Below are 461,373 nucleotides of genomic sequence, written 5' to 3' on the forward strand. Positions count from 1 at the left end.
CAGAACAGGGCGAGGAAAGCGCGTTATGTGTTTTGCGGGTTTGCATCCATTCGTCATCCTGCCACCGGTAACCGGTTTGCCAGGTGATGGAGGCGGTATAGGGCCGTTTCTCCCAGAAATGCGCATAGGGATCCCCTTTATCCAGCTTGATACCTTTGAACCCGTGAATATGGTATTTGTATGCTTCTCCCTCGGCGATTCCCGGTATAAAACCTTCCCAGATACCCGAACGGTCCTGCCGTACAAACAAAGGATGCGATTCCTTGTTCCAGTCGTTGAAATAACCCGTTACCGAAACAAAACTGGCATTGGGCGCCCATACCGCAAAATAAGTGCCCGGGGTATCCGATACCGCAAGCTGCTTATTGCCCAGTAATTCATACATCCGGTAATTCGTTCCCTGCTGAAAATTGCGGATGTCTTCGTCTGTAAACAGGGAATAATTCCATACCGGTTGCCGCTTATCTACAAAATACCTGTCTTCGTATTTTTCCGGTAGTTCGGTTCCAACCTTTGGCTTAGTCTTGTCTCCTGTATTTGTTTTTGACGATCGCATAACCGGTTATTTATCAAATAATAAAAATTTCTTAACAGTAATTTATAACTAAATGTTTAGTTTTATAAACAATTGTTATGGATTTTGCCCCCGGATAGCATCAGTAGAACCAACAACTGCCCAACAAATGAGAAAACCCGTTACTGCGCTCTTCGTCTGCGCCTGTCTGCTTTCGTTTTCAAGTGTATTCTCCCAAAGTTCCCTTAAAGGTACTATCAGGGACACCCTCAACAAACAAAATCTTACTAAAGCAACCATTACCGTATTACGCGCCAAAGACTCCATCCTGGTTACGTTCACCCGCACGGATGCGCAGGGTGCTTTTGGCATGAAGAACCTGGCGGCCGGCAACTACATCATGCTGGTTTCCTATCCCAGCTATGCGGATTACGTGGAGAATTTTACGCTGGAGTCCGGCAAGGACAGGGATTTCGGCACCCTGCCGGTGATCACCAGGGCCAACCTGTTGCAGGAAGTGATCGTACGACAGCGGATATCGGCGATACGGGTAAAAGGCGATACCACCGAATACCGGGCAGACAGCTTTCATGTTGGACCCAATGCCGACGCGCAGGAGCTGCTGCGGAAACTTCCGGGCATACAGGTAAACAGCAAGGGCGAAATAACGGCACAGGGAGAAAAAGTGCAGAAAGTGCTGGTGGATGGCGAGGAATTCTTCAGCGACGACCCGGCCGTGGTTACCAAGAACCTGCGGGCCGATGCGATCGACAAGGTGCAGACCTTCGATAAAAAAAGCGACCAGGCTGCTTTTACGGGTATCGACGACGGACAAAAGATCAAGACCATCAATTTTCAGCTGAAAGAAGATAAAAAGAAAGGCTATTTCGGCAAAGTGGAAGCCGGTACCGATTTCGATAAATACCGTTATGGCAAACTGCTGCTGAATGCTTTTAAAGGAAAAAGAAAAATATCGGGTTACCTTACTACGGACAACACCAAATTCGAATCGCTGAACTGGGATGAGAGCCGTAACTACGGCGGTGACGCCAATACCACCACGCAGATCAACGACGACGGCGGTATCATGATCTTTTCGCAGGGAGACGATTTCAGCTGGGGACGCGGTTTCCCCACATCGTATACCGGCGGCCTGCATTTCAGCAACAAATGGAACCAGGACAAACACAACAGCAACAATACCTACCAGTACAATAACCTGAACGTAAAAGGCATTACCACCACCGATATGCGCAACCTGCTGCCGGGCAGCAACAGTTTCAACAGCAAAACCGTGCAGGACCAGGTGAGCGATAAGAAACGGCACAAACTTACCAGCATTTACGAATGGCAGATCGATTCTTCCAGTTCGCTGAAGCTGACGGTGCGTGCATCGGATGTAAAGGGCTATTCGGTAACAAAATACCAGGGACAGTCCATCGACCAGAACGGCAATATCGTGAACCAGAGCGACAGAACGACGAATGGCGATGATGACAACACCACGTTCAACAACAACATCTACTGGCGCAAGAAATTCAAAAAATCGGGGCGTACGATCTCATTGAACAGCGACCTCAATTTCAACAACCGTACGCAGAACTCTTTTTTGCTGGCCAGGAACAGTTTCTTTGATAAAACAGGGGCTTTGATCAGCAGCCAGGCGGTTGACCAGCTGAAAGTGAACAAGCAGGATGCCAGCACCGTCAATTCGCTGGTAACCTATACCGAGCCTTTGTGGAAGAACACTTTCCTGGTATTGAATTACCGGCTTAACCTGAACAGGAACGATGCGGAAAGAAACACGTTCAACAAAGACGGCACGGGCAAATACACAACGCTGGTGGATTCGCTCAGCAACCATTTTATCTTCAATACAACCAGTCATCTGGGAAGCGTTAACTTCCGGTACAATGTAAAGAAAGTGAACTTCTCGGTGGGCTCGGGCATAGGCTCCTCCACCTACCATATGAAAGATGTGCGCAAGAACGCAGACCGCGAAGTGGTGTTCAACAATTTCATACCTGCCCTGTCTTTTAACTACACCCCCAAAATGCAGCGCAGGGTTACTTTCAACTACTCGGGCACCACGCAGAACCCTACGCTTGCGCAGATACAGCCATTGATCGATAACACAGACCCGCTGAACATTACCATCGGCAATGCAGGTCTGAAACAGGCTTTCCAGCACAATTTCAGTTTCAGGGCATCGGATTTTAAAGTACTGAAAAGCCGGAGCATGTCGATCAACATGAACTATTCCAAAACAGACAATGCCATTTCCAATGCCAGTACGGTTGACAGCCTTAACAGGCGGGTGAACCAGTCTGTTAACATTGACGGCAACTATAGCTGGAATGTATCTGCAGGGTATGGCTTTGAAATAATACCATCGCTTAACCTGAACTTTAATGTGGGACCGAGCAAGAACAGGTATGTGAGCTATGTGAACAACATAAAAAATACCACTACAAACAACAATATCAACCTTGGCCTGTTCGCTGGCTACTGGGCCGATAAATTTGTCAATTTCTGGATGAACTTCAATGCCAACTACGTGAACTCGATTTCTTCCATACAGTCGAATATTGCCACGCGTTACTGGTCGTACAGCACCTACGCAAACGTTCAGCTGCGTTTCAAAAAAGCAAAGTTTTTTGTTGACCTCAATGCGGAAGGCAATTTCTACCAGAAAACGCAGGCTTTTGCCGGTCAGCCCAATGTGCTGGCGATCAATCCAACGCTTCGCAAGGTGTTCACCAAAAGCGATGCATGGGAGGTAAAACTGTATATCAACGACCTGCTTAACCAGAACCAGGGTGTAAGCCGCAGTGTGAACAGCAATTTCCAGACGGCAACCACCTACCAGACCATTCAACGCTATTTCATGCTCTCGCTGGCATATAATTTCAACAAGAACGGTAAACCCCAAAACGCAGGCTTCTAATGAAAAAGATATTTTTAACAGCCCTGGTGGCCACGGCCCTTACGGCTTCGGCACAAACACAATTTGTTACATCGGGTCGGGTGGAGTACGAGAAAAAGATCAACCAGCATAAGATGGTGGAAGACGCTGCCGAAAACAATGTGTGGATGCAGACGATGCTGAAAGCCTACCCCAAAACGCTGACCGATGTGTACGAGCTCCGTTTCAACCAGGATAAATCGGCCTATAAGCTCGCAAAGGAAAATTCCGATAACAAATACATCATGTGGGGCACCAAGCCTACCGAAACGGATGTAACGCTGCAGGATATGCAGACCGGTAACACCTCTACCCAAAGAGAGGTTTTCGAAAACACCTATGTGATCAAAGACAGCCTTCGCAACCTGGAATGGCGTATCACCGACGAAACCCGCACCATTGCCGGCTTTGAATGCAGGAAAGCGGTGACCAGGATCTGCGATTCCGTATACGTGGTGGCTTTTTATACCGACCAGATACCGGTAAGCAGCGGCCCCGAAACCTTTGGCGGGTTGCCCGGACTGATCCTGGGACTGGCGGTGCCGCGGTTGTACACCACCTGGTTCGCCACCAAACTCGAACTATCCGAACCTACCGCCACGCAGCTGAACCCGGTGCAGAAAGGTAAAAAACTGAACTGGGCACAGCTCTATGCAGAACTGAGAAAGGGAATGAAAGACTGGGGAAAGGAAGCGGAGAAAAGATTGTGGATCATCTCGCTGTGAGCATACGGGAGCAATGAATAAGGGAACAGAAGAACAAGGAGCAAGGAACAGGGGAAGAAGGGAACAGATGATCGGATAAGATTTTAAATGTACTATGTAATAGTCAGGACTTGATCTGACAGGTAAGGTTTTTTCAAGCTGCTGTTTTTTCTCCGATCGCCGTTCTTCTATTCCCTGCTCCTTGTTCTTCTGTTCCACATGCCTGCTCCGTAAATCATACTTCCGGCGCTTTGTGCTCCTTTACAAACACCAGGCAGGCCACTGCCGCCAGGCAAAGTAAACCGCCGCCCACCGCCACTGCCAGCAGCCTGTCGTTATGCAGTACCTGCTTCATGATGCTGCCAAAGAACAGGGAAGCGATGATCTCGGGTAATACGATAAAGAAATTAAAGATGCCCATGTAAATGCCGATCTTGTTTTCGGGCAAACTGCCGGCGAGCATGGAATAGGGCATGGAAAGGATCGATGCCCAGGCAATGCCCACCATACCCATGGCCACATACAGGTAAGCCGGATCCTGGATATGATCTACCGCCAGCAAACCCACACCGCCGATCAGCAGGCAGAGCGTATGCGTTATTTTTTTTCCGAACATACCCACCAGGGAAGGCAGGGCAAAAGAAAAGATGAAAGTTACCAGGTTCAGTATCGCCGATGTGGTGTTGGCATATTCCAGACCTTTTGTATACACTTCGGCGCTGGTTTGCGGATCGCCATGGAATAGCTCGGCGGCCACACCGGTGCTGTAGTAGAACCACATCAGGAACAGACCCGGCCAGGTCAGGAAATTCACCAGGGCAAGCCGTTTCATCTGCGAAGGCATATGGGCAATAGACGAAAAAATCTCTTTCACGCCCCCGGAAAAACCTTTGTTGGATGCCGCAAGCTTTTGTTTCCAGTCGGGATCTGCCGGCGGGTACTCCTTGCTTCTGAACACCGTGTACAATACCGCCAGCAGGAATACGGCGCCGCCGATATAGAACGACAGCATGATGTTCTGCGGAATAGCGGAACCCGATTTGTCTCTCGACACCCCAAACCATTCCACCAGTTTCTGCGGAAGGTAGCCGGCCACAAAAGAAGCCAGGCCGATGAACATGCTCTGCATCGCAAAACCGAAAGGCCGCTGTTTTTCGTCGAGGTTATCCGCCACAAATGCGCGGAACGGCTCCATGCTGATATTGATACAGGAATCGAGTATCCATAACGTGCCCGCCGCCATCCATACAGCCGAAGCATTGGGCATAACGAACAATGCCAGCGAACTCAATACCGCACCGATCAGGAAAAAAGGACGGCGGCGGCCCAGCCTGGGGTGCCAGGTACGATCGCTCAGATAGCCGATGATGGGCTGAACGATCAATCCTGTCATGGGAGCGGCAAGCCATAACCCCGGTATCTGTTCAGGCGATGCGCCGAGGTATTCATAGATGGCGCTCATATTGCCCATCTGCAGGCTCCAGCCGAACTGGATACCAAAAAAACCAAAACACATGTTCCATATCTGCCAGAAACCAAGCCTGGGTTTGATGCCGGTGTATGCGGTTGACATAACGCGTTTTTAGCAATCGGGGGATCCGGGCCCGGGCTGCAGCTGTACGTTTTGGCTACAGTTGCAAACAACAGCCGGACCGGTTAATTAAATCACAAATCCATCGGGCAGTACAGCAGTCTTTTTTACCACTACAATACCATCCTTTACCGTATACAATGCATGATCGGTATTGGCCAGGTGCTTTCCGCCGTTGATGCGCACATCGTTGCCGATACGGCAGTTCTTATCGATGATCGCATCTTTGATATAACAACGCTCTCCTATGCCTATCCTGGGCAATCCTTTCACCGAATCATAGTCCATCTCCTCTATGGTTTCGTAATAATCGTTACCCATGATATAGGCATTTACAATGGTGGTACCATGACCGATCCTTGCCCGGATGCCCACCACGCTTTGTTCGATACGGCTTGCATGGATGATGGAGCCTTCTGCAATGATGGTTTTCTCGAGCGTGGTGCCGCTGATCTTTGCCGGCGGCAGCATTCTGGCACGGCTGTATACGGTTTTGTTGTTGTCGAAAAGATTGAACGGCGGTATCTCCTGTGTAAGCGCCAGGTTGGCTTCGTAAAAAGAATAGATATTACCGATATCGGTCCAGTAACCCTCGTACTGGTAACTGGCCACTTTATAACCGGAGATGGAATTGGGTATGATCTCCTTGCCAAAATCGGTTGCCTGCGGGTGGTGCGAGGTAAGCAGGTCGTACAGTACCTGTTTGGTAAATATATAGATACCCATCGATGCCAGGTAATGCCTGCCCAGTCTTTGCATATCCGCACCGGTATCGCTCACCCATTCGGGCAACAGATCCGCTTTGGGTTTTTCGATAAAGGAAGTGATCATGCTTTCGGAATTCGTTTTCAGGATGCCGAACTCCGGCGCGTCTCTTGCATCAACCGGTATGGTTGCAATGGTGATATCCGCATTTCCCGCTTTATGCGCATTCAGCATTTCGGAAAAATCCATCTGGTAAAGCTGGTCGCCGCTCAGGATCAGTATGTATTCGAATTCCAGGTTGGAGATATGCCGCAAAGACTGCCGCACCGCATCTGCCGTGCCCTGGAACCAGCCGGGGTTATCAGGTGTCTGTTCCGCGGCGAGTATATCCACGAAGCCCGTACTGAAAGCGCTGAAATGATAGGTGTTCTTGATATGCTTGTTGAGCGATGCCGAATTGAACTGCGTCAGCACGAACATGCGGTTGATATTGCTGTTGATGCAGTTGCTGATGGGTATATCCACCAGCCTGTATTTGCCCGCGATAGGCACCGCCGGTTTGGAGCGGCTCGCGGTAAGCGGATACAAACGGCTGCCGGCTCCCCCACCGAGGATCACCGCTACTACTGATGTTGATATACCTGTCATGATATTTGGTTAAATATGAGTTGTATGCTTACAAGTTACATGTAATAAATGATCGCAATACGCAACGGGTGTTAAGTTATGGAATGTTCCCTGCATCCTGGCACACCGACTAAAACTCTCAGTCCAGCACCCGCTATTCCAGGCAGGCGCTGTATACCGCCTGGTAGGCCTCCATCGCACTTTCCCAGCTGTGATCGATCTGCATCATGCGTGTGCGCATGGCTTTCATCTGCTGCGCGTCGCTGTAAACCGCTGTGCCGCGATGGATGGAATAACCGATATCTTCCACGCTGGCATTGTTGAAACGGATACCAAACCCATCCGCATCACCCATATCCGTTACCGTATCCTGCAGGCCGCCCGTGCTTCTTACCACGGGCACGGTGCCGTAACGCATGGCATACATCTGGTTCAGTCCGCAGGGCTCTACCCTGCTGGGCATGAGCAGGAAATCGGCTCCTGCATACATCAGGTGACTCAGGGTTTCATCGTATCCTATCACCGCGTTGAAAATGCCTTCGTATTCGTGCTTCATCTGCTGGAAAGCCCATTCCACATTGGTTTCTCCGCTGCCCAGCACCAGGAAGCTGGCCGATCCCTGCGAGTAAAAGATCGATGTGCGTATGGCATCGGGCAATACGTCTGCGGCTTTTTCTCCCACAAGCCTTCCGATAAACACGAACAGCGGCTTTTTACTGTCGAAGCCAAACCTGCGGCAGAGTTCTTCTTTGTTTTTTTGCTTCCCCGCCGTTACATCTTTTACCGAAAAATGGTGCACCAGGTATTTATCGGTAGCGGGATCCCACACTTCGTTGTCGATACCGTTCAGTATGCCTACGCATTTTCCCTGTTCGTATTCAAACAGTTTTTCCAGCCCGTTGGCGTTTGAACGCAGTTCGGCCAGGTAGCTCCAGCTTACGGTGGTTACTTTGGAAGCACATTTTACGGCCGATGCCAGCGGGTTGATCATATCGGCCCAGTCGAGCATGCCTCTTTTCCAGAGATCCCAGCGGGGTATATAACGGCTTTTGTCCCAGCCCATCCATCCCTGGTACTGTCCGTTGTGAATGGTAACCACGGTGGGTACGTTGCGCAGCCTGCCAAAATCGTAACAGTACTGCATCATAAAAGGCAGCAGCCCGGTATGGTGGTCGTGGCAGTGAACGATATCCGGCTGGTGTTCCCAGTGATTCATCCAGTTCAGCACGGCTATCTGGAAGGCCGTGAACCGCTCGGCATCGTCATCGTACCCGTATATCTTCTGCCTGTCGAGCAAGCCGTTGATATCCACCAGAAACAGATCAAAACCAAGTTTGTTATTGCTTTCCTTGATGATCGTAAAATCGAAGAACCAGTTGCCCAGGTTGGCCTGTCCCTTAAAATCCACGGTCCATTCGCTCTCGTAGAGGAATTTGGTCCGGTACATAGGCATCACCACTTTGGCGATATGTCCGGCCTGGCACTGGTACTTGGGTAAAGCGCCTACCACATCGCCCAATCCGCCCGCTTTGGCCACAGGGTAACATTCCGCGCTTACATGAATGATCTCCATGCTGAAAATTGACTTGATTGACTTGAAGTTAGGAATAAAAACGTTCCCTCAAATTCCGGTCTGAAAATTTTTCCTTCCTTAAATTCTCGTTATTTTACACCCCATACCTAAAACCTAAAAGCTTGCTATGAGCCAAACCAAACAACCTACCAATACCGGTGCGCTTGCCACGCTGGTTATGGTGTTCTTTTTCTGGGGATTTATCGCTGCCTCCAACAGCATTTTTATCCCCTTCTGTAAAACGCATTTCAACCTCAACCAGTTCCAGTCGCAGCTGATCGGCTCTGCATTTTATGGCGCGTATTTTATCGGTTCGCTGGTTCTGTTCATCTTTTCTAACCTGCTGGGGTATGATATACTGAACAAAATCGGGTACAAACGGGGCATCATCTACGGTTTGCTGATCTCGGTGGTTGGCGCATTGCTGATCATTCCTTCGGCCAATGCCAACTCGTTCCCTGCGATCCTTGCCTCTTTCTTTGTGGTGGCGTTGGGTTTTTCGCTGCAGCAGACCGCTGCCCAGCCTTTTGCCATCCTGCTGGGCGATCCGGCCACCGGTTCACACAGACTCAACCTTGGCGGAAGTGTTAACTCGCTGGGTACCACGCTGGGACCGTTGATCGTAAGTTATTTTCTTTTCGGAAGCGCAGATGCGAAAGATGTGGTGGTTACCGTTACCAATATCAATTCGCTGTACCTGATCGTGGCCGGTGTTTTTCTTGCGGTGGCCATCTTTTTTGCCCTGTCGAAGAAACTGCCCAGCGGCAAAAACTCCGAAGCCTTCGAAAAAGCCAATAAAGCGGCTTCTTCCCTGCTGATGATGACACTGCTGATCGGCGCCATCATTGTGGTGGGTCAGTTAACCAATGTAGATAAGCTGTACCTGCTGGGACTGAGTGTGATCTCCGTTATTGCCATCCTCTTCATTTCCAATAAAAAAGCAACCAGCAACCCCAGCGGATGGGGCGCCATGCAATACCAGCAGCTGGTATACGGCATGCTGGGCATTTTTCTGTATGTGGGTGTGGAAGTGACCATCGACAACAATTTCGGCGCATTGCTGAAGACGCCGGGATACCTTACAGAAACCGGGCTTGATGAAAGCAAGATATCCCAATACATTTCGCTGTACTGGGGAAGCCTGATGATCGGCCGCTGGACGGGCGCCATCAGCGTATTCAATTTACAGGGCGCGATGAAGAAGATCATGATGATCGTTGTTCCTTTTATCGCTTTTGCGGTGATACTGGGTGTTAACCGCCTGAAAGGAAACGATGTTTCCGACCTGTATACCTATGCGGTTGCCATTCTTGTAGCGGTGGCTGCTATGTTCTATGGACAGGAAAAACCGGTAAAGACCCTGGTAACGGTATCCGTACTGGCCTCGATCGCCATGCTGATCGGCGTATCCACCAGCGGCATTGTTTCGGTGTACGCGTTTATGTCTGGCGGACTGTTTTGCTCGGTGATGTGGCCCTGTATCTTTGCGCTGGGTGTGGGCGGACTGGGTAAATACACCAGTCAGGGCTCTGCATTCCTGATCATGATGATCCTTGGCGGTGCGGTGATACCCCCTATGCAGGGCGCTATCGGCGATTATCCCGCAATCGGTATGCACCGCTCTTACCTGGTGGCTGCGCTTTGTTTTGCCTGCCTGGCCCTGCTGGCTGTAAAACTGAAAAGCGTACTGAAATCACAGGGACTGGATTATGATGCGCAGGTAGGCGGGGGACATTAAAGAGCATAGGGATAAATGGCTGCCTGGCGATATGCTGTATGGCTCGCTTAACAGTGTTGCCAGGCAGCCATTTGATCCTTTGACGATATAACCATTGACCATTTAATTTTTTTAAAAATGCCCGAAGCAAAAACAAGCCTGGAACAACTGGCCGTAGGTATTGATATTGGCGGTACCGGCACCAAATTCGGTATCGTGGACCGGCTGGGTAACCTGCTTTTTTCGCGTGAGATGTCTACACGCGGTCACGATGAGATCGAAGGGTTTATCGATGAACTGTATAATAACCTGGCGCCGCTGATAGAGCAGGCGGGCGGTACGGGCAGAATAAAAGGCATTGGCGTGGGTGCGCCCAACGGTAATTACTATACCGGTACGGTGGAATACGCGCCTAACCTTCCCTGGAAAGGCATTCTGCCGCTGGCCAAAATGATGGAAGCCAAATTCAAATTACCCGTGGTGCTTACCAACGATGCCAATGCCGCCGCTATCGGCGAAATGATGTACGGCGCGGCACAGGGTATGAAAGACTTTATCATGATAACCCTCGGAACCGGTGTGGGCAGCGGTATCGTTGCCAATGGCAAGCTGATTTACGGACATGATGGTTTTGCCGGAGAACTGGGACATACCATCATTATCCCCGACGGCCGTTTGCACGAGGGCACGGGTAAAAAAGGTTCGCTGGAAAGCTATGCCTCCGCCACCGGTGTACGGCTTACGGCGCTTGAATTGATGGAAGCCAGCAAAGCACCGAGCGCCTTGCGCGATGTGCCAAAAGACAAACTCGATTCAAAAAAAGTATACGAAGCCGCCAGGGAAGGCGATGAACTTGCCAAAGAGATCTTCGAATACACCGGGAAGATACTGGGTCTGGCTTTGGCCAATTTCGTGATGTTCTCCAGTCCCGAAGCCATTGTATTGTTTGGCGGACTCACCAAAGCCGGCGAACTGATCCTTCGCCCCACCCGCGAGCATATGGAAGCCAACCTGATACAGGTGTTCCAGAACAAGGTAAAGATCCTGGTCAGCCATCTCAAAGAATCCGATGCCGCCATATTAGGAGCGAGTGCATTGGTATGGGAACTGAAGTAGGATTTTGGAATTGGGGAATTGGGAAATTTTGAAACTGCGTTCTTACCCTTCAATTTCAAAATTTCCCAATTCCCCAATTCCAAAATTATCTCACGATCAACACCGCAGGCACCGCTCGCTGTCCTTCCCTGTCACTTGGCGTAATGGTTTGTTTGCCGTTGATGAGCAGGCAACTGCTGCCGCCGCCATCCAGGTTCATCGCTTCATGACAGCCGAGCTGCTGTAACATGTTGGCGTCCTGTGTAAGTGTGGCCCCTTCGGCCCTGTTGGGAAATCGGCCTTCGATCACAAGAAAGATCAACTGGTTGTTTTTCGTGTAGCCGATCGCTGTACGGGGGTGTTTGTCGTCGATCGCTTTGCCGGTGAATTTGAGTTCTTCGTTATTGGTGATGTGTACCTGCCCATCCTGCAGCAATACGGGTCCGCCACCGGTAGCTGTTCGCATTTTCCATTTTCTGAAATCAGCTTTCGCAAGCATTGCTTTCTTCGTATGCTGCCGGACCGAGTCCCTGAAACTGGCCACCGGCGACTGGCTTGCATAGGGATATTTCGAGGAAGAATCGGTGTACAGCCAGGCAATATCCGCACGGCCTTTTTTATCGATCCCGATAGCGCTGCCAAAAACATGGCGATATGTTAAGGTATCTTTCCCCCTGCCGGCAATACTGTGTACCTGGTAGGCAGCCATCCTTCCGTCTTTTACCACCGTATTCAGGTTGCTGTTGTGTACAAACTCAAAAAAGGTGCAGTTCATCACCAGCAATGGCTTTCCTTCCTGTTCAAAATACTGTGTGGGTGTATACCGTTTCCCGTTGCCTGCCTGCGTGGTGACGGTTCTCTGTTTATCGGTAAGATCGATGCTTACGTAATAGGCGATATTGGGTTTTCCGTCTGTAAGGTCATCCGTCCGGAATACATGCACGGAAGCCGGCAGGGGTTGAAAAGCAGTGTCTACATTTTTCCAGTTCCACTGGCCCGATGCCGACAGCGAAAAAAAGCAGGTAAGCAGTAACAGGTATTTCATAACAGTGATTAAAAATAAAACCGCAGGTTCCGGATATGGAACCTGCGGCGAAAATAATGACTCAATATGATCAAACTGTTGCGAGTTGTTTTTCGGTTTCCCATTTGTTTCGGCCGTACCCGGGTATCACATGTTTTTCGCTGTGATAGGATGACCGTACAAGCGGGCCGCTTTCCACATAATCAAATCCCAGGCGGTACCCGATCTCGCGCAGCTCGGCAAATTCATCGGGATGAACAAAACGCTGTACAGGCAGGTGTTTCTTTGTGGGCTGCAGGTACTGGCCAAGCGTGATCACATCGGTGCCCACGCCTACCAGGTCTTCCATGGTCTGGATGATCTCTTCCTTTGTTTCGCCGATGCCGAGCATGATCCCGGTTTTGGTACGCATGCCGCCTTCTTTCAGCATCCGCAGTACATCGAGGCTGCGGCGGTATTTGGCCTGCACGCGCACTTCTTTTGTCATGCGCTCGCAGGTTTCCATGTTATGGCTCACCACCTCGGGCGCAGCTTCAATGATACGCTGTACCTGTTCGGCAATGCCCCTGAAATCGGGGATCAGCGTTTCGAGCGTTGTGCCGGGATTCAGGTTTTTTACCGCTTTGATGGTATTATACCAGATAATGGATCCCCCGTCTTTCAGTTCATCGCGGTCAACACTGGTAAGTACGGCGTGCTTCACCTTCATCAGGTGGATCGCTTCGGCCACGCGCTGCGGCTCGTCCCAGTCAACCGCTTCCGGACGCCCGGTGGCCACTGCGCAAAACCGGCAGCTGCGGGTGCAGATATTGCCCAGGATCATAAAAGTGGCCGTTCCCTCGCCCCAGCATTCGCCCATATTGGGACAATTGCCGCTTTCGCAAATGGTATGGAGTTTATGGGTGTCTACCAGCCCGCGCACATGTTTGTAGCTTTCGCCAATGGGAAGTTTTACACGAAGCCAGTCGGGCTTTTTGACCTTACTCTCGGGGGATGCTTTCGCAACGACAGGTAATTCTTGCATCTGTTACAGTTAATACGGGAACGGCTGGTCCGTTCCGATGGGCAAAATTAACTGATTTCGGGCAGGAAACCCGTTTCGCGGACAGGCAGCGGGGCCAACGGGCCGCGCAATTATTTCCGTCTTCCGAAAGTGAGGGCCACGTAGGCGTTGAAGAAGAATTTTTTCTCCTTGTTCAGCAGGAGGATGGGCATGCTCTGGGTATAATACTCGGCATTCAGACCCACTTCGAGCGCGGATATCAGTTCATTGAACCGGCCATAGTCAAACCTGAGCGCCGTACGGGCATGGATACCGGGTACGATTTTCATTTCGCCCAGTCCCTTGGTCAGACCGCCGCGGCCCAGAATAATGCTTGGGTCAAGAAACAGGCTGTCGTTGTTATTGTATTTGATCTGTTCCCTTTTGCCCGTGGTGGGATTATCGATCTCGATATAATACGGTTTCAGCAAACCGAGCGAAAGACCGCCGCCATAGATCGCGGAGACAGCCACACCGTTCTTGTTTCCTTTTCCGCCGATCAGGGTCTGCCTGCCGATACCGCCTTTGAGGTAATAGAAATTATTTCTTTTGCCGTAGATATAACTGGAAATGATCAGGAAGCCCGATGAAGCGCTGAGGGTAGGCACTTTTTCTTCTTTGGGATGTTTTCTTTCGCCGAACTCGAGCCACCAGAGATTGGTATTGGTGATGGTTTTGTATTTGCCGTGCTCGTAAAACATGCCCCAGCCATCCGTATTGAATTTAAAACCAAATGCACCCTGTTTCTGGTAAATCAAAGCTCCCTCTTCCTCCTGTTTGATCAACTGGTTGATCCGCTCTCTCCGCTCCGCTCTTTTAAGCTGTTTTGGATCCGGCGTTGCCGATTTAACGGGTTGCTGCGCAAAAACACCAGCTGCAGGACAAGCCATCAAAACGATAATAAATAGCTTCTTCACTTCCATTTGATTTGATACATGTAAATTTATGGCAAATTGAACCAATGACTTCACAAATTATTTATAAAGGCGAACTGCGTACAGTTGCCACCCATATACAGAGCGGCACTGCCATTGAAACCGATGCCCCCACTGACAACCAGGGCAAGGGCGAGCGTTTTTCTCCCACTGATCTTGTTGCCGCAGCGCTGGGCACCTGTATGATCACCACCATGGGCATTAAAGCCAGGACAATGAATATCGATCTTACCGGTACCACCCTCGATGTTACCAAGGTGATGGTAAGCGATCCCCGCCGCATCGGAAAGATCATCGTGCATATGTTCTTCCCCAAAGGGCTGGCCATCGACGAAAAACAAAAAGAGATCCTTGAAAAAACCGCCCGCACCTGCCCGGTTGAACGCACCCTCCATCCCGATGTGGAACTGGATATGCAGTTTAACTGGTAAGGACCGCAATGGTAAAGTGAACAGCTGATCATTCACGATCCACCGCCCCGCCTATTACCAGACATCATTTTTCAATATTCTGTTGCCTACGGCGCAGTCGAGACAACGCCTGTTGCTGCAATAATGGTTGGTTAATTCAATAAAGGCCTGCGAGTCAAGTGCGGAACTATGATCTATGCCGGCCTGTTGCCAGCCTTTTGTCAGCGGGTTCTTTTCGGGCGAAAGCCGGTAGAGAAAATGAACGGCCCGCTCCGTAAAACCGTGGTCCTGTTGATAGGATCCATAGGCAAACAGCAGGGGCGCCACCGTATTGATGATGATGTTCTCTGCCATTTGTCTGCCCAGCTGTTTGGGATGAAAAGCGGTTTCTTCGTCAAAACGGTAATGGTAATGCCAGTAATCGTTGGCGGTTACCATAAACAGGTTTCTCAGTGCATCGATATCTCCCGTATTTTTTATTTCCTGGAACAGGCCTTTTGTTTTAGTGAGCAGCATGGCCAGCTGGGCCAGGCGTATGGTTGGGAAAGCCGCGGGCCGCATACGCAGAAACGCAGGCTGTTTGCTTACAGGATGCAGGCTGTATTTTTTCTGCAGGAACCGGTATTCTTTCTGCAGCATGCATGCATAGGCATCTGTGTATTTACCCGACAACAGGTTGGCCTGCCCCAGCAACAGGGCCTCCAGCTGGAGCAGCTGTGTTCTGTGTTTGGCACAGACGGTAACAGGAATGCTCTGTGCCACCAGTTCGAACAGGGTGCTGTTTATTTTCAGACCGAAATTTGCGGCGAGCATACGCCAGCAGACTTCTTCCCAATGGTACTGGGTTTGCCTGAGAACCGTATGCATCTGTGCCGCTTTCCGCGACAGCCGTTCCGCCACCAGGCGTTCTTTCCATGCACGCCAGGCGAGGGCAGATAACACAGGCAGAAAAGAATGGCAGGGCACACGGGCCAGCGTCTGCATCATCTGCCGGTAACGTTCAAGCAACAGTTTGGGTACGCGTGGTTCCAGTACAACGGTGGCAACCGGGTTACCGCGTTCATCGCAAAGCGGTCTGTCGTCTTCCCATACCACGTGCAGAATGATATTGCTGTAACGGGTATCGCCGGTATGCTGGTGCCTATGCCAGTCGGACGAGCGTATGTGCAATTCAATATTGCCTGCCCACCGGGTATTGCCGATACGGATGGATGCGGCGAGAAAATCCGGTCCCTGGTGACCGTTCCACTGACCGGGATGTTCAATATGCAGGCATTCAGCCTCCGTTGTCTGCAGGTCTTCCCTGTTATAATACTGGAATTGCCAGATGAACTGCAGCAGTTTTTCATTCATACCGGAGCTATTGGTCTGAAAAATTACTGCGCAGACAAAGCAAAAGTCCCGGCTGCAGGTAAGACCGCGGCAGCCGGCCTGTTTTTAGCAATAAAAAAGCGTAATTACTGGGTAATAGTACGCAATGCCTGCACTACCCTGCTTACGGGTAATCCCATTACATTGTAAAAATCGCCCTGTACGGATTTGATGCCAACCACGCCGATCCATTCCTGTATGGCATAGGCGCCGGCTTTGTCGTAGGGCTCGTATTTGTCAACATAAAACACGATCTGTTCCTCGCTGAGCGGATGAAACGCCACTTCGGTGGTGTCTGAAAAACTAAGTTCGCCTCCCATATGCAGGATGCTGACACCTGTGATCACTTTATGGTTACGAGCCGATAATGCGGTAAGCGTGCTGATGGCTTCGGCGCGGTTGGCAGGTTTGCCTATAACGCGGTTGTCAAGTACCACAATGGTATCAGCCGCAAGTATGGTGCGTTTTGCCAACTGGCCGTGATAGGCTTCCTGCACGTGCCCGAATACCGCTTTTGCCTTGTTATAAGCAATATGCCTGGCTATGTCGGGAAAATCGAGACCGGGAGGATAGGACTCGTCGGTATTTTTTACGATTACGTCGAAAGGTATTTCCGCCCATTCGAGCAGCATTTTTCTGCGGGGCGACTGGGAGGCCAGAATAATATCCTGCATATGATGATCCGGTTCGTTTAGGTCAGGAATAATACATGCCGAAGAACACCATCGAAAGTATGCCGGTAAGCATTACCATCTTCACGGCGCTGCTTAACCGGTGAAACGCCTCGGGTGTTTGTGCCTTGAACAGCCTGGCCAGTATCCACACCAGCGGCGCTACGATGAACAGCATGCAATACAGGGCACTGTGCCACCAGCCAAAAGGCAATACATACAATTGCAGAATGGTCAATGCCGCCACCAGCACAATGATCCATACCGCCACAAATACCTTGCTGGCATTCAGTCCCCATACAATGGGCATGGTGCGGCAGTTGTATTTCCTGTCGCCTTCCATATCTTCCATATCCTTGATCACTTCGCGGATCAGTGATATTACAAACGCAAAACAGGTATAAACCACGGTGAGCCGGAAGAAACGTATTTCGTCCTGATCGGCGCGCAGAAACTCGCGCACATCAAACGGGTATTTTGCCAGGAAAAGGATACCGATCACCCAGGCGGTCATCAGCGAGATAATGATATTGCCGATCAGCAGCTGTTTTTTGAAATTGGTCGAATAAAACCAAAGCAGCACGATGCTGGCAATATTGGCCAGCACCAGGTGCCAGTACTGCGCTATCGGCAACGCCAGTACGGTGAAAAAAAGTCCCATCAGGCTCAGGAACATATGCCAGAAGATAACCCACCGGCGGTTGATCAGCACATTCACCACCACTTTATCGGGTTTATTGACCTGGTCGATGTTCAGGTCAAAATAATCGTTGATGATATACCCTGCCGCCGCAATCAGCAGCGAGGCAAGACAAAGAAAAACAAACTGCCTGTTTTCTCCTGCCGCGATCATACCGTGGGAGTAGGCTTTCCTAAAAATGCAGCATTCGAACAGCAGCTGCGTAAGCGCGATGAACACCAGGTTAGGCCACCTGACCAGTCTCAAAAATGCTGCGATCGTTTTCATGCTGAAGGCTGCAAGATAACCCAGGCAGGCGATTTATGAAAATAATGGATTAGGGATTAGCGGATGATGGACGGTATCATCTCTGCGTATCTCTGCACCTCCTGCGTCTCTGCGGTGAATGAGTGCCTTGTCATCACCGCAGGAGAAGCGAGTTTCGCAGAGGGTAAGCCTTTATTTCGAAGTTATCACCTGATTTTCGAAGTACCCGATAATCCAATCCGCCAATCCATCATCCGCCAATCCGTAATCCGCTAATCCCCATCCCCCGAACTTTGTTATTTTTAACCCATGATCAGCTATAACCCGAAAGTATGGCTCAATATTTTCCGCTTTCATAAGGCGGACACTTTTCGCCAGCTGCTGCCGCTGATGCTGGCTATCGGTTTGTTCTCCTGGGGTATTGTATACCTGGAGCAGGAATACCTGCAGTTATCAGCCAACAGCTATGCCAAAAATCTCACCACCATGCACAGCCTGCTGGGATTTGCCATTTCCATGCTGCTGGTATTCCGCACCAATACCGCTTACGACCGCTGGTGGGAAGGCAGGAAGTCATGGGGAGCGCTGGTTAACAACAGCCGCAATCTTTCGATCAAACTCAACAGCATACTGCATGCCGACGACGAAAAGAACAGGAGCTTTTTCCGTAAATGCATTTCGCTGTTCGGCTTCGAGCTGAAGGATCACCTGCAGAACGAACGCACAAGACTGGCGCTCGACTCAACGCCGCACCCGGAGATACCTGATTTTGACACCAAAAAACATATCCCCAACCAGGTGGCGGGACTGCTGATGAATAAGATAAACCTGCTTTACCGCGACCAGGCAATCACCGGTTACCAGCTGCTGATGCTGAATGCGGAACTGCAGTCCTTTCTCGATATCTGCGGCGCCTGTGAGCGGATCAAGAATACGCCGATCCCTTTTTCGTACAGCGCCTTTATCAAAAAATTCATTTTCTTTTACGTGATCACCCTGCCGATCGGTTTTGCACTTACGCTGGGGTATTTTACGATACCGGTGGTGATCTTTGTATTTTACGTGCTGGCAAGCCTGGAACTGATCGCGGAAGAAATTGAAGACCCGTTCGGAAAAGACGATAACGATCTTCCCATGCAGCGTATGTGCGAAAACATAAGAAAGAATGTGTACGAGATACTGTGAAGAAATGCTTCGGTAGCTTATGCTGCAGGCAGCCTACTGCGCTTTCACGGAAGTGTCTTCCGACCAGTCGCCCCGCAGTTTCATCACTTTTTCAATCACATCGCGGGCGCAGCCTTTGCCACCGGCGAGATGGGATATGTAAATGGAAAGCTGTTTTATTTCCTGTACCGCATCCTGCGGGCAGCAGGGTAAGCCGGCAAGCTGCATAACACCATGGTCGGGAATATCATCTCCCATATACAACACCTGCTCCTTACCGATCGCGTGCTGTTGCAGGTAGCGGGAGAGTATACCGGCTTTGTCGCTGGTCTGCATCCACACTTCCCGCACGCCCAGTTTTTCCAGCCTGTCTTTTACTTCGGGCGAATGGCCGCCCGAGATCACCAGCACCCTGTATCCTTTTTTCACGGCCAGCTGCAGGGCATAGCCATCCCTGATGTTCATACTGCGCGCCATTACGCCACCGGGCAATACCAGCAACGTGCCATCTGTCAGCACGCCGTCCACATCAAAGACAAACGTGGTAATATGTTTGAAACGGTCGAGCATACAATGGCCGATTGGTTGATTGTTGAAAGCGAATGACTGACGGTTTTCCGTTGATTGATCCGTTCACAAACCCAGAACCCGCCGGTTATTCAACTCGCTGCTATTTCTGGTTATCCCTCCACTCGTACACCCAGGCGCTCTGGATCATTTCGAGGTGCCCTTCGTTGCTTTGTTCACGGGTGCCGGCAAAATGAGGTATCTGAAGCACCCATTCGAGCAGGTCGGTAAAACGGATCCGGTAGATTTTTCCTTCGTTGAATTCATCGCCAAAACGCTCATAGAGTTTCATCGCAATATCTTCATGGTCGTTCCAGTGAATGGGCGGCTCATAGTGGCTCATAATAGTCGGGTTGAAGTTGGAAGTTGTTGCTTATTCACCAAGAAATTGCGTCTGGTCGGGTAAGGTAATGGCGACTTCGCCGCTTCCCGGCTGCAGTACGCACTGGCAGCCCAGTCTTGAATTGATACGCGGATTTACGGCACGGTCAATAAAATCCTCCTCTTTATCGCTCAGTTCCTCCAGGTGATCCATGCCTTTATCGATGTATATATGACAGGTACTGCAGGCGCAAACGGCTCCGCAATTATGGTGAAGTTCAATATCGTTATCCAGGCAAACCTCGAGCAGACTCTGGTCGGGCTGTATATTGGTCAGTGTCACTTCCTCCAGTCCCTTCTGTTCAAACTTGATCTTGATCGAATACATAACGCGTCTTTGGCCCGCAAAAATAATTTAGGAATACCGATTTCCTGTTCGAGTTGAGAAAAAACTTACCGTTTCGGGTAAAATAGATGGTTCCCGGGGCCAAATCAGCGCTCATAACCGTTTTTCAGCAAAAGACTACGGGTGATTTCCCGGTATAATCGATCCAGCTGCGGGTAATCCCGCAGCAAAGCCTCATGCTTGCCGATCGTCTTCCTGTCGCCCCGGAAAGCCGGTCCCGCCTGCAACCGGGCCGGTGGCAGCTGCCGCAGGGCTTTGGCGGTTTCTTCGATGATCGGGTAAAAAACGCTGAAATCGATGCCTTCCCCCGCACAATACTCCGCCGCCAGCTGGTACAGGTGATTGGGGAAATTGGCCGTAACCGATGCCAGCATATGCATTTTTTCACGCCTGCCATCGTCGGCAACAGCGATACTGTCGGAGAAATTACCGGCAAAATCCCTGATCCTGTCTATTACCGCGGCGGTATTGCCATCGATGATAACCGAAACAGGACCGAGTTCCTGCATCGATCTCCTGATCATCTTCATCGGCCAGATGACGCCGTAATGCGAACTGGCACCCGCAAGCACCTCCCTGCTCACAGAACCCGCGGTATGTACCAGCAACCTGTCTCCCAGTGAAAGCTGCGCCGCCACCCCGGGCAGTGCATCGTCGGTAACGCACAATATATATATGTCTGCTTCCCGTTCTATATCGCCGATAGCCGATACGGCCTGCGCCTGCAGTTCGCCGGCAAGGCTGTGTGCATGCGTGGCGGTGCGGCTGTATACCTGGCGAATGGTGTGGCCCCCGGCGGCAAGCATCCGTCCAAAAACTGTAGCCACATTACCCGAACCTATGATCGTAACCTGCATATCTTTGGTTGATGAAGTTGAAACTAGCGCAGCGGTTGCTGGTCAGCTATTATATCACGCAATTTAAAGCACTGGCGCTGGTTTCTCCGCGCCGGGCAGCCGAAAAAGCATTCGATCTTTTCTGCACACCGCTGCCCGTCAAAAAACACAAAAAGCCACCCGCCGCCTTTGAAACAGCCACACGAACGCTGTTCCGGTTTGAAGGAATGGCCATCCGCGGCTACCAGTGGGTGCCGGCCCATGCCAATGGAAAAAAAGTGATGGTGCTGCACGGGTTCAGCAGCCAGGTGTTCAAGTTCGACAAATATGTGCAGCCGCTGCTGAAAGCAGGATTTGAAGTATATATGTTCGATGCGCCGGCACACGGCTTCAGCGAGGGTAAACGCATTACGGCCGTACTGTACAAGAAAATATTGCTCGAGGCCGACAGACAGTTCGGTCCGTTCTACGCCATGATCGGTCATTCACTGGGCGCATTGGCTGCCTCGCTTGCATTTGAGGAAATAGCGGAACCGGAACAGCGAAAACTGGTGCTGATTGCACCCGCAACGGAAACGGAAACCGCCATCGCCAATTTCTTTCGGGTGATTAAAGTAGACCCGGCCGTAAAAGAGCATTTCCGGGCGCTGATACGCGAGGTAGGCGGAAAGGATATCGATTATTTCTCTGTAAACAGGGCGGTGCGACATATCCCCTCCGCCATATTATGGGTGCACGACCGGCACGATTCCATCTGCCCCATTAAAGACATTCAACCCACCCTGCAGGCCAGTCCGGCGCATATTCGGTTTCAGCTCACAGAACACCTGGGACACAACCGAATCTACAAAGACGCGGGTGTGATCCGGGATGTGGTGTCTTTCCTGGAGAAGGGAAGCTGAATGGTAAAAAGCTGACTGGCCGGTCAACAGAGATGCTTGTTTCGGCAAACCAGCTTTTCACCCATTCGCCTCTGCTAAAATCTTGCACTGATGTTCACCGACACACCGGGCCGGGTTACGATCACCGGGCGGTAGCGTTCTTCGTATACGGGCACAGCCCTGTAATAGCGGCGGTAGTGTGCGCGGTTATCGCGCCAGATATCGTCGTCGTCTTCGCGGTAAACGATGTAGCTGGGCTGGTTATATACCACTACCGATGGCGGCAATATGGATGCATTGATCCAGACGCCATTGCGCGGGTACCAGTACCTGTGCGATACCGGGCTGAAATACACATTGGCGGAAGGATAGTAATAATAGCCCCCGCGCTTCCATCCCTTATCGTCCCGGTCATCGTCCCTGTCTTCTCTCCATTCCTTGGCACGTTTGCCCCAGGCTTTTGCATGCGGCGGTTGCGCTTTTACCTCATTCGTTACCACGCCGGCTGCAAAAAGCAGCATCCCTATCACGGTTATCTTTTTCATAACGATTGTTTTTGATTCCTGCTTCACCAAAGGCGAACATCATGCCAGAAATGATTGAAAATGGGGCAATTTTTTTTAACATTTTTTGCGAATTGCGGGTTTCAGTTAATATTGCAGCGGGACCGGCGCCCGGTTTTCCGTTTTTTCGAGGCGCTTGGCAGCGGCGAAAAACATAGTTGAACCTCAGCAAAACCTGCACTGGCAGCGGATTTCAGGCGATATGGCAAAGAATTTACTGATAGTAGAGTCACCGGCAAAAGCCAAGACCATTGAAAAGATCCTTGGAAAAGATTTCGAGGTAAGGAGCAGTTACGGCCATATCCGCGACCTGGAAAAGGACGATATGGGCATTGACCTGAACAACCAGTACCAGCCGCGGTACAAGGTGCCCGAGGACAAGGAACGCGTGGTTCGCGAACTGAAACAGATGGCTAAAAAAGCCCAAGAAGTGTGGCTGGCATCGGATGAGGACCGCGAAGGGGAAAGCATCAGCTGGCATTTAGCCGAAGTGCTGGGTCTTGATCCCCAAAAAACCAAACGCATTGTTTTTCACGAGATCACCGCTCCCGCCATCAGGAAAGCCGTGGAAACGCCGCGCCGCATCAATATGGACCTGGTAAATGCGCAGCAGGCAAGACGGGTGCTCGACAGGCTTGTGGGTTTTGAACTGAGCCCGGTGTTATGGCGCAAGATCGGCATGCAGCGCAGCCTCAGCGCCGGCAGGGTGCAGAGCGTGGCGGTAAGACTGATTGTTGAAAGAGAAAGGGAGATCAATAATTTTATTGCCGAAAGCTCCTATAAAATAGACGCTTTTTTTACCGCACCCGACAGCAACGGGAAACAGGTTGGTTTCAAAGCCGAAGGTCCGGCGCGAATGTCTGCCCTCACCGACGCACAGGCATTTCTCGAAAGCTGCAGGAACGCCGTATACACCATTTCGGATGTGCAGGTAAAACCCACCAAACGCACGCCGGCGGCGCCTTTCACCACGTCTACCCTGCAGCAGGAAGCTTCGCGTAAAATGGGGTACAGTGTAAGCCGCACCATGTTACTGGCGCAGAAACTGTATGAAAGCGGTAAGATCACCTATATGCGTACCGACAGCGTGAACCTGAGCGATACCGCCATGGGGGATATACAGAAACAGGTGAACAAGGCCTACGGCGAAGAATATTACCAGCCGCGTAAATACAAGAACAAGAACGAAAATGCACAGGAGGCCCACGAAGCCATCCGCCCTACCTATATGAGCAATACCACGGTAGAGGACCCCGATGCGAAAAAATTATACGAACTGATCTGGAAGCGCACCATCGCTTCGCAGATGAGCGATGCGGAATTTGAAAAAACAACCGCAAAGATCGATATCAGCACCAACCGCGAGCATGTGACCGCCACAGGCGAAGTGATGAAGTTCGAAGGTTTCCTGAAAGCGTACAGGGAGGGCAGGGACGATGAAGACGAAGACAACAACGAAGACATACTGCCACCGCTTGCCGTAGGACAGGAACTCGGGTTCAAAGAAATGACGGCTACCGAAAAATTCAGTCGCCCGGCGCCAAGGTATACCGAGGCATCCCTGGTAAAAAAACTGGAGGAACTGGGTATCGGCCGCCCTTCGACCTATGCGCCTACCATTTCAACGATCATCAAAAGGAATTATGTTGAGAAGCGCGATAAGGACGGCGTAAAAAGGGAAGTGAACCTGCTGCGTCTGTCGAAAGACCAGAAACTGCACAAAGAAATTTTCCAGGAAAATACCGGCGCCGAAAAAAGCAAACTGTTCCCGACCGATCTCGGCCTGGTGGTAACCGATTTTCTGAAGCAGTATTTTGAGCGGGTGATGGATTTCAGTTTCACCGCGCGTATCGAAGAGGAATTTGACGAGATCGCGGAAGGAAAACTGAAATGGAATACGATGATCGACGGTTTCTACAAACCGTTCCACGAAACCATTGAACACACGCTCGAAAATGCAGAACGCGCCAAGGGAGAGCGCGAGCTGGGCATGGACCCCGAATCGGGCAAACGCGTTATTGCCCGCATGGGCCGTTATGGCCCGATGGTACAGATAGGCGATACCGCCAACGAGGAGGAAAAACCGCGTTTTGCCAAACTCAATCCTTCCCAGAGCATCGAAACCATTTCTCTCGAAGAAGCAATGCAGCTGTTTGCCCTGCCGCGTACGCTCGGCGAATACGAGGGGCAGGAAGTGGCCGTAAACGTGGGAAGATTCGGTCCTTATGTAAAATTCGGGGAACAGTTTATTTCCATACCGCGTGGCGAAGACCTGCATGAGATGGAACTGGACCGCGCCGTTGAACTGATCACCGAAAAGCAACAGGCCGATGCGCCCATCGCCATGTACCAGAACCTGCCCGTAACCAAGGGCAAGGGAAGGTTCGGGCCGTTCATTAAATGGAACGATATGTTCATCAACATACCGCGTGCCTACAATTTTGATGCGCTGAGCGAGAGTGATATCAACGAACTGATCGAAAAGAAGATCAGTAAGGAAGCCAACCGCTTTATCCGCCAGTGGCCCGAAGAAAAGATATCTGTCGAAAACGGCAGGTGGGGCGCCTTTATCCGTTTCAATAAGAAAATGCTCAAACTCGGCCGTAAGGCGGACAATGCAAAATACACCGCCGAGGAACTGGCCGAAATAGACCTGGAAGAGATCAAAAAGATGATCGAAGAACAGGTGCCCAATGCATTCGCCAGGAAACTGAAAACAGCGGCCAAGAAAAGCGCTGCGCCTAAAAAGACCGCTGCGAAGAAAACTGCAGCGGCAAAATCAAAACCCAAAAGTCAAAAGTCAAAAAAAGCGTAGGCCCATACCTCTCGCTTTTTTGCCTGTCTTTTTTAATCGTTCCTTCCCATTTGTTTCAGGAACCGCAGATGTGCACCCACTGCCTGGCGCATGGTGGGGTACTCCACGTACTGTAACTGGTGCTCCAGGCACACCGCTTTTACGATGGCGCTGATGGCGGGATAGTGTACATGCGATATTTTGGGGAACAGGTGGTGTTCTATCTGGAAATTCAACCCGCCTACCAGCCAGCTTACCAGCTTGTTGCGGGTGGCAAAATTGGCCGTGGTCTTGATCTGGTGCGCCGCAAATTCATCCGGCAGCTTATTGGTGTCGATATCGGCAACGGGGAACTCGGTATGCTCTACCGTATGGGCCAGCTGAAAAACGATACTCAGCACAAACCCGGCCACCACGCCCATCGTAAGAAAACCGATCATCCAGTCTAACCAGCCAACCGCGGCTATGGGGATCACGATAAAAACAAGCGCATGGTACACTTTCACGCTCCAGAATTCAAAATGGTCTTTGAACGCCATTTTCTTTAAAGGAACGCTTCCGATGCGGCGGGAGAAATATTTGTTATAATCTGCAAAGAATATCCAGAATACATACAGCAGCATGTACAGCACCCAGAAATAAACATGCTGAAAACGGTGCACTTTGTAATGTTTCTGTGTGGGCGCCATACGCATAAGGAAACCCACTTCAATATCGTCGTCTACCCCGTCTACATTGGTGAAGCTGTGATGGATCATGTTGTGTTTCATGTTCCACATGAAATGATTGGCGCCCAGCAGGCTGATGGAAGAGGCCGCCAGCCTGTTCACCCATTTGTACTTGCTGAAACTGCCATGGCTGCCATCGTGCATCACATTAAAGCCGATGCCGGCCACCAGTCCGCCCAAAACCATACACTCCAGGAGCGCAAAATACCATACCGGTGTCCAGAATATCAGGTGTACATACACAAACACCAGGGCTATCACCATAATGATCGCCTTTGTGAACAGTTTGGGTGTACCGGTGGTTTTGATGCCCTTCTGTTCAAAATATTCATGCACCCTTTTCTTGAGATCGGTATGCAATGAGCGATTTACGGAAGGAAACTTGGGTATTGAGAGTTGTGACATGCCTGTTAGAGTTGGCCGCAAAAATAACCGTTTCGCGCTTACGCTCCTTGTTAAAGATGGGCAGAACGTACGATCCGGGGAATTTATTATTTGCCCCATATACCACATTTCCACACAGGTGGAATAACTTACCTGTTATCAATACATAAATTTTATTTTAGTTTGATATGTAATTCGCAGTCCCCATGCAGGAAACCAAAGAGATCAATGCCCTGTTTACACTGATAGACGACCCCGACGAAGAGGTATATTCATCGGTTTCTGAGAAGATACTGGGGTATGGAACGAATATCATCCCCAATCTCGAGCATCTCTGGGAAACCACCCCTAACGAGGATGTGCAGGAGCGGATCGAGATGATTATCCATAATCTGCATTTTACCGATCTCACCGCCGATATCATCGAATGGCGGAACGGAGCCTACCATGACCTGCTGTTTGGCGCGCTGCTGGTGGGCAAATTCCAGTACCCCGATCTGCACACCACGCCTGTTTTGCAGGAAATAGAAAAGATACGCCGCAATATCTGGCTCGAGCTGAACAGCTTTCTCACACCGCTGGAGCAGGCCAATGTATTGTCCAATATCATTTACCAGTATTACAAACTGAAAGGCGCCGAACTCAATTACGGCCAGCCGGATGAGTTCTTTCTGCACAAAGTGCTGGAAAGCAAAAAAGGAAATGCCATCACCAACGGTATCATTTACCAGGTAATGTGCGACCAGCTGGAGATCAATGCCCGCATCATCAATGTGCCCAGGCAATGCATCATCGCCTTCTATCATTCGGATTATGATCCGGCCACTTACCAGGGGCATCCGCAGGAAAAGATCCATTTTTATGTGGATGCTTCCACGGGACAGGCATTCTCACATAAAGACCTGGAGAATTATTTTAAAAGGATCTGTGTACCGCCCGTACCCTCGTTCTACAAACCCCTGGCCCATACCAGGGTTATCCAGTTCCTGATAGAAGAAACGGCCAAATGCTTTACCACACCGGAGAACAGCTACAAACAAAATGAGCTGATGGAACTGGCGGGGCTGCTGGATTAGGGGATTAAAAAGTAAAAAGTCAAAAGTCAAAAAGACAGCGCTTCTGTTTCTTTTGAATTTTGACTTTTTACTTTTTAATTACTAAGCCAGGCTGGCTTCCATTGTAATCTCCATGTTATACGCCTTGCTCACCGGGCAGTTGGCCTTGGCGTCGGCGGCGCATTCCTGGAATTTTTCGGGTGTGATGCCCTGCACCTGTGCTTTAACCGTCAGGTGAGAGCTGGTGATGGTTCCGTCTTCGAGGGAGATCACACAGGAGGTTTCGATCTGGTCGGGCGTAAAACCCGCGGCGCCGAGTACAAAACTCAGTTTCATGGTAAAACAGCCTGCATGGGCCGCTGCCATCAGTTCTTCGGGGTTGGTGCCCACACCTTCCGCAAAACGTGAATTGAAAGAATATTGTGTCTTATTGAGAACGGTGCTCTGGGTAGTGAGATGTCCATTACCTTCTTTTCCTGAACCATTCCAAACGGCTGTTGCTGTACGTTTCATAAGTATAAGTTTTTAGATTTGACAAAAATAAAGGAAGATGATCAATTGGGGTGATTTCGAAAAGATCGATATCCGCAGCGGAACGATAACGGAAGTTACCGATTTTCCGCAGGCGAGAAAACCCGCTTACCAGTTAACCATCGATTTTGGGCCGTTGGGCATCAAAAGGTCGTCGGCGCAGATCACGGGACATTACACAAAAGAAGCATTACTGGGCAAACAGGTGGTGGCGGTGGTCAACTTTCCTCCCAAACAGATCGCAAATTTTTTCAGCGAATGCCTGGTCCTGGGTGTGTACGATGGCGATAATCAGGTAATTTTATTAACGCCGGACAAGGCGGTGGAGAACGGGGGCAAGGTGGGATAAACGGATATATTGTTTAATTGTTATATTGTCAGATGACCGCTGTGTTCCATGCAAACAAGCCGGCCATATCACGTTTGACAACGCAACCAAAATGAGCGAGCTGCACTACACCTACTACGAAAGCCCTATCGGTCTGCTGAAGATCGGGGGTACGGACCACTATATCGGCGAGCTGAGTTTTGTGGACAATCCCGACCAGATTGCACATGGCGAGCCGGGTATCAGCGAGGTGATGCACCAGTGCACGGAACAGCTTATCGAATATTTTCACGGCTCCCGCCGCCGGTTTGAGCTGCCCATACACCAGCCGGGAACGGAGTTTCAGCTAAGGGTATGGGGCGAACTGCTGGGTATCGCCTACGGCAAAACGATCAGTTATATGGATCTTGCCAAAAAACTGGGCGACCCGAAAGTGATCCGCGCCGCAGCAAGTACCAACGGTAAAAACAATATTGCGATCATCGTTCCCTGTCACAGGGTCATAGGCAGCGACAGCTCGCTGGTGGGATATGCGGGCGGCAAATGGCGCAAGAAATGGCTGCTGCAGCACGAATTCAAGATTGCACACGGCGTGCAGACATTGTTTTAGCCCTCCCGATGCAACGTTTGTATCCCCAACCCTCTCTTTATAAAAAAAACGAGCCTGCCACAGGCCAATCTGATATTTTTGAGGGATGTTACGTACCGGAATCATCATATTAGTTTTGTTATCGGGCTGTCTGTCGGGGTTCTCACAGTGCACCACATTGGGACAAACACCGTATACTGCTTTTCCTGTTTGCGGAACAAAGGTTTTCAACCAGACATCGGTGCCGCTCTGTACCAATAACAGCGTGCCTACGCAATGCAACGATGGCGTACCCTATACCGATAAAAATCCTTACTGGTATAAGTTCACCTGTTACCAGTCGGGCACGCTGGGATTTGTGATAACGCCGCTTGCCGCAAACGAAGATTACGACTGGCAGCTGTTCGATATCACAGGCAGGAGCCCGGGCGATGTGTACACAGACAAATCACTGTACCTGTCGAGCAACTGGGCCGGCACCTATGGCGCTACAGGAACCGCACCCAGTGCAACGGTCGATTTTCAATGTTCGTCTGACCCCAGCGCCGGCAAACCCACTTTCAGTAAAATGCCCGCGTTGATCAAAGGCCATGAATACCTTTTGATGGTCAGTCATTTTACCAATACCCAAAGCGGCTACAACCTTGAGTTCCCCGCCGGTCCGCAGGGTGGAACGGCAAGTATCGTGAACCCCCTGACTCCGCAGTTAACCGCTTCGTACGGGGTCTGCGACGGCACCGAGGTAAAAGTGCTGATCAACAAAAAGATCAACTGCAACAGCATTGCCGCCGATGGAACCGATTTTACGATCAGCGGCCCCATACCCGTCAGCGTTGTTTCTGCCGCCGGTAACGGATGCGGCAACGGTTTTGATTCGGACACCATCGTACTGAAACTGTCAGCCAAACTGGTACTGGGCACCTATACGGTTGTTGCCAGAACGGGTTCCGATGGCAACACGCTTACGGATAACTGCGCGGCCAGCCTTGTTCCCGGCGATAAAGCCAGTTTTAATTTTGTGCCGGGTGTGCCCACGCCGATGGACAGCATCGGCCCGGTGGTATGCATCACGGATTCGCTGCGACTGGTTTTCCGTAAACCCATGCAGTGCAACAGTATTGCGCCCGATGGCAGCGATTTCAGCATCAGCGGTCCGGCACCGGTCGTTGTTAAGTCAGCAAACGGTATTTGCACCAACGGACTAACGAGTTCCATCATCATCCGGCTTATGCAGCCTATCCGCGTCAACGGCAATTTCACAATCACCCTGAAAACGGGTTCTGATGGCAATACGCTTCTGGATGACTGCGCCGAACAGACACCGGCAGGCGCAACGATCGTGTTTACCGCCAGGAACATCACCACGGCCGGCTTCAGCGGCACCGTTTCGACAGGTTGCAGATACGATACCCTTTCTCTTTCGCACGATGGAAACAACAACGCCAATAACTGGCAATGGATGATCGACGGCAATGCCTACAGCACCACGCAAAACACCACTTTCATTTCAAGGGTATTCGGCGATCATACGGTTTTCCTGAAGGTATCGAACGGATTTTGTGCAGACACCATGAGCCAGGTGTTCAACCTGCCGGATCAGACAGTTAAAGCGGCTTTTACCGCAACCGACACCCTTTGCCCAACAGACCCCATCCAGTTTACCGATCAAAGCAGCAGCAATGCCACCAGCTGGCGATGGAACTTCGGCAACGGCACCACCAGCACGGCACGTACGGTAACGCCGCAGTATTATCCGCAGAACGGCAGGCTTTCGCAGTACACGGCAAGTCTTGAAGTAAGCAATGCCTACCAGTGCACCGATATGGCTTTTAAGATCATCACCGTGCTGGGCAGTTGCTATATCGCAGTTCCCTCTGCATTTACACCTAACGGCGACGGGCTGAACGATTATCTCTATCCGTTGAATGCATTCAAGGCCGATAACATAGAATTCAGGGTATACAACCGGGCAGGGCAGGTTCTTTTTGAAAGCCGGCACTGGAGCGGCAAATGGGATGGACGTTTTAAAGGCAACCCCCAGCCCAGCGGCACCTATGTATGGACATTCAGTTATACCCTTCCTTCCACCAACGAAAGGGTGAATCTGAAAGGCACCAGTGTGCTGATCAGGTAATACGGGATTTGGCGTTGGAGTAACCATCTGATCTTCCGGAATGGTTTACCCGATCCCAATCGCCAATCGGCAATCTCAAAATCCAAAATTCAAAAATTCCCTCCCCTACCCCTTCTCCATATCCTCGCTCGAAAACCCGAACGGCAGTAAGAGCGTGGAGCCTGGTATGACGAATACCTTGCCCTTGATGCCTCCGAGTACCAGCCGGATGGGCTGACCAAGGTGTTTTTCGTATTCCACAAGGGTTTGCCGGCAGATGCCGCAGGGCGAGATGGGGCGGTCACTGTTTCCCTGCCCGCTGTCGTAACTGATGGCGATGGTTTCGATCGGTACATTGGGGTATACGGAAGAAGCGGCTGATAGCAGTACCCTTTCAGCACACAGTCCCACCGGGTAACTGGCATTCTCCTGGTTACTGCCGCAAAGCACTTTTCCATTGACTAATTTGGCCGCGGCGCCTACCTGAAACTGCGAATAAGGTGCATAGGCCGTATGCGTTGCCTGCTGGGCTTCCCGTAACAGTGCCGCATCTTCCTGAGACAGTTCGTCGATAGAATCGTATACGGAATATTCAAACTGGTATCGCTGCTGTTCCATACAAAACTGTTTAGACAAAAAGTCCCCAGCATTGCTGAGGACCCATTGAATGTCTAAGGTATTACTTTTTGGACTTTCTTTACACTAATCGGTTTAAGGAGTGGGCCGGTTTTACAAAACAGCCGGTAACTTACCTGATCCCGTTGAACAGGCGTTTCCATCTCGGTCCCTTGTTCCAGCTGAACCAGATCAGCGAAGCCTTGCCCACGATATGTGTTTCGGGAACAAAACCCCAGTAGCGGCTGTCCTGGCTGCGGTGACGGTTGTCGCCCATCATCCAGTAATAGCCGTATTTGGTGGTGTAGCTTGTTGCTTCCTTACCGTTAATGATGTATTTACCATTTGCTTCTTCCAGCGTATTGTGTTCGTAGGTGGTGATCAGCCGGCGATATATGGCGATGGTCTTTGCAGTAAGGGGCAGCACATCTCCTTTCTTGGGGATATACAGCGGACCGAAATCGTCGATGGTCCATGGGTAGTTTTCATCGTCCGCCGGAAATGTTGCGCCTTTCTGGTTCTCGGAATACGGCGTGATCGATTTCACATTCGGCAACGCTTTTACCTTGGCCGCTTCAGACGGTGTAAGGTTAAGTACATAGATACCGGGGCGACTGTTATCGGTGCGTACCTGGTCGCTGGGGTTTTCCAGGTCAACACCAAGCTCGTCCGTAAGGAAGTTTTCGTCAAAAGGCGTACCGTTGGTCTCTACCAGGAAATCGGTCTGCGAACCCGGCGGCAACATAGCCGGCTGGTTGTTCACGAACAAAGTACCGCCTTTTACCTGTATCATATCACCGCCAACGCCCACGCAGCGTTTGATGTAATTATCCGTTTTATCCATCGGGTGCACCAGGATGGGGTACTCGGCCGACTGTGCAAACAGCGCCTGCCTGTCGCCGTTAAAACGGTAGCGCAGCACCTCGTAATAGGTAACCGCACTGCCGTACTCGGGCAGGTTGATGATGGTGTCTCCCGCAGGGAAATTGAATACCACCACATCATTTCTTTTCACATCCGAAAAAGCGGGCAGTCGTTTATAGGGTAACTGCACCTGCCTGATATAGGAAGGAACTGTCTTCGAAAACGGCAGGGTATTGTGCACGAAGGGAAATGACAGCGGTGTTTGCGGTATACGCGCACCGTAGCTCATTTTGTTCACAAACAGGAAATCGTTCACCAGCAGCGTTTTTTCCATACTGCCGGTGGGTATCACGTACGCTTCAAAAATGAATGTGCGGATAATGGTGGCCGCCACGATCGCAAATACACCGGCATCGATCCATTCGCGGGATACAGGTTTGTGGTAGTGCTTCAGCACTTCATGCCCATACCATTTCTCTTTTTTCGAAAAACCCAGATACGGAAAATAAATAAACGGAAGGAATACCACCGCTGCATGATCGGGCACAGACACTTTTTTGAAATGCATCACAAAAATGATGGTGATCCAGATGGTGATAAACTGTCCTGCAACCGGTATAAACTGCAGCCAGAACCATACTTTTTTTATCTGGCATTTCTCAACGATCAGCCAGGTATTGTAGAAGGGAATAAAAGCTTTCCAGGGTTCGATGCCAGCCTTCTTAAACATGCCATACATACCCACATGCCAGCCGATCGTTCCAATGATAAATAAAATCAGACCCATAGGTTTTGGTATAAGTGTGGACAAAAATATCCTTTTCAACCACACCGGGCTGTTTTGTCGGCAAAAGTTTTCTTAAAAGGGGTGGGCGGTAACGCAACCGTCCGTTCGCCGTCATTTTTTACCGCACATGCCGTTCAACATCGGCTGTCGTAATTTCTTTGCCGGAAAGGATCACCAGCCGCTCCACCACATTGCGTAGCTCCCGGATATTACCCGTCCAGTTATGCTCTTTCAGCGCCTCCAGGGCTTTTTTATCGATGGCTTTTTTGGCCTGGCCATAGTCTTCGGCGATATCACCCAGAAATTTGTCTACCAGCAGCGGAATATCGGTCCTCCGGTTGTTAAGCGAAGGCACATGGATCGGTATTACGTTTAGGCGGTGGTAGAGGTCGAGACGGAAACGTTTCTCGTTCACTTCCTCCAGCAGGTCTTTATTGGTTGCCGCCACCACCCTGACATCGACGGCGATATCTTTTTCACCTCCCACACGGGTGATCCGGCCTTCCTGTAATGCACGCAGCACTTTGGCCTGCGCACTGAGGCTCATATCCCCGATCTCGTCAAGAAAAAGCGTACCGCCGTTGGCCTGCTCAAACTTGCCGATGCGTTGTTTGATGGCAGACGTAAAAGAGCCTTTCTCATGACCGAACAGTTCGCTTTCGATCAGTTCGCCCGGTATGGCGGCGCAGTTCACTTCTACCAGCAGACCCGCGGCGCGGTTGCTTTTTTCGTGCAGCCATCTTGCCACCAGTTCTTTACCCGAGCCGTTCTCACCGGTGATGAGCACCCGCGCATCGGTGGGCGCCACTTTTTCGATCGTTTCCCTGATCTGCAGGATGGCTTCGCTTTCGCCGATCATTTCCTGCACACGCGATACCTTGCGTTTCAGCACCCGGGTTTCCTTCACCAGCGTTGTTTTGTCCATCGCGTTGCGGATGGTGATCAGCAGGCGGTTGAGATCGGGTGGTTTGGAGATAAAATCAAAAGCGCCTTTTTTAACGGCTTCCACGGCTGTTTCAATGTTACCATGACCGCTGATCATGATCACCGGTGTTTCGGTGCCGGCTTCGATTACTTTCTGCAGAAATTCTATGCCATCCAGCTTGGGCATTTTGATATCGCACAATACCACATCAAAACTGCCTGCGGTGAATTTTTTCAATCCTTCTTCGCCATCGGGTGCTTCTTCCACGGCAAATCCTTCGTTGGCGAGTATTTCCTTTAACACATTACGTATCGCTTTCTCATCATCTATGATCAGAATATTGGGCATGGCATTGTCAATTTTCAAGGGGGTGAAAATAGGATATTTTTACATGGCTGTCCGTTAAAGCCCGGCTCAATTCCCGAACTGCAAAAGGATTCCGGCAAAGAGATTCCTTCGGGGCGCGGGATTATAGAAACGTCTTCCTGCCGCGTTGATATCGTTTCCAAGACTGTACACTTCATTCAGGATATTATCCATCCCCGCAAAGAAATGCCAGTGCCGCGGTGTACGGTAACCCAGTTTGCCCTGCAGCAGATGGGAGGCCTCCGCATACACATCGCCGGCATCTGTCAGCGGCAGTTTGGAGGTGAGGTTAAAGGAAAGCTGAAGATACCAACCCTTTGCAAAACGGATATCGGCCCCTGTTACCCAGTTATGCCGCGGCACCCCTGTTACCGCATTGCCGGAGAAGACGGCCGATCCCTGCCGGTAATCGTCGAACCGGTAATCCTGCCAGGCATAGCTGCTCCAGATATCCAGGTCGCGCACAAACCCCGCTCCGTTCTGAAACACATCATATTTCAGCATGGCTTCGAGGCCTTTTTGCACCGTGCCGCCTGCATTCACAAAAAACTCCGCCCCGGTTGAGTCGTTTCTTCTTACGATGGCATTGCGCAGCCGGAAATAGTAAATGGCCAGGTCAAACTGCAGTCGCTGGCGGATCCGGTAGCCCTTGATGCCCGCTTCGTAATTCCAGCCGTATTCCGCATTCAGATCGCCATGAAACCTGCCGTCCGAGGGACGGAATTCTGCCAGTGTGGGGGGAGAAAACCCTTTGGCCGCCATGGCATACAGCGTAACATCGCTGTTCAGCCGGTAGGATACCGCAACCCTTGGCGTGACAACGGCGCTGATCCGTTTTGTCTGGTAAAAAGCCATCGGATCCGTAAGCCGGCTGTAACGATAGGATTGGTTATTGAGACTTGCTCCCGCCGTAATATTCCATCTTCCCGGTGTAAACTGCCACTGGGAATATACGAACCACTGGCTGGCAAAGACCTTGTCCTGGTACTGAACCATATCGGCTACGCCCGACCGGTTGCCATAGTTGTCAATGGCCGACCGGTTGTACAGCCACTCGGCGCCGTTCTGCCATTGTATATTCTTTGCCGTATAGCTGATACCCAACCCCATCCCGATATTATTCTCTTTTCTTTTTTCATAGTTGGTGATAAAGGGGTTGGCAAACCTTGTCTGGCTGGCCATCAAAAACGAACGAAGCATCCAATGATCGCCGATGGCCGACTGGTGGCTGAGTCCGGCGAAAAGCGTCTTGTTATATATCGCCGCTTTCTGCTGCACCGCGCCCGGTAATACACCTACAGGTTGCCTGGCTGTTTTGGGATTGGCCTGCATCTGCGCCAGCGTGATGCCGCCGGGTGTCTGGTAATACAGATCGGAATAAAAAACCAGGTAGTTCAGCCGCGATTTCCGCCACTGCCATCCGCCCTGCCATCTCAGCGCATCCTTTCGTGTGGCCGACTGGTCACGATAGCCATCCGATTGCTGGTGCAGCTGGGTAAGGGATGAGGTAAACGATCCTGATACATGGTCCCATCCCGCCTGCTGGCTGAACAGACCGTAAGCCCCTCCCGTTATTCCAATGCGGAACCGGTTGGTGGTTTGGCCTGTATAGGGCAGTTCGGATTTCAGCAGCAAAGCGCCGCCGGTGCCGGCGCCGTAAACACTGGCAGCCGGCCCTTTGAGCAGTTCCATCGCGCCAACCTGGCTGATATCTATAAGGTTCAGGTAGGTATTGCCGCCCCCGTCGGTCAGCGGCAGGTTGTTCCAGTACACTTTGATATTACGCACGCCAAACGGTGAACGAAGCAGGCTTCCGCGGAACGACAGCCGGTAGCTGGCGGGAGATCTTTCTTCCATACGCACGCCGGCAACAGTGTTGATTACCGGAACAAGAGAAGTGCCCGCATAGCGGCTCATTTCTTTTACGCCCAGCACCGCCACCGAGGCTGGTGCGGTCTTCCATAGTACGCGGCTGTGAAACGCTTCCACCACCACTTCGTCCAGCCCGGTCCGACGCACTGTATCCTGGCCGGTGGCGGCTGTTACTGCAAACAGGTATACGCACAAAAAACAGAATGGTTTCATAAGCATGAGCGGGTCTTGTATGTCTTTGCGGAAAAACAAAATCCGGACACAAAGGTCCGGATTTGCTGATTCGTTTATGACTGCATCTTTATTTCTTAAGGTACATCACTTCCTTCACCAGTTTCACCGTTCTTGCCACATCCGGCATGGCCAGGGCGGCCAGGTTGGGTGCGTAGTGCATGGGAGCATCTGCGCTGGTGATACGGCGGATCGGCGCGTCAAGGAAATCAAAGCCCTCTTTCTGTATGCGGTAGCTGATCTCTGAAGACACCGATGCAAAAGGCCACTGTTCCTCCACAATCACCAGGCGGTTGGTCTTACGTACGCTGTCGAGAATGGTTTTCCAGTCGAGCGGGCGGATCGAACGCAGATCGATCACTTCCGCGCTGATGTTTTCCTTTTCCAGTTCCGCAGCCGCACCCAGCGCCACTTTCATCATTTTGTTGAAAGAAACGATGGTTACATCGCGGCCCTGCTTTTTGATATCGGCTTTACCAATAGGGATATAATATTCTTCTTCAGGAACATCGCTTTTATCGCCGTACATCACTTCACTTTCCATAAAGATCACCGGATCATTCTCGTAGCGGATCGCCTGTTTCAGCAGTCCTTTTGCATCGTATCCGTTGGATGGAGACACCACTTTGATACCGGGGATGTTTGCATAATAGCTTTCAAAGGCGGTGGAGTGCTGTGCACCCAGCTGACCGGCGCTGCCGTTAGGTCCGCGAAAAACGATCGGACAGCCGATCTGGCCGCCGCTCATCGCCAGCATTTTGGATGCGGTGTTCAGTATCTGGTCCATCGCCAGCACGGCAAAGTTCCAGGTCATGAATTCCACCACGGGTTTCAGACCGTTCTGTGCAGCGCCAACGGCCACCGCACCAAAGCCCAGCTCCGATATAGGGGTATCGATCACGCGTTTCTCGCCGAATTCGGCCAGCATACCCTGGGTAACTTTATAAGCGCCATTGTATTCGGCCACTTCTTCACCCATTACAAAAACCTTCTCGTCTCTCCTCATTTCCTCGTTCATGGCCTCGCGCAAAGCCTCTCTGAATGCAATAGAACGCATGTATCTGTTTATTAATGAGCAGCAAAAATAGCGGATTATAGGGAATGACAAAAGGGAAATTGCCCTCATTATGCGGCATGATTACCGCAAAAAAAGAGGGCCGGGAACAGTTCCCGGCCCTTCTGGCTCAGCTATTTTGAAAAACGGGTACGATCTGGCCGTTCTTAAAACACATTGTATCCAAAGCTGATATAATACAGTCCGCCGATTTCGGGGCTGCCAAAGGCTGTGCGGTAATAGCTGTTAAAGATATTGGTGCCGCCCACTTTGATAAGCGATTTAATAGACGGGCATTTGTAACTGATAACGGCATCGAGCTGTCCGTTAGACGGCAGCTGACCCACGGCAAAACTGCCTTCGTAGCGGAAACCATCCACATAGCGGTACACCACATTAAAGCCCCATTTGGCGCTTTTACCCAGCCCGGAATTTCCGAACATCAGGTTGGCGCGGTATTTCGGGGTATTGAAATAGGAAACAAAACCCGCAGGCAGGTCGCCGATCTCGTCGTGGTACAGGTTAGCGCCCAGTGTATAGTTGCGGCCCAGCAGCCAGTCTACCGAGGCGCCCCAGCCACTGGTCTTAACATCACCCGGCGTATTTACAGCAATGCTGTAGGCAATGCGTTTGCTGGCATCGAGCAGATCGGTAAAGCTGCCGCCTGCAGAAACGGGCACCCTTGCCTGGATGGCGTTCACGCTGCTCAGGAAATCGCGGTATTTAGCCCAGTAAGCATATACATCGATCAGCAGTTTCCTGGCGATAAGGCCCTTATAACCCACTTCGAACGAGCGCATGGATTCTGCCTTGAACTCACCGAAATTCTGCTGTACCAGCAGCCCGGTATTGGGAGATCCGCCCACAACGCTGGCTCCGAAAGCACCCACGCTTTCGGGCGTATACACCGGGTTGGTGCTGAACTTGTAAAAATCGCGCAGCTGCGATAAACCGCCCATCAGCCTGGTTCCGCCGCCGATGGTGAGGTTGATCCACTGGTTCTGCGTGGTGGGGAAACGGTAAGCCTGCTGATAGGAAGCACGGATATTATGGTCCTGTGCCAGTTTCAGTACCGCGGTAGCCCTTGGCGTAAAACGGCCTTTGAAATTGGTGTTCTTGTCGTAGCGGCCGGATACCGACAGCTTCAGCACATCGCCAAAGAATTTCTGCGAAAGCTGTGCATAGGCGCCCACTTCGTTGATCTTGATACGGCCTGCCGTATCCGCAAAAATGGTACCCTGTGAATTCAGCACAAACTGCCTGCTGCTGGCGCCCACCAGGAACTCGGTTCCGGTTTTGTTCAATCCCAGGTCATTGGTAAGGTTATACTGTCCTTCAAACACATTCAGTCTTGATTCGTCGAGGAACAAACCACCTCCCTGTGAAATGGGTGTGGAAGCCACTTTCTGGAACAGGGCTGTCTGCCCGATGTTTCCAGTGGGACGTCCGGCGTCTGCAAAACCCCTTGCTGCATTATGCGCATCTATATTGGCCATACCCGCATCGCGCATGGCTGCATAAGCGGCCAGGTACTGGGGATACCAGGCGGTGCTGGGTTTCCAGGCCTCGTTGAACAAGCGGGTGGTAATGGTTGCATTGAAGGTGCTTCCTGCATTCTCATGCGTGGTATACGCTCTCAAAAACCAGTTCTTGCTTTTCAGTTCCAGCCTGAACTGGGCAATACGCAGGTCTTTCAAAGAGTAACGGTCGCTGCCGGTATACACGCTGTTACCGGTGCCATAGTTCACTGCAAAAGAAGCTTCGGTATTGTCCGACAGTTTATAATGCAGCGCACCGGAAAGTTTTACGTTCACGGTGGTGGGATTGATCACATCCTTCTCTGCATAGCCCGTACGGCTTACATACTGGTTATTGTAGTAGTTACGTCCGGCACCGAACAGGATATTGTTCACACCGGCAGCTATCAATGCATTGGCAGTGGGTGCACCCAGTGCACCGGCAAGAAATGCATTATACCCGGCAATGTTTAAGGTGGGATTGGCGGCAAGGAATGCGCCGGACCCTGCGAGGAACACAGAAGGCAGACCCGCGGCAGCAAATACGCTGTTGGCGATCTGGCTGATGTTCTGCGATGTTTCGTCGCCATACACGTTTACCCCATCGTAGTTCGGATCGGTGGTTCTGCTGCCGGGTATTACACCGCCGTTGGGAGACGGTGCGCCGGGTGTTGGCGGACGCAGGTAATTATCCGACTGATTGGCCAGCCAGTCCTGTGCCTGCACAAACTGCGCGCCTATTTTGAAAGCAAATTTCTCGCTCAGTTTATCGGCCCAGCGCAGGCTCCAGTCGTGGAAAGTAGACCTTGGGCGCTGTTTGCCGTCGATATGGTTCAAACCTGTTTTCACCTGAAAACTCAGTCCCTGGTATTTGAATGGGTTCTTGCTGTTGATCAATACCGTTCCGTTCATACCGCCAGAGCCGTATAACGCGGATGACGCACCCGGCAGCAGTTCCATATTCTCCACGTCCAGTTCGGTCAGCCCGCCCACGCTGCCCACAGAAAAATTAAGACCGGGCGCCTGGTTGTCCATTCCGTCCACCAGCTGGTTCAGTCTTGAGTTACCGCTTACATTGAAGCCGCGGGTGCCTACGCTGCGGAAGGTAAAGCTGGCTGAAACCACGTCAACACCTTTCAGATTGGTAAGCAGGTCGTAATAACTGGGGGTGGCCGCGTTGCGGATGGCGGCAGGGCCTACCCGCTCGATAGATACCGGCGATTCGAGGATACGCTCGGGTACACGCGATGCGGCAACCACTACCTCATCTCCCAGCGTAAACGACTGTTCGAGATCAACATTCACCACCTGGCCCGCGCCGGTGAAAGCCACTTCCCTGGTAGCATACCCTACGGAGGATATCACAAGTGTAAACGGCGGCTTCTGTACGGTGGTGAAACGGAAATTGCCCTTGTCATCGGTAAACGTACCGGTGGTGCCTCCTTTGATCGTTACAGATACCGCCGAAATGGCTTCATTGGTCTTGCCGCTTTTGACGCTACCGGAAACGATCGTGGATTGCTGGGCCTGCACTGTGATACACGCAAGGGTACCAGCTAACAGCAGCCCGGCTGAGGGCTTAAGTTTTCTCATAATAGCAAGTTTAGATGAATGGTCACTAAAAATAACATTTGTAAGCTTGACGATGAAATTTAATTTGTTCACAAATAACGGTTAACTGTTAGGAAAAAGTATGCACGTTAGCCCTTATTTATCAACGTCCTATCTAATTTTGACCCATGTCATCTTTTCAATTTCCATCGCAGACCGGCATTTACCACGGAAAGGTCCGTGACGTATACAGTATTGGCCTGGATTGGCTGGTAATGGTTGCCAGCGACCGCATTTCGGCCTTTGATGTAATCCTTCCCCGCCCCATCCCTTTTAAAGGTCAGGTATTGAACCAGATCGCTGCCTATATGCTGGAAGCCACCCGTGATATTTGTCCCAACTGGCTGATGGATGTTCCCGCACCCAATGTCTCCGTTGGCAAACGCTGCGTTCCGTTCAGGATCGAAATGGTGGTGCGCGGCAATGTGGTGGGTCATGCCTGGCGCACCTACAGCAGCGGTAACAGAACCCTCTGCGGCGTTACCATGCCCGAAGGACTGAAAGAAAACGATTTTTTCCCCGAGCCGATCATCACCCCCTCCACCAAGGCCGCCGAAGGACATGACGAAGACATTTCGAAGGAAGCCATCATTGAACAGGGACTGGCATCGGCGGAGGAATGGAAGGTGCTGGAAGCGTATACCCTGCAGCTGTTTCACAGGGGTAAGGAGATTGCGGCCGCGCAGGGACTGATCCTGGCAGACACCAAGTACGAATTTGGCCGGATCGGCGATACGATCTATTTGATGGATGAAGTGCATACCCCCGATTCATCGCGCTATTTTTATGCAGACGGGTTTGAGGAAAGACAGGCCAGCGGCGAAAAACAGAAACAGCTGAGCAAGGAGTTCGTACGCGAATGGCTGATCGCGAATCATTTCATGGGCAAGGAGGGGCAGACCGTGCCCGATATGAGTGATGAATGGATCGATACCATCAGCAAACGCTATATTGAACTGTACGAAAAAGTGACCGGGAAAAATTTCATCCCCGAAAAACCCGGAGAAAAAGAAGTGGAACAAAAAGTCATAGCCTCGTTGGCCAAACTCGGCGCAGTATCCTAACGCGTTAACTGTCCGCAGACCGTTCATTGAACGGCTGCATGTTTGTATCGCTTATTTACGATAACAGTTGCTCAGCGAAAAAAATACCGAAGGCTCATACCGCCGTAATAACTGGTGCCGGGCGCGGGCGTATAATATTTGGGCGGCACACCACCCAGCGGGAACAGGTTAATCACCACAAACTGCGCATACCGTGCATCGAATACATTGTTGCTGCCCCCGTATACATCGATGCTCCAGCGGGTGATATGGTTTTTGCCGAAACTTTTCCGGAACCCGGCTTTGGCATTCGCAAGATTGTATCCTTCCGAATAGGCGGTATTGTCCATATTGATGGGAATCCTGCCGGTATACATATTCGTAAGGTTGAGGTAAAACCCGCCGCCCGCTTCCAGGTCGAGACCGAAATTGAACACATCTCTCGGGATACCGCTTACGTGTTTGCTGGAATAGTCACGGGTAAAGGTATTGTGGTTGTTATCGCTCTTGAGATCAGAATTGCGGCTGTTATTGTACGTATAGGAAAGAAAAGGCCTCAGCAGCTGCAGGAAACTTTTTCTCCGGGGCCGCAGGGCATAGTCCATTGTCAGCTCCATACCGGTAAAATTCACGATACCTGCATTTACGAACTTTACATAGGCAGGACTGCCGCTTACCGCGGCAAAATTCTGCGGCACCAGTTTATCCGTTACATCCATATTGAAAAAAGCGAAGGCCAGGTTCAGCGACTGCCTGAACATACTCATCTTGGTACCCACTTCAAATGTATTGCTGATCTCGGGGCCTACGTCTTCGTTTGTTTTGCCGGTTTGTGTAATGATGTACTGGTTGGTTCCGGGCTGCGCATAACCCATGCTGTAATTGGCATATACCGATACATTCCTGCTGATCAGGTGGTTTACCACCCAGCGCGGCGTAACAATGGGTTTGAATGTGCGGTAGCCCGACTGGTTCACATACCCGCCGCCCGAAGCGCGCAGGTCTTCGTTGTCGTAGGTGATAAAGTTGGCGCTTCCGCTGAAAACCATCAGCGTGTTCTTTGCCAGCATCAGCTCAAGCATGCTGAATATATTCCACTGGCTGGGTTTCAGTTCCTGGTCGGTACGCAGCGAACCGAGCGCGCTGTTATTGAGGTTGTACGATTTCTGGTAGATGATGTTCTTGGTTCCTTCCATACCCAGGGTAATACGCATGTCTACGTTACCGATACGCGGCGTGTAGATAAATGCCGAGCGCAGACCAAAGGTGTTCTTGTTTGTTTTGGTAAGTATGGCGGCCAGGCCCTGGCCTATCTCCTGTATGCCGATAAAAAAAGTGGTTTTGTTACTGAACAGTTTTGAAAACGCGTATTCGTGCGACAATCCGAGGCGGATACTTTCCAGCTCGCTGTGCGAGTTGTTGCGGATATAACTGAGCTCAGCGGTATCGGGGTAGTTGGCCAACCCAAAACTGTCTACCTGGCCCGACAGGTCATCGTAGGATTTTGTATACTGCGCAAAAACGGTGATGGTGCTACGGGGAGAATTGTACAGCGTGGCATTCATATCCCAGAAATTCTTGTCGGACCTGTTCTGCATGCGGAACCCATCCGATTTCTGGCGGCCATAGCTGAACAGGATATTTGTTTTGGCATTGCCGATACCCACCGACGTAGTGGTGCGGAACAGCCCGAAAGAGCCGGCCAGCAACGACTGCCTGACACTCAGCCCATCGGGTGCTTTCTCCGACAGCAGGTTCACAACACCGCCGATACCCGTTCCGTAAATGCTCGACACAGGCCCGCGAAACACTTCCACCCTTCCCAGGGTGGCGTAATCGATATCATCCAGGTTGGTGGTACCGTCGGCTTCGGTCAGGGGGATATCGTTGTAATAGGCTTTGTAACCGATACCGTTGATGTTATTCTGGTTACCATACCCCCGCAGTATGATCCTGGCACTGGTGTTGATGTTGCGCAACTCCATCCGCACACCCGGCAGCAGGTTAAATGTATTGGGAAGATCTATCTGGTTATTGCGCTGCAGGTCTCTCGATACCAGCGTGGCGATGGATCCCGGTGTCTGAAAAAGATTTTTGCCATTGTACAAACCCCTTACCTGTATGGCATTGGTCTGGTAATTCACTGCATCGAGGAATACCACGATGGGAAACCGGGTATTGGACACCCGGATGTATTTTTCCGCATACCCTGTTGCCGATACATACAGCAGTTCCTGCTCATCGTCAGATAGCGAAAGCCGGAAAACACCGTGTTCATCGGTGAGAAGCGTATCTTTTTCCGATACAATCACCCTTGCATAGGGAATGGGCTGGCCGAGGTACAGGTCTTTCACCACGCAATCCACCGCCTGCTGTGCGGTTGCGGCAAGGCAGCACGTGCATAACGCCATGAATAGGAATACAACTCTCATCTGCAGTATGGTTCTGTTGTAAAGTTATCCGAAGATACTACTTTGCCTTTTCTTACCGGTCAACAGGTCCGATTCTCGGACGCAACCTCGATTTGCTTTTGTTGAAAATATTCTGTCCGGTGTCCGCCCCCTTCCTGATCTCTTTCTGCCGTTCGGCCGGCATATCCACCGTGTCTTTACATTCCCGGCTGCAGCAACCCGTGTATTTATCGGCACATTCGGCGCACTGAATGAATAACAGGTGACAGCCATTGTTGCGGCAGTTGGTATGCGTATCGCAGGGTTTGCCGCACTGGTGGCAACTGGCGATCACATCTTCGGTGATACGTTCGCCGAGCCGGTTGTCAAAAACAAAATTCTTACCGATGAACCGGCTCTCCAGCTGCGTTTCTTTTACCTGCCTGGCATAATTGATGATACCCCCCTCGAGGTGAAACACATTTTTAAACCCGTTGTGCAGCATATACGCGCTGGCTTTTTCGCAACGGATACCGCCGGTGCAGTACATGATGATATTCCTGTCCTCGTTTCCCTTCATCAGATCCACCGCCATCGGCAATTGCTCTCGGAAAGTATCGGATGGCAGTTCGATGGCATGGCTGAAATGCCCCACCTCGTACTCGTAATGGTTGCGCATGTCGATCACAATGGTATCCCTGTTCTCGAGCATTTTGTTCATCTGTCCCGCATCCAGGTACCGGCCTTTTTTTTCCATGCTGAAACCCGGATCGGTGATCCCGTCGGCTACGATCTTATCGCGCACCTTGATCGCCAATACCCAGAAACTTTTTCCATCGTCGTCCACGGCAATGTTCAGTCTGAGGCCATTCAATCCATTGATCGCGTAAAGCAGTTCCCTAAAGGCGTCAAAAAGATGCGCTGGCACGCTGACCTGTGCATTGATGCCCTCCTTTGCCACATAGATACGGCCGAATACCTGCAATGCATGCAGCTGCCGGTACAGGTAATCGCGGAATTCCTGCGGGTTCTGCACCGGGAAATACCGGTAAAAACTGATCGTGGTACGGGGAAAACTTTCCTCCATCAAACGTTTCTTCAACTCCTCGTTGGAAACGCGGTTATGCAATACTGCCATGGTGTGTTCATTTCAGACATCCGCGGAGCGAATGTTCCATTCAATTAAGGAGCCACTTGCAGGGTGGCCAAAATTCGGTGCAAAGATAGGAAGAAAGGGGCGATGGAAGATTGCCGATTGCCGATTGGGGATACCGTTAAAAACGCAATGCGCTGGATTGACGCTTTTTACGTCTTTCGGCCCATATCCAGAATACGATGCCTATGGGCAGGTAGAGGGCCAGTCCTTTTGCATTGGCGTATATGTCTTCCCTGTCGAACCGGCCGTGAATACGGGTATGGGTAATCGTGTTGGAGTATTCCTGCAGGTATTCGATACCGATGCCGAACAGCAAGAGGAAGAGACAGATAACCAGCAGTTTTTTCGGGAAAAACAACTGCAGGAACCCGGCGGCGCAGAAATAAAATGCAGTGTGCAGCAGCTTATCGTTACCCCTGAGCGGTTTGGGTATCTTGATCAGGAACCCTATCAGTACGCAGATAAAACAAATAGCCAGCACCAGCCATGTATGTTTTGGTTTCATCTGTCTAATTTAAGCGAATACCCACTCTGAAACCGCTGGGCCTGCCCCCCGTGGATTCAAAACCCTGTACAAAATCCACACGCAGTATCTTGAAAATATTTTCGATGCCAAAAGAGGTCTCCGCATATTGCAGTCCTTTGTCGATGTGCAGTGCATGTGCGCCCACCACAAAAAAACAATTCAGTTTTCTGAACCCCGGTATTTTATTGCTCAGCAGACCATTCAGGTGGTACTCGCCATGCGCCGCCATATTGAACCGGGCGGTGTTGCTGTAGCGGTAATAAGGCGCCAGCTGAAAAGTGGTGAGGTTGTTCCTGGCTGCCGCCAGCTGGTTTCCGAGGTAGTGCTGGTAATCGGGCAGGAACACTTTGCTGGCGCTGAGGAACCCGCCAAAGCCAAGGCTGTAATTGAACTTGCCCGCCAGCTTCATATCGATATCGTCGCTGATGCTGATCCGCCAGCGGGTAAAATCCGCATCGCTGCCGAATAACCCGCGGATACCCTGGCTGATACTGGCCGTGATAACAGGATACCGGGAACCGATATTGATCTTGCGGTCGGGCATTTCGATATAGTCCGATCCGGGACGCCAGGTAATACCGGCCGTAAACACGGACGACACATTGGGTTGCATCTGTGCGGCCAGGATCTCAGTTGGGTAGTTGGGTGTGATCTGCCGGGTAGGATACTTGTTCCAGGAAGCAATATCGGGCAGGTTATCCAGGGGATGCCTGTTCTGGTACTGGAACCCGAAAGAGGCATTGACACCGTTGCCGATACCCGCGCTGTAACCGATATGCAGGTGCTCCGCTTCATAGATCTTGAGGTAGTTCTGCTGCCGCAGCAGCGTATAGGGCGTATTCCAGGCCTCGGGCAGCGGTTCGGCATTGTTGAACTGGAAAACTTTTCTTCCGCCGCCGAAGCTAAGCGACTGCAAATATTTTTTTCCGTATTGGTGGGTAACCGACAGCGAAGGGTTAAAATGCCGGTTGGTAATGCCATACCGAAGCTCGGGGTTCATCGATAACACCCTGCGCCCTTCGTATCGTTTGCGGTAATGCCCTGTAACGGTTATTACAGCGCCTTCTACGGTGTTATAGCCCAGCCCGCTGAGCGGGGAACTGTATCCCCAGGATATTTTTTTCTGTGAGTAGCTGAATGTCTGTCCGCCCAGCAGCATACCCAAAGGCTGGAATTTGTTGCGTTTGCGGTCGAGTGAATCGAGGTACCGGGGATCCTGCCGCAGCTGTTCCAGACTGTCTTTTTTCCGGTAATCACGCACTTCTTCGGTTAACAGCGGCACCGGACGTATACTGTCCCAGTAAGCCATCGTTTTTTTGGTGGCGCTGTCGTTGAACTTATAGGTTACATGATCAAAGAATTTCTGCGGGAATGTCGGGTTCATATCGAACTTATCGTATACCTGTACAAAATTTCCGAAGAAATCAAACCCCAGTATTTTTCCCGAGGGATAGATCACCTGGTTCTTGATCACCCAGAGGTTTTTGTAAGGCACGTACAATTGCTGCAGGCGCACGGTATCCAGCAGCTGCATCTGCTGTTTTTTCAGCAGGTACAGGTCAACGCTCTGTATCCGCCACTCGTCTTCCACGATATTGATATAACCCGAAAACACCGGCTCGTACTCCCTGCGCGGAATTACCCTGATGCGGTTGATCAGCTTATCGTTCTCATAAAAACTTCCTTCGAGCTTATACCGGTAGAAATTCAGCGCTCCCGCGGCAATGGGCGACAGAAAACCGCGCGGGTTCAATTCCTCTCCCACGGCTATGTGGTTATCATAGAGAGAAACGATCTGCGGATCGCTGAAGCCAAAGCTGTTGCTGCGGCCGCTTACTTTTGAAGAGGTCACTTCTATCTTTTCCTGCCCTTTGTCGCTTACCGAATACCTTGCCACCACTTCCGAAAGGAAAACCATTTTTCTTTTGCTTGTATCGCCGTCGTTGAAGTCTACTTTTTTTCCCATCACCCGGTTCGGATAGTCGCGCATCTGCAGCTGTCCTTTCAGGTATACCTCGCACTGGAAGGATTTGATCTCGCGCCGGTGTTCCTCCCGAGTGGCGATGGCTTTGCGTATGATGGCATACGAGGGGTCTTCGCCACCGCTTGTTACCACCACTTCGTTCAGGTTGTATTGTTGCGGCTCCAGTTCAAAATCAACCACCTGGTCCGCACGGCCCACCCTGATCTTTTTTTCCTGCGAGCGGTAGCCGATATACTGGCATACCAGCAGGTACTCGCCCGGTAACAGGTTCAGGTGATACTGTCCCTTGCCATTGGCCGATACACCTTCCGTTGTGCCTTTTACCAGCACAGAAGAGAAAGGAAGCACCGTACCGTTTTTTTGCGTGATCGTTCCGCTGATGGTGGCGGCGTATGCCTGCAGGCTGATCAGGACAGTTAAAAGCAGCAGTAGTGGTTTGTACATTAGGCGTGTATCAGTCAGGAATTAGTCGTTAAAAATTAAACATTATCGGCTCCCTGTCTTACCGGTCACCATTTTTAATGTTTAATTAGGATTTCCTGCGGTCAATACACCCTTCTTTTTTTTCTTTTCCTGGTAAAACTGCCTGTCATGGCGGCAAAACCGCTCACCAGTCCGGCTACCAGACCCGTAACCAGCATCAGCAGCAGGTACGATCCGCCCAGCGGCAATACCTGCGCCACCCGGGTGGAGAGTATGTGTTCGTTGGGAACATCTTTCAGCGCCGCAAGCAATACCCATAACAGGAACAGACCTGCAAAGCCGCTGAGGAACGCGTACCCTGCGCGCTGCGGTATGGCTGCCGCCACAAGAAAGGAACTGAATACAAAGCACCACCAGGGAATATTGGTGTACAGACCCAGTACATAAGCGAGAAAAGCGGTGAGTATGATGGAGATAAAAAATTTCATAAGACTGGTTTAACTGTTGGTAAAACGCATATGCCATTTTACCTGTTTATCGGTGGCAATGGATTGTTTGCTGGCAAATAATATGCGGTAGTATTTTCCGAGCGCCCAGTTGGTAACGAACGCGTCGTAGTATTTGCTGCCGGGGTTACCGCTTTGTCCGCCGGGATAAAGACAATAGGCTTCGATCTCGTCCGTCATATGTACGATCATACGCCAGCTGGGTCCGTGGTTTTCCTTGGTGGCATTGATCATATCGCGTCCGCCGCCGATAGGCAGGTGCCAGCGGCTCAGGGCGGGCAGCCGCAGTAAATGGTTCACGCGGGTGTCTTTGAATTTGGCCCATGCCAGCCTGCCGGCACCTTCGAGTTCTTTTAATTTGAGGGTCGCTTTTTTCACCGCCAGCAGCACATTGTCGCGGATCGTTTCGGTTTTATCGCCTGTGGTGATATCATCGGAGAAAGCATATACCGAGTCTTTCAGCAGGCTCTCCAGCAATGTGCTGTATTCGGGCCAGGCCATGGGCAGTTTGTTCTGGTTGTATTCGTCCGCCCATATCACCGTTTCCAGACTGTCCCATAACACTTTAAAAACAGTGGCACCCTGTTCGGCGGTATCACCCCTGTGGTTCCAGGCGGCGAGCAGGTTAATATATTTTTTCTCGTCGGCATTGAGTGCATTCCTGTCGATGTTCTTCAGCAGTACCGGTACGGCCATTTCAGCAAACAGGTTTTCATTATCCATCTGCAGGTGCTGCATGTCTTCCGGTGTGATGTTGTTCATGGCAGCCAGTTTGCGGTTGATGGCCAGTCCGCGGTACATGGGAAAATTACTGGCGGCGCCAAGATAGTACGGGTAGCTGGCGTCTGTGGGCATCTGGTTGGCGCTGCTTACAAAACCGCGTGCGGGATTTCTGCTCATCGGGTTTTCTTCCGACGGTATAAAACCCTGCCACCTATAGCTGCTGTCTGTTCCGGGTAGGATAAAATCGCCCTGGCGTTTCCATCGCGCCACAAAACCACCCTGCTGTTTGATGGCTATATCACCGCTCTTGGAAGCAAATACGAAATTCTGTCCCGGGCAATGCCATTTGTTGATCGCGGACAGATAATCGTCGTAGTTTTTTGCATGATCCAGCTCGTAGAATGTCTGCAGTCCATTTCCCTTATCGTGCGCCGTCCATCTTACCGCAAGGTATTTTCCCCCGGTGCCCGGGTTGCTGAATTTATTGTCGTACATCACCGGCCCAAAAACGGTCATGGCAATTTCTTCCACCTTGTCGGGTTTGCCTTTGATCCTGATCACCTCTTTCCTGTGTTCGGCTTTTACCCAGGCTCCGTTGAACCAGTATTCCGACATGGTGGAATCCCGGAACTGCATCTCGTAATAATCGAGCACATCGCGTCCGGCATTGGTTACACCCCAGGCGATACTGTCGTTAAACCCGATGATCACCGCGGGCGAACCGGGAAAACCAACACCGTAGGTATTGTGTGTTGGCGTGCTGATCTGCACTTCGTACCAGAGCGAGGGCAGGTTCAGTCCCAGGTGCGGATCATTGCACAGAATAGGACGTCCGCTCTTGGTTTTGCTGCCCGCAACCGCCCAGTTATTACTGCCATTGTCTTTATCCGGTTCCATCGAAACACCGGCCGATGCGGTGGCCGTATTCACTTTGTTGTTGAAGTAAAGACTGTCTGACCCGGTGGGCTCTTTGGGAACGATGGCCGGTTTGGCATACACCGTGCCCCTCGGAATGATGGGATCGAGCGAATCGGCCGTATTGGAGAACAGCTTGTCGAAATCCACAAAGCCGAAATAGTTACGGGCATTGGTCATCTGCAGATCCACAGCGGCCCCGCGGCCCGCCAGGTCATACGACATATACATCATGAACAGATAGGTTTTGAGCGATGTCCATGTTTCGGGGGTATAATCCAGCAGTTTGTATTCGAACGGCAGCTGCTCGGGCCGCAGTGACTGTATGTACGCATTCACACCCTTTGCATAGGCCTCGATACCCGCTTTCAGCTCCGGATTTTTTTCGGCATTGGCCAGGCTCTGCTCGGCGCCGTATACCATTCCCAGCCGGCGGAAGAACTGGTCTGTCGACAGTCGCTCTTCGCCAACGATCTCGCTAAGCCTTCCTGCAGCCACATGTGTTTGGAACTCCATCTGCCACAGACGGAATTTTGCATGCAGGAAACCCTGCACATAATAGGCGTCTTTGTCGTTATCGGCATAGATATGCGGCACCAGGCGGTCGTCGAAATACACATCCACCTTACCGGCAAGGCCGCTGAGTGTTACCTCGCCATTAAAATCGGCATTGACCGGTTCCGCGTTTTGCCAGAACCCAACCTGCGGCGAAAGAAAATAACCAAGACGGGGCGTTTTACCCGACCCAACGGGCAGTTGCGTATTGAAGGCAAGCACCAGTGCGGCGGTAACCAGGCCGGAAAGCAGGAAGGGCAGTATGCGCATAAGCAGCGTGGGTTTGAGACGAAAATTAACAATTAATCAGTAATAATCCTCAATTCCCCGCCGCTGTAGCGGATAGTTTGACAAAGCGCGGAAAATGCAGCATACTGTTGGCTATAACCGTTTACCAAACCATCCCCACGCCCCAGCCGGCTTCTCAATTATTCGTTCCCAATTCTCGATTACTGATTAATTTTGCACTCTCATGAAGCAATTCACCGTTCCCAATATATACCGGAGTACCCTGATCAGTGCTGTAAAACAGAAACGGAAACAGGAGGATAAGCTAAAAAAAGATTTCAGTCCCACACTGCTCGATCTGGGTCCGCTGCAGGTATACCTTGCCCGCCATTTCGGGTTCTGCTACGGTGTGGAGAACGCCATCGAGATCGCTTTTACCACCATAGAAGAAAACCAGGGCAAACGGATCTTTCTGCTGAGCGAGATGATCCATAACCCGCAGGTAAATGCCGATCTCACCGAACGCGGCGTGCGTTTTTTACAGGACACCTACGGCAAACAACTGATCCCTTTTGATGAGCTGACTGCGGATGATGTGGTGATCATACCGGCGTTCGGCACTACGCTGGAAATAGAACAGTTGCTGGTGGGCAAAGGCATTACCGTATCCAGGTACAATACCACCTGTCCTTTTGTGGAGAAAGTATGGAACCGCAGCGAACAGATCGCAAAAAAAGGATACAGCATCGTAGTGCACGGCAAACCCAGGCACGAAGAAACCAGGGCCACCTTCTCGCATGCCTCTTCACATACACCTACGGTTGTGGTGAACGATATGGCAGAAGCGATTGAACTGGCCGGGTACATAACAGGTGAAAAAAACGCCGAACAGTTTTACACCGAATTCAGGGGCCGTTATTCCGAAGGCTTTGATGTTACACGAGATCTGCAGAAGATAGGCGTGGTAAACCAGACCACGCAGCTGGCCAGCGACACGCAGGCTATTTCCGATTACCTGAAACAGGTCATGATCGATCTGTATGGACTTACCCCCTCCCATACCGGTGATCGTTTTGCAGACACGCGCGACACGCTCTGTTATGCCACCAACGATAACCAGACTGCCGTAACCGGTATGCTGCAGACAGATGCCGACCTGGCCCTGATCATCGGCGGACATAACAGCAGCAACAGCTCGCACCTGGTTGAGCTGTGTGAAGAAAAACTGCCGAGTTATTTTATCGATTCGGCGGAGAGACTGATCGATGCGCAGACGATAGAGAACCGTAACTGGCGAACAAAAGAACTGACCAGGGTCACCGGTTATCTTCCGGCAAAAACACCTGTGCGCATACTCGTTACCAGCGGCGCAAGCTGCCCCGATGCGGTTGTTGAATCTGTGATCCGCAAACTTGCCTCGCTGTATGGTGTGGCGGAGAAATTAGATGAAGTGCAGGCTGTATACGCATAATCCCCGTGTATGAAAACACATCAATACCGGTTACAGATCGAATGGACGGGCAACAAAGGCAGCGGCACTTCGGCCTACACCGCCTATGAAAGAGCGCATGAGATAAGCGTTGATGGCAAACCCGGTATCCCCGCATCATCCGATCCTTCTTTCCGCGGAGATAAAACGCGTTATAATCCCGAAGAACTGCTGGTGGCATCGCTTTCATCCTGTCATATGTTGTGGTACCTGCATTTATGCGCCCAGGCCGGGGTAACGGTTGTTGCCTATGAAGACCTTGCAAAAGGCACTATGACAGAAACCGACGACGGCGGCGGGCATTTCACCGAGGTGATGCTATGCCCCGTGGTTACCGTTTCCGAAGAACAAATGATCGGTAAAGCGATGGAGCTGCATGGCAGCGCACATTCGCTGTGCTTTATTGCGCGGTCCGTTAATTTCCCCGTGCGGCACCAGCCGCAAATAAAACTGCCCAACGGATAAACGGGTTTGTATCTTTACCTGAACCATGAAATACCGGGCATCCCTGGACAAAGCAGCTATGATCATAACGATCAGCGTTACGGTGATGTTTGCCGGGGGCATCGTATTGCAATACGCTGTAGTGCAGGAAACCGCCGTTCCTTCGATCGTATCCTTACTGCTGCTGGGCATTTATATCACCACCTATGTTTTTCGCCCCCTGTATTATGTACTGACTGTCCACGCGCTTATCATTCACAGACCGCTGGGCAAGGTGGTGATAGAACGCAGCAGGATCAGGTCCGTGGGCTTGCTGGATGACCAAAACACGAACGGAACCATCCGTACGTTTGGCGTAGGCGGCGTGTTCGGTTACTTCGGAAGGTTCAGCAATGTCAGTATCGGCAATATGACCTGGTATGCCACGCGCAGAAAAAAACTGGTGCTGGTTCTTACGCAGGATAACCAGAAGATCATCATCACACCCGACGAGGCGGAAACATTCCTTGCAGCTTTTCACCAGCCAACAACCGAAGCAACGCCTGTTCCCGGATAAGCCGCCTGAAGAAAACAACAGACCGGTTCCCGAAAACAGCTGCCTGGCCTGATTTTTTTACAGGCAAACTGGTTTATAGCGAATTGAGTACATTCGTATAAGCTCCACTCCTCCTCTCCCAGATTGTTTACATCCAACCGATTCAAACATGAACCGCAGCCATCATCAATTGCCGGTGGAAGAACTGGTTAGTCAGCTTGACACCAGCCTGCAGACGGGTTTGTCGGCAAAACAGGTTGCTGAAAGGGTTGCGCAGTATGGAAAGAACCGGATACCGGAGCCCAGGTCAAAAACGCTGGCCGGTATTTTTTTACACCAGTTCCTGAACCCGCTGATCTATGTGCTGATCGCAGCAGCCATCATTTCCGTAATCACCGGAGATAAGGAAGACGCTGTTTTTATTACCGCGATCATCCTGATCAATGCCATACTGGGCGCCTACCAGGAATGGCGTGCCGAGAACAGCGCACAGGCGCTGCGCGATATGGTAAAAGTGCGCGCGCGTGTGAAAAGAGAGAACCAGCTGGTTGAAATAGACTCGGAAGATATTGTTCCGGGAGACATCGTTTTGCTTGGGTCGGGCATCAGGATACCGGCAGATATGCGTCTAGCGGAAACCAACGGTCTTTCTGTTGAAGAAGCATTACTGACGGGAGAATCGGTTGCCGTACTGAAAAACACGGAGCCGATCGCGGGCGGGGAAGAGTTATCGCTTGGCGACAGGCTCAATATGGTCTTTGCCGCCACCGCGGTGCAGAAAGGAAGGGCCACAGGTATCGTGGTAAGCACCGCGGCAGATACGCAGATAGGTAAGATAGCCGATTCGCTGCGTACGACCGCCCCGGAAAAACCTCCGCTTGAAAGGCGAATGGAATCTTTTTCGAAAAAGATCAGCGTGATCGTGTTGGTTGTTTGCGCAGCACTCGGTGTGATCGGTTATCTCGAAGGCTCATCGGTGCGTGATATTTTCTTTTTAATGGTGGCCGTAGGTGTGTCTGCCATTCCCGAAGGACTGCCGGTGGCACTTACCGTTGCCTTGTCTATCGGAACCAGGAGGATGGCCAAACGAAATGTGATCGTCAGAAAGCTGCCCGCGGTGGAAGGACTGGGCAGCTGCACGCTGATCGCATCCGACAAAACGGGAACGCTGACCATGGATGAACAGTCTGTAAAAAAAATATACCTCCCCGACGGAAAATATTACGGTATCAGTGGCCAGGGGTACAATGGCGATGGCGAGATCCTGGATGGCGAGACAAGCGTTACCGAACCCCGCGAACAGCTGCTGCGTTTTCTCGTTGCCGCTATGCTCTCGAATGAAGGCGTACTTCGAAAAACAGGAACAGGCTGGGAACATTCGGGCGATGCGGTTGATGTGGCCATCAACGCGCTGGCGTATAAATCCGGCAGGGATCCCGGTTATTTCAGGCAGCAGGGCGAGATCGTTCAGGTGATTCCCTACGAATCGGAAAGAAAATTCTCCGCCGTCTATTTCAGGCAGGATAACCGTTTGCATTTTGCCATGAAAGGCGCTGTTGAAACAGTGCTGAAAAAAATTCCGGAGCAGGAGCAGCAAACATTCCATGCGGTTGCCGAACAGATGGCGGCCGAAGGCTATCGCGTACTGGCCGTTGCCGGTTCGCCGGTAAACGATACTGACCTGGCTGCACTGCCTGCCTTACAGGTGCTGGGACTGATCGGTATGATCGATCCGCTGCGGCCGGAGGCTAAGGATGCGGTAAACGAATGCCGTAAGGCAGGTATCGGTGTGGTAATGGTAACAGGCGATCACCCGGCAACCGCTTTATCGATCGCCAGGGCGCTGGGTATTGCCGATAAACCCGAAGAAGTGATTGCCGGAACGGAACTTTCCGCAATGGAGCAGCTGGCTGCGCAGGAACTGGGTGAAAAGATCCGCGATAAAAAAGTATTCGCACGCGTGGCGCCGCTGCAAAAACAAAAGATCGTGGAAGCGATGAAAGCCATCGGCCATTTTATTGCCGTTACGGGTGATGGCGCCAACGATGCGCCTGCGCTCAAATCGGCGCATATCGGCGTGGCCATGGGCAGTGGCACCGACCTGGCCAAAGAGGCGGCGTCTATCATTGTTACCGATAACAATTTTGCCTCCATTGCCGCGGGTGTGGAAGAAGGAAGGTTCACCTTCGAAAATCTCCGCAAGATCATCTATCTGCTTATCTCCACAGGCGCGGCAGAACTGCTTACCATCGGCATCGCCATCATACTGAATATGCCGCTGCCGTTTATTGCCGTGCAGTTGCTGTGGCTGAACCTTGTTACCAACGGCATACAGGATATAGCCCTCTCCTTTGAAAAAGGCGACCCGACCGTAATGACCAGGCCGCCCCGCAAACCCGGCGAAAGTATTTTTGACGCGCTGATGAACAGCCAGATGATCGTGTCGGGATTATTTATCGCAGCATTGGTGCTGGGTATCTGGCAATACCTGCTCAGCACGGGATTCAACGAAAAACATGCGCGCACCATGGTGATGATGCTGATGGTGCTGGTGCAGAATTTTCACGCGCTGAACTGCCGTTCAGAAACCAAAAGCCTGTTCCAGGTGCCCGTCGGCAATAACTATATTTTGGTGGCGGGTATTGTGATCGCACAACTGGTGCATATTTCGGCCGCATACATTCCCCGGCTCAACACCATACTGCAGCTGGAGCCCGTGAAGTTGCAGGAGTGGTTCCTGTTACTGCCCGCGGCAGCGTCTATTTTTGCGGTGATGGAACTGTTCAAATGGCTATGGCGCCGCCGGACAAGCAGCAAAACGCCACAGGCTGACGGCAGCCACTGAGCCTGGCATGCAGTATATTTAACCTGGCAAACCAATCTTTATCTCTTACCCTTATATCCACTTTATGCGAACCTCCTGCCTGGTCTTTTTTTTATTTGTCACCGGTTTCAGCGCCGGCGCGCAAACCGCCAATCCTGTTTATAACAAACCCCTCGCCGACTCCTTGGGCGCGGATGAATACGGTATGAAGATGTATGTGCTGGTGATCCTCAAAACCGGCCCGGCGCAGATCACGGAGAAAAAGACCAGCGACAGTTTGTTTGCAGGACATATGGCCAATATCGGCCGGCTTGCCAAAGAAGGCAAGCTGACCGTTGCGGGACCGCTGCAGAAGAACGAACGCAACTATCGCGGCATATTTATTTTTAATGTGCACAGCATCGAAGAAGCCAAAACGATCGTACAGACCGATCCGGCGGTTAAAGCCGGTATTTTCGATACGGAATTATATGGCTGGTACGGTTCGGCGGCATTGCCCATGTACCTTCCCTACACCGAAAAAGTAAGCAGGCAATCATTTTAAACGACGTGTTGTGACAGTAAAAAGAACGGATTCGACTGATCAAGACTTTATACGGCTGGTGTCTTTGCTCGATGTATTTCTGGCAGAAATAGATGGCGAGGACCATGCCTTTTATGCGCAGTTCAACAAACTGGATGCACTCAGATACGCCGTGGTAGTATATGAAGGAGAAACGCCCGTTGCGTGCGGTGCCTTCAAACCGTTCGGCGATCATGCTGTTGAGATAAAACGCATGTATGTATCGCCCGATCACCGCCGCAAAGGGTTGGCCATTACCATGCTCGATGAACTGGAAAAATGGGCCGCGGAACTGGGCTACCTGCATTGCGTACTGGAAACAGGCATACGCCAGTCCGAAGCCATTGCCCTGTATCAAAAAACGGGTTACCGGCAGACCGAAAATTACGGCCAATATGCCGGTGTGAAAACGAGCGTATGTTTTGAAAAGAAATTATCCCCCACTACCTGAACCTGCCTGATATGACACAAGCAATACCACCGATAGACACCGTACACCTGCTTCCCGTGCTGGATGATATGTTACTGTCTTTGTTACGGTCGCTGAAGAAAGAAGAATGGGAACTGCCCACGGTTGCCCGGCAATGGCGTGTAAAAGAGGTGGCGACACACCTGCTCGACGGCAATATCCGCATCCTGTCGATGCTGCGCGATGGTTATGCCGGAGAGAAAGCGGATATACAGTCGTACGGGCAATTGGTGGAATACCTCAACGGACTGAATGCCGACTGGGTAAAAGCCATGAAACGGGTAAGTCCGGAAATGCTGATCCTGCTGCATGAAATAACAGGTCCGCTTTTTTGTCGTTATTACGCGTCGCTTGATCCATTCGAGAAAGCCGTTTTTCCGGTTGCCTGGGCGGGCGAGGCTGAAAGCCGTAACTGGATGCATATCGGTCGCGAATACACCGAAAAATTCCTGCACCAGCAGCAGATCAGAGATGCCGTGGGTAAACCGGGTTTGCTGGTATCGAGGTTCCATCATCCCTTTATGCATGTTTTCATGCAGGCGCTGCCTTACATCTATCGCGCTGTTGATGCCCCGGCCGGCAGCTGTCTGGAAATCAACATCACGGGGAATGCGGGAGGCAAATGGTGGCTGGTGCGCGAAAACGAAAAATGGGTGCCTGGCAACAATGCCACAGCAGTTACAACCCGTGTCAGCATACCCCAGGAAGAAGCATGGAAGCTCTTCTCAAAAAGCATACGTGCCGATGCTATTGCCGGTAAGATCAGGATACAGGGCGACAAACAGCTTGCCGAACCCGCGCTTAACATGGTTTCGGTAATGGCATGATGCCATCAATCATCAAGGCGCCCCGGTGTTATTTACCGCCCTGTGCTGAATCCGGTTCCGCTTCAGGAACAAGATGCGGCACAGGGCAGTTTTTATTGAGGGTAGCGTTATCAGACCAGCTTCATCGTAACCGGATCCCAGTCGATGGCTTTTTTCTTTTCTGCGCTGAGGTTACAGATCAGCGCGGGAGCCGCGGCACGGAGACCGAATGACCCATCTTCAAGCGTTGGTTTGCCTGTACGCACGCTCTCGAAGAAATTGATCATATGATCCAACCTGGAATCATATCCTTTCGGCGCTTCAAATACGATCTCGTCGGCCCATTTGGTTTTGCGGTCGTCGGCGCTGTATTTCTGGTCGTATTCCTTCAGCAGTTGCTCCTGCATGGCTTTGGGAAAACTTTCCATTGAATCGTATCCGCCGATGCCGGGTGCAACAGGGCGTTTAAAATGTTTGATCGTAATGGTATTGCCTCTCAGGTCTATCACCCCTTCCGTACCGATCAGCCTGGTGCTTGATCCGCCGCCGGCCCCGTCTGCAAGGTTTACACGCGTAAAGAACTGGAAGGCATTATGGTTTTCTGTTTTGGGATACTGGGAAATACCCGTAACGATATCATAGGCATCGCGTCCATCTTTCCAGTAGTTCAGCGCGCCCAGTGCGTATACCTGTTTGGGACCGAGCGAACTGGTGATGGTATGCAGTCCGGTAAAACTGTGTACGAACAGGTCTCCGGCCACGCCTGTGCCATATGCTTTGTAATTACGCCAGTGAAAGAACCGAACCGGATCAAAGGGCAGTTTCGGCGCATCGCCGAGGAACATATCCCAATCGATAGTTTTGGGACTCGCATCGTTCGGAATGGTGTACAGCCATGCACCGTTGGCGGAGTTACGATCGGTAAACGCCTCTGCATATGTCACGTCGCCGATCAGTCCCTGTTTGAAATATTTCTGCGCCTCAAGGAATACCAACGAGCTGGCACTCTGGCTTCCTATCTGCAATACTTTACCGCTGGCTTTTTGCGCGGCCACCACGGCCTGGCCTTCATCCACATGATGCACCATGGGTTTCTCACAGTATACATGCTTGCCCGCTTTCAATGCATCTATAGTAATATGGTCATGCCAGTGATCGCAGGTACAGACCAGCACGGCATCGATGTCTTTTCTTGCCAGTATCTCCTTGTAATTTCTTGTTACGAACAAATGGTTGCCCCATTTCTCTTTCGCCCTGTCGAGACGCCCCTGGTACAGGTCGCAGACAGCCACCAGTTCCACACCCGGAACTTTCATAGCCGCTGCGGTATCATAATGCCCGATAATTCCGGAGCCGATCAGGGCAATCCTTACTTTGTCGTTGGCCGTGACCCTTACTTTCGATAACAATGTCTGAACCTGTGTTGCATCGGCAAGCGCCGGTAATCCAAATAACAGCGATCCCGAGGTCCCCAATGTACGGATGAACTTTCTCCTGGTAGTTGCCATATAGATTGTTTTTAGTTGTTACAATAGGATAGAGAATCAACATACGAAACCGGTATCAGCGTCGCACCCTGTCGGCCCTGGCCGCCATTTCCGATATCGGCATGGCAATCATCCTGCCCACCGGTTGCTTTCCCTTATAGCTGATCACTTTCAGCATCACCGCATCTTTGGGCGGCACCAAGGCACCGGCATATTTCGGATAATAATTGTCGGGGAACGAATTATCAAAAGAATAGTACAGGTCCAGCCCCTTCACCTCCGTTTCCATTTCTATTTTTAATTGTCTGTCGGCCGTTCTGGAAGATTTGAAAATAGGATCGTATACGCTTGGTGCATATTTTATTTCGGCCATATTCAGCCGGCCAAAATGGTTCTCCACTTTCGTGAAAAAACGATCCCAGTTCTTTTTCTCCTTAGGGGACCATACCGTTTCCGCTATCGCAAAACCGCGGGGCCATGTCATGTATTCCGCATGCCGCATATTGTACACCTGCTCTGTCCACAGGTTAGCCTGGCCACCTTTGATGAACCTGGCATCCACACTGTCGGGAGCGGGTTCAAACTCATAGGTCTTGTTTAACCTGAGCGATGCATAGATCCTTGGCTCTATGATCTGGTCTCCCTGCATATAATCGAGGTAGGCATAGGTGGTAGGGCTCATCACCACTTCGTGTCCCATCTTCGCGGCGTGGATACCGCCTTTCATTCCCTGCCAGCTCATCACCGCAGCACTCGGAGCAATACCGCCTTCAAGTATTTCATCCCAGCCAAGGAATTTTTTCCCTTTTGACAAAACGATTTTTTCGAGTCGTTTTTCAAAATAAGCCTGCACCTCGTCCATCGTCTTCAATCCTTCACGCTGCATCAATGCCTTGATCTGGTCGCTTTTCTGCCAGAAATTTTTAGGGCACTCATCGCCGCCCACATGAATATATTCAAAAGGAAACAGCTCCGCAACCTGTGTCATCACCTTATCAAGAAAATCGTATACCTTTTCGTTCGCAGGGCAAAGCGTATTATCCACCAGCGCTGTGGGCGGGTTGCCTTTTGACCAGTCCATGATCTCTTCGCCGGAACGAACCCGGTATTTGTCCGCCCCCTCCGTACAGGATAATTCCGGATAGGATACCACGGCCGCAAGACTATGACCGGGTACATCAATCTCGGGCATGATGTTCACAAAACGCTCTTTGGCGTACTGCACCAGTTCCCTGATATCATCCTGTGTATAAAAGCCGCCATAGTCTTTTGGTTCATCGGGCGCAGGCGGAGAAAACGTTCCGAAATAGCCTGTTTTGTTCACGCGCCATGCGCCCACTTCTGTCAGTTTTGGCAGACCTTTGATCTCGATACGCCATCCCTCGTCATCGGTAAGATGCAGATGCAGCAGGTTGTATTTATAGCGCACCATGTTGTCGATGAATTTCTTTACATCTGATTTGGTAAAGAAATGCCGCGATACATCAAACATCAGTCCTCTCCACCCAAAACGCGGGTAGTCGGTGATCTCGGTCACGGGCGCTGTCCAGGCGATGTTGCCAACCTGCGTGGTACTTTCTATTTCCTTGGGGAAAAGCTGCATCATTGTCTGCACGCCATAATACAAACCGGCGGGCTGGTTGGCTTTGATGGTGATACCCTTAGTGGTCACCGAGAGCCGGTAGCCTTCGTTCCCGAGTTTCTTATCAGCGGTTTTGTTCAGCAGGAAACTGATGACCGGGTTAGGCAATGCATTGTTGAGGGTGATGGTACTGCCCGTTGACCTTGCCATGCGCTGCCGAAGCACGCCCAATACCTCTTTCATTTCGGTATGCAGGGGCGCATGAACGATCACATTCCTGGGAAGTGTAAAGGTTCCGGTTCCTGTTTTCAGGGAAACGGGTTCGGGAATAATGGCAATCGTTGGTTTGTTCTGTGCGCCGGCAGCCAGGCAGAGACACAGACTGAATACGGTGAGCAATTGTTTCATAGGTGATGGTTGTATGTGCAATGATGTATAGTTACGGTTATTCAAGTATTTTTTTTACGATCAGGTCACCCACTTTTTTTCCCTGTATGGCGCCCTGGTCTACGCTGTTACGGTAATGGATGCCTCCGTATACCCTGCTGATCGATGCCTCTGCAGCCGCTTCGTGAAAAGAATTGAAATGTCGCTGCATACCGATATACCGCAGATCGCTGGTGTCCTGGAAGGCAAACCTGTTTCCGTACAGTTTTGTGAGTACGGTTGCCGCAGCGGCGGTGATGGCGCTGTGTCCGCTTGGATATTCGGGGAAAGGCGGCGTTTGTAAAAAAGGCTGCCAGTTTTTGTCGCGCATCTCGTTGATCACGGTTACAGGTCTTACGATATTGCTCCGGTATTTTTCATCCCAGCATACGATAAACGCATCATACAGTGCCACGGCCGTTAATGCATAGCTCTGCGCAGTCTTCACGGGGTCGGCATTGGTCTGTCTTGCGGCAATGGCCGTAATACCCATCCAGTGCCCGCCGGGTGTGATCTTTTTGTTGCCGAACATCATGTGCCCGGAATGTTCTATCACAAAGGGATTGTCGTCCCAGTAACGGGCGATGGTTTTCTGTTCCTCTGTCAGCGAGTCGCCGATATGCTGTACCGCTATCGCCTGCTTCATAAAGAAACTGTTGGTATCTGTGCTGTAAACAGGGGGGCGCGGAAGCAGGAATTGTGCACAGGTATCCAGGGTCATCGACTTCATCGTATTCCAGCACCATTCCACGCCATCCAGGTAATCGGGGGGCGTAGGGCGCCACATACCGGGGTTGGTGCTGCCGAGGTGTTTGGGTTTGCCGCGCGACAAGGCATAGCCATCGGTTTTTGCCCTCACCAAAATCCGTTTCGCCACTTCCTCCCCGAAAGCCACCGAGCGCGCATAAACAGAATCGTCGAGCGACTCTTTAAAATCGCCATACACTTTGTTCTCGTAGGCATCCAGCGAATCCACCGAGAACACTTTTATATTCCTTGCAACATGAAAAAAAGCTTTTGTTGCCGCCAGCGTATAGTTGTATTCTTTTCCCTTTTCCGGTTCGGGCATTTTGTCGAACCTGTTCAGCTTATCGGTGATCGAGGGCATTCCCTTCTTATCAAAACGGATCGCCTCGTACGAAGCAAGCGATGCGTAAACATAGATACGGCTTGCCACCGGCGGGGTAAATACGTCGTAAATAATGATCTGCGTTAGCAGGTCCTGGTTCTGGTGCAGTATCTCCGCATCGGCCATGCGTTCCTTTTTGGCATGACGGCAGCCTGCAAAGATCATTACAAATAATAGTAGCGTTCCTGTATATCTCATAGCACTGAATTGTTCTCTTCGTTACTTATGTATGTTCTTCAACACCATAAACGGCGGGCCCTGCGTCCAGTCGAGCTTCGGTTTCACCGTGGTTGGCCGGATAGAGAAATTACCCAGCACAATATCGGGTTTACCGTCGCCGTCCAGGTCGCCCGCATCCATGGTCAGCCACCTGCCTGCATTGGTTGCCGGCAACGTATGCGGCGAAAACTGCAGCCCGCCCTCGTTCTGCAGGTATACGAAGCCCTCTTCCGGCGAACCGGCATAGTCAGCAAAAAAAGCGATCGTGGCAATATCCAGATCGCCATCGCTATCGTAATCCCTGGCCATCGCCTTATAACATCCATTGATCGGGAAAAAATAAGCCTGCTTAAAGCGGTTGCCGCCTTCGTTCAGGTAAATGTATACACCGTGGTAAGGCTTCAGCACCAGCGAGTAATCTGCGTTATCGCCGCAGGTATAGATAATATCCTTTTTTCCGTCATTGTTGATATCGGCAAATTCAAAATACGTGGAGCCATATAAGGCCGGAAAACGAAGTACTGCCTGCTGGTCAAACTGGCCGTTGCCTTTGTTGGTGAACAGGTGAATGCCCTCGTTGCCCTGAGAGAACAATGCCCATACATCCTGCAGACCGTCATGATTTACATCCTCCACATAGGTTTTCAGCACACCCGGCTCCGCCAGTAAGGTATGGTGTTCGTATTTACCGTTGCCTTTGTTCTCCATCCAGGCAAGTCCCCCTGTTAAATGGCCGAACTCGCATACCAGGTAATCCGTTCTGCCATCGTTATTCAGATCACAGGAAACCATTTGCACCGGACGTGCCAGGCTGTCGAACAGCGGCTTCGTATCCAGCGACAGTCTGCCGCCTGCATTCTTCCTGATCAGCTGTCCCTTTCCGTATTTACCGTTATTGGGATTGATGATGTTCACATTGCATGCAAGCAGATCATTGCCGTGAAAATCAACATCGGTAATGGTTGCATCGGAACGGAATGTGTCGAGCAACTGCAACTGGTGATCATAGCGGAACATTTTCTGCGCCACCAGATCAAACAAAAACAGCTGTCTCGAAGTGGCCGTCGTATCCAGTTTGGTTAAACAGATGCCGGCCGCAGGATAGTTAAGCGCAGGTGTTTGCACCGCAAACAATCCAAGATCGGGCCGTATGGGCTGCCTTTTCGCCTTTGGCAGCGAATCGGGCGACACAGAAGTGTAATAATCTATGATATGCTGCCAGTCGTCGTTGCTGATCACGGGTTTATCCGGATAAAAATTTGCCGGCAGGTCTTTGTCCGTTTTATAGGAAGGGTAACGCGCAAATCCATAACTGAAGATACCCAGCCTGGGACCCATGGCCGGCAACGCACCGGTTTCCCATGTTTTGGAATCGAGCTCGGAGGGATCGGGTAAAAGATGGCAGGACTGGCAATACGTTATTGCAAGCTGTTTGCCTTTTTCGATACGCTCGTCCGGAACATCTTTGTGCGATTGATTTTTTCTGATGGCCGGCTTGCAGGAAAAAAGGGATAGCCCCCCGATCACCATGATCAGTATGGCGGTGCTGTTGAATGCTGGTCTGTTTTTCATCTGTCGTTGCTTACTCATTTTCTGCTGTTTGCCTGTTTGATCTGTCCTGATATCGATAATACATGCTTCACGCCATTGGAAGTATTGGTGGTAACGATGATCGTTTTATGCACGGTTCCCGGCTGGTTATGTGTATTGAAATTCACTTTCATCACGCTCTCTTTCCCGGGCATGACCGCAGCCTCGGGGTATTTGGCTATCGTACAGCCGCAGGACGGTTTCACACCCGATATGAACAAAGGATGCGACCCGGTGTTTCGGAAACGGAAATCAAACACCACGCTGTCGCCCTCGTTTACCAGACCAAAATTCCGGTCGGGCTCCAGCCATTCCACCGTGGTAAAATGCACTGTATCTATCTGCGCCAGTCTGGCCGGTTTGATGCCAAGGTTGTTCGCATAGGGCTGGGCCGGACTTTCTTCGTTTGTACAGGCGTTCATCAGCAGGCAAACGATGGCTATTCCGAAAAAACAAACTGTCCGTATGGTTGTATGTATCGTTTGCATGTTACCTGATCTTTCTTTGCTTACCTTCTTTATCGGTGATGGTGACCGCCGATATGTTATCGCCGGTTACCAGGAACCGCGCCGACTGCGACAGGAAAGAACTGCCCCAGTAAAACTCGCATGCCTGCGCTGTGCCATCCCTGTATTGTATGGTAGCACGTACATCATTGGCGCCCACGGGAACAGAACCAACCGTTTTTTTCAGCGCCAGTATTTTCATCGGTCCCCTGTTCTGCGCAGCGGCCAGCAGGTATTTTCCGTTCGCGCCCCGCAGTTTTACCAGCGATTTGCCATTGCCCGGAATGTATACGCCGCTCTCGAGTATCGACAGGGGTGTAAAGTTTCCTTTACCGTCTCCCTTTAACAGAAGCCCGTTCAATGCATCGTAGCGGCCAACCGAGACTTCCGTTCCGTAATCGTTGCCATTGATCAGCACATCGGGTTTTCCATCGCCTGTAAAATCGTCCACCACCATACCGTTCAGCACAGAGAACTGGGCCTGTACGGGCAAAGGCTGCAGGGTAAATTTCCCATTGCCATCGTTGCGGAGATAGGATGATACCAGGTTATTCGCCTTCAGCACCAGCGCGTCTTTCATCTGCTCTTTCGAAAACAGCTGGTCTATGGTGGCGGTTGCATAGGATGTAAAGTTCTGGTATCTGGATCGCATACCGATCACCTGTTTCACAATATCCTCCCTTGTCTGCGCAGGAAACAGTTTACGCGTCGAATCCTGGAAACTGACCGTATGATAGAGGGCAGGGAACGCATCGTAGCTGCCGTTGTTATCAAAATCTTTTGCGTAAATAGCCACCGGATACTGATCTGAAGCACGGTAGAGCGAGTTCTTTCCCAGGTTGCCAACAATGTAATCGATGTCTCCATCGTTGTCAAAGTCGCCCGGCGCAATGGTATTCCACCAGCCCACCTGGCTGGCGATACCGGTTTGTTCCGTACTGTTTTTGAACACGCCTTTTTCATTCCGGAAAAAACGCAGCGGCATCCATTCGCCCGCAAGGATCATATCCACCCAGCCGTCATTGTCAAAATCGGTAAATACCATATCGCAGACAAGACCGATGTTTGAAAGCTCATTGGCCACCTGCGCCGTAACATCGGTGAACTGAACCTTGCCGTTGCGGGAATCGTTACGGTAAATAAAACTGGACACGGGTTTGGGATAGTTCCAGGGTTCCACCCTTCCCGCAATAAAGAGATCGAGATCGCCATCTTTATCGTAGTCGGCCGCGCGAACGCAAAACTTGCTTGTGGTATTGAAAGGCAATGCCAGCGAATCGCGGCGATAATTTCCTTTGCCGTCGTTCAGGTACAGGCGATCGAGGTAGGCATTGCTTTGGGGCGCGTGTTCATAACCGCCGCCGGCAATGTACAGGTCGAGGTCATTATCACCGTCTGCATCAAACAGCAGCAATCCCGCGTCCTCGCCCGGTTTGGCAGCCAGCTGTGCCGGAGGGATCAGCGGTCTTTGCCGGAATTTACCATCGGGCTGCTGCAGGAAGATCTGTGCGCTGTAACCGAATGCGCCTCCTACGATAATGTCATCCTGTCCGTTGCCATCGATATCGCCCGCCGCCATCGCCGGGCCATATTCCGACAGTTTATGCGGGAGCAATTTCTGGATATTGAAATCGATGAAATCTTGCTCTTCGTGCAGGTAACGGATGCCCACCGAATCAGACACTTCCCGAAACAGGGAAGCGGTATTGAACAATGGCTGCTCAAACGAGGCGCCCTGCCTGGCATCCGCCAGTTTTACCGTCAGTACCTGGTCTGCTTTTACCTTGCGCAGCGTTTGTCTGGTATGATCGGGCCATACGATCACCACAGAATCGATATCGGTGACGGCCCCCAGGCCAAAATGCGCACCGGCCTGGTTGGTTGAGAGGTACCCGCGGTAAGGCGTATTCTCCCATACCTGTTTCTTATTGCGGTCATAGCATATCTCCGCCCAGGCGCCGATACCGTTTTTATTGTACCGGCCGCCTTCAAATTTCAGGTCAAGGTAATGATCGCTCTTTACTTTATCACGGAGCGTGTTGCGGTATACAAATGCTTTGTCGTTGATATTGTTGACCACAAAATCGAGATCGCCGTCGTTGTCAAGGTCGGCATAGGCGGCGCCGTTGGAGAAACTGGGTTCATCGATGCCCCAGGCTTTTGTGGTATTGCGGAACTGAAGGTTGCCCTGGTTGCTGAAAGCATAGTTGGCTATTTTCACCTCGGGAACCTGGTCGAGTATCTCTTTCTTGCTGGCCACCGCAAAAGCCTTGTTGCGGAATGAAATAAAATCATGATCTGTCACATCTTTGGGAAACCCGTTGGTTACAATGATATCGCGGAAACCGTTGTTATCGAAATCAACCACCAGCGGCGTCCAGCTCCAGTCTGTTTCGGCAATACCTGTTAAAAAACCGATATCGCTGAACACCGGTGCGCCGATGGAATCGTTCTGTCCTACCCTTGGCCCCTGGTTCAGCTGTACAACATTGCGCACATACTGGTACTGGTAACCGTAGTAGTCCATGTTCATGTACAACTGGTAGCTGTTGGGCATGAGCATCATCTTCTTCCGGTAATTGTCTTCCGGATCCATATCCAGTTCGATCACATCTTCCAGTCCGTCGTTGTTGATATCCACCACATCCTGTCCCATCGAATTGGCGGAAGTGTGTTTGAAATAGGTTCTTACCTGGTCGGTGAATGTACCGTTGCCGTTATTGATATAAAGAATGTTGTTGGGAAGAAAATCGTTGGTCACATAAATATCCTTCCACCCGTCTTTATTGATATCGCAGATATTGACTCCATGACCGTAGCCTTCAATGGTGATACCCGCTTCTTTCGAAACATCGGTGAATACAGGATGCTTCAGGGCCTCGTTCCAGTCGTTGCGGAACAGTTTATCTGTATTGGGATTCTCGCTGTTTACCAGTATCGGCCTGAACTTATTGGGGTAATCCGTTTTCTTGATCTCGTTCACCAGCAGGTACATATCCAGATCGCCGTCGTTGTCATAATCAAAGAAAGCAGCCATGGTGGAATGCACGGTTGCCTTCAAGCCGTATTCGGCCGCTTTTTCCGAAAAACTGGGAACGCCTGTTTTGCCGGGGCCGTTGTTGATGAACAAAAGGTTTTCTCTTTTGGCGGGATCTTTAAGCAGGGTGGCACAGACATAAATATCCATCCATCCGTCGTTGTTGATATCAACAACACTTACGCCCCGGTACCAGTAACCTTTTCCGGCCACGCCGGCTTCTGCGGTGATATCGTCGAATTTGAAATCGCCTTTGTTGAGGTATAGTTTATTGGGAACTCCGTTGCCTGTAAAATAAATATCCTGCAGGCCATCGTTGTTAAAATCGCCGATACCCACACCGCCGCCGTTGTAGATATTTTCCATCTCGAGTACATTCAGCGAATCATTATCCACGATGTTATTGGCGAAATGGATACCCGATCTGTCAGGATCTATTTTCTGGAAAAGTGTTGGCTTTCTGCATCCAAACAACAACAGTATAACCGCCAGCAGCGGCAATAGTATTCTTTTCATACAGAAGCAGCAGGTTTATCGAAATAAATATGCCTGAAAATACGGTTTCCCACGCATAAATATTCAGGAACGCGGGATAAAAAAAGGGCTGTCCGATATTTCAGGACAGCCCCGGCTTAAATTATGACAAGCATTGCTATCGGCTATTAATAGCCCGGGTTCTGTTTCAGTGTAGGAGCACCGTCTTTGATGCTGTTGGTCACTGCAAATTCAGGAATCGGCAGCAGCTCGTGTTTTCCTTTGGTAAAATTGGATCCGCCCAGCGCTTCCACTCTCCTGGTGCCTTCTTTGGGGAAGTACTCGGTGTTCAGGAATACATCGGCAACACCCCAGCGAACCAGGTCAAAGAAGCGATGTCCTTCCATACCCAGTTCCAGTCTTCTTTCAAAGCGAACGGCAGTCTGTGCTTCGGCTTTTGAAACAAAGGGAACAGCATAGGTGTTACAAAGGTAGTTGGCAGCTGTGGCGGCGCCGTTCATTACAGGCGAATTGGCGGCCCTTGTTCTTACCATGTTGATATAGGTACGTGCCACTTCGAGGCTTCCCACTTCTATTTCAGCTTCGGCGGCAAGCAGCAGCACATCGGCAAAACGCATAGGCGTGTAGTTAAGCGCATTGTTCGCAAAACCCCAGCCCACGGTACCTGCCAGTGTTCCGATATCTGCTTTGTAGTAAGTGTTCTTCTTGGGTGAATAGGGTCCGCCATAATCCACTTTACGGATCCAGTCACGTCCCGGGTGAATACCCCAGTCGTAATAAGGAATACCCCTGCGGCCCACTGTCCAGTCAAGCCTTGGATCCAGGGTACCTGCATAAGGCGTAAATGGCTGAAGTGAAGTAACCGTTTCGTCGCTGGTTACATCCAGGTCGTTGTATGTGGTGGGCAGTGGCAGTCCAAGCACGCTTGTACGGAACGCGTTCACCATGTTCTGCGAAGGCTGGAAGAATCCGCAGCAGGCGCCGGGTTTGTCGTTGGCGCTACCGTTGTGCGGGTAATTCAGCGTGTTGTCATAGTTACCATTGGTATTGGCGCCATCACCATAAGAGGCCTGGATAGAAAATACGGTTTCCGTATTGTTCTCTGTCAGCGCACGGAAATTTGTCTGGTACGTAGCGGTCAGCTGGTATTTCTGTCCCTGGCTGTTCTTGCCATTGGTGATGATGGCATCAAACAACGCTTTGGCTTCTGTAAACTTATTCTGGAACATATAGGCTTTTGCCAGGAATGCGGCGGCAGCCCATTTGTTTACACGGCCTTTGTGTTGTTTTGTTTCATCCAGGTTGGCATAGGCAAACTGAAGATCCGACTCGATCTGGGGCCAGATATTCACATAAGCAGCGCCCGAAAAATTGGCCTGTTTGAAATCCTTTACTTTTTCATCGATAAAAGGAACGTTGCCAAATGCTTTCTTTCCTTCAAATAACTGGAAAGCACGGATGAATTTGGCTTCTGCCTCTATCTGTTTTGCATCGGCGGCGGTTAGGTCCTTAACGTTCGGTAAAACAGACAGTACCTGGTTTGCGGCACCTACGCCGTCCCATATACCGTTCCATTTATTGTTCATCTGGCCGTTGCTGGGCGTAAGCTCAAAACGCATGATGGGATTGGCTTCCGACATATCCGATGGCTCGGTGCCTTTATAGGCTTCACCGCCGCGGATACTGCCCCATAGCCAGTTACTGGCGCCGCCGTTCTGCTGGCCCTGGATACCGTCCAGTGTTGCATATGCATTGATCAGCATACCGTCTATGCCTTTTTTATTGGTAAGACTCGCCAGGTCGTATACACCCTGTGGCGGCTGGTCAAGGAATGCTTTTTTGCAGGAATATATTACCACTGTCAAACCGATAGTGGATAATATGATGACTATTCTCTTTTTCATATCGTTCTATTTCAGACTGTTTTTAATTAGAATGTTACATTCAAACCAAACAGGTATTGTTTAGGATTGGGGAAACCGCCCAGATCAACACCCAGATAGTAGTCACGTGCACCAAACGGATCGCGTGAGAGCAGGTTCATGTCCGGATCTGCACCCTTGTATTTGGTGATGGTGAACAGGTTCTGTGCCTGTACGTACAGTTTTACACCCTGCAGTTTTACTTTGTTTACGATGCTCTTGGGAAGCGTGTAAGAAAGCTGCATTGTTTTAGCACGCAGGTAAGAACCGTCTTCTACATAGTAGCTGTTGGAAGTGGTGGTGGTATACGAAGTGTATCCGTTTGCAGCACCGGGCGCCAGCAATGGCAGTTTGGCGTTGGGATTGCCCGCTGTCCAGCTGTCTGTCAGTACCCTTGTGCTTACACCGCCCACGAACACACGCATGTCTGTGTAGTACTTGGTGTAGTTGAATATTTCGTTACCCTGGTTCCAGAAGAAGAACGCTGTCAGGTTCCAGGCCTTGTAGTTCAGGCCTACATTCAGACCCATCTGGAAATCGGGGTGCGGGTTACCAAGATAGGTCCTGTCGGCATCGGTGATCTTTTTGTCGCCGTTCAGGTCTTTGTAACGCCAGCTGCCGATTACAGCTCCCGGCATGGAAAGCGCGGCGAGGTCTGCAGCAGAGTTATAAAATCCGTCAAGGATAAATCCATGGAAAGAAGAGATCGGCTGACCCACATCGGTCCTGATCGCACTGGCCAGTCGCTCCAGACCGATCACCCTCGGAGAACCTTCGTTATTGAGTTTGGTCATCACGTTCTTGTAATGAGAGAAGGTTACACCCAGGTCGTAAGAGAAATCGCCCCTTGTTCCGCCATGGTAATTGATCGCCAGGTCAAAACCGGTGTTACGCATGGTACCGATGTTTACCCTTGGCTTGGTAAGCTGGGGTTCAAGACCGTTTCTTACCGCATCCACCAGCAGGTCTTTGGTGTCTTTTTTATAGATATCCAAAGTGAAATCAACCTTACCGTTAAAGAGTGTCGCGTCTACACCGAAGTTGGTGCTTTCGAGTGTCTCCCATTTGGTGTTCAGGTTACCCTCGCGGTCGTTGCGGTAACCCTGCGCGGAGGAAGTGTTGTTACCGTTGATATCGTAGTTGGTTCGTTCAGGATTGGAGATATACGTAAAGAACTGGTTATTGGGATCCACGTTCGATGTACTACCCATCTGGCCCCAGCCACCGCGGAGTTTCAGGTCGGTGATCCAGGAAACGGATTTCATGAAGTTCTCTTCAGACACCCTCCAGGCAAGACCGATAGACGGGAAGTTCGCATAACGCACATTGGGTCCGAATACAGAGCTACCATCCCTTCTGAATGTTGCGGTCAGCAGGTAACGGTTCTTGTAGATATAATCCAGTCTTCCGAAATAGGAGAACAAAGTGCTTCTGCCCACATTGTAGTTGGAGATCGTCCTGTCGCTCAGGCTACCTGCGGTAGCTGTGTTCAGCGACACGAAATCAGGTGTTTCAAAATCGAAGTTCTGTCCGAAAGCACGTACGCCTCTTGAGTAGTTCTTGATGGCTTCGGTACCGGCCAGCACTTTCACATTATGGTCTTTGAATGTTTTTTCAAAGGTGAGGGTGTTGGTCCATGTCCAGTTGGCATAGTACCAGCCGTCTTCTGTTAACTGGGTAGTGGCCTGGTTCTCTGAACGCTCGTAAGTTTTACGGGTGATGGACCTGGTGAACTGTGTTCCCATATCCACACCGAAGGAAGAACGCGCAGACAGCCAGCTGGTGAAAGGCACTTCCGCATAGATATTACCAAACAACCTGGTGAATTTGTTCGTATTGTCTCTTGCACGGGTAAGGTTGGCGATGGGGTTGCTGCCGTTACCGGACTCACCCACACCGTTACCGCCAAATCCGCCCTTGATATCGTATACGGGAATATACGGCACCATCCTGAAAGCAGATGCCCATGCATCGCCCTCGCCGCGGTTGCTACCGCCCAGACGCTCTTCGTAGCTGATCTGCAGGTTCTCACCGATCTTCAGGAAGCTCACCGGCTTGAAAGAAGTGTTGGCCCTTACAGAATAGCGTTTGAAATAAGTATAAAGAAAAGAACCTTCCTGGTTAAAGTAGTTGGCGCCCAGCGAATACTGCGCTTTGTCGGTACCGCCGGAAGCAGATATCTGGTGGCTCATGATCAGGGCATTCCTGGTAAGCTCGTCAAACCAGTTGGTACCGCTGCTTGTTTTGGAGATCTGGTACAGGGGACTGATCGAATACAAAGCAGGATTTGCTCTCGGATCCGAAGCAGCCACACCGCCTTTGAAAGCGGCGCTGGTGATATAATAATCGGGGATTTTAAAAGAACCGTTCGCGCCGAACACGGGGTGCGTATAAGTGGAACCTGTAGTTCGCTGCAGGTAGTCCATATACTGCGATGTATTCAGCATCTTGGGCATCATGCCATCGGTTACCACCTGTGAGCCGATATAGGCATCATAGGTAAAGCTGGGGCGACCCGCTTTACCCTGTTTAGTGGTAACGATGATCACACCGTTGGAAGCGCGGGAACCGTAGATAGAAGCGGCAGAGGCATCTTTCAGCACCTGCAGCGATTCGATATCGTTCGGGTTGAGTTTGGAACCGTCCGTAGTGGGCACTCCGTCGATCACATACAGCGGATCGTTGTTACCGGCAGAGGCAAAACCCCTGATACGAACCACGGCACCTGCACCGGGCTCACCGGCAGAACTCACCACCACACCGGCTGCACGGCCCTGCAGCTGAACGGCCATGTTGGAAGCAGGCGTGGCCTGCAGGTCCTTGGTGCTCACCACCGATACCGCACCGATGATGTCTTTTTTCTTCTGCGCCGTATAACCGGTCACCACAATCTCATCGAGAGCAGTGGCCACTTCGGTAAGCGCAAAATCGAGTGAGGTGTTGGAACCTACCAGTCTTTCCATAGACTGGAAGCCAACCACGGTTACCACCAGGGAGCTCTTCTCGGAAGCGTTGATGGTAAAAGTACCTTCCGAATTGGTAATGGTGGTGGCAGTGGTTCCCTTAACCTGAACAGTTGCACCGGCAATGGGCTGGCCATTGGCTTTGTTAGTGATCTTACCACTAACTCTTTTTTGGGCAAAGCTGGTTAAGGCAAAGACGGAAAAGGCTAAAACAAGCAAGGCATTTCTCGCAAGCAGCGAATAAGTTTTTGGCATAGCAATTTGATTGATAGTTAGTAAAAACTGAATCGTTAATAAAAGTATAACAGATCGGCAAGCACCTTTAATCCTATTTTAACAATTTCTTGTACTTTTTTGACTTTTGTAATATGTAATTCATACACGAAAGCGATTTCCCGGGTTAAAAAGGGTAAAAAATGCCAAGTTTTCGGCAAGACCGGCCGCGCAAGCCTGCGCAATATGTAAGGGACTATAAATGATGGGCTTACAAGGGCTATTCTTTGAACGAAAACTAACAACTGTTATTTACGAAAACGTTTGCACAGATTTGCGAAGGAAAAAAAATGCCATGTACAGGCATCTATTGCCTGGTATGGTAATTTTTTAACCCTGTTTGCGGTGTTTCCGCGGGTTTAGGGAGAAAATTTTTTCCACTATACATTACAAAAAATATCTATATAACAAAGTCCGGCTGTTGCGGAAACGTTTGCGCTGTAAATCATAGGTTTGTGCGGGCCCGCCGGGGCGGGGTCAACGGCAAAAACAGGGATTTCGCCGGTACTGTGGCCGGTCATCCTGAATAAGTTATTCGTTAGAAGTCTTTCATACATACAAAATAGTTTGTATTTTGATTACAGGTACCACCGTACCGGTTTAACGCGAATTGCTTGTCACATGCAGAAAAAAGTGCATCTCCTCAGGGAGATTACGCCCCTGACATCCGCTGATTGCTTTGCTATTTTTTCCCGTACCAAATCGGGACTGGAATACCCGCTGCATTACCACGAAGAATTCGAGCTGAACTTTATCCGCAATGCCAAGGGCGCCAAACGGGTGGTGGGCGATCATGTGGACGAGATCGGCGAATACGAGCTGGTTCTGCTGGGGCCCAACCTGCACCATGCCTGGCATACACACAGGTGCCAGAGTCTCGAGATCACCGAAGTCACCATCCAGTTTCACAAAGACCTGTTCGACGAAAAATTCCTGCGGCGCAACCAGCTCAGTTTTATGCGCTCCATGCTGGAGAATTCGCTGCGCGGAGTATTGTTCTCCTACGAAACGGCTTCTCTCCTGGCCTATCGCATCATGCGACTCAATAAGAAAGATGGTTTTGATTCTGTTTTTGAGTTGATGTCGATACTCCATGAACTGTCTATCTCGCGTCATACACGCATTCTCTCCAACTCCACTTTCAACAATAACCAGCATATCGCCTACAACAGCCGGCGGATAGAGCGGGTGATGGAATACATGAACGAGAACTTCAACAAACCCATCTCACTTTCCGAAGTGGCCTCGTTTACGAATATGGCGGACTCCGCTTTCAGCAGGTTCTTCAAGGCGAGAACGGGTATGACTTTTATCGACAGCCTTACAGAGATTCGCCTGGGCCACGCTTCGCGTCTGCTGATCGATACCACGCAGTCCATCTCGGAGATCGCCTATGAAACAGGGTTCAACAATATCTCCAACTTCAACCGCATCTTCAAGAAGAAAAAAGGCTGTACGCCCAAGGAATTCAAAAAAAGCTATTCGGCGGAAGAGCGGTTGTTCTTCTGACTGAAGGCTCTGTGTTGACAAGGGCCTCACAACTGCAGGACAGTCGATTTTCAAAGTTTTTTTTAACACAGAGACACGGTGACACGGAGGTACACTGAGAGGATTATATCCGATTACAAAACCAGTTGTTCAAAAAGTTTCTGAAGCGTAGTTTTTGCATCTATGCACAGGCCGGGGTGTACCTGGGAGGTTTGTATGATGGTGCTCCTGTTGGCGGTGAGCCAGCGGAACCGGGATGCGGTATCGAGTTTTGCGATCGGCCCGCCATCTGCAGATCCTTTACATATTTTTTCGAATGAGCACAGCCTTTCCTGGAGGTCATTCATATCCAGTGCCCCGCAAAATAACACCAGTCTTTTTTCCTCAATTGAAAACAATACCTCCAGGAATTGCTGGTCGCGGCAATAGAGTATCACCCCCACATTCAGGAACTCCTCGCGCTCTACGCGGGGCACAATGCGGATGACCGCGTACTCAAACAATTTCCGCTCTTGCATCGTTTGCTGCTTTTACAAAAACGCCTGATGAAGCCAGTCGCGTGGTGATGAATTGGGTATACACTTCTCTCCGCTCCGCCTCGTCCGCTTCTTCCCTGTCTGTCTGCAGCCAGGCATCCGGCAACAGGCGCATGATATTTTCCAGTGCCTGTTTTGTCAGCCGGGGCTTCAACAGTTTATCTGCCTGTGCAAGTTCTGTTGCCCAGGGCAGCAGTACATGGTCTTTTGCCTGTACAAAAGGCTTTACCGCCTGCTCCTGCCAGCCCAGCCAGTTATGATGAAAATACAGCGAAGCCCCGTGATCGATCAGCCATAGCTCCCTGTTCCAGTTGAGCATATTGGTATTGCGCGCCGTTCTGTCTACGTTCATCAGCAGGCAATCCAGCCACACGATCTTCGAGGCCAGCAAAGGATCGATCCTTGTTACCGCGGGATCGAACATTACGGAGCCCGACAGGTAATGCACACCCAGGTTGGTGCCCACGCTTGCCTTTAGCAGGTCCTGTATCTCTTCGTCCGGTTCGGTGCGGCCGAATGCGGTATCGAGTTCTGCGATCACCAGTTCGGGTACTTTCAATCCGCATACCCTTGCTATCTCCGCGCCGATCAGATCGGCCACCAGTGCCTTGGGGCCCTGGCCCGCACCGCGGAATTTCAGGACATACAAAAATCCGTCATCCGCCTCTGCCAGGGCCGGCAGCGAGCCGCCTTCGCGCAGTGGCGTGATATACCTTGTAACGTTTACGGTTCTTATTTCCAATGCCTGCCGAATCATTATTTACCCGCGTTAAAATCGAACTCCGCCGTCTGCGCCGAGCTGGTTCCGATAAAAGCTTTGTATTTGCCCGGTTCAAACACCCATGCCAGGTCTTTGTTATAAAATTTCAGGTCGTTTGCCGAAAGACTGAACACCACATCCCTGCTCTCGCCTTTTTTCAGGAATATTTTACGGAACGCCTTCAGTTCTTTTACCGGTCTTGCGATACTGCCCTCCATCTGTCTTGTGTACAGCTGCACCGTTTCCTCTCCGTCGTAGTTGCCGTTATTGGTAACACGCACGGTCAATTCGAGTTTCCCGTTACCTGAAATACCTGTTTTGTTGCCGGTAATGGCGCTGTACGCAAACGTGGTGTAGCTAAGACCATAACCAAACGGGTACAGCGGCTCATTGGGTATATCCAGGTAATCGGATTTGAATTTTGACCAGTCGCCCGGCGCAAAAGGACGCCCGGTATTGAGGTGGTTGTAATACACTGGCACCTGCCCAACGCTGTAAGGGAACGATGCGGTGAGTTTACCCGACGGGTTGTGATCGCCGAAAACCACATCTGCTATTGCATTACCGGCCTCCGTTCCGCCGAACCATACGTCGAGGATGGCGGGCAGGTGCTGGTTTTCCCAGTTCAATGTCAGCGGTCTGCCGTTGAAGAGTACCAGTACGATTTTCTTACCTGTTCTGGCCAGCGCCTGCAAAAGATTGCGCTGGCTTTCCGGTATATCGATCGATGCGCGGCTGGATGATTCGCCGCTCATATCCGCGGCCTCCCCCACCACGGCGATCACCACATCCGATTCTTTGGCCATATCCACGGCTTCTTTCAGCATATCGGCAGGTGTTCTTTTTTCAGTGGTATCGATCTCCATTCCGAGCATGTTGGATCTTCTTACAAAGAACGGATCGTCTGCTATGTTGGCGCCTTTTGCGTAAGACACCGTTGCCCCGCTGCCCACCGCATTCCGTATGCCTTCTATCACCGTTACAGACTGCTGCCAGTCGCCCGATACACTCCAGGTGCCCAGCATATTCCGCCTGCTGTCGGCCAGGGGGCCGATCACTGCTATCCTGCCCGATTTTTTCAGCGGCAGTAACTGGCCGTCGTTTTTCAGCAGCACAAAAGAACGCGCCGCTGCCTCCCTTGCTGCCGCGCGATTGGCGGGGGTGAGTATCTCCGAGGCGCGTGATGCACTGATGCCGCGGTAAGGATCGTCGAACAGACCCAGTTTGTATTTTGCTTCGAGTATGCGCCTGCAGGCATCATCGATCTGCTTTTGTGTGACCTTGCCTTCCTGCAGGGACTTTTTCAAAGTGGTCAGCATTCCTTCGCCAACCATATCCATATCCAGTCCGGCTTTGAGCGCCAGTGCAGACACGGTCTGCAGATCGCCCATACCATGCGGGATCATTTCATTCAGGGAAGTATAGTCGGATACCACAAAACCGCCGAAGCCCCATTGTTTGCGCAGCAGATCTGTCAGCAGCCATTGGTTGCCAGTGGCGGGAATGCCGTCGATCACATTGAAGGAGCTCATAACGCTGCCCACACCGGCTTCAACGGCGGCCTTATAAGGCGGCAGGTATTCGTTGTACATACGTACGCGGCTCATGTCTGCCGTATTGTAATCGCGACCGCCTTCTGCGGCGCCGTACAACGCAAAATGTTTCACGCAGGCCATGAGTCTGCTGATGTCTTTCAGGTCGTTGCTCCTGCCCTGGTAACCGCGCACCATGGCTTTGGCCACCTGCGATCCGAGAAAAGCATCCTCGCCCGAACCTTCGGCGATCCTTCCCCAGCGCGGATCGCGGGCAATATCAACCATTGGCGAAAAAGCCCAGTTGATGCCGTCTGCGGTAGCTTCCCTGGCCGCGATCTGCGCCGTTCTTTCAATAAGCGCCGTATCCCAGCTGCATGACAGGCCCAGTGGAATGGGGAACGTGGTTTTGTGGCCGTGTATCACATCCATACCAAAGATCATCGGTATTTTAAGACGGCTTTGCGACACGGCGATCTCCTGCGCCCTGCGGATCCTTTCAGCGCCGATAATGCCAAACAGCCCCCCCACATTGCCGTTCTTGATTTTTGTTTCCACATCCGTGCTCACAACGGAACCTGTTACGGCGGCACCGCCCGGTATGAGCAGGTTCAGCTGGCCGATTTTTTCTTCGGTTGTCATTCGCTGCATCAGTCCGTTCACGAACCGGCGCATTTTCTCTGTATCGGTATGCTGCGCCGTCAATTGCAGGGTGGCGACGCAAAAAAAAGCAAGCATTGTTTTCTTCAGCATGGTAGTAGGTTGTATGATCAATCAAAAAAGTTTGGGTTTACGGAGTGGGGTTATCGCGTTCGGACGGCAACAGCGTCTGCACTATAATCGCCTGATGACCTTTGAAAAATCGGGCGACACTTTTGCCTTCATAATGCCGGTGGTATCGGTATTCCCTCTTTTCATTTCAACCGTGAATTCGCATTCATAAAATTCCCTGGCCGGGTAATAGGTAACATCTTTCACGACGAAACTTGTTCCGGCGGCATTGTTTTCCGGTGAATGATTGAGGTATTCGCTCATGCTTTCCTTCAGTTTCTGCTCAATCTCTTCGGGTTTGAGGGCTTTGTTACAGGCGAACAGGGTCAGCAGCAGCAACAGTGTTACGAAAACGTTTTTCATACGGCAAAATTGAGTGCAAAAGGTACGCTTTTCCACCGATTTGCATCCTGCAGGACACGCTGTAACCTGAACTTATGTAACTTCATTTGCATGGCGGCAAGCCATCATACCCTAACAAACAAAGCCATGAAAGAAAAATCACTCGACCGCAGAAAATTCCTGAACAAAGCTGCGGCTGCATCAGGATTGATGATCCTGTCTAATTTACCCAAGAAAACCCTGGCAACGCCTTATGCCGAACCGAAGATCCGTTTTTCGGTGATCAACATTAACCACGGCCATATCTACGGCATGGTTGAAGCGGTGACAAGAGGCGGCGGGCAGCTCGTATCCTTCTACGCAAAAGAACCGGATCTTGTGGCGGCCTTCCAGAAAAGATACCCCAATGCAAAAAAAGCAGGATCGGAAAAAGAGATACTGGACGATGCCTCCATTCAGGTGGTATTGAGTTCGGGCATACCCGATGAGCGCGGACCGCTGGGCGTACGTGTGATGAGGGCCGGCAAGGATTACCTGGTTGACAAACCCGGCATTACCACGCTGGAACAGCTGACCGAAGTGAGAAAAGTGCAGAAAGAAACCAAACGCATCTATTCGATCATGTACAGCGAACGTTTTGAGAACAGGGCCACGGTAAAAGCAGGCGAGCTGGTGAAAGCAGGCGCCATAGGCAAAGTGATACAGACCATCGGCCTGGGGCCGCATCGTATGAGCACACCGACAAGACCGGAATGGTTCTTTGACAAAAAAAGATACGGCGGAATCATCACCGATATCGCTTCGCACCAGTTTGACCAGTACCTGTTCTTCACCGGGTCTACCAAAGCCGAAGTGGTAGCCTCGCAGGTAGGCAATACCAACCACCCGCAATACCCCAAGTTTGAGGATTTTGGCGATGTGATGCTAAGGGGTAACGGCGGCACGGGTTATATACGTGTTGACTGGTTTACGCCCGACGGGCTCGCTTCCTGGGGCGATGGAAGACTGACGATACTGGGCACCGAAGGGTATATAGAGATACGTAAGAACATCGATATCGCATCGGCGCACAGCGGTGGCAATCATCTGTATCTCGTAACCCAGAAAGAGACAAAATATATCGACTGCAATAAAGAACCGCTGCCCTTTGGTGAGCAGTTTGTAAACGATGTGCTGAACCGTACCGAGACCGCCATGTCGCAGGAACACTGCCTGCTGGCAACGGAACTGGCACTGAAAGCACAGAAGTTTGCGAAAGACATCACACCCAAGAAATAAACCATAAGCATTGTTTATTGCGCTTGTCATTGTTGCGTTGCTGGTTGCTTCCGGATGGCTGTTTATGCGCGGCGAATCGTTTGGTGCGCTGGCAACAGGCGAACGGCTGAAACGTATACAGTCATCACCGCAATACCGCGAAGGACGTTTTCAGAACCTGCACCCTACGCCCAACCTTGCAGAAGGCGCGGGCATGGTGAAGATTATGTTTACGTTCTTCTTCGGTAAAGACAAGCGCAATAAACCTTCGCAAAAACTGCCCTCTGAAAAAACAGATCTGCTTCGGCTCGATCCCTCGGAGGATATACTGGTATGGTTCGGGCACTCTTCTTATTTTCTGCAGGTGAACGGTAAAAAGATACTGGTAGACCCGGTGTTCAGCGGACATGCATCGCCGGTGCGTTTTACAACAGGAAGTTACAAAGGCAGCGACAACTACACGCCGCAGGACATGCCGGGGATCGATTACCTGGTCATCACCCATGACCACTGGGATCATCTTGACCGCGCAACGGTTGCCGCGCTGCAACCGAAAGTGCAACGGGTGATCACAGGTATCGGCACCGGCGCCCACCTGGAACGATGGGGTTATGCACCTGCTGTTATTACGGAGCTCGACTGGCAACAGTCCTATATGCCTCAACAGGGTTTTACTTTTATCTCACTGCCGGCACGCCATTTCTCGGGAAGAGGATTTACGCGCGACCAGTCGCTATGGATGTCGTTTGCCTTCCTGACACCTTCCTACCGGCTGTACCTTGGCGGAGACTCCGGTTACGACACCCATTTTGCGGCCATCGGTGAACAATACGGTCCTTTCGACCTGGCTATCCTCGAATGCGGGCAATACAATCTCTCCTGGCCCTATATACATATGCAGCCGGAAGAAGTGGTGAAAGCGGCAAAAGATCTTACCGCAAAAAAATTGTTACCCGTACACTGGGCCAAATTCAGCCTGGGACTGCATGCCTGGGATGAGCCGATTGAGCGTTTGACCAGGGAAGCGGGAAAACAGGGAATGGCGGTTGCGCACCCGATGATCGGGGCGAAAATGTTATTGAAAGAATCGCAGTTGTTTGACAGATGGTGGCTGTTTGAAAATCGGCCCTGATACCGGTCGGTTTCTTTGGTGCTGTAAAAAAACGCCTCTTTTATTCCATCCGTTCCTTTGCCCATCCCAACGCCAGCGATAACTGTTCGTCTCTTGTAAGATTGGAATTATCGAGTACGATGGCATCGTCTGCTTTGCGCAGGGGACTGAATTCGCGGTTGCTGTCGATATAATCGCGCATTTCGAGATTGGCGCGCACTTCTTCGAGTGTGATGGCGGGGTTCTTGGCATAGAGTTCCCTGAAACGTCTTTCCACGCGTATGGCGGGATCGGCCACAACGAATATCTTGAGTTCCGCATGCGGGAACACGGTGGTGCCGATATCGCGGCCGTCCATAACGATGCTTTTTTTCTCCCCCATTTTCTGCTGCTGTGCCACGGCAAACTCGCGTACCTCCTTTATCGCAGACACTTCGCTTACGTGCTCGCTCACCAGCATATCGCGGATAAGGGCTTCCACATCTTCGTCGTTCAGCAGCATATCACTTTGTCCGGTTTGCGGGTTATACGCAAATTCGAGGGAGATTTCGGTAAGCGCCTGTCTTACCTGTTCGGGTTTGTTCCAGTCGATATGCTGACGCAGAAAATACAGTGTGATGGCACGGTACATGGCGCCGCTGTCGATGAATACATAGTTGAGTTCATTGGCGAGCTGCCTGGCCAGTGTACTTTTTCCGCAGGACGAAAAGCCGTCTAAAGTGATGATGATTGACATACCTGAGCGCAATGCGGCGAAGGTAGGATAAAAGCCGGCTGAGGGGAGCGAAAATATTACCGCGGATTGTATGGCCCTACACAGACATTCGTGTTATCCCATACAGTCCGCGGCAATACATTTGGTTCAGGTGCTGAACGGAGATCAGTTGGGCATCAATACCGTATCGATCACATGGATCACACCGTTGCTCTGGAAAACATTGCCGATGGTAACCATTGCCATACCGCCTTTTTCGTCGGTGAGCATCAGTTTATCGCCTTTCATCCAGGCTGTGAGTGTACCTCCTTCCACGGTTTTGATAGAAGCTTTGCCGCCTCCATCGTGGATCATTTTGGCAATGCCCGCAGCATCCCATTTACCGGCCACCACATGATACGTAAGCACTTTGGTCAATGTAGGTTTGTTCTCGGGTTTCAGCAGGGAACTCACTGTGCCCTTGGGCAGTTTTTCAAATGCCGCATTGGTCGGCGCAAATACAGTAAAGGGGCCGTTGCCTTCGAGTGTAGACACCAGTCCTGCCGCCTTTACAGCCGCCACCAGCGTGGTATGGTCTGCAGAATTAACAGCATTCTGGATGATGTTTTTTGTAGCATACATGGGTGCGCCACCCACTTCTACCGGCTTTTGTGCATTGGCCGCCGTAACAACCAGTGCCGACGCGAGGATAACGAAGATCTTTTTCATAGCTGATGATTTTTTGTTTCCATCATATACGACAAGCGGCAGCGGATGGATTTGATCATGGGTATTTTCTTAAAAAATCATACCCGATCGCTCAGAGCGGGAACAATGCCTGTTTTCTTTTGCGCATTTCTGCAGCAATGTATTGTGCATCGGCATTGCCTGCGTTCAGTTTCTCTATGATGTTATCGAAGCTTTTCTCATCGCGGTTCTGGCTCAGTTTGAAAACATGTTCCACTGATGCCAGTTTTATTTCAAATGCCAGGATCGCTTTCAGCATACTGCTGATATATGCCTCGGGAATATGCCGGTACAGGGCGGGTGAGCCGGGATCGTTCTCGAAATGAGCGGTAAGATCATCCAATAACTGCCGCAGATCCGTCTCGGGCAGAAAACACATTTCGCCGTGCGCGTGCACCGACATATAATTCCAGGTTGACCCCTGCTGTTTATTCTCATACCAGCTTGCACTTACATAAGTATGCGGGCCGGAAAATATGGCGAGCACCTGTTTGTTTTGTTCAAATGCGCGGTGATGATCGTTGTTGCGCATGATATGTCCGCGCAGGTACAATACACCATCCCGTTCCTGCAGGAGCACCGGCACCTGTGTGGCCACCGGTCTTTGCCGGTCGTCGACACCGGTTAACAGTACGAAAGGATGTTCTTTCATGAACCTGAGAACGACAGCCGCATCTTTCTCTTTAAAATAAGGCAGGTTATACATGCACCGAAGGTAACAGAAAAACTGCGGGGGAAGAATTAGCGGATTAGTGGATTATGGATTAGCGGATGGCGGATTTTTTGTTTGGCGATGGTTGATCGCTGCTCTTTGTTACTATTTGTTGCTCTCCCCCGCCATGATTGACGGATCATCCACACTTCCATGATCCGCAATCCACAAATTCATAATCCGCTAATTCGCTAATTCGCAATCCACCAATCCAAATCCACCGTTCCCTCATCCGGCTACATCGCCGCGCAGAGACTGGCGCAGCTCCTGCAGGCTTCGGCGCATTCGCGGCAGTGCTCGTTGTCGTGTTTAGCACATTCATCCGCGCAGGCATTGCAGATATTGGCGCAGATGGCGCAGAGTTCTGCAGCAGATTCACCTCCCAGGCTCATCACCTGCGCGGCGGTATAGCAAATGGCGGCGCATTCCATATCGAGGCGGATGCAGGCGGCCATCATATGTATATTTTCTTCCTGTGTGCAGGATGCCGCGCAGTGGTTACAGAGGGCGGCGCAGGAAAGACAGGCATCGATGCATTGCTTATAATCGTGATAGTTCATAAAAAAGGTTTGAAGTGGGCAATGACTTCAAACCTTAATTATTATGCCATCAGGCCTGTACAGTAAATTACACAGTGACTGTCACCGGTTTGCTGGCCGGCGATGCCGCATTGCGGATAGCGATATTCCGCACCGCCATGGCCGTAAACTGCCGGAAAGCCTCTTTGCTGGGAGCATCTTCACCTGCCATGGCCGGCACACCCGCATCGCCGCCTTCGCGGATGGATTGTACCAGCGGGATCTGCCCCAGGAACGGCAGCTCGTATTCTTCCGCCAGTTTTCTGCCGCCTTCCTTCCCGAAAATATAGTATTTGTTTTCCGGCAATTCCGCCGGTGTAAAATAGGCCATGTTCTCCACCAGCCCGATGATCGGCACATTGATCTGCGCCTGCCCGAACATGGCAATGCCTTTTTTTGCATCGGCCAGCGCCACATTCTGCGGCGTGGTAACGATCACCACGCCGGTTACCGGCACGGTCTGCAAAAGCGTGAGGTGTATATCACCGGTGCCCGGCGGCATATCGATTACGAGGTAATCCAGTTCTCCCCAGTCAACATCGGTCACAAATTGCTTGATGGCGCTGCTGGCCATGGGACCGCGCCATACCACGGCATTTTTTTCATCCACCAGCAGACCGATACTCATCAGCCTGATGCCGTATTTTTCAAGCGGTACAATTATCCCTTTACCGTCTTTTTCACGCATCATGGGGCGCTGGCCACGTACGCCGAACATGATCGGCACACTGGGGCCATAGATATCCGCATCCATCAGTCCCACCGATGCGCCGCCTTCGGCAAGCGCCAGGGCCAGGTTGGCAGACACCGTGCTTTTACCCACACCGCCTTTGCCGCTGACAACTGCTATGATATTTTTCACACCCGATAATACCTGCTGACCGTCTTTGCGTTTGGTGGAAGTATTGGCGGTGAAATCAACGGTTACCTTTGCGTTCTTATTCACCAGTAATTTTACCGCGTTCTCGCTTGCCGTACGCATCATGTCTTTCATCGGGCAGGCGGGTGTGGTCAGCACAATCGTAAAACGCACTTCATCCCCGGATATCTGGATGTTTTTTACCATATCAAGCGTAACCAGGTCTTTGCCAAGATCAGGCTCCTGCACATTGCTCAACGCCTTGAGAATCTCTGCTTCTGTCATCCCGAAAGTTTTTGTTAAAAAAGAATTCCGGCTGCAAAGTTAGCCCCTTGCAACCTTACTTTGTTGAAAATAGAAAGGAATAGCCCGCATTTTTTGTGCCTAAGGCATGTATTTTTACCGATGATGAGACTGCTACGATACCTGTTTTTACTGCTTTCCCTGTCATGCCTGCAAAAGGGCTGGTCTCAACAGCCGCAACAGGCCAATCAAAACCCTTACCGGGATTCTGTTGTGCAACTGTACGGCGTGGTAATGACGGCAGACAGTCTCCAGGGTATTCCTTCCTGCAGTGTGATCGTGGAGGGGAAGGGCCGGGGTACCATTACCAGCTATGACGGTGTATTTTCGATCGCCGTATTAAAGGGCGACAGGATTACTTTTTCAAGCGTTGGCTATAAGGACAGAAGTATTCTTATCCCCAGGGATCTTGTGGGTAACCAGTACAGCGTGATCCAGCTGCTGATCAGCGATACCACTTATCTGCCCGCCACCATTCTCAAACCAAGACCCACCCGGGAGCAGTTTGAGCGTGATTTTGTGAACAACAAGGTGGCGGATGATATGTACGAGACCGCCCGGAAAAATACCAATGAAGCCACCCTGCGCGAACTGATCAAGGCGATGCCTGCGGATGGACGCGAGGCCGTAAATTACCAGATACGCCAGCAGGCCAATAAAGCCTACTACAGCGGCCAGCTGCCACCGATGAACATCCTCAATCCGGCAGCCTGGGCAGAGTTCATCCGCGCATGGAAGCGGGGGGATTTTAAGAAGAAGGGGTAGTTAGCTGCATCCGCCAATCCAGAATGGCGGATGATGGATTCGCGGATTTTTTCGGCCGACACTGCCAGCTATTTCAACTGAAAAATCTGCTGTTTTGCACCGGCGTCCGCCTGGGGGGAATTATTTCAGCAGGCAAGGCTTACCTTTGTCTGTCCTATCATCCAAAACTCGAGTCATGTCTTCCATCAAACAGGTAACGGTCATAGGTGCGGGCACTATGGGCAATGGTATTGCACATGTGTTTGCGCAGTCAGGTTTTCGGGTAACGCTTGTGGATATCCATGCAACGCAGCTTGCAAAAGCGATAGAAACCATTGAAAAAAACCTCGACCGCCAGGTGGGGAAAGCGGTTCTGACCGAAGAACAGAAACAGTCTGCCCTGGCAAACCTTGCTACAAACACCGATCTGATCAAGGGAGTTGCCAATGCAGACCTGGTAGTGGAAGCCGCCACCGAAAATGTGGATCTGAAACTGAAATTGTTCAAACAGCTTGACGAGTTTGCGCCTGCAGGTGCGTTGCTGGCCACCAACACCTCTTCTATCTCTATCACCCGGATGGCGGCTGCAACCAACAGACCGGGATCGGTGATCGGTATGCATTTCATGAATCCCGTACCGGTGATGAAACTGGTGGAAATCATCAACGGTTATGCCACACGAAAAGAAGTTACGGATACCATTGTGGCGCTTTCAACACAATTGGGCAAACTGCCCTGTGTTGTGAACGACTACCCCGGCTTTATCGCCAACCGCATACTGATGCCGATGATCAACGAAGCAATCTGCAGCCTGTACGAAGGTGTGGCCGGAGTGGAAGCCATCGATACCATCATGAAAACAGGAATGGCGCACCCCATGGGGCCCCTACAACTGGCGGATTTTATCGGGCTGGATGTTTGCCTCAGTATCCTGAACGTATTACACGAAGGATTCGGTAATCCGAAATATGCACCCTGTCCTTTACTGGTGAATATGGTTACCGCAGGCAAACTGGGGGTAAAAAGCGGGGAAGGATTTTACCAGTATGTTGCGGGCAGCAAGGAACTGGTGGTAAGCGAAAGGTTTCGATAAAACAATCCATCCCTATGTTTTTCATACTCTCCAAAATACTGTTGTTCGTACTTGTACCGGTTTGCTGGGTGATCGTACTTTTTATATGGTCGCTTCTTACCAAAAAAGAAAGAAGAAGAAAACGGCTGCGGATAGCGATACTGGTTATTTTCCTGGTGTTTAGCAACCCGCTGCTGTACCGGTCACTTATGCTGGCCTGGCAGCCCACACCGCCGGCGCCAATGAACAGGCAGTACGAGGTAGGAATATTACTGGGCGGGATGGCAGGTTACGATACCAACGACAGGGGCTATTTCGGCGCAGCTTCCGATCGGTTTATACAGACAGCTAATTTATACCATTCGGGAACGATCAAAAAAATCATAGTCACGGGCGGCACGGGATCGCTCACGCAGAACGAACCGCCGGAAGCGTTTTTTCTCAGGCAGTCATTTATTGCCAACGGGATACCCGACAGCGTCATCATCGTCGAAAGCAGATCAAGGAATACTTATGAAAACGGTGTGTATACAAAAACAATGATCGATTCCATAAAAGCCAGACCGCCTTTTGTACTGATCACTTCGGCCATGCATATGCCAAGATCGGCCAGCGTATTCAGAAAAGCCGGCTATGATTTTGTTGCCTATCCCTGCAATTACGAGGTGTATCCTTCTAAATTCTCTTTGTACGATACCATCATACCCGATATGGCGCTGATGAATAAATGGGCGATGTTTCTGAAAGAGGTCGTAGGACTGGCCGCCTACAGACTCACAGGCAAGGCCTGACACTACCTGTCGGTTTTTTTGATATCCAGCGTATGCATCTGGCGGAATTTGTACAGTGCTTCCTCCATCCTTGCCTTGGGGATGCCGATGGTGAGTAGACAGAACAATTGCATTTCCTGGGATTGAATGGAGCAGTTATACTGTTTAACGATGTTCATCACATCGTTCACCTGTGTATAATCGAACTGCAGGTGGTAATAGGCCTCGATCGGTTTCTGCACCACGGGTATAAGCTGCAGCGCCATGGCTGCCGCAGAACGGTAAGCCTGTATCAGTCCGGGCACACCAAGCAGGGTTCCCCCGAAATACCGCACCACAATGATCATCACATCGGTCAGTTGTCTGCTGTCTATCTGTCCCAGTATGGGTTTGCCTGCCGTTCCCGAAGGTTCACCATCATCGCTTTGCCTGAACTGGTTGCCATCGTAACCGATGCGCCAGGCAAAACAATGGTGCACCGCTTTGGGATGTTCTTTCCTGGACCGCTGCAGCAGCGCCTTGCAGTCGTCGGCAGAACTAACCGGGTAGGCATACGCCAGGAAACGGCTGCCTCTGTCTTTGTATTCGGCAAAGGATTCTTTGTCTATTGTCTGAAAGTAAACAGCTTCACTCATAATGTATCTCCAAAAGCGATCAGGTAAATGGCAATCACCGATAATACGATCCCCGTCCAATTGGTCTTCGACAGCCGTTCCCCAAACAGGAGCCAGGCAACCAGGGTACTGAACAGCACGATTCCCATATTATTTACCGGTATACTGGCGCTGCTCTGCCAGGGGCTGGTTTTTAAAAACCGCACCAGGCACCAAATCGAAAAATAATTGGGTATGCCGATGAGAATCCCGGCGATAAGGTCTTTGATGGAAAAAGGTATTCGTCCGGTGATATACTGAAACAGCAGCAATACGGTACCGATTGTTGCCGCAGAAAGAAAGCCGCTGATCAGGTAAGCGTTCTTGTTTGTTTCGGTAACATACAACTGCTGTACATGGTTGATCAGTGCATCGAGTAAACCGCTCCCGATAAAAAGCAGGAAAGGCAGCACCAGCGTCCATCGCCCCCCTTGTCGTTTTTTTGCATCGGACGCATTTGGGTAGCAGGTAAGTGTCACCGCCGCCAATGCCAGCAATACACCGGCCAGTTTCCAGCCTTCCACGGTTTCGTTATAGAGATATACTGACAGTACGACCGGTATGACCAGTGATAATTTATTGGCAACGGAAGCCACGGCCACACCGATACGCTGCGTGGTGAGTGCAACGATATTGAAGATCGAGATGAATAATACGCCCATCAGGCAGGCCCATCTGAACCAGGGCGTCTGCATGGTTTCGGCATTAACCGGAAAAGATCCGTTGACAACAGAACCCGTGATCACACAGGTGATGTAATTGAAGATGATCGCGGGAAAAATACGGATATGGTACTGCTCGCACAGCTTGAATGCAAGCGTGAGGTAACTCGTCAGAACAATACTGCCGGCCAGGTACATCATGCACTGACCCGTTTATAATAATGAATGGAATCTGTTTCTATCATTTCTTCCCGAACGGCTATTGCCTCCCGCAGAACAGGTGATGAAAGGCCTGCGCCTGTTGTCAGCTGTGTATTGGTGATCACCCTTGCCTCATCCCAGAGCCCCGCATCGATAAACGACTGCAGCAGTTTTGCCCCGCCTTCCACCAGCACACTCTGCAGCGAAAGTTCGTAACATGCCTGCAACAGCGCGCTGATCGTATCGTTCCCCTGCGCAAGCCGGTGGTATTCTATATGGCCCCTGCTTTCTGTTTTCCGCAGGTTTAATACGATCGTCCGGGCCGCATCATCAAACACCTGCAGGCTATCGGGCAGGCGAAGTGAAGGATCCAGTACCAGTCTTACGGGCTGGCGTCCCGTCCAGTAGCGGTTGGTCAGCGAGGGGTTATCCATCAAAGCCGTGTTGGCGCCAACCAGTATCGCCGCTTCCTCGCTGCGCCATTTATGCACTTCCCTGTTGGTGGATTGCCCCGTTATCAGCAGCCTGCCGGAAAACTGCGCCGGGTCATGGGCTATCCTGTGGTCGGCGGTCTGCGCCCATTTCAGCACCACATAGGGTCTGCGCTGCCGGTTCCAGGTAAAAAAACGGCGGTTGCATTCGATGCATCCGGTCTTCAGAATGCCTGTGGTCACTTCAATACCCGCCTGCTGCAGTCTTTCAATTCCTCTCCCGTTCACCTGCTCAAAAGGATCCCGGCAGCCGATCACCACCCGGGGTATTTTCTTCCGGACAATCAGGTCAGCGCAGGGTGGCGTTTTTCCGAAATGCGCACAGGGCTCGAGCGAAACGTAGAGCGTAGCGAGCGGAATAAGCGGTTCGTCATCGGGCGATACACTGTTTATACAGTTCACTTCTGCATGCGCTTCTCCGTATTGCCTGTGAAACCCCTCTCCTATGATCCGGTTTTCGTAAACCAATACGGCGCCCACCATCGGGTTGGGTGCTGTATATCCAACGCCCAGCGATGCCAGTTCAATACAGCGCTGCATATATGTTTCGTGGGAATGGGACATAACAGAATTGGCAAAAATAACCAAATGGTGCTTAACATTGCAGCATGACCCTCCGATCCGCACAACAGGCGCTTGTAACTCAGCTGGAGGCTTTGTATGATGCACGCGAAGCAGCCAATATCGCCGATTGGGTGCTGGAACATATTACGGGAAAAAAGAAAATAGACAGGCTGCTGGTCAGAGACGAACCCATTGGCCCCGACCGGGAGCTGGAACTGCAGAAGATCAGCGCCGCGCTTGCCCTGAACAAACCCGTGCAATACGTCTTACACGAAGCCTGGTTTGACGGGATGCCATTCTACGTGGACGAAAACGTGCTGATACCACGACCTGAAACAGAGGAACTGGTGCATTGGGTGGCAGAAACAGCCTGCGACAATGCCAGCCCCACGATTCTCGATATTGGAACAGGCAGTGGCTGTATACCGGTCAGCCTGGCCAAAAGACTGCCCGGTGCGGCCATTACGGGCATCGATATCAGCAGCGGGGCGCTGTCGGTAGCCAAAAGAAACGCCCTGACACAAAAAACAGCCGTTACTTTTTTGCAGCTCGATTTCCTCGGAGAAAAAGATTGGCAGCAATTGCCCGTGTACAATACCATCGTAAGCAACCCGCCCTATATACGCCAGACCGAATCTGCATCGATGCATCCGAATGTGCTGGAACATGAGCCGCATATCGCACTGTTCGTACCCGATGATGATCCGCTGCTGTTCTATAGAAAAATCGCGGCGTTTGCAAAAGCGCATCTTGCGGATGGGGGAAATATTTTCCTGGAGATCAATGAGGCGCTGGGAGCGGACACCGTTGCCATTTTCAGCGCTGCCGGCTATCAGACAGAATTGAGAAAAGATATGCAGGGGAAAGAGAGAATGTTGCGTGTGTCGTTTACCGGGCTTTAGCCGGCGAGGAGTCACGGAGAAAAACCTCTGTTCAACTCCGTATCTCCGTGACTCTGTGTTGAAAAAAATCCGGCCAGCGGGTTACTGAAACCGGAGGCAACTGAGACACAGTTTCAACACAGAGCCACAGGGGCACGGAGGAGAGAGAGTTGTTTGCGTAATTCGGTGTTGCTGTGCTTCCCGGCCCTTATTTCTGTCCGTTGTTATCGACGGCCATGACGGGTGTTGCACCTAATTTTTTGATCACCTGCATTACGCGGATGGCGGTTCCGAGATGGGAAGTGCTGTCGCCATTGATGACCACAGACGGTTTATCGGTTTCTTTGGCGAGGTAGGCCTGCAGTTCAGTTTCCAGCTGCTCCATGGCAACCGGTTTCTGGGCCAGGAAAATATGCTGGTCCTTATCAACGGTGATCACCACCGTCTGTTTCGATTTGGTATCGCTTTTGGCCTTGGGATTGGATACCTTGATCACATTCGGGTTGGCCAGCGTGGAAACGATCAGGAAGAACAACAGCAGGATGAACAGGATATCGTTCAACGCGCCTGTATGCACTTCGGGATGGGCTCTTAATCGTTTCCGGATGTTCATGGAAGGTTACTGGTTAGCGGGTAAGCACTAATAATTTCTCTTACTGGGATGGTTGTTCTTTGCTTTAACGGGTACGGGAACAGGACGCAATTTGGGCGCAACCGGTACGGGTTTCAATAATCGTTTGATAAATTCTCCAATCTTCTTCATAACCTTATTTTTTATTGATCAATTATTCTATCCATTCGGCAACCACTATTGTTATCGCGTTGGCTCCTGCAGAATATCGATGAATTCCGCGCTTGCCGCTTCCATTTTATTGGCAGTCTTGTCGATCTGCGTGGTCAGCGCATTATGCCCGATATAGGCCAGCAGACCGATGATCAGACCTGTACCGGATGTAATCATTTTTACATAGATACCTCCGGCGATATCGTTCAGCGTAAACTGGCCCGAGCTGGCGATACCATAGAACAGCTGGATCATACCGATGATGGTTCCCAAAAAACCGAACATCGGTGCAATACCGGCGATCAGGGAGAGAATGGAGAGGTTGCGTTCCATATTGTACATCTCCAGCTTACCTACATTCTCCATGCTTTTTTCGATGGCATCGATCGGCTTGCCGATACGCTGAAGACCTTTGTCGATCATCCGGCCAACCGGGTTATTGGTATTCCTGGCCAGGTTACGGGCCGCGCTTACATTACCGCTGAGGATATTGTCGCGGATGATGTTCATGAAATTGCCTTCTATCCTGGATGCCCTGCGGATAGCCAGCAGCCTTTCGATAAAGACAAATATGGCGATGACCAGCAAAAGATACAGCGGATACATGATCCAGCCGCCCTTTTCGAGTAAAGACCATAAGGAAATTTTCTCGGGGGCGGGCAAAACAGCCGTTGCTTTTTGCAGGGTATCGATCTGCAGCAATTGAAACATCTCTGTGATTTTGGGTTACGCTAAAGTTAGATGCTTCTACAAAAGAACAGCCGGACTGTTAATAAAAATGTTATCAGGGGTATTTTTAGGAAAGCTTTTGCACATCGCCCCCTCTCATGAGGCGTCAAACCCAACCACAAGCCCAAAAACCATACCTTGCGCGTCGATTCTCATGTCTCACGTCTCACGTCTCACGTCTCACGTCTCACGTCTCACGTCTCACGTCTCACGTCTCACGTCTCACGTCTCACGTCTCACGTCTCACGTCTCACGTCTCACGTCTCACGTCTCACGTCTCACGTCAACTCACGATTCGACCTTCTCACCCCTGAAGCTTCTGCTCCTTCATCCTCACCATCGCCATGATCTGGCGCATATTGTTTTCCATGCCTTCGGGACTTCCGTCGAGGAAAATCACATTGCCTTTGCCTACCTCGGCAAAATTCTTGATGGCTTCGGTCCACATACTGAAGAGGATCACATTGGTATCGAGGTTGGCCTGTTTCATCTGTTCTGCCGCCTGCGTCATACCCTTGGCCACTTCCTCGCGGAACAGGGCCACACCCTGGCCACGCAGTCTTGCGGCTTCTTTTTCCGCATTGGCGGAGATCATAATGGCATTACCCTCCGCTTCGGCCGCTTTTGTTTTGGTGATCAGCAATGCCTGTCCCTCGTTCTCCGCAGCCGCTTTCAGGTTATTGCTTGCCACCACTTTGCTCATGCTGTCCATGATGGCCTGGTCGAAGGTGATATCGTTGATCTGGAGATCCTGCAGGTGGTAGCCCCAGCTTTCGAGCGACTGGTCTATCTGGTCCTTTACAAACTCAACGATCTCCCGGCGCAGCACCAGTATTTCGGCCTGTTTCTTTGTGGCCACAAATCCCCTGATACTGCCTTCCACGGTGCGCACCAGCGCCTGCATCAGGTCGCGGTCGCTGATGAATTTAAATGCCACGTTTTTTATCGTCTGCTCTTCCTGGTTAAGCACCGAATACAGCAGCATGCTCTTGAAATAGACATTGGCCTGGTCGAGTGTAACGGCCTGGAATTCGAGCTCAACGGAACGGTTCTGTATGCTGATGGTTTTATACACCCTTTCAACAAACGGTATCTTGAAATTAAGACCGGGGTGAAGGATGCGCCGGTATTTTCCAAACATGGTCACAACGGCAATGGTACCCTGGCTAACGGTTACCAGTCCTGTCAGGACAATGATAAGCAGCAGCAGCACCCACCAGAATTGTACTAAGAAGTTCATGGCATTTATTTTTAGTAAGATACTATGTTAGTAGCAGAGTTTACCTATTTCTTACAGCCTGTGCGGGCAGGTGGGCTACAAATTTTTCCGGAGGGCTAAGGTCTTATCTTCCACCGCCTTCTGCGCTGCTTCGATGGCTTTTTTGACCCTTGCCGAATTACCGCCTGGCTGCAGGTTGTCCATTTTACCCAACGCATCGCGGTAATAATTGCCCCATACCTCCAGTATATGCGTTTCCGTTTCTTTGCTGCCAGCTTTTGCAATGGCTTCGCGACTGAGTGCGTATTCCGCTCTGAGCCGTCTGAATGCGGTCTGTTTGCATTCTTCCACAAGGAACAGCGCCGTTTTTTCATTGAGCGACACCAGTGTCATCGCCGATACCAGGGCCGATACACCCACGTTTTTCATCTCCCGGGCAGATACGTTTTCGAGTCTGTCTGCATCGGTATGATAAAACACATCGGTAAAGTGCCACATCAGCAGGCCGGGCAGTTTTGCATCGAGAAAGGGGGTATGGTCCGAGCCGCCTTCGAACGGGTTGGTGTGCACCACCCAGCCATTTGTCTTTGCCTGGTCCAGACAGCGGTTAAGGATATAATCGTTGAAATAATGCGGTGTAATGGCCGATTCCGGTAATGCGCTGCCGCCCCATTCAGTATGTTTTTCGTCGCCTCTTGTCCATACGGCAGAAGGATCCGGCATTTTTTCGATCAGGAAGGTGCCGCCGGTTTTCCTCGTGTCCTCGCCTACCATATCCAGACTCATTCCCCACTGGATGTTCTTTGCACGCTCCCTGTCTTCGGTAACATATCTCCTCGTAGAAACAATTTCATCGCCCCAGATAAAGCTGATGCTGCGCTGCGGCGAAAATTTTTTCTGCCTGACCAATTGCGCGGTTACCCTGGCCATCTCGGCAAGTGTTCCCACACCGGTGGCATTGTCGTTTGCGCCGGGTTCCTGCACATGCGCAGAAAAAACAAAACGCTGCTCGGGCGCCCTGTTCCCTTTTACATCCGCAATGATCGTCAGCTCCTCCGATGTATACCTGTTGGCCAGGGTTTTGATCCGAAGCCGGACCTTTCCTTTCGACAACGCCTGCTTCAGCCTGTCCTTTGCGTAGGTCGATAACAGAATGCCAAATGTTTTGCCGGCAGTATCCGGATTCTGTATCGATGAAAATTGTATCGAATGGATATGTTTCTGCGGCTGTGTGTACGGCGGCAGGGCATACCCGAGGGCGCCCAGCGCCCCTTTTGTCATGGCATTGCGGTAAACGGTTGAAACGGGCTGTTCCGCAAAAAAGAATTTCCCTTTCAGGTCAAGCTGGTCCAATACTTCCTTGCCTGTTTTTTCGGCGTACACCAGCTCCGCTTCAATGCCTTCCGCAGGCGTGCTGCCCGAGTTAATGGCCAGCATATTTCGGTTGGTCTGAAAAAGCAGCAGGGGTACCGGATCGCCTACGATCTCCACCCATGCATCAACAGGCTCCCAGGTGGGCCTGGACATGGGGCGTTTTTCGATGCGGTAGGTAAGCCGGTCTTCCGGCGCAGCATTTTTTTCGTTGGTATAGCCTGCGTTTTTGAGGATCTCCTCCACATACCCTATGCTCTCGTTAAACCCTTTGTTGCCGGCAATACGCCAGCGTTGTTCTACAAAAGCAACGGTTTTGTAGGCATTGTTCTCATTGAAAGCCGTACGCACATTGGCGTAGTATTTTTTTAGCAAGGGATCCGCCTGTGCCGCAGCGCACAGAGAAACCGCTGCAAATGCGATCAACGCGAGTTGTTTTGTGAACATGCTTTTGTTTTTTTATCGCCGGATAACTTATTTTATGCAGTTCTTTCCTCCCAAACCTGCACCAGTTCCACCAGTGTATCCACCGCCTTCTGCATATCGGATACACCTATCCACTCGTGTTTGCTGTGTATATTCTGCATACCTGTAAAAATATTGGGACAGGGCAGTCCCATAAAACTCAGCCGGCTGCCATCGGTGCCGCCGCGTATCGGCTCTTTGGTAACAGTAAGTCCGGCGCGGCGATACGCTTCTGCTGCACAGGCAGCCACATCAGGGTGTTGATCAAGCACCTCTTTCATGTTGCGGTATTGTTCCACCACTTCAAATTCCATTCTTGCTTTGGGGTAATTGGCCACCACCTGTGTTGCCAGTTGGCGCAGCCTGGTTTCATAAACAGCCAGTTTAGCGGTATCAAAATCGCGGACGATGAATTCCAGTTCGGCTTTTTCGGCCAGACCGTTTATTCTTACCGGATGCACAAAACCCTCCCTTCCTTCTGTCGTTTCAGGACTCCATTCTTCTGTTGGCAACGCTGCCAGTATTTCGCCGGCGATCTTCATCGCGTTCACCAGCTTGTTTTTTGCATACCCAGGGTGCGCAATCACTCCGTGAATGGTGATCGTAACGCCGTCGGCGCTGAAGGTTTCGTCTTCAAAACTGCCCCGTTCTCCGCCGTCGAGCGTATAACCAAAAGCTGCGCCCAGCTGCTGCATATCCAGTTTGGCAGTGCCTTTGCCCACTTCCTCATCGGGTGTGAACAGCAAACGGATAGCACCGTGCCTGATCTCGGGGTGCTGCACCAGGTAGGTGGCCATATCCATGATGATGGCAACGCCGGCTTTGTCGTCGGCGCCCAGTAATGTCAGTCCGCTGGCCGTAATGATGTCCTTACCGATCTGGGTCTTCAGATACGGGTATTCGTTCACGCTGATCACCTGCGCCGGATCGTCGGGGAGGATGATATCGCTGCCGTTGTATTGCGTATGCAGAATGGGTTTTACCTGGTTGCCGCTGCAGTCGGGGGCTGTGTCGATATGGCTGCAGAAGCAAATAACAGGCACCTGTTTTGTGGTATTGGAAGGGATCGTTGCATATACATACCCAAAAGCATCCGCCTGCGCATCCGTTATGCCCATGGCCACCAGTTCCGCTGCCAGCAATACCGACAGTTGTTTCTGCTTTTCCGTACTTGGAAAAGTATCGCTCTGGGGATCACTCTGGGTGTCTATCTGCACATAACGCATGAACCTGTCTGCAACGGTATACTGTTTCATAACTGTTTCATTCTCCTGCCAAAGTTTCAAAAAGGAACCAATATTCCCCGATCCTGCACCGTCTTTTTTCCAACAACTATTGCAAAAGCAGCGGAGGGGTATTATTTTGTTGCAAACAAAACCCTTCTTATGAAGAAAATCATCGTAGGAGCGCTGGTAGGCGGATTGCTGATCTTTATCTGGCAATTCCTGTCCTGGACCGTGCTCGATCTCCACCGTCCTGCCATGGAGCATACCACCAAGCAGGACACCCTGCTCAGTGTACTCAGCAGTAATCTCACCGAAGGCGGTTACCTGCTACCCAATCTTCCCAAGGGCGCCAGTATGGAAGAACACGAGAAACTGGGAACAGCGATGTCGGGAAAACCCTGGGCCATGATCCAGTACCATGCTTCGTTTCAGAATATGAGCGACATGTACATGAATATGACCCGGAGCCTGCTGTCGAGTATGGTAATGATCGCACTGCTTTGCTGGATACTGGCCAGATGGGAGAAGAAAAATTTCGGGAGCATTTTGCTCGCCAGCCTGTTCACGGGGCTGATCGTATTCATCAATGCGCCCTATAGCCAGCATATCTGGTACCATTCCTTCGATATCCGTGCACATTTGATCGATGCCATTGCGGCCTGGGGACTTACGGGAATCTGGCTGGGATGGTGGATGAAGAGAGCGTAATAAGTAAAAAAATCAAAAGTCAAAAATCAAAAGAAGGATGGCCATAATGCTTTCCTTTTTTTGATTTTTGACTTTTTACTTTTTACTTAGTTTATGGTGTGATGATCAGCGATTTTCCTTTGATATCGACCAGTTCGAGATCAAAAGTGAGGTCTTCGCCTGCCAGGGGATGATTGGCGTCGAGTATCACCGTTTCGTCCTGCACTTCTACGATCACTACGGGAAAATTCTGTCCTGAGCCATTGCTCATATTGAGCTGCATGCCAACCTCGGGTACCATATCTTCGGGAAAACGGTCGCGCGGGAATTCCATGATCATTTCATCATTCTTGGGGCCATAGGCTTCATCGGCAGGGATGGTGACGGTCTTTTTCTCACCCACGGTCATACCGGTAACGCCGTCGTCGAAGCCGGGTATAACCATTCCGGAACCCACTTCAAATTCCAGCGGCTCGCGGCCGTCTGAAGAATCGAAAGTAGTGCCGTCGGTCAGGCGTCCGTGATAATGTACTTTTACCGTATCGCCTTTTTTTACTTGTTGCATATATTGGTTTTGAATTGAAACAATCGGGCCGCTAACGCCTTTTCCCACGAAGTCTGTAAAAGAAAAAGAGTGTCGGAGGTATTAAAGGGCCAAAAGTAAGGCTATAAATCAAGAGCCGGCGCCCTATTTTCAGCTAACTTACCCACACCACGGCTATCCAAAAAAACTGTGCCCGGCGATAGGTATGGCAGGATCGGTTACCCATCCGGCTGTTTTTTGAATAGTTGAATCGCATCACCGATCTCGCCCTCCTTCAATTACCTTTGCCGCATGATTTATCCCAGGATCGTTTTTATGGGTACGCCTGAATTTGCCGTGGCTTCGCTGGATGCCCTGGTGCAGGCAGGATTCCCTGTGGTGGGTGTGGTTACTGCGCCCGATAAACCGGCAGGACGCGGGATGAAACTTACAGAGAGCGCTGTGAAGAAATATGCGCTGGAAAAAGGATTGCCTACACTTCAACCTGAAAAATTAAAATCGCCTGTTTTTCTTGCCGAACTGGCGGAACTGAAAGCAGACCTGCAGATCGTGGTGGCATTCCGTATGCTTCCCGAGCTGGTCTGGAGCATGCCTCCGATGGGAACCGTAAACCTTCACGGCTCGCTGTTACCGCAATACCGCGGCGCAGCGCCGATACACTGGGCAGTGATCAACGGGGAAAAAGAAACCGGCGTAACCACTTTTCAATTGCGGCACGAGATCGATACAGGCAATATACTGCTGCAGGAAAGTTTTCCGATAGGAGCCGATGAAACCACCGGCGAGGTGCACGACAGAATGAAAACGATCGGCGCCGCATTGCTGGTGAGAACCGTTAAAGGACTGGCATCAGGAACCTTAGGCGGAAAAGAACAGGATTCGGTTGCCACAGATGCCGCCACCCTCAAACATGCACCGAAACTGTTTACCGAAACCTGCGAAATACACTGGGAGAATACCGCAGACAGCATCCATAACCTGGTACGGGGCCTATCTCCTTTTCCCGGCGCATTTACAAAACTCGACGGAAAGACATTGAAGATATTCAGAAGCAGCAAGGAAAAAGCAACTCCTGCATCCCAACCCGGCATACCCTTCTCCGACGGCAGGAGCTTTCTCAAATTCTCCTGCGCCGATGGCTATATACAGGTTCTCGATCTGCAGCTGGAAGGAAAAAAACGTATGCCGGTGGGTGATTTTTTAAGAGGCTATAAGTTAGGTGAACCGGGGGGAGAAGGTCTGTAGTTTGTATCTATTAACCACAGACTATAAACCATCCCTATTTACCCACCTGTTTGCGCAATTCTTCGATGGTTACCAGTCCCTGCTTTCTCCATGTTTCCCGGCCGTTTTTATAGACGATGAAGGTGGGGATGCCTTCCACTTTTTCGGCGTTCATGATATCGATATCGATGCCTGCTTCTACCTGTAACAGCAACAGTTTGGGTGTTTCGTTCAGTAACTGCCTGATCACCGGTTCCATTTTGCGGCAGGGCGGGCACCATGGAGCACCCACATCCACCAGTACCAGCGAGGAAGATTTGATTTTTGCCTGGTAGCTGTCGAGTGTAAAAAGAGATTTCGTGCCCTCTTCCCGAACGGCTACGGGCTTGCCCGATTTCCGCCAGGCGATCATGCCGCCTTCCATATTGCTTACGTCTTTGAATCCCTGCTGCTGCAGCCATTTGGCCGCTTCCGCGCTGCGCATACCCGACGCACAAAACACAAGCAGGGGTTTGTTTTTATCCAGGTAACCGGTCCTGTCTGAAAACTCTTTGCTGTTGAGCCAGTCGGCCTGCAAAGCGGTTTCCAGAGAACCGGTCTGGTATTCCTTTATCGTTCTTACATCGAGCAGCTGCACATTTCCCGATTGCATTTTTTTCTCGAACTGTGCGGGCAGCAATGATTGCTGTGCGCTGCTGAAAAACACGGCGAAGAAACAAAACAGCAGAAAAAAAATCTTTTGCATACCCGGAAATTTTATTCAAAGTAAGTGACTGTAACGGTAAATTTCGGATCGGTGAAGCCGAGCGCCGAAGCGGCTGAATTGCTCATACGCAGCAATAAGCCCGAACCGCCTTTTGTTTCCTGCAGGGGACCAAGCACTTTGGCACAGATGCTTTTGTTATTGGGTGCGGTGATACGCACGATCGTTTCCGGCGCCACATCGTTGATCAATACATAATATTTGTGATCGCTCCAGCCGCTGATGGTCTTGAAGGTAGCGGCATCGCCCGAATGAAACTGCTTGTTCTGGTCGTTCGCCGGCTGTGCATATGCAGAAGCAAAATAGCCTTCATCGCCTTCGCGGGGTGTATAGCCCGTATTATCGGTCTGCGAAACCGAAGCTGCTGCCGTATTAACCGCTGCCGGCTTAGCAGTTACCGTATTCTCCTGCGGTGTTTTTTCAGCGATGACGGGCTCTTTCCTGCCTGCCGGCTTCTCTTCCGTTTTTGCAACGATGGTCTCTTCAGTTGTTTTTGGTCCGGCTACCGGCGTTGTTTTGGTTTCTTCCCTCACGGTAACCGGCGCGGCCGGCTCAGGAGTTTCCTCCGTTTTTGCATTCACCATATACCCTACGATCACCAGGTCACCGATCTTTACCGCATCGGCTTTCAGGCCATTCCATTGTTTCAATGTCGCCAATGGCACTTTGCTGTCCTTACTTAGGCGGTACAGGTTATCGCCTTTTGCGATTTTATGAAACAGGGGTGCACTGCTGCGGTCTGTTTTTGCATGAACAAGGTTGTACTGGGTAAGCGGGATTTTCACCTGCGTTCCCTTCGCCAGTTTTTTATTGGGGCTGATGCGGTTATAGGCCGCCAGTTTGGTAACCGACTGACCGAACTGGTTACTGACGGTCTGTAAAGAGGTTTCGGATTTCACCGTATGCACCACATACCGGTTGGGTTCCCTGCCCATGATCACCAGTTTCTCCTGCGCGGAAACGCGCAACATTACGGCACAGGCAAGCAATAGAAAAGCACACTTCATAGGTCTCGGGTTTCTCTCGTAAAATTACTCTTTTAAAATTCTCCATTCCGCCGGATAATAGTTATTGACGCGATTGGGCAAAACTTTTACCCAGCCCAGCGGTAATCCACAATAGCTTACCAGGTTCCATCCTTTGGCTGCCTCCGGAAAAATATCTCTGCGCTTAAGGTACAGCAGCGACTGCTCTTTATCGAGCGGAATAACGGGTAGGGATGCCAGAGGAATTTCGCCAAGGGCCAGCTCATGCGCGGGAATAATGTCTCTCCCTTTGATACTGCCTATCGCCGTTCCGGCTTTTTTGATGTAAAGACTGCCGGCAAGCATGTGCAGGTCTTCCATCCATTGCGAAGGGATCGCCCGGAAGGTATCTGCCGATCTGAACAGGGTATTCTGCTCAGGCAGGGGAATGGATGCATCGATCTGCTGCCATTCTTTTTTTGTAGCAAGCGGGATCTCTGCGCGTTTTGACCTGCCGGTACCGCCGGTATCCGACCGCTTTCTGAATGCTGCGATATAAAGCCCTTCGCCCTGCACAAGATGCGGGTAAAACCGGTATCCGTATGCCTGTTTACGGGGAGAGATCGTTTCTATGATATTCCATTCGGCCGCAAAAGGTATCCGGCAATTTTCCATCTCCATTTCCGCAACCAGCCAGTCCGCTATCTGTTCATCTTCCTCTTCCGAATAGGAGCAGGTGGAGTAGATCAGCAGGCCATCTTCCTTCAACGAAGGCAATATATCTGCCAGTATCCGTTGCTGCCGCTGGCTGCACAGCTGTACGCCCGCTTCGCTCCATTCCGCTATCGCCCCGGGATCTTTCCTGAACAATCCGCTGCCGCTGCAGGGTGCGTCTGCCACGATCACATCAAAATATCCTGGCAGCGACTGAAAATGCGCGGGGTCGTTATTCGTGACCACCGCATGCATGCTTCCCCATTTGGTCATATTTTCCGTAAGTATCGCCGCGCGTTGTTTGATCACTTCGTTTGCCACAAGCAACCCTTCGGAAAAATAACTCGCCAGCAAACTGCTTTTGCCGCCCGGCGCCGCACACAGGTCCAGCACTCTCTTATGTTTGTCTGTGCCGATCAGTTTTTCCAGCATATGCCAGAGAAACATACTGCTTGCCTCCTGCACATAATAAGCACCCGCGTGCAATAAAGGGTCCATCGTAAAAGAAGGGCGCTCGGCAATGTATTTTCCGTAAGAGCACCAGGGTATGGGTGAAACAGGCCAGTCTGCATCCAATGCAGCCGGCTTGGCAGGGTTAACCCGCACAGAAGTAACCTGTTTGCCCGAATGATGCACGGCCAGGAACGCGTCTGCATCAAAACCAGGTTTCCCTTCCAGTGAACGCAATAATTTTTCGGGCAGCATATATCAGTTTTCTTGTTCAATAAACCCGGATGGACATTCTGTTCCTGTCAGAACCGGATCGTAAAATGCTGTTTCTCCCTGTTCTCCCTGCGGAAGAAAACGATGCCGATAAAAAACAGATCGATCGTCAGTGTCACTTCCTGTTGCTGTTTGATGGTTTCCCATGCCTGTTCCATTTCCCTGCTCCAGTGAATATCATCAAACACCAGTATGCTGTGCTCGTGCAGGGCTGGCAACAGCTGCCTGTAGTACCGCAGCGTGGGTTCGTAACGGTGGTTGCCGTCCACAAAACAAAGATCGATCCTGCCCATAGCCTGCACGGTATGCGCCAGGGTCTCGTCAAAATTACCCTGCGTAACCTGAATATTATCCAGCTGCAGTTTTGAAAAATTTTCGCGGGCCACCGCAGCCACGGCTGGTGCGCCTTCCATAGTGATCACTTTTGCCGCTTCATTTGCCGCTGCCAGGTAAGCCGTTGTGATACCCAGCGAGGTGCCCAGCTCAAGCATGTTTGCCGGCGCATACCGGTTCACCATGCGAAACAGCAACTGGCTGTACTTGCCGGGTTTTAACGAGGATGCGGCTATATCTTTTACGCTGCGTTCGTTTGTTTTTTTGACACGTGAGCCGGCGCCCATGTCCTCGATGGTAAGTACCCGTGTATCGTTCAGCAACAGCTTCCGCAGGTTTTCAATATGCCGGTAAGCATAAAAATGCCGGTCATCGTTCAACACTTTTGTAACAAATTCAAAAACAAACGGCGAATGAATACCATGTCCTTTTCCGTTGGAAGCTTTCAGGTAATATTGCAGGTAACGGATACCAAGACGAAAAGGAGAATACATCAGTGATTGGGTGATTGACAGGGTAATTGGTTACAAAGCCAAAGTAACGCATAAACACCGCAAAACAGGCAGGCATATACGATCGCTTTGCTGAGGGAATCGAAAAAATTCCAGGTATACGGTGTATAGAACGAATAAAAAAGGACCAGCAACAGCAGGCTGAACCAGCGGTTACGCCGTATACCCGCCACCAGAGACAATAAGGGCAGTAACAGTATCAGCCATAACCGCAACGACTGCCAGTAATCCGGTTCTACCGCGGGCGATGGTTCGATATGGACGACTCTGGCCAGCTCGTACAAGCCGTATAATTGCCGTCCCAAAAAAACGGTATTGCCTATCAGCAGCAGGTTACTCACCGCAACCAGGTTTACGGCAATTCCCCGCCATCTCGCGCCGGGCAGCAGGGAATACACCAGGAAAACCGGGGCGCTGATACAATAAGCGATCTTGATAAATTCGATTGGCATAGATCAGGCATTCTTTCTTTCCCAGAGCTGGAAAGCATAGGCAAACGCATGTTTGGCATCGGCAGGACAATTACGCGCTGATTGCAGAACCCAGTTCTCGGCATCGAGTTCGGGAAAAAATGTATCCCCGTCGATAACGGTATCCACCCTTGTCAGGTATACCTTCTGAGAAACAGGCAAGGCCTCCCGGTAAATCTCACCGCCGCCAATCACATAACATTCCAGGTAATACCGCTCGGTTGCCGCCTGCACGGCTTCTGCCAGCGAATGAACAACGATCACACCCTCGGCCTGCCAGTCCTGCTGTCTTGTGATCACAATATTCAGCCGCCCGTTGAGCGGCTTGCCATTCAGAGAGGCAAAGGTTTTACGCCCCATGATCACCGGCATGGCCCAGGTGGTGTTCTTGAAAAATTTCATATCGTCCGGTAAATGCCATAATAACCGGTTATCCTTACCGATCGCATGGTTGGAGGAAGCGGCAACAACGAGTGAAATGATCATACCTAAAGATAGTTGAATTACCATGTATGGCTAACGGGGTAAGACCATGATCCGCCCCGCATCTGCAAACCCAGCCGGCGCTTACACCGCCACCGGCGCCTTGATCGGCGGGTGGTGCTGGTAGTTTTGCAGTGTAAAGTCTTCATACCGGAAGCCGAAAATATCTTTTACATCGGGATTGATCTTCATCACCGGCAACGGGTAGGGTTCTCTTGTTAATTGCAGCTGCGCCTGTTCGAGGTGGTTGTTGTACAGATGCACATCGCCAAAGCTGTGCACAAAATCTCCGTAAGCAAGACCGCATACCTGCGCTACCATCATGGTAAGCAATGCATATGAGGCAATATTGAAAGGAACGCCGAGAAAAACATCCGCGCTGCGCTGGTATAACTGGCAGCTCAGTTTTCCTTCTGCCACGTAGAACTGGAACAGGGTATGACAGGGCATCAGGGCCATTTTAGGAAGATCGGCCACATTCCAGGCACTGATGATCAAACGGCGGCTGTCGGGATTTTTTTTGATCTGGCCGATCAGGTCGGATACCTGGTCTACCACCGTACCATCCGCACCCTCCCAGCTTCTCCACTGTTTGCCGTAAACCGGACCCAACTCTCCTTCCGCATCGGCCCACTCGTTCCAGATACTTACACCATGATCCGTGAGGTATTTGGTATTCGTTTCACCGCGGAGAAACCAGAGCAGTTCATAAATGATGCTCTTGGTATGCAGTTTTTTGGTGGTTACCATCGGAAAACCTTCCTGCAGATTAAAACGCATCTGGTAACCAAAACAGCTGGTTGTGCCGGTACCGGTACGATCGGTCTTGGACACCCCGTTTTCCAATATATGCCTGAGTAATTGCTGGTATTGCTGCATGCTGCAAATTACACCCGAAAACGCTATTGCGATTCCTGTGGGGAGAAGCTGTGAATTGCTTTGCCCTCTCTTCCCTTACGGCGCGCCAGCTCTTTTTTGATCAGCGAAAGTTCTCGACCTGTCTGGCCGCTCACGCTGCTGTTCTCCTGTGCCCGGCGCATCAGGTAAGGAATTACGTCGCGGATAGGGCCGAAAGGCAGGTATTTGCTTACCGCAAACCCGTCTTTGGCAAGATTGAACGTGATATTATCGCTCATGCCGTACAGCTGTGAGAAATGGATATGCGGGTGTTTGTGCGACAATCCTTTTTCATTCAGCAGCTGCGCTGCAAGCAGGTTGCTTTTTTCGTTATGGGAAGCCACGATCACCGATATCTGTTCGATATGATCGATACAATAGGCGATGGCCGCATCGTAATCCCTGTCGGTAGCCGCTTTGTCGGCCTGGATGGGGCTGGGATATCCTTTTTCAACAGCCCTGGATCTTTCCTTTTCCATATAGGCGCCGCGAACCAGCTTCATGCCCAGCATAAAACCCTGCTGTTTGGCGATGGTATGCGACAGCTTCAGAAAATGAAGCCTGTCGTGCCGGTACAGCTGGATGGTATTGAACACGATCACTTTTTCCTTGTTGAAGATCTCCATCATTTCCATCGTAAGCCTGTCAACAGGATCCTGTATCCAGCTTTCTTCCGCGTCTATCAGTACCCCGATATTCTTCTGTGCCGCCACTTCGCATATCGCATACATTCTTTCCCGAACCCTGTCCCACTCGGCTATTTCTTCCTCATGATCGTGTATTCCGCTGCGCAAACGCGGCGCTTCGTTCAGCGTCTGCAAAAGACCGAAACGCGCAAGACCGGTTACCTTGATGCTGATAAAAGGGATATTGGTCTGGGTGGCCGCATAATTGATCACGCGGATGAACTCGTCTGTGGCATGGTCAAAACTTCCCTCTCCTTCTTTTCCTTCCACACCGTAGTCCAGTATCACCTGCACGCCGTATTTGCCAAGGATATTGCCCACGGCAGCGGTTTCTTCGAGGCTCTCTCCGCCCACAAACTGTTTGAAAATGGTTTTACGGATAATACCATGCACAGGCAGACCTGTTTTCATGACAAAAGGAGTGAGACGGGTACCTACCTGCACAAACCAGGGAAAACCCATTGTAGTGAACAGGAATTTCGCACCTTTCAGTTCCTTATCGCTTTTGTATGCAAACGCATTCTCTGTATTGTCAAAAGAAATATTCATGTTGCTTCCCCCTTCCATATGCGAATATCGGTAGGTATCCGGTAAGTAAAAAAAGCTTTTGACGGAATCTGGGAATTATGCAAAAAATCCCACCACATGCAGCGTTTTGCAACCGGATGCAGTCCCCCCGCAACGGATTCCGCATAAATACCGGAAATTCGCATCTATGAAGATCAGCCAGGTTGAGATATATAAATACAGCATACCCATGGTACCCTTCACCATTGCCACCGGAACCATGGAACAGGCGCAGAACCTGTTTATCCGGGTTCATACGGATGGGGGTATCACCGGCGTGGGCGAATGCTCCGCGTTTCCGATGATCGCTGGCGAAACACAGGCCACCTGTTTTGCCATGGCCCGCGATTTTGCTGCGCTGTGGAAGCACAAAGACCCGCTGGCCATCGCGCAGCGCCTGGAAGAACTGGATCTTTTTACTGCCGGAAACTATACCGCCAAAAGCGCATTTGACCTGGCCCTGTACGATATTGCTGCCAAAGCGGCGGGCCAGCCCCTATATGCCTACCTGGGCGGGAAGCAGAAACTGATTGAAAGCGACCTCACCATTGGGATAGATACCCCTGAGAAAATGGCCGAAACAGCCGTTTCCTTCAGAGAAAAAAAAGTGAACATCATCAAAGTGAAACTGGGTAAAAAACCGGCGGACGATATAGAGCGGATCAGGCAGATACGCACCGCGGCCGGCAGCGGTATCCGCCTGCGCATCGATGCCAACCAGGGATGGAGCTACGAGGATGCGCTGTTTGCGCTGCAGTCGCTCGAGCCATATGGCATCGAATTCTGCGAGCAGCCTATGCGTAAATGGAACGATGAGCTGCTTCCCGAATTATGCAGGCTTTCCCCCATACCCATTATGGCAGACGAGAGCGTTTTTACCCACCATGATGCGGAAAGACTGATCCGCAACAGGGCCTGCGATTTTATCAATATCAAATTCGCCAAAAGCGGCGGTATACAGGAAGCGCGGAAGATCAATGCCGTGGCGGAAAAAAACAAGATCCCCTGTATGCTGGGCGGCATGCTCGAAAGCCGTGTGGCGCTGACGGCCAAGGTTCATTTTGCCATGGCCCACGACAATATCCGTTTTTACGATCTCGACACCTGTTTGCTGGGGCACCTGACAGACCCCGTAACCGGTGGCGTAACCTATTCGGGTATGCAATTACAGCTGGCAGATACCCCGGGCATTGGCGCCGATGTGGATGAGGCCTACCTGGCGAAACTGGAGAAAGCGGTTGTATAAATTTTGGAACTGGGGATTGGGGAATTTTGAAATTGAGGGCAATGATTCGGCAATTTCAAAATTTCCCGATCCCCAATTCCCAATCCCTCCCCTGCTCTCCTATCTTTGCGCAAACTTTTTTCATGGAAACACGCAAGGCGTCGGACAGTTTTACCATTATGAATGAGCTGGTATTGCCGAACGATACGAATACATTTGGCAACCTGATGGGTGGCAGGCTGATGTACTGGATGGATATCGCTGCAGGCATCGCCGCCGGCAAACACTGCAATGCGCCAAGTATGACAGCCTCGGTTGATAACCTGAGTTTTAAGAACCCCATCAAAATCGGCAACGTGGTGCATATCGAAGCCAAAGTATGCCGCGCGTTCACCACCTCCATGGAAATACATATCCGTGTATGGGGCGAAGACCTGCTGCACCAGTATACCTATGAAAGCAACGAAGCCTTCTTCACTTTTGTAGCCCTTGACCCCAACGGAAAACCCCGCACGGTTCCCCAGCTGGTACCCGAAACAGAGGATGAAAAGAAACTCTACGAAGGCGCTTTACGCAGAAGACAGATACGCCTGATCCTGGCCGGCAAAATGAAACCAGATGATGCCAATGAACTGAAGGCATTGTTTTTTACTAAGGGGGAGTAGTTGGTTGAATGGTTGAATGAGTAAATTGTCAAATGGCTAAATGGTTAAATGGTTGGGTGGTTGAAGGGACCTGGATACCGAGCCCGGCATTGTTGCCGACCCGGGCCATTAGGCCATTAAACAATTCAGCCATTTAACCCTCCCCTACTTCCCCAGCAGCTGCATAAAATGATGCCTGCCGCGCAGCATATAGCTTTTGCTTTGTTCAATGGCTTCCATCACCTGGTCGAGTATTTCTTCAACGGGCTGGGTATAGTCGATAACCATGGGTTCCTTGAAACGGATGGACAGCAGGGACCCTTTCTTTTTAAATCCGAGACCTGTTTTATTGAATGCGCGCCAGAAGCCGTTGATCACCACAGGTATCACAACGGGCTGGTTGTGCTTGATGATATAGGCGGTGCCTTTTCTGCCCGGTGCAAAGGGTTTGGTGGTGCCCTGCGGGAAAGTGATCACCCAGCTCCTGCCCAGGGCTTTATCGATCTTCTGGGTATCTCTCTCCTCGCGGCTGCGTTGTATCTCCCGGCCGTTCTCGCGCCAGGTTCTTTTGATCGTCAGTGCACCGGCCATTTTGAAGAAACGGCTGATCCAGCTGCCGTTCATCGTTTCTTCCGCGGCAACAAAATAAACATTGGTAAAAGGGTTTAAAAGATAGTAGGGTACCCCAAGGCGGTTCTGCTTGCGCCATTTCACCGCGCAGAAAATATGGATGAATGCGATGACATCCGCAAAATAGGTCTGGTGATTGCTGACGAACAGCACATTTTTTTTGGGCAGCCTGCGCAGGTTTTCCGTACCCTCTATCCGTATGCGGTTAAAAAACACCAGCCCGGGGTAGGTGAGCGCACCCACAATACTGTATACCACCGAACGGAATAAACGGATGTATCGAAATCGTTCCAGAAGATTCATAGCCATCAATCAGTTATAGCAAGCCTTGCAAATTACGCATTTCGTTACAAACGCTCTCTCCGCAAAATTTGCTGCGCCGATCCGTTTACTACCGATACTTTTGCATCCATGCAATTAAATACGGTCATTTTTGATATCGATGGTTTACTGGTAGACAGCGAGCCGCTGTGGGGCGAAGCTGCTGCCGAAGTTTTTCAGCAGTACGGCGTGAGCCTTACAGAAGAACAATATGTAACCACAACCGGCTTACGTACCAAAGAGTTCCTGCAATGGTGGTTCCGGCATTTCAATATAGGCGATGAAGAACTGGCGCGTGCAGAAAAAAACATCGTTTACGCGGTGCTGAACAAGATCGAACGCAAGGGCCGTATCATGCCCAGTGTACCCTATATATTTGATTTCTTTACCCGGCAAAAGTTCCGCATCGGTCTGGCCACCTCTTCCCCGCCTGCGCTGATCGACCTGGTGGTGGGCCTGGCAGGTATCAAAGACTATGTAAAAGCTGCCTGCTCGGCAGAATCGCTTCCCTATGGCAAGCCCCATCCGCAGGTATACCTGAACTGCGCCGAGAATCTGGGCGCACGCCCTTATGAGTGCATCTGTTTTGAAGACTCATTCAACGGCATGATCGCGGCAAAAGCGGCCAGGATGAAATGCGTGGTGGTACCTCATCATAGCCAGTCGAAAGAAGACCGCTGGGCCGCGGCGGACCTCAAGCTCTCCTCGCTGCAGAACTTTGGCGAACTGCATTTTAACCTGCTGGCAAACAGGTAGGAGGTAAATGGGGGTATTGCCAAATAAGGGGCAGGAAGGTTACATTGACTGCATGGTTGCATTGTTAAATTGTTTAATGGTTAAATAATCATTGAACAATTTAACAATGCAACCATGAAGCAATTTAACTGACACTACCCTTATCAATCTTCCTATAATGACCAAAGCCCCCATTACGCATGGAGGCTTTGGCGATTATCTGTTACGGTTTCCCGTGTTTGATTATCCTTTTCTCAGGTTCGGATGCGGAGCAGGTACTGTGTTAGGACCTGTTTCTGTAGTGCCTTGCAGGTCTACCGTGTTTGCATCGCCGTCCTGACCGTATTGGAACAGCAATCTGCCTTCAGAGATACCTTGCTTTTCAGTCAGGTATTTGATCACAGCGTTTACACGCTCCCAGCTCATCTGCTGTGCAGCTTTGCTTGAAGCACCGTAACCGATCACTTTTACATTACAGTTAGGGTTAGCCTTGATGGTAGCGGCAGCGCTTGCCAGTACTGATTCAGCAGCTTTGGTAAGCTTAGCGCTGTTCTTGGCGAACTGTACGCTTGGCAGGCTTCCGATAGTACAAACAGGAGTAGGTTCTTGTTTGCTGTTGGCCAGCAGGTCGCGCAGTTCTTTGCAGCAGGCTGGTTCAGGACAGGTACCAACACCGTCGGCATTTACAGGGAAGCATTTCAGTGAAGTCAGGATTTCTTTGTCCTTAAAGTCAGGTACACCGTCGCCATCTGTATCTTTTGCCACACCGTGTGAATCAACAGGTGCGCCTTTCGGAGTGTTTGGCTCCAGGTCGAACTGGTCGGTTACACCGTCACCATCGCCATCGGGCAGTACCACTTTAGGCAGTTTCATGTGACGGGGAACATTCAACTCGCTGTACACGTAGTTGTTGGGGTTCAGCCACCACAATGGTTCAACGCGCTTAGCGGCGTTACCCAGGTTGATGTTAACACGGAAGCTGGTGAAACCGTAGAAATCATTGCTGTTTCCACCTCTCCAGCCGTCAAGAAAATCGTATCCGTATACAGGGAACGTGAATTTGTGCTCCAGACCAACATTCACACGCTTGCTGGCTTTGATCGCGATACCGAGACCGGCATCCAGACCATGGAACAGCGTATAAGCGTGACGGTTGTTGATGGTATTACCACCAAAAGTGGTGATCGTACCCGCCTGGCTGTTAGGCCAGCCCAGGCCGTAGAAATAGTTGTAACCACCTGGCTGAGCGCCGGGTGCGCCTTTATACTGAACCAGCGCAGCGTTCAGGCTGTAACCGCCGATCAGGTAAAGGTTTGTTTTGGGATTGCCGCGGTAGTGACTTGCCGCATTCAATGAATAGATCGCATCGATTCCCAACTGGTACGTGCGGTTTTTGTAGGCAGTCTGACCGATTGCCGCGCCATACGCATTGGGTTCACCGGTAGGCCACAGACCAGTCAGTGAAGTTCTGATAGACCATGCATTGTTGATGGCTTTACGTAAAGACACGGTGGCACCGAAGCCGTATTTGCCTTTAACGTCGCCCTGGATTTTCACCAAACCAACACCCAGACCCAGTTCCCACATGTTGCGTGGTTTTGCAGGGTAGATGTACTGGTTGTTCAGGAACTCATTGTGCTGGGGCATGTGAGACACTGCTATCTTAGAAGTGTCCTTCCAATCCCAACCCCAATCAGTACTTTGGGTTTGCGCCATAGCCACGGTCTGTACCAACAGTGCCATGGCCAGGATAAGGATGTACTTTTTGCTTGCCATAAAAAGTGTTGTTTATTGATTTTAATTAAAGAACTTGACGGAAAACATGGCAAAAATATGCTTTATGATGAAATTGTACAATTTTTACCAGTATTAAATACACTTATTTACTTCGGTTTTTCGCAAGTAAAGACCGCAGCAGTACCATTAACGCTGCTTTCGCCGGGGTTATTGTATAGCGCAAGTGTTATATTGCAGCATTATTTTGATCGATGAATTTAGCAAAACAGGTTATCGCTGAAGAACTTAGGCTTTTTGAAAAACATTTTAAGGACGCAGTGCAAAGCAGGGTTGCCTTGCTTGACAGGATTATGCAATATATTGTCAAGCGCAAGGGTAAACAGATGCGTCCGATGTTTGTTTTACTGAGTGCACGGCTTGGCGGACCTGTAACCGACCGCACTTTTCGCGCGGCCTCGCTGGTGGAGCTGGTGCATACGGCCACATTGGTGCACGACGATGTAGTGGATGATTCGATGGAGCGTAGGGGATTCTTTTCAATCAATGCGCTCTGGAAGAACAAGATCGCCGTTCTGGTGGGCGATTATCTTTTGTCGAAAGGCCTGCTGCTTTCGCTGAGCAACCGCGATTACGATGTGCTGGAGATACTGACCGAAGCTTTTAAGCTGATGAGTGAGGGCGAACTGCTGCAGTTCGAGAAATCAAGAAAACTTAACCTGGACGAAGCCGTTTACTATGATATTATTAAAGGTAAGACCGCTTCGCTGCTGGCTTCTGCCTGCGCCGCAGGTGCTTCCACTACCATGGAAGACCCCGTTCTGGTGGAAAAAGTGCGTGTTTTTGGCGAAAAAGTGGGTATGGCCTTCCAGGTAAAAGACGATCTCTTTGATTACGGCATGTACAATGTAGGCAAGCCCACCGGCAACGATATCAAGGAAAAAAAATTAACCCTCCCCCTTATTTATACCCTGAATCAGTGCGATGCGGAGACCAGGAGAAAACTGATCTACATCGTAAAAAATGAAAACACCAAAAAGGAAAAGGTCAGCTGGCTGATGAAAACCGTGGAAGAAAGCGGCGGTATCCGTTATGCGGAAGAAAAAATGAACAGGTTCCGGGACGAAGCCCTGCAGCTGCTGCATGAATTTCCGGATACCGAGATCCGCGCTGCCCTGGAAGACCTGGTCCGGTATACGACCGACAGAAAATACTGATGCAAAAAAGGTGGAAAATATTGTCTGCGGATACTGCCACGGTAACCGCTTTGCATGATTCGCTGAGGATCAACCGTACCCTTTGCCAGATCCTGGTGCAGAGAGGTATTGATGATTTTGACAAAGCCAAACAATATTTCCGCCCCCGGCTTTCGGACCTGCACGATCCCTGGCTGATGAAAGACATGCGCAAAGCCGTTGACAGGCTGCTGACCGCTTTTGCCGGCAGGGAAAAAATACTCGTATTCGGGGATTACGATGTGGACGGCACCACCTCGGTGGCCAGCATGTTTGGTTTTCTTTCATCGGTATACGACCAGGTTGATTTTTACATACCCCACCGCTACCGCGAGGGTTATGGCGTTTCCCGGATGGGTATCGACTATGCAAAGGAGACCGGCGTTACCCTGATCGTTTCCCTCGACTGCGGCATCAAATCGGTTGAACTGATCGGCTATGCAAAGGAACAGGGCATCGATTTTATTGTTTGCGACCACCATTTGCCGGGCAAAGACCTCCCCGATGCAGTGGCCATACTGAACCCGAAACAGGCTGATTGCGCTTATCCCTACAAAGAACTCTGCGGCTGCGGCGTAGGTTTTAAACTGATGATGGCGATGGCACAGGAGATCGGGCTGCCCGATACGGCTTACCTTGTTTACCTGGACCTGGTGGCCACGGCCATCGCTGCGGATATCGTTCCCATTACCGGCGAAAACCGGACGCTGGCCTATTACGGCCTGATCAAAGTGAACGAAGACCCCTGCCCCGGTATCAAAGCGCTGATGCAGCTGGCGGGCATCAAAAAAAAGATGCATGTCAGCAGTCTTGTCTTCGTGATAGCCCCGCGCGTGAATGCTGCGGGCAGAATGGACGATGCCAGAAAAGCCGTGCAGTTGTTTATCGAAAAAGATTACGACAAAGCCCTGGCTTTTGCAGAAATGCTGCACAGCGATAACATGGACCGCAAAGAAGCCGATTCCAGTATCACCGAAGAGGCCCTGGCGCTGATACGCGGCGACGAAAACCATCTTACACGAAAAACAACCGTGGTATTCCAGGAACACTGGCACAAAGGCGTGGTGGGTATTGTTGCCTCGAGACTGATCGAAAGTTTTTACCGGCCTACCATCGTACTTACACGCAGCGGAGATTATATAGCCGGCAGTGCAAGAAGTGTGGCAGGTTTCAATTTATACGAGGCCATTTATGCCTGCCGCGAACACCTGCTGGGGTATGGCGGGCATTTTGCCGCGGCCGGCATGACGCTGCTGCCCGAGAAAGTGCAGGCATTCTCCGACGCATTTGAAAAAGAAGTGGGCCTGCTGATCACCGAAGAGCAACTGATCCCCGAGATCGTCGTCGACGCGGAGATAGGCCTCAACGAGATCAACCCGAATTTTTACAGCATACTCTCGCAGATGGAACCGTTCGGGCCCGAAAACATGCGACCTGTCTTTATTGTACGAAAAGCAAAAGATACCGGCGCTTCCAAGATCGTAAAGGAGCAGCATCTCCGTTTTGTGGTAAGACAGAACAATACCACCCTAACCGGGATCGGGTTTAATATGGCCGCCAGTATGGAGCTGCTGCGGTGCGGCCAGCCGGTAGATATCCTGTTCACGATCGATGAAAACGAATGGAACGGTGAAAAAAGTCTGCAGATGAAGGTGGTGGACTGCCGGCTATCTGTTGACTGATCCAGCCGATCGCTTCATATCCTCAGCTGTACATCCCCGCCCACAGGATAACCCGTGCAGGTCAGTACCCGACCGTTGTTTATTTCATCCTGCAGCAACACATCGTTATGCCACATCCACACCTTACCCGAAACACAGGTGGCCGAGCAGGTGCCGCACTGACCCGCCTCGCAGCTGTATGGCAAAGGGATTCCCAGTGATTTTGCTGTTTGCAGAATAGTGGCGGGGTATTGTACCTCGAAGCGAAACAACTGTTCCTTCATCGATACCTCTACCATATGCGGCAGCGCATCGGGAGGCAATTCTTTAACAGGTGGTTTTTCTATATGAAATATTTCCCTGCGGATATGCTGCTCGGGTACACCTTCCGTTTTTAGAACGATGGTGATGGTGCGCATGTATTCCAATGGCCCGCACAGAAAAAACAAAGCATGTTGTTTATACCGGCCCGCCATCTCTGTGATACGCGCCACATTTAACCGTTTCCTGCTTTGATGTTGGCCGCTGAACAGGTAATCGACGATCAATCTTTGCGGGTATTTCCCCAACAGGTCCTCCAGCAACCGATAAAAAATAGTGGTGTGGGGAGAGACGGTGCTATACACCAGGTGTACCCTGACAGCGGGGTGCGAAGCCAGCAATGTTTTGATCAGTGAAAAAACAGGTGTGATCCCGCTGCCGGCAGCAAAGAACACGACCGCATCGTATTCCTGTATGGTTTCCGGCAACACAAAAAAACCCGAGGCACCGGTGGTGTACACAATGTCCCCCTCCCTGGCCTCGTCAATAAACCAGCGCGAATAGGCGCCGTTGGCCACACGTTTCACCGTTACCTGCAACGGCTCATTCATTACCGGTGCCGATGAAATGGAATAACTCCTGCGGTCTTCCGCGCCATTGTTTTTGCGGAATACAAAAGTCAGGAACTGACCCGGCGTATAGCTGATGTCTGCACCGCCTAAAACAAACGACTTTGTACCCGGTGCTTCTTCGATGATCTTCTGTATCTGCAGGCGATGGAGCATGCGGCAATTTAAACGAAAGAAGGGAGATATGAGGGTGGATTTACGGATTGGTGATGCTGCGGAACCGGGGGATGGATGGCCGATAGGCTGTGATGCTGCAGATGCAGGGAGGTTTTTTACCGCAGAGACGCGGAGGAGGAGAGTTTCGCAGAGGGTTTGGATAAAAAAACTGCCGGCGGTGTGCCGGCAGTTGATGTGTTTTGTCTGAACAGTTTATTTCTGCAGTAACTCAACGCTTCGGTTGATGAAATTGGTGAGTTCATTTCCTTTCAGCAATCCCTGTGAAAGCAGGGCCAGGTCTGCCAGGTTGCGGATCTGTTTGGTCTGCACATCCGCATCGGCCTCTTTCAACAATGACTGGTAGATCGGGTGGTTGCCGTTTACAGTGAGCGTTACCTCATCGGGCATCTGTGCATAGAAAGCGGTCATGCCGCCGCCAACAGCGCCCATATCTTTCATCCTGCGCATAAACTCCGGGCGTGTAGCCACAACAGGCGCCGATTCGGGACTCAGTCCTTTTACTTCCGTGGTAACATGCAGGTCGGCGATGGTGAGCGTGAACATTTCCTTCAGCTTTTCGTTCTCCTCCTTGCTCAGTACACTCTCGGCGCTCTCCTGTTTGTCGATCAGGTTCTCTACGATATCCGCGTCCACACGCACAAAGCCGGTGTTCTCCCATTTCATTTCCATGGTGTTGATAAACGCCGCGTCCACCATCGTTTCCATCTTTACCACCAGGTAACCTTTTGCCTTTGCCGCCTGTATATAGGCATTCTGCTGCACCGGGTTGGTCGTATACAGAATCACCTGCTTGCCTTCCTTGTTCTTCTGAAGCGTTTCGGTGGCCATTTTGTATTCTTCCAGCGTATGGAATTTTCCTTCCACGTCTTCCATCACCAGAAATTTGTTCGCTTTCTCCAGGAACTTGTCATCGGTCATCATGCCGTATTTCACGAACAGGCCAAGACTCTCCCATTTTTCTTCGAGCGACTGTCTTTCGTTCCGGAATATCTCATCGAGTTTATCGGCCACTTTCTTGGTGATATGGGCATTGATCTTTTTTACATTGGGATCGCCCTGCAGGTAACTGCGGCTCACGTTCAGCGGGATATCCGGGCTATCGATCACACCCTGCAGCAACATCAGGAATTCAGGAACGATATCTTTCACCTCATCGGTAACAAATACCTGGTTGCTGTATAACTGTATCTTGTCTTTCTGTATCTCGTAGCTCTGTTTGATTTTCGGGAAGTAGAGAACACCCGTGAGGTTGAAAGGATAGTCTACATTGAGGTGTATCCAGAACAGGGGCGTTTCGTTGAAAGGATAGAGCTCTTTATAAAATTTCTCGTAATCCTCTTTCGAAAGATCTGCCGGCTTTTTGATCCAGAGCGGATCGGTGTTGTTGATCGATTTCTCCTCACCTTCTTTTTTCTCTCCCGCTTCTGAAAAATAGATCGGAATGGGCAGGAATTTGCAGAAACGTGTCAGGATGCCCTGTATTCTCGATGCTTCCAGGAATTCCTGGCTTTCTTCATTGATATGCAATACGATTTTTGTGCCGCGCTGGCTGTAATCAACATCGTACAGCTCAAATTCGGGACTGCCATCACAACTCCAGTATACACCGTTTGCCTCCTGTTTATGGCTTTTGGTATAGATCTCCACTTTATCGCTCACCATAAAAGCGCTGTAGAACCCAAGGCCAAAATGCCCGATGATATTGGCATCCTTGTATTTTTCCATGAATTCTTCGGCACCGCTGAACGCTACCTGGTTGATGTATTTGTCAACCTCTTCGCTGGTCATACCCACGCCGCGGTCGATGATGCTCAGCGTTTTTTCCTTGGCGTCCAGTACCACATCGATACGGAGCTCGCCCAGTTCTCCTTTTGCCTCGCCGATGGAAGACAGGGTCTTCAGCTTCTGGGAAGCGTCCACCGCATTACTTACCAGTTCCCGCAGGAATATCTCGTGATCGCTGTAAAGGAATTTTTTGATGATGGGAAAAATATTCTCCGTTTGTACCCGGATCTGTCCTTTTTGCATACCTGTTCAATTTTGCTGCAAATCAACAAAGAAAATACCAAACCGGCGTGGCTGTCATGTTGGCAAGATTTTCAGCCCGCAAAGGATGGTACGGCGAAATTTTTTCAGGTTCCCCCGTCAGTTCCCCAAAATGCGGATATTATCCAGCTGGAAACGGGTGGTGCGTTTATCGTACACCATAGCGGGATCCGCGCCATCGTACCTAAAAGCGATGTAAACGATGCTCTTGTAGTTGTCCAGACTGATATTGCCGGACCAGACCCAGCTTGTTGCCAGGTTATTGACAGTGCCCTTTGCCACCTGCGCTTTCAAAGGCACCCATTTTGATTTCCAGGGCATGGCACTCCCGTCGTAATTGGTGGACACCAGTACCTGCAGCGTTGCGCCGTTATCGAATCCATCCCTGGTCATAAACTGCAGCTGTTCATTTGCGGAACCCGTGAGATTAACCGGGGGTGATATCAGCCAGGACCCGACCGTTGGCTGCCCCGTGGCAAAAGCCCCGATCTCGGCATACCCGTTTCCCGAATTTGTTTTCCGCTGAAAAAGCCGGTTACCCGCTTCGGCGATGTTCTTCCAGTTTTTTGCGATCTGGACAGAATCCGGCGGCCTGGTCTCAAAATCTTCCGATAACAGCAGCTTGATCCCTGCGGCGGCACAGCGCAATCCTTTCAGCTGCATATCCGCGGTATCACGCAGCATCAGCTGTTTTTCATTCCTGAAAACACTGTACACCGCCGTGATCTGGCCGTTGCCCCTGGGTGTTCTGACACCGGCAAATCCGGCAAAACCACTGGTACGCAAACTTACGCGGGCTCCGTTGCAGGCCTGCACCGTACGGTTGGCCGAAACCCGGTTTGGCGCATCCGCATAGGTTTTGCCGGTATCCGATGCCGGCAGTTCGATATCGCTGATACGCACCAGGCAGCTTTGCAGCGAATCACCCAGCTGCTCTATGGTAACAGGTATCGGCCGCAAAGGGTTGCCATACGAACCGGCAATGATGTGCCGGTTTATCAGCGGCTGCGGTATGGCGATCAGCTCGGGGTACTGCGGATCGGACCGGTCTACGCCTGCACCCAGCTGTATCATATTGGCGTAATCGCCCAGCCAAAGGTCTTTCAGCTTAAGGGCTATTTTCCGGCCAACAGGATAGCTTGCATACAAGCCGGTGGCGTCCAGTTTAACGGAGATGCCACCGGTACTGTCCTGCACAACGATTGTTTTGTAAAAATTGCCGCTGCTGTCATTGGCAACAACCAGTCCGGAGACCACGTACTCGTTCAGTATTTTTTCAAACCCACCGGCAAAATGCTGGGAGCGCAGCTGCCTGATCGAAAGATTCGGCCGGATATCGGCAGGCTTGCCCACCGGCGGTTCCTCTATTTTCTTATGACAGGTGCTTGCGCTCAGCAATACCAGCACCAATAACAACAGGGAAGTGGTTTTCATAGTCGGATATTAAAATCTCAGGGAAATGTTTACGGAGAAATTCAGTCCCATCGCATAAAAAAATTTAGCAGGGAAACGGTTGATATGATTTGCATCAAAACGCAATTGTTCGTAACCGCCGGAAACCATATCCTGTTTGTTCAACAGGTTATTGATGCCCGCATACACCGATACGGTGGCTGATCTTTCGCTGTGCTGTTTTAACCGGAAAAAACCGCCTCCCGAAATATCGATGGTGAACTGATCCGGTAACCGCTGCTGCTCCAATACCGATCTCCGGGCATCGCTGCCGGGTGATAGCTGGGCCAGCGCCGCAGAAGTTCGCCGCAGCGGGTTCATCTCCAGCCAGTGTTCCCTGAAATAGCTGATGCTCAGGTTGGCATAAAAGCCACGCTCTCCCTGGTAGGTTACCCCCGCAAGATAGGCCTGCTGCGGCGTGCCTCCCACGCGATGGTTTTTTGCATACACTACATCCCGTTCCAGCACATAGGCATCGTTGTCTGCTGTTACCACCAGGTTTTGCCGGCTGGTATACAGAAAACTTCCCCAGGATGCGGCGCCGGTGAAGGCATACCGCGGAAAAGGTTTCCACTCGATACCCAGTTCTGCGCCGCTGTGTCTTTTATCGATACCGCTCAACGCATAGTTCACAAAACTCCGGTAGCCATCGTGGTAAAAACTGAGTACATTCATTCCCTTCCTGAACCAGGTTGTATACATGCTGGCCCTTATTTTTAATGCGGGGGATTGCAAATGGTAGCTGATCTCCCCGCTGTACACCTGCTGCCTGTCGATCAGTTCCTGTTCCGTATTCCTTGTTGCCGGGGAGATCAGCACATCATCGGCAGACGGCGCTTTTTCGGATACCAGCCACTGCAACCCGAGGTAATGGCGGCCGTTGAACTTGTGGGTGGCGCCGCCTTTCAACGCATATTCTGCAAATTCATATACAAGCGAGCGTCCGAGCGACTGCTCCGGAAACAAACCGGTGCGCATCAGCCCGTCCCGGAACCAGGTGGCGTATCCCAGTTTGAGTGCAAAAAACAGATCCCATTTTTTTCGTGGTACGATGGCCTGCATCCAGCCGTACACATTTCCGTGCGTCATCCGGTAATCGTAGCCGTAGCGATCGCCTTTTTTCAATACGCGGTTGGGATGGTCAAGATCGTTCTGCATCACGGAGGCGTCTCCTTCCGCAAACTGGTTCCAGTCCATATAGTATTCGCCACCCAGCAGGTCGCGGATCTGTTTGAAATGACGCAGACGCTGCCATTGCGCCGATACGCCGGCCGATAAACCCATTGAGCCGGGCAGCATCGATTGGTAGCGCATACCCGCATCCGCACGCTGCACCTTCGTTACCCGCTCTTCGAGAATATAATGCGACCGCAGACCGGTGAAACGGCTGCCCGGCAGGCCATCCACATCATATACCGTTTCGTTACTGTTGCGGTTAACGGCATATAACCTGTCCCAGTTTACCTGCAGCAGACCGGGATCACTGGCATATGCATCCGTCATTGCCGCGCGAAGCGCCGTATCCTGGCTGAAGGAAGGCAGGTTGCGGTAATAATCGGGTCTTGGGTCGGGCGCATGGTACCAGTCGAGACCGGTGGCGCTGCGTCTGCCGTACATGGCCGCCAGCGAAAAAAGACAGGATTCGTGGTTGCTGATACGCCTGTCGTAATTGATCATCAGTACCGGCACATGGGTATATCCCGCATTGGCATTTCTTGGTTGCCCGTGCTGGTAACCCCAGTAGGCATTGTATTTCACAGATCCGGTAATATCCCTGACCTCTTTTACCGATGCCGACTGTTTTCCGTTAAGAGCCGCATTGCCAAAAACACAAACGGAAAAAATATCGGCGCCGATTTTTCTGTCGACAGCCAGGTAATAGGCGGCGCCACTGACAAAAGTGCCGGGCATATAGCCTTTCTCTGCATAACGGGCGCCTGCACTCACTGCATAAGCCCATCCTTTTGCATTCATTCCCCTCGCATAGGAGCCGGATAACCGGTGCGTGTAAGAACGGTTGGAGAACGAATACCCCAGCTGTGTTTGCGCACGCTGCCGGAAGGCGCGCATGTCGATGCTGCTGCTGATACCGATATCGCCAAAATCGTTTTCATCGGCCCGCAGAAAAGCGCTTACCTGCACATTACGGGTAACATCGTTCAAACCGCTCCAGTATGACCAGGGTATGAACCCGTTTTCGGGATTATTCATTGCGATGCCGTTGATCAGCGTACGCGACCATGCCGCATCGTATCCCCTTACCCTGAACCGGAACACGTTGAAATGAAAAGCGGCGGCGCCGAGCAGTATATCTCTGTTGGCACCCAGTAAAGAAGGCATAAACAATCCGGCATCGTCTGAACGGTTGTTCTCGTTCAGCCATATCACCGGCGGCTCCGTGGCGGCTTCTTCTATCCAGCCGATCAGCCGGGTACTGTCGCCGCGTTTTTGCACCGGGCCATTGCCTGTCTGTGCGGCAGACCGCAGCGGCAGCAGCAACACAAGCATCCATCCGATCCTTGTCAGCATAGGTTACAAAATGCGGGGCGGCAACAAAGGAAAACGAAACTAAGCAGGCCTGTCGCCGCATCCAATACCTCCGTGTTTTTTATGCGGTAAATACGCTACCCCACGCTGAGACGCCGGCGTAGGTTTGCTGCATGCGTATGATTGCCGTACTGGTATTATTGCTGATGGTATACCTGGCGGCCGACAAGCCTTACCAGGTATGCATCGTGGCATTTTATAACCTGGAGAACCTGTACGATACGGTCGACAATGCCTTGGTGAACGACGACGAGTTTACGCCTGCCGGCGCGAAAAAATATACCTCGGCCATTTACCGTGACAAGCTTCAGAAACTGGCCACTGTTATCAGCAGAATAGGCAGGGATATCTCTCCCGACGGACCCGTATTGCTGGGTGTGGCGGAGATTGAGAATGACACCGTGTTACAGGATCTCGTACAGCATCCGCTGTTGCATGCACGCAGGTACCAGGTAATTCATTTTGATTCAAAAGATGCAAGGGGTGTGGATGTGGGTTTGCTGTACCAGGCCGTCTACTTCAGACCGGTGTATGCGGCCAGGTTATTTGTTGCGCTGCCGGGCAACAGCAAGGAGGCGGCATACACCAGGGACATACTCTATGTAAAGGGATGGCTGTCGGGAGAAATGATTCACCTGTATGTAAATCACTGGCCCAGCCGCCGGGGAGGCCAGGAAAGAAGCGCTCCGGCCCGCGCCGCGGCGGCTTCGGTATGCCGGGATCATGCGCGGAACATCCTACACAGCGATCCGCATGCAAAGATCATTCTGATGGGAGACCTCAACGATGATCCCGACAGTCCGAGCATCGTGCAGGTACTCGGTGCAAAAGGAAACAAAGAAGAAGTAACGCCGGCCGCCTGGTTCAACCCCTGGCTGGAGCCCTATCAAAAAGGACTAGGTACCCTGGCCAACCGCGACAGCTGGGGTCTGTTTGACCAGATACTGCTTTCACACGCCTGGCTTAACCCGGGTGATTCGTCTTACTTTTTTCACCATGCGGCGATCTTTGCGGAGCCGTTCATGAAAGAAGACCGCGGCCGCTTCAGGGGCTACCCCATGCGTACCTGGGACGGTAACCTGTACCGGGGCGGCTACAGCGATCATTTTCCTACTTTTGTGGTGCTGGCAAAAAAGGCGCGGAACTGAAAAAAGGAGCGAAATCCCCGCCGGGCTGGGCTTTGCTTACTAACTGATAATTAGCATGTTACGAAATGTCCGCTTTTTTGCGCCCATTCCTGCAGGTAAATTCCCAATGATTCATTACCTTCGCCGCCCCAAATCTGTTTTGGCAGATTCTTTCTCCCGCACGGAAAGCGGGAGGATGTCCAGTGGGAAAAAACCATTTCATAACCAAAAAATTCAGGTAATGAACAATTACGAATTGATGGTGATCTTTACACCGGTATTGTCTGAGGAAGATTTCAAAGCTTCCCAGAAAAAATACTCCGATATGATCACTGAAACCGGTGGCTCCATTATTGCAAGCCATCCCTGGGGTTTAAAGTCTCTGGCCTACCCTATCCAGAAAAAAACAACCGGTATTTACTGGGTTCTTGAATTCACCGGTCCTTCCGAACTCAACGAGAAGCTGAAGATCCAGATGCTCCGCGACGAGCAGGTGATGCGTCACATGTTCACACGTCTCGATAAATACGCCGTCGAGTACAACCACGTTAAAAGAAATGGCGGATTTGCAATGCAAGACAAACAGGAGGCTTAATCATGGCAAAGAACGAAATCAAATACCTGACCGCCATCAAACAGGAGAAGCCAAAGAAAAAATTCTGCCGCTTCAAGAAATATGGCATTAAATACGTTGATTACAAAGACATCGAGTTCCTGAAAAAATTCATCAACGAGCAGGGCAAACTGCTGCCCCGCCGCCTCTCAGGTAACTCCCTGAAATACCAGCGTAAAGTACAGGACGCCGTTAAGAAAGCACGCCAGATGGCGCTGTTGCCTTATGTAACCGACCTGTTGAAATAGAAACCGGGTGCGATTTACGGGGTGCGGGTATCCGAACCAATGATGCCTTACTTCGCCAATCGTACCAATCCATACTTAATTAGTAACCTTCCCTAACTCGCCAGCATCAAAACTGTCGAAGACAGGCCGAAGCTTTTGCGTAGGACTGGGCTCTTGGGACTAAAACAACAAACATGCAAGTAATCCTGATCGAAGACGTGAACAACCTGGGTGGCCGTAATGAACTGGTTACCGTAAAGAATGGTTATGCACGCAACTACCTGATTCCCAGCAAGCTGGCTGTAGAGGCAAACCCCTCCAACCTGAAACAGCAGGAAGAGCGCCTGAAAGTAGCCGCTAAAAAAGAGGCTGCCATGCTGGCTGAGCTCAATAAAGTTATCGAAGTGCTGAAGGCTTCGCCTGTTTCCATCGGCGCCAAAACCGGCACCAGCGGAAAGATCTTCGGTAGCGTTACTTCCCTGCAGATCGCCCGCGCCATCCGTGACCAGAAAGGTTACGAGATCGACCGCAAGCGCATTTCCATCGTGGACGAAGTAAAAGAACTCGGTACCCATAAAGCTGCCATCGATTTTGGCAACGGTAACACCGTAGAACTTGATTTTGAAGTGGTTGCCGAATAAAAGCGACCGCTGATCATAAGAAAAGCCCCCTGAAAAAAGGGGCTTTTCTGTTTACCGGGCAGGGCGATTAGGGGCCTGGCTGCCGAAACCGGCATCTTTTGTGGCAGCCCGTAGTTGTAACAGGGTAAAAATCACGGTAAAACCGCGGAAAACACCGAATATTGCCCCAGGGCAAAAATTCCGGGTCCGGCATTTCAAAATCTCCCAAAAGCAGTATCTTCGGTAGTCCAATGGCAGTGCTTCCATCTTTGAATGTGTTTTAACGTAAATGCTTCAGGGTTCTTGGTTACTGTTTACCCATTGGGGTTTTATTCACTTAATTTTTTAAAGAACATGAACATTTACGTTGGAAACCTGAACTGGAATATGACCAGTGAAGACATGCAAAACCTGTTTGCTCCCTATGGCGAAGTAACCAGCGCCAAGATCATCACCGACAAATTCAACAACGACCGCAGCAAAGGTTTTGGTTTTGTTGAAATGGCCGACGACGATGCAGCACGCGCTGCGATCGCTGCCCTGCACGATACAGAAGTGCTTGGCCGCAAGATCGTGGTAAACGAATCAACCCCCCGTCCGGAAGGCGAAAGAGGTGGTTTCAAAAAGAAATCATTCGGTAACGGCGGCGGCGGTGGCCGTGGCGGTTACGGTGGTGGTGGCTCCCGCGGTGGCGGCGGCTACAACCGCGATCGTGGAAACGGCGGCGGCGGCTACAACAAATACTAGGCGCAAAACAGCTCGATAATCTTAAGTCCGGCCAAGGCCGGACTTTTTCGTATCCGCTATCCGGTACCGGTCCAAAAAAACAAACCCCGCAGCCATACCGCGGGGTTTGTGATTCATCCGTTCCTTATTCCTCCGTTCCTTGTTCTCCTGTTCCTTGTTTCTCCGTTCCTTGTTCATCCGTTCTATTCCTCCGGCCCCTGCCCCGCACCAAAACCAGGCTGCACAGGATTACGCGGATCGGTTTTGGTTTTCAGCTCATATTCTTTCGGAGGCTCTGCGCCCATCAGGTGCTTTACAAAATAATCCCAGCGTCTGCGTGTCATATAGAGCGAATATTCTCCATAGCCATGCCGGCTGTTCGGGAAGATCACCAGGTCATAATCCTTGTTGGCTTTCTCCAGCGCTTCCACCACGAGCAGGGTATTGTACGGCGGTACGTTGTCGTCCAGCATACCATGCGCCAGCATCAGTTTTCCTTTCAGGTTCTTTGCATAGGTCTGGTTGGCCTGTGCCTCATAATTGGATTTACCATTGGCATCTTTTGTCTCGAGGCCGATGTATCTCTCACCCCAGTCGTCTTCATAGTTGCGGTTATCGTGGTTACCCGATTCGGAAATACCCACTTTGAAGAAATCGGGGTATTTGAACATAGCCGATGCCGTGGCAAAACCGCCGCCGGAATGTCCCCATATACCGGCTTTGCTGATATCGATATAGGGATATCTGGCAGCCAGCTGTTTCATACCGCCTATCTGGTCTGGCAGGGTATTCTCGGCCATATTTCCATAGTTCATATCATGGAAGCTTTTTGAACGCAGCGGGTTGGAAGTTCCTTCGATAGCCACTACCACAAAACCGAGTTCGGCCAATGCCTGGCAATCGCCTTTGGCCACATCAAAACCCCAGTTGCCCACACTGCCGCCCTGCGGACCCGGATAGATATAATTGATGATGGGGTATTTCTTTTTCGGATCGAGATGAGACGGCGTGAACATCACACCGTAAATATCCGTTTTGCCATCGGCGGCTTTTACCGAGAAAGGAACCGGTGGTTTCCAGCCGGTGGCAGTGAGACGGGAGATATCTGCTTTCTCGAGTGCTGCAACCAGTTTACCGTTGCTGTCTTTCAGCACGGTAACCGGTGCAACATTCTGCTGCGAATAACGGTCGATAAAATAGTTACCGGATGCCGCCAGTGTTACCTGATGATTGCCCGGCTCGGGTGTAAGCGATAACAGGTTGTTTCCGTCAAAACCGATCTTATAAAAATGACTGAAATAAGGGTTACCGGGTTCGCGGCCGCCTGCCAGGAAATAGATCGTGCGACTGGCTTCATCGATCTTTACCAAACGTGTTACCGCCCAGTCGCCCCTGGTCACCTGGTTTTTCAGTTTACCTGTGCTTGCGTCGTAGAGATAAAAATGTCCCCAGTTAGCTCTTTCCGAATACCATAACACTTCGTTGGAACCTGAAAGGTATCGCCAGTTGATGATGCCATCACCCGACTCAAACTGTGTGGCGATCTTTTCGTTGAACAATTCACGCAGCTCACCAGTATTCGCCTCTGCGCGATAGATCGTTTCTTCTTTATGATCCCTTGATGTAACGGCAAACACGATATGCGATCCGTCTTTTGCCCATTCCACATCTCCAAAATCCTTTCCGCCGCAGGAGATATCGTCGCAGGAACTGCCCCTTCTTGCGCCTGGCGCCAGTTTCAGTTTGATCACTTCGGGTTTATCTACGTTGATGATTACACGATGGATGGCAACGATCTCCTGCGCGCCCGCCAGCGGATACTTCCAGCTTTGCAGCACCGGTTTGCCAACATTGGTGGTTACCAGGTACATATCGGCCACATTGCGTTCGTCCTGCTGGTACGTGGCAATTTTCTTCGAGTCGGGCGACCATACCAGTATCGGCCGTTCACTTTTCTTCCAGCCGGCATTGTCTGTGGCATACGCAAAATTCTTTACGCCGTCGGTTGTGAGCTGTGTTTCCTTGTTGCTGGCGATATCGCGGACCCATAGGTTGTTGTCGCGAAGAAATGCTGTTTTCTTTCCATCCGGCGAAGCCACCGTGGTGCCAACGCCGCGACCAAATCCGCCGCGACCGCCAAAACCCGCTCCGCCCCCGGTGCCGTCAGTGGCTGCGTTATCTGCCATAACAGTATTGGCAGAAGGATCGTATTTCCAGTTTTTGCCAGCTGCAGTAAAACGGACGGAAGTTCCATCCTGCGCGTAACTGAATGCGGTAAACGGCAATTTAGCCGCCTCGTATTTTTCACCGCTGGCGGCCGATAACGCCGCGGCCAGTTTTTGCTGGTCAAATGCAGGTTCACGTGTTCCTTTGGCGGGATCCACAACAATAAACTCACTTCCCCGGGCCGTGAGCACACGGTACCAGAAACGGTCACCGCTTAACCAGTTGGGTTGAATGGACAACCGGTCTGCCAGTTGCCCGGTGTTATAGTTCATTGCTTTCTCTGCACGTGCATAGCCCGCAGTGGTTAGTGCGCGGCCGGTTTGTGCAAGGCCGGCGGTGAATGAGAGGGCTGCACAAACGATCAGGCAGCCGAAACGAAAATAATTCGGCATAGTATAAAGATTGATAAACAAAGCTGTTAATGTAAGGAAATAATGATCGCCCTGTTAATTTATTCGGTGGAGCGATTGACCGGGGCAGACGGGCTGTTCGGGATGCATAAATTGGTTACAACAGGTAAAGGCGGTAAATTGGTATCTGAACGGACAGGACTGTTGATCGGCCGTGGGGCAGCTGACCCTTTGGCCGATACAGTGTACCTGACCAATAATCCATCTCAACGACCTTACTATGAAACCCAGTATCAGTTCACCCGTTGCCGGATGTATGCGATGGGGTAAATGGGGCGCTGAATTTTCCACGGCGGCGTATCGGCAGATGATCGATGACTGCCTGAAAACAGGCATCACCAGTTTTGATCATGCAGATATTTACGGCGATTACACCACGGAGGCAGAATTCGGCAAAGCACTGAAAGAGGATGTCGGGCTTCGTTCGCAGATAAAGATCATCAGCAAATGCGGTATACGGATGGTCACGGCGAACCGGCCGGAGCACGGTATCAAATCCTACGATACTTCCAGGGAACATATGATCAGTTCCGTGGAACGGTCGCTGAAGAATTTCGGCACAGAATACCTCGATGTATTGCTGATACACCGGCCTGACCCGCTGCTCGACCCCGCGGAAGTGGCGGAAGCGGTGAGTTATCTGAAGCAACAGGGTAAGATCCTTTCATTTGGCGTATCCAATTTCTTACCCCACCAGGTAGACCTGCTGGCGCAGTACACCGAGATCGACTATAACCAGGTGGAGATATCGATCATCCGGCTCAATGCGTTTGCCGACGGTACGCTTGAAAACTGCATGAAGCACCGGATCGTGCCGATGGCATGGGCACCACTGGGCGGGGGACTGTTTACAGATGATTCGCATCCCAGGTTCAGGAGTATTATGGCAACCGCATCGGAGCTGGCTGCACGCTATGAAACGGGACTGAATGAAATACTGCTGGCCTGGCTGCAGTCGCATCCGGCGGGCATTGTTTCCGTTATCGGAACCACCCGGCTGGAACGGCTTGTGCAGGCAAGGAATGCCGCCTCCGTTGTGCTGGAAAGAGAAGACTGGTTCAGGTTGTTGGCGGCCTCTACCGGGGAAGATGTGGCGTGATGAGGAAGGGAATAATGAATATTGAAGGCCGAAAGAGGGAGAACAGAGGAACAAGGAGCAAGGAGCAGGGAACGGATGAGCGGGGATGCTGGACGGAGGAGGAAATATTGAATATTGAACAAGGAATATTGAAGACCGAAAGAGGGAGAACAGAGGAACAAGGAGCAAGGAGCAGTGGAACAGATGAGCGGGGATGCTGGACGGAGGAGGAAATATTGAATATTGAACAAGGAATATTGAAGACCGAAAGAGGGAGAACAGAGGAACAAGGAGCAAGGAGCAGTGGAACAGATGAGCGGGGATGCCGGACGGAGGGAATAGCGAAGGCTGAAATAGGCAAGGGAGCTCAGCTAGTTAAAAAAATACAACTTCGCTATTCATCTGTTCCTTGATCATCTGTTCGACATTCTTTTGCCGCAGGCAAAAAAAAGCCCTTCAGAAAACTGAAGGGCTTCAATAAATATGGCAGCTACCTACTCTCCCAGCTAAATGCAAGTACCATCGGCCATGAGGGGCTTAACTTCTCTGTTCGGAAAGGGAAGAGGTGAACACCCTCGGCAAAACCACCATAAGATCATCCTATCTGCCTACGCTAACGCTTCGGCGGATAAATAAGTTAGACATATTGGAATAGAGAAATAATAACAAGAAAAAAAATAAAGCATACGGGCAATTAGTACTACTTGGCTTTGCTGTTACCAGCTTTACACCTATAGCCTATCAACGTCGTAGTCTTCGACGACCCTTAAAAGTAAACTCATCTTGTGGAAGGTTTCACGCTTAGATGCTTTCAGCGTTTATCCTTGCCGTACATAGCTACTCTGCATTGCACCTGGCGGCACAACAGATACACCAGCGGTACGTACGTCCCGGTCCTCTCGTACTAAGGACATGTCCACTCAATTTACTTGCGCCCACCACAGATAGGGACCGAACTGTCTTGCGACGTTCTGAACCCAGTTCACGTGCCACTTTAATCGGCGAACAGCCGAACCCTTGGGACCTTCTCCAGCCCCAGGATGTGACGAACCGACATCGAGGTGCCAAACCTTACCGTCGATATGAGCTCTTGGGTAAGATCAGCCTGTTATCCCCGGAGTACCTTTTATCCTTTGAGCGATGGCCCTTCCATGCAGAACCACCGGATCACTTTAGCCAGCTTTCGCTCCTGCTCGGCGTGTTTGCCTCACAGTCAAGCACCCTTATACTAATGCGCTCTACGTACGATTACCAACCGTACTGAGGGTACCTTTGCGAGCCTCCGTTACTTTTTAGGAGGCGACCACCCCAGTCAAACTACCCACCATGCACTGTCCCCGGTTAGGGGTTAGGTTCTAAGCAACAAAAGGTTGGTATTTCAACGATGACTCCACAACACCTGGCGATGCTGCTTCAAAGTCTCCCAACTATCCTACACATTTGGTGCTCAAAATCAATGCAAAGTTGTAGTGAAGGTTCACGGGGTCTTTCCGTCCCGTGGCGGGTAACCGGCATCTTCACCGATACTACAATTTCACCGGGCTCGTGGAGGAGACAGTGTTCAACTCATTAGACCATTCGTGCAGGTCGGAACTTACCCGACAAGGAATTTCGCTACCTTAGGACCGTTATAGTTACGGCCGCCGTTTACTGGGGCTTCAGTCAGGAGCTTTGGCTTGCGCCGAACACCCTTCCTTAACCTTCCAGCACCGGGCAGGTTTCAGGCTCTATACGTCAACTTACGTTTTTGCAGGGCCCTGTGTTTTTGTTAAACAGTTGGTTGAACCATTTTACTGTGACCCCCGCACTGCTGCGGGGGTACGCTTTATCCCGAAGTTACAGCGTCAATTTGCCTAGTTCCTTCTCCACGGCTCACCCGAGCGCGTTAGAATACTCATCCCGTCCACCTGTGTCGGATTACGGTACTGGCTGCCATACTCGCTTTTCTTGGCAGGGATTTTATGGTTTCGCTTTGTCCGAAGACTCCGCTCAGCGTGCTATTCCGTCAGCACGCAACCACCACGTCCCTGCGTCACTTTTAATGTATGGTAGGTGAAGGAATATTAACCTTCTTTCCATCAGATGCCCCTTTCGGGTTTTCCTAAGGACCAGACTAACCCTGATCCGATTAACGTTGATCAGGAAACCTTGGACTTTTCGCGTTAAAGTTTTTCACTTTAATTATCGTTACTTATGCCTACATTTTCTTTTCAAATCGCTCCAGCATACGTCGCCGTACACCTTCTGTGCAGATTTGAATGCTCCCCTACCACCCCCACATTGCTGTGCGGGGTTTAGAACTTCGGTTCATGGTTTGATGCCCGATTATTTTCCGTGCAGGATCTCTCGACCAGTGAGCTGTTACGCACTCTTTAAATGAATGGCTGCTTCCAAGCCAACATCCTGGCTGTTATAGAAATCCCACCTCGTTTGATCAACTTAACCATGTATTAGGGACCTTAGTTGCTAATCTGGGTTATTTCCCTCTCGGCCATGGACCTTAGCGCCCACAGCCTCACTCCCGGAGATATATGATAGCATTCGGAGTTTGTCAGGGTTTGGTAGGCGGTGAAGCCCCCTAGCCCAATCAGTAGCTCTACCTCTATCATACTTCTATATCCGAGGCTGTTCCTAAAAACATTTCGGGGAGAACGAGCTATCTCTCAGTTTGATTGGCCTTTCACCCCTATCCACAGGTCATCCCAAGACTTTTCAACGTCAACGGGTTCGGTCCTCCATTCTGTGTTACCAGAACTTCAACCTGCCCATGGATAGATCACAAAGTTTCGCGTCTACCCCGACTGACTAATCGCCCTATTTGGACTCGCTTTCGCTTCGGCTCCGTTAAATATGAACTTAACCTCGCCAGTCAGGAGTAACTCGTAGGCTCATTATGCAAAAGGCACGCCGTCATCCCTTACGGGACTCCGACCGCTTGTAGGCGCACGGTTTCAGGTACTATTTCACTCCCCTGTTCGGGGTGCTTTTCACCTTTCCCTTACGGTACTGGTTCACTATCGGTGTCTGAGGAGTATTTAGCCTTACCAGATGGTGCTGGCAACTTCACGCAAGATTCCTCCGGTCCCGCGTTACTCAGGATACTGCTCGTCCACGTTAATTTGTATCTACAGGGCTATCACCTGCTATGGCCCAACTTTCCAGATGGTTCGATTTGATAACGCTTTCTAAATGCAGTCCTATAACCCCGCACCGGCACGCCGGTACGGTTTGGGCTTGTCCCTTTTCGCTCGCCACTACTCAGGGAATCACTGTTGTTTTCTTTTCCTCCCGGTACTTAGATGTTTCAGTTCTCGGGGTTGGCTCTCTTTCGAGTACTATACCTTCAGTATAGTGGGTTGTCCCATTCGGAAATCTACGGATATAACGATCGTGTGCATCTCCCCGTAGCTTATCGCAGCTTACCACGTCCTTCTTCGCCTCTCAGACCCTAGGCATCCACCATGCGCCCTTAATTGCTTTAAAAAATTTATCAGTTATGGCTTTGCATATACCATAACCTCTCTTGTTATTGATTTCGCTTTCCCAATATGTCAAAGAGCTTGTTAATCTGAACATTTGACAACGAGCTAATCCGAAAATTAACTTCATTGCCGTTTCAAATAAACCTGCAGATGTTCAGGATCCGATCCTGGTGGCCTGTGCCTACATCTCATGTTAAAAGAACTAATTTTTCGAACGCCTCATTTTCAAATTTTCAAATTTGCACATTGTCAAATTCGATTTTTGTGGAGGATATCGGAGTCGAACCGATGACCCTCTGCGTGCAAGGCAGATGCTCTAGCCAACTGAGCTAACCCCCCAAGTGTTGGTTGATCAGTTAGCAGGCTGACAAGTTGATAAGTAAGTACACAATCAACTTTTCAACTACGCAACCATTCAACTACATTAGTAGACCCGACCAGAGTTGAACTGGTGACCTCTACATTATCAGTGTAGCGCTCTAACCAACTGAGCTACGGGTCTGATTCGGGTACTAACAGTACTTTCTTAAAAGAACTTTATTCATCGCCGACGTGCATAGTACGCAGGATGATACTCACCTACGCAAAAGCTTTGGTGAACAATGAAAGAGTTGGAAACAACAGAGTTAACAGCAAACTCTAAAAGGAGGTATTCCAGCCGCACCTTCCGGTACGGCTACCTTGTTACGACTTAGCCCCAGTCACCGATTTTACCCTAGGCAGCTCCTTGCGGTTACCGACTTTAGGTACACCCGGCTCCCATGGCTTGACGGGCGGTGTGTGCAAGGTCCGGGAACGTATTCACCGTATCATTGCTGATATACGATTACTAGCGATTCCAGCTTCATGGAGTCGAGTTGCAGACTCCAATCTGAACTGAGAACAGGTTTTTGGGATTGGCTTCACATCGCTGTGTTGCAGCCCTTTGTCCTGCCCATTGTAGCACGTGTGTAGCCCTGGGCATAAAGGCCATGATGACTTGACATCATCCCCTCCTTCCTCACGCCTTACGGCGGCAGTTTCAGTAGAGTTCCCAGCATTACCTGTTGGCAACTACTGATAGGGGTTGCGCTCGTTGCGGGACTTAACCCAACACCTCACGGCACGAGCTGACGACAGCCATGCAGCACCTTACCATCTGTGTATTGCTACAAAACTAGCTTTCACTAGCGGTCAAATGGCATTCTAGCCCAGGTAAGGTTCCTCGCGTATCATCGAATTAAACCACATGCTCCACCGCTTGTGCGGACCCCCGCCAATTCCTTTGAGTTTCAACCTTGCGGTCGTACTTCCCAGGTGGATTACTTAATGCTTTCGCTCAGACACTAACTGTGTATCGCTAATGTCGAGTAATCATCGTTTAGGGCGTGGACTACCAGGGTATCTAATCCTGTTTGATCCCCACGCTTTCGTGCCTCAGCGTCAATATATGCGTAGTAAGCTGCCTTCGCAATAGGTGTTCTATGTCATATCTAAGCATTTCACCGCTACATGACATATTCCGCTTACCTCCACAATATTCAAGACAGATAGTATCAATGGCAGTTCTAGAGTTAAGCTCTAGGATTTCACCACTGACTTACCTGCCCGCCTACGCACCCTTTAAACCCAGTGAATCCGGATAACGCTTGCACCCTCCGTATTACCGCGGCTGCTGGCACGGAGTTAGCCGGTGCTTATTCATCTGGTACCGTCAAGTGACGAAGAATCGCCTTTTTTCGTCCCAGATAAAAGAAGTTTACAATCCAGAGGACCTTAATCCTTCACGCGGCATGGCTGGTTCAGACTTTCGTCCATTGACCAATATTCCTTACTGCTGCCTCCCGTAGGAGTCGGGCCCGTGTCTCAGTGCCCGTGTGGCTGATCATGCTCTCACATCAGCTACTGATCGTAGACTTGGTGGGCCGTTACCCCGCCAACTATCTAATCAGCCGCACACCCATCATCAAGCGCCGAAGCTATAATATAAAGAAGATGCCATCTCTATATGTTACGGGGTATTAATCCAAATTTCTCTGGGCTATTCCCCACTTGACGGAAGGTTGTGTACGTGTTCCGCACCCGTTTGCCGGTCGCCATCAATGTATTGCTACATCATGCTGCCCCACGACTTGCATGTATTAAGCCTGCCGCTAGCGTTCATCCTGAGCCAGGATCAAACTCTCCATTGTAAATGTTGTTTGATCTGACTATTACTCTCAAATTAAATTGAAATTAACGTCGGATTTGTGTGTATTTTTTGATTGCTGTAACCTTACCATAAAATTAATTTTATGGTACTGTTGTTTCCAAACTTTCAAAGATCTTCTGGCATTTTTCAGTGCCGCCCTTTTGATTGGGGTTGCAAAGGTAAGCGCCTTTTATTTATTCAACCAAAATTATTTGAAGTTTTTTTTCAAACTTTTTTAGTTGTCAAAATCTGTTAAGAACTATCGTTTTTTCAAACGGAGGGCAAAGATAAGGGGCTGTTGTTTACTGCCAAATTTTATTTCGAAATTTTCACTTTTTTTATTCGTGAATCTCCCTCGTAAAATCACTTATTTCTGCTTTCAATGAACTCCCGTTTTATTGAACGGGCGGCGAAGATAGGATTGTTATTGTAACCACCAAATTTTATTTAAAAAATCCGGCTTTTTTTATTCGCCTTTTCGTCATCTACTCTCCAAAGAACAACGCCTTTTTTCAAAAGCGGGTTGCAAAGATAACCAGGGTTTGCTTTTATCCAAATGTTTTTCTGCATTTATCTCCCCATTCCGCTGAAACGCTGTACTGGCAAGGGTTTTATTTTTGAAAAAAACCGGGAAGATCACCCGGAATTGATGTTTACCCGTTATTCAGGGGCAAAAACTGCCGTGTCAGCGCCTCCGGATAATTTACCGCCGCCAGGAACAGACCCTGCGCCGGACTCGAAAAATCAGCCAGCGCACAGTCCCTGGCCTCGATAATAGCATTCAATTCATTGATCGATAGCTGTTTACGGCCAACTTTCAGCATCGTGCCCACCAGTCCCCGCACCATACCCCTCAAAAAACGGTTGGCCCTTACCGTATACACCAGCCTGCCGCCCTGCACCGTCCATTCCGAATGCTCGATCGTACACAGAAAGGTCTTTACCTGGGTATTGCGCTTGGAAAAACTGGTAAAATCACGGTGGCCGGCCACCACAACAGCAGCCTGCTGCAGCAACTCCCTGTCAAGCGGGTAAGGGTACCGCCAGGCGCGGTCTGTCAGAAAAGGATCCTTGCTGTGATAGATAAAATACTGATACTCACGCGATACCGCATCAAAGCGGCTATGGGCCGTTTCCGGCACCCGGTAGATACCTTTTACCACAATATCGGGGGGCAGCAGGGCATTCAGGTTGTATAACTGGCGACTGTAGATCGCCTGCCCGGTATCGAAATGGAAAAAATTCTGTTTTGCATGCACGCCGGCATCGGTACGCGAAGAGCCCGTGAGTTCAAAAGCCTGCTTAAACAGTACCTGCAGGGCTTTTTCCACTTCCGACTGCACCGTGGCCCTGCCCGGCTGCACCTGGAAGCCGCTGTAGGCAGTACCCTTATAGGCTAATTCCAGGAAATAACGGGGCATGAACGGTGGTGTTTAGCGTGCAAGGTAACGGTTCCGCTGGGGATCGGTTGCCAGGGCCCCGGCATCGGCCGCCGGAAAAAAGGGGGCGCGGGGCATTGACTGCAGCGGCTGGTATGCCGATGCACCGGGTTTGTTCTCCTCCAACGCCGGTATAAACAGCGCTATGGTATCTTTCTTATTGCCGTTGTTCACCACATATACCTGGTCTACCCCGCCCGGAGAAGCTCGGTCGTATATTTTATGTATGCCGCCGGAAACGCCGCTTTTCCGGGCCTGTTCCCTGGCTGCACGCACCGCTTCTTTCTGCAGGGCCAGCTGCCGGTTTCTCCACAGGGAAGCAGACAGGCCCCTGGTTTCGGAAAAATCCACCATATCGAACAAAGTCCAGTTATTGTCTACCTCCCTTTTCATCGAAAACGCGCGCGATCTGTCGGCAATCGTATAATCGAACACATATTCCTTGCCGGTGGAAGGAAAGCCGATCAGCAGGTGGTACTCACCGGGGCGCAGCTCGGGAATGACAAGGTAGCCATTCAGGGAGGAAGTGTACTGTACCCCCCCGAGTGCTGCATAAAAAGGCTGCTCTCCCTCGGATTGCAGGTGAATGAACTGTGTTTGCTGCGCATGCAGTTGCCTGCATCCCCACAGGATCATCACAGTGAAAATCAAAAATTTGTACCTGCCCGCCACACGCTTCATGCTGTTGTCTTTGCGACAAATCTACTTGAAAAAATCGCTACTGCTGATCAATTGCGCCCGGGTCACAAGCTCTTCGACAAAACCCTACAAGCTGCCCTGGGCACCCCTCACCGGTTGTCCTGCCCGCCTGTTTCCTTTCTGCGGCGCTCAAGCTGACCCACACAAAGCCCGATTTGGGAAAATAATCATCAAAAGCTGACAATCGCCCAATCGGCGATACGCAACCGGCAATCGGCAATCCGCATTCCTTTACCTTTATTCCTTATCTAAATCCTTTTTTCATGAAGAGACTATTGCTATTGCTTGGCATTTTTGCTGCGCTGACAACCGCCGCGCAGACGGCCGCGGATGAAACAGAGAATACCGCATACCGCGCGGTGCCCACCAAGATCAACGACCTGGTACACACCAAACTCGATGCTTCATTCGATTACGGCAAATCCTACCTCAATGGCAGGGTATGGATCACGCTCAAACCGCATTTTTATCCCACCGATTCACTACAACTCGATGCAAAGGGAATGAACATCAATAAAGTGGAACTGGTAAAGAACGGAAAAAACATACCGCTGAAATACCGTTACGACAGCCTCTTCCTCGATGTGAAACTCGATAAGACCTACCTGCGCGACGAAAGCTATGTGGTGTACATCGACTACACCGCCAAACCCGATGAGTTCCGCTCTGAAGGCAGCGTGGCCATCACGGATGCCAAGGGCCTGTACTTTATCAACCCGAGAGGTGAGAAAAAAGACAAACCCACACAGATCTGGACACAGGGCGAAACAGAAGCCAGCTCCGTATGGATCCCCACCATCGATAAAACCAACCAGAAAACCACACAGGAGTTCAACCTCACCGTTCCTGCGAAATACGTTACGCTGTCCAACGGACAGCTTACCGCTCAGAAAAAGAACGCCGATGGTACGCGTACCGATAAATGGGTAATGGCATTACCGCATTCGCCCTACCTGTTCTTTATCGGGGTGGGTGATTTTGCGGTGGTAAAAGATACCTACAAGGGCAAGGAAGTAAATTATTATGTGGAGAAGGAATACGAGCCTGTGGCAAGAAAGATATTCGGTCTTACGCCTGAGATGATGAAATTCTTTTCAGAAAAGGTAACCGGTGTGGAATTTCCCTGGGTGAAATACAGCCAGATCGTTGGGCGCGACTATGTAAGCGGCGCGATGGAGAATACAACGGCCACCCTTCACCAGGAAAGCGCACAGCAGAATGCAAGGGAGCTGATCGACCAGAACAGCTGGGAAGGCACGGTTGCCCACGAGCTGTTTCACCAGTGGTTTGGCGATTATGTAACCGCCGAAAGCTGGAGCAACCTTACCGTTAACGAAAGTTTTGCCGATTACAGCCAGTATCTCTGGCTCGAACACAAATACGGCGCTGATGAAGCGGCATTTGAGAATTTCAGCGAAATGCAGCAGTACCTAAACAGTCCTGATGCAAGGGCAAAACACCTGGTTCGCTTTTTCTACGACGACAAGGAAGATATGTTTGACGTGGTGAGTTACCAGAAAGGCGGCCGTATACTGCATATGCTTCGCAAATTCGTAGGTGACGATGCTTTTTTCAAATCGCTGAACGAATACCTGACCACCAATAAATTCGGTAACGGAAGCGGGGTAAAACTGCGGCTGGCATTTGAAAAAGTGACCGGCAAAGACCTGAACTGGTTCTTTGACCAGTGGTATTTTGGCAGCGGGCACCCTTCGCTGGATATCAGCTACGGGTACGATGCGGCAACGCAGACATCCAGGGTTTACATCAAACAAACACAGCCCGGAGATAAACTCTTCAAACTGTATATGCCCATCGATATCTATCATGGCGCCAGCAAGAAAAGGTATATGGTATGGATGGAAAACAAAGCGGATACTTTCTCCTTCCCTGTTTCATCCAGGCCCGACCTGGTTAATGTGGATGCAGACAGGTATACACTTGCTGTGAAAAAAGACAGTAAAAACCTGCAGGAATATATTCACCAGTTCAACTACGGCGGTCATTACCTCGACAGAAGGGAGGCGTTGGAATTTGCCGCAAGGAATATTAAAGAGACCGCCGCATACGACCTGATCGTAAAAGGACTGAGCGATCCTTATTTCCGGATCCGCATCAGGGCGCTGAACTCGTTCGGAACCGTAACGCCCGATGCAGCCACCATCAGCAAGATAGAAGCCATTGCCAAAAACGATGAACGCAGGCTTACCAGGCAGGCGGCCATCGATGCGCTGGGCAGGCTGAAGAACAGCAGCTACCACGATTTTTTCCTGAAAGGCACCCGCGACTCTTCCTATTCCGTTGCCGGCGCTTCGCTGCGTGCGCTTGCCGTGCTTGACGGCAACGAGGCCTTCAAAATTGCATCGGAACTGAAAAAAGAAAAGAACAAAGGATTGCTGGCAAGCGAGGTGAACAATACCATTATCAAATACGGCGATGAGACCGCGTACGATGATATCACCGGCAATTATGAGAATATGCCGCTTTCGCAGGCCAAAGTGCAGGCAACGCTTGCTTACGGAGAGTTCCTGGTAAAAGTGAACGACCTGGCCAAATTCAAACGGGGTGTTGACCTGATCGTTGCTTTCAAAGACCAGATACCCGCTTCTGCCAGGCCCCAGTTTGAAGCGATGATCACCGGTATTCTGAACGATCTTGCCGCCAAAAAAGCAAAAACAGCAGGGTCTAAGGAAATGATCGATTATATCAACAGTAAATTACCAAAATAGCATCGCCCGGCATTGCATGCAATAAAAAATCCCGCCCCGGAAAGGCGGGATTTTTATTATTGTCTACGGCTCCAAACGGCAGCCGATCAGTCCCAAAATTTCCTCACCAAATCCCCCCTAAAACAATCGGCCATCCCCCATCGGCAATCGCACAATCCCTTCCCTACCAGCTTCCGCTGGCACCGCCGCCGCCGCTGCTTCCGCCGCCAAAGCCACCGAAACCGCCGCCGCCCCATCCGCTGCCGCCGCCGCGACCACCGTTGAGCAAGGAAGAGAGTATCATACCCGTGGCCACATCGCCCCAGCCGCTGCGGCTCATCATGCCGCCATTGCGACCACCTCCGCCACGACCACCGCGTATAATGGCAATAAATACGATGATGCCGATAAGGATCAGGAAGCCGACAATACCGCGCCCGCCCCTGTTATCGCCTTTTGGTTTGTTGTTCTTGATCTTGTATTCACCCGCTGCGGCTTTTGACAAGGCATCGGTTGCCTCGTCGATACCGCGGTAATAATCGCCTTTTTTGAAATTGGGTGCGATATCGTTCCGAATGATATCGCTGGCGATGATATCGGGTATCGCCCCTTCCAGCCCGTAGCCCGTTTCGATACGCACTTTCCTGTCGTCGATAGCCGCGATCAGCAGTACACCGTTATTGGTTTTCTTATTGCCGATGCCCCACTCGCGAAAGAGTTTGGTGGCATACTCTTCTATACCGTAATCACCCAGCGACCTGACCAGCACAACGGCTATCTGGTTGGAAGTGCTGTCGTCCAGTGCCACCAGTTTCTGTTCGAGTATTTCCAGCTGCTCGGCAGACAGTACGCCGGCCTTATCTGTAACCAGCCTGGGCGGATTGGGTTTGGGTAATACCTCCTGTGCAAAAGATCCGAGCGACAGGACGGCGAATGATATGAGGAAGAGGAGTTTTTTCATTGTCAATTGTCAATTGCCAATTGAGAGGGAATTAGTTGTTTAGTTGCAGGATGGGTTCAACTGTTGTATTGTTCAATTGCTATTGTTCAATTGCCGGAAAAAAACTGGTTTGTTATCTTCCAATTGGCAATTGACCATCGGCAATTGGTCAATTATCCAAACACGATCTCATCGGGCAGTTCGTTTTTATCTGTTGTGCCATCGTATGGGAAATGGGTAACAAGGGCCTCGCCGATATCATAAATGATCTGGACAAGGCCCTCGGTATAATTTTCTCCGTTGAACTGCTGCAGCATTTTCTGCACTTCCGTGTTCCAGAAAGCATCGCCCACTTTACTGTGAATGCCTTCGTCGCCATAGATAGCCAGCTGCCGGTCTTTCATCGCAACATATACCAGAACGGCGTTACGCTGCACGGTCTCTGTCATCTTCAGGGAAAGGAAGATCTCCTGTGCACGCATCAGCGGTTCCACATAGCGGCAGTGTTTCTCAACGAACACACGGACTTCGCCACTGGTTCTTTTTTCAGCTTCCTGGATAGCCGCCACTACGCGCCGGTTCTCCTCATTAGAGAAATACCTGGCCGGTTTTGCTTTGAACAGTCCGAACATGGGTTTGTGCTTAGAATTTTACTTCAGGTGCTTTTTCCGAACCTGCCTCTGCCGTAAAACCTGTTCTGGCTTTGAAACCGAACATGCCGGAGAAGATATTCATCGGGAACGAACGCACTTTTACGTTGTAATCCGCAACGGCCTTGTTGAAATCGTTACGAGACACTTTGATCCTGTTCTCGGTGCCTTCCAGCTGTGCCTGCAACCCGCGGAATGCATCGTTGGCCCTGAGGTTGGGGTAATTCTCCGTTACCACCAGCAAACGGCCCAGTGCCTGCGATAACTGTCCCTGTGCGGCCTGGAACTGCGCCAGTTTCTCGGGTGTAAGGTCTTTCGGATCCACTTTCACCTGTGTGGCGCTGGCCCTTGCATTGATCACATTGGTAAGGGTTGTCTGTTCAAAATTAGCCTCTCCCTTTACGGTATTCACTAAGTTGGGGATCAGGTCGGCACGGCGCTGATAATCGCTCTGCACATTATTCCAGGCGTTGTTCACCACCTCATCCTGTTTCACCAAACCATTATATCCATTACAGCCACAACCGCCGATCAGCAGTATCAAACCGACAATGACAATAAGGGTAAGATTTTTGGTACTCATTTTTCTTGGTTTTAAATGTAATTTACTCGTTTGTCGCAAAAAGAAGGAAAACATTACAGGAATAGGGGAACAGAGGAGCAAGGAGCGGGGGAAGGGGAATGTCGAGTATTGAAATAACTCCGATCGTTATTCGATATTCCTTGTTCATCTGTTCCCCCCGAACAGACGAACAGATGAGCAAGGAGCAAGGAGCGAAGGAAGGGGAATATCGAATATTGAACAGGGAATGTCGAATATTGAATTAATGTCGAATATCGAAGTAATTGGTAACTATCCGATCTTCTGTTCCTCTGTTCTTTGTTCCCTGTTCATCTGTTCATCTGTCCCCTTCTTCTATCCGCCTTGGGAATCAGTGTCGTTGATGGCGGCGATGCCGGGGAGGGTTTTGCCTTCGAAGTACTCGAGCAGGGCGCCGCCGCCGGTGGATACATAGCTTACCTTGTCGGCAAAACCGAACTGGTTGACCGCCGCAACGCTGTCGCCGCCGCCCACCAGCGAGTAGGCGCCGGATTGCGTGGCTTCCGCCACCGCGGTTGCGATGGTTTTGGTGCCGTGCTGGAATTTTTCCATCTCGAAAACACCCATCGGGCCGTTCCAGAGAATGGTTTTGGAGCGTTTGATGCAGTTGGTGAACTGCTCGCAGGCATTGGCGCCGATATCGAGGCCCATCCAGCCATCGGGGATATTATTGGTAGGAGCCGATGAGGTATTGGCATCGGCAGCAAATTTGTCGGCAATGGTCGAATCGGCGGGCAGGTGTATGCAAACGCCTTTGGCATCCGCTTTCTTCAGCAGTTCTTTCGCCGTTTCGATGCGGTCGTTTTCGCAAAGCGAATTACCGATGTTACCGCCCTGTGCCTTCATGAATGTATAGGCCATACCGCCGCCGATGATGATATCCGTGGCTTTTTCGAGGAGGTTTTCGAGTATCAGTATCTTATCGCTCACTTTGGCGCCACCGATGATGGCCACAAATGGTTTTTCGCTGTTGTGGAGCACTTTTTCGGCGCTCGACACTTCTCCCTCCATCACATAACCGAACATTTTTTTGTCTGCGGGGAAATACTGTGCGATCACCGCGGTAGAAGCATGCGCGCGGTGTGCGGTGCCGAACGCATCGTTTACGTATACATCGCCCAGTTTGCTGAGTTTTTCTGCAAAAGCGGCATCGCCTTTTTCTTCTTCCTTGTAGAAACGGAGGTTTTCGAGCAGTAACACTTCGCCGGGTGTAAGGGAAGAGGACAACTCAGTGGCCGATGCGCCGATGCAATCGTCAGCAAATTTTACGGTAATACCATTCAGTAACTCGCCCAGGTGGCCAAGTAGGTGTTTGAGCGAATATTTCTCTGTTGGCCCGTCTTTGGGGCGCCCCAGATGGCTCATCAGCACCACGCTGCCACCATCTTTCAGTATTTTCTGAATGGTTGGAATGGTGGCCCGCATACGGGTATCATCGGTGATCTTATATGCCGCATCCAGCGGAACATTGAAATCCACGCGTATCAGTGCGCGCTGGTCTTTGAAGTTGTGGTCGGTGAATTTGCTCATAATATTAATTTGAAAATTTGACGATTTGAAAATTTGAAAATATGTTCAAAAAAAAGTGGCAATTGAATAATGCAGGCATGCATTTTCAAATTGCCACATCTTCAAATTTTCAAATTACTTCGAGATCAATCCCGCAAAGTATTTCACCGTACGAACCAGCTGGCTTACATAGCTCATCTCGTTATCGTACCAGCTAACGGTTTTCACCATCTGGTTATCGCCCACGGTCACCACTTTGGTCTGGGTGGCATCGAACAGCGATCCGAAACGGGTGCCGATGATATCGGAGCTTACGATCTCGTCTTCGTTGTAGCCAAAGCTTTCGTTGGCGGCGGCTTTCATGGCGGCGTTCACTTCTTCGATGGTCACTTTTTTACCCAATACGGTCACCAGTTCGGTGGAGGATCCTGTGATCACGGGTACGCGCTGGGCGCCGCCATCGAGTTTGCCTTTCAGTTCGGGCAGTACCAGGCCGATGGCTTTGGCAGCGCCGGTGCTGTTGGGAACGATGTTGGCTGCGGCAGCCCTGGCGCGGCGCAGATCGCCTTTTGGATGGGGCGCATCCAGGGTGTTCTGGTCGTTGGTATAGGCGTGAATGGTAGTCATCTGGCCTACAAGGATACCGAAAGTATCGTTCAGCACTTTGGCCATCGGCGCCAGGCAGTTGGTGGTACAGGAGGCGCAGGAAATAATGGTTTCGCTGCCATCCAGAATGGAATGGTTTACATTGAATACCACTGTTTTCAGGTCGCCGGTTGCGGGAGCGGAAATTACCACGCGTTTGGCACCGGCGGTGATATGCGACTGTGCCTTGTCTTTATCGGTGAAGAAACCGGTTGATTCGATCACCACGTCAACCCCATGGTTTCCCCAGGGTATCTGGGCGGGGTCTTTCTGTGCGTAGATCTTAACGGTATCGCCGTTTACCACGATAGCGTCTTCTGTAGCGGTCACATTGGCATCGAAACGGCCCTGTGCGCTGTCGTATTTTAAGAGATGAGCCAATACTTTGGGGCTGGTCAGATCGTTGATGGCTACCACGTCAATTCCTTCCATGTTGTAGATCTGGCGAAATACCAAACGGCCGATGCGTCCGAAACCGTTAATGGCAACTTTAACTGTACTCATTGATAGCTTGTTTAAATGTGAAAAATGCGAATGAGGTGCGAATTTACGTAATTCAGCAGTTTGGCGAAGGCTTTTGGTGATTAGGTTTGCATCATTTCCGGGATCCGCAACCGATATTTTTTTGACCGGGACCCAAAAACATTTGGCAGGAAAACCGGTGGGACCTATTTTTGCGTCCCGATTGATAAAAACTGCCCGGTTCGTCTATCGGCTAGGACAGCCCCCTTTCACGGGGCAAAGACGGGTTCGATTCCCGTACCGGGTACTTCTTCAAAAATACCTCAATTTGGACAGGGGGTTGCTCTACAACGAGCAGCCCCTTTTCCTTTAGCAGTGCGGCTTTCGGTGAATAAATGGGTTGAATAAAAGGTGTTCGGTAGACTCCCTCCTGATAGTAGGTCCGGGAATCGAACACCCAGTTAACCATACCGGTTTTTTAGGTAATGTTGTTGACCATACAATATTATTTGTTGCATTCTCTATGTTTATATCAGTGCTTTGTTCCTAGCTTGTCAGCAGTTTTATTTCCACACAGTCTGTTTAACTATAAAAAAACTGTTCTCCGCATGTCTTCCGCAGGGGACATTGCGATTAAAAGCACATTACTGCATCGCTAACACTGGTCGCCTTCATCGCACGGACGAAGTTAGGTCAATGTCCTGTAATTCCATAAAGGTAATGACCCGGTATTCTCCTTGCAATCGAGTGTCAGAACTGCGTACATAAGTTTGCCAGCCATGCTTTGTGGAAATTGCTTGTATTCGGTTTTCTGATGCATCCGCGGAACACTCGCATATTCTCATGTGACCAACAACCACTTGGGAAATAGTCGCTACGCTCCCTTACCTCTGCGTACCTCTGTTCCTCCTGCGTCTCTGCGGTGAAGAAATACTTTGTTTTCACCACAGAGGCGCAGAGAAAGGGAGTTTCGCAGCGTGTCAACTGCAACCGGACAATAGACAATTGGGCTCTTCCGAACACCCGTAATCACACGACCAGCAACGACATCGCCTCAATCCCTACCTCCCCACCAGATTTTGCAGTTGCTGCGGATACCGCGCGCCATGTATTTCGATGGCGGCCGCCGCCGTTTCGATCTGCGCCAGTTCGTCCGGGGAAAGAAGAACGTTGACGGCATCCGCATTTTCGATCAGCCTGTTGGTTTTGGTGGTTCCCGGTATGGGTACGATCCAACTTTTTTGCGCCAGCAGCCAGGCCAGCGCGATCTGCGCGGGCGTGGCTTGTTTCTGCTGCGCCATTTCTTTTAGCAGGTCTACCAGCGACTGGTTGGCTCTTCGGTTCTCTTCTGAAAAACGCGGTACGATATTGCGGAAATCGGTACTGTCAAACTGTGTTTTTTCATCGATGGCCCCGGTCAGGAAGCCTTTGCCCAGGGGACTGAACGGCACAAAGCCGATACCCAGTTCTTCCAGCAAAGGCAGTATCTCTTTCTCCGGTTCCCTCCACCACAGCGAATATTCGCTCTGCAACGCCGTCACAGGCTGAACGACATGCGCCTTTCTGATGGAATCGGCACCTGCTTCCGACAAACCGAAATGCAATACCTTACCCTGGGCGATCAGGTTTTTCACGGCTCCGGCCACGTCTTCCATGGGCACACCGGGATCTACCCTGTGCTGGTACAGCAGATCGATCCTGTCGGTATTCAGCCGGCGCAGCGCATCCTCAGTCACCTTACGGATATTGTCGGGCCTGCTGTTCAAACCCAGGCTCGTCTTTCCCTGTTCAAACCCGAATTTGGTGGCGATGACTACTTTGTCGCGTACGCCCGACAGGGCTTCTCCCAATAGTTCTTCGTTGGCACCGGGACCATACGCTTCGGCGGTATCAAAAAAAGTTATGCCCAGGTCTACGGCTTTGTGCAAGAGCTGGATGGCGGTTGTTTTATCCATGGCCGGTCCGAGCCCGAAACTTAAACCCATACAGCCAAGACCCAATGCCGAAACTTCCAGGCCGCTCTTACCCAATAATCTCTTTTTCATGTTTGATCTGTTTATTTTGTTTGGGGCGTTGCATATCGCGTACCGGTTACCGGTATCGCGGCAATGGCCGCTGTAAAAGTTGTCAGTTCCTCTTGTGTAAAGCTGATATCCGAGCTCCCGAGATTTTCCTGCAAGTGCGCCAGTTTGGTTGTGCCGGGTATCGGAACGATCCAGGGTTTCTGCGCCATTAACCACGCCAGCGATACCTGCGCGGCAGTTAATCCCCGTTCGTTACCAAAATTGACGATCACATCCAGTATCCGCCAGTTGGCAATTACCGCGTCAGCTTTGTATCGCGGCAGACCCGGTCGGTTATCATTTCCCGGCACATAAACAGTTCGCTCATTGATATAGCCGGTCAGGTAGGCTCTTGACAGCGGACTGTATGGCACAAAGCCGATACCCAGTTCTTCGCATACAGGAATCACATCAGTCAATGGTTCTCGTGTCAGCAGCGAGAACTCGGTTTGCAATGCAGTGACCGGCTGCACGGCATGTGCCTTGCGGATGGATTCAGCGCCGGCTTCACTTAACCCGAAATGCATCACTTTACCCTGTGCGATTAAATCCTTTACCGTTCCTGCCACTTCTTCCATCGGCACATTTGGATCCACCCGATGCTGGTACAACAGGTCAATCCGATCCGTCTTTAATCTTCGCAGCGACCGGTCAACTACCTCGCGTATATGTGCGGGTTTGCTGTTGAGTGCGCCGGTCATTTTATTGTTCTGTATGTCGAACCCGAACTTGCTGCAAAGGATGCTATGATTTCGAAATGGCGCTATCGCCTCCCCCACAAGTTCTTCGTTTAAAAACGGGCCATAGGCTTCTGCTGTGTCAAAAAAAATCACTCCCCTATCATAGGCCCGGCGTATGAGGGAAATCATGTTTTTTCGATCCGGTACAAAACTCCGGTTCCAGCTCATGCCCATACAGCCCAGGCCCATGCCGTAATTGATGGTAAGACTGTGTTTCCCTTTTCCCAGCGTACGGGTTTGGTCTTTTACCGGCGCCGGGGCCGATCCCCGGACGGTAGCAGGCAACAGGTTAAGCGCAGATGCTGCCAGGGCTGATGCGCCCAATAATGTGCCTGATTTCAGGAAATTGCGACGGTGTTGTTGCATGATCGGATATTTTGAATGCAAAAATCGGCCATCCGTTCAGTATGGCTTGTATACAGGTTACCGGAATACTTACCATTATTACCGGATCCGGCCGGCATATCACGCAATCAGGGATATACGAAGTACTTTTGCGGTAGAAAGGTGGATATGCAAAATTTTATCAGGTTCGATACCATCAAAGCCTACAACCAATGGAACCGTAACGAAACCCGTCACCCGCTGGTTAACCTGGTTGATCTGTCCATGGCGGCGCCCCGTCAGCACAATAAAATGCGCTTTGATTTTTACACGGTATTTTTAAAAGAAGTCAAATGCGGCGATCTCCGTTACGGCTGCAATTACTACGACTATGAAGAAGGAACCCTTGTATTTGTAGGGCCCGGTCAGGTGATAGGAGTGGAAAATGACGGATCCTATTTCCAGCCGAAAGGGAAAGTGCTTGTTTTTCACCCGGATTTTATCCGGGGATCGGCACTGGGCCGGCATATCGGCGACTACCGTTTCTTTTCCTATGAAATGCACGAAGCGCTGCATTTGTCGGATACCGAAAAACAGGTGATACTCGATTGTTTTGACAAGATTGATTTTGAGCTACGGCATCCTATCGATAAACACAGTCAAAAACTGATCATTTCCAATATAGAGCTCTTCCTCAATTACTGCACACGTTTTTATGACCGCCAGTTCATCACGCGCGAGAATGTGCACAGAGGCGTTCTGGAGCGGTTCGAAAATTTACTGCATGATTACTACACCTCCGGCCAGGCTCCGTCAAACGGGCTTCCCTCGGTTGCCTGGTGCGCACAGCAACTGAACCTGTCTGCCAACTATTTCGGCGACCTGATCAAGAAAGAGACGGGTCGTTCTGCACAGGAGCAGATCCAGGAAAAACTGATTGATATAGCGAAGGAGCGGATGTTTGATGCATCAAAATCCGTCAGCGAGATCGCTTATGAACTCGGATTTAAATATCCCCAACACTTTACAAGACTGTTCAAGCAGCGCGTTGGCATGCCGCCTAATGAATACCGCAGTATGCACAACTGACCGGGAAAGAACGACGATTTCAGTTTGATGCGAACATCGCCCTGTGCATGCATACAGCCTCTTCCAAATACCGCCACGGCGTTACAGTAAGATAACGAATTTTATCACTGCTTTTCTCCCGGGCAACCGATATTTGATGCGAGAACCCAATCATGAAACCCATCGCTATTATCTTTTTGCTGCTGTTTGTCTGTACCGCATCTTTTGCGCAAAAACTGCTCAGCTACAATATCCGCAACGCCAAAGGCATGGACAATACCACAGACTATGACCGTATTGCCGCAGCCATCCAAAAACAACAGCCCGATATCGTTGCACTCCAGGAACTGGACAGCGTTACCCAGCGCAGCAATGGAATGGATGTATTGAAACTGATCGCCAAAAAAACAGGCATGTATTACCATTTCAGCGCATCGATCGATTACAATGGCGGTAAATATGGTGTGGGACTGCTGTCAAAAGAAAAACCAATACAGGTAACCCGTATCCCGCTGCCGGGAAAAGAAGAACGCCGCAGCCTGCTGATGGCTGAGTTCAAAGATTTTGTCGTATTCAACACCCACCTGTCGCTTACCCCTGCCGATCAATTGAGTTCTGTGCAGATCATCAACGAACAGGTATCCGCTTATCACAAACCCGTTTACCTCGCAGGCGATCTGAACGCGTTACCCGAATCCGCCCCGATTACTGAGCTGAAAAAGAAATGGGAATTACTGAGCGGCACCGCTTTCACCTTCCCCGCGGGCGTTCCTAACCGCTGCATCGATTATATCTTCGGCTACGGCAACACCAGAAAAACGGCCAGGGCCGAAGTACCCGACGAACCCCTTGCATCGGACCACCGGCCGGTATTGGTGGTATTGCAATAACAGGCTGGCTACCCTACACATTCTGAAAGCGTCCCTGTTTTCCACGCCCTCCCTGTGTACCTCTGTCTCTCCGTGGCTCTGTGTTGAAAAAAAACTCGTTCCCGCGGCAAACAGGCTATTGCTAAGGAGAAGACGGAGGCACAGCTTCAACACAGAGCCACAGAGAGACAGAGGTACACGGAGTTAAGGTCTTTTCGTTTTGGCAAACAGGTGCTCCTGCGGTTTTGGGCAGGTTCGGGCTGCGGAGATAGGTTGAGCAGTGATTTAAAAATGGGGGGTGTTCGATTTTACACCATTCCCTGCCTGTTTTTCAACCAAAACTTCCCCCAGCTGTTTATGCTCCATAACCCGGATTGCAATATCTTTAAACATCACCCGGTGGACGCGGCGGAACACCGCCCCTTATGATGCATTATGACCCATCCTTTTATGTGTTTTCTGGCGGATTCTGGTACCCGGTTACTGGCGGGGACCAGCTTCTTTGACTTTATGACCCCCGAAAACTTACTAAAAGGCACCACGGTACTGCTTTTTTTTCTTGCCGCCATCATCGTTGCCATTTACATTGTTCTCTGGCGAAAAAAAAGACAGCATTTCTATTCGCTTGCGATCAACCAGGACATCGAGAACTGGATCACGCATATCCTTATGGAGGAAGACGATGCCGATATACCGGTTTCGCAAAACCTGTACCGGTCGCTCAGAAACCCCCGGGCCAGGCAGTACCTGATCAACGAACTGGTGAAATGCAAACGCAATTTCTCAGGCAGTGCCGGCAATACGATTATGGGTCTGTATGAGCGGTTTGACCTGAAAAAAGATTCTGTCAAAAAAATCCGGAGCGGCAAATGGTTCATAAAAGCCAGGGGAATACAGGAGCTGTTCATGATGAACCAGGCCGACCTGCTCACCACCATCTACAAGAATACCAATAACAGGAACGAGTTCGTGCGCATGGAAGCCCAGACAGGCGTGATCTATATGACGGGGTTTGCCGGTCTGCGTTTCCTGGATGTGATCGCTTACCCGCTGACCGAATGGCAGCAGATACGATTGCTGGAACAGCTGCGTCTTACGCAAAAAAAAGAAGATATCACCGCCAATATTCCTGGCTGGCTGCAGTCGAAAAACGATACCGTGGTCATTTTTGTGCTGAAGCTGGTCACCGAATACCAGTACTTCCAGATGCGGGATGCCGCAGTGCACTGCCTTACCCATGCCAACGAAAAAGTGAGAACCCAGGCCGTAAAAGCGGTGATACTGCTGGCCGACGAACAAACACCCATGATACTGCTGGGTTATTTCAGGAAAGAAGGTCCGGCCAACCGGGCGTTGATACTCGATGCACTTGCCACCATGGCCGGCGATGAACAAAAAGACCTGCTTGTGGAACTGCTGAACGACCCGGATAATATCATCAAACTCAAAGCGGCGAATGTGCTGGCCAAATGCTGTACCGATGGAACCGCCATCGTTGCCGAAAGAGCCCGGCAGGAGCCCGAACCGTTCGAAAGGATATTAATGCATATAAAAAGTCTGTAATGCCGGCAACGATCGTTGTAAACATATTATTCGATATACTCACCTACGGAATATTTGCCTACTCCGTATTGCTGCTGCTGTCTTATATTTTTATCGGCGTCTTTTCCATCGGGGAAACAAGCCAATACATGCACCGAAATAAGTTCGCCGATTTCAGGGTGCTGGCTTCATCGGCGCATGCCCCAACGGTAAGCATACTGGCCCCGGCATACAACGAAGGGATGACCATTGTTGAAAACGTACGGTCATTGCTGTCTATCTACTATACCAACCTCGAAGTGATCGTGATCAACGACGGCAGCAAAGACGACAGCCTGCAAAAACTCATAGAAGCCTACGATCTCGAGAAACTGGATTTTTTTGTCGACTATAAGATCGATACCAAACCGGTCCGCGGCGTTTACCGCAGCCGTAAAAGCATCCACCATAAACTCATCGTGGTTGATAAGGTCAACGGCGGCAAGGCGGATGCACTGAATGTGGGCATCAACGTATCCTCTAACGATTACCTGGTTTGCATCGATGTGGATTGCATTCTCGAACAGGACGCCCTGCTGAAGATGATCAAACCCTTTATGGAAGAGACCGGCGAAAAAGTGATCGCTTCGGGCGGTGTGGTGCGTATCGCCAATTCCTGCGAGATCGAAGACGGCAAACTGGTAAAAGTGCGGCTGGCCACCGACTACCTGCCAAGAATGCAGATACTGGAATACATCAGGGCGTTTATACTGGGCAGGATGGCCTGGAGCCGGCTTAACGGGCTGATGCTGATATCGGGTGCCTTCGGTGCGTTCGACAAAGAGATCGCCATCAAAGCGGGCGGTTATAACCACAATACCGTGGGAGAAGACATGGAACTGGTGGTGCGTATGCGCCGCTACATGGAAGAAAGAAAACAGAACTACAGGGTTACCTATATACCCGATCCGCTGTGCTGGACCGAAGCGCCAAGCACATTCAATATCCTGGGCCGCCAGCGTAACCGGTGGACCCGCGGCACCATCGAAACACTGCGTTTTCACAAAGTGATGTTCTTTAACCCGAAGTACCACCTGCTGGGCATGATCAGCTATCCCTACTGGTTCTTCTTCGAAATGTGCGCACCGGTGATCGAATTCTTCGGGTTTGTATGCTTCTTCCTGTTTGCTTCTTTCGGGCTGATGGACTGGAGCTTTTTCTTCTGCTATTTCTTGTTCATCGTATGTTTTGGTTTTTTGTATTCCAGTTTTGCCATACTGATGGAGGTGCTCACTTTTCACCAGTACAAAAGGCGAACGGATATACTTATCCTCTTGCTGACCGCGCTTACCGAACCTTTTTATTTTCACCCGTTCGTGGTGTTAAGCGCCATCAAGGGTTTTATCGATTACCTGCGCAAGAAAAAAAGCTGGGGCGAGATGACGCGGCAGGGTTTTGCCAAAAAAACGGATGCTGCCGCCACGACGGTTACACCACAGGCAGTTACTCCGCCGCCACCGCCTGTTGAAACAACCACAGAGCAGCCCGGGTTTTTCAGGGATCCCATGGCGGCCATCGGCCGGCTTCCGGGCAAACTGTTCGAAGCGTTCCGGTATTTTGCTTCGCATGCCATCGTGCTGCTGCTGCTGCTGTTGCTGGCGCGAACAGCTGAACTGGGTTATGCATTCTTCAAAAACGGGCTGCCGGAAACACCGGGAAAGCTGGTCCTGTACAGCCTGCTGAAAGACCTGGTGTTCTTTGGCCAGTTTTGCGGGCTGGCAGTTATCCCCTATGCTTTCCTTTACCTGGTGCATCGCAGACTGGCGGCGATACTGTTTATCACATTCAGCGTACTGCTGTTGCTGGTACAGGCCGGACTTGTGCAGTACTTCCTGACCACGCTGGTGCCATTGGGCGCTGATCTATGGGTGTATACCATGGACGATATCAAGCAAACGGTGAATGCCGCGGGAGGCATTTCCGCAACGGCTGTTATCGGCCTGGTGCTTATCATAGCCATCGGCATCCTGGCGTTTGTGTTCCTATCCCGCAGGGTAAGACCGGGCAAGGCGGTTGCCACCCTGCTGTTGCTGCTGATCACGGGTTCCAGCATCCGGATACTGAGAGGCGGCATGAACCCTTTGCTGCTGAAACAGGAATACGCCAATAACCTCGCACTGAATAAAGCACAGTTCTTCCTCGCATCCACTTTTACCTATTTCTTTAACCGGGACCAGGACTCCGATACCAATGGCTATGCCGAAAACCAGCCCGGCGACAACGGTGATGCCCTGATCCGGTACAATTATATCGATGAAAAAAACTTTCCTTTCCTGCACACAACAGACAGCAGTTGGGAAACACTATCGCCTTTTTTCAGGAAAGACAGTGCGCCGCCGAATATCGTGATCGTACTGGTGGAAGGACTTGGCCGCGCCTTTACAGGAAGAGATGCCTTACTCGGTAATTTTACACCGTTCATTGATTCATTGTCGCAGCAGGGTCTTTTCTGGCAGAATTTTCTGAGCGAGGGTGGCAGAAGCTTTGCCGCGCTTCCTTCTATACTGGGCTCCCTGCCTTTTGCCAGGAACGGTTTCAGCGGGCTGGATAATGCCATGCCCAGGCACTTATCGCTGCTGAATATTCTCCAAAACAATGGCTACCAGACGGCGTTTTACTATGGCGGCGATGCCCATTTTGACAATATGGATATGTACCTGCAGCGGAACCGTGTGGATTCCATCCACGATGTAAAAAGTTTTCCGCCGGGATATATAAAAATGCCCGAAACGCCTACCGGCACTTCCTGGGGATATGGCGATAAGGAATTGTTCCGCCGCTTTTTTGACGGGAAACCGCAGGAGCAGCGACCTTACCTGAACCTGGTATTGACGGTGTCGACACATAGCCCCTTCCGTATCAATGAGCAGCCGCAATACCTCAGCCGTTTTGAACAGCGCATGACCGAACTGGGTCTTGACGAACCCAGGAAACGGCAGTACCGGGCGTATGCAGACCAATATGCGGGCATCCTGTATGCAGACGATGCGCTGCGTTATTTCTTTACGGAGTACAGCAAACGAGCAGACTTTAACCATACTATTTTCCTGGTAACAGGCGATCACCGCATGCCCGAAATACCCATGAGCACCAAAATAGACCGTTACCATGTGCCGCTGATCGTGTATTCACCGCTGCTTTTGCGCAAGACGCAGTTTGCGTCGTTGTCAACCCATTTTGATATTACGCCGGCCCTGCTGATGCTGCTGCAGAAACAGTACGGACTGAACGTTCCCAAAACCGCGGCCTGGATGGGTGCCTCGCTTGATACGGCAAGGCAATTCCGCAACCTGCATGCCTACCCGCTGATGCAGACCAAAAACGAGATCGTGGATTTTGTGATGGGCGATTACCTGCTGAACGGCAACGAGCTTTACAAACTCAACGGAACAATGGATGCCAGCCTGGAACAAAACGATATCCGGAAAGCCCGGATGCGCAGTGCGTTCAACCGGTTCAAGGCAAGGAACAATGCTTTTGTGGGTACGCTGAAAATTGTTCCGGACAGTTTGCTGGAGAAATATGCACCGCGGTAATGCATGCATGATCCACTTTCCCGGCGGTCAGAACCGGAATATCCATCCCAGGCTGAACTGGTACTGGTTGCCTTTTGTACCCGGAAGGTACTCCTGGTTGAACCAGCTGGCATCCACACTCAGTACATTGAACCCTGCGATCTTTTTACGAAGGGATGCGCCTGCTTTATACGTGGTGAGTTTTACCGGGTTTTCGAGCTGGATGGAATTCTGTCTGTCGTCGGGCGAAAGACCATAGCCGATATTCATTCCCAAAAAATCATCCGCTCCGCCAAAATAATACCTTGTTGACAGGTTATAAGAGGCAGACACCGAAGAAGCAAAACTGCTCGGCGTTACATAGCTGCGGAAATTGAAGAGCCAGCTTTTGTAATATTTTCCAAGCGACCCGGTATATATCCAGGTGGGGCTGGAACTAAACTGGAGGTACCGCACACCCAGGTCGCATTCAAAACCCGCCGGCAGGTTGGCATACAGAGAGAAGCCACCGCGCCATTTGGGAAAAACACCCACATTTTCCGAGTAGCCGCCGTTGATATACGCATAAAAAGTGTTGGAGATATGCGGGTAGGCTTCGAGCTCGTACTGCACACCGTTTTCCTTAAACCGGTTGGCGTAATTGATGCGACCGGTAACCGAACCGATACGCGTGGTACGTGTGTAGTCAAAACTGGCCAGGTGCCAGGGATCGGCAAACTGTTTATCGAAATAAACATAGTCGTACGAAAGACCGATTTTGTTTCTGCTGGCCAGTTCCCTGATCCGGTTGGCCAGCAACAGCGCATCGCTGTTGTGTTTGTTGACGGAGAGCAGCTGCTGTACGCTCGTATTGGCCTCCACATAACGGCGCATGGCATTCAAGATTTTAGCCCGGCGCAGCAACAGGTCCTGGTCTGCCGGATGGTGTACCAGTCCCGAATCCACTATCGCCAATGCGCTCTCATACCGGTCGTTCCAGTATTCCAGGTCGCTGTATGCCACAGACGCATCCGCGTAGCCGGGATTGTTTTTCAATGCCAAAGAAAAATAAAACCTTGCACTGTCCGTGCTGCCTGTCCAGGTATGAATCCTCCCGAGAAAAATTTTGATATCGGCATAATCCGGACTTTGTCCCAGCGCCTTATACAGGTAATGTTTTGCCAGCGTGTAATCTTTCCGGTCAAAAGCCGCTTTCCTGGCGGCCTGTAACAGCCCGTCAGCAGAAACCGTATCGGCAAGCTGCGCTTTCGTGAGCATAGGTACCAGCAGCATCAGCAGCAGACAGGCACGGTACAGCATTTTTTTGGATAGCGTCATGAGCGGTGTTATGGCGTTACAGAAAAATGATCGGCCGGTATGTTTCCGGCATCAGGAAGCATTGTTGCGTGCGAACTGCATCGCGAGTTTTTTTACGCGGATCACGAGCTCATTCAGGCTGAAAGGTTTGGTAACATAATCATCCACCCCCAGTTCAAAAGCTTCCATCACCACTTTCTCCTGTTCCATCGCCGTAAGCATGATCACGCCGATCTTCTTATGTGTTTTTTTCCTCACAAAAGCAACAATCTCAAGACCCGATATATAGGGCATCATCAGATCGGTGATCACGATATCGGGATCGTATTCATCGATCTTGGCCACTGCCTCCCTTCCGTCGCAGGTGCTCACCACCTGGTAGCCTTCTTTCTGCAATTTCAGTTCGATCGTTTTTAACAATATCGGTTCGTCGTCTGCAAGCAAAATCTTCATAGGCGCTATTAATGAAGGACAAAAATATCGATTTTGTCTACATACATACAGAGTACCCGCTATTTTCCATGCCCCGGGCAGGACAGCTATCCGGTTTCTTTTTTGTATATTACTGGCATGCCCTATTACCGGTTACCCATCGTCACCTGTTTTGTTTTCTGCTGCATCAGCCTAAACAGCTTTTCACAGCAATTGTTCAGGGAGCCGCTGGGTATACAGGCTTATACTTTCCGCAGAAGTCTGCCCTTTAACACCGCCGCCACGCTGGATACCATCAGGTCTATGGGCATCCGCCTGCTGGAAGGAGGCGCTCCCAGGGGCATGACACCGGAGGCTTTCAGAAAATTATGTGAAGAAAAAGGGATCCGCATCCCGTCTACCGGCGCTTCTTACGAGGAACTGGTAAACAGAACCGATTCCGTGGTATACAAAGCCCGGGCATTGGGCGCATCTTACGTGATGTGCTCCTGGATACCGCATAGCAGGGGCGCTTTTTCGCTGGCCGATGCACAGAAAGCGGTGGCCGATTTCAACCGCGCAGGCCAACGGCTGCAGGAGAACGGACTAACCCTGTGTTACCATGTGCATGGCTACGAATTTCAGCCCTATGGCAACGGCACTTTGCTTGATTACCTGGTAATGCAGACAAACCCCGACTATGTTTCTTTTGAAATGGACATACTCTGGGTACAGTTTGGCGGTGGCGATCCGGTGACCCTGCTCAACCGATACGGCAACCGCTGGAAGCTGATGCACCTGAAAGACCTGCGCAAGGGCGTAGCCAAAGACCTTACCGGTGGCACTTCGCAGGAAAATGATATGGCTTTGGGAACGGGCGAACTGGATATACCCGGCATACTGAAAGCAGCAAAAAAAGCGGGTATCCGCTATTATTTTATCGAGGATGAAAGCAGCGCCATTCTTACCCAGGTGCCGCAAACCATCCGTTACCTGAAAAGCCTGAAAAAATAATCGGGTTACTCCCTACTCCCCGGCTTTAACGGCTATGCAGAAGCGATTTCCGAATAAATAAACCGGAGGGTATTGTCCGGACCGGAGAAAAAGTTATCAGATCTGTCGATGCCTGCCTGTGTAATGGAAAACTGCAGAAGGTCGCCCTGCGATATGTTCACCAGCCCTTCATCGGCCAGTAATTTCAGGTGGCTGTGAATCAGGTTCCAGTCGAATACGGAACGAAGAATCATTTCGCGTATGGTACACTGGTATTGTGTTGGATGGGCAGTTTCTGCAACAATGGCTGCCAGGGTCTGGAGCGTGCGGTACCTGTTTTCCATATGCCTAAATTACGCCGCCGTTTACTGTATAAACCCCCATGGCGAGTTTACTTGTTCACAACCCGGTGTATAAGTTCAGAACATTTTGAGAATCAATCGCCGGCTTGTGAAGAAAATACGGGCGAATGGTCGGATGCAGGAACAGTTTGCGGTTTTCGCACAAAAGAAAACGTTATCGCTGTTATTTTCTTACCGGTTTTTAATCAGAAAAAACGAAGCTGTTTATTTTCTGGATGTTTCCTTTCGCACTTCAATTCCCATCAACCCGGCCGCTACCGGCTGTAATTGATACGGTTTACCGTTGTACCTGAATTGCTGCAGGCCGTAAGGCTGGCTGCTGGCCGCACTTGTCTGCACGATGACCGTATCCGTTATATCCGCAAAATGAATGGCCAGTTTCTGCATACCCTCGGCATACAAAGGAATACCCAGCAGAAAACTGTCTTTGCCGATCTTACCAACCGCCTGCTGCACCGTATACTGCTGACCGTTTGTAAACAAATCCAGCTTAATCGATGTCGTTCCCAAAACCGCGGGCGATAACAGGTCCCTGCTGCTTTCACCAAGAATGCGTACCGGCAGATAGGGGTTGAAAAAACAGATAACGGGGTCAACGGTCTTGTCGGCTTCTTTTTTACAGGCGAAACTGCCCAGCAGCAAAACGGTGGCCAGTACCGGGCATATCCTTTTCATGCGGTTGATTTTAGGGGTTGACACCGGCCGGGAAAATACCGTTGCAGCGCCGGATTATTTTATGGTTGGACGCCATGTTTCATTTATTCGGCCCCCCGCGGCGATTTGATGCCACCCGAGCGGTTCTGGTAAATATCTTTGCGCCATGATCCGTAAGGTTACGATTGAGGAACTGCTGACAGCCTACCCGGCAATTCCCTGTGTGGATGTAAGGGCCCCTTCCGAGTTTGAACAGGGGCATATACCCGGTGCATGCAGTCTTCCTATATTCAGTAACGAGGAGCGCGCGCAGGTGGGTACCACCTATAAACAGCAGGGACACGATGCCGCGGTTTTATTGGGATTTGATATTACCGGCCCCAAATGGTCCGGCTTTATCCGCCAGGCCCTGGACTATGCGCCGGACAAAAAAATAGCCATTCATTGCTGGCGCGGCGGTATGCGCAGCGGGGCTATGGCCTGGGCGCTGGATTTTTACGGTTTTGAGGTACTGGTGGTAACCGGCGGGTACAAAACCTACCGCAACTGGGTGCTTTCGCAGTTTGAAAAAACATACGCGCTGCAGCTGATCGGCGGCATGACGGGTTCGGGCAAAACAACACTGCTGCATGCACTGGCAGACAAAGAGGAGCAGGTGATCGATCTCGAAGAACTGGCACAGCATAAAGGTTCTACCTACGGAACGATGAACCGGCTTGTTCAGCCCACACAGGAACAGTTCGAGAACAACCTGGCCGCGCGGCTCTCGGGGTTCGACAGGGAAAGAAGGATCTGGATGGAAGACGAGAGCTCAATGATCGGCAGATGCCTGATACCACGCCCGATCTGGAAGCAGATGCGCGAGGCGGCACTCATCAATATTACGATACCATTCGAACAGCGTGTGCAGGCGCTGGTGCAGGAATACGGCTGCCTCGATAAAACCTTTCTTGCCGAATGCACCCAGCGTATCTGGAAACGGCTGGGGCCCGAACAAACGCAGCAGGCGGTAACCGCCATACAGGAAGACCGAATGAGCGATTTTGTGAAAGAGGTGTTGGGGTATTACGACAAGACCTATACCACCGGTCTTAACCGCCGCCTGCCCGGCACTACCCTTTCTGCAGACTTTACCGATACAGATTCATCCAAACAGGCGCTACAGGTGCTTGCCCTAATGTCAAAACATGAACAACAGCGACGTTAAACTTACCCAATACTCCCATGGCGCCGGCTGCGGCTGCAAACTCAGTCCTGCCGTGCTCGACAGAATACTGCACAGCAACAATGCAGCTCCTGCAGACAGCAGGCTGCTGGTGGGCAACGATAAACGGGATGATGCCGCGGTGCTGGATCTCGGCAACGGAACGGCATTGATCTCCACAACGGATTTCTTTATGCCGATTGTTGACAACCCCTATGATTTCGGACGCATTGCCTCTGCCAACGCCATCAGCGATGTTTATGCAATGGGAGGAAAACCCCTGCTGGCAATTGCGATACTCGGATGGCCTATCGACAAACTGGCACCTGAAATTGCCGGGCAGGTGCTGGAAGGGGCAAGATCCATCTGCGCCGAAGCCGGCATCTCGCTTGCGGGTGGTCACAGTATCGACTGTCCCGAGCCGGTATTCGGGTTAAGTGTGAATGGTATGGTCAATATCAGCCAGCTGAAACAGAACTCAACCGCAACAGAAGGCTGTTATCTCTACCTGACAAAAGCGCTGGGCGTAGGCATTCTTTCCACGGCGCAAAAGAAAAACCTGCTGCGTGAAGAAGATGCCGCCGTTGCCTTGCAGAGTATGACCACGCTGAATAAAGCAGGCGAAATATTTGGACAACTCTCCTATGTAAAAGCGCTTACCGACGTAACCGGGTTCGGGCTGCTGGGGCACCTGGCGGAAATGTGCGAGGGAAGCGGCCTATCCGCAGAGATCGAATTTGATAAGATACCTGTTATCCCCTCTGTACAGCAGTACCTGGAACAAAAATGCTTTCCCGGCGGCACCACGCGCAACTGGAACAGCTATGGCGCCAGGATCGCTTCCGTTACCGGTCAGCAGAAATACCTGCTTGCCGATCCGCAAACCAGCGGGGGATTGCTGGTAGCGGTTGAAGCGGCCGCTAAAGACGAATTTGAAGCACTGTGGAAACAGCAGTTACCATCGGCGCCGCCACCGGTAGCGTTCGGAAGAATGGTGACCAGGAACCCGTCGCATACGATCATTGTTGTATAACGGCTGATCAGCGTAAAAAGAGGGTTTTTAACGGGTTTTCCACGGATTTGTTACCGGAATATGAACCCAGGGTTACCGGCACGTTAAGATCCACAGGGTTTTGCACATAATTTATTCCGTAGGCAGGCCCGGCAAAACGGAAAATCCACGAACTTTAAGCCAACCAATACAGCTACCATGAAAAAAATAGTCATTGCTGCCGCCGCCGTCCTGTTTAGCCTTGGCGCAGGCGCACAGGAAAAAAAGAAAGATTTTTCCACCCTTGACGCTTCTAAAAAAGTGCGGTCTGCGGAAGTTTCCTGCGGCGAATGCCAGTTCAAAATGAAAGGAAAAGGCTGCCACCTGGCTGTCCGTGTTGACGACAAGACCTATTGGGTGGACGGCGCCGATGTGGATTCGTTTGGCGACGCCCATGATAAGGATATGGGGTTCTGCAACAAGGTACGCAAGGCCGATGTGCAGGGCGAAGTGAAAGACGGCAGGTTCCAGCTCAGCTACCTGAAGTTTACAGACGAGAAACCGCACAAACAATAAAGACCGACACCCACGCGTTGATAGATAAGCTAAATGTTTTTTGTCCCAATCAGAAACAATTCCCTGCCAACTAACAGGGAATTGTTTTTTGTACCCGGTTCGTGTTGCCGCTATCCGATAATTGGTAACCGATCCATGTTTTTGCTGCACCTACTATTTCGCTTACTCTAAATAGTTTCAGCTGGTATTGCGGTGGGGTATACCGGCGAAGCCCGTAACAAAAAGCCCGCCATCGCTGAAACTATGGCGGGCGGGTCGGGATGACTGGACTCGAACCAGCGGCCTCTTCGTCCCGAACGAAACGCGCTACCGGGCTGCGCTACATCCCGAAAACAGGTAAGCGAAAATAACATTTTCGCGAACGGCATCAAATTTTTCAATGAGGGAACTATGGGCTCCGGTCTGCCTTACTCTCTTGTGCCTGAAAGGCAAACCCTGGTGCCCTGGCCGGGCTCGCTCTGTATCGTCAGCTGGCTGTTGATGGCAAGCGCTCTTTCGCGCATGCCGATGATGCCCATGGTATTGCTTTTGGTATTGGCCGGGTCAAAGCCGCGGCCGTTGTCGGCGATGGTGAGCTGCAGTGAATCGTCTTCGATCACCACTTCTATCCGCACATCGGTGGCATCGGCATGTATCGCGATATTACGGAGCGCTTCCTGCGAGATACGGAACAGCGCGGTTTTCTGTTCAACACTCAGTCCTTCGTCGTCAAATGCGGGATCAAAGCGGCAGGGAATATTGTGCAGGCTTACAAATTCCTTACACAACCATTCCAGCGATGCGTTCAGTCCCAGTTCATCCAGCATACTCGGCCGCAGGGCAGAAGCGATCCTGCGTATGGTCTGTATGATGATCTTGGCGGTAGACGAGGCATGCGCCATTCTTTTCAGCTGCAGTTCGGGCGCTTCGGGCAGGTTAAGCGCCAGCCAGTCCACATCCATCTTCAGCGCGGCGGCCAACTGGCCCAGTTCTTCCTGCACTTCGCGGGCCAGGAATTTTCTTTCTTCTTCGCGCACATCCTGCAGGTGATTGGCCAGGTCTTTTAATTCCCTGTTCTTATCGCGCAGTTCCTCTTCCACTATTTTCAGCTTCACGCAGTTCTTGATACGCGCCAGCAGCTCTTTGGGATCAAATGGTTTGGTAAGGTAATCATCGGCGCCGGTTTCAATACCCTCGGCCACCTGTGCAGGCGTGATCTCCATCCCCGATACAAGGATGATCTTAATGCCTGAATAATCGGGATTTTTTTTGATCCTTGCACAGATACCCAGACCGGTGTCATCGGGCAGGATCACATCCAGCAGGATCACATCGGGTCTTTCCGTTGCGATGGCCTTCATCAGCTGCTCGCCGGATTCCGCGATCACCATCTCAAAACCTTCTTTCTTGAGAATTACCTGGTAAAGCTTGATGATTACCGGGTCATCATCGACAACTAGAATTCTTGCCATCCTTCTCTATGATTTCTGCTTTGTTACCTGAAACGATTTAGCGCCACCTGTGCAGGCCATTCATGGCCGGGAAAAATAACCGAGGATAAGGATTGAACACTGACAGCCAATGATCGGTAGACGCCGGGGATATCTATCGTGAAGGCTTATCAAATATACAGACCGCCGGTTTAACTGTAAAATCTATTCTCGAAATAGGGGGTTTCGTCCTTTGGCACCGCTTCCTTCTGCTTCCAGTAAGCAAGCGTTACCACCTGCCCGCCCGGCGCTCTCAGCAGCCTGCCGAAAATGGCGTTCACCGGGTTGAACATCACGTCGGTAACACCTACCGTGAACAGCGGAACAGCAGGCGTGGCCGCCTCTTCTGCAATATCAGGCTGCGGCGTTTTGGTTTCTGCAATCGGTTGTATGATTACTTTGTAGCCGTTATACGACAACAGCTGTTCGAGAAAGGCAGCCCTTTCAGCACCCACCTGTTTTTCAACGATGGCGCATTTGACGCCGCCCAGCTCCTCGAATTCATGGTTTTTGTTAATGGCCATAGGTTATCAATGTGATGGACTAATCGAGTAAATATACTGGTAAATTACCCCCAGCAAACCGCTTGCCAGCATGCCCCCCGTGCAGATCCAAAGCGATAGCTGCGGCCAGAAAGGAAGGCTAAGCGCAGCGATACCCGTCTCCCCGGGTTCCATAAAAATGGCTTTTATGATACGCAGGTAATAGTAAAACGAAACCACCATATTCAACGCGGCTACACTGATGAACAGGTAATCGCCTTTTGAAGCGCCGGCCGTTAACAGGAAAAATTTTCCGAAGAATCCCGCTGTAGGCGGCACACCCGCGAGCGAGAAAACAGCGATCGCCAGTATCCATGACAGGGTTTTGTTATGGCGGTACAGGTTGGCGTAATCCGCTATCGTTTCTTTTCCTGTTTGCGTGCTGATCCATCCCACCACACCAAATGCGGCAAGATTGGAAAATACATATACCAGTAAAAAGAAGATCACAGAAGCGTTTGCCGTTTGCGAATAGCCGGATATGCCTACCAGTATAAAACCGATCTGCGCAATGGAAGAAAAGGCAAGGAATCTTTTTATGTTCTGCTGTCGCAAGGCAAACAGGTTGCCGGTGATGATCGTAAGCAGCGACAGGACAACCAGCACCGCATGCGACGTTTTTTCGAGTGGTGCAAACACGGAATACAAAAGCGTTACCAGCACAAATACCATGGCGGCTTTGGATACAACAGACAGGTAAGCCGTAACCGCTACAGGCGCTCCTTCGTATACATCGGCGGTCCACAAATGAAAGGGCACCGCCGATACCTTAAATGCAAAACCGGAAAATACCAGCAGGAAGGTAAACAGTACAACAGGGGTTGCGTGCAGCATACCCGGTATTTCAGCAAGCCATAAACTGCCGGTGATGCCATAAAGAAAAGAAATACCCAGCAGCAGCAACGCAGAAGCGAATGCAGACGACACGATCATTTTCATCGCCGCTTCCGACGATCGTTTGCTGGAGAGCGCAAAGTTCACCGCCGCAGCCAACGGTATAGTGGCCATTTCAAGACCCACATACAATATGAGCATATGCCCCGAAGACAGCATCAGGAACATACCCAGCAACGATGTCAGCAGCAGTAGGTACACCTCCGCCGCATGCCGGTGCTGCCGCAGCCAGCCGTATGCCTGCATGCTGATCAGCCAGACGGCCAGGTTGAGGATATTTTTTTCCAGAACGATCAGCTCGCCGGTGCGGTACATACCATTGAACAGTACGCCCTGCCAGTCGTAAAACAGAAGTCCGACCACCAGGTTAAGCAGCAGCAGCCAGTTCATGATCGGCAGCAAATGCGCCGCCGGCCGGGCCCTGCCGAGTTTGTAGAGCACCAGGAAGAACAGCAGCAGTGCCAGCATGATCTCCTGTCTGAACAATAGGAAAGTATCTGTGAGCATATTAGTTCTGATCAGTTTAGGGTAACGAGTTTATCCACCTGCCGCATCATATTCTCTACGCCCGGATGCACCAGCTGCGTAACAAGAAACGGCGCCACACCCATCAGCACGATGGCCGCAACCAGCAGCACTGCCGCAGTTTTTTCATTCCATGTGGCGTCGGGCAAACCCGCATAGTTCTCCGGCAAAGGACCCATGATGGTTTTACCTGCGGCACGCAGTATGTACACTGCCGTTACCACAATAGAGGCGCAGGCCAGCACGGTGGCCACCCGGTACCAGGTATCAGGGTTTTGCCAGGCGCCCATGAACACGGTCATTTCCGCAACAAACCCGCTCAGTCCCGGAAGCCCCAGCGAACAAAGACCCGCAATAACAAAGACGGTGGAGATAAACGGCATCGCTTTTAACAACCCGCCAAGCGATGCCACCATCCTGGTATGCGTGCGGCTGTAGATCATACCGATGGCAGCGAAGAACAATGCGGTCATCAGTCCGTGCGAGATCATCTGCAATACCGCGCCGTTAACCGATGTTTCCGTAAGCATGCCGATACCGAGTAATACAAACCCGCAATGGCTCACCGAAGAATAGGCGTTGATGTATTTCAGGTCTGTCTGCATCATGGTGGCAAAGGCGCCGTAAATAATGGCTATGGCAGCCAGCAAAATAATGGCCCATGCATACTGGTGCGCCGCCTGCGGCAGCAGGAAAACGGCCACACGCAAACACCCGTATCCACCCAGCTTCATCGATATACCCGCCAGGAACATCGAAGCGGCGGTGGGCGCCGAGGCGTGGCCATCCGGCACCCAGGTATGAAAAGGGAACATGGCGGCGAATATGCCGAACCCCGAAAAAAGAAAAATAAAAATATACGACTGCGATGTCTGGCTGAGTGTTGTTTTTGCGATCGTCATCATATCAAAACTTCCCGCGCCGAAATACAGTCCCAGTAACCCTACAAAAACCAGGGCCGAGCCTGCCATCAGCATCAGGGCCAGTTTCATGGCGCTGTACTCCTTGCGGCCGCTGCCCCATATCCCGATCAGCAGGAACTTGGGTATTACCGCCACCTCGAGGAAAAAGAACATGGTGAACAGATCGAGTGAAATAAAGAATCCGTAGGCCCCCGCACTCAGCAATAACAGCAGGAGGAAAAACTCCTTCTGCCATTTGTCTATTGTCCATGATACCAGTATTCCTGTTAAAACGATCAGCGCCGTCAGCAGGATCATGGCCACGGCGATCCCGTCAACGCCGGTATGGTAATGGATCTGCAGGGGTGCATACCATACCTGGTCTGTTTCGAACAACATGGGGGCCGTGTTTCCCAAGTCGCGTACGGCCAGGTACTGCCATAAAAGATACCCGCAGACCAGCAGCTGCAATACAGCACCCGTTAGTGCAACCTGCCTCGCAAACCTTGCCTGCAGCAGCAGCAGCACAAGGAAGGTACAAACGGGCAACAGGACAAGCAACGATAGGTTCATGGTCTTTTTATTTCCATAGATAAATGAATACAATGGCCAGCAGCGCTATGCCGCTGAAAAAATACAGGGCGTATGACTGCACTTTGCCGGACTGCCAGGCCCTGACCGATTGCGACAGTTTGCCCGTTATACCGGCTATGCCATTTACCGCGCCGTCTACAATATGTCTGTCGATCCATGCCGCGGGCCTCCCGATAAAAGGAAACACGATCTTCCTGGTGACAAACAGGTATGCCTCATCGATATAAAATTTCTTCGATACCGTTTGGAATGCAGGCCCCAGCGCACTGGCCGCCGCATCGGGCGTGTCACTCGTTTTTTTATACCAGCGCATCGCCAGCAGGATGGCCAGTGTGCTCAGCACAACCGGTGCCACCGAGAAGCCGGGGTTCATATGCGTGGCAAGCGTCTTTCCGTCAACCGTAACCCAGGAGGCGATCGGAATAAATCCCGCCAGCACCGTGCACAGCAGCAATACGATCAGGGGCAGTTTCATAGACAGTGCACCCTCACCATGTGTAGGGCTATGACCGGGCTCCTTATGCCAGAAAACAGAGAAGTAAAGACGGAACATATAAAACGCGGTCAGCACTGCTGTGAACAGCGCAATAAAATACACCGGCTTGTTTGCATGATAGGCCGCCAGCAATATCTCTTCCTTGCTGAAAAAACCCGCAAACGGGGGTATGCCGGAAATGGCGAGACATGCCACCAGAAAACAGACATGCGTAACCGGCAGCAGTTTGCGCAGTCCGCCCATATCGCGCATATCGTTGCTGTGCACAAAGTGTATGATGACACCCGCGCAGAGAAAAAGCAGCGACTTGAAAAAAGCATGCGTGAACAGGTGGAACATCGACGCCATGAATCCCAGTCCATCTTCTCCGCCACTGCCCGAGATGCCCAGCGCAAACATCATATAACCGATCTGCGACATGGTTGAATATGCCAGTACGCGTTTGATATCCGTTTGCGTACAGGCGATCAGGGCGGCCAGCAAGGCAGATACGATGCCCGTCCAGGTAACCACCTGCATCACCGATACATCCAAAGAAAAAACAGGAAACAGTCTTGCCACCAGGTATACGCCCGCCACCACCATAGTTGCCGCGTGTATGAGGGCAGACACCGGCGTAGGGCCTTCCATCGCATCGGGCAGCCATATATGCAGCGGGAACATGGCCGACTTACCTGCACCGCCGATAAAGATCAGCAGCAAGCCCCAGGTCAGTGCCGAGATACCCATGAACCCGGCTGTTGTCATTGACAGGTAGGCTGCCGATTGCGGGGCTGCCAAATTTCCGATCAGTGTTGCTATATCGAGCGATTGCCCGTAGAATGCCATCACCAGTATACCGACCAGGAAACCAAGGTCTGCGAAACGGGTAACGATAAACGCTTTTTTAGACGCAGCCACGGCAGAAGGTCTGTCGTAATAAAATCCGATCAGCAGAAACGATGATACGCCCACCAGCTCCCAGAAAATGTATACCTGGAAGAGATTGCCGGCCAGCACCAATCCCAGCATCGAAAACGTAAACAGCGAGAGATAGGCATAATACGTCGCAAATCTTGTTTCGCCCTTCATATAACCCAGGCTGAATACATGCACCATCAGCGATACAAAACATACCACCACCAGCATCATCGCCGAAACCGGGTCGATCACCAGACTCATGTCTATCGATACCCCCGGCGAGAACTGCAGCCAGGTGATGGTAAAAGCCGTAATCTTCCGGTAAACATCATTGACTTTGCCGTCGGAAAAAAAATACTGGTATGCCGCAACAAATGACAACAGCGTGCTGCCGGCCAGCAATAAAGTGCCGATCATACCCGATGCATTGCGCAGGGTGCGGCCAAACAATCCCATCAGCACAAACCCCAAAAGGGGTAAGAGTGGTATCCATATAAGGTAGGCATAACCGTTCATGGGTCAGTATTTCATATCGGTTGCATCGTCCACATCGATGGAACGGTGCGTCCGGTACAGGTTAATGATGATTGCTATGGCTACAGCGGCTTCTGCAGCCGCTATGGTGATAATGAATAAGGCGAAAAACAGTCCGTCGAGTTTACCCGGGTACAGGTATTTGTTAAACGCCACAAAGTTGATGTTCACGCTGTTCAGCATCAGCTCGATGGCCATCAGCATGGTGATCATGTTCCTGCGGGTAAAAAGTCCGTACATGCCAATAAAGAACAGCGCCGTACTGAGAAACAGGATATGTGATAAAGGCACGGTGTTCATTCCCCGGCATTTTGTGGTGAAACAATATCGGCCTGACTGGGCTTCATCGCTATTACGATACAGCCGATCATTGCCGCCAGTAACAAAAAGCTTATGGCTTCAAAGGGAAGCAGGAACCCGAAATCGGTTGTGCTAAGCATCTGCCGCCCGATGGCCTGCATGGAAGCCTGGAACGAATGATCATCGGCAGCCGAAGTAAAATACTGGCTGATCAACCGCGCCGTAAAAAGAATACCAAACAAAACGGCCAGCAACGCGGGCAGTTTTCTCTTTATCGGCGGTGAAGGCATTTTTGCACCCGATTGTTCTGTGAGAAAGATGGAAAAAATGATCAGTACCACGATACCGCCCACATATACGATGATCTGTACGGCGGCAATAAATTCTACCTGCATCCAGAAATACAATGCCGCAATGCCTACCAGGGAAAACAAAAGCCAGATAGCCGAGCGGAACAGCTGTCTTGCCGTCACTGCCAGCAGCCCTGCGCCGAGGATACAAACGGCGATAACATAAAAAAGGATTACGGATATATTCATTATTCCACGCCCTCCCTGATTTTAGAACCCGGTTGATTCAATTTCTTGGTAAGCTTGCTCCTGTCGAACACACTGTGTTCAAAATTCTGCGCCATTTTGATGGCATCTGTTGGGCAGGCTTCCACGCAAAGATTGCACATGGTACACAGCTCAAGGTGATAGATAAATGTGTCCAGCGCTTTTTTCTTTTTTCCCTCCGGCGTTGTATCAAACCTGGTGATGATTTTGATGGTGCCGTTGGGACAGGCCAGTTCGCAGGCAGTACAGCCTGTGCAGGCATGCTCGTTGCTGGCATCATGCGGCATCACCACTTCTCCCCGGAAACGCTCGGCCAGCTGCAGGGTTGAACGGTTATCGGGGTACTGCTGTGTAATGATCTCTTTCGGGTGAAAGAAATAGTATCCTGTTTTCCGCATGCCTTTCAGCAGGGAAGTGACACCGTTGTACACATTCTGTATGTATTCTTTTACAGACATACACGATTTTTTTTCAAAAATGCCAGCCCAGTATCGCTATCAGCGTTACCAGCAATAAATTAAGCATACTGATCGGCAGCAGGTATTTCCATTCGAGCGCCAGCAGCTGGTCAACACGCAGCCTGGGAAATGTCCAGCGAAACCACATGATCAGGAAAATAAGCAAAAAGGTCTTTCCCAGGAACCAGATGGAAGAGGGTATATAATCCATCAGGTGATTGAACCCTCCCCAGCTGCCGATATGCAGGGGCATCCATCCTCCCAGGAACAATGTTGCACCGATTGCACAAACGATAAAGATGTTGATGTATTCCGCGAGAAAGAACAGCGCGAATTTCATTCCCGAATACTCTGTATGAAAACCGGCGGTGAGCTCCGACTCCGCCTCGGCGAGGTCAAATGGCGCACGGTTGGTTTCGGCGGTAACGGCAATGATAAAGACCACGAATGCAATGACCGCCGGTATATGTCCTTTGAACAGCCACCACCCGTTTTGCTGTGATTGTATGATCTCCGTTATCTGCAGGCTTCCCGACAAAACCACGATCGAAAGCACGGCCATGCCCGCGGACAATTCGTAGCTGACGATCTGCGCACCGCTGCGCATGGCGCCCAGCAGGGAATATTTGTTATTGCTTGCCCAGCCCGCCATCAGGATACCGATCACCGAAAGAGAAGATACCGCCGAGATATACAACACGCCGATATTGATATCCCATAACTGGAACCCTCTGGCAAAAGCGATAGGCGCCAGCAGCAGCATAGCCACCATCATTACCAGAAATGGCGCCAGGTTAAAAAGGAATTTGTCTGCCAGATCCGGTGTCAGGCCTTCCTTCATAACAAGCTTCAGCGTATCCGCCACAGTCTGCAGCATACCCCTGGGGCCTACGCGGTTGGGTCCGAGCCTGATCTGTATTTGGGCTGCCACCTTGCGTTCCATCAGCACCAGTACCAGTCCCAGTACCGCAAACAGACCTGTTGTCAGTACGATCACGATCAGGCATTCCCATACCAGCACCCAGCCGCTGCTGAAGTTGCTGCTCAGCCAGTTCTGTACCTCGTTGGTGATATGTTCTAAACTAAACATGCGATAAGATCAATTGTCCGACTGCCGGATTACCGGTTGCCGGTTGGTTTCTGTTTGTCTGTTCACGCTCCGTTACCTGTCTATATCCGGTATCACCAGGTCCAACGTTCCCATGGTTGCCATCAGGTCGCCGATCTTGCTGCCGCGGGCCATATGATCGAGCGCCGACAGGTTGGAAAAACCGGGCGACCGGAATTTGATACGGTAAGGTGTTGTTCCGCCTTCGCTCACAATGTATACGCCGAATTCGCCACGGGCCGTTTCCACACGCTGGTAAAACTCTCCTTTCGGCGGTTTAAGCACTGCTTTGGTCTTTGCCTGGAAATCACCTTCGGGAATATTGTCGATCAGCTGTTCGATGATGCGTATGGACTGGTGCATTTCCCTTACACGCACCATGTAGCGCGCGAAGGAATCGCAGCCGGTCTCGAGCACTTCGTCGAAGTCAACGTCAGCATACACTTCGTAGGGGAATATTTTCCGGGTATCGCAGCTCAGCCCGCTTCCCCTGGCCACGGGGCCGGTGCACCCGAACGAGATCGCATCTTCTTTTGACAGTATACCCACGCCTTTCATACGGTTCTGAAAAATGATGTTATTGGTAACCAGGTCATCGTACTCCACCACTTTCTGTTTGAACTGCTTGACAAATGCTTTTGTCTTTTCCCGGAACTGCGGATGTATATCGTACATCACCCCGCCCGGTACCATATAGTTCATTGTAAGCCTGGCGCCGCACGAATCTTCCATGATCTCGTTGATCATCTCCCGCTCGCGGAATGCATAAAAGAAAGGTGTAAATGCGCCGAGATCCATCGCCATTGCGCCCAGCCACAGCTCGTGCGAAGCTATCCGTGTCAGTTCGCTCATCAGCACGCGTATCACTTTAGCGCGCTGGGGCACTTCGATCTGCATGCTTTTTTCCACACAGATTGCGCAGCCGAGGTTGTTGATATGCGAGGACAGATAATCCATCCGGCTGGTGACGTAAATAAACTGCCGGTAGCTGAGGCTTTCGCACATTTTCTCGATGGAACGATGGATATAGCCCAGGTGCGGCTCGATCTTTTTGACCGTTTCGCCCTGCAGGGTGATCACCAGGTGCAGTACGCCATGCGTGGCAGGATGCTGTGGCCCCACATTGATCACCAGTTCCCCTTCGGGACCGGCCAGTGTGTTATCGCTGATGATCGCTGTTTCGGTGTACATGAACGGTTATAATTTGATCATATTGATAGGGTCCTCAAAATCCTTGCGCAACGGAAATCCCTCAAAATCGTCCGGCAATATCAGTTTCCGCAGATCGGGATGCCCGCTGAATACCACGCCGAACAGTTCAAACACTTCCCGTTCATGAAAATCGGCCGTGCGCCATATATCCGATACGGTATCGATAACGGGGTGGCTTCTGTCGAGGTTGGCCTTGATAACAATGGTATGCCGGTATACGGTGGAGGAAAGATGGTAGACCATAGTAAGATGCGTCTTCCAGTCGATACAGGTAAGGCAGAAAAGATAGTCAAATACAAACTGCGATTGCCGCAATGCAGTTGCCATTGCCTTCCAGGCGGCAGGCTCTGCCTGCACTGTCAGCCATTCGCCCGATTCATCGAATATGGCGGAAGTTGCAACCCCGGTAATAAAATCTTTGATCGCTTCGTTGTGCATAAACCTTTTACGTTCCTTTCAGTTCGTTCCGTATCTGTTCTCTTGTTAAACCGCTTTTTATTTTTTCCTGCAGTGTCAGCAATGCGTGCAGCAGCGCTTCCGGTCTTGGCGGGCAACCCGGTATGTACACATCTACCGGTATGATATGGTCGGCGCCTTTTACCACGGAGTAGGTGTTGTAAAAAAACGGCCCGCCGCTGATGGCACATGCGCCCATCGCTATCACGTATTTGGGATCCGCCATCTGGTCGTACAGGCGTTTCAGCACCGGTCCCATTTTATTAACGATGGTGCCGGCAATGATAATCACATCGGCCTGCCGGGGCGTGGCCCTTGCCACTTCAAAACCAAACCTCGAAAAATCGTATTTGGAAGAAGCCACCGCCATCATTTCTATACCGCAGCAACTGGTGGCAAACGTAAGCGGCCACAAAGAATTGGCTCTTGCCCAGTTGATGATATCCTGGAACTTACCGGTAACAGCTGTACCGCCGGGCATATTGTGCACCTGGCCCGGAAAAGTTTCCTGTATGGGTTTTTCAATCATATCCATTTCAGCGCGCCCTGTTTGTGTGCGTACAAAAACCCGATGAATAATATAAAGATGAAGAACAGTATTTCCACCAGTGCTATGATACCGATTTCCTTTACCACCACGGCCCAGGGATAGAGAAACACCAGCTCCACATCGAATACCAGGAACAGCAGTGCGAAAAGATAATAGCCTACATGAAACTGCTGCCAGGGAGAACTTGCCGTGGGGATGCCGCATTCGTATGGCTGCCCCTTCTGCGGGTTGGTGCTGCCCTTCACAAAGAGCCTGCCTGCAAGAATGCCTCCTGCAGAAAACACGACAGCAGCAATGACCAGAACGATCAGTGAAACAGCTCCCATACGCAATCGGTTAATTCAAAGTAATATACAACTAAATCCATTTAAAAAACGCAGACCCCGCAGGGGCATGTGTATAACATTACCATAAAATGTGTATCTTACCTGTCAATAGCTACTTGCGCGTAAAAGTTTTGTGGGAAGGGTTGTACCGGATCAACTAAAACCAACAGCTTTGAAACAGGGCCATTTTGACTACCTGAATAAGCACCAGAAAAAAGTGTTCACTGCACCGTTGCAGCGTATCACCTATAGTTTTCACGACCAGGAAAACACGATCACCGGTTACCTGGAGGAAGACGGCGACCTCATCTGCCTGTATGAATACCGCGGCCATTATTTCGGCGCCGAGTTCCTGATCTCCTTTTCCAGGTACTCATCTTCGTATAAACTGCTGCACACCGAAACAGAATAACCATTGCCGTTGTTTGCGCCTGCACGCCCGCCTTTATCATTACAAGACAAATGCTGATACACCGCAGGCACCGGCCGGTCAGCATTGCCCTGCATGTTGCATCTATATAAAAACTTAACATTGAAACTTACAGAATTGCATTAAATTTATGTTACCATTTTAAGTACACAGTATGGCAAAAAAGCAACTCCGCAAAGACCTTGAGGAAAAAATTACGGGTGCAATCGGCGACCTCGCTTCCAAAGCAGACAGGAAAGTTCAGAAAGCGGTTAGGAAAGCGGCAAAATGGCTGGCAGATGTTTTACACAAACCCAAGCCTGCAAAACCCAAAACCACTCCCGCGAAAAAGAAAGCGGCCGTTAAGAAAACTGCCGTTAAAAAAAGCGTTGCCGTAAAGACTGCGAAAAAATCTGCCCCTGCCAGATAAGATCGTTCATCATTCCATGCCTGGTCGTTCAGCATAAAGAATCCATCTCCGACAGCTGCTGTACCGATCACGCAAAATAATTCCGTGCACTATACACATCAGTACCCCATCATGTTACGGAAAGGTTACCGCAATATTACCATAGTGTTAGTGCGCAGGTATCCGGTAGGGTTATCCACAGGATCGTTCACAGATCCATACACATCTACGATCGCCGGGGTCAGGCATTGTTATACACTTTGAGAACCGTTTCGCGCAGCGGGTTGGATGCTTCCGATACAATGAACGCCAGCAATTCTGCCAGCTCCGTGGGTTTTACCCAGATGGCAGGATCCGTATCGGGCATGCTTTTGCGGTTAAGCGGTGTATCCAGTGTGGACGGAGCGATAACGGTGGCAGTTACATTTTTTCCCCTGGCGGTTTCGTTCAGGTACTCGGCAAGTTTAAACAGCAGCGATTTGCTCAACCCGTAGGCGATCAGGTCTTTTCCGTACGAAGCCTCGATAGCTGGTCTTGCGCCGATGAATACCAGTCTTCCGAAACCGTTCTGCAGCATATGAAGGAATACCGGCTGCGCAACCTGGTAAGCCGTTTCAAAATTCAGCGACAATTGTTTGCGTATATCGCTGATGGAAGTGGCCGCAAGACCGCCCATGGCAAACCCGCCCACCAGCAGCAGCGCAGCATCGATCACCCGGTAGCGGTCGATCACCTGTTTTACAAAGGAAGCGGCCAGGGCTTCGTTGCCAAGGTCCACGGCATGTATTTCCAGGTTGGTATGCGATACCACTTCCCGTTTCATTTCTTCGCTGAATACAGTGGCGATTACCCGGTAACCTTTTTGCAAAAATGCCTGTGTGACCGCGGTACCCAGATTGCCGTTTGCGCCCGTGATAATGACAGTTTTCATATTGCTGGATTGTTCAGCAATTTACGCCATTTCCCCGGCGGGGAAAATGGTTTCAGATAATTCCCATCTGCTTCATCAGGTAGGTTGCATTGGTCATCCGCGCCACACCCGGTTTTCTTTTGAAGTCAAAATGCAGGCCATCTGCCGCCAGCTCGCTTTCAAAATGATAATTCCGGACCTTCCCGGGATATTTATCGGCCAGCACACCGAGTTCGGTATCGTGTGTGGCGATCATGGTAAGACAGTTATGCGCCATGAGCTTACTGATCAGCAGCTCCGTTCCGTCGTGCTTGTCTTTTGAATTTGTTCCGCGCATCACTTCATCCAGCAATACCAGCGAGGGAACCGGCCCATCCAGCGACCGGATGATGCGCTGCAGGCTTTTCAGCTCTGCATAGAAATAAGACGTACTCTCCTCCAGTGAATCGATATGATGAAAAGAGCTGCGTATCTGCATCGGCGAAAAAGAAAATGTTCCCGCAAAAACCGGTGCACCCATCTGGGCCAGCAGGAGGTTGAGTCCCACCGTTCGCAGGTAGGTACTTTTGCCCGACATATTGGAGCCGGTGATCAGTTGCAGCGTTCCCTCATCGCCCAGGGAAATATCGTTCAATACCGCTTTTGTTTCGTTCATGAGCGGATGTCCCACCGATGTTGCGGAAATATGCAAAGGCCCGTATTCCGGCTGCGGAAAAACAAACCGGGGGTGGTTATAGTGAAAAGTGGCCAGCGAATTCAGCACTTCTATTTCGCCAAGCGTATCAAACCAGCCGGGCACGCGCTGCTGGTACTGCCCGTTCCATTTGAGGTACGCGAGCGCGCAAACCAGGTCTGAAAGAAACAGCCCGTTGGCAAACGGTGAGAGAAAAACATTCAGCCTGATATCAAACCAGTTCACCAGCCTCGATAAGCGCTGAAAGGCGTGCTCGGCATCTGCCAGCTGCCGCTGCTGGGTTCGCAGGTAGTCGTCCAGCCATATCTCTCCCGTAATGGTCTGAAAACAGACCGCATACTGCCCGTAGAGGTAACTCTTTTTAGATATATGGTTATACAGCGCACCTGTTTTGCGAACAAAGAGGGCGGCAAGCAGCAACCCGCATACCAGAAACAATAACAGCAGCTGATAGCGGTTCACCACGATCGAATACGTGAGTATAACGCAACCGAAAAAAGGCCAGATCCACGATAACAGCCGCACCGCCGTATGTGTCAGCAAATCGAATTGCCGCCGGTCTATGCCTTCCAGCAATTGCTTCAGTCCCTCTTCTTTACCGATCAGCAATCCCCTGGCGAGTAATGTCTGGCGGAAATCGATGCGCGGACCAAGTTCTTTTACAGCCTGCTGGTAAGCGACAATGGTCTCGGGCACAACGAATGGCGTATTTGCCTGCGCCGCCAGTTTGTCTCTTCCCGGCAGGGTGGCCGATCGGTTCAGCTGGTGGTACAGCGATCCCGGTCCAAAAACATTGAGATCGGATGCAAAACCTTCGCCGGCTTTGTACTCCGTTCCGTCTGCCAGAAAAGAGCGCCTGCCGTCCATGACAGCAAGTTCGTTCTCATTGATCTGCAGCAATTGCTCGTAGTATTTTTTGTGACGCTGGTAGCCGAAAGAAATAAAAAGAAAAACGAAAAAAGCCGCCAGCGCCGAAAGCGCGTATACGATGCTATGCGTCTGGAAATGATTTTGAAAAAAAACAACCAGCTGCCATGCAAATGCAGCGAATGTAATTAACCGCAGCAGTCCCATCCACTGCCATCGCCTGTGGTAAAGATCGCGGAGCGAACGGAACTGTTTGGCTCTTTGCAGGTAAGTGTCAGCAGCGGAAGCAGTTCTGGTTTGTGTTGTCATAGAAGAGAGGTGCCCTTATCAATGGCAACAAGATAGCTTTTTAACTCCTTATCAAATTGTGAAAAATACCTGGGCGCAAGCGCTTCCGCCAGTTTTTCCGCTTTTCCTTTTTTTACCATATTGATGGTGCAACCTCCAAATCCACCGCCCATCATTCTTGCACCCAGTACATCCGGGTGATCGCCTACCATGGTTACCAGTGCATCTGCTTCGGGGCAGCTTACTTCATACAGTTCACTGAGACCGCGGTGTGTGGTAAACATTTTCTGGCCGAACGCAGCAAAATCGTGTTTTGCCAGATCCTCGCAGCCGTTCTGCAAACGCCGGATCTCTTCCGTAACATACCTGCATCTTTTGTAAACGACCGCATCACCATCCGCAAGACATTCCTCCACCATACCGATGGTGGCGTCGCGCAGGCTTTTTACCGAGGGATATTTTTGGGCTATGACAGCTACCCCCCGCTCACATTCCTGCCGGCGAAGATTGTATTCCGAAGAGGCCAGTGAATGCTTGACACCGGTATCAAGCAGCAGTATATCCACTTTTTCGGAGGGAAAAGGCATGTAGGCATATTCGAGGGAGCGGCAGTCCAGCCGTATCACTTTTTCGGCTTCGCCGAACATGCTGGCGAACATATCCATGATACCGCACTGCAATCCTACAAAATCGTTCTCGGCCTTCTGCGCAAACTGCACCATTGTTTTCCTGTCGATACCCAGCCCGAACAAGGTATTCATTGCATAGACCGTTGCGCATTCAACCGCGGCAGAAGAGGAAAGACCTGCGCCCAGCGGCACATCGCCGCCGATGACCGCATTGAATCCCTGAACAGGGAAACCGTTTTTCTGCAATACATCGATCACGCCGAGTATATAATCCGGCCAGTGAGTTCCTGATTTTACGAGTGCGTCAAGAGAAGATTCATGCGACTCGTCAAGGTCTGCCGCCACCAGTTGTATCTGCCTGTCGTTTCTTTTCTGTACCGCCAGGTAAATGGCTTTATCGATCGATGCCGGCAGCACAAAACCCATATTGTAATCGGTATGTTCACCGATCAGATTAATACGACCCGGAGAACGAACGATTGTATCCGGCTTCCCAAACCTTTCCCCGAAAATGCTTTCTATCGTGGCAACCAGTTCCTTGTTTACTGACATGTCTTTTACATTATTGAAGCGTGAATTCCGAATGCCTTTCGGGTATCTGAATATGTTTAAATCCTTTACCGTGCAATCGCGATGCAAATTCTTCCTGCACATCATAATCGCCGTGCACCAGGAACAGGTTTTTTAATTCCGACGGCTCCTGTCCCGCAATAAACAGGCAAAGATCATCGTAATCGCCATGTGCGCTCATTGTATAGATACGGCCTATTTCTGCCACCACTTTGTACATTTCTCCGAATATTTTCACCGATTTGGCGCCGCTCAGCAATTTGCCGCCGAGGGAGTTGGGCTCGCAATAGCCCACCATGAGTACGGTGTTTTTTTCGTCACCAATATTGTTGCGTATATGGTGCTTTACCCTTCCGGCATCGGCCATACCGCTTGCCGAAATGATCACACAGGGCTGGTCCAGGTCGTTCAGCCGTTTACTCTCTTCCACGCTCTGGATAAATTTGAGTCCCCTGAAATCAAACGGATCGCTGTCCGTCAGCATCACTTTATGAATGGCATCGTTGAAATACTGGGGATAGGATTTTACCAGGTCGGTTGCTTCCTTGCTCAAAGGACTGTCTACATACACCGGAACCGGTGGTAACCGTTTTTCCAGTTCCAGCTGGTTGAGGGAATACAGCACTTCCTGTGTGCGCCCTACGCTGAAAGCGGGTATGATCAGTTTGCCTTTTTTCTGGATACAGGTTTTGTGTATCCAGTGATAAAACAGCTGTGTGGCATCCGCAACATCTTCGTGCAGCCTGTTGCCGTAGGTACTTTCCAGTATAAGGTAATCAGCCCGCGGTATAGCCGTGGGTTTCCTGAGAATAGCATCGTTGTACCTGCCTACATCACCGCTGAAAGACACCCGCGTTGTATGGCCCTTTGCCGTGATCTTCAGGTGCACGGAAGCGCTGCCGATGATATGACCCGCGTCTGCAAACATCAGCTCCATCTCTTCATCGATCTTTGTCCATTCGTCGTAGGCCACGGATTCAAAATGCGATAAGGTTTCGGCAACATCATCCGGTGTATACAGGGGCTGGTAAGGTGTCAATCCCTGTTTGGCCCTTTTCTTATTGATGAATTTGGTATCGTCGCGCTGTATTTCCGCCGAGTCCTGTAACAATATGGCGGCCAGCTCCTTTGTAGCCGGCGTACAGAATATTGTTCCCGCAAATCCCTCTTTAACGAGTTTGGGAATCAGTCCGCAATGGTCTATATGTGCATGCGAAAGAATGAGGTAACTGATCTTTGCCGCTTCAAAACCGAAATCGCGGTTCAGTGCATCGGTGTCTTTACCCATGCCCTGGAACATACCGCAATCAAGTAATACCTGCTTGCCATTGTCCAGGTGAATCAGGTGTTTGGAACCCGTTACTGTACGCGCTGCGCCGTGAAATGCAATTTTCATACACTATCTTTTTTTGAAACTCCAGGTGATGATGAATTCTGCAACCGTTTCTCCCGATGTATTTACGCCCTTGGACCTGCAATGCACCGTGGCAGGCTCTCCTGTTTCGAGGGCGCGTGTTGCCGCGTTTTCGACGGCAGTTCCATCTTCGCAGGTGAAGCGGATTTTTCCGGTTGCTTTTTTTACAAACTTCGCTTCAATGCCCACTACCAGCAAGCTTATTCCCGGATGGCGCCGGTATATCTGCGCCATCGCCAGGGCGCCCGTACTCAGTTCGGCCGCCATCGACTGCACAGCGAAATACATGGAACGAAAAGGATTTTTATTCAGCCATTTGTAGGGTACGGAAACGATGCAGCGCTGTTCGTCCAGCAATTGCAAACGAAGGCCCGCAAAAAAAGCGGCAGGCAGGTTTTGCAACAGGAACAGCCGAAACAGGATCGGATGTGTGGCCAGTTTCTGAAACCGATAAAAACCCGGATGCATGCTGCACTTTTTTAATCCCTAAAAGTAACAGCAATGCCCTGGAGAAAAAAATAAATCGTTGTGCAAACGTTACAGCAACAGGGCCGCCAGTGCATAATCCGCAAAAAGGATCATGATGCAACTTACCACCACCGCGCTGGTGCTGGCCCGGCCTATCTCGAGCGAACCCCCTTTTACGTTATACCCGAAGTAAGCAGGGATACTGCTGAGGATAAAACCATAGGTGTACGATTTATAGAGCGCTACGGTAATATTGTACGTATTCAGGTTCTGGCGCAGACCGTTATCGAAAATATCGGTGGCGATGATGCCCGACATGGATCCGGCCGTTCTTCCGCCCCAGATACCGATCACGGCAGAGATAATGATCAGGCAGGGTATTACCAGCAGTGAGGCCAGTATCTTGGGAAGCACCAGGTAACTTTTGGTATTGATGCCCATGATCTCAAGCGCATCGATCTGTTCGCTGATACGCATATTACCCAGTTCACTGGCTATCTTACTTCCCACCACGCCGGCGAGTACAATACTTACCACCGTAGGCGATAATTCCAGTATCATACTGTCCCGCACGATCTGCGCGATCGTTGACGCAGGCACCAGCGGACTTACCAGTTGGTAGGCCGTTTGCACGGTTGTTACCGCACCCAGGAACAGGGAAATGATCATTACGATCGGCAACGCGCCGATTCCGATCTCCACGCACTGATGCATGAATTCCTTCCAGTACATACGCCAGTTCTCCGGTTTGGTGAACATGCCCTTAAGCATCAGAAGATAGGTGCCAAGATGGGTGAAGAATGACATAGGGAGATCAGTGGTTAATAATTAGCAATGTTTCGCAGGCCTGGACGCTCTGTTTTTTATCCGGCTCTTTTATTTCTTTTTCTTCTTCAATCGCTTCCACCAGGCGCTGCTCTGGATGGCTTCGTCGGTGTTCATGCGGCATTTGAGCTGCGCATCCACAACCGCCACCAGCGCCATGTTCACGATGCTTCTTACGGTGCTGCCCAGCTGCAGCACGTGTACAGGCTTTTTCAAACCCAGCAATATAGGACCGATGGCATCGGCGCCGCCCACTTCTTTCAGCAGGTTATAGGTCACATTGCCTGCGGTCAGGTTGGGAAACATCAGCACGTTCACGTCCTCGTCAACCAGTTCACTGAAGGGATAATTGTCGCGCAGTATCTCTTTGTTAAAAGCAAGACTGCCCTGCATTTCGCCATCAACGATCAGCGAAGGATTGCGCTGTTTCAGGATACGTGTTGCCTCTGCCACCAGTTTGGCCTCCGGCGAATCGCTGCTGCCGAAATTGCTGTAGCTGAGCATGGCAATACGCGGTGTAAGGTTGAAATTCCTTACCTCTTTGGCCACCATCATGGTGATATCCGCCAGTTCTTCGGCCGTGGGGTGAAAGTTAACCGTGGTATCTGCCAGGAACAGGGGGCCTTTTTTTGTCAGCAGCAGGTACATACCCGCAATCTTTTTTACACCCTCTTCCGTTCCGATGATCTGCAGAGCGGGACGTATGGCTTCCGCATAATTTTTTGTCAACCCCGAGAGCATGGCATCGGCATCACCTGTCTCCACCATCATGCAGCCAAAATGGTTGCGGTCTTTCATGATCTTCAGGCTCTCGTATTTATTGAATCCTTTACGCTGCCGCTTACGGAAAAACAGTTCGCTGTAGAACTCACGCTTGGATTCCATCTCATCGCTGCGCGGGTCGATGATGGGTATATCGCTGATATCGATATTGTTCTTTTCGGCTATCAGGCGGATCTTATCGGGATCGCCCAATAAGATCGGGTACGCGATGCCGTCGTCGTAAATAATGCTGGCCGCTTTTAATATCTTCTGGTTATCGGCTTCTGCGAATACCAATCGCTTGGGTGATTTTCTTGCCTTGTTGCCGATCACGCGCATCAGCTGGTTATCAAGACCCAGCCGTTTATTCAGTTCAAGGGCATAAGCCTCCCAGTTGCCGATCTGTTTCTGTGCAATACCGGTGTCTATCGCCGCCTTGGCAACCGCCGGCGCTACGGTGGACAGCAACCTGGGGTCAACCGGTTTGGGGATGATGTATTCCGGACCGAAAGACATATTGCTCTGGTTGTAGGCCAGGTTCACGATATCGGGAACCGGCGATTTGGCCAGATCGGCCAGCGCCCGCACCGCTGCCAGTTTCATTTCTTCGTTGATCTGGGTGGCACGCACATCCAGCGCTCCGCGGAAAATATATGGGAAGCCCAATACATTGTTTACCTGGTTGGGATAGTCCGTTCTGCCTGTGGCCATGATAATGTCTTTACGGGCAGCCGTTGCATCTTCATAGCTGATCTCCGGATCGGGGTTGGCCATAGCGAATACAATGGGGTTGCGCGCCATGCTTCTGATCATATCCTGTGTTACCACATTGCCCACGCTGAGTCCGAGAAATACATCGGCATCCTTCATGGCTTTATCGAGCGTGGCATCGTTTTTCTTCACGGCGAATTTCATACGCTCCTCATCCAGATCGGTTCTGCCGGTATGCAGTACACCGTCTTTGTCGAACACGATGAAATTCTCATGTTTTGCACCCAGTGCTACATACAGTTTCATGCAGGCCATGGCCGCCGCGCCGGCGCCGTTCACCACAAAACAAACCTTTTCAATCTTTTTCTTCTGCAGCTCCAGCGCATTCAGCAAAGCCGCGCTGCTGATGATGGCCGTACCGTGCTGGTCGTCGTGCATCACAGGAATCTTCATCTGCTTTTTCAATTCCTGCTCTATATAAAAACATTCAGGGGCCTTAATATCTTCCAGGTTGATACCGCCGAACGTGGGCTCAAGCGCTTTTACGATCTGAACAAACTTCTGGGGATCCTTTTCATTGATCTCGATATCGAATACATCTATATCGGCAAAGATCTTGAACAGCACACCCTTACCTTCCATTACGGGTTTGCTGGCTTCGGGACCGATATCACCCAGGCCAAGCACGGCCGTGCCGTTGCTGATCACCGCCACCAGGTTGCCCTTGGCGGTGTATTTATACACCTCCTCTGTATGTTTTGCGATCTCCTTGCAGGGTTCTGCCACTCCCGGACTGTAGGCAAGCGAAAGATCGCGCTGTGTTTTTGCTTCTTTGGTGGGTACCACTTCTATTTTTCCAGGCCGGCCGGAAGCATGGTATTCGAGCGCTTGTTCCTTTCGTAACTCCTTGTGTTTGGACATACTGATCTTTTGGGTTACCGGCTGCAATCGTTCTGGTATCGCAGTGCGCTGTTAACAGGCAGGCGCAACCACCAAACGGTAAGGGCAAGCAAAACAACCGGCTGAAAGGGCAAAAATACGGTTTCTTGGAAGATGACCGAATGCATTCATTATCTGTCATATATGCATATTCAGGTGGCAAGAAATTACCTGCCGAAACCGATCCGCTCCCTTTCTTCCCAGGCAACCTGGTCGGCTTTGTCGCCCAGCAGTTTTTCTATGGCCAGGTTGATCAGGACCAGTTGCTCGCTGTGGCCGGTGACCGTGTGCCGGATATCCATGACTTCCAATGCAAGCTCCTGGTACTGAAGGGCTATCTGTCGGATGGCGATAAAGGCCCGCATGATGACAATATTCATCTGAATGGCCTTCTCCGAATGCAGTACACTGCTGAGCATGGCAATACCCTGTTCTGTAAAAGCAAAAGGATAATATTTTATATGCTCCCCACGCCTGCCTTTGTCTAAGGACGCAAATTGCGTCCTTAAAGATTGGTATTCGTCCCTGGTAAGTGCATACATAAAATCATCAGGGAATCGTCCGATATTCCTGCGAACAGCTTCTTTCAGCCGTTTGGTTTCGACATCATACAGAACAGCCAGATCATGGTCGAGCATAACGCGTCGGCCCCTGACAGTGTAGATCTTTTCCTGGATCAGCTGGACATCCATCATCGTAATTTGACCTGAAAATACAGGTTGCCGTATTTACACTGAAGGTAGAAATACGCTGTCAATCCGGTATTTTCACGAGGATGTTTATACGCTTACCGGGTCATTGCCCCTAACCAGGCCATCATACCCATTCCTTTTTCGATAGCACGCTCGTCGATATTGAATTTAGGGGTATGGACATTGTGTGCGATCCCCTCCGCCTCGTTGCGAACGCCTATCCGGAAAAAACAGCCGGGGATCAGTTGGGTATAATAGCCGAAATCCTCCGCACCCATGCGCATTTCCGTTTCGGAAACATTTCCCTTCCCCGCGAATTCATTGGCCAGGTCCCAGGCATGCCCGGTAAAAACGGGATCGTTGTCTACCGTCGGGTATCCGACATCGATATGCAGGTCTATTTCGGCGCCCATGGCCTCCACCAGTCCCACGGCCTGTTTACGTATCAGTTCATGGGCTTTCTTCCGCCATACCTCGTCCATGGCACGGAAGGTGCCCATCAGCTTCACCTCGCTGGGTATTACGTTGGTGGTATGCCCGCCCTGTATGGAACAGATAGATAAAACCGAAGGCGAAGTGGGGTTATTGTTCCTGGATATGATCTGCTGCAGACTTACGATCAGCTGCGATGCGATCAATACGGTATCGGCAGTGAGATGCGGCGCGGCGGCATGACCGCCTTTGCTGCGTATGGTAATATACAACTCGTCGGCACTTGCCATAACACGCCCTTTGCGAAAACTGAATTTGCCAAGTTCAAGTCCGGGATGCACATGCAGTCCGATAATTCCCTGCGGCTTTGGATTTTCCAGCGCGCCGTCGCGGATCATATAACTGGCCCCTCCGGGGTTTCTTTCCTCTCCCGGCTGAAAAAATAATTTGATCGTTCCCTCCCACTCGTCTTTCAACCCGTTAAGGATCTTTGCCGCACCCAGTAAGATGGTGGTATGCACATCGTGACCGCAGGCATGCATCACCCCGGGATTCGTGGATTTGTATGCCACTTCGTTCTCCTCCTGAATGGGCAGTGCATCCATATCGGCGCGCAGGGCTATCACGCGGCTTTCGGGGTTCTTGCCTTTGAGCAGGCCCACAATACCCGTATCAGCCTTTATCTCATAGGGAATACCGAAAGAATCGAGCCTGGAACGAACATATTTACTTGTTTCCGTTTCCTGGTAACTCAGTTCGGGATGTGCATGAAGATGATGACGCACTTCGATAAATTCATCCGCATATTGTTTGGCCAAAGACCTGATCTTTTCTGCTAGCATAGCTCTATTGAACAAAGGGTTCTTCTGTTTCGGGGATGATGAGTTCCACGGCATCGTCCACTATATACAATCCTTCCGGGTAATAACGCAGCAACTGCTTCCTGAATGCTTCCGCATCCTCTCTTTTCAAAAAATTACCGATACGCACGCGGAAGTTGGGCGACTGGTAAGTAACATAACTTTTCTGCTCCGGGAAACTGTTGCCGAGGGTTGCCTGCAGGGAAAAAGCGTTATCACGGCTTGCCGTGCTCAGTACCTGTATGCGGAACCCCTTGTACAAACCGCTGCCGGCCTGTGTAAGGAACCGCTTATTGATCTCGGCCTGTTTGCCGGCAAGGATATCCAGGCGGGGATCTTTCTTAACAATAACGGTATCTCCCGCGTACAGCGATGAACTGATCAGCAGGATCAGCAACAGGGTATATGACTGACGGAACGGTTTCATAGCATCCTCCTATAAAGGTAAGACAGATGCAGCAGCAGATACCAAAACCATACCCCGAAATTTATCAATACCCCGATCCCGCCGCGGCGGCCCCGTTTACGATGGCCACACTGGCGCTGCAGCCAAGACGCGTGGCGCCTGCCTCTATCAGCTGCCGGGCAAACACATGGTCGCGTATGCCGCCCGAAGCCTTGATCTGCACATTGGCGGGCAGGTGCCTGCGGAATAATTGCACCGTTTCAACGGTGGCGCCTTTTTCGGCATACCCGGTTGAGGTTTTCAGGTAATCGATACCGGCTACGCCATATAATTCGCAGCACCGGATAATTTCCTGCTCGGTAAGCACCCCGCTTTCAATGATGATCTTGACAATTTTGTGCTTGCTTCTGATCACCGGAATGATATGCCCTATTTCATTGGCGAGGTACTGCCAGTCGTTGTTTTTTATCGCGGAAATATTGATCACCACATCCAGTTCATCCACGCCATCCACCATGGCCAACACAATCTCAGCGATCTTGGCTTCCACTGCAGAATAACCAAAGGGGAACCCGATCACCGTTGCCACTTTTACCGGAGTGCCCTGCAGGTATTCCTTCGCCTTTTTGATAAAATTCGGTGGTACGCAGACGGCGGCGAAGGAGTATTGTTTTGCTTCGTTGCAGAGCTTTTCAATATCGCCGATCAACGCAGTGGGCTTGAGGAGTGTATGGTCGATATATTTAGCTAACTCCATGCAAATTTCATTTATGCGAAAGTACAGTTAATTGTTGCCACAGATTTCACAGATTAACACAGAAAAGCATCGTGGTAATTTGTGAAATCTGTGGCAACAAAAAGCCCGCATTGAGCGGGCCTTATTTTTTAGGCGTCTTTTCCATGACAGGCCTTGTATTTCTTTCCGCTTCCGCAGGGACAGGGGTCGTTCCTGCCTATTTTGGGAGCCACGGTTACCGGCTGCTGTTTCTGGGGCGTGGGATCGTAGTAATCGTTTTCGTTGGCGGCGGTTCCATCGAGTGAGTTGTCTTTGCTGGCACTCATCTTGCTCATATCCGTTTTCTTCTGGCGGCCTTCACGGAGTTCCTCGCCTTCGTTCAGCGGAATACCCGCATGCGAGAGGAACTGAACAATATCACGGTTCACCTCGCCGTCCATTTTACGGAACAGCTCAAACGCTTCCATCTTATAGATCACGAGCGGGTCTTTCTGTTCGTATGTGGCCGTTTGCACGCTTTGTTTCAGATCGTCCATGGCGCGCAGGTGTTCTTTCCAGGCATCATCGATAAAGCCCAGCGTTACCGTTCTCTCCAGCGCATTCGCCATTTCCGCGCCACCGGAGTTAAGTGTTTTATCCATGTTCGACAATACCTGTATGCCTCTTCTGCCATCGGTAAACGGTACGATCACATTCTCGATATGCGCACCCTGCTGCTGCCTGATATTCCTGAACACCGGTATGGCTTCCGTCATCAGCTCCTGCTTTTTACGCTCGTAGTTGGCAACGGCTTCCTGGTACAGTCGCTCGCTCAGTTCCTGCTCGGATTGCCTGCCGAGTTCATCTGGTGCAATGGCGGGATCGATACCAAAATTCACGATCGCGGCCATGCGGAACCCTTCGTGGTCGTTCTGTTCTTTAAAAGAGCTTACCAGTCCTTCGGCAACAGAATAAAATGCATTATCCAGGTCAAGCGCAAGACGTTCACCAAATAAAGCGTGGTTACGTTTTGTATACACCACCGAACGCTGTTTGTTCATCACATCATCATACTCCAGCAGGCGTTTACGGATACCGAAGTTGTTTTCCTCCACTTTTTTCTGCGCGCGTTCGATAGATTTGGTGATCATGCTGTGCTGTATCACTTCACCCTCCTTGTAGCCGGCAAAATCCATCACCTTGGCAATACGTTCGCTGCCGAACATACGCATCAGGTCATCTTCGAGCGAAACAAAGAACAGCGAAGAACCCGGGTCACCCTGGCGGCCGGCACGTCCTCTTAACTGTCTGTCTACCCGGCGCGATTCATGCCGTTCGGTACCCAATATCGCCAAACCGCCCGCATCCTTCACACCGGGTCCCAGTTTGATATCGGTACCGCGACCGGCCATATTGGTGGCAATGGTAACCGCACCGGCCAGACCTGCTTCTGCAACGATCTGCGCTTCTTTGGCGTGCTGTTTTGCGTTCAATACATTATGCGGTATCTGCTTCTGGCGAAGCATACGGCTCAGCAATTCGCTGATTTCCACCGAGGTGGTACCCACCAGCACCGGCCGGCCGGCTTCACGCAGTTTTGCGATCTCGTCTATCACCGCGCCAAATTTCTCGCGCTTGGTCTTGAAGATCAGATCCTGGTCGTCTTTACGGATCACCGTAATATTCGTGGGGATGCTTACCACATCCAGTTTGTAAATATCCCAGAACTCAGCCGCCTCGGTTTCGGCGGTACCGGTCATACCGGCGAGTTTGTGGTACATACGGAAATAATTCTGCAGCGTAACCGTTGCATAGGTCTGTGTTGCCGCTTCGATCTTCACGTTTTCCTTTGCCTCTATCGCCTGGTGAAGCCCGTCGGAATAACGGCGTCCGTCAAGGATACGGCCTGTCTGTTCGTCAACAATCTTCACCGCGCCATCCATTACCACGTATTCAACATCCTTATCAAATACCGTATAGGCTTTGAGCAGCTGCTGAACCGTATGTATGCGGTCGGCTTTCACGGAATATTCATTGATGATCGCCTCCTTGTTATGCAGCTTCTGTTCCGCATCCAGCGATGGGTTGCTGTCGATTGCGGCCAGTGTAAGGCTGATATCCGGCAATACAAAGAAATTGGGATCCTCACCAGAACCGGTGATCAGCTGTATACCCTTGTCTGTTAGTTCAACAGAATTGTTTTTTTCATCGATATAGAAAAACAGTTCGGCATCGGCCTTGGGCATTTCTTTCTGCTGGTCTGCGAGGTAATAGTTCTCTGTTTTCTGCATTTTTACCCGCATACCCGGTTCGCTGAGGAATTTGATCAGCGCGCTGTTCTTGGGCAAACCGCGGTGTGCGCGAAAAAGCGCCAGACCACCGTCTTTGGGATCGTCGTTGCCTTCGGCGATCTTTTTCTTGGCATCGTTCAGGAACTGGTTCACGGCCCTTTTCTGTGCCTCCACCAGTTTTTCGATTCGGGGCTTCAGTTCGAAGAACTGCTGCTCACCGGTTACATGACCGATCGGGCCTGAAATGATCAGCGGCGTTCTTGCATCATCGATCAATACCGAGTCAACCTCATCCACCATGGCAAAATGGTGTTTACGCTGCACCATTTCCTCCGGTGTATGCACCATATTGTCGCGCAGGTAATCGAAACCGAACTCATTATTGGTTCCGTAAATGATATCGGCCAGGTAGGCGTTACGGCGTGCCTCGCTGTTGGGCTCATGTTTGTCGATGCAGTCCACCCGCAATCCCAGCCATTCAAAGATGGTACCGTTCCACTCGCTGTCGCGCCGGGCCAGGTAATCGTTCACGGTCACAATATGCACGCCCTCTCCCGCCAGCGCATTCAGGTAAGCAGGCAGGGTAGACACCAGTGTTTTACCCTCACCGGTGGCCATCTCGGCTATCTTTCCCTGGTGCAGTACGCTACCGCCGATCAGCTGTACATCGTAGTGCACCATGTTCCAGGTTACTTTACCGCCGGCTGCGGTCCAGGTATTTTTGAAAGTCGACTGATCGCCGGCAATAGTGATATACTCTTTTTTTACACTCAGGTCGCGGTCAAGCGCCGTGGCTGTGGCAACGATTTCCGTTTGGGTGGAAAACCTTCTCGCGGTTTCTTTTACCACGGCAAATGCTTCGGGCTGTATCTCTGCCAGTATTTCCTCTATCTGCTTATCGCGGTCTTTCTTCAGCCCGTCCACTTCCTGGTAAACCGCGTCGCGGCCATGGATATCGGTTTCGGGCAAAGCCTCCGCAGCCTGTTTCCTGCTGTCGATCTCCGCATCGATACCCGCAAGATGGGCTTTGATGCGTTCCCGGAACTCCGCTGTTTTGCCGCGCAGCTGGTCATTGGTCAGTTGCTGGTATTGCGCAAAAAACTGGTTGGTCTTTTCTACTACAGGCAATATCTTCTGCACATCTTTCTCGCTCTTGCTGCCGCCGAATAATTTGGAAATGAACTTCAACATAATCGTTATGGTCTGGTCTGTTTAGGTCTATGACCTGTCAAAAAAGATGCAACAAACGGGTTTTCGCCAATTTGTCACCCGGAATGAATAGCCGATATCGAACAAGGAATATCAAATGAGGAAACAGTAGATTTCGCCGATCGATATTCCTTGTCCGACGGCCAATATTCCCAAGGCCGCCAAAGGTAATGGTTTTACGGCCAGAAATACCCCTGCGGCCGGGTGGCGGAATCTTTATCATATACTTAACTTTCAGAATATCAATCAGTAATCGGTCAGCCACCGGCGGTTTGCGGTGTTGATGCCGTAATTGCGTATTCTTATTGTTTTTACCGTCATTTCTGCTACTTTTGCAGCCTTAAAAAGGGCCGTGTACGGAACACGCGCAGCATTGCCGCAGTCCGAACCCGATCCTTATAATACAAAGACCATGGCAGGACAGTTAAAAGAGGTACGTAACCGGATCAAGAGTGTACAGAGTACGCAGCAGATTACCAAGGCAATGAAAATGGTGAGTGCGGCCAAACTGCGCAGGGCGCAGGATGCCATCACCCAGATGAGGCCTTATGCGCAGAAACTGCAGGAGATGCTGAGCAATATCATCAGCAATATCGAAGGCGGTATGAACCTGAAACTGGCCGAAGAAAGACCCGTGGAAAAAGTGTTGCTGATCGTGATCACCAGCGACCGTGGACTCTGCGGCGGTTATAACGCCAATATCGTGAAGCTGGCCAAGACAACCGTGGCGCAGAAATACGCCGACCAGTTCAAAAAAGGCAAGGTAACCATCTGGAATATCGGCAAGAAAGGATGGGAAAGCCTGACCAAAGCAGGTTACCAGACCGATGCCGCTTTTAAGGATATCTACCTCAATCTTTCTTTTGAACAGGTACAGGCTGCCGCACAGGCCGCGATGAAAGCTTTTGAGAACAGGGAATTCGATGCCGTTGAGATCGTATACAGCGAATTCAAGAACGCGGCCACCCAGCGTTTTGTGGCCGAGCAGTTTCTGCCGATTCCGAAAGCAGCGGGTAAACCCGGCGGCAAGAAAGCCGATTTCATTTTCGAGCCCGAGAAGGAACAACTGATTGCCGAACTGATGCCGAAGATCCTGAACACACAATTATACAAGGCCGTTCTCGATGGCAATGCCAGCGAACACGGTGCGCGTATGACCGCAATGGACAAGGCCAGCGATAATGCCAACGAATTATTGAAGAACCTGAAGATCAGCTACAACCGTGCAAGACAGGCAGCCATTACAACCGAGCTGACCGAGATCGTAAGCGGCGCAGCGGCCCTGCAGGGATAGTCAATTTGAAAGTTTGAAATAGGCTAATCTCAAAATTAGCACCAATCATTGGAGGTCTTGCCTTATTTTCAAATGTTCAAATGTTCAAATTTTCAAATCAACATGGAACTCAGCCAGATCATCCCACATATAGAGGTACTTGTTTTTGCCAGTGAAAAACCACTGACCTCTTTGGATATAGTTGAACTGATCAACAATACATTTGGCTTCCTGGAAGAACGCATTACGCTTGACCAGGTGGAAAGCGCCATCCAGGGCATCCGCGAGAAATACGATTCTGAATTTTACCCGTTCGAGGTAAGGGAAAGCGGCGGCGGCTGGCAGTTCCTTACCAAGAAAGACTACCATAAAACCATTGCCCAGCTGAATGGCGACAAGTTTCTGAAGCGTCTTTCCAACGCTGCGCTGGAAACGCTGGCCATTATCGCTTACAAACAGCCCATCACCAAGGGAGAGATTGAAGCGATACGCGGCGTGAACAGCGATTACAGCATTCAGAAACTGCTCGAAAAAGAACTGATCCTGATCAGCGGCCGCAACGAGCACCTGCCCGGCAAACCGCTGGTATATTCCACCTCGAAAAACTTCATGGATTATTTCGGCATCAACTCTCCCGAAGACCTGCCAAAGATCAGGGAAGTGCTTGCCGACCAGGTGGTGGAAGCTACCATCATCAAACCCGAAGACTTTACCGACAAACCCATTGCAGAAGAAGTGGCCGAAGAACACCAGGAGGGCGATGTATCGGAACTGACGGTAAATGTAGACGGCGAACTTATTGTTCGTGCCGATGAAGAAGAAGGCGGAGAGGAAAAACCTTCGGAAGAACTGTAATATTGATTTTGGAATCGGGAATTGGGAAATTTTGAAATGGATTTGCTGATTCAAATTCCAGAATTTTCCAATCTCAAAATTTCGCAATCCCACCACCATGTCCACCCTTTCTCATTCGGAACTGAAACAAATTGCCGGGGAATACGGCACGCCCGTGTATGTGTACCATGCCGAAAAAATTACGGAACAATACGCGAAGCTGAAAAATGCATTCTCCCGAAGCAATGCCCGCATCTTCTATGCCTGCAAGGCGCTGACCAATATCAATATACTGAAACACATCAACGCCATCGGCTGTAATGTGGACTGCAGTTCAATCAACGAAGTGCATCTTGCGATACGCGCCGGGATCGAACCGGCCAACATACTGTACACCAGCAATGGCATTGCCTTTGCCGAAATAGAAGACGCCGTTGCACAGGGTGTTGCGGTTAATATAGACAGCCTGTCCAACCTCGAAAAATTCGGCAGGAAATACGGCAGCGGCTACCCGGTTGGCATCCGTCTTCGGCCCAATATCATGGCCGGTGGTCACCTGAAAATTTCCACAGGTCATGAAAAAAGCAAGTTCGGCATCTCGATAGAGCAGCTGGATGCCATTCTTTCCCTGCAGAAACAATACGACCTGCGCATCAACTGTCTGCATATACATACCGGCAGCGAGATCAAGGATGTGGAAGTGTTCATGAAAGTGGCCGATATCTTTTTCGAGCTGGCCCCGCATTTTCCCCATCTCTCCTACCTGGATATGGGCGGCGGCTTCAAAGTGCCGTATAAAGAAAGCGAACAGGGAACCGATATAGACCTGCTTGGCGAAAAAGTGGGTGAATTCCTGGAAAAGATCAACGCCGCTTACGGCAGGGATTTCCAGACATGGTTTGAGCCGGGTAAATTCCTGGTCAGCGAATGCGGTTATTTTGTTACCTCGGTAAACGTGCTGAAGCAAAGCGGTCATACCGAATTTGCGGGTATCAATACCGGTTTCAATCACCTGATCAGGCCTATGTTCTATGAGGCCTATCACCGTATAGAGAACATCAGCCATCCCGAAGGCGCCCCGAAACACTATGCCGTTACCGGTAATATATGCGAAACCGACACATTTGCCTGGGACAGGGAACTGAACGAGGTACGCGAAGGAGACCTGCTGGTATTCTACAACGCCGGTGCCTACGGTTTTGAAATGGGCAGCAATTATAATTCACGCTACAAACCTGCACAGGTGCTGGTGATCAACGGACAGTCGCACCTGATCGGCAGACGTGATGCATTTGAGGATTTGTTAAGAAACCAGGTGGAAGTGTTATAATCGACGGCATCGGTTTATCTTCATACCATGATCGAGCTGCAGCATATTCAGAAAAAGTTTGATGACAGGGTGATCCTGGACGATATCAGTGCGGTAATGGAGGCCGGCAAATGTAACCTGATCATCGGCACCAGCGGCAGCGGCAAAACCGTACTCACCAAATGCATGGTGGGCTTATTCGAACCCGACCGGGGATCCATCCTGTACAATGGTGTAGATATGATCAGCATGCAGGAAGAGGAACGCAAGCAGCTGCGCCAGCAGATTGGTATGCTGTTCCAGGGAACGGCGTTGTTTGATTCCATGACGGTTGAACAGAATGTGGTGTTCCCGCTCAATATGTTCACCGACTGGAGCACGGCAGAAAAAAAGAAACGCGTGGATGAAGTGCTTGCCAAAGTGAACCTGAAAGACGCCAACAAAAAATACCCTTCCGAGATCAGCGGCGGTATGAAAAAAAGGGTCGGCATCGCCCGGGCCATCGTACTCAACCCCAGGTACCTGTTTTGCGATGAACCCAACTCGGGGCTTGATCCGCAGACCTCGCTGGTGATCGATAAACTGATCAAGGAAATCACCACCGAGTACAATATCACCACCATCGTGGTTACCCATGACATGAACAGCGTAATGGAGATCGGCGATCATATCGTATACCTTCACCAGGGACGCAAGCAGTGGGAAGGCTCCAATAAGGACATCATTTTCAGCAAAGACGAGTTGCTGAACAATTTCATCTTCGCCTCCGATTTTCTGCAGGATGCAAAACAGATGCGTATGATGGAAGCCCATGGCAACCTGCCTGTATCCAAAAACCAATAACATGAAAAAGGCATTTGTATTTCTGATCGTTTCACTATGCAGCATGGCCGTATCCGCCCAAACAGCCGAACAGGATGCGCCCTATAAGAAGGATCCGACTATCCCCGCGTTCAACATACTGCTATCCGACAGCACCTGGTATACCGCCAATATGCTGCCCGCCGCGGACAAATATCCCTATGTGGTCATCATGTATTTTTCGCCCACCTGTGGCCATTGTCAGGTTGCGGCAAAAGATATTGTAACGCATATGGACAGTCTCAGGCAGGTCTTCTTCGTTTTTGTATCGTACAATCCGCCGAATGAGATCAACGAGTTTTCGCAGGTATACGGTCTCAATACCCTGCCCAATGTAAGGATCGGCCGCGATCCCAGGTATTTTGTACCCGCGTTCTACCGCGTGGAATCCACCCCTTTCACAGCGGTTTACGACCAGAAACGCCGGCTGATCAGGGTATTCGATCCGCCGCACAACCCCGCCATTGAAGCGGTGAACCTGATACCGCTGGTGAGAAAGAAATAGGTTTGTGGTCTGTAGCCTGTAATTGCAATAGGTAACCTAACCACAGACCAAAACCCTTTAAACCAAAGCCCCCAACTATTCCCACCAATCCCTACCTTTGCCCGGTCAAAAATTCTTCACTCTCTAAATAGCTGTTTTTATGAAAGTAACTGTGGTAGGTGCCGGTGCCGTAGGTGCAACCTGTGCCGACAATATTGCGCGTGCGCAACTGGCTGATGAACTGGTGATCCTGGACATCAAGGAAGGCCTGGCCGAAGGTAAGGCGCAGGATATGATGCAGACGGCCGCGCTGCTGGGTTTCGATACCCGTATCAGCGGAAGTACCAACGATTATGCCAAGACCGCCAAATCCGATGTGGTGGTGATCACTTCCGGCCTGCCGCGTAAACCCGGTATGACCCGCGAAGAACTGATCGGTACCAATGCCGGCATTGTAAAAGGCGTTGCGGAAAATATACTGAAATACTCCCCCGATGCAATCATCATCGTGATCAGCAACCCGATGGACACCATGACCTACCTGGCGCTGCAGTCAACCGGTCTGCCAAAGAACCGCATCATCGGTATGGGCGGAACGCTTGACAGCGCCCGTTTCAAATACCAGCTCAGCCAGCACCTGGGTTGCAGCCCCGCCGATCTGAATGCAGTGGTAGTGGGCGGCCATGGCGATACCACCATGATTCCGCTGATCCGCCTGGCCACCTGGAACAGCGCTCCTGTAACCAACTTTCTCAGTGCAGAGCAGCAAAAACAGATTGTAGCTGATACAATGGTTGGTGGTGCAACACTTACCAAACTGATCGGCACTTCTGCCTGGTATGCACCCGGTGCCGCCGGGGCAGCACTGGTGGAAAGCATTGTTCGTGATGAGAAAAAACTGTTCACCTGCTGCGTAAGCCTGGAAGGCGAGTACGGACAAAAAGACATCTGTCTTGGTGTACCTGTTGTGATCGGCAGAAAAGGCTGGGAGAAAATCGTTGACTTCAAACTGAATGCAGAAGAGCAGGAACTGTTCAACAAAAGCGCAGATGCAGTGAGAAGTATGAATGATGTTTTAAAAACGCTTTGATCGGTTTACATCTTCCGGTCTGTTAGTTGTTGGTATACAGATGATTGGCAACAGACTGCAGACCGGCAAAAAAGCAATCACACAATAGTGATTGCTTTTTTGTTGCAGCACCCAACCGGTTTTGCCGAAAAAGTCCGGCCCTGTTTTTCTGCCGTTCATACTGCGTTTGATGCTTTTCGTCCCTATTTAAGGAGTAAGGCTGTAACAAATAAAAGTGCTTTGCGTCTCACGAGCACAAAAATTAACGACAATGAGACGCGTATTATTACTGGCAATGTTATCTGGACTGGCTTTTACAACGGAAGGTTTTGCACAAACCAAAGCAACTGTTTCGGGTACTATTACAGACAATGCAGGCAAAGCGATGCCGGCTGTTTCTGTTTCTTTATTACAATCAAAAGACAGCAGCCTTGTAAAGGCAGACCTAACAGATGCCGGCGGCAAATTTGAGATCAGCGCCCATCAAACCGGCAGGTTCCTGCTGAGTTATTCCATCATCGGTTTCGAGAAAAAATACTCCGATGCATTCGATCTGCGGGCGGGGCAGTCTTTTTCATCAGGTGCCACGGTTTTACAGCCTGCTGTCAATAAACTGCAGGAAGTTACCGTTACTTCCAAAAAACCGATGATCGAGATCAAGGCAGACAAAACCATTTTCAATGTGGAAAGCAGCATCAATGCCACAGGCAGCAACGCCATGGAACTGCTGCAGAAAAGCCCGGGCATACAGGTGGATAACAACGACAATATTTCGATGAAGGGAAAGACGGGTGTAAAAATATATGTTGACGGAAAGATGATGCAGCTGGATACAAAAGACCTTGCCGCCTATCTCAAGAGCATCAACAGCAACGATGTGGAAGCGATCGAAATGATCAGCAATCCGAGCGCCAAATACGATGCCAGCGGCAATGCCGGTGTGATCAATATCCGCCTGAAAAAGAACAAAAAATTCGGAACCAACGGCAGCATTACCGCAGGTTACGTACAGGGTATTACGCCAAAAGGCAATGCTTCTGCCAACCTGAACTACCGCGATAAAAAAGTAAATCTTTTCAGCAATGTAAGCGGCAACCTGGGTGTATATGAAAACGGCCTGAACCTTTACCGCATCCAGAGAGATTCTCTCTACGACCAGCACAGCATCAACAGAAGCGAAGGCAAAAACCTTAACCTGAAAGCCGGTGCGGATTTCTTCCTCGATAACAGGAACACCTTTGGTGTACTGGTTACCTCCAGCTTCAACGACGGTACCTGGAGCAGCAACAGCCGTACGGATGTATCGTACAAGCCCACTAACCAGTACATTAAAACACTGCAGGCTTTTAACGCCATTCCCGGTACGCGTACCAATATGAATACAAACATCAACTACCGCTACGCGGATACCGCTGGCAAAGAGGTCAATTTCGATGCGGATTACGGCCTGTTCAGGGGCAAAGGAAGAAGTTACCAGCCCAATTACTACCTCGATAAAAACGGAAGCCCGCTGTACCAGGTGATCAACCGGAACAACACACCCACAGATATCGATATCTATACCGCCAAAGTGGATGTGGAATTGCCCAAATGGAAAGGCAAACTGGGCTATGGCGCCAAAGTGTCGTATGTCAAAACAAAGAATACATTCGAATTCTTTAATGATATCAACGGTGTTCCGGTAAAACAGATGACACGCAGCAATCGCTTTGCCTATACCGAAAATGTAAACGCCGCCTATGTAAACTACAACCGCCAGCTTAACCCGAAATGGAGCCTTCAGGCAGGGTTGCGCATGGAACAAACCAACAGCGAGGGCGATCTCACAAGAGACGACGGCATCGTTCAGTCAGACAACAACGTAAAAAGAAGTTATTTCGATCTTTTCCCAAGCGCGGCATTAACCTGGACGGTAAACAAAAAACATACGCTGAACCTGACATACAGCAGGCGTATCGACAGGCCGACTTACCAGGACCTGAATCCTTTTGAGAACAAACTGGACGAGCTGACCTACGAAAAAGGAAACGCATTCCTTCGTCCGCAGTACACAAATAACATTGAGCTCACACATACATTCCTGTCGTTCCTGAACACGACCGTTGGCTACAGTTATATCAAGGACTATGCAACGCAGACAACCGATACCACCAATAACGCCACGTATGTACAGCAGCGTAACCTGGCCAACCAGCAGATACTGAGCTTCAGCATCGGCTCTCCCTTACCCATCGCCAAATGGTGGAACGGCTACGCCAACTTCTGGTACAACTACCAGCTGTTCGACGGCATGATCGGCGCCAATAAAGTGCACACGGAAATTCCGATGATAGGCGCTTACATGCAGCATACCTATACGCTGGGAAAAGACTATACCATGGAATTGAGCGGCTGGTTCAATGGTCCGTCTGTTTGGGCGGCCACCTGGAAAACCAGTGCGCAGGCAGGTATTGACTTTGGCGTACAGAAGCAGTTCCTTCAGAAAAAAGCCACGGTGAAATTGACCGTTACCGATATCTTCCATACCAGTCCATGGACGGCCAACAGCAATTTTGGCGGCCTGTACATCAATGCCAATGGTTATTGGGAGAGCCGCACGTTCCGCGTAAACTTTACCTACCGCTTTGGCAGCAACCAGGTAAAGTCTGCAAGGGATCGCAAAACAGGACTGGAATCGGAAGCGAAAAGGATCAAGGGATAACCACCCGTAGATTTTCTGGGGGATTATTTCCACAAATGCGGCGGGCAAACTGGAATGTATTTTGTGTAGCAATCGGGGAACGGATCAACCGATCCGTTCCCAAATCATAAAATCAATATCCTATGAAAAAGTTTTTTACCGCTGCAGTGATGGCAGCATGCTTTGCGGTACCTGTGCTGGCGCAGGATACACTGTCGAAACCGGAAAAGAAATACACCAAGGCCGCCAAAAAGCAGGACAAAGTGTTCAAGAAAGAAGATAAAATGAACCGCAAACTGGCAGAAGGCAAATACGAAGACGCTGCCAAAAAACAGGATAAGGCCATCAAGAAGGATACCCGTGTGAATAAGAAATTACTGAAAGCAGACAGCACGAAAGACCAATAAATAAATCCCGCAACAGCGGGATTTATTTTTGATCAGCGGTCACTTTCTGTATGGCGGCAGCGGCTATCATCCGTACATCCTGCTGCTGCATGCATTTGAAATGACCCAGCGGGCATTTTGCGTAACCGATCTTACTGCAGGGCCGGCACCACAGACCCTGCACTTCGGCCCGGGTATCCGCAGAAACGGCGGCGCCGTAGTAAGCGTCCATACCAAAAGCCGGTACGGTGTTGCCCCAGATGCTGATCATGTTTTTTTTGAACGCCGCGCCAATATGCATTAACCCGGTATCGTGTGTGATGATGAGCCGGGCATTGCGAACGATATCGGCACTTTCGTTGAGCCTGAATTTGCCGCAGGCATTGTACACCCTTACCGGATCCGCAGCGGCAATAGCAACGGCATCGGCCATATCTTCCGGACCGCCCAATAATACGATCGGGTAATTGATAAGCAGGCACAATTCGCGCAGCCGGACAACGGGCAGTTTTTTGGTGTTCAAAGCTGCGCCGATCACAAGGCCGATGTACCCCATCTGGTGAGAAGTGGGCAGGTCTTCCGGGGATACCCGGTCTTTTTCGGGAATAAAATAATCCAGTCCGGCCCCATCGTTTACCACGCCGAATTTTTTTACCGTTTCAAGATAGCGGTCCACGATGTGCAGGCGCGGAAGCGTATTGATCTTTAATGCCGTCAGTAACCATTTTCTAAGGTTGAGTTTGCTGAAAGAATCTGCAGGCACCTTGTTCATGGCACGCTTAATACGCAATGTGCGCAGGTTATGATGCAGGTCGATGATATGGTCGTATTGCTCGGCAACCAATATTCCGATCATCTTATCCCAGTCGTTGCCGAGTGTGATCACCCTGTCGATATAGGGATTATCGGCAAGGATACCGCGAAAGGTCTCTTTGGTAAGAAAATGTACCTCGGCACCTGTCACCTGCTGCTTCAGGCAGCGTATCACCGGCGTGGTAAGCACGATATCGCCGATAGAAGAAAGCCGGATGATGAGGAACTTCATCCTGCGAATTACCTGAATTATACGGACCGGATGAAATTTTTGTTCCCGCAGCGAAACCCTGCTCCCCGCATCTCCGCAGTGAAGCATTGTTTTTAACGCAGCGGCGCAGCGCAATGGGGAGCATCAGTTCTCAACGTAATTAAGGTCTTTGTGAAAAGTTTCTTCGGTAAAATAGAAGGCAACCAGGGTTACCCCCATCACGATCACGCCTGTTACGATACCGCTCTGGATCAATCCCCATCCCCATGACTGCTGAAACAGGTTCAGGAACATCAGGTTGATCAGCGGCAATGCGCCGCGAACCATATTGGGTACCGTGGTGGCGGCCGTTGCACGAAGATTGGTGCCAAACTGTTCCGCTCCCATCGTTACAAAAATAGCCCAGAATCCGGTGCTGAAGCCAAGCAGGCCGCAGATCAGGTACATCGCATTGTCGTTGTTATTGAGACTGCTGAAGAACAATACCAGGCAGATCATGCTGAGTACATAAAACAATAACAGGGCTTTTTTCCTGCTTTTGAAATACTGGCTCACAAACCCGATCAGTATATCGCCGATGGCGATACCCACATAGGCATACATAATGGCCCTGCCGCTTTCGATCTGGTTATCGCCGTACAGTTCTTTTGCAAAGCGGTTGCTTAGGTTCACCAGCACACCGATCACAAACCAGGTAGGCAACCCGATGAGTATGGCCAGCAGGTATTTCCTGAAGCGCGTGCCGTTGGTGAAGAACATCAGGATATTGCCGCGCTGCACACCTGTTTCCTTTACCTGTTTAAACATACCGCTTTCGGCCACCGAGATACGCAACAGCAGCAGGATCACACCCAGCCCCCCGCCTATCTTATAACAAAGCCGCCAATCGTTCGTGAACTTATAAATGAAATAGGCGAACACCGCGCCAAATAAACCGATACCCGCTACAAGCGAAGTGCCTACGCCTCTTTTTTCTTTGGGAAGCAATTCGCTCACCAGCGTAATACCCGCACCCAGTTCGCCGGCCAGCCCGATACCCGCAACAAATCTTGCCCAGGCATACTGGTCGGTTGTCTGAACAAAACCCGTCAGGAAATTGGCGATGGAATACAGCGCAATGGATCCGAACAATACGCTTAAGCGGCCTTTGCGGTCACCGATCGTTCCCCATATCACACCGCCGATAAGCAAGCCCACCATCTGCCAGTTGATGATCTTTGTGCTTGCAGCCAGCACCTGCGCCTTGTCGGACAACACGATGCCGATTCCCTGTAAACTTGGCTCGCGTACAATGGTGAACAGCAACAGGTCGTAGATATCCACAAAATAGCCCAGCGCCGCAACGATCACCGGCAGGGAAAGCACTCCGAATTTTTTTTCTGACATGGCAGTTAGGTTGATGGTGAGTATGGTTAAATGGCTGCATTGTCTCTGGCTTCTTTATCCAGCCATATAACCATTTGACAATATAACAATTCCTACTATGCTTCCACAAAATCCATATCCTTCGCAAATGTTTCATTGATATGGAAGGCCGCGTACAAGGCAAGCGACAGTACAAGTATACCCGTTAGCCAGCCGCCTGTTATGTAGCTGCCGCTAAGGTTGCGCATGCCTTTGTGCAGCAGTATGATCAGCGGCAGCATGCCGCGTACCACATTGGGGATGGAAATAGCGGTGGATGCCCGCAGGTTTGTTCCGAACTGCTCTGCCGACATGGTGATGTACAACACGGAGGTTCCCGCCCCGAATCCCAGTCCCGCGCATATCAGGTACATGGTCTGCGCGGTGCCCCAGCCGGTGCCCTGCAGGAAATAAAGTACCACAAACACGCACATGATAAAAAAGAAACTGAACCAGGCTTTTCTCCGGCTCCTGAGGTAATTGCTGAGCAGACCTGCCGATACATCGCCAAAAGCAAGTGCTACATACTGGTACATAACCGCTTTGCCCGGATCGATTCCCTGTATACCCATTTCGAGACCGAATTTATCCGAGAACGTGATCAGCAACCCGATCACATACCATACGGGCAGCCCGATCAATACGCCTTTTGCATAACGCCAGGCACGCTCGCGCCGGGCAAACAGCATCAAAAAATTTCCGCGGGGCACACCTTCTTTTTTTACCTGCTGGTATAAGCCGCTCTCCATCACATTTGCGCGGAGAAACAGCAGCAGAAAACCCATCACGCCGCCGATATAATAACAAAGACGCCAGTCTCCGAAACCCTGGTAAACAAAATAAGCGGCAACAGAACCGCATACGCCGGCGCAGGCTATCACCGAGGCGGCAAGCCCTCTTTTTTCTTTTGGCAGCATTTCACTTACCAGCGTAATGCTTGCTCCCAGCTCTCCGGCAAGACCGATGCCCGCTATCAACCGCAGCCAGGTATACTGCGTTACGTTCTGCACCATGCCATTGGCAATATTGGCCAGCGAGTACAGGATGATAGAGCCAAACAGCACGCTCAGCCTTCCTTTCTTATCGCCGAGTATACCCCAGATGATACCGCCTGCCAACAGACCGATCATCTGAACACTGATGATCAGTTCTCCCTTGCTCAGTACCTCATCGGGTGACAGGCCCAGGGATGCCAGGCTGGGTTTGCGGATGATGGCAAAAAGAAGCAGGTCGTACACATCAACGAAAAACCCCAGTGCGCCCACGATAACGGGTATGGAAAAAACACCGGGTTGTTTTACCGCAGAATTCATTCCTTGTCTTTTGGATGCGTTTTAGAGCGGCCGGTAAACAGTTTGATGATAACCGGGGCCGTGGTAACCAGTACAATGCCCAGTACGATCACTTCCAGGTGCAAACGGAGATCGAAACCGAATTCGGACAATATCCATTTCTGCAGGAAATGTCCGCCAACCAGCATGCTGAACACCCAGGCCACGCATCCGACAATATTATAGAAGACAAATTTTTTCGCATTCATCTGAACAATGCCCGCCACAATGGGTGCAAAGGTTCTTACGATCGGTATAAAACGCGCGATAACGATGGCGCCACCGCCGTGCTTCTCGTAAAAATCGTGCGCCTGCCGCAGGTACCTTCTTTTGAACAGCATATTCTCTTTCCATTCGTACATGGTAGGCCCCACTTTTCTGCCAAACCAGTATCCCACTGAATTACCCGCTATACCGGCGAGCGATATCAGTATCACCAGCACCAAAAGATCGAGGTATTCATTACCGCTGGGAACAAATGCTTTGGCAAGTTCGTTGCTGTAGATGCCCGCCACAAACAGGAGACTGTCGCCCGGGAGAAAAAATCCCACAAACAAGCCGGTTTCCGCAAACACCACCAGTAAGATCAGCCAGAGACCACCGTGTTCGATATAGAACTGTGGCTGCAACAACTGGCTCCAGTGAAATTCTGCCTGTAATAATATCTCTGCTAACATAGGTTACGCTTGTTCGGTGATGACGGGTTCTTCCAGGGAATGCTCCCATTTGCTCACTACGCTTGTAGCGAGTGCGTTGCCCAGTACATTGGTGCCTGTACGGAACATATCGCAGAAATGATCAATAGGCAATATCAGCGCAATGCCTTCGGGCGGGATATTGAACATGGCGCAGGTGGCGGTTACCACCACCAGCGATGCCCTTGGCACGCCGGCAATACCCTTACTGGTGAGCATCAATACCAGCAGCATGGTGATCTGCGTACCAAAATCGAGTTGTATGCCGTAGGCCTGGGCGATGGCGATACTGGCAAAAGTCATGTACATCATGCTTCCGTCGAGATTGAAAGAATAGCCCAGTGGTAGGATAAAAGCAACGATCCTGTCGCGACAGCCGAACCTTTCCAGTTCTTCGGTAAGTTTCGGGAACACCGCTTCACTGCTGGTGGTGCTGAAAGCAATAATGAGTGCAGGAAATATCCTGCGCAGCAGGTCGGGCAATCTTTTTCCCAGTACAATAAATCCCACCAGCAGCAGCAATGCCCATAACGCCGCAATGCCTATGACGAAGTACAATAAATATTTTCCGTAAAAAATGAATACATCCAGTCCCTTGGTGGCGATCACGGCGGCGATGGCGCCGAATACACCGATGGGTGCAAAGTTCATCACATACCCCACCATACGCAGGATTACATGGGCTACGGCATCGAGTCCTTTCACCACCACTTTTGCTTTCTCACCCAGCGCCGCCGTGGCAATCCCGAAGAAGATGCTGAACACAACGATCTGCAGTATTTCGTTGGAAGCCATCGACTCCACCACACTTTTCGGGAATACATGTTCCACGAATTTCTGCAGGCTGAACTCCTGTGTTTTGCCCACCAGGTCTTTGGCGCCTGTTACATCGGCATTGCCAAGGTCGATGCCCGCACCCGGTTTGAAAAGATTCACCAGCAGCATACCCAGCAGCAGACTCACCAGCGATGCGGTGATAAACCATAACATGGCTTTACCGCCAACCCTGCCCACGGTTTTCAGATCGCCCAGTTTGGCAATGCCCACCACCAGTGTGGAAAATACCAGCGGGGCAATGATCATCTGCACCAACCGCAGGAAAATGGTGGTAAGCAGTTTGATATTGGTGGAAAAGGATTTGATGAAATCCGGAGAAGACTGTGTATGAATGATATAGCCAAGAATAATACCGGCTACCATTGCAATCACGATATATACAGTAAGCCGGTTGGAACGCTTCATTGGCCAATCAATTAGGTGCGCAATATAGTATTTATCGCCAAATGACCGCCTCCTGAGGGGTGTCCGCCGATTTTCAAAAGATTTCAACCGGGATATGAAGAAATCATTATTTTGCCGGAACTTTTATTTTGAAACCCAATCAATTATTATGAGTTTATCCCGAAAGAAGTCCCTGACAGCGTTGCTGGCAACAGCCGCTGATTCCGAGAAAGGAATGAAAAGGACTTTAGGGGCTACCAACCTGATAGCCCTTGGTATTGGCGCCATTATCGGCGCCGGTTTGTTTGTACGAACCGCTGCCGCCTCAGCAGAAGCCGCCGGCCCCGCCGTTACGCTTTCTTTTATCGTGGCCGCCATCGGTTGTGCATTCGCCGGACTGTGCTATGCCGAGTTCGCCTCCATGATACCCATCGCGGGTAGCGCTTACGCCTATTCTTATGTTACCATGGGCGAACTGATTGCCTGGATCATTGGCTGGGCCCTGATTATGGAATATGCACTGGGTGCCGCTACGGTTTCCATTGCCTGGAGCGAATACCTGAATAAATTACTGGGCGGGGCCGTGCCGTATGAATGGTGCCACTCCCCCTTTGAAAAACTATACACCGTAACCGGAGATGCGCTGGCGCAGTTCCCGGCCGATATTGCCGCCGCTGCCAAGGCCGGTGTGCTGCAGCTGTCTGACGACCAGTATAAAGGTCTTGCCGAAGGACTGAAAAACCTGGTGACCATACAATCTGGTATCCTTAATGCGCCCGCACTGGTGATACTGCTGCTGCTGACGCTGCTGCTGATCAGGGGCACACAGGAGTCCGCTATGGTGAATGCCATTATCGTATTCATTAAAGTGGCGATCGTGATATTGTTTATTGCACTGGGCTGGCATTATATCAAACCGGAAAACCATACACCTTATATCATCCCCGAAGGAACACCCGGTCACGAAGGGTTCTTCAAACACGGATGGGGCGGTGTACTCGGCGGTGCGGCGATCGTGTTCTTTGCTTTCATCGGTTTTGATGCGGTAAGCACCGCTGCGCAGGAAGCAAAAAATCCCAAACGCGATATGCCGATCGGTATCCTTGGTTCGCTGGCGGTTTGTACCGTTTTATACATTCTCTTCGGACATGTACTTACCGGTGTTGCCAACTATACCGAATTCAAAACGGCAGGTAAAGAAGCTTCTGTTGCATACGCGATCTCAACCTATATGACAGAGTACAAATGGCTGGCAACCGCGGTTACCGTGGCCATCCTCGCCGGTTTCTCCTCTGTGATCCTGGTGATGCTGATGGGCCAGAGCCGTATATTCTATACCATGAGTAACGACGGGCTTATTCCCAAAGCATTCGGCGAGCTGCATCCCAAATACAAAACGCCTTACAAGGCCAATATGATCCTGTTTGTTTTTGTGGGATTGTTTGCGGCATTTGTACCGGGCAGTGTGGCGGGCGATCTTACCTCGTTCGGAACCCTGTTCGCATTCGTGCTGGTGAGCATCGGCGTATGGATACTGCGCAAGAAATCACCTGGCATCGAACGTCCATTCAAAACACCGCTGGTGCCGATCGTACCTATTCTGGGTGCCGTGATCTGTACCGGTATGATCGTGGCGCTGGATAAACAAACCCTGACCGTTGCCTTTATATGGATGGCAATCGGCCTGGTCGTGTATTTCCTGTACAGCCGCAAAACCAGCAAGCTGAACAAACCGGGAGACATACTCCCCAACGCATCCGATTTCGAGAAACATTGATCGAAACCATACCAATCAAAAAGGCCGTATCGAGTGATACGGCTTTTTTTTGGCTACCCCATGCCCCGATCCTCCCTAACACCACCAACTCACGGCGTCTCACGATAACTCACGATAACCCAAGTCCCCCCACGACAACCCATTCCTCCCAATTCCCATCTATCATTTTTACCACACTAAGTTTTGACCTATTTTTGCCCCTGCTAAAAACCGACTATGGGAAGGATATTTGAAGTACGTAAAGCCACCATGTTTGCCCGCTGGGACAGGATGGCCAAACAGTTTACGCGTATCGGCAAGGAGATCATTATCGCCGTAAAAGCCGGCGGACCCGATCCTGCCACCAATCCCGGGCTCCGCAGGTGTTTTCAGAATGCCAAAAGCGTGGGTATGCCCAAAGACCGCGTGGAAGCGGCCATCAAACGCGCGCAGGGAAAAGACACTTCCAATTTCGACGAAATACTGTACGAGGGTTATGCGCCCCATGGCGTTGCACTGCTCGTGGAAACCGCAACAGATAATCATGTACGAACCGTAGCCAACGTTAAAAGCCATTTCAACAAAGGCAACGGTGCGTTGGGCAACAGCGGCAGCGTCAGCTTCCAGTTCAGGAAAATGGGCGTTTTTAAACTGAAACCCGAGGGACTGGATACCGACGAACTGGAGCTGGAACTGATCGATCATGGCCTGGACGAAATGGGTGAAAGCACCGACGAAAACGGTAATCCCGTCCTGGTGCTGCGCTGCGCCTTCGTTGATTTCGGCAGACTGCAGAAAGCGCTTGAAGACAAAAACATGACCCCTATCAGCTCCGAGCTGGAATGGATCCCCACCACCACCGTTCCTGTAACAGATGAACAGGCAGAAGACGTAAGTAAGCTGATCGAAAAACTGGAACAGGATGAAGACGTGAACAAGGTGTTCCACAACATGGCTTAGGAAAGTAAAAAGTCAAAAAAAGAAAGCTGCAGGCCTGCAAGTACGGGTTAGGATTTACGAAGTACGAAAGAAAAAAAATGTCCGTACTTCGTAAATCCTAACCCGTACCTTTTGACTTTTAACTTTTGCATTCTCCCCCCACTATATTGTTTGACGGCGTCTGCAACCTTTGCAGCCGTTCGGTGCAATTCGTGATAAAACACGATCCGCAACATCATTTCAGGTTTGCTTCGTTCCAGGGGGTCTATGGCCAACAGGTATTGGAAAAATACCGGCCCCGAGCCGGCAACAACTCGTTTCTTTTGCTCGAAGGAGAACATCTTTACACCAGGTCAACGGCTGCGCTGCGGGTATTGAGAAAGCTGAACGGGTTGTGGCCGGTGTTATATGTATGCATCCTTATCCCGCCATTTCTCCGGGATGCTGTCTATGATCTGGTTGCAGCGAAACGATACCGGTGGTTTGGCAGGAAAACAAGCTGCTGGGTTCCGGCAAGGGAATTGCGTGAACTGTTTCTTGATTAATGCAAATGGATGTTCTGCCCTTTGGGCGAAACCCCGGCGCTATTCCGCAACGATCTCCCTGATCTTCCAGACGATGTCTTCCGCATTGGGTTTGCCGAAATAATCGCCATCGCTTCCATAGCCCGGGCGATGCGCCTGTGCAGTGATGGTTTGCGGGGCTGCGTCCAGCCACTGGTAAGCTTTCTGCTCTTCCAGCACCTTATTCAGCATATAGGCCGCCGCAGCACCGGGAACATCTTCGTCCACAAAAACGATACGGCTGGTCTTTTTAAGCGAGTCGAGTATCTTATGATGGATATCGAATGGCAGCAGCGTTTGCACATCCAGTATCTCGCAGCTGATATTCATTTTAGCCAGCCGCTCCGCTGCATCCTCTATAATGCGCAGGGTGGAGCCGTACGATACCACGGTAATATCCGTACCCTCACGAACCACTTCGGGTATACCCAGGGGCACGGTGTATTCGAGCAGGTTGGCAGGTAATTTCTCTTTCAGCCGGTAACCGTTCAGGCATTCCACCACAATGGCGGGATCGTTGCCTTTTAACAGTGTATTGTACATGCCCGCGGCCTGCACCATATTTCTGGGAACGCAGATATGCATTCCGCGCAGGGCATGCAGCATCATACCCATGGGAGAACCGCTGTGCCAGATGCCTTCCAGCCTATGACCGCGGGTGCGTATGATCAGCGGGTAACTTTGCTGCCCCTTGGTACGGAAATGAACGGTAGCCACATCATCGCTCAGCGGCTGCAGACCGTACAGCAGGTAATCCAGGTACTGTATTTCCGCTATAGGCCGCAAACCGCGGAATGCCATGCCCACCGCCTGTCCTACAATGGTAAGCTCACGGATGCCCGTATCCGATATCCTGTCTGCGCCGTGTTTTTCCTGCAAACCGGCAAAACCCTGGTTCACATCGCCGATATGTCCTACGTCTTCTCCAAACGCATACACATACGGGTTGCTGGCGAACAATGCATCAAAATATTTATTCAGCACCTCGTAACCGTTCAATACCGGTGCGTCGGCCGGTACCAGCGGTTTTACCTCGGGTACCAGCAACGGGCTCTTGGGGCCTTCGTTGTAAAGATGGCTGTTGTACAGCCTGCGGTTTTCGGCCAGCAACTGTTCGTAACATGTTTTCAGTTCGCCGAAAGAAGGCGAACCGGGCGCGGCTTCCATGGCAAGGGAAAGCGTACGCAGCGAATCGCGGCGCAGGGGTTCCCGGTTTGTTTCGAGGTCTTTTGCCAGCTTCTGGAGATGATTGTATACCTCCATATCGTTAATGACCACTTCTTTCACCAGTTTGCTTACCTCGGCCGCCTGCCGCCTGATAGGCGCCTGGAATTTATCCCATGCCTGGTTGCGGCTGTCGCGGACAAATTTTTTGGCTCCCGCTTCCACTTCGCTCAGTTCTTCCGCGGTACCCAGCCCGTTTGCGATCATCCACTCCTTCATCTTGCGCAGGCAATCCCATTCCTTTTCCCATTCCAGGCGTTCGGCTGTTTTATATCGCTCATGGCTGCCACTGGTAGAATGCCCCTGCGGCTGCGTTACCTCTTCTACGTGGAAAATGGCGGGTACATGTGTTTGCCTTACCTGCTGCAGCGCTTCTTCAAACACTTCGCACATGCCTGCATAATCCCAGGCTTTTACTTTATAGATGCGGATACCGTTTGTATGTTCTTCCTTTTCCATACCACGCAATGCTTCCGAGATGGAGCCTTTGGTGGTCTGGTATTTTTTAGGAACCGAGATGCCGTATCCGTCATCCCACACAAATACGGCAAGCGGCACCTGCAAAACACCGGCGGCATTGATGGTTTCCCAGAAATGTCCTTCCGAAGTGCTGGCATCGCCGATGGTGCAGAAACAGATCTCGTTACCGTTGCGGCTTAAAGATTCAAACTCCCCGGAATTACGGGTATTGCGGAAACATTTTGAGGCGAATGCCAGTCCCAGCGACCTGGGCATCTGGGCCGCCGTTGGTGCCATATCCGATGCAACATTCTTGCGGTTGGCAAGATCCAGCCAGTTACCTGCTTCATCAACGATCGGCGTGGCAAAATGTGCATCCATCTGCCTTCCCGCACTGAACGGATCGTTGTTCAGATCCGGATCGGCGTAGAGCTGCGCAAAGAACTGTTCAACCGTTGCCAGACCCGATGCAAACATGAAAGTCTGGTCACGGTAATAACCGCTCCGCGTATCGCCGGGCTGGAAAAATTTGGCCATGGCTATCTGCGCCACTTCCTTGCCATCGCCGAAAATGCCGAACTTACCTTTACCGGTAAGCACCTCCCTTCTACCCAGCAGGCTCACTTCCCGGCTAATCGCGGCAACCCGGTAGTCTTCGAGTATGGCATTGCGAAAACCCTCGAAAGACAACATCTCCTCCTGGAATTCAATTGAAGCGGTAGGTTCCATGGGGCAAAAATAGCATTACCGGGTGAATGTACTAACGGAAATTAGTTTTACCGCGAAAAAGCTTTTTAGGTTCTTAAAGCGGTCTTAATCCCGGCTAAATTTTAGCTAAAATAAGGGCTGTCAACACCAGTTTCGAAACGACTCCTTATTTTTGGTTGTCCGATATCGATTATTACTTTATCAAAAACCGATCATGAAAAAACTATTTGTCGTAGCCGCACTGTTCCTGGGCGTAAACCTGTTTGCACAGAACGCTTCGGATATCGTTTTCAAGGAAACAAAACACGATTTTGGGAAGATCAAACACCGTGTACCCGCTACCTATACATTTGCCTACACCAACAATGCATCCAAACCTGCGATCATTGAAGTGGCTACCGCAGAATGCGGCTGTACCAAACCCGAATACAGCGTAGCGCCGCTGGCCAAGGGCAAAACCGGCACCATCAAAGTGACTTATAACGCGGAGAATTTTGGCATGTTCAACAAAAAAGTGACCGTTAAATTCGCCAATGTTGCCGAGCCGGTGACACTGACCATTAACGGGGATGTACTGACGCCGAAAACAAAATAAACAAACCCCGGACCGGTCTTGCAACGACCGTTCGGATGGCATAAAAAAGAAGACCCTGTCGCAACGGATAGGGTCTTTTTTTATTCGTTGTTTTGGGGAAGAACAACGGTTTTTTTTCGAAGACATGGTGTAAGCAGACCGCTGCAAAATTTTGTTCGTATCTGGCAGGCGGTTCGTTCAACCAACACCCTCCGCAATGGCTCAGGCAAATGGATTTTGTTTTGCCTGGGTCTGTTACAAAACTATCTTTGCGGCATGTTACAGATCAGCCAGCGTGGACAGGCCATGCCTGCTTCGCCGATAAGAAAACTGGTTCCTTATGCAGAGGCAGCAAAGAATAAAGGGATCAGGGTATACCACCTCAACATCGGGCAACCCGATATAGAAACACCCAAACTGATACTGGATGCCGTCCGGCACAGCGATTTCAGGGTACTGGAATACAGCCATAGCGCCGGCAACGAAAGCTACCGCAACAAACTGGTGAGTTATTACAGAAGCGCAGGCATTGATGTAACCTCTTCCGAGATCATTGTTACTACCGGCGGAAGCGAAGCGATACAGTTCGCATTCATGACCTGTCTTGATGCGGGCGACGAAGTGATCATTCCCGAACCGTTCTATGCCAACTACAATGGTTTTGCCGTTGCCGCCGGTGTAAACGTGGTGCCGGTGACCTCTCATATCGAAAACGGATTTGCACTGCCGCCGGTGGCGGAGATAGAAAAAAAGATCACGCCGCGCACCAGGGCAATTGTCATCTGCAATCCCAATAACCCAACCGGTTATCTCTACAGCAGGGAAGAAATGGATGAACTCAAAGCGATCATCCTGAAACACGATCTGTATCTGTTTTCAGACGAAGCCTATCGCGAGTTCTGCTATGAAGGCCACCAGATAAGCGCGATGCACCTCAAAGGCGCCGAAGAACATGTGGTCATGATGGATACCATCAGCAAACGTTACAGCGCCTGCGGCGGAAGGATCGGTGCACTGGTAACCAAAAACAAAGCGGTGCTGGAAGCCGTGATGAAATTTGCACAGGCAAGGTTGAGTCCCCCGAGTTTTGCGCAGATCGCCGGAGAAGCCGCGATAGACCTGCCCGCGGATTATTTTGATACAACAAAAGCCGAATACAAATCGCGCCGCGACCTGATCGTAAAAAGACTGAATGCGATGGAAGGCGTTTTCTGTCCCAATCCGGGCGGCGCCTTTTATGCGATGGCACAGCTGCCCATTGATGATGCAGACGTTTTTTGCCAATGGCTGCTCGAGAATTTCTCCCATAAAGGACAAACCGTTATGCTGGCCCCCGCCACCGGTTTTTACGGAACAGCCGGACTGGGCAAAAAAGAAGTCAGGCTGGCTTACGTATTAAATTTAAATGATATAAATTCTTCCATGGACTGCCTGGAACAGGCTTTAGTGGAGTACAAATCGAAATAACAATTTAATAATCAATTGTTTGATTATTTTAAACATCATTTAAAGCTATCAAATATTAATTAATTGTAATGTTTTTATTTTTTATAAATATTGCTCATTTCTTATAAGTTTTTATAAAAATCAAAAAATTAATAATTAAAATACTATGTGAATTGATTTCCTCCTTATCTTTACACCGTAATTGACCGCAAGGTACCCCGGGTGAAGCATCTAAGTGGAAATGAGGGGGTTAAGAAAATACTAATTATCTCTTTTTTCTTATATGGCAAGCAATCGAAGACGTCCCCTGTTTCTACAGGGGACTTTTTTATCTGCCTATTGAAGCAATAGGGTTATTGTCAAACAAAAGCCGTTATCAAAAAATACCGGCTTTTGTTTTTGTTTAGGAACGGGGCAGCGGTCTTTGGCCGGGCCCGGGCGGGCGTATCTTTTTTTCCAGCTCCAGGTATTGCAGGTATTGTGCATGGCTCAATGCCGCTTTTACCCGCGCATCCCGTGTTTTGACCAGTTTGTCAAATGCCGCTTTATCCGCCGGCGGTGGTGGCGGAGGCGGTGGTAATGGCCGGCCCTCTTTCTTACGCAGTACTTCCATACCGTCGAAAAAAACAGCATAGGCAGCCACCAGTTTTTTCTTTTGCGCATCGGTCAGCTGCAGTTCCCTTCCGAATCGCTCCGAAACATGCTGCAGCCGTTCTTTCTTTGTTGGTCCGGGAGGCCGCCCGTTTGGCGGTTGCGCCTGCAGCGTTGCTGCCAGCAGCACGCATACCAGGCCTGACACTGCTTTCATAACATATACATTTACCTCGTGAATTACTGGGGTGGCGGCATCATGCCCCTGTCGCCGGGCGGCGGCCCACCCGGAGCTGCACCTGCCGGTCCGGCATTCATATGCAATACCTCGTGGATGATGGCATCGAACCGGCGTTTTTGCTCTTCGTTGCACAGCGCCCGCACTTTTTGAAAATGCCGGAATGTAAAGATATCCATCTGCTGTCCCGCCGCCGCCGCACCCGCTGCGGCTTCCGCTAAAGCACTATCTGAAATGACCGAGTCTTTTAACAGATCAAAAAAAGCATCTTTTGCGGCACGGTTCTGTTCGCGCAGGTCTCTTACCTGCTGGCGGTGTTCCCGGATCAGTGTTTTCAGTTGCTCCTGCTGCGCTGAATCCAGCGCCAGTTCCTTTACCAGAAAATCGGCCGTGCCTCCTTTTGGTGCTGCCGGTGGTCCGTGCTTCTTGAATACAAAGAACGCCGTCAGCGTGGCAATGTTCAGCGCCACCAGCAAAATAAAGGCGATGGTAAGCAATCGTATTCTACGGGTCTCATTCATGCGTTTTTGTTTTAGCGGTATAGACCGTACCGGTCAATGCATATTCGTCTGCAAAATATTGCATACCCGAGCCGGCAGGTTCCGGTTCGGACTTATCCTGAAATTTTGTGAAGGCAAACAGGTTCACCAGCAGCAGTAAAGCCAGCACCGCAAATGAAAAAGCCGGTTTAACCAACCAGGAAACGCGGGTCATCCCGCTTTTGGCCATACCCGCCATTACCCGGGTATACAGAAATGCCGGCGCTTCGGCCCTCTGTATGCCGTCCACACTTCGCAGCACTTTGTCTGGAAAGTCTTTTTCAAGGGGCTGATGGTTGTTTTGCATACGCTCAGGTGTTACGGTAATAATTGGCCAGTTGTTTCCGAAGGTTGTCTTTTGCCCGGTGCACCAGAGCCTCCACCGCTTTCAGGCTTGTCTGCAGTACGGCCGCGGTTTCCTCATAACTCAGTCCCTCGGTCTTGATCAGCACAAAAGCCGCTCGCTGCATATCGGGCAGGCGTTTCATCGCCCTGAACAACACAGCCGCTTTCTCTTTATTGTCCAGTTGCACACCCGGATGATGAAAATAAGGCGGATTATCCTGTTTTTCATCCAGTCCCACCCAGGAACGCACGGCGGCCAGGCGTTTCCTTGTTTTTCTTTTCCGCTCCGCATCGATCGCCCGGGTTACGGCGATGCGGTACAGCCAGGTAGACAATTTCGAATCGCCCCGGAAAGCCTGCACCGAGCGGTATACCTGTATAAACACTTCCTGCGCTATATCCGCCGCTTCGCCGGTGTCCTGCACAATGGAGAGCACGGTATTGAATACCATATCCTGCCAGGTATGCACCAGGGTCTTAAAAGCCTGGTCATCTCCTTTTTGCAGCGCCGCGATAAACTCCTGTTCGTTCAAAATACCGGATTAGCAGTTAGACGTTACAACCTACAAAAACCTTCGGCAAATGCGGTAAAAAATACCCGTTTCTTACGGTATTTGTGGTGATATGCGTTAAACCTATGTAAAAGCGCACAACAACAGGCAACAAACGGTATTTTAGCTTTCTCTACCAGAACCATGAGAAAACCTGTTTTTTACCTACCCGCACTGTTGTTTCTGTTTTCCGGCACCACCCTGCTGAGCCAGGGGTACCAGGCCCTGCACGGTTCCGGCTATACCGGCAGTACGGCGGTGTTTAACAACCCGGCATCGCTGGTGCATTCGGTTTATAAATGGGAGCTGACGCTGCTTTCGGCACAGGTTAAAACAAGCACCAACGCTTTTTACCTGCAAAACACCAACGGCAGCAGGTCGCTGGTGATCGGCGACGGGTACCGGAGCCGGTTTGCACATGGCAATGCCGATATAAGTCTTTTCAATTTCATGTACAAGACCGGCAATAACCAGGCTTTTGCCGTTAATTTCCGCTTACGCAATTATGCGCATGCCAGAACACTCCCCTTTAACTATATCGATTCAACGGCAACCAGTTTCAATAATTTTCTGATCGCCAACCGTACCACGCCCTTTATCGAGGGATTTGCCACCACGGCCGGCTGGGCCGAAGCCGATCTGAGTTATTCCAGGGTATTGAGCCAAACAACCAATTCGCGGTTAAGCGGCGGTATTACGCTGCAGATCATGAAAAACATTTCGGGAGGTTTTGCCAAGCTCAACAAACTCAGTTTCCTCGAACTCAAGAACGGGACAGACACCGCCTATGCATTCACCAACGGAAGCGGTTCATTCGCTTATGCGGAAAGCCTGGCGGCAGACGGTGTAAAGGACGCTCTGAAAAAATCTCCGCTGTCGCTGGGACTGAGTCTTGGACTGGAATACCTGGTATACGATGAGGACAACACCGAAAAAGACAACCTTTCCTATGACTGGAAGATAGGGGTCAGTTTACTGGATCTGGGCGCGCACCGGTACAAGGCCAGCCCCAACTCACGCCAGTTCTCCGGTCCGAAACAAACCATTACCGACGCGGACGCAGACCGCAAATTTTCCGGCGTAACGGATGCGCAGGGATTTGCAGATACGGTATCGAGCCTGTTTAACGATGCATCTGCCATCAACAATTCTTTTTCCGTAAGCCAGCCCACCCGGCTTGTACTGAATGTAGACAGGAACCTGGGTAATCATTTTTACCTCAACGGAGAACTGAGTCTGAATTTTTATGCCACTTCCAGCTACCAGAAACTGCGTACCCGCGAGCTCAACCTGCTGACCATAACACCCCGGTGGGAAACCATGGGTTTTGGCGCCTACCTGCCGGTGCAGTATAATACACAGGGACAATTATGGATTGGCGCGGCAATGAAACTGGGCCCGCTTACCCTGGGTTTGCATAACCTGGGACTGCTGCTAAAAAAACAAACCAGTGTAAGCGGCGGCGGCTACCTGCTGTTATCGGTGCATCCTTTCAGCAGGCAGCACCAGGAAAGAAATTTCGATTGTCTTTAGCCGGCAGTTGTATTTTCCGTAAATGATTTCCCCACTCTTTTGAGGCACAAGATTTGTATCCTTACAGGATTTAAAGCCTATGGAAAAACGCTAGTATATTTGGGCATGACCAATTCCTACACGATTTTCTATGCGGATGACGACCGGGATGATCGCGAAATATTCCAGAGCGTGATCAGCGAAATCAACGAAAAACACGATTTGCATATACAGCGCAACGGACAGGAATTACTGAATGCCCTGAAAAACCCGCCACCCCATGCCCAAATGATCTTCCTCGATCTGAATATGCCGGTCAAAAACGGTTATGAAGTACTGGTTGAGATCAGGGCCAATGCGGAGATGAACGGGGTTCCCATCATTATATTTTCAACTTCCGATAACCATGAGTCGGTATCCCGGTCAAAAAAACTGGGCGCCAACCTCTATATCACCAAACCGGATTCTTATGAGAGAATGAAAAAAATGCTGAGTGAGGTGCTTTCCATCGACTGGAGGAACCACCCGCCCGGCGAAGAAGATTTTGTGTATATCGCTAACTAATTTCCCGTCCCATGCATACTACGATGAGCTCCGCTGGTGTGGTGTTTCTGGCCGATCTGAGAGAGAAAACGGGGCCGATGCACAAACAACTGGAAAGCAATCCCCTTTCCGCGGCTTTAATGCAACCCGGTGTAACGCATGCACAGTATGCGCATTACCTCTCTTTTTTCTACCCCGTTATTGCGTATTGCGAGCAAACGGTTTTTCCGCTGGTACAGGAATTTGTCAATACCGGCGACCGGCGGAAACTTCACTGGTTGAAACAGGACCTTGCCTCCCTGCAGGCATCGCCCGTTGAAAAACCCTTTCATCCACAGACGGACGGGCTGAACATGGCGGGAGCCATGGGCGTTATGTATGTGATGGAAGGCGCCACGCTGGGAGGAAAAGTGATACTGAAACACCTGGGCGATAAACTGGGTATTGACGAGCACCATTCGGCCCGTTTCCTGTTTGGCTACGGAAACGATACCGGACGGCAATGGACGATTTTTTTAGAAGCATTCACCGCATATGTAACGGAACACCGCGTTGAGAAGGCGGCGATCGCGGCTGCTCAATCCATGTTCGCTTCCATAGACCGCTATTTTCAAGGTAACCGATGATGAAGATCAGGGATATTGTTAACCGGGATATTGTTAATCTGACAAATTGCGAACATGAGCCGATTCATATTCCTGGCAGCATACAGCCCCATGGTTTCCTGATCGCCGTCAATGAAAAAGGCATGATCGACTACTGCAGCAGCAATGTTCTGGAACATACCGGTATCAGCCACGAACAGTTGCTCGGCAGATCGCTTGCGGCAATTTTCGGCAACGGCAGCCTGATGGTTCAACAGTTCGACATGCCCGCAATGACACCCGCCACGCCGTTCGCGGTGAGTTTCGAGGGGATCGGTTTCAGTTGCTTTACCCATAAGAACGGGCAGGATTTTATCGCGGAGTTCGAACCCGCAGAATCCCATCCGCTGGAACTGGGCGAACTGTACAACCTGAACCTGCAATCCATCAATGCACTGCAGACAGCCGATACATTGAAAAAACTATGTCATAATATTGCCGGGCAGGTACGGAAACTGACAGGATACGATCGCGTAATGATCTACCGGTTTGACGAACAATACAACGGCGAAGTATTTGCCGAGAGCTGCGAAGAAAACCTGGAACCATTTCTGGGTCTGCATTATCCCCATACAGATATTCCCGCGCAGGCAAGACAGTTGTATATCCGCAACCTGCTGCGCGTGATTGTTGACGTGGCGTACACACCGGTGCCCATTTATACGATAAACGACACACCCGGCAAAAACCTGGACCTCAGTATGACAGCGCTGCGCAGCGTATCGCCGATTCATATCGAATACCTGCAGAATATGGGCGTGAGGGCAACCCTCACCATTTCGCTGCTGCACGAAGGAAAGTTATGGGGTCTGGTTGCCTGCCATCACTACCAGTCTGAAAAATACCTTTCGGCCTATACCCGTGTATCGGCACAGTTGCTGGGGCACCTGCTCACCTCGCAGATCAAAGTGCGGGAAGTGGCGGAAGAATACGAGCTCGCCCGGAAAGTGACTGCCGCACTCGAAAAAATATTGAATACAGCCCATGCGCACGACAGGAATTCTTTTGCCGCCATCGTAGAACAGCCCGAAATAGTACAGCTGTGCCAGGCAACCGGCGTTGCCATTGTTTTTGGGAAACAGGTATATGCGGCGGGTAAAACACCTACCGGCGCCAGCATACGGGACATGGCCAGACAGGTAAAACCACTCAGCGTACAGGGTGCTTACCATACCAACCGGCTGATCAGCGACTATGCTGCAGCAAAGAACATATGCGATACCGCATCAGGACTGATCTGTCATTTTATGGAGGGATCGGAGGAAGACTGCATCATGTGGTTCCGGACCGAAACACTCGAGGAAGTGCATTGGGCAGGCGATCCCGAAAAAGCGATCGTTAAAAATGAAAAGGGTTTATCGCCGCGTAATTCTTTTGAACGCTGGCGCGAGATCATCAAGTGCAGCAGCAATCCCTGGGCAAGACCCGAGCTTACCGCCGCCGCTACCTATGCCAATACGCTGCAGAAACATGTACACCTGCTTTTTCTGAGTGAGGAAGAATTCAAATACCGCCAGCTGAGCGAACGGCTGCGCGAAGCCAATGTGGAACTGGAGAACATCAACTGGATCAGCACACATGATCTCAAAGAGCCGCTGCGGAAGATACAGGTATTCTCTTCGCGTATACTTTCCAGGGAAAAAGAAGAACTCTCGGAACTGGTTGTTAACTCGCTTGAGCGGATGAACGAGTCTGCCAACCGTATGCAGAAACTTATTACCGATATCACCTCTTATTCCAGGTTACGGCATAACCGCGATCTTCACCTCGATGTTGACCTGAACGAGGTGCTGAACGATATCAGGGACGACCTGCAGAACGAACTTGCCGAGGTCGAAGGAACGATTGATGCAGACCCGCTACCCATGATCAAAGGCATCCGGTTATTGCTGACACAGCTTTTTCTGAACCTGGTCCGCAACTCCATCAAGTTCCGTAAAAAAGAAATCGCACCGGTGATAGAGATAGGTTACCAGTCGGGCCAATTGTATACACAAGACGAAACGCAAACAAAATTTCATAAAATAACCGTTACCGACAACGGCATCGGTTTTGACAACCAGCACAAGGAAAATGTTTTTAAAGTATTCACCCGTTTACATAACCAGGATGATTACGCCGGCTCGGGCATAGGGCTGGCATTGTGCAAACAGGTGGTGCATATTCACGGGGGATATATTGATGTTGACGGAAGACCCGGTGAAGGTGCCAGCTTTAGTTTGTATTTTCCGATGTGATTTGATAGTATGTTATTTCAACTCTACCTGCTGACGGACACCAATGGGTTATCGCAATATGCTTATGCTGGCATCAGCAGCCACACTACGCGCATACTGCAGATAGCAGAGGATCATATCAAATTGCTTGACCGTACAGATGCCGATTTTATCGAGTCGGAATACACGCCCACTTCGCGGTATATCGATTTTGACCTGGCCGGTTTTGACGGGTATGTAACCGATTATATTCATATTGCTGAATACAGCATACTGATTTTCTTCAACGAGTACCGGCATATGGTGCTCAATTACCTTTCGCCCAATAACGAGAGCCGCAAGGACTACGATATTTTTGATGGCTACCCGGAACCGAAAGCCAGAAAGCTGGTTGATATGCTTTATCCGATGGCCCTTCGTATCAGGGAACAAACCTATGCTGCTGAACAGGAATAGCTAAAAAAGCCGAAAGCCCAATCAAGGGCCTCCGGTTACGGCACGCATGCTCATAAAACCACCCCTCCTGCAACCCGTATATACCAGCGTTACAAAAGAGGTGGCCGCATGCAACCACAGTTACTTAGTTTTTCAGGCGGGTAACCAGTTCATCAAGGAAACCATCGTACTTTTTCAGTATCCTGTTATAGGGTCTGAACTGCTCGTCTGCATTGTACGAAGTGGATGACCGGCCCGAAGCTTCGGAAACGAATTTCACTTTGTAAACAAGCGGTTTTTCAGAAGACTGTTTAATGATCAGACGGATACGAACGGTATTGGCTTTAAAGTTCATACCCACCCAGGACGTACGCAGGTAACCCGATTTCTCATCGCTGTTTTCCAGTACATCGAATTTATCGAGTACGGTGCTCATGATCTGCTTCCAGGCTTCTTCTTTGGTTTTGGCCGTGTTCACATTCACCTGCACTTCGGTATTTGCGATGTTCGATTCGATGGAAGAAGTGTACGACTCATCCTCCTGCAACTGTATATAGTCGGTGGACGGCGGATCGGTCATTCCTTTTTTGTTGCAGTAGGTACGGATTTCTCCGATATACCCCTCCTGTTTTACTTCGATGGTGGTACAGGTGTTCTTGGAAATTTTGATCTCCACTTTTCCTGTTCCCATCTGTACGCCGTTAACATAAATACGCGCAGTTTGCGGTGAACTGGTGATGGTAACTCTTTCGGCTGCAGCAGCGCTGTTGCTGAATAAACAGGCGGCAACCAGGCAAAGACCCATACAAAGGGTCAGCAGTCTGTTGGTTTGTTTCATGGTGGTGATGGTTTTATTGGCGGTTTGTAAATACGTACACGAAAACAGCGGCAAATTATCTGCGCATTCCGCACAGACCAATACCTATTTATAAGTATTCGGCTAAAAACTGCCGGCAGCGTACCAACGCAACATGACCTCTCTCGAAAAACGGATCCGCTTCCGCATGGTGACTGTCAGTCCTGACTGCCAAATCTGATAAAACCCGATCATCCGGTTCCGGGGCAATTGATTATCGTTGTTGCTGGCGAGTGATGATGTATGGATGATCCTTGCAGAGATATTGGACTACCGATGAAAATAACCTGATTTCATCGCATTGTCATAAAGATAATCGCTGTTTCCGATAAATCCTATACCCCTGCGGCGGCTTTCTGGAATAAGACCAACCCGGCCCTGTCAGGCAAACAGGTCTTGCATGGTCAGTTCGCTCTGTATAAGTTTATTGTAGTACGGGTTGCGCTTTACACCATAGGTGGTGACCATGGTGAGAAAAATGGCTTTCTTTGTCTTGCTTACTTCTGCGAATACCTCACGCCTGCGTGCCAGGTCGTCCGCATAGCGACTGGTAATCGTGTATTCTTCCGTTGAAAATTTTATCTCGCAGACAGAGATCGTATGATCGTCCCGGTCAAGCAGGAGATCGATCTGCGCACCCGTTTTTCCTTTGTCTGAAGCATGCCGCCAGACAGAGGGTTTTACCAGGGTGTCTGCAATACCCAAACCGGCCATGATCTGGTCAAGATGTTTTAGGCAGACAGATTCAAAAGCATACCCGCTCCAGCTGGCCCATGAAGGTGTTTTGCTCAACCGCAGCCAGCTGCCTTTTCCGGTGGCCGCTTTCCTATCCAGGTATTTCAGATAAAAGAGCGAATATTCGTCGGATAACCTGTATACAACATCGTTTGCAGTTTTTCCGAAAGGAATAAAACGCTGAATAAAACCGGATTCCTCAAGTTCAATGATCGCCTCGGTAATACGGCCGCCCGAACTAAGCCCGGCCCCTTCAATGATCTCCGTCCGCGTCTGTCCCCGGCTTATTTTCGCCAGCTGGCGTACGATGGCAATATGATTTGCCGATTCATCGAATAAGGACGAATAAAGACTGCTGAACTCATCTGTGAGATAGCCATGTTTGGTAAAACAGGTGCGATCGATGGCCATGGTGGCGCTTTCTCCGCGCACTATATTAGACAGGTACTGCGGTATACCCCCCATTACCATATACAGCTGAAGCAGCTGGTACCTGTCCAGCTTAACCGATCTGCTCCGCAGGTACTGCTCTGTTTCCAGTAAAGTAAAAGGTGCCAGGTTCATTCGCACTGTAACGCGGTTATGCAGGCCCCCTTTTGTTTTTACAATATTGCGGATCATCCAGGAAGCCGCCGATCCGCAAATAACAACCGTTATATTGGCGTGTTTTGAAGCCCAGGTATTCCAGAAATGATCAAACGATTTTAAGAAATTAGAACGCGGAGAATTGATCCAGGGAAATTCGTCAAAAAACAGAACGACCCTGCGTTTTTTCACGATAGGCCCCAGGATTCTCTCAAGCAGGCCGAATGCAGCCGGCCAGTTGGCCGGCGTTGCCAGGTCTACCGGAACTTTCATGGCTTTGGCCAAGGAGCGACTGAAATTCTCCAGCTGTTCCTGCATCATTCCGTTGTGCAAACCGGTATATTCAAACACGAGTTGTTTTTGATAAACAGATCGCACCAAAAACGTTTTTCCCACCCTTCGCCTTCCATAGATCGCAATCAATTCCGCCCGATTGGATACAAGGGCGCTTTCCATGATTTTCCTTTCCGCAGATCTGCCAACAAATTTTTCCATACTATTCTGGCCGGTTATAAAAATTTATACATGGCCAAAATTAGGAAAATTAATTCATATTTTGGCCTATTATAAGTTTTTATACGTGGCCAAAATTGACAATATTCAGCAATATTCCGGCTGGTTTTCATTTCAGCGCCTGGTGAAACCGCCTGCCAGGCAGCAGCGGGGAGCAGACTTGAACTGCCGTCCGCCTCAGGCGGATATGAACCCGATGCGCACCTGTCCAAAAAAAAGCCCACTGGAATTCGATGGGCTTTGATGATCACCTTCGCCAGGGCTTCGGTGATCGAGTATGAGCGTTTAGCAGAACTGGAAGATGACTTTCCAATAGAATTTCAGGCGATTATGCGGACAAAGAAGCGTCTGATTGACGAAATGATCCAGGCAGATTGTATCACAAAAAAAGTCGGGAAAAAAGAATAAACCTACCCTTCATCGGTTACCAGCATTACATTGAAATCAAATACATCCACGCTTCCTGACAATTCCATCTTGCAGCGAATAGGATAGTCCAGTTTCTGTATACCGGCCGTGCGCATCTGGTCGGGTAATACAATATTGGGGGTTACGATAAATACTGGCTGAAAATAGCTCGGGTTATTAAACGACGATAATACATAGGTTTGGCGATACACCATTCCGGCGCTGGTCGTTGCATGTAGAACAATATAAAGGCCGTTTCTCATTAATTTCCGGCCCCATTCATCGGGATGTTTCCAATCAAATAATGTTGTAAGGACTATTTTTTTGATTCTCACAAACGAACCAAGCTGAGGTAAAACAAATTCTTTTTCCCGTTCCTTGTTGGAAAACACAATTGCCATATCTCGCTTTATCCTGTCAGTTGCGGCGATACTGTAGGTGGTTCCTCTCCCTGCTCCGTGTACCACCAGGTTGCGGGAATTTACCATTTCACTCAATACCCGTTTAACCGTTGGCAAGGGTATCTGCAGCTTTTCTGCTATTTCTCCACTCCTGATGCCGGGGTTATTTTCTACTACATTATAGATATGTTGTTCACGCACACCGACAGATTCACGATTTTTCTTCTCATCCAGCTTTTGCATCAACTGGACTTGAATATTACGAAGACAGTCGAGAAAAAAATACACCCACTCTGTTACGTTCTCACCTGGGCGGTTCCGCTGCGCCTCCATAAGCCGCTGGTAATACTCTTTTTTCCTGTTTTCGATCTCATGCTCGAAGCTGACATATTCTATCCAAACATACCCGCTCTTCATCAGTAATAGCGTAGTCAGCAGCCGGCTTAATCGGCCGTTACCATCCTGAAAAGGGTGTATGCTTAAGAATTCATAGACCAAGATCGCAGTTTTAATAAGAGCATGCGTTATATGATCGCCGTTGTACCACTGCAAAGCTGCTGCTACCGCATCCCGGGTTGCCCATCCCGGTGCACTTGTTTCAAACACAGGGATCTTGGTTTCATCCGGCATTGTTTTTTCAACCCGGTTCGGTGATGTTTTATAATTACCCTTGTGATAACCATCCTTACTGCTGAATTGCAATAGAGTGTTGTGAAGATGTTTGATACTACTTTCTGCAATAGGAATATCCCTGTAAGATTCTGTAATTAGATTCAGTGTTTCATAGTATCCGGCGACTTCCTGCTGGTCTCGTTCAGTGAGTTTAGCGATATCAAGATTGCCAATGAGAGTCTCCACCTCTTTGTCTGTTAAAACCGATCCTTCAATACGTGTTGACGCACCTACACTGCGAACCGTGGCAATGGATTTCAATTCCTTTAACGTCTGTTGTTCTCTCCTTTCTATAGCCTGCCACTTCGCGTCGAACCTATCCAACTGGCTCAATTCCTGAGTCAATTGCATCCAGTTAGCTGGCTTAAAAACTAATGTGTGTATATTCATTTCGGTTAAAATAATACGATCTGATACGTAAATATACGATTATTTTTAAAATAAATGATACGATCTGATACGTAAATATACGGAAAGCTATGTTGAAGCCAGACAGCTGAACCACCGTTCCGATGATCACCTTCGTCAAGACTTCGGTGATCAGGGTAGCGAGTATGAGCGTTTATTAGAACTGGAAGATGATTTTCTCATTGAACTTCAGACAATTGTGCGAACTAAAAAGCATTTGATTGATGAAATGATCAAAGCAGATTGTATCACAAATACGAAGGGTGAATGATGGGTCTTTCTTTCTAGAGCACCGGCCAAGAACTAAAAAGTATACTAATTTGATACGATTTGATACGCAAATATTCGAATCACGGCTATTTATATAGGCTGGAAAAAAGAACCCCGGAAGAAATGTCTATTAGTGGCTTTGTTTTTAAAGACAGGTTATGTGTGCTTTTTTCTGTAATCAATTGATCAACCACTTTTTGAAGATCCCTTGCAGTGTAGTGATACATCAAACCCCGGGCTCCGTCGTATAAACAATTTAATGCGCCCAGTGCCTGTCCATAGCGAAGACCGCTTTCAATTCGGGTAACACCTGTACGTAAAAACTCACTATGTCCTTTAAGGCAAAGCTGTTGGATGATCCCAGATGAACACCAGTCTCCTGCGCCGGCAGCATCTTTTACTTCTGCTAGTACAAAAGCCTTTAGCAGTTTCCATTTATCGGGGTTAGACGAGTTAGCACTGCGGAAATTCAAGCCATTTTTACCCTGGGTTTCAATTTCCAGCAAACATTCGATAGATGGATATCGCTCCCTATAATCTGGAATACGATCATGGGAATATTTAATAATATCCGCAACAGCTTTAAATTTTTCGAAAAGCTGCACGTCCTTCGCTGAAGAGGGTTCAAAGAAAATAATTGTACCGCGGGCCTTTAAATAAGTAGCCAACTCAAAAGTACCTGGGTTCATCCTGTCAAAATAGAACACTTCCGGAATCAGGTGCTTTTCCATCACTTCGCTGGCCACGTCTTTTGTGATGGGCTTGAACTGCGGAAGCCAGGATTTAGTTTCGGGATCGCGAAATTCAAAGCGATGAACAGGGTTGCCGTTTTTGTCCTTTAATATCCTGTGAATGATTATGGGGGTACTGCCTTTATCGGATACCGAAAGGTGATCTTTATGTACGTGCCAACGATCCAGATCATGGATTAGTTCCGTACTCGCCTGGTTTGCGGCGAGCCTGGCTACGGGATAGCTATCCCACCCTAGGAAACCAAGTATACTCATCACATTTCCGCAGGAACCGCCAGCCGAAAGCTTCGGAAGCGTTAGTGGGCTTCCGTTCAGGATTACATCAAGGGCCACCAATCCGGCCCCAAAACAGGTGGGTTTTTTCTTCACAAACTATTTTTTATACGGTTCCCCAGCTAACCACAACAAAAAGAGTTCCGACTTCTCGGCCTCATTTCCTGCAAGCCCGCTTTCTTCAATTTCATATCCGGATGAATCCACATTCAGGATCCCCACACGGATCGTCCTGAGCTGCTTGAATTCATAGGCGCAAAGTAACGCACCAATCGACAATAATTTACTGGAAAATGTGGAAATAACAATATCGCAGCCTTTGAGGACCTGCAGGGTCTCATTATAGTCGGTAATCGTCTCAAAAAGAGTCCGGTATACCTGGAATGGGTTCTGCTCGGCAACATATATGATATTTTGCCCCTCTACGTCCAGCCCGTCGAAAAGCAACTGGTGATATTCGATCAACAGGGCATCAGACCGGCGGGGATCCCGCGAAGGAAATGGTAACACAGGACAGATTTCGTCCGGACTGGCCTTGTCATACGCCGCTTTGATCTGTGATTCGGAGCCCTCGCCTAAAATAGGCAGCCAGATCACCTTTTTATTTTCACTGGTCAGCTCCGAGCCACCCTTAAAACCGTATACATAGGAAAGCTCAACATCGGGTTTAAACTCCTTGATATGGGAATCGAGGTTGGCATTTTCAGCCGTAAGAACGAAAAAATTGGGGGCATTATCTGCAAAATATTCATCCAATATCGCCTGAATCTGCCCGATCAGAGAGAAATAAATCCCCCTTGGCAGAGCGCTGATGTCCACAATAATATCAGTATACGGCTCAAAGATTGCCTTATCCCTGAAGAGGGCTGCTACGTGCTGGTCGCCGGTGCGTTTCTTCTTTTTCCCTTCTGCACTCCACAGTTCTATTTTCTGTGTCCGGATCTTATCGGCAGGTACCAGTTCACTTAAAGCATCCATGTTTGCTTTCACCTGCGGCTTATACTTACGTGAAGAAGAACTTCTTCCCTCATCATAGCATATAAGCAAACAGTCGGGTTGGATCGTAGGGCATTTACCGACGAGGGATTGAATACCCAGGTTCATGCGGTAATCAAAACCCTCTCCCATAATGTATAACAGTTTACGTTCCCCAGCCTCTGCGCAGAAATGACTGGCAAAAAACTCCTCCAGTTCTGCATTTTTTAGCAGAACGTACGGATCCCATTTGAATGACTGCTTTATTTTCTGGTCCATCGTAAAAGTTCGTCTGGTTTTCTGGACCTCCAACCTCCATAACTCAGCGGCAAATCAAAACGCACGCAGATCCATCGGTTAAGATAATAAACACTCTTTTTTTCACCTTTTTTTCCCTGCATGGTTTCCTTTATGTGCAGGAGATTATATGCCAGACAGGTGTTGATGACTACCTGTAAATTTTCGAATATTTCGTTTGATATCCAATCATCTTCGTTCAGCAGGCGAATGGTCCGGGTTGCGTCAATGTGAAAACCTGTCACCCCTGGAGCATAAGGAGCAGTTGGCCGGTACGTTTCGCTGTTGCAGAATGCACACAGGTTTTCAAGAAAACGAATCACCAAATGGTTGTCCGGCAACAACTTTGTTAGTTCCTTCCATTTTTCATTCGCCATCTTGCGAAGCTCTCTATCCTGGTCTTTGGCTGCAAGCGCGGCGTTGCTTTGGTTTAAATTGAGAGAGAGCATCCGTTCATAAAGTGGGGCGCTAAGGCTCAAGAATTGTTCGACATTATTGGTTGCTATCTTGGCTAGCATCGGCATCCCGAAGTAGTACGGCAGCGAATACTGTTTGCAAAGAAATAGCCTAGCGGCTGTGACGGTTTTTTCGTCAGTTTTTTCCCGCAACTCATCTACGCTTAAAGCATAGTTGAGATCCAGTTCTCCTTTGTTAAGATTGCGATTGATCAATATCTCGATCGTCTTAGCAAGTTGACACTGTTCAAGCAACGTACCATCGCTATTCATCAAATGATCTTTCCAAAGATCAAACTTCACTGTTTGAGCGGTGATAGCCCATATACGTTCGAATATCTCTGTTTTTGCTTTTTCAAGTGATGAAGACAAATCATACTCCGCCAGCGAAGGATCGAGAACGAAATCAACATCTTCCTTAGACTCCGCAGAACGCTTTGCTGCAATATTGTTGAGCAGTTTTTCAAATTTCCCTTCGTGATCCTTCCAGTAGTTTTCGAGGTGCAGTTCCAGGTAATCCCTGCCAACAGGTGTACGAAGATTGTTCAACGCCTCAAGTCTTTCGGACAACCAGATACTTACATTGCTTCTTTTTTCAAGCAGGTGCGCGATCAGTACTTCACGCTGCCCTTCAGAAAGTTTATGTAGATCGTCCAGCATAAACAACATCCGCTTGGGAACCGGAAACCCATCGACGGTTAAATATTCAGGTCGGAGCACGTCAATGGAAAAAAGTTCATTATGGCCTTCTATGGAGGTTTGCGATGGTGGAAGAAAGCTGTCGAGCAGTTCATAAATAGAGCGTTCGATACCTGCTGCCCATTCATACAACACCTGGCCATCGCAGGGCACCTGTATTTTTTTAAAATACAATTGGTCATTGGGATAATCAAACCGGATCCGAGGAAGATCTTCCGGGAAACGAAGTCTGCGTAATTCAAGTACAGAACGCAGCGTAGCAGTAATAATCCTGCTATTCAGTAATGAATAAAATAGCCTGGAACGGTTGCCCGCTTCGATAGCAGAGAAGTTTTCCAGTAATTCGTAATTCCTGGTAAAAGTGATATTGATACCCAGTATATCAATGTTATCCCTTGACACTGCACCAATCTTCTCCATTTTTTTATACAGCTCTTTGAACTCATCACTCGATTTGCGATTCTGGAGCGTAAGTAAAGAGCCAGGCTCGAAGAGTCGTAACAGTGATGTTTTACCAGCGCCTGGCGAACTGCGGATAAAAAATATACTATCCCATAATTTTCCGGACTGTAGTGATTCAATAAAATAATCCAGCACGATGGGACTGAACAGGCGCAGGAATCCAGCATCTGATTCGATTCGTTCAGATGCTCGCAGCAAGAATGGATTTCTAATCTTAATACTCATTTTTCTCTGTGTCTTGAAATCCTGGGAAAAAGCCCTTTTGGCTTCATGTCTGCTGGCAGCCAAAAAATAGCAATTGTATTATTGGGTGCATTATGATTTAGCACGATGGGTAACGCACACTCGTTAAAACCAAGATAAGGTTCATCATGTTTTCCTTTTTCATAGTGCTCATCTACCACCCGATTATCAAAATATTTCTTTAGAAAGGCAACGATCTCCTTATCCCCGGTGATACGCTCTTTAATAGTTGAATCGATCTCAAGAAGACAATCGACGGTCAGTTCGCAGTTTTTTCCAGTTTCTTTCTTCCATAGAGCAATCCCATCCTTAATGTTTTTGATAGCGTCTGTGGTTGCGATGTAAAACAGGATATGAATTTCAATATTATCGAAGTCTATTGCATCCTTATATCCTTCTGCACTTTCATCAAAAATTGTTTTGAGAACTTTTCCCAACTTTCCCTTCCCACCTGAGCGATAATAGGTTTTACCGCTGGCCGTAAAATCATCGATAAAAAAAAGTGTCCGAAATTTCTTACCGGGTAACGCTTCCTGGAGCTTTCCAACCATCTCTTTGATCTTCTCAGCCGAAGGTTCATACGTTGGCAAAACCTGCTCGTTGTTTAAAAAGGCCACTCGCCTAAACTGATCAATCCGTGAGCCATCGCTTAGGCCCATGTACATGGACATTTGCTGATTTTCGGCATATTGTGGAGAGTTAATGATCTTGGTAACCAGGTGCGGCGCGAGCCCTATTTCTGCAGCGGTCTTTTTGATCAGGAATGGATTTACTTTCTCCGGATAGAGAATATCCACCAGGTGAGATACTTGCTCACTGGAAATAAAGATCAAGTGTTCGCGAACGAGTTTGTAGGCTATTTTACGATCCTCGATTGTATCGAACTGTTGCAACCATTTCACCAGGCTTTCAATAAAACGTGTCCCAGGTGCAAACTGCTGGTATTCGTTCCATTTCAGGTCGGCCATGGCTTGGAGTAATGGGCGCTCCCGGTCGATTTCATCCGGCGTCCATTCCATGATTTTAACCAGCAATGTTTCTGTCAGTAAATTTCTCATAAAGCCCCAATGGTAAAATAGCCCTTGTGATAGTTAAGTTTTGAAAACAGGTACGCAACGGCTTTTTCATCACGTAGTCCGGGGGGGCAGAGATTCCAACCTGTTTCTATGTCCGAAGATACATCTCCTACGCTTAATGCGTATTTATTTGCGAGTAAAGCATAGTCGTTGCCAGGCCACTGTCCTTTATCACCGATACAAAGAGCTTCCTTAGCAAGGCCAAGCTTTGTACATAACTTTCGACAGTGAGAGAGAATGTGATTTTTGGATGCGACTTTTCTGGGAATGATATCAATTGAATGTGAGGATTCCACTACCGTTAGGTCGTCCAGATTAAGAAGCATCACTTCATTCAGTAATGTTTCCCGTAAAGAAACCCATTCTCCTGTTGTATCAGACCCGAAGGTGAGCTGGTTGGGGCTAACCTGGCCCGGTATACCGATTTTTAAAAGCCTGGACTCCACCTGTTGTAAGGAAGCATGCAATGGTTTGCTTTTGTTGGGCTTTTTGTTATCGGTTAACGACCCGATATCACTTCCATTATAATAACCTACTATTACCTGCTCCATAAGCTTAGGTGTTTTCACAAACACTTTCTCCAGTTCCTCACGCAAAGATTTACCACGACCGGAAATAACACCGATCACAAAACCACGCTTTGCAAAACTAACCAGCAGTTGTTTTATTTCACTGCCCATGCCTGTAAATCGATTCGCGGAAGAACAAAGTGTACCGTCGTAATCAAAGACGAGGCATCCATATCTCGCGGTTGTTAGTTGCAGAATGGTCTTATCGTATCCTTTCTTCCATAGGGCTTGTTTATCATTAGGCAGGTCAGACCATTTTTCCACTTTCGCTTTACGTGCTATAGCAACATCGGCAAGACTTCGTTTCTTATCTTCCAGGAGCCGCTCATAACTTAAGTGATAAATTTTAGAGCCATAAGGAGGAACACCTGGTCTTCCCGGATCTATTTTACGAACCTTTCCATAAAGGCTGATCAATTCCATTGCCTGAGTTAATAATTCGATCGTCCCGCCGTAACCATCTTCGGTGCTTTTCAAGAGAATAGCGGGAATCTCAGTTGGCAAAAGTGATAAGGTTTTCTGTGCCAGTTTCTCATCAGAAGGTGAACAAAGAGCGATAATGGCAGAATCGGGTTGTTTATCAAACCAGTTATGGCGTCCATGAGCAAAATGCCTGAAATCACTTATCAGACTGGGTGCAAGGCCAGCCTCCGAAAATTTGGATTCCAAATCGACAGCAACAGACTGATGATAGCCACCATAAAGTAAGGTAAAGCAAGTGCGTTCACTGGTCCGACTGATAAAACCAGATAATCCTATGCTTTGATCCGCTGGTGTATTTTGGACAAGGTTAAGCGTTTGCGACAAAATGGATCGATAAAGAATAACAAAATATGCGGCAAGAGAATTGGTCGCCAAAAAGCCATCCTTACCAACCGGTAAGGCATACTCATGAACATTACACGACGAATATTCAGCAGCAAGAGCATACAATTTTGTTTTTTTCCGCATACAAATGCCGGTAATCGAAATAGGCTCGCTTTCGATAGCTTTTTTGAAGGCGAAAAGAATATCGGTATTTCTGCCGCTGGCACTGATAAAAATTAAATTGGTAAAATGCAATGTTGGCCGTAAATAAAAAAGCTCCAACGGCGTAACTGCTTTTGCAAAAATTCCTCGGGAACTAAGAAGGTTGGCGGCGTACACGCATGCACTAAAAGATCCCCCGGAACCTACAACATATACTGGATGACTGTATTTGCTAACTGTTTTTGCCAGTTCCCTCACATCCAAAGCTGAAGCCCACGTGATAGTTTCAGGTACAACATTCAATTCATTTGAAAAAGGCTTTCCCATAGTGATAAAAATATTAAGTTATAGGGAGATTTTCCGAATAGACGTTCACAATCCGTAAACCTAGTGTCAAGTAGACTGATTGGACATCGAATTTAATACACTTATTAATAATATGCTAATTTTTTTAGTACTTTGCTAACGAAGGGGTAGTTAATCGCACGGAGGATCTTCTTCACCGAAGAAGTATGGGTGCTAGAGATTGATTTACCCGTTCACTTTCAGATCTTGAATCTTACATAATGCGTCTTTGCAGGTTTCACCAACTAAATGGGCAAAACAGAAAAACAGGGAGTTTTGGCTGGCAATAATTTTTTCCCAAGCAAAACATGCAACGTCATAAACAAATCAGAAAACTGTTTGCTATGCCATATCCAAAATTTGCCAGACGTAAAATATTATCTCTTCTTAGGTTAAAAGAACGTGGAATGTCGGTTCGCGAGCTTTGCAAAAAACAAAAGATTAGCCGGGCAACATTTTACAACTGGGTGGCGGCGCTTCGGATAGAGGCACTAGAGAAAGAAAACATACAACTCAAAAAAGAATTACTGAGTTTAAGACAAAAAAATAAAACGCCGAAAATCCGACCAAAGTTCGAACCCATCTGTGAGAACAATGATCAAGAATTATTTGAAGTGGTGGCAACAATGATAGCTGACATCATTTTAAATAACAATCCGGAAGAATTTTTGAACAAGCTGAAAAGCATATAGCTTAGTTCTAACTATTCTCATTCAATACCTGAATGAGGTTTCATAAAAACCGATTGAAAATAAAGGTTTTACGAGAGAGTGACTAAGACTTATTTTAACAAATAAGTGATTGATTATTAATAAAATAGACCGCTATTTGCGGTCTATTTTAACATTTTGTTGGTGTAGCGAGGAGCAGACTTGAACTGCCGACCTTCGGGTTATGAATCCGATGCTCTAACCAGCTGAGCTACCTCGCCAGAAGTGCGTAGCTTACACTAACGGGCTGCAAATATAGTGGGTTTGAGGCAATTGGATGGTCAGTACGCCAAAAGTTTCTGTATGCGGTCGGTGAGCTTTTCCGGTGTGGGCAGCATGGCTGCTTCGAGCGTAAGGTTGATGGGTACGGCAGGTAAGTTCCTGGCTCCCAGCACTTCAACAGGCGCGTCGAGAAACTGAAAACAATGGTGCGCTATCCGGTGGGCCAGCGCTTCGGCAAAAGAATTCTGCTGCTGTTCCTCGCTTAGCACCAGCACCCTGCCGTGTTTTTTTGCGGCGGAAAATACCAGTTCCTCATCAAGGGGATACAGTGTTCGCAGGTCTATGATCTCGATGCAGCCCGGCAAATTTGCCGCCGCCGCTTTGGCCCAGTATACACCCATTCCATAGGTGACTACACAAACCGTTTCGCCGCGACTGGTTTTCTCCGGGTCGGCCCCGGTCACGATCCGTCCCCTGCCCAGCGGAAGTACATAGTCTTTGGCGGGTTCGATGGTTTTTGCATCGTCGGTGCCCGGCACCTTGCTCCAGTAAAGACCTTTGTGTTCCAGCATGATCACAGGGTTGGGATCAAGGAATGCGGCTTTCATCAGTCCTTTCATATCAGCGGCGTTGGAGGGATAGGCCAGTTTGATACCCTTGATGGACAACAACGTGGTTTCGATACTGCCGCTATGATATGGGCCGCCGCCACCATATGCGCCGGCAGGCACACGCAGGACCATCTGCACCGGAAATTTGCCATTTGACAGGTAGCAGGATTTGGCTATCTCCGTCACCAGTTGGTTAAAGCCGGGGTATACATAATCCGCAAACTGTATCTCCACGATCGGCTTCATACCCAGGGCGGAGAGCCCTGCCGTTGACCCTACAATATAGGCTTCCTGGATCGCGGTATTGAATACCCTGTGGTCGCCGAATTTTTCCGCCAGGGTGGCCGCTTCGCGGAACACACCACCCAGTCTGCGGCCCACATCCTGTCCGTAAAGAATGGCTTCGGGGTATTCGGTCAGTATTTCTTCTATCGCATGCAGGGCCGCATCCACCATCATCACTTTTTCGGCATTCTCCGGTACGCGCTGCCCTTTTTCTTCTTTTACCGGCGACTCGGCAAATACATGCGCTTCTACCGAGTCGGCACCGGGTTCCTCTGCCAGTTGCGCTGCCGCAAAATCGGCCGCGGTCCTTTCCTGGATGGCTGTCTCTGCCTGAACGATCTGCTCTTCCGAATGACCGCTCCTGCCTACCAACAGGCGAAGCCTGGGCAAAGGATCGTGTATGCTGTGCTGTGCAAGGTTCTCCCTGTCGCGGTAAAATTCTTTCCGCACCCCGCTGGTATGGTGTCCCAGCAGCGGAACCGTGGCATGTACCAGCACCGGTTTTCGCTGCGAACGTGCATACAGTACCGCCTGTTCCATGGTTTCATAACTGCGCACAAAATCGCTGCCATCGCATTGCAGTCTTTTCAGCCCTTTGAATCCTGCGGCATACTCGTAGGCGTTCATCGTACGCACTTCCGCTGCAGAAGCACTGATGCTCCATTCATTGTCCTGCACCAGGTATACCACCGGCAATTGTTTGAGTACAGCAAACTGAAAAGCCTCGCTCACCTCTCCCTCCGTTACACAGCCGTCGCCGAGCGAACACAGCACTACCGGCAGACTGCCATCAGTATTTTTTTGCAATAACGGCGAATTTGTTTTTTCCAGGAACTGCAGTCCCTGCGCCACACCGGTGCTGGGTATTGCCTGCATACCGGTGGCGCTGCTCTGGTGTATGATAAAGGGCTTGTTGTCCTGCCTGCTGCTGGGATGACAGTAATAGGATCTGCCTCCGGAAAAAGGATCGTCTTTTTTGGCCAGCAGCTGCAGCATCAGTTCATAGGGCTGGAACCCCAGGGTCAGCAGGATGCTGTCATCGCGGTAATAGGGACTGACCCAATCGCGGGAAAACAGCTGCATACCGGCGGCTATCTGTATGGCTTCGTGGCCGCGGGAAGTGGAGTGAACATATTTGCATACCTGCCGGTTGGCATCATATATCTCCGCCATGGAACGGGCGGTGAACATAAGCCGGTAGGCATGCAGCAATAGATCGGGAGTGAGCATCTGGCAATCGCTTAACCCGGCAATAATAGAACATTCCCCTTACTTGATCTCGAGCGAGAACATTTTTTCTTTTTCGTAAAACCCTTCCAGCAGGTCGTTGGTCACGCATTCACCAACACCTGCGGGAGTGCCTGTATAGATCAGGTCGCCGATGTTCAGTGAAAAATACTGCGAGATATGCGCCACAAGGGTATTGAAAGAAAAGATCATCTGCTCGGAACTGCCGTTTTGTACGGTTTCGCGGTTTTTCTGCAGGGAAAATGTTATCGGTGTTTTCCGGTTTTCCGGCGTTAATGGAACCCATTTGCCCACGATGGCAGAATTGTCCCAGGCTTTTGCTTTTTCCCAGGGCAGCCCTTTTTTCTTGAGCTCGGCCTGGATATCGCGCGCGGTGAAATCGATCCCGATCGTAAATGCATCGAAATATTTTTCGGCCTGATCAGGATGTATGTAACGACCGTTTTTGGCGATACGAAGCACGATTTCCGCCTCGTAATGCAGTTCGTTGGTGAACTCGGGATAATAAAACGGTGAATTGGCCTGCAGCAAAGCTGTCTTGGGTTTCATAAAGATCACAGGCTCTTCGGGAACGGCATTGCCCAGTTCTTTTGCATGGTCTGCATAGTTACGTCCAACGCAGAAGATTTTCATAGTCTTGAATTTAAAATAATAACCAAATAACGAACCAGGCGTAAACAAACCAAAGACCGTTACTTAAATCGTATTTGTATAAAACTAAGGAATATTTCTATTTTCCGAAGCGCAGGGTATTTATCATGTTCATGGTGCGGGCAAGACCAACGGCAGCAAAAGATTCGATCACTTCGGTGCATTTTTCGATCTTTTCCTGCACAATGGAAAGTTCTTCGGGCATCCATTTCCCGAGCACAAAATCCACCTGCCTGCCCTTGGGAAACCGGTTGCCGATGCCGAAGCGAAGTTTGGCATACTGGTCGGTGCCCAGGGTAAGCTGTATATCCTTTAATCCGTTATGACCTGCGTCGCTGCCCGAACCACGCAAACGAAGTGTATCCAGGGGCAATGCCAGGTCGTCCACCACGGTGAGCGTAGCGTTTAGCTCCAGTTTTTCCCTGTCCATCCAGTATTTGAATGCTTTCCCGCTCAGGTTCATGTAGGTGGTGGGCTTGATGCAGATAAAGGTCTTGCCCTTCCATTTTACCTCTGCCACATCGGCCAGGCGGTCGCTCCGGAAAAAGCCTCCATGCTTCAATACAAAAGCCGTTACCACATCAAAACCGATATTGTGGCGTGTATGACGGTATTCGTCGCCGATATTACCCAAACCGATCACTAAAAATTTACTCATAGCTGAAACCCAAAAATAACTGTAACCGGCGGATCGGCAATGGAGCGGCCGACCGGTTGCGTTGTCGAAACCCGATTGGCCGGAAACCCGGCGGGCGGGGCTTATTGACCAGTCAAGTTTTCAACCGTTCGCCTGTCTTGTAACAACTTATACTACAAAACCCGTAATTTCACATTCCCCGTCCAAAACTAACTGATGCTCCGTCAACTGTTCTACAAGTTGTATGCTTTTGGTGTTCGTGTTGCCAATATCGGTGTGCGCGAGGATCAGGCTTTTCATGAAAAAAAGAAAACCCAGGTCATCAACCTCTGTGTTGCATTCGGGTTCTTCCCCAAGCTGTTTTTCATCGTCCAGAACCTGGTGTACGAAAAGTACCTGCTGGTGGCGTTCAATCTTATTATGGCGCTGGGCGGTATCGCCATTCTTATCCTGAACAGCTATGCTAAATACCGGCTGGCCAGGCTGCTCATCATTTCCGCGGGCTGTTTGCTTTTCGGACTGAGCGCTATTTTTTACCGGAATGGCGGCGAGTATTTTTTGCTGGCCAACCTGATTATCATCATTATCTTTTTTACCGATACAAAATACCTGGTCGTTACCAGCCTGGTCAATTGTGTGTTCTTTATCGGCATCAAGGTATTTCATCATTACAGCGATTTCGTTTATGATTCGGTTCCTTTTGAAAGGGTACTGTTCAATATCAGCTGGTCGATGGTGCTTGTGATCATTGCCTTATGGTTCTTCAAAACCGAGCAGCTTTCTTACCTCAGAGAGATCGAGGCCAAGAACAACGAACTGCTCAAAACCAACCAGACCAAGGAAAAACTGTTTTCCATCATTGCGCATGATCTCCGCTCACCCATCGGGCAGTTAAAAGGTTCACTGGAACTGGTGAACCACGATTATATATCACCGGAGAGATTCTCGCAGATGGCGGCAAAGATCTCGGATAATGTAGACCAGCTGCATAACACGCTCGACAACCTGCTGCGATGGAGCCTGAGCCAGTTACAGGGAATTACGGCCAACCCCGAGCGAACCGAGATAGCACCGATCCTGGAAGAGAAATACCATATTCTGCAGCAGAAACTGGAGGAAAAGAATATCCGGCTTGCCATCAGCGGCATTACGCAGGCGGTTTGGGTAGACCCTGACCACCTGCGGCTGATACTACGGAACCTGCTTTCCAATGCAGTGAAGTACAGCCATGCCAACAGCGTGATCTCCGTTACGGCAAGAACAGACAGCGCAGGACATATCACCATCCTTATCCAGGACAATGGCACAGGCATGAGCGATACGGTAAAGAGCCATATTTTCCATTCCGATACCATCCAGTCCAAACCCGGCACAGCCAATGAAAAAGGTACGGGGCTGGGACTGAAACTCTGCAGGGAATTCATTGAAAAGAACCATGGCCGCATTTACGTGGAAAGCGAGGAGAACAAAGGAAGCTGTTTTTACGTATGTCTTCCCGACGCGGGCTGATGCGGCTGACAATAACAAAGAAAGGCCCGCATTGCGGGCCTTTCTGCTGAATCAATATTGCACTGATTATTTTTTCTTCTCGTCTTTCGTCGCAGAAGCTTCTTCCTGTTTCAACTGACGGGTCAGTACTACGGAAGCGATGGGAATACGGGGAGAGTTCAGTATCTCCAGGCCATCTTCCTTTACATCTTCCACACGGATATTACCGTTCAGGTCCAGGTTGGTGATATCAACCGGGATCGCTTCTTTCAGGTCTTTCGGCAATGCCTTTACCTTCAGCGATTTGATTTTGGTAACCAGTTTACCACCGTTACGAACACCGATAGAAGTACCGGTAAATTTGATAGGCAGGGTAGCGATCACTTTTTTGTTCTCTACCAGTTCCAGCAGGTCAACATGGAGCAAAGAATCGTCCACTTTGTCAAACTGCAGGTCCTTCAGGATACACCTGTAGGTTTTGCCATTCACATTAACTTCTGCCACCAGAAATTCACCAGTGTACACCAGAGGCTTGAAAGCCTTTGCAGAAGCGAAAAAATTCACTTCTTCAGCACCCCCGTAAATTACACCTGGCACGTTTTCCTGAGAGCGAATCTGGCGGGCGGCTTTTTTGCCATGTTCGGTCCTCAGGTGACCTTCGATTGTAATTGATTTCATGATAAAAATTTTGGACGGCAAAGGTAAGGAGCGTCAGGCAATTAACAGCTAAGAATCGAAAAATAATACCGGGGTACAGAAACACCTTGTACCATACTATCAATTAATAAATTATAAATTATAAATTTTTATTAATTGATAGATGACTTACTTATCCCTTCCGCGCAGCTGCGAGTGGATGAATAAACTGGTAATGCTTTTGTTTTCGTAGGCATTGCGGATAGCGATGGCGAAAAGATCGGCCACGGAGATCACTTTTATTTTGGGACTGTCCTGTTTCAGGGGAATGGTATCGCAGACAACCAGTTCTTCCAGTACGCTCTTCTCGATATTCTCATAAGCCTTTCCGCTCAATACCGGATGTGTGATCAGTGCGCGTACGCTGCGGGCACCTTTTTCTTTCAGCAAACCGGCGGCCTTGGCCAGGGTGCCTCCTGTATCGCAGATATCGTCTACCAGGATGATATCCTTGCCCGCCACATCACCGATCACCACCATACTGGCGATCTCGTTGGCGCGTTTGCGGTGTTTGTCGCAGATCACCATTTCCGAATTGAAATAGCTGGCTATTTCACGCACCCGGTTGGTGCTGCCCACATCGGGCGCCGCAAAACAAAGGTTATCGAGTTTAAGCTGTTCAATATAAGGAATGAAGATGGCGGAGCTGTCGAGATGGTCCACGGGCACATCAAAGAACGCCTGTATCTGCGGCGCATGCAGGTCCATAGTGATCACCCGGTTGGCACCGGCGGCCTCCAGCAGGGTGGCAATCAGCTTGGAGCCTATGGCCACACGGGGTTTGTCTTTCCTGTCCTGCCTGGCAAAACCATAATACGGTATCACAGCAATGATCTTGTAAGCGCTGGCCCTTTTTGCCGCATCGATCATGAGCAGCAGCTCCAGCAGGTTATCGGTGGGGGCACAGGTGCTTTGTACAAGAAAAACATAATCGCCGCGGATACTTTCGAGGAAGATAGGCTGAAACTCTCCGTCGCTGAATTTCTGGATGTTGATCTTACCGATGGTGGCACCAAAGCGCTGCGCGATTTTTTCCGCCAGCTTTTGCGAACCGGTGCCGGAGAATATCTTGACGGATGGGTTCATAATAGTGAGGACTTGCCGCGAAGATATAGATAAGGTTAAGAAATTGTAATTTGATTTTATCCTAAAATTTTTTTATGCGCAAATATTCTATCAAGGACTGGGCGCCCGACGACCAGCCAAGGAGCAAGCTGGTCAGCCGCGGTGCCCATACCCTCAGTAATTCGGAGTTGCTGGCCATACTGATTAATAACGGCACCCCGCAGCATTCGGCACTGGATGTGGCAAAAAACCTGCTGCAGGCGGTCGGTAACGACCTGCAGAAACTATCCACGCTTACCGTGCCGGAAATGGTAGGCAGCCGCATCGCGGGCCTGGGAGAGGCAAAAGCGATCACCATTGCGGCGGCGCTTGAATTAGGCGTAAGACGGGCAGCTACACAGTCTAAAAAGCAGCAGATACTGCGAAGCACCGAAATGGCCGACTACCTGCGCGCCAGCCTGCAGTACCGCCAGCAGGAGATATTTGCCGTAGTGTTCCTTAATACGGCCAATAAAGTGATCCAGATCGAGCATATCAGCGAAGGTGGGTATACTGGCACCGTGGCAGACCCGCGGGTAATCCTGAAAAAAGCCCTGCAGCACAATGCCACGGCGCTTATCCTGTGTCATAACCATCCCAGCGGCAACCTGCGTCCCAGCCGGGCAGACGAGCTGCTGACGCAGAAAATCAAGAGCGCCGCCGCTTATTTTGATATCCGTATCATCGACCATATCATCGTAAGCCACGAGGGTCATTTCAGTTTTGCCGATGAGGGGTTGATGTAGTTTGAAGTTTGGGGTCTGCAGCCTGTGGTTTAATGTATGCAAGCATCCACAGACCGCCCGCTAAGCCTGGGCTGTGGGACCGCCGAAATTCATCGGTATCTCTACGTGTTCAAGGTCTTTAATATCGCCGTTCGCCGCTTCGTAGCGCTGTATGTTTTCCTCGAGCGCTTTCATAAAACGTTTGGCATGCATGGGCGTAAAAATAATGCGTGATTTGACACGGCTTTTGGGTGTGCCCGGCATTACATTCACAAAATCTATCACAAACTCGGCAGTGCTATGGGTGATAATGGCAAGATTGGCATAGGAACCTTCGGCTACCTCCTCACTGATCTCAATATTCAATTGGTTGTTCTGTTGTTGTTCCATACGGAGTATTTGGTGCAAATGTATCGAAAAGCCGACGGGCCGGAAAAAAAAGAGACCGCCTGGGAAAGCGGTCTCTGTATTCAAGGGAATGATAAGCTTACTTATCCCACCAAACTTTGGAATCCTGCACATCGCCACTGCTCATACGTGCAGCAGCTGCTTTTGCATTGGTTCCGTTGAGGGAATATTCATCGGTTCCGTAGATATACCTGCGCGGAATCTGCTTACCGGGATTGGTAGCATAAGGCGCCGGTGTAAGCACAGGGAAACCTGTTCTTCTCCATTCAGCCCATGCCTGTGTACCATCGGGGTAAGTAGCCAGCCAGCGCTGGGTACCGATCTTCTCAAGGTTACCGGTTCCGTATAGGATATTTGTCTGTGCAACATAGTTCGCAGCCTGGGTTGCTGTGTAGCCGTACTGTGCAAAAGACAAAGTGATACCCTGTACATACAGGGCAGCCGCCACCTCGGGGGTCCATCCTCTTTCAGCCGCCTCGGCACGTGCAAACGTAACCACGGCAGCGGTCAGCAGGTTAACCGGATCGGTTGCTGCTGTACCGGGTCCTTTCAGGATGTATGCAATACCGCTTGTGATCAACACCGCGTTGGCACGGTCAAGACCATAAGGGAATCCGTTTGGCGTAGTACCGTAAGAAGCCAGACGGGGATCGTTGTTGTTAGAGAGGAAATCGGTAACAACTTTACTTTCCGCGTTGTCAACCCTTGCACTCACCACATAGTTTGAGTAGAAAGGATTGGGATAGTTGGTACCTACATACCCAACAACAATGTTCTCGTTGTTGGCGCTGATATATCCGGCGGCGTCGTTCAGGGCTGACTTGAATTCAGTAGCGGCCCACTCGGTTGCACCGGGGTATATTTTGCTGGTACGCAATGCAATCAGCATACGCAGAGAGTTCGCAAACTTTTTCCATTTGGCCGACCATACGGAAGTTGCTGTAGAGCTGCTTACGTTCATCAGTACATCGCCGGCGAACTTGGTGCCGGTGTTGTCAAACTGTGCGTTCGCTTCTTTCAGTTCCTTGATCAGATCTTCGTAGATCGCTTTCTGGGTATCGTATTTGGGAAGCTTGTTGGCTATTCCTTTCAACGCCTCAGAATACGGAATATCGCCCCATCTGTCGGTGATGGTCCAGAAGATATAAGCTTTCAGGATCCTTGCCACCGCAATCTGGTTGGCATTGGTTCCCGCAGAACCTACGATACCTTTTGTAGCGGGATCGGTATTCTGGTTGATGATGTTCTGCAGGTCATACAGATCACCGGAATACAATCCCGAAAAAGAAAGGATCGGCGCAGTGTACAGGGACGTGCCCGGGTACTGCGTCTCGGAAAAATACTGTGCATATTGTCCAGGCTGGATAGACACCGCGTAATCACCGATACCGGCTTCCACGTTGGTCAGCAGGGCTGATGTTACCGGTGTGGAAGTAGCTCCGGGGTTAACGTTCGTATCTCCGAAATCCTTGACTTTGTTACAACCCGGTCCAACCAACGCAAAGGTTGCCAGTGCGGCTGTAACGGATGATATTTTCAATAGTCTTTTCATATTCAAAGTTTTTAAAGAAGTAGTTATTAGAATCCAATACGCAGGTTAACACCCAGAGACCTTGTACCGGGATACTGTCCATTCTCACCATAGCTGTTGCTGATCTCAGCAGGATCGTAATCCTTGGACTGAGAGTAGATCAGCCACAGGTTGTTGGCAACAACAGAAAAACGCAGGCTCTGGAAGATTTTGTCAACTTTCAGTTTTTTCACGTCGAAATTGTATCCCAGGCTCAGCTCGCGCATTTTGATAAACGTAAGATCGTAGATATTGTTATCAGTGATCCTGCTTGAGTAGGTTTGCTGATAATAATCCATGGCACCTACGTAGTAGTCAACAGGTTTGCCGGTATTGTCTACACCGAATACGTGTACACCACCGCCTGCTGCCACATCATCACGCACGTTCTTGCCTTTGTCGTTGATAGCAGCTGTTCTTGCCGTCAGACCGGAGAAGCTACCCCAGAAGTCAGACAGAGAAGCAAATTTGCCACCTTTCTGGAAATCGACGTTCACGTTCAGCACAAAGTTTTTGTAAGTGAAAGTGTTCTGCACACCACCTGTGAAATCAGGTAATACGCTTCCCAGGTAGGTTGGGGTTGCTTCCCTCAGCCAAAGACCTGCAGAAGACAGGATGGGCACGCCATTGATGGTCTGCTTCCTGTAACCGTACAACTGACCCCACTGCTGTCCCACAGCCTGAACCAGGGTAGGAACATAACGACCACCGAATGAACCGTTGGCGTATGCGATCTGTTTAACGGAAGAATCACCCAGGCTCACCACTTTGTTGTCTATGATGCGGCTGAAGTTCACGTTAACATCCCACTGGAAGTCTTTACCCCAGATAGGTTTTGCATTCAGCGTGATATCGAAACCTTTCTTGGACACTTTACCCACATTGGTCAGCAAACCGCTGAAACCGGTGGTTGGTGTAAGTGAGGTGGTGATCGGGAAATCTGTGGAAGTCTGATCCCAGTAAGTGAAGCTCAGACCCAGCCTGTTCCTCAGGAAACGGAGGTCGATACCTGCTTCTTTTGCGGTGTTAACAGAACCATGGATACCCGGATCAACCACCGTGTTCGGTGTGCTCATCAGGAAGTTGGTACCCCACTGGTTGGCTGCCACTGAATAGCTGAAACCAGGATAAGCATAGGCGCCGATGGTTGCAGGCACCTCACCCCATGAAGCTCTCAGTTTACCATAAGAGAAGATGGAGTTGGAGGTTTTGTTAATCAGGTCGGAGAATACAAAACTTGCACCAAATGATTTGATGAATACAGAGTTTGCAGTAGCCGGTAACTGAGAGTAATAGTCGTTACGCAAAGTGAAATCTGCGAACACCATGTTTTTCCAACCCACGTTACCGGTTACGAAACCAGCGCGGTATTTGGACGCTTCCCTGAAATTAGAGTAAGCGATGGCGTTTTTGGAGTTGTTCAGTGCGTACAGGTTATCTACGTTCAAACCGTTAACGGTGTTGGCAGCGACCTGGTTGGAGTATGACTGGAAGATATCAAAACCAACGTTGGCGTTTACATCGAAATCATTGAATTTCTTTGCATAGCTCAACAGGCCTTCAAAGTTCTCCCTGTTTGAGTAAGAATTCTGTGTGCCATAACCAGCTTTCAAACCCGTTTGAACACCGCTGTACTCAAGGATGGAGTAAGTTTTGTTCTCGGTCCAGGTTGTATTCTGGTTTTTACGGTAAGTACCTTTCAGTTTGAAATCGCTGTTGATTTTATACGTCAGCGACACATCACCATATAAACGGTCTTTCCTGTTTACGTTGTTGATGTTGTTGAAATAAGAATTGGTATTGTACCAGTAGTTGCCTTTGTACCAGTTAGCCTGAGAAACGGGGTTGGTAAGGCTGTAGCTGCTGGGGTTAGAGTGGTTCCAGCTGGCCAGGTAACCCTGTGGTGAACGCAGGTCTGACAGATCGCGCATAAGCTGGTAGTCAAGATCGCGGTGGAACCAGGAGTTGAAGTTACCGGTAGAGTTATTGGAATAACCATCGGAGAACTCACCATATACCGTCTGCGTTACATAGTTGATGTTGGCAGCCAGTGTAAGCTGAGGATTCAGGTCAATACTGGTAGAGGTCGTCAGGGTATGTTTTATCAGCTTCGACGTAGGTATGATACCTGTCTGGTTGATGTTACCATAAGAGATCCTTACAGAGGTGTTATCGGTAGCTTTTGAGAAAGATACGTTGTTGTTCAGGTTAACACCGGTGTTGTAGAACTGCTTGATGTTGTTTGGCTGTGCTACCAGGCTGGCTGTTTTACCGGTGTATTGTGTTCCGGGATACCAGGCATACCAGGGAATGTATTCCTGACCCTGCATAGCCGGACCCCAGCTTGCATCATCCGTATAATCGGGATACATTTTGCCATCGAGCGATTTCCACGCATCGGGCATACCTGTAACCCAGGTGAATTTTGTGAGGTCGGGGTTACCACCGCCGGCATACACGTTCTGGTATTTAGGCAGCTTGTACACCTTGTCGAAAGTAACGTTGGAGTTTACGGTAACACCGATACCTTTTTCGCCTCTGCGCGCTTTTTTGGTGGTGATTACCACAGCACCGTTGGCACCGGCAGGTCCCAGCAGGGCAGCAGCAGCAGGGCCCTGCAGCACGCTGATGCTCTCGATATCGTCGGGGTTGATATCGTTTGCAGAAGGCATCTGGGTACCGTTCACTACATACAATGCAGTGGAAGGACCGGTGATACCATTCTCACCCCTGATACGGATGGCGTTCTCCACACCCAGTTTACCGGAAGCCTGGCTCTGAACCTGGATACCGGCAATTTTACCGGCAAGCGCGTTGTTCACGTTCAGCTGGCGGGTAGTTGCCAGCTGGTCGCCCGAGATCGTCTGGGCACTGTTGCTGGAACTGCGGGAACTTCTTTTGGTTTCGAAGGCGCTGGTGATCACTACCTCTTTAAGAAGTGTGTTATCACCTGCTTTCAGGGAAAAACCCAGGCTGGCCTGTCCTGTGTAAGGCGTAGATGTTGACTGAAATCCCACTGCGGATACTTCGATCACATCGCCGTTCTGGGCTTTGATACTAAATGAACCGGCCGCATCGGCAGAGGTACCTTTGCCTTTGCCTTTGATCACTACCGATGCAAAGGGAACAGGTTCCCCTTTTTCGTCAGTAACCTTTCCGGTCACAGTCTTTAACTGTGCAGTGGCGCCTACTACAAAGCATAGCATTGCCACGAGGAGGGTGGATACAATTTTCTTCATGTGCTTTAGTTTTTTAAAAACTTAGGGGGCTAAATTAGGGAAAATGTTAAAAAAAATCTAACATGGCCCGACAAATGCCCTTGGTATTTAGAAAAAATCATATACTACCCAAATCGCTGGTTAACCATTTTTAATGATTTTCATTATCAAATCATTATTTTTTACATGATTTTGTAAATTTTTCCGCAAAATCTTGCTGTTTTTCAAAAAATATATTACGTTAAAAAATATGTGAAAAACGGTATTCTCCCGTTAAAAAACGGAAACAGTAGGGTGTTTAAACGGTATCAGCGAATGCAGAAGAATGTTTCAACCCGGGCGGTGCCACGCTTCGCCCCTGTAAAACAGGCTTATGCGCCTGGCTTAGCTTCATAAGACCTACTTTTGCAGCCATGATGGTATTAGACGGCAAAATCGCTTCTGCAGCGGTTAAAGAACAACTGAAACAGCAAACCGAACAGCTCCGCGCCGCGGGCAAACGGGCACCGCACCTGGCAGCCATTCTGGTGGGAACCAACGGCGCCAGCGAAACCTATGTGGCCAGCAAGGTCAGGAACTGCGAAGAAGTGGGGTTTGGCTCCACCCTGGTGCGACTGGAAGAAAATGTGGCCGAATCGGCGCTGCTGGAAGCCATACAGGCACTGAACGATGATCCGGGGGTAGACGGCATACTGGTGCAGTTGCCGCTTCCCAAACAGATCAGCGAACAGAAAGTGATAGAAGCGATTAATCCGGCAAAAGATGTGGACGGCTTTCATCCCAGCAGCGTGGGCAAACTGGTACAGGGACTTCCTTCTTTCATCCCCGCCACGCCCTACGGGATCATGCTGATGCTGGAACATTTTAACATCGATACCAAGGGAAAACATGCCGTGGTGATCGGTCGCAGCAATATTGTGGGCCGGCCGATGAGCATCCTGCTGAGCAGTAACCTGGCATACGGCAACTGCACGGTAACGATCTGTCATTCGCATACCAAAAACCTGGCTGCATTCTGCACACAGGCCGATATACTGGTGGCTGCACTGGGCAGACCCGAATTTGTAAAAGCCGATATGGTAAAACCCGGCGCCATCGTGATCGATGTGGGCATTACCCGCGTGGAAGACGCCACTGCCAAAAAAGGCTTCCGCATCAAGGGCGATGTGGCCTATGCGGAAGTGGCCCCGAAAACAGCTGCCATCACACCTGTGCCCGGCGGCGTAGGGCTGATGACGATAGCCGGCCTGCTCAAAAACACCCTGGCAGCCTACCAGGCAAGAACCTGACCGAATGATCGCTGACTTTTTGAATACCACTATGACCCATCCCACCCAAACACGTACCCTTCCTGTTATGGAAGCCTTTTACACCCTGCAGGGCGAAGGTTTTCACCAGGGGCGTGCCGCCTATTTTATACGGCTGGGCGGATGTGATGTAGGTTGTTTCTGGTGCGATGTAAAGGAAAGCTGGGATGCTGCTTTGCACCCCCCACTGTCAGTTGACGCGATCGTTGCCGCCGCTGCCGGATACCCTGGCCGCCTGGCCGTTGTTACCGGCGGCGAGCCCCTGCTGCACAACCTGGATGCGCTCACACATGCCCTGCACGAAGCCGGTTTTGAAACCAATATGGAAACTTCCGGATCCTCGCCGCTGAGCGGGGAATGGGACTGGATCTGTCTTTCGCCCAAAAAATTCAAACCGCCGTTGTCCGGGGTTATTTCGCGCGCCAACGAACTCAAGGTGGTCATCTACAACCAACACGATTTTACCTGGGCCGAAACCTATGCCGCCCAGGTGCCCGCCGGCTGCAAACTGTACCTGCAGCCCGAATGGTCAAAAGCGGCGGAGATCACGCCCCGGCTGATAGACTATATAAAAACCCACCCGCAATGGGAGCTGAGTATGCAGCTGCATAAGTACATCAACGTACCCTAATTAACGGGACTGACCGCACTGTTTTCACTAAAAACGGCCCTATTTTCTGCCCATGATCTTCTTCCTGTGAGCGGTACCCCAGGTGCGCAGCGATTCCAGTACGGCGCCCAGCGATTCTCCATGCGGGGTAATTTCATATTCAACGGTAGGGGGAAAGGAATCGTATACTTTTCGGGTGACCAGCTGGTTCAGTTCCAGTTCTTTCAGCTCTTTCGACAGCACTTTGTCTGTAATACCCTCCACCTCGCGTGCAATTTCACGAAACCGTTTCTTGCCAAAACGAAGGGCTATAATGATCGGCAGCGTCCACCGGCCATGCAATACCTCCAGCGCGTCTTTTACCGGCAGCATGGCGGCGGTGCATTCGGATTTGCTGGCGGGTTTTTGTGTCATATCGTGCGTATTACTATCCTTTTGGATAGTGCTTTCCTATAGTATAGTGCTATCCGGTAGAAAGCAAATATAATTAGGTTTGCGGTCATAAAAAAACACATATGTCAGCAAACATCCTGGTTATAACATCCAGCATCAGCGGCCAGCAATCGTTCAGCACCAGGCTGGCCAACGGCATTCTGCGTAAACTGCAGGCCGCGCATCCCGGCAGCGCCGTTACCAGCAGGGACCTTGCCCAACAGCCTTTCCCGCATCTCGAAGCCGATCATATGGGCGCGTTTGCCACGCCGGCAACCGACCGCTCGCCCGAACAGAGCGAAAAGGCCAGGCTTTCCGATGAAGCGGTAAAAGAACTTTTCGAGGCCGATCACATTATCATCGGTGTGCCGATGTACAATTTTGGCATTTCCGGCTATCTTAAATCCTGGCTGAACCATATTGCCCGGGCAGGCATCACCTTCAGCTATGCCGGCGGCTCACCCGAAGGACTGCTGAAGGGTAAGAAAGTATACCTCGCCATTGCCACAGGCGGTATTTACACCAGCGGCGCCATGAAGCAGATGGACTTTACCGAACCCTACCTGCGTACGGTATTGGGCTTTCTGGGCATGTCGGATATCACCGTGTTCCGCACCGAGGGAATGAATATCCCCGAACTGCGCGAAACAGCCCTGCCCGCAGCGCTGGAAACGGTTGAGGCCTTTGCTTTCTGAGACATGCAGAAGACCATTAACTTTAACAGGCAGGTAATCTTGTTTTTCGCGAAATTGCCTGCCTGTGCCTATGAAAACACTTGCTTTTATACTGGGGCTGGCCTGCGCTGCTTCTGCCCTGTCGCAGACATACGATCCCGATCGGGTAAACGCAAAAGCCGTTAAGACCTACGAGAAGGCGATCGAATTTCTTTCAGACAATGCATTGCCAGAAGCCATACCCCTGCTGTTGCAAAGCATCAGGGAAGACAGCAATTATGTAGAAGCCTACCTCTCCCTTGCAGGCGTACTCGGCCAGCTGAAGCGCTATGACCAGTCGGTGCGCATGTATGAGAAAGCGAGAAGCAAGGATACCGGCTATTTCAGGATCTACCACCTGCCCTATTCGATCAATCTTGCCGGGCAGGGAAGGTTTGAAGAAGCGCTTGCCGCGGTAAATTATTTTCTCTCCTATCCGAGGCTCAATGACAAAAGCGTGAAAAGCGGCGAGTACCGCAAAAAGACCTATGAATTTGCCATCGCCTACGCAAAGCAGCATCCGAACACAGGCTATGTGTTTAAACCGCAGAACCTCGGCGACAGTGTCAATACACCCAAATCGGAATACTATCCATCCGTAACGGTAACAGACAGTTTACTGGTGTTCACAAGAAGGGTGGATGCGATGCGCGAAGATTTTATCGAAAGCCGGATCACCCAGAACGGTTTCGGCGCCGCAAAAACCATCAGCGGCGATATCAACGAAGAACCGAAGAAGGGAGCGATCACTGTTTCGCAGGATGGAGAATGGTTATTGTTTACCGGGCAGCTGACGGACCAGGCTTACAAGAGCTTTGATATTTATATCTCCTACGCAACACTGCAGGGCTGGAGTGAACCAAAGAATATGGGCCCTGCCATCAATACCGAATTCTGGGAAACAGGACCGGCGCTTAGTCCTGATAAGAACGCCCTGTATTTCAGCAGCAACCGCCCCGGCGGTTATGGGGGATCGGATCTCTATGTCAGCTACCGCCAGCCAAACGGAAAATGGGCACCGGCGGTGAACATGGGACCCGAGATCAACAGTGCCGGCGATGAAATGGCGCCTTTTATCCATGCAGACAACCAAACCCTGTATTATACATCGAACGGATTGCCGGGTTACGGTAACCAGGACCTGTTCGTGGCGCGCAAAAATGAAAAAGGAGAATGGGGCAAACCCGAAAACCTGGGCTACCCGATCAATACGATCGAAAACGAAGGCAGTCTTGCCGTATCCTCCGACGGACTCACCGCATACTATGCCAGCGACAGAAGTGACAGCCGCGGCGGGTTTGACCTGTACCGATTCGATATGCGTTCGGATATCAGGCCCCGCAGAACGCTGTATGTAAAAGGACATGTGATCGACAAAAAGACCAACAAACCCCTGCCTTCTTCGGTGGAACTGACCGATAACAGCAATAACCAGGCCCTGATGAAAGTACAGACCGACGAGCTGGGAGAATATTTCATCACCCTGCCAACAGGTAAGGACTATACGTTTACGGTAAACCGCAAAGGTTATTTATTCTACAGCGAACTGTACGAACTCAGCGGCAAACAGGCCGACAGTGTTTATAAAAAAGACATTTACCTGCAGCCGGTTGAATTGAATGTGGTAACCACTTTCCGGAATATCCGCTTTGCCACCAATTCATACGAGATACCGAAAGACGGTTTTATTGAACTGGAAAAACTACTGCAGGTACTCAATGAAAACCCCTCGCTGAAACTGGAGATATCCGGACATACGGACAATATTGGTAACCCGGAAGACAATATGCTGCTGTCGGCCAACCGCGCCAGAGCAATCGTGGATTACCTGAGCGACAAAGGCATTGATAACAAACGCCTGACCTATAAAGGATACGGCGCTTCCAAACCGGTGGCGGACAACGCAACAGAAGCCGGCCGCGCACAAAACAGGAGGACCACGTTTACGGTAACAGGGCTCTGAGTTTCCGGTTAAACCATTTCAGAAGCGCTCATATTGGTTATGGGCGCTTTTTTATTGCGTTTTTTTACAGTATAAATACGCTATTTCTGTTGAAACATTTTCAGGAGATTTCGGTTTTGATCGCATGGAAACGGAATTGTTCTACCGCATTGCCTTAACGATGATACCTGAGCTGGGCGCCGTCTGCAACCGCTGCCTGGTTGAGCGTTTCGGAGATGCCATGTCCGTTTTTACGGCAAAAAAGAAAGAGATCGGCGCCGTGGAAGGCATCGGGGAGCAAAGGGCCAGATCGCTTAAGGAATGGAAAGGATTTGCGCAGGCAGAAGCGGAGCTCCGGTTTCTGGAAAAGCACCAGATACAGCCTTTGTTTCTGACAGACACCGCTTATCCGAAACGGCTGCTGCATTGTTACGACCCGCCCACGCTGCTCTACTACCGCGGCAATGCCGACCTGAACCAGCCGAAAGTGATCAGCATCATCGGCACCAGAAACCATACCGAATACGGCAAACGGATCACACAGGAACTGATCGCTGCACTCAAAGCGCATTCCGTACTGGTGGTGAGCGGGCTGGCATTTGGCATAGACGCCATAGCGCATAAAACCTGTTTACAGGAAAACCTGCCTACCATTGGCGTACTGGCACATGGGCTGGATACGCTTTACCCCCTGCACCATAAACAATTGGCAAAAGAAATGGTAACGCAGGGTGGACTGCTCACAGAATTTCCGCAGCGCACCAGGCCCGATAAACACAATTTCCCGAGACGCAACCGGATCGTGGCGGGCATGTCGGACGCCACCATTGTAATCGAAACTGCCATAAAAGGCGGCAGCATGATCACTGCCGAGCTGGCGCATACCTATCACCGCGATGTATTTGCGGTACCCGGCAGGATCGGCGATCAGAAAAGCGGGGGCTGTCTTAAACTGGTACAGCAGAACCAGGCGATCCTGTTCAGCGATGCCCAGCACCTTATCGAAACCATGGGCTGGCTGGATAAAAAACCGACGCGCCGAAATCCGCAAAAACAATTGTTCCCCGAACTGACAAAAGAAGAACAGGCCATTGCGGATATCCTGCAGCAGGGTCCCTTACCCATCGATGAACTTTGTTTTAAAACCGGTCTTAGCACCAGCGCGGCAGCAGCGGCCATACTGACCCTTGAGCTGCAGAACATCGTTTGTGCGCTGCCGGGGAAGATGTATCAGCTGGTGTAAGCATTGGGATCTTTGTGTGTTATTTTATTCTGCCAATTCAACCGCTTCTGCCATCGCAGCCACTTTGTGTCTTTCCCTGCGCTTCCAGGAAATAAGCAATCCCATTGCTACCAACGCCAGCGCCGATGTAAGGAAGAATGCATATATCAGGTTGGACAACCGGTTATTATAGATCCATGCGCTTACCAGGGCGCCGCAACCGATACCCATTTCCAGCGCAATGTATACCGAGGCCACGGCGCGCCCGCGATTCTCTGCGCGGCAAAGATCCACGGCCCAGGCCATCAGGGTGGGCCCGTTCATGCCCACGCTGAACCCGTATATCACCGCGCTTACCATTACCATCGTGACCGAATGCGAAAAAGCAAGCACCACGAACGCGATACACTGCAGCAGGGCGGTAAATATCAGTACGATCACGCGGCCGTATTTGTCGGATGATTTTCCCGCAACCAGGCGGATCAGCAGGGAAGCAACCGTGTACACCGCATAGAACAGTCCTTTGTTCTGTATACCCACCGACATGCTGAGATCGGGCGAAAGCGTAAGCACGCTGCCGATAGAGAAGCAGAGCAGCAACATAATTACAGCGGGCTTCAGGGCTGTTTTTTCAAATATTTCGTCTTTACCAACCCGCAGGTAACGGAAAGAAAATTTTTGGGGGTGCCGTAAGGTCTCGCGGATATTGTACAGGATGGCCACGGAACCCAGCGCAAAACCGGAGGAAACATAGAACATGATCCTGTACGAAAAATCGGTCACCAGCCAGCTGCCTATCAGCGGACCCACCGATGACCCCAGTGAATATCCCAGGGCCAGCATACCCATGGCCTCACCTCTTCTGGACTCGTGCACTACATCCGCGCCGTAGGCAGAAGTGGCCGTGGGTTTGAACCCTGTTGAAAAGCCATGAAAAAAACGCAGTAATAAAAACCCGCTTACCGTAGTAAGCACGGGGTAAAGCAGGCTGCACACCACGCATACCAATGAACCAAAGATCATCACCGGCACACGGCCAACGGTATCCGTAAGCTTGCCGCTGAACGGGCGCGAGATCCCCGCCATCAGCGTGAATAACGCAATGATCAGCCCTTTGTACTCAGCGCCGCCCAGTTGCGTAAGATAGCCGGGCAACTCCGGTATCATCATGCTGAAACTGCAACTGAATAAAAAATTGCTGAAACAAAGCAACCCGAACTGGAAGTTGAAATAAGCCGTTGACGAACGAGTCATTACTGCAAAAGTAAGGATTACCGGACTGGCGGGTGACGGATTCAGGGATGGAGATTGCCTGCGTTTGCTTACCCTTTCAAAATTTCCCGTTCCACCTATTCCGAAATTCCGCCCAAGCTCGTATCTTTGCACATGGCAACAAGAAATACTTCCCCTGCTACCCAATCCAGAACATTTATTGAAGGTTTGACATTTGACGACGTACTGCTGGTACCCGCTTACAGCGCCGTTTTACCGCGTGAAGTGGATATCAGTTCCAACCTTACCAAAGACATCATACTGAATGTACCCATGCTTTCTGCGGCCATGGATACCGTTACAGAAGCCAACCTGGCCATCGCCCTGGCAAGGGAAGGTGGCCTGGGCATCCTGCACAAGAACATGAGCATCGAAAAACAGGCGGAGCAGGTGCGCAAGGTAAAAAGAAGTGAAAGCGGCATGATCATCGATCCGGTAACGCTGCTGGTGGATGCCACGATCGGGGATGCGCTGCAGCTGATGAAAGATAATAAGATCGGTGGAATTCCCATCATCGACAAACAGCATAAGCTTGTCGGCATCCTCACCAACCGCGACCTCCGTTTTGAAACGGATAAAAGCCGGAAAGTAAAGGAAGTGATGACAAAAGACAACCTCATCACCGCACCCGAAGGCACCGATCTTAAGAAAGCCGAAAAGATCCTGCGCCAGTACAAGATCGAAAAACTGCCCGTGGTTAATAAACAGGGCAAACTGATCGGGCTGATCACCTACCGCGACATCCTGCAGCTGCGCAACTATCCGGCGGCGGTAAAAGATACCCTGGGGCGATTGCTGGTGGGTGCCGCGCTCGGCATCACCAAAGACCTGCTAGACAGGGCTGCGGCACTGCAGTCTGTAGGCGTAGACATCGTTACCCTCGACAGCGCACACGGCCATAGCCGCGGTGTGATAGAAGCGCTGAAAGTGCTTCGTAAAAATTTTAAACAGTTGCCGATCATAGCGGGTAATGTGGGCACGGCCGCCGGCGCCAAAGCCCTGGCAGATGCCGGCGCCGACTGCGTGAAAGTGGGCATCGGACCGGGCTCTATCTGCACCACGCGCATCGTTGCCGGCGCAGGCGTACCACAGCTTACAGCGGTGATGGAAGCCAGTAATGCATTAAAAGGAAGAAACATACCCGTGATCGCCGACGGCGGTATCCGGTACACAGGCGATATGGTAAAAGCCCTTGCCGCCGGTGCCAATGTGGTGATGATGGGCAGTGTATTTGCCGGTGTGGAGGAAAGTCCGGGCGATACCATTATTTACGAAGGACGAAAGTTCAAGGAATACCGCGGCATGGGCAGTCTGGGCGCCATGAGCCAGGGAAGCGGCGACCGCTACTTCCAGGATGTGGAAGCCGATATCAAGAAATTTGTTCCCGAAGGAATTGAAGGACGTGTTGCCTACAAAGGACACCTGAGCGAGATCGTTTACCAGTATGTGGGCGGTCTTCGTTCGGGCATGGGTTATTGCGGCGCAAAGAACATAAACGAGCTGCAGAAAGCCACCTTCGTAAAGATCACCAATGCTGGCATGAAAGAAAGCCATGCACACGATATCGATATCACGAAGGAAGCGCCGAATTACAGCAGGCGATAAGACAAGAAAAAGAGAATGAGAAGGTCAGAACGGAAACGAAAAGAATCGTTTCCATTCTGACCTTTCTTTTTTGCGCATTCAAAACGCTATCTTTCCGAAAAATACCTGCGTGAAGCAATTTTTTTCCTGCCTGCTCTGTGTTTTTTCTTTTGTATGGTGTGTTGGCCAGGGCGATTCCGTCCATCTGCGTGTAAGCCTGCTCACCTGTGCGCCGGGCGAAGAACTGTACTCGGTGTTCGGGCATACCGCCATACGGATCACCGACAGTCTGCAGCGCACCGACCTGGTGTACAACTGGGGCACATTCGATTTCGACGATCCTGATTTCTATACCAAGTTCGTACGCGGAAAACTGGATTACTCACTCTCGGTTTCTGACTTTGCGCAGTTTATGTACGAATACGATGTTACGCAAAGGGATGTTACCGAGCAGGAACTGCAGCTGAGCGGCGGACAGAAAATACAGATAAGGAATGCGATCTTACGCAACCTGCAGTTCAACAACCGCTTTTACAAATACGATTTCCTGAAAGATAACTGTACAACCCGCGCAAGAGATATGCTCGCACAGCAGGCCGGGATGACAGTAGTGCAGGCACTGGTTCCCGAAGGCACTTCTTACAGGGATATGCTGCACGAATACCTCGACAGGCAGCACATGGGCTGGACAAAGCTGGGTATCGATCTGCTGATGGGTGCTCCTGCCGACAAACCGGTATCGGTCAACGGCTCCCTGTTTTTGCCGGACTACCTGATGAAGGGAGTTGCGGTATCCTCGCTGAAAACAGACAAACGGGTGATACTCCGCACGGCAAAAACAGAAACAACGGGAAGCAGCCAGTGGCCGTTACGCGTGTTATCGGTGCTGTGCGCGGGCATACTGCTGCTGTCGTTCGTAAAAACCAAAACCGCAAAAAAGCTCACGGCATTTTTTGATTTCCTGTTATGCCTGGTTACCGGCCTGATCGGCTGCATACTGCTGTTTACCTGGTTTGGAACAGACCATCGTTCCTTTGCCTACAACCACAATATTTTCTGGGCACTTCCCACCAACCTGGTGGCCGCGTTTTTTGTGTGGAAACACAACGCCAGGATGAAAACCTATTTCTTCGCGGCAGGAGTGGTATATGGTTTGCTGCTGATAGCCTGGTACTGGTTACCACAATCGCTTAACCCCGCGCTGATACCCGTAGTGTTACTGCTGTTTCTGCGGTTTGTGAGACTGGCCAAACCCTGATCATGGAAAAACAGTTCCGATACCAATCTGCAACCATTTCCTATCGTATGGAGGGAGAAGGCAGCCCCGTGGTGTTACTGCACGGATTCGGGGAAGACGGTCATATATGGGATGAACAGGTACAATTCCTGAAACAATATTGCCTGTTGCTGGTACCGCATCTTCCCGGTAGCGGTGCCTCGGGTATTTTGCACGGAGAAAACATTACCATCAGCGCTTATGCAGACGTAATCCACGCCCTGCTGCAGGAAGAAAAGATCGGCAGCTGCCTGATGCTCGGACACAGTATGGGCGGTTATATAACGCTGGCGTTTGCGGAAAAATACCCTTCCCTGTTAACCGGATTCGGGCTGGTTAATTCCACTGCCTTTGCGGACAGCGAAGAAAAAAAGAAGACCAGGGCCAGGGCTATTGAAACGATTGGCCGGTACGGAGCCGCGGCTTTTATCCGCACCACCATACCCGGTCTTTTTGCCGCGGGCTTTGCACAACAGCATCCCGGCAAAGTGGAAGCGCTGGCCGAAGCCGGCAAACAGTTTTCCGAAGAAGCGCTGCAGCAATATTACCAGGCCATGATGAACCGGCCGGACCGGACCGCTGTTTTGCAAAGCAACCCCTTACCCGTGCTTTTCGTAATCGGAACCGAAGACCAGGCCGCTCCCATGAACGATGTACTGAAGCAGGCGCACCTGCCCCTGAAATCGTACATTCATGTACTGGAACATGTTGGACATATGAGTATGCTGGAAGCTTCCGACACACTGAACAGGTATTTACACGCGTTTATCAACTTAGCATAACTGCACATGAAGAGGGTACCCTGCATCCTCCTATTGGTTTGCTGCTGTCTTACGGCGATGGGCAGGCATGTGGCGGGCGGGGAACTCTATTACGAATACCTCAGGACAGGCAGTTCGGGCAGCAGCGTTTACCAGGTAACACTGCGCCTGTTCCGCGATTGCCAGTCGCTGGGCCCGCTGCTGCAGAACGAAAACCCCATTCTGGGCGTGTATGAAAACAATACACTTATCAAAAGCCAGCAGCTGCCGATACAGTTTCCCGTACGCACCATTCAGCTGAACACATCGGGGTTTCCCTGTCTTGTGGGTTCTGTGAACGTCTGCTACGAAGTGGCCATCTATACCGCGGTAATAGAACTGCAGGATAACCAGGCAGGCTATACCTTATCGCGTATCGGCTGCTGCCGGGTGGATACCATCAGCAATTTATCGCAGCCGAGAAATGTAGGCAGCAATTATATTACCAGAATACCGGGTAAGATCGCCTTACCATCGGGTCATAACAGCAGTCCGCAGTTTAACGTGAAGGATACCGCGCTTGTCTGTGCCAACAAATCCTTCCAACTCGATTTCGGCGCCGTTGATCCCGACCGCGATTCGCTTTCCTTTGCGCTGTGCGAAGCCTATACCTCCAGCGGCGGCGGCAACAACAACGCTCCGCCAACGCCAACGCTGAACCTGATACCGCTTCCCTACCGCTCGCCGTTTGACGGGGGCAATCCGCTGGGAAGCAAAGTGTCTATCAACAGCGCAACCGGCATCATCAGCGGTATTGCGCCGGCACAGGGACAATACGTGGTGAATGTATGCATCACGGAATGGCGAAATGGGAAACCGTTTACAGAACACCGGAAAGATTTTATACTGAAAGTGCAGAACTGCGATTTTGTGGAAGCCGTGCTGCCCGACAGGATCGTTCAATGCAAGGATTTCACCGTTCATTTTGAAAACGAATCCACTTCTTCTGCGGTTACCTCCTATACCTGGACCCTGTACAATGCCAAACTGCCGGGAGATATCATATCCAACGCACCGGTTCTCGATTATACCTACCCCGACACAGGCGTATACAAAGCAAAACTGCATGTAACCGGTCCGGCCGGATGTGAGGGTGATGACAGCACCCTGGTATTGGTATACCCCGGCTTCAGACCCGGCTTTCTGGTAACGGGCAGCTGCTACCAGCGGCCATACCAGTTTACCGATACCAGCTATACCCGTTACGGCGTGATCGACAGCTGGAAATGGAATTTTGGCGATGACACCACACTGGCCGATACATCGCGCATCAAAAACCCGTTATACAAATATGCATCGCCATCGGAAAAAGACATCAGCCTGGTGGTTACCAGCAACAAGGGCTGCATAGACAGTGTGCACACAAAACTGCCCGTGGCGGATAAACCTGTGTTGCTGCTGCCCTTTGAAGACACGCTTATCTGCAGCATCGACACCCTGGCGATACCTGTCGGCAACTCAGGATCGATATCCTGGCTGCCTGCTAAAAACATCATCGGGGCGAACACGTCCCGCCCATTGGTTTTTCCAAAGGATACTACGAGGTACCTGGTAACCGTAAACGACAATGGCTGTATCAATACCGATACGGTAACCGTCAACGTGCTGCCGTTCATCAGTGTGTTTGCAGGCAACGATTCTGTTATCTGCAGAACCGATTCCATGCGGCTGCAGCCGGTAAGCCATGCATTGGCCTATTGCTGGACAAGTTCTGCAGACGACCTGCATTCGCAACAGAAATATCCCTGGGTGCAGCCATCGGCAACAACGGATTATTATGTGGTTGCCAACCTGGGACGCTGCCAGGCAAAAGACACTGTGCGTATAAAAGTGGCAGACTATCCCCTGGCAGCAGCAGGCATGGATACAACGATCTGCTTTGGTTCGAGGGCACAGTTACATGCGCAGGTAAAAGGTTCGGCCTTTACCTGGGCGCCCGCAGGCTCGCTGGTCAACACCCGGTCGGTTAACCCGGTTGCCGGTCCTTCGGTATCAACGGCTTATGTACTGAGTGTAAGCGATACGCTGGGCTGTCCAAAAACCGTGAGGGATACGATACTGGTGTACGTAACGCCGACCCTGGTCACCGATGCGGGACCCGACACCACGATCGTGCCCGGCCAGTCGCTGCAGCTGCAGGCAACGGGCGGCACCGCCTACCAATGGAGCCCCGCAACCGGTCTCAGCAATACCGATATTGCCAACCCGGTTGCCCTGCTCGGGGAGGATATCGATTCCATCCGCTACAGGGTAAGGGTATCGGTTGGCAGTTGTTTTACCGATGACGAGGTGCTGGTAAGGGTAAGCAAACACGGGCCCGAGATATATGTACCCTCGGCCTTTACACCCAATGACGATGGCCGGAACGATGTATTGAAACCGGCGCTTGTCGGTATCAGCAACCTGTATTATTTCCGCGTATACAACCGGTGGGGACAGCAATTGTTCCATACCGCGCAGGCAGGAAAGGGATGGGACGGGGTTTACAACGGCGTAAAACAACCCCCGGGCACCTATGTGTACCAGGTGGAGGGCAGCGATTACCTCGGCAAAAAGGTATTCAGGAAAGGGACAAGTGTGCTGATCAGATAAATCAGTAATTTCATCCGAAACCTGCTGTTTTTACCTATATGATTCCTTAAATTCAGTACACTAAGCAGCATAAACGTTTATCCATCCATCTACAGATTGTTGGGACTCCGTTAAATAACCCCCGGGCTGTTAAGGGTTACTTAACAACCGGTAATTTCACCGTATCTCAAAGGATGCGGAAAGCAGATCGAGGAAATGAAGCAAACTGTTTTTGTATTATTGGTTTTACTGGCCTGCACAAATCTTTGTTTTGGCGCTCACCTCAAAGGGGGATGGATCCAGTATACCTACCTGGGACCGGGATCTGCCGCCAATACCTCGCGGTACGAAATAACCGTAAGACAGTACCTGGATTGTAATTCAACCGGCAGCCAGCGGGATGCCGATATTTACCTGGGTGTGTTTGATGGCACAAGCAACGCCCTGATCCAGAAACTAACGGTTCCGCTTAGCAGTTCTTCAACACCAAGCAAGACCACCTGGAGTCCCTGCCTCAGCACCAAACCGGCAGTTTGTTATATTATCGATGTGTATACAACCACCGTTGATCTCCCCAATACCAGCGGCGGATATACGCTTACCGTACAGCGCTGCTGCCGTGTCAGGGGCATTGTAAACCTGACCATTCCTTCTGATGATTATGGCATAAGTTATACGGCTAAAATACCCGGCGTGATTAATGGCACCAGCTATGCAAACAATTCGAGCCCGGTATTCGCGCAAAAAGATACGGCGCTGATCTGTTACAGTGCGCCGTTCACGCTGGATTTCGGGGCCACGGACAAGGATGGCGATAATATCGTTTATACATTTTGTGCGGGGCTGACAGGAGGCTACAATAACAGGGCCAATCCTACCGATCCCAATGCGGCAAGACCCAATCCTCCCACCAATCCGCCGTATGCGGGAATCGGGTATACAGCGGGATACGATGGAAGCAACCCCATGGGCCCCACGGTAACCATCGATCCGAATACCGGCCTGATTTCAGGCATCGCCCCTTCCATTACCGGTGATTATGTAATTGCGGTTTGCGCAAATGAATACCGGAATGGTGTACTGATCAGTTCCACCAAGAAAGAGATACATGTGAAAGTGGCCGACTGTACCATTACCGGTGCGGTGTTAAAACCCAGCTATATCAGCTGCAATGGCACCACACTTACTTTCGAGAACCAAAGCACCAGCGCCAACATCAATTCCTACCTCTGGGATTTTGGTATACCGGCACTCACAACAGATACCTCCACGCAACCAAGACCCAGCTACGATTTTCTGGCAAGCGGAAAAGACAGCGGTACCTATACCATAAAACTGAAAGTGACTTCTGCCAGCGGCTGTGAAGATTCCACAACCGCCAAAGTATTGGTATACCCCGGCTTCAAAACAGATTTCACCGTGCTGTCCACCTGCGTGCTCAAGCCCTACCTGTTTAAAGACGCAACCACATCGAAGTATGGAACGGTTGACAGCTGGCGCTGGGATTTTGGCGATCCTTCCACACTGGCAGATACGGCACGCAGCAGGGACACTGCCTGGAAATACGCCTCCCCGCAGGCGGTTCAGGTAAGACTGATCACAACCAATACCAAGGGCTGCGTCGACACGGCCCTCAAAACCGTTACCATACTGGATAAACCCCAGCTGGATCTTCCGTTCCGCGATACGCTTATCTGCAGCATCGACTCACTGACGCTGCGCGTGAACATACCCAGCGGCACCGCCAGCTGGACGGTGCAGCCAGGCCCCAACCAGTCGAGGATATTACAGCCGAACACGGTATCGCCGGTTGTTTTTCCCACGGATACCACCCGGTACTATGTTACCATCAACGACAACGGTTGCATCAACAACGACTCGGTAACCGTAAATGTGCTGAAGTATATTTCTGTTTCCCTGCCGCCCGAAACCGGGTTATGTCTTACGGACTCGCTGCAGCTCTCGCCGGTAAGCTATGCGCTGTCTTACCGGTGGACCGCTTCCACCGGCGAAACGGTTGCGCCTGTGAAATACCCATGGGTAAAACCGCTGGCACAAACACGATACCGTGTAGACGCCAACCTGGGTAAATGCCAGGCTACCGCCTATACGCTTGTAAAAGTTGCTCCTTACCCGAGTGTGGCACTGGGGCAGGACACCATCATTTGTTTTGGTAACCGCGTACAGCTGAATGCAACCATAGTGGGGTCTTCGTTTTCCTGGAGCCCTACCGTCTCGCTTGTCAACGCCAACACCGTAACACCGATAGCCGGCCCTTCGAGAACAACCGCGTATATACTTACCGTAACCGATACCGTTGGCTGTCCCAAACCGAAAACCGATACGCTGGTGGTTACCGTTATTCCGCCGCTGCATATAGATGCGGGTAAAGACACCACCGTGGTGGCCAATCAACCCCTGCAGTTACTGGCAACAGGAGCCAGCAGCTATGAATGGTCACCGGCAACAGGACTGAACAACCCGTTTATCGCCAACCCGGTTGCCACGCTCGGCAACACTGTCGATTCTGTTATTTATACCGTTACGGGCAGCGAAGGCGGCTGTTCTGCCGAGGATAAGATCACGGTGCGTGTGTATAAGAACGGGGCCGATATCATCGTACCCTCGGCCTTCACACCCAACGGCGATGGCAGGAACGACCTGATCCGTCCGCATACATTCGGTATCGACAGGCTTGCCTATTTCAGCGTGTTTAACCGATGGGGGCAGGTTATGTTCACCACCAGCCAGATCGGCAAAGCCTGGGACGGCGTATTCAACGGCGTAAAACAACCCTCGGGCACTTATGTATACCAGGCCATGGGCGTAGACTACCGCGGAAATACGGTATACAGAAAGGGTACATTTGTATTGATCAGGTAAGCGTAAAACCAAAGACCCGAAAGCTGAACGATACCAGCGCCTTCTTTGCTTTTTCTGCTTTAGTTTTCACTTATTCTCTCCCTACCTTCGTTGCATGAAAAAAACCATCCTTATCACCGGAGCCAGTTCGGGTTTCGGGAAAGCGATCGCTGAAAAATTTGCCGGGGCTGGCTGGCATTGCATCATCACCGGCCGGAGAGCAGGGAAGTTGCAGGAACTGGCAAAGACATTACAGGATCAATATGCGGTGCGGGTGCTGCCGCTGGTTTTTGATGTGCAGAACAGGCAGGAAGTGTTTGCTGCCATCGGCGCCCTGCCCGATGACTGGAAATCCATCGACCTGCTGGTGAACAATGCAGGCCTGGCCCTGGGAAAAGACAGTTTTGAAAATGCCGATCTCAACGACTGGGATACCATGATCGATACAAATGTGAAAGGCATGATGTATGTAACCAAAGCCGTATTGCCTTATATGACGGCAAGAAAAAAAGGGCATATCATCAATATGGGGTCGGTGGCCGGTAAACTGGTGTACAGGGAAGGCAATGCCTACTGTGCCAGCAAGTTTGCCGTGGATGCATTAAGTCATTCCATGCGGATAGACCTGCTGCCGCACCGCATCAAAGTAACGGCCATTCACCCCGGCGCTGCCGAAACAGAATTCTCCAGGGTGCGGTTCAAAGGCGATGAGCAGAAAGCGGCTGCTGTATACGATGGCTTTACACCCCTGTATGCAGGCGATATTGCCGATGTTGCCTTTTACTGCGCCACCCTTCCTGAAAACGTTTGCATCAACGACCTCGTGGTTACCTGCACGGCACAGGCAGATGGTATTTATGTTCACAAATAAACCCGATAAACAAAAACAATTCATGATATGATCGCATCCATCAACACATTTTCAGAGGTATGGGAACAGGAATCCGAAGCCACGCTTTCGTGTTTTAAACAGCTGACAGACCAGAGCCTCGGCAAAGAACTCATCGGAGGCTACCGAAGCATAGAGCGCATAGCCAATCATATTGTTGACTGCGCAGCAAGCATTCCGCAGGCAGCCACTTTGCCGCTGGTGCACAGCAAACAACATTACCATACCGTTGCCGAACTGACCGAAGCGTATACCAGTGCATCCAACAAGGTAAAACAGGCCGCCGGCCAGTGGACGGATGCAACACTTCAGGAAACCACACCCATGTATGGCGAAACATGGAAAAAAGGGTTTGCCTTATGGGTAACCATTGCGCACCAGGCGCACCACAGGGGACAATTAACCGTACTGATGCGTATGGCGGGGCTTAAAGTGCCCGGTGTGTACGGTCCTGCCAAAGAAGAATGGGAAGCCTACGGGTTGCCGAAGGCAGACTGATTACTTATCGGAAATCAGAGATCGAACGGGGATCCCGAAAGGCATTTTATCCTGCAGTGCATGGAGATACCGGCCAGTCCGGATCCCCGTTTCTATTAATTAAGACCTGAGCTTAACCACAGCTTTTTCGTATTCTTCGCGGATCTCCTGCAGCACTTCAGCAGCGGGTTTGATTTCCCTGATCAGCGCGCTTACCTGTCCTATCTCCAGTTCGCCTTCTGTAAGATCACCTTCGAACATACCTTTTTTGGCGCGGGCTCTGCCGAGCAGCTGTTTGAGTTCTTCTTCCGAAGCGCCGCTTTTATCGGCTGCATGCACCCGTTCTGCAAAATCATTTTTGAGCAGCCGCACGGGTACGAGTTTCTTCATCGCCAGCAGCGTATCTCCCTCCTCTGCGCGGATCACCGCCTGTTTGAAATCCATATGTGAAGAAGCTTCGGGGGTGCACACAAACCGCGAACCGATCTGCACACCGTCTGCACCCAACACCATTGCCGCAAGCATTTGCCTGCCCTTGGCAATACCTCCCGCTGCGATAACGGGAATGGATACCGCTGCGCAAACAGCCGGCACCAGCACCATGGTGGTGGTTTCCTCCCTGCCGTTATGACCGCCGGCCTCAAAACCTTCGGCAACCACCGCATCGCATCCCGCATCCTGCGCCTTGCGCGCAAACCTGCTGCTGCTCACCACATGCACCACGCTGATGCCATGCTCTTTCAGCCTGCCCGTCCAGGTGTTCGGATTACCGGCGCTCGTAAAAACAATGGGTACCTTTTCTTCGATGATGATACGGAACAGCTCTTCAATACCGGGATACATCAGCGGAACATTTACGCCAAACGGCTTGTCTGTGGCGGCCCTGCATTTCTGAATATGCATTTTCAGTACCTCCGGGTACATGCTTCCGGCCCCGAGCAAACCCAGTCCGCCCGCATTGCTTACCGCACTCGCCAGCCGCCAGCCGCTGGCCCATACCATTCCGGCCTGGATGATGGGGTATTGTATGCCGAACAGTTTCAGAATGGGGTTATCGGTCGTTGATCCATTGTTCATGGTGCAAGTTAATTGCCTGCCTCAGCCTTAGCAGCATGTTGCAGCGGTTCTTGTATTCAATAATAATACCTGTAAACATCGCTTCTGAAAGATAGCGCTTCTTCCTGCAATAAACAGGCAGGTTATTCTATAGGGAATATCAACCGTAAGAGTTTACCCGAAATCTATTTCCGTATTATCGCCGATGTTCAGGCTCCTGCTCAATCCTTTCACCGACGCATCGCTTCCGATAAGCGAATTATCGAGCACCACCTCAAAAAGGTTGGTATATGAACCGATGATACTGTCGCGTACGATGGAATGCTTGATGGATGTATTGGCACCGATAGCCACATGCGGTCCGATGATGGAATTGGAGATATCGCAACCCGGCGCAATGCTCACGGGCGGTATAATGATCGTGTCTGTGAAATCGTGCTGCTGTACATTGCCGCCGAATTTCTTCAGCAAAGTGGCATTGCTTTCGAGCAGGGTTTCTTTTTTGCCGCAGTCGAACCAGTTCTTCACTTTCAGCGCCTGAAATTGGGCGCCGCGTTTGATCATGCAGTCCAGCGCATCGGTAAGGTTGTATTCACCAAAGCTGCGGATGTCCTGCGCAAACAGGTGGTGCAGGCACTGGAACAGGAACTGTGTTTCCTTGATCTTGTACAGGCCCACAAGCGCCATATTGCTTTTGGGGATCGCCGGTTTTTCCACCACCTGCTCAATAAAACCGTCGTCGCCTATCGATGCCACACCAAAATTCCGGGGGTCGTCCACTTTCTTGATGCCGAGCATGCTGTACGGGCTGTTAACCATTTCCTGCACATCGTATTCACAGATGGTATCGCCCAGCGCCACAAATACCTCGTCATCACCAACAATATTCCGCGTAAGTTCAATGGCATGCCCCGTACCCTGGCGTTCGTTCTGAAAAACAAAATGGGTGATAAGATCGGGATAGGTTTGTTTTACATAGTCCTGGATCTTTTCTCCGAGGTACCCGACAATAAAAATGAATTCGTTGATACCGGCATCTTTGAGTTGGTCAACAATAAAACTCAGGATCGTTTTGCCGGCAATGGGAATCAGTGCCTTGGGCTGTGTATAAGTGTGCGGCCGCAACTTGGTACCAGCGCCGGCCACAGGTATGATCGCTTTCATGGGGTCTTACTTTTGAACTGTTCTGGCCAATCTCACCGCCAGCATCTCCTCCAGACATATTCTCAGAGGGCGCAAATTAGGAAAATCCATGGATTTACGGGCCGAGGGCCGGTCAGGTACCCGGAATGCAGCATTATTTAATAAAATACTAACAGTACCCGCATCAGGGTTTTATTGCTCATAGCTACCGCGTATCTTTGCCGCAAATACCATTCTTACATGCAAAGAGACACCCTTGTTTTTGACCTGATCAAACAGGAACTGGAAAGACAACGCCGCGGCATTGAACTGATCGCTTCCGAAAATTTTACCAGCCTGCAGGTAATGCAGGCCATGGGTAATGTTATGACCAACAAATATGCCGAAGGGTATCCCGGACGCCGTTACTACGGCGGCTGCGAAATCGTTGACCAGACCGAACAGCTGGCCATCGACCGTCTCAAGCAGATATTCACCATCAACTACGCCAATGTGCAGCCGCACAGCGGGGCGCAGGCCAATGCTGCCGTGGCACTTGCCGTATTGCAGCCCGGCGATCCCATCCTGGGGCTTGATCTGTCAATGGGCGGACACCTCACCCATGGCTCGGCGGTGAACTACAGCGGAAAATTATACCAGCCTAATTTTTATGGCGTTACCCGCGAAGGCGGCGTAGTGGATTACGAAATGCTCGAAGCAAAAGCGCGGGAAGTGAAACCCAAACTGATCATCTGCGGGGCCAGCGCTTACAGCCGCGACTGGGACTATGCGCGTATCCGCAAAGTGGCGGATGAGGTAGGCGCACTGGTGATGGCTGATATTGCACACCCGGCGGGCCTGATCGCCAAAAATTTACTGAACGATCCCTTCGATCATTGCCATTTTGTTACTTCCACCACGCACAAAACCCTGCGCGGACCGCGCGGCGGCATCATCATGATGCGCAAGGATTTCGAAAATCCGTGGGGACTTACAGATGTAAAAGGCAATATCCGTATGATGAGCAACCTCATCGATATGGCCGTGTTCCCCGGCATACAGGGCGGCCCGCTTGAGCACGTAATCGCCGCCAAAGCCATTTCCTTCGGCGAAATACTGAGCGATGAATACACGGCTTATGCCAGCCAGATCGTGAAGAATGCACAGGCTTTTGCCAAAGCATTAATGGCAAAGGAATACCAGATCGTTAGCGGTGGAACGGATAACCACCTGGTGCTGGTTGACCTGCGCAACAAAAATATCAGCGGCAAAAAAGCAGAGAATGCCCTGGTGGAAGCCGATATCACCGCCAATAAGAACATGGTGCCTTACGATGATAAAAGCGCTTTTGTCACTTCCGGTATCCGCCTTGGTGTTCCTTCGATCACCACCCGCGGTATGAAGGAAGAACATATGCCGTTTATCGTAGACGCCATCGACAGGGTGCTGATGAATGCAGATGACGCCAATATCATTAAGGAAGTAAGAAAATCGGTGAATGAATTTATGACGCAGTTTCCGTTATACCCGGAGCTGGGATAGTGTTGTTTGTTAACTGGTTATTGTTGCATTGTTTAATTATTGTGCCGTTTACAACAATGCAGCCGTATAACAATACAGCCATTCAACTATTCAATCTTTCAACCACATACCCATGATACAACGCATACAATCGCTATGGCTGCTGACGGCTTCGGCACTGGCCTTTATTTCCTTGCAGGTTTCCTTTTTCAGCGGCAATATCCTGGTAAATACGGTAAAAGAATTCAAACCCTTTACCGGTAGGAACAGTGTGCTGCTGACGGTACTTGTCGTTGCCGTTGCACTGGCATCGCTGATCGCGGTCTTTCTCTATAAAAACAGGAGGCTGCAGATGCGTGTTACTTCGGCGGCACTGGTGGTATCGATCATCAACCTGGGGTTGTATTATAAGCATACACAGGATTACGTACCCACAGACTGGTCGTTCGACCTCACCGCACTGATCTCGCTGGCCATTCCCTTTGTCTTATTCTTTGCCACAAGGGGTATCTACAAAGACAGCAAACTGATAAAAAGCCTGGACAGGCTGAGATAACACACCCCATTTATGGGGCTCTCTCCGTGAAACTCCGTGCCTCTGTGCTAAAAGAACCGTCAGAAGTGCGGCCATCTTCATTTTACATGCTTTTTTCAACACAGAGGCACGGAGTTTCACAGAGAAAACCACAAACGCGTGCCCCCTTATCAGAGGAATCGACCTGTATAACTCTCCTTCACTTTTTTTATACCTGATGGCACCCCGGCATACACAAGGTTGCCGCCTGCATCACCGGCTTCGGGTCCAAGGTCTATGATCCAGTCGGCAGAACGGATCACATCGGTATTGTGTTCAATAACGATCAGCGAATGTCCCTGCTCTATCAGTGCATTGAACGATGCCAGCAGCTTGCTGATATCGTGAAAATGCAGCCCGGTTGTTGGTTCATCGAAAACAAAAAGCATATGACCGATCCCTTTGCCCTTGCCAAGGAAGCTGGCCAGTTTCACCCGCTGCGCCTCACCGCCGCTTAGCGTGTCGCTGCTCTGCCCGAGTTTGATATAACCAAGCCCCACGTCCTGCAATGGCTGTATCGCATTGCGGATCGGCTTTTCATCGGCAAAAAACCTGATCGCTTCGTCAACGCTCATTTCGAGTACATCGTATACGCTCCTGCCCTGGTAATGCACTTCCAGCACTTCTTCCTTGAATCGTTTGCCACCGCAGGATTCGCAGGTAAGGTGTACATCGGCAAGGAACTGCATCTCCACGATCTGCTCTCCCTCTCCCTTGCAGGTATCGCAACGCCCGCCATCCACATTGAAAGAAAAATGTTTTGGCTGGAAGCCCCGCATTTTGGCAAGCGGTTGTTTTGCATACAGGTCGCGGATATGGTCGTAGGCCTTGATATAGGTAACCGGGTTGCTTCTCGAAGATTTGCCGATCGGATCCTGGTCAACCAGCTCCACCTGCGATATGTAATCGATATCGCCGCTCAGCGTTTTATGCAGACCCACTTTATCGGCAAAATCGCCTTTCAGTTTTTTCAGCGCCGGAACAAATACCTGTTTTACCAGGGTTGTTTTACCGCTGCCGCTTACACCGCTCACCACGCACAGCGTGTTCAGCGGGAATTCAACGGTGATATCTTTCAGGTTATGCTGCCGCGCATTTTCCACGGTGATACTGCGTGTCCATTTGCGCGGTGTTTTCGGAACCTCGATCTTCAGTTTACCCGTCAGGTATTTACCCGTAAGACTTTCCGGGTTGGCCACGATCCCGTTGTAATTACCTTCCGCCACCACTTCCCCGCCCAGGTGCGAAGCCAGCGGCCCCATGTCGATGATATGATCCGCTTCGCGCATCATCATTTCATCGTGCTCCACCACCACCACGGTATTGCCAAGATCGCGCAGTGATTTCAATACGCCGATCAGCTGCTCCGTATCGCGTGAATGCAATCCGATAGAGGGTTCATCGAGTATATACAATGAATTGGTGAGGTTGCTTCCCAGGCTCCTGGTTAGTTGAATACGCTGGCTCTCTCCGCCGCTGAGGGAATTGGCAAGACGGTTCAGTGTCAGGTAGCCCAGTCCCACATCGATCAGCGTCTGCAAACGCTGGTGCACTTCGAGCAGTATTCTTTTGGCAACCTGCCGGTCATGCGGCGAAAGGGTTTGTTCGTCAAACCAGGTTTTCAGGTCGCGCACCTGCATTTCGCAGAGCTCACCGATGTGTTTATCCGCCACTTTTACATACAGGGCTTCTTTACGAAGACGATAGCCATGGCAATCCGGACAGGTAGTGCGCCCCCGGTAGCGGCTCAGCAGCACACGGTACTGCACTTTGTACAGGTTCTGTTCCACCTCCTTGAAAAAATCCTGTATTCCCAGCGCTTCGCCCTCGCCCTCCCATAGCTGTTTGTATTGCTGTTTACTGAGATCGATAACAGGTTTGTGGATCGGGAAGCCGAACTTACCCGCATGCCTGATGAACTGCTCTCTCCACCAGCCCAGTTTCTCTCCTTTCCAGGGTGCAACAGCGCCATCATACAGACTTAAACGTTTATCCGGCACCACCAGGTCTTCATCGATACCCAGCACCTGGCTAAAGCCTTCGCAGGTAGGACAGGCCCCATAGGGATTATTGAAAGAAAAAAGATTGGGCACCGGTTCTTCGAACTGCATGCCGTCGAGCTCGAACTTATTGCTGAAATGATGCAGCTTGCCGCCGTCCTGCTCTACATACATCTCTCCCTCGCCCTCGTAAAAAGCGGTGCCGATGGAGTCGGACAAACGATGCAGGTCGTCCTCCTCAAACTGTTTGGTAACAATACGGTCCACCAGCACAAAAACCGAAAGCCCCGATGCGTGCGGGCCAAGTTGTTTTTTGATTTCCTTGTCAGGCTGCTCAAGCAGTTCTTCTATCCGCATAACACCGCCTCCTGTTTGCTGCCGGCCGCGCAGGTACATCCGTGAAAAACCTTTCTGCATCAGTATACCCAGTTCTTCCCTGGCATCTCTTTTTGCATGTTGTTTAAAGGGCACCACGATCAATGCCTTCGAACCTTCAGGCATTGCCCTGATCATATCGAGCACATCGGCCACATCGTCTTTTTTCACCTGCTTTCCGCTGACAGGCGAAATGGTCTTACCGGTGCGTGCATACAGGAGGCGCAGGTAATCGTATATCTCCGTCATGCTGCCCACGGTACTGCGCGGTGTGCGCGTGATCACTTTCTGCTCGATGGCGATGGCAGGACAAAGTCCCTTGATATAATCCACATCCGGTTTTACCATCCTTGCCATAAACTGGCGGGCATACGCACTCAGGCTTTCTGCATAGCGTCGCTGCCCTTCGGCAAACAGGGTATCGATGGTAAGCGAGGATTTACCGCTGCCCGATACACCCGTAACAACGATCAGTTTGTTACGCGGAAAACTAACGGTAACATCTTTGAGATTGTGCGTGCGTGCACCTTTCACCACTATATCGCCTGAATCGGTTTTTGTTTTCTGCACGGGTGCAGCTTTTGTTTTTGTTGCCATAACGAACCATAAAATTAAACAGAATCTATCCGATTTTGCACAAAAATTTAGCAAAATCAAAGCGCTTGCTAAACGCGTGGAATGTGTATAACCATACCCCGCGGAAAACATCTTTCCACAACACATGCAAACCCTGTAAAGATTTTTAATTTGACATTGAAATAGAATGAGTTACTGTTAATACCGCAGATTAAACATTTAAAACAACAGCCCGAAGTAAATTATGAGAACCCTGGACCATGTGTCTGATACCGACCTGATCCTGTCTTTCCAGAACGGCGATTCCTGCGCGTTCGAGAACCTTATCAACCGGTATAAGGACAAGATATTCTCATCCATTCTGTTTTTTGTAAAGGACAGTTATCTTGCCGAGGACCTGTTCCAGGATGTGTTCATCAAGATCATCGACACCCTTAAGAACAAACGGTATACCGAAGAAGGTAAGTTTCTGCCCTGGGCCCTGCGTATTGCGCATAACCTCTGCGTGGATTATTTCCGCAAAGTAAAACGCGCCCCTTCCATCCGCACCAGTGATAACAAAGATATTTTCGAATTGTTGCAGATCTCGGAAGATGCACCCGACACAAAAGTGATGCAGTCGCAAAGCCATGACCGCGTTCGGCAGATGCTCGATCTTTTGCCGGAAGAGCAGCGCGAGATCATCGTTCTGCGCCACTATGCCAATCTCAGTTTCAAAGAGATCGCCGCCATTACCAATTGCAGCATCAACACCGCGCTGGGACGTATGCGCTACGGACTGATCAACCTCCGCAAGATGATGACGGAAAAACAGATCAGTTTATAATAATCAGCTTATCTTATTTAAAAGCTTCCCGCCCGCATTTTAACCAGGCCAGGTATTCGTTGGCATCGGGTGTATATCCAACAGGATGGCTCAGCAGTTTTTCATTGGTATCCAGTATAACATACAAAGGCTGGGTGGTTTGGTTAAAATTCTCCGACTGGAAAGTTGCCCATTTATCGCCCACGCTCACAATATCCTTGCTGCCCCCGTCTTTTGTTTTGTAGTTGTTGATACGCTGTTCTATCGGCAGGTTCTGCTTATCGTCCACGTACAATGAAACCAGTATGAAATTTTCTTTGATGTACTTGTACACTTCGGGTTGCGTCCAGACATTCTCCTCCATTTTGCGGCAGTTAACACAGGCCCAGCCGGTAAAATCGATCAGGATGGGTTTGTTCTGTGCCCTGGCCATTTCAAGCGCTTTTGCATAATCGTTTACCACGTTTGCTTCCAAGCCTTTGTTGGATACATTCTCTTTTCCGTAGATGCTGTAACTGAATGGCGGCGGAAAACCGCTCAGCAACTGCAGGTTGGCATATTTGCTGCGGGTAACGCCCGGTATCAGGTACAGGGTGAACAGTAAGGCAAGCAGCCCCACCAGTTTGCGGCCGCTGCTGATCTTCATTCCCTTGTAATCGTGGGGCAGCCGGAGTATACCGAACAGGTACAGCGTAAGCGCCGCGCCGATCAGCAGCCATATGCCGATAAACACTTCTCTTTTAAGAATGCCCCAATGCATCACCAGGTCTGCGTTGGAGAGAAATTTGAATGCCAGCGCCAGTTCCGCAAAAGCCAGTACTTTTTTAACCGTATCAAGCCATCCGCCCGATTTGGGTAACGACTGCAGCCAGTTGGGGAATATGGCAAACAGCGCAAAGGGCAATGCCAGTGCCAGTCCAAACCCCGCCAGTCCCGCGGTCAGGGGCCACGCCCCGCCGCTTAACGAACCAACCAGCAGCGAACCCAGTATGGGCCCGGTGCAGGAGAACGATACAATGGCCAGGGTCAATGCCATGAAGAAGATGCCGATGGTGCTTCCCAAACCACTTTTCGAATCGGCCTTGCTGGCGATATTGCCTGGCAGAGTGATCTCGAAATAACCGAAGAAGGAAATGGCAAAGAAAATAAAGATCACAAAGAAGATCACATTCAGCCAGGAATTGGTAGAGATATTGTTGAATATCTCCGGCTGCACATTACCGAGTATGTGAAAGGGAAGGCTTGCCAGTATATAGATCAGGAAAATAAAAAAACCATACAGCACGCCATTGCGTACCGCCTGTTTCCGGTTGGCCGATCTTTTGGTAAAAAAAGATACCGTAACGGGTATCATCGGAAACACGCAGGGCGTCAGCAGGGCAATCAGTCCGCCGATGAACCCGAGAAAGAATACCGACAGCAAACCGGTATCGCCGGGGTTCTGCTGCTTTCCGCAGTCTTCTTTGGGATTGGCCAGATCGATCGTTGCCAGTTTGATGTTCTGCGCATCTGCAGCCGCCGCCTGCCCGCCCTCAAGCACCACATCGAAAGACTGCTCGGATGTAAGAAATTCATCCGCCCTACCAATATAGGCCGTAATGGTTCCTTTCAGGGTCTGCGGTACAAAACCGCTGATCTTCACCTGCTGTATCACTTCTATGTTTTCCGTGAACACATTGGCCTTGCCAAAAACAGGATCGGCCATATTTTTCGGCTGTCTGTCGAACGACAGCGTTCCCTGCATCAGCGCATTTTCGTATGCAGGCACCAATTTGATATTTTCGAGTCCCTCTATAGAAGGGTTGCTTCCATACACATGCCATCCGGCCGGTATGGCCGTGCGGGCACGCAGTTCATACAAACCATCGCCTATTTTCCGGGCCTGTGTTTCCCAGTGCAGCAAACTATCGCCCTGCGCGGTGAGGAAAAGAAAAGAGAACAGCGCTATAAGGATTGCAGATAGTTTTTTCATCGAAAGAATTTAATATCAGAGCAGTTTCAGGTCGAACGTCTTCTTTGCGGGGGGAAGACACTGGCTGTCGTCGCAAACCATGTACTCAACGGTACCGGTAATATTGGTCTTTACCTTTCCTTTCAGTTTCACGGTCTGAACAAACTGTACTTTATCCGAGTAGTACAGCACATTTGTTTTGAAATTCTTGTCGTAGGTCTTCTCCAGTTTACCCACTTCATTGGTTTTTCCGCTAACGGTTACCAGGGGGTTCGGTTTGAACCGGATCGTAGTGGGTATGGGGCCTCCCTTACCGGTGTTCTGTGAATACAGATGCCAGGGCGACTCCAGCTCGGCCGTAAGGATGATCTCGTAGGTATCGGCCGTTTTTTTCTTTGCTTCGTAAGACCAGTTCACAGGGTTCTGTCCAAAGGCCAGTCCGGCCAGCACGGTCAGAAAAACAGAAAAGACGATTTTTTTCATATCCATGGATTGTACTATATCAGACGGAAAATTAGGCAATCACTTACAAGCGATTTGTTAATTAAGGCCGAGCAGCAGTTCAAACACTTTTCGTCCGTCCTGGTTACCCATGGCTTCCGAAGAAGAACGCTCGGGGTGCGGCATCATGCCGAATACATTCCCTGCTCTGTTTTTGATACCTGCGATATTACGGGTGGCGCCGTTGGGATTGGCCCCCTCGTTAACAGTGCCGTCGGGCTGGCAGTACTTGAATATCACCTGTCCGTTCTTTTCCAGCTCGTCCAGCGTGGCATCGTCTGCATAAAAACGGCCTTCGCCATGCGCCACGGGCACTTTCAGGGCCTGTCCCGCCCCGTTTTTGATAAATACATTCTTGCAAACGAATTGCTGGTTGGCATTCTGCAGTAACACACCGGGCAGCAGCCCGCTCTCGCACAATATCTGGAAGCCATTGCATACACCCAGCACCTTGCCGCCCCGGTTGGCAAAATCGATGACGCTCTGCATCATCGGACTGAACCTGGCGATGGCACCGCAGCGCAGGTAATCGCCGTAGGAAAAACCGCCCGGGATCACGATACAATCGTCTGTGGTGAACATGCTCAGGTCTTTGTCTTTGTGCCATAACATGATCACTTCCTTGCCAAAATCGTTCTGCAGAGCATCCTGCATGTCTCTGTCACAGTTAGATCCGGGAAAAACAACGACGCCAAATTTCATTGATGCTGGTTTATGCTGAAATGATAAAAGACCGAGCCGCAAAGTTACGCCCGAAAAGGTAATTTTCTTCCCTTATTTCGTCTTTCAGACAGGCCGCAGGATCGTTTGCCGGCCAGCCGCGGAAACAGCGCTGGTGTATTCCCAACGGTCGGCAAACCCAGGTAATACATCTTATCCCGGCTGCATCACCATCGTCCAGTTATTGTATGCCAGCACCGCCACAGCCAGCCAGAAAAGAATATTGGGCAATACCAGTCGTCTGGGCACTGAAAAGGCGTTGGAGGAAAAAGCGGCCAGGGGAACCGCGCACATAAATGCCGATTCTATACCCGCCTGCTGGAACAGAAAAGGTATCGGCAGCAGTATGAACAGCATCACCATCATCACCCCCCAGTTCTTACGTATCTGGATAACCATCCGCTTATGCGTAAGCTGCCAGTATACCAGTCCCGCCACCATCATAACAAATAGCAGGGATACCTGTACGATCAGCGCAATGCTCCATTGGGTAAGCGGCAGGTGCAACTGCAGGTAGGGCAGAAAAGACTTGAATTCGGCTATCCTGTCGCCCAGGTATAAAAAAGCAAACAGAAAATAATAGGGCAGCAGCACACCCATCAGCAATATCACCCATTCTGCCAGCCGGAAAGGGCGAACCACCATCAGCGCAAACAATACCACCCCGATAAGTATGGCGGTGGGATGGTAACAGATCACCGAAAAACCCACGATCAGTCCGGTGTTGAAAAGCAGGGTTTTGGGAGACGGATGGTTATACAGCCTGCTGAGTTTGATGAATATCCAGATAAGCAGGAAATTGGCCACCAGCGCCGACGAAATACTGCACCACTGCGGCAGTATACCCGACAGCAGCACATAGGCCATGGCGGTGGTATAACTGTTATTCTGGAACATGCGCATTTCGCCCAGCACCATGTTCAGGCGGATGGCCTGCAGCACCACTACCAGCACGTATACAACGAACAGGGCAGACTGCGGCAGCGAGGTCGCGTAATTGGCGATCAGCATCGAAATGGCGCCATCGTTCACATTGGCCACCACGGGAGGCGGCACGATAAAGAAATGCAGGTGCACAGCCAGACTGAGCAGCAGCAGGAAAAAGATATTTGCGATCGATTTATCTCTGAAAAGAAAGACCACGGCGCCGTATTAAAATTCGATTTTTGCAAAACAGATAAAGCCCCGGAACTGACAGGGTATCACCGCCACCCGCGAACCTACCTGCTTCGCGTGCCGCGGCATAAATTCATACCCCTTGTCCATATTCTTGAAAGTGGGTGTGCGGTCTATCTGTCCCGACGGAGCGATGCTCTGGTCGCTCAGCATCAGCGCACGCTTTTCCTGCACATTAAACAAAAAATGCAGCTGGCTGCCCATATTCAGCAGGCCGTAACCGATAAAGTTGTCGGTATTATCGTCGTATTGCGATTTCCGTATCACATTGCTCCATTCCAGTTTACCGCCGGGTTCGAAAGAAATAACGGCCACATTATCGGCATAATACCGGGTCATGGTATTGAGGTTGTTATAAATATTCGAACGCCACCAGGGATAATAGCCTGCCGGGCTGTTCCAGTAATAATAATCGAGCGGTGTCCAGTAGGGAGAACCGTAGAGGTAATCCCACCTGTTCAGCGTATTGCCGCGGGAAGTGGTGTATACGGATTCCGCCATCACCAGAAAACCGCCGTCTTTGCGCAGGATGATGTTCTTCAGGAAATAATCGTTGAACGCTGTTTTGCTGTTGCCGGTGGGCTTGGCGTCTTCCCTGAACTCGTCGGAAAAAACGCTGGTGGCATTCATGATCTCGCGGTTGGCGGTCTTATCCCAGAGTGAATAATACAGTCCTTCGATATTGCCGCGGCGCTGTTTGCTGTAAAAGGAAGTGACCACAAAATGCTTGTGGATATTGTCGGGCTTGATGCGGATATCATCCAGGTAAATGTTCGCGAATTTGAGATCGGAGACCACGATATTATCCGACAGCGCCGGTTTTACGATCAGGCTCACCTTATTGATGTTGTCATTGGAAGCCGTGCCCGATGCGCGGATACAGCCCAGGTCGCCATCATTATCCAGTGTAAACTCTGTCAGGAAATCGTTGCGCTGCGGCATCGGTATGCTGAGACGGCTTTTGCGCAGCAGGGTGAGGTTCCTGTCAAACAGGCTGGTGGTGAGTATATGCGCCTTATCGTTCCGGGTATTGATCTTGAATACCATGATCTTCTGCCTGTCGTCGCTGTTCACGATCGAGTAAATACGGTTATTGCCAAAGCTCAGTTCGGTGGTATCCAGCTGTACGGGCTCCCCTATTTTTTTACCGTCGGCGCCGATCTTCACCGCCATACTGTATACCGTATTTCTCCGCTGGTACTCATACAGCATATAGATGAATTCGGGGTACTGGATGAATTCGGTATTGGAGATACGCCCGCTCAGGTAGTCCATCTTCACCCGGTCGGTCAGCTTCATATCGTTGTCGTAGATCGCAATAAAATGCTGGTCGCGGTAGTTCTTATACACAAGTACGTTTCCGCTGATCTTACCCAGTATCTCAAAATTGATGGAGCGCGCATCATCCCTGTCGGGCTCGGAATAGGTGATCTGCTGGGCCCGGCCCTGCAGGCCGAACAGCAGAAAAAGGGAAAACAGAACGGGTATTGGCTTTTTCATCGGCGCGTAGCTGAATTTATTGTTTCAAATGTACGGGTTGCGGGGCTTTTGGGTGGTTAATTTAACGGTAAAACAAAAACCGGCCAAAGCATAAGATTTACTGGGCAGGAAGGAATTTCCAATTACATTTGTCAAATATTTCCTGTTTTATTGCACTAACCCTCGTTGTGTGAGCAAGAATTTCAACAAGGTTTCCGCCGCCGGTCTGGTCATAGCATTGGGCATTATTTACGGCGATATCGGTACATCGCCGCTTTACGTACTGAACGAGATCATTACCGGAAGGGTGATCTCGGAGCAGCTGATCCTGGGATCGCTTTCCTGCATTATCTGGACGCTTACCCTGCAAACAACCGTCAAATATGTGATCCTCACGCTAAAAGCCGATAACAAAGGCGAGGGTGGCATTTTCAGCCTGTATGCGCTTGTCAGGCGAAGAAGAAAATGGCTGGTCATACCCGCCATGATCGGTGGCGCGGCGCTGCTGGCCGACGGTATCATTACACCGCCCATCACCGTTACCTCCGCCATAGAAGGTCTGCGGCAGCTGCCCGCGCTGAGCCATATCACCCAGAAAACCATTGTGGGCATCGTGATCGGGATCATTACCATCCTGTTCTTTGCGCAGCAGTTCGGAACCGCTTCCATCGGTAAACTGTTTGGCCCCATCATGGGTCTGTTTTTTACCATGCTGGCCGTAATGGGCGCCACGCACCTGCTTGATGATATCCATATTTTCAAAGCGCTGAGCCCGCATTACGCCATCGAACTGCTGACCACTTACCCCAAGGGCTTCTGGCTGCTGGGAGCCGTCTTTCTCTGCACCACGGGAGCGGAAGCACTGTACAGCGACCTGGGGCACTGCGGCAAAGGCAATATCCGCATCTCCTGGATCTTTGTAAAGACCTGCCTGATCCTGAACTACCTGGGACAGGGCGCATGGCTGCTGGCGAATTACCGCGGGCAGGTGATCCCTGCCGAAGTAATGTCCGCCGGTTTCAATCCTTTTATCGGTATCATGCCCGAATGGTTTAAACTGGCGGGTATCATCATATCCACTTTTGCGGCGGTGATCGCCAGCCAGGCGCTGATATCGGGTTCTTTTACACTGATCAGCGAAGCCATGCGGCTGAACCTCTGGCCCAAGATGAAGATCAATTATCCGACAGAAGAAAAAGGACAGCTGTACATACAGGGTATCAGCCTGCTGCTGTATATCGGCTGCGTGGGCATTGTGCTGTATTTCCAGAAATCGGCGAATATGGGCGCGGCTTACGGACTGGCCATCACCATGTGTATGATCAGCACCTCCATCCTGTTTGCCAATTTCCTGGTGAGCAGACGCGCCAATTCGGGACTGATCTATCTCTACCTGGTGGTTTACCTCACCATAGAATCTTCTTTCCTGATCGCCAACCTGGAGAAATTCATGCATGGCGGTTATGTGACGCTGATCGTGGGCGGCGCCCTGTTTGCGGTGATGTATGTATGGTTCAGGAGCCGGAAGATCAAGAACCGCTACGTGGAATTTGTACGGCTCGAGCACTATATACCGATGATCCAGGAACTGAGCAACGACCGCACCATTTCGAAATATGCAACGCACCTGGTATACATGACCAGCGCCAACAACCCGAAAGAGATAGAGCATAAGATCATCTATTCCATCCTGAATAAAAAACCGAAGCGTGCGGATATCTACTGGTTTGTGCATGTGGATGTGCTTGACGACCCCTACACTTCCGAGTTCTCTGTTGAACACATCATCCCCAACGATATCATCCGGGTGGAATTCAGGCTGGGCTTCCGCGTAGAGCAGCGCATCAACCTGATGTTCCGCAAAGTGGTGGAAGAACTGGTGAACAACAAGGAAGTGAACATCACCAGCCGCTATGAAAGCCTCGAAAGGAATAATGTGGTGGGCGATTTCCAGTTCATCGTACTGGAAAAATACCTGAGCCAGGATAACGAACTGCCTTTCATGGAAAAGGTGATCATGAAGCTGTATTTCTGGCTCAAGGAGATCAGTCTCGGCGAAGAACGCGGCTTTGGTCTTGACCCCAGTAATGTAACCATCGAAAAGTTCCCGCTGATCGTTGCACCCGTATCAAAATTCAACCTCAAACGCGTTTACCACGACGGAAACGAATACGAATGACGCATATCACCGCCGCTGAACTGAAACAGCGATTGGAAACCGAAGACATTTTCCTCCTCGATGTACGGGAGCCATTCGAACACGAAGCCTATCATATCGGCGGCATGTTATTACCCCTCGATACCGTTATCGCCAACAGCTCCCTGATCCCGAAAGACAAACCCGTTATCGTCTACTGCAAAAAAGGCATCCGCAGCCAGATCGCCATCCAGCGACTGGAACAAAAATTCGGTTTCCGGAATCTTATTAACTTACAGGGAGGAATGGAAGGCTGGGCGGAGTTGGAGAGCTGAATGGCTGCGTGGTTATATTGCTGTATGGCTATATTGTTAAACGGTTAACCCATTCAACTTTATATTTCCCTTTTATCACCCAGCCATTCAACCATACAGCCATTTAACAATACAACCTCCTCCCATCCAGCCCACCCTCCTCTATATCATCGCAGCCTACGCCCTGTTAGCGGTGCTGATCTATTTTATACAGGACCGTTTTATTTTCAAGCCCGAAAAACTGCCGCAGGACTTCGAGTACCGGTACGATGTACCGTTTGAAGAACTGTTCTTTGATGTGGCGACGGGTATACGCATTAACGGATTGCATTTTTTCTGCCAGGCACCCAAAGGACTGATCCTTTATTTCCATGGCAATTCCAAAAGCATCAAAGGCTGGGCAAAATATGCAAAGGATTTTTACCGGTACCAGTACGATGTGGTGCTCGTGGATTACCGCGGCTTTGGAAAAAGCACCGGTAAAAGAAGTGAAAAAGAGATGTTGTCCGATATGCAGTTCGTTTACGAAAAACTGCTGGAGAACCATGCGGAACACGATATCCTTATCTACGGCAGAAGCCTGGGCAGCGGCTTTGCGGCCAAACTTGCCGCCGATAACAAACCGCGTTACCTGATACTCGACGCACCTTATTTCAGCTTCATCAAAGTGGTTGAAAGATTTGTACCGATATTTCCGCATAAATGGATACTGCGCTACCATTTGCATACGGATAAATGGATCCGCAAAGTAAACTGCCATACCTATATCATCCACGGCACCAAAGACTGGCTCATACCCATACGCCACAGCGAAAAACTGCAGCAGCTAAACCCCGGCAAAATCACGCTGATACGGATACATGGCGGAAGACACAACAACCTCCCGAGCTTCCCCGAATACCACAATTTTATCCGTGATATCCTGAAATACTGATACCTCTCCGTGTTCCGCCGTGCCTCTGTGTTGCATCCGTGTCTCTGTTTTCTCCCAACCCCTCTTTATGCGGGAGTTTTTCAACACAGAGACACAGTGACACGGAGGGGCACGGAGAAAAGCGAAGTTGCGCAACAGGCAAACAGTGTTATTTTTACGCTGTGAAGAAGAAAACAGTCCGCCTGCTGATGATCCCTGTTGTGCTGTACTGCCTTGCGGGCGGCATTTTGTATGTTATGCAGGACAGGCTGCTGCTGCATCCCCAGCAAGTGGTGGCAGACAGCAGCTACCGTTTCGGTCAGCCGTTTACGGAAACCAATATCGAATCCGATAAGGAAACGGTCTACAATATCGTACAGTTTCATACGCGGGACACGGCCAAAAAAGGCGTGGTGCTTTATTTTCACGGCAACCGCCGGAATGTAACGCACTATGCGATGTATGCGGAATGGTTTACCCGTAACGGGTACGATGTATGGATGCCCGACTACCCGGGTTTTGGCAAATCAACCGGCGTCTTAACAGAGCAGGCATTGTACGACGAAGCCCTGCAGGTATACAAACTGGCGCGGAATATTTACGAACCAAAACAGATCGTTATTTATGGCAAATCGCTGGGAACCGGTGTTGCCGCGCAGCTGGCATCCATCCGCGATTGCAGGCGCCTCCTGCTCGAAACACCGTATTACAGTATCCCTTACCTGTTGCGCCCCTATCTTTTTATGTACCCCCTCGAAACACTGCTTCATTACCGGATACCCACTTACCAATACCTGCAGAAAGTAAGCGCTCCCGTTACCATCTTCCACGGCACCGCCGACGGGGTCGTACCCTATCGCAACGCGAGCAGGCTCACCAGCTGTTTCAAACCCGGCGACGAACTGGTAACCATCGAAGGCGGCTCCCACAATGATCTCGGCAACTTTACCCGCACCCGGCAAAAACTGGACAGCATTTTACGCTGAGTTTTCTCCCCATCTTTGTTCCCGGCTCTTCCGTTCCCTGCTCCCCTGTTCCTTGCCCTCCTGTTCCCTGCTCTTCTGTTCCTTGTTCCCCTGTTCCTTGTTCCTCCGTTCCTTGTTCCTCTGTTCCCTTACGTTATCCCCACAACATGCCTGCTCTTATTTGTCGTCACTTTATCCGGCAGGGACTCGAGTATGGAACTTCGGACGATATCGACCAGGTTTTTCTTGACAAAATCGCGGTGAACAACGATGCTCACTTCCCGCATGGGCGAGGGGCGTTTGAAATAGCGGATCTGGGAGAGCTGGCGGTTGGTCATGCCCAGCGTGGCCAGTTCGGGCAGAATGGTAATGCCATCGTTGGTGTCCACCATCCGCCGAAGGGTTTCTATGCTGCCTGCTTCGTAATCAAAATGGGTGGCGGTGCGGCTTGCTTTCTGCAGCTCGCAGAAATTCATGATCTGTGTGCGGAAACAATGCCCTTCTTCCAGCAGCCATAATTTGTGGGGATCAATGTCCTGCGGAAGCATATAGGTTTTCTTGTACGCGGCATTTTTCCTGGATACATAGGCCATCAGTTCCTCGTAAAATAACACATGCTCCTTGATGCCCTGCTCCTGCAGCGGCGTAACGAGGATGCCCATATCGATCTTTCCCGAGCGCAGACGGGTAACGATGTTATCTGTCGTAAGCTCGTTCACCACCAGTCTTACGGCGGGATAGCTTTCAGTAAACGGCTGTACGAACAAGGGCAACAGGTACGGTGCCAATGTGGGAATGATGCCTACGCGCAATTCCCCGGCCAGTATATGCTTGCTGTTGTTCACCAGTTCCGTCATCCTGTTTCTCTCGGCAATAATCCTTCTCGCCTGTTCAATCAGCAACCGCCCGGTTTCGGTGGGTATCACGGGTTGTTTGCTGCGGTCAAACAGTTTGATGTCCAGCTCCTCTTCCAGCTTCTGCACCTGCATGCTCAGCGTGGGCTGCGATACAAAGCAATCCTGCGCGGCTTCCGCAAAATGCCGGCGGTTATCAAGCGCAATAATGTATTCCAGCTGGGTGAATGTCATATAGATTTCATCTATGATAATATAAAATTAATCTATTTTGACAATGTCACAAAAAACGCAACATTTGCCGGAAGAGTGATGGATTAATGAATTAGCGGATTCCGGATTAGCGGATTTTAGCACCTCCGGAAAATCATATGAGCCCTAATCCGGAATCCCCAAATGCACAACCCCGTAAATCAACAATATTATGAGCGAAGAAAAACAAACAGGCGACATCGGCAAATGTCCCTTTCACAACGGCACACTGAAAAAAAATGTAGGCGGTCACGGAACCACCAACCGCGAATGGTGGCCCAACCAGCTGCGGCTGAACATACTGCGTCAGCATGCTTCCCTGTCTGATCCGATGGATACAGGTTTCAACTATGCGGAAGCGTTCAGGTCGCTCGACCTGGATGCGCTGAAGAAAGACCTGCATCAGTTGATGACGGACTCGCAGGACTGGTGGCCCGCCGATTTCGGTCATTATGGTCCTTTGTTTATCCGGATGGCCTGGCACAGTGCGGGCACCTACCGTACGGGCGATGGCCGCGGCGGTGCCGGGGCGGGGCAACAGCGTTTTGCACCCCTCAACAGCTGGCCCGATAATGTAAGTCTGGATAAAGCGCGCAGGCTGCTCTGGCCAATCAAACAGAAATACGGCCGCAAAATATCCTGGGCCGATCTGATGGTCCTCACCGGTAATGTGGCGCTGGAATCGATGGGCTTCAAGACCTTTGGCTTTGGCGGCGGACGCGAAGACGTATGGGAACCCGAGCAGGATGTATACTGGGGTTCGGAAAAAACCTGGCTGGGCGGCGATATCCGTTATGCGCACGGCTCCGAAGGGGTTCCGAAAAACCATGGCGTTGTATCATCAGACGATACTGCAGACGGCGATATGCATTCGCGCAACCTGGAGAAACCATTGGCGGCGGTGCAGATGGGACTGATCTATGTGAACCCCGAAGGCCCGGATGGCAATCCTGATCCCATTGCTGCAGCACGCGATATCCGCGAAACATTTGCCCGTATGGCGATGAACGACGAAGAAACCGTGGCGCTGATTGCAGGCGGACACAGCTTTGGTAAAACACATGGCGCGGCTCCTTCCACGCATGTGGGTAAAGAACCCGAAGCGGCATCCATCGAAGAACAGGGACTTGGCTGGCATAACAGTTTTGGTTCCGGCAAAGGAACAGATGCCATTACCAGCGGACTGGAAGTTACCTGGACCACCACCCCCACGCAATGGAGCAATAACTTTTTCGAAAACCTGTTTGCGCACGACTATGTGTTGACAAAAAGTCCGGCAGGTGCACACCAGTGGGTGGCCAAAGATGCGGCGGATACCATTCCGCATGCATTCGATGCAGCAAAGAAACAGGCACCAAGGATGCTGACAACAGATCTTTCGCTGAAATTCGACCCGGTATATGAAAAGATATCACGCCGTTTCCTCGAAAATCCCGACCAGTTTGCCGATGCATTTGCACGTGCCTGGTTTAAATTAACACACCGCGATATGGGACCCCGTGCCCGTTACCTCGGCGCCGATGTTCCTGCGGAAGAGCTGCTCTGGCAGGATCCCATCCCGGCTGTTGACCATGCACTGATCGATGAGAAGGATATCGCTGCGCTGAAAAACAGTATCCTTGCCTCCGGCTTAACCGTGGCGCAACTGGTAAGCACCGCATGGGCTGCTGCATCCAGTTTCCGCGGATCGGATAAACGGGGCGGCGCAAACGGTGCCCGTATCCGTCTGGCTCCGCAGAAATTCTGGGCGGTGAACAATCCATCGCAGTTGTCAAAAGTGCTGGATACGCTGGAAGGCATTCAAAAAACATTCAACGCACAATCGGGTAATAAAAAACTGTCCATCGCCGACCTGATCGTACTGGCGGGCGCCGCCGGCGTGGAGAAAGCAGCGAAAGAAGCAGGACATCCCCTTACGGTTCCATTTACACCCGGCCGTATGGATGCCACACAGGAGCAAACCGATGTGGAATCGTTTGGCGTACTGGAACCGCCGGCAGACGGGTTCCGCAATTACCAGCGCGGCAGGTTCAGCGTATCCACCGAAGAACTGCTGGTTGATAAGGCCCAGCTGCTTACGCTGACACCACCGGAACTGACCGTTCTGATAGGCGGCATGCGTGTGCTGAACACAAATTTCGACGGTTCAAAACACGGTGTATTCACCGGCAGACCCGAAACACTCAGCAACGATTTCTTTGTAAACCTGCTCGATATGAATACGGCCTGGAAAGCGGTAGATAACCAGCAGCAGGTATTCGAAGGAAGCGACCGCAACACCGGCGAAGCCAGGTGGACGGCCACACGCGCAGACCTGGTCTTTGGCTCCAACTCCGAATTAAGGGCGCTGGCAGAAGTATATGCAAGCGATGATGCAAAGGAAAAATTTGTAACAGACTTCGTGGCCGCCTGGACCAAAGTGATGAACCTGGATCGCTTTGACCTCGTGAAATAGAAGATTCTAAGCCAAAAGACTTATATTAGTCAGGAAAATCTCAGGCCCTCATCCCACCAGATGGGGGCTTGAAGCTGATAGCCATTACAATTGCCAACCATGACACCAGAAGAAAATTTCAAAGCGCTTGCCCTCGCATTGCCGCCGGCACCCAAACCCATCGGGATCTACAAACCTTTGCTGATCGATGGAAGACATTGTTATGTATCCGGTCATGGCACCCTGAAAGAAGACGGCAGTCTTATCATCGGGCGCATCGGCGATACCATGGATATGGAAGCGGGGAAACTGGCTGCGCGACAGGTTGGTCTTGCCATACTCTCCACATTAAAAGCACAACTGGGTTCGCTCGATAAGGTAAAACGCGTGATCAAAGTGCTGGGTATGGTGAACTGTATTCCATCGTTCGAAAAACATCCCTATATCATCAATGGCTGCAGTGAATTGTTTGCAGCGGTATGGGGTACGGAAAACGGCATCGGTGTGAGAAGCGCGGTGGGTATGGGTTCGCTGCCCGACAATATACCCGTGGAAATAGAAGCTTTGTTTGAACTGCAGTAATATGAGCTGGTACACCATCAACGGTATTGAAAAAATCGACTCTCCCTCGCTGGTCGTCTATCCGCAGCGGGTCAGGGAAAACATACGCCTGGCCATCGCGATGGCCGGCGGTGCATCGCGGCTGCGCCCGCATGTAAAAACGAACAAGACCGCCGAAGTGTGCCTGATGATGCTGGAAGCCGGCATCGATACCTTCAAATGCGCCACCATTGCGGAAGCCGAAATGCTGGGTATCATACACGCCGCCGATGTGTTACTGGCTCACCAGCCTGTGGGACCAAAAGCGGAACGGCTGCTGCAGCTCACAAAAAAATTTCCCGACACGCAGTTTTCCTGCATCATCGATAACCTGCTTACCGCGCAGGAGCTGTCGGCATTGTTTGATAAGGAAAATAAAACGCTTTCTGTTTTTATCGATCTCAACATCGGCATGAACCGCTCCGGTATCGTTCCGGAAAAAGCATTCGGGCTGTTTACACAATGCCGTTCCTTGCCCGGTATCCGCCTGATCGGCCTGCATGGCTACGATGGCCATATCCGCAACAGCGATCCGGTTGAAAGACAGGCCGCATCCGACAATGGTTTTGGCAGGGTAGACAGGCTGGCGAACGCGCTCACAGAAGCATACGGTATTTCTCTGCAGATCGTGGCCGGCGGCTCGCCGAGCTTTCCAACACATATTGCCAGGAAGAATGTGCAGCTTAGCCCGGGCACTTTTGTATTCTGGGACTGGGGATACAAGCACCAGTTTCCCGATCAGCCTTTTGATTATGCAGCGCTGGTGATCACACGCGTTGTTTCGGTGATCGATGAAGAAACGGTTTGTCTTGATCTCGGTCACAAAGCCGTGGCTGCCGAAAATCCGTTGCCCCGCGTGCATTTTCTTAACGAACCCGATGCCGTACCGGTAAGCCAGAGCGAAGAACACCTTGTTGTAAAGCTGCCCCGCAACAATACATGGAAACCCGGCGATGTGTGGTTTGGGGTGCCGGTACATATCTGTCCTACCGTAGCCCTGTACGAGACCGCTTTGGTAGCAGAAGACAACCGGATACAGGGCAGCTGGAAAGTGATTGCACGCACCAGGAAAATCTCCGTCTGATATGTTTCTTATCGATGCCCATCTTGATCTTGCCATGAATGCCATGGAGTGGAACCGCGACCTGCGTTTGCCCGTATCCGTTCTGCGCGAAAGGGAAACCGGTATGACCGATAAACCCGACCGCATGAAAGGAACGGTTTCATTACCCGCGCTGCGCAAAGGCAATATAGGACTGGTGGTGGCTACGCAGATCGCGCGGGTGGTGCAGCCCGGCAGTGCGTTGCCCGGCTGGCTATCGCCGCAACAGGCATGGGCCCAAACACAGGCGCAGCTTAGCTGGTACCGCGAGATGGAAGCCTGCGGCGAAATGGCGCAGGTAACGGATCTCCCTTCACTCGAATCACACCTGGCTTCCTGGAACGGGGGTGGCAACGAAACGCAGCCGGTGGGTTATATACTGAGTCTCGAAGGTGCAGATTCGCTGGTTACACTGGATCACCTGCATATCGCCCACGGCAATGGACTGCGTGCCATCGGTCCCGCGCATTACGGACCGGGGCGCTATGCCAACGGCACCGATGCAACGGGCGGACTGAACGCAGAAGGAAAAGCATTGCTGCGCGAAATGCAGCAGCTGGATATCATTCTCGACGCCACACACCTGTGCGACGATGCTTTCTGGGATGCCATGGAGGTATTCGATGGCACCATCTGGGCAAGCCATAACAATTGCCGGGCACTGGTAAACCATAACCGGCAGTTCAGTGATGATATGATCAGGGCGCTGATCGAAAAAAAAGCGGTCATAGGCGGCGCGCTGGATGCATGGATGATGGTACCCGGCTGGCAGCGTGGCATATCGGATCCGCGCGAGATGCAATGCAGCCTCGAAAAAATGGTTGACCATATCGATCATATCTGCCAGATAGCAGGCAATACCCTGCATGCAGGCATCGGCACCGACCTGGACGGCGCATTCGGAAAAGAACAATCCCCGTACGATATCGACACCATCGATGACATAGCCATCCTGCCCGAATTATTACAGCGGCGCGGCTACACCGAACAGGACTGCCGGAACATAGCCAGCGGCAATTGGCTGCGGGTGTTGCGGGAGGCCTGGAGGGAAGATATTCCGGATTAGCGGATTATGGATTGGCGGATATATTCTGGTGGACTTGGGGCGTTTTGCATGTCGAAAAAAGATCACCGCAGAGACGGGGAGGAGCGGTGTTTCGCAGAGATGGGATTCGCGAATCCGGAATCTAACCGCCTTCGGTTAGCGTGGTTTTGTTTTTGGTTACCTGGAGCGTGTGACTGATGCCGATCTTGAGCGCATAATTGTTTTTTTCGTGGCTTACGGGAAAATCGAAGCAGACCGGGTAATCGTATTCCTCCACATGCGAAGCGATAAGGGAATAAACATCTGATCCGAACGGGATGGTGGTATCTTTCATATCGGTAAAACCGCCGATGATCAATCCCGCCAGTTCCTCCAGCATACCGGCGCGTTTCAGCTGGATCATCATCCGGTCGATATGGTACAGGTACTCGCTCACATCTTCGAGAAACAGTATCCTGTTCTTTGTTTTAACGGATGACCTGCTGCCGATCGCATGCACCAGCAGGGATAGGTTTCCGCCTGTGAGCTTTCCTTCCGCCCTGCCCGCTCTGTTCAGCGGATGAGTGTTGCAGGCGTATTTTGCAGATTCCCCTTTCAATGCCCTGCGTAAGGATTGCACAAACATATTTGCATGTTCACCGTCGTTGAACGCCGCTGCCATGGGTGAATGCAGACAGGCGATATGGAATCGCTCATATACATGTGCATGCAACAGTGTAATATCACTGAACCCGATCAGCCATTTGGGATGTTTACGGAATTTTGTAAAATCCAGCTGATCGATGATACGGCTAAGACCATAGCCGCCGCGGCCGCATAAAACCGCTTTTACCTCCTGGTCATCGAGCATATCCTGCAGATCGGCCAGACGTTCGGGATCGGTACCCGAAAAATAATGGAACTGACTGCCCAGCGTTTTACCCGTCTTCACCTGGTACCCCCATTGCTGTAATGTATCGATACAGGCAGCCGCTTTCTCCGCCGGCATATAACCCGATGGACAAACAATGGCAATGGTATCGCCTTTTTTCAGATAAGGGGGAACGGTTGTCATGGCAGCAATATTACTGCAATTCCACGAGCGTTTACCATACCATTCGTCTCTGTATCCGGGCGACTTTTTCGTCGGTACAGAAGGAGTCGTTAGTCCCGGCAGGCCCCTACTCTGCCCCTGATTGCTTATTTTTGCAGCCAATTTGGACTAATGACGACAATACCCAAACGATACCTGGTTACTTCGGCGCTGCCTTATGCGAATGGACTGAAGCATATCGGTCACCTGGCCGGTGCGTATATACCTGCCGATATATATGTACGTTACCTCAAAGCGCAGAAGCGTGATGTGGTGTATGTATGCGGCAGCGATGAGCATGGCACGGCAATTCCTATCCAGGCCACCAAGGAAGGCACTACCGCTCAGGCGATCATTGATAAATACCACCCGATCATGGAACAGAATTTCCGTGACCTGGGTATCGAATTTGATATTTACCACCGTACCAGTTCGCCGCTGCACCACGAAACCGCACAGGAATTTTTTACCGCGCTTAACAGCAAAGGCGACCTGGAGATCAAAGAATCCGAACAGTATTTTGACGAGGAAGCCAACGCCTTTCTTGCAGACCGCTACATAAAAGGCACCTGCCCCAACTGCGGTTTTGAAAGCGCTTACGGCGACCAGTGCGAAAAATGCGGGAAAAGTCTGAGTCCTGATGAACTGATCAACCCGGTAAGTACGCTAAGCGGCAAAACACCCGTGAAAAAGAAGACCAAACACTGGTACCTGCCCCTCGACAAACACGAAGCCTTTCTCCGCGAATGGATATTGACGGAACATGCCGGCGACTGGCGTGCCAACGTACTTGGCCAGTGCAAGAGCTGGATAGATGGCGGCCTGCAGCCCCGTGCGGTAACGCGCGACCTGGACTGGGGCGTAAAAGTACCCCTGCCCGATGCGGACGGAAAAGTGCTGTATGTATGGTTTGATGCCCCGATCGGGTATATCAGCGCTACCAAACAATGGGCGTTGGACAATGGTAAAGACTGGAAGCCTTACTGGGAAGACCAGGATACCAAACTGGTGCATTTTGTGGGAAAGGATAATATCGTATTCCACTGCATCATCTTTCCTGTAATGCTGAAACTGCATGGTAATATCTTACCTGCAAATGTTCCTGCGAATGAATTTATGAACCTCGAGGGCGAGAAAATGAGTACCAGCCGTAACTGGAAACTCGAGATGCAGGATTATATCGATGATTTCGTCAATAAGGAAAATGGCGGCACGCAGATGGCCGATGCACTGCGTTATTACCTGACACAGATTGCACCGGAAACCAAGGACAGCGAGTTTACCTGGAAGGGTTTCCAGGATGCCAACAACAGCGAACTGGTGAGCATCTTCGGCAATTTCATCAACCGGTCGATGGTGCTGATGCATAAACTGTGTAAGGGAAAAGTGCCGAAACTGCATGAAGAGGCCCTGGGCGAACTTGACAGGAACGTCATCGGCGAGATACGCGCAGTAAAGGAAAAAGTGGAGTTGTTGCTGGAGCAGTTCAAATTCAGGGAGGCCTTGTTTGAAGTGATCAATCTGGCAAGAACGGGCAACCAGTACATGCAGAAAAAAGAACCCTGGATCGTTGCCAAGCAAACGGGTGAAGACGGCCAGCCTGTTGCAGAAGCACAGGCATCTATCGACAACACGCTGCATATATGCCTGCAGCTTTGTGCCAACCTTGGCATCCTGGTCAATCCATTTCTTCCTTTCACCGCCAAGAAGATCTGCCATATGCTCAAAGTGGTGGATAAGATGCTGGAGTGGGAAAATGCCGGTTCATTAAAACTGCTGAGTGTGGGCTACTCGCTGCGGCCGCCGGAATTGTTGTTCCGGAAAATAGAAGATGCCGAGATCAGTTACCAGGTAGATAAACTGCATGCAGCCGCAGAGCAGGTGAAAAATCAACAAACCGAAATCAACATGGAAGAAAATACAAAAACAGAAACTGCACCCGTAAAACCGGAGATCGTATTCGATGATTTTGCGAAGATCGATCTCCGCGTGGGAAAGATCGTTGCCGCGGAAAAAGTGGAGAAAGCGGATAAATTACTGAAACTCTCGGTTGATCTTGGCTTTGAAACCCGCACCATTGTATCGGGTATTGCCATGCATTTCAAACCGGAAGAGATTGTGGGCAGACAGGTAACCGTTGTCGTGAACCTTGCTCCCCGCAAGATGAGAGGCATTGAAAGCAACGGTATGATCTTACTGGCGGAAGACGCTTCGGGCAAACTTCATTTTATACATCCAGAAGAAACGATTAATCCCGGTGCCGGCGTCAGCTAACCGATTGCCGTCACCGCATAAAAAAGCCGTAGATTGGCAGATCGGTATTTAATCTGCAAATCTGCGGCTTACTATTTCAGGTATTACACCTTGTCCGGCGACATACATTCTCTTAACTCCTTTTCGGTATAAGCATACCCGTATTGCTTCAATACATCATCCGGTACGCCATTCCACATATTGGGTGTGTTGCCCATATAACCCAGGTCTTTTACACCTATTTCCGAGGTATAGAATCCTGTTGTAACGAGACCCCGTATCTGGTTGAAAAATGCGACTCCCTGTTTCATGTCGGGTTTGGCTTTTGCCGGGTACGCGATCTGGTCTATCATGGCCAGCTGCTGCTTCGCATCGCAATCCACAAACGCCTTATCGAACTGTTTAAAGCACTGGATATCCAGCCAGCGCAGGCCACCGCGCATAGGCGTTTGGTGACCGGGCATATCCTTTACGATAAACTCAATAAAATCGGGCACTTTGGCATCGGATGCGCTGCCGCTTACGGCATCTTTCGGCATAATGATATCGCCCAATACGGTGATGGTGGCCATTTCGTGCGCTGTAAAGAATTTATCGCCTTCCGTTACTTTTTTCAGGTAGGCGCGCTCTTCCTGCATACGCCAGTCGTCCAGCACAGCATCCGGTGAATTGGCGATCGCTTTTTTATCGCTGTTCTTACATGCTTCCATGAATACGCCCGCACCGGCAGTGCCTATCAGCAGGGCTTTGATCGATTTTCTTCTGTCCATAACTTCTTTGATTTACTTTGATTTCAATCTATGACCAGTTAAAGATTTTGTTTTTTCATTTCGTCTATAATGTATTCCGATGCACGCAGTGAGAGTGCGAGGATCGTCCAGGTAATGTTCTTGTCTGCCTGTGAAACAAACTGGCTTCCATCCACGCAGAACAGTGTTTTACAGTCGTGCGACTGGCTCCATTTATTCAGTGCGGATGTTTTTTTATCGTTGCCCATACGCACCGTACCGGCTTCGTGGATGATATTACCCGGGTTGGAAAGTCCCCATTTGTTCTTCTCGCTGTCATCGCCGCCCCAGGTGATGATCGCACCCATATTATGCAGTATTTCCTTGAAGGTCTCCTTCATATGTTTGGCCTGCTTGATCTCGTAGTCGGAATGCTTGGTATTAAACCGCAATACGGGGATACCGTATTTGTCCACCACTTTGGGATCGATCTCGCAATAGTTGTTGATATTGGGTACCGCTTCTCCCCTGCCTGCCATGCCAACACCGGCGCCATAGAAAAAGCGTACATCCTCCTTCAGCGAGGCACCATAACCACCGGCTTCTTTCTGTTTGCCGTTGACCATGTATTTGCCGTTCTGGTTTTCCATACCCATACCAAAACCGTAGGCAGGTTGTCCCATACCACCCCAGTATTCGATATGATAGCCGCGGGGGAAATCGAGTTTTTTGTTATCCAGCCACCATGGTGTGTATACGTGCATACCGCCAACGCCGTCTTCGTTATACCGCTTGCGGCCAAAGAGCTGCGGCAGCACACCGCCTACAGCCGCACCGGTTGAATCGTGCAGGTATTTGCCCACCACGTTGCTGTCGTTGGCAAGACCGTTGGGGTGACGGGTTGATTTTGAATTGAGCAGCAGACGTGCGGTTTCACAGGTACTGGCGGCGAGTATCACCACACGGCCATTTACCTGGTATTCCATATTGTCTGTCTTGTTTACATAAGAAACGCCTGTGGCCAGGCCTTCGGCATTGGTGATCACCTCGCGCGCCATGGCCTGTGTGATCACGTCTACGTTGCCCGTTTCAACAGCAGGCTGCACCAGCGCCGAAGAGGAAGAAAAATCGGCCATGATCTTACAGCTACGCCCGCACTGTGCACAGTAAAAACACTGTCCGCGGCGATCGTTGATCTTCTTGGTAAGAATCGACAAACGTGAAGGTATAACCGGAATATTCAGACCTGTAGCCGCTTTCTTGATCATCAGCTCATGCAGTCTGGGCTTGGGCGGTGGCAGAAAGATACCGTCGGGATCGTTCTCCAGTCCTTCCACCGAGCCAAAAACACCCAGTAGTTTATCTATACGATCGTAATAAGGTTTGATGTCTTCATAACCGATCGGCCAGTCATCGCCGAGTCCGTCTATGCTTCTGCGTTTAAAATCTCTGGGACCAAATCGAAGGGAGATACGTCCCCAATGATTGGTACGGCCGCCGATCATACGTGCGCGCCACCATTCCCATTTATCACTGCCTTCTGCCTGTGTGTAAGGTTCACCGTCAATCTCCCAGCCCCAGTAACAGCCGTCGAAATCACCAAAGGGACGGAACTTGGTGCTTGCACCGCGGCGTGGCGATTCCCATGGATTCTTTAACTGTGCGGAATGTTTGGCGGGATCAAAATCGGCGCCGGCTTCCAGCAGGCATACTTTCAAACCGGCATTGGCCAGCACGTATGCAGCCATACCGCCACCTGCCCCGGAACCTACGATAACGGCATCGTATTTCTTGGCCGTTTTCTTAACCTGGAGATCTCCCATATAGCAAAAGTTGTTTGTGATAATTGAGGGAATGAATGTAGTACTTTTTAAGGAACGGCGAAAATGCAACGCTATGTTTTACCTGTTATTATCAGCCAAACAAAGACTCATGCCTGTTAGCTTTTTCTGCAACCGGCTGCCAGCCATCTTCAAACAAAAAGCGCAGACATATAAAATGCCTGCGCTCTATCATATTGTTCAATTCCGTTTCACGTCTCACGCTTCACGCCCTAACTGCATCCCATGCTGTTGCCGCAGTTCAAACACTTGTAACAGGTACCGCTCCTGATGGTGATATGACCGCAGGTGTTACAGGCAGGCGCATCGCTCTGCATATTTTTGGCGGCAGCATTTACGGCGTCCATACCGGTTTCCGCTTTCATGGGTGCTGCGGCTGCGCGCTGCAGTTTCTGCGGCTGCGGCTGCGCGGCGGGGGTGCTGTTGGCAGAGGGCGCTGTTATACGCACACTGCTCAGCTCAGGCTTTCCCAGCAGGATGGCATCGCCGTCTCCTTCACCGGTGTTTCCGATGCTGGGTTTATCGAGTACATGCACCAGGTCTGTTCTTCCCAGGTACTCGAATGCGAGCGCACGGAATACAAAATCAACAAGTGAGGTGGTTGTTTTGATATTCGGATGATCTACCATACCCGATGGCTCAAACTTGGTGAACACGAATTTCTCCACGAATTCTTCGAGCGGCACGCCGTACTGCAGACCCACCGATATTGCGATGGCGAAGCAGTTCATAAAGCTGCGGAGCGTGGAACCCTCTTTTGCGAGGTCGATGAATATTTCACCCAGCGTTCCGTCGCTGTATTCGCCGGTACGGAGAAAGATCACCTGTCCGCCGATCTTGGCCTTCTGTGTAAAACCGCGGCGTTTGGCAGGCAGCGATTTTTTCTCTACGATACCCGACAGTGCGCGTTTGAACTTGGTATCGGTAGAAGCCTGCATGCGTTTATGCACTTCTTCCAGCAGCTCGTCAACGGTAAGCGTACTCAGGTCAACGATCTGCGAAACCGGCGCTTCGGCAACAGCCGTTTCCTTTGTTTCGGCGCCAGCTTCTGTGGCTTCTTCGGTTTTCTTTTTCTTGTCTGACTTATTGCTCAGCGGCTGGCTCAGTTTAGAACCGTCGCGGTACAGGGCATTTGCCTTCAGTCCCAGCTGCCAGCTCAGCATATAGCAATCCGCGATCTCTTCCACGGATGCTTCATGGGGCAGGTTGATGGTTTTGGAGATGGCACCGCTCAGGAAGGGCTGACAGGCGCCCATCATACGGATATGACCGTATGCGTGGATATACCGCTCTCCTTTCTTTCCGCATTTATTGGCGCAGTCAAATACAGTCAGGTGCTCGTCTTTCAGGAAAGGTGCGCCTTCCACCGTCATGGTTCCGCATACATAATCGTTTGCAGCGTCGATCTGTTCTTCCGTAAAGCCCAGTTCCTCGAGCATGCTGAAATTCCAGTCGCTGTACTGCGCTTCGGTAAATCCGAGACGCTGCAGGCATTCATCGCCGAGTGTGAAGCGGTTAAACAGGAACCCTATTTCAAAGGCAGATTTTGCAGCACCGTTCAGTTTCTCTATCTCCTGCTCGCTGAAGCCTTTTGCTTTCAGCGATTCGGGGTTAATAAAAGGAGCCCCGTTAAAGCTGGCTGCACCCACTGCGTATTTTTCAATCGCGTCCGCTTCTTCTGCGTTGTAGCCAAGGTTATGCAATGCCTGCGGCACAGACTGGTTGATGATCTTGAAGTAACCGCCACCGCTCAGTTTTTTAAACTTAACCAGCGCAAAATCGGGTTCCACACCGGTTGTATCGCAGTCCATCACCAGACCGATGGTTCCTGTTGGCGCAATAACGGTTGTCTGCGCATTGCGGTATCCGTGTTTTTCACCAAGCTGCACTGCCTCATCCCATGCCTTGGTGGCTGCTTTCAGCAGGTAATCGGGACAGTACTGTGCTTTGATACCCTGTGGTTTGATCTCGATGCCTACATAAGCTTCTTCCGCATCGTAAGCGGCGGCGCGGTGGTTGCGCATTACGCGGAGCATGTCTTCCTTATTTTCCTCGTATTTATCGAATGCACCGAGGAAAGAAGCCATTTCTGCGGACGTTTTATAGGCGATACCGGTCATGATGGCGCTGATCGCACCGGCAATGCCGCGGGCTTCTTCGCTGTCGTAAGAGATACCGCTTACCATCAGCATAGAGCCGAGGTTGGCGAAGCCAAGACCCAGTGTGCGGTAGTCGTAAGACAGCTGCGCCACATCTTTCGACGGGAACTGCGCCATCAGCACGGATACTTCCAGTACGGTCGTCCACAAACGCGTTGTGTATTCGAAACCTTCCACATCAAACACATTCGTATCGTCGTTATGAAAGCGGCGAAGGTTGATGGATGCCAGGTTACATGCGGTATTGTCGAGGAACATGTACTCCGAACAGGGATTGGACGCGTTGATGCGACCGCCTTTTGGGCAGGTATGCCATTCGTTGATGGTGGTATCGTATTGGGTACCGGGATCGGCGCAGCGCCATGCGGCATAGGCGATTTTATCCCATACTTCGCGTGCAGGCACTTTCTTCATCACACGGCCATCGGTACGGGCTTTCAGCTCCCAGTCGCCGCCTTCTTCCAGCGCCCGGAAAAATGAGTTGGGGATACGCACAGAGTTGTTGGAATTCTGTCCGGATACCGTTGCATAGGCCTCGCCTTCGTAGCTGTTATCGTAACCGGCGGCCACCAGTGCGGCCACTTTCTTTTCTTCTTCCACTTTCCAGTTGATGAAATCCATCACCTCGGGGTGATCCAGGTCGAGACAGACCATTTTAGCGGCCCGGCGGGTGGTACCGCCGCTTTTGATGGCGCCGGCGGCACGGTCGCCTATTTTCAGGAAACTCATCAGACCGCTGGAACTGCCGCCGCCGCTGAGTTTTTCGCCCGAACCCCTGATCTGTGAGAAATTCGTTCCCACGCCCGAGCCGTATTTGAAAATCCGGGCTTCGCGTGTCCAGAGATCCATGATACCGCCTTCGTTCACCAGGTCATCGCTTACGCTCAGGATAAAGCAGGCATGCGGCTGGGGGCGCTCATATGCGTTGGCGGATTTTTTCAGTTTGCTGTCTTTCGGATCCACATAATAGTGGCCCTGGGGCTTGCCGGTAATGCCGTAGCTTTCGTGCAGACCGGTATTGAACCACTGCGGCGAGTTGGGCACGCAGGCCTGGTTGAGGATACTGTACACCAGTTCATCGTAAAACACCCCGGCATCTTGGGTTGATTTGAAATAACCGTAACGCTCGCCCCAAACACGCCAGCAGTTTGCCATACGGTGCGCCACCTGCTTTACGCTGGTTTCCCTGCCCACCGATCCATCGGGCTGGGGAACGCCGGCTTTGCGGAAATATTTCTGCGCCAGGATATCCGTAGCGATCTGGCTCCACTGCCTCGGCACCTCCACATTATTCATTTCGAATACTTTCTCGCCTGTCGGGTTCTTGATCACACTGTCACGGTAATCGTACTCGAACATATCGAAGGGGCTCACCCCTTCTTTGGTAAAGCGGCGGCTGAATGAAAGGCCTTTGGCGGAGCGTGGGTTAGACATTGCTGGTCGGATTTATTCGGTTATAGTTAAGCTTGGATGAACCTGCCGCGTTACGAAAATGTTAAGCGGTTGACGAAAATATCTTTCCATATCCAGATATCCGGTCCGGAAATATCAACACCTGTGAAAAAGTAATGTGCATTTTACCAAAGCCCCGGCCCCTGCTGGATTTGGGGCAAAATGCACAGTTGTCGGAAAATATTTTCGGGCAAAAATGCTGCCGGAAAGGAATTTTTGCGTAAATGGGTAAGGGACGGGAGATCCCGAAGCATGGATTAGCGGATTGGCGGATTATGGATTGGCGGATTAGTCTGGGTCTGTAGTTAACCCGGATTACAGGCATCTCTGCAAATCCGGAATCCACAAATCCGGAATCCGCCAATCCATAATCCGCAATCCCCTCAAAAGTGAGAATTTTACAAGAAATAAGGCCCTATATACAGGCAGCGGATCATAAATAATGCGCTATCTTTCAGTTCGGTATATGGTTGTTTCCGGAAAGACGGAAACTTTTTGCATTTTTGCAGCAATCCTTTATCGGCAGAAGAATGAAGCATACGTTATATAACCAGTTCGTAGACCGGAAAAAAGCAGGCAAAAAATCTTTTGCCGTTCTGATAGACCCCGACAAGGTCGACAATGAAAAGATTGAACAACTGGTGGGATTGGGAACCGAGGCCAGAGTGGACTATTTTTTTGTCGGCGGCAGCCTGGTCATATCCAGTCATCTGGATGAATGCATCCAGCAGATCAAAGCGGCCTGTGATATCCCGGTGGTGCTGTTTCCGGGCTCTCCCTCGCAGGTAAGTAAATATGCAGACGCTTTATTGTATCTCTCCCTGATATCCGGCCGTAACCCCGAACTGCTGATCGGCCAGCACGTGATCAGCGCCCCCTTTGTTAAAAAAAGCGGGCTCGAGATCATGCCCACGGGCTATATGGTGGTTGACGGAGGGGCGCCCACCACGGTTTCCTATATTTCCAATGCCACCCCGATACCGGCAGACAAAAACGAAATTGCCATGTGCACGGCCATGGCAGGTGAGATGCTGGGGATGAAACTGATCTATATGGATGCCGGCAGCGGCGCCAAAAGACCGATTACCGAAGCCATGATCGAAAAAGTGGCCCGTCATATAGAAGCCCCGCTGATCATCGGCGGCGGTATCACCGAGCCGGAAAAAGCCTACCATAACTGCAAAGCCGGCGCCGATGTGATCGTGGTGGGCAATGCCATTGAAAAAGACCCCGGCCTGATCAAGGAGATCAGCGCAGCGGTGCACAGCGTTCCCGTAAAAGCCTGAGAAGTTATCAAACAGTAAGTGCTGGGTAATACGTTTTGAACAAAACAACGTATTACCCAGCACTTACCCTGTATTGCACTGCCTGTTAGCGCAGCGAAGAAGTGTCTACCCGGGTAGGCGTTTGCCTGCCGCTGACGATGCCGCGCGCGCTCAGGGCAATGGCTTTGATGATCATGGACATATTCGCCATATCAAGGGTTCCTATTTCATCGCTTGCCTGGTGGTAGTTGGGTTCGTTGTCCATTTTGGAAGTGGAGATCGTATGTGCAGGTACGCCCAGCCTGGCAAGGGTGGCATTGTCTGAACGATAGAACAGGTCTTCTTTTACATAAGGGTCGGGATGAAACGTAAAACCCGTGCCTTCGAGGTTTGACTGCAACAGGGCGCCCATATCGGTTTTTTCGTACCCTGTGATGTAGGCCGAATTTTTGCCCCATTTGCTTTCCGTACCGATCATTTCAATATTGAACATGGCTTTTACCGATGCCGGATCGAACTGTTTTGAGAAATACTGGGAGCCGAATCCGCCTATCTCCTCTCCGGTAAATGCAGCAAATACCAGCGTACGCTCATTGTTATTGAGCGCTTTGTAATATTTCGCCAGCATGATTACGGCCGTGGTACCGGCAGCATCGTCGTTTGCCCCGTTGAAGATCGAATCGGCAAGTGTGTTCCCCTGGCGGTCTTTAGACATAATGCCCAGGTGGTCGTAGTGTCCTGAAAAGATCACGTATTCGTTCTTCCGGCTTTTGCCCGGTATCACACCCACCACGTTCTGCGTATTCATTTCGGTGATCTCGTGCTTTGCCTCAACAGAGAATGTCTTCGGATCTGCGGCGGTGAGAACAAACACCGTGCTTTTATCAGACCGGAAGAGCATCGATTTAAGTCGGGTAAGGTTGCCGAACGACCTTGCAAAAGAGGTATCCACCAGTACCAGGTAATTCTTATCGGGATTGAAATAGGAACGCAGTTCGCTCAGTTTCCTGTCTTTTCCAAAAACCACTTTTGTATAACCGGATGTTTCCGTAAGCTTCAGTTCGGGTTGGGAAGTAACCACGATCACATTCCTGGTATCAACGGCATTACCGTCGAGCGAGCAGGATGCGCTGATAAATTTCGGCCTGATCATGGTAAAGGGCTGCAGGTAAGAAGCGCTGTTGTTCCAGGTTTGCAGGCCGGTCTTTGTAAACTCGCCGGCGATAAATGCGGCGGCTTTGTCGTTGCCCGGTGTAAAGGTTCTGCGGCCCTGCATATCGTCGGCAGAGAGGGTTTTTTCAACCCGCTCCACTTCCTGCGGATGGATGATCCTGTCAATATCCTGTCCAAAAGACGCTCCTGCCACAGCCAGCGCCAGCACTACCAGAGAAAGTTTTTTCATTGTATGGTTTGTTTGAATAAAAATTGCCAATCGCAAACTGATTGGCAATAATGGTTTCAGGTATGTTTGTTTATAAACTCATCATTTCTTTGAATTTCACCGTCTGTCTCCGGCTCACTTCGATCTTCTCGCCGCCTTTCAGGTCAACCAGCAAACCGCCGTTGAAATAGGGTTCAATCTTTTCGATCCAGCGGAGGTTGATGATGTGTTTTCGGTTGGCGCGGAAGAACATTCGGTCGTCCAGTCTTTCCTCGAGGGCGTTCAGCGATTTCAGGATAAGGGGTTTATGTGTGCCGAAGAACACTTTTGCATAGTTACCCACGCTTTCGAATAAACGGATCTCGCCCAATTTCACAAACCAGCAGCGCTCGCCGTCTTTTACAAATACCTGGTCCAGTTCTGTCAGCGGTCCGCGGTTTACGCCGTTAAGGCCCACATTCTCTTTGAAGATCTCGGCCTGCAGTTTCTGGATGGCGTCGGCAAGGCGTTTGGGTTCGATGGGTTTAAGCAGGTAATCCAGCGCATTTACCTCGAATGCCTTGATTGCATATTCATCGTAGGCCGTGGTAAAGATCACACGCGGCGCTTTTTCCACTTCCGCCAGCAGGTCAAAACCCGTTTTGCCGGGCATCTGTATATCGAGGAAGATCAGGTCGGGGTTGAGCGACTCGATCTTTTCGATGCCGTCATCCACATTGGCCGCTTCTTCGATCACTTCTATGTCGGAATGGTCCTGCAGTAATTTCTTCAGTTCGTTACGCGCCAGCCTTTCGTCGTCTATGATAATTGCTTTGATTGCCATATCACGAATTTACAAATTGATTTGATTTATTAAGAGTGTGCAAATTGTACGGGCATGATCACTTTGGCCTCCACCATATCATTGCTGGTATCGCGGATATCGAAGCTGGCCTTATCGCCAAACAGCAATTTGAGCCTGTTACGGGTGCTGGTAATGCCAAACCCGTCTTCCTTACTGCCTGCATTGCCGTTCAGGCTGCCGCTGTTCAGTACGATCAGTTCGTGGTGGTTATTGGTATAGTCCGAAATCACTTTTATCTGCCCGCCGTCTTTCTGCTTGCTGATGCCGTGTTTGATCGCGTTCTCCACCAGCGTCTGCAGCATCATCGGCGGAACGGGCTGGTCCAGCGTGTCTTCATCGATATCGTATTCCACCCGCAGCCTGTCTTCAAAACGGATATGCTCCAGGGCCAGGTAATCTTTTACAATATTCAGTTCTTTTTCAAACGGCACCGTCTCCTGTTTTTCCGTCTGCATGCTGCTGCGCAGGATATTGCTCAGTTCCGTGATGGCCTTACGCGCTCTCTCGGGGTTCTCGTCTACCAGCGCCCGGATGCTGTTCAGCGCATTAAAAATAAAATGGGGGTTGATATGCGATTTGATGGTTTTGAGCTCCAGCTCTTTTACCAGGCTTTCCAGGCGCACTTTCTGGATCACGTTCGTAGTGCCCAGTTCAACATAATGCCAGATATAATAGATAGACAGCCACACAAGTATCAGCGGGGAATCGAGGATCAGGTTGGCAAGGAATCTTTTCTCCACCGATGCCTTGTTGCGCGGGTCAAACATCTGCAGCCATTCCACGATGGCGCTGTTGGTGAGGTTGAACAGGATCAGCACCCCGATCACGATGGCCGTGAGCTTGTTCCATTTCTGTTTGCTTACCGGCGGACGCAGCTCCAGTTTGAGGATCAGTTCGCGCAGAAGATGGGTGTAGAAAAGTCCGAGAAGAATGGTGATGGAGATCCGGGGGAAGACAACATCGTTGTTCTTGTTCTCGAAAACAAAAGCAAAGAACAGCATGGTCAGACCGTACAACAACCAGCCCCCAAGCTGGCACCACCAGTATAATGAAGATTTACTTCTCATGTTGAGCACAAATATATACGCAAAGAACACGGGGCAAAGTCTTAATTATGATTAATGGCAAAATCCGCCTCTGTCTGGCACAATACGGTGTTTCAGGGGCCGAAAAATCTATGAAAACCTTCGTAATTAATTCACGGACGGCAAACAAATCAGGGTGAAAGCTGTTAACTAAGGGCTAATCCTTTAATTTTACAAACAAATCCGGCCCCGAATGCAGATTACGCCTGGCACCCTTTTACAACAGATTGATTCTCCGGAAGATCTGAAAAAAATCAGCCGCGAACAACTTCACCAGGTATGCGATGAGCTTCGCCAGTATATTGTGGATGTTGTAAGCGTTCATGGCGGTCATTTTGCTGCCAGTCTGGGTGTGGTGGAACTTTCTGTGGCGCTTCATTACGTGTACCATACACCTTACGATCAGCTTGTATGGGATGTGGGGCACCAGGCTTACGGTCATAAGATACTGACAGGCCGCCGCGACAATTTTATCTCCAACCGCAAGTACAGGGGTCTGAGCGGGTTTCCGAAAAGAAGCGAAAGCGAATACGATACATTTGGCGTAGGCCATTCATCAACCTCCATATCCGCTGCACTGGGTATGGCGATGGCGGCCAAATACAAGGGCGAACAGCGCAAATCGATCGCAGTGATCGGCGATGGTTCCATGACGGCGGGTATGGCTTTTGAGGCGATGAACCATGCCGGTGTTGCCGACAGCGATGTACTGATCATACTGAACGATAACTGTATGAGCATCGATCCCAATGTGGGTGCGCTGAAGGAATACCTGACCGATATCAGCACCTCGCCAACCTATAACAAGTTCCGCGATGAAGTATGGAACCTGATGGGCAAACTGCCCGTAGGCAAAAAATTCACCCGCACCATGGCAAGCAAAATGGAGGCGAGCCTGAAAGGTATGGTGAACAAAAGCAGCAACCTGTTTGAATCACTCAAGATCCGTTATTTCGGCCCTATCGACGGGCACAATATCACCAAGCTGGTGGATACGCTGAAAGACCTGAAAGAGATTCCCGGCCCCAAACTGCTGCATATTGTAACGGTGAAGGGAAAGGGCTATTCGCTGGCCGAAAAAGACCAGACCAAGTGGCATGCCCCGGGTCTTTTTGATAAAGTAACCGGCGAGATCTTTAAAAAGAAAACAGACACCCCCCAACCGCCCAAGTACCAGGATGTATTTGGCCATACCATCATTGAACTGGCGGAGAAAAACGAAAAGATATTCGGCATCACACCCGCCATGCCCAGCGGCTCCTCGCTCAAGTTCATGATGGATAAAATGCCCGACCGCGCTTTTGACGTGGGCATCTGCGAGCAGCATGCCGTTACCGTAAGCGCCGGTATGGCCACACAGGGTTTGCGTGTGTTCTGCAATATCTATTCTTCGTTCATGCAAAGGGCGTATGACCAGGTAGTGCACGATGTGGCCATACAGAAATTGCCCGTGGTTTTCTGTCTCGACAGGGCCGGCCTGGTGGGAGAAGACGGTCCTACACACCATGGCTGCTACGATATAGCGTATATGCGCTGCATTCCCAATCTCATTATCAGCGCGCCGATGAACGAACAGGAGCTGCGCAACCTGATGTATACGGCGCAGCTGGAGAGCAACCAGTATCCCTTTGTCATCCGCTACCCCCGCGGAGAAGGTGTGATGCCTGACTGGAAAACACCGTTTGAAGAACTGCAGGTGGGTAAGGGACGAAAACTGAAAGACGGTAAAGAGATCGCGATATTGAGTATCGGTCACCCCGGCAATTTTGCGCAGGCGGCCATCCGTGAACTGAGAACCGAAGGCATCGATCCCGCTCATTACGATCTGCGTTTTGTAAAACCGCTTGATGAAGCCCTGCTGCACGAAGCATTTGGCAAATACGACAGGATACTGACGGTTGAAGACGGCACGGTTGTAGGCGGCTTTGGCAGCGCCGTGCTGGAATTCATGAGCCGGCATGGATATAAGGCAGATGTACGTATACTGGGTATCCCCGACAGACTGGTGGAACACGGTACGCCAAAAGAACTGCACCGCGAATGTGCCTATGATGCACAGGGTATTGCAGATGCGGTACGCGAAATGATGAAAGACCTTGTTACAACACAGCTGATCGCCGGCTAATGGTGGCCGCCGCTGCTACACCGAAAACAGCCTGAGCCTGGTATGGGTCATTATTGGTGAACCGTTAGGTCCTTCCAAAGAAAAAAATCCGCCAATCCGGAATCCATCAATCCGCTAATCCATAAAAACGCGGTTTCTACTTGTCTTCCGGATTCATGGGGTTCTCTGCAGCGCCGTTTTCATCATCGGGACTGATGCCTTCCGACTGCAGGTCTTCCTCCCGGTTCTCGTTCCATTCCACAATGAAATTGTTCATCCCCTGCCCCACCATCAGCTTCATGTATTTCTGCTGCGCAAGTTCAAGGATAGAGAGGAACAGGAATATGGCATGGATGCGGTCCTCGCATATTTCAAAGACTTTTTCAAATGCAACCGTTTTTTCCTTACTCACAAAATCGAGCATATAGTCACGGCTGCCTTCCATGGTGTAGTTGTAGCGCACCACGGTGTGAACCGGTTTGTTCTGGCGGTCCTGCACCCGTAACATCACTTTTTCAAACGCTTTCATCAGTTTGAAAAGCGTGATATTCTGTATCTCCGTTCCTTCGGATGATTCTTCGCCGATGGATGCGATCTCTTTCTGCAGGTTACCCCTTTTCACCATCAGCATACGCATGGCTTCCATTTCAGCCATTTGCACGGCGGCTTCCTTGAAGCGTTTGTATTCCAGAATCTTGTCGACCAGTTCCTGGCGGGGATCGATCTCGTTGCCCTGTGCATCCAGTTCTTTTCTTGGCAGCAGCAATCTCGCTTTGATGCGCATAAGGGTGGACACGAACAGGATAAACTCGCTGCTGAGTTCAATATTCAGTTTTTCGCCCTGGTGGATGAATTCGAGAAAGTCATTGATGATCTTGGTGATGGGAATATTATAGATATCCAGTTCATCGCGTTCGATAAAGAACAAGAGCAGGTCAAAAGGACCTTCAAACTGATCCAGTTTGATCTGGTAACTCACATTATTCACGGGCCTATGCTTTGCTGCAAAGAAAGCCGAAACAGCCGAAAAAGCAACAGGGACCCGGATTTAGTTATCCACGAATCAGCGGATTCAAGATTGTAATCCATAAATCCAGAATCCGCTAATCCGTCATCCGCAAATTGCTTTCTATTTCTTCAGCTCATCCCTGATCTCCATGAGCAGTTTTTCGGTTGCGGTGGGCGCAGGCGGGGCGGCCGGGGCCTGCTCTTCCTTGCGGCGGAGGCGGTTGATGGCTTTGATGACCATGAACACGGCAAATGCCACTATGATAAAATCGATCAGATTGGTGATAAAACTGCCATACTTTACAGACACTTCGGCTACGGCCGGGTTAACGACTTTGCCGGCGGCATCTTTCACTTCCGGAATGCCCGGCTTCAGTACCCAGCTCTTGTTGTTGAAATCAACACCGCCTGTTAACATACCCGCCAGCGGCATGATCATGCCCTCCACAAAGGCGGATACCACTTTACCAAAAGCAGCACCCATTACAAAAGCAACCGCAGTGTCTACCAGGTTTCCCCTGACTGCAAACTCCTTGAATTCTTTAAGCATTGCCATAGGATCAGTTTTAGTGAATGAAAAATTACTATTTTCTGATGGCTTCCCCTTATTTTTTTAGACCCGGGTAATGCATACTGAGTTTCTTAAGGGTTTCGAGCAGGGCTTTTGCCACCACAAATTCCTTATACCAGTTCTGGTCGGCAGGCACAATATGCCAGGGCACTTTGTTGCAGTGCCTGAAACAATCTTCGTACATCTTCAGGTACAGATCCCTCAGTTTGGCCTCTTTAAAATCGTTCTCGTTGTATTTCCACTGTTTACGCGGATCGCTCATTCTCTCCCGTAAACGCGCCTGTTGCTCCTCGGCAGACACATGCAGGTAAAATTTCAGTATATGCGTATCGTTGTGTTCGGTGAGCAGGCGTTCAAAATCGTTGATGGCCTGCATCCGTTTGTGTGCATGACTGTCATCCACCCATTTGTGCACCCGTGTTACCAGTATGTCTTCGTAATGCGACCGGTTGAACAGCTGTATCATTCCTTTTGCCGGAACGTTTTTATGGATACGCCAGAGAAAATCGTGCGACAGTTCCTCTTTTGTCGGCTCCTTGAAAGAACTCACCGTTACACCCTGCGGGTTCATTTTGCCGAATACATTGCGGATCAGCCCGTCCTTGCCGCTGGCATCCATTCCCTGCAGCACCACCAGTATGGAATGCTTGGATTCCGCATACAAAAGGTTCTGCAGTTCATCGAGCTCACTGATCATCTGCACCAGCCTGGCTTTTGTTTTTTCTTTGTTGAAGGATTTTGGTGCGCGCGTACTGATGCCGGCCAACTTCTGTTCTGCCACTGGTATAAGTTTCCTTAAAATTATTCTTTTACAATCGTAAAAGCAGCAACTTTGGTCAAATTAATTACTTGAAAGGAAGACTTTTTAACTGGCTGATATTTGTAATCCTGTCCATTGTATGGGGCAGTTCTTTTGTTTTGATGAAAGAGGGAATGGTGCGACTGAGTCCTTACCAGGTGGCCTCCCTGCGTATCTTAAGTGCCGGCGCGGTGCTGGTTCCTTTTGCCTGGAAAGCGATAAAAGCCATCCCGAAGAACAAGGTGGTGCTTGTTTTACTGTCAGGCCTGCTTGGCAATTTCTTCCCCGCTTACCTGTTCTGCATTGCAGAAACCAAACTGGACAGCGCGCTGGCCGGCATCCTGAATGCACTCACGCCTTTTTTTGTGATACTGATCGGCATGGGATTCTTTCAGCTGAAAGCCGGGGCGATCAAGATACTGGGCGTGATCATTGGTTTTATCGGGCTTTGCCTGCTGATGCTGGCTTCGGGTAACCTGAGTTTTCAGAATGCATCGTATTCGCTGTATATACTGCTGGCAACGGCGTTCTATGGGTTGAACGTAAACATGGTAGGCAGGCATTTACAGGGAATCGGCTCCCTGCATATTGCCTCACTGGCTTTTGTGTTTCTTGTGATACCCTGTATCGTCATCCTGTCGTTCACAGGCTATTTTTCACTGCCTTTTACAGAAAGGGCCGTGCTGCTGTCAACCCTCGCTTCCTGCGTATTGGGTGTGATGGGCACAGCCATCGCATCCATCCTGTTCTATATGCTGATCAAACGGGCCGGAAATCTTTTTGCCTCCATGGTCACGTACGGCATTCCTTTTATCGCGGTTATGTGGGGCGTATGGTATGGCGAGCACATCAGCCTGTTGCAGGTGGGATGCCTGGGAATTATACTGATCGGTGTTTACCTCGTAAACAGAAAATAAAACAACGGGATATACCAAATACAAAACGCTGCAGATGTCTGCAGCGTTTTGTATTTGGCACTCGGTATTTTTTTTCAGACCGACATCATTTCTTTTTCCTTGGCAGCAAGGTGTTTGTCCACCAGTACGATGTACCTGTCTGTGATGGTCTGAACCGAGCTTTCGCCGTCTTTGGCGGCGTCTTCGCTAAGACCGTCTTTCTGCAATTTCTTTACCTGCTCGATGGCATCGCGGCGGATATTCCGGATGGCCACTTTGGATTGTTCGCCTTCGCCGCTGGCTCTTTTGAACAGCTCTTTTCTTCTTTCTTCTGTCAGGGGCGGCATGAACAAACGGATCTGGTTACCGTCGTTCTGGGGAGTGATGCCGATATTGGCCTGCATGATCGACCGTTCGATCTGTGCAAGCATATTTTTTTCCCAGGGCTGTATGCTGATGGTGCGGACGTCCAGCACGGTTACATTCGCCACCTGGGCAATCGGGGTGGGGGCACCATAGTACTCTACCGTAATGCCATCCAGCATGGCCGGACTGGCTTTACCCGCCCGGATCTTTACCAGTTCTGCCTCGAGGTGCGCAATGGCTTTGCGCATACTGTCTTCCGCGTCTTCTACGATCAATTGTAATTCTTCCGACATATGATTACTTTTCTGTATTGGAGCGAAAATAGGAAATAGTCGGGAGTGACGGCAGGGGGATTTTGGAATTCGGGGATGGGGAAATGCTGGCATGGCCGTTCCCGGTTCCAAAATTTCGCAATCCCAATTCCCCAATTGTCCCCCACTCCTTATCTTCGCGGCACAATCATTGACTATGGCAAGCGTTCAGGAACTACAAGGCATCGCCTCCCAGGTAAGAAGGGATATCGTAAGAATGGTACATGCTGTACAGAGCGGGCATCCCGGTGGCTCCCTGGGCTGCGCGGATTATTTTACCGCGCTGTTCTTCCATACCATGAAACACGATACTGATTTTTCAATGGATGGAAAAGGTGAAGACCTGTTCTTCCTGTCGAACGGCCATATTTCGCCGGTTTATTACTCGGCGCTGGCGCGCTCGGGTTATTTTGAAGTGAAGGAACTCGCTTCTTTCCGCAAGATCAATTCGCGTTTGCAGGGCCATCCCACCACCCACGAGCACCTGCCGGGAATACGCATCGCAAGCGGATCGCTGGGCCAGGGAATGAGCGTTGCCATCGGCGCCGCACTCAGCAAAAAATTAAACAACGACAACCACCTGGTTTTTTCCCTGCACGGAGACGGTGAACTGGACGAGGGCCAGAACTGGGAAGCCATCATGTTTGCGGCACACCATAAAGTCGATAACCTGATTGCCACCGTTGATGTAAACGGCCAGCAGATCGACGGACCTACCAAAAAAGTAATGGGCCTCGACAGTCTGCGCGAGAAATTTGAAGCGTTTCACTGGACCGTGATCGAAATGGACGGAAACGATATGGACGATGTGGTGAAAACATTCGACAAGGCCAAATCGCTCAGCGGCCAGGGCAAACCCATTTGCATACTGATGAAGACCGAAATGGGCAAAGGCGTTGACTTTATGGAAGGAAGCCACGAATGGCATGGCATTGCACCCAATGATGAGCAGCTGGCCAAAGCACTGATCCAGCTGCCTGAAACACTGGGAGATTATTAAGACCTTGTATCCTGATCAGTTCCGTATCGGCATGCATGCCGATACCTGAAATACCATTGCTGGTGCTAACTTTTCAATGAAACGAACTGGGCGCTTGCCTTTCGCGCCGGCAGCCATGCGGCAAGAACGGAAATCAGTAGGATGGTAGCCGTTACCAGCAGAAAATCAGCCGGCAACATCTTTACGGGATAATAGTCGATGATAAACGTATTGCCGCCAAGGCTGATCAGCTTAAACCGGAGCTGCAGCCAGCAGAACAGGGCGGCCAGCAGGATACCGGCACCACCACCCAGGCAGGCAAGCAATATCCCTTCGGTTAAAAAGATCCGCTGCAGTTTTGCATCACTGGCGCCCATCGCTTTCAATACGGCGATGTCTTTTTGTTTTTCCAGCACCAGCATGGTCAGTGCGCCGATCATATTGAAGGCCGCAACCACCAGTATAAGGGAGAGAATACCATAGATCACCCATTTTTCCACCTGCATCACGGCATACAGGCTTTTGTTCTGTTCATACCGTGTTTCTACCAGATAGCCCTTACCCAGCGTCCGCTGTATTGTCCGTTGCCGTTTTTCCGCATCGCCGGTGGTCTTCATTTCGATATAACTGAATTCGTCTTCCGACATACCCAGCATGTACTTTACAAAAGAAAGATTGCTGAAAGCGTATTTGTTGTCGAAGTCCTGCTGTATCACAAACGTGCCGGTGGGCACTGCATTGTAAGCGTTCAACCCATCGCTGCCCGTTAACCTGGCGGCCTGCCGGTTGGGCAGGTAGATGGTAACGGGTACCTGCCGGTCTACATCCACCCCGCCCGCGTTTTCGATGCCGCCGCCCACTACCAGTCCGGGCGCATCCACGGTACCCAGGTTAAATTTACCGCGGGGCATATGCTGCGGGGTATTTACTTTGGTAACCCGGGTATACTGGTCATCAACTCCTTTGAGTGAAATAATGGTCTGGAAAGCGCCGTTGAGCACGGCTTTTTCTTCTGCAATAAAACTGATGGCTGCCACGCCGGGCTGGTTTTTCAGTGCCTGTATTTTTTCAGGCGAAATATGAAAGGTTTTGCCCCTGGCCGGCGCTACCCGCATATCCGCGTAAAAATCGGCATACAAGCCTTTCACAAGGTCTTCGAACCCGTTGAACACACTTAATACGATGATCAGCGCCGCACTGCCCACCGCAATGGCAGTCATACTGATCCAGGCAATGATATTAATGGCATTGGTGGATTTTTTTGACCGGAAATATCGCCAGGCGAAGAGCAGGTTCATATGGGCCGTTGAGTGGTTAGTGGTAGGATTGGCTGAAAGGCTGTTACCCTTCAACCCGTCAGCGTATCATTCCTGCTCTCCCTTTTTCTCATCGCTGATTTTTTTGAAGATCTCCTCCATTTTGAATACATAATCCAGGGTATCATCGAGATAAAAATGTAAAACGGGTATCCTGCGCAGCTGGTGCTTGACCCTTCCTGCCAGTTCCCGTTTTATCTCCCATGCCCGGGATTCGATGGTCTTCATAACCGCCTGGGCATCTTTTACCTGGAAAAGACTCAGGTAAATCCGGGCTTCGAGCAGGTCCGGCGTAACTTTTACGGATGCTATGGATACCATGCCCCCATCGATCATGGACAGGTTAAGCCTGCGAAAGATGTCGTTCAACTCTTCCTGCAGCGCGCCTGCCACCTGTCTTTGTCTTTTTCCCTCTTCCATATTCTAACGTTTGATTGGCGGTAAAATTAGTTACTTTGCCTCGTTTTCCATGCCCTGCCCGGCATAAGCGAAAGCGCCCATTGATATGAAGACCTTTTTCAGGCTGCTTACCTTTTCAAAACCCTATTACCACTACGTTCCGGAATATGTGATCTACATATTGCTGTACATCATTTTCGGCCTGCTGAATTTTGCCCTGCTGATACCCCTGCTGGATGTGCTGTTTGAGACCAAACCGGCCGTTGTTGTCACCACGGCCCCGGATTTTTCGCTCAGCGTGGATTTTTTTAAGAACTACTTCTATTACTATACCACAAACTATTCCCGCACCCCCGAGGGCAAGTTTACCATACTGATGTATGTATGCGTGATCCTGTTCATTTGCGTGCTGCTGAAAAACCTGTTTGGTTTTTTGGGCCAGAAAGTGCTGACACGTATGCGTGTGAACCTGCTGAAACGTCTTCGCGGGGATATTTTTGAACAGCTGGCCACCCAGTCGCTGGGTTTTTACCACAACGAAAAGAAAGGCGATCTGATGTCGATCATCAGCAACGATATTGTTGAGATAGAAAACTCGGTTGTGAGCGCCATCCAGACCGTTTTCCGCGAGCCGCTTACGATCATTGCCACTTTCGTAATGCTGTTTTACCTGTCGCCCCAGCTAACGCTTTTTACGATCGTGTTTTTTCCGCTGTCGGGTTTTATTATTTCATCCATCTCCCGCAGACTGCGCAAGAAAGCCGGGCGCAGCCAGCAATTGTCGGGCGAGCTGCTGAGTATGACCGATGAGGCCATCGGAGGCATACGCATCATCAAATCGTTCAATGCGGAGAAAATTGTGACGGAAAAATACCGCAGCGCCAATAACAAGCTTACCCGCCTGCTGAAATCGATCGTTAACCAGCGTGAACTGGCATCGCCGCTGTCGGAGGTGCTGGGCGTGCTGGTGATCGTGGTGATCATTCTCTACGGCGGCTCACTGATACTGCACGACAAAAGCAACCTGACCGCTTCGGCGTTTATTGCCTATGTGGCATTTTATTTCCAGATCATCACGCCCGCCAAAAATACGGCCAATGCGATTACCACCCTGCAGCGCGGTTTATCGGCCGGGGAAAGGGTCTTGCGCGTGATCGATGCGCCCAAAACCATTCTTGAAAAACCGGATGCGATCAGCAAACATTCTTTCGACAGCAGCCTCGATTTTGCCGACACTTCTTTTGCTTATTCCGAAAACGAGGTGTTGTCGCATATCCATATCCATATACCAAAAGGAAAAACCATCGCGCTGGTGGGCGAAAGCGGTGCCGGCAAATCAACGATGGCTGACCTTGTTCCGCGTTTCTATGATGTAACCGGCGGCAGCATACGGATCGACGGAACGGATATCCGCGATATTAAAATAAAAGACCTCCGCTCGCTGATCTCGGTTGTTTCGCAGGAAGCGATCCTGTTCAACGATACCGTTCTTAACAATATCTGTTTTGGCAATGAAACTGCCGACAGGGATGCCGCAATACATGCGGCGAAAGTGGCCAATGCCCATGAATTCATCCTACAGCTGGAACAGGGATATGATACCGTGATCGGCGACAGGGGCATGCGTCTCAGCGGCGGACAAAGACAGCGGCTTACCATTGCGCGGGCTATCTACAAAAACGCACCGATACTGATACTGGACGAAGCCACTTCGGCGCTCGATACCGAGAGTGAGCGGCTGGTGCAGGATGCCATCAACCGGTTGCTGGTAAACAGAACCAGCATCATCATTGCTCACAGGCTCAGCACCATCCGACATGCCGACGAGATCGTTGTTCTGCAAAAAGGACAGATCGCGGAAAGAGGCAGCCATGAGGAGCTGCTGCAGAAAAACGGTATTTACCGCAGGTTGATCGAGATGCAGGAAGTAAAATAGCCCCATGAAAAAGATCAGCATCATCACTGCCATACACAACGGGCTTGCAGTTAACAGGCTGTATGTGGAAAGCCTCGAAAAATACACGGTTAATCCTTATGAGCTGATCGTTATCGACAATGCATCTACAGACGGCAGCCGCGAGTTCTTTGCGTCCAAAGGCGCCATCGTTATTGCCAACGAAACCAATTATGCTTACCCGCATTGCCAGAACCAGGGCATTGAAGCTTCCGGCGGCGACTATCTTTTTTTTCTCAACAACGACCTGATCCTCTCTCCCGGATGGGACGAAAAAATGATCACCGTTGCCGAAATGCATGGTCTCGAGGCCCTGTCTGCATCAGGTATCGAAAATATGGGCACCTATGCCGAAACAAAAGCCATCTCTCGCAAATGGAAACGCATCAAGAATGGCTGGTCGCTGTTCGGGTTCAACAGCATTACCTTCCGGATCATGCTCAGGCGCATGTACGGTAACTGGGAAGCGTATTGCGAAAAACTGTTTGCAAAAAACCGGTACAGGGTGGTGGAAGGTATTGTGGGCGATAATGTAATGATGGCCAGAACAGCTATTCCCAAAATGGGTTTATGGGACGAGCGCCTGCAGATAGCCGATTTCGATTTTTTTATCCGGTCAAAGAAAAGAAGCGTGGATGCCGGCGATATGAAACCCTGCCATATAGCACTCGGGGTATACATTCACCACTTCGGAAAAATGACGCTGAAATACGGAAGAAAAAAACCTGTCCGCTTTGCCGATGGCAATGCCCTGATACAGCTGCACGAAAAATGGTCGCAGCAGGACCTGACCGATTACCATCCGAATAATGCCACGCTGAACAAACACTAAGCTTCCGCCTGCCTGGCGCCTCTTTGCAACTCCTGCGATAACCGGTGCTTCTACGCTTTGTATAAAGCTCTTTCTTTTCTGAACCCAACCGTATGCCTGATCAATTGCACCGCAATCACCAGCCAGATGATAAAACAGGGCAGTGCCTTGAGCGAATACGGCCGTACATACTGCTCGCGCAGGTACCTGGGAAAAAGATCGGTGGGTGAAAGACTGGTGAGTATAAAAGCAAAAAGCAGCAGCGCACCGGCCCATTTTTTATTCGCATCGGGCTGTATCACATACCAGATAGACGCGCCTACCATGGCGATCACATACGTGGGACTTTCCGCTGATGAACTGAAGATCACGATCCCTATCAGCGCCAGGGCCAGGTATGCCAGCCGGAAACCGGGCTGGAAGAACTGCTTTACCCGTACCAGCGGAAAAGCGTATACCAGTGCGGCAGGTAATATGACCAGGGTGTTGGAGATATCGATACCGCCTATTCGCCTGATCATGCCCATCACCGAAATGTCCTGCATAAACCCGCTGGCGGCGCCATCGGTATTCAGGGCATCTTTGGTTCGCAGGCTTTCGTACCAGTCACCGTAAGACTGAACCACGAAAGCGGGTGAAGAGATCAGCATGGGCAAACAGAACAACACGATCAGCCAGAAGAAAAAAGACCACACGAATTTTGGCTTGTGTTTGCTGAAAAAAAAGAAGACGATACCCACAATACCGTACAGTTTTACAAGGAACCCCGCCACGATAAACAGGGTGGCCCAGAAATCCTTTTCTTTTTCGGTCAGCACATAGGCCATGATGATCCAGCCGGCCAGCATGGGGTTGAACTGCACGCTGTGAATGGCTGTCATCATTTCCAGTGCAGAAACCAGGAGGATCATCAGTTTCTGGTTCTGTGTAAGTGCTAACCGGCTGATGGCATAGTACAATATCCAGGCATTGGCAACACACCACAGGAAACATCCGGCATAATTGCCGAAAAAAGAAAACGGTGCGATGATAATACTGAAGAAAGGACCATAATGGTTATCGAACAGGTGAAAGGGTTCTCCTTTGTACAGGTTTACCTGGTCAAGCGTATGCAGGAAAACATGGCGGTAGAGCAGGAAATTATTGAAATGTTCCTCACCCCTGCTGAGCTCGAGCGATACGGCCACAACAGCCAGCGTAAACCAAAGAAAGACCGGAAAAGGCACCTGCCATTTTCCGATTCGGATAGAACGAAGGAAGACATTCATCGTATAATCATTGCAATGCAAGGCAATATAGAAATTATTATGGTTTCATTACCAGGTGTTTGCCGGTTATCCGTTTTACAACCCTTCAGCCAGGTAACCATACAGCCGTTTAATACAAAAAGCCGTTCCGGGTTGCGGAACGGCTTGCAATAAATTCAGGAAAACAAAATAAAGTTATTCCATGCTGGGCTTCACCAGTCCGAGTTTTGCTTCGAGACTGAGTGTGGCGTGCGGAACGGCGCGCAGGCGTGCTTTATCGATCAGTTTACCGGTAACACGGCAGATACCGTAGGTTTTGTTCTCGATGCGCATCATTGCTTTTTCGAGGTGATCGATATAGGTGATCTGGCGGCTGGCCATCTGGCTCAGCTGCTCCCGCTCCATACTCATACTGCCGTCTTCCATGGTCATGTAACGGGCGTCGTCATTGTCGCCACCCAGTTCGTCTTTGCGGGTAATCAGTCCCTGCAGGTACGCAAGTTCTTTCTTTGCCGCTTCCAGTTTCTTGGCGATGAGTTCACGGAATTCAGTCAGGTCTGCGTCGCTGTATTTTACCAGGGGCTCACCGTTGCTTTTCACTGTGTCGATTCTTTTTTCCAAATGGGTATACCCGGGCTGATAGGGAACGCTTGATTTGGTAGCCAGTTTTGGCACTTTCACTTCCCTGATGGGTTCCGGCTGTTTTTTTACGGGCTTCACCGGAGGTGTGGGCGGCGCTTTGGCTTCCACTTTTTTTATTGGCAGCGGGGCAGGTTTTACCGGGGCAGGTGCGGGAGCCGGTTTGGCAACCGGTTTAGGCACTGCTTTTACCGGAACCGGTTTTTTGGCAGGTACCACCGCTTTTTTGGCCGGGGCTGGTTTCGGTGCCGGTTTAGGCGCAGGCTTAACCACCTTTTTTGCCGGAACTGCTTTTTTAGGGGCAGGTTTGGGCGCCGGCCTGGTCGCTTTTTTAGCAGGAGCCGCTTTTTTGGGCGCAGGTTTCGCTGCTTTTTTAGCAGGAGCCGCTTTTTTAGGAGCCGGTTTCTTAGCTGGAGCTGCCTTTTTGGGTGCCGGTTTTTTGGCAGCCTTTTTAGGAGCGGGTTTTTTGGAAGCCATAATGTCTATCCTTTTTTAATTACTACCACTTTTAACAGGGTATCATTGATGTCAATTTCGGTGCCATCGGTTATTTCGGGGCTCCAATCAATGGTATCTGCCAAAATTTCGCGGCAAATATAGTCGTTAAATTTAATAATGGACGGCCTTAGCGACGGGCTGTCCTGAACGTTTACGAATATACGGTCTGTGAGTTCAAAACCGCTTTCTTTCCGGATATTTTGAATACGGTTGACAAATTCCCTTGCCTCACCTTCCTGCTTAAGCGCTTCATTTACAGTAATATCCAGGGCTACCGTAAGACTTCCCTTACCGGCAACACTCCAGCCCGGTATGTCTTCGGCCGTAATGTCCACATCAGACAGACCGATGGAGATCTCTTCCCCATCGATACGGAGTGTCAAAATGCCATTTTGTTCCAGCGCGGCTATATCCGGCTGACCCAGCGCCGCGATGGCGGCGCTTACCGGCTTCATCCTGGCGCCCAGCCGGGTACCCAGGGCTTTGAAATTGGCTTTTATCTTTTTGCTGATCACGCCTTCGGTACCGGAGATATATTCCAGTTCCTTTACGTTCACTTCCGCCTTGATCAGGTCTTCCACCTGCTCCAACTGCTCGCGCATGCCGGCATTGAGCACAGGTATCATTACTTTCTGCAGGGGCTGACGGACTTTTATATTCACTTTTTTGCGAAGCGATAACACCAACGAACAGGTATCCTGCGCCAGCCGCATTCTTTCTTCGAGTGCGGTATCGATAGCCGCTTCGTCGGCAACGGGAAAATCAGCATGGTGTACCGATCCCACTGTATATTTTCCGGTTACCAGGTTCAGGTTACGGAACAGGGCATCGCTGAAAAACGGCGATATCGGCGCCATCAGCCGCACGATGGTTTCAAGACAGGTATACAGTGTCTGGTATGCGCTGATCTTATCCTGTTCGTACTCGCCTTTCCAGAAACGGCGGCGGCAGAGGCGTACATACCAGTTGCTGAGGTGCTCGTCGAGGAACGCTTCGATGGCCCGGCCGGCCAGCGTGGGTTCGTAATCGTTCATGGCCTGGGTAACCGTGTTTACCAGTGTGTTCAGCGACGACAGTATCCACCTGTCTATCTCCGGTCTTTCGGTCAGGGGCACAGCTGCTTCCTTAAAAGCAAATCCATCTACATTGGCGTACAAGGCAAAGAACTGGTAGGTATTGTACAAAGTGCCGAAGAACTTGCGCTGCACCTCCTGTATACCTGCCAGGTCGAACTTGAGGTTATCCCATGGCGATGCATTGGTGATCAGGTACCAGCGTGTGGCATCTGCACCGTATTTTTCAATCGTCTCGAAGGGGTTCACCACGTTGCCGAGACGTTTACTCATTTTGTTACCGTTCTTGTCGAGCACCAGGCCGTTACTTACCACGGTCTTGTAGGCAACATCATCAAACAGCATCACGGCCAGGGCATGCAGGGTATAGAACCACCCGCGGGTCTGGTCAACACCTTCGGCAATAAAATCTGCAGGAAAAGCTTCGCCTTTGTCGATCAGGTCCCTGTTCGCAAACGGGTAATGCCATTGTGCATAGGGCATGGCGCCGCTGTCGAACCATACATCGATCAGGTCCGGCACACGGTGCATGGGTTTACCGGAGCGGCTTACCAGCACGATCTCGTCAACGTAAGGTTTGTGCAGATCCAGTATGCCTTCGTGCAGGTAGTTTTTGTTGGTATCGCCTCCGAGCACTTCGCTTGCCCTGCGGATACCTTCGTTGAGTTCCGCTATAGAGCCGATGCAAACTTCTTCTTCGCCATCTTCCGTGCGCCATACAGGCAACGGCGTTCCCCAGTAACGGCTGCGGCTCAGGTTCCAGTCCACCATATTCTCCAGCCAGTTGCCGAAACGGCCTTCGCCGGTTGATTTCGGTTTCCAGTTAATGGTCTTATTCAACTCCACCATCCGGTCTTTTACCGCGGTGGTTTTGATGAACCAGGCATCCAGCGGGTAGTACAGCACGGGTTTATCCGTACGCCAGCAATGCGGGTAACTGTGTTCGTATTTTTCAACCTTGAATGCCCTGTTCTCTTTCTTGAGTTTTACGCTGATATCAACATTCACGTCAGCATATTCCTTCTCGTCTTTGTAATCTTTTACATAGCGGTTGCTGAATTCGCCCAGGCCTTCCACGAATTTTCCCTGCCGGTCAACCATGGTGAGTATGCCGATACCGTATTTTTTACCCACACGGTAGTCGTCTGCACCAAAAGCGGGTGCGGTGTGTACGATACCGGTGCCGTCTTCGGTGGTCACAAAATCTCCCAGCAATACCCTGAACGGTTTTGCATCGGGAGTGATCAGCTGTATGTTTTTGAGCGAGTTGGCTTCATAGGGAAGCAACTGCTCGTACTCGCAGAACTCGATGGCCGAACCGGGAAACGATGCCAGTATCTTCCAGGGAAGCAGTTTGGCTTTTTCGTTGTATTCTCCGAAATCGGCATTTTCTCCTTCGGGCTTGAAATACTTACCCAGCAAGGCCTTGGCAAGCACTACGTTTACCGGAAGATGGGTATACGGATTGAATGTCTGCACCAGCACATACTCAATGTTAGCACCAACGGTAAGTCCCAGGTTGGAAGGCAGTGTCCAGGGCGTGGTTGTCCATGCCATAAAGAACACTTCATTGCCGGGCGTACCGGCTGCTGCGGTAAACAGGAATTCGCTGCGTTTGTTGCGCAGCGCTTTGAACATGGCAACGGCGCTGGTATCTTTTACATCTTTATAGGTGCCCGGCTGGTTCAGCTCGTGCGAACTCAATCCCGTGCCTGCTGCAGGCGAATAAGGCTGTATGCTCACACTTTCGTAAAGCAACCCTTTTTTATACAGTTCGCTCAGCAGCCACCAGAGGGTTTCAATATAATCGTTCTCGTAGGTGACATAGGGATGGTCCAGGTCTACCCAATACCCCATTTTCATGGTCAGCTCATCCCATTTGCCTTTATAGCGAAGCACGGCTTCCCGGCATTTCCGGTTGTATTCCTCAACGGATATTTTTTTACCGATGTCTTCCTTGGTGATCCCCAGTTCCTTCTCCACACCCAGTTCGATGGGCAGACCATGCGTATCCCAGCCTCCCTTGCGTTTAACCTGGAAGCCCTGCATGGTCTTGTAGCGACATACCATGTCTTTCAGGGTACGCGAGATCACATGGTGAATACCCGGCATGCCGTTGGCACTGGGCGGTCCTTCATAAAACACAAAGGGCTTCCTGCCCTCGCGGAGGGAAACGCTTTTATCAAATGCCTGTTCACTGTTCCATTTGGCCAGTATTTCCTGTTCGATGGAAGGAAGGTTCAGCCCTGAAAATTCTGGATAGGTAACGCTCATAACTTGATCCGTACAAAGAGGTGTTCTGAAATGCCTGCGAAGGTACGGCTTTAGTTGATAGGTTTGGGGGCGTTTTGGCCAATGCCAGACAGGATTTGGGCCTTTGCGCCGGGCCAAAACACGGGCAACAAAAAGGCCACTGCAGGAATACAGCGGCCGTGTGACATATTGATTCTATCGTCTAGCTATTTAGTTGCCGGGTTGTTCCTGGAACAGCCGCAGCATTTTTTCTGTTTTCATTTCCGTATCCGCCTGTTCCAGCATCAGGTGCAGGTTTTCCAGTTCCTCGTAGGAAAACAGGAAGTTCAGCGACTCACAGGGCGTCTGGAGCAGGATGGTTTTATCGGTCCTGTTGTCCGTTCCCTCAAACTCCTCCCGTTTTGACGCGATATACCGCCTGAAACTATGGAACTCGTTTTCCGCAAACCGCACCATGACCATACCAAAAGCCAGCTGCAACTTCCTGCAGTTCCTGCATTCGATCACAAACCCTTTCTCTTCATCCCTAAACCAGGTATGGTACTGGCACATACATGTTCTTTTACGGCAACAAAGATGTCTGCCAGCGGCCTGCTTCAAATGACGGATCGGGAATTTCTGTTTACGGGAAAAGGAAAAGCGGAGGAAGCAGGGTAAATGACTGAACGGTTAAATGGCGTAATTGCTACCTGGCTGAGTGTTTGAATTGCCGCAACAGCCATACAGCCATGTAACAGTTAAGCCACTCAACCCATCCCATTTTCAAATCTTCAAATCCCCCCATTTTCAAATTTTCAGACTACCCCCTCACCCGCTTATACAACCTGATCGCACTCATCAGGATGAGGATGAAAAGGACCAGCCCAAGCAATCCCCAGATAAGACTGACACCCTGTTTTACTACGGCGAGCATCACAATGGCAATCAGGAAGATGGTGGCTACCTCATTCCAGATACGGAGTTGCTGGGAGCGGTAGCGATAGATGCCCTGTAGCTGCTGTTTGAATATGCGGTGTATGGACAGATGGTAGAGGTAAAGGAATAACACGAATACCAGTTTGATCAGCAGCCATTTTCCCTCCGGCTGCAGCAGTATTTTATCCCAGTTGCCCTGCAGCATAACGGTTGGGCCGAGCACCAGCGTAAGAATGGCGGAAGGCCAGGTAATACCGTACCATAACCGCTTCATCATAATGGCGAACTGTGCACGCAGTATCCTCGTCTCCGCTTCTGCTTTACCGCCCGCCTCGGTGGCATAAATAAACAAACGGGGCATGTAAAAAAGCCCCGCAAACCAGGTAACTACAAAAATGATATGGAGGGCCTTCAGGTAAGGATACATAGTGGTAAGATAACAATTTAGCGGAATGACCGGAGCCTGCCGGCTGATGGGTTGATCAGTAAGAACACGCTGCTTCCCAGCTCAACCGATCGATCTGTCCACTTATTAACGCTCTGCCGATACCATCTCCCGGTCTCCCGAACGGTACGCCCCTATCCAGCCGGCGATCGTTTTTACCCAGAGCGGGTGGGTATTCAGACAGGGAATCATATGATAGGACTGTCCCCCGGCGGCAAGAAAGGTTTCCCTTCCTCTCTCTTCGATCTCCTCCAGCGTTTCAAGACAGTCGCTGACAAATGCAGGACATAAGATCAGCAGTTTTTTGATACCCTCTCCCGGCAGCTGCTCCAGGCGCACATCCGTGAACGGCTCCAGCCAGCCTTTTCCGAGCCTCGACTGAAAAGAAATGCTGAATTTATTGTCCGGTATCCCCAGTTGCTGGGTTACCAGTTTTGTGGTGGCAAAAACCTGGTGGCGGTAACAATAGGCATGTGCTTCGGAAGGTGTATCACAGCAATTGTTCTGCCGGAGGCAATGACAACCCGTGATATCGGTTTTCCGGATATGACGGGCCGGTATGCCATGGTAACTGAACAGGATATGGTCATAATCCTGGTCAAGATAAGGCCGCATGGTTTCGCCCAGGGAATGTATATAGCCCGGTTCGTTGTAAAAAGGTTTGATAACCGTCAGGCGGAACCTGTCTGCATATGGCCGGTGTTGTTTTTTGGCATATTCCACCGCTGTTTCATAGCTGCTCATGGCATAATGCGGGTACAGCGGCAGCAGCAGCACTTCCTCCAGCGAGGGGTATTCTGCCAACAAACGGTCGTAAGCCTGCTTTGGAGAGGGGCCGCCATAACGCATGGCAATGGCCACCGGTTCTTCGATCTCCTGCTGCAGGGCGGCCCGCAGCTGCCTGGTAAGCACAATCAGCGGGGAACCGTCTTTTGTCCAGATGGTTTTATACGCTTCCGCCGACTTGGGCGCCCTGAAGGGAACGATGATCCCCCGCACCAGCAGGGCCCTGCTGATCAGCGGCATATCGATCACACGTTTATCCATCAGGAATTCGTTCAGGTAGGCCCGGACATCTTTTACCGCTGTTGATTTGGGTGAACCCAGGTTCATCAGCAGGATGGCCCTGCGGGGATTATTTGCCATAGACAGTAGAATCTGGCCGCAAAGGTAGGCCAGCCGGTTTTGCCGCGGGAAAATATATGACGAAAATCATGTTAGAAATGACAATGACATGACCAAATTAGTTCCCCGTGAAATCGCTTACCGGTACCTTTGCTTCTCGTGCATTTGAACTATGGAATTGGAGCATTTTTTTATCGTCGGGCTGAACTATAAAAAAACGGATGTCGCTATCCGCGGGCAGTTTGCCGTTGGGCAGCAGCAATACACAGACATCCTTACCGGGGCGGCCGCCTCGGGTATCTCAGAACTCTTTGTGGTAAGCACCTGTAACCGCACCGAAATATACGGGCTGGCGCCCGATGCAGATGCCCTGATCGACCTGCTCTGCAGGGGAACGGTGGGCGATAAAACCGTTTTTACCGACCGCTGTTACATCAAGCAGGGCATGGAGGCGGTACAGCATTTGTTTGCCGTAGGCGCCGGACTGGATTCGCAGATACTGGGTGATTATGAGATAGTGGGGCAATTAAAACAGTCTGTGAATCTGGCAAGGCAGTATGGCCGGGTCGGTGCTTTTCTGGAGCGTTTGTTCAATACCGTACTGCAGTCCTCCAAACGCATCAAAACCGAGACCGCGCTGAGCGGCGGCACCATTTCTGTGTCGTTTGCCGCGATACAATTTCTGAAAGAGGAATTGCTGGGAGATGACTCCGACAAAAAAATACTGCTGCTCGGCACCGGAAAGATAGGCCGCAATACCTGTAAGAACCTGGTGGACTACCTTGGCTCCAACCAGATCACGCTGATCAACCGCACCGACGAAAAAGCCACCGCGCTGGCATTTGAACTGGGGCTGCTCACCACATCGTATGCCTATCTGCAGCAGGAGCTCGACGCGGCGGATATCATCATCGTGGCCACCAATGCGGAGAAACCCATCATTACGGAAAAGGAACTGACCGGTTCCTCGAAAAAAATACTGATCGATCTTTCCATTCCGAACAATATTGCGCCCGAGGCCGGGTTACTGCCACATATCAAACTGGTGAATGTAGACGATCTCTCAAAGATCAACGATGCCACGCTGCAGAAACGACAGGCAGAAGTGCCAAAGGCCGAAGCCATCATAGCAGCGCACCAACAGGAGTTCATTACCTGGCTGCAGCAGCGCACTCATGTGGGTGTTTTGAAAGCCGTGAAAAAGAAACTGAACGAAATGCATTCCTGCGACCTGTTTCTTTCCTCCTACCCCGCGTTTTCAGGACCGATCGATACAGCTGCAATCCAGAAAGTAGTAAACAATGTAGCCCTAAAAATGCGGCAGCAACATCAACCGGGATGTTATTATATTGAGGCGATCAACGATTTTATGACCGCCAGTTAATCATGAAGAAAACAATACGGATAGGAACCCGCGACAGCCAGCTTGCGCTCTGGCAGGCAACGCATGTACAGGAACAGCTGCAGCAAAAAGGTTTTGCTGCCGAACTCGTGCACATCAAAAGCGATGGCGATATCGACCTGGTGACACCGCTCTATGCCATGGGCGTTCAGGGCGTATTCACCAAAACCCTTGATGCGGCCCTGCTGAGCAACCGGGTAGACATAGCCGTTCACTCTATGAAAGACGTGCCCGTACAGCTGGCACAGGGTCTGCGGCAGGCCGCCGTTCTGGAAAGGGCCTCGTACAAAGACCTGCTGGTGTGTAAGGAGGAAACCATACCCGCGGCGCTGGGATTTGACGTCGCTGCACAGCAATGGTTGCAGCCGCAAAATACCCCTGTACTGAGTTTTGCCACCAGCAGTATCCGCCGCAAGGCGCAGTGGCTGAACCGCTACCCGCATCACCGCATCGAAAACCTGCGCGGCAATGTGAACACACGTTTACAGAAACTCGCCGACAGCGACTGGAATGGTGCCATTTTTGCAGCGGCAGGACTGGAGCGTATCGGTCTAAGACCGGCCGGCGCCGTGGAACTGGACTGGATGCTGCCCGCACCTTCGCAGGGAGCGATCATGATCGTTTGCCGGGAAGAAGACGGGGACAGTTTTGAAGCCTGCCACCTGCTTAACCACGCCGATACGGCTTTGTGTACACAGCTGGAAAAGGATTTTTTAAAAATGCTGATGGGCGGCTGTTCCACGCCGATCAGTGCATTGGCGCAGGTAAAGAACGGCAGCGTGTATTTTGAAGGGAATATCTTATCACTGGATGGCCGCCAGAAACTGGAGACAAGGCTCGAAGCCGCCAGGGATCTGTCTGCCGGCCTGGGTATTACCGCGGCAAAGCAATTGTTGAACCGGGGCGCAGCACCCATTATTGAAGCGATTCGTCATGCAGGATTATAAAGCCACCCTATTGGCCACTCGCCAGGTAAACACCGCCTGGATTGCGAAAGCGGGAGAAAAAAACATCCTGCTGGATATCGTTCCGTTTATTAAAACGGAGTCCATACTCTCTGTTGAAGTGCAGCAGGAAATTGAGCAGGCAGCCACCAGGTATGCAACCGTTGTGTTTACCAGTTCCGCAGCCGTTGACGTGGTCACGGAATTACTCGACGGAGCATTGCCGCAATGGGCTATTTACTGCATCGGCTTTCAAACAAAAGACCGGGTGCTTGCCTATTTCGGGGAAGACAGCATTGCCGGAACCGCAGCCGGTGCAACGCTGCTGGCAGACGAGATCATTGCCGAAGAACCCGATGACGAAGTGATCTTTTTTTCGGGCAGCCACCGAAGAAATGAATTGCCTTCCAAACTCCGCAATGCAGGGATAGATGTAAACGAGATCGCCGTTTACCAAACGGCACTGACCCCGCAACAGACGGAGAAAACCTACGATGGCATCCTGTTCTTCAGTCCCAGTTCCGTACAAAGTTTTTATATCAAGAACAAAATGGCCGCGCATACTGTTGTATTTGCCATAGGTCCCACCACCGCCGAAGCCGTTGGCCAGTTTTTTCCCAATAAGATCCTCACGGCTGCACATCCTGTAAAAGACGAGGTGGTGGTGCTGGCGATCGATTATTTTGCGCAGCAGGTGTAAAACGATTACAAATACAAACTTCACCAGATAAAGGATATGCTACAAAACGATATCATACTCAAAACCCTCAGGGGAGAACCTACAGACAGAACACCGGTTTGGATGATGCGCCAGGCGGGCCGTTACCTGCCGGAATACATGGTACTGCGGGAAAAATACGGCTTCTTTGAAAGATGCCAGACGCCCGAACTGGCCTGCGAAATCACGTTGCAGCCGGTTGATATCGTCGGCGTGGATGCAGCCATTCTTTTTTCGGATATACTGGTTGTGCCACAGGCCATGGGACTGGAAGTGCAGCTGATCGAAAGCAAGGGCCCTGTTCTGCCCGATCCCATCAAAAACGGCAACGACCTTTCGCGTATCCGCGTTCCCGATGTGGAGGAAACACTGGGTTATGTGTTCGACGCGATCAAACTTATCAAAAAAGAACTCAACAACCGGGTGCCGCTGATCGGTTTTGCAGGCGCACCATGGACCCTGCTTTGCTATATGGTGCAGGGCAAAGGATCCAAAACATTCGATGAAGCCAAAGCATTCTGCTATACACAACCCGAGCTGGCACACCGGGTGCTGCAGATGATCACCGATACCACCGTCGCTTACCTTACCGCACAGGTAAAAGCGGGTGCGGATATCGTACAGGTTTTCGACAGCTGGGGCGGATTGTTAGGTCCTGAAGATTTTGAAAATTTATCACTGCGGTATATCCGCCAGATAGTGGCTGTTTTAAAAGACAAAGTGCCTACCATTATTTTTGCAAAAGGTGCCTGGCATAGCCTTGACAGCATGGCTGCCACCGGCGCGCAGGGACTGGGGATCGACTGGTGCATCCGCCCGGAAATGGCGAGACAGCTGGCCGGCAACCAGGTAACCCTGCAGGGCAATTTTGATCCCGCGAAATTATTATCGCCCATACCCGTAATCCAGAAAGAAGTAAAAGCCATGTTACAGGCTTTCGGACCGGGCAGGCATATCGCCAATCTCGGGCATGGTATTTTACCCACTGTGCCGGTGGCACATGCACAGGCATTCGTGGATACCGTTAAAAATTACCGCCATCCCCTGTAAACAAAGACCGTCATGACTGAAACAGCCCGGGATAACACAACAGCTGCTTTCCGAGAGCGATGGATCCGGTATACCATGGATCTGCAGGACCGTATTTGCCGGGGTCTGGAACAGGAAGACGGCAAAGCGCTTTTCCGTACAGATGAATGGCAAAGAATGCAGGGCCAGGGCGGCGGCGGAAGAACCCGTGTGATCGCCAACGGAAATTTTCTGGAGAAAGGAGGTGTAAACACCTCGGTGGTGTTTGGCCAGGTAACCGATACCATGCGCAGACAGCTCGGCATCGATGGCGAGCAATGGTTTGCCTGCGGTCTGTCGCTGGTACTGCATCCTGTCAACCCGTATGTGCCCACCACGCACGCCAACTGGCGTTATTTTGAACTGTACGATGGTAATGGAATCATATGCGACCGCTGGTTTGGCGGCGGCGCCGATCTTACACCCTATTACCTGTTTGAAGAAGACGCCAGGCATTTTCACAGCACATTGAAAAATGCGATGGACCCTTTTGGCACCGCGATCTACCCGCAGTACAAAAAACAATGCGATGCGTATTTTGCCAATACACACCGCAACAACGAAACAAGGGGCATAGGCGGTGTATTTTACGATCATATCAGACCGGGCGATACGATGGATCTGGAAACTTTGTTTACTTTCCAGCGGGCAAACGGCGATTGTTTTCTGGATAGCTACCTGCCCATCGTACAAAAGCGCAGCCATACCGCTTACGGCGAAAGGGAAACCGAATGGCAGGAAATACGCCGGGGGCGTTATGTTGAATTCAACCTGATACACGACCGTGGTACGGTGTTCGGTCTGAAAACAGGCGGCAGAACAGAGAGCATACTGATGAGTCTGCCGCCAAGGGCAAGATGGGAATACGACCACCACCCCGAACCGGGCAGTGAAGAAGAAAAATTACTGAAAGCCTGCCAGCAGCCCGTTGACTGGCTCTAAACAATAAGGTTATGATCCTGACAAGAAGAAACCGCATACTGCGCCAATCCCCCGCTATCCGGTCGCTCGTGGCCGAAACGGTCTTAACACCCGCAGATTTTATTGCGCCGCTGTTTATCGAGGAAGGCAGCCATACCGAAACCCCTATCCCCTCAATGCCGGGTTATTACCGGAGATCGGTTGATCTTACCGTGAAAGAGGCAAAAGAACTGTGGGAGATGGGCATCCGCTGCGTATTGCTTTTTATCAAATGCAAAGACGAGCTGAAGGACAATACGGGCAGGGAAGCATGGAACAAAGACGGATTGATGCAGCGCAGCGTTAAAGCAATCAAGGATGCCGTACCCGGCATGCTGGTAATGACCGATGTAGCGCTGGACCCCTACTCATCCTACGGCCACGACGGTATTGTAAAAGACGGGGAGATCCTCAACGACGAAACGGTGGAAGCGCTGGTGAAAATGAGCATCAGCCATGCCGCCGCCGGTGCCGATTTTGTAGCACCCAGCGATATGATGGACGGAAGGATCGGTGCATTGCGCCTGGGACTGGAGGAGAATGGTTATACCAAAACGGGCATCATGAGCTACAGCGCAAAATATGCTTCCTGTTTTTACGGCCCGTTCCGCGATGCGCTCGACAGCGCACCGGGTTTCGGCGATAAAAAAACCTACCAGATGGATTTTGCCAACCGTACCGAAGCCATCCGCGAAACGCTGATGGATGTGGAAGAAGGTGCGGATATCGTGATGGTAAAACCCGCTTTGGCCTATCTTGACATCATACGCGAAATAAAGAATGCGGTTGACATACCGGTGAGCGCTTACCAGGTAAGCGGCGAGTATGCCATGATCAAAGCAGCGGCGCAAAACGGGTGGCTTACCGAAGACAAAGCCATCGTTGAAACGCTTACCGCCATCAAACGGGCCGGCGCCGATATGATCGCCACTTATTTTGCAAAAGAGGCAGTGAAGCTGCTGGGCTAAAAGCTGCCAATTCGAAAACCACTTACGATTCAAGCATGAATTCCATCAGTCAACAACTCTTTACACGGGCGCAGCAATCCATACCCGGCGGGGTAAATTCTCCCGTACGGGCATTCAAAAGTGTAGGCGGCACGCCGGTGTTCATCAAAAAAGCAAAAGGCGCTTACCTGTACGATGCAGATGGCAACCGGTATATCGATTATATCGCATCCTGGGGACCGATGATCCTTGGCCATGCGCATGAACCGGTGGTACAGGCGATCTGTGAAAAAGCCGTGGATTCCACCTCCTTTGGTGCTCCCACCGAGCTGGAAATAGACATGGCGGAGCTGATCATTTCCATGGCGCCGAATGTAGACCTGATCCGGATGGTGAGCAGCGGCACGGAAGCCTGTATGAGCGCCCTGCGGCTGGCGCGCGGCTATACCGGCAGGAACAAGTTTATCAAGTTCGAAGGATGTTACCATGGCCATGCCGACCCGTTTCTGGTAAAAGCCGGCAGCGGACTGGCCACATTGCAAATACAAACGGTTCCCGGTGTCAGCGCCGGGGTTTCGAACGATACGCTCACCTGTGCGTACAACGACCTGGAGGCTGTGCAGCAACTGGTGGCAGAACACAAAGACCAGATCGCGGCGATCATCATAGAGCCGGTGGCAGGCAATATGGGCTGTATACTGCCCAAGGCCGGTTTTATCGAAGGACTGCGGGCCATCTGCGACCGGGAAGGCATTGTATTTATTTTCGATGAAGTGATGACAGGTTTCCGCCTGGCACCGGGCGGTGCGCAGCAAACACTGGGCATTGCGGCAGACCTGGTTACCTATGGAAAAGTGATCGGCGGCGGCATGCCTGTGGGCGCTTTTGGCGGAAAAAAGCAGATCATGGAACGGATAGCCCCACTCGGAAATGTGTACCAGGCCGGCACCCTAAGCGGCAATCCCATCGCCATGATCGCCGGTTATACCACGCTCAAAGAACTGAAAGACAATCCCTCCATCTATACCGATCTGGCAGAAAAGACCGCCTACCTCCACGAAGGTCTTGACCGGGTGCTGACAACCAGCGGCATACCCTATACCATCAACCGCCTGGGATCCATGATCAGTGTTCATTTCAGCGATCAGCCCGTAACGGATTTTGCCAGCGCGGCTTCGGCAAACAATGCGCTGTTCAACAGGTTCTTCCATGCCATGCTGAAACGGGGCATTTACCTGCCGCCATCCCCATTTGAAAGCTGGTTCCTGAACCAGGCGCTTACCCTGTCTGACCTGGACGCAACGATCGAAGCCGCCAGGGAAAGCCTGGGGGAAATCGGCGGGTGAGGCAAGGATTTGTGGATTTGTGGATTCTTTTTTGCTAAAAAAACAGGTTGTTCCAGGTATGCCAATTCCCCAATCCCCAATTCCAAAATCCAAATTACCCCCAGTCGGGGCCGAATCGGGCCCTAAAATTGCGAAAAAGCATTAATTTACTTCATCAGGCAGCGCTCAGACCATAATATTTATCTGTTATCCGAAGATCCAAGCTTATGAAACACATCCGCTATCCTATCCAATCCCTGGCCGTATTTGTTGCACTGATCGTATTATTCGCAGCCTGTCAGAAAGAAACCAGCCTGGAAAAAGGCGGTTTTAACCGTCCCGCCGAGGGCGAACTGGTTGATTCACTTGGTATCTGCAAAAGAATCACCGTTGCGGGTTCCTACAAGGTAGATACGCCCCTCAACAGCAGTAACTATATCATTGTCAACGTTAATTTCACCGCCGCCGGAAAATACAAGATCTATTCCGATACCGTAAACGGCATGTGGTTCATCGACTCCGGTTTTGTTGTCAGCGCCGGTCCGAATGCCATCAAACTCAAAGGCAAGGGTACGCCGATACTTAACAAACAGTCGGATTTTTCGGTGTTCTTCAAGAATACCATGTGCACATTTTCCATCAACTCCAACGGAACACCCAATGGCGGCGGCAGCGGTTCGGGTGGCACAGGCAATACGGACTACTTTCCGCTTACGCCCGGTTCCAGCTGGGTATACGATTATATACCCGATATCGGCAGCGTAGATACCTTTACCGTGATCGTTTCCGACCAGCCCATCCAGCTGCAGAACGACCCGCTGGTGTATTACAAATTCGGGACAAGGCTGACAGATACTTTCTATTTTGCCAAGAGTTCAACCGGTGATTATTATGCATTGAGCAGCGTGGATTTTGACTATACCCTGCTCTTTGAAAGCATACCCAACACTTTTATCTCCTACCCCTTCCTGAAACCCAATGCAGCCGTTGGCGAAACCTGGGAAACAGCCGAGTATGGAAAAGTGACCGTGAAAAACGGCAGCACCACCGTATCCGGTATGGCCAAAGCGGTGTTCAAGATCTTCTCTAAAAACACGGCGGCACATACCGTGGGCGGAAAAACCTATGACAATGTGATAGACGTTCAAAGGGATATCCTGTTCAAGGAAGACGGTGGCACCACGTTTACTACCCTGGCAACCGGACATTCTTTCTACGCCAAAGGCTTTGGTCTCATAGACCAGGTCATCACCATCGGCGGCAACACGCAGAATATTCCGGTGTATAAGACACCTGTGATTAAATAGAACAGATGAGCAGGGAACAGATGAACAAGGAACGGATGAGCAAGGAGCAAGGAACAGAGGATCGGATAGGAATTTTCTCAATCGCAAATCCGATCATCTGTTCCTTGTTCATCTGTTCCCTGCTCATCTGTTCTAAAAGATCTGTGTCTTGTCGTTCACCAGCGAATCCGTTTCCACTGTCGGATGCGCTTCGTGTTTGGCTTTTTTGAAAAAGCGGTTCTGGAAGACAAGAATGGCGATTACGCCAGCTGATATGGACGCGTCCGCGATATTGAATACGGGACGGAAAAATTCAAAATCATCACCGCCTACAAAGGGTATCCAGGCCGGGTACCGCGCCTCTGTTATGATGGGGAAGTACAGCATATCCACCACTTTTCCATGAAACAGACCCGCGTAGCCACCGCCTGCGGGGAAGAGTTTGGCGATATTCTGTGAGAACGGGCTGCTGGCATCGAAGATCAGTCCATAGAAAAGGCTGTCGATCAGGTTACCCAGCGCACCCGCATAGATCAGCGCCGCGCAGATGATAAACCCCCGGTGGTATTGTTTGCTGATAAAGTCTTTCAATAAAAAACTACCCCAGATCACCGCCACCAGGCGGAAAAGCGTAAGGGCGATCTTACCAAAACCGCCGCCGAATTTCCAGCCCCAAGCCATACCCTCGTTCTCCACAAAATGCAGCCTGAACCAGTTGCCGATGATCCGGTGTTCCTCGCCTGCATAAAAATTGAGCTTGATATAGAACTTGACTGCCTGGTCTACAAAAATGATCAGGAAAATAAGAAGTACGATCTGACGGGCTTTCACGCGTGGTTTTTTATTGATTGCGAAGATACTGTTTACAGCCGTTCTACCCTTTTCCGCAGGTTCCGAAATAGCCAAATCCTGCATTTTCGCGTTGCTTTAACTCAATGCTACTCTTCGAGATAGACCCTTTTTACACGCTGGCTGATACCGGTGAGTATTTCATAGGCGATCGTACCCGCCCATTGGGCTACCTGCTGTACGGGCAGGTTCTTCCCGAATATTTCCACCACATCTCCTTCCTGCACGCCCTCCAGGCCGGTGATATCGATCATGGTCATATCCATACATACATTGCCGATCACCGGTGCTGTTTTTCCGTTTACGAGCATTTTACCCGCTCCGTTGCCCAGGCTGCGGCTAAACCCGTCTGCATAACCGATCCGCACCGTGGCAATCAGGCTGTCGCGCGTCACAATACCTTTTCTGCTGTAACCCACGCTTTCGCCCCTGCTCACTTTCCGGATCTGTGCAATGGTTGATTTTAACGTGGTTACGGTTTCCAGCGTAATGTCTTTCTGCTCCGCACTGTCCACACCATATAAACCGATGCCAAGCCTGACCATATCAAACTGGTACTGCGGGTGACGGAAGATGGCGCCCGTGTTGGCGATATGCCTGATAAAACCGTACCCCAGCTGCTGTTGCAGCAGATCGCAGGCGTTTAGATAGAGCGCCACCTGCCGCTGCGTAAAAGCATCGTGCTCGGCTGCCTCGCTGGCAACCAGATGACTGAAAACGGAGCGGACCGCCATGGTTTTATCTGCCTGCAACCGTTCGCCTAACTGTGTGGCTTCGGGTGTTTCAAAACCCAGCCGGTTCATTCCCGTATTGAATTTGATATGCACCGGAAAACCGGTAATACCCTGCTGACCCAGGTATGTATGAAATGCGGTATAGATGCTGAAAGAATAGATTTCGGGTTCAAGATCGTAACTGACCAGCGAGTCAAAACCCGCTTCGTCTGCGTTCATCACCATAATCGGCAGGCTGATACCGGCTTTGCGAAGCTCCACACCCTCATCCGCATAAGCAACAGCGAGGTAATCGACTTTATGAAATTGCAATATCCCCGCCACTTCATCGCTGCCGCTTCCGTAGCTGAATGCCTTTACCATGGCCATCAGCTTTGTGGAAGGCTGTAAATGCTGCTGGTAGGTTTTCAGGTTCTGCACCATGGCCGAGAGATTGATCTCCATCACCGTCTGGTGCACTTTCTGTTCGAGCCAGCCGGAAATACGTTCAAACGCAAATACCCGCGCGCCCTTCAAAAGAATGTACTCATCACGGAACTGCTGCTGGGTAACCCGGTGAAAAAAATCTTCCGTCGAGGCAAAGAAACTGTTTGTCACACCCGGTATCGTTAACAGGTCTGTGTTGCGCACCATCGCCGGGCCGATGCCGATCAGCCTGCCGATCTTCCTGGCCGACAGTTGCTGCGCCAGCCGGCCGTATAATTCTTTTTCGTCCTGGCCCGATTGCAGTATGTCGGACAGTATAACCGTTGTTTTCTGCGCGCCGGCCTGCTGCTGCAGGTAATCGAGCGCCAGTTCCAGCGAAACAAGATCGTTGCTGTAACTGTCGTTAAGCACATGGCAATTGTTGATGCCCTGTTTCAGCTGCATCCGCATATCAACGCGCTCGAGGTATTGCAAACGGCGGTTGATCTTCTCCGCATCGTATCCCAGTGCCAGCAATACCGATACGCAGGTAAAGGCATTGTCAACAGATATGCGGTCCGTAAAAGGAAGGGTGACAGTATATGCCAAAGACCGGTACCGGATGGTGGCGATGGTCTGTTCGTTATGCACCGTTTCCTTCTCCACCAAAACCGTGGTTCCGGGCTGCCTGCTCCAGCTGAACAGGGTGCGGCCCGGGAACAGCGCGGTGCTGTCCTGCTGCAGCAGCAGATCCACCGGGTCTTTGTTGAGGACAACGGTGGCAGCTCCGGCCGCCAGCTTTGCTTTTTCCGTGGCTTTTTGCAGTTCGCCGGTAAAGCCTTCGTCGTGGGCATTGCCCAAACTGGTGAATACCGTCAGTGTGGGTTGTATAACAGCCACCAGTTTTTCCATTTCGCCAACGGCAGAGATGCCCGCCTCAAAAATGGCGAGCGTATGGGTTTGGTTCATCTGCCATACGCTCAGCGGCACACCTATCTGGGAATTATAGCTTCGCGGGCTCCGTACAATCCGGTAATCCTCGCGCAGCAGCTGGTACAGCCATTCCTTTACGATTGTTTTACCGTTACTGCCGGTGATGCCGATAACAGGTATGTTGAACCGCCCGCGGTGATGCATTGCCAGCTGCTGCAGCGCCTGCAGTGCATCGGCAACTAAAAGAAAATTTCCTTCGGGAAAAAGAGCCCTGTCGAAACCCTGCTTCACCACGAAATTGCGGACACCGCGTGCGTACACTTCGGGAACAAACTGGTGCCCGTCCCTTCGCGGACCGGTGATGGCAAAGAATAACGACTGTTCGGGAAATACGATCTTGCGGCTATCGATCAATAGCAGGCTTATCCCGCTGTCGGGATGGTTGCCACCGGCAAAACCGGCGCCGATAATGGTTGCGATCTCTGCTATTGAATAGGTCATCCGCTATGTATAACTTATGGGTGTTGATCAGCCCTGTTGTTGCCGGTCTGTGTATCCACTTCGTCTGCCGGCGTACCTTTTTTCTGGTGATAGATCGAGTATACGACGGAGCCCGCAATACAAAGCAGGATCACCCCCAGTGACAACAGTACCTGTGCATTTTTACTCAGCCACTGGCTGATATAATACTCACCCAGCATTTTTGCGCCGATAAACACCAGTACGATGGCAATTCCCTGCTGCAGGTAATCGAATTTGGACACCGCGCCGCGCAGCAGGAAGAAAAGACTGCGCAATCCGAGTACGGCAAAAATATTGGAAGTATAAATCACCAGCGCGTCTTTTGAAATACCCATCACAGCAGGAATGGAATCAAGCGCAAATACGAGATCGATCGCCGCCAGCAGCACCACTACCACAAACAAAGAAGTGTACACCGTTCGTCCATTGAGTTTTAACCAGTACTTTCCATCGCCATCGTTATTGACCAGCGGGAAGAAACGCTGCATCCAGCGGTATATTTTTGAATCGTGCGGATCAAACTGTTCGTCGTCGTTGCTCGTGAACATTTTATACCCGGTATACAGCAGGAATGCGCCAAACAGGTACAGCACCCAGTGAAATTTTGCCACAAGCGCCACCCCTACGGTAATAAACAGTATCCTGAAAATGATCGCCATCAATATACCCAGCAACAATACCCTTGGGTAATGCACCGGCTTAACCGAAAAGGATTTAAAAATGAGGATGAACACAAAAATATTGTCTACGCTAAGACTCCACTCCATAAGATAGGCGCTCAGAAATTCAAGCGCCAGCTGGTACTGGGTAACCTGGTGCGCCGGGTTGGTTTGCACATCTTCGGATGCCAGCATGGCACCCTCGAATAAAAGGAATACAAAAAAAGCCAGGGCAAGTCCCACCCAGAAAGCCGTTTGCAGTAATGCCTGCCTGATGGAAATGATCTTGTTCTTTCTGCTCAGCACCCCCAGATCCACTACCAATGCTATCGCCAGAACAATACCGAAAACAAGATAAACAACCTGGTGTGCTGTCATGAATAGGCTTTCCGCAAAGATAGGAGGGAATAGGGAACAGATGAACAGATGAACAGAGGGACAAGGAACAAGGAACAGAAGATCGGAACTAAGGAGCAGCAGACTCGGGGCGGATGCAAATGCATATTTACAAATCAGACAAGATTGCCGCTCCGATCAATTGTTCCTTGCTCCTTGCTCATCCGTTCTTCTGTTCACTCCCGTTCCGTATTTTCTGCGACGGTGCCATTGGAGCAGTACGCCGATGCATACCAGTAAAAAAATCGGCAACACAATGTTTACAAACTGCCAGAAGCTGCGTTGGTCGGCCACTTTTCGTTTGTCGAGCAGGCGAAGTACAAAATCCTTGTTGCGGCTTTCAAATAACCGGTTATCGCTGACGAGGTAATCCATTGAATTGAGAAAGAATTCGCGGTTGGCGAACCGGTAATTTTCGAGCGGCAGCGTACCCATGGGCAGGGGGCCGGCCGTACTGCTCACGGTATTCGTAATGATGTCTGCGTCGCTTACCACGATCTGTTTGCCCGGTTTTTCAGCCGCAGGTAAATATGCTTTACCGGTAACACGCTGTACGGAATCCAGCACCTGCTGCCCCAGCCTGCTGGCAAACAGCGAGCGGAATTTTCCCTCCAGCAATACGGCTACAGGCAGATAGCTTTTGTTGAAACGCGCCAGGTCTTCCTCGCCTTTCACGCTGTTCAGACTTACGATGGCCGGGGAACTAAGTCTGCGGCTGTTGCTGTCGGTTGTCAGCAAAACGGTTTTGTCGATCCCCGGCGCCTTCACCGTATCGATGCTCGAGGGGAATATGGACAATACCCTGTCCAGGTTGCGGGAAATGGGGTTGCTGTTCCTCGATGCGAGAAAGGGGTAATACGGCCAGGGTATGCGCTGCATCCGGGGACTGTTATCCGGGTTCGTACCGATCACGATCGGTATTTTGGAACAGTTGAGGTCCTGCACAAGATCCGGGTTGATCCTCACGCCGTAGCGGAAAAGAATATCATCGATGTTCAAACCCCTGTCGAAAGCCGTATATTCCGACTGGCTGCGCATCAGGCTGTCGAGTTCTGCGTGCAGTTTGTCAACCAACCAGATCACATTCCCGCCATGCATGACATACTGGTCAATTTTCAGTTTGTCTTCGTCGGTGAAGGGCTGTGTGGGTTTCACGATCATCAGCGCATCGATCAGGGCGGGATCGGGATATCCTTTTTTCAGATCGAACACCGCCAGGCGGTACTCGCTGCGCAGGCTTTCGCCAAGATCATTTACTTTCAGGTCGATGGGTTCGCCGTTGCCAACGGCATACGCTACCGTGGGTACGTATTTCCTGGTAAGTTTATCGATGGCGCTGGCAAATTTATATTCCAGCAAAGCTTCCGCGGCATTGCGGGTGGCTTCCACATCTTCTTCGGCGCTGCCGTTCACCACATCGTATTGCCTGTATAGTTTACGGCTGCTGCGCAGATCGACCGCGATCGGTTTTTGTCCGTCGCGAAAACGCACCAGCGCAGAAGGAATGATCAGCTGGCTGGTTTGCTTTTCTTCCCGGGCCGAAACCACCTGGCTCTGCTCGAACACAACGCCCATTCTCGCAAGACTGTCGTAGAACAATACTTTGGCAGAATCAGTTTTACGGTCTTCGCCCGGTTTTTCAAAACGCACACGCACCAGGTTACTGGATAAGGACCTGAATTCATCGAGCAGGTCTCTGGTGGCGATACTCAGTTTTTTATAATCGGCAGGCAGATCGCCGGTAAGAAATACCTGTATGGTGATGGCAGTGTCCAGGTTTTTCAACAATTGTTTGGTGGCATCGGTAACGCTGTGTCTTTTTTCCGCGGTAAGATCGATCCGGTAAGACAGCAGCGAAGACAGCAGTACCACTGCGACAACCAATATCGTCAATACCCATATGCTGTATTTGCTGTTCCGGAACTGTTGCATAAACTACCGTTTCACAATATTTCTTTGGGTGATAAAAAGAAACAGCACGATGATACCCCCGAAGTAGATGATATCGCGGATATCGATCACGCCGCGGCTGACACTGCGGTAGTGAAAATTGATACCGAGCATTTCTATATAATAATCCATACCGGCGGCAAATACCGGCAGTTTGCTGATGGCTTCGAAACCGGTGTACAACAGAAAGCATACAAAGGCCCCGGTAATAAAAGCCACCACGGTATTGCTGGTAAAGCTGCTGGCGCAAACGCCCACCGCGGTAAACACGGCGCCCAGCAGTACCAGGCCGATATAGCTGCCGATGGTGCTGCCCGCATCGATACCGCCCGTAACACTCAGGGCCTGCAAGGAAAAAGCGTATACAATAGTAGGCAGCAGGGCGGTGACCACAATGATGGCCGCGCCAAAGAATTTGCCCCATACGATCTGCGCCGGAGAAAGGGGTAATGTTTTCAGCAATTCAAATGTGCCCGACCGGTACTCGTCCGCCAGGCTGCGCATGGTGATGGTGGATACAAGAAACAGCAATATCCAGGGCGTACGATCAAAAAAAACGGACAGTGTGGCGTAACCAAAATCGAGGATGTTGCTGTCGGGGAAAACGAACAGGACAAGCCCGTTCAGTAAAAGAAAAACGGCCAGGGCAATATAACCGGTAAGACTGCTGAAATACTGCTGCCATTCTTTTTTGCAGATCATCCACATGCTTCAAAACTAATCGTTCCTGCGCAATTGCCCTATTTGCATTTATGACCGGTGGGTGTTTTATGGATTTTATCACATTTGGCATCTCAGTAAAAAACCAACCTGCATGAAACCATTGTTTGCACTGGTGTTGCTTGCGCTGCCGGCATCCGCATTGCTGGCACAGGAACCACCGCCGCCACCCAAACCACCCAAGACAGAGCAGAAGAAATTTCCGCCGCCGGTGATCAAGAGAGATGTTCCGCCACCGCCGCCGCCAAAAGAACCCAGGGTATCGGTGAAGAAATTTGACCCGCCCAAACTGGTAAGAGACCAGCCCCCACCGCCGCCCAGGGAGCCCGGCTCTAAAAAAGGAAAGACCGCGCCTACCCCTCCCGCTCCGAAAAAAACCGAGGAGCCTTTACCGGCGGAGCCCGGTCACAACAGGATCATCACACCCGAAACACCGCCTGCACCTGCGGAAAAAGCCTAGCATGTGTTTTTCATCATATACAGAGGAGTTACAAAAAAGCCCCCGCATTCCTGCGGGGGCTTACACTAAAATTATGTATGGAACGGGTTATACGGCAAAACTTTCGCCGCAGCCGCAACTCCTGCTGGCATTGGGGTTGTTGAAAAAAAAGCCTTTGCCGTTCAGGCCGTCGGAGAAATCAAGTTCTGTATTCACGAGGTACAGGAAACTCTTCAGGTCTGTCACCACTTTCACGCCGTTGTCTTCGAATACCTGGTCCATGGGTTTGATCTCATTGTCAAAATCAAGCTTATAGCTTAAGCCCGAACAGCCGCCGCCCACCACGCCTACCCGCAGAAAATAAGAGGTATCACCTTCAACGCCGGCATCCTGCATCAGCTGCTGCACTTTTTTCTTCGCCTTATCGCTTACGAATATGCTGTTATCTGTTGCTACCATACTGTAACAATTATGGATGAATCGCTGATAGCCGATTAGGACCTGCGATTATTGATTTTTCTCAGTGGATACGTTCTTCGAACACCAGTTCTTCCAGACCGTTCTTCTTACGGTAGTCGTTGATCGCGGATTTGATCGCGTCTTCGGCCAGTACAGAACAGTGTATCTTAACCGGCGGCAGGTTCAGTTCTTCCACCAGCTCCATGTTGTCGATCTTAACAGCCTCGTCAACGGTTTTGCCTTTCAGCCATTCCGTAGCGAGGGAGGAAGAAGCAATGGCGGAGCCGCAGCCGAATGTTTTGAATTTTGCATCGGTGATCAGACCGGTGGCATCATCCACTTCTATCTGCAAACGCATAACGTCGCCGCATTCGGGAGCACCAACCAGGCCGGTACCCACATTCTTTTTCGATTTGTCCAAAGTACCTACGTTCTTCGGATTGGTATAGTGATCGATCACTTTTTCAGAGTATGCCATGGTGTATAATTTGAATATTTGAAAATATATTAATTTGAAAATGAGTGATTCCGGTTTGGCGCTGGGTGGTAACTGAACTCATTTTCAAATTTTCAGATTACCACACTTTTAATTTCCATCAATGGTGCGCCCATTCTATCTTGTCCAGGTCCATTCCTTCCTTGAACATTTCCCAGAGCGGACTCATTTCACGCAGTTTGAGAACGGTATCGGTAACAGCCTTGATGGTGTAATCGATCTGCTCTTCCGTGGTAAAACGTCCCAGACCAAAACGCAGCGAACTGTGTGCCAGGTCGTCTCCCAGGCCCAGCGCTTTCAGCACATAACTGGGTTCGAGGGAGGCGGAGGTACAGGCAGAACCGGATGACAGTGCGATGTTTTTGTTAAAGCCCATCATCAGGCCTTCACCCTCCACATATTTGAACGAGATATTGCTTACATGTGGCAGGCGGTGTTCGCGGCTTCCGTTCACATAGCTTTCTTCTATCTGCGTCAGTGCGTTTTCGAGTTTATCGCGCAGTTTGCTCAGCCTGACAGATTCTTCCGCCATTTCCAGCCGGGCAAGTTCACAGGATTTACCAAAGCCCACAATACCCGGTACATTCAGGGTACCGCTGCGCATACCCCGCTCATGTCCGCCGCCGTCCATCTGCGCCGTTACTTTCACGCGCGGGTTCTTACGGCGTACATACAATGCACCCACCCCTTTGGGGCCGTACATTTTATGTCCGGAGAAAGCCATGACATCGATACCGTCCTTATTCACGTCAACGGGCACTTTACCTACGGCCTGGGTGCCGTCTGTGAAGAACAGGATGCCATTTTTTCTCGCCAGCGCGCTGATCTCTTTAACGGGCTGTATCACACCAATCTCGTTGTTCGCGTACATGATGGCGATCAGGATGGTGGTGGGCCTGATGGCCGCTTCCAGTTCTTTCATATCGATCAGTCCATCCGGGGTCACTTCAAGATAAGTGATCTCGCCGCCCAGGCGTTCGATATGCTTGCAGGTATCGAGCACCGCTTTGTGTTCTGTTGTGCAGGTGATGATATGGTTGCCCTTGCTGGCATACATTTCATACACACCTTTGATGCCCAGGTTGTCTCCTTCCGTTGCACCCGAGGTAAAAATGATTTCCTTGGGGTCGGCGCCGATCAGTTTGGCCACCTGCTCCCTGGCATAATCCACGGCTTCTTCCGCTTCCCAGCCAAACGGGTGGTTACGGCTGGCGGCGTTTCCGAAATGCTCGGTAAAATAGGGCAGCATAGATTCCAGCACGCGCGGATCCATGGGTGTAGTAGCGTTGTTATCAAGATAGATCGGTAGTTTCAGCATAAGTCACAAAGTTTATAAATCTCCAAGTCACAAATTTACTGCAAATCGTGCTATATTTCTGGCCTGCCGGCGCATGGTTCATCTTTTTTTCATAATTCGAAAAGCCGCGGCAGTAAAAGCCATCATCATGTTAAAAATCGAACATATCGGTATTGCCGTAAAGGACTTTTCAAAGGCAATCCCGTTCTACGAAAAGCTGCTCAATACTCCCTGTTATAAAACCGAGACCGTATCGTCCGAACAGGTCAATACCGCTTTTTTCCGGCAGGGCGAGTCCAAGATCGAGCTGCTAGAAAGCACCGATCCCGACGGGGTGATCGCCCGTTTTATTGAAAAAAGAGGCGAGGGCATGCACCATATTGCCTTTGAGGTAGCCGATATTCATGCCGAAATGGCCCGTCTGAAAGCCGAAGGCCTCCATTTTCTCAGCGATCTCCCCAAACAGGGCGCCGATAACAAGCTGGTCTGCTTCCTTCATCCAAAAGATACGGGAGGGGTGTTGGTGGAGTTGTGTCAGGAAAGAGGGAATGAGAAATTGCCGATGGGGGGATTGCCGATTGCCGATGGGGGTGGGCATTGAGGGATTGTGGGATGGGAAATTGAAAGTCGAAAGGCCTCTGTTTTCCAGGGGATCTGCCTAAACAGGGAGGAAAGATTGGGGAATTGCGGAGGGGTGTTGCCGATGACAGACTGCCGGTTGAAAAATCGATCGGCAATCGCCAATCGACCCTCCTCAATCTACACTATGCCCAGCTTCTCCACCGCTACCTGGGCGGCGGCCTGGCTGGCGTCTTTTTTGTTGTAGCCTTTGCCGGTGGCCAGCAGTTCGCCGTCGAGCATGGCGCGCATGGTGAAGAGACGGCGGCTACCCTCCATTTTTTCGTCGGCCAGCTCAAAACTGAGCGATTTGCCGTTCTTGTTGGCCCAGCCGATCAGTTTGTTCTTCAGGTTGATGTCGATCTGCTCCAGGTCGTCTACGAACATATGTGGAAGTACGATATGCCTGTGCACCCAGTTATGGGTTTTTGTATAGCCTTTATCGAGGTAAACCGCGCCCACCAGGGCTTCCAGCGTATTGCCGAAGATCTGGCTTCCTTTCAGCGCGTTGTCGAATTTATTGTAGAAAGTGAGCTTGCGCAGCCCCATTTTCAGCGCGATATCGTTCAGCTGCTGGCGGTTCACCATTTTGCTGCGCATTTCGGTGAGAAAGCCTTCGCCTTTATAGGGGTAGCGTTTGAAAAGATAATCGGCCACGATGGCGCTCAGCACGGCATCTCCCAGGTATTCAAGACGTTCGTTGTTTTCGTCGGCCGTTTCTTTTACAGAACGGTGACTCAGCGCTGTCCGGTACAGCAACACATTGCTGGTTTTGATGCCCAGCACATTTTTCAACTGTTTTTCAAAAGACGGGTTTCCGCCTTTTTTCAGGATCTTCTTTATGAATTGCACGGACTTAAGCTACGTATTTTTTCACAATCACGCAGGCATTGTGTCCGCCAAAACCGAAAGTGTTGCTCAGGGCAATATCCACTTTGCGTTTCTGGGCTTTGTTAAAAGTGAAGTTGAGCCTGGGATCCAGTTCCGGATCGTCGGTAAAATGGTTGATGGTGGGGGGTACGATGTCTTCCTGCACCGCTTTGATACAGGCAATGGCTTCTATTACGCCGGCGGCGCCCAGACAGTGGCCTGTCATGGATTTGGTGGAACTGATGTTCATTTCGTAGGCATGCGCCCCGAATACTTCCAGGATGGCTTTTACTTCGGCGCCATCGCCCAGGGGGGTGGAAGTGCCGTGGGTATTGATATAATCGATCTCTGCGGGCAGCATCTGCGCATCTTTCAGCGCCACATTCATCACATTGCGGGCACCCAGTCCTTCGGGGTGCGGCGCGGTAAGATGGTAGGCATCTGCGGTTGCCCCGCCTCCGGCCACTTCGCAATAGATCCTGGCGCCTCTTTTGATGGCATGCTCCAGTTCTTCCATAACCAGCACGCCGGCCGCTTCGCCCATTACAAAACCGTCGCGGTCCTTGTCGTAAGGGCGGCTGGCTGTTTTGGGATCGTCGTTGCGTTCGCTCATGGCTTTCATGGCATTGAAACCGCCCACGCCGGCAGCGCTTACCACGGCTTCCGACCCACCGGCAAGAATGATATCGGCCTTACCCAAACGGATATTGTCCAAAGCCGCAATAATGCCATTTGTACTTGATGCACAGGCACTTACAACAGCAAAATTGGGTCCGCGGAAACCATGACGCATCGATATCTGCCCCGCGGCGATATCGAGGATCATTTTGGGGATGAAGAAGGGGTTGAAACGCGGGGTGCCGTCGCCATGGGCAAAATTCACCACTTCTTCCTGGAAAGTGGTCAGGCCGCCGATACCGCTGGCAAAGATCACCCCCACACGGTCAACATCGATATTCTCTTTGCTGATACCGGCGTCTTTAACAGCCATATCACTGGCTGCCATGGCGATCTGGGCAAAACGGTCCGTTTTGCGGGCCTCTTTTTTGTCCATGTAGTCGGTGGGATCAAATCCCTTGATCTCACAGGCAAAACGTGTCTTGAATTTGGATGCATCGAACTGAGTAATCATGTCTGCCCCGGAAACACCGTTGATCAGGCCGTTCCAGTAATCGTCCAGATTATTACCGAGCGGCGTAAGTGTTCCGATACCAGTGATAACGACCCTTTTCAATTGCATTGGTTAGCCTGTTTAAGTGATTAATCCGCCTTTTGTGGCTTTGGCGCCACAAGAAGGCGGATTAAAATTATTCCGAAGGAGGTAAATCTTACTTAGCGTGTTCTTCAAGGTACGCAACAGCCTGTCCAACAGTGGTGATGGTTTCAGCCTGCTCATCGGGGATGGAGATATTGAACTCTTTCTCGAACTCCATAATCAACTCAACGGTATCCAAAGAATCGGCACCGAGGTCGTTGGTAAAAGAAGCTTCATTGGTCACTTCAGCTTCGTCAACACCCAACTTGTCAACTATGATTTTCTTTACTCTTGTAGCGATGTCTGACATTGTAAAAGTTTTTTGTTACGGCTGCAAAAATATACTTTTTAGCACATACCCAATCTTTTCGGGCATTTTTGTTTCTAAACGCCATACAATATATAAAGGGCTGATCCGTCCTTTTTTAGTAGCTATTTTAGCGATTCTCCCTATCTTGTAAAACCTTACCCGGCCGTATGGCATTAAAAATTATAGATCACGGTTCCAGCGATTACCAGAAAATGGTGGATCTGAGGTTTGCCCTGCTGCGCAAACCCCTGGGACTCACCTTCACTCCCGAGGACCTGGAGGGCGAAAAGAACGATATACTGATCGGTGTTTTTGAAGATGAAAAACTGGAGGGATGCTGTGTTCTGACCGAAAAAGACCGCAAAACCATCCGTTTACGCCAGATGGCGGTTACCGCCAACCTGCAGGGAAAAGGCATCGGCCGGGCCCTGATGAGTTTTGCCGAAAATATCGCCCGCGACCGGGGCTACCGCCGTCTTACCATGCATGCCCGCAAAACTGCCGTGGGTTTTTACGAAAAAAACGGTTATAAAGTGTCCAGCGGCGAATTCTCGGAAGTAACGATACCGCATTTCGAAATGGAAAAGGAACTCTGACCGGGCGGATATAGTACCTCCACCCTGCCTATTTCTTTATTTTTCCGTTCAGCACCCCCCTGAGTTCGTGTTTGAAATCTTCGGTCATGCCGTCTTTCGGCACGATAAAGAACGATTTTGCATCGAAGTAAAGATGGAAAAAATGGGGGCTTTCGAAGAATTTACTGAAACGCGTCCAGGGCCATTCCACATAGCCGCGCGGGTTTTCGAGCCGCACTTCGGTTTCGCGGAAATACATGGTGAAGCTGTCGCGGAACGTATGCGCCCGCCTGTAAATACTGTTTGGCAGCAGGTACCAGAACGAAACCACCAGCAGCAGCCAGATCACGGACCCCAGCAGAAAGGGCTCGGGGCGTATCTTTCCCGTGTAAAAGAGAATGGCCGATACGATGGCAAAAACATTTACCAGCACGATCAGTATCCGCACTTCGGGGCGGTGTATAAAATGATAGCGGAGCCCCTGTATGACTTTTTTCTTATCGTAGGTAAAACTGTGTTGCACGCAGGATGGTTTATCGTTTGGGGTTTGCAGCCGGTTATCCGGACTAAAGACCGCAAACTACAAACTATACGGTTTCGTTTCCCAAAAACATCATGGATTTGAGATAGAAAACACCTGTATTGCTCCCATGGAAATTCAAGGTCCGGCCGTATTCTCTGCGAAACTCCCCTTACTCCGCGCCTCAGGGGTAAAAAAATTCTGCACGGGCGGATTTTTCGGAAAATTTTCACCGCAGAGACGCAGGAGAGGCAGAGATACGCAGCGCATGCCTCGATTTTGCCAGCTCCATGCAGTTAGGACTGATATCCGAAGGGCACTATTTAAACGAATTCACAAACTGCTCGATCGCTTCCGCAGACAGTTTTTCTTTGCCCGATGCGATGACGATGCGATAGCGGAAACTGACCGATTGGCCTTTGGCAAGTTTAAAATCCATGGCTTCCTTATTGTTCGAGAACACTTTCTGGCCAAGCGGGTTGGCTGCAAAAAGGCCGTAGTTGCGTGCGTGCCAGTAAGTGGGGTAACCGGGATTCTTCGGGTGGTCTATAACGGCAATACTGATCACATCATCGCCTTTTCTGCCATACATCATACACCAGTTGCCACGGGTGCCCCATGCGGCATCTCCTTCCTTACCTGCAGAAGTAAGGTAGTTACCGCTGGTGGTTTTGTCTTTGGGCGCGGTTACCCTGGTTACGTTGCCGTTATCATCTTTGTACTCTTTTGTTTGGGTGATGGGCAGTTCCAGTTCATGCGCCACACGTAATCCGAGCAGGCCGTCTTTGGCATCGGGGAACGAAACATCCTGCACAGCCGTCAGTTCGGTTATACGGTCTATCATGCGGATATTGTCGCCGGCCTCAAAACCAAAACTCGTTTTTTCCTGCAGCAACACGTCTTTCTGCTGGTTGGTCCAGTCTGCCGCATAACTGAGTTTGCCCCTGGGGCCGCTTTGTGTTTCGAGGATCTTTGCCGTCCTGATCCAGCCATAGTTCTTTTTCTTATCGGCTGCTATCGCGAATGAATTGTTCCAGAAATCCAGTCCGTTCACTTTCTCATAGTTGAACCACAGTCCGATATGATGCGGATGATCGGTAGGATCATTTGGCTGCGGATGCCAGGGAAAACCGCGGGTGATCATTTGTCCGTCTGCAGCATAAATGGGGTAGAGAAAAGGCTTCTCCATCGTATCGGTATAGATAAAATCGGTAAAGGGTTTTCCGCCTACCGCGATGCTGATTTTCTGCTGCCCCGCAACAGGTGATACGGTGACAGCATTCCGCTGCGCCGAAGCAAAGAAAGGAAGGAGGAAGAAAACAATGGCACAACCTGCCTGCCGGAAAGCATGGCTCGAAGCGTTGAAAATTTGAAAATGGATTTGGGGCTTCATTGCTTTTTTATTTATGGCTGGTAAATGCTGTCGCATTTTCGGGTTTTCAAATTAAACGATCGGTTTTGTTTTTTTCATAAGCAACTGCATGATCACCCATGCAAGCAGGTAGGCAACGGCACACACGATAAACATAATGTAATAGGCCGTCTCTATCTGGTTAATGGAACGGTAATGCAGAAAAATATTTTTCTGTACAAGCCAGGTAAGAAAGATACCGCCGATCGATCCAAACATACCGCCAATACCGGTTACGGATGCCGTGGCTTTTTTAGGGAACATATCACTCACCGTGGTAAAGATATTCGCGCTCCATGCCTGGTGTGCCGATGCCGCAATGCCGATCACCAATACCGCCAGCCATTTATCCACCGAACCCAGTACAAGCGCAAACAGAATGGGTACCACGCAGAATGCATAGATCAGCATAGCTATTTTCCTTGCCCTTGCAACGGTCCAGCCTTTTTTGTTGATGAAATACATCGGCAGCCAGCCACCGAAAACACTGCCGAAAGTGGAGATAATGAATACCACAGCCACGTAGGGAGCGGCATCCGCGGTGGATATATTGTATTTGCTTCCGAAAAAATCGGGTAACCAGAAAATATAGAACCACCAGATCGGGTCGGTCAAAAATTTACCGATGGAGAATGCCCAGGTCTGCGGAAAGGTCAGCAGTTTTCCCCATGACAGTTTAGGCGAAGTATCGTCCGCTACAGGCGCTTCATCCTTATCGCTTTCTATATAAGCCAGCTCGGCGGCGTCCAGTTTTTTGTGTCTGCGCGGCACTTCGTACAGCATGAACCAGAATATCAGCCAGATAAAACCCAGCAAACCCGTTACGATAAAGGCCGACTGCCATCCCCAGTGGTGTAACATATAGGGAACAACAAGCGGCGTTACGATAGCGCCCACATTGGCGCCTGAATTCAATATGCCAAAGGCAAAAGCGCGTTCTTTTTTTGGGAACCATTCTGCCGCCGTTTTATTGGCCGCGGGGAAATTGCCTGCTTCGGCCAATCCCAGTGCGCCCCTTACGATCTTGAACCCCAACACGGTATTTACAAAACCGGTGGCCACGCCGGCAATGCTCCACAATCCGGTGGCTACCGCGTAGCCTATTTTGGTGCCCAGTTTATCGATAACACCGCCTGCGCCCAGCAAACCGATGGCGTAGAATATTTTGAAAGTGATCTCCACGTCGGCATAATCACCGTCTGTCCACCCGTAGGTAGTGGTGAAAGTGGATTTCAGAAAGCTGATCACGCTTCTGTCGATATAATTAATGGTAGTGGCAAAAAACAACAATCCGCATATTCGCCAGCGGTACTTGCCTATTTTTTCTGCTGTATTCATAAGTGGGGTTTGTCTGAAAAGAGACGGAAATTATTTTGATTTGACAGAGGAGACGATCTCCATAGCCTGTTTGGTGGCCGCGGTTATCTGCGCATAGTCCTTTGCTTCGAGCAGTTGTTTGGTGATCAGTTTGCTGCCCATTCCCACGGCGCATACGCCGGCTTTGAACCATCCGGCAATATTGTCTTTATCGAGCTCTACGCCGCCGGTGGGCATAAACAAAAGACCGGGAAACAGTTCTTTGATGGCAGACAGGAACCCGGGGCCGAGGATATTGCCAGGGAACAGTTTGATCATTTTTGCACCCATGGTTTCGGCTTTGATGATTTCCGAGGGCGTCATACAGCCGGGCACCCAGAGCATCTGGTTCCTGTCGGCAACTTCCGCCACCGATTCCACCAGGCCCGGGCAGATGATATAGTCCGTTCCGGCATCGATAAACTGCTGTGCCATCTCGCCGTTCTTGATGGTGCCGATACCCAGGTGCATGCCTTTCAGTTCGGTATCGCAGATCCTGCGCATTTCTTTAAAATTGGTGAGTGCCGCTTCGCCGCGGTTGGTGTATTCAACAGCACGTATGCCTGCGGCATAAAGGGCTTTCAGCACTTCGATGCTGACGGTGGTATCTTTATAAAAATACAGAGGTAAAATGCCCTGCTCCGGGATCAGTGAGAGTATCTCCGCTTTCTTTTCCATATAGCAATTTTTTCGCGTAGCAATGTTATTGAAATCTATAGAACCGACTGTTTTTATTACGCAAACGTTTGCGTATTTTTCAGTGAATTCTATCAGCGATTTCTTTTCCGGTCAGGGATTAATGGGCAACTTTACAGACTGGCAGGCTCGAAAGTTAGCCATATATCTGAAAAAAGTTACGATTTAAACAAAAAACTAACGAGAATTTTATGTCAAAAAAAGTAGTTACCCTCGGCGAGATCATGATGCGTCTCTCCACTCCGGGTTTTGAAAGATTTGTTCAAAGCGACAGTTTCGATGTTACCTATGGCGGCGGCGAAGCCAATGTGGCTGTTGCGGTTTCCAACTATGGGTTGAATGGCGTGTTTGTAACAAAAGTTCCCGAGAACGCGCTGGGCCAGGCTGCCATCAACCATATCCGTCGTTACGGCGTGAATACACAGTTTATTGCGCGTGGCGGAAAACGTCTTGGTATCTACTTCCTGGAAACAGGCGCTTCCATGCGTGCCTCGCAGGTGATCTATGACCGCGCGGGCGCGTCCATTGCCGATGTTGACATCAGCGAATTTGATTTTGACAAAATACTCGATGGCGCCAGCTGGTTCCATACCACCGGTATCACACCCGCCCTCAGCGACAAGGCCGCCGCGCTCACCGAAGCGGCGCTGAAAGCAGCAAAAGCAAAAGGCATCACCACCAGCATAGACCTTAACTACCGCAAAAAACTGTGGAGCAAGGAAAAAGCGCGGGAAGTGATGAGCAGGCTCTGCCAGTATGTGGATGTATGTATCGGCAACGAAGAAGATGCGGAAACAACACTGGGCTTTAAGGCGGAAGGCACCGATGTAACCAAGGGCGAGCTGAACCTCGACGGTTACAAAAGCGTGTTCAAACAAATGAAAGAGAAATTCGGTTTCAAATACATCGCATCCACGCTGCGCGAAAGCCATAGCGCTTCCGACAACGGATGGAGCGCCCTGGTATACGACGGAAACGAATTCTATCATACCCGCCAGTACGAAGTGCGTATCGTTGACCGTGTGGGCAGCGGTGATTCTTTTGCCAGCGGTTTTATCTACGGCCTGGTAACCAATATGCCGATGAGTGAGGCCGCCGAATTCGGCGTTGCGGCCTCCGCCCTCAAACATACCATACCCGGCGACCTGAACCATGCCACACTTGGCGAGGTAAAAGACCTGATGAAAGGTGACGGATCGGGCAGGGTGCAGCGGTAGGGAACAGATGAACAGGGGAACAGATGAACAAGGAATAACGAATAGCGATCGGAGGTTTTGTTTGAACGGCGGAAGTTTGTTATTTCCTGTTTATCTGTTACGTATTTTCATCATGCCAATTTCAAAATTTCTCATTTACCAATCCAGCATAAAATGATCCTTGACAGTTTAACTGCGGCAGACAAGTACGTTTCGCTGCATCCGTTGTTTGCGAAAGCTTTTGAATACATCAGCAAGACCGACCTGGCTGCACTTGAAACGGGTAAGTTTGACATTGACGGCGATAAGCTGCGTGGCATCGTATCCGATAAAGAAGGCACCACTGCGGAGGCTTCAACCGCAAAATTCGAGTGCCATAACGCGCATATCGATATCCAGGTATGTATCCGCGGCAAAGAGACCATCGGCTGGAAACCGCGAGGTACCTGCACTTCGCCAAAAGGTGACTACAACCCTGAAAAAGACGTATTGTTCTACAGCGATGCACCGGATATGTTCTTCGGCATGACCGACAGCCAGTTCGTCATTTTCTATCCCGAAGATGTGCACGCACCCATGATCGGTGAGGGAATGATCAAGAAGCTGGTGATAAAAGTGAAGATCTGACAACTGAAAACAAAAAAGCCAGAACTGAAAGGAATTGTATCTCCTTCTTTTCAGTTCTGGCTTTTCAGTTTCTTTTCCTGTCAGGCTATCACTTCATCTCCGCAATCGCCACGGGATCCATATCGGTGAAAGTATAATTCTCACCTGCCATTGCCCAGATAAACCCGTAGTTGGTGGTACCGGGGCCGCAATGCACAGACCAGGGCGGTGATATCACCGCTTCGTGGTTGGCCATTACAATATGACGCGTTTGCTGCGGCTCGCCCATAAGATGGAATATGCGCTGTGGTTCGGGTACATCGAAATAGAAATACACTTCCATTCTCCTGGTATGCGTATGCGGCGGCACCGAATTCCACACACTTCCCTCGCTTAATACCGTAAGCCCCATTACCAGCTGGCAGCTCTGAATGCCATCCGCATGAATGTATTTGTAAATGGTGCGTTTGTTGGAGGTGGTTGTATCGCCCAATGCAACAGGCGATGCCTCGTCTTTGGTCATCTTGCGGTTAGGATAGCTGTGATGCGCCGGTGCGGACAACAGGAAAAAATCGGCGGGTTTATCTGCTGACTTACTGGCGAAAGAAACTTTCTGTGTTCCCTTACCAAGGTACAGGGCATCGAGTTTCTTCAGTTCATAGGTTACACCGTCCGCTTCCACCACACCTTCTCCGCCCACATTGATAATGCCCAGCTCCCTGCGCATCAGAAAATAATCCGCACGCAGTTCGGCTTCATTGGGCAGTTCCATTTTACGGGAAACCGGTTTTACACCGCCGATGATCACGCGGTCGTAATGCGAGTATACCAGTTTCAGGGCATCCTGTTTAACAAGATCCTGCACAAGGAAATTGGCACGCAACTCTTCGGTACACATGCCTTTCACTTCTTTCGGGCTTGACTGAAAACGTATTTCCATGGTTGTTGATTGATTGGTTGCAAGTATTACATACTGCGGATTGTATTGTTACTTGGTTTAATGGCTGTATGGTTATCTGTTCAGACAGTTTAACAAGGTAACCATTTAACCCTCATCTATCTTCCCATCCATCCTCCGTCCACCACCAGTATGGTTCCGTTTACATAGCTGGCTGCTTCGGAAGCGAGGAATATGGTCGGGCCTTTGAAATCTTCGGGTTTTCCCCATCGTCCTGCGGGTATACGCGATAAGATCGAAGCACTTCTGTCGGGGTCGTTGCGCAACGCTTCGGTATTATCGGTGGCGATATAACCCGGTGCAATCCCGTTCACGTTCACACCTTTCGACGCCCATTCGTTGGCAAGCGCTTTTACCAGGCTGCTCAGCGCACCTTTGCTTGCCGCGTACCCCGGAACGGTGATACCGCCCTGGAAACTCAGCAATGAACAGGTAAAGATGATCTTGCCGCTGCCTCTTTCGATCATATGCCGGCCTATTTCCCTTGCAATGATAAAGGGTGCATCGAGGTTGATGGCAAGAACGGTATCCCAGTATTCATCGGGATGTTCTGCCGCAGGCTTGCGCATAATGGTGCCCGCATTGTTGACAAGGATATCGATGGCCGGGTTCTCTGCCAGGACTTTTTCAAGAAATGCATGCACCGATTCTCTTTTGGAGAGATCGGCGGCATAGGCTTTGAAAGAACGCCCTGTTGCCTTCACCTCTTTTTCAATCTCGCTGCCCGAGAGCGCCAGTGTTGCGGATACCCCGATGATATCTGCGCCCGCTTCGGCCAGGCCCAGCGCCATGGCTTTGCCGATGCCTTTGTTGCAACCTGTTACCAGGGCAACTTTTCCGGTAAGATCAAACGATGTAGCCATATCAGAATATAAACTTGGTGCTTAAGAAATTGGATTCATGCTCGCTTACGATCTCATTGATCAGGTGCTTGTTGGCATCGGTGAGTTTAGCCGCCACCAGCGAACGGATCGAGAAAGAACGCAATGCATCCACCACCGACAGGGTTCCTTCAGCGCTGTCTTTTCTTCCCGTGAACGGAAATACATCCGGTCCGCGCTGGCACTGGCAGTTGATGTTTACACGGCTTACCTGGTTTACCAGCGGATCGATCAGTGAAGCAACCTCTTTTTCATCATTGCTGAAGATACTCACCTGCTGGCCGTGCGTGGACTCGATCAGGTAGTCGATGGTTTCTTCCAGGTTGCGGAAGGGCACCACGGGGATCAGCGGGCCGAATTGCTCCTCGCGGTACAATTTCATATCGCGGTTTACCGGATACATTACGGCAGGGTATACGAACGATTCAACCGCCGTACCGCCGTTCTCATTCATCACGCTTGCGCCGTTCTCCACCGCATTCTCGATGCATTCCCTGAGATAGGCGGGTTTGCCCGGCTCGGGCAGCGGCGTTAACGCCACGCCTGCTTCCCAGGGCATGCCATATTTCAGTTTGTTGACAGCAGCGGATAACTGCTCCACAAATTCATCGGCGATGCTTTTGTGCACGAATACGATCTTCAGCGCTGTACAGCGCTGGCCGTTGAATGAAAGACTGCCCAGAACGGTCTCCTGTACGGCAAGTTTGATATCGGCGTGTTTGGTGATGATGGCCGCATTTTTTGCATCCAGTCCCAGTATCGCACGCAGGCGGTTCACTTTGGGATGCAGTTTCTTCAGCTCGTTGGCCACTTTACTGGAACCGATCAGGGTAAGCACATCCACTTTGCCGGACTGCATCAACCCCGGAACGATCACATTGCCACGGCCATAGATCGTATTTACAACGCCTTTCGGGAAACAATCCCTGAATGCCTTGAGCAAAGGATAATGCAATAAAGTACCATGCTTCGGAGGTTTGAACAGCAGGGTATTGCCCATGATGATCGCGGGGATCAGCGTTGTAAAGGTTTCGTTCAGCGGGTAATTGAATGGCCCCATGCACAGCACCACACCCAGCGGCGACCGGCGTATCTGCGCGGCAATGCCCTGTTCGATGGTAAAACGCGATGAGTCACGGTCTATGTCTTTCAGTGCATCGATGGTTGCATAAATGTATTCAACGGTCCTGTCGAATTCTTTTACCGAGTCAGAATAGGATTTACCGATCTCCCACATGATCAGTTTCACCACGATATCTTTCTGCTCATGCATTTTGCCGATGAATTTCTCCACGCAGGCAATACGGTCCGAAATATTCATGGTTGGCCACTGACCGCGGCCATTGTCATAAGCCGCCACTGCGGCATCCAGCGCTTCAAAAGCTTCCTTCTCTGTACAAATGGGATAAGTGCCTATCAACTTTCGTTTCAACCCGCTTTCGGTTCTGATACAAACCGGCGAATACACTTCATGAACGGTCCCGTCCCATGATTTCATTTCACCATTGCATAAATATTCGCGCTGGTGAATCTCTTCTGCAAGTGCATACTGTGCAGGAATTGCTGATTCCTGAACGAATATGCCTGCCAATTGTTCTGTAAATGACATACGTAAAATTAACTGATTATTTTCTGATACGTGTTTAAGCAATGTCTTGGGCATGCAAAGCTTAGACTTTCTCTGCGATGTTAGACGGATTAATTACGAAAACGATTGCATGAATACCATCTGGGTTTACGAAATGCGAAATCCGGCCCGTGCTTTTTATTCGCGTCTGGCAAATGCCGCTGTTTTATTCAGACAAAACCGATTGCCAGCCGAAATAATTCTTTGCATTGCGGTAACAGATATCCCGGATCACGTTTCCAACCCATTCGATATCGTTGGGCAATTCCCCGTTCTCGATCTCTTCGCCAAAAAGGTTGCAGAGAATACGCCTGAAATATTCATGCCGCGGATAAGAAAGAAAACTGCGGGAATCAGTAAGCATACCGATAAACCGGCTCAGCAATCCCATATTAGACAGGACATTGATCTGTTTAACCATACCGTCTTTCTGGTCCAGGAACCACCATGCGGAACCGAACTGCACTTTTCCCGCAACCGAACCGTCGTTGAAATTACCGATCATGGTTGCCATAAGTTCATTGTCGGCGGGGTTAAGGTTATACAGTATTGTTTTGGCAAGTTTGTTATCGCTGTCGAGTTTGTTCAGGAATACAGCGAGCGCTTTTGCCTGCGAAAAATCACCGATGGAATCCCAGCCGGTATCGGGGCCCAGTTGCTGCATCATTCTTGCATTGTTATTGCGCAGGGCACCGAGGTGAAATTGCTGCACCCAGCCTTTCTCCCAATCCCATTCCGCAAAATGAATCAGCATGGCCGATTTGAATTTTCGCTGCTCCATATCATTCAGCTGTTTGCCGGAATGCACTTTGTTAAAAATGGCGTCGATCTCGGATCCGGTAAAATCTTCCGCATAGATCTCTTCCAGACCATGGTCCGAAACACGGCAACCCACGGAAGCAAAGAAATCATGCCTGTTCTGCAGCGCATACAGGAAATCGTCGAACGACGATATGGTGATACCGCTTACCTTTTCCAGTTTCTTCACATAGGCATTGAAATTTTCCGCATTGCCAACGTTCATGGCCTGGTCGGGCCGGAATGCAGGCAGGATGGGTATTTCAAACCCTTCGTTTTTTAACTGTATATGGTATTCTAGCGAGTCAACAGGATCATCCGTTGTACAAACCAGCGCCACGTTCATTTTGCGAAGCAGGTTCTTTACCGAATAGGGTTCTGTCTGCAGCAGATCCGTGCAGTGGTCATATATTTTTTTTGCGGAATCGCCATTGAGTATATCCGATACGCCGAAATAACGCTGCAGCTCCATATGCGTCCAGTGATACAGCGGATTCCGCAGCGTATACGGAACCGTGGCAGCCCATTGTTCAAATTTCTCCCAGTCGCTTTTATCGCCGGTGCAGAAGCTTTCGTCAACGCCGTTTGTGCGCATGGCGCGCCATTTATAATGATCGCCATACAGCCACACTTCGGCCAGCGTTGCAAAGCGGTGATCTTTGGCGATCAGTTCGGGCGACAAATGACAATGGTAGTCTATGATCGGCATATGCTTTGCGTACCCATGGTATAGCTTCTGCGCTGTAGCATTGCCCAACAGAAAATGTTCATCTAAAAATTGCTTCATGGCAGGTTATTGTCTTAATACGTCGGGCATCAGCCGGAGGCTTTCGCTACCGGGCCCTTGTTTTTGAATGTTGGTTGCTGATTTTTTTCCTTATAAACTAACGCCTCTCTTCCATGGAATAAAATCATCCTGGTTCAGTAATACGGCTTTGGGTATCACTTCTCCGCTGGCGGCCCTGATACAATATTCCAGTATCTCCTCCCCCATCTGCTCGATGGTTTTATCTCCGTCTATCACACCGCCCGTATTGATGTCGATGATATCCGACATACGCAGGGCAAGCGATGTATTGGTGGCCACTTTGATCGTTGGACATACCGGGTTGCCGGTGGGTGTGCCCAGCCCGGTTGTAAACAGTATCAGTGTAGCGCCGCTGGCGGCTTTACCGGTTGTTGCCTCCACATCGTTACCCGGTGTGCAAACCAGGCTGAGACCGGGTTTGGTGGCCGGCTCGGTGTAATCCAACACATCCACCACGGGTGAGGTGCCGCCTTTTTTGGCCGCGCCATTGCTTTTGATCGCATCGGTGATCAGGCCATCCTTGATATTACCGGGCGATGGGTTCATGTCAAACCCCGATCCCACATTTTCCGCGGCCTGGTTGTAGCTGCGCATCAGGTGTATGAATTTCCGGGCGGCGGTTTCGTCTGTGGTGCGATCGATCAGCTGCTGTTCCGCCCCGCAGAGTTCGGGAAACTCGGCCAGCAGTATTTTACCGCCCAGCGCAACCACCAGGTCTGAGCAATACCCTACGGCAGGGTTGGCGGAAATGCCGCTGAAACCATCGCTGCCACCGCATTTGACGCCGATACAGAGTTTGTCGAGCGTGGCCGGTTTGCGTTCCAGCCGGTTGATCCCGATCAGCCCTTCGAAGGTCTTACGCATCGCTTCGGTGATCAGCTGCTCCTCGCTCTGCGACTGCTGCTGTTCAAATACATGCAGCGGCTTGTCGAAATGAGGGTTGTGTTTTTTAATATCGTCGAGCAGGTTCTGCGTCTGCAGGTTCTGACAACCCAGGCTGAGTATGGTAACACCGGCCACATTCGGGTGATCCGCATAGGCGGCCAGCAGTTTGCTCAGAATGGCCGCATCCTGCCTGGTGCCGCCGCATCCGCCCTGGTGATTCAGGAACTTGATGCCATCCACATTTTTAAAGACACGGCCGGTTGCAATAGTCGATTCTTTTACTTCCAGGCTGGCGTTGGAAACATCACCGCCCTGCCGGTACAGTTCCAGCAGGAGATGTGCTTTTTGTTTGTACTTATCCGTTACATTATAACCCAGTTCGCTGTACAACGCTTCTTTGATCACATCCAGGTTCCTGTTCTCACAAAAAACCGTGGGCATGAATAACCAGTAGTTGGCGGTACCCACGCGGCCGTCGCTGCGGTGATACCCGCTGAATGTTCTGCCGGCAAATTTTGAAACATCGGGCGCCTGCCATTCGTAATGATAGGGTCTGAATTCATACGGCTCCGCCGCATGTTTGGTGTTTTCCGTCGACATGCGGCTGCCTGCAGGTATCTGTTTCTGCGCTTTGCCCACCAACACGCCGTACATGATCATTTCATCGCCCGGCCGCATATCGTGCATAAAAAATTTATGCTTGGCGTCTATATCTTCTTTCAGCACATAATCGTTCCCCTGGAAGGAAATGGTCTCACCCTGCTTCAGGTTGGTCAGCGCCACAAGTACATTGTCTTTGGGGTGTACCTGTATTATTTTCTGTTTGCTCATGCGATGGTTTGTTTTAGGATTCCCGAATGAAGGGCATTGCTTACGCCCCCTTTTGTCAACAGTGCAAGATACTGCAGTACTGCCTGGGGAAATCCTTTGTACCGGGTCAAATCCTTTCCGAACAACTGTTCGTCTTTCAGTATCGCGTACACACAGGCTTCGGTATCGGGCGCTGACTGCCAGTGTGCATACAATGCCGTCGCTTTATCGTCGTTGATAGGGTATTTTTTTGTACCGTCGTTACCCGTGTACTGCCCGCCCGAGTTTTCGGCAGGACGGGTAAAAAGCAGGTACGCCGCAAACCCAAGGGCCATCAGCGCCGGCGGCTCATGGTTTACCGAATAATGTTTATCGATCAGCGGCACGCAGCGCATCGCCATTTTGGAGGTGTATTGCGCGCTGATGCTGATCCACTGGTGTTCGATATACGGATTGCGGAACCTGTCAAGCACCTGTTCGGCAAATGCATGGGCTTCTGACAGGCTGATGGTTTCCTGCACCACCAGCGGCGCGATCTCCTGCAGCATCAGGGAGGAAACAAACCGGGTGAAGCCTGCATCGTTCATGGCCTGCTTAACGGTACTGAACCCGGATAAAAATGCCAGCGCGCATGAGAAAGTATGCGTACCGTTCAGCAGGCGCAGTTTGAGCTCGCGGAATTTGTTGATATCCGGTGTAATGACAATGTCCTTGTTTGCTTCGCTGAAAGAAAGCACCGACCGCGCGCGATCGCTTGCCGTTTCAATTGCCCAGAGGCGATAGGGTTCGGACATGATCATCAGTTCGTCCTCGTACCCAAGCTCCTGCTCCCGGCGTCTGTGCTCATCGGCGGACAGTTTGCCGGGAACGATGCAATCCACGAGTGAGTTGCAGAAATCGTTCGACTGCTCCAGCCAGTTCATGAAAGCATCCGTATGCCCTTTTAGCCTGGCCAGCGTGGTAACGATCTCTTTCAGTTTTGTTCCGTTGTCTACGATCAGTTCTGCGGGTACGATGACCATGCCCGATTCATCGCTTCCGTTGAAAACGCGGTAACGCGCTTCGAGAAAAGCCAGCAAACGCCCGGGGAAAGAAACCGGTACGGCTGACGCGGCATCGGACTCCACCAGCACAATGCCCACTTCGGTCGTATTGGAGATCACCAGCTGCAGCAGCGGGTTGGCTGCGCAGGCAAGTATTTCGTTCCACTCATCGGCGGCGGAGAGTACGCGGCTGATAGCGGTATTGAGCACCTGTCTGTCCACTTTTATGCCATCCTGTATACCCCGCTCCAGTAGGGTGAACATGCCGTCCTGCAGCTTAAACGCATCCGTACCGCCATTGGCGGTTGATTTAACCACAACGATGCGGCCGTTGAACAGGTTTTCCTTATTCGCCTTGTCTATGAAATAATCGGGCAGGCCGCGCAGCAGCACACCGGTGCCGAACTGCAATACTCGCTCCGGCAGGTTCGCCACCTGTTCCGTGTACCCGTGCTTATCCGCGGCCTGGCTTATTGTTTTTTTTGATAACTGCATGTCCGTTTGTTTCGTTACAATCCTTTGGTCTTTGCCTTCCATGTGGGGAACTCGGTCTTGATAAGTTTCTCCGGCCAGGTTCCATACCAGGCATACCCGGTTCGTCGCTCGTATTCAATTTCGGCTACATTATAGTGTTTCTGGCTATCCCTTCCCGCAAACAGCGGTTTATCGGTTCCTATCTCGTAAAACCTTGCCCATACTGTACTTGCTGCATCGGGCACCAGCACGCGATCAAATTTTTTAGGCAGTTCCGGTGCTGGCTGATCAACATACCGGTATCCGGTGATCTTTACCCTGTCAAGCCAGCTAACACCTGCAACAATCGCGTCGATGATGTTTTGCGAGGGTTGTTTTACCCGCATCAGAAACCGTATGATGTTAACCGATTCAGCGCCGCTGGTGGATGCGAGTTCAAATTTGCGCGCCATCTCGGGCTGTAAGGTTCTTGCATTGTATTGCGCGCACCAGGCAGTCAGCCTGCCGTTCACTTTTAGCTGTGTGAGCAGGATACACCGGATGCCCCGCTCTATTACTTTTGCGCAGACCGGCACAAACGAGCGGTCGATAGCGGCAAGACCTTTGCTGCCATCCCGCACATCTTCCAGCACTTCCATGGCGTTTATCATGGCGTTGTCGTTGAAGGTGATCTGGCTTCGGTACAGCGATGAATCGGGATAATACTGCGACCAGCCACCTGCGGCGTTCTGTGCCAGCAGCAGATAGCGCACACCTTTTTCGGCAGCGGCGAGGTACGCTGTGTTTTTTGTCTGCCGGTATGCATTGGCGAGATAACGTATTTCTTTTGTGGTAGCGTTGTTATCGATGGTGGCGTCCTTATGAAGCGAATCGTTGCGGACCGCTTTCTTTTCTGCGTCGGACAATACCCGTGCATAGTCCACTTTTGTTTCGTTCACCGCCTTGGGCCAGCCGCCTACGGCACGCTGGTAAAGCAGCATGTTTTCTGCCACGGGATCGATACCGGATGATGGTGCCGCCTTTGGCGTTGCAACTTTTGATGTGCCGACTACCGGGTCTATATGCGTTACCACGGAAACCGGATCCCATTTGCCGGCGAATGTCCACAGCGCGCTGATCTGCGCAGGCGCCGGCGAACCGGGTGCTTTGCCGAGGTTGTCGGCAAACCAGGGATAGTCTCCCGCTTTGCGGTGGTTGTTGTAATAGTAGATCCGCTGGCCCCACTGTATCAGGTTCTGGGGATTGGACGGATTCAGATAGATCGGCGCGTTGGCCATATTGTCGGCAAAACTGCAGTTAAGCAGATAAAACTGTGCATCCCGATGATAACGGCCGAGTTTAAAACCGTTCTCGCCGCGGAAAACGCAATGGTTCAATACCGTTTTTGCGTCTTCGATTTTAGATCCGTCGTGCCAGATCGCGGCCACATTGCCGTGTGCCACAAACTCGCAGTTCTCTGCATAGGCCCAGCCCCTCGGACAATAAAAATCAACACCGCCTTCCATCAGGCAGTCTTTGAAATAGAACATGCCTGCTTCCACATTCCAGGGACTTACCGTATCGCCGCCATAAGCGCGGAGTATGCAGTTACGGACGATCAGCCTGGTGGTGGCAAAACTGCGCAGCGCCATCTGGTGCCCGCTGGCTGTAACCGTTTTGAACGGGTTCAGACTATCGAGTTTGCAGTCTATATGAATACCCTCGGGTTTAGCAAGCAGGTCAAACCCAAAGCTGTTGGTGATGCTGAGGTTCTCGAGTACGATATCGCTTCCTTTCAGGTTAATGGTGGCAACACCCCAATCGTCCCTGTTCTCGCAGCGCCAGATATCCCTTGCCTGGGAGATCGTCAGCAGCGTCCTGTTTTTATCTTCCCCTACCAGCGATACAAAATCCTTTTCAATAAACAGTTTTTCCCGGTAAACGCCGTTCCGGATAAAAATCACCCGTTGTTTTACAGCGGCATCGGGTAAACTGTTGATCGCCTCCTGTATGCTGGTAAAATCGCCTTTGCCCGACTGGTCAACCACGATCATCCTGTCCTGTGCAGGCAGGGCCGGTACCGTTACGCAGAGGCTAAGGAATACAGCAACAATATGGTTCAATACAGCTCTCACGATCCTATTTTGCGCGCGATGGCGTTTGCCTGATCAGCCATTGCACCAGTTCATTGGCAGCTTTGAAATTTTCATAGTCGGCGGGCAGTTTTCTGCCATCGGTATATTCATTATAGATCCAGGGATCAGCCGTGGCAAACACGGTGCCCCTGCCTATTTTGGCTACCGCGAAAATGACCAGCTCATCTTTTTTCAGGTAGGCGGTTGCGGGCTCTTTCAGCACCATGGATGAGATCTCTTTCTGGTATATCTTCCTGGTGGCGGGTAATATCTTATTGCCCGCAGGTATATCCACTTTACCCAGATTGAAATCGTTATTGGGTACGCGGTTATAACTGTCTTCGTTGAAATGGATACCGAATTTTTCAGAGAGCGTGTTGAAATGCGCAAACTCGGCATTGCCTTTGTCGTTATGCATCAGCACCAGCACCCCGCCTTTCTTCACCCATTCGTATATTTCATTCACATCTTTTGCCTGTACATAATTGGGTGCGGGATTTTCAGTTGCGTTATCGGCATCGACGATAATATAGATATCGGCTTTTTTCAGGTTGGCAGCATCCGGCGCCGCACTCAGCGTTTTTGTCTGCACACCGTAGCTCCTGAAAACATCTCCCAACAGGGAGAACCCGCCGTTGGACATCTCGTTCCATTTGTAATGCCAGGCAACCGTGGCGCCGGTAATGTCTTTTTTCCGCTCGGCGTTGAAATAGTCGTCGAGTACCACGGTTTTGCCTTTGCCAACGGGCAGCGTACGCAACAGTTCCATTTCATTGGCTGCCTGTAAAAAAGCACCCACACCTTTGGGATCGTTCACCACCACTTTCTCACTCATATAATATTCGTAGCTGCCATCGCGATAGGGATTACCGCCGAGACCGCTTACGCTCACGGTGCCTTTGAGATTGGTCAGCCCATTGGCACCGGTTTCAATAAATTCTTTCTGTATGCCTGCATATCCTTTCCTGGCCACATCCAGGTAGGATGCCGGCAGGTAACCCAGTCTTACCCCTTTGGCAAGTGCATACACAAACATCGAACTGGCGGATGCCTCGTAATAATTGCCTTTGGCCCCGGGTCGGTCGATGATATCGTACCACAGGCCGTTGGGCTGCTGCGCTTTTTTTACCGCCGCTGCAAAACGGTTCAGTATACCTGCAATAGAATCCCTGTAAGGATTGGCTGCCGGGAAATTTTCCAGCACATCCGCCATGGCGTTACCAAACCAGCCCATGGCCCTTGCCCATATATGCGGTGAGAGACCGGTTTTGGGGTCTGCCCATTTCTGCTGGCGGCTTTCATCCCAGCCATGGTACAGCAGGCCTGTCTTCGCATCGCGGGCATGCTGTTCTATCCATACAAACTGCTTCCCGATATCGTTGAAAGTGGCATCGTCTTCATGAAATAAAACGGCATACTGTGTATAGAACGGTTGTCCCATATACAGTCCATCCAGCCATACCTGGTAAGGATAGATCTTTTTATGCCAGAAACTGCCCTGGTTGGTGCGGGGCTGTGTCTTCAGCTGTTCGCGCAACGTAGTGGCCGCCCGGTAATATTTTTCCTTCCCGGTTACATTGTACAGACTGAGCAGCACCTCACCGCAGAGCAGGTTGTCGATATTATAATCCACCTGTTTATAGGTGCGTATCTCTCCTTTGTCGTTCACAAAATGATCCATGCTTTTCTGCATGTAATTGAAATACTTCGGGTCTGCGGTATGCAGCCAAAGTCCCTGTATGCCTTTCAGGATCACGCCCTGGTCGTAAGACCAGCGTGAGGGGCGTGCGGGATCCATGGACAGCGAATCCTTCCAGATGGTCATAACGGTTGCGGCCATCTTCTCTGCCGGGGTTTGCGAAAAGGCTGTTGCAGCAAACAGCACAGCAAGAAGCAGGAATAGGGTCAGTTGTTTTTTCATATAGCTATTTGAATTGGAGTGAGGATGCTTTTGCTCCAAAATTAAATGCTGCCGGCGTCTTTGCCCGGGATTTATCGGTATTGATCACGCTGATCCTTTCCGTACGGTCCCCGTTCAGTTCAAACAATGTTTCGGCTTTATCGTATACCAGTTTGTCGAACCGGATATTATTGGAGTGCTGTATGGTCACCAGCGGGCTGGTATCGTCTGTCTCCACATGCACATTTCTGAACAGGATATCCGTGCCTTCTATGCATTCGATGCCTTTCCTGGCTTTGATGACCATATTCTCCATGGTCAGGTTTTTCACGTTCATCTCGGGTATACCGCGGATAAAGACGGCTTTGGCCGCTCCCCGGCAAACAATATCGCTGATATGAAAATCGCGGAATACCGGGGTAGCTTCCGTAACCGGCAGCATTTCCACTTTGGGAAGCTCGCGTTTTTCGCCGGCCAGGGGCACCGGGTCCTTTGCCGCATAATACATATCGAACGAGATGGCTTCACCCGCGATATCCTTCATCTGTATATTGGAAGCATATATTTTTTCCACCACACCCCCGCGGCCGCGGACCGTTTTGAAACGGAGCCCAATATCCGTTCCGATAAAAGTGCAGTTGGATACGAACAGGTTCCGGGCGCCGCCGCTCATTTCACTGCCGATCACAAAACCGCCGTGTGCATGGTATACGGTTGTATTGATGGCGATCACATTTTCCGTTGGCAGACCGCGTTTCCTTCCCTCTTCATCGCGACCCGATTTGATGCAGATGCCGTCGTCGCCGGTGTCAAAAGAACATCCGTCGAGCAGTACATTGGCGCAGGACTCAAGATCAACGGCATCGGTATTCTGACCGTACCAGGGATTTTTTACGGTTACATTTTTCAGGGTAATATGCCGGCTTACTGTCAGGTGCATGGTCCATGCGGGCGAATTCTCGAAGGTAACACCCTCTATCAATACATTCCTGCAATTGGAAATACGCAGCATATTCGGGCGCAGGTAATCCCTGATCTCTTCAAAATCCTTTAATTCAAGACCGGGTGTGAGCTTGCCGATATTGTTGGTCAGCGACCCCTTCAGCGCGCCGGGCGAAGAATACCAGCTTGTTTTTGCTTCGTTCAGAACGCCGCCGCTGGCCACTTTGTTTTTCCATTCGGAATCGGTCATCTTCACTTTCTGCTGCGGGCGCCAGGTATCGCCGGAGCCATGAAAAATACCTTTGCCCGTGATGGCGATATTCTCGAGGTCTTCTGCGGTGATCGGCGACTGGCACCTTGCCGCCACTACCCCTTCAAACGAAGAACGTACAAGCGGGTACTGCAGGTGGTCGGGTGTAAACAATACCAGGGCGCCTTTTTTTGTATGCAGTTCCACATTATTCTTGAAAACGATCGGTCCTGTAAGCCATAATCCTTCGGGGATCAATACCACACCGCCGCCGCCTTTGTTACAGTCGGAGATCGCGCTGTTGATGGCATGGGTATTCAGTGTCAGCCCATCACTGGCTGCCCCATATGTACGGATATCGAATGTATCTTTCCTGAAATGCGGCTGGTAGATCTTAGGCAGTTCGTAAGCCATTTTTCCCGGATGCGGAGACGGTTTGAGGTAGGCAGCCAGGGGTATGTTTTTTTCCTGCAGTTCGGCGCAGACAAGCGAGGCAACGGATGCGGCCCCGTATTCCGAGAAATGGGTATCGTCTTTTTTTCCGTCCATGGCCGCTTTGTAATGCCGGGGGTCTATCCAGAGAAAAAGATTCTTTGATCCTTCCACACCCTGCTGTTCTATCAATGCCTGGCTGGATCTGTGCAGATCGATCAGCGGCAGGTTCATTTCTTTTGCCAGTGTACGAACCACATCGGGGTATTCTCCGTGTGAGTCTGCGAATGTTCCGTTCGCATCAAATTTCCGGCGCATAACAGGTGTTACCAGAACCGGATGGGCGCCTCTGCTCCTGGCATCTTTGATGAAACGGATCAGGTTATCGCGATAGGCGGTGCGCGGTGCTGCATAGCGGTTGGTATCTTCTATCTTGGCATCGTTGTGCCCGAACTGTATGATGACCCAGTCGTCTTTCTGCAGGTTCTTCATCACACTGTCCCAGCGGCCTTCCCTGATAAAACTCTTGGTGCTGCGACCGTTCACAGCGTAGTTGCGTATGCTTGCTTCTTCGGTAAAGAACTGCGGGAACAACTGCCCCCAGCCTCTTTCCGGGTTATCGTTCAGCGGCTTATCAGCCATGGTGGAATCGCCGATCAGGAATATCCTGGTATGCCTGGGTAATTTGAACGCCGTTGTTGCCAACGCCACTAAGATGATGATGCCGATCTTTTTCATTTCTGCAGTTTTCGGGTACTTGGTGATTGATACATGATGGAAGGTGAACATCCGTTGCCGGTCTGCAGACAAAGCAGCGGTATGGCTTCTGCAGGGATACACTTACCGGAAAAAGCAGGCCGCGGAACGGTCAGGTACCAGTGCCGTGCGTGGATATAAACAGGTAGATGATTCTTTTTCATTGCAAGCCCTCTGCAGACAGTGGCATGCTGCCACTGAAACCGGGTAACAAGTCTACTTTGTTTCAGGCCTAAAACAGGGGTGATAAGGGTATTTTTTTACGCAATCGTTCCCGGTAACGATATCGCGCAGCGCGTCTGGACAGGGTAGATTTTCTGCCTGTTTGCCGATTAATGCCGCCGGGGCGCCGTGGTTTAGGCAGCTACTGCCTTAAATACTGTATTTTTAATGCCGTTTGTGCAAAAAAGATTGCTTTACAGCAACCCGTCATGAAATTTGAAGCCGTTACCATAAAGGACATTGCCAAAGCACTGGGATTATCCACTTCCACGGTTTCCCGTGCGCTGCGCGACAGCTACGAGATCAGTCCTGAAACAAAAAAACTGGTTCTTGAATACGCACAGAACAACAATTACCGGCCAAATCCCATTGCTTTAAGTCTCAAGGAAAAAAGAAGCCGTTCCATCGGCATCATCGTCTGCGAGATCGCCAACAGTTTTTTTTCGCAGATCATCAACGGCATCGAATCCATTGCGTACGATAAGGGTTATAACGTAATCATTGCGCAAAGCCATGAGTCGTACGAACGCGAGGTGCTTAACGTGCAATACCTTGCCTCCCGGTCGATAGACGGATTGCTGGTATCGGTGTCGTCGGAAACAAACGACCTCGATCATCTCAAAAGCCTGCATGAGAGGGGGCTGCCGATCGTATTCTTTGACCGTATCGTTGATGAACTTGACACACATAAAGTGATCGTCGATAATTTCAAAGGCGCCTACGATGCCACTACGCACCTGATCAAAAGCGGGTACAAACACATAGCCACCCTGGCAGGATCGGAATATTTATCGATCACCAAGGAACGCATGGATGGTTACCGCCAGGCGCTGGAAGACAATGGCCGGACTGCAGACCCGGCATACGTACAGCACTGCCTGCACGGCGGCATGCTCTACGAAGAAGTGGAATCCGCGCTTGAAAAAATGCTCCGGCTTCCCAATAAACCCGACGCATTGCTAGGCTGCGCCGACAAACTCACCACCAACTGCCTCCGGTATTTCCGGAAGAAAAAAATAAGGGTGCCCGATGATATCGCATTGGTTGGTTTTTCCAATCTCGATCTCACCGATCTGTTATCGCCTTCGCTTACGGTGGTAAGACAACCCGCGTTCGAGATGGGCCAGCTATCAACCGAGTTGCTTATTCAGCAGATAGAAAGCAAAAAGCCTGTGAAAGATTTTGCCAAAAAAATCCTGCCGCCGCAGTTGTTTACAAGGGAATCCACGGAGAAATAAGTGATGCTGTCTAAAAAAGCTGCAGCCCGATTGCCGGCAGCCGGTCTTCACCAGTAGAATTCGGGGCGTTAGGTTGTTTTAACGGCCTGACGTGCCAGTAATTTCCAACTTCCTTTTTCTTTGTGCCAGACCAGCAATATTTTCAGCTTAACCGTGCCGGGAGTGTTGTTATCATTGGTGGCAGCATTAAATACATGACGCACAATAGCCGTATTGCCTGCAACCGAAATGGTCTGTTCGGAAAGATCGATCGATACAAAATCGGATTTGCCGCTGGCGATATGTTCAACAAAGGCAGCTTTGTCTTCCACCAATCCGCTTGAATGACCATAACTCAGTTTTTCAGAGGCAATGTTCTCAAGCGCGGCCCGCTGCCCGTCGATCATCGCTTTTTTCAGTCGATCAACCGAAGCTGCCACTCCTTTCTCTTCTTTGGTCTGAGAGAAGGCGGCGACGGATACCATCATTACCAATGCTAACAGGTGCAGGCGTTTCATACAATTGTTTTTATGAAAATACGGATAAAAAATGGCCGCGGACAATACCGGCCGCACAGTTTTGTTTTCTGTGGCACCGGCATCGTCCGCGGCGTTTTACCTGACGGATCTATTTCTTCCTTGTAAGCTTTATCTCCATCATTTTGAACTGCTTTCCGGTTTTGGGATCGGGACCATACATCGTCAGCATATGGGTATTGTCGTCCACCACCGTATACACTTCGCGTACCGAGCAGGTCTTGCCGGGACGGCAAACATCCGGCATACTGCCTGTTGACGTCAGTGTTTTTGAAGCGGCATCCCAGTCGCCGGTTGTATTCATAATGCCCGTACCCATGTTGTCGATCCAGGAAGACGTGAATTTTTTAAGCGCATTATCATATCCCATAATGCTCATACCCTCGAATGGCATGCCCATCATGTTACCGGTATGTCTGCTTACCTGGTACCTTCCATCCATCGCCATGCTGTTTGAGGCGGCGGTTTTGACCATTTGCGGGGCGGCGCCTTCATAGTTCCACACCGTCATTTCTCCCTGCCAGTTACCTGACCAGGATGCCATCATTTTGTGCATGTCGCCGGGTGTGGCATACTCCATCATTTTCGCCATCTGCGTGGCCGAATCGATGGGAACCCAGGCTTCTTCAGTCTTGGACGCAGCGGTTGCGCTGTCTTTGTTGCCGGTTTCGGTTTTGGTTCCTTCTTTACAGGCAACCATCGATATGGCTGCCATGCAGAAAACCAGGATCGTGTGTTTCATAAGCAAGATTTTAGTGTGATAAGGTAGCAAGTTTCTTTTGCTTATGCAATACCCCTGTATGAATCACTTATTAATTCCGCCCCCCTGCATCCCGGGTTATTGTTTAACCGGTGTTACCCGGAACCAGTCGATATCTGCAAAACCCGAATCATTGATCTGCGTGGTTCTTGAACAGAACAGTCCTGCTTTGGCACCTGTCCACCTGCCCGGTTCCGCCTGGAAAGTATCGGGTATCTCCGTAAACATTTGTCCGTCGGCACTGTAGGCAAACCGAACCTGCGCTCCTTTGGTAAGTGTTGCGCGCAGGTAAATATCCCCTCCTGCATACGCACCGAGTATCTTTTCCGTTTCCTGTTTTCCTTTTATCGCGTCCTTGCAGTGTATATAGGCAAGAAAATTTTTACCATTCCTGAACACCAGCTGCAATCCCGCGTAACTGCCTCCCATCACCACCAGCCCGGCTCTTTCGTTTTCTATTTTGCCATTGGGTGTAAAGCGGAGCTTGGTGGTAAACACACAGGCTGTTGCCGGTATTTTTTGCAGGAACAGGTTACCGGCATCCCAAAGGTTTTTGGCGCTGTCGGGTAATTTATCTGAGAACAGCCGAAGTGTACCTGCGGCCGGGTTGGTGAATGCCCAGGTGCTTTTGGGGTTCGATTGCCATTGCCACTGCAGGCCGATCGTATTGGAATTGAATTCATCGGAAGTGGCGGGAACCGTCACGGGAATGCTTTTGGCCACAACCGGTTTCCGGTAGGTGGCTACCGGCTCGCCTTTGCCGTCTCCATCTTTATCGATACCGATCACCGGCCAGTCGTTCACCCATTTCATCGGCTGCAGGTGCACTACCCTTCCGTAGGCGGCTTTGTCCTGGAAATGGAGAAACCAATCCTCTCCCGAAACCGTATTCACCCAGGCGCCCTGGTGCGGACCGTTGACACTGCTGCTGCCCTGGTCCATCACCACTTTCCGCTCGTACGGTCCGTAAATATTTTTCGACCGCAATGCCAGCTGCCAGCCCGTACTTACGCCGCCGGCCGGCGCAAAAATGTAATAGTAGCCGTTGCGCTTATAAAGTTTAGGACCCTCCACCGTAGGGTCCTTGTCATGGCCGTCGTATACCATCACGCCTTCATCAAGTGTTGCCGTTCCGGCTGCATTCATTTTTCTGATAATGAGTAGGCTTTTGATACCGGCGCGGCTGCCGGCCCAGGCGTGAACCAGGTAAGCGTTGCCGTCGTCGTCCCAAAGCGGACAGGGGTCGATCAGTCCTTTGCCGGCAACCACCTTTACCGGGTCTGACCAGGGACCTGCGGGATTTTTTGTTTTTACCATGTAAATACCAAAATCCGGATCGGGGTAATAGATATAGAATTCGTTTTTATGATAACGGATCGATGGCGCCCAGACGCCTTCACCATGCGTTGTGGTGGCAAAATGTTCAAGCGGAATTTGTTTCGGCAATGCATGTCCGATGATCGTCCAGTTCACCAGGTCTTTTGACCGGAGAACCGGCAGCGCCGGTGCGTGTTCAAAAGAAGATGATACGAGATAGAAATAATCGTCCACCCTGATCACATCGGGATCCGAATAATCCGCATTGATCACCGGGTTCGTATAGGTTCCGTTGCCGTTATCCGGAACCCATACAGTTCCTGTCTGTGCTTTTGCAACGGCAACCGCTGCCAGCATGCACACAATATAATTAACCAGTTTCTTCATCTGCATGGTTTGAATTATTGAAACAAAGGCTGCCAGCCGGGAAAGATAACGGCCGGCGTGTACCGTCTGGCTTCATCATCTTGTAATTGTTTGCTCCAGTTTATCCGCGCATCTTTTGCAGCGCCGGGGCCGGTATTCCGGTACTCGTAAAACCTGGCGGTATTTTCATTGGCAGGGTTTTTCCAGTTATTCCATCCCGCGGGAAGAATATGCGCACTGATTTCGCAATGAAGATAAGCTACAGCGGCATACGGCCGCCATGGTCTTCCGAGCGAAACATGGTGCAGGCTGCTGTCGCCCGTGAGCTGGCAGCGGAGGAAAACAAAACCGAAAGCTTTGTCGGCGGGAGTGGAGGCCGCGGTTACATGCGAATTCTTTTTACTGTGAATACGGCATTCCTCAAACACAGCCGTAGCCGGTCCGAAAATAAAATCGGTGGTTCCTTCTATGTAACAGTTTTTGTAATACTGGCGACTGCCCTCGCCGCTGCAGAACAATACATCCTGGAAACCGGTGAAACGGCAGTTCCGGAATGCAAGCTTATCGCCCTTGGCAAACACGGCAACGGCCTGCCCGGCATTGAATCCTGCATTGTTCTCGAAACAGATATTTTCGGCGGTAACATTATCGGCCAGCAGAAAAAAACTGGCAGAGGTATAAGTGTTTACCGTATCGCCGTTAGGTAGAATGGTTCCTGTATGGTTATCATATGTCAACACCGTTGATGCAGGATCATCGCCGATAAGATGTACAAAATCTTTTCCTTTGGCCAGCTCCAGCCGCTCCCTGTACACTCCTTTCTTGATGCGTATACGGATAAAAGCTTTGTTACCGGCGGGCACCGCATCGAGCGCCTGCTGCACGGTTCTGCAGTCGCCGCTGCCATCCTGCGCAACAACAACTGTTCGCTGCTGCGCAAACAGGAACAGGGCTGTCAATAAAAAACAAACCAGTATTATAAACCGCTTCGGGAGATGAGCTGTATGTCTGCAGGAATGAGAAAACATAAGATGAGCGCTATAGTGTAAACTTAAAAGATAAGGCCGCCTTATGCAAGCAGCCTTATCCGATTCAATTGGTTTGCCGAACGGAATGCGCTTAGTATCCCGGATTCTGCGCAAGGTTTACGTTTGCATCCCTTGCAGGCTGGGGTATCGGCATCAGTTCTGATTTACCGGTTACAAATCCTGTGGCATACCTTGCAACCGTTGTTGTATTGATGGCAGCGCTCAGCCAGGTAACTTTTGTGGTGCCTGCCGGTGTACTGGCAGGGGCCGCTTTGTAGAACGAGTTTGCCCACAGTGTACTGGCACCCCAGGTATTGTCATCGCTCGTTGAATTATTGCGAAAGTACATGGAAACAGGCAGGTTATTATAGGGCGCCGCCAGGGTGGACATAGCGGTAAGCGCTGTTTTGGTATCGGCGATGGTTTTTGCCAGCAGGTTCCAGCGGATCAGGTCGGATTTGCGTACGCCTTCCCCGCCGAGTTCGAGCGAGCGCTCTTTGGTGATGGCCGCAAAAAAAGTTGCCTTCGTAAGTCCTGCGGGAAGATCCGCTGTTACATCGGCGGTGCCGATGGGTTTGCCATATCCTCTCCTGCGCACCATGTTCACCGCATTGTAGGCAGCGGCGGTTGGTCCGTTGAGTTCGTTCTCTGCTTCTGCAAACATCAGCAACACATCTGAATAACGGATGATCTGCCATTTCAATCCAAAATACTGTATGGCATTGGTTGGGGCATAGGCTGGATTGGTAACCCAGTCGCGGCGGTATTTACCGTCACAGATAGCCGTGATCGCCTGTCCTACCTTGGTTGCACCATCCGAAGCCACATTATAAATGGCGCAGGTAACATCCCTTCTCAGGTCGGTTGAGTCAAACAGGTAAAAATAGGTAGGCAATACGTTAATGCTTTTGTTGCCGAAACCATTTACACTGGGACCGTTATAATATCCCAGTTTGGTATCTTCCGCCGCTACGCCTCCGATAGCGCTTGCCTGGAACATCAGCTCGCCCTGCGGATCGGTTACCGCATGTGCATTTACCTGGTCTTTCCACAGCGCTTTGAAGCTTGGGTTCAGGTTGTGCTGGTTTGATTTGATGATATCTTCGCATGCATCCCTGGCGATCTGGTAAAAACTGAGGTAATCGGCGGCACGTTTCAGGCTTCCGTCCTGGCGCAGCGCATAACCGCCGCGGAACAGAGCCAGCCTGGCACGCAAAGCCTTCACCGTTCCTTTGGTGATCCGTTCATCGGGCTGGTCACCGATCGCAGCCAGGTCGTTACGCCAGGGAACCAGGTCTTCGGCAAGTTTCAGATCCGCGATCAGGCGGTTATAGAGCGTATCCCTGTCGGTACGCGAAGGGAAAGGATTGCTGCTCGCCAGCTGCGATGCGGGTGCAAAATGCGCGGGCAGGTCGCCCCAGTGTTTGATCGCTTCAAAATAATACTGCGCGCGCAGCGTCAGCGCTTCGCCATACATACGCTGCAGTTTCTTTTTTTCCTGGTCGGTGCCATTCGTATACAATGCCATCCTGGGTATATTGGCGATGCATATATTGGAGAACTCGATGCCCTGGAACAGCTGGTTGAAAGGATTGGTGATCTGCGCATTGCCCGATGTGGCGGCATAACGCGCAATATCACGGCGGTCGTTGTCTGAATTACCTGTAGGCCCCTGCATTTCATCGGTGTCCACGGTGTAGTATAGGCTAAGCCGTATACCGAAACCTGCATCGCCCACCATACGGCTGTACGCACCGGCCAGCGCTTTGTAAGCACCCGGCACATCTGCAAAAGCCACTTCTGCACTGACATCTGTGATGGGTTGCTGGTCGAGGAATTTTTTACAACCCGTCAACAGCAACATACAACCTGTTGCAGAAAGAGCGGCGAGTTTAAAAATATGTCTCGTATTCATAAGAAAGAGTTTATTGTTTTTAGAAAGTTGCGTTTATACCAAAAATGAAGCTGCGGCTTTTGGGATAAGCCGAATAATCCAGGCCGGGTGTCAGCGGACTGTTACGCACGCTTACTTCCGGGTCGTAGCCGGTATATCCTGTGAGCACCGCCAGGTTATTGGCGGTTACATAAAAACGAAGCTTGCTGATCTTCATCTTCGACAATGTTTTGGAAGGCACGGTATAACCAACCGTGATATTGTTCAAACGAATGAACGATCCGTCTTCCATAGCCCATGAGCTGGGATAAAACGCGCCCGCACTTTTGATCGGCTGCCATATGCTGGCATTGGCATTCAGCGCAGACAGCTGGTCGGGCGCGATGCCCACAGACTGGCCGGTTGAATTCACCCACTGTGCGGTCTGGCCGGTTGCCGTTACCACTTTCCATCTGCCGTTCATGATATCGAGCATATTGGAATTGGCGGTATACCCGTTGGTGAACTCGATCTTGTTGGCGTTATAAATGGTATTGCCATAAGAGAAGTTGAGGAACATGCTCATATCCCAGTTCTTATAAGTGAACTGCTGGTTCAGACCGCCGGTGAATTTGGGCGTAGGGTTACCGATGATGGTACGGTCTTTATCAAGATCGATCACACCATCTCCGTTCAGGTCTCTGAACTTCACAGAACCGGGCTGCACCGTACCGATGATACCTGCGTTGGTGACTACACCCGATTTCAACGTATACACCATCGTTGCGGGGTTATAGTCGAAATCGGACACTTTATAAAAACCGTCGTTAATCAGTCCGTACATGGCACCCACCGGATCGCCTACACGAATGATGTAATCGGTTGGCTGGCCCGATACACCCCAGCTGGCTCCGGGATAAAAGAATTTCTGGTTCTGCCCGAGCTGCTCAACACGGTTGGTGTTGAAGGACATATTATAACTGGCATTCCAGGTAAAATCTTTTTTACGCATGATCACGCCATTCAGCTGCAATTCCACGCCTTTGTTGCTGGTTTTACCCACATTCTGCAACTGCGTGGAATAACCGTAAGTGGAAGCGATCGGTACATTCAGCAGCAGGTCTTTTGAACTGTTGTTGTATATATCCACGCTGATGGTAAGCCTGTCTTTGAACAATCCCAGGTCAACACCAAAGTTGCGGTTAACGGTAGACTCCCATTTCAGGCCTTCGTTTACGAGACCCGCGGAATAGTATGCGATAACAGATTGGTTGTTGAGTCCGTAATAATAGCTGCCATCGTTGCGGAATGTTGTCAGGAACAGGTAATCCGCAATACGGTTATTACCCACCGTACCGATACCGAACCTGAATTTCAGGTCGCTGATCACCTGCGAACGCTGCAGGAATGCCTCGTTCTTCACGCGCCATGCCAAAGAGCCGGAGGGAAAATAGCCCCATTGCCTGCCAGGCGCAAATTTGGACGCGCCGTCTGCACGCAGGTTGAAGTTGAGGTAGTATTTGTTGTTATAGGCATAGTTCATCTGGCCGAAGAACGAAAGACTGGTGTACCTGGTGGCGCTGTATTTCGGGTAACCGGTAAAAGAAGTGCCGATCGTAGCCGCCTTGCTGAAGGCATCGCCGGGTGATGTGTTCAAAGGCAGGTTACGGAAAAGCTGGGTATGGCTTTCGGTGCGGAGATCATAGGTTTCCTCGCCCACCAGCAGCGTAAAATCGTGCACACCTTTGAATTTGCTGACGGAATAGGTAAGCACATTCGAATTGGTGATGGTTTTCCGCGTAACGGAATCCAGCTGCACAATGGGTTTTCTTCCACCCTGTATCACCGCATACGGCGTGATTGAATCGCTGAACTGGCGATCGATCAGGTTATTGTAGTCGTACCCGAATGTTGATTTAAAAGTCAGGTTACGGGTTATGGTGTAGGTAAGGCTGGGAGAGATATTGAATACATCGGTTGATTTTTTCCGGTACTCGGCATTGGCCAGCGAAATCGGATTGATCAGGTTCAGGCCATTGCCCACATTCTGGTCTGCCAGCGGGTCGGCATCATCGATATCCTGCGTGGCAGAAAGGAACGGACGGTATTTTACCGCGTTACGCAAACGGCTGTAGGAAGATCCCTGCTCGGAAGAAACGCCGGACCCATACACATCGGTATGCGTATAACGCGCCGCAACAGCAAGTTTGATCTTATCGGTGATCCGGTAGTCTGCCTTCAGGTTTACCAGGTGCCTGCGGTAGTTTGAATTCAGAATAATGGCTTTATCGTTATTGTAGGTATACCCGAAATTGTAGGTAAAGCGGTTGTTACCGCCCATGGCATTTACGTTATGCGTGGTGGTAATGCCCGTTCTGCCCGCCACTTCATCCTGCCAGTCTACCACCGGAACATTCTTATACACGCTGAGCGTATCCCAGGCAGTGCCGAAGTTGCGGGTAAAAGTGGCGCTGTCTGTGCTGCTGCCCCTGGATCTTTCAGACTGGTAGACCACGTAATCGTAAGGACTCATCACTTTCAGTTTTTTTGCGAGTGATTTTACACCCACAAAACCGTTATAGCTAAGCGTGAGTTTACCCGGGCGACCGGATTTGGTGGTGATCACCACCACGCCATTGGCGCCGCGCGCACCGTAGATAGCGGTGGCCGCAGCATCTTTCAGTACATCGATAGACTGTATATTCTGCGGGGAAAGGGCAGACAGGCCGTTTTCGACCTGTACACCGTCTACGATGTATAAGGGTGAATTATCGCCGGTGATAGACATACCGCCGCGCACACGCACCCTCACTTCCGCATCGGGAGAACCTTCGGCCGTAGTGGCGGTAACACCCGCTAACCGGCCGTTCAATGCTTCCGCAGCGGAGTTGATAGGGATATCTTTCAGGTCTTTGGCGCCCACGCTCGAAACAGAAGCCATCAGGTTCTTTTTCCGAACGGTCTGGTAACCGATCACCACCACTTCTTCAGATTCCCTGGCTTCTGCGGCAAGGGACACGTTGAGGGTTGTGCGGCTGCCCACCGTCTCCTCCCTGCCGGCGTAGCCAACAGAGGAAAATACCAGTACAGCCCTGTTATTGTCTACGCCGATGGTGTATTCGCCCCTGGCATTGGTGGCGGTGCCCTGTGTGGCACCTTTTACCCTTACACTAACGCCTTCGAGCGGGAGATTATCGGAGGAAACTTTACCTTTTACGGTAATCCTTGCCTGGGCAAATAACTGCGGGGATCCGGACAGCCATGCGGCTGCGATCAGGCATATGCACAGGCATACTTTGTTCATTCGCATACGAAACTGGTTTAAGCGATCTATAATAGAGGGTTTTGGAAAACGCAGCAATAACGAAACAAACATTTGTTCGTTACTAACGGGAGACACCGTTACCACGGGAACAGGGTTTTTACGAAAAGGCATAGCAAGCAGTTTTACATCGTTGAACAGCGCCGGGGAAACGCATGTTGGCCCAATGCTACACCTATATAGACAACCGCGAAAAGGAAAACGCTATTTTTTCTACGCAATCGTTCCCGGCAACGTTATCGGCTGAAGCTGAGTAAATTAGAGTCAAAACAACCGCGCAAAAGCAGTAATTGGCATTCAAAAAAAACGGGCACCGGCACTTACAGCAGTTATTGTGAAAACGGGCACCGGCCGCGTTTTCAGTATTGGCTGGCTGCTTTTTTCAGTTGCCGCTTTCTTACATTTACCAAAACGGCCGTATGAAAATCCTCTGTATCGGTGAAGCACTGATCGATATGATCTGTACCGACAAGGGCACCAGGCTTGCCGAGGGTACGCATTTTCTGTCCAAGACCGGCGGAGCGCCCACCAATGTTGCCGCAGCCATTGCAGCGCTGGGTGGTGATGTGGCGTTAAGCGCCAAAGTGGGCAACGATGCTTTTGGAGAAAAACTGCGTTCAGCCATGCAGGATTTTGGTGTGGATACACAATGGATGCTGACCGATGAAAACCGATTCACCACTTTTGCCTTCGTATCGCTGATGGAAGACGGCGAACGCGATTTTGTATTCAACCGCGGCGCCGATGCCGAATTAACGGTGGCCGATGTGGATGCGATCGATCTCGGCAATATCTCAATCATTCATTTCGGTTCGGCCACTGCTTTCCTGCCCGCCCCTTTGCAGCAAGCCTATACACACCTGCTGCAGAAGGCCAAAAGCCAGGGCATCTTTATCAGCTTCGATCCTAATTACCGCCATTTATTGTATGGCAACAGGCAACCATCGTTCATTGAACAAAGCCGGCATTTCCTAAAGACCTGCGATTTTACCAAACTCAGTGATGAAGAGGCCCTGCTGATCACGGGAAAAAAAGAGATCACGGAAGCCGCTGATTATTTGCTCAATACCATCGATGCCGTATTTACCATCACGCTGGGGAAAAAAGGAGCACTGGTGGGCATCAACAAAACCTTGTTTACTGTGCCCTCGGTTCCGCTGCAGGCGGTAGACACCACCGGCGCCGGCGATGCATTTGTAGGATCGGTGCTGCAGCAGCTGGCCGGTAAGAAAAGCAAACAACTCACCGAAGAAAACTGGAAAGCGATCATCGCTAACGCCAACCTGGTTGCCGCCGAAACCTGCCGGTATATGGGAGCGATGGAGGCATTTAAGATGTTGAAAAGATAAAATGTATTTTTTTGTTTCTCTGTTTTTTTAACTAAGTTAGAGTGGCAGCTCCCTCCTACTGCCTGTTTTGCCGCAAATTCCCCCATGCTGCAAAACCAAAAATCTCGATATCCTACAAAAAAGAAAAAAGCGAGTTACCCCGCTTTGGATGTTTTCACAACGGAATAATCCTTATTGTGATTTGCTTCAAATTGTTTACTAAAGATATACAAAACTGATTACGCATGAAAAAAATTCTTGGACTGGATTTAGGTGTAACATCGATAGGCTGGAGTGTTGTAACCGAAAAAGAGGATACAAAAGAAATATTGGGTATGGGCTCCCGGATTATTCCCTTGAGCACAGATGACAAAGACGAGTTTTCCTCGGGAAATAAAATTTCGAAAAATCAAAAGAACACAACCCGGAGAACTCAGAGAAAAGGGTACGATCGATACCAACTGAGAAGAAAGAGACTAACAGAAATTCTCATCAGCAAAAACATGTTTGATCCTGCTCTTTTCACTCTGACACCGTTGCAACTCTGGGGACTACGTGCGAAGGCTGCGGGAGATATGTCAAAGCCGCACAAAATACAAGACAACGCAAAAGTAACGTTACAGGAGTTCGGCCGGATACTTTATCATCTCAATCAAAAAAGAGGATATAAGAGCAGCAGATCTGATGCTAATCTTGACAAAAAAGAAACAGAATATGTAGCTGAGGTCAAGAACAGGCATCAGCAAATACGCGAACAAAACTTGACAATAGGTCAAAATTTTCTACGTCTCTTAAATGAAAATGCAAATTATCGAATAAAACAGCAGGTATTTCCGAGAGAGGCATACATGGAAGAGTTTGATTCAATATGCCGGCAACAACAAAAACATCACCCTGATCAGATTACCGACGATTTCATTGATCAGGTCAAAAATGAAATCATATATTATCAACGAAAACTAAAATCGCAAAAAGGTCTGGTAAGCATTTGCGACTTCGAAGGCTTTTGGATAAAAAATAAAATCACTGGAAAAGACATTTTTTCCGGCCCAAAAGTATGTCACAGAAGTTCTCCATTATTCCAGGTATGCAAACTCTGGGAAACCATCAACACAATCACCCTCAAAAACAAAAAAGGGGAAATTCTTTCAATCCCGCTAGAAAAAAAACAGGACATATTCAACTACCTGGATACGCATGAAAAAATGTCAGCGGCGCAGCTATTACAGATACTTGGCCTCAACAGAAATGAAGGATGGTATACCAACAAACAGATAGAACGTGGTTTACAGGGAAATGTAACAAATACGCAGTTACTGAAATACTTTTCGGATGGCGATCCACTGCTGAAATTTGATTTAACTGTCTCAGCGACGGGAAAGGATGCGTTTCTAGTCGATAAAAGAACGGGCGAAGTAATCGGTTCTGCTGCACACAGGCTAGTCGAGGATAGTTTGGAGCAGGAGCCGATGTACAGATTATGGCACACCATTTATTCTATTCGGGATACGGATGAATGCAAACAGGCGCTCACTAAAAATTTCAATATTGACGAATCTGTTGCGGAAAAGCTTTCCCTGCTCGATTTTGCCAAATATTCTTTCGGAAATAAATCGGCAAAGGCAATACGAAAAATGCTTCCTTTTCTTCTGGAAGGCTATGTATACAGTGACGCATGCTCCTTTGCGGGATATAATCATTCCGATTCCTATACAAAAGAGGAGCAATTAAAGAAAAAACTGCTTGATCGCCTTCCATTGCTTGCGCCGAACAGCCTCCGTCAGCCCGTTGTAGAAAAAATACTCAATCAGATGATCAATTTGGTAAATGCGGTACTCGAAAAATACGGCCCGATTGATGAGATAAGGATTGAACTAGCAAGAGAACTAAAACAGAGTAAAGAGGAAAGAAACGACACTTTTGCCAATTTGAGCAAGCGTGAAAAAGAAAACATTCAAATACAAAAACGAATTGAGGGAGAATATGGACTTCGTTCCACCCGAAAAAATGTTATTAAATGGCGCCTTTTCCATGAAATAAAAAACGAAGAAACCAACATAAATGCTATCTGCCTTTATTGTGGAAAGCCTTTCGGAATTACGGATAGTCTTCGTGGAAACAGCATTGATATAGAGCACATTATTCCCAAGTCGCTACTGTTTGATGACTCTCAAAGCAACAAAACGCTAAGTCATAGATCCTGCAACGAGCTAAAGGGAAATAAGACAGCCTACGATTTCATGAAAAGCAAATCAGAAGAAGAATTTGCAGCCTATCTTGACTTAATTGACACGCTCTTTAAAAACAAGATCATTGGAAAAGCAAAGAGAGACAAACTACTGATGACAGAAGAAAAGATACCGAAGGATTTTATAGAAAGGCAACTTCGACAAACCCAATATATTGCCCGAAAAGCAAGGGAAATTCTGGAGCAGGTTTGCCATACGGTATGGAGTACCAGTGGCAGCATAACAGAGTATCTGCGCCGAACATGGGGTTGGGACGATGCACTGATGAACCTACAACTTCCCAAATACAGGGAACTAGGTCTTACCGAGTGGAAAGAATGGGAAACAAATGACGGACAAATTCATAAAAAAGAAATCATTAAAGACTGGTCAAAACGGGATGATCATCGGCATCACGCAATAGATGCCCTGGTGATTGCCTGTACCCAGCAAGCCTTTATACAACGCATTAACAATCTCAGCGCAAAAGGAAATCGAGAAGAAATGTATCGGGAAATTCCGGATGCGAAAAGTCGAAATATCTCCCTGCTAGAATGCTATATCGTATCAAAAAGACCGTTTACGACAAAAGAAGTGGCGGAAAAAGCATCAGAAATTCTAATATCCTTCAAATCCGGTAAAAAGGTGGCCACATTCGGAGTCCGGAAAATCAAGCAAGACGGCAAAACCAGGATTGTTCAAAAAAATATTATAGTTCCAAGAGGCCCGTTAAGTGAAGAAAGCGTTTACGGAAAAATTAGAGCCATGGCGCGGGATACTAAGACGGGCCAAATGATCAAATATCCCGTAAAATTCCTGTTCGAGCATCCGGAAAAAATCGTCAAAAGCCGGATTCGGAAGCTGGTGGAAACACGATTAGCAAAATTTGAGAATGATCAGAAAAAAGCACTCGCTTCATTAAAAAAAGAGCCACTCTATCTGGATAGCAACCATACAACAGTTTTAGAATATGCCACCTGCTATTCTGAGGAGTATGTGATAAAGTACCCTTTGGGAAGCATCAAGGCAAATGATGTTCCGTACATAGTCGACGGAAAAATACAATTGTTAATAAAGGACCGTCTTGAGAAACATAATAATAAAGAAAAGGAAGCTTTCAAGGAGCCATTGTTTTATGATGCTGAAAAAAAGATTCCCATCAGATCGGTACGAATGTTTACGGGCTTATCAAATGTGGAACCTGTAAAAAAAGATACAAATGGCAGGAATATTGGCTTTGTCAAGCCGGGAAATAATCATCACATTGCTTTCTACATCGATGAATCCGGAAAGGTTGTAGAGCATAGTTGTACTTTTTGGCATGCCGTGGAAAGGAAAAAGTATGGGATTCCGGTAATTATAAAAGAACCCGGGAAGATATGGGACAAATTATTAAACGGCAACTATCCGGAGGAATTCCTGAATAAACTACCGAAGGATCAATGGATCTACCAGGAAAGCCTCCAACAAAACGAGATGTTCATTCTTGGATTCGGTACTGAAACATTAGAACAGCAAATAAACAATACTAATAAAATCACTTTAAGTCAAAACCTATATAGAGTTCAAAAGATGTCCATTAAAGGGAATGGCCAACTCGACATTACTTTTAGACATCATCTTGAGACACAACTCAATGACTCATCGACTGCCAAAGAATCAAAAAGGTTTTACAATATCCAGAGCATAGGCGCTTTTGAAAAGCTGAATCCTCAAAAAATACGGATTACAGGTCTGGGTGATATCCAGCTATAAAAACCAAACGATTTTGCCAAGCATTTTATCATAACGCAAAAATGATCCGTGATCAAACGAACATTATATTTTGGTAACCCGGCCTACCTCAAAACACAAAATGAACAATTGGTATACGAGGCTGTCGACAGCGGTGAAATAAAACAGATACCGGTTGAAGATATAGGCATCTTGATTCTTGATAATCAACAGATTACCATTACCCAGGCATTGCTGGCGAAATTGATAGGAAATAATGTTGCGGTAATCTCCTGCGACTTTGCGCACCATCCCGCGGGGCTGTTCCTGAATCTGGACGGCCATAGCCTGCAAAGTCAAAAATTCCAGGCTCAGATAGAGGCGTCCCAACCTCTTAAAAAGCAGCTTTGGCAGCAGACGATTGCCAGCAAGATCACCAATCAGGCAGCTCTATTGGAATCCCATCGGCTACCTGCGACCTCGCTTAGGAACTGGGCATTGAAAGTAAAAAGCGGTGATCCGACGAATCTTGAAGCAACTGCAGCAGTTTATTACTGGAAATACCTGTTCACGCATACTGCGGTTGGTCCGGATTTCCGACGAGAGCGTGAAGGAGCGCCACCTAATCACTTATTAAATTATGGATACGCAGTTTTAAGAGCAGTTGTTGCACGAAACCTGGTGGCAAGCGGACTGCTGCCAACTTTAGGAATTTTCCACCGAAACCAGTATAACGCCTACTGTCTTGCTGACGATATCATGGAGCCATATCGTCCATTTGTAGACAAAATGGTCTGTGATATTGTACGAGGCAACGGGCTTTTTCTGGATATAGGCCCAGCCATCAAGAAAGCATTGCTGACTATACCATCGATGGATGTCAGAATTAAAGGTGAAAAAAGTCCGCTGATGGTTGCGGTTCAGAAAACCACCGCAAGTCTGGCCAAATGTTTTGAGGGAAAAGCTAGGAAAATAGACTATCCGGAGTTCGCCGGTTTTGCATGAGCCGGCATTACAATACCCGATTAAACGCTTATCGCATTATGTGGGTACTGGTTTTATTTGATCTCCCGACCGACACTAAAAAGGACAGAAAAGCCTATACAATTTTCCGAAAAAAATTGATGACAGACGGCTTCCAGATGTTCCAATTCAGTATTTATATGCGTCACTGCCCCAGCAGGGAAAATGCGGACGTGCATATAAAAAGAGTGAAAAGCTTCCTTCCGTCTAAGGGGCATGTGGGTATTTTTCAGTTTACTGACAAACAATTTGCTATGGTGGAGCTATTTATCGGAAAAGAGCCCCGGCAAACCCATAATCCCGTTCAACAACTGGAAATGTTCTAGAAATCGGGACAAAATAACAATAGGATGAAAAAAAAGCAGCCGGAACCGCATTTTTTCATCCTATTTTTTAGCTCAAATACAGCGCCAGCAAGGCTTTCAGCTGAATCAGTTGTATAAGAGCTAAGTTACATGACAATTTGAAAGCAAATCACAACTAAAGAAGCGGCCACCGCTTTATTAAAGGGTTGTATAAGAGCTAAGTTACATGACAATTTGAAAGCAAATCACAACGAATACTGCTATCTAAGACAGTATCGAGTAGTTGTATAAGAGCTAAGTTACATGACAATTTGAAAGCAAATCACAACAATTGCCCTCTGTAAAATTGAAATGGCGGTGTTGTATAAGAGCTAAGTTACATGACAATTTGAAAGCAAATCACAACAGCGCCGGCAGAATGAAGAACGGATCGCGAGTTGTATAAGAGCTAAGTTACATGACAATTTGAAAGCAAATCACAACACCGCGATACCCGGCTCGTTCGCTGACCTGTTGTATAAGAGCTAAGTTACATGACAATTTGAAAGCAAATCACAACCCGAACTGCCTTAAAGCTTCATAAGGATTGTTGTATAAGAGCTAAGTTACATGACAATTTGAAAGCAAATCACAACCCTTTGAAGACTTTCATGTAGGTAAACAGGTTGTATAAGAGCTAAGTTACATGACAATTTGAAAGCAAATCACAACCTGTACAACGAGAATCAGGATGCCTACGGTGTTGTATAAGAGCTAAGTTACATGACAATTTGAAAGCAAATCACAACTGCAAATGTTGGCGCAGTTAGGTCACGATGGTTGTATAAGAGCTAAGTTACATGACAATTTGAAAGCAAATCACAACGTTCGATTCTTCGGGCCGCTACCCATTTTGGTTGTATAAGAGCTAAGTTACATGACAATTTGAAAGCAAATCACAACGGAATTCCTTCAACATAGATCAGTGTTCCCGTTGTATAAGAGCTAAGTTACATGACAATTTGAAAGCAAATCACAACGGCCACGCCGTATTGCCTCGTTAACTGCGTGTTGTATAAGAGCTAAGTTACATGACAATTTGAAAGCAAATCACAACAAAAGCGACTGCATTGTATCGCGCTGATTGTTGTATAAGAGCTAAGTTACATGACAATTTGAAAGCAAATCACAACTTAGGAGGCACGACTGTCGGACAAAACTTTGTTGTATAAGAGCTAAGTTACATGACAATTTGAAAGCAAATCACAACCCCGCGCTGTTGGTCGAATATCAAGGAATGGTTGTATAAGAGCTAAGTTACATGACAATTTGAAAGCAAATCACAACACGAATCCATCCGCAATCACCTTCCCGCGTGTTGTATAAGAGCTAAGTTACATGACAATTTGAAAGCAAATCACAACTGAAGAAGGTTAACGAACTGGAAGACGCGCGTTGTATAAGAGCTAAGTTACATGACAATTTGAAAGCAAATCACAACATAACTGGCGCCCGTGTATTCGCGTGGAAGGTTGTATAAGAGCTAAGTTACATGACAATTTGAAAGCAAATCACAACGGCAACAGGCGAACGCCTTTGACGCCGAAGGTTGTATAAGAGCTAAGTTACATGACAATTTGAAAGCAAATCACAACGTCAGTTCGTGGGTCGTGGTCAGAAGGGTGGTTGTATAAGAGCTAAGTTACATGACAATTTGAAAGCAAATCACAACTGTGATGAGGCTGATAAATGTTTGCGTTATGTTGTATAAGAGCTAAGTTACATGACAATTTGAAAGCAAATCACAACACAAAAACACAGATGCTTTCCGTATTACTGGTTGTATAAGAGCTAAGTTACATGACAATTTGAAAGCAAATCACAACGGAGGAGAGCTTCTCAAGATCCTCGATACTGTTGTATAAGAGCTAAGTTACATGACAATTTGAAAGCAAATCACAGCGCATCCTCATAAAAACGAAAGTATTGGCCCCCAAAATAAAAACCGCAGTCGAATCCCCCACTTAAGGTTATAGGCAAGGTCAAAGACCACCTTTTGACGGGACAGACTGCGGTGTACCTGCATAAGCGGTACATTCCAAAATTACAAAAAACAACAATGATCGGGCTGTCGGTATCAGGGAATACCTTTCTATCAGGTTTTCAAGGGAACTGCAAGCCTACGCGCTCACCGGCAGAGCACCACTCAGATCGATCCGCCTTCTATCAGCTTCGATTCCACAAACACTTCTTCCACCTGGTCGTTGCCCTGCAGACAGGAATGCATTTGGGCAAAGGCAAGTTTGCCCAGTTTGTAGCCGTTGGTTTCTATATGCGTGATCTTGGGATCGTACAGCGTAGGCAGCAAACCGTTGCTGATGCTCACGATCGCGATATCCTCGGGTACGCGTAACCGGCGTTCGTGAATGGCATACATCACACCGATCAGTATCATATCGCCCATGCAGAAGATCACATCTGGACGGTCGGCGCCGTCAAGCGCGGCAAGCGTATCCAGTCTTGACTGTGCAGATTGCTCGGGAAAAGAATAGGCAACCTGCGTATCCGGCGACAGGCGCGCCACGGTTTCCCTGAAAGAAGCCAGTCTTTTTTTGGTGATGTTCAGGTGGGGATGACCGAACAGCGCGAGCACCTTTTTTTTCTTTTTGGCAATGATGGTCTCAGCTGCAAGCCGGGCTGCATCCGCATCTGCCAGGCATACCTTGTTGCAGGCATCCGTATCGGGCACCCTGTCGAAAAAGATCACCGGCGTCTTCAGCTCATTCAGTTTCAGGAACGGTGCGGGATCATCTGTTTCTATCGAAATGGAAACGAATAGGCCTGCCACCATATTCTTACGGAACAGATTGAGACTGCTGTTCTCTATCTGCAGCTTATCCATCGACTGCATGATGAGCACCGAATAGCCATGCAGCCTGGCTTCATCTTCCACCGCGGAAATAAAGGAATCGTAAAAGAAATTATTGATCGTAGGCAGTAAAATACCCAGTACATTGTTATTTTTTGTGCGAAGCTGCACCGCATAGCTGTTGGGCTCGTACTCCATGGCCTGCGCCAGCTCTTTTACCTTGATCTTTGTCTTCTCCGAAATATCCGGGTGGTCTTTCAAAGCGCGCGAAACAGTGGAAATACTGAGCCCCAGGACCTCGGATAATTGTTTCAGCGTGCTCTGTTGTATCATATAACAGTCGATAGGATACCGTAAGATACAATAATATACCAGTGAAAAATCAGGCATCGTTCGGCAATAACAAGCCTCCCCCGTACCCGGAGGAGGCTTTCCCGTAAACTGCCATTTACGAAACCATCAATCAAAAAAAATCTGCAGACCAGCCCGTCGAAAACGGTCTGCCATCTCGTCTATAACTTGAGCGTGATGCCGATATTCACCGCGTAATCTGCGAAGGCGGCATCGCCCTGTGTGTATTTTCCTGTCAGATCCGTGGTGATCTTGTCGGCCATGCTTTGTGTACGGTTGCGCTCTATGGCCACGGGCACATAAGCGTACAGACTGAATGTATGAAATGAATACGTTATCCCGGGTTCCACCGATACCACATAACCCGGTCTGCGGTAACCGATGCTTCCGCCGATCAGATCGTGTACAGGCACGCATTCCTTGCGTACACCGGCTGAAAAAAGAAATCTGTTCAGGCTGTAGTTTACACCCGCGCGAAGCATGTACTGGTCGGGAACGGCCATCACATCGCTTCCATTGGCAACAGCGGTTGCAGAGGGTGTGCCACCGCGTGCAGAAGAAGTGCCATTGACCTCCTGCGGATTAATGAGGTAATAGAAGTTGCCGTATACACCCAGCCGGCGCGCAATATTGTAATACGCATTGATTTCGGTTGTTACGCCGGTGCCGCCGTCGCCAAGCTGTATCGACTGGTCAACAGGCCCTGTTACCGTTGTGCCGGTGGCGGTATAAAAACGGCCGGTATACCGGTAGTTACCGGTGGCAAGTTTCAATCCCAGTCCCAGTTGAATATTTGCCTTGCGGTGTTTGGCGGGGTCCAGCAGCCAGTAATTGGCCCACACACGGATATCGCCGATGCCGAAGGAAGAAGTGGTATGTCTTTCCTTTCCGCCGTGTTCATACAAAGAGGAACGGGTATTGGAAATAATCGGCAGGTCTGCGCTTACAGACCAGCGGGGGCTGAGCAGCCTGGTTACAGCAAGATCAAGTGTATAGGAATGGTTGATCACCTGCGTACCGGCTTCCACGCGGTGTTTCTGCTCTTCGGTTCCGACAAAATGTTTGTAGGAATTGAAATAACGGCTGTTGGCGTTGAACAGCCATTTGGATGCCGTGCCCGAGCCCGATTCACTGGCCATCTCGGCATGATCCATCACGCACATACCCCCCGTGCTCCTGATGGCTACACAACCCTGGGCATTTGCCTGAGCCATGCCACCGAAGATACATGCGGTAAAAAAAAGTATTGATTTCATGGTATAAGCAGTTAGTGTAATTAGGAATAGTGATTGATTTTATTTCTTTTTCATAACGAGTTTGCTGACCACCTGTTCACCAACCTGTCTGCCCATTTCCGTGCTCACGATACAGGAGTTGTGAAAATGGATACCGCCATAGAACCGCGCCCAGTTGTTTTCCAGCGCTGCCGCCCTGAACGAGGTGAATGAACGGCTGGGGATCCCGAATTCTGTTTCCGTGGTATCGGTATAGGCGAAATTGTCTCCGAAAACACTGGTAAGCGCTTCGGCTGCCGCCGAAGAAATGGTGGAATGCCCGCAGGTATATTCAGGAAAAGCAGGCGTTTGCAGGTAAGGCATCCAGTTGGGATCGATGTATTTGTTGATCACCGTTTCGGGCCTCACCGTGTTATACGTATACTTTGCCTGGAAGGTGTGAATAAATCCGTCGAACAAAGCGATCGATGTTTTTGCATAAGCATATACCGTTTCCGCAAAATCCAGCTTCGCTTTCCTGGCGGCGATACCCACCACGCTCATCCAGTGACCCGGCGGCGAGAATTTCTTACTGCCAAACATCATATGACCTGTCACATTCATCTTAAAGGGATTATCGTCCCAGAACATGGCTATGTGTTTTTGTTCGTCCGTAAGACTGTCACCGGCGTTTTTGATGGCCATGACCTCTTTGTAATAGACGCTGTTCTTATCCGTGATATTGAAATCAGGCGGTGCCGGCGGCGTAAACATCTGGGCGCTGTCGAGCACCATCGGCCGTATCTCCTTCCAGTGCGGCTCTGCAGCCGATGCATACATCGGCGGTGTGGGAACCCAGCGTCCCGGAATATCTTTCACCGTATATTTTTCGGCACCGCGTGTCTGCAGGTAATGATCGTCCTTGCTCCAGCGTATGATGGAAGCCGCAACACTGTCTGCCAGCAGCCGCGAAGCTTTCTCCACGGTTGCGCTCAGGCCTTTGTTTCTGGCAATCACCAGTATGCTGTCCTGGTAAGCCTGCATACTTCCTTCGGGAAAAGTAACTGCCTCTCCCACCTTGGTATACGCAAACAAAGCCGCGAGTTCGATATCGGCATTCGGATCTGTTACCGGTTTGCTTACGGAAGCCAGTCCTTTTAACTGTCCCGACAGCGACTGGTACCGTTCCGGATACCCTGCAACGATCACTTCGTAGGCGGCAATGGCCGCATAACTGTAGTTACGTGAGGCTACCATGGGCGAAAAATTATTTCCCATGACAACGGTGTTCAATTCATGTACGGTATAACTGAATAATTCCGGGTTGTGCAGGTAGGCTTTGTAGTCCGTGCTGTTTTTGCACGACGCGATACATGCCACCACACAAAGCCCTGTAAGGAGCTTTTTCATCTGGTTTCAAAAAATTTAGGAAAGAAAATAGAATGACTGATAACCCGATCAGGCCTGAGGCGGTCTGTCGGGTCTTTGCAGCAGAACCGATTTCAGTCCGGCAAAAACCTGTCTGCCAAAATCCACAGAAGATTCTTCGGTTTTAAACTGCCATAAAAAACCGTGATCATCCGTAAAATCCTGGATCGAGAATTTTGCAGTAAAGGAAGGATGTCCTGCTTTACCGGAGGCGGTATTGTTACCGGCCAGGTCGTTGACCATACGGCCGTAGTTTTCTTTTGCTTTCTTCAGGCCGGTTTTCTCCATATTGGGAATACACAATAATTCAAGCGAATCATTGTACACGCGGCGTTTTACGTAGGTATAGGTGGTTCCCTTGATATTGATCTCACCCTCTACCCTTTCGTATTCTGCGGAGTTATGGTAATAGGGAAGGCTGGTAGCCACTTTGATGCTGATAAGATCCGATTCGCTGTACTGGTTGCGGTCAATACTGGCGCTGAGCCGCGCGTCTGCCCTGTTCTCCAGGAAGCCGGTGAACAGGCGGTAACCTCCCCAACTGAACAGGAGCATACCCAGCAGCAGTATGGCAGCAATACGTTTCAAGTTCATGTGAAAATAACACATTATCGCTTTACCGAAAACATTTTCTTTTCAGGCCCGATGCCCGTGATCGTAAGGCTTTTCCAGTGCCCGGGCAGCACGGATTTTACCTGCGAAATGCCTGCGGGTGTGATCTCCAGTCCGCCAAAACCCATCAGCACACTCTGCAATATTCCGCCTGCTCCCGTGGCGAAATATGGGTTGGTGCCGCCCTTGGTTTCGGCGATTACACGGAACGGCGGATTGAGGTTGGGTTTGTAGGCATCTTCAAAAAAACGGTAGGCTTTGTCTGCATCGCCCAGGCGTGCGTGGAGTAAGGTAAAAATGGCCTGTGTCATAGCGGGCGTTCCTTCATTGGGTACCCTTGTCTCGTAATATTCGAGGTCTTTTCTTACCTGGGCGGGGTCTGTAATTTCTTTCAGCGGGTAAGCGAGCAGGTTTACATCTGCCTGCTTGATGCCCTCTCCTTTATAGGCGGCATGTTCGCCTGTTACTCCGTTCTCCATTTTCAGGATGGGAATATTCTGTGCCACCTGCAGCCAGTCGGCGTCGGGCGTTATGTTCAGCAGTTTTGCCGCCTCTGTTGCGTATTGCAGTACGGCTTTGGCGGAGGCATTTGTCCAGGCATTGTTGTCTACATTCTCTGCCCACTCGTCTGCCGCCACCACATTTTTTATCTCGTATTTACCGGGGCCGTTACGCTCAACCCTGCTGGCCCAGAAATCGGCGGTCTCTTTCAGCACAGGCCAGCCTTTTTCGCGCAGCCAGGCTTTGTCCTGTGTTACGCAGTAATAATTCCATGCGGCAATACCCACGCAGGCGGTGATATGGTGTTCGAAAGGCCCGCTCAGCGCCCATACCGGTGTTTCTTCCACACCGCTGGCGGCACTTTCCCAGGGAAACATAGCGCCTTTGTAGCCATGGTTGAAGGCATTTTTTCTGGCAGCGGGTAATCGCTGGTAACGGTATTCCACCAGGCTTCTGGCCATTTCCGGATGCAGTACCAGAATGGCCGGGTACATCCACAGTTCGGTATCCCAGAACACATGCCCGTTGTACCCCAGGCCGCTCAGCCCCATCGGCGAAGGACTCATATCCGTTCCTTCGCGTACAAACGAATACAGGTGGTACATCATGCTGTGTATATCCTGCTGTGCCTGTGCATCGCCCTCGATCCTGATATCGCTTTCCCAGAGTGCATCCCAGGCTTTGTTGTGAAAGCCAATGAGTCGGTCGCGCCCCTCGAGTTTGGCAAAAATGGTCATACGCTCGGCCTCGTTCAGCGGGTCGTCGTGATGCGCCGAGGTAATGGATGTGCCTGCGATGGAGAACCGGTAGGTTTCGCCCGCCCTGAGTTTGCGGCTGAATTTCATCAGGTGCATATTGTTGTCCCACATCTCGTGTATCACCCTGGGTTCCTGTCCGTGCGGTTCGCTGAAGAGAAAAGTGTTGGATGCGCACATAAGCAATTTGCCTGTAGGGCTTTTTGCCGAAGAAGTAAGCAGGCTGATTACCACATGCGGTCTGTCGATCTCGTTGTAATAATTCTGCACATCCTTCAGCGCATCGGGCGCCTCCATTACGCTGGCGCCGCCGAGTACGATGTCTTTTTTTGCCGTGATGCTGACATCCATCAATACGGTAAAAGGCAGCTGCCGCAGGGAGTAGTAGGTGTAACTGACCGTGGCTTTGTCTGTATAATCGAAAGAAACGGTAAAACTGGCATGCCGCATATCCAGTTGCTGGCGCATATTTTTCGCATCATTTGCCGAAACCCTTCTTCCGTCTATATCCATCTGCATATTGAGCAGATTGAAGCTGCGGAGAAAATTACTGACACGCCCGCGGCCGTACAGGTCGTACGCACCGGCTAGCACCACATCTTTTACCTTGAATGGTTCGGGCGAAGAAACAATGCCGATCATGCCGTTTGCCACCGTTGCACCATAATAGGCAGACGGGTTGATCTTATCGGCTGTGATCTTCCAGGGGTCGGGAGTTTGCGCGGCAAGGGCTATACCGGTCAGGGAAAAAAGGATACCGGACAGTAATTTTTTCATACAGGCAATTTATCAGGGAATGTACCGGCTAATTTACTGTTTATTCCGAATGAAGGGAGCAGTTAAATTTCGGCGGGGATTGCCACAGATTTCACAGATGAACGCAGATCAGTGCTGCTATGCCAGCCATGATCTTATCAATCATTCTTCTTATTTTGCGTTATCAGTCTGCTCTCTATGAAAAAAATACTGGTTATCTGCCTCGCCGTGTTACTGGTTGCTGCTGCCTCTGTTTATTTACTGGTTCCATCCAGCCTGACTATGTCCAGCATTGCCTATATCCATTGCCCTGACAATGCTGCGGGAAGGTTTCTTTCGGATGAAAACAAATGGCAAAGCTGGTGGCCCGGCAGTAAATCCGGCAGTAAAAACGAACTTTCGTATACCTATGACAATATTGGCTTCAAACCGCTTGAAAAAGCATTCAGCGGCACCAAACTGGCCACCACCATCAACGGCGTTACACTCAACGGAACCATGGTGCACGCCAAATCTTCCTACGATTCCATTGTGGTGGTATGGCAGTACGGACTGAAGACAAGCAATAACCCTTTTACCCGTGTGGGGCAATACCTTCAACTCAAAAAGCTGAAAGGCGCAACGGCGGCGATCCTTGCGCATCTGAAAGATTTTCTCGAGAACAGGGATAATGTATACGGCCTCGCCATCCGCGAGATCCGTGTTACCGATACGCTGCTGGTAAGCAGTTTTTTTGAATCGGCGCAACCGCCCGCCATGGAGGCTATTTACCATTCTATTGATCAGCTGAAGCAGCATATTGCAGGGAACGGGACGCAGGAAACGGGGTTCCCCATGCTGAATGTTTCGCGTATCGACAAAGACCATTACAAAACCAGGGTTGCCATCCCCGTCAGCAAGGCGGTGCCCGCCGGCGGCGGCATCGAGATCAAGAAAATGGTGCCGGGCCGCATCCTGGTGAGCGAGGTCAAGGGAGGGCCTGCCGCCATTGAAAAAGCCTACGCGCAATTCAGGGAGTACCTCCTGGATTACGACCTGGCATCGCCTGCAATACCTTTTGAATCGCTGGTCACCAAACGCATCCCCGTAAAGGATTCCGCCACCTGGATCACACGTATTTACTATCCCATATTGTAAGCCGGATTGCGTAAATTGGTGCAGGATTCTTCGCAACCGCCCCGTTGTGATCGCTATGGGTACCCGCCATCTTTTGCGTTATGTATTGCTTTACAGCGTTTGCTTTTGGGTAAGCGCCGCCTCTTCGCAGTCATGCCTGACCGGTAATTTTTCCATTGCCTATCGCGGTACGGAAAACCAAACGATGGTCAAAACAATTTTCACTGCGCGTAAGGAACTGTTCTGCGCAGGTAATCTTGGCTACACCAAAAACAACCTGGTACGATCCGACGGATGGCTGAGTCTTTTTACCGAGAGCGGCAACCTGGTATGGTCAAAAAGAATGCAGGTGCCCGGTTACGACCTGCTGACCTTCCGGGATATGACAGCGGCCACGGATTCCACTTTTCTTATCAGCGGTTTTATACAAACCTACTGGGGCGCAACAGACCCGTTGAATCCTGTGCCCAACCCTAACTGGGGTGTATTGCTGCATGTGGATCGTTACGGCAACCTGTTATGGGCAAGAAAAATGGACAAATCCTTTCAGCCCGGAACGGAAAGCACGTTCATCGAGAATTTACTAAAGACCAGGGATGGCGATATTGTGATGAATACCGTGCTATGGAAGCGCCCGCCTTTCCAGACAAAAACAGTGATGCTGAAAATGGACCTGTCTGCCCGGATCAAATGGGCCACCGCCTATGCTTCGGATATTTTTGAATTCCGCTTCAACCTGTCTAACCGCCTGATACAACTGGCAAATGGCGCTATCGTAGCCGCCGGCATCATCGACCAGCGGATCGTTGGCAGGGATTCCATTCTGAAAGTGAACTATTACTGGTTATCGCTCGACGAAAAAAACGGCACCAAACGATGGGACCGCTGCTATTTGCTGAGGAATAAAGCCGCCAATGTATTCTTTCCTGAGAGCTCTGTACGCAACATTACAGAACTGCCCAATGGAGATATTTCCTTTGCCGCCTATGCAGACACCAATGCCATCACGGTTCCGCCGGCCTCCTCGAGGAGTGTGAATATGATCGCTGATGCGAATGGCATGCTGAAAAAAACAATCGCCTACCAAACCGCGCTTCCCGGGTCCTATACCGTTGACGGCAGCGGGCTGGCAGATGGCAGCCAGCTATTGCTTACCGAAAATGGCGGCAGCGCCAGTATTGCGGAGATCGATGTTGGTGGCCGGCCGGTAAGATGGAACACACTGCAAACGACCAATGGCCGCGAGCGGGCGGCCGCTTTCTGCACGGGCGGCAACCAGTATTTTGTGTTCATGAATATCCCGGCCGATGCCAAACAAACACAGCTGGTCAGAACCGCCCCTGCCGCTGATGTTAACTGCCGTATTATTCCCGGCGATTTCACTGCCTATACTGCCGATTTTTTCTCAGGCGACAATGCACAGATGCAGTTTGGCAGCGATAGCGTTATGCAGGACCCGTTTTCTGTTTTGCAGGTAACGGCCAGTGAATACCCATTGCAAAGAACAGACGAATGCAATTACAGCTGCTGTGCTTCGGCAGCCGCCGCTACCATGAAAAAAGACACCATCTGCAGCGGCGGTTTTGTGCTGCCCGATAATACCCGCATACAATACTCCGGTGATTATTTTGTGCGCTTCAGCACGGCAAAAGGCTGCGACAGCATTGTATATTATTCTTTCGAGGTACGCAGGGAACCTTCTTCCCTCTCGCTGGGGAAAGATACCTGTATGGAGAACAAAGACTCGGTGGTGCTGTACGCAACGCCCGGTTATGGCCAGTATCGCTGGATGAACGAACCCGTATCCACCGCAGATCATTACACGGTGCGGCAGGCCGGTGTGTACTCGGTATCGGTGCAAAATATATGCGGCGCTAAAACAAGCCGGGTAACGGTACATGCTTTGTGTGATGCGCCGCTTTACATTCCCAATGCGTTTACGCCGAACGGCGATTACCTCAACGATGTGTTCCGGATACCGGCAACGGGTAAACACAAACTGATCAGTTTCCGAATCTACAACCGCTGGGGCAACCTGTTGTTCTCTTCCGACGACTTCAGCCGGGGATGGGATGGCAGTTACCGAAAAATCAAACAGCCATCGGGCACGTATGTTTACCAGGTAGAAGCAGAATCGTTACTGACCGGCAGAAAGATCAGCCTGGCAGGAAGCCTGCAATTGATCAGGTGAGCTATTTATCCGCAAAACGCAGCAATACGGCGGTATCGTTGTTACGCGCAAGTACCCAGGCCGCCTTTTTGCCAATCTTTATGGGACGTATTTTTCTTACCTGTCCTTTTACCGAAACCCCGTTGATCGTTTGCACGGCAAAACCGGCTTTGCCTTTGTTCACGAGCAGGGTTCCGTAATCTGCATCATACCTTCCCATCTGGATATTGTTGCCGTAGTAATTACCGCCGAGCAAAATATCAGTCAGGCCGTCTCCATTGGCATCGATCGTTGCCGCATCGCGGAAAGAACTGAGCTGCGCTTCCCAGGGAAGAGCCTGTACGGTAAAAGAAAGATTGCCGTTATTGATGAGTATGGCATTGGAAAAATAATCGGCGCTGTACTGCTGCGCTTTACCAAGCTGGTCTCTGCTTAAGATATCCGTAAGACCGGCTTTTGCAAAATCTTCGGCATAGAGGTATTTTTTCTTCAGTACGGGCATTTGTTTTTCGAGTTCTGCTTTGTTGGCAAAGGGCAGTTCTTTTCCGTTAAGGTAGTAAGTAAGCACCTGCTCTTTTTTTCCGTTACCGTCAAAATCGTCGTAATACAGGCGAACAGGCTGTTGCGCCGATGCTTTCAGCCTGCTGTTCAGCCCCAGGTTTCCTGCAACAAGATCCAGGTCGCCGTCGTTATCAATATCCACCGGCAACAGAAAATTCCACCAGCCTTTTTTATCCGTAAGCACCTGTCTGCTGAATGTGCCGCGGGTATTGATGAAGGCATCAATGCCACCCCATTCCCTGCACAGCAGCAGGTCGGGGTCTCCGTCTTTGTCGATATCCGTCCAGACCGAACCCGTTACCATGCCCGCATCTTTGATCGCTGGCGCATACAAAGCCGTTACATCCCTGAATTTTCCCGAACCATCGTTCTGCAACAGGCGGGATACCGGTGCCTGACCGTAGGCAAAAGGCACGGCCCTGCTGCCTATGAACAGGTCAACATATCCGTCTCCGTTAAAATCGGTGGCGCTGATACACGAGGCTGTCATAAAAATATCGTCAAAGGCATGCGCCAGTTTTACCAGGTTGCCTTTGCCATCATTCAGGTAGGCGCGTGGCTGCAGGTACTCTTCCCTACCGTAGTATTCGTTACCGCCGCTGGCCACCAGCAGATCGGGATAACCGTCTTTGTTGATATCTGCCCAGCAGGCATCCACATCTTCATACACACTGTCTTTCTCCAGCGCCGGCTGCCGCAGACTGGTGAACTTCCCCGAAGCCTGCTGTAACCAAACGCCTCGCCGGGTTTCTTTGGCGCCGCCGATAAAAACATCTTCCAGGCCGTCTTTATTAATGTCTCCCACCGCCAGCGCCGGTCCTTCGGTAGAAACCATATGCGGCAGCAGGGGCTCACGGTTAAATTCGTTGAACTCATTTTCGGTATGCCTGAACAGGAGCCCCGTCTGCGCGGCAATGTCTTCCATCCGGCGCGTGTTATTGGGTCTGAAAGAAACGATCCGGTTAAAATCGAAAAGCGGAAGACCTTTCCTGTAGGTAAAAGTGTATGCCGACTGTCCGGGCTTAAACCGGATAACCTCGTAGGTATTGTCGGGCCATACAAGAAACGAAGAATCGATCCTGGTTTGGTCAAGGCCAATATGCAGTGATGTTTCCATGCTCGAAAGAAAACCCCTGACCGGTGTTTTCTCGTAGCTGCGTATACTGTCTGCCGTAAAAAGCAGCACTTTTGCACCCGTGGCGTTGATGTTCTTTGCATCGCCCTTCAGCCTGATCTCGGCGTATGCCTTGCTGCGGTCATCATTGCTTTTGTTTGCGTAAACCAGTACCGGCTCATCAATATTGTTTACCACGATATCCAGATCTCCGTCGTTATCGAGATCGGCATATACGGCGCCGTTGGAATAAGTGGGTATATCGCCGGCGATATGCGCTCCCATATCGGTAAAGACCATATTGCCGCTGTTTCGGTAAAATTTGTTGGGGATCTTGATCTGGGGAAATTTATCGATCAATGCCATATCCGTCTGCGCAAGACTGTTGGAGCGGATCTTGCTCTGTATCTCTCCATCCGAAACAAAATTGATGTAGTCGATATCGTTCATCCGCTTGGGTATGCCATTCGATATAAAAAGATCTTTACGGCCATCGTTATCGAAATCCATCCATAGACTTGCCCAGCTCCAGTCTGTTGCCGCCATACCCGAATACAACCCGGTTTCACTGAACATACCGTTGCGCCTGTTCAGCTGCAGGTTGTTGCGGGTATACTGGTAATGGTACCCGTAACTGATCTTCATGTTGAAGATATCATAGGCATCTTCTCCCTCCGATCTTTTCAGGATATAAGGGTCTGAAGGCAGCATATCCATCGAAGTGATATCGGGAAAGCCGTCGTTGTTCACATCCGCAATATCCACACCCATCGAAAACTGGCTGGTATGCATCAGCCTTTCTGTGCTCTCATCGCGGAATGTTCCGTTGCGCCGGTTGATATAGAGGTAATCGTTCTCGTGAAAATCATTGCCCACATAAATATCGGGATAGCCGTCAAGGTTGATATCCGCCACCACCACGCCCAGTCCGTAGCTGATAGCGGAGCTGTTGATGGCAGATGCTTTGGTAACATCGGTAAAATGCGCCCCATCGTTGCGATACAGCCTGTCGCCCGACAGCTCATTGTAGGTGCCGAGGAAATGACTTCTCTCTGCAAAAGACCCGTTCTGGTGCACGGAATGATTCAGCAGGAACATATCCAGATCACCGTCCCTGTCGTAATCCAGAAAAGCGGCCTGGGTACTGAACCCTGCAAAATCGATCCCGTAGGCCTGCGATCTTTCCTCGTATTGCGGAACACCGTTTTTATTGATACCGGTGCACAGCAGCAGCAGGTTATGTCCTTTTAATGTCTCATATTTTCCCACACGGCATATATACAGGTCCAGCAACCCATCGTTGTTGATGTCCACCACCGATACGCCGGTAGACCAGGACCCGTCCTGCACCACCCGCGCTTCGGCGGTAACGTCTCTGAAATGCAGCGACCCAGTATTGAGGTACAATTTGTTTTCGCCCTGGTTGGATGCGAAGAAAAGATCTACCAGACCGTCGTTGTTAAAATCGCCTGCACCCACGCCGCTTCCGTTATAGAAATACATGTACTTGAACATGTTGAAATCCTGCGTGGGTGTCAGTTTGTTGTTGAAGGCAATACCGGTGCGGTCTTCTTTCAGCACCTCGAACAATACGGGCCCGCCGGGCGTTTGTTTGCATGATGAAAGCGTCACCAGTGCCCATCCGCCTAACAGGATCCATACAACCGATTTTATTCCCGTACAGTTCCGCATACTATTTCCCCTTTCCATTCTTTTGAAGTTCCATCAAAACCGGCAGCTGGTTGTTCTGCAGGAACAGCAGGTACCGTTTGCCGGGTGTATTGATCAGCCCGATATCTTTCAGTTCGGCGCGGAGCTCGAGACCGGAAGCATTGGGTTCCATGGCCGTAAACCCGGCTTTGCCATCGTTCAGCAAAACGGCACCATAGCCCGCATCCAGCCGTCCGAGCTGCGGCATAAAAGTGAATTTGTTTCCGCCAAGGACAAGATCGGTTCGGCCATCGTTGTTCACGTCCATACACCGGATGGCATTTACAGACGATAACTGCTGTATCAGCGGAAGTTTCTGCACGGTGAACTGTCCGTTCCGGTTATTGAGCGCCACACAGGAGGCAGAATAGGTAAAATCCTTTACCGAAGCTTTTTTCAGTTGTTCCTCCGTAAACAGTTCCTGCACCGGCTTGGTTGCAAACGTTTCGTGACGCAGGTTTTTCTTTTTTAAAGCGGGCACCTGTTCTTCCAGATCGCGTTTCAGGAATACAGGCATATCTTTCCCGTCAATGGCTCTGGTAAGTATTTTGTCGTTGATATTATTCTGGTCAAAATCGGATACCCATATCTTCACCGGGTTCTGCGCATCTGGCCGCAGGTAAAAATTTTCCCCAATATTACCCAGCACAAGATCTTCGTCTCCGTCTCCGTCCAGGTCGGCCGCCTGCAGTGTCTGCCACCAGCCATGCATGCTCGACAGATTGGTTTTTACCTCTGCAAATTTGCCGCCGCTGTAGGCAAATGCACGCACACCCATCCACTGCCCCGCGATCACCAGTTCTTTTTCCCTGTCGCCCTGTATGTCTACCCAGGCCGCGCCTGTTACCATACCGATCTTTGCGATATCGGGGTTGCGTTCGGCGGCGATATCCGTAAAATGTCCTTTGCCGTCGTTTACATACAGGTAGCTGGAAGGGGTAACGCCGTATTCGCCGGGCACGCTTCTGCCGCCTACAAAAAGATCCAGATCGCCATCGCGGTCAAAATCGCTGGCAACGGCTACGCCGATGTTTACGCTGTTTGCCGGGAAGGCATTGTCGGCAACACGGAAGTTTCCTTTGCCATCGTTCAGCAGCAGGCGGTGTGCGAATATCCTGTCGCCAAAGGAAGCGTTGTTACCTCCGGCTCCTACAAACAGGTCAAGGTCTTTGTCGCCATCCGCATCAAAAAACAATACCGCCACATCTTCAAAATCCACGAACCGGTCAAATACGGGCTGCACTTTTTTTACAAAGGCGTTGCCTGCTGTCTGCAGGTATAATTGTCCCGGATGTTTAACGGTTCCGCCGATAAACACATCATCGAGCCCGTCGCCGTTCACATCGCCCACCGCGCAGCGTGGCCCCTCGCGCGAAAGCATTTCCGGTATGTTCCGCTCGGTATAAAAATCTATATAATCGTCTTCGGTATGTTTTTCAAAATTGCTTTTTACCGGCATCAGCAGGGGCTGCGCCGTGAAGGGTGCGGGCTCGCCGATCTTTTTTGCCTGCGCCGGCTGCTGCAGCACATGCAGCGTGTCAATGGCCGGATGATCGTATGTTGAATAGGTTCTGTTGGGCCAGATCACCACCAGCGAATCGATCTTTGTCTGTGCACCCAGACCGATCACGGTCTTATAATCCATTGAAGACTGAAAGCCCCTGCTTGGCATCAGCTCGCGGCTAAGCACCTCTTTACCGGTATACACTTTGATGCTGCTGCCTATGGCAAATGTATTGCCGGGCAATCCCTTCAGTGAAACGGACACATAATGCTGCGGGGTTGTTTCGCGGCTGTTGTTGCGGTAGATGAATGCCGGCTGGTTTACATTGTTCACGACCATATCGAGATCTCCGTCGTTATCGAGATCACCATAGGCGGCTCCGTTGGAGAACGAGGGTTGGGTGAATCCCCAGTTTTTGCCTTCGTCCGTAAAATGCAGGTTGCCGGTATTGCGGAACGCCTTGTTAAGCAGCGGAACGGAGGGCATTTTATTGATAACGCTGTCCACCTCACGCATTTTACCCGAGAGCGCGGTCTTCTGTACGATGTCGTTGGCAAAAAAATCGATAAAATCCTGGTTGGTCAGATCGTGTGTAATGCCGTTGCAGATATAGAGATCCGTTAATCCATCGTTATCGGCATCGAACATCAGTCCGCCCCAGCTCCAGTCTGAAGCCGCAACACCGCTGAAATAGGCGGCATCCATGAATTTGCCATGCCGGTTATTGATCTGTAAGGTATTCTGCTGGTACTGGTGGTAAAAGCCGGTGTTTTCTTTCAGTTTGTATACATCGATGTTATCGAATGCGGATGTTGTTTTCAGCCGGTAATCGTCATCGGCCAGCATATCGGTGGTGAATATATCCGGATAGCCGTCGTTGTTCACATCGGCGATATCGGCGCCCATAGAGGCCAGGCTGGTATGCTGCATCCAGTTCTCCAGCTCATCTTTGAATGTGCCGTTCCTCTGGTTGATGTAGAGGTAATCGCGTTCAAAAAAATCGTTCGATACGTATACATCGGGATAATTGTCACCGTTCACATCGCCTACGGTAACACCCAGACCAAAGCTGATCAGGCTGCCATGTATACCCGCCTCGCTGCTTACCTCCTTGAACCTGCCGTTGTCATTGCGGTACAAATGATCACCGCCGCCGCGCAGGTAAGGCGCGATGGGCCATTGCGCTGCCGGCAGGTCGCGCTTGTTTGCATAGTTAAGCGTGTTGACCGGTATGGGACTGTTGTTAACGATAAAACAGTCCAGGTCCCCGTCCATATCATAATCGAAAAAAGAGGCCTGGGTAGAATAACCGCTGTCTGCCAGACCATATTCTTTCGCAGATTCCGTAAAGGTAAGATCGTGGTTATTGATGTAAAGCTCGTTCTCCCTGCTGACACCATCGTTGATATGCGCCGAATTGCAGACATAGATATCCAGCCAGCCATCGTTGTTGATGTCTACCATTACCACACCCGTACTCCATTTTTCCTTGGGGGTAAACCCTGCTTTCGCCGAGATGTCTTCAAATTTCCAGTTACCCTTGTTAAGAAACAGTTTGTTACTGCCCATGTTGGCAGTGAAGAACACATCGGCCAGTCCGTCGTTGTTGATATCGCCGATGCCCGCACCGCCGCCGTTGTAAAAATTCCGGAAGGAAAAAATGTTCTGGTCCCGCGTGTTCTGCACTGTGTTGGTGAAAGATATCCCCGTATGCTCCATGAGCTCGAACAAACCGGCCGCTTTTTTTTGTTTACAGGAAAAAAGCAGGAGGAGCACAGGGATAAAAAACTTACCGTAAGATTTCATATCTATAAAAAACAAAAGGTCATTAAAATTAATGACCTTTTGCGTCTGTATACGAATGTTATGAATTAATAACCGGGATTCTGCTTCAGGTTAGGGTTAACCGCCAGCGCCGCACTTGGTATAGGGTACAGCAGGTATTTGGCAGCTGATGCAGCAGGCTTCAGCGTTCTTGCGTTCAGGAAGGTGCCGAAGCGGATCATATCCTGTCTTCTCCAGCCATCCCAGTAAAACTCTCTCTGCCTTTCATCAAGCAGGTCGCCTGCTGTGAGCGCGAGCAATGGCGTAGCGCCGCGCTTTAAACGAAGCTGGTTAACACCGATCAGCGCAGAAGCCGCGTTGTTCGACCGGAGCTGTGCTTCAGCCTTCATCAACAGTACGTCTGCGTAGCGGAAGAACACATAGTCGTTATCGCAGGAACCGTCGTTAGAGGTGGTGTAGTCGATGGGATAACGCAGCACGCGGATACCGGTCATCTCGAGGTTATTACCCGACTCCTGGTTGGCAACGGTAGCCGTAAATGCCAGCGGAGCGCCTTTCCTGTCCTGTAACGGAGCATCTGTTTTCCAGTCGTACTGCTGACCCACCAGGAAACCGGCGTTAACGCGGTTACCGGGGTTAGGCAGGTTAGCGGCAGGACTTAAATCTTTGTAATTGGTACCCCTTCTTTCGTCGGTAGCTTCAAATTTATTATACACTTCCGCCAGTGTGGAGAAGCCGTTCCAGCCGCTCTTGTTCTGGTTGTAATGCAGGGTTTTGTACCAGGAAGAACGGATGTTACCGCCTTTTGAACCACCGATACTGAGGTTGGTAAAGATGTTCTCGTTGGAATTGGTGGTGTTGCTTGGCGCGTAGTTGTCAAACACGCTGTTTGCCAGCGAGTAGCCTGTTATCTGGTCGGCAAGCGCGATCACTTTTGTCATATCGCCCGCGTCAAAAGCAGGTGCGGCACGGTTGATAAATGCGCCTTTGTTCAGGTAGCATTTCATCAGCAGTACGCGGCAGGCGTCTTTGTTGGCCTGGTAAGCTTTACCGCCCGCTGAAGGACCTGCCGGCAGGTCGTTCTGGATGGCTGTGAGCTCGGAGATGATGAAGTTCGCCGCGTCGGCACCGCTCAATACCTTGGGTGCGTTCAGCAGGTTCTCACCCGGATCGCGGTAAGGTACCTGGCCATAGAGGTCGAGTACGGTAAACATGGCAAATGCACGGATATACCTGGCTTCAGCCGCCTGTTGCGCCGACGGTTTGAAGGTCAGCACGTTGGTGGTATTGAACACGATGCTCAGCAGCGAGTTGAAAGAACTGCCCACCTGCGCGTGGTCGGCATTCCAGTTATGCGTGTGGATTACCCTCCATACACCGTTATCGTCCCAGTCGCCACCGCGTGTGGGCACCAGTGATTCATCAGAGCTGTTCTCCTCCAGAGAGGTAGGGCCATCCTGGTTACCAAATGTCTGCAGACCGTCGTAGCAGGCCTGCAGCAGTACCGACACATCTGTTTTGGCCAGCAGGATCGCCTGGGCCTGATCGGCGGTAAGAGAGGAATTCAACTTCTCATCAAGCTTGGTACAGGCGGCAAGACCCAGTCCCAGCGTGAGCGTCAGCGCGACCGTGGAAGTTTTTATATGTTTCATAAACGTTATTTTAAGTATTGTAGTTATATACGGTTAAAATGTCTTTTGTGTTGCTTACAGTCCAAAGTTTAAACCAAACAGGAAGGATTTGGAGGAAGGGTAAGGGATGTACTCGATACCCAGTGAAGGAACACCGCCGATGTTTTTGTCGGTATTCACCTCAGGATCAAATCCGGAATATTTGGTGATCACGAAAAGGTTTTGTGCTGTAAAGAACACATTCACATTTTTGATGTTCTTGCCCATGTTACCTACGCGGTAGCTGAGTGAAAGGTTTGCCAGTTTCAGGTAATCGCCTTTTTCAAGATACCTTGAAGAGGTGGTGATCGGGTTGGCCAGGCTTTCTTTTACCGGACCACCGATCAGCGAGGCAGCAATATTCCTGGTTCCGAGGTTACCGATAGGCACGATCGCGTTCAGCGTGTTGTTATAGATCATATGACCCATAGCACCGTTGAGGTTGGCAACCAGTGTCCATTTCTTCCAGGTAACATCAGAGCTGATACCCAGCAGTGTTTTGGGGTTGGGGTTACCGATATAATACAGGGTATTGCCATTATCGCCGTACACACTGTTACCGGAAGCATCCAGACCGTCAAATCTTTTCAGGTAGAATGCGTTCAGGGGCTGGCCGGAAGCCAAACGCTGGATGCTGGCACCCGAAAGACCCTGGCCGCTGATGGAACCGGTCAGCACGGCCGGACCTTTGTAGTTCTGCATTTCGTTCTTCATGAAAGCGGCGTTAACAGACGCGTTCCATGTTACGGAGGTGTTTCTAACCAGCGCCGCGCCGAGGGTAACTTCAATACCCTTGTTGATTACGTTACCGGGCAGGTTGATCCAGTATTTGGTAGCCGGAGCAGGCTGTATCGCGTCAAAGTTGAACAGGATATCCGTGGTGTTCTTGTTGAAGTAATCAACCGTACCGAACACCCTTCCGCCAAACAGTTCGAAATCGATACCGATATCGTATTGCTTGGTTGACTCCCATTTCAGATCGGGGTTGGCTACGTTGGCCAGTGCAATGGAACCCTGTCTGAAAGTATACTGCGCCTGTGCGGAACCCGCAGGGAAGGCCTGGTTACCCGTGATACCCCATGAAGCCCTCAGCTTCAGGTTGGAGAAAGTGTTGTTGCCTTTCAGGAAATCTTCGTTGCTGATGTTCCAGGCAGCGGCAACAGAGGGGAAATAGCCGTATTTATTGTTGGAACCGAACTTACTGGAACCATCGGCCCTGAATGTACCGGTTACGAGGTATTTATCGCGGTAGTTGAAAATGGCCCTGGCAAAATAAGACTGCAGGGAAGAAGAAGGATCTTCAAAACCGAATACCTGGCGGCTTGTCTGGCTTGAGTTCTGCAGGATGCTGGTATAGGATACCTGGTCCGAAGTAAAGTCAAGCGCGGTGATGCCGTTGCCTTTGAAAGAGAATTTCTGGTATTCGTAACCCGCCAGACCGGTAAAGCTGAGGCCGGAGCTAATCTGCTTGCTGTAGTTCAGCGTATGCTGCAGTACCATGGCAGTGAGCTCGTTGTTCAGATAACCTGCAAAGCCCCTGTTCTCGATACCGGTGAGCGTGATATAAGCAGCTTCAGTGGCCCTTCTCACACCTACCTGGTGGTTAAGGCTGAAATTGAATTTATATTCCAGGTCGTCGGTGAGTTTGTACCCCACACCCACTGTACCGAATAAATTGGTCACATCGGCCTTATCATTATATCCCTGCTGCATGGCAAGCGGGTTTACCGTAGTGGAACCGGGAATGATGTTCAGGGAACCGTCTGCCTTACGCAGCGCCTGGGTGGGGTTCCACTGCAATGCCATACCTATGATATTGGAAGTAAAACCGGCATCGTTACTGATCGGTCCGATATTTTCGGTGTTGTGTGCGGCAAGCACGTTGAAGTCAACTGACAGTTTCCTGCTCTCCAGGAATTTGTACTGTCCGTTCATATTAAAGGTGTATTTCTTCAGACCTGTTCTTTTCAGGATACCTTCCTGGTTCATATAACCGAAAGACATACGGTATTTACCATTCTCCGAACCGCCGCTCATACCGAGGTTCACGTTGTGCGTGATGGCTGTCTGGAAAATCTGGTCCGTAGCGTCAACACTTGTTCCCAGATCACCGCCGGTAAGACCATAGCTTTTCAGCGCAGCACGGTACTGATCGCCCGAAAGCACATTGTATTTCTTGCGGATCTTGCTGAAACCAAGAGAATAGTTCAGATCGATCCTCGGAGCACCTGCCTGTCCTCTTTTGGTGGTGATCATGATCACACCGTTCGCGCCGCGTGAGCCGTAGATCGCTGTACCGGAGGCATCTTTCAGCACATCCATCGAAGCGATGTCATTGGGGTTATAGAAATACAGCGGGTTCACATCAGGTGTGCTGCCCAGACCGGCAACGTTCAGACCCGGACGTGCATTTCTTCCGTCCAGCGGAATACCGTCGATCACAAACAGCGGAGAGTTACCCGAACGAACGGAGTTGTTACCCCTGATACGAACGGTGGTGGCGCCACCGGGCGCACCGCTGTTGTTGATCACCTGCAGACCCGCAACCTTACCCTGGATCAACTGATCGGGGGCTGTGATCACACCGGTATTGAAGTCCTTGGCTTTTACAGAAGTCACCGCACCTGTAAGATCGCGCTTACGCGTGGTGCCGTAACCGATCACCACCACTTCCCCCAGCTGTTCGTTGGTGGCAGTAAGCGCAACATTGGCGGTGGTGCTGTTCTGTACATTCATCTCCTGTGTGCCAAAGCCCACGGAAGAAAACACAAGTGTGGTGGTTGCCGACGGAACCGACAGACGGAAAGAACCATCCGCACCTGTCTGCGTACCCGTTTTGGAACCTTTTGCCACAACGGATACACCTACCAGGGGGGAACCATCCTTCACGTCAGTTACTTTACCTGTGATCGTTTTGTTCTGCGCCTGCGAAAGAAGGGCGAATACGCAGGCGAATAAACCCACAAGCGTGGGCCTGACAAGCAACTTTAAATACATAAATGGCAGTTTATTGGTTATTAAGCGTGTACAAAGTACACATTTTATCGCGAAAAAAAATTTTTGTTAAATCTTTTTGGGATTTTTTTTACCTAAAACCTGCAATCGTTTCCTCAAAGACTTCCCCGACCTGAAAAACGATGCATCTTTTCGCAGAATTTTCTGCAATAGACGGCCCGTTTTCAGTTCCTAAATATATGCGGACAAGCGGGTTTAAAAGTTAGGGAAATCTGCTATCTGTTTTCGCAAACGTTTGCGAAAACCTTTGTTGTGGAAATTTTTGTGGCCACCGGCGGCCCTGCCTGGTCAAAATTGGCCGCTTGCATAGCGGTATACCAGTTCCGACACAGCAGCCAGGGTTTCGACGGCCGCCTTCTCGTCTTCCAGGTTCTTTGACAGCAGCACCAGCACGTATTTTCTTCCGTCGGGCAGCAATACAATGCCCGAATCGTGCTGCACACCGGTGATGGATCCGGTTTTGTGCGCCACACGCACTTCTTTGGGAAGTTTTGCCGGGATGATCTCGTTGAACTGCTGGTCAAGCAGGATACCGATCATTTCATCACAGGCTTTTGCATCGATGATCTCCGCCCTGGCCATTTTATCGTAAATGGTCATCAGGTCTAGGGCGGTGGTGGTATTGTTCCATCCTTTCCGGTAGGCTTTGCTGTCTTCCACGCCACGCAGCACCTGTGTTTTTTCCGCTCCCAGCTGCCGCATGGTTTGGGTTACCTGCCTGGCATCTGCCAGTTCTATCAGCAGATTGGTGGCGAGGTTGCTGCTTTTAATGATCATCTGGTAAAGCAGGTCGCCGATGGTTTTCTTTGTGCCGATCTGCGTATACAGTTCCTGCTGGCCGTCGTCTGCGGCGTTAAGGCTGTAGCCGCTGCTGTCAACGATACTGCTGAATGAATTCCTGACCACCACACTGTCTGTCAGCCGTATCTTTTTCAGCCCGTCAAGCCTGAACAGCTCGATCATTACCGGAGTTTTCATCGTACTGGCGGCATGAAATGATTCCTGCTCGTTGATCAGGATGGTTTCGCCTGTCTGGCTGTTCCGGAAAGCCATGGCAAAAACGCCCCGCTGACCCGCGAATAATCGTTTGATCTCTGCCGATACCGATACGGCAGAGGATTGCCCCCTACCTGATGTGACCATACCAACCATGAGCAGAATTATTAACCGGTAACGCATATTGCCGCTTCCATTACTGCTACAAAATACGGCCAGGGCCGGTAAAAACAAGCGGGATGATACCCCGAACGGGAATTAAGACCCTACAGCCGGGTAGACAGGGCGGATTGGGTGGATGCATACCGGGCACAGGATTCCGCCGGCGTACAAGCATTGGTTTCTTTTCTGTCGCTGTGCCGGATGACAGGGTATCCGGCCGGTACTTCAGGCGCGCGAACGGGTGTATTGTTTGTCGATATTGCCCATATCCGGATAGCGCTCCTGGTAATTCCTGAGGTAGTTCTTCAGCAGCGTCTGGTTGCGTTTATACTCGTACATACGCGCCTTGTCGTTCAGGTTCCGGTTGGTGTTGATACCGAATAAACGGTAAAAAGGACACCGACCGCGAAAACAGGTCAATACAAGAATGTATGCAAAAATGAAGAACCCGATGGCCACCGGTCCTACGATCAGTTTGGTGAATACGATGATGGAAATAACAATTGCGACAAGCATCCTGATGATCTTATCCACAAAGCTCATGTTGCTTCTCATAAATATCAGATTTTAAGCGTACTGCAAATTACCGGTAAAGGTCCTACTATCCTTTTTCCGAAGCATTACAGAAAAATCAAAAATAGTTACATGATTCTCACTTTTGATTTTCTTCCTATATGACACGACCCTATCAGCCGCCGCTGCTTGTGCTTAAAAAATAGGGCGATGAAAGTTCATCGCCCTGAAATCAATATCCTTGTGTTCCGGTTAACAAATCGTCAATTCCCAACAGGTCCTCAGGCAAAGTACCTTCTCAGCACCCATGCGGTTGTTTCATGTTCTTCCATCAGTCCGGTGAGGAAATCTGCCGTGCCGGCATCCTTGTATTTTTCGCTGCAGTCGTCAACATAACCGCGCAGCGACTGTATCTGCATTTCGTGATCGCCGAGCAGTTCTTTGAGCATGTCTTTGGCGGAGGGATATTTACCCGGCGCTTCTTTCAGACTGGCTTCTTTCAGAAATTCTTCCATCGTGCCGATGGTTTTTGACCCGAGCTTATTGATGCGCTCGGCCACCGCATCGATCGATGCCGCGAGCTGGTCGTATTGTTTTTCGAAGAGTTTGTGCAGCTCCATAAAACTTTCCCCTGCTATATTCCAGTGAAATTTCCTGGTTTTGACGTACAGAACCATTTCATCTGCCAGTACCGCGGTAAGGGTGGCGGCGATGGCGGACAGGTTTTTCTCGGATATGCCGATATTCGGTTTCATATGCCGTGTTTTAAAGGTGACGGATACAATACCTGTTTAAAATTTCATACCAGGCCTGAGCGCTGTACGCCATGGCATACTTTTTGAATTCTTCGGTTATAATCCGTACACATGAAGAAAATCTTTACCTCCGTCTGTCTTACTGCCGCCTTCTTTTTCAGCGGCTGCAGCTCGTTAAAGAATATCGGCGACTATCTCTCCGAAGCCGATGCCGTCAATGCCATCCGGGAAGCACTGATTATCGGCAGTAATTTTGGCGTTAACTCGCTGGGACAGCATGGTTCTTTCAGCAGGGATGTACTGCTGAATGCCGTACTGCCGCAGGAGGCACAGAAACTTGTTCAGACACTCGACCGCCTGGGTCTTGCCGCAGAACTGAACCGGTTTACCAACACGCTTGACAATGCTGCCGTGCAGGCAGTGACCCGTTCGGGTCCCATTTTTGTCGACGGTATCCGCAGGATGTCGATCAGGGATGCGATCAATATCGTCAAGAATGGCGGAACGGCCGCCACAGATTACCTGCGCAGAACGGTCGGTGATACGCTGCGCGGTACGGTTCGTCCCGTTATGCGCACAGCACTCGATGAATACGGTGTACAGCAGTCATGGGATAAGCTGGTGGCGCCTGCAAAAATCCTGCTGGGCAACAGGCTTGGCATGAACCTGGACCTGGACAATGTAATGGCCGTGATCGTAACCAATGCCATGTTCAGCAAAATAGAACAACAGGAAATCGAGATCCGCACCAACGCCCAGGCAAGAACCAGCGCCAGTCTGAGAAGGGTATTCGGAAGGGACTGGAACCTGGTAAGAAATTAGCGCGGCCAATGGCCGTTTGGGTTGCCGGTCGGAAACATACGATCCGGCATTGATCAAAAAAGAGAATTGCCGGGCAATTCTCTTTTTTGATCTTACTGACTTGTTTTACAATCTGTGCCCGGCGGAAATCCGCATCCGGCAATTGACCTGCCTAGTCGGCCACATCTGATTCCGAAGTGGTGGTTTTGGTAACGGTGCCGTCACCGCGCCTGTAAACGGTTGTCTTGCTCTGGGCGCGACGGCTGCTGCCACCGCTGAATAACAACAGGATGATCAGCAATAATACCACACCGGCTACCCAAAGCCAGTTGCGGCTGAACCAACTGCCTACATCGTTACCGTTGATCTCCACTTTTGCATCCTGTGCCCAGGAGATCACCTGGAAAAATACCACCACGAAAATGGTAAGAAAGGTCTTTACTGCAAATCGATGCGTTATCTGTTTCATGGTATGATTTTAAAAATGAACAAATTCGTTTCCCATCAGGTTAAAAAACCATGCCTATCCTTTTTTCCCCATTTTTCCGATCAGGAAAACGATCAGTCCGATAATGGCCGCCACCAGCAGGATGCCTGTCCATACCCCGGCCTTAAAAATATCGCCGATCAAACGGCAGCCCGACAGAAAAAAGAACATCAGCGACAATATGCCCGCGGATAACCATTTTATTTTCATATACCTTATTTGTTATGATTACTGTACCTGCAAAATTCCGCTATATCATGCAGGCGGTCATTACAATCTCTTTGGACGATCTTGTATGATTCCCACCCCATTGATGGCATAACTTTATTAACCTCTCTGCAGAGCTATGCGCAAAACAGCGATCATACTGACGGTACTGTTGTTACTGGCCACAGCGGCTTACCTGTTTTTGCGTTATTACCTGCTGCGTGCACCCGATTACCGGCCCGATCTGTCCAAAGCCAGGTCTGCACTGGATCTCAGGCCTGTATTGATTGCCAAATTGCAGCAGATCGTAAAAGACGGTTCCGGGGGATTGTACCGCCTGTCTGTGGACAGTCTCGAACCCCATCTGTCTGATGAAACCCTTGTGCTGGTGAATGTGAAGATCCGGGCAGACAGTTCCGTGCTGAACGCGCTTGATTCGATGCGGCAGGCGCCGGATGATGTGTACGCGATTGCCTGCCGGAAGATTACCCTCGAGGGTCTCGGTATTGCCGACCTGGTGAACACCAGACATATCAACCTGCAATGCATCCGTATCAGTTACCCGGAATGGACGGTTTACCGGAAACTGCGGTCTTATCATACCGCAGTAAAACCGTCGCCGGATACAATGGGTCTTTACCGGCGCATGGCAAAACACTTCGTGCATGCGGCTGTTGATTCGATATTGGTGGACCACGGGATTTTTGTTGGCCGAAATCTATCGCAACCCGACAGGGACACCCGGTTTGATCACATATCCGTATCGCTGAAAAATATCCTGATCGATTCACTGGCGGCAGCTGATCAGAACCGGTTCCTGTTTTCGGAGAAAGCGGCTATCTCCTGTGGCCGGATGCAGAAAAGAACGGCAGACAGCCTCTACCTGTTTACCATCGACTCATTCCTGCTGGATACCAAAGCCCGCAAGCTCACTGCCCTGGGACTTTCCCTGCTGCCAAGAGGCAGCAGGGCTTTTTTTCGTAAAAACCGCCGGTACCGCGGCAACCGCTTCGAAATCAGGGCTCCCAGGCTTGTGTTGTCGAATATGCACTGGCGGCAGCTGCTCGATAACGGCGTGCTGCAATGCGCTGTGATGGATGTGTACGGCGGATACCTGAACGATTTTGTGGATGGATCGCTGCCGGCCAGACCGCGTATCCATACTGATAATTTTCCTTACCAGGCTTTGCGAAAACTGTTTCTTCCGCTGAATATACCGAGGGTGAATATCCGGGGGTTCCGTGTTGCCTACAGCGAATACTATGCACCCAGCGACCGCAGCGGCACCCTGTATTTTGACGGCATCAACGGCCGCATCGACAACCTGATCAGTACACCCGGTGCCGCAGCACGCGGCAGGTGGTGTGCGCTGGATGCGCGCACCAGGTTCATGCACAGCATACCGGGCAGGATACGCATGCGTTTTGACATGAACCGGTACCGATCGGGTGTGTACGAAGTGGATATCCGGACAGGCGGTTTTGACGGAACACTGCTGAACCCCTTAACCGAGAACCTGGGTTTGTTCACCATTAAGCAGGGTATGGCAGACAGCTGCCGCATTGCCATCCGCGGCGATAACGATCGTACCACCGCAACAGTGAACATGCAGTACCACGATCTGCACATCACCGCCCTGAAGAAAAAAGACGGGGAAGATGCGTTGAAGAAAAAACGATTCACCAATTTCTTTATGAACCTGTTCGTCATCAAAAACAGCAACCCCGGCAAAAACGAACCGGTACGGGAACCGGTGTTTACGCTTGACAGGGATAACCGTATGAGCTTCTTCAATTTTTCCTGGCGGGTAATGCGGCATGGTATAATGTCTACGGTTGGCATACCCGAAAGACTTATACCGAAATAGCGGGTGTCATCAATTGTGCCAGCTGCTGTTCTTCCAGGATGGTGCGGACCGGCCGGCCGTCAGTTAATTCCCATTTTACCAGCCTGATAAAGGTTTCTTCGATCTCGATACCGGTAATGTCTCCATCACTATAACAGCAGCAACCCGAATTAAAATAGGTAGGAAGTATTTTATCGTACAGGTTGCCTGCCACCGGCAGCTCCACTTTCCGTTTGCGGATCTCTTCCCCCAGGGATCTGATCTTGTCCTCATCGCCCAGCGCCCTGGCGGTATCGAGCTGCCTGACAAGATTTTCCAGCAAGGTAAGCGACCGGAAAACGGGCTGGTGGGTGTGGCCTGTTACCAGCAATAAATTCCGCTGCCGGGCACTCCACTCGTACATCAGCGTGTTATGCCAGGTTTTTAACTGGCTGTTATACGCGGGTGTGTTCGGATTGATGCGCAGGTAGGCCTGCAGCGGGCCCCATACCCGGGCCACAAAGAATTTGCTGAACCAGTTGCCATCGCTCTGGCGGTCTCCCTGGTGACCATGGGTAAGCAATATGCGCAGGTTTTGTTCACCGATGACGGTTTCAATAACGGCGCCCTCGTAAATCTTTATTTCCTGTTCGTAGAGGTTTTTAAGCTGCAGCGATGCAAACGGGTCCTGGTCCCAGAACAGATCGTGGTTGCCGAATATTTTGGTGAACCCGCCTTTTGCAGCAAACCTCTTTTCGAGTTCAAAACAGGCGGGGTAAGCTGCTTTTACCTGTGTAAGCGTGTTCTCCCATAGCTCTTCGCAATCGCCGAGACCGATGTAATGGTATTGCTGTTCCAGGTAATAGGCCAGTGCCGCGGTATAGGCGGGCTCACAAACCATAAAATCGTCTGCGCCATTGCCCCCGCCTTTGTGGTGATCGGAGAAGACGATGAATTTTGTATGCCCCGGTATATGCGGCAGCACCATCCCCTTGGCTGGTTTTTCCGAACGTATACTGCGATACAGCAGATCGAGGGAAGAGAACACAGTGTCCCTGTCGGGACGCGAGGAATACCTGTTGGCGATCTGTATGATCGGCCCGGTCAGTATCTTCTGCAGCAGTTTTCTCATCATGCTTCCATGCAATTTGAACCGATGTTAAAACCGGTTTTCCTTTTTAACAAAAGAATAATCGTTTTTCTTCCAACCCGTGGTCCGTGTTTATCGGTTATTTCAAGGGTTGAATGCGCAATTTCCTTACCTGAATGGTATGGTTAAATTACGTTAACGTTGTTAATGATCAATTAACAGCCGCAAGTGTATATCTGCTTTCGCTGCATGCGGTAAGGTTCTAAGTTAGCGGTATCAAATCATTAAAATCACAACCATGAAAACGCTAACATTTATTGTGTGCCTGCTGACAGCCTCACTGGGCGCCTCCGCCAACGAAGTAAACGAACAGGTGCTGAAAGCTTTTGCAGCTTCTTTTCCCGAAGCCAAAAATGTGGCCTGGGAAGAACTGAAAGAGGGCTACAAAGTATTTTTTGTAAAGAACGAGGTAAGCTACCGCCTGCGTTACGATGAGGAAGGCAATGTGGTGCTGGCATTGAAATATTACCGCGAAGACAACCTGCCTCCGCTGATCGCAAACAAAGTGAAAAAATCCTACAGGGATTATAAAATTCACAGCGTAGTGGAAGAGTCTTCCGAGACTTCGCTGATGTACCATATCATCCTTGAAAACGACAAAAAGATCATCAACCTGAAATCCGACCCGGTTGGTTCTCTCGAGGTGGAATCTAAATACAATAAAAGTTAGCCCCTGTACCCATAGCACAGATGACTGCCGCGATGCCCTGCAAAGCGGCAGTTTTTTATTTGGCTCAGTACCCTTTCCGGTAGGTTCGCCCCTCCTGCAGGAATGCCGAAGTGGTGCCCCTGCCGGTACGGAAACGGGTAGCCAGTGTTCGTTTGCTTTCGATACCGGGCAGGTAACAGTCAAAATGCAGGTGGGGGCCGCGGGTATAGCCGGTATTGCCACTTATGGCGATCAGCTGGCCTTTTACCACGGAATCGCCGATCATAACCCGGGCGCCATTGTATTGCAGGTGACTGTAATCCGCGATGGTGCCGTCTGAATGGTACACCAGTACATAGTTGGCCATCGATTTACAGGCGTCGCTCCAACAGTTTCCGTTGAAGCGCTGCACCACGGCGATCACGCGGCCGCTCCGGGCGGCGCGCACTTCGGTGCCTTCCCGCATATTGAAATCGAGGGAGTTCTCTCCCTGGTGCGAAAAACTGCCGCGGTAGCCCTGTTCAACCCGGTACTGCCTGCCCCTGGCAAAAGGAAGATCGTACAGGTAATTACGGTCGTAGCCGGTTTGCCGTACATCGCCGAACACGGCCATATAATTGTATGCATACCGGGTTCTCTTCCTGTTGGCTCGGCCAAGCGTAACCAGCCGGAACCTGTTTGTGCTGGCCGGCACCAGGTAGGTTTTATCCGGCGCCTCATCCATCGCATTGAGGTTATCAAGTGAAAGCGTAAGGTATACGGAGATCATGCACACTTCCATATTATCGGCATACAATACGGTGTTGTCGCCCTCCTTCTCCGCAAAAATGCGAAGGTTGCTTTGCGGGAAAGCGCCGATGCCAACCGATAATAGAAATGTCAGTATAAAGATTCTTGTTCCCAACACCTGCCTGGAATTCTTACAAAATGAAAGCGTAGCATAAGCGCTACGCTTTCTTGTCTTAAACCTGTCTTATATAAACTCAAAAACGTTTCTTACTGGTTAGGAAGACGTCCTGCCTTTTTATCTTTTGCACGGCCGATCACATAACCGGTACCTGCACCCACCACGCCACCGATAATGGCGCCTTTGGCATTTTTACCGATCAGACCACCGGCGATGGCACCGGCACCTGCGCCGATCAATGCGCCCTTGGTTCTGGAACTCATACCCCTGCGCTGTTCAACAGCGGTACCGGAACCGGAGCTGACAGGATTGGCGCTGCTGCCCACGGGCGGGTTAACATACACCACTCGCGGACTTGCCGCCCTTCTTCTGGCAGCTTCGTCTTCTTTTTCCTGTTTTTCTGCCTTAACCCGAGCCTGCTCTTCAGCTACGGCTTTCTGTTTCAAAGCAGTGGTGTCAACGGATGCAACACCTGCCTGCTTGCCTCCGCATGCTGCGAGGATCGCCGCAGTACTGAGGGCTACTATTACTCGTTTCATTAGTTTGTTGTTTAGTTTCGATAATTTCTTTGCCTGTACTGGTTAAAAAAGCATGCCAAAACCGTCCGCTCACTGTTTTTTGTTCCTGAAAAATTCCCCATTCCACATTTTTTTACATGATTCCTGCTTCCGGCCGCTCAAAAATCCACAATTTGTTAAAGAATACATAAGGAACCCGGGCATTTTGGCCGCTTTCATCACAGCTGAGACACCGCATACCCGCAACCGCACAGGTTGCTGTATTGCACCCATGTGCAGGGCTGCAGGTGTAAGCCGGGTCCGGGATCTTTACAGCACCGGTTTGTCCATCCGGGTTTTCCGGTAGTTGCGGTAGGTATTATGTCCGATGGATTTCTCCTGGTGACCATGTCGTTTAACGAGAAAAAAAACAAGGGCAAATGCCGGAATAAGGTAAACGGCCACACCCCAAAAATTTGGTTCCATATACCATGGTGTTTCCGGGGAAAGCGAAAAAACTGTGCCAGCGCGGGGGCCTTATTTCCTGCTTTTTACGATATCGGCCAGCAGCTCGGGCTCATTGGTTGTGATCAGGTCAAACCCGTTATCCAGCAGCCAGTTCATATCTGCCGCTTCGTTAACCGTCCAGGCATTGAGCACGATGCCCAGTTTGCGGGCTTCGGTGATCCAGTCGGGGTTTTTCCTGAAAACGGAAAAATGGTAATCGGCGCCTTTGATGCCGTCTGCCTTCAGTTCCGCAGGTGTTTTATTACCATCGAGGAACTGGGTGATGACTTTGGGATTGAGCTCGAGTAATTTTTTGAGGATATCATAATCGAAGCTGATATACACAACCCGCCCGGTTGCCTTCAGCTCCGTAACCAGCCTGTACACCCTTTCGGCGATGAGCTTTGCCCGCTCCTTGCTGATGGTGGATGGTTTTATTTCGCATACCAGCGTGGTGCCGGGATTGTTCTGCAGACCTGCCAGCAGGTACGCCCTGAGCGTAGGAAATTTCTCGCCGTTGGAAAGGGTAAACGCAGTAAGTTCTTTGTACGTGGTTTTCTCGATCGGCAGTTTATGGAACTCGGGATCGTGGTTGATCACCAGTGAATCGTCTGCCGTCATGCGCACATCAAATTCCGAACCCCTGCAACCCAGCCGGATCGCTTCCTGCAGCGATGCCAGGGAATTTTCGGGAAATGCGTTTTTCTTGAATGCGCCCCTGTGCGCCACCACCGGGTTGAATCCTGAAGACATGCTGCCGGTATTGTTTTTTGCCGTTGAGCAGGAAATAAAAAGTATAATAACCAGTGAATACAGGATTTTTTTCATGCAGGAAAGATAGAATTATTTCCTCTTCAACACTGCTGAAAAAGCTTCTGCAGCCGGTCCCTTATCAATCCATCAGGGCAAGTACCTGCCATATATCGCGTCCCTGAAACGTTTGTGCAGTTTCACCCGGTCAAACGGCATCAGCTGCGTGAACAATACGGCGGTAAGTTCATTTTGCGGATCAACCCAGAATACGGTGCTGGCCGCGCCGTCCCAGAAGAATTCGCCCACCGCGCCATTGTTCTCTTCCGCGCTGGCGGGCGGCTGTGTGCGCACGGCAAAATCGATCCCGAAACCAACACGCCCTTTGCTGGGCAGCCACATGCGCCGGGAAATGGTATCCGACAAATGGCTTGTTGCCATCAGTTTTACCGTTTCGGGTTTGAGAACGGATACACGGCCCAGACTGCCATGGTTGACCAGCATCTGCGCAAATTTCATGTAATCGTCCAGGGTAGAAGTAAGTCCGTAGCCACCGGGTTTCAGCGGCCAGTCTTTTGTGTTGAAGGTATTGGCCTGTGCATCCGGGGCGCGTGTGAGGGTTCCGTCATCGCTGCGGTTGTATAAGGCCGCAAAATATTTCCGGTTATCGTCCGGCACCAGATAGCGCGTATGGTTCATCTGCAAGGGATCCAGCACGGCTTCTCTTACATACCTGTCGAACGGTTTGCCCGACAGCACTTCCACCAGGCGGGCCTGTACATCCACCGAATTGCCATAGGCCCACTGGTCTCCGGGGTGAAACTGCAGGGGAAGCGAGGCCAGTTTCCTTGACATTTCGGCCAGTGTATTGCCGGTATTCATTGCATCCGTTCTGCGCACCAGTTCGGCCAGAGCAGGCACATCGGGACCTGCAAAGCCCGCGGTATGACGCGTGATATCCCTGATGGTGATGGGTCGTTTTGCCGGTTCGAGCATCAATTGCCCGTTGGCATCAACAGCTTTGAGCACCTGCATATGTGCATATTCGGGAAGGTATTTTGAGAGCGGGTCATCAAGCTGAAACAGGCCCTTATCATACAGGCTCATCAACGCAACACCCGTTACCGGTTTGGTCATGGAAAAAATACGTACAACCGTATTGCGGTCCATCGGCATTTTTGCTTCTCGATCGGCATAACCGAAGGCGCCGAAATAAACTTCTTTGCCTTTTTCGAAAACCAGCGCGGAAACGCCCGCTATCTTACCGGAATCGATAAAATTTTTCAACGTGGCATCGATGCGCTGCTTCACATTGCTCGTAACAATATTAGCCGGCGTTGTTTTGTCAGCAGGCGATAGTAACTGAAAAGCGCTGGCAAGCAACACCAGCGGCACCAGGACAAGGATCGTTTTTTTCATGGCTTGGGTTTGTACGGCTGTCTGAAATATACAGCTTTTACGGCAGCCCTGCTACCTGTTTCCGGCAAAGAAATCCGGATCCCTGTTTTCGATAACCCGCCAGCTGCCCTCGCCGATCTCGGCCTCCAAAGCATCTTTGTCCCAGCCGCAATAGCCGATGCAGACACGGATATCACCGGTCCCGATAAGTCCTTTATTGAGCAGCGCGATCGCCTTGCTGAAGTTGCCTCCCCACCAGGTATTGCCCGCCACCTGTCTGCCTCCCGGAACCAGTTCGGGCCTGTTATGCAGGAAGAACAGGTGTTCCCTGTCTACAGGACCTCCGTCGTAAAGGGTAACGGGTTGGCTGCCTGCAAACTCCGCAAGTTCATTCAGCTTCCTGGGGAAGATACGGTTGGTGATAAACCCCACGCAACCGGTTTCGTCCGACTGGTGGATATATACCACCGCCTGTGCAAAAAAATCCTGGTCGAGCAGGGAACTGGCCTGCAAAAATATACCTGGGGTTACCTGCATAGCTTACCGGTTGGTGGCTATGCAAAGATACATGAGTGCGGGATTGCAGGGTTCTTAATACTGTTTTCGGGATAGTCCGGGGCAAGAACCACAGGTACGGAACATGCGTTGCACCGGCCTTTATTTCAATAGGGCCGCTGCGCACCAGAGTACGGGTGCCTGTCCGTGCTGGTCGCCTATATTCCGTTTCCTGTCTAAATAGTACTGTCTGTCGTTTTTCTTATTGGTTCCTTCGCAAACCTCGTGGGTGTCGGCATTACCGTCTATTTGTGATACCAGCGCCAGCCAGCCCTTGCGTGCGGCAGTACCATAGCGTTTTTTATCTAACCATCCCTCTTTCACGCCGGTTATCAGGGCAAAAGTGAACATGCCTGTTGCCGAGGTCTCGGGCCATGATGCCGCATCATCGATCAGCTGGCGCCACATGCCGTTCGCCGCCTGGTAGGTAAGCAGGGAGGCCATCATCAGCAAATATCCTTTCATGATGCGTGGCCTGTCGGGATCATCGCCGGGCAGCGAACGCAGCAGCTCGCTCATGCCTACGGCCATCCAGCCATCGCCTCTTCCCCAATAGAACGGTACATCGGGTGCGTGGTAAAACAATCCGTTGGGCTTTTGCAGAGAATCCAGGTATACCACCATTTCCTTTGCCGCCCGCCTGATGTATTTTTTATCGCCGGTGGCCCGGTATGCCTGCGCCTGCACCGCGGTTATCATAAACATATCATCTATCCACATCCGGGTCTGCCAGGTCAAGCCCCTGGCATAAAAATCGTGCGACTCCGGTTTTACCCGCGGCCCTTCGGGCGGCCCCCATTGTTTGTCGGCAATGCTTTTCCCGAGATCGAGGTACCGCTGTTCCCTGGTTTGTGTATATAACTCCAGGGGCACCGAACCGAATACCGAATAGTCCACATGATCGGGAACGGGTATCATCGTTTTCTTCTCTCCGAAAAATCCTTCAAAACGATTCTTCAGCGAATCGAGCAATGCCCTGTCTTTTGTAACCCCCGCAAATTTCAGCGCACCGTACCAGGTGCATGTTTCGGGGTAAGTGATCACTTTTGGCGGGGTTGGCCTGCCAAAGTTGGTATGCGGCGTAGCCACAAAATGGTAGGCCACGCGTTTACCGATCTCCTCCGGCGAAGCGCCTTTGGGCCATTTACCGAACTGCGCGGCCAATGTAGTTACATACATCCATCCGCAAACGATACACAGGTACTTTTTCATGGTAACCGATTGATTGGTTTTGCCGCTAAAAATCTTTAATGCGCATCTATCGAGCCCGATTTCATATCGGTTTGTTTTGGCGGGAACCAGGTGCTCATATTCCCCTTCACCTGCAGCCTGATAACCGTTGCAATGGCATTTGCCGGTTTCGGCGGCAGCTGCAACGCAAGACCCTGTGCCTGCTGCTCAAATGCCAGCGGCCGCCCGCCCTCGAGCAATACGGCGGTGCTTACCGCATTCGAAAGACCGGGTACAAGCAACCGGCCATCAACTGGCCAGTCGAACACGGACAGATAGATGGTGGTACCATCGGCCTGGTCTTTTCTGGTTGCCCTGCCCCAGGTGAGTGGCGGTAAGGGACTTGCTTTTGTTGCGTAAATCGCTTCGCCGTTTTTCTTCATCCAGCTGCCCACCTCCTTTAATCGTTCTATGCTTGCTTCAGGAAAAGTTCCGTCGGCTTTGGGGCCTATATTCAGCAGGTAATTGCCTCCCTTGGATGCGATATCGATCAGGTTGCGGACCAGTGTTTCCGTGGATTTCCATTTGGTATCCGATGTTCTGAAGCCCCAGGTGCCGTTCATGGTCATACAGGTTTCCCAGTCCTGACCGTCGAGTTCTTCCACCTTCGGTATTTTTTGTTCAGGTGTTTTTGTGTCGCCGGGAAAATTCGGTCGCTTTAATCTATCGTTGGTAATGATATTGGGCTGCAGTTTGAGCAATGTCTGCAGTTTCTTTGCTGCTTCATCGGTCATATTGGTAGGTGTATCCCACCACAATACGGAAATATCGCCGTAGTTGGAGAGTATCTCTTTCACCTGCGGAACAGCCACCTGGTCTATGTACTGGCTGAAGCTGCTGGTTTCCTGTGCCGGATCCCAGTGGCCGTTGTGTTCCTTTGTATAGGCATCGATCTTTGCCGAATCGGGATTAAGCCAGCCTTCCGATGCCGCTTTGCGTGAAGCCGCGCCGCCCGGGTTGTTCCAGTCCTGCGCATGCGAATAGTAAAACCCCAGCCTGATGCCGTATTTCTTACAGGCAGCCGCCAGCGGTGCCAAAAGATCTTTTCCGTAAGCTGTTGCATCCACCACATTCCACTTGCTGGCCGCGGATTTAAACAATGCAAAACCATCGTGGTGTTTGGAAGTGATGACAATGTATTTCATGCCGGCATCTTTTGCCATTCGCACCCATGCGTCGGGGTCGTAGCTCCGGGGATTGAATTCCTTTGCTTTTGCCTGGTATTCCGCCACGGGTATTTTAGAACGGTTCATGATCCATTCGGCGCCGCCACGCAACTGTTCGTGACCGTTGTATACACCGGCCCACTGGGCATACACACCCCAGTGAATAAACATACCGAAACGCGCTTCGCGCCACCATTTCATTCTTTCGTCTTTGGAAAGCTCCTGTGCGCAGAGCGACTGGATAACCAGTAATGAGCACAAACAGACAAGGCATTTTTTCATATCGGCAGACAATTAGTATTATACGCAATTAAGCATGTAAAGAACGTATGGCATAGACGGGTATTTACCAATCATTCAGTCATTTTGACAACTTCGCTGCGGCCGCCGGTCCCACATCTGCGGTTTGGAGTATACATATCGTCTTGGCATCGGTTGAATACTGGTCCGCACCTATATCCAGTTTCTTTGTGCGCTTCTGCCCATCGATATCCGAATCTATGCTATAGTCTGCAGAAATGGCGCCGATCGCCGGACTACCCTTCTGCAGGTGAAAAATACCCCGATCGTCTTTTACCAGTTTCGGATCTGCCAGCCGTGATCCTTCCGCCGGCAGATCGCCGAGCCCGTTGGTGTTGAAGAGGAGATTATCCTTCCAGACAGCATTTTTATTCGGTCCTGAAATCGTGGCAGCAGGTCCGCCGCCCTGTACCAGGTTGGCGATAACGGAAATATAGGTTGAACCCAGTCCGTCTTTTCTTGGTGTCTGAACAATATTGGTCTTGTTATCGACAAGCGTGTTGAAGGCGATCAATACCCTGTCGGGCCGGTCGTGTGATGTCAGGGGTGCACCATCCGCCACTTCAGCGCCGCCATTGCCGATGGTGATGGCGGGATGACAGCCCTCGAAATAATTGTTATATACCAGGTGGTCATCTCCGAATATGCGCAGACCCGGTGTGTTGATAAAATAATTGCCATACACTTTGCACCTGTTACCATGCCGCAGCGTAAACTGGGCCGGGCAATTGCGGATGGTATTATACCGGAGCGTAACAGCCGACGCTTTTACAGAGATGAGTTCGTTTTCACCTGCGCAGTCTTCAAACAGGTTGTATTCAACGATGCTGTTGCTGGATGACAGGCTGAAACCACTTAATCCGAACTGGAAAGCTTCGGCGCCATTGGGGCCACCCTGGTCTTTATGCGATTTGAAATAGTTATGGTGTATCCATAATCGCTCAGCTATCTGACTGCCGGTTCCGCGGATGGCAAGAAACCGGCCCATGGCGTTCTTGTTCTGAAAAGAATTGTAGTCTACCTGGTGATCGGTGCCTGCGATGGTAAGGTTTTCTCCGTTGCCCGGTGTTTCAAAGATGTTCTGCGTGAAGCGGCAGAAACGGGTTCCCGATCCTGTTTTTGCTTTTGATGCCTGGTGGGTGAACCTGAATCCCCGTATCGTTACATAGGCCGCAGGTGCGGAGAGACTGAACCCGGATTTACCGCCAATTTCCGCCATACCGGTATGCGCCGCTGCAATGATTATTGGCTTCTCCGCAGTGCCTATTGCTTTTACGGCAATATCCGTATCTGTCATATACATGCCATCGGCAACAAGGATCAGCTCACCGGGTTTTGCCTCGCTGATCGCGTTTTGCAGGGCCGCTATACTGTTAACGGTAATTTCTTTTGAAAACGCATTTATGCAAAACAGCACAAGTACGATCAGGAATGCTTTCTTCATGTTCGGCTTATTAAAATTAATCCGGTGATTTGTCGAGGTCGATCTCCAGTATTTTCATCAGTTCTGTTTTGGAAATGGAAACTGCAGCCAGGGTAAGGGTATGTATACCCGGTTTCAGCCTGATAATTCCCAGGTCATTTGTGGTAACACCGGCTTTTTTATCTCCCATGACCGTTCCTTCTTTCCGGAAACCGCTATCCGAGGTCAGCAGGAATGCGCCTCCGTCATTCTCCGCTGCGATATATTTCATATGGATACGGAAAGATGCTTCCGCGGTGGTTCTGAATGTCCAGCTGAGCGACTGGTCCTTCGACTTCCAGTTCTCCACATAATACCTGTCTGTTTTTCCATCACCAAATGAAAACCCATTGCCGGTCTGTGTTGCATCGAAAGCCAGCAAACGGGTTTGGGAAATATTCGGAGAAAGATAACGGATGCTATCGGTCAAGATTTTTTCTTTTATTTCCAGTACGATCACCGTATTCACGGTATCGATGGCCCTGGCGCCAACCTGCAACACATAATCCGTTGGCGATACCCGGGAAAACCCGATTTTTTGCTGAGGCGCCGTTACATAACGGGCAGAAACGATACCCGATCGTAACCCACCCACATGCAGTTTTCCATCTGCCGGAAAATGGAATACATGCAGGTACAGTTTGTTTCCTTTCATTGTTGAAACACCCCAGTTCTGTAATGGCAAGGGAGAAGCAACCGTACCATATATGCTTTCACCGTTCCGCTGCATCCAGTCACCAATACCATCCAGGATAGCAAGATCTTTTGTATCGAAAGCGCCATCCCCTTTCGGCCCGATATTCATCAGCAGGTTTCCGCCTCTTGATGCGGCGCTGGCCAACAACTGAATAAAATGTGCCACCGGTTTATGTGAGTTATCGTATGTATGGTAACCATAACTTTCGTTCGTGGTGGGTATTGCCTCCCAATCGCCTGTAACGGGAAAAAACTCTGCTGGACGATCGGCAGTATTTTTATAATCGCCGAAATTGGCCTCCGCGCTCCTCACCAGTCTTCCGTTAACCACAACATTGCCATCCGTTTCACGTATAGCCTGCAGTATCCGGATGTTCTCAGACAGGGGTAGTTTATGTGGTGTATCGAACCAGAGGATATCCGGATGATAGTTGTTCAGCAGTTCCCTGATCTGCGGGATGGCTTTTTCATCCACATATTTTTTGGCCTTCTCCAATAAGTCGGGATGCAGGTCATACCAGTCCCTGCCACCATGTAAATTCAGATCGCCTCCCGGGTTTTTATATTCCCAATCATTCCCCGGCGCCTGCGGATGTTCCCAGTCGAAAGCATGTGAGTAATAAAATCCAAACCGGATGCCCTGCTTTTTGCAGGCCTCCCGCAGCTCTTTCATCGGATCGCGTTTGAAAGGGGTCTGCTTTATGATCGTGAAATCGGACAGCTTTGAATCGTACATGGCAAAACCGTCGTGGTGCTTGGCTGTGATGACCAGGTATTTCATGCCGGCGCGTTTTGCATGCGCCGCCCATTCGTCCGCATTGAATTTTACGGGACTGAAAATATGCGCCAGGTCAAGGTACTCGGCCCGCGAGATTTTTTCTTTGCGCATCAGGTGCTCTGCATAGCCGCTCACTTTCTTCCCCTTCCATTCGCCACCGGGTCCGGAATAGATACCCCAGTGAATAAACATCCCGAATTTTGCCTCACGCCACCAGGCAATGCGCCGGTCGCGGTTTTTCATCGAAGCAGTCCACCAGCCCTTCACCGCCTTATCTGTCTCCTGCCGGTCTCTTGCCTTACCACGGTTAAACATCTCCTTGTCTTCATCGCCGTTGACCTGTGCATACACCCGGGTACTGCATAGGATGCTTACCGCGCAAATCAATAGCCAACCTAATTTCTGTGAACCGTTCTTCATGCGTTTACTCATTTGGTATTGGTCATCTTTTTCCATACCAGGTTCCCGATGTTATCAGGTTTTCCTTTTGCAGGCGCCGACAGGGTTCCCCGCAGTATGCCATCAATGAGCGTTGTTTTTATTTCTCTCCAGCTGTATTCGCCTTTTTCGTAGTTGAATGTTTCTCCGTCATCATCGTACAGCTTATAGCTTCCGGGTCTGGAACCGTAATAACGTATTTCCAGGTCGTACTTCTCTCCTGCCCCGGGTGCATGCAGGCGTACGGGCATCATCGGTATAATACCTCCGTCTTTTACATAAACAGGAATTTTATCCAGCCCCGGTGTTACCGTAATGATCTCTCCATCGCCTGCATAGTCGCCGGTGTAGAAATCATACCATTTGCCTTTGGGCAGTATGATCTTTCTTGTTTTTTGCCCGGTAAACAAAGGTGCCACCAGTAAATATTCTCCCGCCATATACTGGTCTTTCACCTCTTTGGAAACAGCTTCTGCATAAGGATTCTCCTCCAGGTTTTCATTTACCGCCTGTTTCCTTGCGTCCTGTTTGAATCCTTCTTCCAGACTCATTCCCCTGAATGGCGGAATACCTTTGAAATGATACTTGGCGAATTCACTGTACCAGTAAGGCATCATCTGCATACGCAGTTCGGCCATCTGTTTTACCTGGCCGGCAACTTCGGGGTAAGACCAGGGTTTGGTTCCGCTTGACCATGCATTGATCATGGCCATGGGTGAGAACACAACGGTCTGCATTCTTCTCAGCCATTCTTCCGCTGTTTTGGATGCGCGTGCTTCGGGTGTCCACAATACGCCTGCATACCCGCTGTTGATCAGGGCCGTGATAAAATCCTCGTGGTTATAGTAATCGTTGTAGATCACATAGGGCATCGATACCCCGCCGGCATTGCTTGCCCGCACCAGGCCGTAGGTGCGTTTGTTTATCCGGCGGTACATATCGAAAGAATACCGCTGCAGCAGCAACCCGTAGGTCTGGCGCATCTGTTCGGCGCTGTGTCCCGAAGGAAACCGGGCTACATCCGGCCACAGGTAATGGTCGTAGCCATCCACTTCATCGATCTTGTATCCGCTGACACCGATCGAAACCTGGTCTTTCTTCAACTGGTCAAAAAAAACGGATCTCGCTTCTTTCATCGAGAAGTCGGGAACAGCGCCAACCCAAACGGTATGCGATCCAACATAAGGCTTGATCTGTTTGTAGAACGAAGCATCCGGCGATACATAAGGATTGATCCATAAGTTGAGCCGTATATTCTTTGCCATCATATCGCTCACAAATTTCTTTGGATCAGGAAAACGTTTTTTATCCCATTCAAAAGTTCCGGGGTAGGATTTGCTTTGCCATCCGGGTTCCAGCCCGATAAAATCCAGCGGGAATCCTTTTTCTTCAAAAGCTTTTGCTTCATTCATTACATCATCCGCATTGTATAAACGCTGTACACGCTGTGTAAATCCCAATCCCCAGCGCGGCGGCAATACGCCGCCGCCGTTGAACAGGTTAAAACGGCGAACGGCTTCCATCGGGGTTGGCCCCGCAAAAAGATATACTTCCACACCTGCGGCCGGCACCAGCATCTCAACATTATCGGAATACGGACGTGCACTCCAGGTTTTGTCTGTGTTCCTGTCTTTGGCAACGGGCGGGTGTTCGCTGTCAAGCCTTACACCTGTTCCGGCATATACTTTCAGGTAGCGTGCCGTGTTGATGAATACACCATACCCATTGGAGGAAACATAAAAGGGCACCGGCGCATGCGTACGGCCATTGTCTTTTCCCCCGTAATGATCCATATGCAGTTCCAGTATCCTGCCCCGCTGGTGCACGGTCTGGAAGTTCAGACCAAACCCGTATAACTGTTCGTTGCGGTTCAGGGGAAATGTCAGGAAGGTCTTTCCATCCGAAAGCGCACCGGTTATCTGCGCTGGGTTCAGCGGAAACACCGCCTCGCCTATTTCAGCGATCGCGGCGGTATTGGGTACAGCCCCGGAAGCTTTTACCAGATCGTATGGTTCCGGCGAACCGATGACTCCTTTCCATATGCCGGGTGCCAGTTTTGTCCAGCTGATCTTTTGGGCAAACAGACCGATACAGCATAGAAAGAAAAACAGAGTGCAGGTAATTTGTTTCAGGATCATAGCGCTGCTGAATATTATGCAAATAAGTTAATCAGGTTTTCGCGTACGTGCAAATATTGGTCTGTCATTCCGTTATCTGGTGAAACAAAAAGAAACCAGCCGAAGCCGATTTCCTTTTTTACCAACTCGTATAGAAAACCCCGAAAAGCCAATTACGGATTTACGGTTGTTACAAACCTGTCTACTGCATGAATGGTTCCATTGGTGGCCAGTATACTGCTGGTTCTGACGTTCCTGCTCTCATTGATCACAATCGGATAGTCTGAGGTATTGGAAGGCGATGAATTCAGCACTTTCAATTTCATTTTCGAATCGTTGTTCGGATAAAAAGGATAGGATGAATTGTACGTCAGTCCTGCGGGCAGGCTGCTGAACGATCCCGCCGGCGCAAGCGTTTTTACTTCCAGCGGGTTAGCCGGAGGTAAGGTATAGTGATTGTATACGCCGTCGATGATCAGGTAGGAAAGATAGTTCTTCAGGAAGGCTTTGGGATAATCGGTCAGCTTTGTGCCATTCTTTCCGTTCACCTGTATGGCGGCGTATATGCCTACATCGGCCAGGTTATTGTTGGTTCGGGTGATGGCTTCCGTATTCAGGAAAATATAGGTTCTGTTCGGTTTGGTATACTCGAGTGTGTCTATTTCGCTGTAAAGGATCGCATCATAAAATGTCTTCCATATCTGGTCACTGGATACCGTTCCCAGGGCGCGTTTTTTCAGGTAGTCCCAGGCGCTCATATTCACATGCGCGTCTACGGTATCCATCACCCGGCTATAATCTTTTTGCAGGGCGAGTTTTTTACAGCCCGTCAGCGAAGACAGTGCCGCGGCGCAGACTGCCGTTAACATCGTTGCGGTAAGTAGGTTTCTGAATTTCATATGCAGCAGTTGAATTAGTTATAGGATGGGTTCTGTACCAGTTTTTTATTGTCTTCCAGCACCGTTCTGTAGATAGGCCAGAGTATTTTATTCATATCCGTGCCGAAACCGGTCTGCGGTGTGCCCAGTCTTGCCTGCCGTTGTTTCAGTACCGGATCCATCACGGTTGTTACCGTGCCGGTCCTTACCAGGTCAAACCAGCGTTTCCCTTCCCCATACAGTTCCCAGCGGCGTTCGGTGAGTATGGTGTTCTCCATATTGGCCGCGCTTACCGCGGGATCTGTTGCCGCATATGCCGGCAGACCTGCCCGGACACGGATAAAATTGAGGTATTTCAGGGCGTTGGTAAGATCGCCCGTTTTATTCAGTGCCTCAGCATAGGTAAGGTATACATCGCCCAGCCGGAACATGGTCAGGTATTCGTTGTACTGCAACGCGGGTGTATTGCCTGAGAACTGTCCGGTGAGCGGAAGGTATTTCAGCAGTTTGTCGTTATGCCCCAAACCGGTCAGCGTATCGATGGTCTGCGCCACACGGATATCCGATCTTGATTTTTTCCAGTCGGCAGTAACCGTAGAATCAAATTTTGCCCAGTTGTTGGAGGCCCCCACCGTTACCGGCAAACAGGCGCAGCCATTGGTGGTATAATCCCAGTGAATGCTCCAGATCGCTTCCCTGCCGCCTGAAGGCGAAAGAAAATTCCTTTTCCAGTCTGCGGTGGCTTCCAGGTCGTTGCCCGATACACCGGCAAACACTTTTCCGCCGGATCCTTTGGCGGCAAACAGGCTGGCGATCCATGTTTTCGCTTTCGCGTAATCAGGTAAGATCTTGCCGTCGTGACTCTTCCACATAGCAATATCGGCGCCGATCGCGCAGATGGCAGCTTCGCCGATATTCCATACAACCGGTGTCTGGTTTTTCTGAATAAGCGAATAGGCTTTATCGATATCCGGCACCACCACTTCTTTCATCACATTCACCTTATCGGTTCTTGGCTTCTGATCGGCCTGTGTTACATCAAGGTATGGCTCGGTCCATACCACCGCATCGCCCCATACGCGAACGATCTGGAAATAACACAGTGCGCGCATCGCGTAAGCCTGTGCCAGCGCATTGTTCACCGCCGTTGTCGTTGCATTGTTATCGAAAGATGCCGCCTGCGGAATATACCTGATCGCCATATTGCAGCGACCGATCGTACGGTAGAGACCCGTCCAGTTGGCCGAGGCGTTGCCGGATGTCAGTGTGTTTTGCGCCAGCTGTTTATACGAGGCACTTGCATACTGGCCATTGTCGTCAAAATTATCCGAGCGCATATCGCCCCAGGAGAAATAGTTACCGGTAAAACCGTTGCTTCCGTCACCGGTCATCTCCTGCTGAAACGAGGCATATATCCCCGCCAGCGCCGCATTGATATCCTTCAATGACTTGAAGAATTCGTTTGCCGGCACATCGGTCAATGGTTTCTGGTCCAGGAACTTTGTGCATGCCGTTCCCAGCGTGATGGTTACAATGATCGCTATGCTATAGATACTCTTTTTCATGGTTGCTGTTTTAGAAATTAACGTTTACACCCACACCCACTTCCCTGCGTTTGGGATACTTGCCTCCGTCTTCACCGATGGTCAGTCCTCTTGAGGAGAACTCGGGATCGTACCATGAGTAGTTGGTCCACATCAGCAGGTTGTTGCCATACACATATACACTGGCGCCTTTCAGCTTAACCTTGTTTACCAGTTTGGGCGCGAATGTGTAATTCAAACGAACGCTCGACAACCGGATAAACGAGCCGTCTTCCACATACAGGCTGTTGTAACCGGTTGATATGCTTCCCCTGTCGTCGCGGCGGTTGAAATAGGGATACACGGTTGCATCGCCCTGTTTTCTCCAGGCATACAGAACGGCATCCCATATAGGCGGTGTATAGGTGGAACGGTTCTCGTTCTGCTGGTTTCTTACCAGGTTATAGATATCGTTTCCAAACTGTCCGTTGATGAATATGTTCAGGGAGATATTTTTGTATCGGAACGTGTTGCTGATACCGAAGAAACGGGTGGGCAGACCGTTGCCTCCGATCACTTTATCGGTTTCGTCGATGATTCCGTCTTTGTTTACATCCAGCCATTCCGTGTCACCGCCCTGCAGCACAATACCGTTTCTCTTTAGCTGGTTGATGGTGCCTGTATAGCTTTTCCCGGTGTTATCGGTGTAACCGGTGAATGCTCCGCTGGCATCGAATACCGGGTTCAGTTTGTTCCAGCTGCCATCGTATGCATTCGACTGGTCGTAAGCATATACACCCAGATTTTTCCAGATATAGAAATCACCCAGTCTTCCTCCTTCCCGGATCAGCCATTTGTTTCCGGCGATGAAAGAGGCGCCGCCTGCAAGCTGTTCAATACGCGCATCCTGGAAAGTGAGGTTGGCTGACACATCCCAGGTAAAATTCTTGGTGGAAACAGGCGTTCCCGTTACGGTAAATTCAAGTCCTGTGTTCCTGATCGAACCCACATTCACCGTTACGGCAGAACCGCCCGATTCCTTGGCCAGTTCATCCCTGTACAAAAGATCTTTGGTGAGTTTTGTATAGTAGTCCACCGAGAAAGTCAGTCTTCCCTTGAGGAAAGAAAGGTCGATGCCGTAGTTGTTATCGGAAGTGGTTTCCCACTGGATGATGTTGTTGCCGAGCGTTGTATTGATACCCGCACCGATCTGCCCGTTATAGTACTGGCCAAAACTCATCACCGTGTACGATGCGTAGTTACCGATGGCATCGTTACCCGTTCTTCCGCGGCTGTACCGGAGTTTGCCGTCATACAGCACATCCCTGGTCCAGCTCATGAATTTTTCCTGTGTAAATCTCCAGGCCGCCGAAACGGAAAAGAAATTACCCCATTTGTTATTGGCGCCGAACCGGGAAGAGCCATCCCGCCGAACGGTTCCCTGTAAAATGTATTTGCCATCGTAATTATAATTCACCCTTCCGAAGAAGCTGGCATTGGAGCGCGCCCAGGCGGTGGTGCGGGTTTTGGTAAGGTCAATCAGACCTGCGTTGGAGGTATTGATATTTTCGGTCACATACTTCGACATGGCAACCGTGTAGTAATCGTTTCTCCATTTATCCGCGCTGAAACCCAGGGTAGCCGCAACGGTGTGTTTGGATCCGAATTTTTCGTTGTAGTTGAAATAACCCTGCACCTCCCAGTTCACCGTTTTTTCAAAAGTATTGCTGCCCGTGGCATCGCCGGTACCGCCTGATGTGAGCGAACTTGGCGAGAACTGGTTGTTGGTATTGTTTGTGAGCTGCGCGTTGAACAACGAGGTATACTTAAGCGTTTTGAACAGCTGGTAACTCAGGGTTGTATTGAACTGCACCACGTAGTTGTTGTCGATATCCCTGTTGAACAGCGCCTGTGCCACCGGGTTTCTTTTCGACTCCACATAACTGGCGTAAGAGCCATCGGGGCGATAGATGCTGGTCCAGGGATTTCTTTCGAACACCTGTTTGGCAGAGTTGCCTACGGGAATCGTGTTACCGGTTTCCCAGGCAAAACTCAGGTTATTGGTCACCGAAAACTTGCCCGCGGTATACCCCACATTGATCTTGGACTGCACACGTTTGATCCAGCTGTTGAGCACGATGGACTGATCGTCTGTATAGGTAACACCACCATAATAGTTCAATCCGCTTCCGCCTCCGCTGACGCTTACGGATGCCACCTGTTTATGAGCGGTTTTAAAGAGAAGGTCCTGGTAATCGTTATCGGCATTGAGATAGGGGTTGGTGGAATCCGCGTTATAGCCGCTGTTATTATCGCGGCTGGCGCGGTATGCCCGCAATTCGGCAGCGGTGGTGGTTCTCAGTTTATGCGCCAGTTTTCCAAACAGGTGATAATAGTTAAGGTTGATACTCGGTTTCCCACCTTTTCCTTTTTTGGTGGTAACCAGTATCACGCCGTTGGCGCCTCTTGCACCATAAATAGCGGCCGAGGATGCGTCTTTTAAGATATCGATGGTCTCAATATCTGCGGGGTTCAGGAACCTTCCATTTTCGCTAAGCACACCGTCAATCACCCAAAGCGGGCCGTTGCCCTCTGCGTTGATCGTGGAGGCGCCCCGTATCTGGATGGTGCCCTGGCCTGCGGGATCGCCGTTATCGTTTGTGATCAGCACGCCTGCTGCCTGACCCTGCAATGCATCGAACAGTGTAACCGGGTTTTTCTCTGCAATGGCTTTTGCATTCACCTGCGCCGTAGCGCCTGTGGCATCTTTCTTTTTGGCCAGACCGCCGTAGCCGATCACCACCACGTCTTCCAGGTTAGAGGCAGACTCGTTCAGGACAATATCAATGGCGCTGCGGTCACCTACTCTTTCTTCCCGGTCGAGATAGCCTACAAAACTGAAACCCAGTACGGCTGCCGGACCGGGTACGGTGAGCGAGAATTTACCATCGGCATCGCTTACCGTTCCGCCCGAAGCGCTGTTCTTTACCTTCACCGATACACCGGCAACGGGTGCACCTTTTCCGTCGCGGATGGTGCCGTTTACTTTTTTTGACTGTGAATAACCGGTTGCTGTACTAAGCAGAATAACAAGCAGCAACAGCATCCGCATCGAGTGATAAAAACTCAAATACGAAGCAGGAGAAACAGATCTCTTGTTCATGTGGCAGGCAGTTTTGGCGCCATTTGCATGGCCTTCGTTAGGTTTTGTTTGGCTGATCGGGTGCTGCTGTAACAGCAACGGCACCCAATCATGAACCGGTTTCCCGATTCAATGCAAGAAAACCTGTTTTGGGGGTTGCGTCGTTCAGAAAATTATCCGAGTGTTAAGCTATTTTGACACGGGCAAACGCATAATAACAATGGTGCAACAACTATTGGAAGGAGAACAGCCACATTCCCCAAAGAGAAGATATTTTGTGTCGGTACCTATTGCAAAAAAAATCTTTGCCATAAGCAGCCGGTTATCGCAAAATAAATTCTTTCTGGTAGATCAGGGGACTTTTGCCCGTTATGGCTTTAAAATATTTGTGAAAACTGGTGAAGTTATTAAAGCCGCTTTCATAGCAGAGCTGTTTAACACTCATGCAATTTTCAATCAGCAGTTTACACGCATAACCTACACGTATCTCGATAAGGAACTGTGAATAGGTTTTCCGGGTCCTGGATTTGAAATACCTGCAAAAAGAATTCGGGCTCACATTGGCAACAGCTGCGATCTCTTCCAGGGTGATATTGCGCTTAAAATGCCGCAGGCTGAATTCGTAGATAGCGTTGATGCGATCGCTCTCGGCTTCGGCCAGATCCGGTTTAAAACCGATGGAGGAAAGCGATACCAGCTGCCGGCAATCGGCAATCGTAGACAAAGCCTCCATGAGCAGCATAATGCGCGTGGGGCCGTCGGCCGACAGCAGCCTTTGCAGGATATCGGCCACCGCTGTTTTTGTTTTACCCGTGATCTTCAGTCCGCGTTTGGCTTTTTCCAGGATCATTTTGATATTGAGGGTTTCGGGCAGATCCAAAAAACCGGATCCCCAGAAATCCTCTCCAAAATGCGCCACGCGTACATCTGCCCTGGCCTCGCTCGCCGGTTCAAAATACACGTCGTCAAAGCGCCAGTAATGCGGCAGATTGGAGCCCACCAGCAATACATCGCCCGACTTGAATCTTTTGATGTTATCTCCTATGAATTGTGTGCCTTCTCCTTTTCTGAAGTGTATCAGTTCCACTTCCGAATGATAATGCCACCGGTTGTTGATGTAAGGCACCAGGTCCTGCCGGACGGAAAATGAATGACGCGGCTCTCTGGAGACTTTAAGTAATTGAGGTCTCATTCAGCTTAGTTTACATGCAATCGTTGGTGCCAGGCTTTGCGGAGCCAATATAGCTTAGTTTTTTTCAAAAAAAATACAACCGCACCTGCCGTTCATCCAAAAACAAGCGCTAAAAGTCAACCAATCTGATCGGCTAATGATGGTGACGCAACTGCAGATTTTCCTTCGCAATATTTCATATTCAATACCTAACCTATGTTAATATTGTTGAATAGTAAGACAATTACCGGCAACGAAAACGTTTTCTTAAATTCTTTATTTGTTTCGTAAAAAAGGCTGCTTACATAACCGTATTTTCTTAAAAATAAATGTGCACATGAACGATATGGCTGAAGTGTCGGAAAAACCTTTCCTGAAAATCCATCCGCATGATAATGTTCTGGTGGCGCTTACCGATCTGGTCGGGGGCAGTTCGTTTCTTGTAGAGGACAAACGGGTTGAATTAAAAACAACGATCCGCGCCAAACATAAATTTTTTATCAGCGATATGCATGCCGGCGAAGAGGTAATCATGTATGGCGTACTGGTTGGCAAGCTGCAGGCAGATATCAGGAGCGGGGAGCTGATGACCACCGATAACACCAAACATGCGGCGGGCCATTATGGGTTCCGGGGAACACAGTATCAATGGACGGCGCCTGATGTATCCGCATTCCGGAACAAAACCTTCAATGGTTATAAACGGGGGGATGGCCGCGTGGGCACGGCCAACTACTGGCTTTTTATTCCCACCGTATTTTGCGAGAACAGGAACCTGGATGTGATACGCGAGGCCCTATGGAACGAACTGGGCTATGCGGTTACCGACCGGTACAAGCGCTATACCAGGCAATTGCTGCAGGCATACGATGCAGGAGAAGATATGACAACCCTGGACCTGAATCCTGCCGCTGCGGTAAAGGAAGAACGTTATTTCAAAAATGTAGACGGCATCAAGTTTCTTACCCACAGCGGTGGCTGCGGAGGCACGCGGCAGGATGCGGCCACGTTAAGCGCCCTGCTTGCTGCCTATGCCGATCATCCTAACGTAGGCGGTATTACCGTACTGAGTCTTGGTTGCCAGCACCTGCAGGTATCGCAGTTACTGGACGATATCAAAAAAAGAAATCCCTCTTTTGACAAGCCATTGCTGGTTTTTGAACAGCAGGACACCATAAGCGAAGAACAGCTTGTCTGCACCGCTATCCGCGATTCTTTTATCGGGATGACACAGATCAACCGGCTGGAACGCACACCCGCGCCGCTGAGCGAATTATGTATCGGTGTGAAATGCGGCGGCAGCGATGGTTTCAGCGGTATTTCAGCCAATCCTGCCGTAGGCTATGCTTCCGATCTGCTGGTGGCGCTGGGCGGAAAAATATTGCTGGCCGAATTTCCGGAATTATGCGGCGCTGAACAGGAACTGATCGATCGCTGTGTGACCCGGGAAGCGGCCGACAAGTTCATGCAACTGATGCAGTCGTACCAGGAAACGGCATTGCGTGCAGGTTCCGGTTTTCATATGAACCCCTCGCCGGGTAATATCAAGGACGGCCTGATCACCGACGCGATAAAATCCACCGGCGCCGCGCGCAAAGGCGGCACTTCGCCCGTTGTTTCCGTATTGGATTATACAGAACCGGCGCTTACACCCGGACTGAGTCTTGTGTGCACACCCGGTAATGATGTGGAGGCCACCACCGGCAAAGCCGCATCGGGCGCCACGCTGATCTTATTCACCACCGGCTTGGGCACACCCACCGGTAATCCCGTTGCGCCCACCATCAAGCTGTCGACCAATACCAGGCTCTCGAAAAAAATGGCCGATATCATCGATATCGATACAGGGGATATCATCAGCGGGAAAAAGACCATCCAGCAAATGGGAGAAGAAATACTGGCGTTCTGCATCAAAGTTGCGGGAGGTGAGATCATTCCGAAAGCCGTGCAACTGGCGCAGGATGATTTCATACCCTGGAAACGCGGCGTATCGTTATAACCAATATTCCGTTCAAAACCGATTTACACCAGCTTATATCAGCACCATGCGTTTACAAAAATTTGTTTTGATACCCGTTATCGCCCTGTGCGCTTTTGTTCTTTCGCCCAAAGAATGGTCGTCCGGATTCGTTCAGCAGCTGGCAGACGGATCACTGCGTTATACACCGGATGAAAAAGGCAATACCATTCCCGATTTCAGTGGCGTGGGATATTGCGGCGGCGATAAAGAGATCCCTTTTGTTGCCGTCGTAAAAACCATTTCGCCTGCCACCAGCGGCAGTTCGGAAGAACTGATCGAAGCGGCTGTTGCGGAGGTGGCCAAACTGCCTGCAGATGCAAACGGTTTCAGGGGAGCCATTCTTCTGAAAAAAGGCACTTACTATATTCCCGAATCGGTTAACATACAGGCAAGCGGAGTGGTATTGCGGGGTGAAGGAGATAATATCGAAGGAACAAGGATCCTGGCCACGGCAAAAAAACAAGTGGCTGCATTTGCAGCAGCCGGTACGGGCAGTATCACGGAGGTACAGGGAACAAGAACCAGGATCACCGATGACTATGTTCCGGTTGGCGCGCGTTCGTTTCATATAAGCAATGCCTCGGTGTACAAAACCGGCGACAGGATCATCCTGTTCAGACCGGGTACGGCGGCCTGGATCCGTGACCTTCAGATGGACCGTATAGAGGAAAGAGACGGCACGCGGCAATGGCAGCCGAAAGAATACAACCTGCAGTTTGAGCGGGTGATCACCGGAATAGACGGGAATACAATCTTGATCGACAACCCTGTGGTACTGGCCATGGAAACAAAATATGGCGGTGGCGAAATATTCAAATACAGTTTTCCCGGAAGGATTTCGCAGGTGGGAATAGAGAACATGTATTTTGAATCTGCCTATGCATCCGATACAGCGGAAGACCATGGATGGGATGCGATAAAATTCGATAACCTTGAAAACGGATGGATCAGGAATGTCACTGCCAGGTACTTTGGTTACTCCTGCGTGAACCTTGAGGACGGCGCAAAAAATATTTCTGTATTGAATGCAAACTGCTTCGATCACAAATCCATCATCACGGGCGGAAGACGGTATTCGTTCAACAACACCGGTCAGCTGAACCTGTTCGCAAACTGCCATGCCACTGACGGGCGTCATGATTTTGTTACCGGCGCACGTGTATGCGGGCCCAATGTATTTGTGAACTGCACAGCCAAACGAACGCATGCCGATATAGGGCCGCACCACCGCTGGGCCGTCGGCACTTTGTTCGACAATATTGTAACCGATGGTGAACTCAATATACAGGACCGGGGTAACTGGGGAAGCGGGCATGGCTGGGCCGGTGTTACGCAGGTTATGTGGAACTGCACCGTTAAACGCGCGGCAGTGCAGAGTCCCTGGGTAAATGGTAAAAATTATTCCATCGGCACAAAAGGGCAGAAATACGAGGGCCGTCTCAAAAACCGCCCCGATGGCGAATGGGAAGGGCTGAATGCAGAAGAGCTGAAGCCGAAAAGTTTATACTATGCACAGCTGAAGGCGCGGGCCATGCAGCCGCGGTAAAATACAGCGCTGAAAAATATTTCATCCTGCACGGCATCAGGCAAACCATGCATGCCGGGCTTTCGTGAACAGGAAATACAGAATGGCTATCCAGATCAGCGCAATAATGGCGGCCGCCAGGTAGTTGCTCTTTTTGTATAACTGCCCGTTGCGCTTCAGTTGTTCCCGTGCCTCTTCCAATACAACCGGTGGAATCAGTTTGATGGATAAGGCAATCAGGGCGGGTACAATGATCAGGTCATCCAGCAGCCCCAGCACCGGTATGAAATCGGGGATCAGGTCAACAGGACTCAACAAATACCCCACCGTAATACCGATGAGTATTTTAGCCATTACCGGCGTGCGCCTGTCTTTATAAGCCAATATCAACACCTGCACTTCCGACTTAAGCTGCCTGGCTCTTTGTTTTAATTTTGCCAATAACCCCATAACAAGTAATTGATAATGGTTGTATAAACATCAGAGATCGTCGGTTTCGGTGTTCTGCATGCTGGCATAGAGGTAAAATGCGCCTTTGCTGACGATCTTGGTGCCGGGCTTCAGGGGAGCGAGTAAGCGTACCTCCACATAACCCAGTTCTTCCACACCGGTTACCACTTCGGTCATGGCAAACCGGTATTTTTCCTGCACTGCTTTTGCATCGGTCTCTTTATCGCCCGCATCTTTTTTTACCGGCTCCTTTTCCATTCCTTCGAGTACAAAGATGTATGTCTTGTCGTTTGCTTTCACGATCGCATCCCGGGGCACGGCCTGCACCAGTTGCTTTCCTGTTTCTATCAGGGCGGTAACATACTGCCCGGCAATCAGGTGCAGGGGAGCGATATTATCCACCCGCGCGTGCACGGTGGCCGCTCTTGTGCCCGTGTCCAGTGTTTTGTTGATGCCGTATACCCGCCCCGAAACCCGCTTATCGTTCTGGTTGGTGAGAATAAAATTCACGGTTTGTCCTGTCTGCACTTTGGCCATATCTTTTTCAAATACCTGCAGGTCGCAGAAAATTACGCTGTTGTTAACGATCTCCATGATGGGGTTCGATGCATCGGTATAGGTTCCCACGCCAAGGTGTATCCGGCCCACTGTGCCGCTGATGGGCGCCAGCACCGGCACCTGTGTAACCAGGTTGGCCCTGCGGATCTGCGCCGGGTTGATATGGATCTGCCGCAGCTGCGCTTCCAGCGTTTGTATCCGCGATTGTTCTGCTGCATAATTTGCCGATGCCTGCTGGTATACTTTGCCGATGCCGGCATCCGCTTCCTGTAATACCCGCTGCCGTTCGTATTCCTGCGCCAGGTAAACGATATTGTCTTTGGAAGTAAGGTAGTCCTGCTGCAACCGGATAAAATCGGGATTCTCTATCACCACAACCGTTTGTCCGCTCCTGACCTGCTGCCCTTCGATAACCTGTATCCTTTTGATTACGCCGCCCACCAGGGCATTGACCACCGCCCTGTTTTGCGGCGGCACCGTTAACTGCCCGCTGGCTTTTACAACACTGGACAGGTTCTGTCTTTCCATCATCACCAGTTCAATGCCTACGGCTTTCATTTGTCCGGCGGTAACCTCTGCAATATTTTCTTCCTGCTGCGCCGTATCGGCTTTTGTTTCGGTTTCCGCTGTGGTTTTTGTTTTTGACTGACCACAGGAAACCAGGCCCAGCAAAACCATCGCCGAAAGCAAACCCAGCAGGGTATTGAAGAAGCCATGCTTTGGCCTACGCGTGTTTTCTGAAATAATGCTATGAGTCTGTATCATGCTATTGTCCTCCTGTAATGTAGTTTAATTGAATGATGGCCTGGTTATACTGGTTAAGCGCATCCAGGTATTTCAGCCTGGTGTCGAATGCCATGGACAGGTTCTGGATATATTCCACGTACCCTATCTCACCAAGCCGGTAACTGACCTGCGAAATGCGGATGATCTTATCGGTCTGCTGCAATCCTATCTGTTCATAGTAATCAAGACCTTCTTTTTGCTTCAGGTATTCGTTGTATTGCGATAGGTATTGCGCCTGCAGACCCGTTTTTGCGGCCTGCGCCTGTGTCTGCACCAGTTGTGTGTTGATCCTGGCTGCATTGATCCTGGCCCTTTGTGCGCCATAGAACAGCGGCACGCTAAGTCCTACCTGGAAACCCGCGATCCTTGTTCCGGGCGTATACTCTCTTCCGATATGTGCCGGATCAAAGCCCGGTACCAGGAACTGGTGATAGTAGCCCAGGTTCAGGTCAGGCAGCCGTTTGGTTTTTTCCAGCTGCCATTCTGCATTGGCTACCTGTAACTGCTGCCGGTAAAATGCTGTCTGGGGATGGCCTTCAAGCGAGGTATCGATCAAAAAGTCCAGCGGTATCTTAACAAGTGTGCTATCTGCCGGCTCCAGGCTGTCCTGTGTATTCAACAGTTTTTGCAGCACAATCTGCGCTGTCTGCAGGTCCAGCGTGGTTTGTTTTATCTGGAGCTGTATTTCGTAATATTTGCTTTGGGCCGCATATTTTTCGAGGTTGGACGTTTCACCCACTTTTTGACGCAATTCGGCTCTTTGCCTGAACTCGCTGTAAATGCTGTCCAGCGAATGAAACAGTTTTCTTCTCTGGTAGCTGAACTGAAAATTGTTATAGGCCAGTTTCACCTGCCGGGTGATCTCGAACAGTGCGATATCCTGTTCCGCTTTCGACAGCCGGGTTTGCGCATCGAGTAACCTTGACTGGTTTTTATAGACAACAGGCAGTGAAAAAGCCTGGATAACGCCGATGCTGTTTCCCTGGCTGCCCCCATCGGCCGCATCCTGCTGCAGCACTACATCCGTTCGCGGAATATCGTATGCGGTTGCCTGCAGGGCCGTTCGCTGCTGCACGGCTATACCGGCGCTTTTTACCTGCAGGTTATGCTGAACAGCGGTGGCCACTGCGCTTTGCAGGGTAATGGAGCGCACCTGCGCACCTGCCTTTACAGAAGTAAACAGCGAGGCGCCGGCCAGAACCGCAAACAATGGGATGACTGTTACCCGTTTCATGTTACTTTTTTTTCCTTCACGAGAAAATAAAATATACAGTACCGGCAGAACGATCAGTGTGAGTAAAGTGGCAGTGATCAGTCCGCCGATAACCACTGTGGCCAGCGGCTTCTGCACTTCGGCTCCGGCCGATGCAGACAATGCCATCGGCAGAAACCCAAGCGATGCCACGGAAGCCGTCATAATCACCGGTCTGAGCCGGATAAGCGCGCCCTGCCGGACCCGCTCATAGATATCGGTGACGCCTTCGTCTTTTAACCGGTTGAACTGACCGATCAGCACGATGCCGTTCAATACCGCCACGCCGAACAATGCGATGAACCCCACACCGGCCGAAATACTGAATGGCATGTCGCGTATAAGCAGGGCAAATACGCCCCCGATGGCAGACAGGGGCACGGCTGTAAAAATGAGCAGGGCCTGTTTAATCGAATGAAAAGTGAAATACAGCAGTATGATGATCAGCAGCAGCGCCACGGGAACGGCGATCGACAGACGCTGCTTTGCCGCCTGCAGGTTCTCGAACTGGCCGCCATAGGTTATGTAGTACCCTGCGGGCAGGTGCAGCTTCTGCGCCAGCAATGCCTGTATCTCCTTTACCACGCTTTCCACATCCCTGCCGCGTATGTTGAAGCCTACAAATATCCGTCTCTTGCCATTTTCCCTCGAGGTTTGCGCCGGCGCATTTTTCAGCGAGACGGTTGCCACCTCGCTTAACGGAATCTTACCGCCACCCGATAAAGGGATATACAGGTTTTGGATCAGACCCATATCGTGCCGTTGTTCCGCCGTCAGGCGTATCACCATGTTGAACCGTTTTTCGCCTTCGAAAACAACCCCGGCCACATTGCCGGCATACGCTGTTTTCAGCACCATGTTCACGTCTGAAATGCTCAGCCCGTATTGCGCAATTTTGTCGCGGTTATATTCAACCAGTATCTGCGGCAGCCCTGTTACCTTTTCAACATAAGGCTCTGTTACGCCCTCCGCTTTACCAATCAGCGCCGCCACCCGGTTGGACTGCGTCACCAGTTCGCCCACATCATCCCCGAAGATCTTGATGGCCACATCCTGTTTGATACCCGATATCAGTTCATTAAAGCGCATCTGCATGGGCTGCGACACTTCGGCTGCGAGACCGGGAATAACGGCCACTGCTTTTTCTATTTTTCCGATCATTTCCTCCTGTGTGGAAGCCGTTGTCCATTCCTCTTTCGGTTTCATCGCCAGCATCATGTCGCCACCTTCCATGGGCATCGGGTCTGTGGGTATCTCTGCCGTTCCGATGCGGGTAACCGCTGTTTTGATTTCGGGTATGGCCTGTTTCAGTATGGCTTCCGCCTTGCTGTACAATTCGATCGTGTTTGACAGCGAGGTTCCCTGCCCCAGGCGCATTTCAAGTGCAAAATCGCCTTCCTCCAGCGTGGGTATGAATTCTCCGCCCAGTCCTTTAAAAACAAAATAGGTGATCACAAGCACCAGCACGGAAGCGGCAACGATCAGGGCTTTGATTCTGAACGAGGCGTTCAATACAGGCAGGTAAATACGCTGTATGCCTTCCATGATGCGGTCGGAAATACTTCGTTTGTGTTCTGTTTTTCTGCTCAGCACCAAAGCACTGATCATCGGCACATAGGTAAGCGAAAGAATGAATGCGCCCAGTATGGCGAATGCCACGGTTTCTGCCATGGGGCGGAACATCTTGCCTTCTATGCCAACCAGTGCCAGTATGGGCAGGTAAACGATCAGGATGATGATCTCACCAAAAGCCGCCGATGTACGGATCTTGGAAGCGGATTGATACACCTCTTCGTTCATTTCCTGGCTGGTGAGCAGTTTTTTGTCTTTTCGTCCGTACAGGTGATGCAGGGTTGCTTCCACGATGATAACGGCGCCGTCTACGATCAGTCCGAAATCTATCGCGCCCAGGCTCATCAGGTTACCCGAAACGCCAAAGAGCCGCATCATGGCTATTGCAAACAGCATGGCCAGGGGAATCACAGAGGCAACAATTAACCCGGCCCGCAGGTTACCGAGCAACAGCACCAGCACGAATACCACGATCAAAGCGCCCTCGATCAGGTTGTGTTCCACTGTGCTGATGGCCCTGCCTACCAGTTCTGTTCGGTCGATGAACGGTTCTATCACGATTCCTTCGGGCAGCGAGCGCTCTATCTGCACAATACGCGCTTTTACGCGTTTGATAACCTCGTTGAAGTTTTCTCCTTTCAGCATCAGTACAACACCTGCCACCACCTCTCCCTTGCCGTTGTAGGTAACGGCCCCGTACCGGGTGGCCGCGCCGTATTGCACCCTGGCAACATCGCGTACCAGCACCGGAACCCCGTTTACATTCCTGATCACGATCTTTTCGATATCTGCAAGTGAATTGATCTTGCCCAGTCCCCTGATAAAATAGGCGTTGTTCTGCTGTTCAATATAAGAACCGCCGGCATTCTCATTGTTATTCTGCAGGGCGGTGAACAATTCGGGGATGGTTACATTCATCGCGTTCAGCCGCTCGTTGTCAACGGCCACTTCGTACTGCTTCACAAACCCGCCCCAACCGTTGATTTCCGCCACGCCCGGCGTACCCGCCAGCTGCCTGGTCACCAGCCAGTCCTGGATGGTCCGCAGATCCGTGGCCGTGTATTTATTTTCATAGCCGGGTTTTGGTTTGATCACGTACTGGTATATCTCGCCGAGCCCGGTGGAGATGGGTGACATAACCGGGGTGCCGGCATCATGCGGTATCTCCGCTTCGGCCTCTTTCAGCCGTTCGGCTACCTGCTGTCTTGCCCAGAAAATATCGGCCCCGTCGTCAAAAACAATCGTTATCACCGACAGACCCGAACGCGAAATAGAGCGGCTTTCAATGACCCTTGGGATATTGGCAAGTGACAGTTCAATCGGCGCCGTGATGTACTGTTCCACCTCCTGCGCACCCAATGTAGGTGCGTTGGTGCTGATCTGCACCTGGTTATTGGTAATATCGGGCTGGGCATCGATGGGCAGGTGAACGGCCGAGTAGATACCCCAGGCAACAAGCACCAGCGTAAAGAATCCTATGACCAGCTTGTGGTAAATGGAAAAATGGATGATCCTGTCAAAAACGTTCATGGAACAAGAATTGATGAACAAAAAGACCTACGCTCCCGCATCGGCATACATGCAGACAGGGTAACCGGCAAACGCCGTTACCAAAGTTGCAGTGAATATCAGATACGCCAGACCGAATTGCGGAGAAATAACCGGGCGGGTGAAACGCCACAGCAGATAGGCACGTTCGCTGCGGTGCGGAGGCAGGGTACCGGTAAGGGATGGTATGGATAGGAAAAAGTAAGCAACCCGGTCAGCTCCTGCCGCTGGTATGCCTGGTCAAGAGAAACAGCTACCTGCTCGGTTTTGAGGTAGGTATCGTACTCGTCGAAGAAAGTGTTATGCGCCTCGCCAAGGTCCATTTCCGTGGCGGAGATAAAAAAAGACATGCCGATGGCAACAAACAATATCTTGTATAACCATTTGACCATTGACACAAAAATATAAAATCTATGCCAAGCTATTGAGACCGGCTGGCGGTAGCATTAATTACCCCGGGTGGGTGTCGCGCGACCGGGAAAGCAATGAGAGACGGATACGGCAAGCAGGCAGACAAAATCACCGGATTTTCCTGATCCCCATGAATTGTCTGCCCGCTTGCCGACTTTATCCAGCTCTGACTTCCGGAAAACTTACCGCGACCTATCTACCCGAGCGCGGCTTAAGCAATCACCCTTCCGGAGATACTTGTGTACCATGGATTACTGTGCCAGGCCAATTTGTTTCATCAGCGACTGGTTATCCCAATGCAGGTATTCTTCTATCATCTTTCCACCCTTCCAGTGCCCGATGGTTGACATGGTGAGTTTGAATTTTTTTCCGGTTGGCTGAATGAATTTGCCATTGCCTATGTTCATCGGCTTCGAGAATGTGCCTTCCATTTCACCGATAACGGCCGTCCAGTCGCCGCTGCCAAACTTTACCGGGTGGCTGGTGATTTTGGTATCGGGTGCAAACGTGAACATGGGTGTGAGCATGTCAATATGCTGCGGAGACAACCCGGTGGTAACCATTCCATCCGGATAGATAACCCGGATATCCTTATCGTGACTTATTGCAAAGCTGTCCCATTGCTGGTGACTGTAAAACTGGAAGTCAAGACTGTCAAAACGCCGAAGTCTTTCCTGCGTCAGCTCTTCGTTATCCGCAGAGGAATTGCCTGTTTTGGTGTCATTTTTTGCCGTGGAAGATTTTTCGTTGCCGTTACAGGCCACCAGTAACATTGCGGCAATGATTGCCGGGAAAACAAAGCCGGAGAACTTGTTTTTCATTTTGTTGTTTTTTATGGTGAAGAAAATCTATTTCGCTTTTTTTAACCAGTCCGCCAGGTTTTTTACCACCTCGCTGTTAACCTGGTGGCTCATACCGTATTCGTGGTAGCTTATCGGGGCGCCTGTTGTTTGCAGATAGGCTCTTGCCTCTCTTGCATAGGCAATGGAGAGCGTCCCATCCTGTATTCCGTGTGCGATAAAAATTTTGAGTCTCTGAAGGTACGCATCTTTATGAACCATCGGCTTGATTTCTTCCAGCAGCCTGCCGCTCAATGCGATAACGCCGGCTACTTTGTCGGGATACAATAGCCCGATGCTATAACTCATAATAGCGCCCTGGCTAAAGCCGCCGATATATATTTCCTGCAGCTGGTATTTTTCCTGCACCTGTTCCATGAACCGTTTGATCATTTCCCGGCTTGCTGCCTCCTGTTCTTTATTGTACACCGGTCTGCCGGTTGAAAAATCAACCTGGTACCATGCATACCTGCCGGCGCCTGAAGTAAAGGGCCCTCTTGGCGAAATAATATAAAAGTCCGGCGGCAGCTGCTCTGCCAGGCTGAACAGATCCTGCTCGTTGCTACCCACGCCATGAAGCAGGATAACCGCTTTGCCGGCTGCTGTTTTTACCCTTGGCTCACGGATAAGGTATGGCAATACCGTTTTATCCGGTACGGCATTGCGTGCCTCATTGATTACTGTGTTTTCCATGTTACCTTGTTTACTGTGAATACCTGCTGAGAAATGCATCAGCAAAAAAAAAACAATGCGCCGATATGCATCATCCCAGCTTTACAGAAGTCATGGTGAGTGATCCCGCAACGGTTTTGTCATTGAAGAACGACGCTGTGTCTTTGCTTCCTTTCAGGCCTAATGTGTACATCAGCGGCAGGTAGTGCTCCGGTGTTGGCACCGCCAGCAGGGCTTCTTTGCCCAGGGCGTTGTAGTTGATCAAAGACTTATAATCGCCAGCTGCAATGAGTTGCTTAAACTTCTCATTCATTTGCAAAGCCCAGTCATATCCGTATTGCTGATCGTCTAATTTGTCCCATGCTGCCAACCTGAGATTATGCACCATATTGCCGCTGCCAATCACCAGCACGCCTTTTCTGCGCAATGCATACAGTTCTTTGGCCAGGTCGTAATGGTATTGCGGGGGCTTTGTATAATCGATACTTAACTGCAATACGGGGATGTTGGCATCAGGGTACATATGTCTTACAATGGTCCAGGTGCCATGGTCCAGACCCCAGTCATGGTCCAGTGCAACATGCGCTGAATGCAACAGACCGGCTGTTTCTTTTGCCAGCACCGGGTTGCCCGGCGCCGGGTACTGTACGGCAAATAACTCGTCCGGAAAACCGCCGAAGTCGTGAATGGTCTCAGGAAAGTCCATGGCAGTAATCCTTGTTCCTTTGGTGAACCAGTGGGCCGAAATCACCAGCACTGCTTTCGGCGTGGGAATTTCCTTAGCCATCTGTGTCCACCTGCGGCTGAACTCGGTGTCTTCTATTCCGTTCATGGGCGAACCATGCCCTACGAACAGAACAGGCATCAGCTGCTCCTGTTCTGCCAGGCCGTTCGTGAAATGTTTAAATGCCGATAACGTTGTCATACCTATTGCTCCTGTTGCGATTGTATATAAAAAATGTTTCCGCTTCATTCAGCAGTCTGGTTTATTGGTAGATGAGCAGGGTTGGGTCTTCGATATTCTTTTTTGATCTGCCTGCAGTGCGTTTCAGCTGAAGCAAATAATCAAGGGAATATTTACCGCTACCCGCAAATAACAAATTGAGGTAAACCAGCAGGTATAACAGCCCCAGTTCCTTTACAGACAGCGGGTCCGAAGAATGAACCAGGAACACCGCCACCAGCATGGTTATGGCCAGGGGAACAGCCGCCAACCGGGTTCCCAATCCCAGTAAAATCAACAGCGAGCAAAACACCTCTGCAAATACCGTTAGTGCCAGTGACAAACCCGCACTCATTCCCATCACCGGCGGAAACTGCACGGGATTCGAGGAAAACAACATGATCATTTTCGGAATACCGTGAACGAGCATCAGTGATGCAATTCCCACTCTTGCAATAAGCAGTCCGATATCCACTGTTTTCGGATTCTGACCAACCCTTAAAAACCTGTTCATATGTTTGTATTTTCCGGTTATTATTTGAAAAAGCTACGCATGGTATACACTTTTCAATCTCCACCTTACCCCCCGATGCGTAGCAGTTTTTTGTGCGTCAGGCAACCACTCTTCGCGGAATGGAAAACCCGTTATCAATGATCAAATCGTTATTGTTTGATAAATTCTCCGTCCGCCTTTATCCTTACCTCATCACTGATCATCGCGGCCGGAAATCCAGCGCCGATACCAAAGTCCGAACGTTTGACGGTGCCGGTAAGCTGGAAGCCTGAAGTTGCCTTCTTGCTCATCGGGTTTTCAACGGTTCCTGTGTAAAGCAGGTTAAGCGTTACGGGTTTTGTTACACCATGCATGGTAAGGTCGCCGCTCAGCCTATATTTGTTTTTGCCTGCCGGCTTAATGGCTGTGCTTTTGAATGACAGGGTCGGGTATTTTTCTGCGTCAAAAAAATCAGCCGTTTTCAGGTGTTTGTTTCTTGCTTCAACCCTTGTGTCGACAGACGCGGTTCTGGCGGTAAGCTCGAACTGTGCGTCGGAAAAATCGGGTTTTGCAGCGGTGACTTTTACATCGATGTCATTGAATGTTCCCGACACATCGGCTATGCCAAGGTGTTTTACCGTAAACCCAAGCTGGGAATGCGGATCGTCATTTTCCCAGGTTCCGAAACCATTGGTAAAGGCCGTTACCACAAAGAAGGCCGACAGGATCAGTGCTAATTTTTTCATTGTTTTTGTTTTTGGATGATTTTTTGTTTGAGAGTAGATCAATTATGTAAAATTTTCCAACCGGCTAACCAGTTGTAGTTGTACTTCATGGTTAATTGGATAAGCAGCAGCTGCATGTTTTCCAGCGTTCTGCTGATCTTCAGGTCACCCGCTACGATGGGGTTAAAGCCTGCTGTTTTCACCAGCCCGGCAACGGTATTCACCGCCTCCGCATCGTCACCGGCAACAAAGGCATCGGTCTGTTTTCCGTCGATAACGGGTGTGACAAAATCCGCGGCAAATACCGTATTGAATGCTTTTACCACTTTTGAGTTGGGCAATAATTTCTGTAATTCCTCCGCCGCACTGGTATCAGCCGCAGTTACCAAACCATCGTAGGTATCGTTCAGCGGATTGGCTATGCTGATAACAATTTTCTGATTGGCCACTTCCTTGATTTTCGCCGCTATTTCTTGTTCCGCCTGGTAGGGAACGGCAAGGATGATGATATCGGCCTCCCAGGATGCATCGGCGGCACATTCCAGCGCCTCCACCTCGGCGGAGGCATGGCTGTTTCTGATATCCGTAAGAACAGTTGCTATTTTTTCTTTGTCGTTACCAAAAAGAAGCAGCCTGTTATTGCCTTTTGAAAGATTTCTGGCGATGCTGGAACCCATATTACCCGCTGCTCCGATAACCGCTATTGTCTGTTTTGCGCTCATGGTCTATTGCTTTTGATAACACAAAATTACCAGCAAGCAGTGCCCTGTTCCATTGCGTTCGGGCAAGAAAAGGCATTGATTTATGTCAATGAAAATGAGTGGGGCAATTATTTACGGGCAGAAATCCGACTTCTGACCCGGCTCAGGGTTTCCGGTGTCAGTCCCATATAAGAGGCAATCATGTGCTGGGGAACACGTTGGGCGATATTTGGATAAAGCGCTAAAAAGTTACTGTACCGTTCTTCCAGCGGCTGGCTTATAATAGAGGTAAGCCGTTTCTGCAGGGCTATATACGCGCCTGTGATCTGCAGCCGGATATAGGTTTCGTATTTCGGAAATTGCTGCAGCAGTTCTTCGTGGGCGGATTTGCTGATCAGCACCAGTTCGGCGTCTTCCAGCGCATCAATATTATAGGTGGCGGGTTCCCCGGTTAAAAAGCTGTAGAGGTCAGAGATGGTCCAGCCCTCCAGCGCAAACTGAACGATGTGTTCCGTTCCGCCTTCATCCACCGTATACGCTTTCAATGCCCCTTTTTCCACAAATGCCACATGTTTGCACACATCTCCCTCCTGCAGCAGGTACTGTTTTTTACGCAGCTTTTTGGGTGTGAGAAACTGTTTGATCAATTCCTCTTCCTCCCTCGTGAGGCCAACCCTATCGTTGAATTTCCGGAAGAAGATTTCGTACATCAGTGAATTTTTACAAAACTACTATTCTGTCGTAACTGAGCAAAATACGGTGCAATGACTCGGTGAGATCTGCAACGGCATTCAGCGCTCAAACTCTTCCAGGAACTCCTCCGGTGTATAAACTGCCAATGCGGGAATACCCTGTTTTTGCAATTGTCTATCGCGGGAAATAAAATAATCCGATTTATGGTGGATAGCCGTATAATATTGCAGCGCGTCCTCTATGTCCGTGATCCTTGAATGAAGGGCATTCACTGCAATCTCGTGCGGGAGATCAATGACCGTTATATCAGCAAGGAGCGTGAGCAATATTTCCTTGGCTTTGGCATTACCGTAAGCCTTCGATAACCAATGACCCACGATATGAACGACAGAAGGCGTCATAAAAGCCTGGATATCTCCGTCAACAGCCAATCTGATAATGCGTCTTGCCTGTTCAAAGTTGTCACGCTTCAAGGTAAGATCAAGCAGGATATTGGCATCCAGAAACACTTTAGAAGCCATATTTTTTTGCTTTATCCTGGTAATACAACTCCTTCAGATCTGCTTTTGTATTCACATTACCAGGCTTCTCCAGCTTGTCTACCAAAGCAAGGATGTTCTTTCGCTTTGCAGGCTTCGTAACGGATTTAAAATAATTTTCAACCAATTCAGAAACACTGGTCTGCTGCTTCAAAGCATACCCTTTGATGTTTTCAAGCAGGGTGTTATCTATCGTAAGGTTCAATCTTGCTTTCATGACCTAAATATACGCATATTTTTCTATCATGCGCATATCAGGAATCTACCCCTGTTACAGAACAAACGTATCTCCTGTACCCGCATGGCATAGACCACTGTTATCCAATGGTTTCATCAGTATACCAAACAATTATTTCAACTTCAGCAGCCTGGCATTGATGGCCACGATGACAGTGCTCAAACTCATCAATACGGCGCCCAGGGCCGGACTTAACATAAAAGCAGGATGCAGCACACCGGCCGCCAATGGGATGGCAATGATGTTGTAGCCCACGGCCCATGCCAGGTTCTGTATCATTTTCCGGTAGGTCTTTCGTCCAAAAGCAATCATCTGGGCAACGTCTTTCGGATCGCTGTTCACCAGAATGATATCGGCAGTTTCTGCCGCCACGTCCGTTCCGCTGCCCACGGCTATTCCTACATCGGCCTGGGCCAGGGCTGGTGCGTCGTTTACACCATCGCCTGTCATGGCTACCACCTCGCCCTGCTGCCTGAATTCCTTTACTTTCTCCTGTTTCTGATGAGGCAGCACGTTGGCGAAATAACCGTCCATACCCAGTTTGTTTGCAACGGACGCCGCTATCTTCTCGTTATCGCCGGTCAGTAAAAAGCATTTGATGTTCATGGCCTTCAACTGCCCGATCGCTTCCCCGGCGCTTTCCCGTATACTGTCTGCCAATGTGATCATGCCCGTCAACTCACCGTCTATCAAAACATAAGTTACAGTCTCTGTGTCCTGGTCGATCGTTGATGGTATATCGGGAAATGGTTTGTTCTCTCTGGAAAAATAGTTAGGACCCGCTGCAACCACTGTTTTCCCGTTTACTTTTGCCGAAACACCGATGCCCTGCAGATAGCCAAAATCGGTTGACGGCCACTGCGGCAGGTTTCTTTCCTTCAGTGCCTTCAGGATCCCCCGGGCTATATAATGTTCTGAATGCTGCTGAACGGCTGCCACATACTGGAGAATATCATTTGCCGGATACCGGTTTCCGGTTGCAATCACCTGCTGCACTTCATGCGAACCCTTTGTGAGTGTACCGGTTTTATCAAAAATAATGGTCGTCAGTCTTCTTGCATTTTCAAACGCTGTTCTGTTCCTGATTAATAAACCATGCGTGGCGGATGCCGTGGTGGAAATAGCCACCACCAACGGAATGGCAACACCCAATGCATGCGGACAGGAGGTTACCATTACCGTGACCATTCTTTCCAGCGCAAATGCCAGGTCGTGGTTGCTGTACCACACAACAAAAGTGGCTACACCCACCACCAAGGAGATCACCGTCAGCCATTTGGCCACTTTATCGGCCAGGTTCTGCGTTTTTGATTTAGCGCTTTGTGCCGACTGCACCAGCGTGATCACTTTGTTGAGGTAACTGTCTTTTCCGGCCCCCGTTACTTTAATTCGCAGCGAGCCATCGCCGTTTACAGCACCGGCAATTACCTTGCTTTCTTTCTCCTTCCTGACAGGAACACTTTCGCCTGTCAGCATGCTTTCGTTCACAAAGGAGCTGCCTTCCGTTACAACACCGTCTGCCGGTATCTTTTCCCCGGGTTTGACGATGGTGATATCATCTTTTTTCAGCTGCTGGATATCTATGTCGATCACCTCCCCATTCCTTTCCACATGCACGGCAGAAGGCAGCAGGGCCACCAGCGACTGCAATGCGCTCGAAGCCGCCATCTGGGAACGCATTTCGAGCCAATGCCCTAACAGCATGATATCGATCAGCGTAGCCAGCTCCCAGAAGAAATCCATGCCTTTCAGCCCAAACACCACGGCCACGCTGTACACAAAGGCAACGGTGATGGCTACGGCCACCAGTGTCATCATGCCGATGGCCCGGTCTCTTACCTCGGCCACCAGGCCTTTCAGAAAAGGCATGCCGCCATAGACATAAATACCGGTGCTGAGCAAGAGAAGCACATAGCTATCTCCCGTAAACGCCAGCTCGAAGCCAGCCCATTGCTGTATCATATGCGAAAGCAGCAGCACCGGCATCGTCAGGGCAAGGCAGATCCAGAAACGCTGCAGAAAATCATGCGTATGGTGGCCGGCATGTTTATCGTGCATGGACTGATCATGCGCCGCTTCTTTGGCAGCTGCCGGGTGATGCGCTTCTGTAGGTTCCGGCTTCGGATGGCTGTGCTCATGCATGTTATGGTGATGAGAATGATCCATGCTGTTATTCTTTTTCAGTCAGTAAATAAGTTACAATTATGACCAACGCCAGCAGGCAAATCCAGGCAGACACCAACAGTATCTTTGCCGCCCGGGTTGATTTTGCACCCACCCCTTTCATCTGCATCAGGTACATGCCCAGTACATGGATCAAAGCGCCTGTAATCATTACCGGCAATGCATAATTGACCAGTATATGGCCCCATTTTGCACCGAGTCCAAAGCCCAGTATACCAGCGCCCAGGGCAGATGCGGATTGCGCTAACCGGTGTGATGTTTGTTTTGGCTGCATATTTTCGATAGTAAGAGATGGATCGTAAAGCGCACCACGTAGTCGCTATTCACATTACCGGCCAGCTTCCCAAAGTTCGGGCAATTAACCACTAACTGAAAGGAGAAATACGGTCTTTTTACATTTTTACGCGGGAGGTCTATTCGGCCCGGGAAATCATAGTGCAAAATTCTGACTTAAAGTTGGATAAGCAATTAAAGGAGCTATTTCAGTAGACGAAATGACCTAAGCTTTGTCTTTCAGGAAAGGGTTCCTGTCAGTGTCTGGTCCTACAATAGCCAGGTAAGGTTTCTCAGCACGAGCCATAAAATAACGGAAATTCATTTTCAGCATTTTTACCTCGCAGCATCCTCCCTAAGAAGGCGCCAGGTTGGATGCAACACTATCAACCGATCATCTGAAGATGAACAGCCTTTATCAATAATGAAGCGGTATTTTTCACTTCAAATTTTGCCAATAAGTTCTTACGGTGAGAATCTACGGTAGTGCTTCCCACAAAAAGTTTAGCAGCGATTTCATTATTCGTTAATCCGGCGGCAATCAGTTCAAGCACCTCTTTTTCACGCCGGGTGAGTACAATGGAAGGATCCGTTGTTTTTTGCAGGGCCTTACCTGCTTCAAAGCTCAGGTAGGTCTTCCCGTCGGCCACGCATTCAATGGCCTCTGTCAGTTCTTTTTGAGTGGCATTCTTCAATACATATCCCGAAGCCCCATTGTCCATCATTTTTTGTATAAAACTTTGTTGATTAAATGTGCTCAGCCCAATCACAAAAATGGCCGGGTACTTATCTTTCACTTCTTTGCAAAGATCGATGCCGGATACACCTGGCATATTAATATCCATCAGCAAAACATCAGGTTTCTGAAGCAATAAAAACGCAAGACAGGAGTCCGCATTGGTAGCATGACCCGCCCACTCTATGTTCTTTTCATCCAGCAGCAAGGAACGAATACCCTCAATGACCATATAGTGATCGTCAACTATAAAAACTTTGATCGCCATTATGCATTTATTTCAATATGAACAGAAGTTCCTTTCCCGGGTTCGGATTGAATATCTGCTTTTCCTTTCAAATAGCGGATGCGGCTTTGAATATTACCCCAGCCAATCCCTTTCCCGGCTGTCAAGATTTTCGGATCAAATCCTTTGCCGTCGTCTTCCACTGTAATGGTTGTCACTTCATTTATTTTGCTCACCTGAACAATAGCTGTCTTAGCTGAAGCATGCTTCATTATATTATTTAAAAGTTCCTGAACAATTCTATAAATAGTGATGGCCTGCGTTTGATCAAAAGCAGTTTCACTTAACCCGATGGATTGATAGCTAACCTGCAAAGCGCCCGCCTGGCTGATATCATTGCAAAAATCTTTCAAGGCAGTATCCAGGCCAAATTTCACCAGCGCTTCCGGCATCATATTGTGCGCCACCCTGCGCATTTCACTGATAGAACTATCCAGCATATCCATACTGCGTTCGAACGCCTGCTGGTTTTCAGGCGTCATAATAAGGTTGCCTTTCATGGTTTGAAATGAGTATTTAATGCCCGACATCATACCTCCCAGTCCGTCATGAAGGTCTTTTGCCAGGCGGGTTCTTTCCTGTTCCTCGCCTTTTAACACCGCTTCCACCGCCGTCAGGTGTTTTTCCGTTTCCAGCTCGTTAATGCGCTGCCGATGCAATTTTTGTTTTTGTTTAAAGTTTCTGTATAGCAGTAGGGCAATAATCACAGCAATTACTATAATTGCGATCAGAATGTAAGCAAGCGTGTTTTTTTTCTGTATGTTTAAACGTTGTATCTCCTTATCCGATTGTAACTGATTGATCTGCGCCTCTCTTTTTTCCGCCTGGTATTTAGCATCTAAAAACTCTATACGGTCACCATCTGCCTTGTGTTGTATACTATCGTTTAAAACAGTAAAGGAATCGAGATAATTTATTGCACCGAGAAAATTCCCCTGTGCTTTTTCCAGATGGTATCGATTCAAATAGATAGTTTTTAGCTGGTGAGGGTAATCGTACTGTTTTACTATGCTATAGGCAGAATCCAGGTGCCTGCGCCCGGCAGAAAAATTTTTCAGACCCGTATTGCAGATGCCCATCCATATATAGCAACTGGCAATATCGTATGGGGCATTAGTAAGTTTTATTAGCGGCAATCCTCTTGAAAAATCAGCCAGTGCCTCATCAAATTTCCTATCGTCATATTTAAAGTTCCCTATGATCTGGTAATAATTTGATTGAAAATAGTAATCACCCACGCTATCGGCAATTGCCTTACATTTTTTAAAAAAGAAGGCGGCCTTTTCCGGTTGTTTTAATTTCATCAGTACCCTTCCATAATTAATGGAAGCAGACATTTGGGCCGGGGGTGTGCCCCAGGCCATACTTTTTGTATATGCTTTTTCGCAATAGGTCAACGCTGTTTCGTATTTCCCGAGGTTATAATATGAATTTATGATATTGGCATAAAGGATTGGAAGATTCCTGTTCATACTGTCCATTTCTTCATATCTCCTGATGCCCGAAAAATACCATGCGAGGGCGCCTTCTTCATCATTAACATTCATGTGCTCAATGCCAATATTCAATCCCAGCGATGCCAGGCTTTTTTTTGCGGCTGGTGAATTGGGATGATCTTTCAGAATATTTTCCGCCTGCATGTAATACGTTATTGCTTTCCTGGAAAACATCCTGTTGTATAAATAGCCCATGTGCTCGTAAACTATTCCTTTTAAAACAGGGTTTTTGGTTTTGCTGGCAATACTGTCCCCTTCATAAATGTATTTCCAGGCGGCGGCTGAATCTTTTAACTGGATAAGATACCATGATATCCTGATCCGATCGTGTACCTTGATAGAGTCCGCTTTTTGTTTGACCAGCTCTTTACGTAAACTGTCTATTATGGGAGATTGTGCAGTAAGATAATCAGGGAAGGTGCAGAAAAACAGCAGTATGAATAGCAGGCGCTTCATGCAGTAAAATATAACCTTTAAGGCTGATTTACAAATAAACTCAGTGGCGATCCTTCACTCCTCCCCTTTTTCCATGATTTTTCCCGTTTGCCGAAATATCCTGTTTTTCAGGGATACTGTTCCCGCCTGTAAAAAATAGGTTTGTTCTCACAAATAACATCATTATGAAAAAGCCAGTATCCCTATTCATAAGATACTTTCCTCTACCGATCCTCCTCTTTGCCATTACAGCAGCAATTGCTCAACCACCTAAAAAAAACACCATGAAGGACAAGCCACCTACCCAAAAAGAAACGGAAGAGATGATGAAAGAAATGCAAAAACAACTGGATGGCATGAGCCCGGAAGATAAAAAGATGCTCGACAGTATGGGCATTAAGATACCAACGGCCGCTGGAGGAAACAACATGGCAAATTTCGCATTTGCCAATGCAAACAAAGTTGCACAAGATGAATTGGTTCCCCAAAAAGATGCAGCAAGAATTGCTTCTATTCCTAAGACACCGTTGACAAAAGCAACACTTCCGGCCTACCTGCAAAACATAGATCAACAAATTGTAAAAAAACTTTCCTCAACAACGGTACAAAAAGCAGCATCTGTTTACCAATGGATCAAGACAGACTATAAAACATCCACAGCAACCGGCAATTCAGCGGTAGGCGCCTGGGTCTTTGGCAAACAGGCCATTGCCTTGTACGTAATGAGCAAAGCTTGCATGGATAATCCCGATGACGATGATAACCTGAATAATTTCTCTGCTATCCTGACTATGACAGGCGGTGAGCAATTGGCGCTTCCCATTTTACATCATCTCAACAAGCTTTACCCCGGTAACAGCACTATTCTAAACAATATTGCACATGCGTGGTTTGGCCTGGGCGAAATGGATAAAGCTTCCAGATATATCGATTCAACGTTAACACTTTGTCCCGGCCATCCACAAGCCAATCTAATCAGAGCAAGACTGGAAATGAGTAAAGGAAACAAACAAATGGCGATCACTGCCGTAAAGCATTCCATTAAAAATTCCTATACCGATTATAAAGAGAAGCAACTGGACGGGCTTGGGTATAAATTAAAAAGCGATGATATTGACTGGAATCGCCCGCCATTGAATGATGCACTCGGTCTTTCAAAATTCAAGTGGCCAGCTTACCCAAAAAATGTAGACGAAAGCAAAATACTGAAACCGGAATGGGAAATTTTCAGGGAAGCCTGTGAGATTAAAATAAAGGAACTGACAGAAAAACGAGCACAACTGGAAAGCCATTGGGCAGAGCAAATGCAACGCAGATCAATGGAACTTTTACAGGGCAAGCAAATATCTCTTCTACCTGAACTGGCACCGATCGCCATAAAAAAATTTGAAGACAGGATCAAACCAATTTATGCTACAACCAACTTTGTGTTCTCTGAAGACTTCCAGCCGGTAATAGATGCACAGAAAAAAGTTATGGCGCTTGAAGAAAAAGAAGGCGAAGCCCTAAAGATCTTTCATAAAAAGTATCTTGATAAAATTGGCGAAGGCAAGGAAAATCCTTTTGGCGCGGCATGCACTGATGAAAATGCCATCAGGAATGAATTTTTAAACGAAGCAAACACCAATACAGAACAACGTAACAGGATTTATCTGAATTATGCCGCACAGCAGATCAACGACATCCTGCATTACCGCTTATACACGCAGTTTCCCGATGAGTTCGAACTCTCATTGGTAACCGCGCAATTGGCGTGGTTAACCACGGTTACCCGGCAGGATGTAAGGTTCAGGGAACCAAGTGAATATTGTAAATATACCGAACACAAAAAAGACACAACCAATCAACATCTGCAGGATTTCGAGTCGGTCAACTGTCAATACAAGAGCGAACTGAATTTGCTTTTTGGAACCATTAACGTTGAATGCAGCCGTATGACTGCCAAACTGGATCTGGGTTCGGTAAAAATCGGACTTACCACAAAACAAGGTAATAGAGATGATGAAACTTTCATGGACCAGTTTCAAAACTGTTCTGTCGAAGCAGGACTTAAAAAAGGCATCGGCTATGGAAGCGGTCCATTAAGAGTGGAAGCAAAAGCAGGCATCTCCGGCTATATCGAAATTGACAGAAACGGTATTAAAGATGCAGGGGTAAAGATTGGAGCGGATATTAAAGTTGCCACGAATGTCATCAAAAACCAGCAGGGAACTGAAACGACAAAAACCTTTGACGCAAGCGGCAAAGAGGTAAAATGGGATGCCGGCACCGGACCTTTCAAAGATCCTTCCGTTACGCTACTTGGGACGGAAACAAAAATTTCCATCCTCACAGGCTTTGACGGGGCAAAAACAACAGGAAAGGGCCTGCTGTCGGGACTTTGAGGATATAGCCTGCCAGTATAAAAGGAGTTACATTCGGGCTGTATGAAAATGTCTGACTGATAAAAAAAACATATGAACTACAAAATCATCATGGTCTGTTTGCTGTTTTCCATTTCAGCAGCAGCACAGGATTGCACGAAAGAAGCCCTGTTAAAAAAGCCGGGGACATGGAAAGAAGGCACTAAAGGCTTTATTCAAAATGTAAATGCAGCAGACCTTATAAAGGAAAAAGCGGTATTGGCTGGCATACATAAAATGGTCTTTTCAAAATACCATCCAACCGGGTGCGAAATAGCCTATAGCACCGTGTTTGGAAAAAACAAAAGCGCCGCAGGTACCTGGATCGCAGACCCTTACCACTATGCCATGTTTGTTTTACGGTATCTCTGTGATGAAAGCAGTGCCGACAAATCGAAATATTATACAGATATCTCCACGCCTACCACGGTAACCATAGCCTCCAATGAAATTTTTTCTCTAAACAACCTATATGCCAGCAGCCTTGCCGAAGATGATTCCAGAGGTTATTTGAAATTGACAAAGCGACCTGAAAAAAAAGACGGCTGTTATTTTATGGGTGAAGAGACCATAGGCGACCGGGCCAATAAAATAAAAGAATACCGCTGGCTTATTACCTATAACGATACCCTTCCCTTTTCTTATCTAAGCCAAAAAGAATACCTGCTGATACAGAGAAAGCGGCTGGAAAAAGACATAGAGGACAGTCCCGGCGAACAAAAATATTTGGAAAAATTCATCAGCACGATTGATGCCTGTCTGAAAAGACCCGAAGAAGAACTTAAACAACCGGCTGTCTGCCTGTGGAATGAAGAAGAGCGGTTTGAAAAATTCGTCAGCGAAGGCGCACCTGGTTCTTTTATTGCGGTGAAGCCAAACCCGGATTACTACCATAAGAAGCTGCCCATGTCGTCTCCCCAGTTTTTTTCCGTGGTGTATAAAATCGCCCATGGCGATCCTGTATTTGAAGAAAATATTTCCAACATACAGAAGGCAGTCGACTTTTCCGTGCTGAAAAATATGTTGGGCAGATAAGAAGTTATCCTTTTCAATCGCTATAAAATGAAAAAAATAATTTTCTGCTGCTTTTGCCTATCAACGATAACCTCTATAGCTCAAAAACAGACCTATGACCTGGTGATCTATACGCCACCTGCAGGCTGGAAAAAAGAGGAAAAATCCAACCTGACTGCTTATAGCATGACCGATAATGAAAAAAACAGCTGGTGCCAGATCTTCATAGTAAAAAGCACTGTCAGCAAAGGCAGTATTGGGGCAGATTTTGAAAGTGAATGGCAGGAGCTCGCGGTGAAAAACTATCATCCTTCCGAGATGTCACAGTCAGACAAAGCGGAGGAAGCCGATGGATGGAAAATAAAATCAGGGGTCGGGAAATTTGTTTTTAATAAAAGTGATGCTAATATTATCCTTACCACTTTTAGCGGGTATGGCCGTTGTGTGAGTATTGTAGCTATCACGAACAGCGGCGATTACAGTTCCGCAACAAAGAAATTCTGGGAGTCCATTGACCTGGTAAAACCATCGGCAACCACTCCGGTTACACCAACCGCCACAGATCCTGCCGTGAATAATCATTTCGCATTCAATACCACCCATTTTGATGATGGCTGGACAAGTACCGTGCAGGAAAACTGGGTGGAACTGACCAAGGGGAGCATGAAAGTGCTTTTGCATTATCCAAAAGAAGGAACCGTATTTGCCGCCGATCCCGGTCCATTGACTGACGCAGCCTGGAATATTTTGGTAGCGCCCCGGTACAGTAATTTACAAAATTATAAGACCGCCTATATCACCACATACGACAGACCTTATCTTGGAATGGGCTATGCCACCGAAAATGTCACAGGCAAAAATGTTTTTATTGTTCTCTTCCGTCAGGGACAAACCGGCTGGCTGGAGTTTATTGCGCCCGACAAAAACAGCTTCCTACAGCAATACAAATTTGACCCTGAAACAATACAGTGGGACAGCAACTCCGACCTGCTGATTCCGTTGATAAATATGACCAACTACAACAGGTTTTCCGTGGCCGCATCTGACTTAACCGGTAAATGGACAAGTGACTTTACCGGAATACAACAGCTGTATAATGTATACACGGGGCAATATGCCGGCATGAATATCAACCAGTCGAACGAAGAATTTGTTTTTACCACAGGCAATTCCTACAACTGGAAATTACTTGTTGTGAACGGTACGGTGGGAAATACAAAATATGCCGAAGTAAAATCGGCCGGACAATTTAGTGTACCCAATAACTGGCAGATCCATTTTTCCAGGATTGAAACCGGTCCCCGTACGTTTCATGCATTCTGGTCCTGCATAAAGGGTGCAAGGATCCTGAACCTGTTGGATGCAAATACAACCGGCGCCGGCATTTATACAAAATATGGGTTAGCCAGGTAGCCCGCGAAGAATAAAATGGTGTTGCTGCTAATAGCGCAGCTCATTATTGTTAAGTGCACAGTAGCCCTGCGAAAGACTGCGCGGAGAAAAAAGAAAATCAACTAAAATGGAAAGCCCAACGGTTTCGAAAGGAGCTGAAATTTTTTTAGTATGATGGCCTCGTATCTGTGAAAGTTAAAGTCTATTTGCTTTGCAGAGACCAGGAACAACTGAACCTTGCATTTTTTATCGCCACTACCCCGTGTTTATTTCCGGTATAGTGCGGGAATGGTGTCAGAATAGGCGGATATTTCGATGACAGGAAAATGTCGAAGAATCCTCACTCTTTTGACTGAGGGCTTGTTTCCCGCCGACAGATGCAGTATCGATTTCAGGAAAAAGATGATGACCGATCAATGGCTGAACCGTTTTCAGTGAAAGATTATAAAATTTATCCGGTTTTCGAATAAGCGCAGAATCCTACGAGTTCAATTCATCGGTTGCCAGGAAGACAGTGACAACCAAAGGCTACCTTGATGAACTCCAGCAGTTCTCGTCCTGTAAATTCGTTATTTGCATAGCTGATTATCATACAAATAACACTCCCACTTTTCAAGTGAAGTAGCTGAATCGTACGCTGTTTATTTGTCGATACAAAAATGAAAACCCGTATGTACTGCGGGTTTCGAAGAAATTAGTGACAGAATAGCAACAAGTTCTGACTAAAATCATAGTCATTTGAAAATATCTTGAACGGATTTGCTATTTGAAGATCTTCAAATAATCCTCAAACCTATATACCTTCTTTCTTTGTCCCCCGGTAATCTCTTTTATGATGTCAAGACGCTCCATTTCTCTTATAAGCAGGTATGCTGACGGAAGTGATATGTCGGCAATTCCAGCCACTTTCTCCGCATTAACTATTGGCCTGTGATATAATTGATTAACCACTTTTTGAGCATTGGCGGCCCTGCTGCCTAAAGTCTGTATTTTCTTATCGACTTCCTTTTGTAATCCCAAAATGTTGTCAAATGTCTCAATGCCGTTTTTCGCAGTTTCGATAATACCTACCAGGAAAAATTTCAGCCACTGATCTATATCGTTTTTCTCTCTAACCCGCATTAAGTTGTCATAGTAGTGTGTTCTGTTTCTTTCCAGAAAATCTGACAAGTACAGAATGGGCTTTCGTAATATTCCTTTACTGACCAGGTATAATGGTATCATTAATCTTCCTACCCGCCCATTACCATCCAGAAAAGGGTGTATTGTTTCAAACTGATAATGAACTATCCCAATCTTTAATAGCTCGGGGAAATATTTATCGTCATCATGAACAAACTTTTCCATGTCCGCCATTAATTCCTGAATACTGGTATGAACCGGCGGAACAAAAATGGCATCGCTGATAGTGACCCCGCCTATCCAGTTCTGACTTAAACGGAACTCTCCAGGTTGCTTTTTTGAACCTCGTACACCCCGCATCAACACGTTATGCGTTTGTTTTATCAGACGTGATGAAAATGGCAACCGATCTAATGCATGTATCGCCGCGTTCATTGCGTTTATATAATTTTGTACTTCTTCCCAGTCGTCCCTTTTATCTAAAGGCACATCTTCCTTGTCTAATAATGCCTCCTCTATATTCGTCTGCGTACCTTCGATTTTGCTACTCTGTGTCGCCTCCTTCAGTACATGCATGCTTATAAATAGCTCAATGTTGGGAATATAATTAGAGTACATGTCCAATCTTCCTAATTCACGATCAGCCTGACTCAGCAATTGCATAACCTCCCTATTATCCACATTCCATTGCCTATCGATAAAATCGGGCTGAAAACTTTTATAATAGCCTTGGTTTATATACTTGCCGGATTTGAAATCTTTCATTTTATACAAATCTTAAATAAAGGTACCCCTTATTTAAGATTTTTGCTATTTTCTTAAACAAAGAAAATATAATTATTGATTTTTGTCCTATTTCTAAATAACAAAACTGCTATCTAATAGGATTGCCAAGCGTATTTTTCAAAACGATCTAATCACTTGATTATCAATATTTTAAATGTTTTTTGGGCATATAACACACTTTCTCCAAAGTTGATTTGTCGATAGCGTTCAATAATTCGTCGGAAGCTTCAATAAGTGGATCATACCAGTCAGCTTTTTGTTTAGCCCAAGCTAGCCACCGGTCAAATTCTACAGATTTTGAATTATTACATAAAACTATCTGCTTTAGTAATTTGAATCTGAGGATTTATTCGTTCGATAATTTCTTTAACAACGGCTGATCTCCCGGAGCGCTTCCTCACCGCCGGTGTTATAAAGCTCTTTGATGCGGTAAAAACTGTCTCGGCTGGTGCCCATCAGTTTGCAGGCACGCGTTACATTGTTCAATTGTTCGGCCAAATTGATAAGGCCAACGCGGGATTTGATTAACTTAGTTTCAGAGTTCATGATCTGACATTTTGGGGTTATTAAATAAGTGTCGTTACTTAAATTTAATCCCATTTGTCAGATCAACTCTTAACTTCTACATTGTATTTGAGCCAATAATTATTTCAACTCCTGCGCTGTCCCTATTAAGAAATTTTCCGACAACGGGTTTTGAATACATGGCTTGATTAACTCCATCCACTTTTGTGTACCCACGCGATTTCAAAAAGTCCACAATTTCATTGGCAAACTCAAACGCTTCGGAACTTCCCATAATACAAGTGACTTTAATTTTCTCATTTTTCTCTGGTAAAAGTGAAACTAATTGAGACTGTTCGTTATAGTCTACTTTCCTTGGAACTGCTCCTACAGTAACCTGATTTGCAGTAATCCCGCCCAATTGGTTATTACTCGTTACGTTCACAATTTGTCTTTGCACTGTATCCTTTGATAGTATTACAGCGGTACCCGATTGTTTTGGCTTCGATCTTTCTTGCTTAACAATGTGCCCTTCGGCTTTTTCTGAATTTATTTGATAGCCAGTGTTTTTTTGTTTTGTTGTGTCGGCACTTCCCGGTATTTGACTCAATGTTGACTTGCTAGGCTCTATCGTAATCACCGACGATTTTAATGAATATTTACTCATTGCTAGAACAACTATTGCAATTAGGAGTGCTATAATAAAAGAAAAAGTCATTTTTGGGTGTTCAGCAATCAAGTCCCAAAAGGTTCTTCCATGATTATTGTTAGTATTTTGTTTCATAGTCATTATTTCTTATTGCGCACAACGCCCAAGGCTTTGCGAAGGTTAGGAATCGGACACCCCCACTGTTTGCTTGGCTACTAGAGACTCGATTAATTAAAGTCAAATTACAATAGCTGATGAGCAGAATTCTGTTACTCCAACTTTTGCAAAACTGATATCGGTGGCAGCGCAATCGCTAAGTTAGCATTAGTTGATGCTTGTTTACCAGCTTATCAGCACCTTTTGCTTTGGTGATTTATTCAGTCCCCTTTTTCTTAAACTTAGTCTTTTGATCAGATAACGATGTTCTTCTAAATACTTCTTGGTCTTTTCTTCTGGCATAAAAGGGATTATGATCGCCTTTTTTGACTCCATTTTTGCTTCTACGATAAAAATCTTCAAACCTTCGATTTGGACTTTTGTAAGAGCGTTTGAAAGTCTTGCATTTTCAGGGTGATTGCAAAAGCTTTTGGTTTGCTCTTTAGGTACTCGCTTTTTTGAATGTCGT

381 protein-coding genes, 5 tRNA genes, 3 rRNA genes, 1 pseudogene and 1 CRISPR repeat array (2 of these 391 running past the window's edge) are annotated in these 461,373 nt (G+C 50.2%); of the genes and pseudogenes, 136 read left to right on the forward strand and 254 right to left on the reverse strand.

Annotation, left to right across the window (positions count from 1 at the left end; all coding sequences use genetic code 11):
• On the reverse strand, nt 1-556 hold the 5' portion of the coding sequence (glgB, locus tag GWC94_RS10415; RefSeq protein ID WP_161834968.1) for a 1,4-alpha-glucan branching protein GlgB. The gene continues 1,445 nt to the left of window position 1, outside the view; 556 of the gene's 2,001 nt are visible here — the first part of the coding sequence; it begins with the start codon at nt 554-556; its stop codon lies off the left edge, out of view.
• A gap of 127 nt (nt 557-683) precedes the next feature.
• Between glgB and GWC94_RS10420 the strand changes: the two genes are divergently transcribed.
• Together GWC94_RS10420 and GWC94_RS10425 are read left to right on the forward strand one after the other, a co-directional pair.
• On the forward strand, nt 684-3,461 hold the full coding sequence (locus tag GWC94_RS10420; protein ID WP_161834969.1) for an outer membrane beta-barrel protein: 2,778 nt from the start codon (nt 684-686) through the stop codon (nt 3,459-3,461).
• A complete protein-coding gene (locus GWC94_RS10425) occupies nt 3,461-4,204 on the forward strand; it encodes a GLPGLI family protein (protein WP_161834970.1) in 744 nt (247 codons plus the stop codon). The genes GWC94_RS10420 and GWC94_RS10425 overlap by 1 nt, the downstream gene beginning before the upstream one ends.
• 214 nt (nt 4,205-4,418) lie before the next feature.
• Here the strand turns inward: GWC94_RS10425 and GWC94_RS10430 are convergent, their stop codons facing one another.
• The 3 genes from GWC94_RS10430 to GWC94_RS10440 all read right to left on the reverse strand — a co-directional run bounded on the left by GWC94_RS10430 (nt 4,419) and on the right by GWC94_RS10440 (nt 8,679).
• Nucleotides 4,419-5,756 carry an MFS transporter gene (locus tag GWC94_RS10430; RefSeq protein ID WP_161834971.1) on the reverse strand — a complete coding sequence of 446 codons (1,338 nt, stop codon included), beginning with the start codon at nt 5,754-5,756 and terminating at the stop codon, nt 4,419-4,421.
• Between the two features lie 87 nt (nt 5,757-5,843).
• On the reverse strand, nt 5,844-7,127 hold the full coding sequence (locus GWC94_RS10435) for a glucose-1-phosphate adenylyltransferase (RefSeq protein WP_161834972.1): 1,284 nt from the start codon (nt 7,125-7,127) through the stop codon (nt 5,844-5,846).
• A gap of 133 nt (nt 7,128-7,260) precedes the next feature.
• A complete protein-coding gene (locus tag GWC94_RS10440) occupies nt 7,261-8,679 on the reverse strand; it encodes a glycogen synthase (protein ID WP_161834973.1) in 1,419 nt (472 codons plus the stop codon).
• Between the two features lie 127 nt (nt 8,680-8,806).
• Between GWC94_RS10440 and GWC94_RS10445 the strand changes: the two genes are divergently transcribed.
• Nucleotides 8,807-10,417 carry an MFS transporter gene (locus tag GWC94_RS10445; protein ID WP_161834974.1) on the forward strand — a complete coding sequence of 537 codons (1,611 nt, stop codon included), beginning with the start codon at nt 8,807-8,809 and terminating at the stop codon, nt 10,415-10,417.
• 117 nt (nt 10,418-10,534) lie between these two features.
• A complete protein-coding gene (locus GWC94_RS10450) occupies nt 10,535-11,512 on the forward strand; it encodes an ROK family protein (protein ID WP_161834975.1) in 978 nt (325 codons plus the stop codon).
• Nucleotides 11,513-11,597: 85 nt separating this feature from the next.
• Here the strand turns inward: GWC94_RS10450 and GWC94_RS10455 are convergent, their stop codons facing one another.
• The 3 genes from GWC94_RS10455 to GWC94_RS10465 all read right to left on the reverse strand — a co-directional run bounded on the left by GWC94_RS10455 (nt 11,598) and on the right by GWC94_RS10465 (nt 14,474).
• Nucleotides 11,598-12,536: a phosphodiester glycosidase family protein gene (locus tag GWC94_RS10455; RefSeq protein ID WP_161834976.1), complete on the reverse strand. Its 939-nt coding sequence runs from the start codon at nt 12,534-12,536 to the stop codon at nt 11,598-11,600.
• 70 nt (nt 12,537-12,606) lie between these two features.
• On the reverse strand, nt 12,607-13,539 hold the full coding sequence (gene lipA / locus GWC94_RS10460; protein ID WP_161834977.1) for a lipoyl synthase: 933 nt from the start codon (nt 13,537-13,539) through the stop codon (nt 12,607-12,609).
• 110 nt (nt 13,540-13,649) lie between these two features.
• Nucleotides 13,650-14,474, reverse strand: a complete 825-nt coding sequence (locus GWC94_RS10465) for a hypothetical protein (protein ID WP_161834978.1) — start codon at nt 14,472-14,474, stop codon at nt 13,650-13,652.
• Between the two features lie 44 nt (nt 14,475-14,518).
• On the opposite strand from GWC94_RS10465, the gene GWC94_RS10470 reads away from it, so the two are divergent.
• Complete coding sequence (locus tag GWC94_RS10470) at nt 14,519-14,923, forward strand: OsmC family protein (protein WP_161834979.1); 405 nt, start codon at nt 14,519-14,521, stop codon at nt 14,921-14,923.
• Between the two features lie 54 nt (nt 14,924-14,977).
• Here GWC94_RS10470 and GWC94_RS10475 read toward each other — a convergent pair whose 3' ends face one another.
• From GWC94_RS10475 to GWC94_RS10485, 3 genes are all read right to left on the reverse strand, one after another.
• Complete coding sequence (locus tag GWC94_RS10475) at nt 14,978-16,255, reverse strand: DUF2851 family protein (RefSeq protein ID WP_161834980.1); 1,278 nt, start codon at nt 16,253-16,255, stop codon at nt 14,978-14,980.
• A 104-nt stretch (nt 16,256-16,359) separates the two neighbouring features.
• Nucleotides 16,360-16,947, reverse strand: a complete 588-nt coding sequence (locus tag GWC94_RS10480) for a Maf family protein (protein ID WP_161834981.1) — start codon at nt 16,945-16,947, stop codon at nt 16,360-16,362.
• A 22-nt stretch (nt 16,948-16,969) separates the two neighbouring features.
• A complete protein-coding gene (locus GWC94_RS10485) occupies nt 16,970-17,911 on the reverse strand; it encodes a geranylgeranylglycerol-phosphate geranylgeranyltransferase (protein ID WP_161834982.1) in 942 nt (313 codons plus the stop codon).
• Nucleotides 17,912-18,199: 288 nt separating this feature from the next.
• Between GWC94_RS10485 and GWC94_RS10490 the strand changes: the two genes are divergently transcribed.
• Nucleotides 18,200-19,075, forward strand: coding sequence for a bestrophin family protein (locus tag GWC94_RS10490; protein WP_161834983.1), 876 nt, complete (start codon nt 18,200-18,202; stop codon nt 19,073-19,075).
• A 33-nt stretch (nt 19,076-19,108) separates the two neighbouring features.
• Here GWC94_RS10490 and GWC94_RS10495 read toward each other — a convergent pair whose 3' ends face one another.
• The 4 genes from GWC94_RS10495 to GWC94_RS10510 all read right to left on the reverse strand — a co-directional run bounded on the left by GWC94_RS10495 (nt 19,109) and on the right by GWC94_RS10510 (nt 21,205).
• Nucleotides 19,109-19,624, reverse strand: coding sequence for a KdsC family phosphatase (locus GWC94_RS10495; RefSeq protein ID WP_161834984.1), 516 nt, complete (start codon nt 19,622-19,624; stop codon nt 19,109-19,111).
• A 100-nt stretch (nt 19,625-19,724) separates the two neighbouring features.
• Nucleotides 19,725-19,964: a Fe-S cluster assembly protein IscX gene (gene iscX, locus GWC94_RS10500; RefSeq protein ID WP_202628724.1), complete on the reverse strand. Its 240-nt coding sequence runs from the start codon at nt 19,962-19,964 to the stop codon at nt 19,725-19,727.
• A gap of 30 nt (nt 19,965-19,994) precedes the next feature.
• Nucleotides 19,995-20,330, reverse strand: coding sequence for a 2Fe-2S iron-sulfur cluster-binding protein (locus GWC94_RS10505; RefSeq protein WP_161834985.1), 336 nt, complete (start codon nt 20,328-20,330; stop codon nt 19,995-19,997).
• 104 nt (nt 20,331-20,434) lie between these two features.
• Nucleotides 20,435-21,205, reverse strand: coding sequence for a Rossmann-like and DUF2520 domain-containing protein (locus GWC94_RS10510; RefSeq protein ID WP_161834986.1), 771 nt, complete (start codon nt 21,203-21,205; stop codon nt 20,435-20,437).
• Between the two features lie 11 nt (nt 21,206-21,216).
• Between GWC94_RS10510 and GWC94_RS10515 the strand changes: the two genes are divergently transcribed.
• Nucleotides 21,217-22,086 (forward strand): alpha/beta hydrolase, encoded by an 870-nt coding sequence (locus GWC94_RS10515; RefSeq protein WP_161834987.1) that lies wholly within the window; start codon nt 21,217-21,219, stop codon nt 22,084-22,086.
• A 74-nt stretch (nt 22,087-22,160) separates the two neighbouring features.
• Here GWC94_RS10515 and GWC94_RS10520 read toward each other — a convergent pair whose 3' ends face one another.
• Both GWC94_RS10520 and GWC94_RS10525 read right to left on the reverse strand, forming a co-directional pair.
• Complete coding sequence (locus GWC94_RS10520; RefSeq protein WP_161834988.1) at nt 22,161-22,610, reverse strand: hypothetical protein; 450 nt, start codon at nt 22,608-22,610, stop codon at nt 22,161-22,163.
• Nucleotides 22,552-22,809: a hypothetical protein gene (locus GWC94_RS10525; protein ID WP_161834989.1), complete on the reverse strand. Its 258-nt coding sequence runs from the start codon at nt 22,807-22,809 to the stop codon at nt 22,552-22,554. The genes GWC94_RS10520 and GWC94_RS10525 overlap by 59 nt, the downstream gene beginning before the upstream one ends.
• A gap of 21 nt (nt 22,810-22,830) precedes the next feature.
• Here GWC94_RS10525 and topA point away from each other — a divergent pair, with 21 nt between their 5' ends.
• Nucleotides 22,831-25,443, forward strand: a complete 2,613-nt coding sequence (gene topA / locus GWC94_RS10530; protein ID WP_161834990.1) for a type I DNA topoisomerase — start codon at nt 22,831-22,833, stop codon at nt 25,441-25,443.
• Between the two features lie 32 nt (nt 25,444-25,475).
• Here the strand turns inward: topA and GWC94_RS10535 are convergent, their stop codons facing one another.
• On the reverse strand, nt 25,476-26,555 hold the full coding sequence (locus GWC94_RS10535; RefSeq protein ID WP_161834991.1) for a fatty acid desaturase family protein: 1,080 nt from the start codon (nt 26,553-26,555) through the stop codon (nt 25,476-25,478).
• Between the two features lie 185 nt (nt 26,556-26,740).
• Between GWC94_RS10535 and GWC94_RS10540 the strand changes: the two genes are divergently transcribed.
• Nucleotides 26,741-27,610: a transglutaminase family protein gene (locus GWC94_RS10540; RefSeq protein ID WP_161834992.1), complete on the forward strand. Its 870-nt coding sequence runs from the start codon at nt 26,741-26,743 to the stop codon at nt 27,608-27,610.
• Nucleotides 27,611-27,691: 81 nt separating this feature from the next.
• Here the strand turns inward: GWC94_RS10540 and GWC94_RS10545 are convergent, their stop codons facing one another.
• Nucleotides 27,692-28,102: an OsmC family protein gene (locus GWC94_RS10545; protein WP_161834993.1), complete on the reverse strand. Its 411-nt coding sequence runs from the start codon at nt 28,100-28,102 to the stop codon at nt 27,692-27,694.
• Between the two features lie 37 nt (nt 28,103-28,139).
• Between GWC94_RS10545 and GWC94_RS10550 the strand changes: the two genes are divergently transcribed.
• From GWC94_RS10550 to GWC94_RS10560, 3 genes are all read left to right on the forward strand, one after another.
• On the forward strand, nt 28,140-28,469 hold the full coding sequence (locus GWC94_RS10550) for a tRNA-binding protein (RefSeq protein ID WP_161834994.1): 330 nt from the start codon (nt 28,140-28,142) through the stop codon (nt 28,467-28,469).
• A 91-nt stretch (nt 28,470-28,560) separates the two neighbouring features.
• Nucleotides 28,561-29,058, forward strand: coding sequence for a methylated-DNA--[protein]-cysteine S-methyltransferase (locus GWC94_RS10555; protein WP_161834995.1), 498 nt, complete (start codon nt 28,561-28,563; stop codon nt 29,056-29,058).
• Between the two features lie 85 nt (nt 29,059-29,143).
• Nucleotides 29,144-31,171 carry a T9SS type B sorting domain-containing protein gene (locus GWC94_RS10560; protein ID WP_161834996.1) on the forward strand — a complete coding sequence of 676 codons (2,028 nt, stop codon included), beginning with the start codon at nt 29,144-29,146 and terminating at the stop codon, nt 31,169-31,171.
• Nucleotides 31,172-31,276: 105 nt separating this feature from the next.
• Here the strand turns inward: GWC94_RS10560 and GWC94_RS10565 are convergent, their stop codons facing one another.
• The 6 genes from GWC94_RS10565 to GWC94_RS10590 form a co-directional block, all read right to left on the reverse strand.
• Nucleotides 31,277-31,786: a cytidine deaminase gene (locus tag GWC94_RS10565; protein ID WP_394367113.1), complete on the reverse strand. Its 510-nt coding sequence runs from the start codon at nt 31,784-31,786 to the stop codon at nt 31,277-31,279.
• 112 nt (nt 31,787-31,898) lie between these two features.
• Nucleotides 31,899-33,416: a signal peptidase I gene (lepB, locus tag GWC94_RS10570; protein ID WP_161834998.1), complete on the reverse strand. Its 1,518-nt coding sequence runs from the start codon at nt 33,414-33,416 to the stop codon at nt 31,899-31,901.
• A 118-nt stretch (nt 33,417-33,534) separates the two neighbouring features.
• Nucleotides 33,535-34,689 (reverse strand): sigma-54-dependent transcriptional regulator, encoded by a 1,155-nt coding sequence (locus GWC94_RS10575; protein WP_161834999.1) that lies wholly within the window; start codon nt 34,687-34,689, stop codon nt 33,535-33,537.
• Nucleotides 34,690-34,755: 66 nt separating this feature from the next.
• Nucleotides 34,756-36,792 carry a TonB-dependent receptor gene (locus GWC94_RS10580; protein ID WP_161835000.1) on the reverse strand — a complete coding sequence of 679 codons (2,037 nt, stop codon included), beginning with the start codon at nt 36,790-36,792 and terminating at the stop codon, nt 34,756-34,758.
• Between the two features lie 88 nt (nt 36,793-36,880).
• Nucleotides 36,881-37,867: a pyruvate dehydrogenase complex E1 component subunit beta gene (locus GWC94_RS10585; protein ID WP_161835001.1), complete on the reverse strand. Its 987-nt coding sequence runs from the start codon at nt 37,865-37,867 to the stop codon at nt 36,881-36,883.
• A 164-nt stretch (nt 37,868-38,031) separates the two neighbouring features.
• Nucleotides 38,032-40,974, reverse strand: a complete 2,943-nt coding sequence (locus GWC94_RS10590) for a TonB-dependent receptor (protein WP_161835002.1) — start codon at nt 40,972-40,974, stop codon at nt 38,032-38,034.
• 146 nt (nt 40,975-41,120) lie between these two features.
• On the opposite strand from GWC94_RS10590, the gene GWC94_RS10595 reads away from it, so the two are divergent.
• Nucleotides 41,121-42,056: a phosphoribosylaminoimidazolesuccinocarboxamide synthase gene (locus GWC94_RS10595; RefSeq protein WP_161835003.1), complete on the forward strand. Its 936-nt coding sequence runs from the start codon at nt 41,121-41,123 to the stop codon at nt 42,054-42,056.
• A gap of 71 nt (nt 42,057-42,127) precedes the next feature.
• On the opposite strand, the gene GWC94_RS10600 is transcribed toward GWC94_RS10595, so the two are convergent.
• From GWC94_RS10600 to GWC94_RS10625, 6 genes are all read right to left on the reverse strand, one after another.
• A complete protein-coding gene (locus tag GWC94_RS10600; RefSeq protein ID WP_161835004.1) occupies nt 42,128-44,446 on the reverse strand; it encodes a TonB-dependent receptor in 2,319 nt (772 codons plus the stop codon).
• A 73-nt stretch (nt 44,447-44,519) separates the two neighbouring features.
• Nucleotides 44,520-45,563 (reverse strand): oxygen-dependent tRNA uridine(34) hydroxylase TrhO, encoded by a 1,044-nt coding sequence (gene trhO, locus GWC94_RS10605; protein WP_161835005.1) that lies wholly within the window; start codon nt 45,561-45,563, stop codon nt 44,520-44,522.
• 136 nt (nt 45,564-45,699) lie between these two features.
• Nucleotides 45,700-46,086: a hypothetical protein gene (locus GWC94_RS10610; RefSeq protein ID WP_161835006.1), complete on the reverse strand. Its 387-nt coding sequence runs from the start codon at nt 46,084-46,086 to the stop codon at nt 45,700-45,702.
• Nucleotides 46,087-46,090: 4 nt separating this feature from the next.
• Nucleotides 46,091-48,535: a DUF5686 and carboxypeptidase regulatory-like domain-containing protein gene (locus tag GWC94_RS10615; protein ID WP_161835007.1), complete on the reverse strand. Its 2,445-nt coding sequence runs from the start codon at nt 48,533-48,535 to the stop codon at nt 46,091-46,093.
• Between the two features lie 101 nt (nt 48,536-48,636).
• On the reverse strand, nt 48,637-49,002 hold the full coding sequence (locus tag GWC94_RS10620) for a hypothetical protein (protein WP_161835008.1): 366 nt from the start codon (nt 49,000-49,002) through the stop codon (nt 48,637-48,639).
• 9 nt (nt 49,003-49,011) lie between these two features.
• Nucleotides 49,012-51,483, reverse strand: coding sequence for a penicillin acylase family protein (locus tag GWC94_RS10625; RefSeq protein WP_161835009.1), 2,472 nt, complete (start codon nt 51,481-51,483; stop codon nt 49,012-49,014).
• A gap of 202 nt (nt 51,484-51,685) precedes the next feature.
• Between GWC94_RS10625 and GWC94_RS10630 the strand changes: the two genes are divergently transcribed.
• From GWC94_RS10630 to GWC94_RS10660, 7 genes are all read left to right on the forward strand, one after another.
• A complete protein-coding gene (locus GWC94_RS10630) occupies nt 51,686-52,912 on the forward strand; it encodes a 4-hydroxy-3-methylbut-2-enyl diphosphate reductase (RefSeq protein WP_161835010.1) in 1,227 nt (408 codons plus the stop codon).
• 9 nt (nt 52,913-52,921) lie between these two features.
• Entirely contained in the window at nt 52,922-53,395 is a 474-nt protein-coding gene (locus GWC94_RS10635; protein WP_161835011.1) for an OsmC family protein, read from the forward strand.
• A 25-nt stretch (nt 53,396-53,420) separates the two neighbouring features.
• Entirely contained in the window at nt 53,421-53,930 is a 510-nt protein-coding gene (locus GWC94_RS10640; RefSeq protein ID WP_161835012.1) for a PH domain-containing protein, read from the forward strand.
• A gap of 148 nt (nt 53,931-54,078) precedes the next feature.
• Nucleotides 54,079-56,754: a cation-translocating P-type ATPase gene (locus GWC94_RS10645; protein WP_161835013.1), complete on the forward strand. Its 2,676-nt coding sequence runs from the start codon at nt 54,079-54,081 to the stop codon at nt 56,752-56,754.
• Nucleotides 56,755-56,818: 64 nt separating this feature from the next.
• The gene (locus GWC94_RS10650) at nt 56,819-57,277 is read left to right on the forward strand and encodes a YciI family protein (RefSeq protein WP_161835014.1); all 459 of its coding nucleotides are present in this window, start codon (nt 56,819-56,821) and stop codon (nt 57,275-57,277) included.
• Nucleotides 57,278-57,287: 10 nt separating this feature from the next.
• Nucleotides 57,288-57,746: a GNAT family N-acetyltransferase gene (locus GWC94_RS10655; RefSeq protein WP_161835015.1), complete on the forward strand. Its 459-nt coding sequence runs from the start codon at nt 57,288-57,290 to the stop codon at nt 57,744-57,746.
• 11 nt (nt 57,747-57,757) lie between these two features.
• Nucleotides 57,758-58,591, forward strand: coding sequence for a maleylpyruvate isomerase N-terminal domain-containing protein (locus tag GWC94_RS10660; RefSeq protein ID WP_161835016.1), 834 nt, complete (start codon nt 57,758-57,760; stop codon nt 58,589-58,591).
• Nucleotides 58,592-58,701: 110 nt separating this feature from the next.
• Here GWC94_RS10660 and GWC94_RS10665 read toward each other — a convergent pair whose 3' ends face one another.
• From GWC94_RS10665 to GWC94_RS10700, 8 genes are all read right to left on the reverse strand, one after another.
• Complete coding sequence (locus GWC94_RS10665; RefSeq protein WP_161835017.1) at nt 58,702-60,078, reverse strand: Gfo/Idh/MocA family protein; 1,377 nt, start codon at nt 60,076-60,078, stop codon at nt 58,702-58,704.
• A gap of 55 nt (nt 60,079-60,133) precedes the next feature.
• Nucleotides 60,134-62,047, reverse strand: coding sequence for a beta-N-acetylhexosaminidase (locus GWC94_RS10670; RefSeq protein ID WP_161835018.1), 1,914 nt, complete (start codon nt 62,045-62,047; stop codon nt 60,134-60,136).
• 37 nt (nt 62,048-62,084) lie between these two features.
• Nucleotides 62,085-63,392: a vanadium-dependent haloperoxidase gene (locus GWC94_RS10675; RefSeq protein ID WP_161835019.1), complete on the reverse strand. Its 1,308-nt coding sequence runs from the start codon at nt 63,390-63,392 to the stop codon at nt 62,085-62,087.
• 21 nt (nt 63,393-63,413) lie between these two features.
• Complete coding sequence (locus GWC94_RS10680; RefSeq protein WP_161835020.1) at nt 63,414-64,985, reverse strand: FG-GAP repeat domain-containing protein; 1,572 nt, start codon at nt 64,983-64,985, stop codon at nt 63,414-63,416.
• Nucleotides 64,986-64,999: 14 nt separating this feature from the next.
• Nucleotides 65,000-65,491 carry a DUF1573 domain-containing protein gene (locus GWC94_RS10685; protein WP_161835021.1) on the reverse strand — a complete coding sequence of 164 codons (492 nt, stop codon included), beginning with the start codon at nt 65,489-65,491 and terminating at the stop codon, nt 65,000-65,002.
• A gap of 1 nt (nt 65,492) precedes the next feature.
• Nucleotides 65,493-69,062 carry a VCBS repeat-containing protein gene (locus GWC94_RS10690; RefSeq protein ID WP_161835022.1) on the reverse strand — a complete coding sequence of 1,190 codons (3,570 nt, stop codon included), beginning with the start codon at nt 69,060-69,062 and terminating at the stop codon, nt 65,493-65,495.
• Between the two features lie 146 nt (nt 69,063-69,208).
• Nucleotides 69,209-70,945, reverse strand: coding sequence for a RagB/SusD family nutrient uptake outer membrane protein (locus GWC94_RS10695; protein WP_161835023.1), 1,737 nt, complete (start codon nt 70,943-70,945; stop codon nt 69,209-69,211).
• 26 nt (nt 70,946-70,971) lie between these two features.
• Nucleotides 70,972-74,181: a SusC/RagA family TonB-linked outer membrane protein gene (locus GWC94_RS10700; RefSeq protein WP_161835024.1), complete on the reverse strand. Its 3,210-nt coding sequence runs from the start codon at nt 74,179-74,181 to the stop codon at nt 70,972-70,974.
• Between the two features lie 639 nt (nt 74,182-74,820).
• Between GWC94_RS10700 and GWC94_RS10705 the strand changes: the two genes are divergently transcribed.
• Complete coding sequence (locus GWC94_RS10705) at nt 74,821-75,708, forward strand: AraC family transcriptional regulator (protein ID WP_161835025.1); 888 nt, start codon at nt 74,821-74,823, stop codon at nt 75,706-75,708.
• Between the two features lie 113 nt (nt 75,709-75,821).
• Here the strand turns inward: GWC94_RS10705 and GWC94_RS10710 are convergent, their stop codons facing one another.
• The 4 genes from GWC94_RS10710 to GWC94_RS10725 form a co-directional block, all read right to left on the reverse strand.
• On the reverse strand, nt 75,822-76,205 hold the full coding sequence (locus GWC94_RS10710) for a DUF3037 domain-containing protein (protein ID WP_161835026.1): 384 nt from the start codon (nt 76,203-76,205) through the stop codon (nt 75,822-75,824).
• Entirely contained in the window at nt 76,183-76,965 is a 783-nt protein-coding gene (locus GWC94_RS10715; RefSeq protein ID WP_235918511.1) for a HipA family kinase, read from the reverse strand. Before GWC94_RS10715 ends, GWC94_RS10710 begins: the two co-directional genes overlap by 23 nt.
• Before the next feature lie 14 nt (nt 76,966-76,979).
• A complete protein-coding gene (gene bglX, locus GWC94_RS10720) occupies nt 76,980-79,268 on the reverse strand; it encodes a beta-glucosidase BglX (protein ID WP_202628726.1) in 2,289 nt (762 codons plus the stop codon).
• An 81-nt stretch (nt 79,269-79,349) separates the two neighbouring features.
• The gene (locus GWC94_RS10725) at nt 79,350-79,649 is read right to left on the reverse strand and encodes a hypothetical protein (RefSeq protein WP_161835028.1); all 300 of its coding nucleotides are present in this window, start codon (nt 79,647-79,649) and stop codon (nt 79,350-79,352) included.
• A gap of 126 nt (nt 79,650-79,775) precedes the next feature.
• Between GWC94_RS10725 and GWC94_RS10730 the strand changes: the two genes are divergently transcribed.
• Both GWC94_RS10730 and GWC94_RS10735 read left to right on the forward strand, forming a co-directional pair.
• Nucleotides 79,776-80,906, forward strand: coding sequence for a Gfo/Idh/MocA family protein (locus GWC94_RS10730; RefSeq protein WP_161835029.1), 1,131 nt, complete (start codon nt 79,776-79,778; stop codon nt 80,904-80,906).
• Between the two features lie 10 nt (nt 80,907-80,916).
• Nucleotides 80,917-82,017 carry an MBL fold metallo-hydrolase gene (locus tag GWC94_RS10735; RefSeq protein WP_235918512.1) on the forward strand — a complete coding sequence of 367 codons (1,101 nt, stop codon included), beginning with the start codon at nt 80,917-80,919 and terminating at the stop codon, nt 82,015-82,017.
• 40 nt (nt 82,018-82,057) lie between these two features.
• Here GWC94_RS10735 and cmk read toward each other — a convergent pair whose 3' ends face one another.
• From cmk to GWC94_RS10760, 5 genes are all read right to left on the reverse strand, one after another.
• The gene (gene cmk, locus GWC94_RS10740; RefSeq protein ID WP_202628728.1) at nt 82,058-82,732 is read right to left on the reverse strand and encodes a (d)CMP kinase; all 675 of its coding nucleotides are present in this window, start codon (nt 82,730-82,732) and stop codon (nt 82,058-82,060) included.
• 144 nt (nt 82,733-82,876) lie between these two features.
• Nucleotides 82,877-83,419: a fasciclin domain-containing protein gene (locus GWC94_RS10745; protein WP_161835031.1), complete on the reverse strand. Its 543-nt coding sequence runs from the start codon at nt 83,417-83,419 to the stop codon at nt 82,877-82,879.
• Nucleotides 83,420-83,510: 91 nt separating this feature from the next.
• Complete coding sequence (locus GWC94_RS10750; protein WP_161835032.1) at nt 83,511-84,143, reverse strand: FMN-binding negative transcriptional regulator; 633 nt, start codon at nt 84,141-84,143, stop codon at nt 83,511-83,513.
• Nucleotides 84,144-84,385: 242 nt separating this feature from the next.
• A complete protein-coding gene (locus tag GWC94_RS10755; RefSeq protein ID WP_161835033.1) occupies nt 84,386-84,709 on the reverse strand; it encodes a four-helix bundle copper-binding protein in 324 nt (107 codons plus the stop codon).
• 67 nt (nt 84,710-84,776) lie between these two features.
• A complete protein-coding gene (locus GWC94_RS10760; protein WP_161835034.1) occupies nt 84,777-85,871 on the reverse strand; it encodes an Mrp/NBP35 family ATP-binding protein in 1,095 nt (364 codons plus the stop codon).
• Nucleotides 85,872-85,991: 120 nt separating this feature from the next.
• Between GWC94_RS10760 and GWC94_RS10765 the strand changes: the two genes are divergently transcribed.
• The 3 genes from GWC94_RS10765 (at nt 85,992) to GWC94_RS10775 (ending at nt 88,496) form a co-directional block, all read left to right on the forward strand.
• Entirely contained in the window at nt 85,992-86,654 is a 663-nt protein-coding gene (locus GWC94_RS10765) for a carboxypeptidase-like regulatory domain-containing protein (RefSeq protein WP_161835035.1), read from the forward strand.
• 175 nt (nt 86,655-86,829) lie between these two features.
• Nucleotides 86,830-87,726: a 3-hydroxyacyl-CoA dehydrogenase family protein gene (locus GWC94_RS10770; RefSeq protein ID WP_202628730.1), complete on the forward strand. Its 897-nt coding sequence runs from the start codon at nt 86,830-86,832 to the stop codon at nt 87,724-87,726.
• 14 nt (nt 87,727-87,740) lie between these two features.
• The gene (locus GWC94_RS10775; RefSeq protein WP_161835036.1) at nt 87,741-88,496 is read left to right on the forward strand and encodes a YdcF family protein; all 756 of its coding nucleotides are present in this window, start codon (nt 87,741-87,743) and stop codon (nt 88,494-88,496) included.
• Between the two features lie 2 nt (nt 88,497-88,498).
• Here GWC94_RS10775 and GWC94_RS10780 read toward each other — a convergent pair whose 3' ends face one another.
• From GWC94_RS10780 to ribD, 3 genes are read right to left on the reverse strand one after another with little or no spacing between them, the layout of a single operon-like run.
• A complete protein-coding gene (locus GWC94_RS10780) occupies nt 88,499-89,110 on the reverse strand; it encodes an IMPACT family protein (protein WP_161835037.1) in 612 nt (203 codons plus the stop codon).
• A complete protein-coding gene (locus GWC94_RS10785; RefSeq protein ID WP_161835038.1) occupies nt 89,107-89,991 on the reverse strand; it encodes an EamA family transporter in 885 nt (294 codons plus the stop codon). The genes GWC94_RS10780 and GWC94_RS10785 overlap by 4 nt, the downstream gene beginning before the upstream one ends.
• Nucleotides 89,988-91,046 (reverse strand): bifunctional diaminohydroxyphosphoribosylaminopyrimidine deaminase/5-amino-6-(5-phosphoribosylamino)uracil reductase RibD, encoded by a 1,059-nt coding sequence (gene ribD / locus GWC94_RS10790; protein ID WP_262886251.1) that lies wholly within the window; start codon nt 91,044-91,046, stop codon nt 89,988-89,990. Before ribD ends, GWC94_RS10785 begins: the two co-directional genes overlap by 4 nt.
• 44 nt (nt 91,047-91,090) lie before the next feature.
• Between ribD and prmC the strand changes: the two genes are divergently transcribed.
• Nucleotides 91,091-91,948: a peptide chain release factor N(5)-glutamine methyltransferase gene (gene prmC, locus GWC94_RS10795; RefSeq protein ID WP_161835040.1), complete on the forward strand. Its 858-nt coding sequence runs from the start codon at nt 91,091-91,093 to the stop codon at nt 91,946-91,948.
• 187 nt (nt 91,949-92,135) lie between these two features.
• Here prmC and GWC94_RS10800 read toward each other — a convergent pair whose 3' ends face one another.
• The 6 genes from GWC94_RS10800 to pepT all read right to left on the reverse strand — a co-directional run bounded on the left by GWC94_RS10800 (nt 92,136) and on the right by pepT (nt 97,751).
• Nucleotides 92,136-92,540: an ExbD/TolR family protein gene (locus GWC94_RS10800; protein ID WP_161835041.1), complete on the reverse strand. Its 405-nt coding sequence runs from the start codon at nt 92,538-92,540 to the stop codon at nt 92,136-92,138.
• A gap of 27 nt (nt 92,541-92,567) precedes the next feature.
• Nucleotides 92,568-92,690: a hypothetical protein gene (locus GWC94_RS16950; RefSeq protein ID WP_262886252.1), complete on the reverse strand. Its 123-nt coding sequence runs from the start codon at nt 92,688-92,690 to the stop codon at nt 92,568-92,570.
• Between the two features lie 51 nt (nt 92,691-92,741).
• A complete protein-coding gene (locus GWC94_RS10805; RefSeq protein WP_161835042.1) occupies nt 92,742-93,422 on the reverse strand; it encodes a MotA/TolQ/ExbB proton channel family protein in 681 nt (226 codons plus the stop codon).
• Between the two features lie 322 nt (nt 93,423-93,744).
• On the reverse strand, nt 93,745-94,680 hold the full coding sequence (locus GWC94_RS10810) for an SPFH domain-containing protein (RefSeq protein WP_161835043.1): 936 nt from the start codon (nt 94,678-94,680) through the stop codon (nt 93,745-93,747).
• A gap of 75 nt (nt 94,681-94,755) precedes the next feature.
• Nucleotides 94,756-96,477: a M28 family peptidase gene (locus GWC94_RS10815; RefSeq protein WP_161835044.1), complete on the reverse strand. Its 1,722-nt coding sequence runs from the start codon at nt 96,475-96,477 to the stop codon at nt 94,756-94,758.
• Between the two features lie 32 nt (nt 96,478-96,509).
• Nucleotides 96,510-97,751: a peptidase T gene (gene pepT / locus GWC94_RS10820; RefSeq protein WP_161835045.1), complete on the reverse strand. Its 1,242-nt coding sequence runs from the start codon at nt 97,749-97,751 to the stop codon at nt 96,510-96,512.
• 129 nt (nt 97,752-97,880) lie between these two features.
• On the opposite strand from pepT, the gene GWC94_RS10825 reads away from it, so the two are divergent.
• Entirely contained in the window at nt 97,881-98,429 is a 549-nt protein-coding gene (locus GWC94_RS10825) for a hypothetical protein (RefSeq protein ID WP_161835046.1), read from the forward strand.
• Nucleotides 98,430-98,520: 91 nt separating this feature from the next.
• Here GWC94_RS10825 and GWC94_RS10830 read toward each other — a convergent pair whose 3' ends face one another.
• Entirely contained in the window at nt 98,521-98,973 is a 453-nt protein-coding gene (locus GWC94_RS10830; protein ID WP_161835047.1) for an FKBP-type peptidyl-prolyl cis-trans isomerase, read from the reverse strand.
• Between the two features lie 270 nt (nt 98,974-99,243).
• Here GWC94_RS10830 and fmt point away from each other — a divergent pair, with 270 nt between their 5' ends.
• Nucleotides 99,244-100,197: a methionyl-tRNA formyltransferase gene (gene fmt, locus GWC94_RS10835; RefSeq protein WP_235918513.1), complete on the forward strand. Its 954-nt coding sequence runs from the start codon at nt 99,244-99,246 to the stop codon at nt 100,195-100,197.
• A gap of 34 nt (nt 100,198-100,231) precedes the next feature.
• Here fmt and GWC94_RS10840 read toward each other — a convergent pair whose 3' ends face one another.
• From GWC94_RS10840 to GWC94_RS10875, 8 genes are all read right to left on the reverse strand, one after another.
• Nucleotides 100,232-100,921, reverse strand: a complete 690-nt coding sequence (locus GWC94_RS10840; RefSeq protein WP_161835048.1) for a rhodanese-like domain-containing protein — start codon at nt 100,919-100,921, stop codon at nt 100,232-100,234.
• An 11-nt stretch (nt 100,922-100,932) separates the two neighbouring features.
• Entirely contained in the window at nt 100,933-101,946 is a 1,014-nt protein-coding gene (locus GWC94_RS10845; RefSeq protein ID WP_161835049.1) for a LysM peptidoglycan-binding domain-containing protein, read from the reverse strand.
• A gap of 24 nt (nt 101,947-101,970) precedes the next feature.
• Nucleotides 101,971-103,323, reverse strand: coding sequence for a methyltransferase RsmF C-terminal domain-like protein (locus GWC94_RS10850; RefSeq protein WP_161835050.1), 1,353 nt, complete (start codon nt 103,321-103,323; stop codon nt 101,971-101,973).
• Nucleotides 103,324-103,370: 47 nt separating this feature from the next.
• Nucleotides 103,371-104,168: an O-methyltransferase gene (locus GWC94_RS10855; protein WP_161835051.1), complete on the reverse strand. Its 798-nt coding sequence runs from the start codon at nt 104,166-104,168 to the stop codon at nt 103,371-103,373.
• Entirely contained in the window at nt 104,168-104,638 is a 471-nt protein-coding gene (locus GWC94_RS10860; RefSeq protein WP_161835052.1) for a hypothetical protein, read from the reverse strand. The genes GWC94_RS10855 and GWC94_RS10860 overlap by 1 nt, the downstream gene beginning before the upstream one ends.
• A 3-nt stretch (nt 104,639-104,641) precedes the next feature.
• The gene (locus tag GWC94_RS10865; protein ID WP_161835053.1) at nt 104,642-105,142 is read right to left on the reverse strand and encodes a dihydrofolate reductase; all 501 of its coding nucleotides are present in this window, start codon (nt 105,140-105,142) and stop codon (nt 104,642-104,644) included.
• A gap of 81 nt (nt 105,143-105,223) precedes the next feature.
• Nucleotides 105,224-106,018, reverse strand: a complete 795-nt coding sequence (locus GWC94_RS10870; RefSeq protein ID WP_161835054.1) for a thymidylate synthase — start codon at nt 106,016-106,018, stop codon at nt 105,224-105,226.
• Between the two features lie 23 nt (nt 106,019-106,041).
• Nucleotides 106,042-107,271 carry a proline dehydrogenase family protein gene (locus GWC94_RS10875; RefSeq protein WP_161835055.1) on the reverse strand — a complete coding sequence of 410 codons (1,230 nt, stop codon included), beginning with the start codon at nt 107,269-107,271 and terminating at the stop codon, nt 106,042-106,044.
• A 166-nt stretch (nt 107,272-107,437) separates the two neighbouring features.
• On the opposite strand from GWC94_RS10875, the gene GWC94_RS10880 reads away from it, so the two are divergent.
• Both GWC94_RS10880 and GWC94_RS10885 read left to right on the forward strand, forming a co-directional pair.
• On the forward strand, nt 107,438-108,535 hold the full coding sequence (locus GWC94_RS10880; RefSeq protein WP_161835056.1) for a mandelate racemase/muconate lactonizing enzyme family protein: 1,098 nt from the start codon (nt 107,438-107,440) through the stop codon (nt 108,533-108,535).
• A gap of 122 nt (nt 108,536-108,657) precedes the next feature.
• Nucleotides 108,658-109,179: an acyl-CoA thioesterase gene (locus tag GWC94_RS10885; protein WP_161835057.1), complete on the forward strand. Its 522-nt coding sequence runs from the start codon at nt 108,658-108,660 to the stop codon at nt 109,177-109,179.
• A 144-nt stretch (nt 109,180-109,323) separates the two neighbouring features.
• Here GWC94_RS10885 and GWC94_RS10890 read toward each other — a convergent pair whose 3' ends face one another.
• Nucleotides 109,324-110,097: a lysophospholipid acyltransferase family protein gene (locus GWC94_RS10890; RefSeq protein WP_235918514.1), complete on the reverse strand. Its 774-nt coding sequence runs from the start codon at nt 110,095-110,097 to the stop codon at nt 109,324-109,326.
• Between the two features lie 102 nt (nt 110,098-110,199).
• Between GWC94_RS10890 and hxpB the strand changes: the two genes are divergently transcribed.
• Nucleotides 110,200-110,865, forward strand: a complete 666-nt coding sequence (gene hxpB, locus GWC94_RS10895; protein WP_161835058.1) for a hexitol phosphatase HxpB — start codon at nt 110,200-110,202, stop codon at nt 110,863-110,865.
• 222 nt (nt 110,866-111,087) lie between these two features.
• On the opposite strand, the gene GWC94_RS10900 is transcribed toward hxpB, so the two are convergent.
• Nucleotides 111,088-112,620, reverse strand: a complete 1,533-nt coding sequence (locus GWC94_RS10900) for an OmpA family protein (protein WP_161835059.1) — start codon at nt 112,618-112,620, stop codon at nt 111,088-111,090.
• 212 nt (nt 112,621-112,832) lie between these two features.
• Here GWC94_RS10900 and GWC94_RS10905 point away from each other — a divergent pair, with 212 nt between their 5' ends.
• Both GWC94_RS10905 and recJ read left to right on the forward strand, forming a co-directional pair.
• Nucleotides 112,833-113,795 carry a polyprenyl synthetase family protein gene (locus GWC94_RS10905; RefSeq protein ID WP_161835060.1) on the forward strand — a complete coding sequence of 321 codons (963 nt, stop codon included), beginning with the start codon at nt 112,833-112,835 and terminating at the stop codon, nt 113,793-113,795.
• Nucleotides 113,795-115,495 carry a single-stranded-DNA-specific exonuclease RecJ gene (gene recJ / locus GWC94_RS10910; RefSeq protein WP_161835061.1) on the forward strand — a complete coding sequence of 567 codons (1,701 nt, stop codon included), beginning with the start codon at nt 113,795-113,797 and terminating at the stop codon, nt 115,493-115,495. Before GWC94_RS10905 ends, recJ begins: the two co-directional genes overlap by 1 nt.
• A gap of 14 nt (nt 115,496-115,509) precedes the next feature.
• Here the strand turns inward: recJ and GWC94_RS10915 are convergent, their stop codons facing one another.
• The 4 genes from GWC94_RS10915 to GWC94_RS10930 form a co-directional block, all read right to left on the reverse strand.
• Nucleotides 115,510-116,520: a ferredoxin--NADP reductase gene (locus tag GWC94_RS10915; protein WP_161835062.1), complete on the reverse strand. Its 1,011-nt coding sequence runs from the start codon at nt 116,518-116,520 to the stop codon at nt 115,510-115,512.
• Nucleotides 116,521-116,733: 213 nt separating this feature from the next.
• Complete coding sequence (gene htpG / locus GWC94_RS10920; protein WP_161835063.1) at nt 116,734-118,569, reverse strand: molecular chaperone HtpG; 1,836 nt, start codon at nt 118,567-118,569, stop codon at nt 116,734-116,736.
• Nucleotides 118,570-118,686: 117 nt separating this feature from the next.
• Nucleotides 118,687-120,021, reverse strand: coding sequence for a DUF5689 domain-containing protein (locus GWC94_RS10925; RefSeq protein WP_161835064.1), 1,335 nt, complete (start codon nt 120,019-120,021; stop codon nt 118,687-118,689).
• Nucleotides 120,022-120,030: 9 nt separating this feature from the next.
• Nucleotides 120,031-122,568, reverse strand: coding sequence for a TonB-dependent receptor (locus tag GWC94_RS10930; protein ID WP_161835065.1), 2,538 nt, complete (start codon nt 122,566-122,568; stop codon nt 120,031-120,033).
• A 131-nt stretch (nt 122,569-122,699) separates the two neighbouring features.
• Between GWC94_RS10930 and GWC94_RS10935 the strand changes: the two genes are divergently transcribed.
• The 5 genes from GWC94_RS10935 (at nt 122,700) to GWC94_RS10955 (ending at nt 125,920) form a co-directional block, all read left to right on the forward strand.
• A complete protein-coding gene (locus GWC94_RS10935) occupies nt 122,700-123,734 on the forward strand; it encodes an endonuclease/exonuclease/phosphatase family protein (protein ID WP_161835066.1) in 1,035 nt (344 codons plus the stop codon).
• 55 nt (nt 123,735-123,789) lie between these two features.
• On the forward strand, nt 123,790-124,308 hold the full coding sequence (gene rpsF / locus GWC94_RS10940) for a 30S ribosomal protein S6 (protein ID WP_235918515.1): 519 nt from the start codon (nt 123,790-123,792) through the stop codon (nt 124,306-124,308).
• Nucleotides 124,309-124,310: 2 nt separating this feature from the next.
• Nucleotides 124,311-124,574, forward strand: coding sequence for a 30S ribosomal protein S18 (rpsR, locus tag GWC94_RS10945; RefSeq protein ID WP_161835067.1), 264 nt, complete (start codon nt 124,311-124,313; stop codon nt 124,572-124,574).
• A 173-nt stretch (nt 124,575-124,747) separates the two neighbouring features.
• Nucleotides 124,748-125,194 carry a 50S ribosomal protein L9 gene (rplI, locus tag GWC94_RS10950; RefSeq protein WP_161835068.1) on the forward strand — a complete coding sequence of 149 codons (447 nt, stop codon included), beginning with the start codon at nt 124,748-124,750 and terminating at the stop codon, nt 125,192-125,194.
• A gap of 333 nt (nt 125,195-125,527) precedes the next feature.
• Entirely contained in the window at nt 125,528-125,920 is a 393-nt protein-coding gene (locus GWC94_RS10955; RefSeq protein ID WP_161835069.1) for an RNA recognition motif domain-containing protein, read from the forward strand.
• A 182-nt stretch (nt 125,921-126,102) separates the two neighbouring features.
• Here GWC94_RS10955 and GWC94_RS10960 read toward each other — a convergent pair whose 3' ends face one another.
• Nucleotides 126,103-128,517 carry a S9 family peptidase gene (locus GWC94_RS10960; protein ID WP_161835070.1) on the reverse strand — a complete coding sequence of 805 codons (2,415 nt, stop codon included), beginning with the start codon at nt 128,515-128,517 and terminating at the stop codon, nt 126,103-126,105.
• A 42-nt stretch (nt 128,518-128,559) separates the two neighbouring features.
• Between GWC94_RS10960 and GWC94_RS10965 the strand changes: the two genes are divergently transcribed.
• The 3 genes from GWC94_RS10965 to GWC94_RS10975 are packed head-to-tail and all read left to right on the forward strand — an operon-like array spanning nt 128,560 to nt 130,026.
• Entirely contained in the window at nt 128,560-128,805 is a 246-nt protein-coding gene (locus GWC94_RS10965) for a hypothetical protein (RefSeq protein WP_161835071.1), read from the forward strand.
• Nucleotides 128,756-129,634 carry an aldo/keto reductase gene (locus GWC94_RS10970; protein ID WP_161835072.1) on the forward strand — a complete coding sequence of 293 codons (879 nt, stop codon included), beginning with the start codon at nt 128,756-128,758 and terminating at the stop codon, nt 129,632-129,634. The genes GWC94_RS10965 and GWC94_RS10970 overlap by 50 nt, the downstream gene beginning before the upstream one ends.
• Nucleotides 129,634-130,026 (forward strand): hypothetical protein, encoded by a 393-nt coding sequence (locus GWC94_RS10975; RefSeq protein ID WP_161835073.1) that lies wholly within the window; start codon nt 129,634-129,636, stop codon nt 130,024-130,026. The genes GWC94_RS10970 and GWC94_RS10975 overlap by 1 nt, the downstream gene beginning before the upstream one ends.
• A 68-nt stretch (nt 130,027-130,094) precedes the next feature.
• Here GWC94_RS10975 and rrf read toward each other — a convergent pair.
• The 7 genes from rrf to GWC94_RS11010 all read right to left on the reverse strand — a co-directional run bounded on the left by rrf (nt 130,095) and on the right by GWC94_RS11010 (nt 137,385).
• A 5S ribosomal RNA gene (gene rrf / locus GWC94_RS10980) occupies nt 130,095-130,205 on the reverse strand.
• An 82-nt stretch (nt 130,206-130,287) separates the two neighbouring features.
• Nucleotides 130,288-133,096, reverse strand: a 23S ribosomal RNA gene (locus GWC94_RS10985).
• A 264-nt stretch (nt 133,097-133,360) separates the two neighbouring features.
• Nucleotides 133,361-133,434, reverse strand: a tRNA-Ala gene (locus tag GWC94_RS10990).
• Between the two features lie 89 nt (nt 133,435-133,523).
• Nucleotides 133,524-133,597, reverse strand: a tRNA-Ile gene (locus GWC94_RS10995).
• A 140-nt stretch (nt 133,598-133,737) separates the two neighbouring features.
• Nucleotides 133,738-135,266, reverse strand: a 16S ribosomal RNA gene (locus tag GWC94_RS11000).
• The 16S, 23S and 5S rRNA genes sit together here with 2 tRNA genes alongside, the layout of an rRNA operon.
• Nucleotides 135,267-135,918: 652 nt before the next feature.
• Nucleotides 135,919-136,686: a tRNA pseudouridine(38-40) synthase TruA gene (gene truA, locus GWC94_RS11005; protein WP_161835074.1), complete on the reverse strand. Its 768-nt coding sequence runs from the start codon at nt 136,684-136,686 to the stop codon at nt 135,919-135,921.
• Nucleotides 136,687-136,698: 12 nt separating this feature from the next.
• The gene (locus tag GWC94_RS11010) at nt 136,699-137,385 is read right to left on the reverse strand and encodes a hypothetical protein (RefSeq protein ID WP_161835075.1); all 687 of its coding nucleotides are present in this window, start codon (nt 137,383-137,385) and stop codon (nt 136,699-136,701) included.
• A gap of 281 nt (nt 137,386-137,666) precedes the next feature.
• Here GWC94_RS11010 and GWC94_RS11015 point away from each other — a divergent pair, with 281 nt between their 5' ends.
• Nucleotides 137,667-140,132: a M1 family aminopeptidase gene (locus GWC94_RS11015; protein ID WP_161835076.1), complete on the forward strand. Its 2,466-nt coding sequence runs from the start codon at nt 137,667-137,669 to the stop codon at nt 140,130-140,132.
• Nucleotides 140,133-140,295: 163 nt separating this feature from the next.
• Here GWC94_RS11015 and GWC94_RS16955 read toward each other — a convergent pair whose 3' ends face one another.
• From GWC94_RS16955 to gap, 5 genes are all read right to left on the reverse strand, one after another.
• Complete coding sequence (locus GWC94_RS16955) at nt 140,296-141,072, reverse strand: TPM domain-containing protein (protein WP_161835077.1); 777 nt, start codon at nt 141,070-141,072, stop codon at nt 140,296-140,298.
• A 152-nt stretch (nt 141,073-141,224) separates the two neighbouring features.
• Nucleotides 141,225-141,683, reverse strand: coding sequence for a TPM domain-containing protein (locus GWC94_RS11025; protein ID WP_161835078.1), 459 nt, complete (start codon nt 141,681-141,683; stop codon nt 141,225-141,227).
• Between the two features lie 10 nt (nt 141,684-141,693).
• On the reverse strand, nt 141,694-142,284 hold the full coding sequence (locus GWC94_RS11030; RefSeq protein WP_161835079.1) for a LemA family protein: 591 nt from the start codon (nt 142,282-142,284) through the stop codon (nt 141,694-141,696).
• Between the two features lie 333 nt (nt 142,285-142,617).
• Nucleotides 142,618-143,832 (reverse strand): phosphoglycerate kinase, encoded by a 1,215-nt coding sequence (locus tag GWC94_RS11035; RefSeq protein ID WP_161835080.1) that lies wholly within the window; start codon nt 143,830-143,832, stop codon nt 142,618-142,620.
• 114 nt (nt 143,833-143,946) lie between these two features.
• Nucleotides 143,947-144,960 (reverse strand): type I glyceraldehyde-3-phosphate dehydrogenase, encoded by a 1,014-nt coding sequence (gene gap, locus GWC94_RS11040; RefSeq protein WP_161835081.1) that lies wholly within the window; start codon nt 144,958-144,960, stop codon nt 143,947-143,949.
• A gap of 193 nt (nt 144,961-145,153) precedes the next feature.
• Here gap and GWC94_RS11045 point away from each other — a divergent pair.
• Nucleotides 145,154-145,225 (forward strand) — tRNA-Glu (locus GWC94_RS11045).
• 754 nt (nt 145,226-145,979) lie between these two features.
• On the opposite strand, the gene GWC94_RS11050 is transcribed toward GWC94_RS11045, so the two are convergent.
• Together GWC94_RS11050 and GWC94_RS11055 are read right to left on the reverse strand one after the other, a co-directional pair.
• A complete protein-coding gene (locus GWC94_RS11050; RefSeq protein ID WP_161835082.1) occupies nt 145,980-146,963 on the reverse strand; it encodes an aldo/keto reductase in 984 nt (327 codons plus the stop codon).
• An 11-nt stretch (nt 146,964-146,974) separates the two neighbouring features.
• On the reverse strand, nt 146,975-148,087 hold the full coding sequence (locus GWC94_RS11055; protein WP_161835083.1) for an aldo/keto reductase: 1,113 nt from the start codon (nt 148,085-148,087) through the stop codon (nt 146,975-146,977).
• A 147-nt stretch (nt 148,088-148,234) separates the two neighbouring features.
• On the opposite strand from GWC94_RS11055, the gene GWC94_RS11060 reads away from it, so the two are divergent.
• The 4 genes from GWC94_RS11060 to GWC94_RS11075 all read left to right on the forward strand — a co-directional run bounded on the left by GWC94_RS11060 (nt 148,235) and on the right by GWC94_RS11075 (nt 155,099).
• Nucleotides 148,235-149,134 carry a helix-turn-helix domain-containing protein gene (locus GWC94_RS11060; RefSeq protein WP_161835084.1) on the forward strand — a complete coding sequence of 300 codons (900 nt, stop codon included), beginning with the start codon at nt 148,235-148,237 and terminating at the stop codon, nt 149,132-149,134.
• Nucleotides 149,135-149,286: 152 nt separating this feature from the next.
• Nucleotides 149,287-150,003, forward strand: coding sequence for an endonuclease/exonuclease/phosphatase family protein (locus tag GWC94_RS11065; protein WP_161835085.1), 717 nt, complete (start codon nt 149,287-149,289; stop codon nt 150,001-150,003).
• A gap of 489 nt (nt 150,004-150,492) precedes the next feature.
• Complete coding sequence (locus GWC94_RS11070) at nt 150,493-151,545, forward strand: HEAT repeat domain-containing protein (RefSeq protein ID WP_161835086.1); 1,053 nt, start codon at nt 150,493-150,495, stop codon at nt 151,543-151,545.
• On the forward strand, nt 151,545-155,099 hold the full coding sequence (locus GWC94_RS11075; protein WP_161835087.1) for a sulfatase-like hydrolase/transferase: 3,555 nt from the start codon (nt 151,545-151,547) through the stop codon (nt 155,097-155,099). Before GWC94_RS11070 ends, GWC94_RS11075 begins: the two co-directional genes overlap by 1 nt.
• A gap of 27 nt (nt 155,100-155,126) precedes the next feature.
• Here the strand turns inward: GWC94_RS11075 and GWC94_RS11080 are convergent, their stop codons facing one another.
• Together GWC94_RS11080 and GWC94_RS11085 are read right to left on the reverse strand one after the other, a co-directional pair.
• Complete coding sequence (locus tag GWC94_RS11080; protein WP_202628732.1) at nt 155,127-156,395, reverse strand: YaiO family outer membrane beta-barrel protein; 1,269 nt, start codon at nt 156,393-156,395, stop codon at nt 155,127-155,129.
• 51 nt (nt 156,396-156,446) lie between these two features.
• A complete protein-coding gene (locus tag GWC94_RS11085) occupies nt 156,447-156,827 on the reverse strand; it encodes a response regulator transcription factor (RefSeq protein ID WP_161835088.1) in 381 nt (126 codons plus the stop codon).
• Nucleotides 156,828-156,944: 117 nt separating this feature from the next.
• Here GWC94_RS11085 and GWC94_RS11090 point away from each other — a divergent pair, with 117 nt between their 5' ends.
• The gene (locus tag GWC94_RS11090) at nt 156,945-157,799 is read left to right on the forward strand and encodes a sugar phosphate isomerase/epimerase family protein (RefSeq protein WP_161835089.1); all 855 of its coding nucleotides are present in this window, start codon (nt 156,945-156,947) and stop codon (nt 157,797-157,799) included.
• Between the two features lie 32 nt (nt 157,800-157,831).
• On the opposite strand, the gene GWC94_RS11095 is transcribed toward GWC94_RS11090, so the two are convergent.
• On the reverse strand, nt 157,832-158,122 hold the full coding sequence (locus tag GWC94_RS11095; RefSeq protein WP_161835090.1) for a hypothetical protein: 291 nt from the start codon (nt 158,120-158,122) through the stop codon (nt 157,832-157,834).
• 222 nt (nt 158,123-158,344) lie between these two features.
• Complete coding sequence (locus GWC94_RS11100; RefSeq protein WP_161835091.1) at nt 158,345-158,815, reverse strand: hypothetical protein; 471 nt, start codon at nt 158,813-158,815, stop codon at nt 158,345-158,347.
• A 145-nt stretch (nt 158,816-158,960) separates the two neighbouring features.
• Between GWC94_RS11100 and mnmH the strand changes: the two genes are divergently transcribed.
• The 3 genes from mnmH to GWC94_RS11115 all read left to right on the forward strand — a co-directional run bounded on the left by mnmH (nt 158,961) and on the right by GWC94_RS11115 (nt 161,565).
• Nucleotides 158,961-160,001 (forward strand): tRNA 2-selenouridine(34) synthase MnmH, encoded by a 1,041-nt coding sequence (mnmH, locus tag GWC94_RS11105; protein ID WP_161835092.1) that lies wholly within the window; start codon nt 158,961-158,963, stop codon nt 159,999-160,001.
• Nucleotides 159,982-161,031 carry a selenide, water dikinase SelD gene (selD, locus tag GWC94_RS11110; RefSeq protein WP_161835093.1) on the forward strand — a complete coding sequence of 350 codons (1,050 nt, stop codon included), beginning with the start codon at nt 159,982-159,984 and terminating at the stop codon, nt 161,029-161,031. Before mnmH ends, selD begins: the two co-directional genes overlap by 20 nt.
• A gap of 177 nt (nt 161,032-161,208) precedes the next feature.
• Nucleotides 161,209-161,565 (forward strand): DUF6370 family protein, encoded by a 357-nt coding sequence (locus GWC94_RS11115; RefSeq protein WP_202628734.1) that lies wholly within the window; start codon nt 161,209-161,211, stop codon nt 161,563-161,565.
• Nucleotides 161,566-161,820: 255 nt separating this feature from the next.
• Here GWC94_RS11115 and GWC94_RS11120 read toward each other — a convergent pair.
• From GWC94_RS11120 to GWC94_RS11180, 14 genes are all read right to left on the reverse strand, one after another.
• Nucleotides 161,821-161,894, reverse strand: a tRNA-Pro gene (locus tag GWC94_RS11120).
• A 78-nt stretch (nt 161,895-161,972) separates the two neighbouring features.
• Nucleotides 161,973-163,016 (reverse strand): ATP-binding response regulator, encoded by a 1,044-nt coding sequence (locus tag GWC94_RS11125; RefSeq protein ID WP_161835094.1) that lies wholly within the window; start codon nt 163,014-163,016, stop codon nt 161,973-161,975.
• Between the two features lie 170 nt (nt 163,017-163,186).
• Complete coding sequence (locus GWC94_RS11130) at nt 163,187-163,558, reverse strand: hypothetical protein (RefSeq protein ID WP_161835095.1); 372 nt, start codon at nt 163,556-163,558, stop codon at nt 163,187-163,189.
• Nucleotides 163,559-163,564: 6 nt separating this feature from the next.
• A complete protein-coding gene (locus GWC94_RS11135; RefSeq protein ID WP_161835096.1) occupies nt 163,565-164,977 on the reverse strand; it encodes an NADH-quinone oxidoreductase subunit N in 1,413 nt (470 codons plus the stop codon).
• An 11-nt stretch (nt 164,978-164,988) separates the two neighbouring features.
• Nucleotides 164,989-166,470 carry a complex I subunit 4 family protein gene (locus GWC94_RS11140; protein WP_161835097.1) on the reverse strand — a complete coding sequence of 494 codons (1,482 nt, stop codon included), beginning with the start codon at nt 166,468-166,470 and terminating at the stop codon, nt 164,989-164,991.
• Nucleotides 166,471-166,477: 7 nt separating this feature from the next.
• The gene (gene nuoL / locus GWC94_RS11145) at nt 166,478-168,403 is read right to left on the reverse strand and encodes an NADH-quinone oxidoreductase subunit L (RefSeq protein ID WP_161835098.1); all 1,926 of its coding nucleotides are present in this window, start codon (nt 168,401-168,403) and stop codon (nt 166,478-166,480) included.
• A 3-nt stretch (nt 168,404-168,406) separates the two neighbouring features.
• The gene (gene nuoK, locus GWC94_RS11150) at nt 168,407-168,721 is read right to left on the reverse strand and encodes an NADH-quinone oxidoreductase subunit NuoK (protein ID WP_161835099.1); all 315 of its coding nucleotides are present in this window, start codon (nt 168,719-168,721) and stop codon (nt 168,407-168,409) included.
• Entirely contained in the window at nt 168,718-169,260 is a 543-nt protein-coding gene (locus tag GWC94_RS11155) for an NADH-quinone oxidoreductase subunit J family protein (protein ID WP_161835100.1), read from the reverse strand. The genes nuoK and GWC94_RS11155 overlap by 4 nt, the downstream gene beginning before the upstream one ends.
• On the reverse strand, nt 169,260-169,736 hold the full coding sequence (locus GWC94_RS11160; RefSeq protein WP_161835101.1) for a 4Fe-4S binding protein: 477 nt from the start codon (nt 169,734-169,736) through the stop codon (nt 169,260-169,262). The genes GWC94_RS11155 and GWC94_RS11160 overlap by 1 nt, the downstream gene beginning before the upstream one ends.
• Before the next feature lie 13 nt (nt 169,737-169,749).
• Nucleotides 169,750-170,826, reverse strand: coding sequence for an NADH-quinone oxidoreductase subunit NuoH (gene nuoH, locus GWC94_RS11165; protein WP_161835102.1), 1,077 nt, complete (start codon nt 170,824-170,826; stop codon nt 169,750-169,752).
• Nucleotides 170,827-170,898: 72 nt separating this feature from the next.
• Entirely contained in the window at nt 170,899-172,035 is a 1,137-nt protein-coding gene (locus GWC94_RS11170) for an NADH-quinone oxidoreductase subunit D (protein WP_202628736.1), read from the reverse strand.
• A 6-nt stretch (nt 172,036-172,041) separates the two neighbouring features.
• Nucleotides 172,042-172,494 carry an NADH-quinone oxidoreductase subunit C gene (locus tag GWC94_RS16695; protein WP_202628738.1) on the reverse strand — a complete coding sequence of 151 codons (453 nt, stop codon included), beginning with the start codon at nt 172,492-172,494 and terminating at the stop codon, nt 172,042-172,044.
• A 7-nt stretch (nt 172,495-172,501) separates the two neighbouring features.
• On the reverse strand, nt 172,502-173,047 hold the full coding sequence (locus GWC94_RS11175) for an NADH-quinone oxidoreductase subunit B (protein WP_161835103.1): 546 nt from the start codon (nt 173,045-173,047) through the stop codon (nt 172,502-172,504).
• Entirely contained in the window at nt 173,038-173,388 is a 351-nt protein-coding gene (locus tag GWC94_RS11180) for an NADH-quinone oxidoreductase subunit A (RefSeq protein WP_161835104.1), read from the reverse strand. Before GWC94_RS11180 ends, GWC94_RS11175 begins: the two co-directional genes overlap by 10 nt.
• A gap of 172 nt (nt 173,389-173,560) precedes the next feature.
• Between GWC94_RS11180 and GWC94_RS11185 the strand changes: the two genes are divergently transcribed.
• Both GWC94_RS11185 and GWC94_RS16700 read left to right on the forward strand, forming a co-directional pair.
• Complete coding sequence (locus GWC94_RS11185; RefSeq protein WP_161835105.1) at nt 173,561-173,800, forward strand: hypothetical protein; 240 nt, start codon at nt 173,561-173,563, stop codon at nt 173,798-173,800.
• 172 nt (nt 173,801-173,972) lie between these two features.
• Nucleotides 173,973-174,227: a hypothetical protein gene (locus tag GWC94_RS16700; RefSeq protein WP_202628739.1), complete on the forward strand. Its 255-nt coding sequence runs from the start codon at nt 173,973-173,975 to the stop codon at nt 174,225-174,227.
• Between the two features lie 220 nt (nt 174,228-174,447).
• On the opposite strand, the gene GWC94_RS11190 is transcribed toward GWC94_RS16700, so the two are convergent.
• From GWC94_RS11190 to secA, 12 genes are all read right to left on the reverse strand, one after another.
• Nucleotides 174,448-175,137 carry an SDR family NAD(P)-dependent oxidoreductase gene (locus GWC94_RS11190; RefSeq protein WP_161835106.1) on the reverse strand — a complete coding sequence of 230 codons (690 nt, stop codon included), beginning with the start codon at nt 175,135-175,137 and terminating at the stop codon, nt 174,448-174,450.
• A 52-nt stretch (nt 175,138-175,189) separates the two neighbouring features.
• A complete protein-coding gene (locus tag GWC94_RS11195) occupies nt 175,190-176,986 on the reverse strand; it encodes a MutS-related protein (protein WP_161835107.1) in 1,797 nt (598 codons plus the stop codon).
• Nucleotides 176,983-178,146 (reverse strand): galactokinase, encoded by a 1,164-nt coding sequence (galK, locus tag GWC94_RS11200; protein WP_161835108.1) that lies wholly within the window; start codon nt 178,144-178,146, stop codon nt 176,983-176,985. Before galK ends, GWC94_RS11195 begins: the two co-directional genes overlap by 4 nt.
• Nucleotides 178,147-178,156: 10 nt before the next feature.
• Nucleotides 178,157-179,560: an MBL fold metallo-hydrolase gene (locus GWC94_RS11205; protein ID WP_161835109.1), complete on the reverse strand. Its 1,404-nt coding sequence runs from the start codon at nt 179,558-179,560 to the stop codon at nt 178,157-178,159.
• 3 nt (nt 179,561-179,563) lie between these two features.
• Entirely contained in the window at nt 179,564-180,046 is a 483-nt protein-coding gene (locus GWC94_RS11210) for a DUF4442 domain-containing protein (RefSeq protein ID WP_161835110.1), read from the reverse strand.
• A gap of 69 nt (nt 180,047-180,115) precedes the next feature.
• On the reverse strand, nt 180,116-180,853 hold the full coding sequence (locus GWC94_RS11215; protein ID WP_161835111.1) for an MlaE family ABC transporter permease: 738 nt from the start codon (nt 180,851-180,853) through the stop codon (nt 180,116-180,118).
• A 69-nt stretch (nt 180,854-180,922) separates the two neighbouring features.
• Nucleotides 180,923-183,265: an NADP-dependent malic enzyme gene (locus tag GWC94_RS11220; RefSeq protein ID WP_161835112.1), complete on the reverse strand. Its 2,343-nt coding sequence runs from the start codon at nt 183,263-183,265 to the stop codon at nt 180,923-180,925.
• Between the two features lie 185 nt (nt 183,266-183,450).
• A complete protein-coding gene (locus tag GWC94_RS11225; protein WP_161835113.1) occupies nt 183,451-183,975 on the reverse strand; it encodes an ORF6N domain-containing protein in 525 nt (174 codons plus the stop codon).
• Nucleotides 183,976-184,070: 95 nt separating this feature from the next.
• Nucleotides 184,071-185,249, reverse strand: coding sequence for a M20 metallopeptidase family protein (locus GWC94_RS11230; protein ID WP_161835114.1), 1,179 nt, complete (start codon nt 185,247-185,249; stop codon nt 184,071-184,073).
• 4 nt (nt 185,250-185,253) lie between these two features.
• The gene (locus GWC94_RS11235; RefSeq protein ID WP_161835115.1) at nt 185,254-185,694 is read right to left on the reverse strand and encodes an SPOR domain-containing protein; all 441 of its coding nucleotides are present in this window, start codon (nt 185,692-185,694) and stop codon (nt 185,254-185,256) included.
• A gap of 64 nt (nt 185,695-185,758) precedes the next feature.
• Nucleotides 185,759-186,430, reverse strand: a complete 672-nt coding sequence (gene deoC, locus GWC94_RS11240; RefSeq protein ID WP_161835116.1) for a deoxyribose-phosphate aldolase — start codon at nt 186,428-186,430, stop codon at nt 185,759-185,761.
• Between the two features lie 128 nt (nt 186,431-186,558).
• Nucleotides 186,559-189,870, reverse strand: a complete 3,312-nt coding sequence (gene secA / locus GWC94_RS11245; RefSeq protein WP_161835117.1) for a preprotein translocase subunit SecA — start codon at nt 189,868-189,870, stop codon at nt 186,559-186,561.
• Nucleotides 189,871-190,240: 370 nt separating this feature from the next.
• On the opposite strand from secA, the gene atpG reads away from it, so the two are divergent.
• From atpG to GWC94_RS11285, 8 genes are all read left to right on the forward strand, one after another.
• The gene (gene atpG, locus GWC94_RS11250; RefSeq protein WP_317163465.1) at nt 190,241-191,182 is read left to right on the forward strand and encodes an ATP synthase F1 subunit gamma; all 942 of its coding nucleotides are present in this window, start codon (nt 190,241-190,243) and stop codon (nt 191,180-191,182) included.
• Between the two features lie 102 nt (nt 191,183-191,284).
• Nucleotides 191,285-192,016 carry an SMC-Scp complex subunit ScpB gene (gene scpB, locus GWC94_RS11255; RefSeq protein WP_161835118.1) on the forward strand — a complete coding sequence of 244 codons (732 nt, stop codon included), beginning with the start codon at nt 191,285-191,287 and terminating at the stop codon, nt 192,014-192,016.
• Nucleotides 192,017-192,113: 97 nt separating this feature from the next.
• Nucleotides 192,114-193,325 carry a diaminopimelate decarboxylase gene (gene lysA / locus GWC94_RS11260; RefSeq protein WP_161835119.1) on the forward strand — a complete coding sequence of 404 codons (1,212 nt, stop codon included), beginning with the start codon at nt 192,114-192,116 and terminating at the stop codon, nt 193,323-193,325.
• Nucleotides 193,326-193,352: 27 nt separating this feature from the next.
• A complete protein-coding gene (locus GWC94_RS11265; protein WP_161835120.1) occupies nt 193,353-194,147 on the forward strand; it encodes an ABC transporter ATP-binding protein in 795 nt (264 codons plus the stop codon).
• Nucleotide 194,148: 1 nt separating this feature from the next.
• Nucleotides 194,149-194,670, forward strand: a complete 522-nt coding sequence (locus GWC94_RS11270) for a peroxiredoxin family protein (protein ID WP_161835121.1) — start codon at nt 194,149-194,151, stop codon at nt 194,668-194,670.
• 139 nt (nt 194,671-194,809) lie between these two features.
• Nucleotides 194,810-195,739, forward strand: coding sequence for a malate dehydrogenase (gene mdh, locus GWC94_RS11275; RefSeq protein WP_161835122.1), 930 nt, complete (start codon nt 194,810-194,812; stop codon nt 195,737-195,739).
• Between the two features lie 250 nt (nt 195,740-195,989).
• Nucleotides 195,990-198,419 (forward strand): TonB-dependent receptor, encoded by a 2,430-nt coding sequence (locus GWC94_RS11280; RefSeq protein ID WP_161835123.1) that lies wholly within the window; start codon nt 195,990-195,992, stop codon nt 198,417-198,419.
• A gap of 122 nt (nt 198,420-198,541) precedes the next feature.
• Nucleotides 198,542-198,805 (forward strand): hypothetical protein, encoded by a 264-nt coding sequence (locus GWC94_RS11285; RefSeq protein ID WP_161835124.1) that lies wholly within the window; start codon nt 198,542-198,544, stop codon nt 198,803-198,805.
• Nucleotides 198,806-198,827: 22 nt separating this feature from the next.
• On the opposite strand, the gene GWC94_RS11290 is transcribed toward GWC94_RS11285, so the two are convergent.
• From GWC94_RS11290 to GWC94_RS11310, 5 genes are all read right to left on the reverse strand, one after another.
• Complete coding sequence (locus GWC94_RS11290; RefSeq protein ID WP_161835125.1) at nt 198,828-199,829, reverse strand: glycosyltransferase family 9 protein; 1,002 nt, start codon at nt 199,827-199,829, stop codon at nt 198,828-198,830.
• Nucleotides 199,830-199,952: 123 nt separating this feature from the next.
• Nucleotides 199,953-201,194: an MFS transporter gene (locus GWC94_RS11295; RefSeq protein ID WP_161835126.1), complete on the reverse strand. Its 1,242-nt coding sequence runs from the start codon at nt 201,192-201,194 to the stop codon at nt 199,953-199,955.
• A 95-nt stretch (nt 201,195-201,289) separates the two neighbouring features.
• The gene (locus GWC94_RS11300) at nt 201,290-202,525 is read right to left on the reverse strand and encodes an MFS transporter (RefSeq protein WP_161835127.1); all 1,236 of its coding nucleotides are present in this window, start codon (nt 202,523-202,525) and stop codon (nt 201,290-201,292) included.
• On the reverse strand, nt 202,522-203,220 hold the full coding sequence (locus GWC94_RS11305) for a DedA family protein (RefSeq protein WP_161835128.1): 699 nt from the start codon (nt 203,218-203,220) through the stop codon (nt 202,522-202,524). The genes GWC94_RS11300 and GWC94_RS11305 overlap by 4 nt, the downstream gene beginning before the upstream one ends.
• Nucleotides 203,221-203,223: 3 nt before the next feature.
• A complete protein-coding gene (locus GWC94_RS11310) occupies nt 203,224-204,480 on the reverse strand; it encodes a dicarboxylate/amino acid:cation symporter (RefSeq protein WP_161835129.1) in 1,257 nt (418 codons plus the stop codon).
• 148 nt (nt 204,481-204,628) lie between these two features.
• On the opposite strand from GWC94_RS11310, the gene GWC94_RS11315 reads away from it, so the two are divergent.
• From GWC94_RS11315 to GWC94_RS11325, 3 genes are all read left to right on the forward strand, one after another.
• Nucleotides 204,629-206,236, forward strand: coding sequence for an amino acid permease (locus GWC94_RS11315; protein WP_161835130.1), 1,608 nt, complete (start codon nt 204,629-204,631; stop codon nt 206,234-206,236).
• Between the two features lie 216 nt (nt 206,237-206,452).
• Nucleotides 206,453-207,175 (forward strand): YebC/PmpR family DNA-binding transcriptional regulator, encoded by a 723-nt coding sequence (locus GWC94_RS11320; RefSeq protein ID WP_161835131.1) that lies wholly within the window; start codon nt 206,453-206,455, stop codon nt 207,173-207,175.
• Nucleotides 207,176-207,321: 146 nt separating this feature from the next.
• Nucleotides 207,322-207,699 carry a thiol-disulfide oxidoreductase DCC family protein gene (locus tag GWC94_RS11325; RefSeq protein WP_235918561.1) on the forward strand — a complete coding sequence of 126 codons (378 nt, stop codon included), beginning with the start codon at nt 207,322-207,324 and terminating at the stop codon, nt 207,697-207,699.
• Nucleotides 207,700-207,738: 39 nt separating this feature from the next.
• On the opposite strand, the gene GWC94_RS11330 is transcribed toward GWC94_RS11325, so the two are convergent.
• Nucleotides 207,739-210,129: an alpha-ketoacid dehydrogenase subunit alpha/beta gene (locus GWC94_RS11330; protein WP_161835133.1), complete on the reverse strand. Its 2,391-nt coding sequence runs from the start codon at nt 210,127-210,129 to the stop codon at nt 207,739-207,741.
• 193 nt (nt 210,130-210,322) lie between these two features.
• On the opposite strand from GWC94_RS11330, the gene GWC94_RS11335 reads away from it, so the two are divergent.
• Together GWC94_RS11335 and GWC94_RS11340 are read left to right on the forward strand one after the other, a co-directional pair.
• Nucleotides 210,323-210,703 (forward strand): DUF1573 domain-containing protein, encoded by a 381-nt coding sequence (locus tag GWC94_RS11335; RefSeq protein ID WP_161835134.1) that lies wholly within the window; start codon nt 210,323-210,325, stop codon nt 210,701-210,703.
• A 255-nt stretch (nt 210,704-210,958) separates the two neighbouring features.
• Complete coding sequence (locus tag GWC94_RS11340) at nt 210,959-212,149, forward strand: pyridoxal phosphate-dependent aminotransferase (protein ID WP_161835135.1); 1,191 nt, start codon at nt 210,959-210,961, stop codon at nt 212,147-212,149.
• A gap of 382 nt (nt 212,150-212,531) precedes the next feature.
• On the opposite strand, the gene GWC94_RS11345 is transcribed toward GWC94_RS11340, so the two are convergent.
• Genes GWC94_RS11345 through GWC94_RS11360 form a run of 4 tightly spaced genes read right to left on the reverse strand, consistent with a single transcriptional unit; the run spans nt 212,532 to nt 214,374 of the window.
• The gene (locus GWC94_RS11345; RefSeq protein ID WP_161835136.1) at nt 212,532-212,936 is read right to left on the reverse strand and encodes a hypothetical protein; all 405 of its coding nucleotides are present in this window, start codon (nt 212,934-212,936) and stop codon (nt 212,532-212,534) included.
• Nucleotides 212,937-212,959: 23 nt separating this feature from the next.
• Nucleotides 212,960-213,478, reverse strand: coding sequence for a Spy/CpxP family protein refolding chaperone (locus GWC94_RS11350; protein WP_161835137.1), 519 nt, complete (start codon nt 213,476-213,478; stop codon nt 212,960-212,962).
• Nucleotides 213,471-213,803: a hypothetical protein gene (locus GWC94_RS11355; RefSeq protein ID WP_161835138.1), complete on the reverse strand. Its 333-nt coding sequence runs from the start codon at nt 213,801-213,803 to the stop codon at nt 213,471-213,473. Before GWC94_RS11355 ends, GWC94_RS11350 begins: the two co-directional genes overlap by 8 nt.
• Before the next feature lie 4 nt (nt 213,804-213,807).
• Nucleotides 213,808-214,374 (reverse strand): RNA polymerase sigma factor, encoded by a 567-nt coding sequence (locus tag GWC94_RS11360; protein ID WP_202628741.1) that lies wholly within the window; start codon nt 214,372-214,374, stop codon nt 213,808-213,810.
• Nucleotides 214,375-214,536: 162 nt separating this feature from the next.
• Between GWC94_RS11360 and GWC94_RS11365 the strand changes: the two genes are divergently transcribed.
• From GWC94_RS11365 to GWC94_RS11385, 5 genes are all read left to right on the forward strand, one after another.
• A complete protein-coding gene (locus GWC94_RS11365) occupies nt 214,537-215,925 on the forward strand; it encodes a hypothetical protein (RefSeq protein WP_161835139.1) in 1,389 nt (462 codons plus the stop codon).
• A 105-nt stretch (nt 215,926-216,030) separates the two neighbouring features.
• The gene (locus GWC94_RS11370) at nt 216,031-216,468 is read left to right on the forward strand and encodes a response regulator (RefSeq protein WP_161835140.1); all 438 of its coding nucleotides are present in this window, start codon (nt 216,031-216,033) and stop codon (nt 216,466-216,468) included.
• 11 nt (nt 216,469-216,479) lie between these two features.
• The gene (locus tag GWC94_RS11375) at nt 216,480-217,073 is read left to right on the forward strand and encodes a biliverdin-producing heme oxygenase (RefSeq protein WP_161835141.1); all 594 of its coding nucleotides are present in this window, start codon (nt 216,480-216,482) and stop codon (nt 217,071-217,073) included.
• On the forward strand, nt 217,070-219,328 hold the full coding sequence (locus tag GWC94_RS11380; RefSeq protein ID WP_161835142.1) for an ATP-binding protein: 2,259 nt from the start codon (nt 217,070-217,072) through the stop codon (nt 219,326-219,328). Before GWC94_RS11375 ends, GWC94_RS11380 begins: the two co-directional genes overlap by 4 nt.
• A 9-nt stretch (nt 219,329-219,337) precedes the next feature.
• On the forward strand, nt 219,338-219,763 hold the full coding sequence (locus GWC94_RS11385) for a hypothetical protein (RefSeq protein WP_161835143.1): 426 nt from the start codon (nt 219,338-219,340) through the stop codon (nt 219,761-219,763).
• Nucleotides 219,764-219,887: 124 nt separating this feature from the next.
• Here the strand turns inward: GWC94_RS11385 and GWC94_RS11390 are convergent, their stop codons facing one another.
• Both GWC94_RS11390 and GWC94_RS11395 read right to left on the reverse strand, forming a co-directional pair.
• Nucleotides 219,888-220,580 (reverse strand): PEGA domain-containing protein, encoded by a 693-nt coding sequence (locus tag GWC94_RS11390; protein WP_161835144.1) that lies wholly within the window; start codon nt 220,578-220,580, stop codon nt 219,888-219,890.
• Between the two features lie 399 nt (nt 220,581-220,979).
• A complete protein-coding gene (locus tag GWC94_RS11395) occupies nt 220,980-222,413 on the reverse strand; it encodes an AAA family ATPase (protein WP_161835145.1) in 1,434 nt (477 codons plus the stop codon).
• On the opposite strand from GWC94_RS11395, the gene GWC94_RS16705 reads away from it, so the two are divergent.
• Both GWC94_RS16705 and GWC94_RS11405 read left to right on the forward strand, forming a co-directional pair.
• Nucleotides 222,352-222,675 (forward strand): hypothetical protein, encoded by a 324-nt coding sequence (locus GWC94_RS16705; RefSeq protein ID WP_202628835.1) that lies wholly within the window; start codon nt 222,352-222,354, stop codon nt 222,673-222,675. The genes GWC94_RS11395 and GWC94_RS16705 overlap by 62 nt on opposite strands.
• Nucleotides 222,672-222,839, forward strand: a complete 168-nt coding sequence (locus tag GWC94_RS11405; protein ID WP_161835147.1) for a hypothetical protein — start codon at nt 222,672-222,674, stop codon at nt 222,837-222,839. The genes GWC94_RS16705 and GWC94_RS11405 overlap by 4 nt, the downstream gene beginning before the upstream one ends.
• 2 nt (nt 222,840-222,841) lie before the next feature.
• On the opposite strand, the gene GWC94_RS11410 is transcribed toward GWC94_RS11405, so the two are convergent.
• From GWC94_RS11410 to GWC94_RS11435, 6 genes are all read right to left on the reverse strand, one after another.
• Entirely contained in the window at nt 222,842-224,302 is a 1,461-nt protein-coding gene (locus tag GWC94_RS11410) for a Fic family protein (protein WP_161835148.1), read from the reverse strand.
• A 374-nt stretch (nt 224,303-224,676) separates the two neighbouring features.
• Nucleotides 224,677-225,711, reverse strand: coding sequence for a carbohydrate kinase family protein (locus GWC94_RS11415; RefSeq protein WP_161835149.1), 1,035 nt, complete (start codon nt 225,709-225,711; stop codon nt 224,677-224,679).
• A gap of 3 nt (nt 225,712-225,714) precedes the next feature.
• Nucleotides 225,715-226,869: a hypothetical protein gene (locus GWC94_RS11420; protein ID WP_161835150.1), complete on the reverse strand. Its 1,155-nt coding sequence runs from the start codon at nt 226,867-226,869 to the stop codon at nt 225,715-225,717.
• The gene (locus GWC94_RS11425) at nt 226,854-228,791 is read right to left on the reverse strand and encodes an ORC-CDC6 family AAA ATPase (RefSeq protein ID WP_161835151.1); all 1,938 of its coding nucleotides are present in this window, start codon (nt 228,789-228,791) and stop codon (nt 226,854-226,856) included. Before GWC94_RS11425 ends, GWC94_RS11420 begins: the two co-directional genes overlap by 16 nt.
• The gene (locus tag GWC94_RS11430) at nt 228,725-229,804 is read right to left on the reverse strand and encodes a phosphoribosyltransferase-like protein (protein WP_161835152.1); all 1,080 of its coding nucleotides are present in this window, start codon (nt 229,802-229,804) and stop codon (nt 228,725-228,727) included. Before GWC94_RS11430 ends, GWC94_RS11425 begins: the two co-directional genes overlap by 67 nt.
• Complete coding sequence (locus GWC94_RS11435; RefSeq protein WP_161835153.1) at nt 229,801-231,687, reverse strand: hypothetical protein; 1,887 nt, start codon at nt 231,685-231,687, stop codon at nt 229,801-229,803. Before GWC94_RS11435 ends, GWC94_RS11430 begins: the two co-directional genes overlap by 4 nt.
• Before the next feature lie 326 nt (nt 231,688-232,013).
• Between GWC94_RS11435 and GWC94_RS11440 the strand changes: the two genes are divergently transcribed.
• Nucleotides 232,014-232,397: a transposase gene (locus GWC94_RS11440; protein WP_161835154.1), complete on the forward strand. Its 384-nt coding sequence runs from the start codon at nt 232,014-232,016 to the stop codon at nt 232,395-232,397.
• 165 nt (nt 232,398-232,562) lie between these two features.
• Here GWC94_RS11440 and GWC94_RS11445 read toward each other — a convergent pair.
• The 4 genes from GWC94_RS11445 to pth form a co-directional block, all read right to left on the reverse strand.
• Nucleotides 232,563-232,636 (reverse strand) — tRNA-Met (locus tag GWC94_RS11445).
• A gap of 60 nt (nt 232,637-232,696) precedes the next feature.
• A complete protein-coding gene (locus tag GWC94_RS11450; RefSeq protein WP_161835155.1) occupies nt 232,697-234,763 on the reverse strand; it encodes an alpha-ketoacid dehydrogenase subunit alpha/beta in 2,067 nt (688 codons plus the stop codon).
• A 39-nt stretch (nt 234,764-234,802) separates the two neighbouring features.
• Complete coding sequence (locus GWC94_RS11455) at nt 234,803-235,414, reverse strand: fumarylacetoacetate hydrolase family protein (protein WP_161835156.1); 612 nt, start codon at nt 235,412-235,414, stop codon at nt 234,803-234,805.
• A gap of 97 nt (nt 235,415-235,511) precedes the next feature.
• Nucleotides 235,512-236,090, reverse strand: coding sequence for an aminoacyl-tRNA hydrolase (gene pth, locus GWC94_RS11460; RefSeq protein WP_161835157.1), 579 nt, complete (start codon nt 236,088-236,090; stop codon nt 235,512-235,514).
• Between the two features lie 195 nt (nt 236,091-236,285).
• On the opposite strand from pth, the gene GWC94_RS11465 reads away from it, so the two are divergent.
• A complete protein-coding gene (locus GWC94_RS11465) occupies nt 236,286-237,578 on the forward strand; it encodes a sensor histidine kinase (protein ID WP_161835158.1) in 1,293 nt (430 codons plus the stop codon).
• A gap of 66 nt (nt 237,579-237,644) precedes the next feature.
• On the opposite strand, the gene GWC94_RS11470 is transcribed toward GWC94_RS11465, so the two are convergent.
• Both GWC94_RS11470 and GWC94_RS11475 read right to left on the reverse strand, forming a co-directional pair.
• A complete protein-coding gene (locus GWC94_RS11470; RefSeq protein ID WP_161835159.1) occupies nt 237,645-238,235 on the reverse strand; it encodes a 50S ribosomal protein L25 in 591 nt (196 codons plus the stop codon).
• Nucleotides 238,236-238,382: 147 nt separating this feature from the next.
• A complete protein-coding gene (locus GWC94_RS11475) occupies nt 238,383-239,339 on the reverse strand; it encodes a ribose-phosphate pyrophosphokinase (protein ID WP_161835160.1) in 957 nt (318 codons plus the stop codon).
• A 74-nt stretch (nt 239,340-239,413) separates the two neighbouring features.
• On the opposite strand from GWC94_RS11475, the gene radC reads away from it, so the two are divergent.
• Nucleotides 239,414-240,103: a RadC family protein gene (gene radC / locus GWC94_RS11480; protein ID WP_161835161.1), complete on the forward strand. Its 690-nt coding sequence runs from the start codon at nt 239,414-239,416 to the stop codon at nt 240,101-240,103.
• A gap of 60 nt (nt 240,104-240,163) precedes the next feature.
• On the opposite strand, the gene GWC94_RS11485 is transcribed toward radC, so the two are convergent.
• The 3 genes from GWC94_RS11485 to GWC94_RS11495 all read right to left on the reverse strand — a co-directional run bounded on the left by GWC94_RS11485 (nt 240,164) and on the right by GWC94_RS11495 (nt 245,299).
• Entirely contained in the window at nt 240,164-240,472 is a 309-nt protein-coding gene (locus GWC94_RS11485; RefSeq protein WP_161835162.1) for a DUF3467 domain-containing protein, read from the reverse strand.
• Between the two features lie 97 nt (nt 240,473-240,569).
• On the reverse strand, nt 240,570-242,042 hold the full coding sequence (locus tag GWC94_RS11490) for a SusD/RagB family nutrient-binding outer membrane lipoprotein (protein ID WP_161835163.1): 1,473 nt from the start codon (nt 242,040-242,042) through the stop codon (nt 240,570-240,572).
• Nucleotides 242,043-242,068: 26 nt separating this feature from the next.
• Entirely contained in the window at nt 242,069-245,299 is a 3,231-nt protein-coding gene (locus GWC94_RS11495; protein ID WP_161835164.1) for a SusC/RagA family TonB-linked outer membrane protein, read from the reverse strand.
• A 392-nt stretch (nt 245,300-245,691) separates the two neighbouring features.
• Between GWC94_RS11495 and GWC94_RS11500 the strand changes: the two genes are divergently transcribed.
• Both GWC94_RS11500 and GWC94_RS11505 read left to right on the forward strand, forming a co-directional pair.
• Nucleotides 245,692-246,567 (forward strand): bifunctional 5,10-methylenetetrahydrofolate dehydrogenase/5,10-methenyltetrahydrofolate cyclohydrolase, encoded by an 876-nt coding sequence (locus GWC94_RS11500; protein WP_161835165.1) that lies wholly within the window; start codon nt 245,692-245,694, stop codon nt 246,565-246,567.
• A 4-nt stretch (nt 246,568-246,571) separates the two neighbouring features.
• Nucleotides 246,572-247,216: a 7-carboxy-7-deazaguanine synthase QueE gene (locus GWC94_RS11505; protein ID WP_235918516.1), complete on the forward strand. Its 645-nt coding sequence runs from the start codon at nt 246,572-246,574 to the stop codon at nt 247,214-247,216.
• Nucleotides 247,217-247,255: 39 nt separating this feature from the next.
• On the opposite strand, the gene GWC94_RS11510 is transcribed toward GWC94_RS11505, so the two are convergent.
• On the reverse strand, nt 247,256-247,609 hold the full coding sequence (locus GWC94_RS11510; protein WP_161835166.1) for a winged helix-turn-helix transcriptional regulator: 354 nt from the start codon (nt 247,607-247,609) through the stop codon (nt 247,256-247,258).
• A gap of 101 nt (nt 247,610-247,710) precedes the next feature.
• Here GWC94_RS11510 and GWC94_RS11515 point away from each other — a divergent pair, with 101 nt between their 5' ends.
• From GWC94_RS11515 to dprA, 3 genes are all read left to right on the forward strand, one after another.
• Nucleotides 247,711-248,322, forward strand: coding sequence for an FMN-dependent NADH-azoreductase (locus GWC94_RS11515; RefSeq protein ID WP_161835167.1), 612 nt, complete (start codon nt 247,711-247,713; stop codon nt 248,320-248,322).
• Nucleotides 248,323-248,392: 70 nt separating this feature from the next.
• A complete protein-coding gene (locus tag GWC94_RS11520; RefSeq protein ID WP_161835168.1) occupies nt 248,393-250,303 on the forward strand; it encodes an OmpA family protein in 1,911 nt (636 codons plus the stop codon).
• Between the two features lie 124 nt (nt 250,304-250,427).
• On the forward strand, nt 250,428-251,525 hold the full coding sequence (gene dprA / locus GWC94_RS11525) for a DNA-processing protein DprA (RefSeq protein ID WP_161835169.1): 1,098 nt from the start codon (nt 250,428-250,430) through the stop codon (nt 251,523-251,525).
• Between the two features lie 24 nt (nt 251,526-251,549).
• Here dprA and GWC94_RS11530 read toward each other — a convergent pair whose 3' ends face one another.
• Nucleotides 251,550-252,758 (reverse strand): MFS transporter, encoded by a 1,209-nt coding sequence (locus tag GWC94_RS11530; protein ID WP_161835170.1) that lies wholly within the window; start codon nt 252,756-252,758, stop codon nt 251,550-251,552.
• A gap of 132 nt (nt 252,759-252,890) precedes the next feature.
• Between GWC94_RS11530 and guaB the strand changes: the two genes are divergently transcribed.
• The 7 genes from guaB (at nt 252,891) to GWC94_RS11565 (ending at nt 263,256) form a co-directional block, all read left to right on the forward strand.
• Nucleotides 252,891-254,381, forward strand: coding sequence for an IMP dehydrogenase (gene guaB, locus GWC94_RS11535; protein WP_161835171.1), 1,491 nt, complete (start codon nt 252,891-252,893; stop codon nt 254,379-254,381).
• 109 nt (nt 254,382-254,490) lie between these two features.
• Nucleotides 254,491-255,618, forward strand: a complete 1,128-nt coding sequence (locus GWC94_RS11540) for an Lnb N-terminal periplasmic domain-containing protein (protein WP_161835172.1) — start codon at nt 254,491-254,493, stop codon at nt 255,616-255,618.
• Between the two features lie 2 nt (nt 255,619-255,620).
• Nucleotides 255,621-256,418 (forward strand): alpha/beta fold hydrolase, encoded by a 798-nt coding sequence (locus GWC94_RS11545; RefSeq protein ID WP_161835173.1) that lies wholly within the window; start codon nt 255,621-255,623, stop codon nt 256,416-256,418.
• Nucleotides 256,419-256,424: 6 nt separating this feature from the next.
• Nucleotides 256,425-259,028 carry a T9SS type B sorting domain-containing protein gene (locus GWC94_RS11550; protein ID WP_161835174.1) on the forward strand — a complete coding sequence of 868 codons (2,604 nt, stop codon included), beginning with the start codon at nt 256,425-256,427 and terminating at the stop codon, nt 259,026-259,028.
• A gap of 195 nt (nt 259,029-259,223) precedes the next feature.
• On the forward strand, nt 259,224-261,890 hold the full coding sequence (locus GWC94_RS11555) for a T9SS type B sorting domain-containing protein (protein ID WP_161835175.1): 2,667 nt from the start codon (nt 259,224-259,226) through the stop codon (nt 261,888-261,890).
• 94 nt (nt 261,891-261,984) lie between these two features.
• Nucleotides 261,985-262,740, forward strand: coding sequence for an SDR family NAD(P)-dependent oxidoreductase (locus GWC94_RS11560; RefSeq protein ID WP_161835176.1), 756 nt, complete (start codon nt 261,985-261,987; stop codon nt 262,738-262,740).
• A 27-nt stretch (nt 262,741-262,767) separates the two neighbouring features.
• Entirely contained in the window at nt 262,768-263,256 is a 489-nt protein-coding gene (locus tag GWC94_RS11565) for a DinB family protein (RefSeq protein ID WP_161835177.1), read from the forward strand.
• 99 nt (nt 263,257-263,355) lie between these two features.
• On the opposite strand, the gene GWC94_RS11570 is transcribed toward GWC94_RS11565, so the two are convergent.
• The gene (locus tag GWC94_RS11570) at nt 263,356-264,312 is read right to left on the reverse strand and encodes an NAD(P)H-dependent flavin oxidoreductase (protein ID WP_161835178.1); all 957 of its coding nucleotides are present in this window, start codon (nt 264,310-264,312) and stop codon (nt 263,356-263,358) included.
• Between the two features lie 153 nt (nt 264,313-264,465).
• A complete protein-coding gene (locus tag GWC94_RS11575; protein WP_161835179.1) occupies nt 264,466-265,455 on the reverse strand; it encodes a sugar phosphate nucleotidyltransferase in 990 nt (329 codons plus the stop codon).
• 219 nt (nt 265,456-265,674) lie between these two features.
• On the opposite strand from GWC94_RS11575, the gene GWC94_RS11580 reads away from it, so the two are divergent.
• Together GWC94_RS11580 and GWC94_RS11585 are read left to right on the forward strand one after the other, a co-directional pair.
• Nucleotides 265,675-266,955, forward strand: coding sequence for a serine hydroxymethyltransferase (locus tag GWC94_RS11580; protein ID WP_161835180.1), 1,281 nt, complete (start codon nt 265,675-265,677; stop codon nt 266,953-266,955).
• A 112-nt stretch (nt 266,956-267,067) separates the two neighbouring features.
• Nucleotides 267,068-267,490: a DUF4293 family protein gene (locus GWC94_RS11585; protein WP_161835181.1), complete on the forward strand. Its 423-nt coding sequence runs from the start codon at nt 267,068-267,070 to the stop codon at nt 267,488-267,490.
• 149 nt (nt 267,491-267,639) lie between these two features.
• Here GWC94_RS11585 and uvrA read toward each other — a convergent pair whose 3' ends face one another.
• Nucleotides 267,640-270,480 (reverse strand): excinuclease ABC subunit UvrA, encoded by a 2,841-nt coding sequence (gene uvrA / locus GWC94_RS11590; protein ID WP_161835182.1) that lies wholly within the window; start codon nt 270,478-270,480, stop codon nt 267,640-267,642.
• Between the two features lie 223 nt (nt 270,481-270,703).
• Between uvrA and GWC94_RS11595 the strand changes: the two genes are divergently transcribed.
• Nucleotides 270,704-271,285 (forward strand): RNA polymerase sigma factor, encoded by a 582-nt coding sequence (locus GWC94_RS11595; protein WP_161835183.1) that lies wholly within the window; start codon nt 270,704-270,706, stop codon nt 271,283-271,285.
• Between the two features lie 13 nt (nt 271,286-271,298).
• On the opposite strand, the gene GWC94_RS11600 is transcribed toward GWC94_RS11595, so the two are convergent.
• From GWC94_RS11600 to GWC94_RS11620, 5 genes are all read right to left on the reverse strand, one after another.
• Nucleotides 271,299-273,236 (reverse strand): protein-disulfide reductase DsbD family protein, encoded by a 1,938-nt coding sequence (locus GWC94_RS11600; RefSeq protein ID WP_161835184.1) that lies wholly within the window; start codon nt 273,234-273,236, stop codon nt 271,299-271,301.
• A gap of 15 nt (nt 273,237-273,251) precedes the next feature.
• Nucleotides 273,252-273,698: a protein-disulfide reductase DsbD domain-containing protein gene (locus GWC94_RS11605; protein ID WP_161835185.1), complete on the reverse strand. Its 447-nt coding sequence runs from the start codon at nt 273,696-273,698 to the stop codon at nt 273,252-273,254.
• A gap of 57 nt (nt 273,699-273,755) precedes the next feature.
• Entirely contained in the window at nt 273,756-274,418 is a 663-nt protein-coding gene (gene purQ, locus GWC94_RS11610; RefSeq protein ID WP_161835186.1) for a phosphoribosylformylglycinamidine synthase subunit PurQ, read from the reverse strand.
• A gap of 171 nt (nt 274,419-274,589) precedes the next feature.
• Nucleotides 274,590-275,579: a DUF6427 family protein gene (locus GWC94_RS11615; protein ID WP_161835187.1), complete on the reverse strand. Its 990-nt coding sequence runs from the start codon at nt 275,577-275,579 to the stop codon at nt 274,590-274,592.
• Between the two features lie 9 nt (nt 275,580-275,588).
• Nucleotides 275,589-277,112, reverse strand: a complete 1,524-nt coding sequence (locus GWC94_RS11620) for a hypothetical protein (protein WP_161835188.1) — start codon at nt 277,110-277,112, stop codon at nt 275,589-275,591.
• A gap of 169 nt (nt 277,113-277,281) precedes the next feature.
• Here GWC94_RS11620 and GWC94_RS11625 point away from each other — a divergent pair, with 169 nt between their 5' ends.
• The 4 genes from GWC94_RS11625 (at nt 277,282) to GWC94_RS11640 (ending at nt 281,441) form a co-directional block, all read left to right on the forward strand.
• Entirely contained in the window at nt 277,282-279,270 is a 1,989-nt protein-coding gene (locus GWC94_RS11625) for a KUP/HAK/KT family potassium transporter (RefSeq protein ID WP_161835189.1), read from the forward strand.
• A complete protein-coding gene (locus GWC94_RS11630) occupies nt 279,267-279,563 on the forward strand; it encodes a rhodanese-like domain-containing protein (protein ID WP_161835190.1) in 297 nt (98 codons plus the stop codon). Before GWC94_RS11625 ends, GWC94_RS11630 begins: the two co-directional genes overlap by 4 nt.
• Nucleotides 279,564-279,735: 172 nt before the next feature.
• Complete coding sequence (locus tag GWC94_RS11635; RefSeq protein ID WP_317163468.1) at nt 279,736-280,476, forward strand: alpha/beta hydrolase; 741 nt, start codon at nt 279,736-279,738, stop codon at nt 280,474-280,476.
• Between the two features lie 161 nt (nt 280,477-280,637).
• Nucleotides 280,638-281,441, forward strand: a complete 804-nt coding sequence (locus tag GWC94_RS11640; protein ID WP_161835191.1) for an alpha/beta hydrolase — start codon at nt 280,638-280,640, stop codon at nt 281,439-281,441.
• Nucleotides 281,442-281,569: 128 nt separating this feature from the next.
• On the opposite strand, the gene GWC94_RS11645 is transcribed toward GWC94_RS11640, so the two are convergent.
• On the reverse strand, nt 281,570-282,508 hold the full coding sequence (locus GWC94_RS11645; protein WP_161835192.1) for a hydrogen peroxide-inducible genes activator: 939 nt from the start codon (nt 282,506-282,508) through the stop codon (nt 281,570-281,572).
• 190 nt (nt 282,509-282,698) lie between these two features.
• Here GWC94_RS11645 and katG point away from each other — a divergent pair, with 190 nt between their 5' ends.
• The 4 genes from katG to GWC94_RS11665 all read left to right on the forward strand — a co-directional run bounded on the left by katG (nt 282,699) and on the right by GWC94_RS11665 (nt 287,728).
• On the forward strand, nt 282,699-284,981 hold the full coding sequence (gene katG, locus GWC94_RS11650) for a catalase/peroxidase HPI (protein ID WP_161835193.1): 2,283 nt from the start codon (nt 282,699-282,701) through the stop codon (nt 284,979-284,981).
• A gap of 99 nt (nt 284,982-285,080) precedes the next feature.
• Entirely contained in the window at nt 285,081-285,542 is a 462-nt protein-coding gene (locus GWC94_RS11655) for a RidA family protein (protein WP_161835194.1), read from the forward strand.
• 1 nt (nt 285,543) lies between these two features.
• On the forward strand, nt 285,544-286,644 hold the full coding sequence (locus GWC94_RS11660) for a D-TA family PLP-dependent enzyme (RefSeq protein ID WP_161835195.1): 1,101 nt from the start codon (nt 285,544-285,546) through the stop codon (nt 286,642-286,644).
• Between the two features lies 1 nt (nt 286,645).
• Nucleotides 286,646-287,728: a dipeptidase gene (locus tag GWC94_RS11665; RefSeq protein WP_161835196.1), complete on the forward strand. Its 1,083-nt coding sequence runs from the start codon at nt 286,646-286,648 to the stop codon at nt 287,726-287,728.
• A gap of 121 nt (nt 287,729-287,849) precedes the next feature.
• Here the strand turns inward: GWC94_RS11665 and GWC94_RS11670 are convergent, their stop codons facing one another.
• The gene (locus tag GWC94_RS11670; RefSeq protein ID WP_161835197.1) at nt 287,850-288,761 is read right to left on the reverse strand and encodes a S66 peptidase family protein; all 912 of its coding nucleotides are present in this window, start codon (nt 288,759-288,761) and stop codon (nt 287,850-287,852) included.
• Between the two features lie 150 nt (nt 288,762-288,911).
• Between GWC94_RS11670 and metG the strand changes: the two genes are divergently transcribed.
• Nucleotides 288,912-291,053 (forward strand): methionine--tRNA ligase, encoded by a 2,142-nt coding sequence (metG, locus tag GWC94_RS11675; protein WP_161835198.1) that lies wholly within the window; start codon nt 288,912-288,914, stop codon nt 291,051-291,053.
• 83 nt (nt 291,054-291,136) lie between these two features.
• Here the strand turns inward: metG and GWC94_RS11680 are convergent, their stop codons facing one another.
• The 3 genes from GWC94_RS11680 to GWC94_RS11690 form a co-directional block, all read right to left on the reverse strand.
• Entirely contained in the window at nt 291,137-291,802 is a 666-nt protein-coding gene (locus GWC94_RS11680; protein WP_161835199.1) for a gluconate 2-dehydrogenase subunit 3 family protein, read from the reverse strand.
• Nucleotides 291,803-291,840: 38 nt separating this feature from the next.
• Nucleotides 291,841-293,583 carry a GMC oxidoreductase gene (locus GWC94_RS11685; RefSeq protein ID WP_161835200.1) on the reverse strand — a complete coding sequence of 581 codons (1,743 nt, stop codon included), beginning with the start codon at nt 293,581-293,583 and terminating at the stop codon, nt 291,841-291,843.
• A 230-nt stretch (nt 293,584-293,813) separates the two neighbouring features.
• On the reverse strand, nt 293,814-297,194 hold the full coding sequence (locus tag GWC94_RS11690) for a vitamin B12-dependent ribonucleotide reductase (RefSeq protein ID WP_161835201.1): 3,381 nt from the start codon (nt 297,192-297,194) through the stop codon (nt 293,814-293,816).
• A gap of 548 nt (nt 297,195-297,742) precedes the next feature.
• Between GWC94_RS11690 and GWC94_RS11695 the strand changes: the two genes are divergently transcribed.
• Nucleotides 297,743-298,498 (forward strand): geranylgeranylglyceryl/heptaprenylglyceryl phosphate synthase, encoded by a 756-nt coding sequence (locus GWC94_RS11695; RefSeq protein WP_161835202.1) that lies wholly within the window; start codon nt 297,743-297,745, stop codon nt 298,496-298,498.
• Nucleotides 298,499-298,583: 85 nt separating this feature from the next.
• Here the strand turns inward: GWC94_RS11695 and GWC94_RS11700 are convergent, their stop codons facing one another.
• The 3 genes from GWC94_RS11700 to GWC94_RS11710 all read right to left on the reverse strand — a co-directional run bounded on the left by GWC94_RS11700 (nt 298,584) and on the right by GWC94_RS11710 (nt 301,769).
• The gene (locus tag GWC94_RS11700) at nt 298,584-299,879 is read right to left on the reverse strand and encodes a M28 family metallopeptidase (RefSeq protein WP_161835203.1); all 1,296 of its coding nucleotides are present in this window, start codon (nt 299,877-299,879) and stop codon (nt 298,584-298,586) included.
• Nucleotides 299,880-299,949: 70 nt separating this feature from the next.
• On the reverse strand, nt 299,950-300,681 hold the full coding sequence (locus tag GWC94_RS11705; protein ID WP_161835204.1) for a LytR/AlgR family response regulator transcription factor: 732 nt from the start codon (nt 300,679-300,681) through the stop codon (nt 299,950-299,952).
• Between the two features lie 29 nt (nt 300,682-300,710).
• Nucleotides 300,711-301,769, reverse strand: a complete 1,059-nt coding sequence (locus GWC94_RS11710) for a sensor histidine kinase (protein WP_161835205.1) — start codon at nt 301,767-301,769, stop codon at nt 300,711-300,713.
• A 211-nt stretch (nt 301,770-301,980) separates the two neighbouring features.
• On the opposite strand from GWC94_RS11710, the gene dxs reads away from it, so the two are divergent.
• The gene (dxs, locus tag GWC94_RS11715; RefSeq protein ID WP_161835206.1) at nt 301,981-303,912 is read left to right on the forward strand and encodes a 1-deoxy-D-xylulose-5-phosphate synthase; all 1,932 of its coding nucleotides are present in this window, start codon (nt 301,981-301,983) and stop codon (nt 303,910-303,912) included.
• Nucleotides 303,913-304,048: 136 nt separating this feature from the next.
• On the opposite strand, the gene GWC94_RS11720 is transcribed toward dxs, so the two are convergent.
• The 3 genes from GWC94_RS11720 to GWC94_RS11730 form a co-directional block, all read right to left on the reverse strand.
• Nucleotides 304,049-304,879, reverse strand: coding sequence for a segregation and condensation protein A (locus tag GWC94_RS11720; protein ID WP_161835207.1), 831 nt, complete (start codon nt 304,877-304,879; stop codon nt 304,049-304,051).
• 141 nt (nt 304,880-305,020) lie between these two features.
• Nucleotides 305,021-305,455: a large-conductance mechanosensitive channel protein MscL gene (mscL, locus tag GWC94_RS11725; RefSeq protein ID WP_161835208.1), complete on the reverse strand. Its 435-nt coding sequence runs from the start codon at nt 305,453-305,455 to the stop codon at nt 305,021-305,023.
• A 49-nt stretch (nt 305,456-305,504) separates the two neighbouring features.
• Nucleotides 305,505-306,251: a PPK2 family polyphosphate kinase gene (locus tag GWC94_RS11730; protein WP_161835209.1), complete on the reverse strand. Its 747-nt coding sequence runs from the start codon at nt 306,249-306,251 to the stop codon at nt 305,505-305,507.
• 68 nt (nt 306,252-306,319) lie between these two features.
• On the opposite strand from GWC94_RS11730, the gene GWC94_RS11735 reads away from it, so the two are divergent.
• Nucleotides 306,320-307,186 carry a DMT family transporter gene (locus GWC94_RS11735; protein WP_161835210.1) on the forward strand — a complete coding sequence of 289 codons (867 nt, stop codon included), beginning with the start codon at nt 306,320-306,322 and terminating at the stop codon, nt 307,184-307,186.
• A gap of 74 nt (nt 307,187-307,260) precedes the next feature.
• On the opposite strand, the gene frr is transcribed toward GWC94_RS11735, so the two are convergent.
• Nucleotides 307,261-307,824, reverse strand: a complete 564-nt coding sequence (gene frr / locus GWC94_RS11740) for a ribosome recycling factor (RefSeq protein ID WP_161835211.1) — start codon at nt 307,822-307,824, stop codon at nt 307,261-307,263.
• 175 nt (nt 307,825-307,999) lie between these two features.
• Here frr and GWC94_RS11745 point away from each other — a divergent pair, with 175 nt between their 5' ends.
• Nucleotides 308,000-308,842 (forward strand): transketolase, encoded by an 843-nt coding sequence (locus GWC94_RS11745; RefSeq protein ID WP_161835212.1) that lies wholly within the window; start codon nt 308,000-308,002, stop codon nt 308,840-308,842.
• Between the two features lie 65 nt (nt 308,843-308,907).
• Here the strand turns inward: GWC94_RS11745 and GWC94_RS11750 are convergent, their stop codons facing one another.
• Together GWC94_RS11750 and rbfA are read right to left on the reverse strand one after the other, a co-directional pair.
• Complete coding sequence (locus GWC94_RS11750) at nt 308,908-310,119, reverse strand: FtsX-like permease family protein (protein WP_161835213.1); 1,212 nt, start codon at nt 310,117-310,119, stop codon at nt 308,908-308,910.
• Nucleotides 310,120-310,185: 66 nt separating this feature from the next.
• On the reverse strand, nt 310,186-310,557 hold the full coding sequence (gene rbfA / locus GWC94_RS11755; protein WP_161835214.1) for a 30S ribosome-binding factor RbfA: 372 nt from the start codon (nt 310,555-310,557) through the stop codon (nt 310,186-310,188).
• A gap of 85 nt (nt 310,558-310,642) precedes the next feature.
• Between rbfA and GWC94_RS11760 the strand changes: the two genes are divergently transcribed.
• Together GWC94_RS11760 and GWC94_RS11765 are read left to right on the forward strand one after the other, a co-directional pair.
• On the forward strand, nt 310,643-312,472 hold the full coding sequence (locus GWC94_RS11760; protein ID WP_161835215.1) for an ABC transporter ATP-binding protein: 1,830 nt from the start codon (nt 310,643-310,645) through the stop codon (nt 312,470-312,472).
• 4 nt (nt 312,473-312,476) lie between these two features.
• Entirely contained in the window at nt 312,477-313,322 is an 846-nt protein-coding gene (locus GWC94_RS11765) for a glycosyltransferase family 2 protein (RefSeq protein WP_161835216.1), read from the forward strand.
• A gap of 50 nt (nt 313,323-313,372) precedes the next feature.
• Here GWC94_RS11765 and GWC94_RS11770 read toward each other — a convergent pair whose 3' ends face one another.
• Together GWC94_RS11770 and GWC94_RS17010 are read right to left on the reverse strand one after the other, a co-directional pair.
• Nucleotides 313,373-314,569, reverse strand: coding sequence for a glycosyltransferase family 87 protein (locus GWC94_RS11770; protein WP_161835217.1), 1,197 nt, complete (start codon nt 314,567-314,569; stop codon nt 313,373-313,375).
• 174 nt (nt 314,570-314,743) lie between these two features.
• Nucleotides 314,744-315,298, reverse strand: a complete 555-nt coding sequence (locus GWC94_RS17010) for a TraR/DksA family transcriptional regulator (protein ID WP_317163470.1) — start codon at nt 315,296-315,298, stop codon at nt 314,744-314,746.
• On the opposite strand from GWC94_RS17010, the gene GWC94_RS16855 reads away from it, so the two are divergent.
• Nucleotides 315,288-315,683: a hypothetical protein gene (locus GWC94_RS16855; protein WP_235918518.1), complete on the forward strand. Its 396-nt coding sequence runs from the start codon at nt 315,288-315,290 to the stop codon at nt 315,681-315,683. The two genes, GWC94_RS17010 and GWC94_RS16855, sit on opposite strands and share 11 nt — an antisense overlap.
• On the opposite strand, the gene ileS is transcribed toward GWC94_RS16855, so the two are convergent.
• The 4 genes from ileS to hemH form a co-directional block, all read right to left on the reverse strand.
• On the reverse strand, nt 315,670-319,032 hold the full coding sequence (gene ileS, locus GWC94_RS11780; protein WP_161835219.1) for an isoleucine--tRNA ligase: 3,363 nt from the start codon (nt 319,030-319,032) through the stop codon (nt 315,670-315,672). The two genes, GWC94_RS16855 and ileS, sit on opposite strands and share 14 nt — an antisense overlap.
• 189 nt (nt 319,033-319,221) lie before the next feature.
• Nucleotides 319,222-319,563 (reverse strand): DUF6686 family protein, encoded by a 342-nt coding sequence (locus GWC94_RS11785; protein ID WP_161835220.1) that lies wholly within the window; start codon nt 319,561-319,563, stop codon nt 319,222-319,224.
• A 247-nt stretch (nt 319,564-319,810) separates the two neighbouring features.
• Nucleotides 319,811-320,353, reverse strand: a complete 543-nt coding sequence (locus GWC94_RS11790) for a CopD family protein (protein ID WP_161835221.1) — start codon at nt 320,351-320,353, stop codon at nt 319,811-319,813.
• A gap of 105 nt (nt 320,354-320,458) precedes the next feature.
• A complete protein-coding gene (gene hemH / locus GWC94_RS11795; protein ID WP_161835222.1) occupies nt 320,459-321,517 on the reverse strand; it encodes a ferrochelatase in 1,059 nt (352 codons plus the stop codon).
• A gap of 151 nt (nt 321,518-321,668) precedes the next feature.
• On the opposite strand from hemH, the gene hemA reads away from it, so the two are divergent.
• The 8 genes from hemA to GWC94_RS11835 all read left to right on the forward strand — a co-directional run bounded on the left by hemA (nt 321,669) and on the right by GWC94_RS11835 (nt 330,167).
• A complete protein-coding gene (gene hemA, locus GWC94_RS11800) occupies nt 321,669-322,880 on the forward strand; it encodes a glutamyl-tRNA reductase (RefSeq protein WP_161835223.1) in 1,212 nt (403 codons plus the stop codon).
• Nucleotides 322,881-322,882: 2 nt separating this feature from the next.
• On the forward strand, nt 322,883-323,845 hold the full coding sequence (gene hemC / locus GWC94_RS11805; RefSeq protein WP_161835224.1) for a hydroxymethylbilane synthase: 963 nt from the start codon (nt 322,883-322,885) through the stop codon (nt 323,843-323,845).
• Entirely contained in the window at nt 323,832-324,542 is a 711-nt protein-coding gene (locus GWC94_RS11810) for a uroporphyrinogen-III synthase (RefSeq protein WP_161835225.1), read from the forward strand. The genes hemC and GWC94_RS11810 overlap by 14 nt, the downstream gene beginning before the upstream one ends.
• Nucleotides 324,543-324,578: 36 nt before the next feature.
• Nucleotides 324,579-325,610 carry a uroporphyrinogen decarboxylase gene (gene hemE, locus GWC94_RS11815; RefSeq protein WP_161835226.1) on the forward strand — a complete coding sequence of 344 codons (1,032 nt, stop codon included), beginning with the start codon at nt 324,579-324,581 and terminating at the stop codon, nt 325,608-325,610.
• A 12-nt stretch (nt 325,611-325,622) separates the two neighbouring features.
• Nucleotides 325,623-326,570, forward strand: coding sequence for an oxygen-dependent coproporphyrinogen oxidase (gene hemF / locus GWC94_RS11820; RefSeq protein ID WP_161835227.1), 948 nt, complete (start codon nt 325,623-325,625; stop codon nt 326,568-326,570).
• Nucleotides 326,571-326,581: 11 nt separating this feature from the next.
• A complete protein-coding gene (gene hemB, locus GWC94_RS11825; protein ID WP_161835228.1) occupies nt 326,582-327,556 on the forward strand; it encodes a porphobilinogen synthase in 975 nt (324 codons plus the stop codon).
• Between the two features lie 35 nt (nt 327,557-327,591).
• Nucleotides 327,592-328,881 carry a glutamate-1-semialdehyde 2,1-aminomutase gene (gene hemL, locus GWC94_RS11830; RefSeq protein ID WP_161835229.1) on the forward strand — a complete coding sequence of 430 codons (1,290 nt, stop codon included), beginning with the start codon at nt 327,592-327,594 and terminating at the stop codon, nt 328,879-328,881.
• A gap of 206 nt (nt 328,882-329,087) precedes the next feature.
• Nucleotides 329,088-330,167 (forward strand): hypothetical protein, encoded by a 1,080-nt coding sequence (locus tag GWC94_RS11835; RefSeq protein ID WP_161835230.1) that lies wholly within the window; start codon nt 329,088-329,090, stop codon nt 330,165-330,167.
• Nucleotides 330,168-330,299: 132 nt separating this feature from the next.
• Here the strand turns inward: GWC94_RS11835 and GWC94_RS11840 are convergent, their stop codons facing one another.
• From GWC94_RS11840 to GWC94_RS11860, 5 genes are all read right to left on the reverse strand, one after another.
• Nucleotides 330,300-330,977, reverse strand: a complete 678-nt coding sequence (locus tag GWC94_RS11840) for a lipoprotein signal peptidase (protein ID WP_317163472.1) — start codon at nt 330,975-330,977, stop codon at nt 330,300-330,302.
• A 107-nt stretch (nt 330,978-331,084) separates the two neighbouring features.
• Nucleotides 331,085-333,568, reverse strand: coding sequence for a bifunctional UDP-N-acetylmuramoyl-tripeptide:D-alanyl-D-alanine ligase/alanine racemase (locus GWC94_RS11845; RefSeq protein WP_161835232.1), 2,484 nt, complete (start codon nt 333,566-333,568; stop codon nt 331,085-331,087).
• Between the two features lie 14 nt (nt 333,569-333,582).
• Nucleotides 333,583-334,626 (reverse strand): TerC/Alx family metal homeostasis membrane protein, encoded by a 1,044-nt coding sequence (locus GWC94_RS11850; RefSeq protein WP_161835233.1) that lies wholly within the window; start codon nt 334,624-334,626, stop codon nt 333,583-333,585.
• A gap of 156 nt (nt 334,627-334,782) precedes the next feature.
• Nucleotides 334,783-336,576, reverse strand: coding sequence for a gliding motility-associated ABC transporter substrate-binding protein GldG (gldG, locus tag GWC94_RS11855; RefSeq protein WP_161835234.1), 1,794 nt, complete (start codon nt 336,574-336,576; stop codon nt 334,783-334,785).
• 3 nt (nt 336,577-336,579) lie between these two features.
• Entirely contained in the window at nt 336,580-337,302 is a 723-nt protein-coding gene (locus GWC94_RS11860; RefSeq protein ID WP_161835235.1) for an ABC transporter permease subunit, read from the reverse strand.
• Between the two features lie 106 nt (nt 337,303-337,408).
• On the opposite strand from GWC94_RS11860, the gene GWC94_RS11865 reads away from it, so the two are divergent.
• Entirely contained in the window at nt 337,409-337,774 is a 366-nt protein-coding gene (locus GWC94_RS11865; protein WP_161835236.1) for a hypothetical protein, read from the forward strand.
• 87 nt (nt 337,775-337,861) lie between these two features.
• On the opposite strand, the gene GWC94_RS11870 is transcribed toward GWC94_RS11865, so the two are convergent.
• From GWC94_RS11870 to GWC94_RS11880, 3 genes are all read right to left on the reverse strand, one after another.
• Nucleotides 337,862-338,212 (reverse strand): HesB/IscA family protein, encoded by a 351-nt coding sequence (locus tag GWC94_RS11870; protein WP_161835237.1) that lies wholly within the window; start codon nt 338,210-338,212, stop codon nt 337,862-337,864.
• 61 nt (nt 338,213-338,273) lie between these two features.
• A complete protein-coding gene (iscU, locus tag GWC94_RS11875) occupies nt 338,274-338,690 on the reverse strand; it encodes a Fe-S cluster assembly scaffold IscU (protein ID WP_161835238.1) in 417 nt (138 codons plus the stop codon).
• 118 nt (nt 338,691-338,808) lie between these two features.
• Nucleotides 338,809-340,026, reverse strand: a complete 1,218-nt coding sequence (locus GWC94_RS11880; RefSeq protein WP_317163473.1) for an IscS subfamily cysteine desulfurase — start codon at nt 340,024-340,026, stop codon at nt 338,809-338,811.
• A 127-nt stretch (nt 340,027-340,153) separates the two neighbouring features.
• Here GWC94_RS11880 and mce point away from each other — a divergent pair, with 127 nt between their 5' ends.
• Nucleotides 340,154-340,606, forward strand: coding sequence for a methylmalonyl-CoA epimerase (gene mce, locus GWC94_RS11885; protein WP_161835239.1), 453 nt, complete (start codon nt 340,154-340,156; stop codon nt 340,604-340,606).
• A gap of 158 nt (nt 340,607-340,764) precedes the next feature.
• Here the strand turns inward: mce and rnc are convergent, their stop codons facing one another.
• The 3 genes from rnc to GWC94_RS11900 form a co-directional block, all read right to left on the reverse strand.
• Entirely contained in the window at nt 340,765-341,475 is a 711-nt protein-coding gene (rnc, locus tag GWC94_RS11890) for a ribonuclease III (protein WP_161835240.1), read from the reverse strand.
• A gap of 4 nt (nt 341,476-341,479) precedes the next feature.
• Complete coding sequence (gene fabF / locus GWC94_RS11895; RefSeq protein WP_161835241.1) at nt 341,480-342,733, reverse strand: beta-ketoacyl-ACP synthase II; 1,254 nt, start codon at nt 342,731-342,733, stop codon at nt 341,480-341,482.
• Between the two features lie 88 nt (nt 342,734-342,821).
• Nucleotides 342,822-343,058 (reverse strand): acyl carrier protein, encoded by a 237-nt coding sequence (locus GWC94_RS11900; RefSeq protein ID WP_026751146.1) that lies wholly within the window; start codon nt 343,056-343,058, stop codon nt 342,822-342,824.
• 167 nt (nt 343,059-343,225) lie between these two features.
• Between GWC94_RS11900 and GWC94_RS11905 the strand changes: the two genes are divergently transcribed.
• On the forward strand, nt 343,226-343,654 hold the full coding sequence (locus tag GWC94_RS11905) for a GNAT family N-acetyltransferase (RefSeq protein WP_161835242.1): 429 nt from the start codon (nt 343,226-343,228) through the stop codon (nt 343,652-343,654).
• Nucleotides 343,655-343,682: 28 nt separating this feature from the next.
• Here the strand turns inward: GWC94_RS11905 and GWC94_RS11910 are convergent, their stop codons facing one another.
• The 4 genes from GWC94_RS11910 to GWC94_RS11925 all read right to left on the reverse strand — a co-directional run bounded on the left by GWC94_RS11910 (nt 343,683) and on the right by GWC94_RS11925 (nt 347,598).
• The gene (locus GWC94_RS11910) at nt 343,683-344,156 is read right to left on the reverse strand and encodes a YcxB family protein (RefSeq protein WP_161835243.1); all 474 of its coding nucleotides are present in this window, start codon (nt 344,154-344,156) and stop codon (nt 343,683-343,685) included.
• A 316-nt stretch (nt 344,157-344,472) separates the two neighbouring features.
• A complete protein-coding gene (locus GWC94_RS11915) occupies nt 344,473-345,546 on the reverse strand; it encodes a DUF6807 domain-containing protein (RefSeq protein WP_161835244.1) in 1,074 nt (357 codons plus the stop codon).
• Nucleotides 345,547-345,597: 51 nt separating this feature from the next.
• Nucleotides 345,598-346,902 carry an MFS transporter gene (locus GWC94_RS11920; RefSeq protein ID WP_161835245.1) on the reverse strand — a complete coding sequence of 435 codons (1,305 nt, stop codon included), beginning with the start codon at nt 346,900-346,902 and terminating at the stop codon, nt 345,598-345,600.
• 30 nt (nt 346,903-346,932) lie between these two features.
• A complete protein-coding gene (locus GWC94_RS11925) occupies nt 346,933-347,598 on the reverse strand; it encodes a bifunctional 4-hydroxy-2-oxoglutarate aldolase/2-dehydro-3-deoxy-phosphogluconate aldolase (RefSeq protein WP_161835246.1) in 666 nt (221 codons plus the stop codon).
• Nucleotides 347,599-347,807: 209 nt separating this feature from the next.
• Between GWC94_RS11925 and GWC94_RS11930 the strand changes: the two genes are divergently transcribed.
• Both GWC94_RS11930 and GWC94_RS11935 read left to right on the forward strand, forming a co-directional pair.
• Nucleotides 347,808-348,833 carry a sugar kinase gene (locus GWC94_RS11930; RefSeq protein WP_161835247.1) on the forward strand — a complete coding sequence of 342 codons (1,026 nt, stop codon included), beginning with the start codon at nt 347,808-347,810 and terminating at the stop codon, nt 348,831-348,833.
• A gap of 153 nt (nt 348,834-348,986) precedes the next feature.
• A complete protein-coding gene (locus tag GWC94_RS11935; RefSeq protein ID WP_161835248.1) occupies nt 348,987-349,439 on the forward strand; it encodes a YhcH/YjgK/YiaL family protein in 453 nt (150 codons plus the stop codon).
• Between the two features lie 88 nt (nt 349,440-349,527).
• On the opposite strand, the gene kduI is transcribed toward GWC94_RS11935, so the two are convergent.
• From kduI to GWC94_RS11980, 9 genes are all read right to left on the reverse strand, one after another.
• Nucleotides 349,528-350,358: a 5-dehydro-4-deoxy-D-glucuronate isomerase gene (gene kduI, locus GWC94_RS11940; RefSeq protein ID WP_161835249.1), complete on the reverse strand. Its 831-nt coding sequence runs from the start codon at nt 350,356-350,358 to the stop codon at nt 349,528-349,530.
• Between the two features lie 116 nt (nt 350,359-350,474).
• On the reverse strand, nt 350,475-351,239 hold the full coding sequence (locus GWC94_RS11945) for an SDR family NAD(P)-dependent oxidoreductase (RefSeq protein WP_161835250.1): 765 nt from the start codon (nt 351,237-351,239) through the stop codon (nt 350,475-350,477).
• A gap of 1 nt (nt 351,240) precedes the next feature.
• Nucleotides 351,241-352,866, reverse strand: a complete 1,626-nt coding sequence (locus tag GWC94_RS11950) for an NADP-dependent glyceraldehyde-3-phosphate dehydrogenase (RefSeq protein WP_161835251.1) — start codon at nt 352,864-352,866, stop codon at nt 351,241-351,243.
• A 184-nt stretch (nt 352,867-353,050) separates the two neighbouring features.
• Nucleotides 353,051-354,469: a glucuronate isomerase gene (gene uxaC, locus GWC94_RS11955; RefSeq protein WP_161835252.1), complete on the reverse strand. Its 1,419-nt coding sequence runs from the start codon at nt 354,467-354,469 to the stop codon at nt 353,051-353,053.
• Nucleotides 354,470-354,559: 90 nt separating this feature from the next.
• Nucleotides 354,560-356,206 (reverse strand): UxaA family hydrolase, encoded by a 1,647-nt coding sequence (locus tag GWC94_RS11960; protein ID WP_161835253.1) that lies wholly within the window; start codon nt 356,204-356,206, stop codon nt 354,560-354,562.
• Entirely contained in the window at nt 356,203-357,723 is a 1,521-nt protein-coding gene (locus GWC94_RS11965) for a tagaturonate reductase (RefSeq protein WP_161835254.1), read from the reverse strand. Before GWC94_RS11965 ends, GWC94_RS11960 begins: the two co-directional genes overlap by 4 nt.
• Before the next feature lie 14 nt (nt 357,724-357,737).
• Nucleotides 357,738-359,816 carry a pectate lyase gene (gene pelA / locus GWC94_RS11970; protein ID WP_161835255.1) on the reverse strand — a complete coding sequence of 693 codons (2,079 nt, stop codon included), beginning with the start codon at nt 359,814-359,816 and terminating at the stop codon, nt 357,738-357,740.
• Nucleotides 359,817-359,820: 4 nt separating this feature from the next.
• Nucleotides 359,821-361,737 carry a glycoside hydrolase family 88 protein gene (locus GWC94_RS11975; RefSeq protein ID WP_161835256.1) on the reverse strand — a complete coding sequence of 639 codons (1,917 nt, stop codon included), beginning with the start codon at nt 361,735-361,737 and terminating at the stop codon, nt 359,821-359,823.
• A gap of 4 nt (nt 361,738-361,741) precedes the next feature.
• On the reverse strand, nt 361,742-364,078 hold the full coding sequence (locus GWC94_RS11980) for a glycosyl hydrolase family 28 protein (protein ID WP_161835257.1): 2,337 nt from the start codon (nt 364,076-364,078) through the stop codon (nt 361,742-361,744).
• A 449-nt stretch (nt 364,079-364,527) separates the two neighbouring features.
• Here GWC94_RS11980 and GWC94_RS11985 point away from each other — a divergent pair, with 449 nt between their 5' ends.
• Complete coding sequence (locus GWC94_RS11985; protein WP_161835258.1) at nt 364,528-365,556, forward strand: LacI family DNA-binding transcriptional regulator; 1,029 nt, start codon at nt 364,528-364,530, stop codon at nt 365,554-365,556.
• 68 nt (nt 365,557-365,624) lie between these two features.
• Here GWC94_RS11985 and GWC94_RS11990 read toward each other — a convergent pair whose 3' ends face one another.
• The 6 genes from GWC94_RS11990 to GWC94_RS12015 form a co-directional block, all read right to left on the reverse strand.
• Entirely contained in the window at nt 365,625-366,053 is a 429-nt protein-coding gene (locus GWC94_RS11990) for a nuclear transport factor 2 family protein (RefSeq protein WP_161835259.1), read from the reverse strand.
• 109 nt (nt 366,054-366,162) lie between these two features.
• Nucleotides 366,163-366,813, reverse strand: a complete 651-nt coding sequence (locus GWC94_RS11995; protein ID WP_161835260.1) for a DUF1579 domain-containing protein — start codon at nt 366,811-366,813, stop codon at nt 366,163-366,165.
• A 96-nt stretch (nt 366,814-366,909) separates the two neighbouring features.
• Nucleotides 366,910-368,535 (reverse strand): glycoside hydrolase family 43 protein, encoded by a 1,626-nt coding sequence (locus tag GWC94_RS12000; protein ID WP_161835261.1) that lies wholly within the window; start codon nt 368,533-368,535, stop codon nt 366,910-366,912.
• Between the two features lie 14 nt (nt 368,536-368,549).
• Entirely contained in the window at nt 368,550-369,473 is a 924-nt protein-coding gene (locus tag GWC94_RS12005; RefSeq protein WP_202628742.1) for a pectinesterase family protein, read from the reverse strand.
• 160 nt (nt 369,474-369,633) lie between these two features.
• Complete coding sequence (locus GWC94_RS12010) at nt 369,634-371,457, reverse strand: RagB/SusD family nutrient uptake outer membrane protein (protein WP_161835263.1); 1,824 nt, start codon at nt 371,455-371,457, stop codon at nt 369,634-369,636.
• A 19-nt stretch (nt 371,458-371,476) separates the two neighbouring features.
• Nucleotides 371,477-374,725 carry a SusC/RagA family TonB-linked outer membrane protein gene (locus tag GWC94_RS12015; protein ID WP_161835264.1) on the reverse strand — a complete coding sequence of 1,083 codons (3,249 nt, stop codon included), beginning with the start codon at nt 374,723-374,725 and terminating at the stop codon, nt 371,477-371,479.
• A 431-nt stretch (nt 374,726-375,156) separates the two neighbouring features.
• On the opposite strand from GWC94_RS12015, the gene GWC94_RS12020 reads away from it, so the two are divergent.
• The 4 genes from GWC94_RS12020 (at nt 375,157) to cas2 (ending at nt 381,355) form a co-directional block, all read left to right on the forward strand.
• Complete coding sequence (locus GWC94_RS12020; RefSeq protein ID WP_161835265.1) at nt 375,157-376,086, forward strand: carbohydrate kinase family protein; 930 nt, start codon at nt 375,157-375,159, stop codon at nt 376,084-376,086.
• A gap of 224 nt (nt 376,087-376,310) precedes the next feature.
• On the forward strand, nt 376,311-380,048 hold the full coding sequence (gene cas9, locus GWC94_RS12025) for a type II CRISPR RNA-guided endonuclease Cas9 (protein WP_161835266.1): 3,738 nt from the start codon (nt 376,311-376,313) through the stop codon (nt 380,046-380,048).
• A 48-nt stretch (nt 380,049-380,096) separates the two neighbouring features.
• Nucleotides 380,097-381,011, forward strand: coding sequence for a type II CRISPR-associated endonuclease Cas1 (gene cas1 / locus GWC94_RS12030; RefSeq protein ID WP_161835267.1), 915 nt, complete (start codon nt 380,097-380,099; stop codon nt 381,009-381,011).
• Between the two features lie 38 nt (nt 381,012-381,049).
• Nucleotides 381,050-381,355, forward strand: a complete 306-nt coding sequence (cas2, locus tag GWC94_RS12035) for a CRISPR-associated endonuclease Cas2 (RefSeq protein ID WP_202628747.1) — start codon at nt 381,050-381,052, stop codon at nt 381,353-381,355.
• 108 nt (nt 381,356-381,463) lie between these two features.
• A CRISPR array of direct repeats spans nt 381,464-383,276; the repeat unit is 47 nt; unit sequence GTTGTATAAGAGCTAAGTTACATGACAATTTGAAAGCAAATCACAAC.
• A 243-nt stretch (nt 383,277-383,519) separates the two neighbouring features.
• Here the strand turns inward: cas2 and GWC94_RS12040 are convergent.
• The 5 genes from GWC94_RS12040 to GWC94_RS12060 all read right to left on the reverse strand — a co-directional run bounded on the left by GWC94_RS12040 (nt 383,520) and on the right by GWC94_RS12060 (nt 389,820).
• Entirely contained in the window at nt 383,520-384,515 is a 996-nt protein-coding gene (locus GWC94_RS12040) for a LacI family DNA-binding transcriptional regulator (RefSeq protein WP_161835269.1), read from the reverse strand.
• A gap of 179 nt (nt 384,516-384,694) precedes the next feature.
• Nucleotides 384,695-385,789, reverse strand: a complete 1,095-nt coding sequence (locus GWC94_RS12045; protein ID WP_161835270.1) for a hypothetical protein — start codon at nt 385,787-385,789, stop codon at nt 384,695-384,697.
• Between the two features lie 39 nt (nt 385,790-385,828).
• On the reverse strand, nt 385,829-387,157 hold the full coding sequence (locus GWC94_RS12050) for a vanadium-dependent haloperoxidase (protein WP_161835271.1): 1,329 nt from the start codon (nt 387,155-387,157) through the stop codon (nt 385,829-385,831).
• A gap of 48 nt (nt 387,158-387,205) precedes the next feature.
• Nucleotides 387,206-387,763 (reverse strand): hypothetical protein, encoded by a 558-nt coding sequence (locus GWC94_RS12055; RefSeq protein WP_161835272.1) that lies wholly within the window; start codon nt 387,761-387,763, stop codon nt 387,206-387,208.
• 20 nt (nt 387,764-387,783) lie between these two features.
• Nucleotides 387,784-389,820 (reverse strand): glycosyl hydrolase family 95 catalytic domain-containing protein, encoded by a 2,037-nt coding sequence (locus GWC94_RS12060; RefSeq protein ID WP_161835273.1) that lies wholly within the window; start codon nt 389,818-389,820, stop codon nt 387,784-387,786.
• 177 nt (nt 389,821-389,997) lie between these two features.
• Between GWC94_RS12060 and GWC94_RS12065 the strand changes: the two genes are divergently transcribed.
• Both GWC94_RS12065 and GWC94_RS12070 read left to right on the forward strand, forming a co-directional pair.
• Complete coding sequence (locus GWC94_RS12065) at nt 389,998-390,936, forward strand: GyrI-like domain-containing protein (RefSeq protein WP_161835274.1); 939 nt, start codon at nt 389,998-390,000, stop codon at nt 390,934-390,936.
• A 184-nt stretch (nt 390,937-391,120) separates the two neighbouring features.
• Nucleotides 391,121-393,106 (forward strand): gliding motility-associated C-terminal domain-containing protein, encoded by a 1,986-nt coding sequence (locus GWC94_RS12070; RefSeq protein ID WP_161835275.1) that lies wholly within the window; start codon nt 391,121-391,123, stop codon nt 393,104-393,106.
• A gap of 1 nt (nt 393,107) precedes the next feature.
• Here GWC94_RS12070 and GWC94_RS12075 read toward each other — a convergent pair whose 3' ends face one another.
• The 7 genes from GWC94_RS12075 to GWC94_RS12105 form a co-directional block, all read right to left on the reverse strand.
• Nucleotides 393,108-396,470 carry a VCBS repeat-containing protein gene (locus tag GWC94_RS12075; protein ID WP_235918519.1) on the reverse strand — a complete coding sequence of 1,121 codons (3,363 nt, stop codon included), beginning with the start codon at nt 396,468-396,470 and terminating at the stop codon, nt 393,108-393,110.
• Complete coding sequence (locus tag GWC94_RS12080) at nt 396,454-399,705, reverse strand: VCBS repeat-containing protein (RefSeq protein ID WP_235918520.1); 3,252 nt, start codon at nt 399,703-399,705, stop codon at nt 396,454-396,456. Before GWC94_RS12080 ends, GWC94_RS12075 begins: the two co-directional genes overlap by 17 nt.
• Before the next feature lie 140 nt (nt 399,706-399,845).
• Nucleotides 399,846-401,411 carry a RagB/SusD family nutrient uptake outer membrane protein gene (locus GWC94_RS12085; RefSeq protein WP_161835276.1) on the reverse strand — a complete coding sequence of 522 codons (1,566 nt, stop codon included), beginning with the start codon at nt 401,409-401,411 and terminating at the stop codon, nt 399,846-399,848.
• 54 nt (nt 401,412-401,465) lie between these two features.
• Complete coding sequence (locus GWC94_RS12090; RefSeq protein ID WP_161835277.1) at nt 401,466-404,426, reverse strand: SusC/RagA family TonB-linked outer membrane protein; 2,961 nt, start codon at nt 404,424-404,426, stop codon at nt 401,466-401,468.
• A 306-nt stretch (nt 404,427-404,732) separates the two neighbouring features.
• On the reverse strand, nt 404,733-405,587 hold the full coding sequence (locus GWC94_RS12095) for a serine hydrolase (protein ID WP_235918521.1): 855 nt from the start codon (nt 405,585-405,587) through the stop codon (nt 404,733-404,735).
• 240 nt (nt 405,588-405,827) lie between these two features.
• Entirely contained in the window at nt 405,828-406,157 is a 330-nt protein-coding gene (locus GWC94_RS12100) for a YgaP family membrane protein (RefSeq protein WP_161835279.1), read from the reverse strand.
• Nucleotides 406,158-406,396: 239 nt separating this feature from the next.
• Nucleotides 406,397-406,870, reverse strand: a complete 474-nt coding sequence (locus GWC94_RS12105; RefSeq protein ID WP_161835280.1) for a Dps family protein — start codon at nt 406,868-406,870, stop codon at nt 406,397-406,399.
• A 111-nt stretch (nt 406,871-406,981) separates the two neighbouring features.
• On the opposite strand from GWC94_RS12105, the gene GWC94_RS12110 reads away from it, so the two are divergent.
• A complete protein-coding gene (locus GWC94_RS12110) occupies nt 406,982-407,692 on the forward strand; it encodes a DUF4197 domain-containing protein (RefSeq protein ID WP_161835281.1) in 711 nt (236 codons plus the stop codon).
• Between the two features lie 151 nt (nt 407,693-407,843).
• Here the strand turns inward: GWC94_RS12110 and GWC94_RS12115 are convergent, their stop codons facing one another.
• Together GWC94_RS12115 and GWC94_RS12120 are read right to left on the reverse strand one after the other, a co-directional pair.
• A complete protein-coding gene (locus tag GWC94_RS12115) occupies nt 407,844-408,140 on the reverse strand; it encodes a hypothetical protein (RefSeq protein ID WP_161835282.1) in 297 nt (98 codons plus the stop codon).
• A gap of 54 nt (nt 408,141-408,194) precedes the next feature.
• The gene (locus tag GWC94_RS12120) at nt 408,195-408,368 is read right to left on the reverse strand and encodes a phosphatidate cytidylyltransferase (protein ID WP_161835283.1); all 174 of its coding nucleotides are present in this window, start codon (nt 408,366-408,368) and stop codon (nt 408,195-408,197) included.
• 136 nt (nt 408,369-408,504) lie between these two features.
• Here GWC94_RS12120 and GWC94_RS12125 point away from each other — a divergent pair, with 136 nt between their 5' ends.
• Complete coding sequence (locus GWC94_RS12125; protein WP_161835284.1) at nt 408,505-410,232, forward strand: hypothetical protein; 1,728 nt, start codon at nt 408,505-408,507, stop codon at nt 410,230-410,232.
• On the opposite strand, the gene GWC94_RS12130 is transcribed toward GWC94_RS12125, so the two are convergent.
• Nucleotides 410,219-411,325, reverse strand: a complete 1,107-nt coding sequence (locus GWC94_RS12130; protein ID WP_235918522.1) for a metallophosphoesterase — start codon at nt 411,323-411,325, stop codon at nt 410,219-410,221. The two genes, GWC94_RS12125 and GWC94_RS12130, sit on opposite strands and share 14 nt — an antisense overlap.
• A gap of 253 nt (nt 411,326-411,578) precedes the next feature.
• Here GWC94_RS12130 and GWC94_RS12135 point away from each other — a divergent pair, with 253 nt between their 5' ends.
• Nucleotides 411,579-412,010 carry a PepSY-like domain-containing protein gene (locus tag GWC94_RS12135; protein WP_161835285.1) on the forward strand — a complete coding sequence of 144 codons (432 nt, stop codon included), beginning with the start codon at nt 411,579-411,581 and terminating at the stop codon, nt 412,008-412,010.
• A 64-nt stretch (nt 412,011-412,074) separates the two neighbouring features.
• Here GWC94_RS12135 and GWC94_RS12140 read toward each other — a convergent pair whose 3' ends face one another.
• From GWC94_RS12140 to GWC94_RS12210, 15 genes are all read right to left on the reverse strand, one after another.
• Nucleotides 412,075-412,896, reverse strand: a complete 822-nt coding sequence (locus GWC94_RS12140; protein ID WP_161835286.1) for a M23 family metallopeptidase — start codon at nt 412,894-412,896, stop codon at nt 412,075-412,077.
• Nucleotides 412,897-412,985: 89 nt separating this feature from the next.
• Complete coding sequence (locus GWC94_RS12145; RefSeq protein WP_161835287.1) at nt 412,986-413,435, reverse strand: glycine zipper domain-containing protein; 450 nt, start codon at nt 413,433-413,435, stop codon at nt 412,986-412,988.
• A gap of 288 nt (nt 413,436-413,723) precedes the next feature.
• Nucleotides 413,724-413,879, reverse strand: coding sequence for a hypothetical protein (locus GWC94_RS12150; protein WP_161835288.1), 156 nt, complete (start codon nt 413,877-413,879; stop codon nt 413,724-413,726).
• A 51-nt stretch (nt 413,880-413,930) separates the two neighbouring features.
• Complete coding sequence (locus GWC94_RS12155) at nt 413,931-414,728, reverse strand: glycerophosphodiester phosphodiesterase (RefSeq protein ID WP_161835289.1); 798 nt, start codon at nt 414,726-414,728, stop codon at nt 413,931-413,933.
• A 72-nt stretch (nt 414,729-414,800) separates the two neighbouring features.
• Nucleotides 414,801-416,069: a serine hydrolase domain-containing protein gene (locus GWC94_RS12160; RefSeq protein WP_161835290.1), complete on the reverse strand. Its 1,269-nt coding sequence runs from the start codon at nt 416,067-416,069 to the stop codon at nt 414,801-414,803.
• Nucleotides 416,070-416,120: 51 nt separating this feature from the next.
• Nucleotides 416,121-416,585, reverse strand: a complete 465-nt coding sequence (locus GWC94_RS12165; protein ID WP_161835291.1) for a YqgE/AlgH family protein — start codon at nt 416,583-416,585, stop codon at nt 416,121-416,123.
• A gap of 120 nt (nt 416,586-416,705) precedes the next feature.
• Entirely contained in the window at nt 416,706-417,815 is a 1,110-nt protein-coding gene (locus GWC94_RS12170; RefSeq protein WP_161835292.1) for a glycoside hydrolase family 88/105 protein, read from the reverse strand.
• A gap of 35 nt (nt 417,816-417,850) precedes the next feature.
• Nucleotides 417,851-419,281 (reverse strand): alpha-L-fucosidase, encoded by a 1,431-nt coding sequence (locus GWC94_RS12175; RefSeq protein WP_161835293.1) that lies wholly within the window; start codon nt 419,279-419,281, stop codon nt 417,851-417,853.
• 79 nt (nt 419,282-419,360) lie between these two features.
• Nucleotides 419,361-420,743 (reverse strand): polysaccharide lyase 6 family protein, encoded by a 1,383-nt coding sequence (locus GWC94_RS12180; protein WP_161835294.1) that lies wholly within the window; start codon nt 420,741-420,743, stop codon nt 419,361-419,363.
• Nucleotides 420,744-420,759: 16 nt separating this feature from the next.
• Nucleotides 420,760-422,691, reverse strand: coding sequence for an alpha-L-fucosidase (locus GWC94_RS12185; RefSeq protein ID WP_235918523.1), 1,932 nt, complete (start codon nt 422,689-422,691; stop codon nt 420,760-420,762).
• A complete protein-coding gene (locus GWC94_RS12190; protein WP_161835295.1) occupies nt 422,664-424,811 on the reverse strand; it encodes a glycoside hydrolase family 31 protein in 2,148 nt (715 codons plus the stop codon). Before GWC94_RS12190 ends, GWC94_RS12185 begins: the two co-directional genes overlap by 28 nt.
• 152 nt (nt 424,812-424,963) lie before the next feature.
• On the reverse strand, nt 424,964-425,689 hold the full coding sequence (locus tag GWC94_RS12195) for a hypothetical protein (RefSeq protein WP_161835296.1): 726 nt from the start codon (nt 425,687-425,689) through the stop codon (nt 424,964-424,966).
• Nucleotides 425,690-425,703: 14 nt separating this feature from the next.
• Nucleotides 425,704-427,233 carry a RagB/SusD family nutrient uptake outer membrane protein gene (locus GWC94_RS12200; RefSeq protein ID WP_161835297.1) on the reverse strand — a complete coding sequence of 510 codons (1,530 nt, stop codon included), beginning with the start codon at nt 427,231-427,233 and terminating at the stop codon, nt 425,704-425,706.
• 10 nt (nt 427,234-427,243) lie between these two features.
• Nucleotides 427,244-430,354 (reverse strand): SusC/RagA family TonB-linked outer membrane protein, encoded by a 3,111-nt coding sequence (locus tag GWC94_RS12205; RefSeq protein WP_202628751.1) that lies wholly within the window; start codon nt 430,352-430,354, stop codon nt 427,244-427,246.
• Between the two features lie 301 nt (nt 430,355-430,655).
• Nucleotides 430,656-431,525, reverse strand: coding sequence for an AraC family transcriptional regulator (locus tag GWC94_RS12210; protein WP_161835298.1), 870 nt, complete (start codon nt 431,523-431,525; stop codon nt 430,656-430,658).
• A gap of 316 nt (nt 431,526-431,841) precedes the next feature.
• On the opposite strand from GWC94_RS12210, the gene GWC94_RS12215 reads away from it, so the two are divergent.
• Together GWC94_RS12215 and GWC94_RS12220 are read left to right on the forward strand one after the other, a co-directional pair.
• Nucleotides 431,842-433,503, forward strand: coding sequence for a UxaA family hydrolase (locus GWC94_RS12215; protein ID WP_317163477.1), 1,662 nt, complete (start codon nt 431,842-431,844; stop codon nt 433,501-433,503).
• A gap of 46 nt (nt 433,504-433,549) precedes the next feature.
• Nucleotides 433,550-435,070: a hypothetical protein gene (locus GWC94_RS12220; protein WP_161835299.1), complete on the forward strand. Its 1,521-nt coding sequence runs from the start codon at nt 433,550-433,552 to the stop codon at nt 435,068-435,070.
• Between the two features lie 36 nt (nt 435,071-435,106).
• Here the strand turns inward: GWC94_RS12220 and GWC94_RS12225 are convergent, their stop codons facing one another.
• The 17 genes from GWC94_RS12225 to GWC94_RS12305 all read right to left on the reverse strand — a co-directional run bounded on the left by GWC94_RS12225 (nt 435,107) and on the right by GWC94_RS12305 (nt 452,900).
• On the reverse strand, nt 435,107-435,499 hold the full coding sequence (locus GWC94_RS12225) for a YkvA family protein (protein WP_161835300.1): 393 nt from the start codon (nt 435,497-435,499) through the stop codon (nt 435,107-435,109).
• A 30-nt stretch (nt 435,500-435,529) separates the two neighbouring features.
• The gene (locus tag GWC94_RS12230) at nt 435,530-436,822 is read right to left on the reverse strand and encodes an efflux RND transporter periplasmic adaptor subunit (protein WP_161835301.1); all 1,293 of its coding nucleotides are present in this window, start codon (nt 436,820-436,822) and stop codon (nt 435,530-435,532) included.
• Nucleotide 436,823: 1 nt separating this feature from the next.
• The gene (locus tag GWC94_RS12235) at nt 436,824-441,197 is read right to left on the reverse strand and encodes a CusA/CzcA family heavy metal efflux RND transporter (RefSeq protein WP_161835302.1); all 4,374 of its coding nucleotides are present in this window, start codon (nt 441,195-441,197) and stop codon (nt 436,824-436,826) included.
• A 98-nt stretch (nt 441,198-441,295) separates the two neighbouring features.
• Nucleotides 441,296-441,607: a hypothetical protein gene (locus tag GWC94_RS12240; protein ID WP_161835303.1), complete on the reverse strand. Its 312-nt coding sequence runs from the start codon at nt 441,605-441,607 to the stop codon at nt 441,296-441,298.
• 270 nt (nt 441,608-441,877) lie between these two features.
• On the reverse strand, nt 441,878-442,447 hold the full coding sequence (locus GWC94_RS12245) for an ester cyclase (RefSeq protein ID WP_161835304.1): 570 nt from the start codon (nt 442,445-442,447) through the stop codon (nt 441,878-441,880).
• A 27-nt stretch (nt 442,448-442,474) separates the two neighbouring features.
• A complete protein-coding gene (locus tag GWC94_RS12250) occupies nt 442,475-443,158 on the reverse strand; it encodes an alpha/beta hydrolase (protein ID WP_161835305.1) in 684 nt (227 codons plus the stop codon).
• Nucleotides 443,159-443,228: 70 nt separating this feature from the next.
• Entirely contained in the window at nt 443,229-444,062 is an 834-nt protein-coding gene (gene ygiD / locus GWC94_RS12255) for a 4,5-DOPA-extradiol-dioxygenase (RefSeq protein WP_161835306.1), read from the reverse strand.
• A gap of 61 nt (nt 444,063-444,123) precedes the next feature.
• A complete protein-coding gene (locus GWC94_RS12260) occupies nt 444,124-444,594 on the reverse strand; it encodes a DoxX family protein (protein WP_161835307.1) in 471 nt (156 codons plus the stop codon).
• Nucleotides 444,595-444,743: 149 nt separating this feature from the next.
• On the reverse strand, nt 444,744-445,319 hold the full coding sequence (locus tag GWC94_RS12265) for a YceI family protein (protein WP_161835308.1): 576 nt from the start codon (nt 445,317-445,319) through the stop codon (nt 444,744-444,746).
• A gap of 38 nt (nt 445,320-445,357) precedes the next feature.
• Nucleotides 445,358-446,020, reverse strand: coding sequence for an NADPH-dependent F420 reductase (locus tag GWC94_RS12270; protein ID WP_161835309.1), 663 nt, complete (start codon nt 446,018-446,020; stop codon nt 445,358-445,360).
• 107 nt (nt 446,021-446,127) lie between these two features.
• Nucleotides 446,128-446,709 carry a Crp/Fnr family transcriptional regulator gene (locus GWC94_RS12275; protein WP_161835310.1) on the reverse strand — a complete coding sequence of 194 codons (582 nt, stop codon included), beginning with the start codon at nt 446,707-446,709 and terminating at the stop codon, nt 446,128-446,130.
• An 81-nt stretch (nt 446,710-446,790) separates the two neighbouring features.
• A complete protein-coding gene (locus GWC94_RS12280; protein WP_161835311.1) occupies nt 446,791-447,213 on the reverse strand; it encodes a type II toxin-antitoxin system VapC family toxin in 423 nt (140 codons plus the stop codon).
• Entirely contained in the window at nt 447,203-447,448 is a 246-nt protein-coding gene (locus tag GWC94_RS12285) for a DUF6364 family protein (RefSeq protein ID WP_161835312.1), read from the reverse strand. The genes GWC94_RS12280 and GWC94_RS12285 overlap by 11 nt, the downstream gene beginning before the upstream one ends.
• A gap of 132 nt (nt 447,449-447,580) precedes the next feature.
• Nucleotides 447,581-449,635 carry a heavy metal translocating P-type ATPase gene (locus tag GWC94_RS12290; RefSeq protein ID WP_161835313.1) on the reverse strand — a complete coding sequence of 685 codons (2,055 nt, stop codon included), beginning with the start codon at nt 449,633-449,635 and terminating at the stop codon, nt 447,581-447,583.
• A gap of 4 nt (nt 449,636-449,639) precedes the next feature.
• Nucleotides 449,640-449,927: a hypothetical protein gene (locus tag GWC94_RS12295; protein WP_161835314.1), complete on the reverse strand. Its 288-nt coding sequence runs from the start codon at nt 449,925-449,927 to the stop codon at nt 449,640-449,642.
• Between the two features lie 385 nt (nt 449,928-450,312).
• Entirely contained in the window at nt 450,313-450,930 is a 618-nt protein-coding gene (locus GWC94_RS12300) for a response regulator (RefSeq protein ID WP_161835315.1), read from the reverse strand.
• Nucleotides 450,930-452,900 carry a tetratricopeptide repeat-containing sensor histidine kinase gene (locus GWC94_RS12305; RefSeq protein WP_161835316.1) on the reverse strand — a complete coding sequence of 657 codons (1,971 nt, stop codon included), beginning with the start codon at nt 452,898-452,900 and terminating at the stop codon, nt 450,930-450,932. Before GWC94_RS12305 ends, GWC94_RS12300 begins: the two co-directional genes overlap by 1 nt.
• Before the next feature lie 164 nt (nt 452,901-453,064).
• Here GWC94_RS12305 and GWC94_RS12310 point away from each other — a divergent pair, with 164 nt between their 5' ends.
• The 3 genes from GWC94_RS12310 to GWC94_RS12320 all read left to right on the forward strand — a co-directional run bounded on the left by GWC94_RS12310 (nt 453,065) and on the right by GWC94_RS12320 (nt 457,708).
• Complete coding sequence (locus GWC94_RS12310; protein WP_161835317.1) at nt 453,065-455,263, forward strand: tetratricopeptide repeat protein; 2,199 nt, start codon at nt 453,065-453,067, stop codon at nt 455,261-455,263.
• A 72-nt stretch (nt 455,264-455,335) separates the two neighbouring features.
• On the forward strand, nt 455,336-456,316 hold the full coding sequence (locus tag GWC94_RS12315; protein WP_161835318.1) for a hypothetical protein: 981 nt from the start codon (nt 455,336-455,338) through the stop codon (nt 456,314-456,316).
• A gap of 27 nt (nt 456,317-456,343) precedes the next feature.
• On the forward strand, nt 456,344-457,708 hold the full coding sequence (locus GWC94_RS12320; RefSeq protein WP_161835319.1) for a hypothetical protein: 1,365 nt from the start codon (nt 456,344-456,346) through the stop codon (nt 457,706-457,708).
• Nucleotides 457,709-458,449: 741 nt separating this feature from the next.
• Here GWC94_RS12320 and GWC94_RS12325 read toward each other — a convergent pair.
• From GWC94_RS12325 to GWC94_RS12340, 4 genes and pseudogenes are all read right to left on the reverse strand, one after another.
• Nucleotides 458,450-459,574 carry a Fic family protein gene (locus tag GWC94_RS12325; protein ID WP_161835320.1) on the reverse strand — a complete coding sequence of 375 codons (1,125 nt, stop codon included), beginning with the start codon at nt 459,572-459,574 and terminating at the stop codon, nt 458,450-458,452.
• 393 nt (nt 459,575-459,967) lie between these two features.
• Nucleotides 459,968-460,141 (reverse strand): annotated as a pseudogene (locus GWC94_RS12330) (helix-turn-helix domain-containing protein); the annotation flags it as partial.
• 76 nt (nt 460,142-460,217) lie between these two features.
• Nucleotides 460,218-460,883 carry a hypothetical protein gene (locus GWC94_RS12335; RefSeq protein WP_161835321.1) on the reverse strand — a complete coding sequence of 222 codons (666 nt, stop codon included), beginning with the start codon at nt 460,881-460,883 and terminating at the stop codon, nt 460,218-460,220.
• 204 nt (nt 460,884-461,087) lie between these two features.
• Nucleotides 461,088-461,373 carry the 3' portion of a hypothetical protein gene (locus GWC94_RS12340; protein WP_161835322.1) on the reverse strand. 134 nt of this gene lie beyond the right edge of the window, so 286 of the gene's 420 nt are visible here — the last part of the coding sequence; its start codon lies off the right edge, out of view; the stop codon is at nt 461,088-461,090.

It is taken from the genome of Sediminibacterium soli (genome assembly GCF_009939225.1).
Classification (GTDB): domain Bacteria; phylum Bacteroidota; class Bacteroidia; order Chitinophagales; family Chitinophagaceae; genus Sediminibacterium; species Sediminibacterium soli.

Excerpts from the sequence above, each read along its gene's own strand:
- GWC94_RS10420 (WP_161834969.1), top strand. The coding sequence starts at position 684 with ATGAGAAAACCCGTTACTGCGCTCTTCGTCTGCGCCTGTCTGCTTTCG.
- GWC94_RS10425 (WP_161834970.1), top strand. The coding sequence starts at position 3,461 with ATGAAAAAGATATTTTTAACAGCCCTGGTGGCCACGGCCCTTACGGCT.
- GWC94_RS10430 (WP_161834971.1), bottom strand. The coding sequence starts at position 5,756 with ATGTCAACCGCATACACCGGCATCAAACCCAGGCTTGGTTTCTGGCAG.
- GWC94_RS10435 (WP_161834972.1), bottom strand. The coding sequence starts at position 7,127 with ATGACAGGTATATCAACATCAGTAGTAGCGGTGATCCTCGGTGGGGGA.
- GWC94_RS10440 (WP_161834973.1), bottom strand. The coding sequence starts at position 8,679 with ATGGAGATCATTCATGTAAGCGCGGAATGTTACCCTGTGGCCAAAGCG.
- GWC94_RS10445 (WP_161834974.1), top strand. The coding sequence starts at position 8,807 with ATGAGCCAAACCAAACAACCTACCAATACCGGTGCGCTTGCCACGCTG.
- GWC94_RS10450 (WP_161834975.1), top strand. The coding sequence starts at position 10,535 with ATGCCCGAAGCAAAAACAAGCCTGGAACAACTGGCCGTAGGTATTGAT.
- GWC94_RS10455 (WP_161834976.1), bottom strand. The coding sequence starts at position 12,536 with ATGAAATACCTGTTACTGCTTACCTGCTTTTTTTCGCTGTCGGCATCG.
- lipA (WP_161834977.1), bottom strand. The coding sequence starts at position 13,539 with ATGCAAGAATTACCTGTCGTTGCGAAAGCATCCCCCGAGAGTAAGGTC.
- GWC94_RS10470 (WP_161834979.1), top strand. The coding sequence starts at position 14,519 with ATGACTTCACAAATTATTTATAAAGGCGAACTGCGTACAGTTGCCACC.
- GWC94_RS10475 (WP_161834980.1), bottom strand. The coding sequence starts at position 16,255 with ATGAATGAAAAACTGCTGCAGTTCATCTGGCAATTCCAGTATTATAAC.
- GWC94_RS10480 (WP_161834981.1), bottom strand. The coding sequence starts at position 16,947 with ATGCAGGATATTATTCTGGCCTCCCAGTCGCCCCGCAGAAAAATGCTG.
- GWC94_RS10485 (WP_161834982.1), bottom strand. The coding sequence starts at position 17,911 with ATGAAAACGATCGCAGCATTTTTGAGACTGGTCAGGTGGCCTAACCTG.
- GWC94_RS10490 (WP_161834983.1), top strand. The coding sequence starts at position 18,200 with ATGATCAGCTATAACCCGAAAGTATGGCTCAATATTTTCCGCTTTCAT.
- GWC94_RS10495 (WP_161834984.1), bottom strand. The coding sequence starts at position 19,624 with ATGCTCGACCGTTTCAAACATATTACCACGTTTGTCTTTGATGTGGAC.
- iscX (WP_202628724.1), bottom strand. The coding sequence starts at position 19,964 with ATGAGCCACTATGAGCCGCCCATTCACTGGAACGACCATGAAGATATT.
- GWC94_RS10505 (WP_161834985.1), bottom strand. The coding sequence starts at position 20,330 with ATGTATTCGATCAAGATCAAGTTTGAACAGAAGGGACTGGAGGAAGTG.
- GWC94_RS10510 (WP_161834986.1), bottom strand. The coding sequence starts at position 21,205 with ATGCAGGTTACGATCATAGGTTCGGGTAATGTGGCTACAGTTTTTGGA.
- GWC94_RS10515 (WP_161834987.1), top strand. The coding sequence starts at position 21,217 with ATGAAGTTGAAACTAGCGCAGCGGTTGCTGGTCAGCTATTATATCACG.
- GWC94_RS10520 (WP_161834988.1), bottom strand. The coding sequence starts at position 22,610 with ATGAAAAAGATAACCGTGATAGGGATGCTGCTTTTTGCAGCCGGCGTG.
- topA (WP_161834990.1), top strand. The coding sequence starts at position 22,831 with ATGGCAAAGAATTTACTGATAGTAGAGTCACCGGCAAAAGCCAAGACC.
- GWC94_RS10535 (WP_161834991.1), bottom strand. The coding sequence starts at position 26,555 with ATGTCACAACTCTCAATACCCAAGTTTCCTTCCGTAAATCGCTCATTG.
- GWC94_RS10540 (WP_161834992.1), top strand. The coding sequence starts at position 26,741 with ATGCAGGAAACCAAAGAGATCAATGCCCTGTTTACACTGATAGACGAC.
- GWC94_RS10545 (WP_161834993.1), bottom strand. The coding sequence starts at position 28,102 with ATGAAACGTACAGCAACAGCCGTTTGGAATGGTTCAGGAAAAGAAGGT.
- GWC94_RS10550 (WP_161834994.1), top strand. The coding sequence starts at position 28,140 with ATGATCAATTGGGGTGATTTCGAAAAGATCGATATCCGCAGCGGAACG.
- GWC94_RS10555 (WP_161834995.1), top strand. The coding sequence starts at position 28,561 with ATGAGCGAGCTGCACTACACCTACTACGAAAGCCCTATCGGTCTGCTG.
- GWC94_RS10560 (WP_161834996.1), top strand. The coding sequence starts at position 29,144 with ATGTTACGTACCGGAATCATCATATTAGTTTTGTTATCGGGCTGTCTG.
- lepB (WP_161834998.1), bottom strand. The coding sequence starts at position 33,416 with ATGGGTCTGATTTTATTTATCATTGGAACGATCGGCTGGCATGTGGGT.
- GWC94_RS10575 (WP_161834999.1), bottom strand. The coding sequence starts at position 34,689 with ATGCCCAATATTCTGATCATAGATGATGAGAAAGCGATACGTAATGTG.
- GWC94_RS10580 (WP_161835000.1), bottom strand. The coding sequence starts at position 36,792 with ATGAAACCATTCTGTTTTTTGTGCGTATACCTGTTTGCAGTAACAGCC.
- GWC94_RS10585 (WP_161835001.1), bottom strand. The coding sequence starts at position 37,867 with ATGCGTTCTATTGCATTCAGAGAGGCTTTGCGCGAGGCCATGAACGAG.
- GWC94_RS10590 (WP_161835002.1), bottom strand. The coding sequence starts at position 40,974 with ATGAGAAAACTTAAGCCCTCAGCCGGGCTGCTGTTAGCTGGTACCCTT.
- GWC94_RS10595 (WP_161835003.1), top strand. The coding sequence starts at position 41,121 with ATGTCATCTTTTCAATTTCCATCGCAGACCGGCATTTACCACGGAAAG.
- GWC94_RS10600 (WP_161835004.1), bottom strand. The coding sequence starts at position 44,446 with ATGGCGTTATGCACGTGCTGCCTTGCCGCAACCGCACAGCAGGCGGTG.
- trhO (WP_161835005.1), bottom strand. The coding sequence starts at position 45,563 with ATGGCAGTATTGCATAACCGCGTTTCCAACGAGGAGTTGAAGAAACGT.
- GWC94_RS10610 (WP_161835006.1), bottom strand. The coding sequence starts at position 46,086 with ATGAAACCAAAACATACATGGCTGGTGCTGGCTATTTGTTTTATCTGC.
- GWC94_RS10615 (WP_161835007.1), bottom strand. The coding sequence starts at position 48,535 with ATGTACAAACCACTACTGCTGCTTTTAACTGTCCTGATCAGCCTGCAG.
- GWC94_RS10620 (WP_161835008.1), bottom strand. The coding sequence starts at position 49,002 with ATGAAATTTTTTATCTCCATCATACTCACCGCTTTTCTCGCTTATGTA.
- GWC94_RS10625 (WP_161835009.1), bottom strand. The coding sequence starts at position 51,483 with ATGCGCATACTGCCCTTCCTGCTTTCCGGCCTGGTTACCGCCGCACTG.
- GWC94_RS10630 (WP_161835010.1), top strand. The coding sequence starts at position 51,686 with ATGAAGCAATTCACCGTTCCCAATATATACCGGAGTACCCTGATCAGT.
- GWC94_RS10635 (WP_161835011.1), top strand. The coding sequence starts at position 52,922 with ATGAAAACACATCAATACCGGTTACAGATCGAATGGACGGGCAACAAA.
- GWC94_RS10640 (WP_161835012.1), top strand. The coding sequence starts at position 53,421 with ATGAAATACCGGGCATCCCTGGACAAAGCAGCTATGATCATAACGATC.
- GWC94_RS10645 (WP_161835013.1), top strand. The coding sequence starts at position 54,079 with ATGAACCGCAGCCATCATCAATTGCCGGTGGAAGAACTGGTTAGTCAG.
- GWC94_RS10650 (WP_161835014.1), top strand. The coding sequence starts at position 56,819 with ATGCGAACCTCCTGCCTGGTCTTTTTTTTATTTGTCACCGGTTTCAGC.
- GWC94_RS10660 (WP_161835016.1), top strand. The coding sequence starts at position 57,758 with ATGACACAAGCAATACCACCGATAGACACCGTACACCTGCTTCCCGTG.
- GWC94_RS10665 (WP_161835017.1), bottom strand. The coding sequence starts at position 60,078 with ATGGCAACTACCAGGAGAAAGTTCATCCGTACATTGGGGACCTCGGGA.
- GWC94_RS10670 (WP_161835018.1), bottom strand. The coding sequence starts at position 62,047 with ATGAAACAATTGCTCACCGTATTCAGTCTGTGTCTCTGCCTGGCTGCC.
- GWC94_RS10675 (WP_161835019.1), bottom strand. The coding sequence starts at position 63,392 with ATGAGATATACAGGAACGCTACTATTATTTGTAATGATCTTTGCAGGC.
- GWC94_RS10680 (WP_161835020.1), bottom strand. The coding sequence starts at position 64,985 with ATGAAAAACAGACCAGCATTCAACAGCACCGCCATACTGATCATGGTG.
- GWC94_RS10685 (WP_161835021.1), bottom strand. The coding sequence starts at position 65,491 with ATGCAAACGATACATACAACCATACGGACAGTTTGTTTTTTCGGAATA.
- GWC94_RS10690 (WP_161835022.1), bottom strand. The coding sequence starts at position 69,062 with ATGAAAAGAATACTATTGCCGCTGCTGGCGGTTATACTGTTGTTGTTT.
- GWC94_RS10695 (WP_161835023.1), bottom strand. The coding sequence starts at position 70,945 with ATGAAAAAGAGAATAGTCATCATATTATCCACTATCGGTTTGACAGTG.
- GWC94_RS10700 (WP_161835024.1), bottom strand. The coding sequence starts at position 74,181 with ATGCCAAAAACTTATTCGCTGCTTGCGAGAAATGCCTTGCTTGTTTTA.
- GWC94_RS10705 (WP_161835025.1), top strand. The coding sequence starts at position 74,821 with ATGCAGAAAAAAGTGCATCTCCTCAGGGAGATTACGCCCCTGACATCC.
- GWC94_RS10710 (WP_161835026.1), bottom strand. The coding sequence starts at position 76,205 with ATGCAAGAGCGGAAATTGTTTGAGTACGCGGTCATCCGCATTGTGCCC.
- bglX (WP_202628726.1), bottom strand. The coding sequence starts at position 79,268 with ATGCTGAAGAAAACAATGCTTGCTTTTTTTTGCGTCGCCACCCTGCAA.
- GWC94_RS10725 (WP_161835028.1), bottom strand. The coding sequence starts at position 79,649 with ATGAAAAACGTTTTCGTAACACTGTTGCTGCTGCTGACCCTGTTCGCC.
- GWC94_RS10730 (WP_161835029.1), top strand. The coding sequence starts at position 79,776 with ATGAAAGAAAAATCACTCGACCGCAGAAAATTCCTGAACAAAGCTGCG.
- cmk (WP_202628728.1), bottom strand. The coding sequence starts at position 82,732 with ATGTCAATCATCATCACTTTAGACGGCTTTTCGTCCTGCGGAAAAAGT.
- GWC94_RS10745 (WP_161835031.1), bottom strand. The coding sequence starts at position 83,419 with ATGAAAAAGATCTTCGTTATCCTCGCGTCGGCACTGGTTGTTACGGCG.
- GWC94_RS10750 (WP_161835032.1), bottom strand. The coding sequence starts at position 84,143 with ATGTATAACCTGCCTTATTTTAAAGAGAAAGATGCGGCTGTCGTTCTC.
- GWC94_RS10755 (WP_161835033.1), bottom strand. The coding sequence starts at position 84,709 with ATGAACTATCACGATTATAAGCAATGCATCGATGCCTGTCTTTCCTGC.
- GWC94_RS10760 (WP_161835034.1), bottom strand. The coding sequence starts at position 85,871 with ATGACAGAAGCAGAGATTCTCAAGGCGTTGAGCAATGTGCAGGAGCCT.
- GWC94_RS10765 (WP_161835035.1), top strand. The coding sequence starts at position 85,992 with ATGATGAGACTGCTACGATACCTGTTTTTACTGCTTTCCCTGTCATGC.
- GWC94_RS10770 (WP_202628730.1), top strand. The coding sequence starts at position 86,830 with ATGTCTTCCATCAAACAGGTAACGGTCATAGGTGCGGGCACTATGGGC.
- GWC94_RS10775 (WP_161835036.1), top strand. The coding sequence starts at position 87,741 with ATGTTTTTCATACTCTCCAAAATACTGTTGTTCGTACTTGTACCGGTT.
- GWC94_RS10780 (WP_161835037.1), bottom strand. The coding sequence starts at position 89,110 with ATGAGTGAAGCTGTTTACTTTCAGACAATAGACAAAGAATCCTTTGCC.
- GWC94_RS10785 (WP_161835038.1), bottom strand. The coding sequence starts at position 89,991 with ATGATGTACCTGGCCGGCAGTATTGTTCTGACGAGTTACCTCACGCTT.
- ribD (WP_262886251.1), bottom strand. The coding sequence starts at position 91,046 with ATGTCCCATTCCCACGAAACATATATGCAGCGCTGTATTGAACTGGCA.
- prmC (WP_161835040.1), top strand. The coding sequence starts at position 91,091 with ATGACCCTCCGATCCGCACAACAGGCGCTTGTAACTCAGCTGGAGGCT.
- GWC94_RS10800 (WP_161835041.1), bottom strand. The coding sequence starts at position 92,540 with ATGAACATCCGGAAACGATTAAGAGCCCATCCCGAAGTGCATACAGGC.
- GWC94_RS16950 (WP_262886252.1), bottom strand. The coding sequence starts at position 92,690 with ATGAAGAAGATTGGAGAATTTATCAAACGATTATTGAAACCCGTACCG.
- GWC94_RS10805 (WP_161835042.1), bottom strand. The coding sequence starts at position 93,422 with ATGTTTCAATTGCTGCAGATCGATACCCTGCAAAAAGCAACGGCTGTT.
- GWC94_RS10810 (WP_161835043.1), bottom strand. The coding sequence starts at position 94,680 with ATGAACTTCTTAGTACAATTCTGGTGGGTGCTGCTGCTGCTTATCATT.
- GWC94_RS10815 (WP_161835044.1), bottom strand. The coding sequence starts at position 96,477 with ATGTTCACAAAACAACTCGCGTTGATCGCATTTGCAGCGGTTTCTCTG.
- pepT (WP_161835045.1), bottom strand. The coding sequence starts at position 97,751 with ATGAAACAGTATACCGTTGCAGACAGGTTCATGCGTTATGTGCAGATA.
- GWC94_RS10825 (WP_161835046.1), top strand. The coding sequence starts at position 97,881 with ATGAAGAAAATCATCGTAGGAGCGCTGGTAGGCGGATTGCTGATCTTT.
- GWC94_RS10830 (WP_161835047.1), bottom strand. The coding sequence starts at position 98,973 with ATGCAACAAGTAAAAAAAGGCGATACGGTAAAAGTACATTATCACGGA.
- fmt (WP_235918513.1), top strand. The coding sequence starts at position 99,244 with ATGATTTATCCCAGGATCGTTTTTATGGGTACGCCTGAATTTGCCGTG.
- GWC94_RS10840 (WP_161835048.1), bottom strand. The coding sequence starts at position 100,921 with ATGCAAAAGATTTTTTTTCTGCTGTTTTGTTTCTTCGCCGTGTTTTTC.
- GWC94_RS10845 (WP_161835049.1), bottom strand. The coding sequence starts at position 101,946 with ATGAAGTGTGCTTTTCTATTGCTTGCCTGTGCCGTAATGTTGCGCGTT.
- GWC94_RS10850 (WP_161835050.1), bottom strand. The coding sequence starts at position 103,323 with ATGCTGCCCGAAAAATTATTGCGTTCACTGGAAGGGAAACCTGGTTTT.
- GWC94_RS10855 (WP_161835051.1), bottom strand. The coding sequence starts at position 104,168 with ATGTATTCTCCTTTTCGTCTTGGTATCCGTTACCTGCAATATTACCTG.
- GWC94_RS10860 (WP_161835052.1), bottom strand. The coding sequence starts at position 104,638 with ATGCCAATCGAATTTATCAAGATCGCTTATTGTATCAGCGCCCCGGTT.
- GWC94_RS10865 (WP_161835053.1), bottom strand. The coding sequence starts at position 105,142 with ATGATCATTTCACTCGTTGTTGCCGCTTCCTCCAACCATGCGATCGGT.
- GWC94_RS10870 (WP_161835054.1), bottom strand. The coding sequence starts at position 106,018 with ATGCAGCAATACCAGCAATTACTCAGGCATATATTGGAAAACGGGGTG.
- GWC94_RS10875 (WP_161835055.1), bottom strand. The coding sequence starts at position 107,271 with ATGAATATTTCTTTTGACAATACAGAGAATGCGTTTGCATACAAAAGC.
- GWC94_RS10880 (WP_161835056.1), top strand. The coding sequence starts at position 107,438 with ATGAAGATCAGCCAGGTTGAGATATATAAATACAGCATACCCATGGTA.
- GWC94_RS10885 (WP_161835057.1), top strand. The coding sequence starts at position 108,658 with ATGGAAACACGCAAGGCGTCGGACAGTTTTACCATTATGAATGAGCTG.
- GWC94_RS10890 (WP_235918514.1), bottom strand. The coding sequence starts at position 110,097 with ATGGCTATGAATCTTCTGGAACGATTTCGATACATCCGTTTATTCCGT.
- hxpB (WP_161835058.1), top strand. The coding sequence starts at position 110,200 with ATGCAATTAAATACGGTCATTTTTGATATCGATGGTTTACTGGTAGAC.
- GWC94_RS10900 (WP_161835059.1), bottom strand. The coding sequence starts at position 112,620 with ATGGCAAGCAAAAAGTACATCCTTATCCTGGCCATGGCACTGTTGGTA.
- GWC94_RS10905 (WP_161835060.1), top strand. The coding sequence starts at position 112,833 with ATGAATTTAGCAAAACAGGTTATCGCTGAAGAACTTAGGCTTTTTGAA.
- recJ (WP_161835061.1), top strand. The coding sequence starts at position 113,795 with ATGCAAAAAAGGTGGAAAATATTGTCTGCGGATACTGCCACGGTAACC.
- GWC94_RS10915 (WP_161835062.1), bottom strand. The coding sequence starts at position 116,520 with ATGCTCCATCGCCTGCAGATACAGAAGATCATCGAAGAAGCACCGGGT.
- htpG (WP_161835063.1), bottom strand. The coding sequence starts at position 118,569 with ATGCAAAAAGGACAGATCCGGGTACAAACGGAGAATATTTTTCCCATC.
- GWC94_RS10925 (WP_161835064.1), bottom strand. The coding sequence starts at position 120,021 with ATGAAAACCACTTCCCTGTTGTTATTGGTGCTGGTATTGCTGAGCGCA.
- GWC94_RS10930 (WP_161835065.1), bottom strand. The coding sequence starts at position 122,568 with ATGCTGACAAGGATCGGATGGATGCTTGTGTTGCTGCTGCCGCTGCGG.
- GWC94_RS10935 (WP_161835066.1), top strand. The coding sequence starts at position 122,700 with ATGCGTATGATTGCCGTACTGGTATTATTGCTGATGGTATACCTGGCG.
- rpsF (WP_235918515.1), top strand. The coding sequence starts at position 123,790 with ATGTTACGAAATGTCCGCTTTTTTGCGCCCATTCCTGCAGGTAAATTC.
- rpsR (WP_161835067.1), top strand. The coding sequence starts at position 124,311 with ATGGCAAAGAACGAAATCAAATACCTGACCGCCATCAAACAGGAGAAG.
- rplI (WP_161835068.1), top strand. The coding sequence starts at position 124,748 with ATGCAAGTAATCCTGATCGAAGACGTGAACAACCTGGGTGGCCGTAAT.
- GWC94_RS10955 (WP_161835069.1), top strand. The coding sequence starts at position 125,528 with ATGAACATTTACGTTGGAAACCTGAACTGGAATATGACCAGTGAAGAC.
- GWC94_RS10960 (WP_161835070.1), bottom strand. The coding sequence starts at position 128,517 with ATGCCGAATTATTTTCGTTTCGGCTGCCTGATCGTTTGTGCAGCCCTC.
- GWC94_RS10965 (WP_161835071.1), top strand. The coding sequence starts at position 128,560 with ATGATCGCCCTGTTAATTTATTCGGTGGAGCGATTGACCGGGGCAGAC.
- GWC94_RS10970 (WP_161835072.1), top strand. The coding sequence starts at position 128,756 with ATGAAACCCAGTATCAGTTCACCCGTTGCCGGATGTATGCGATGGGGT.
- GWC94_RS10975 (WP_161835073.1), top strand. The coding sequence starts at position 129,634 with ATGAGGAAGGGAATAATGAATATTGAAGGCCGAAAGAGGGAGAACAGA.
- truA (WP_161835074.1), bottom strand. The coding sequence starts at position 136,686 with ATGCCCCGTTATTTCCTGGAATTAGCCTATAAGGGTACTGCCTACAGC.
- GWC94_RS11010 (WP_161835075.1), bottom strand. The coding sequence starts at position 137,385 with ATGAAGCGTGTGGCGGGCAGGTACAAATTTTTGATTTTCACTGTGATG.
- GWC94_RS11015 (WP_161835076.1), top strand. The coding sequence starts at position 137,667 with ATGAAGAGACTATTGCTATTGCTTGGCATTTTTGCTGCGCTGACAACC.
- GWC94_RS16955 (WP_161835077.1), bottom strand. The coding sequence starts at position 141,072 with ATGAAAAAACTCCTCTTCCTCATATCATTCGCCGTCCTGTCGCTCGGA.
- GWC94_RS11025 (WP_161835078.1), bottom strand. The coding sequence starts at position 141,683 with ATGTTCGGACTGTTCAAAGCAAAACCGGCCAGGTATTTCTCTAATGAG.
- GWC94_RS11030 (WP_161835079.1), bottom strand. The coding sequence starts at position 142,284 with ATGAGTACCAAAAATCTTACCCTTATTGTCATTGTCGGTTTGATACTG.
- GWC94_RS11035 (WP_161835080.1), bottom strand. The coding sequence starts at position 143,832 with ATGAGCAAATTCACCGACCACAACTTCAAAGACCAGCGCGCACTGATA.
- gap (WP_161835081.1), bottom strand. The coding sequence starts at position 144,960 with ATGAGTACAGTTAAAGTTGCCATTAACGGTTTCGGACGCATCGGCCGT.
- GWC94_RS11050 (WP_161835082.1), bottom strand. The coding sequence starts at position 146,963 with ATGAAAAAGAGATTATTGGGTAAGAGCGGCCTGGAAGTTTCGGCATTG.
- GWC94_RS11055 (WP_161835083.1), bottom strand. The coding sequence starts at position 148,087 with ATGCAACAACACCGTCGCAATTTCCTGAAATCAGGCACATTATTGGGC.
- GWC94_RS11060 (WP_161835084.1), top strand. The coding sequence starts at position 148,235 with ATGCAAAATTTTATCAGGTTCGATACCATCAAAGCCTACAACCAATGG.
- GWC94_RS11065 (WP_161835085.1), top strand. The coding sequence starts at position 149,287 with ATGAAACCCATCGCTATTATCTTTTTGCTGCTGTTTGTCTGTACCGCA.
- GWC94_RS11070 (WP_161835086.1), top strand. The coding sequence starts at position 150,493 with ATGACCCCCGAAAACTTACTAAAAGGCACCACGGTACTGCTTTTTTTT.
- GWC94_RS11075 (WP_161835087.1), top strand. The coding sequence starts at position 151,545 with ATGCCGGCAACGATCGTTGTAAACATATTATTCGATATACTCACCTAC.
- GWC94_RS11080 (WP_202628732.1), bottom strand. The coding sequence starts at position 156,395 with ATGACGCTATCCAAAAAAATGCTGTACCGTGCCTGTCTGCTGCTGATG.
- GWC94_RS11085 (WP_161835088.1), bottom strand. The coding sequence starts at position 156,827 with ATGAAGATTTTGCTTGCAGACGACGAACCGATATTGTTAAAAACGATC.
- GWC94_RS11090 (WP_161835089.1), top strand. The coding sequence starts at position 156,945 with ATGCCCTATTACCGGTTACCCATCGTCACCTGTTTTGTTTTCTGCTGC.
- GWC94_RS11095 (WP_161835090.1), bottom strand. The coding sequence starts at position 158,122 with ATGGAAAACAGGTACCGCACGCTCCAGACCCTGGCAGCCATTGTTGCA.
- GWC94_RS11100 (WP_161835091.1), bottom strand. The coding sequence starts at position 158,815 with ATGAAAAGGATATGCCCGGTACTGGCCACCGTTTTGCTGCTGGGCAGT.
- mnmH (WP_161835092.1), top strand. The coding sequence starts at position 158,961 with ATGATCCGTAAGGTTACGATTGAGGAACTGCTGACAGCCTACCCGGCA.
- selD (WP_161835093.1), top strand. The coding sequence starts at position 159,982 with ATGAACAACAGCGACGTTAAACTTACCCAATACTCCCATGGCGCCGGC.
- GWC94_RS11115 (WP_202628734.1), top strand. The coding sequence starts at position 161,209 with ATGAAAAAAATAGTCATTGCTGCCGCCGCCGTCCTGTTTAGCCTTGGC.
- GWC94_RS11125 (WP_161835094.1), bottom strand. The coding sequence starts at position 163,016 with ATGGCAAGAATTCTAGTTGTCGATGATGACCCGGTAATCATCAAGCTT.
- GWC94_RS11130 (WP_161835095.1), bottom strand. The coding sequence starts at position 163,558 with ATGGCCATTAACAAAAACCATGAATTCGAGGAGCTGGGCGGCGTCAAA.
- GWC94_RS11135 (WP_161835096.1), bottom strand. The coding sequence starts at position 164,977 with ATGCTCACAGATACTTTCCTATTGTTCAGACAGGAGATCATGCTGGCA.
- GWC94_RS11140 (WP_161835097.1), bottom strand. The coding sequence starts at position 166,470 with ATGAACCTATCGTTGCTTGTCCTGTTGCCCGTTTGTACCTTCCTTGTG.
- nuoL (WP_161835098.1), bottom strand. The coding sequence starts at position 168,403 with ATGAACGGTTATGCCTACCTTATATGGATACCACTCTTACCCCTTTTG.
- nuoK (WP_161835099.1), bottom strand. The coding sequence starts at position 168,721 with ATGAACACCGTGCCTTTATCACATATCCTGTTTCTCAGTACGGCGCTG.
- GWC94_RS11155 (WP_161835100.1), bottom strand. The coding sequence starts at position 169,260 with ATGAATATATCCGTAATCCTTTTTTATGTTATCGCCGTTTGTATCCTC.
- GWC94_RS11160 (WP_161835101.1), bottom strand. The coding sequence starts at position 169,736 with ATGTCTGTAAAAGAATACATACAGAATGTGTACAACGGTGTCACTTCC.
- nuoH (WP_161835102.1), bottom strand. The coding sequence starts at position 170,826 with ATGTTTAGTTTAGAACATATCACCAACGAGGTACAGAACTGGCTGAGC.
- GWC94_RS11170 (WP_202628736.1), bottom strand. The coding sequence starts at position 172,035 with ATGTACACCGAAACAGCGATCATCAGCGATAACACACTGGCCGGTCCC.
- GWC94_RS16695 (WP_202628738.1), bottom strand. The coding sequence starts at position 172,494 with ATGCACAACGAAGCGATCAAAGATTTTATTACCGGGGTTGCAACTTCC.
- GWC94_RS11175 (WP_161835103.1), bottom strand. The coding sequence starts at position 173,047 with ATGGATATGATTGAAAAACCCATACAGGAAACTTTTCCGGGCCAGGTG.
- GWC94_RS11180 (WP_161835104.1), bottom strand. The coding sequence starts at position 173,388 with ATGGGAGCTGTTTCACTGATCGTTCTGGTCATTGCTGCTGTCGTGTTT.
- GWC94_RS16700 (WP_202628739.1), top strand. The coding sequence starts at position 173,973 with ATGGCAAAAAAGCAACTCCGCAAAGACCTTGAGGAAAAAATTACGGGT.
- GWC94_RS11190 (WP_161835106.1), bottom strand. The coding sequence starts at position 175,137 with ATGAAAACTGTCATTATCACGGGCGCAAACGGCAATCTGGGTACCGCG.
- GWC94_RS11195 (WP_161835107.1), bottom strand. The coding sequence starts at position 176,986 with ATGACAACACAAACCAGAACTGCTTCCGCTGCTGACACTTACCTGCAA.
- galK (WP_161835108.1), bottom strand. The coding sequence starts at position 178,146 with ATGTCAGTAAACAAGGAACTGGTTGCCACGATAGAAAGCATTTTCGGG.
- GWC94_RS11205 (WP_161835109.1), bottom strand. The coding sequence starts at position 179,560 with ATGAAAATTGCATTTCACGGCGCAGCGCGTACAGTAACGGGTTCCAAA.
- GWC94_RS11210 (WP_161835110.1), bottom strand. The coding sequence starts at position 180,046 with ATGCATCCGGGTTTTTATCGGTTTCAGAAACTGGCCACACATCCGATC.
- GWC94_RS11215 (WP_161835111.1), bottom strand. The coding sequence starts at position 180,853 with ATGTCATTCTTCACCCATCTTGGCACCTATCTTCTGATGCTTAAGGGC.
- GWC94_RS11220 (WP_161835112.1), bottom strand. The coding sequence starts at position 183,265 with ATGTCCAAACACAAGGAGTTACGAAAGGAACAAGCGCTCGAATACCAT.
- GWC94_RS11225 (WP_161835113.1), bottom strand. The coding sequence starts at position 183,975 with ATGGATGTCCAGCTGATCCAGGAAAAGATCTACACTGTCAGGGGCCGA.
- GWC94_RS11230 (WP_161835114.1), bottom strand. The coding sequence starts at position 185,249 with ATGCTAGCAGAAAAGATCAGGTCTTTGGCCAAACAATATGCGGATGAA.
- GWC94_RS11235 (WP_161835115.1), bottom strand. The coding sequence starts at position 185,694 with ATGAAACCGTTCCGTCAGTCATATACCCTGTTGCTGATCCTGCTGATC.
- deoC (WP_161835116.1), bottom strand. The coding sequence starts at position 186,430 with ATGGAGTTAGCTAAATATATCGACCATACACTCCTCAAGCCCACTGCG.
- secA (WP_161835117.1), bottom strand. The coding sequence starts at position 189,870 with ATGTTGAAGTTCATTTCCAAATTATTCGGCGGCAGCAAGAGCGAGAAA.
- scpB (WP_161835118.1), top strand. The coding sequence starts at position 191,285 with ATGGAACTCAGCCAGATCATCCCACATATAGAGGTACTTGTTTTTGCC.
- lysA (WP_161835119.1), top strand. The coding sequence starts at position 192,114 with ATGTCCACCCTTTCTCATTCGGAACTGAAACAAATTGCCGGGGAATAC.
- GWC94_RS11265 (WP_161835120.1), top strand. The coding sequence starts at position 193,353 with ATGATCGAGCTGCAGCATATTCAGAAAAAGTTTGATGACAGGGTGATC.
- GWC94_RS11270 (WP_161835121.1), top strand. The coding sequence starts at position 194,149 with ATGAAAAAGGCATTTGTATTTCTGATCGTTTCACTATGCAGCATGGCC.
- mdh (WP_161835122.1), top strand. The coding sequence starts at position 194,810 with ATGAAAGTAACTGTGGTAGGTGCCGGTGCCGTAGGTGCAACCTGTGCC.
- GWC94_RS11280 (WP_161835123.1), top strand. The coding sequence starts at position 195,990 with ATGAGACGCGTATTATTACTGGCAATGTTATCTGGACTGGCTTTTACA.
- GWC94_RS11285 (WP_161835124.1), top strand. The coding sequence starts at position 198,542 with ATGAAAAAGTTTTTTACCGCTGCAGTGATGGCAGCATGCTTTGCGGTA.
- GWC94_RS11290 (WP_161835125.1), bottom strand. The coding sequence starts at position 199,829 with ATGAAGTTCCTCATCATCCGGCTTTCTTCTATCGGCGATATCGTGCTT.
- GWC94_RS11295 (WP_161835126.1), bottom strand. The coding sequence starts at position 201,194 with ATGTCAGAAAAAAAATTCGGAGTGCTTTCCCTGCCGGTGATCGTTGCG.
- GWC94_RS11300 (WP_161835127.1), bottom strand. The coding sequence starts at position 202,525 with ATGAATTCTGCGGTAAAACAACCCGGTGTTTTTTCCATACCCGTTATC.
- GWC94_RS11305 (WP_161835128.1), bottom strand. The coding sequence starts at position 203,220 with ATGTTAGCAGAGATATTATTACAGGCAGAATTTCACTGGAGCCAGTTG.
- GWC94_RS11310 (WP_161835129.1), bottom strand. The coding sequence starts at position 204,480 with ATGAAGCGTTCCAACCGGCTTACTGTATATATCGTGATTGCAATGGTA.
- GWC94_RS11315 (WP_161835130.1), top strand. The coding sequence starts at position 204,629 with ATGAGTTTATCCCGAAAGAAGTCCCTGACAGCGTTGCTGGCAACAGCC.
- GWC94_RS11320 (WP_161835131.1), top strand. The coding sequence starts at position 206,453 with ATGGGAAGGATATTTGAAGTACGTAAAGCCACCATGTTTGCCCGCTGG.
- GWC94_RS11330 (WP_161835133.1), bottom strand. The coding sequence starts at position 210,129 with ATGGAACCTACCGCTTCAATTGAATTCCAGGAGGAGATGTTGTCTTTC.
- GWC94_RS11335 (WP_161835134.1), top strand. The coding sequence starts at position 210,323 with ATGAAAAAACTATTTGTCGTAGCCGCACTGTTCCTGGGCGTAAACCTG.
- GWC94_RS11340 (WP_161835135.1), top strand. The coding sequence starts at position 210,959 with ATGTTACAGATCAGCCAGCGTGGACAGGCCATGCCTGCTTCGCCGATA.
- GWC94_RS11345 (WP_161835136.1), bottom strand. The coding sequence starts at position 212,936 with ATGAAAGCAGTGTCAGGCCTGGTATGCGTGCTGCTGGCAGCAACGCTG.
- GWC94_RS11350 (WP_161835137.1), bottom strand. The coding sequence starts at position 213,478 with ATGAATGAGACCCGTAGAATACGATTGCTTACCATCGCCTTTATTTTG.
- GWC94_RS11355 (WP_161835138.1), bottom strand. The coding sequence starts at position 213,803 with ATGCAAAACAACCATCAGCCCCTTGAAAAAGACTTTCCAGACAAAGTG.
- GWC94_RS11365 (WP_161835139.1), top strand. The coding sequence starts at position 214,537 with ATGAGAAAACCTGTTTTTTACCTACCCGCACTGTTGTTTCTGTTTTCC.
- GWC94_RS11370 (WP_161835140.1), top strand. The coding sequence starts at position 216,031 with ATGACCAATTCCTACACGATTTTCTATGCGGATGACGACCGGGATGAT.
- GWC94_RS11375 (WP_161835141.1), top strand. The coding sequence starts at position 216,480 with ATGCATACTACGATGAGCTCCGCTGGTGTGGTGTTTCTGGCCGATCTG.
- GWC94_RS11380 (WP_161835142.1), top strand. The coding sequence starts at position 217,070 with ATGATGAAGATCAGGGATATTGTTAACCGGGATATTGTTAATCTGACA.
- GWC94_RS11385 (WP_161835143.1), top strand. The coding sequence starts at position 219,338 with ATGTTATTTCAACTCTACCTGCTGACGGACACCAATGGGTTATCGCAA.
- GWC94_RS11390 (WP_161835144.1), bottom strand. The coding sequence starts at position 220,580 with ATGAAACAAACCAACAGACTGCTGACCCTTTGTATGGGTCTTTGCCTG.
- GWC94_RS11395 (WP_161835145.1), bottom strand. The coding sequence starts at position 222,413 with ATGGAAAAATTTGTTGGCAGATCTGCGGAAAGGAAAATCATGGAAAGC.
- GWC94_RS11410 (WP_161835148.1), bottom strand. The coding sequence starts at position 224,302 with ATGAATATACACACATTAGTTTTTAAGCCAGCTAACTGGATGCAATTG.
- GWC94_RS11420 (WP_161835150.1), bottom strand. The coding sequence starts at position 226,869 with ATGGACCAGAAAATAAAGCAGTCATTCAAATGGGATCCGTACGTTCTG.
- GWC94_RS11430 (WP_161835152.1), bottom strand. The coding sequence starts at position 229,804 with ATGAGAAATTTACTGACAGAAACATTGCTGGTTAAAATCATGGAATGG.
- GWC94_RS11435 (WP_161835153.1), bottom strand. The coding sequence starts at position 231,687 with ATGGGAAAGCCTTTTTCAAATGAATTGAATGTTGTACCTGAAACTATC.
- GWC94_RS11440 (WP_161835154.1), top strand. The coding sequence starts at position 232,014 with ATGCAACGTCATAAACAAATCAGAAAACTGTTTGCTATGCCATATCCA.
- GWC94_RS11450 (WP_161835155.1), bottom strand. The coding sequence starts at position 234,763 with ATGCTCACTCCCGATCTATTGCTGCATGCCTACCGGCTTATGTTCACC.
- GWC94_RS11455 (WP_161835156.1), bottom strand. The coding sequence starts at position 235,414 with ATGAAAATCTTCTGCGTTGGACGTAACTATGCAGACCATGCAAAAGAA.
- pth (WP_161835157.1), bottom strand. The coding sequence starts at position 236,090 with ATGAGTAAATTTTTAGTGATCGGTTTGGGTAATATCGGCGACGAATAC.
- GWC94_RS11465 (WP_161835158.1), top strand. The coding sequence starts at position 236,286 with ATGCTCCGTCAACTGTTCTACAAGTTGTATGCTTTTGGTGTTCGTGTT.
- GWC94_RS11470 (WP_161835159.1), bottom strand. The coding sequence starts at position 238,235 with ATGAAATCAATTACAATCGAAGGTCACCTGAGGACCGAACATGGCAAA.
- GWC94_RS11475 (WP_161835160.1), bottom strand. The coding sequence starts at position 239,339 with ATGAACCCATCCGTCAAGATATTCTCCGGCACCGGTTCGCAAAAGCTG.
- radC (WP_161835161.1), top strand. The coding sequence starts at position 239,414 with ATGCGCAAATATTCTATCAAGGACTGGGCGCCCGACGACCAGCCAAGG.
- GWC94_RS11485 (WP_161835162.1), bottom strand. The coding sequence starts at position 240,472 with ATGGAACAACAACAGAACAACCAATTGAATATTGAGATCAGTGAGGAG.
- GWC94_RS11490 (WP_161835163.1), bottom strand. The coding sequence starts at position 242,042 with ATGAAAAGACTATTGAAAATATCATCCGTTACAGCCGCACTGGCAACC.
- GWC94_RS11495 (WP_161835164.1), bottom strand. The coding sequence starts at position 245,299 with ATGAAGAAAATTGTATCCACCCTCCTCGTGGCAATGCTATGCTTTGTA.
- GWC94_RS11500 (WP_161835165.1), top strand. The coding sequence starts at position 245,692 with ATGATGGTATTAGACGGCAAAATCGCTTCTGCAGCGGTTAAAGAACAA.
- GWC94_RS11505 (WP_235918516.1), top strand. The coding sequence starts at position 246,572 with ATGATCGCTGACTTTTTGAATACCACTATGACCCATCCCACCCAAACA.
- GWC94_RS11510 (WP_161835166.1), bottom strand. The coding sequence starts at position 247,609 with ATGACACAAAAACCCGCCAGCAAATCCGAATGCACCGCCGCCATGCTG.
- GWC94_RS11515 (WP_161835167.1), top strand. The coding sequence starts at position 247,711 with ATGTCAGCAAACATCCTGGTTATAACATCCAGCATCAGCGGCCAGCAA.
- GWC94_RS11520 (WP_161835168.1), top strand. The coding sequence starts at position 248,393 with ATGAAAACACTTGCTTTTATACTGGGGCTGGCCTGCGCTGCTTCTGCC.
- dprA (WP_161835169.1), top strand. The coding sequence starts at position 250,428 with ATGGAAACGGAATTGTTCTACCGCATTGCCTTAACGATGATACCTGAG.
- GWC94_RS11530 (WP_161835170.1), bottom strand. The coding sequence starts at position 252,758 with ATGACTCGTTCGTCAACGGCTTATTTCAACTTCCAGTTCGGGTTGCTT.
- guaB (WP_161835171.1), top strand. The coding sequence starts at position 252,891 with ATGGCAACAAGAAATACTTCCCCTGCTACCCAATCCAGAACATTTATT.
- GWC94_RS11545 (WP_161835173.1), top strand. The coding sequence starts at position 255,621 with ATGGAAAAACAGTTCCGATACCAATCTGCAACCATTTCCTATCGTATG.
- GWC94_RS11550 (WP_161835174.1), top strand. The coding sequence starts at position 256,425 with ATGAAGAGGGTACCCTGCATCCTCCTATTGGTTTGCTGCTGTCTTACG.
- GWC94_RS11555 (WP_161835175.1), top strand. The coding sequence starts at position 259,224 with ATGAAGCAAACTGTTTTTGTATTATTGGTTTTACTGGCCTGCACAAAT.
- GWC94_RS11560 (WP_161835176.1), top strand. The coding sequence starts at position 261,985 with ATGAAAAAAACCATCCTTATCACCGGAGCCAGTTCGGGTTTCGGGAAA.
- GWC94_RS11565 (WP_161835177.1), top strand. The coding sequence starts at position 262,768 with ATGATCGCATCCATCAACACATTTTCAGAGGTATGGGAACAGGAATCC.
- GWC94_RS11570 (WP_161835178.1), bottom strand. The coding sequence starts at position 264,312 with ATGAACAATGGATCAACGACCGATAACCCCATTCTGAAACTGTTCGGC.
- GWC94_RS11575 (WP_161835179.1), bottom strand. The coding sequence starts at position 265,455 with ATGAAAGCGATCATACCTGTGGCCGGCGCTGGTACCAAGTTGCGGCCG.
- GWC94_RS11580 (WP_161835180.1), top strand. The coding sequence starts at position 265,675 with ATGCAAAGAGACACCCTTGTTTTTGACCTGATCAAACAGGAACTGGAA.
- GWC94_RS11585 (WP_161835181.1), top strand. The coding sequence starts at position 267,068 with ATGATACAACGCATACAATCGCTATGGCTGCTGACGGCTTCGGCACTG.
- uvrA (WP_161835182.1), bottom strand. The coding sequence starts at position 270,480 with ATGGCAACAAAAACAAAAGCTGCACCCGTGCAGAAAACAAAAACCGAT.
- GWC94_RS11595 (WP_161835183.1), top strand. The coding sequence starts at position 270,704 with ATGAGAACCCTGGACCATGTGTCTGATACCGACCTGATCCTGTCTTTC.
- GWC94_RS11600 (WP_161835184.1), bottom strand. The coding sequence starts at position 273,236 with ATGAAAAAACTATCTGCAATCCTTATAGCGCTGTTCTCTTTTCTTTTC.
- GWC94_RS11605 (WP_161835185.1), bottom strand. The coding sequence starts at position 273,698 with ATGAAAAAAATCGTCTTTTCTGTTTTTCTGACCGTGCTGGCCGGACTG.
- purQ (WP_161835186.1), bottom strand. The coding sequence starts at position 274,418 with ATGAAATTTGGCGTCGTTGTTTTTCCCGGATCTAACTGTGACAGAGAC.
- GWC94_RS11620 (WP_161835188.1), bottom strand. The coding sequence starts at position 277,112 with ATGAAAAAGCCAATACCCGTTCTGTTTTCCCTTTTTCTGCTGTTCGGC.
- GWC94_RS11630 (WP_161835190.1), top strand. The coding sequence starts at position 279,267 with ATGACGCATATCACCGCCGCTGAACTGAAACAGCGATTGGAAACCGAA.
- GWC94_RS11645 (WP_161835192.1), bottom strand. The coding sequence starts at position 282,508 with ATGACATTCACCCAGCTGGAATACATTATTGCGCTTGATAACCGCCGG.
- katG (WP_161835193.1), top strand. The coding sequence starts at position 282,699 with ATGAGCGAAGAAAAACAAACAGGCGACATCGGCAAATGTCCCTTTCAC.
- GWC94_RS11655 (WP_161835194.1), top strand. The coding sequence starts at position 285,081 with ATGACACCAGAAGAAAATTTCAAAGCGCTTGCCCTCGCATTGCCGCCG.
- GWC94_RS11660 (WP_161835195.1), top strand. The coding sequence starts at position 285,544 with ATGAGCTGGTACACCATCAACGGTATTGAAAAAATCGACTCTCCCTCG.
- GWC94_RS11665 (WP_161835196.1), top strand. The coding sequence starts at position 286,646 with ATGTTTCTTATCGATGCCCATCTTGATCTTGCCATGAATGCCATGGAG.
- GWC94_RS11670 (WP_161835197.1), bottom strand. The coding sequence starts at position 288,761 with ATGACAACCGTTCCCCCTTATCTGAAAAAAGGCGATACCATTGCCATT.
- metG (WP_161835198.1), top strand. The coding sequence starts at position 288,912 with ATGACGACAATACCCAAACGATACCTGGTTACTTCGGCGCTGCCTTAT.
- GWC94_RS11680 (WP_161835199.1), bottom strand. The coding sequence starts at position 291,802 with ATGGACAGAAGAAAATCGATCAAAGCCCTGCTGATAGGCACTGCCGGT.
- GWC94_RS11685 (WP_161835200.1), bottom strand. The coding sequence starts at position 293,583 with ATGGGAGATCTCCAGGTTAAGAAAACGGCCAAGAAATACGATGCCGTT.
- GWC94_RS11690 (WP_161835201.1), bottom strand. The coding sequence starts at position 297,194 with ATGTCTAACCCACGCTCCGCCAAAGGCCTTTCATTCAGCCGCCGCTTT.
- GWC94_RS11695 (WP_161835202.1), top strand. The coding sequence starts at position 297,743 with ATGAAGCATACGTTATATAACCAGTTCGTAGACCGGAAAAAAGCAGGC.
- GWC94_RS11700 (WP_161835203.1), bottom strand. The coding sequence starts at position 299,879 with ATGAAAAAACTTTCTCTGGTAGTGCTGGCGCTGGCTGTGGCAGGAGCG.
- GWC94_RS11705 (WP_161835204.1), bottom strand. The coding sequence starts at position 300,681 with ATGGCAATCAAAGCAATTATCATAGACGACGAAAGGCTGGCGCGTAAC.
- GWC94_RS11710 (WP_161835205.1), bottom strand. The coding sequence starts at position 301,769 with ATGAGAAGTAAATCTTCATTATACTGGTGGTGCCAGCTTGGGGGCTGG.
- dxs (WP_161835206.1), top strand. The coding sequence starts at position 301,981 with ATGCAGATTACGCCTGGCACCCTTTTACAACAGATTGATTCTCCGGAA.
- mscL (WP_161835208.1), bottom strand. The coding sequence starts at position 305,455 with ATGGCAATGCTTAAAGAATTCAAGGAGTTTGCAGTCAGGGGAAACCTG.
- frr (WP_161835211.1), bottom strand. The coding sequence starts at position 307,824 with ATGTCGGAAGAATTACAATTGATCGTAGAAGACGCGGAAGACAGTATG.
- GWC94_RS11745 (WP_161835212.1), top strand. The coding sequence starts at position 308,000 with ATGGCAAGCGTTCAGGAACTACAAGGCATCGCCTCCCAGGTAAGAAGG.
- GWC94_RS11750 (WP_161835213.1), bottom strand. The coding sequence starts at position 310,119 with ATGAACCTGCTCTTCGCCTGGCGATATTTCCGGTCAAAAAAATCCACC.
- rbfA (WP_161835214.1), bottom strand. The coding sequence starts at position 310,557 with ATGGAAGAGGGAAAAAGACAAAGACAGGTGGCAGGCGCGCTGCAGGAA.
- GWC94_RS11760 (WP_161835215.1), top strand. The coding sequence starts at position 310,643 with ATGAAGACCTTTTTCAGGCTGCTTACCTTTTCAAAACCCTATTACCAC.
- GWC94_RS11765 (WP_161835216.1), top strand. The coding sequence starts at position 312,477 with ATGAAAAAGATCAGCATCATCACTGCCATACACAACGGGCTTGCAGTT.
- GWC94_RS11770 (WP_161835217.1), bottom strand. The coding sequence starts at position 314,569 with ATGAATGTCTTCCTTCGTTCTATCCGAATCGGAAAATGGCAGGTGCCT.
- ileS (WP_161835219.1), bottom strand. The coding sequence starts at position 319,032 with ATGAGCGTTACCTATCCAGAATTTTCAGGGCTGAACCTTCCTTCCATC.
- GWC94_RS11785 (WP_161835220.1), bottom strand. The coding sequence starts at position 319,563 with ATGTGCCAGTACCATACCTGGTTTAGGGATGAAGAGAAAGGGTTTGTG.
- GWC94_RS11790 (WP_161835221.1), bottom strand. The coding sequence starts at position 320,353 with ATGTATCCTTACCTGAAGGCCCTCCATATCATTTTTGTAGTTACCTGG.
- hemH (WP_161835222.1), bottom strand. The coding sequence starts at position 321,517 with ATGGCAAATAATCCCCGCAGGGCCATCCTGCTGATGAACCTGGGTTCA.
- hemA (WP_161835223.1), top strand. The coding sequence starts at position 321,669 with ATGGAATTGGAGCATTTTTTTATCGTCGGGCTGAACTATAAAAAAACG.
- hemC (WP_161835224.1), top strand. The coding sequence starts at position 322,883 with ATGAAGAAAACAATACGGATAGGAACCCGCGACAGCCAGCTTGCGCTC.
- GWC94_RS11810 (WP_161835225.1), top strand. The coding sequence starts at position 323,832 with ATGCAGGATTATAAAGCCACCCTATTGGCCACTCGCCAGGTAAACACC.
- hemE (WP_161835226.1), top strand. The coding sequence starts at position 324,579 with ATGCTACAAAACGATATCATACTCAAAACCCTCAGGGGAGAACCTACA.
- hemF (WP_161835227.1), top strand. The coding sequence starts at position 325,623 with ATGACTGAAACAGCCCGGGATAACACAACAGCTGCTTTCCGAGAGCGA.
- hemB (WP_161835228.1), top strand. The coding sequence starts at position 326,582 with ATGATCCTGACAAGAAGAAACCGCATACTGCGCCAATCCCCCGCTATC.
- hemL (WP_161835229.1), top strand. The coding sequence starts at position 327,592 with ATGAATTCCATCAGTCAACAACTCTTTACACGGGCGCAGCAATCCATA.
- GWC94_RS11835 (WP_161835230.1), top strand. The coding sequence starts at position 329,088 with ATGAAACACATCCGCTATCCTATCCAATCCCTGGCCGTATTTGTTGCA.
- GWC94_RS11845 (WP_161835232.1), bottom strand. The coding sequence starts at position 333,568 with ATGACCTATTCAATAGCAGAGATCGCAACCATTATCGGCGCCGGTTTT.
- GWC94_RS11850 (WP_161835233.1), bottom strand. The coding sequence starts at position 334,626 with ATGACAGCACACCAGGTTGTTTATCTTGTTTTCGGTATTGTTCTGGCG.
- gldG (WP_161835234.1), bottom strand. The coding sequence starts at position 336,576 with ATGCAACAGTTCCGGAACAGCAAATACAGCATATGGGTATTGACGATA.
- GWC94_RS11860 (WP_161835235.1), bottom strand. The coding sequence starts at position 337,302 with ATGTGGATGATCTGCAAAAAAGAATGGCAGCAGTATTTCAGCAGTCTT.
- GWC94_RS11865 (WP_161835236.1), top strand. The coding sequence starts at position 337,409 with ATGAAACCATTGTTTGCACTGGTGTTGCTTGCGCTGCCGGCATCCGCA.
- GWC94_RS11870 (WP_161835237.1), bottom strand. The coding sequence starts at position 338,212 with ATGGTAGCAACAGATAACAGCATATTCGTAAGCGATAAGGCGAAGAAA.
- iscU (WP_161835238.1), bottom strand. The coding sequence starts at position 338,690 with ATGGCATACTCTGAAAAAGTGATCGATCACTATACCAATCCGAAGAAC.
- GWC94_RS11880 (WP_317163473.1), bottom strand. The coding sequence starts at position 340,026 with ATGCTGAAACTACCGATCTATCTTGATAACAACGCTACTACACCCATG.
- mce (WP_161835239.1), top strand. The coding sequence starts at position 340,154 with ATGTTAAAAATCGAACATATCGGTATTGCCGTAAAGGACTTTTCAAAG.
- fabF (WP_161835241.1), bottom strand. The coding sequence starts at position 342,733 with ATGCAATTGAAAAGGGTCGTTATCACTGGTATCGGAACACTTACGCCG.
- GWC94_RS11900 (WP_026751146.1), bottom strand. The coding sequence starts at position 343,058 with ATGTCAGACATCGCTACAAGAGTAAAGAAAATCATAGTTGACAAGTTG.
- GWC94_RS11905 (WP_161835242.1), top strand. The coding sequence starts at position 343,226 with ATGGCATTAAAAATTATAGATCACGGTTCCAGCGATTACCAGAAAATG.
- GWC94_RS11915 (WP_161835244.1), bottom strand. The coding sequence starts at position 345,546 with ATGAAGCCCCAAATCCATTTTCAAATTTTCAACGCTTCGAGCCATGCT.
- GWC94_RS11920 (WP_161835245.1), bottom strand. The coding sequence starts at position 346,902 with ATGAATACAGCAGAAAAAATAGGCAAGTACCGCTGGCGAATATGCGGA.
- GWC94_RS11925 (WP_161835246.1), bottom strand. The coding sequence starts at position 347,598 with ATGGAAAAGAAAGCGGAGATACTCTCACTGATCCCGGAGCAGGGCATT.
- GWC94_RS11930 (WP_161835247.1), top strand. The coding sequence starts at position 347,808 with ATGTCAAAAAAAGTAGTTACCCTCGGCGAGATCATGATGCGTCTCTCC.
- GWC94_RS11935 (WP_161835248.1), top strand. The coding sequence starts at position 348,987 with ATGATCCTTGACAGTTTAACTGCGGCAGACAAGTACGTTTCGCTGCAT.
- kduI (WP_161835249.1), bottom strand. The coding sequence starts at position 350,358 with ATGGAAATACGTTTTCAGTCAAGCCCGAAAGAAGTGAAAGGCATGTGT.
- GWC94_RS11945 (WP_161835250.1), bottom strand. The coding sequence starts at position 351,239 with ATGGCTACATCGTTTGATCTTACCGGAAAAGTTGCCCTGGTAACAGGT.
- GWC94_RS11950 (WP_161835251.1), bottom strand. The coding sequence starts at position 352,866 with ATGTCATTTACAGAACAATTGGCAGGCATATTCGTTCAGGAATCAGCA.
- uxaC (WP_161835252.1), bottom strand. The coding sequence starts at position 354,469 with ATGAAGCAATTTTTAGATGAACATTTTCTGTTGGGCAATGCTACAGCG.
- GWC94_RS11960 (WP_161835253.1), bottom strand. The coding sequence starts at position 356,206 with ATGAGCAAACAGAAAATAATACAGGTACACCCCAAAGACAATGTACTT.
- GWC94_RS11965 (WP_161835254.1), bottom strand. The coding sequence starts at position 357,723 with ATGCAGTTATCAAAAAAAACAATAAGCCAGGCCGCGGATAAGCACGGG.
- GWC94_RS11975 (WP_161835256.1), bottom strand. The coding sequence starts at position 361,737 with ATGAAAAAACAACTGACCCTATTCCTGCTTCTTGCTGTGCTGTTTGCT.
- GWC94_RS11980 (WP_161835257.1), bottom strand. The coding sequence starts at position 364,078 with ATGAAAAAGATCGGCATCATCATCTTAGTGGCGTTGGCAACAACGGCG.
- GWC94_RS11985 (WP_161835258.1), top strand. The coding sequence starts at position 364,528 with ATGAAATTTGAAGCCGTTACCATAAAGGACATTGCCAAAGCACTGGGA.
- GWC94_RS11990 (WP_161835259.1), bottom strand. The coding sequence starts at position 366,053 with ATGAAACGCCTGCACCTGTTAGCATTGGTAATGATGGTATCCGTCGCC.
- GWC94_RS11995 (WP_161835260.1), bottom strand. The coding sequence starts at position 366,813 with ATGAAACACACGATCCTGGTTTTCTGCATGGCAGCCATATCGATGGTT.
- GWC94_RS12000 (WP_161835261.1), bottom strand. The coding sequence starts at position 368,535 with ATGAAGAAACTGGTTAATTATATTGTGTGCATGCTGGCAGCGGTTGCC.
- GWC94_RS12010 (WP_161835263.1), bottom strand. The coding sequence starts at position 371,457 with ATGAATACGAGACATATTTTTAAACTCGCCGCTCTTTCTGCAACAGGT.
- GWC94_RS12015 (WP_161835264.1), bottom strand. The coding sequence starts at position 374,725 with ATGCGAATGAACAAAGTATGCCTGTGCATATGCCTGATCGCAGCCGCA.
- GWC94_RS12020 (WP_161835265.1), top strand. The coding sequence starts at position 375,157 with ATGAAAATCCTCTGTATCGGTGAAGCACTGATCGATATGATCTGTACC.
- cas9 (WP_161835266.1), top strand. The coding sequence starts at position 376,311 with ATGAAAAAAATTCTTGGACTGGATTTAGGTGTAACATCGATAGGCTGG.
- cas2 (WP_202628747.1), top strand. The coding sequence starts at position 381,050 with ATGTGGGTACTGGTTTTATTTGATCTCCCGACCGACACTAAAAAGGAC.
- GWC94_RS12040 (WP_161835269.1), bottom strand. The coding sequence starts at position 384,515 with ATGATACAACAGAGCACGCTGAAACAATTATCCGAGGTCCTGGGGCTC.
- GWC94_RS12045 (WP_161835270.1), bottom strand. The coding sequence starts at position 385,789 with ATGAAATCAATACTTTTTTTTACCGCATGTATCTTCGGTGGCATGGCT.
- GWC94_RS12050 (WP_161835271.1), bottom strand. The coding sequence starts at position 387,157 with ATGAAAAAGCTCCTTACAGGGCTTTGTGTGGTGGCATGTATCGCGTCG.
- GWC94_RS12060 (WP_161835273.1), bottom strand. The coding sequence starts at position 389,820 with ATGAAAAAATTACTGTCCGGTATCCTTTTTTCCCTGACCGGTATAGCC.
- GWC94_RS12065 (WP_161835274.1), top strand. The coding sequence starts at position 389,998 with ATGAAAAAAATACTGGTTATCTGCCTCGCCGTGTTACTGGTTGCTGCT.
- GWC94_RS12070 (WP_161835275.1), top strand. The coding sequence starts at position 391,121 with ATGGTCAAAACAATTTTCACTGCGCGTAAGGAACTGTTCTGCGCAGGT.
- GWC94_RS12075 (WP_235918519.1), bottom strand. The coding sequence starts at position 396,470 with ATGGAAAGGGGAAATAGTATGCGGAACTGTACGGGAATAAAATCGGTT.
- GWC94_RS12085 (WP_161835276.1), bottom strand. The coding sequence starts at position 401,411 with ATGAAACATATAAAAACTTCCACGGTCGCGCTGACGCTCACGCTGGGA.
- GWC94_RS12090 (WP_161835277.1), bottom strand. The coding sequence starts at position 404,426 with ATGTATTTAAAGTTGCTTGTCAGGCCCACGCTTGTGGGTTTATTCGCC.
- GWC94_RS12095 (WP_235918521.1), bottom strand. The coding sequence starts at position 405,587 with ATGGTCACATCAGGTAGGGGGCAATCCTCTGCCGTATCGGTATCGGCA.
- GWC94_RS12100 (WP_161835279.1), bottom strand. The coding sequence starts at position 406,157 with ATGAGAAGCAACATGAGCTTTGTGGATAAGATCATCAGGATGCTTGTC.
- GWC94_RS12105 (WP_161835280.1), bottom strand. The coding sequence starts at position 406,870 with ATGAAACCGAATATCGGCATATCCGAGAAAAACCTGTCCGCCATCGCC.
- GWC94_RS12110 (WP_161835281.1), top strand. The coding sequence starts at position 406,982 with ATGAAGAAAATCTTTACCTCCGTCTGTCTTACTGCCGCCTTCTTTTTC.
- GWC94_RS12115 (WP_161835282.1), bottom strand. The coding sequence starts at position 408,140 with ATGAAACAGATAACGCATCGATTTGCAGTAAAGACCTTTCTTACCATT.
- GWC94_RS12120 (WP_161835283.1), bottom strand. The coding sequence starts at position 408,368 with ATGAAAATAAAATGGTTATCCGCGGGCATATTGTCGCTGATGTTCTTT.
- GWC94_RS12125 (WP_161835284.1), top strand. The coding sequence starts at position 408,505 with ATGCGCAAAACAGCGATCATACTGACGGTACTGTTGTTACTGGCCACA.
- GWC94_RS12130 (WP_235918522.1), bottom strand. The coding sequence starts at position 411,325 with ATGATGAGAAAACTGCTGCAGAAGATACTGACCGGGCCGATCATACAG.
- GWC94_RS12135 (WP_161835285.1), top strand. The coding sequence starts at position 411,579 with ATGAAAACGCTAACATTTATTGTGTGCCTGCTGACAGCCTCACTGGGC.
- GWC94_RS12145 (WP_161835287.1), bottom strand. The coding sequence starts at position 413,435 with ATGAAACGAGTAATAGTAGCCCTCAGTACTGCGGCGATCCTCGCAGCA.
- GWC94_RS12150 (WP_161835288.1), bottom strand. The coding sequence starts at position 413,879 with ATGGAACCAAATTTTTGGGGTGTGGCCGTTTACCTTATTCCGGCATTT.
- GWC94_RS12155 (WP_161835289.1), bottom strand. The coding sequence starts at position 414,728 with ATGAAAAAAATCCTGTATTCACTGGTTATTATACTTTTTATTTCCTGC.
- GWC94_RS12160 (WP_161835290.1), bottom strand. The coding sequence starts at position 416,069 with ATGAAAAAAACGATCCTTGTCCTGGTGCCGCTGGTGTTGCTTGCCAGC.
- GWC94_RS12165 (WP_161835291.1), bottom strand. The coding sequence starts at position 416,585 with ATGCAGGTAACCCCAGGTATATTTTTGCAGGCCAGTTCCCTGCTCGAC.
- GWC94_RS12170 (WP_161835292.1), bottom strand. The coding sequence starts at position 417,815 with ATGAAAAAGTACCTGTGTATCGTTTGCGGATGGATGTATGTAACTACA.
- GWC94_RS12175 (WP_161835293.1), bottom strand. The coding sequence starts at position 419,281 with ATGAAAAAATGCCTTGTCTGTTTGTGCTCATTACTGGTTATCCAGTCG.
- GWC94_RS12180 (WP_161835294.1), bottom strand. The coding sequence starts at position 420,743 with ATGAAGAAAGCATTCCTGATCGTACTTGTGCTGTTTTGCATAAATGCG.
- GWC94_RS12185 (WP_235918523.1), bottom strand. The coding sequence starts at position 422,691 with ATGGAAAAAGATGACCAATACCAAATGAGTAAACGCATGAAGAACGGT.
- GWC94_RS12190 (WP_161835295.1), bottom strand. The coding sequence starts at position 424,811 with ATGATCCTGAAACAAATTACCTGCACTCTGTTTTTCTTTCTATGCTGT.
- GWC94_RS12195 (WP_161835296.1), bottom strand. The coding sequence starts at position 425,689 with ATGAAATTCAGAAACCTACTTACCGCAACGATGTTAACGGCAGTCTGC.
- GWC94_RS12200 (WP_161835297.1), bottom strand. The coding sequence starts at position 427,233 with ATGAAAAAGAGTATCTATAGCATAGCGATCATTGTAACCATCACGCTG.
- GWC94_RS12205 (WP_202628751.1), bottom strand. The coding sequence starts at position 430,354 with ATGAACAAGAGATCTGTTTCTCCTGCTTCGTATTTGAGTTTTTATCAC.
- GWC94_RS12210 (WP_161835298.1), bottom strand. The coding sequence starts at position 431,525 with ATGAGACCTCAATTACTTAAAGTCTCCAGAGAGCCGCGTCATTCATTT.
- GWC94_RS12215 (WP_317163477.1), top strand. The coding sequence starts at position 431,842 with ATGAACGATATGGCTGAAGTGTCGGAAAAACCTTTCCTGAAAATCCAT.
- GWC94_RS12220 (WP_161835299.1), top strand. The coding sequence starts at position 433,550 with ATGCGTTTACAAAAATTTGTTTTGATACCCGTTATCGCCCTGTGCGCT.
- GWC94_RS12225 (WP_161835300.1), bottom strand. The coding sequence starts at position 435,499 with ATGGGGTTATTGGCAAAATTAAAACAAAGAGCCAGGCAGCTTAAGTCG.
- GWC94_RS12230 (WP_161835301.1), bottom strand. The coding sequence starts at position 436,822 with ATGATACAGACTCATAGCATTATTTCAGAAAACACGCGTAGGCCAAAG.
- GWC94_RS12235 (WP_161835302.1), bottom strand. The coding sequence starts at position 441,197 with ATGAACGTTTTTGACAGGATCATCCATTTTTCCATTTACCACAAGCTG.
- GWC94_RS12240 (WP_161835303.1), bottom strand. The coding sequence starts at position 441,607 with ATGGTCAAATGGTTATACAAGATATTGTTTGTTGCCATCGGCATGTCT.
- GWC94_RS12245 (WP_161835304.1), bottom strand. The coding sequence starts at position 442,447 with ATGAAAAACAAGTTCTCCGGCTTTGTTTTCCCGGCAATCATTGCCGCA.
- GWC94_RS12250 (WP_161835305.1), bottom strand. The coding sequence starts at position 443,158 with ATGGAAAACACAGTAATCAATGAGGCACGCAATGCCGTACCGGATAAA.
- ygiD (WP_161835306.1), bottom strand. The coding sequence starts at position 444,062 with ATGACAACGTTATCGGCATTTAAACATTTCACGAACGGCCTGGCAGAA.
- GWC94_RS12260 (WP_161835307.1), bottom strand. The coding sequence starts at position 444,594 with ATGAACAGGTTTTTAAGGGTTGGTCAGAATCCGAAAACAGTGGATATC.
- GWC94_RS12265 (WP_161835308.1), bottom strand. The coding sequence starts at position 445,319 with ATGAAAAAATTAGCACTGATCCTGTCGGCCTTCTTTGTGGTAACGGCC.
- GWC94_RS12270 (WP_161835309.1), bottom strand. The coding sequence starts at position 446,020 with ATGAGCGCAAAACAGACAATAGCGGTTATCGGAGCAGCGGGTAATATG.
- GWC94_RS12275 (WP_161835310.1), bottom strand. The coding sequence starts at position 446,709 with ATGTACGAAATCTTCTTCCGGAAATTCAACGATAGGGTTGGCCTCACG.
- GWC94_RS12280 (WP_161835311.1), bottom strand. The coding sequence starts at position 447,213 with ATGGCTTCTAAAGTGTTTCTGGATGCCAATATCCTGCTTGATCTTACC.
- GWC94_RS12285 (WP_161835312.1), bottom strand. The coding sequence starts at position 447,448 with ATGAAAGCAAGATTGAACCTTACGATAGATAACACCCTGCTTGAAAAC.
- GWC94_RS12290 (WP_161835313.1), bottom strand. The coding sequence starts at position 449,635 with ATGGATCATTCTCATCACCATAACATGCATGAGCACAGCCATCCGAAG.
- GWC94_RS12295 (WP_161835314.1), bottom strand. The coding sequence starts at position 449,927 with ATGCAGCCAAAACAAACATCACACCGGTTAGCGCAATCCGCATCTGCC.
- GWC94_RS12300 (WP_161835315.1), bottom strand. The coding sequence starts at position 450,930 with ATGGCGATCAAAGTTTTTATAGTTGACGATCACTATATGGTCATTGAG.
- GWC94_RS12305 (WP_161835316.1), bottom strand. The coding sequence starts at position 452,900 with ATGAAGCGCCTGCTATTCATACTGCTGTTTTTCTGCACCTTCCCTGAT.
- GWC94_RS12310 (WP_161835317.1), top strand. The coding sequence starts at position 453,065 with ATGAAAAAGCCAGTATCCCTATTCATAAGATACTTTCCTCTACCGATC.
- GWC94_RS12315 (WP_161835318.1), top strand. The coding sequence starts at position 455,336 with ATGAACTACAAAATCATCATGGTCTGTTTGCTGTTTTCCATTTCAGCA.
- GWC94_RS12320 (WP_161835319.1), top strand. The coding sequence starts at position 456,344 with ATGAAAAAAATAATTTTCTGCTGCTTTTGCCTATCAACGATAACCTCT.
- GWC94_RS12325 (WP_161835320.1), bottom strand. The coding sequence starts at position 459,574 with ATGAAAGATTTCAAATCCGGCAAGTATATAAACCAAGGCTATTATAAA.
- GWC94_RS12335 (WP_161835321.1), bottom strand. The coding sequence starts at position 460,883 with ATGAAACAAAATACTAACAATAATCATGGAAGAACCTTTTGGGACTTG.